This window comes from Burkholderia sp. BCC0397 (assembly GCF_902832865.1).
Lineage (GTDB): Bacteria > Pseudomonadota > Gammaproteobacteria > Burkholderiales > Burkholderiaceae > Burkholderia.
Map to the genome: position 1 here is coordinate 1 of NZ_CADFDL010000003.1, position 450,542 is coordinate 450,542.

Here is a 450,542-nt window from a genome sequence, read left to right on the forward strand (position 1 = left end):
CGCGACGCTGCCTGCGATCAAATCGGCAGCATGATTGCCTCGGACGTTCCACTTAAAAATCTCAGAAAACTGTCCGAATGAGCGAGGCCACCTCTAATGGGCCACTGCACTCAAAGCGCTGCGCTCCTGAGCTCGCGGTAAAGAGATCGCGAATGGCCGTTTCGGTTCAGATGCCATTCGATGCCTGGTCGAAGCCGACAGTCCACCGACCGACATGAGCATATTTATTCATGCGGTTGTGCATTCACGTTCGATTGGGTTTCCGTCGATCAACAGAACTCCCGTGCCGTAGTCGGCAGGGCACCGAGCAACTCGGTCCTGTCGACGAACTTGCTTGCGATCAGGTGCCGCACTTTCCCTTCGGCCTTTGGCCTGCGACCGCCATCAGGTTGGGACGTTTAGGAAGGGAATCTTCGGCGGTGCGAGCTGCCGCAAGATCGTCAAATGAACATCAAGATTCACTCGTTTCAGATGATCGAGGTTCATCTGCCCGCCAGCAACCAGTGCAGGTTCAAAACCATACATCTCGTTGGGCTCGATCCTTCCGAGCTTTCCAAGCGCCCGAGCAAACAGCAGCTGCTTCGAATCATCCTTGAAGTCGCATTCGTTCCGTGTCTTGGCGCCGAAGAAAGTCTGTATACGAAAGTCCGGATTTTTCAGCGGGCCTTTTAAGTCCTTCTCCAAGGCGATAAGCGAATGCGTCGGGCATGACACCGTCAAGCTCGGCCCGGTCTTCTCACCCCAAGCATACAACTTCCCGAACGCGGTCCGAGCGATGACGTGGTAGCTATCGACCTCTTCGAAGATCGTGTCCTCAAGCCACATATCTAGAACGTCTTCGTACTCGTCGGGATTCACGATCGAGAACAAGCCGTCCGCGTAGCTCGCCCACCCTTCTTCGGACCAATATTTCAGAAGCTGAGCAGGCAGCTTCTTGTCGAATTTTTCGAAGCTGGCTTGAGGCACCTCGACTCGGCTCGTCGCCTCCCCAAAATTCTCGATAAACCACTCAAAATCTTCGTCTCTCATCTCATTCCCTTTCCGCGACAAGGTTCCAGCTTGACGTTCATCAAAGCGTCACCCTTGCCGCTCGAAATGGCATCCTTCGCAGGCAAGCAGAAGAACATCGCGGTGGTCGCAGTAGCCCGCGAACTGGCCGGTTTCATCCGGGACATCAGTCAGCTCGCGATGGCGCTTGCTGCGCCGCGCGAAGGGCTCGCGGCGTGATGCGAAAATCGAGCAACCCCTTGCTCCCAACTTGATGACTGGAGGAGGAGTTTCCTGAAGGCGGCGTAGCCCGGCACACGAGCAACCCGCGCTGAGGCTACGCAACGGATTGCATCCGACTTGCGGTGCTAGATAGCGGCAGGCTCATTGGGCGGACCTCTGTAATGCGGTACCCAACCCGCGGATATCAGCTTGATCCACCGTCGAGACGTACTGCTACGTCGCCCTCAGGGAATTCCAGCAATATGAACTCGAAAACCGATCCCGATTGACACCGGGAGTCATATCAGCCTCCTGATGCATCTCAAGCAGATGAACGAGATGCCGCCGAACAGACGGCAGTTGACCAGCCTCACCGAACAAGGAAAGTCATGGTCACCTTCTGAATGGGTGTTCACCAGCAACAGATCAGAGGACGGAAAGATCGCCGAGCCCCGAAAGGCCCACAATGGTGCAATCGAAGCCGCCGGCCTGCCTCACCTTACATTGCACGGACTGCACCGATCGTTCGGTACGCTTTCAGAATGGGTTGAAGTCCCTGTCGGTGTTGTTGCGCAGATCCAAGGCCACAAGCCGTCTGCGTTGGCCGAAAAACACTATCGCCGGCGACCACTCGATCTTTTGCGCATGTGGCACGATAAAATTGAATCGTGGATGCATCAACAAGCAGGCCTTGGCCATCTCCTTACGCCTGTTGCCGAACTGACGCGAGCGACGAAGCGGCAAAGACGGCGTCAGGAAGTTGATAGCCGCCAACCGTTCACAATACGGCTTACAGCGGGAAGCTGCACAATGCCCGATGACGCTCAAATCCCACTCGCCCCCTTTGCACCCTCCCGAATCTGGAAGTCAACCGATTGACCGATCAAAAACACGCTCGGGAGTCAATATGCCGTTAGTCGGACATCAACTCACCCAGATTCACACCTGTGACTTCCCCCTTCCTTCCCACGCCAATCTCAGTCTCCTCTGATTAATTTTCCAATTTATATCACTCAAACATATATAAACTCAACCAAATCACTATCCGGGTTAAAATCCACCCTCATGAAGGTCTTCGCATCATAAAACCAACGATCGATACCGTCATGAACTGGCCACAATCTATCCGGTTTCCCCAAGACACGAACGACCGCGTCTTTCGTGTAACCGATCTTGATTCCACGAACATCACCCGAAAATGGACTCCTTATACGAACAGAATACACCTTTCCGTTTTCGGAAAAAGCCGTTACCGCACCGTCAGCGCGCTCAATCGCATTTACCGTTTTCGCCCCGATCTTCTTAGGCTGTGGGGAGGCATTGAGTAGAGATGCTGCAGCAGCCTCCGCGTCACCGGACAGAGGATAGTCCATCTTCATTCCTTAAAAAATACAATCCAACCTATCAAGCTAAATCTTTACTTTTCAATGCATCCAGGAACTGCGAGAATGAATCAAAGAGCAGCGTTATATTTTTGAAACTGCTTAATGTGGGATCCTCCGCCGGCTCGGCGCCCTCATGATTCCAAAAATACACTTTCCCATTTCGATCCAAATTTCGATCACAATCCAACAGATATAAGTTCCCACCTGGATCATCAGCAATAGGCACAAAGCCAACCGGAATATATTCATCCAGGTTTTCCATCTGCGTAGGAATATGCCGATTCTTGCTGGGCGCAAGAGTGGAAAAATAGGAAGCCAACAATGGACCCAACGGGGTGTCCTGAAGATAGCCCTCGTTGAAGCAACCGCCGTTATACCGTTGCAAGAAAACCTTGTAGTCTGCCGGACATATCAGTTCGTGCGATGAAAAAAACGAATCAATCGTATCGTCGGCGGCACCGTCGTACCGCACTGACGAATGGCTCTGTGTTGAATACGTCAACTCTCTCATTTTCCTTCACCATCAAATGTTCAGTTCTGTGGATAACCTACCCACCACCACCAACAGACACACCGCCGGCATGAGGAAAGCCACCTTCGGCAACGTTATGAATTGATTGTGGCACCAATTGCATTGTCTTGCCGTCTTCCACATGGTGCCACGTAAATCCATCGGGCGGATCGCTTCCTGTCAGTCCTATCTTCTCGTTGGCCTTTCTGAAGTCACTCGTGTGGTTAAACTGCATATCGTCAATCTTGACCGACTCGGTAGCATGCGGCGAGAAATCGGGAAATCCTTCCTTGTTGTAAGTGACCTGCACACCATCCTTGCGGATATATGTCACCGAACCATCTTCGTGGGTGACAATTTTCCCGCCCTTCTTGATCCAGCTACTCCAGTTCGGCGGATACTTCCAGGCTCCTCCGGAAGGCTTGACACGAATCCCATCTCCGGAAATATCTGCCAACTTATCGAATTCGCTCTTGGGGACAACCGGAGCTTTGGTCCCCGCAGCATCACCCGTCGCCTTCGTACCTGCTGTTGTCGCATCGTCGCCAATGGCTCCTCGGCCCAATTGCGACTCAGCTGCAGTATCTGCCGCTTTTGCGGCGTTCGCAGCGTCTCCCGTTCGACCTGCTGCGCCTGCCGCATCGGCCGTCTCCCCCATTTTGCCCGCTGCGTTCGTGGCTTCGCCCACTTTGCCGGCCACGTTCGCGGTCTCACCAATCTTACCGCCAACGTTAGCCGCCTCTCCGACCTTGCCCGCGACATTCCCCACTTCGCCGACCTTGCCGGCAGCACCGACACCGCCAACAAACAAGCCGCCGATGTCGACCGCGCCGCGCCCCAGCGCCTCGCCATAGTTGCCTTGGCTCCACGCCTCCATATACGGCTTGGTGATGCCATCGACGATCGCGCCAGGATGATCGTAGATCGCCTGCGCCGTCTTTCCTGCTGAGTCCAGCGTCTGCGAGTACCCGTGGTAGTCGTATAACCCTGTCAGATCAGACAGACCCTCAGCAGCCTGCGACACTGGCGATAACTTGGCCGCTCCGACCGCCAGCCCGCCCAAGCCCTTCGCCATGTCCCACACCGCACCGCCGGCCCCCTTGAAGAACCCGCCAACCTGATGCATGACGCCCTTCTCGGGTGGCGGATTAGCATCCCCCACGACGTTCCCGCTCGCGTCCACCGAGCTTCCCGGCGCGGGCGCGGTTACGTAAGTGCCCGTACAGTTGCCGGAGTTCATTGTGCACGGGTCACCGTCACGAATAACGGGATGGCCGCCCGCGCGAACCGTCGTGCTTCCCTTCGTCGGCTTGGTCTCGCCTCCCACGGTGCCGGAGCGCACCCCATCGGCTGAGCCCGCTTCGTCGCCCGTACATGTCGGGACCACACTCTGATCGAGCACGTACGCCGGCTTTCCGTTGAATCGCACGCTTGGCACGATGCCCGATGACCCGCTCAGATCCGAGATGACCTGATAGGGCACCGGCGGCGTGGAACTGCCCATCGGCGTCTTGCAGACATCAGGCGTGCTACTGACGGCCTTGAAGCTACCGTCCTGTCTCGACGCAATCCGATTGCCCGTGGAGAAATGATCGGACGGTTGCGCCTTATCCTGCGGCTTATAGACGCCAGTTTCAAAGCGCCTTTGAACTGACTTCCCCGCCTCGTCAAATATATCCCGCAAGTCGGAACGGTGGCTCCACGGATTCGGTGTGTTCCATAGCGCATCCAGATTCTTCACCGCGTCGCGGGCCTGCTCGACACTCTGGATGTTGAAGTGCTCACGGAAAACATCGCCCGCGTCACCGGTGATGGTGAACGTTAGTGGTTCAGCCATGCCGCACTCCCGCTGGTCCGATCGGGCCCGCCGGCGAACGCACGGCAAGCCGCTCCCAGTCGGCATGGTTCACAAACCTTGCCTCGAAGCGCTGCGCACGCACGGACTTCATCAGCGTCGCACGCCACACCAATGTCACCACGGGCTTGGCCGCATCCGACACGTCGACAGACAACGTATCGAGCAGCAGCGGCGCGAACTTGAGCGACTGGTCGGTGTAGACCCATCCCATCGGTAGATGTCCTGGCAAAGCGATGCGCAGGATCGTATTGCCCCGCTCGTCGAGAGTCGATCCGGGCGTGCCGACGGGAACAAGATTCGTCAGCACGATCGTTTCGTTACCCTTCAGGTGCGGCACCTGCATCAGCGGATGCGCGCCGTTCCAGTATCTGAACTGAAAATCGTCCGGTAAGCCCAGATGGCGCTCAGCGAGCCACTGGTCATCGTAAGTGCCGGCAAGCTCACGCCTCGATCGCCACGCTTTCCCGACGATACCGAAGCCAGCCGGATACAGCGACGGATGGGCCTGCCCATTCGAAGCTGCTAGCCATGCTTGTACCGAGATGGGTTCGCTGCCGGCTTCGATCTGCGGAGCAGCGACCTTCTGCTGCTTCGTCGCGGTAAGGAACCAACGCTCAGCAAACCCAAGACCGATCGGATTGTCTTCGCACGCCGTATGCGCCACCGGAACGTTATCTTGATCGGGATGCAGAGCCTGCTGTTTGTCATCGAGCCGGGATGCCTTCGGCACCCGTTTCGCACCGGAGTCATGTGCGTCGACACGACACTGACCACCCCATGCGTACTCGTAACGCATAGGCAGCGCTGCGATTGGCTCGGGCGGCGTCAGCCACCAGTCGACGGGACGCACGATGCCGAGCGAGGCGATCTTCACGAGTCGATTCATGCTTCGACCAAGCATCGACCGCCGAGCAAAGTACCTTTGGCCGGTCACGAACAGCCTGCGATCCAGCAGGACTTTCGTCGTCGGCACACCCGCGTCGTCGTCGGATCGCATGGGTGCCGACACGATTCGAACGCCCGCCACGAAGCGCGGCAACGATCGCCCCTGCGGCGCGTAGGCCGTCCCGTTGATCAGTACATCGCAAAGCGGTTTATATGGCGCGAGATCACTTTCCTCCGCCACGCTGGACTGGTTCGGCTCGCCGTGGAAACGATCTGATGTCGCGAGCGGCGTCTGCTCCTGCGCCAGCACCAACGAGCCATTGCGCAGTTCGAAAGTCTGCCGCAATACAACGGTATGGAACGATGCGCCATCCGGCGCAAACGACTCGAACGCCAATGCCGGAAAAGGCGTGTGATTGGAGAACTCCATCGCCGCTCCCGTCAATTGACGTCAACATCCTTACCGTTGATCTGCACCGGCCCTGAGCCCTCGATCAGCAGCTGCGTGCCGCGCAGCGTGATGTGCCCGTTGGACTCCATGATGAGGACGGCGCTACCGGTTTTCAGCTCGATTCGGTCGCCGGCCGTAATCGTGTACGTCTTGCCCACCATCGTGGTCTTCGACAGGCCCACTTCTTCGGCACTGGCAAGCCCGGCCGACGTGTTGACTGCTCCGGCCACCGTCACCTGATAGCCGCCGCCCACGGTCAGTGCTTTCGCAAGTCCCACCGTCTCCGTCGACGTCAGTGCAATCAGGAGATTCTCCATTCCCTGTATCGTCTCGTTTCGGTTGCCGCCGACCGTCAGCGTCTCGTTGTTGCCAACGGTCTCGGTGCGATCCACGCCAACGTGAATCGTCTCGTTGTTGTCGACGGTTTCCGTGCGATCGTGGCCGACGTGCACCGTCTCATCGTGATCGATGTTCTTGGTACGGTCGTTGCCGACCCAGTGCGACTCGTCGTGCTCGACCTCGATGCGCTGATCCTTCTCGGCGTGAAGCCAAACCTCTTCCTCACCCTTCTTGTCTTCGAAGCGAATCGCATTGGCCGTGTTGACGTTACCGGTCTTGGTCGAACGCGTCAGGATCCCGCTCTGTGTCGCGTTGGCGGGAAGTCCCCACGGCGGCATGTTCCCTGAGTTGTAGACGCTCGAGATAATTAGCGGGCGATCAGGATTTCCGTCCAGGAAAATCACGACCACTTCGTCGCCGATTCGCGGAATCTGGATCATCCCGAATCCGCGCCCGGCCCACGGCTGCCCGACACGTACCCAGCACGAACTGCTCTGATCGCGCTTGCCGAGACGATCCCAATGGAACTGCACTTTCACGCGACCGAGGTTGTCCGTGTAGATCTCTTCGCCCTCAGGACCCACGACGATCGCAGTTTGTGGTCCGATGATAGACGGCCGCTCAATCGTAAAGACAGGACGATATGGAATCTTCTTGCGGATACAGGTGAAGCTGCACTGGTAGCTCCCCGAGCCCTCGCCCGCCTGATAGTTGTTCGTGCCGCTGTGCGTCACCGATGTAATCAGAAACTGACGCTCCTCCGGTTTTGCATCGCCGTGGTCGTAGTGATCGTCCAGCTCGAAATACCGGCACGGCGACAACCGCCGACTGGTGCTCGTCCCGACGAAGACCTTGCTGTTAGCTGCGAGCGCCTGTGTCCTGAAGCGCGTCAACTCCTCTCCTCGGTCGCTGTCGGCAAAACCGTGCTCCCCAAGGTAGTCGTACACCTCGTACGACGGCACTTCGCCCTGATTTACCTCGGTGCCCCCCGATACAAACCGGCGCGCATGCGGAACCTTGTAGTCGAATGTCTTCAGGCCGACGCTATTGGATTCCAGTTGCCGGCTTGCCTGGAAGGACGTCACCACCGCCAGATTGTCGAGCGCCTCGTCCTTCGTGTACTGCAGTACCGGGCTGCGGCCGTCGATCTGCTTCGCTGCGATCGAGTTATCCGTGATGATCAACTTGTGACCATCCTTCGCATGCTCGAAGAAAAAGAACAGGCCATCTTCTTGCATCAGCCGTTCGACGAATTCGAGATCGGTTTCACGATACTGCGTGCAGTAACTGCGGTTCTTCGTACCTTTCGACAGTCGGAACTCGAACGACGCGATCTTCCCGTACTCCTGAAATACCTTTGAAAGAATGTCTTCGGTGTTTTCCTCCTGGAAAACGCGAATGTCGCGACGGCGAGACAGCATCCAGAGCCACGGCACGATGACCGCGCTATAGACCGTGAAACCGCCATCGTTGTCGAGGTGGGTGAAGTTGGCAACGTAACCGTGAAAGTACCGCTCCTCCGAACTCGCCAGCGCATCGGTCAGCTGTAACGTAATCGTCACAGATTGACCGATCATCTTTTTCAGTTCGATATTCGGGTCTTGCGATGCGAGCCGGACGTGAATCTCGAAATTTTGAGATAAGCCCTCAGCGCACTGAAAATCGACAAGCACCAGATCGGACCGCCCTTTCATTGGCGTCTGAATGGTGAAAAGCCTGTTGATCTGAAGACCAAAAAAACTCGCGATATCTGACATCTGCATGGCAGCCTCGGAACCCCGCAGTGAATGCGGCAGGATATTATTCGTCGGTGGATTTTAAACTGCTTGCCCCCGTCTGACTCAAGTTTTACGATTCTTGTGTCTTTAATATTGGGGACGGAGTTGTACGGAACGTGAATGGAAACTCTGCTGCCTCACTACGAATACGAGGTCAGCCTGCTGTTACGCGGCCTGACTGAGTTTACCCACCGTTACCCGAAGATCGGTGCGCGGCTCGGGATCGGGAATGGTCACGGTGATCTGCACGTCGACCGGATGATCCAAACGTTCGCGCTACTAGCAGCGCGGATCGACGCGAAGCTCGAGGACAGTTATCCTGAATTTACCGAAGCGTTGCTCGAAACACTGTACCCGCAGTACTTGCGCACGGTACCTTCGTGTGCGATCGCACAATTCGACCCGAGTGCCCTGTTCAACCAACTGACGACGCCACTCACTGTCGCGCGCGGCACATCGCTCGACGCCAATGCTGCAGCGTGCCGGTTTCGAACGGTCTATGACGTAATACTGTCGCCGCTATGCGTTCATTCGGCACGCTATGCACCAGCTACGCTGACTCCTGCCGCAGTTCGGTTGCCAACCGACGTCACCGGCATCGTCTCGATCGCGTTCGCCAGCGCGACGCCGTCTGAAACCTTCGATGCTGCGATCCCATCCGGCCTTGTTCGCACACACCTGTCCGGCGATAGACCGCTGGTCGCCGCGCTGACCGACGCTTTGCTGCAGCACGCCTGCGCTGCGTTCGTTGAGGTCGACCAAAGCGGCCGGTGGAACGCTTTGTCCAAAGTTCCAATCGAGGTGGTGGGCTTCGACGAGAACGAACAGCTGCTACCGAAGGAGCCCATCAACACTTCCGCGGCTCTCCAATACTTAATCGAATCTTTCGCGTTCCCGGAGAAATTCGATTTCGTCGACGTCGATCTAGGACGAATGCGACGCGCTGCACGCGCACCTGAAGCACGGCTGCTAACGCTGCATGTCGCGATCCGCGGCCCGGCCGAGAAATCAAGCGTAGGCCAAGCAATAGATGGCCTGGACGCTACCGCTTTCCAGCTGTTCTGCACCCCAGTCGTAAATCTTTTCAAGCGAGATACAACGCCAATCCAGTTGACGTGCGCCGACACGGCGTACCCCGTAACGCCCGTCCCGCTACAAACAGGCGTTCCCCTCGATGTGTATTCGATCGACGCCGTCTATCTCGGTGATCGAACGCAATCTGATCAGGACACGGTTGCGGTGGCTCGCCAGACCTCGCGCACCACAGTCCTGCCGTATCATGCGTTTAGTCACAGCCGACAGACCGATCCAGCCGTTGCCTACTGGACAGCCTTTCGAGATCACCACGCAGCAGCCGGTGCATGTCGTTCGCCGCTTCTGCTGTCACTGGTCGGTTTGGCGGGAAACGCTGTCCATTCGAAACGCCCGCAAGTAGAAGTAGACGTCATGGCAACCAATGGAGAATTGCCATCTCGCTTGCCGATCGGTGCGCCTGATAGTGATCTACTGTACGACGGTGCCGCGTTAGCGTGCCCCATCCGACTTCGCACACGACCGACCTTGCCGAGTAGGCTGCCCTGCGGACATGACTCGCTGTGGCGAGTTCTCGCCGGCATGTCGCTCCATCCGTTTGACCTGACTCACACAGGATTGAAAGCCTTCAAGGATTTTCTCCGCCTGCACGCACCGCGTGCGAGTGTCATCGCACAGCGCAGCATCGACGCAATTACCGGACTTGACCACCAGCCTGTTATCAAATGGATGTCGCTCGGCAACCAATTTCCATCGTTCGTACGCGGAGTGGAAATCATCGTGTCACTGGACGAGAGCGCACTACGCGACGTCACGCTGAGCCTGTTCGCACGGGTGCTTGATCGATTCTTCGCACCCTACGCGCCGACGAATAACTACGTGCAAGTCGTCCTCCGGTCGGCGAAAAGTGGGACGGAGTTGCTGCGCTGCCCCACTCAACCAGGGATACGCCCCGTACTCTAGTCAATCGGCAACGACGGGGCCTGTCGATCTGCGTCAACCGATCCGTTCTTCGAGGATCAGTTCACACCCGGCAGTTCGCCGATCGGCCCCTGCTTTGGAATGGGTTCCTTGCCTTGATACGTCATTTGGCCGAACATGAGTCCACCGCCGAAAGAATCCGTCCACCCCTCCATTCGACCGCGCGTTCTGATAAAAATCGGGGCCGACATGATTACTTGTCGCATGAATACCGCCCCGGCCAAGGGAACCATGGCAAGCTTCATTAGACTCGAATCGATTCCGGCAAGCATAAACGTGCCACTCCAACCAGCGAGGTACCCAAATGACAAATCGACATAGAGTACGCCGCCCTCAAAATTCTTGAGCTGCAATTCTTGGCCGCGAAATGCTTCGGTCATGTATACCGTGCCACTGCTGTCAAAGCCTTTTGTCGCACCGGTTCCACTTATGCTACGCCCACGGATATTGAGCTTCGGCAGCTCAAGCTTACCCAGCTTGAACCATTTGAGAATGGGAAGTGATAATCCCGCCCCTACACCCGCGTATACGAACTGCTCGGGCTGCCCCGATGGTGGATCAAACACCATGACGCCGCCCGAAGCAAGAAGCAGGTCAAGGCCACCACCACCGCCCGCTCCAGTGTCGTAAGCCCACTTGCTTTCTCTCAGTGTCTTTATCCACATGGATTATCCATATCTCGGCCGGAATGACTGGCCTGTCAGCCCTGCATAGAGTAACGCGATCGTAAACGCAGCTAACATAAGGGTTTCAAGCCACATGTTGGTGAACGTGTCGATTTCCGCTGTTTCCCGCGGCTTGGTCGGAACATAACGGACCGGAACAGAATCCCCGACTTCCACCGAGACAAAGCTCCCGGGAAACGATACGTGTTCGCCAGCTTGTGTCACAAAAGAAATCTCCGGATGACGCTCGCCGTGGTTTAGTCGAATGACCGTACCTTGCGTTGCAACCGAAGATTTGATGAAGGTCAGCCGGTCGCTGAGCGAAATCAGCGTACCGATGGCTACGCACAGACCAATCACCAACGCGAAGTAATTGAACTTATGTGCTTTACTGGCCACTGTTTTTCCCGATGTTGAATGTTGTACCCACACTTCCCGACATGCTTTACCATACCTTACGCGGCCTGCAGAGTATGACGTAAACTTTACGCTCGCTCCAATCCGCTCCTAGCGCTCACCGGAAGATAACGGCATTTCCGAATCTGCTTTGGATCCGTAGCCATCGCAAGGAAAATACACTGTTGACACCAGTGACCTCTGCGAATCGTATTTGGCTTCGCGAGCCGACGATGCCTGATACGGCGCTCCCATTCGAGTTTTGTGGAGGCATTCGCATACTCCGTCGAAATACATCGAGCACCGCGCTCCACCCACAATCATTCGCATCCATTCGATCCCCAGGGACATAATCGCAAAGCCAACGCCATCTTCCAACGACAATTGCTCCCGGCATTACCCACCAGCGATGGCTGTGAGCACCGCACCATTCGAGGCTAGCTATAGAGCTTTACAGTCCTCGGTAGGTACCGACCCCATGTCCGCTCGGCAGTTGGCATATATCTATGATTTCGTATACGTCGCTTCGATTCTGACATCGACTCGACACATTGTTTGATCAGATCATTCTATCGTGCTGCCACCTGATGCTGATAACAGATCGGCCGACATTATGCGCAACGTAAGCTCGACCGCCAATGTGATGTGCTACTTCGAAAGGCCCCGAAACAACGAAGATTCAATGTCAGGCCGAAGCCGCATCGAAATGCCTACACAGAGCCTGCATGGAAATCGACGAGCGAGTGACCGATAACGAGCCAAACCCTTGATCTGACTGGCCCGCCCTACACGATTCGAACGTGTGACCTACGGCTTAGAAGGCCGTTGCTGGCGGGCGGCAAACCCTTGTCGGGCTTGCCTTCTATCCAACTGAGACCTTCCTATTCACACCCCATTCACAGCGAGCGACCTCCTAGGAGGTTGCATGGCAACAATAAGCAAGGTCCCCTCGGGGTGGCTCTGTCAAATCCGCAAGAAGGGCTACCCGAACAAGTCCAAAACATTCGCCACCCGAGCGGATGCACTGACATGGGGCAACCAGATCGAAGCCGAGATGGGGCGGGGGCTAGGCGAAGCTCAGTGCTCGTAAGCTGTATCGGGCGATTTGCACCGCGTCGGTGTGTGGGAATGCCTACCGCCTGGGCCAGCTCGACCAACAGCGGATTGGTTCTCACGCCTCCTCCGACGGGTGCGCGGTAAGCTTGCGCTGGATTTCTTCGTAACGGCGGGCATGCGCACTGCCGTCCGTACCTGTAGCGACTGCGGTACGGAAAAGCTCGCGTTCGCGTTCAAGCTCTGCCTGCAACTCGGTAACATTCTTGTTCATTTCGTACATAGTCAATCCTCTTAGATTAGTAATCCTTCGGGTAATAGCTAAGCACCATCTCCCCGATACACTCTTTCGGCACGCCGTAACGCGCGGCTACGATAACCAACCCGGCGTACTGCTCAGCGGTCATCGTCACACTGTAGGTATAGCTCGTCCTGCGGCCTGACACCTCGAATTTTGGCCGCTTATCGTCAGCGAGACAGTGGACTAAACGTCTAAATTCGTTGGCTGCGGTGTATCCCGTCTCCTCCCGCAACTGATGTAGTCGCCTCACCGATTGCCGCGATAAAGCGAATCTATAGCGCCTCGCCGGCTTCACACGCGCAGGTCATTTACAAGCGCGGCTAATTGCTCCGCTGCTTCGTCAGCCTTCATGCGCTCAGCAAGTTCCCGGCTAAGCTCGGATGCCACCGTACGCGCTGCTTGTGCGTCGCGGTGCGGTCCGTCCACGGCGGACGGATCAATGACGCCGGCCCGTGCCTGCATTGCCATGCGCTCCAGATGCGCATTAGCCTTGCTTGTGACTTCCTGTTGCCGCGCGATAAGCTTGCGCAAGTCGCGTGCACTTCGAGCACTACAAATAGACTTCCCACGAAGCTCCGCGACCTCCGTCTTAATCCGAGATAAAGCAGCCTCCAATGTTGGCGGCGGGTTCGATCCAACGTACTTGACGCTACCGTCAGGGCACCTCATATAGTCGGATTGGGAAAAGTGGTACTGAACGGCCCCGCCACTTTGAATGTGATCCGCGACGCTACGCGGCGGCTTCGGAGTAAAAATTTTTCTCATGATACCCATATGGATTACTTATTAAATTGGAGTGAGCGCCACACCCACTCCGTTGGAGTTAGGCCACGGTCACTGCGACCGGATTGACCATAAGCTTGTAGTCGGCGTACCGCGTAATCTTGAAAGCCGTTTGGTTGGTCAGGAACAGGCGCGTTACCGTGGTATTGCTACCGCTCGGCGCGGTGTCCATCACGATATCGGCCTCGTTGCTTCGCTCGATAATCTGAGGGCCATCAAAAACGGCGGTGCGCTGTGCGTCCACGAGAAACAGTACGCCCTCAGGCATCGCCAATACGGCGAGTGCCGGCAGGTCGTAGAACGTACCGCCGCGCGGCCCGATGTTTTGCTCCTGCGCGCTACGGAGCTTCGCAAGGGTTTGCGGGTTCCCCACCCAGCCCGCGCTACGGAGGTCGCCGTGGAACGCTTCAAAGGCTGCATTGATGGTCGTTTGTGCCGTTCCCGCCGCCGCCGTCAAGCTCGCAACCATCGCGGCGTCGATCGCATTATTTGCAGCGTTTTCGAGGTTGGTTTGCACGAAAGAAATCACGTTCCCATCGTTATCCGCGTTAAGCAAAACATCAGAAAAGGCGAGGCTAGAACCAGCCGACTCACGGAAAGCACGGAACGCAACCCGGTGCGGACCGTAGTCGGCAACGTTGATCGACTTTCGCGTATGCACGCGACAGACCGGCGGCAATTTGTGGAAAACCGGGCATCTGAGACGGGTTCGAATGCCTACACGCTACATATCAAGATGCGAAGCCATACACGGGAGGCGCGAAAGCTTGTGATTCTCGCGCTGCGGGACTACGGCTTTCGTATCCTGCGACAAGCTACGCGGGTCGCTGATTCCCGATCCGTGTCCGTTGACGTGCGGTACTGCGCCAGCGACATGGCGGAGGCCCTGGGCGAGCTAGCCAAGATTCTCCCGGTCGATCCTGCTATCAAGGTGGAGTCGTTCATTCTGTCCTAAACTATTTAGGACTACATCTAGGGCCGGTGTCTCTTCGGGGATGCTGGCCCTTTTGTTTGGCTGTTTGTCTACAACAAGGAGGTTCATGAATAAGCACGAAGTACCCGCCGAGCCGTATGCGGCCGAACGCGTCATTAGCACACGTGTTAAACCGGAGACACACCGCGCGCTGCGGGAACTGGCGGCGAACAAAGATGCCAGCGTGGCGGCAGTATTCAAGGATGCAATCCGCTTATATCTCGCCCAGCACCGTACGCAGGCAAAAGCATGAGAAAACTGCTATCGCGCATCTTCGGCCGACCTTCTCCGCCGGAGTCGGTACATACGAACTCATGCCGCGTGTCACTTGGCGGCGGGGTGACAGCGGTATTCCACTTCAAAGATACGTCATCGTTCGATCCAAGCGCGCCGATTGTCTTTGTCACGGACCCCGAGCCGCCGAAGGACTAACGAGCTTGAACGTAGGCGGCCCGCCTTAACTCGGTCTACGGGCTGACCGGTGCAAACAAGGCCGGAACTATCCAATCTATAAAATAAGGAATACAAAATATGAATGCAGCGATTCTTTCGAAACTCACCCCCGCAGAGCAAATTGGATTTGCTATCGCAAAGTCGCTCCCGAGCGATGTTCGCAAAGCTCGATTCCCGGTTGTAGCTAAAGCACTCGACCTTATCGATACACACGAAAAGAAAACCGAGACGTACCGGGGGGCGGGGAAGCTGGCTGACCAGCCGCCGCTCCGCAACCTGGAAATTATTGAGGCTGTCTACGAAGGGAGAAAGACCGTCCGAACCGCGAAGGCGCTGCGCACTGCCGTTGCATTTGCGGACGGGGGTGCAATTTCGAAATGGGTTGCGGAGGGCGGCGAGGTCAAGTCAGTAGTTGCACCTCTCGGGAACACGACCCCGAACCTCGTCTATCCGCCTCAAGCACAGGGTGTTACGTCGCTCGTGCCGGTCGTAACCAAACCGCTCGTAACGATGCTTGCTGAACTCGGCGCGCCGCAATTGCCTCCGGAGGTGCGTGTGTTGACTCAGGCTGCGTTGCTGGCTGCCTCGGAAGTCGCAGAGGGGCAACCATACCCGGCCGCCGCACCGGGTGCTGATTTTGTGCTCAACGGTACTCGCAAGTTTGGTTTGATTCTCACCATATGCAGGGCATCGGCTTCCATCGTGGTTCGTCTTGCGGATCGGCTTGCGTGCGCTCGGCGGGAGAATTTCCACGCGGGGTACTGCTAATGCTGCTCGTTGGTCCCTCATTCGTAGCTCCGTAAAGTAGTTCGAAAGAGGGACTAAAGGTAATCCCTCCATTGAACTACCCTTGTTTGGGTAGTTTCTACGGTTGCTTGCGTTTTATCAGCCGGGTGTGATTGCCCTTCCCCGGCCGAGGGCCACTGTTTCAGACCCCGCGCAACCTGCTGCACTCTTCCCTTTCTGCTATCCCGGCCCAAGGCAAGCTTTCCTTGAGGAGGTTCTGACGGGCAAGGGGCACCCGGACGGTTACGCCGTCACTCGTGTTACACCAAAGCTTAAGTACAGCATGGAACGGAGTATGCATCAGAGCTTAAGTACAGCACAAGCAGAAAATAAAGGGCCTGACCATGGCTCACTTTTCGACCATGCTATAATGCTTCAGCACACCAAGCGCGGAGGGTCGTCATATGAAGAAGACGCAGGCACAAATTGAATCCGACAAGAAGATTGCCGGCATGTTGTCGGACAGTCAGGACCGCGCGCGAAAACTTACAGAAATTCTGAAGGCCCACGTTAAGTCGGACCCCATCCGCAACGGTGTCAAGACAGGTCAAGAAACTGTATCGATGCAAGTCCGCGTGCTCAAGTCTCAGGCAGACATGCTGAAGGCTGCATCATTCGTTGAGGGACGCCCCGCTACCGCCATTCTTCGCGATTTATTGGACATGTACTTCGAGGCAAAGAAGAACGACCCCGACGAAAGCGAGCGGGAAAGGTTCCTGAAGGCAATCGAAGCTCATTCACGCGGTTGAACCCCAACCTAGCGGCTAGAATCCATTCACACTCCATTCACACCAAAGTACGAATAGAGTCTGATTAACCGTAGTCGCTCGCACGAATAAGTGATTGATTCAGAAGGAATTCTGGCCCGCCCTACACGATTCGAACGTGTGACCTACGGCTTAGAAGGCCGTTGCTCTATCCAACTGAGCTAAGGGCGGTCGGGGAGAAAAGACACGGCCTGACACGGGACCGCATTCGGCATCGGGCTTTTGAGCAACGAGCGGCAGCCACACCGCCCACAACCACTCAAAGCCCCGAAACAAAAACGGGCCCGGCAAGGAGCCGAGCCCGAAATTATACCCGATCATCGCGCCGGATCACGCGAGAGCGGCCCCCGCGGCATCAGACCGGCTGCGGATGCAGCATGAACCAGCCGAGGCAGAACACGCCGGCGATCACGCAATACACGCCGAACGATGCAAGCCGGCCGCGCCCTTCGAAATAGCGCATCAGGAACCGCACGCTCAGGTACGCGGCGATCGCCGTCAGCACGCCGCCGAGCAGCGCATCGGCGAGCTGGTCGCGCGCATGGAACAGCTTCGGCAGTTCGAGCACGCCCGCGGCAAAGATGATCGGCGTGCCGAGCAGGAACGAGAATTCCGCCGCCTTCTCCGCCGTCAGCCCGGCCGCGTTGCCGGCGATCATCGTCAGCCCGCTGCGCGAGAAGCCCGGAATCAGCGCGCCGATCTGCGCGAGGCCCACGAAGAACGCCTGCTTGAACGTCATCTTCTCGGGCGGCTGGTGCGCGCGGCTGCGCTGGATGCGATCGCCGAGCCACAGCAACACGCCGTTGACGATCAGCGCGATCGCGACGATCCGCAGATCGTGAAACACGCGCTCGATGCGCTTCTCGAGCAGCAGCCCGACGATGCCGGTCGGGATCGTGCCGATGATCAGCGCCCACATCAGGTGCCCGTCGTCGTTCTTGCGGCCGCCGAGCTGCGCGAAGAAGCCGCCGATCAGCGCGATCCAGCGCGCGCGGAAGTACCACAGCAGCGCCACCGCGGTGCCGAGGTGGAGCGCGACGAGGAATGGCAGCAGTTGCGGCGCGTGCTTGTCGATGTGCATGCCGAACAGCGCCGGCACGAGCAGCGTATGGCCGAGGCTGCTGACGGGGAAGAGTTCGGTGACGCCCTGCAGGACGCTCAGGAATACCAGAAACCAGAGGCTCACGCGTCGGTCCTTTTAGTGAAGATTAAGCGGGAAGGAAGGCGGACGACGCGATGCGCGTCCTGAAAAACGCGCCCCGATTATGCCGAGCCCGGATTACTGCGCCAAGGCATTTGGCAGGATATTGCGGCAATGCACACAAACGCTTGCAACTTGTAAGCACTCAGAAAGCAAAAAGCCCGCCATTTGCATGGCGGGCTTGTCGACTTCGGCAGAAATTGCCGTCAGCGGCCGAGCTGATAGAAAAATAATACCGTGCTACCGGTAAACATGCCGAACAGTGCGATTCCCATTGCCATTGCCAGATCCATGGCCCCCTCCACGAAGTGTCATGACCCGGCAACATCACCGGTTTAGATGCATTATCCAGACCGTCGACAGTGTTAAAAACTCGCAATTTCCCGAGAAGGGTTTTCCCCGATCGGCCGCGGCCCGATAATGGAACGCACGTTGCTCCCGTCACCCGCCCAACCCGATTCGCCATGCCGATCTTCCAGCAACACGACATTCACGAACTTCACGCCGGCCCGTCGCTCGTCCGGGTCGCCCCGCCATTCGGCGGCCGCCTGCTGTCCTGGCACGTCGATGGCGAACCGGTGATCTTCTGGCCGGAAACCGCCGACTGGAGCAACCTCGCCCGCGTGCGCGGCGGCAATCCGCTGCTGTTCCCGTTCCTCGGCCGCCACCGCGTCGACGGTGAAATCGGTCGCTGGCGCGACGCCGCCGGCGTGGTTCGCGATCTGCCGATGCACGGTTTCGCGCGCGATCTGCCGTTCGACGCGCACCCGTCGGCCGACGGCGCCGCGCTGACGATGACGCTCGACGCGAACGACGCGCTGCGCGCGAGCTACCCGTTCGATTTCCGGTTCGAAACGACCTACCGGGTGGCCGACGCGCATACGCTGGAAGTCGCGCTGACGACGACCAATCGCGGCGACACGCCGCTGCCCTATTACGCCGGCCACCATTTCTATTTCGCGCTGCCGCACGGCGAGCGCGCCGATACCCTCCTCGAGCTGCCGCCGACGCACCGTTGCCAGCAGCGCGCGGACGGTTCGATCAGCCCGCTCGAACCGGGCGAAGCCCGTTACCGCCTCGACGATCCGGACATCCTCGACCGCTTCCACTGCCTCGACGGCGAGCCGTCCGCGCCGGTGCGCATCGTGATGCCGGGCCGCCGCCGCACGATCGAGATCGCGCTGGACGTGCCGGGCTCGATCCCGTGGTACGCGGTCACGACGTGGACCGAAAAACTGGATTCGGACTTCTATTGCGTCGAGCCATGGCTCGGCCTGCCCGATGCGATCCACAACGGCCTCGGGCTGCGCATGCTCGCACCGGGCGCGACCGAAACGGCCGCGCTGCGGATCCGCGTCGCCCCGCTCGCCGGCTGATTCGGCCCGCATCGAACCGGGGCGCGGCGGCCCGCCAGCGACCGAAACTGCGGTGCACGGGTCGAACCCGTTAAAATCGGACGTTTTGTGTTGCCTGCCGCGTCACGCGCGGCAGGGTCTTGCGAGGTTCAATGTTCGGAACAACAACGAAGCGACTCTTCGCAGCCGCCTGCGCCGCCCTGCTCGTCGCGTGCGGCTCCGCGCCCGTCGGCCCCGGGTTCTATCGCGTCGAGCGTGGCGACACGCTTTACAAGATCGCGCGCGACAACCGCACGTCGGTACAGAGCATCGTGCGCTGGAACCAGATGACGAACCCCGATGCGATCGAAGTCGGCCAGGTGCTGCGCGTCGCGCCGTCGCCCGGCACGGCCACCGCATCGACGCCGTCGACCACCGGCACCGGCAGCGCCGGCCGCGCGCGCCCGGCCCCTTCCGCGCCGGTCGAATCGGCCGTGAAGCCGGCCACGAGCATTGCGCTGATCTGGCCGGCGGCCGGCAACGTGGTGCGCACGTTCGACGGCTCGAAATCGAAGGGCATCGACATCGCGAATTCGCCGGGCACGCCGGTGATCGCGGCCGCGCCGGGTGTCGTGGTTTATGCCGGTAACGGGCTGCGCGGCTACGGCAACCTGATCATCCTGAAGCACAACGCCGATTATCTGACCGCCTACGCGCACAACCGCGCGTTGCTGGTGAAGGAAGGCCAGTCGGTCACGCAAGGGCAATCGATCGCCGAGATGGGCAACAGCGACAGCGATCGTGTCGCGCTGCATTTCGAGCTGCGCTATGGCGGCCGCTCGATCGATCCGTCACGCTACCTGCCGGCGCGCTAAGCGCACGACAGACGGCACGCGACGCCGGCGCGCATCGCGTGCCGTCGTGGCGAAAACGGAAAAAATCGAGTCAGCGCTTGCGCAGACGTCCGGTGAAACGGCCGGACAACGGATCGACATGACGAGCAAACGCCACCAGCACACCGATTCCGATCAGGCTGAACCCCGCAGCTATCAGAAGCAAATCCATGGTCACACCACTGTTTTGTCTTGATCTTATGCGTCATTGTGGAATCGTGCACTGAGCCGTGGCTATTGGACGAGTCCGAACATTCCCTATCAACACACACCATTGTGGATTCGTCTGCGTGAAATCCTGATGTAAGCCGTTCACCCGACGCCATGCCCACACCCGGGAGACCATGCGATGCTGCCCGCCGCCGACCGCTACGATCACCTCCTCTCCCGCTTCCGCTGGGACATTCCGGCGCGCTACAACATCGGCGTGGACGTCTGCGACAAATGGGCCGACGGCAGCGGGCGCCTCGCGCTGATCCACGAAACGGCGCAAGGCGACGTCTCCCGCATCACGTTCGACGACCTGAAGAATGCTTCTAACCGGCTCGCGAACAGCTTTACGCGCGCCGGCCTGCGGCGCGGCGACCGGGTCGGCATCTTTCTCGCGCAGGGCCCCGAAACGGCGATCGCCCATCTCGCCGCGTACAAGTTCGGCGCGATCGCGGTGCCGCTCTTCACGCTGTTCGGCGTCGATGCCCTCGAGTACCGGCTCGCGAACAGCGAGGCCGCCGCGCTCGTCACCGACGCGGCCGGCTACGCGAAGATCGCGCCGCTGCGCGCACGACTGCCGGCGCTGCATACCGTCTACTGCATCGGCGACGATGCGCCCGACGCGCCGGGCGTGCTGCGCTACGACGCGGCGCTTGCCGCCGAAGCGCCGGATTTCGTGCCGGCCGATACGGCCGCCGACGATCCGGCCGTGATCATCTATACGTCCGGCACGACGGGCAAGCCGAAAGGCGCGCTGCACGCGCATCGCGTGCTGCTCGGCCACCTGCCGGGCGTCGAGATGTCGCAGCAGTGCTTCCCGCGCGACGCACGCCTGTTCTGGACGCCCGCCGACTGGGCATGGATCGGCGGGCTGCTCGACGTGCTGCTGCCGTCATGGCATCACGGCGTGCCGGTGCTCGCGCGCCGCTTCGAGAAATTCGACGGCGATGCGGCGTTCGCGCTGATGGCGCGGCACGGCGTCACCCACGCGTTCCTGCCGCCCACCGCGCTGAAGCTGATGCGCGCCGTCGCGGCGCCGCGCGAGCGCTACGCGCTGTCGCTGAAATCGGTCGCGAGCGGCGGCGAATCGCTCGGCACCGAACTGACGGCGTGGGGCCGCGACGCGCTCGGCGTGACGATCAACGAGTTCTACGGGCAAACCGAGTGCAACATGGTGCTGTCGTCGTGCGCGGCGCTGTTCGATGCGCAGCCCGGCGCGATCGGCAAGGCCGTGCCCGGTCATACGGTCACGATCGTCGATGCGGACGGCACGCCGCTACCGCCCGGCGTCGAAGGCCGCATCGCGGTGCGCCGCCCCGATCCGGTGATGTTTCTCGAATACTGGCGCAACCCCGGCGCGACGCGCGACAAGTTCGCGGGCGACTACCTGCTCACCGGCGATACAGGCACGATCGACGCCGACGGTTTCGTGCGCTTCGTCGGCCGCGACGACGACGTGATCACGAGCGCCGGCTACCGGATCGGCCCGGGTCCGATCGAGGACTGCCTGCTCACGCATCCGGCGGTGCGGATGGCGGCCGTCGTCGGCGTGCCCGACGCGACGCGCACCGAGATCGTCAAGGCGTTCGTGGTGCTGAACCCCGGCCACGTCGGCGACGCTGCGCTCGTCGGCGCGCTGCAGGAACACGTGCGCACGCGGCTCGCCGCGCACGAGTATCCGCGCGCGATCGCGTTCGTCGACAGCCTGCCGATGACCGCCACCGGCAAGATAGTGCGCCGCGCGCTGCGCGACGCGTGAGCGCCCCGCCCCCGCTCGGCCCGCCCGGCCGGATAGTTTATAGTGGCGCCACGCAGCCTTTCCAAGAAACCGATGTCCTCTGATCAACACGCCGCCGCGGGCGCGTCGCACAGCCCGCTCTACGCCAAACTCCTCGGCGAAACCGCCAAGATCGACTGGTGCGATCTCGAACGCTTCTTCGCGCAGGGCAAGCTGCTGTCGGTTGCGCGCGACCTCGATCTCGTCAGCGTCGCGGAAGCGGTCGCCAGCGACGATGCCGAACAGGTCACGCGCTGGCTGTCGTCCGGCCTCGTCGCGCGCATGCCGGCCGAGACCGCCGCCGACTACGCGGCGCGCAATCCGGAGCTGTGGGCGGTCGTCGTCTCGCCGTGGGTCTGCGTGCAGGAACGCGCCTGACGCGTCCGCCATGTCCGAATCCGCCTTACCGCACGGGGCCGGCGGCGCGTCTACCGCCGTCACGCATCGGCGCGTCCTCGCGCTCGCGTTCCCGATCGTCGTTGCGAACCTGACCCAGCCGATCCTCGGCGCCGTCGACACGGCCGTCGCCGGCCACCTCGACGGGGCGCAATATCTCGGCGGCGTCGCGCTCGGCGGGCTGTTCTTCAATTTCGTGTTCTGGGGCTTCGGCTTCCTGCGGATGGGGACGACCGGCCTCGTCGCGCAGGCACATGGCGCCGGCGACGCCATCGGGATCCGCCTGAACCTGCTGCGCGCGCTGATCGTCGCGTTCGCGCTCGGCGCCGTGGTGCTTGCATTGCAGGTGCCGCTGCTGTCGCTCGCGCTGTCCGCGCTCGGCGGCAGCGATGCCGTCCACGCGACGGCGCTCGCCTACAGCCACGCCCGGATCTGGAGCGCCCCGTTCGCGCTCGCGAACTACGTGGTGCTCGGCTACCTGCTCGGCGTGCAGCGCGTCCGGCTCGCGCTCGTCGCGCAGGTGTTCATCAACGCGGTGAACATCGGCGCCGTGCTGCTCTATGTGTACGGTTTCGGCTGGGGCATCGCCGGCATCGGCGCCGCGACCGCCACTGCGGACGCATGCGGCTTCGCGCTCGGCGCGTGGGTGCTGTGGCGGCTGCGGCCGCGCGGCCTTGCACCGCTCGCCGTACGCGCGCTTGCCGACCGCGTCGCGCTCAAGCGGCTGATCGTGCTCAATCGCGACATCTTCCTGCGCACGCTGTGCCTGCTCGGCGCCTTCGGGTGGTTCGCGCATCTCGGCGCGAAACAAGGCGACGCAACGCTCGCCGCGAATGCGCTGCTGCTGAATTTCCAGACCTTCATGGCGTATGGCCTCGACGGTTTCGCGCATGCGGCCGAGGCGCTCGTCGGCGCGGCGGCCGGCGCGCGCGACCGCCGCACATTCGGGCAAGCCGTGCGCGTCACACTGTTCTGGTCGGCACTCGGCGCGCTGCTGTTCGCGCTCGTTTACTGGGCGGCGGGCGGCTGGATCGTCGCGCGCCTGACCGACCAGGCCGAGATCCGCGCCGTCGCGTTGCGTTACCTGCCGTGGGCCGCGATCTCGCCAATCGTGTCGGTCTGGGGCTTCCTGCTCGACGGCGTGTTCATCGGCGCGACGCAGACGCAATCGCTGATGCGCGCGATGGTCGTATCGTTGTCGATCTTCATCGTGGCCACGCTCGCCGCAGTCGGCACGTTCGGCAATCACGGCCTCTGGTTCGCGCTGCTGCTGTTCATGGCGGCGCGCGGCGCGACGCTCGTGCGCTACCTGCCTGCGCTGTTGCGGCGCATTGGCACCGACCCGCAGGCCGCGTCCGCGGCCCGCACGTGACAGCGGGCCCGAGCGACCGTTACTGCACGGGTTTCGGCGACGGCGCGTCGAGCATCGACGGCGGCGTCATGTCGGTCGGCACGCCGCGATAGTCGGCCGGATCTTCCGGCGGGTGGCCGCGGCGCGCCTGGCGAGGATCGCTGGTGCAGGCGGCAAGAAGGGATGCGGCCAGCACGGCCAGCATGAAACGGGTCATCAGGTAAGGCTCCGGAAAACGGCGCGCCCATCGCACGCCGGGACCGCGCCGAGTCTAGCGGAAATCCGGTTTCAGGGTTGCGCCGCGCATGTCCTACTATGTACGCATGGCGCTGTGCCGTTGAAAGGAGGCTGCCATGTCGTCTGAGGAAATTGCGGGCCTGATCGGCCTGGTCATCGGCCTGATGGTGCTGGTCGCACTGTCGTACTTCGAGTCGCGCGAATACAAGCGCAACCACGAAGGCGAAGGGATGATCCACCACTGGATGGCGGAACACCACCTGCTCGACTGGCGGCGCAAGCACTGAGCGCGTCGCGGTCGTCCGGCCCTCCCCGGGCCGTCGCGAACGTGCCGCCTCGCGGCACGGCGATAGTTGCGTATCGCTGAAATTATCAGGGCCTGATACGTCACACCTGAACCGGATATACGAACGCCGTCGCGCGGCAGCTACCGCGCGACGGCGTTGGCTTGCGCGCGTCGCACCCGGTGGGCGCGACGCGATGCGGACCGCTTAGCCCAGGAAGTGGCGGGCGTAGCGCACGTTGATGTCCGACAGGCGGAACAGCGTCAGGAAATCCGCGCAGTTGAAGTCGGGATCCCAGGCCGGCGCGCCGCAAATCTTCGCACCGAGACGCAGGTAGCCCTTGATCAGCGGCGGCGGCGCGACGACGGTGCCCGTCTGCAGTTCGTCGACCGGCAGCGCCGTGTGCGGAAACGCGCGATACTCGGGCGCCGTCAGCGAGCCTGCCGACAGCGACTGGTACAGGTTCGCCGCGTAGTGGCCGCCGTCGGCCATCGATACGCTCGCGCAGCCGAGCATCGTCTCGTAGCCGTTCTGCATCATGTACGCGCCGAGGCCGCCCCACAGCGCCATGATGACGGCGCCGCTGCGGTAGTCGCTGTGCACGCACGAGCGGCCGACCTCGACCATCTTGCCGCGCAGGTGCGTGAGCCGCGACAGGTCGAATTCGCCTTCGGCGTACAGGCGGCCGACACGCGCCGCCTGGTGCGGCGGCAGCACGCGGTACGTGCCGACGACTTTCAGCGTGTCGAGATCGCGGACCAGCAGGTGGTCGCAATACGCGTCGAACGGATCGACGTCGAGACCGGAAGGGCCGCTGACCTGCGCGCCCATCTCTTCGGCGAACACGCTGTAGCGCAGGCGCTGGGCTTCGCGCAATTCGTCTTCCGTACGCGCCCATGCGGCGCGCAGGCGATACTCCGATGTGACGGTTTCACTGGCGCGCGGCAGGTGGCGCCGCGACGTGTCGAGGGGCAGCGAGGCAAAAGGGAGCGTAGGCGTCGGCAGTTCTCGCATTAGGCTTTCCTGGTCGTAAGGAATAGGGCGACATGCCCGCCAATGTAGTAATCGGCCGTGACCGTTATGTGGCACGACCGTGTCCTTTCAATGACGTGTCGCCGAATTGACTTTAGCAGAAAGCTCGCGAAACCGTATGATCAATCCCTACAAACCCATTCAGGTGGGCTTCACACCAGTTCGGGCGTCAGTACCGCCCGCAGCACGGCCTGCCGGCTACCGTCGCGCGTGCGGCTCGCCAGCCATACGATTCCGCCCTTCTTGATGCTCCAGCTGTCGTCGCCGCCGGCGATCAGTTGCGCGGCAACGCTGCCGAGCGTCGGTTGGTGGCCGACGATCACGACCGTCGGCGCGACGCCTTCCGGCCAGCCGGCCGCCGCCAGCACGTCGTCGACGCTACCGCCCGGGGCGAGCGCGTCGATGGTGCGGTACTGGTCGGTCAGCGCCTCGACGGTCTGTACGGTGCGCGCCGCCGGGCTCGCGAGGATCACGGCATTCGTCTCGAGCCGGCCGCGCAGCCATTTGGCCATCGCCTGCGCGTCCTTGCGGCCGCGGACGGTCAACTGGCGCGCGAGATCGCTCGTCGCGTAGTCTTCGGCTTCGGCGTGACGCCACAGGATCAGGTTCATCATGATGTTCTCCTTGCTTCGGCGAGCGGTCGCGCGCGTGTGCGTGCGGACCGGCCGATCATCACGGGAATTGTCGCAAATCGTGGCCGGCTCGCGGCCGCGGCATTTACCCGCATATCTTGATTGACCGAATCGGCCATTCGACGTTATTATCTTTGGCTCGTCGGAGCGTAGCGCAGCCTGGTAGCGCATCTGATTTGGGATCAGAGGGTCGTAGGTTCGAATCCTATCGCTCCGACCAAAGGAATCAAGGGGTTACATGCCAAAAGCGTGTAACCCCTTTTTCCGTTCCTGGCTCCATGTAACCGCTATGTCACCCGGTTCAGTCTGGATCAATCCATGTTGATCCATCTCGACTGCGTCAACTTCACGTCTGGCGACAAAAGAAGCTCCCGAACTGCACCAGCCTAGTTGAATCGTTCGCTACTCAAAACTCGGTATTGTCCGAAAGCGCGTCGGCGAGCGCATCGATGGCAAGACGGACGCGCTGCGGCAGGTGGGGCGATTGAGGCCAGAGCGCGTAGGTCTCGATGACCAGATTAGGCTGGTCGGCGAGAACCGGCACTAGCGCGCCAGCGCGTACCTGATCGCGTACCAGTATGTTGCCTTCCCGGAGGATTGGTTCGTTGCCGCGCCGAAGTCTCTCGACGACGCGTCAGCGAGCACTTTGCCCTGCGCGGGTCTCACCGCCTGGTTCGCGCTGGTCGAGCGCGGCGGCCTCCATGCCGGGCAGACCGTCCTGATCGAAGGTACCGGCGGCGTCTCGCTGTTCGGTCTGCAGATCGCCAAGGCGCACGGCGCTGAGGTGGTCATCACGTCCGGCAGTGAAGACAAGCTCGCGCGCGCCAAGGCACTGGGTGCTGATCACGGCATCAACCGCAATGCGGAAGATTGGGTCGAGGCCGTCTGGCGGCTCACCGGCGACCGCGGCGTCGATCATGTCCTGGAGGTGGTTGGCGGCGCGCATCTCGGCAAGGCGGTCCAGGCAGTGGCGATACACGGCCATATCGCAATGGCCGGAACGCTCGACGGGTTCGAGGTCTCGGCCTTGGCCCACCCTCTGCTGCTCAAATCCCCAACCATCCAGGGGATCGGCGTCGGCCATCGCCGGGCGCTGGAGGATCTGGTCGCCGCAGTCGACCGGACCGGTCTCATACCCGTGATCGACAAAAAATACACCCTTGAGGAGCTTCCGGCGGCGCTCGATCACCTCGATCGCGGTACCTTCGGCAAGATCGTCCTCGAACTCAACTGAGCGAAGATAAACGGGATAATAGGGCATCAGTGGTCAATGTGACCCTGGCTCAGGGTCACTTCAAAGTCATTGCCGAACTTCACTCATCACGGAAGCTGCCGGCGGAATGCGAAAACAACGATGAGACCCGTTGTAACCTGGATGATCGAAACCACATAGAGTCCGGTCACCATACTGCCCGTCAAGTCCTTCAGAACCCCGAGCATCCATGAAGACAGCAGGCCGGAAATCTGCCCTAGGCTGCTGATGATGGCGATGCCGATGGCCGCCGTACTCTTTGAGAGATAGGTCGGCGGAATCGACCAGAAGACCGAGAACGCGCCATACTGCCCGATACTGACGAAGGTGAGGAAGACAATGGCCGGCAACCAACTGCTATGGAAAGCCGCGAGCAACAACGAGCCGATGGCAGTAATCGACACGGTTGCCATGAAGTGCCAGCGTCGCTCCTGCATGCGATCTGACCGACGTCCCACCGTAATCATGGAAATCGCGCCTGCGACGTTCGGGATGACTGTCAGAAGGCCAATGACGAGAGGACTGCTAATGCCGGACTGCCTGATGATGGCAGGCCCCCAGAAGTTAAGCACGCTCAGTGCCCAGGGGCTGAAGAAGTAAGCGAGCGACAGGAGATAAATACGGGGGTCACGCAGTAGTTTGGCGAACACGGCTCTGGTGCCATGCATGTGCTGCTTGCCAGCTTGCTCGTGGTTCAGCAGTTCGCGAAGGTAGTGCTTCTCGTTTTGATTTAACCAGCGCGCGTCTTCAGGACTATCGTCCAGATAGAAAAATGCTGCCACGCCCATCACCAACGCAGGCAATCCTTCGATGAGGAACATCCACTGCCATGACTTGAGGAGATACTCGTCTCCAAAAAACTGCATGATGCCGCCCGATAGCGGGCCACCGACAATACCGGCCACACAAAGGCTAACCATCAGCATCGAAGTCGCACCTGCCCGACGGCTCGCCGGAAACCAGTAGCTGAGGTAAAGAATCAGGCCGGGGAAGAAGCCAGCTTCGGCGGCACCCAGAAGAATACGCACGATGTAGAACTGCGTCGGCGTGCTCACAAATGCTGTACTGGCCGACACAATGCCCCACACAACCATGATGCGCAACAGAGCGGCTCGAGCGCCGAGCTTCTCGAGCAACATGTTGCTCGGCACCTCGAAAATGACGTACCCAAGATAGAAAATGCCGGCACCAAGACCATACGAAGCATCGGTGAGTCCGACATCGGCCTTGAACCTTAGATAAGCGAAGCTGACGTTCGAACGGTCGATGTAGCACAGTACGTAGGCGAGCAGCAGAAACGGTATTAGGCGGAGCGCGATCTTTCGGAAAAGCGCTGCCTCGTCAACTAAGACGACTCCTCTCGCTTCAAGGCGCGAGTCTTCCGCACCGTCACTGATGGTGGCTTGATTCAAGCTTGTCTCCTGGATATGGTCTTGAGCGAGAGGGCTCAGTTGTTCTTGGTAGGATGCTTGCGGAGCAGATAGCGCTGCATCCCCTCAAGTACCTTTTCGCCGCGTTGATTCACCACGGTCGACGACATTGTCAGAACGCCAGTTGTGCGTTGTTCGAGCAGTTCGCTGACTTCGAGCGCGCTGTAGAGTGTGTCGCCCATGAAGACCGGCTTCAGAAACTTGCTGTTCTGTTCGATAAATCCCATCAGAGAATGCTCGATCATGTGCGGAAAGAGACCAGCGCCGGCTGCAGTCTGAATGACGACCTGGAATCCATGTGCCAGCATCCCGGGCATGCCGCGGGCGCGACAATACTCCACGTCGTAGTGAACCGGATGGTTGTCGCCGCTGGCAAGTTGGAATGCCGCGAAAAGGGCATCGGTTAGTGTGCGCGATGGAAGTGCGAACCGCTCTCCGACTCGAAAGTCTTCGAAAAATCGCTGCTCCGCTAGATAATACGTTTGTGGGCTGATGTTTTCGTGTGTCTCCATCGCGTCCGAGAGTATCTAAGGGTTGGGAGAGAACCGCGCGAACTTGGCTGCAACCGACGGCTCGTACGGATGGTGGAGTATAGAAAGCGCGTTCGCGCAGGCGATAGTCGAATGTTTCGAAAGGTGCCTTCGTATCTGTCTAACGCTGCGTCCCGCAGTCACAAGAGGAAGACGAAATGAGATACGAACTGACGGACCTGAAGCTGTTCCTCGCCGTGGCGGAGTCAGAAAGCCTGTCTGCAGGCGCCTCTGTCATACATATCTCAGCACCATCGGCAAGCTATCGATTGAAAAATCTGGAACAGGCCATCGGCGCGGATTTGTTTATACGGAGTCCGAAAGGAATGTCTCTGACCCCTGCAGGACGGGTTCTGCTCTCGCATGTTCGGACCGTCCTGTCGGCTATTCAGCACATGCAGGGCGATGTCGCGAAATTCGGCAACGGCGTAAAAGGCCACATCAAGATGGTGGCAAACAGCTCATGCATGGAAGGTCTCACCTCGGCGCTTAGCCGTTACCTTGGCACCCATCCGAACATCAACGTCGAGTTGGAAGAGCGACTAAGCGCAGACATAGTGCGGGCCGTTGCAGACAAGAGCGCAGACATTGGTCTTCTCGCTGGCGACGTGATGACCGACAAGCTTTCCTCCATGGGGTATGGAGAAGATGAGCTCATCCTGGTCACGCCGGTACCCCATGTCCTCAGCTCGCGTTCGCGACTTTCTTTCGAAGAGGCTCTGGATGCCGACTTCATCACGCTGAGCAAGCGCAGCAGCAACACTCAGTTCCTTACCCAAATGGCCGACCGCCTTGGACGCAGCCTGAAGGTCCGGGTCAACGTCCATAGTTTTCCTGTGGTGTTGCGCCTCGTTGAAGAGAATGTCGGCGTCTCCATCGTGCCTCGAAGTGTCGCCGTGCGCGCCATTCAGGCAGGGCGAGTCGCCGGCATACAACTGACCGAGGCGTGGGCGAAGCGCAAGCAGAGTGTGATTGCAATTGACTTCGATGCTCTGCCGGAATTCGTTCGGGAGTTTGTTGAATATCTCAAGGAACCACGACAAGGAGACGCTGCGGATTAGACAGCGTCTAACGCATTGTTCGAATCATTCGACTCGTGCTCAGAGAAGATCGCCTCCTATACTGCGACGCTACTCTGAAGCGATGAAATGGGAGACGACACAATGCTTGACGGTGCGCTCAAAGGCGTAAAGGTCCTCGACCTCTCGCGTATTCTGGCGGGGCCTTGGTGTACGCAGAATCTGGCCGACATGGGTGCGGACATCATCAAGGTGGAAAATCCCGATGGTGGCGACGACACGCGCGAATGGGGGCCGCACTACCTCGATTTTCCCGGTGATGAAACGCGTCTTTCCGCGTACTTCGCGAGTTGCAATCGCGGAAAGAAGTCCGTTGCCATAGATTTTTCCAAGGCGCAAGGTGCCGCCATCGTACGTCACCTTGCGTCGAAGGCGGATATCGTCGTTGAGAACTTCAAGTCCGGCTCACTTGCGAAGTACGGACTTGACTATGAGACGCTCAGTGCGTTAAATCCTCGCGTCATCTATTTGTCGATTACGGGCTTCGGGCAAAAAGGACCGATGGCCGGTCGCCCCGGCTACGACTACGTCTTCCAAGGTGCCGGTGGGCTTCTGAGCTACACCGGCTGGCCGGAGGGCGAACCAGGAGCGGGGCCTGTTCGTGTCGGCGCATCTATTATCGATGTCAGCACTGGCATGTACGGCACCGTCGCAGTGCTCGGTGCCCTGTTCCAGCGGACGCAGACTGGAACAGGTCAGCATATCGACCTCGCGTTGTCAGATGTTGCAATCGCGATCAACGCGAACAATAACCTCTCGTATCTCATATCCGGCCAATCACCGAAGCGATTGGGCAACGCCCATGCCAATCTCGCCCCGTATGAAATCTTTCCGTGCGCAGACGGATACATCGTCCTCGCAGTAGGTAATGACCAACAGTTCGCCCGTTTCTGCAAGGTAGCCGGACGACCGGAAATGGTGGCCGATTCGCGCTATGTGACCAACGAGGACAGGCTAAAAAATCGCGCTTCGCTGCGTGAGGCCGTGGGCGAAGCGCTCCTGGGTCGTACCCAGCACGAGTGGGGTGATGCATTCGATGCTAATGGCATCCCTTGGGGACCTATCAATACGCTTGAGCAGGTATTCGCCAGTCCGCAGACGAAGTACCGAAAGATGGCGCAGACGCTCACGCATCACCAGGGCGTCAGCGTCCCGACCGTGCGCAATCCGGTCGCCATGGTCGATGTTTCCGGGAGCAAAGCGCCCCCCCTGCTCGGCGAAGACACGCACGCAGTTCTGACGACGCTCGAACTGTCGCCTGCCGACATTGAACAACTCGAGGCGCAAGGCGTGGTTCGCACTGTTTGATACCTGAGTTTCACCTCACATCTCTATGAACGAATTCTCTACGTTGACTCGGGACGACCGAGGCGTTGCAACTCTCACAATCGCCAACGCAGGCAAGGCGAACATTCTCTCGTCTCCGGTTATGGATGGCCTGATCAAAACGCTCAATGAACTTGCGAAGGACGAGTCGCTGAAGGTGCTGGTGCTGGCCAGCAACGGCGAAAATTCATTTATCGGAGGCGCCGACCTCAAAGAGATGGCCCGGTTGGGGGCTGCCGAAGCGGAGGCGTTTATCCGTCGTTTGAAAGCGCTGTGCGATGCCATCCGGGCATTTCCGACGCCTGTCGTTGCACGTATCCAGGGATGGTGCCTCGGTGGCGGGCTGGAAGTCGCTGCTTCGTGTGACATCCGCGTTGCGGGTTCCAATGCAAACTTCGCCATGCCTGAAGTACGTATGGGCATCCCGTCCGTCATTCACGCCGCCCTGCTGCCTCGTCTCATGGGGCGCGGTCGCGCAAGCTGGCTGATGCTGGTTGCCGATAGTATCGATGCGAAGCAGGCGCTCGAATGGGGGTTGGTCGAGCAAATGGTCAATGCTTCGCAACTTGATATGGCCGTTGACGAATTGGTGGCAAAGCTCGTCGATTCGAGTGCATGCGTGCTGCGGACGCAGAAGGCACTGTTGAACCAATGGGATGAGTTACCGCTTTCGGCAAGCGTCGAAGTCAGCATTCAGTCATTTCGAGACTCATTTGAGACAGGCGAGCCAACACAGTTCATGAACGCCTTCTTCGAGAGACGCAAAAACCGTGACGCCTCTGCTTCCTGAGCGCGACGGCAAATTAACACACCACTACCTCGGCCATCCTTGCCTGCACGCTGCTTCTTCTCGTTTTCGCTCATCGTTGCCACCGTTTTGCTACAACATATAGCGTAGCGGGTCGGATCGCAAAATCTCAATGAGCTTAAATTTCACACAAAATCAATGACTTATGATTTAAATCCCGGCTCGCCGCGATTCGGTCCATTGCAGGGATCAACCGGGGCGTCGACGCGACCATGCATCGATCTCTACCGCAGCCCGCGCACGGAACTTGCTCGAACACGCGATAATACGTGTGAACAACCTGCAACCGCGCATGAAAAACAACATTCTCAAGCCAGCCCTCTGCGCGTCGCTGCTCGTGCTCGCCACCGCCGGCACCGCGTCGGCGAAAGCGCTCGACGACGCGCTCGATTGCCATTCGACCGGCCACAAGTTCGTCGCGCCGCTGCTCGCGGCCGGCGACATCCAGTCGGAGCCGATGCACGTCGAATCGAATTCGGTCAATGCGTTCCGCACGAACCGCTCGCTGACGGCGTACGGCTTCGGCGTCTACGTCGTGCTCGGCTACCAGGCGAATGACCCGATCTTCCGTCCGGGCGACGGCAAGCCGATCGGCGACTGGGCCTACGGTGTCGTCGTGCGCGGCACGAAGAGCGCGGTCGAGGAAGCCGTGCGCAAGGCCGGCAGCGACGCAACCGTCAAACAGGCGTTCCCGTTCCTGACCGCGATCGTTTGCTCGTCGGATTGAGCCGACCGTCAGCACCCGCGTTGCGCGGCCCGTAACGATCGTACGGCGCGGCGTCCGACGGGTGCCGCCAGCGCGGCACATCCCCCGCAGCCCGGAACACCCTCCGGGCCCCGCTATCGCCCTGTCACGCGCCGGTATACACCACGCGATACGGGATACCGACCTTCTCCCACTCCGCCGCCTCCTGGCTGAGGCTGTAGTCGGTCAACGGGTTCTGCTCGACCCAGGCGTTCGGCAGACGCACCTCATACCCGCCCTTCTTCATCTGCGAAACGGAAATGTCGGGCAGCCCCGCATCGGTCCGGCGCCGGCACAGCAGCGCCGCGAGCCGCAGGCAGAACAGCAGCGGCCACTCGACCTCGCGCGCCTGCGACAGCTTGCCCAGCTTGCCTGCATGACCGAGCACGAGCGCGGCGAGCCGCGCCTGGTCGGTACGCGAGAAACCCGGCATGTCCGCGTTACTCGCGATATAGGCCGAATGCTTGTGATACGCGCTGTGCGAGATCGACAGGCCGATCTCGTGCAACGCGGCCGCCCAGCCGAGGAACATCCGCCCTTCCTCGCGCGCTTCCTCGTCGTCTTCCTCGAGCTCGTCGTAGAAACGCACCGCGAGCGCACCGATCCGCTCGGCCTGCGCACGATCGACGCCGTAGCGGCGCGTGAACCCCTCGACGGTCACCGCACGCATGTCCTCGTGCTGCGTCCGGCCGAGCAGGTCGTACAGCACGCCGAGGCGCAGCGCGCCGTCGGTCGTATCGACGTAGTCGACGCCGAGTTCCTCGAACACCGCCAGCATGATCGCGAGGCCGCCCGCGAGCACCGGCACGCGGTCGGGTTTCAGCGCGATCAGCTTCAGCCGGTTGACGTTCTCCGACTTGATCAGCGCACGCTTCAGCCGCTCGAGGCCGCCGCGCGAAATGCCGTGCGTGATGCCCGGATCGTTGAAGCCGTTCGCCTCGACGAGTTCCGCGAGCGCGCGCGCGGTCCCGGACGAACCGATCGCCTGGTCCCAGCCGGCCTTCTTGTACTCGCTCGAAATGATCTGGATCTCGCGCTTGGCCGCGAGCTCGGCCTGCCGCATCGTGTATTCGTCGACGTTGCCGGCCGGAAAGAAGGTGCGGCTATGGCTCACGCAGCCGATATAGAGGCTCTCCATCACGATCGGCGTGTAGTGCGAGCCGATGATGAATTCGGTCGAGCCGCCGCCGATATCGACGACGAGCCGCTTGCCGGCGCTCGCCGGCACCGAGTGCGCGGCGCCCGCATAGATGAGGCGCGCCTCTTCGCGGCCCGCGATCACTTCGATCGGGAACCCGAGCGCCGCCTCGGCCTCGCCGAGGAATTCGGCGGCGTTCTTCGCGACGCGCAGCGTGTTGGTCGCCACCGCACGCACATGATCGGGATGGAAATCGCGCAGGCGCTCGCCGAACCGCTTGAGCGCCTCCCAGCCACGCTCCTGCGACGCGCGATCGAGCATCTTGTCGCTCGACAGGCCCGCGGCCAGCCGAACCGGCTCGCGCAGCGCGTCGACGGGATAGATCTGGCTGCCGGCCGGCGTTTCCTCGACGCGCCCGACGATCAGCCGGAAGCTGTTCGAGCCGAGATCCACGGCAGCCAGCAAGTGGGGAGTTGTAACCATCAGAAGGGGGCTCCGTGCGCGTTCTTCCGCGGCAGCCGTTCCGGCCACCGCAGGCGATCAGTCAAAGGCGACATTTTAAGCGTGGAACGCTTGCCGTTGCCACGCTTCACGGGCATGCACACGGCTCGATTCCATATAGCCGAAAACATTTATGCGACGAAAGGGTTAGGGCGTAGAATTTCCCGATATAAAACTATTATTGTCATCAGCACGTCATCGTACCGTGAGAGTTTCCGAGCGTCCTTTCGAATCATCGCCTGAATCACCCCCTACTCTGCCGATGTCCGTCCGTTATCCGCTTCTCAATCGTGAACTCGGCATCCTCGGTTTCAACGAGCGCGTGCTGGCCCAGGCGGCCGATCCGCAAGTCCCGTTGCTCGAGCGCCTGCGCTTCATCTGCATCACCAGCAGCAACCTCGACGAATTCTTCGAAGTCCGGATGGCCGGCCTGCAGGAGCAGATCCGCGACAACCCCGGCGCGCTGACGCCCGACGGCATGTCGTTACAGCACGCTTACGATCTCGTCGTCGAACGCGCGCAACGGCTCGTCCATCGACAGTACACGATGCTGCACGAAACCGTGCTGCCGGCGCTCGAACAGGAAGGCATCTACTTCCACGCGAGCGACGCGTGGAACGACGAGCAGCTCGAATGGGCGCGCCGCTACTTCCTCGACGAGCTGCTGCCCGTGCTGACGCCGATCGGCCTCGATCCCGCCCACCCGTTCCCGCGCGTGCTGAACAAGAGCCTGAACTTCGTCGTCGAGCTCGAAGGCTGCGACGCGTTCGGCCGCCAGGCCGTGATGGGCATCGTGCAGGCGCCGCGCGCGCTGCCGCGGGTCGTGCGCATGCCGCATGCGCTGTCGGGTTTCGAGCACGGCTTCGTGCTGTTGAGCTCGTTCATGCAGCGCTTCGTCGGCGAACTCTTTCCGCAACTCGTCGTGAAGAGCTGCAATCAGTTCCGCATCACGCGCAACAGCGAGCTGTTCGTCGACGAAGACGAAATCACGAACCTGCGTGTCGCGCTGCAGGGCGAACTGCCCGCGCGCCACCTCGGCAACGCGGTGCGCCTCGAAGTGTCGGCCGACACGCCGCTGCACATCGTGCGGCGCCTGCTCGAGGAAAGCGAACTCAGCGACAAGGACTGCTATCGCGTGGACGGGTCCGTGAACCTCGTGCGCCTGATGCAGATTCCCGATCTCGTCGACCGCCCCGACCTGAAGTTCACGCCGTTCACCGCATCGACCCCTGCCGCCATCGCCAACGCGCCGACGATGTTCGACGCGATCGACAACGGCGACATCCTGCTGCACCACCCGTACGAAAGCTTCCAGCCCGTGCTCGAACTGCTGCAGCAGGCCGCGAGAGACCCGAGCGTCGTCGCGATCAAGCAGACGATCTACCGCACCGGCACCGACTCGCCGCTGATGGACGCGCTGATGGAAGCCGCGCGCAACGGCAAGGAAGTGACCGTCGTCGTCGAGTTGCTCGCGCGCTTCGACGAGGAAACCAACATCAACTGGGCGTCGCAGCTCGAAGCCGTCGGCGCGCATGTCGTGTACGGCGTGGTCGGCCACAAGTGCCACGCGAAGATGATGCTGATCGTGCGGCGCGTCGTGCAGGCCGGCAAGGCGTCGCTGCGCCGCTACGTGCACCTCGGCACCGGCAACTACCATCCGCGCACCGCGCGCCTCTACACCGACTTCGGGCTGATGACGGCCGACCAGAAGATCTGCGAGGACGTTCATCACGTATTCCAGCAACTGACCGGAATCGGCGGCGAACTGACGCTGCACGAGCTGTGGCAGTCGCCGTTCACGCTGCATCCGCGCATCATCGATTCGATCCGCGCGGAGATCGACAATGCGCAGGCCGGCAAGCGCGCGCGCATCGTCGCGAAAATGAACGCGCTGCTGGAGCCGTCGGTGATCGCCGCGCTGTACGAAGCGTCGCAGGCCGGCGTCAAGGTCGACCTGATCGTGCGCGGCGTCTGCGCGCTGAAGCCCGGCGTGCCGGGGCTGTCGGACAACATCACGGTGCGCTCGATCGTCGGCCGCTTCCTCGAACACCACCGCATCTACTATTTCCACGCGGGCGGCGCCGAGGACGTCTATCTGTCGAGCGCCGACTGGATGGACCGCAACCTGTTCCGCCGCGTCGAAGTCGCGTTCCCGATCCGCGAGCGCAAGCTCAAGCGCCGCGTGATCGCCGAAGGGCTGTCGGTGTGCCTCGGCGACAACCAGTCGGCGTGGCTGATGCAAAGCGACGGCCACTATCGCCGGCGCCGCACCGGCAAGACGAGCCGCAACGCGCAGCTCGGGTTGCTCGCGAAGTTCTGCTCGTGAGCCGTCGGCGCGATGCGGGTCGCGCGCCGCTTCACCATGAAAAAAGCAGCCCGCGGGCTGCTTTTTTAACGCCGGGCCGCGACGCGATCAGGCTTCGTAAGCAGCCGGCCGGATCGCGATGATGCGCGAACCCGGGAATCGCGCGGTGAACGTACTGCCGCGCCCTTCCTCGCTCTGCACGTACAGATGCGCGTCGTGCCGCTGCAGCACGTGTTTGACGATCGCGAGCCCGAGGCCCGTGCCGCCCGTATCGCGCGAACGGCTGCGATCGACGCGATAGAAGCGCTCGGTGAGCCGCGGCAGGTCGGCGGCCGGAATCCCGAAGCCGCTGTCCGTGACGGAAAACACGCCCTGCGCACCTTCGCGCCGCCACGACACGACGATCTTGCCGCCGTCCGGCGTATAGCGGATCGCGTTCGTGACGAGATTCGCGAACGCGCTGAACAGCTCCGTCTGCGCCCCCGTGACACCGAGCGTCTCGTCGATCGAGAACGCGATGTCGTGATGCCCGCTCGACAGCGTCTGCGCATCTTCCTTCAGATGATCGAACACCGCACGCATGTCGATCGCGTGATCGACCGGCGGCTTGCTCTCGCCTTCCAGCTTCGCGAGCACCAGCAGGTCGGTCACGATGTGCCGCATCCGCGACGCCTGCTGCTCCATCATGTCGAGATAGCGCGCGCGATCCTCCTCGTTCAGCGGCAGCTCGCGCATCGTCTCGAGGAAGCCCGACAGCACGGTGAGCGGCGTCTTCAACTCGTGCGACACGTTCGCGACGAAGTCGCGCCGCATCGCGTCGGTGCGCTCGAGCTCGGTGATGTCCTGGGTGAGCAGCAGCTTGCGGTTCTCGCCGTACGGAAACACCTGCACGGCCAGCACGTTCTGCCGCGAGTCGCCCATGCCGCGCATCAACAGCGTCTCGTCGTAATGCTGCGCATTCAGGTAGCGGACGAAATCGGGATGACGCACCAGGTTCGTGATGTGCTGGCGCAGGTCGCGCTTCGCATCGAGGCCGAAATGGACTTCGGCGATCGCGTTGCACCACTCGATCTGGTCGTGGTCGTCGAGCATCGCGACGCCGTTCGGCGACGCCTGGATCGCCTGGATGAAGCGCGAGTGCTGCTGTTCGACCTGTCGCACCTGCGCATGCCACTGCTTCGCGAGCTTGTGCAGCCGATAGTAGATCTCGCCCCAGATGCCCGGCGCGCTCGGCACCTCGCCGTAGACGGGTGCATCGAGCAGGCGCCACAGACGCTGCGTATGGAAGGTGCTGAAAAAGCCCTGCGCGACCAGCATCACGACCACGAACACGAGGCCCGCGATCGGGCCGGCGAAGACGCCGACCAATACGCCGATCAGCACGAGCAGCACGAGCGACACTAGAAAGCGCGCCCAGATGATGTTCATGATTCAGCGTCCGAAAGAATGAACGGCATGCCGCGGCACGCGGCATGCCCGAATACGTTACGCGTGCTTGGCCAGGCGGTAGCCGCTGCCGCGCACGGTTTCGATCATCGCATCGCAGCCGGCCGGTTTCAAGGCCGCGCGCAATCGTTTGATGTGCACGTCGACGGTACGCTCCTCGACGAACACGTGGTCGCCCCACACCTGGTCGAGCAGTTGCGTGCGGCTGTGCACGCGCTCGGGATGCGTCATGAAGAAATGCAGCAGACGGAATTCGGTCGGGCCGAGATCGAGCTTGATCTCGCTGCCGTCCCCGTGCGCGGCGACGCGATGCGTGGCCGGGTCGAGGCGCAGCCCGTTGATCGACACGACGTCCTCGGTCAGCTGCGGCGCGCGACGGCGCAGCACGGCCTTGATGCGCGCCATCAGTTCCTTCGGCGAGAACGGCTTCGTCACGTAGTCGTCCGCGCCGATCTCGAGGCCGAGCACCTTGTCCTGCTCGTCGCCGCGGGCGGTGAGCATGATGATCGGGATATGTTTGGTCCGTTCGTTGTTGCGCAGGTCGCGCGCGAACGCGATACCGGACTTGCCCGGCAGCATCCAGTCGAGCAGCACGAGATCGGGCAGCACGTCGCTGATCAGGTTCTGCGCCTGTTCGGCGTTGTACGCACGGATCGGGCAATGACCGGCGTGCTGGAGATTCACCGAGATCAGTTCGGAAATCGCGGGCTCATCTTCAACGACGAGAATGTTGCTGGGCATCGGCACCTCTATTCTTCCTATATGGAGTCGATTAACTGTTGGCTTCGCGATCGAGCGTGTCGCGCGGCTGGTGCCGGACGTCGGTGCCCTTCACGATGTAGATGATGAATTCGGCGATGTTCTTTGCGTGGTCGCCGATCCGTTCGATCGCCTTCGCGATGAACAGGTAATCGAGGCCGACCGAGATCGTGCGCGGATCTTCCTGCATGTACGACACGAGCTTGCGCACGAACGCGCGGAATTCCATGTCGATTTCCTTGTCGTCCTTGACGATCTGCGCGGCGGCCACCGTATCGAGACGCGCGAACGCGTCGAGCGCGCGGCGCAGGATCGTCACGGCCATCTCGCCCGACACCTTGATCTCGGCGATGTTGACCGCACGCGCGGCCGGCTCGTCGACCAGGCGGCGCACGCGCTTCGCGATCTTCTCGGCCTCGTCGCCGGCGCGTTCGAGGTTCGTAATCGTTTTCGAAATCGACATCAAAAGACGCAGGTCGCGCGCTGCAGGCTGCCTCCGCGCGATGATGTTGCCGCACTCCTGGTCGATGTCCACTTCCATCGCGTTCAGCGTTTCCTCGGCCGTGATCACCTTCTCGGCCGCATCGCGATCGAATTCGTTCAGCGCGTGCATCGCGCCGACGATCTGCGACTCCACGAGTCCGCCCATTTCCAGCACTTTCGACGACACGGCATTCAGGTCCGCGTCGAACTGGCTCGACAGATGTTTATCCGACATGACTGTTGTTCTCCGTCATCAGCCGAAGCGGCCGGTGATGTAGTCTTCCGTTTCCTTGCGCACCGGCTTGATGAAGATCTTTTCGGTCTCGCCGAACTCGATCAACTCGCCCAGGTACATGTAGGCCGTGTAATCCGAGCAGCGTGCGGCCTGCTGCATGTTGTGCGTGACGATCACGACCGTGTAGTCGCTCTTCAGCTCCGCGATCAGCTCTTCGATGCGGCCCGTCGAGATCGGGTCGAGCGCCGAGCACGGTTCGTCGAGCAGCAGCACTTCCGGACGGATCGCGATGCCGCGCGCGATGCACAGACGCTGCTGCTGGCCGCCCGACAGCCCGTAGCCGCTCTGGCCCAGCTTGTCCTTCACTTCGTTCCACAGCGCGGCCTTCGTGAGCGCCCACTCGACGCGGTCGTCCATTTCCGAACGCGTGAGCTTTTCGAACATCTTCACGCCGAACGCGATGTTGTCGTAGATCGACATCGGGAACGGGGTCGGCTTCTGGAACACCATGCCGATTCGCGCGCGCAGCAGCGAGATGTCGCGCTTCGTCGTCAGCAGGTTCTCGCCGTCCATCAGGATTTCGCCTTCGGCGCGCTGCTCCGGATAGAGCGCGAACATCTTGTTGAACGTGCGCAGGAGCGTCGACTTGCCGCAGCCCGACGGGCCGATGAACGCCGTCACCTTCCCTTCGGGAATGCGCAGGTTGATGTTCTTCAGCGCGTGGAACTTGTTGTAGAAGAAGTTGAGGTTGTTGACCTCGATCTTCGCGTTCAGCGGCGCGAGCGGACGGCCGTTCGCCGCGTCTTGCGTGCCGGCGGGCGCAGCGGTGCGCTCGACGGGATTCAGGTGGCTTTCTGCCATATTCATCGGATCGCTCCGCCGTTACTTTTTCGAGAAGATCGAGCGCGCCAGGACGTTCAGTCCGAGCACCCCGAGCGTAATCAGGAACACGCCCGCCCATGCGAGCGACTGCCATTCCGCGAACGGGCTCATCGCGAACTTGTAGATCGTGACCGGCAGGTTCGCCATCGGCTGGCTCATGTCCCACGAGAAGAACTGGTTCGACAGCGCGGTGAACAGCAGCGGCGCCGTTTCGCCGGCGATCCGCGCGACCGCGAGCAGCACGCCCGTCGTGATCCCGCCGATCGACGCGCGCAGCGTGATCTTCAGCACCATGCGCCACTTCGGCGTGCCGAGCGCGAAGGCCGCTTCGCGCAGCGCATTCGGCACGAGCTTCAGCATGTTCTCGGTCGTGCGGATCACGATCGGGATCTGCAGCAGCGCGAGCGCGATCACGCCGGCCCAGCCCGAGAAGCGCCCCGACTTCGCGACGACGATCGCGTACACGAACAGGCCGATGACGATCGACGGCGCGGACAGCAGGATGTCGTTGATGAAGCGGATCGTGCTGGCCAGCAGGTTCTTCTGGCCGTATTCGGCGAGATAGACGCCCGCGAGGATGCCGATCGGCGTGCCGACCAGCGTGCCGAAGCCGCACAGCAGCAGGCTGCCGACGATCGCGTTCGCGAGACCGCCGCCTTCCGTGTTCGGTGCCGGCGTCGATTCCGTGAACAGTTGCAGCGACAGGCCGCCGACGCCGAGGTGGATCGTCGTGTAGAGAATCCACACGAGCCACAGCAGGCCGAACGCCATCGCGCCGAGCGCCGCGGCGAGCGCGATCGCGTTGACGGCCTTGCGCTTGCGCTGCAGGCGGTTGCGCATCGCGTCGAGCACGGCGCCGTCCGGCCCCGGGAAATTCATGATGGGCTCGCTCATTTCTTGCCCTCTCCCTTCTCGAGACGAAGCAGCAGCAGTTTGGAGATGGACAGCACGATGAACGTGATCACGAACAGGATCAGGCCGAGCTCCATCAGCGCGGACGTATGCAGGCCCGGCTGCGCTTCCGCGAATTCGTTCGCGAGCGCCGACGTGATGCTGTTGCCCGGCGCGAACAGCGACACGCTGTCGAGCAGGTTGGTGTTGCCGATCACGAAGGTCACGGCCATCGTCTCGCCGAGCGCGCGGCCGAGGCCGAGCATTACGCCGCCAATCACGCCGGTCTTCGTATAGGGCAGCACGACCTTCCACATCACTTCCCAGGTCGTGCAGCCGATTCCGTAGGCCGATTCCTTCAGCAGCACCGGCGTGACCTCGAACACGTCGCGCATCACCGACGCGATGTACGGGATGATCATGATCGCGAGGATCACGCCGGCCGCGAGGATGCCGATGCCGATCGGCGCGCCGGACGTCAACGGGCCGAGCACCCACACGTCCTTGAGCAGGCGGCCGAGCGGTTTCTGGAAGTACTCGGCGAAGATCGGCGCGAACACGAGCAGCCCCCACATGCCGTACACGATCGACGGAATCGCCGCGAGCAGTTCGATCGCGATGCCGAGCGGGCGGCGCAGCCACACGGGCGACAGCTCGGTGAGGAACAGTGCGATGCCGAAGCTGACGGGCACCGCGATGACGAGCGCAATGATCGACGTCACGATGGTGCCGTAGATCGGCACGAGTGCGCCGTAGATGTCCGAGTTGGGATCCCACTCGGATTGCCACAGGAAGCCGAGGCCGAACTTCTGGATGGTTGGCATCGACGCAATGATCAGGGAAACGATGATCCCGCCCAGCAGCAGCAGGGTCACGATCGCGGCGAGTCGTGCAAGGCCGCCGAACAAGACATCCCCGAGACGGCTCGGCGCGCGCTGCGCACTGTCGGGCGATCGGGAGGACGTGTATGAAATATCAGACATGGGTGCCTGCTTTTGATTGCCGGGCGCCGTAACGCCCGGCTTTACCGCACACACTGCCCGACCGGCACGGCCGGGCAGCGAACCGCTGCATGCTTACTCGGCGGCGACCGGCTTGCCCGAAGCGTCCGTCACCTTCGTCTTCCACTGCTTGCGGATTTCCGTCTCGACCGTCGCCGGCAGCGAGATGTAGTCGAGGCTGTCGGCAGCCTTCTCGCCGTTCTTGAACGCCCAGCTGAAGAACTTCAGCGTTTCCGCGCCCTGCTCCGGCTTGTCCTGCTTCGCGTGCAGCAGCACGAACGTCGCGCCGACGACCGGCCAGGCTTCCTTGCCCGGCTGGTTCGTCAGGATCTGGTAGAACGACTTCGACCAGTTCGCGCCTGCTGCTGCGGCCTTGAACGTTTCCGTCTTCGGCTCGACCACCGTGCCCGTCGAATTCTTCAGCGCGGTGTAGGTCATGTTGTTCTTCTTCGCGTACGCCCACTCGACGTAGCCGATCGCGCCCGGCAGGCGCTGCACGAAGGCCGCGACGCCGTCGTTGCCCTTGCCGCCCGTGCCCGTCGGCCAGTTGACCGTCGTGCCTTCGCCGATCTTCGACTTCCACTCGTCGTTGACCTTCGACAGGTAGTTCGTCCAGATGAAGCTCGTGCCCGAACCGTCAGCGCGGCGGACCACGGCGATGTCCGTATCCGGCAGCTTGACCTTCGGGTTCAGCGCGGCGATCGCCGGGTCGTTCCACTTCTTGATCTTGCCGAGGTAGATGTCGCCGAGCACCGGGCCCGACAGCGTCAGTTCGCCGGCCTTCACGCCCGGCACGTTGATGACCGGCACCACGCCGCCCACCACCGTCGGGAACTGGAACAGGCCTTCCTTCGCGAGGTCTTCATCCTTCAGCGGTGCGTCCGAACCGGCAAAATCGACCGTCTTCGCGACGATCTGCTTCAGGCCGCCCGACGAGCCGATGCCCTGGTAGTTGACCTTCGAACCGCCGGACTGCTGGTAGTCGGCAGCCCATTTCGTATAGATCGGCATCGCGAACGTGCTACCTGCGCCCGTGATGTCGGCAGCGTGGGCGGCGACGGCGAAAAGCGCGCCAGCCAGGCCGGCAATCGCGGTTTGCATCAATTTCATGAGACCTCCAGTGTGTGAGCGGATGACTACGGCACCGCGAAGGTTAGGGGCTGCTCATGACGGTAATGTGACAATCGATGAAACTGGCGTGACAGTAACATGACTGGTTGAAAGGGAGTATCGGGGCGGCGCGTCGGGGCGCCGGAGCGGCGCTTGCGGCAAGAATTGCCTGGCTCGGAGGGCGGGATGAACGCCCGTTTTCACGGGCGTGCGGGCGCATCGTAGCGCACCATCAGCCGGACGGAAAGCCCGGCCTGGCAGCAGGCATGATTCCGGGGTCGGATGTCTGATTCGATCGGAAGAATGCGTTTGCCGAAAGTGCTTCTATTAGGTAGGGCAAACCTTTGCGTCTGACAAAACGACGGCGCCCGAGGGGCGCCGCACGCATATTCATCGAGAGCCGGGTCAGGTCGTCGCCGCGCGCACCGCGTCGGCAATCGTCTCCGCATGGCGCAACGCGTCGGCCGCCTGCTGCGCCTCGACCATCACGCGCAGCACGGGCTCCGTGCCCGATGCGCGGATCAGCACGCGGCCGCTGCCGGCGAGCGCGGCTTCGGCTGCATCGATCGCGGCGCGAATCGACGCGCTGCCCTTCCAGTCGGCGCCCGGCTTCATCCGCACGTTGATCAGCTTCTGCGGGAACAGCGTGACGCCGTCGAGCATCTGCGCGAGGGTGCGGCCGCTGCGCTTCAGCGCGGCCAGCACGAGCAGCGCCGACACGATGCCGTCGCCGGTCGAGTGCCGGTCGAGCGACAGGATATGGCCCGACCCTTCCGCGCCGAGCTGCCAGCCGTGCTCGCGCAACTGCTCGAGCACGTAGCGGTCGCCGACCGCCGCACGGACGAACTTCACGCCCTCGCGCTGCAGCGCGACTTCGACGGCGAGGTTGGTCATCAGCGTGCCGACCGCGCCGTCGACCTTGCCGTCGGTCGTGATCCGGTCCTTCACCAGCACGTAGAGCAGCTCGTCGCCGTTGTACAGGCGGCCGGTCGCATCGACGACCTGCAGGCGATCGGCATCGCCGTCGAGCGCAATGCCGAGATCGGCGTGATTCGCCCGCACCGCGCGCACCAGTGCGTCCGGCGCGGTCGCGCCGACGCCGTCGTTGATGTTGAAGCCGTTCGGCGCAACGCCGATCGGAATGACGTCCGCACCGAGTTCGTGGAACACGTGCGGCGCGATCTGGTACGCGGCGCCGTGCGCGCAATCGATCACGAGCTTCAGCCCGCGCAGGTCGAACGCAGCCGGGAACGTGCTCTTGCAGAATTCGATGTAGCGGCCGCCTGCGTCGTCGAGGCGGCGCGCCTTGCCGAGCCCGTCGGACGGCGCACATTCGAGCGGCTTGTCGAGCCATGCTTCGATCGCGGCTTCGGTGTCGTCGGGCAGCTTGTTGCCGTCAGCCGAGAAAAACTTGATCCCGTTGTCGTGATACGGGTTGTGCGACGCGCTGATCACGACACCGGCCGACAGACGCAGCGCACGCGTCAGGTACGCGACGCCGGGCGTCGGCATCGGGCCGGCCAGCATCACATCGACGCCCGCTGCCGAGAATCCGGCCTCGAGCGCGGCTTCGAGCATGTAGCCCGACACGCGCGTGTCCTTGCCGATCAGCACGGTCGGACGCGAGCCTGCCGCGACGTCGGCCGAGCCGGCCAGTACCTTGCCGGCCGCATAGCCGAGGCGCAATACGAAGTCCGGCGTGATGGGCGCTTCGCCCACCGTGCCGCGAATGCCGTCCGTGCCGAAATATCGACGTCCCATGGGGTCTTTCCTCCTTCGTCTTTCGTCTTTCTGACTTGCTTATCGTTGCCGCACGGCTGCGCGCACGGCATTCCATACTTTCAGCGCATCGACCGTCGCCGCGACGTCGTGCACGCGCACGATCGCGGCGCCCCGCTCGACCGCGCACAACGCGGCCGCCACGCTCGCCGCGACGCGCTCCATCGGCGGCTTGCCGCCGATCACCGCGCCGAGCATCGACTTGCGCGACATGCCCGCGAGAATCGGATAAGCGCGACCGTCGGGCCGCGCGGGCGCCGTATCCGGCAACGCGGCCAGCAGCGCATAGTTGTCGTCGACGACCGCCTTGCCGAACCCGAAGCCGGGATCGACACAGATGCGCTCCGCCGCCACCCCGGCGTCGCGCAGCGCCTGGGCGCGCGCCGCGAGAAAATCGCGCACGTCGGTCACGACGTCGCCGTAGTCGGGCTCGCCGACCTGCATCGTCTGCGGCTCGCCGAGCATGTGCATCGCACACAGGCCGCTATTGCCGTCGCGCACCGCGTCGATCGCGCCCGGCTGGCGGAACCCCCAGATGTCGTTGATCAGGTCCGCGCCGGCGGCCAGCGCCGCACGCATCACGGCCGGCTTGTAGGTATCGATCGACAGCGGCACGTTCAGCGGCCGCAGCGCCTCGACGAGCGGAATCACGCGCGCGAGCTCCTCGTCGAGCGGCACGGGCGGCGCGCCGGGGCGCGTCGATTCGCCGCCGATGTCGAGCAGGTCCGCACCGTCGGCAATCATCTGCTCGGCCTGGCGCAGCGCATCGTCGCGCGCGAGGAAGCGGCCGCCGTCGGAGAACGAATCGGGCGTGGCGTTGAGGATGCCCATCACGAGCGGGCGTTCGAACGTCAGTTCGAAGCGGCCGCACCGGAGCGGCGCGGGAATGAACGGGAACACTGCGGAATCGGACACGAGCAACGGGCGTGGATGAATGCAAAACGGGCCGGTGTGAAGCCACACCAGCCCGTGAACGGTACTAAAGCGGAGATTATGCCGCCGGCGTAGCCGGCGCCGGCGCGCTGCCGGGCTTGACCTCGGCGCTGCCGCCGCCCGACGAATCGCCGCCGACAGCCGGCGAGCTCTTCGGCGAGCGCGGCGGACGGCCTTCCATGATGTCGTTGATCTGATCGGCGTCGATCGTCTCCCACTCCATCAGCGCGGCCGTCATCGCCTCGACCTTGTCGCGGTTGTCTTCGAGCAGGCGACGCGCGAGGTTGTACTGATCGTCCAGCACGCGGCGGATTTCCGAGTCGACCTTCTGCTGCGTCGCTTCCGAGATCGTGCGCGTGAAGCCGCGGCCGAACGGCGACGCATCATTCTCGTCGTCGACGTAGACCATCGGCCCGAGCGCGTCGGTCATGCCGAACCGGGCGACCATCGCACGCGCCGTCTGGGTCGCCTTGTTGAAGTCGTCCGATGCGCCGGTGCTGACCAGATTCATGAACAGCTCTTCGGCTACCCGGCCACCGAACAGGATCGCGAGGCGGTCCAGCAGGTAATCCTTCGAATACGTCTCGTTGTCATGCTCCGGCAACTGCCACGTGACACCCAGTGCGCGACCGCGCGGAATGATCGTGACCTTGTGCACCGGGTCCGCCTTCGGCAGCAGCTTCGCGACCACCGCGTGGCCCGACTCGTGGTATGCGGTAGCGCGCTTCGCTTCCTCGCGGATCACGGCCGACTTGCGCTCCGGACCCATGAAGATCTTGTCCTTCGCGTCCTCGAAATCCTGCATCTCGACGATACGCTTGCCGCGACGGGCGGCGAACAGCGCCGCTTCGTTCACGAGGTTCGCGAGATCGGCGCCCGAGAAGCCCGGCGTGCCGCGTGCGATGACTGCCGCGTCGACGTCGTTCGCGATCGGCACCTTGCGCAGGTGCACGCGCATGATCTGCTCGCGGCCGCGGATGTCCGGCAGGCCGACATAGACCTGGCGGTCGAAACGACCCGGACGCAGCAGCGCCTTGTCGAGCACGTCGGAACGGTTGGTCGCGGCGATCACGATCACGCCCGAGTTCGCCTCGAAGCCGTCCATCTCGACCAGCATCTGGTTCAGCGTCTGTTCGCGCTCGTCGTTGCCGCCGCCCATGCCGGCGCCGCGATGACGGCCGACCGCGTCGATTTCGTCGATGAACACGATGCACGGCGCATGCTTCTTCGCCTGCTCGAACATGTCGCGCACACGGGCCGCGCCGACGCCGACGAACATTTCGACGAAGTCCGAACCCGAGATGCTGAAGAACGGCACCTTCGCTTCACCGGCGATCGCGCGGGCGAGCAGCGTCTTGCCGGTACCCGGAGGACCGACCAGCAGCACGCCGCGCGGAATGCGACCGCCCAGTTTCTGGAATTTCTGCGGATCGCGCAGGAAGTCGACGAGCTCGGACACTTCTTCCTTCGCTTCGTCGCAGCCCGCGACGTCGGAGAAGTTCACCGCGTTGTTGTTCTCGTCGATCAGCCGCGCACGCGATTTCCCGAACGAGAATGCGCCGCCTTTGCCGCCCCCCTGCATCTGCCTCATCATGTAGAACCAGAACACGATGATCAGGATCGTCGGCCCGAGGTAGTACAGCGCGGACATCAGCGCGTTCGGCTCGTCGTCGGCCTTGCCGCTGACCTGCACGCCGTACTTCATCAGATCGCCGACCATCCAGATGTCGCCGGGCGACACGATCTGGTATTTCTGGCCATCAGCCGGAGTGACGGTGAGGTTGCGCCCCTGAACGATGACGTTCTTGACCTTGCCGTTCTTGGCGTCGTCCATGAACTGCGAATAGGACACGCCTTCCTGGACGCGGGGCTTGTCGAACTGCTTGAACACCGTAAACAGCACCAGTGCGATCACCAGCCACACCGCTGCCTTCGAAAACATATTGTTGTTCAAAGCACCACTCCTTCACTCGTAGACGAGCGCCTACATTTTCCTTGCGGCGCCCCTCGGTCATTCTAATCCAGTCCGACCACCCCCGCCATAAGCATTGACAACCGCCGCGATAGCGCTTCGCTTGTCTGGCAAGGGCCGGAGCCCGTTTGCGGCACCGCGCTCCGCATCAGCGCGGATGCTTCAGCTGCCGACCCAAAATGAACGTTTCGGACGATTTGTCGCGGGATGCCTTGGGCTTGCGCGGCGCGACAACCTTAAACTGCTGTTTGAACTTCTCGACGATCTGGCTGTAGCCGCTGCCGTGAAAGCACTTCACGAGCAGCGCACCGTCCGGCTTCAGATGGTTCTGCGCGAATTCGAGCGCCAGATCGCAGAGATGCTCGATGCGCGCCGCGTCCGCCGAGGCCACGCCAGAGAGGTTGGGGGCCATGTCGGAAATAACAAGGTCCACCTCGCGGCCTTCGAGCACTTCTTCGAGCTGCTGGAGGACGTCGTCCTCGCGGAAGTCGCCCTGCAGGAAGTGGACGTCGGCGATCGGCTCCATCGGCAGGAGGTCGAGCGCCACGATCGTGCCGTCGATGCCGCCTTCGCGCTCCGCGTCGCGCTTCTTGCCCTGCGCGAGCTTGTTGCGGGCATACTGGCTCCAGCTGCCCGGCGTGGCGCCGAGATCGACGATCACCTGGCCCGGACGGATCAGCTTGTCCTGCTCGTCGATTTCCTTCAGCTTGTACGCGGCGCGCGCGCGATAGCCCTCCCGCTGCGCCATTTTGACGTACGGGTCGTTGATGTGGTCGTGCAGCCAGTGCTGGTTGAAGCGGTTTTTTGCCATTCGAGAGAGAGATTGCTGCCAATTGCTTCGTGAAGCCGCGCTTTTAGCGGATAATACGCGTCTTCTTCGCGCGGCTGCGGCCCCTTTTCAGGCCCAAGCCGCGATTTTACGTGGTTTCGGCGCACGGCTGACGCGGTAACGTTCCGCGATCGCTATCCAGTCAGCGCGCCCTTATTTAGATTTCGACATTTCCATGCCCGCCCTTTCGCTTTCTCCCGCCGAGCGCTCCGCGCTGCGCTCCCAGGCCCATGCGCTCAAGCCCGTCGTGCTGATCGGCGCCGAAGGGCTGACCGACGCCGTGCTGAAGGAAATCAAGGTGCACCTCGACGCGCACCAGTTGATCAAGATCCGCGTGTTCGGCGACGAACGCGACACGCGCATCGCGATCTACGATGAAATCTGCGACCGCCTGAGCGCGGCGCCGATCCAGCACATCGGCAAGCTGCTGGTGATCTGGAAGCCCGAGGCCGCGGTCGCGGCCCCGACCCGCGGCCGTCGTGCCGGTGCGCTGCCGAGCGCGGCCGAAGCCGTCGATGACCGCAAAGGCCGTGCGCCGCGCACTGTCAAGGTCGTCAAGGTGTCGCCGAACGCGAGCCCCGTGCGCCGTCCGAAGCCGGTGAAGGTCACGGTGCGCGGCAACGAACGCGTGACCGCAGGCGGCACCGTGAAGCGCGCGAAAAAGCGCCAGGCCAGCACCAAGCGGCCGTTCCAGGGCAAGTAAAACGCTTGCGCGGCACGGCTTCCCGTGCCGCCCTGCCCCGGCGCGACGCTCAGGCGTCGCGCGCCGGCAGACGCCAGATCAGCATCAGCCCCAGCACGCTCTCGACGAGATAGAACACGCTCGAGACGCCGTGCAGCATCCCGAAGCGGCTCGCATACGGCGAATTCGCGATATCGGTGCCCGCCTCCATCGCGGCCACCCGCAGCGCGTTCATGAACGGCTGCAACGCAAAATACCCGACCAGCACGCACCCGACCATCGCGGCGACGATCCAGCGCACGCGGCGATAGTCGTTGCTGCCGCGCCGCACCTGCTGGTTCGACAACGCGAGCAGCAGCACGCCGCACACGACGCCGAGGATCGCCTCGATACGGAACAGCTGGGCGGCGACCGAACCGGCCGTCATCCGCTCCAGCGTCTTGAACAATACGGGCGCGACCGCATACCCGATCGTCAGCAGGCTGCCGACCCACACGGCCGACAGCAGACGGAACACGCGATGCGGCATCACGTCGCCCCGCTTCAGACGTAGCTGACCGAGATGATTTCGTACTCGCGCACGCCGCTCGGCGCCTGCACGGCCGCGACGTCGCCTTCGGTCTTGCCGATCAGCGCGCGCGCGATCGGCGAGCTGACCGAGATCAGGCCGTGATCGATATCGGCTTCGTCGTCGCCGACGATCTGGTACTTGACGGTGTCGCCCGACTCGAGATCCTCGAGTTCGACGGTCGCGGCGAACACCACGCGGCCATCGGCGTCGAGCACCGTGGGATCGATGACTTGCGCGGCGGACAGCTTCGATTCGAGTTCGGCGATGCGACCCTCGATGAAGCCCTGTTTTTCCTTCGCGGCATCGTATTCGGCGTTTTCGGACAGGTCGCCCTGTGCGCGGGCCTCCGCGATCGCGTTGATCACGGCCGGCCGCTCGACCGACTTGAGGCGCTGCAATTCATCGCGCAGTTGCTCTGCGCCACGCTTTGTCAACGGAATGGTGCTCATAAACGGCTCAATCGCTAAAAACGGCTTTAAAAAAAATCACCGCGATTAAGCGCGTTTCCGATGCACTGGAAACACCGCCTAATCGCGGCACGTGTTGCTTCGACAGGTAACTGACTGCTTAGTTTAGGCGAGCGTGAAGACCTTGTAAATCATAGACTTCCAGATCCTTCAGGTAGCGCAAGCCTTCGACGGCCGCGCGCGCGCCCGACATCGTCGTGTAGTACGTGACCTTGTGCGCCTGCGCGCTCATGCGGATCGAACGCGAATCGGCGATCGCCTGGCGCGTCTCGTCGACCGTCGTGAACACGAGTGCGATCTCGCCGTTCTTGATCATGTCGACGATGTGCGGGCGGCCGTCCTTCACCTTGTTCACGACCTTCACCGGCACGCCGGCCGCTTCGATCGCGGCAGCCGTACCCTTGGTCGCGACGATCGGGTAGCCGAGGTCGTGCAGCATGCGCGCGACTTCGACGGCCTTCGGTTTATCCGCATCCATCACGGTCAGCAGCACCGTGCCCGACTCCGGCAGGCGCGAACCGGCCGCGAGCTGCGACTTGAACAGCGCTTCGCCGAACGTCTGGCCGACGCCCATCACTTCGCCGGTCGAACGCATTTCAGGCCCGAGGACCGGATCGACGGTCGGGAACTTGACGAACGGGAACACCGCTTCCTTCACGCTGAAGTACGGCGGCTCGACTTCCTTCGTCACGCCCTGCTGCGCAAGCTTCTGGCCGACCATCGCACGCGCCGCGATCTTCGCGAGCGGCAGGCTGGTCGCCTTCGACACGTACGGCACCGTGCGCGACGCGCGCGGGTTCACTTCGAGCACGTAGATGATGTCCTGCTTCGAACCGTCCGCCTGCGGTACCTGCTGGATCGCGAACTGCACGTTCATCAGGCCGACCACGTTCAGCGCCTTCGCCATCGCGCCCGTCTGGCGCTTCAGCTCGGCGACGGTTTCCTTCGACAGCGAGTACGGCGGCAGCGAGCATGCCGAGTCGCCCGAGTGGACGCCCGCCTGCTCGATGTGCTCCATCACGCCGCCGATGAACACGGCTTCGCCGTCGCAGATGCAGTCGACGTCGCACTCGATCGCGTCGTTCAGGAAGCGGTCGAGCAGCACCGGCGAATCGTTCGACACCTTCACGGCCTCGCGCATGTAGCGCTCGAGGTCGCGCGGCTCGTGGACGATTTCCATCGCGCGGCCGCCCAGCACGTACGACGGACGCACGACCAGCGGATAGCCGATTTCGTCAGCCAGCGCGAGCGCTTCGTCTTCGGCGCGCGCGGTGCGGTTCGGCGGCTGGCGCAGGCCGAGGTCCTGCAGCAGCTTCTGGAAGCGTTCGCGGTCTTCGGCCGCGTCGATCATGTCCGGCGACGTGCCGACGATCGGTACGCCGTGCGCCTCGAGGTCGAGCGCGAGCTTCAGCGGCGTCTGGCCGCCGTACTGGACGATCACGCCGACCGGCTTTTCCTTGTCGACGATCTCGAGCACGTCTTCGAGCGTCAGCGGCTCGAAGTACAGGCGGTCGGATGTGTCGTAGTCGGTCGACACCGTTTCCGGGTTGCAGTTGACCATGATCGTTTCATAGCCGTCCTCGCGCATCGCGAGCGCGGCGTGCACGCAGCAGTAGTCGAACTCGATACCCTGGCCGATCCGGTTCGGGCCGCCGCCCAGCACCATGATCTTCTTGTTCGTGGTCGGCTGCGCCTCGCACTCTTCCTCGTAGGTCGAGTACATGTAGGCCGTTTTCGTCGCGAACTCGGCCGCGCAGGTGTCGACGCGCTTGTAGACCGGGCGCACGTTCAGCTCGACGCGGCGGCGGCGGACGTCTTCCGGCGTCGCGCCGAGCAGCTTCGCGAGGCGGCGGTCGGAGAAGCCGCTCTGCTTCAGGTAGCGCAGTTCGTCGAACGTCAGCGACGCGAGCGTGCGGCCCCCGAGCGCCTTTTCCTTCAGGATGATCTGCTCGATCTGCTCGAGGAACCACGGGTCGATCGCGGTTTCCGCGAAGATTTCCTCGGCCGTCATGCCGATGCGGAACGCATCGCCGACGTACCAGATGCGGTCCGGGCCCGGCTCGTGGATCTCGATCGCGATCTCGTCGCGGTTGGTCGACTTCTCGTCGAGACCGTCGACGCCGACTTCGAGGCCGCGCAGCGCCTTCTGGAACGATTCCTGGAACGTGCGGCCGATCGCCATCACTTCGCCGACCGACTTCATCTGCGTGGTCAGGCGCGAATCGGCTTCGCGGAACTTCTCGAACGCGAAACGCGGGATCTTCGTGACGACGTAGTCGATCGTCGGCTCGAACGACGCCGGCGTCTGGCCGCCGGTGATTTCGTTCTTCAGCTCGTCGAGCGTATAGCCGACCGCCAGCTTCGCGGCGACCTTCGCGATCGGGAAGCCGGTGGCCTTCGACGCGAGCGCCGACGAACGCGACACGCGCGGGTTCATCTCGATGACGACCATGCGGCCGTCCTTCGGGTTGATCGAGAACTGCACGTTCGAGCCGCCCGTGTCGACGCCGATCTCGCGCAGCACCGCGAGCGATGCGTTACGCAGGATCTGGTATTCCTTGTCGGTGAGCGTCTGCGCCGGCGCGACCGTGATTGAGTCGCCGGTGTGCACGCCCATCGGATCGAGGTTTTCGATCGAGCAGACGATGATGCAGTTGTCGGCGCGGTCGCGCACGACTTCCATCTCGTATTCCTTCCAGCCGAGCAGCGACTCTTCGATCAGCAGCTCGCGCGTGGGCGACAGGTCGAGACCGCGCTTGCAGATCTCCTCGAACTCTTCGCGGTTGTACGCGATGCCGCCGCCCGAGCCGCCGAGCGTGAACGACGGACGGATCACGACCGGGTAGCCGCTGCCACCGGTGAGCGCCATGATCTCGGCGTGCACCTGGGTCGCCTCTTCCATCGAGTGCGCGACGCCCGACTTCGCGGAGCCGAGACCGATCTTGGTCATCGCGTCCTTGAACTTCTGGCGGTCCTCCGCCTTGTCGATCGCTTCCGGCGACGCGCCGATCAGCTCGACGCCGAACTTCTCGAGCACGCCGTGGTGATGCAGGTCGAGCGCGCAGTTCAGCGCGGTCTGGCCGCCCATCGTCGGCAGGATCGCGTCCGGGCGCTCCTTCTCGATGATGCGTGCGACGACTTCCCACGTGATCGGCTCGATGTAGGTCACGTCGGCCGTGTTCGGGTCGGTCATGATCGTCGCCGGGTTGCTGTTGACGAGAACGACCTTGTAGCCCTCCTCACGCAACGCCTTGCAAGCCTGCGCGCCCGAATAGTCGAACTCGCACGCCTGGCCGATGATAATCGGGCCGGCGCCGATGATGAGGATGCTCTTGATGTCTGTGCGTTTTGGCATGGCTTGTGAATTCAATAAGTAATCGTTGTCGTGGGTCGGCCGGCGGCGCTCAGCTCAGGGTCGCGAGCGCCAGCTTCACCGAGAAACCGATGAACAGGCCGCCCACGCTGCTCGCCGCGCCTGCCGCGAGCTTGCGGCGGCGGCGGAAGTGCTCGGCGAGCCGCGCGCCCGCGAAGATCAGCGTGCTCAGGTACAGGAAGCTCGCGCATTGCGCGATCGCCCCGAGCACGACGAACGACAGCGCGGGATGCGGGAATGCCGGGTCGACGAACTGGATGAAGAACGAGATGAAGAACAGGATCGCTTTCGGATTCAGCAGGCTCACGATCAGCGCTTTCCGGAACGGCTTGTCGAAAGACCGCTCGCCGTCGACCGCCTGCGGCGCCTCGACCGGCGCATCGCCGCGCGCGCGCAACTTGCTCCACGCGCTGCGCAGCATCCCGGTGCCGATGTACAGCAGGTACGCGGCGCCGCCGTACTTGACGACGGAGAACAGCAGCGGGTTCGCCTTCAGCAGCGACGCGACGCCCGCAGCCGACAGCACCATCAGCACGGTATCGCCGACGAACACGCCGCAGGCCGCGCGATAGCCGGCCTTCACGCCGCGCTGCGCGGCGAGCGACAGCACGTACATCGAGTTCGGCCCCGGCAGCAGGATGATGAAGATCACGCCGAACACGTAGGTCCAGATATCCGTGATGCCGAGTGCGTGGCCGAACATGATGTGAATCTCCCGTCCTTCGGTTGCGTCGATGACGTTAAGCGGTGCGCTGCTTCGCCGCGTCCATCAGCGCGGTGAAACGGTCGAACAGGTAGCCGATGTCGTGCGGGCCGGGCGACGCTTCCGGGTGGCCCTGGAAGCAGAACGCCGGCTTGTCGGTCAGCTCGAAGCCCTGCAGCGTGCCGTCGAACAGCGACACGTGCGTCACGCGCGCGTTGGCCGGCAGCGAATCGGCGTCGACCGCGAAGCCGTGGTTCTGCGACGTGATCACGACACGGCCGTCGCCGAGATCCTTCACCGGATGGTTCGCGCCGTGGTGGCCCGTCTTCATCTTCAGCGTCTTCGCGCCGACCGCGAGGCCCATGATCTGGTGGCCGAGGCAGATGCCGAAGGTCGGCACGCCGCGCTCGATGAATGCCTTCGTGGCCGCGATCGCGTAATCGCACGGCTCCGGATCGCCGGGGCCGTTCGACAGGAAGACGCCGTCCGGATTCAGCGCGAGCGCATCTTCCGCACTGGCTTGAGCCGGCAGCACCGTCACGTGGCAGCCGCGCTCCGCGAGCATGCGCAGGATGTTGTACTTGACGCCGAAGTCGTACGCGACGACGCGGTACTTCGGCGATTCCTGCATGCCGTAGCCGCCTTCGAGACGCCATTCCGTCTGCTTCCACTCGAACGGCTTGGTGGTCGACACGACCTTCGCGAGATCCATGCCGGCGAGGCCCTCGAACGAGCGCGCGAGCTCGATCGCCTTCGCCTCGTCGTCGGAGCCCGCCAGAATGCAGCCGCTCTGCGCGCCCTTGTCGCGCAGGATGCGGGTCAGCTTGCGGGTGTCGATACCGGCGATCGCGACGACGCCTTCGTCGCGCAGGTAGTCGCCGAGCGTGCGGTCCATCCGGAAGTTCGATGCGAGCGTCGGCAGATCGCGGATGATCAGGCCGGCGGCATGGACTTTCGTGGCTTCGACGTCTTCGGCGTTGACGCCGACGTTGCCGATATGCGGATAGGTGAGCGTGACGATCTGGCGCGAGTAGCTCGGATCAGTCAGGATTTCCTGATAGCCGGTGATCGCGGTATTGAACACGACTTCGCCGATCGTATGGCCTTCGGCCCCGATCGAATAACCACGAAAGACCGTGCCGTCGGCGAGTGCAAGCAAGGCGGGAGAAAAAGACGGCAACACGGGAGGCTCCTTGGGGAACACCCTGCTGCCGACCTGTTTACCCTGCCGCGCGAGCGCCGCGCTGCGTGGACGCGCGCGGTCGCTAGCTGGACGCGGCCTGCGTTGTCGAGACGCGAAGCCGGCGCGTGGCGCACGAGGCTTCGCGGCATCGCCCGGCAGGCGGCGTGCGGCGGATGAACGGGATGAATGAGGTAGGCGCTAGGGTGCGAGGTTGATCAGCACAAACTTTCAAATTATAGCCTGAAAATGGGCCTATCTTCAATGGATATGGCCGCCCGATCATGCGCGCGCCGCGCCCGGCGGCGCCGCGCGCGGTGCTGCGGCCCCGTTTCCGCGGCCGCCCTACCCGTCAGCGTACCGCCGGATCAGTGCGCTTGGCCAGCGCTGCGCGCGGGCCATACGTACCAGACCGCGCTCGCGAGCTGCAGCGCGAGCAGCACGCCCCACGCGGTGAGGTGCGCGGCCGCCGGATAACGGCCGTCGACCGCCGGCCAGTGCGACAGCACAGCGCCGACGCCGATCTGGAACGCGAAGATCAGCAGGAAGATCACGAGCGTGAGCGTCGTGTTCGCGCGGCCGATCAGATGGGCGGGAAAATGTCCGGCCATCACCGCGTAGGTCAGGATGCCCACGCCGCCGAACATCCCGTAGGCGGCCCACAGCACGGCCGGCGGCAACGGCACGCGCGCGACGATCGCGAGCTGCGTCGCGACGAACAGCGCCATGCCGATACCGCACGTTGCGTAGACCGACACGCCGCGCCGCTCGAGCACGCGCGCCGCCGCGCCGAAGCCGACGCAGCCGGCCATCATCGCGAAGCCGAGCACCGACACGAGGCGCGCCGCATGCGGCGCATCGAACCCGCCGACATCGCGCAGATATGGCCCGACCCACAGCGACTGCATCGCATAGAACACGCCCTGCGTAACGACGGAGAACGACGCGATCTTCCAGAACGCGCGGCTGCTCAGGATATGCCACGTACCCTTGAACTGGCTGACGAGCCCGCCCTGGTGGCGCGCCTGCGGCGAGTCGGGCGCGCCGAAGCCGATCGATGCTGCGACGACCACCGTCAGCACCGCGAGGCCGAAACAGATCGCGCGCCAGCTCGCCCAGCCGAGCAGCCAGGTCAGTGGCGAGCCGACCATCACGCCGCCGAGGCCGCCCACGGCCATCACGAGGCCGTTGACGAGCGGCAGCCGGCCGACCGGGAAATGCTGCGCGAGCGCCTTGAACGCCGCGCCGAGACACACCGATACGCCGACGCCGATCAGCAGCCGGCCGACCATCATCGTGCCGATGCCGTGCGCCGCGCCGAACACGGCCGCGCCGGCCGCCGCGAACAGCAGCATGCCGCCCGTCACGCGGCGCGGGCCGAAGTGGTCGAGCAGCACGCCGGCCGGGATCTGCGCCCCTGCGAAGCCGAGGAAATAGAGACTGGTGAGTAGCCCGAGATCGGCGGCCGACAGCCCGAGCTCATGCGTGACGAGCGGCGCGAAGCCCAGATTGACGCCGCGAAACACATACGACACGAAATACCCGACCGAAAACAGCGCGAGCACCCTCACCTGCACCGACGACATCGCTTCCCCTTGTCATATGAAGACGCGCGACGCAGCGCCGCGCACAAACGAAAACGCCGTCACCTCGGTGACGGCGTTTCGTCGAATTCGTCGGATGATAGCGCAATCGTACGGGCCTCACCGGCCGCGACGCGGCGCGCGCCAGCCGCGCTTACTTCTTCTTGCCCTTGTGCGCGGCGGCCTTGGCCGGCGCGGCTTTCGCGGGAGCGGCCTTCGCCGACGACTTGGCGGCGCCGCGCTTGCTGCCGTGCGACTTGCTGCCCACCGCCAGGCTCGCGCGCTCGATGTGCGCACCGCCCGTCGACGTCGCGATCCGCTCCGGACCGGGTTCCGCCGGCACCGCGCGGCCGACCGGCACGTGCAGCACGAGCGCCTGGCCCGGCATCACGAGATCGCGGTGCGTGCGGTTCCACGCCTTCAACTGGCCGACCGACACGCCGTAGCGGCCGGCGAGCGCCGCCATCGACTGCTTGCGGCGCACGCGGATCAGCATCTTGCGCGTATCGGGGACGTCCGGCTCCATCGCGAGCGCGCCGTTTTCGGCGACGTCGGCGCTGATGTCCTCGTCGTCGTCATCGCCGCGCGGCACGACGATCGTCGAACCCGGCTTCAGGCGCATGCCGGCCGGAATCTTGTTGACCGACATCAGCGTATCGGCGTCGACGCCGATCTTCTCGGCGATCGCGGCCGGGCGTGCACGCTCGCTGACCGTGTAGGTGGTCCACGACGACAGCTGGCCGTTGTAGGCTTTCAGGCTCTTCTCGAACGCGGACGCGTTGTCGAACGGCAGCAGGATCTGCGGCTCGGTCGCGCCGAGGATCACGGGCTTCGAGAACGACGGGTTCAGCGAGCGGAACTCGTCGAGCGGCAGGTTCGCGAGCTTCGCGGCCACCGCCACGTCGATGTCGCGCGATGTCGTGACCGTCACGAAATACGGGTGGTTCGGAATATCCGGCAGCGCCAGGCCGTACTGCTGCGGGCTCGCGATGATGTTCTTCACCGCCTGCAGCTTCGGCACGTAGTTGCGCGTCTCGTTCGGCATCCGCAGGTTCTGGTAGTCGGTCGGCAGGCCGGCCGCCTGGTTGCGCGCGATCGCGCGCTGCACGTTGCCTTCGCCCCAGTTGTACGCGGCCAGCGCCAGATACCAGTCGCCGAACATGTCGTGCAGGCGGGACAGGTAGTCGAGCGCGGCGCTCGTCGACGCGAGCACGTCACGGCGCTCGTCCTGCCACATGTTGCGCTTCAGGTTGTACGTGCGGCCGGTGCCGGGCATGAACTGCCACATGCCGGCCGCTTTCGCGACCGACAGCGCCTGCGGGTTGTACGCGGACTCGATGAACGGCAGCAGCGCGAGCTCGGTCGGCATGTGACGCGCCTCGAGCTCCTCGACGATGTGATACAGGTACTTCTGCGAGCGCTCGGTCATGCGCTGCACGTAATCGGGCCGCTGCGTATACCAGGTCGTCTGCATGTCGACGAGATCGCTCTGCAGGTCGGGCATCTGGAAGCCGCGGCGGATGCGCGCCCAGAGATCGGAGTCTGCACTGGTCAGGTCGCCGACGGATTGCTTGTCGACGTCGACAGTTTCTTTGGCGGTGGCTGATTTACGGAGGTAGTTGGACGTCGCCTGCGAATCGGCGGCGTTGTTGGCGACAGGGGGCTGGCTCGCACAAGCGGCGAGTAGCAGCACCACCATCGCACTCAATATAAGTCGCATGAAAATCTCGGCTTCCGACGGCTGGAAATTGCAGGCGATACTACGGAAGTGCGTGCTTCACGTCAATAAAAACACCGAAAACTCAGTGAAATCCTACATTTGGAGCAATTTTTACAGACACCGCTTGAGCTTTGGAGTCCTCCGAAAAACGTCATCGGAACCGGTTTTTCCATTCGCGCATCAGCGTGAATGCCGCCAGACGATCCGTCACCGTTTCGTGCAGCTCGGCCTCGAGCGTCGCGTGGATCGCCGCGCTGTCGGCCCGCATGAACGGGTTGACGGCACGCTCGTGCGCGATCGTAGTGGGCAGCGTCGGCACGCCGCGCGCACGCAGCGCCTGCGCGTCGTCGCGCCACGCGGCGAGCGCCGCATTGCCGGGCTCGCACGCGAGCGCGAAGCGGATGTTCGACAGCGTGTATTCGTGTGCACAATGCACGCGGGTGTCGCCCGGCAGCGCCGCGAGCGCGTCGAGCGACGCGAGCATCTGCGCGGGCGTGCCTTCGAACAGGCGGCCGCAGCCGCACGAGAACAGCGTGTCGCCACAGAATACGTGCGGCACCGCGTTGCCCTGCCCGGCCGTGCCTTGACTGGCCGCGCCTTGGCCGGCCGCCTGAAAATACGCAATGTGGCCACGCGTGTGACCCGGCACGTCGAGCACGTCGAATGCGGCGGCCGGCGCGTCGAGCGTCACGCGATCGCCGCCCGAAAGCGGCCGCGTGACCACGCCGATCGCTTCGGCCGCGGGGCCGTAAACGGCGAGCGGAGCATCGTCCGGTTGGCTATTCCGCAGCGCCTCGACACCGCCGACGTGGTCGGCATGGTGGTGCGTGAGTAAAATAGCGGTCAACCGCCAGCCTCGTTCGGCAAGAACCCGGCGTACGGGCGCGGCTTCACCCGGGTCGACGGCGATCGCATCGCGGCCGTCCGAGACGAGCCAGATATAGTTGTCTTCGAATGCCGGTACCGGCACGTATTCCAGCTCGTTCATGGGCGCGCAATCATCGTTATGTCCGATCCACAAATTATAGACTGGCCCGCCTGGACCGACTCGCCGCCCGGCCGCTACGTGCTGGGCTGGGAGCAGGCGCAGCTCGACCGGATCGTGTCCGACGTCTTCGGATTCCACGCGCTGCAGCTCGGCCTGCCGCAGCTCGATGCGCTGCGCGAGAACCGCATGCCGTATCGCGGCCTCGTGCTCGACCCGGCGAGCGGCGCGAGCGCGCCGTATCAGTATCCGTGGGCGCGCGAAGCGCACGCGGCGGCCCATGCGCCCGCCGATCGCAGCACGACCTGGTGCGACCTGCTCGACCTGCCGTTCGAGTCGCAGAGCGTCGACCTGATCGTGATGCCGCACACGCTCGAATTCACGTCCGACCCGCACCGCCTGCTGCGCGAGGCCGAGCGCGTGCTGATGCCGGAAGGCCAGCTCGTGATCACCGGCTTCAACTCGCTCAGCCTGTGGGGCATGCGGCAGTCGTTCGGGCGCATGGCGAACCGTCCGTTCGTGCCGGCCACGCGCGACCAGATCGCGTTCATCCGGCTCAAGGACTGGATCAAGCTGCTCGGTTTCGACCTCGAACGCGGCCGCTTCGGCTGCTACCGGCCGCCGCTCGCCACCGACCAGTGGCTGGCCCGCTACGGCTTCATGGAGGCCGCCGGCGACCGCTGGTGGCCGATCTTCGGCGCCGTCTACATGGTGACGGCCGTCAAGCGCGTGCGCGGCATGCGCCTCGTCGGCCAGATCAAGATGAAGAAGCCCGTGCTCGCGCCGGGCCTGACGCCGGCGGCCTCCCCGACCACCCACCAAGAACGTTCATGACAACCGACACCATCGACATCTATACCGACGGCGCCTGCAAGGGCAACCCCGGCCCCGGCGGCTGGGGCGCACTGCTGCGCTACGGCGATCAGGAAAAGGAACTGTTCGGCGGCGAGCCGAACACGACCAACAACCGCATGGAGCTGATGGGCGTGATCGCCGCGCTCGAAGCGCTGAAGCGGCCGTGCCGGGTGATCGTGCATACCGACTCGCAATACGTGCAGAAAGGCATCAGCGAATGGATCCACGGGTGGAAGAAGAAAGGCTGGATCACCGCGGCGAAGACACCGGTGAAGAACGCCGACCTGTGGAAGCGGCTCGACGCGCTCGTCGTGCAGCACGAGATCGAGTGGCGCTGGGTCAAGGGTCACGCGGGCCATCCCGAGAACGAGCGCGCGGACGCGCTCGCGAACCGCGGCGTCGAATCGCTGGCCGCCTGAACACCGGCCGCCCTCTCCTGTTTTCCTTGCTTTTCCCGACATGCGCCAGATCATTCTCGATACCGAAACCACCGGCCTGAACGCCCGCACGGGCGACCGCCTCATCGAAATCGGCTGCGTCGAGCTGCTGAACCGGCGGCTCACCGGCAACAACCTGCACTTCTACGTGAACCCCGAGCGCGACAGCGATCCGGGCGCACTGGCGGTGCACGGCCTCACGACCGAATTCCTCAGCGACAAGCCGAAATTCGCGGAAGTCGCCCACCAGATCCTCGACTTCGTGAAGGACGCCGAGCTGATCATCCACAACGCGCCGTTCGACCTTGGCTTTCTCGACGCCGAATTCGCGCGGCTCGGCCAGCCGCCGTTCACCGAGCATTGCGGCGGCGTGATCGACACGCTGGTGCAGGCCAAGCAGATGTTCCCGGGCAAGCGCAATTCGCTCGACGCGCTGTGCGACCGTTTCGGCATCAGCAACGCGCACCGCACGCTGCACGGCGCACTGCTCGACTCGGAGCTGCTCGCCGAGGTGTATCTCGCGATGACGCGCGGCCAGGACAGCCTCGTGATCGACATGCTCGACGACGCGGGCGCCGACGGCGGCGCCGGGAACGGCCAGCGCGTGTCGCTCGCCGCGCTCGACCTGACCGTGGTGGCGGCGAGCGACGACGAGCTTGCCGCGCACCAGGCGCAGCTCGACGAGCTCGACAAGTCGGTCAAGGGCACCTGCGTGTGGCGCCAGTCCGCCGATACGGATACCGCCGAAGCAGCCTGATGCACGCGGCCCGCGCCGCGGCCGCGCTCATGCGCGCGGCTGCAGCGCGATGACGGCCATCCCGCCGAGCGCGAGCACCGCGCCGGCGACGTCCCAGCGGGTCAGCGCGACGCCGTCGACCACCCGCAGCCAGATCAGCGCCACCGCGATGTACACGCCGCCGTACGCGGCATAAGTGCGCCCCGCCGCACTCGGGTGCAGCGTCAGCAGCCACGCGAACAGCGCGAGCGACAGCGCGGCCGGCACCAGCAGCCAGGCCGGGCGCCCGGCCTTCAGCACGAGCCACGGCAGGTAGCAGCCGACGATTTCGGCCAGCGCGGTAGCGGCGAACAGCGCCGCGATCCTCATCAGTTCGGTCATCCGGTTCCTCGCGAATTCCGCCCCGTCGCGACGGGCGGCACGGCCGCGCCGCGCGCCGCCGATCATACCCGAGCGGGCCGCGCCGAATGCCCCGCCAGACGGGCGATCCCCGGCAATTTGCACGATCATCCGTCATCGTGCTATCATGTCGCCTGTTTCAACATTCAATCTCTGTCTTTTCGATTTTGAGAGAAGTCCGTCCGCACGCTGCGGGCCGGTGCCTCGATCGAAATTGCATCCACAGGAAAGCCCGCCCGACAGGCCCGCTTTTCTCGTTTCGTTGCCCCTCCGGGGCGTTGCCGGAACGCCGGACCCATCGTCCGCACCGGCATCTGCCGCCAGCATCACGCGGCCCATTCTTCATGAGCGCACAGTCGCGACGGCCCATCGGGCCCGCGTCGAAGCAGCCCCTTGGCCCTTTGCTGCCCTTTGTGCAGTAAGTGCTTAATGGTCTGCCCCGACGCGCAGCACGCGACACCGCGCTCGCCGGCAAACCGTGTCGGACGGCCCGCCCGTTCCGGCGCTGTCAAAGGAGTGCATGACCTTGACCGCAACACACGTCAGCCCGACCGCTGTCTCTTCCTCCGCTTCGTCGTCCGGCGAAGCTCCGCTCGCCGTGGACGACATCACCGTCGTCGACCAGAGCCTGCTCAAGCGCGCCGTCAGCGCGATGGCCATCGGCAATGCGATGGAATGGTTCGACTTCGGCGTCTACAGCTATATCGCCGTCACGCTCGGCAAGGTGTTCTTCCCGTCCAGCAGCCCGTCCGCGCAGCTGCTCGCGACCTTCGGCACGTTCGCGGCCGCGTTCCTCGTGCGCCCGCTCGGCGGCATGGTGTTCGGCCCGCTCGGCGACCGTATCGGCCGCCAGCGCGTGCTCGCCGCGACGATGATCCTGATGGCCGTCGGCACCTTCGCGATCGGCCTGATCCCGAGTTATGCGTCGATCGGCATCATGGCCCCGATCCTGCTGCTCGTCGCCCGCCTCGTGCAGGGCTTCTCGACCGGCGGCGAATACGGCGGCGCGGCCACCTTCATCGCCGAGTTCTCGACCGACAAGCGTCGCGGCTTCATGGGCAGCTTCCTCGAGTTCGGCACGCTGATCGGCTATGTGCTGGGCGCGGGCGTCGTCGCGCTGCTCACCGCGTCGCTGTCGCAGGAAGCGCTGCTGTCGTGGGGCTGGCGCGTGCCGTTCCTGATCGCCGGCCCGCTCGGCCTGATCGGTCTCTACATCCGGATGAAGCTCGAGGAAACGCCCGCGTTCAAGCGCCAGGCCGAAGAGCGCGAAGCGCAGGACAAGGCCGTGCCGAAGGCGCGCTTCCGCGAGACGCTGCTGCGCAACTGGCGTGCGCTGCTGCTGTGCGTCGGCCTCGTGCTGATCTTCAACGTGACCGACTACATGGTGCTGTCGTACCTGCCGAGCTTCATGTCGTCGACGCTGCATTTCGACGAATCGCACAGCCTCGTGCTGGTGCTGATCGTGATGGTGCTGATGATGCCGATGACGCTGTACGCCGGCCGCCTGTCGGACAAGGTCGGCCGCAAGCCGGTGATGCTCGCCGGCTGCGTCGGCCTGCTGGTGCTGTCGATCCCGTCGCTGATGCTGATCCATGCGGGCACCACGGCGTCGGTGTTCGGCGGCCTGCTGATCCTCGGCGTGCTGCTGTCGTGCTTCACCGGCGTGATGCCGTCGGCGCTGCCCGCGCTGTTCCCGACCGAGATCCGGTACGGCGCGCTCGCGATCGGCTTCAACGTGTCGGTGTCGCTGTTCGGCGGCACGACGCCGCTCGTCACCGCATGGCTCGTCGACGTCACGCATAACCTGATGATGCCCGCGTACTACATGATGGGCGCCGCGCTGATCGGCATCGTGTCGGTCGTCGCGCTCGCCGAAACCGCGCGCCAGCCGCTGAAGGGCTCGCCGCCGGCCGTCGCGACGCGCCGCGAAGCGCACCAGCTCGCGCGCCAGTTGCGCGAGGAGGACGACGAATCGGAAATCTACGGCGTCGCGACTCCCGCCCGCGCGTGAGCGTCGCTCAATGAAAAAGCCCCGGCCGAAGCCGGGGCCCGATCGAACCCGATCCGCCCGACCGGCTTGCGCCGGCCGGGCTTTTTTTCATCCGCGTGCCGCGAACGTGCTCATGCGTGCGCTTCGCCGTGACGGCAGAAGATCAGCGCGCGCGACCGCGACACGGCCGCCTGCGCGCCGCGCGCCGCGACGATCAGCCCGACCTGGCCGAGATTGAAATCGCGCTCGACCATCAGCTGCGCCAGCGCGGCAAGCGGCAACACGACGGACGGGTGGTACAGGCTCGATTCGATCAGGGCTTTCATCATCGGCTCCATCTGGCAATACGTAATTTGATGGAGTGGATTCTAGGGATCGGTCGCGTCCGGATAAACAGCGCGAATGCGAAGTCACTTGTCAGCCGCCGAGAACAATCGGCAGCGGCTTGCCGGACAAGGCCGCGCGGCGGCCAACAGCGGGGTGCGACCGTCCGGCGCCGCCGTCGGTCACGAGCGTCGGCGCCTTGGCGACCGGGTTGACCGTCCTGAACTGCTCGACATGACGAAATACCGAGATCGACTCGTGTTCGAACGGCAGGTCGAGCGGCTTCGCCGAAATGGCGACGCGGCGCACGAACGGGGAATCCAGCAAGCCGATCAGCTTCATCGCAAACGCTCCGCCTCGAGGGAATGGGACCGACGACTGTAGCAACGTCGCGCGGCAGCGCCTAGCGCGCCGGTGCGCTTGACGCGCATCAGCCAGCCGCGCATCGGGCTCGCACTGCCCGTCCACTGTGACCATAATGCAGGTTCACGCTCCTTCCGCCCCAGGGTCCGCCATGTGGTATGCCGTCGTCGAGCAGCAGCGGGAATGGATGCGCGCTTGGCGCGCGGCGACGCGATACGCGTTCGATGCATGGCCCGCGGCGTCGCTGCCGCACGCCGCGTCGTCGTGCTACGACGACCTGTTCGAACCGCTGCTCGGGCCGCAGGCCGCGCCGCCGGGCTTCGACCTCGCGTGGCCGGCCGTCGACGAGCAGGTCGTCGCGCACACGCCGTTTTGCGACTTGCGGCGCTTCGCGCACGCCGACGCGCGCCGCACGGTGCTGCTGTGTGCGCCGCTCGTCGGGCATGCGGCCGTGATGATGCGGGAAACCGCCGAAACGCTGCTCGCCGATGGCGACGTCTGCGTGACCGACTGGCGCAATGCGCGCGACGTGCCGCTCGCGGCAGGCCGTTTCGGGCTCGACGAGTACGTCGCGATGCTCGACGGCTTCGTCGATACCCTCCAGCGCGACGGTCGGCCGCTGCACGTCGTCGCCGTGTGCCAGGCCACCGTGCCGGCGCTCGGCGCACTCGCGCTGCGTGCCGCGCGCGGCCTCGCGCCGCCCGCGAGTATCACGCTGATCGGCGGCCCGCTCGACGCGCGCCTGAACCCGAGCGCGCTCGGCGCCGCGGCCGCCGCCCATTCGCTCGACTGGTGCCGGCGCCACCTGATCGACATCGTGCCGCCCGGCTTCACGGGGCATGGCCGCCACGTGTTCCCGACCTATCTGCAACAGGGCGAGATCGCGCTCCTGTATCCGCAACGCTTCCTGACGCTGATCGAAACCTACGCGCTGGCAGCTTCCCGCTTCGACATGACCGGACTCGCCGACGCCCGGCGGGCGCTGCGCGAATACACCGCGCTGCTCGACATGCCGGCCGACTATTTTCTCGACACGGTCGACGTCGTGTTCCAGCGCATGCTGCTCGCGACCGGCGCGTGGCGCGTCGGCGGCCGGCGCGTCGAACCGGCCGCGTTGCGCGACGTCGCGCTGCTGACCGTCGAAGGCGCCCGCGACGCGGTCACGGGCGCCGGCCAGACACATGCGGCGCTCGGCCTGTGCAGCGGCCTCTCGGCCGATGAGCACCATCGCGTCGATATCGACGATTGCGACCACTACGGATTGTTTACGGGGCCACGCTGGCACGGCAACGTCCATCCGGCGCTACAGCATGTGTTCGCGCTGGCGGAAGCCGGCCGACCGCGCCCGCGCCGGATTCAGTGAGCGTGACGACGCGTCAAGGGCGCGCCGCGTCGAGCAGCGCGCGCACTTCATCGTCGCTCGTCTGCTCGAAGCGCGCGTAGAACTGGCTGATTCCGAACAACCGCAGCGGCTGCGACACCGTGACGAACGCGTCCGCCAGGCCGTCGAACACGTGCATCGCGCCCGCCGGCGCGACCGGCACCGCCGCGACGATGCGCGCCGGGTGGCGCGCGCGCAGCGCCTGCAGCGCGACGCGCATCGACGCACCGGTCGCGACACCGTCGTCGACGACGATCACGATGCGTCCGTCCACCGCCAGCGGCGGCGCCGCGCCGCGGTACAGCGCTTCGCGGCGTTGCAGTTCGGCCGTCTCGCGCGCGATCACGTCGGCGAGTTGCGCATCCGATACGCCCATCGTGCGGATCACCGACCGCTGCAGATGCGTCGCGCCGCCGGTCGCGATCGCGCCCATCGCGAGCTCCGGGTCGAACGGCACGCCGAGCTTGCGCACGACCAGCACGTCGAGCGGCGCGCGCAGCGCGCACGCGACCGGATACGCGACGGGCACGCCGCCGCGCGGCAGCGCGAGCACGACCACATCGCTTCGCCCCTCGTATTCGCGCAACGCGTCGGCCAGCTGCCGGCCGGCATCGGCGCGATCGGCAAAACTGCTTTCGGTCACGATCGGCTCCCTGCCGTTGCGCCGACTGCGCGAAAGCCGCGCCGGCACCTGTCAACGAGGATGGTTCATCGCTCGCGCCGATGCAAGCAGGGTCACACCGGCGCGCGATGCGCCGAAGCAAAGGGTCAGAGGCCGCCAGCCTGCCGGTACAGCCGCCAGAACGACTGCGCGTAGGACTGCGCGAGTTCGGGCGCGCGCCGGAACACGTTCACCGTATCGGCGTGCTCGGCCGCGCCGTCGGACAGCGTCGTCAGCGCGACGCTGTCGTCGACGATCACGAAGCGCGACGCGGGGCCGCCGTGCCGCGAATCGATCGCGACGTCGATGCCCGCGGATTTCAGATAGCCGGCGCCGCTGTACCTGCCCGCACGCGGCGGGCGCACCAGCACGACGCGCACCTCGATCCCGCGTGCGCGGGCCGCGCGCAGCGCGCTCGCGACCGCCGGCGGCACCTGCGTATAGCCGGCCAGCAGCACGCGGCGCTGCGCCTGTTCGATCAGATCGACGGTCGCGTCGGCCGCCGCGTTGTCATACGAAAAGTACGTGCCGACCGATGCGGCGTCGGACGGAATCTGGCTGGCGTGGACGCTCGTCGCGCAGCAGAACGCGGCGAGCAGGAAGGCGGCTGGTCTCATGGCGGGCGCCATTGTAGCGACGCCAATTCGCGTGGCAAGGGGCGGCTGCGACGCTGCTGCGCCGGCGCAACACACAGTGCGAAACAGGGGCCCGGCGGCTGTGTTTCAAGCCGGGTTTCAACCCGCCGATCAGCCGGCCGCGACGCGCGCGAGCCAGCTCGTCACGCCGTCGACGGAACGGAAATCCGCGAGGCTGCGCGCCGGCAGCGCGGGATACGCGCCGCCCGCCATCTCGGCCAGCGCGCGCCCGGGGCCGAGTTCGAGAAACGCGGTTGCGCCGGCCTCCACGCACGCGGCAAGACAGGCCGCCCACTCGACCGGCTCGGCGATCTGCCGCGCGAGCTTGTCGAGGCCCGTGTCGACATCGAGCACCGACGCGCCGTCGATCCCCGAGAACAGCCGCGTGCCGGGCAACGGCCGGCGCACGCGCGTCGCGGCCAGCGTCGCGCGGAATGCCGGCACGGCCGCCGCCAGCCGGCGCGTGTGCGACGCGATCCGCACGCAGACGGGCGCGACGCGCTGCGCGCCGGCGCGCGCCGCGTCGTCGGCCACGGCATCGACATCGGCGTGCCGCCCCGCGACCACGAACGCATCGCCCGGGTTCGCGATCGCGATGGCCGCGTCGCGACCGTCGCACAGCTGCGCGAGTTGCGCGCGCGTCAGGCCGCGCACGAACACCATCCGCTCGTCGCCGCCGCTCGCGGCATCCATCTCGCGTGCACGCGCGGCGGCCAGGTCGAGCGCAGCGTGCGGGTCGATCATCCCCGCGACGCTCCACGAGCCGACCTCCCCGACGCTGTAGCCCGCGACGCAGCGCCGGCGCGGCCACACCGCGTCGAGCAGCGCGGCCGCCGCGAGCGCCTGGACCGTGCAGAGGATCTGCGCGGCGCGGTTTTCCCGCAGCGCGTCGGGCCCGGCCTGCCGGACCCACGCGCGCGGATCGTCGCCGAGCAGCCGGCCCGCATGCGCGAACAGTGCGTCGGCCTGCGGCGCCGACCCGGTCAGGTCGAACATGTCGGCGCGTTGCGCGCCTTGCCCCGAGCACAGGATGGCCAGCGTCATCGCGCGTGCCCCTCAGCTTCGAGCTCATCGACGAATACGCTCATCGCGAGCAGGTCGGCCGCGCCGCCCGGGCTCAGCCGGCGCGCGACGAACGCACGATGCGCGGCCGCCGCGCGCAGCCGCCAGTCGCGCGCCCGCACGCCGCCGCGCGCGACGAACGCGCGGGCGGTCGCGCGGGCGAAATCGAGGCCGTCCTGCCCGCCCCGGTGCAGCAGATTCGTGTCGTCGAGCGCGGCGATCAGCGCGAAGCACGCGGCGACGCGCGCGGCTTCCGGATCGTCCGGCAGGTCGCGCTGTGCACGGCGCAGCGCGGGCAATCCAACCGCGTACACGGTCGGGAAGCCGTCGGCGGCCTCGCGACGCGCACCGCCGACACCGTAGCGGCGGCTGGCGCGCTCGCCGTGGCTGTCCGGCAAACGCGGGCCGCCGAGGATCTCGACGCCCCAGCGGCGGGACACGAACGCACCGAGCGTCGTCCCGGCCGGCATCGCACCCGGCAGCGCGCGCCGGCCGGCGGCCGCGCACAGCAGCCCGAGCCCGAAGATCGCGCCGCGATGCGTATTGACGCCGCCGGTCGCGGCGAGCATTGCGTGTTCCGCGCGCAGGCCGATCTTGCGCAGCACGGCCATGTCGGCGTTGCGTGCGCCCGCATCGGCGAGTTCCGCGAAGTACGGCCGCAGCACGGCCGCGCTGCGCGCGAACGTCGCGGCGTCCATGTCCGTATGACTGCCAGTATCGACGTGACTGACGAGGCCCGGCTTCGGATAGGTGTCGATCTCGAGCACGAGGCTGTGCTCGGCCAGCGCGGCGATGCGCTCGGCCTCGGACGGCGCGGCTAAGCGGCACGCAGCCCGTGCGTTCATCGCGTGCCTCCGGTGAAGGCGTCGGCGCGCATCAATTCGACGGCCACCGCGGTCTTCACCGCGACTTCGGGCAAGCGCGCGTGCAGCTCGCGCCAATTGACGCCCGCGCCGTCGTCGCGCAACAGTTCGCCGTCGATGCGCATCGGCGCGCGCGCGTCGATCGCCGCAAGACCGTCGAGCAGCGGCGCAAGCGACGCGGCGTCCGGCAGCGGAAACACGATGTCGAGATCGGACGATGCGCTCAGATATGACTCGCCCGTCAGCGCCTGCCAGGCGAGGCTGCCGAACACGCGGCCCTGCACGCCGCAGCGCGCGCCGAGCGCATCGAGTTCGCGCAACGGCGCCTGCCATGCCGCGGGCGCGGCGGCGAGCACGTCCGTCAAGGTCGGCAGCGGGCCGACCGTCGCGAGCGCGTCGGCGGCCACGTTCAGCGCGATGCGCCGCTTGCCCGCCGACGGCGGCAGCGGCAGGCCGAGCGGCACACGGCCGACATCGGCTTCATCCGGCGACGCGCGACGCATGATCAGCGGCCAGCCGCGTTCGGCCCATTCCCGCACGAGCGGATCGCCCGCGAGCGCGGGGTCGCGGGCGAATGCCGCGCCCCACCCGGCCGCCGTCAGCGTGACGAGCGTGTGGCGGCGCAGCGGCCGCTCAGCGTGCGGCACGCGCGAGTGCCTCGACGCGGCCGGCGACGTCGGTCGCGACCGGCCGGCCGCGCGCCGCGCGCCGGTCGATGCGGTCGGCCGGCTTGCCGAGCCATTCGCCGACCTGCGCGTCGAGCGCGCGGGACGGATCGAGCACGGCGTCGACGGCGCCCATCTTCACGAGATTGTCGAGCCCCGGCGCGAACACCGGCGTCGAACGCGCCATCTCCTTCAGCACGTCGATCGGCAGCTTGGTCACGCGCGACATCGACGGCAGGTCCATCACCTCCGGCTCGGCGCCCGGCACCGCGAGCAGCGTGCGCGTCGCGAGCGCGGTCGCGATGAACGCGCCGGCGGCCGTGTGGCCGTACAGCACGCCGATCGTCCGATGTCCGGCGAGATCCGCGTGCATCAGGCATTTCGCGAGATGCGACAGCCCTTCGTTCAGGCCGAGCAATTCGTCGCGCTTGCTCATCCGCTGGCTATCGCTGTCGACGAGCACGAGAATCGGCGTGTCGCCGCCGCGCGCGACCGTGTCGAGCACGCGCGACGCGAGCGTCAGCGCCTCGTCGATGCCGAACGGCAAGCGGTCGGCAACACCGATCACGTCGACGCGCGCGCCGGCCAGTTCCGCGTGGCCCGTCAGCAGGCCGCCATTACGCGCAATCGAATGGCCCGCGGGAAACAGCGAGTTCAATACTTCATCGAGCGTCATGCTGGGACTCCTGCAGTTGATCGGCGAGCTTCGCGAACGCGTCGTCGGCCATGCCCGGAATCGCTTCCGGCGCGTCGGCCCCGAGCATGCGCCACACGTCGAGCGCGTCCTTGCAGGCGCCGAACCGTTCGACCCGCGCTTCGAGACGCGCCTGTTCCGCGCGCAGCATCGCCGCATCGAACGCCGGCGCGCGGCCGATCAGTTCGAGCGCGGCCGCGCGAAACGCGTCCGGCGTGTCGGCCACATAGCGGTCGGCGCTGCCGATCAGGCGCCGATGCTTGCCGCCCATCGTGCGCCAGATCAGCGCGCGATCCTTCGAGTCGAATTCCTCGACGCCGCGATTGGTCTCGATCACTTCGGGGCCCGACACGCTGATGCGCCCCTGCTCCGACACCGCGAGCGCCGAACAGCACGCGGCGAGCAACCCGCCGCCGCCGTAGCAGCCCGCGCGCCCGCCGATCAGCCCGATCACCGGCACGCCGGCCGCACGCGCGTCGACGAGTGCGCGCATGATCTCGGCGATCGCGAGCTCGCCCGCGTTCGCTTCCTGCAACCGCACGCCGCCCGTATCGAACAGGATCAGCACCGGCTTGCCGACGTCGCGCGCGGCGCGCAGCAAGCCGGTGAGCTTCGCGCCGTGCACTTCGCCGAACGCGCCGCCCATGAAGCGGCCCTCCTGCGCGGCGACCAGCACCGGCCGGCCGTCGAGCCGGCCGTGGCCGACCACCATCCCGTCGTCGAACTGCTGCGGCAGGTCGAACAGCGGCAGGTGCGGGCTCGTCACGCGTTCGCCCGGCCCGAGGAATTCGCTGAAACTGCCCGCGTCGAGCAGCCCGTCGATGCGCTGCCGCGCCGACGCTTCGTACCAGCTCGCCGCGTTCGCGACGAACGCCGGCGCGTCGTGAATCACGTCGCTCATCATGCGTCTCCCTCGATCGCGCGCACGGCCTGCGCGAGTCGCAGCGACACCATGTCGGGGCGCGCGCCGCCGTCGTTGATCGACAGCTTCAGGCCGCCCGGCGCGCGCCGTTCGACGAAATCCGACACGACCGCCTGCCAGACCGCGCCGAAACCGACGGCCGCGGTGCGGATGTCGATCTCGCATTCGTTGCCCGGCAGCACGCGCTCGACCAGCACCTCGAGGTTGCCGGACGCGACCACGCCGACGAGCGCCGCGGCCTGCTCGCCCTTCGCGCGTTCGCGCGCGGTGAAGCGATAGTTCAACTGTTCCATGCCCTTTTCCTCACCAGTTGCGGAACCGGGCCGGCGGCGCATAGAGCCCGCCCGACCAGTGCACCAGATCCTTGATCGAACGCGCAGCGAGCCAGCGGCGGTCGGCATCGAGCGGATCGATGCCGAGATCCTCCGGGCGGCGGATCACGCCGCGCTCGCGCAGCCGCTCGACCATCCTGCGGTCGCGACCGCGGCCGACGTCCGTATAGCCGGCGACGCCGCGAATCGCGTGCTCGCGTTCGTCCTTGTCGCGGCACATCAGCAGGTTCGCGATCCCTTCCTCGGTGACGATGTGCGTGACGTCGTCGCCATAGACCATGATCGGCGCGAGGTCGAGTTGCAGCTTGTCGGCGAGCTTCAGCGCATCGAGCTGCTCGACGAACATCGGCACGTTCTTGTCGCCGAACGTCTCGCCGATCTGCACGACCAGCTTGCGGCCGCGCCGCAGCGCCGCCGGCGTGTCGGGGTCGGCTTGCGCGCCGGCCTTCAGCCATGGCTCGCTCGGATGGCGCCGGCCGCGCGCGTCGCTGCCCATGTTCGGTGCGCCGCCGAAGCCGGCGATGCGCTCGGCCGTGACCGTCGACGAATGGCCCGCCAGGTCGATCTGCAGCGTCGAGCCGATGAACATGTCGCACGCATAGAGGCCGGCCGTCTGGCAGAACGCGCGGTTCGAGCGCAGCGACCCGTCGGGGCCCGTGAACCACACGTCGGAGCGCGCGCGGATGTAGTCGTCCATCCCGACTTCGGAGCCGAAGCAATGGATCTGCTCGACCCATCCCGATTCGATCGCGGGAATCAGCGTCGGGTGCGGATTGAGCGCCCAGTGCGTGCAGACCTTGCCTTTCAGCCCGAGCTTCGCGCCGTAGGTCGGCAGCAGCAGCTCGATCGCGGCCGTGTTGAAGCCGATCCCGTGGTTCAGGCGCTTGATGCCGTACGGCTCGTAGATGCCCTTGATCGCGAGCATCGCGGTGAGGATCTGCGTTTCGGTGATCGCGGCCGGATCGCGCGTGAACAACGGCTCGACGTAGAACGGCCGGCCGGCTTCGACGACGAAATGCACGCGGTCGCCGGGGATGTCGACGCGCGGCACCTTGTCGACGATGCGGTCGACCTGCGCGATCACGATGCCGTCCTTGAACGCGGTGGCCTCGACGACGGTCGGCGTGTCCTCGGTGTTCGGGCCGGTGTACAGGTTGCCGTCGCGATCGGCGCTCACGGCCGCGATCAGCGCGACCTGCGGCGTGAGGTCGATGAAGTAGCGGGCGAACAGTTCGAGATAGGTATGCACCGCGCCGAGCGCGATCTTGCCGCCGAACAGCAGCTTCGCGATGCGCTGCGACTGCGGGCCCGAATACGCGAAGTCGAGACGTTTCGCGATGCCGCGCTCGAACACGTCGAGATGCTCGGGCAGCACGACGCCCGACTGCACCATGTGCAGGTCGTGGATCTTCGCGCTGTCGACGTCGGCGAGCGCCGTCGCGAGCAGGTCCGCCTGCTTCTGGTTGTCGCCTTCGAGGCAGACGCGGTCGCCGGGCCGCAGCACCGCTTCGAGCAACGCGACGGTGTCGCGCGCATCGACCCGCTTGCCCTGCGCGTAAGCCGCGCCGGCCGCGAGGCGTGCATCGCGCGCCTGCCGCGCGTGATTCCATCCGGTCATGAACAGTTCTCCGCTTCGATGGTTCAGCGGCATTCTAAGCCTGGCGCCGCCGCCGATTGATGATGTTGCAGAATGCGACTCAGAGGACGCCGCGATGGATAAGGCCCGCGCGCGGGCCGCATCGCACACCCTACGCGCCGACCAGCGCGCGCGTCGTGAAGAACAGCAGCGACGGCCCGAGCAGGCAGCCGACGCCGGTATGGAACGTCGCGACCAGCGCACCGTACGGCACGAGCCGACGGTCGGTCGCGGCGAGCCCCGCGCTCACGCCGCTGACGGTGCCGGCCAGGCCGCCGAAGATCATCGCGGAGCGCGGCGTCTTCAGGCCCATGAAGTTGGCCGCGACCGGCGTGCCGACCATCACGATGATCGCCTTCACGAGCCCCGTCGCGATGCTGAGCGCGATCACGTCGGAGCTCGCGCCGATCGCCGCGCCCGTGACCGGCCCGACGATGTAGGTGACGGCGCCCGCGCCGATCGTCGTCATGCTGACCGCGTCGGTATAGCCGAACGCGCGCGCGACGCACGCGCCGACGATGAACGGCAGCACGGTGCCGAGCAGCAGCGACACGACGCCGACGAGCCCGGCCTTGCGCGCCTCGGTCGGCTGCACTTCGAACGCGGTCGCGACGATCGCGAAATCGCGCAGCATCGCGCCGCCCATCAGGCCGATACCGGCGAACAGCTTGACGTCGGCCAGCCCCTTCTCGCCGCCGGTGAATGCGCCGCCGACGTAGGCGAGCACGAGGCCGATGACGATCGCGATCGCCGAGCCGTGCACGCGGCCGAACGTGAGCTTGCGCGACGCGATCGACGACAGCCACATGATCAGGCCGACCAGCGCGAACGACGCGACGAGCCCGTTGTGGGCGACGGTTTTTTCGAGCATCTGCAGCATGGCGGCCTCCGTTACTGTTCTTCGAATTGCGGCACGCCCGCGAAGGCCGTGTCGTCGCGCCCCGTGCGCGCAAGTACCGCAATGCAGCATGCGCAGATCGCGACCGCGCCGACCGCGGCGAGCAGCGCGACCGGGCCGCCCTTCAGCGCGGCGACGACGTTCTGGTTCGCGGCCATCGCGACGACGACGGGAATGTACATCGCGCCCCAGAAACCGACGCCGGCCTCGGTCTCCTTCGGCAGCCAGCCGCGCCGGTGCAGCCACAGGCGCAGGCAGATCAGCAGCAGCATCGCGATGCCGACGCCGCCGACGTTGGTCTTCACGCCGATCGCGCTGCCGAGCAGGTCGCCGAGGAACAGTCCGGCCAGGTGGCAGAACGCCAGCAGCGCGGTTCCGTAGATGATCATGAGTCGTCTCCAGTCTCTTCGTGACGGGTGCCTGACGCGTGCGGGAGCCAGGCCCGCACGCCGATCCCGGGCGGACTGTCCGTCTCCTGCGGCGGGGCGCCGCGGCCCGGCGGCTCGTCGTGCGAGCGCGTTCTCGGGGTCGATGGGATGATGCGGTTTCGGGCCGGACGCCGGATGGCTTAGACTGACCGATACAGCCGGCGGCGCGACACGGGCTACGCGTCCGGCGCCCCCCGTTCGCGGAGGCCGCACTGGCGCGTGATCCGATACTAGCGCCGCAAAATCCGGCCATTTATGAAGTTGTCGAAACCGATTCAGTGGATTTAGCAATGCGTCCGTTACCGCCCGAGCTGCTGCGCAGCTTCGTCGCCGTCGCCCAGTCCGGCAGCTTCACCGCCGCATCCGAGCGCGTGAACCTGTCGCAGTCGACCGTCAGCCAGCATATCCGCCGCCTCGAGGAGCTGCTCGACCGGCCGCTGTTCGAGCGCGACACGCGCAACGTGCACCTGTCGCAGCACGGCGACGCGCTGTTCCGCTACGCGGTGCGCATCCTCGAACTGATGGACGAGGCCGTCACATCGGTATGCGGGCCGCCGCTGTCGGGCAAGGTGCGGCTCGCGATGTCGGAGGATTTCGCGTCGGCGCACCTGACGGCCGCGCTCGCGAGCTTCGTGCAGCGCAACCCGGACGTCGAGCTCGCGATCTCGACCGGGCTGTCGGGCGACCTGTTCGACGCGCTCGACGAAGGCCGGCACGATCTCGTGTTCGCGAAGCGCATCGCCGGCAGCCGGCGCGGCCGCGTGATCCGCAGCGAACCGCTGTACTGGTGCACCGGCCCCGATTCGCGGATCACCGGCCACGAAGCCGTGCTGCCGCTCGCGATGCATCCGGAGCCGAGCGTGTCGCGCCGCCGCGTGCTCGAATCGCTCGAGGCCGTCGGGCGCCCTTACCGGATCGCCGTCGTGAGCAGCAGCATCGCGGTATTGCGGGCGGCCGCGAGCGCGGGGCTCGGCGTCAGCGCGTTCGCCGGCTACGTGATCCCGGCCGGGCTCGCGCGGCTCGATGCGGGGCTGCCGGAACTCGGCGAACTCGAATACGTGATCGATCGCCCGGCGGCCGCGTCGCGCTCGACGCTCGCGCTGGAAGCCACGTTGATCGCGGCGGCGGCCGAGTTGTAACGGCGCGGCACGGCGCACCGCGCGCGGGCGCGGTCGCCCCCGCACCTGACAGCTTTGCCCGGAACGCGTCATCGTCCGCGCAGTACCCGCTCGCGACAATGGGCTCCATCCGAACGCACCGCGCATCGCCGCGCGCGTCCGGCACCCCGTCCCCTTGATCGGAGCCCGCCATGAAGAACGTCCTGCGATTCGCCGTCGCGACCGCTGCAGCCGCCTTGCTGTCCCCCGTCTTTGCCCAGACCGACGCGTCGGCCCCCGCACAACAGGGCCTGACGCGCGCGGAAGTCGTCGATCAGCTCAAGCAGGCCTATCTCGACGGCGAATTGCCGACGAACGACGGCAACTATCCGCCGACCGCCGCGACGCGCGCGCGCAATCGCGAACTCGTGCAGGCCGCGAGCCCCGCGTGGCTGGCCCACGTGCCGCCTGCCCAGCAAGCGACCTCGCAGCAATGACCGGCGCCGCCGCGGCGCGCGATCGGATCAGGCTCAGGGCAGGAAGCTGCGGCGCCGCGCGTCGATCAGTTCGACGAGCAGCCGGTCGCGCTCGGCCGCCAGTTCCTGCATCGAGCGCTCGCCCTGGATCGCGCGCAGCTCGTCGTTCAGCTTGCGATCGACTTCCGGGTCGAACGACGGCGTGCCGAGGTCGTCCCACCAGCTCGTGATCGGCCCCGACAGGTGCTCGAGGAAGTGCGCGATCCCGCCCGCGCCGCCGCCGAGGTGATAGGTCAGGCACTGCCCCATCAGCCCCCACCGCAAGCCGGGGCCCCACGCGACGGCCTTGTCCGCATCGGCGACGCTCACCACGCCTTCGCCGACGAGGTGGTACACCTCGCGGAACAGCGCGGCCGCGAGCCGGTTCGCGACGTGGCCGGTCATCTCCTTGTTCAGGACGATCGTCTGCTTGCCGAGCGCATCGTAGAACTGCTTCACGCGCGCGATCACGTCCTGGCCGGTCGCATCGCCGCCGACCAGCTCGACGAGCGGGATCAGGTGCGGCGGATTGAACGGATGCGCGATCAGGCAGCGTTCCGGATGCTTCGCGCACGCGGTCTGGATCTCGGACATCTTCAGGCCCGACGAGCTCGACGCGATCGGCACGTGCGCGGGCAGCACGTCGTCCATCTGGCGGTAAAGCGCGCGCTTCAGGTCGAGTCGCTCGGGGCCGTTCTCCTGCACAAAGTCGACGCCGTCCAGCGCACGCACGAGATCGGCGTCGAACGACAGCCGCGCGGAAAGTTCGGCAGCCCGCTCGCCGAGAAACGCGGCGAGCGCGTCGCGCAGCCGCGCATCCGCTTGCGGCGCCGGGTCGGTCGCGACGACGTCGAAGCCCTGCGTCAGGTAGAAAGCGGCCCAGCTCGCGCCGATCACGCCGGCGCCGACGATCGCGATACGTCGAATGTCCATGGTTGTCCCGTGTGGTTGGTCTGCGGATATGTCGCGGCGATTGTCGCATCGAATCCCGCGCGCAGGCGTCGATGGAGATTGCAGATTCCCTCTTGAAATGCGCGGCGGCGGCCACTAACTAAGCGTCGTCGGGCAGTGCCGCATGCAACGCACCGCCCCCGTATCGACCCCGTGGAGTCACCCGTCGCGCCCGCCGCTGGCGTCGCGCCGTCACGTCTCCCGCGTTCCCTGTTCAGGAGGACCAACATGAGCGGTATCCATCACGGCTACGACTTGTTCGACGAATTCGCCCGCGTGCAGCGGCAGATGACGAGCCTGCTCGGCGAACGTCCGTCCGGCATCCGCGCGGGGCGCGCCGGCGCGTTTCCCGCACTCAACGTCGGCGCCACCGACGACGCGATCGAGATCGTCGCGTTCGCGCCCGGCATGGCCGCGGCCGACTTCGACGTGTCGATCGACAAGGACCTGCTGACGATCAGCGGCGAGCGCAAACCGGCGCCGCGCGCCGAAGGCGACGACGTGCGCACGTATGCGCAGGAACGCTTTCACGGCGCGTTCCGCCGCGTGGTCGAACTGCCGCGCGATGCGGACCCCGACCAGGTCAGCGCCCGCTACGAAAACGGCTGCCTGCTGATTCGCGTCGGTCGGCGCGAAGCCTCGAAGCCGCGTGCGATCACCATTCAGTAATCTTCAGGATACCGACATGAACACGAATCCGACCCTGGCCGAACGCCACCCGAGCACCGTTCACGCTGCCGCCGCCGAAGCCGCGCGCCGGCCCGCGATCACCCCGTCCGTCGACATCGTCGAGGACTTGCGCGGCGTCACGCTGCGGGCCGACCTGCCCGGCGTGCCGCGCGACAACCTCGACGTGAAGGTGCACGACAATACGCTGACGATCGAAGCCGCGACGCACCTCGACACGCCGGCCGACCTGCGCGTGCGGCACGCGGAAGTGCGCGCGACGCGCTATGCACGGTCGTTCGTGCTGAGCGCCGACCTCGACACGTCGCGGATCGATGCGAACCTGCGCGACGGCGTGCTGACGCTGACGATCCCGCGCCGCGAGGAAACGCGTCCGCGCCGCATCGACGTGACGGCCGGCAACGCGTAAATGTCAACGCGTGTCCTGACGCGACGCGCATGAAAAAACCCCGCCCCGGCGCGATGCCGGGCGGGGCTTTTTTTGCCTCGGGCCGCGCGCATTCAGGCGCGCGGACTGCAGATTCAATCGAAATCGAACAGGTCGAACACCGACTTCTTGCGACGCCGGCCGTCGTGCCGATAACGTTCGTCGTGCGAGCGGCCGTCGCGACCCCAGCCATCGTCGCGGTCGCGCGGCGCATGCGCATCGTGTCGCGCCGGCGCGGCATCGCGGCGGGCCGGCGCGTCACCGGTTTCGCGGGCGATCAGCTTGTCGAGTTCGCCGCGATCGAGCCATACGCCGCGGCAGGTCGGACAGTAGTCGATCTCGATCGACTGGCGCTCGGCCATCAGCAGGTCGGGCGTCTTGCAGACAGGACATTTCATTGCGTTCTCCTTTCCGTGCGAATTTCATCCGGATTCCGTATGAGGCGCGCGAGCCGGCCGCCGCAGCGGCCGACGTCACGCGCGCCGGCTCAGTCGCGCGCCACGTGCGCTGCCCGCTTCGCCTTCGCGCGCCGCGCCAGCATGTTCATACCCTCGACGAACGCCGAGAACGCCATCGCCGCGTAGATGTAACCCTTCGGCACGTGCGAACCGAACCCTTCGGCGATCAGCGTCATGCCGATCACGACCAGGAACGACAGCGCGAGCATCACGATCGTCGGGTTGCGGTCGATGAAGCGTGCGAGCGGCTGCGCGGCGAACAGCATGACGGTCACGGCGACGATCACGGCGACGAACATGATCGGAACGTGCTCGGTCATGCCGATCGCGGTCACGATGCTGTCGATCGAGAACACGATGTCGAGCATCACGATCTGGCCGATCGCGGCCCACACCGTCAGGCCGGCCGCGCCGCCGACCCCGCCCGCGCCGTCGCCATCGTGCGACACGTGGTGATGGATCTCGGTGGTCGCCTTCCATACGAGGAACAGGCCGCCCGCCAGCAGGATCATGTCGCGCCACGAGAACGCGTGGTCGAACAGCGTGAACACGGGTTCGGTCAGGCTCGCGATCCACGCGACGCTGCCGAGCAGCGCGAGGCGCATCACCAGCGCGAGCGCGATGCCGAGGCGCTGCGTACGCGCGCGCTGCGCTTCGGGCAGCTTGTTGCTGAGGATCGAGATGAAGATCAGGTTGTCGATGCCGAGCACGACTTCCATCACGACGAGCGTCAGGAGCGCGGCCCAGACGGCGGGGTCGGCGGCAAGCGTCAGCAGGTAGTCCATGGGATGGGCCGATACGAAAGTGGAAAGCCTGATGATATGCCGCCCCACACTTCGGAAAAATCAGAGAGAATCTGAATTTAGGTTCGGTTTTTTCGATATATCGCGCTCCGATGCTGAATTTTCGCCATCTGTACTATTTCTGGGTCGTCGTGAAGGAAGGCGGCTTCGCGCGGGCCGCCGGCCGGCTGGACATGGCCGTGCAGACGATCAGCGCGCAGGTGCGCGAGCTGGAGAAATCGCTCGGGCACCAGTTGCTGCGCCCGGCCGGGCGCGGCGTCGCGATGACCGACGCCGGGCAGGCCGCCTTTGCGCGCGCGGAAGTCATCTTCGAGATGGGTCGGCTGATTCCCGACGACGTGCGCGCGGCGGCCAGCCGGCCGACCGTGCGGCTCGCGGTCGGCCTCGCGGACGGCATCTCCAAGCTCGCCGCGCACGCGATCCTGGCCCCGGTGCTCGACACGCCCACGCTGCGGCTGCTGTGCCACGAGGGCGAACACGACGCGCTGCTCGCGGAACTCGCGCTGCATCATCTGGATCTCGTGCTGGCCGGCCAAGGCGCGCCGTCCGGGTCGAACCTGCGCGTGACGAGCGAGCGCCTCGTCGCGTCGCCGGTCGACTGGTACGGGCCCGCGGCGCTCGTCACGCCGGCCGCGCGGCAGCGCTTTCCGCAGTGCCTGGCCGACCTGCCGGTGCTGCTGCCGACCGCGCATTCGGCATTGCGTGCGCGTCTCGACCTGTGGCTGGAAAGCGAGCGGATCGTGCCGCGCGTGGCGGGCGAGTTCGAGGACAGCGCGCTGATGGCCGTGTTCGCGGCGCGCGGCCTCGGCGTGTTTCCGCTGAGCGAACTCGGCGCGAACGACGCGTCGCTGCTGCGCGGGCTCAGGCGGCTCGGGCGGGCGGGCGACGTGACCGAGGAGATCCACGCGATCCGCTCGCGGCGCGGCGAACATCATCCGCTGACGTCGCAATTGCTGGCCGCTGCGCGCGGCGCGCCGGCCGTCTGAAGCGAGCGCGACATCAAACGAAACTATAATGTCGCCCCGGCCATACGAGATGTGCACGCGCATCAATTCGGGCACTACCCTTGCGCCGCCTCTCGCCGAGCCTTCTGAAAGACGCCATGCACAACCGATTTCGCCTGTTTTCCGTTTCGTGCGCGCTCGCGGCCGCGACCGTGCTGGCGGCATGCTCGTCGCCGCCCAAGCCGATCTACCAGCAGGAACAGTTCGACGCGACCAGCAGCCCGTATGCGCATACGTTCCACTCGAAATCCGACGCGGCCTGCGAGGCCGCGCGGCGCGCACTGCTGAGCCAGGGCTACGTGGTGTCGTCGTCGCGCAACGACGCGGTCGACGGCAGCAAGAATTTCCAGCCGAGCAACGACATGCACGTCGTGATCGAGTTTCACGTCGTGTGCGCGGATGCCGATGCGGACGGCTCGTCGAGCATCGCGTACGTGAACGCGGTGCAGGACCGCTATACGCTGAAGAAATCGAATACGTCGGCCAGCGTCGGCTTGAGCGTGTTCGGCTCGCTGTCGCTGCCGATCGGGTCGAGCGACGATGCGCTCGTCAAGACCGCGAGCGAGACGATTCCCGCCGGCGTGTTCTATGAGCGTTTCTTCACGCTCGTCGACCATTTCCTGAAGATCGACCCGGCGCGCCGCGACCGCGCGACCGTGAAGGCCGCGGAGAAGGAACCCGTCGCGCCGCTGCCCGAGCCCGCGCCGACGCCGCAGGGCGAACCGATGAAGATGACGACGCCGGTCGTGCCAACGCCGCCCGCGGCGCCGGTGCCGCTGTCGGCGCCGGGTGTCGCGCCCGGGTCGGGCGCGAATGCCGTGCCAGCCGCGGCATCGGCCGTCGCGGCGCCGGCTGCGATGCGCGCTGCCGCGCCGGCGGCGGCGTCCGGCTCGGCGCCGGCTTCGGGGGCGGCGCCCGCGGCGGTGTCCGCGCCTACGCCGGCTTCGGCGGCCGGTCCGGCGCCTGCGCCTGCGCCTGCTTCGGCGCCCGTGCCGGCTTCTGGTCCAACAACCGCGCCGGCCCCCTCGTCGACCTCCGGTTCGACGGCCGCGCCGGTTTCCGCGCCCCCGTCTCATTCGGGTCCGGCAGCAGCGCCGGCCACCACCACTCCGTCATCGGCCGTGCCCGCGCCTTCGGCAGTGGCATCGGCACCCGCATCGGCATCGGCATCGGCGCAGTCAAGCGCATCGCCTGCGCCGGCCACCGCCAACCCGGTCGCATCGTCCGCGCCGTCCGGCGCGAGCGCACCCACCGCGAACTGATCGCGCTCCCGTATCGTCGCGCCGGCCGCGTGCGGCGCAACGCGACGGTACGCACACCTTCCGCATCATTCCGCGAGGTCGTTCCCGCCCCTCCGGCTGTAGCCGGCCGCGCGGGATTGACGGAAAGGCAACGTCGACGCGTCATGGTCAGCCATGCGCGGCCCATGCCCACAGTCACAACAAGCGAAAATCGCGGGCCACCCGCCAACTCGCGCCGCTCCGACTGCCGAGACCCCACCTACCGCAACGTCGCGCGCAGCGTCTGCAGATGCTCGACGGTCGTGGTCACGCCGCCGCAGACGATCACCGCGATGTCCGCTGCCGACGCGAGCACCGGCACCGGCCGCTCCAGCGCGGCCAGCGCAGCGCCGCACGCGGGCTCGACGACGATCCTGTGTTCGTCGAGAAACCGCAGCGACGCAGCCACCGCGTCGGCATCGGACACGACGACCGGATGGATCGCGTGGCGTGTCGCCCATTCGACCGCCGCGTCGCACGGCCGCTTCGCGCCGAGCGTCGTCGCGATGCTCGTGATTGCCGCCAGTTCGACCGGACGCCCCTGCGCGAGCGAGCGCGCATAGCTGTCGGCGCCTTCCGTCTCGGCCGCGATGACCGGCACGTCGTGCCAGCCGTTGCGCGCCAGCCCCTCGAGCACGCCGCACAGCAGACCGCCGCCGCCGACCGCAAGCACGACCGCGTCGGGCTTCGGGCCGGCCGCCGCCATCTCGTCGATCATCGTCGCGTGGCCCTGCCACAGCACGCGATCGTCGAACGGATGCACGAACGCGTCGTGCTCGCCGAGCGCCGATTGCGCGAACGCATTCGCCTCCGCCCAGCTCACGCCGTGCACGACGAGTTCCGCGCCTTCGACGCGGATCAGCTCGCGCGCCCGGGCCGATGTGCTTTCCGGCACGACGACGCGCACCGGCACGCCGAGCTCGCGGCCGCAATACGCGACCGCGATGCCCGCGTTGCCGCCCGACGACGACACGAACCGCCGGGCGCCGTCCGCATGGCGCGCTTCGCAGACGGCGCCGATGCCGCGCAGCTTGAACGAGCCCGACGGCTGCAGCGCATCGAGCTTCAGCCGGATGGTCCTGCCGAGCCGGCGGGACGCGATGGGCGAGCGGATATAAGGGGTCGGGATATGGAGCGGCATGGGACGGAACACAATGAGGACGGAGGGAACGCACGCGACTCGCGACGAAGCGAATGCGGCAATGCGGCAATGCGGCAATGCGGCAATGCGGCAATGCCGGTCATCGTACGGCAGGCCCGTCATGCTTTCCAATACCATCGAATGGCGTTTGTTATGCTTCGCAGGCATATCCCCCCCACCTACCCGACCGGACACCGCATGCGCCAGATCGAACTACGTCACCTGCGCTACTTCGTCGCCGTCGCCCAGGCCGGCAGCGTGATGGCCGGTGCCCGCGCGGCCGGCATCGTGCAGCCCGCGCTGTCGCGGCAGATCCGCGAGCTCGAGGACGCGATCGGCACGCCGCTGCTGATCCGTCGCGCGACGGGCGTCACGCTCACGGCGGCCGGCACGAGCTTCCTGCACGATGCGACCGGCCTGCTCGCCATGCTGCAGGACAGCCGCGAGCGCGCGTTGCGCAGCGCGGCCGGCCAGCTCGGCGAACTGCGGCTCGGCGCGCTGCCGAACTGCCTGCCGTTGCCGGTCGTCGCGAACGTCCTCAAGGCGTTTCGCGATGCGTGCCCGGACGTGAAACTGTCGATCGCGCCGATGCTGTCGGCCGAACAGGCGAGCGCGCTGATGCGCGGCCAGCTCGACGCCGGGATCATGGCGTGGCGTCGCGAGGAAGCGCCGCACCTGACGGGCGTGCGGCTGTTGAGCGACCGCTTCGTACTGGCGATGCCCGCGCCGCCGGGCGGCCGCTTCGTCGCGCCGCGCACGCTGGCCGATGTCGCGAACGCGCCGTTCGTCTGGTTCGATGCACAGCGCTCCGCCGCGCACCACCGGTTCCTGATGACGCAGTGCCAGCAGGCCGGCTTCACGCCGCGCATCGCGCAGGTCGGCAGCGACATCCCGACGCTGATCGGCCTCGTCGCGGCCGGGATGGGCTGCGCGTTCGTGCCGGAAAGCGCATCGCCGACCTGCCCGCGCACCGTCCGGCTCGTCGCGCTCGACGAACTCGCGAGCCGCTTCGACATCGAGTTCGTGTTCGACGGCGCGGCGGCGGCTCCGTCGCCCGTCGTCGCGCGGTTTCTCGCGGCGGTCCGCGATGCGGCCGGCGAGCCGGGCTGAATGAATGCGGACGCATCGGCGCGCGGTCAGGCGATGCGACTTGCAGCGCCGGCCGACGGACGGAATCGCCCTCCCGCGATCTCGTCGTTTTCGCTGTTGTTGCACACTAAACGACACCGCCGTGCCACCGAAAAATCTTTCAGAACGCCGACGGACGCCACCACGACATCGCAATTTTCAAATTGACATCAAAAACGGCCGTTTAACGCCGATTCGAATCGTCCTGGCCCGAAATATACTGCGCGCGCATCCAACCCCTCGTGCCAAAGAGAGGATGCGTTTCCGCCCCGGCCACGGTCCCCCTGTGGTCGGGGCTTTTTTTGCTGTTGCGCCTTGCAGTGCGGCTCATGAGTCACGCCACATACGTCGCCCGCGCGCTGCATTGTTGACATGAAATCAAGATAATTTCGTCCGGATGCTGCTTTTTCCGCAAAAGTAATGCAGGCATACTTCACGCTGTCTTCAATGGCTTCGTGCCGTTGTTCCCCGATTACAGGAGCTCTCCGCGTGAACCCCACGACTTCCTCCCCGTCCCGCCCGGGCGGCGGCGCCGCGCTGCCGCTGCTCGCGCTCGCCGCCGGCGCGTTCGGCATCGGCACGACCGAGTTCTCGCCGATGGGCCTGCTGCCCGTGATCGCCGACGGCGTGCACGTGTCGATTCCGCAAGCCGGCATGCTGATCAGCGCGTACGCGATCGGCGTGATGGTCGGCGCGCCGCTGATGACGCTGCTGCTCGCGCGCTGGTCGCGCCGTTCCGCGCTGATCGCGCTGATGTCGATCTTCACGATCGGCAACCTGCTGTCGGCCGTCGCACCGGACTACATGACGCTGCTGCTCGCCCGCCTCGTGACGAGCCTCAACCACGGCGCGTTCTTCGGGCTCGGCTCGGTGGTCGCGGCGAGCCTCGTGCCGCGCGAAAAGCAGGCCAGCGCGGTCGCGACGATGTTCATGGGCCTGACGATCGCGAACGTCGGCGGCGTGCCGGCCGCGACCTGGCTCGGCCACATCATCGGCTGGCGCATGTCGTTCGCGGCGACCGCGGGCCTCGGCCTGATCGCGATCGCCGGCCTGTTCGCCGCGCTGCCGAAGGGGGAAGCCGGCAAGATGCCCGACCTGCGTGCCGAACTCTCCGTGCTGACGCGGCCCGTCGTGCTCGGCGCGCTCGGGACGACGGTGCTCGGCGCCGGCGCGATGTTCACGCTCTATACGTACGTCGCGCCGACGCTCGAACACCTGACGGGCGCGACGCCCGGCTTCGTGACCGCGATGCTCGTGCTGATCGGCGTCGGCTTCTCGATCGGCAACATCGCGGGCGGCCGGCTGGCCGACCGCTCGCTCGACGGCACGCTGATCGGCTTCCTGTTGCTGCTGATCGCGACGATGGCTGCGTTCCCGCTGCTCGCCACCACGCATGCGGGTGCCGGCGTCACGCTGCTGGTCTGGGGGATCGCGACGTTCGCGGTCGTGCCGCCGCTGCAGATGCGCGTGATGCGCGCGGCCCATGAAGCGCCGGGCCTCGCGTCGGCCGTCAACATCGGCGCGTTCAACCTCGGCAACGCGGTGGGCGCCGCCGCCGGCGGTGCGGCGATCTCGGCCGGGTTCGGCTACGCGGCGGTGCCGCTCGTCGGCGCGCTGATCGCCGCCGCCGGACTCGCGCTCGTCACGCTGCAGGTCACGCAGCGCCGCCGCTCGCCGGCCGCCGCGAATTCGTAAGCGCGGGCAAGGCCCGGCCTGCCGGGGCCCGTTCCGCACGCATTTTTACGGCCGCCCCATGCGGCCGTTTTCATTTTGAGCGTACGGTCCGGTTCCGACGGCTCGGTCAGCGCCCCGCGGCAAACCCGCCGAAGAACGCACGCGCATTCGCATCGAGACTCTCGAGGTGATAGCCGCCCTCCTGCACGATCACCGTCGGCAGCCCGAGCGCGCCGATCGCGCCGCCGAGCCGCCCGAACCCGTCGGTCGTGACCGCGACCTGCGATTGCGGATCGTCCTTGTAGATGTCGAAGCCGAGCGCGAGCACGAGCGCATCGGGCTGGAACCGCGCGAGCGCGCGCAGCGCGTCGTCGAGCCGCTCGAAGAACGTCGACTCCGGCGCGCCGTGCGGCATCGGCAGGTTGAGGTTGAAGCCGTCGCCGGCGCCCGCCCCCGTCTCTTCCTCGTAGCCCGCGACGACCGGGTAGAAGTTGGTCGGGTCGCCGTGGATCGACACGTACAGCACATCGTCGCGGCCGTAGAAAATCTCCTGCACGCCCTGCCCGTGATGCATGTCGGTATCGAGAATCGCGACGCGGCGATGGCGGCCGAGCAGCGCCTGCGCGGCGATCGCCGCATTGTTCAGGTAGCAGAAGCCGCCGGCCGCGTCGCGGCGCGCATGATGGCCGGGCGGCCGGCACAGCGCGTAGGCTTCGCGCGCGCCGTCGTTGACGTCGGCCGCCGCGGCCAGCGCGCCCTGCGCGGACCAGTACGCCGCACGCCACGTGTTCGCGCCCACCGGGCAACTGCCGTCGGCGAGATAGCGCGCGGCTTTCGCGAGCACGCCGCGCAGCGGGTTCGGATCGCGCACGAACACGTTCGACATCACTTCGTCGCCCCAGTCGTCGGGCATCTGCTTCCAGTCGCGATGCGCGTCCTCGAGAAAGCGCAGATAGTTCATGTCGTGCACGGCCGCGATCGGCGCGGTGCCGCGGTCGGCCGGCTCGCGCACGTCGAAGTCGAGCGACCGGACGGCCGCGACGAGCCGCGCCGCGCGTTCGGGCACTTCCTGCGGCTCGCGCATCTGGCCGCGCGACAGGTAGCTGCGCGGATGGTGCAGCAGTTGTTCGGGATGGAAATAGGTTTTCATGGGGTCCTCGTCGATTCGCCGTATCAGGCGCCGTGCGTCGCAGCCGGCGCGTCGACGCGCGCCGCGATGCCCGCGCGCGCCAGCACCGCATGGAGCAGCACGTTCGTGCCGCGCGTCACGTCGTCGGGCAATGCATCCTCGGCTTCGTTGTGCGACAGGCCGTCGACGCACGGAATGAACACCATCGCGGTCGGGAAACGGCGCGCGAGCAGGATCGCATCGTGGCCGGCGCCGCTCACGATCCGCTCGTGCGTGTAGCCGAACGCGGCGGCCGCCTGCGCGACCAGCCCGACGCAATCGCGGTCGAACGGCGTCGCCGGGCTGCGCCAGCAAGTATCGATCGCCACCTGCACGCCGCGCGCGGCGGCGATGCGGGCGCATGCGTCGCGCAGGTCGCGCTCCATCGCATCCACTTCGGCATCGTCGTGATGACGCAGGTCGACCGTGAACGTCAGGTCGCCGGCAATCGTGTTGCGCGATGCGTTGCGGATGCCGACCTGCCCGATCGTCGCGAGCCCGCACGGCGCGTAGCCGGCGACGATCCGTTCGAGTTCGAGCGCGATCTGCGCGCTCGCGAAATACGCATCCTTGCGATACGGCATCGGCGTCGTGCCCGCGTGCGCGGCCACGCCCGTCACCGTCACGTCGAGCCAGCGGATCGCCTGCCCGCCCGTGACGATGCCGATCGTCGTGCCGTTCGCCTCGAGCACGGGCCCCTGTTCGATATGCGCCTCGAAATACGCATCGACCGCGCCGCCCGTTGCGCGCGTGCCGCGATAGCCGCATGCGTCGAGCGCCGCGCCGAGCGTGACGCCGTCGGCGTCCTGCTTCGCGAGCGCGTCGTCGAGCGGCAACGCGCCCGTGAACACGGCCGAGCCGAGCATCGCCGGCGCGAAGCGCGCACCTTCCTCGTTGGTCCAGGACACGATCTCGAGCGGCTTGTCGGTCGCGATGCCCGCGTCGTTCAGCGTGCGCACGAGTTCGAGCGCGGCGAGCACGCCGTAGACGCCGTCGAAGCGGCCGCCTTCGGGCTGCGTGTCGAGATGGCTGCCGATCAGCACCGGCGCGGCCTGCGCATCGGCGCCGTCGCGCCGGGCGAACAGGTTGCCGACCGCATCGACGCTCACCGTCAGCCCCGCATCGCGGCACCATTGCGCGAACAGGTCGCGCCCGCGCCGGTCGTCATCGGTGAGCGCGAGGCGCCGCACGCCGCCGCGCGGCGTCGCGCCGACGCACGCCATGTCGGTCAGGCTCTGCCACAGGCGGGCGCCGTCGATTTCCAGCAGGTCGTTCATATGCATTCCGGATCGATTCGTTCGTTGAGGGTCAATGCGAGCCGAGCGCTTCGGCGGCGGCCGGTTGCGCGGCACGGCGCGCATCGAGCGCGACGATGCAGAGCAGCGAAATACCGGCGAGACACGTGTAGAACACCGCGAGCGGCCACCACTGGCCCATGAAGCGATGCGCGAGCCACGTGCCGACGAGCGGCGTCAGGCCGCCCGCGATCGCGCCGCAAATCTGGTAAGCGAGCGAGATCGCCGAATAGCGCACGTGGGCGGGAAACACGTCGCTGACAAAGCCCGCGATCACCGAATAGAAGCCGGCCATGCAGACGACGGCGAGCGCGATGCCCGCGATCAGCGACGCGGACGTGCCGCCCTGCACGAGCATGAACATCGGATACGGTGACAGCATCGCGAGCAGCGCTGCAAGTTTCAGGAAGCGCGCGCCGCCGATGCGCTCGGCGATCCACGCGGCGAGCGGCTGCGCGAAGAACTGGATGATCGCGACCGCGAACAGGCTGTCGAGGATCAGCGAGCGCGATACGCCGACGTACTGCGTCGTGTACGCGATCATGAACGTGTTCGTGAAATAGACGCCCGCGATGCCGATCGTGTTCGCGCCGATGCAGAGCAGCACGAGCCCCGACGCGGAACGGAACACTTCGGCGACCGGCAGCTTCACCGTGCGGTTGGCTTCCTTGACCCGCGCGAATTCCGGCGATTCGTTCACGCCGAGCCGGATCAGGATGCCGACCACGAGCAGCACCGAACTCGCGAGAAACGGCAGGCGCCAGCCCCAGGCGAGGAAGTCGGCCTTGTCCATCGACGTGACCGCGCGGAACGCGATCAGCGACAGGATCAGCCCGGCCGGGCTGCCGAGTTGCGCGAACGATGCGAAGAACGTGCGGCGCCCCTGCGGCGCATGCTCGCCCGCCATCAGCACCGCGCCGCCCCATTCGCCGCCGACCGCGATCCCCTGCACGACGCGCAGCGCGACGAGCAGCACCGGCGCGAGCATGCCGACCTTCGAATAATCGGGCAGCAGCCCGACGCAGACGGTCGCGACGCCCATCATCATCAGCGTCGTCATCAGCGCCTTCTTGCGGCCGATGCGGTCGCCGAGATGGCCGAAGATCACGCCGCCGAGCGGGCGCGCGAAGAAGCCGACCGCGAACGTCGCGAACGACGCCATCGTGCTGACGAACGGGTCGTGCGACGGGAAATAGAGTTCGCCGAACACGAGCGCGGCAGCGGTCGCGTAGATGTAGAAGTCGTACCACTCGATCATCGTGCCGATGAACGCGGCCGTCGCGGCGCGCGCCGGCTGGCGGGCGGAAGGAAGGGACTGGGTCATGCGGGCTCCTGACGCGCGCCGCGGCGGCGCGACACGCAATATCGTGACGACGGCCGTCTGTCGCGGCCTCGCGCCGCACGCTGCGGCGCCCCTCCTTTATCGGTGGCCGCAAATCATTAGTCAAATTTCAAGTTATTATTCTCAATATAAATTCAACTAATGTCTGCCCGCCGCCCCGGAGACCCGATGCGCCCCGACCTCGCCCCGTTCCTGAATGACCGCCTCGACTGGAACCTGCTGCGCACCTATCTGGTGATCATGCAGGAGCGCAGCGTGAGCCGCGCGGCCGCCCGCCTGCACGTCACGCAGCCGGCCGTGAGCCAGGCGCTGCGGCGGCTCGAGGAGACGCTCGAGCGCCGTCTGATCGAGCGGCGCGGCGCACACTTCGCGCCGACGCCGGCCGGCGAAGCCGTGTACCGGATCGCGAGCGACATCTACGGCGGCATCTCGCGCCTCGAAACCGAAATCGACGACAGCACGGCCGACCTGACCGGCTCGATCCGGCTGCTGACGGTGAGCCGCATCGAATCGCCCGTCTACGACGAGTTCCTCGCGGATTTCCATCGCGCGTATCCGCGTATCGACCTGCAGATCGAGGTGATGCGTTCGTCGGACATCCTGTCGTCGCTGCTGCAGAAGACGGCCACGGCCGGCCTCGGCCTGTGCCGCACGCCGCACGACAAGCTGGAGATGCGCTGCTTCCTGCGCCAGCGCTATGCGATCTACTGCGGCCGCCATCACCGGCTGTTCGGGCAGACGCAGTTGCGGATGGACGACCTGCTCGCGGAGAATTTCGTGTCGTTCACGAGCGACCAGATCGGCGACAGCCTGTCGCCGCTCACCGTGTTCCGCGACCAGAAGGGCTTCACGGGGCGCATCGTCGCGTCGTCGCCGAGCCTCGACGAAGTGCGGCGGCTGATCTTCGCGGGCTACGGGATCGGCTGCCTGCCCGAGCACATCGTGCGCGACGACATCGCACAGCAGCGGCTGTGGCGGCTGCCGCCCGACGACGGGCTCGTCGATGTCGACGTGTTCCTGCTGTGGCATCGCGACCGCAAGATGAACGCGGCCGAGCATGCGTTTCTCGACGCGATGGAGCGCTGCATGCAGCGCTATTCGCTGGCGGAGCGACTCGGGAAGTAACGGCGCGAACGTGCCCGGAGAAAGCGCCGAGCGCATACGGCCCGGCGCGTCGCGCCGTGTGTGTGCGTCAGAAGCGATGCACGATGCCGAGTTGCACGCCGCGCGCATTCGCGCCCGGGTACGCGAGCGGCAGGCCGGGGTTCGCCGCACCGGCGAGCGTGTAGCCGGCCCGGTTGCGGTTGCGCAGGTACGACAGCGCACCGTAGAAGCTCGTGCGCTTCGACAGGTCGTACTCGTACATCAGCCCGAGCTGGTCCGCATGGTTGCCCTGCGACGACTGGTCGTGCAGATACGCGTAACCGAGCGCGACATAGTTGGCAGGATTGAACTGGTATTTGACCGACAGCCCGTACACGCGCGAATCGATCCCGAGGTCGGCCCACTTCACGGCGGAAAAACCGCCGTACACGGTGGCCTTGCCGATCGCGTACGATGCGCCGGCCATGATCGTGCGATCGGTCGTGGTCGCCGTGGCGTTCTTCAACCACTGGCCCGCGACGAATGCGCCGAACGGGCCGTGTTCGTAGGTCAGGTCGAACTGCTGGCTGGACCCGGCCGAGCGCACGCCGCCCGCATCGCCGAACCCGAAGTACAGCCCGCCCTGGAAACCGGCGATCTCCGGGCTCTGGTACGACAGCGTGTTGCTCGTGCGGAACGCGAACACGGTCAGGTTGTCCATGCCGGATGCCTGCGTGACGCCGCCGAACGCATCCTGCCCGCCCTGGTCGTTGAATAGCGGCGAATTCTGCCGGCCCGCGCGCAACTTGCCCCACTGTCCCGCGATGCCGACCCACGCCTGCCGGTTGAACATACTGCCGGCACTCGCGAGCGAGCCGTCGTTCGGGTTGAAGCCGTTTTCCAGCGCGAACTCGATCTTCTGGCCGCCGCCGATCTCCTCGCCGCCCTTCAACCCGAACCGGCTGCCCCACTGGCCGCCCGAGTTGATCGCGGCCGTATAGCCGTTGCCCGTATTCACGACCTGCGCGAATTCGTCGATCACGCCGTACAGCGTGACGCCGTCCTGCGCGAGCGCGGCGCCCGAACCGGCGAGGCAGGCGATCGCCACCGTGACGCGAAGACCGGCGCGCACCGGCCGCGCGCGGTAATCGATGCCGCGCACTTCACTATGCTTAGTCATACTATTTAGTGGATCGAGATTGAAACGATGCCGGGCGCGGCGTGAATGCCGCACCGGTATCGCGGGATACGGGATTGTGTCGACAGCGCCCGGCGCAGATTGCGACCGGCTCGGCGCTCAGGCCGGCGACGTGCCGGCCCGAGGCGCGAGACGTGGCGTCAGTGGTGAACCTCGCCGCGTTCGAGCGGCCGGATCAGGCGTTCGGGAATGCTGCGTCGCGACGCGCGGGCGCCGATGTAATACAGCACGGCCGGCACGACGAGGCCGAGGATCCACGAGATGTCGGTGCCGCCGAGCGCATCGACGAGCGGCCCCGTGTAGATGTGCGTCGACATGAACGGCAGTTGTACCAGGATGCCGACCAAGTAGATCGTGATGGCCATCACGTTCCAGCGGCCGTAGCGACCGTCCGGATCGGACAGCGCCGGCACGTCGTAGCGCGACCGCGTGAAGCAGTAATAATCGACCAGGTTGATCGCGCTCCACGGCGTGAAGAATGCGAGCAGGAACAGGATGAACGCGGTGAATTCCTTCAGGAACGAATGACGGCCCGCGAGCGCGATCAGCGTCGACACGCAGATCATCCCGAAGATGTACACGAGGCGGCTCTTCGACGATACGGCGCCCTTGCCGCGAAAACCGCTGACGATCGTCGCCATCGACATGAAGCTGCCATACGCGTTGAGCGCCGTCACCGTCACCTTGCCGAACGCGATGCTCAGATACAGCAGCGCGGCCACGGCGCCCGTCGAGCCGAGGCCGACGATGTACGACACTTCATGGTGCGCGAACTGGCTGCCGGCGAGCGCGGCCGCGAACACGCCGAACACCATCGCCGCTTGTGCGCCGATCACCGAGCCGAGGCCGACCGCGAGAAACGTCGCGACCGACGACGTCGAGCGCGGCAGGTAGCGCGAATAGTCGGCCACGTACGGGCCGAACGCGATCTGCCACGACGCGGACAGCGACATCGCGAGCAGGAAGCTCGCGAGCGAGAAATGCCGGTTCGCGAGCAGCGCGCCGATGTCGTGGTTCGCGAACAGCTGCGCAAACATGTAGACGAACGCCACGATGCCGACCACGCTCGCGATCCGGCCGACGAAGTGGATCGCGCGATAGCCGAACACGGTCAGCACGACGATCACGGCCGCGAACAGCAGGATGCCGGCCGCATCGTCGACGTGCAGCAGTTGCGCGACGGCCTGCCCGGCCAGCACCGAGCCGCTGGCGGAAAAGCCGATGTACATCAGGCACACCAGCACGATCGGGATCATCGCGCCGTACACGCCGAACTGCACGCGGCTCGATATCATCTGCGGCAGACCGAGCTGCGGCCCCTGCGCGCCGTGCAGCGCCATCACCGCGCCGCCGACGAGCTGGCCGAGCAGCAGCGCGACCAGCGACCAGAACACGTCGCCGCCGAGCACGACCGCGAGCGCGCCCGTGACGATGGCCGTGATCTGCATGTTCGCCGACAGCCACAGCGTGAACTGGCTCAGCAGGCCGCCGTGGCGCTCGGCGTCGGGAATGAAGTCGATCGAGCGAACCTCGATCAGTCCGCCGGCTTTTCCACTGGAATTCGTTGACACGGGTCAATCTCCAAAATACTCAGGACCACACATGGTTTGAACGAGACAGGAAGCTGCGAGCCGCCCTTTCGGCTCTGCGGATGCGGGGCGCCGTGGATCGCCGGCATGCGCCACGCACGCACGGTCTGCACGCTGGCGCGCAACCGGCACGACGGGTGCCGACATTGCCAGCGGATGATCTTGTATATACAACTTGCGAGATATCGGTGATTACCCGGAATCGCTCGATTTTCGAAATCGTCCGAATGATCGGGGGATGCCGGGGCAATTTCGCCGCAAGGCAGACGTCGGAAAAATGAAAGTTTGAGCGGCCGGGGTGCCCGAACGGGTGCGGCCGTCATGACGTCGGCAGGAGGAGGTTCAACGGGTGCCGCGCGGCGTCGATGTCGCGTGCGCAGACAAGTTGTCGGTGTCGTGACTCAGCGTCACGACACCGTGCTTTCGTCGCACCGTCGGCGCATCAGACGAGCCGGTCGGATGCGACGACCTGCACGCCCGGCCGTGCGTCGATCGCCGCGTCGAGCAATGCGCGCGCGATCTGCGACGCGGGATTCACGCGCCACTTCGCCGGCAGCACCGGCGCGGCGGCGCTCAACGCGAACACGAACAGCCGCTCGCCGAACCTGAACTCGTCTCGGCTGCCGCCGATCAGGCCCGGTCGCACGTACGTGAGCGAATCGAACCCGACGCCGGCGAGCGCCTGTTCGACCTCGCCCTTCACGCGGTTGTAGAAGATGCGCGACGCAGCGTCCGCGCCGAGTGCGGAATTCAGCACGTAGGTCGGCGTGCCGTGCCGGTGCGCGAGCCGCGCGACCGCGAGCGGATAGTCGTGATCGACGCGCCGGAACGCCGCCTGCGAACCGGCGGCCCGCATCGTGGTGCCGAGCGTGCAGATCACGGCATCCGCGTGCCACCAGTCGGCCGTGTCGGGCAGATGGTCGAAATCCACTTCCAGTGCGCGCATCTTCGGGTGCGGCGACAACGGCCGGCGCGCGAGGACGATCACCTGGTCGACCCGCGTATCGGCCAGCGCGACTTCGAGGACGTGGCGCCCGACGAGTCCGGTCGCGCCGACGAGCAGCAGTTGCATGTCCGGTTCTTCCGTTTGGAGCCTGCGTTGGCGGGCCCGAGGCGGCCCGGTTTCCGGCTATCGACATGATCGTCGGCCGACGCGGCGCCGACAACCCTCCCCTCGTCTCGAAAAATTACGGCCCCGTCAGGCGCGCACGTCAAACATGCAGCGCGTGTCCGAGCGCGCGCAGCGCAGCTTCCTGAAGCGCTTCGCCGAGCGTCGGATGCGCGTGGATCGTGCCGCCGATGTCTTCCAGCCGCGCGCCCATCTCCAGCGACTGAGAGAACGCCGCAGCCAGCTCCGACACCCCGCGCCCGACCGCCTGCCAGCCGACGATCAGGTGATTGTCGCGCCGCGCGACGACGCGCACGAATCCGTCGGTCGCCTGCAACGTCATCGCACGCCCGTTCGCCGCGAACGGGAACGATGCGCTCAGACAGTCGACGCCGGCCGCGTGTGCATCGTCCGGCGACCAGCCGGCCGTCACGATCTCGGGATCGGTGAAGCACACGGCCGGGATCGATGCGGGCGTGAACTGGCGCCGCCGGCCGGCGATCAGTTCGGCCACCATCTCGCCTTGCGCCATCGCGCGATGCGCGAGCATCGGCTCGCCCGCGACGTCGCCGATCGCCCAGACGTTGCGCATCGAGGTCCGGCATGCGTCGTCGATCCGCAGCGCGCGGCCGTTGCGATCCAGCAGCAGCGACTCGAGCCCGAAGCCGTCGACCCGCGGCCGGCGGCCCACGGCAACCAGCACGCGATCGGCCGGCAGCGTCTGCTCGGCGCCATCGGCTGCCTGCACGCGCACCGCGCCGTGCGCGTCCAGACCGAGCACCTGGTGGCCGAGCCACAGCCGCACGCCGAGGCGCGCGAGCGAATCGGCAACGGGCCGCCCGAGTTCGGCATCGTACGCAGGCAGCACGCGCTCGGCCGCTTCGACGACGCTGACGTCGACGCCAAGCTTGCGATAGACGATCCCGAGTTCGAGCCCGATATAGCCGGCGCCGACGACGACCAGCCGCTTCGGCAGCGTCGCGGGCGACAGCGCTTCGGTGGACGACACGACGTGCCCGCCGAACGGCATCGACGGCAGCTCGACCGGTTCGGAACCGGTCGCGAGCAACAGGTGTTCGCAACCGATGTGCACCGTATGGCCGCCGCCGACGACCTCGACGGTCTTGCCGTCGATCACGCGCGCTTCGCCGTGCAGCACGCGCACGCCGTTCTTCTTGAGCAGCGCACCGACGCCGCGCGTCAGCCGGTCGACGATGCCGTCCTTCCATGCGACGCTTTTCGCGATGTCGATCTCCGGCGTGCGCACGCGGATGCCGAGCGCCCCTTCGCCCGCATGGCCGCACGCCTGTTCGAACGCGTCGGCCACGTGGATCAGCGCCTTCGACGGAATGCAGCCGATGTTCAGGCACGTCCCGCCGAGCCGGTCGCGCTCCACGAGCACGGTCGGAATGCCGAGCTGGCCGGCGCGGATCGCGGCGACGTAGCCGCCCGGGCCGCCGCCGATGACGAGCAGTGTGGTGTGTTCGTTCTTCATCGGCTCACTCCACGAACAGCAGTGCCGGGCGTTCGAGCACCGCGCGCACGGCCTGAATGAATTCGGCCGCATCCGCACCGTCGACGACGCGATGATCGAACGACGACGACAGGTTCATCATCTTGCGCGCGACGACCGCGCCGTCGCGGATCATCGGCCGCTCGACGATCCGGTTCACGCCGACAATGCCCACTTCCGGATGATTGATCACCGGCGTCGACACGATGCCACCGAGCGCACCGAGGCTCGAGATCGTGATTGTCGACCCGCTCAGCTCGTCGCGCTGCGCACGGTTCGCGCGCACCGCGTCGGCGAGCCGCGCGATTTCCGCCGAGATCGACCACACGTCGCGCGCTTCCGCATGCCGCAGCACGGGCACCGTGAGGCCGCCGTCCGTCTGCGTCGCGACGCCCATGTGCACCGCGCCGTAGCGCGTGACGACGCCCGCTTCGTCGTCGAAACGCGCGTTGATCTGCGGGAAGTCGCGCAGCGCGATCACCATCGCGCGGATCAGCAGCGGCAGCGGCGTGAGCTTGCCGCGCGTGTCGCCGTGGCGGCGGTTCAGTTCCGTGCGCAACGATTCGAGCTCGGTGACGTCGATTTCCTCGACGTAGCTGAAATGCGGGATGCGGCGCTTCGCTTCCTGCATCTTGCGCGCGATCGCGCGCCGCAGCCCGATCACCGGCACTTCGGTTTCGTCGTGGCGTTCGTCGTAGCCGCGCGGTTGCGACCCGTGCGTCGTGCCGCCGCCGGTGCGCGCATACGCATCGAGATCCGCATGCAGGATCCGCCCGGCTTCGCCGGTGCCGCGCACGTAGCGCAGCTCGATGCCCATGTCCCACGCACGCTGGCGCACGGCCGGCGACGCGAGCGGCCGTTCGCCCGGCGCGAGCGCCGCGCGCGGCGGCGCGGCCGGTTCGTCGCGGCGCGGTTTCGCCGGGGCGCGACTCGCCGCAGGCTGCGCAGGCGGTTCGGCCGGCGCGTCGGCCGCCGGTTTCGACGGCGCCGCCGCGACCGGTGCGGTTGCTACCTTGGTTTCTCGCACCGGTGCCGCGGCCTTCAGGTTGCCGTCACCTTCGACTTCGAGACGAATCAGCTCGCTGCCGACCGCCATCATCTGGCCGATCCGGCCGCCCAGTTCGATCACCTTGCCCGTCACCGGCGACGGAATCTCGACCGCCGCCTTGTCGGTCATCACGTCGGCGAGCGGCTGGTCTTCCTTGATCGTCTGCCCGACTTCCACATGCCAGGCCACCAGCTCGACCTCGGCGATTCCTTCGCCGATATCCGGCATCTTGATGACATGAATCCCCATCTCACGCCTCCATCACGCGTCGCAACGCTTCACCGACCCGGGTCGGGCCCGGAAAGTACGCCCATTCCTGCGCATGCGGATACGGCGTGTCCCAGCCTGTGGTGCGCTCGACCGGCGCTTCGAGGTGGTAGAAGCAGTGTTCCTGCACCAGCGACACGAGCTCCGCGCCATAGCCGCAGGTGCGCGTCGCCTCGTGCACCACGACGCAGCGCCCGGTCTTGCGCACCGACGCGACGACCGTGTCGAGATCGAGCGGCCACAGCGTGCGCAGGTCGATCACTTCCGCGTCGATGCCCGTCTCCTCGGCCGCGGCGAGCGACACGTGCACCGTCGTGCCGTACGTCAGCACCGTCACGTCGTTGCCGGGCCGCACGACGGCGGCCGTATCGAGCGGCACCGTGTAATAGCCTTCCGGCACCGCGCTCGCCGGATGCTTGAGCCACGACGTGACGGGCCGTTCGTGATGGCCGTCGAACGGCCCGTTGTACAGCCGCTTCGGCTCGAGGAAGATCACCGGATCATCGTTCTCGATCGACGCGATCAGGAGCCCTTTCGCGTCGTACGGATTCGACGGCATCACCGTGCGCAGCCCGCATACCTGCGTGAACATCGCCTCCGGGCTCTGGCTGTGCGTCTGGCCGCCGTAGATGCCGCCGCCACACGGCATCCGGATCGTCATCGGCGCGGTGAACTGGCCGGCCGACCGGTAGCGCAGCCGCGCGCCTTCCGACACGATCTGGTCGGAGGCCGGGTAGAAATAGTCGGCGAACTGGATCTCGCAGACGGGCCGCAATCCGTACGCGCCCATCCCGACCGCCGCGCCGACGATCCCGCCTTCGGAGATCGGTGCATCGAACACGCGCGACTTGCCGTATTTGTTCTGCAGTCCTTCGGTACAGCGGAACACGCCGCCGAAGTAGCCGACGTCCTGCCCGAACACGACCACATCGCTGTCGCGCCCGAGCATCACGTCCATCGCGGAGCGCAGCGCCTGGATCATCGTCATCGGCTGCGTCGCCGTATCCGTTTCGTGTTGGGCCATGATCATGCTCCCAGTTCCTGGCGCTGACGGCGCAGGTGCGCGGGCAGCTCCTTGTACACATCGTCGAACATCGAGGCCGGCGACGGAATCCGGTCGTCGGCCAGCGTCCCGTACTTCTCCGCTTCCTTCTGCGCGGCGATCACCTCGGCCTCGAGCTCGGCCGTCAACGCATCGTGCGCACTGTCCGACCAGATGCCCTTCACGATCAGGTGACGCTTGAAGCGCTCGATCGGATCGCCGAGCGGGAAATGGGACCAGTCGTCGCTCGGCCGGTACTTGGTCGGATCGTCCGACGTCGAATGCGCGCCAGCCCGGTAGGTCACCCACTCGATCAGCGTCGGGCCGAGATTGCGGCGCGCGCGTTCGGCCGCCCAGCTCGATGCCGCGTAGATCGCGAGGAAGTCGTTGCCGTCGACCCGCAGCGACGCGATCCCGCAGCCGACGCCGCGCCCGGCGAAGGTCGTGCCCTCGCCGCCCGCGATCGCCTGGAACGTCGAGATCGCCCACTGGTTGTTGACCACGTTCAGCACGACCGGCGCGCGGTACACGTGCGCGAACGTGAGCGCGGTGTGGAAATCGGCTTCGGCCGTCGCGCCGTCGCCGATCCATGCGGATGCGATTTTCGTATCGCCCTTGATCGCCGACGCCATCGCCCAGCCGACCGCCTGAATGAACTGCGTCGCGAGGTTGCCGGAAATGGAGAAGAAGCCGGCTTCGCGATCCGAGTACATCACCGGGAGCTGGCGCCCCTTCAGCGGATCGCCTTCGTTCGACATCAGCTGGCAGATCATCCGCTCGAGCGGCACGTCGCGCGCGATCAGGATGCTCTGCTGCCGGTAGGTCGGAAAGCACATGTCGCCGTCGCGCAGCGCCATCGCGTGCGCGGTGCCGATCGCCTCTTCGCCGAGGCTCAACATGTAGAAGGAGATTTTTTTCTGGCGCTGCGCAATCATCATGCGCGCGTCGAAAATGCGGGTCTTGAGCATCGCGCGCAGCCCGGCGATCAGCCGCGCATCGTCGAGATCGGGGGCCCACGGGCCGACGGCCTTGCCGCTGTCGTCGAGCACGCGCACAAGGCTGCGGGCGAGATTGGCGGTGTCCGCCGCGGCAACGTCGATCGGCGGGCGGCGGACGGCGCCGGCCGGCGATAGATGCAAATAGGAAAAATCCGTCTTGCAGCCCGGGCGCCCGGTGGGCTCCGGCACATGCAGACGCAATGGCTCTGACAGGCTCATCGTGTCGTCTCCACGCTCGATTGTGTCTCACGCTGTTTGGGAACGCGCGGGCCGGTTGCCGGCCTGCGCGCGAGCTGACGCGCGGATAAGCACGTCAACCTTGAAAATTTATGCCTTGCAGCGGCGGACGTCGATGCCCAAGCCGCTCGTTCGTGGTGAGCAGATTTGCCATGGCGGATCGCGGCGGCGCGGGAGTGCGGCGGACGGAGTCAGCAGGACGGGTTTTGCTGCGGTGCGGGGTCGCCGGGCCGGCGGCGACGATCGGGCATCGGGGGGACGGACGGGATCGACGTCGTCCCGATCATGTGAGGGTACGAAGCAAAAGACCCCGCGAAATCCTGGATCTCGGGGTCTTTCGTCGGGTTCGGACGCTCGTGCGCCCGATTGCCGGCTTACTGCGGCGCGCGATCGATCACGCGTCGGGACGGAAGATGTCGAAGCGGCTGTCGGGCTTCACGTGCACATAGGCCGACGGGCCGCCCGCACGAAGAATGATGCCCGCGCCGAACGTGTCGAAGATGCCGTCCTTCAGCAGGTCATGGCGGATATGGACCGCGATGACCTCACCCAGCACCAGCGTAGCCGGCGTTTCGACGCCGCGATGATCGCGCAGCCGGATCACGTCGGTCACCTTGCATTCGAAGTTCACGCCACTTTCCGCGACGCGCGGCACGTTGACGAGGCGCGACGACACCGCGGTCAAGCCGCCGAGTTCGAATTCGTTCACGTCGTACGGCACGGCGGCGCAGGTCTGGTTCATCCGCTCGGCAAGATCGCGCGTCGCGAGGTTCCATACGAACTCGCCGGTTTCCTGCACGTTGCGCACGCTGTCCTTCGCGGCGGTGCTCGAAAAGCCGATGATCGGCGGGCGATAGTTGAACGCGTTGAAGAAGCTGTACGGCGCGAGGTTCAGCGTGCCGTCGCTGCCGCGGGAGGAAATCCAGCCGATCGGGCGCGGGCCCACGATCGCGTTCAACGGATCGTGCGGCAGGCCGTGGCCTTGCGACGGTTCGTAATAGTGATGGGTCGAATCGGTCATGACGGGAGGTCTTGCGGGAGGCAAACTGCGTTGAAGACGATCGACGGAACGCATGTGCCGCTGGCGGCAAAAGGTATCCGGTGCGACGTGCGTGCCAGTATCACATGGCGTCGTGTTCGCCGCAGTGAAGCGCGCCCGCGAGCCGTGTCGCCGCGCCGACGCATGCGGCGCGCCCAACAAAAAACCCGCGAGCGCTGCATTTCTCGCGGGTTTTTTACACCGTCATCGAATCGAATCGCGTCAACGCAATCGATGGTGCGGGGACCGGACTCTAATATGGCCACCAACCTCAATATTTATAAGGATCGGTCATTACCGCACAAGAAATATACCAACAGAAATACCAACACATCTGAGAGGCTCGAGGGTACTGCCACCGCATAACAGCGGATCTCAATCAAGTGTCGCGAATTTACAACCTCATCCAAACGAAACGGTCGAGACACCGTCGATCGACAGCTCGCCCATGCCGAACACAATCAAGTCACCGCGGCGTACGTGGACGCCGAATTCCTGCCCGAGCGCAGGAGGATGTGCAGCACTGGGCGGATCGGCACATCGACCATCACCACCGATCCTCACTGCAACCGAATCTGATAAACGTCGTTATTGCTTCCCTGCGTGTAGTACACGTACGTCCCGGACTGGATCAGTTGGTTCGGCACTGAATCGAGCAGTTGGGTCACCGCGCCTGTTGTGGCCTGCCAGCGATAAACCTTGTTCACCGACGGTACTTGGTAGATCACGTTTCCGGCTGCATTACCGAGTAGGCGAGCAGTTAGGTCAGTCGACAGCGTGTTGATCTTCCCGGTCGACACCACCACCGCCCGTAGATCGAGGCGAGAGAAAGTCTGTTGCGTTTCCACCCAGGCGAGCACCCCGTCCGACAAAAGGAAGTAGGCATCCGCCCCGACCTCGCCGGGAGAAGTGGAAACTGGTCCGCCCGTTGCTGCCTGCCAATACAACATTTGGATGTGCGTCCCACCCTGAGCAGAGATACCGCTAAGCCAAGCGACGGACTGTCCGTCCGTTTGAACGGATCCACCCGGGTACATTTGCCACAACGCTGTCGACGCCTGCGTCTGCGAAGACCACATGTATACCTGCTGTGGGGAAAAGGCCTCAGGCAACTGAACCCAGTAGTAGTAGTTCACAATCCCATTGGAAACACTGAAACTGTTGACGGAAGCACTCAGCCCTGGCGGAAGACTCGTGAAAGTCTTTGTCGACTGGTTATAAAGGGTCCCGCCTCCGTAACTGTTCCAGATCAGGTACCCATCATGCGCGGATGGCGCGAGGTCATCGGCGTGACCGGCTGTCCCGGCGAGTATCGACATATTCGTCTTCACGCCTTTCGGGTCCCACTGGTAGATGCAATGAAAGGGCAACGGCTGTGGGCAGTCGGCATCTACCGCAGAGACGTATGCGTAGCCGCCGCTAAGCTGCCAATTTCCGGCGTTCTGCAAGGACGCAAAGCCATTCAGCACGACTTCGGTCTGACTGCCGAAATTCCTCATACGGGCCGAGCCGTCCGCCGCGACGTAGAGCAGGCTATCGCCATCAGCAGCCAGCATCTTTCCGACACTCCCGAGCGTGATAAGAGGTGGAGGAGGCTGCGATCCGCCGCCACTTCCCCCACCTCCATTGCCGGCACCTTCTGAGCTGACGTCCCCGCCGCACCCAGCCAATATCAGAGCAATGGCAGCCACGAGCCAGAGCAGAATCCAAGATCCGTTTCGCTTGAAAGTAACCATTTTGGAGAGGTCTTCCTGATGTTCTTCTGGTTCACCAATAACACCGGTTATGGCTCAATATCCGCTCGTCGTGCAGTTCATCTGATTGCCGAATGTGGAGCAGTTGGTGTTCTGAATGTGCTGCGTTGGTATCGGCGGAGGTGGTGGTACATAGGTCGGCCTCATGTTCGACAACATTCGTAGCGCAAGCGCCCGCCTCTCTTGCTGCCTCGCCTCCTCAGTAGCATCGCGCTGCGCCTGAGCGGCTGCTTCTTGAGCCTCTGCCGCGCGCCGCTGAGACTCCTGCTCGGCTTGATCGCGGCTTTGCTGGGTCCGAAGCTCCTGGAGTGTACCGGCAATTCGCGCACGGTACTGATCGTCGCTCGCCTGCCGCTGCTCGTTGAATTGCGCGTACGTTAGCTTGCCGCTGTAGAGCTTCGCTACCAAGGCTTCGAGGGCATGCAAACTCTCGTCGATCAGAGCCGCGACGACAGGCGGATAGTTCGCCGCACGAAAGTCGCGCCCGAGCTCGTAGCAGCGCTCGCCCTCGGTGACCCAAGCTGACAGAGCGTCCTTTTCTTTCTTTGTTGGTCGGCGATCATTCGAGAGCATTGATAGATCGGGATGGCCTCCGATCTTCGTCACCACCTTGCCCTGGATGGCGCCAATTGCAGGATTATCCGATAGAGCAGCAAAGCAGCCGACCGACGGATCACCATCAGCATAGGCGGTCGATGCCCATATCGCGCATGACATCACCCAACTGGATACCAAAAGTTGCGTTCGCATACCACACCCCGACGGTTCGTTTTCGTTCTTAGGAGCACATGTGGCCCGTTCGTGAACCGAATGGTATGCCGTAACTTCAGATGGCGATATACGCCAAGGGCCAGCAGCTTCTGCTTGCCACGCATGCGATAGGCCATCCGCCAGTACCTAGCGCCATTCGGCTGCACGAGCAAATACATCCCGCTCCCGTCGGTCAGCTTGTGGGCTTCTCGGCAGGCTTGGCGTTACGGACGGCGACATCGGTAAGATGCATCGTCAGGTACCACCAGAATGGTGCGAAACTGCGTGTGGTACCAACCATATACCATCAGAAACGCTGGATGCAATCAGATCCCGTTAGACGCCTCAAAACAAAAAACCCTGCAAAAACAGATGTTTTCGCAGGGTTTTCAGGTTACCTCAGACGGTACCAGACAATCATTTGGTGCCGGGGACCGGACTTGAACCGGCAAGCCAATTAAGGCGGCGGATTTTCGTCACACTGCTTCTTTCAAAGCCGGCGTCGTTGGAACGACGCCGTTCGTGCGCTGGACTATGCCTTCACCGTCGCGCGCGGGCGTGACCGCTGCCCGTGCGCCTTAGGCGCCCCCCGTCTAGTCTCTACACCTTCCTCGCTGCAGTCGTACCGCGAGGCTTGGCTCGGCGTTGCCTCGATGTACACGTTGCACATCAGGGGTTTCACCGAATTTGAAGGGTTCTGCACCGGCCGTTTCCGACCGGGCACTCAATCTTTTAAGTCCGCTATGTTTACCAATTTCATCACCCCGGCAAAAGGGCGGACGCGATTCTACCATTGCTTGGCGCATGCGTTCCCTGATTCCCGCGCAATGCATCGCGATGCAGCACATTTGGCGGCCCCGTCCGCGGCCGAATTCATATGGCGTAACCGACGACGTTGCCACTCCCATCGCCGATTTCCTCCCGCGCCGCAACATCCGCCGATACAATCGACCGCGCGTCGTCCGACGGCCCCAACCGTCTGATGTTTGTATCGTGCTTTTTACGAAACACACATGCGCGTCATCGCGAAGTCACAAACGTTTTCGATAATTCCCCGGCCGAAAACGTTTACATCGCGTGATTTCATGACCTCGACCATCAAGGACGTCGCTGCCCTCGCGGGCTTCTCGATCGCCACCGTTTCGCGGGCGATCAACGCGCCGCATACCGTCAGCCCCGCCACGCTGCAAACGATCCGCACCGCCATCGACACGCTGCAGTTCCGCCCGAGCCCGCTCGGCCGGCAACTGCGCGGCGAGCGCACGCGGCTCGTCGGCGTCGTCGTGCCGACGCTGTCGAACCCGGTGTTCGCCGACTGCCTGCAAGGCATCGACGAACTCGCGACCGCGGCCGGCTTCAAGCTGATCCTGATGACGACCGAATACGACGCGGCGCGCGAACGTCATGCGATCGAGACGCTGCGCGAGCAGCGCGTCGAAGGGCTGATCCTCACCGTCGCCGATGCGGACACGCACCCGCTGCTCGACATGCTCGACCGCGACGGCCCGCATTACGTGCTGATGCACAACGACACGCAGCGCCGTCCGTCGGTGTCGGTCGACAACCGCCGTGCCGCCTACGACGGCGTGCAGTTGCTGACCGCGCTCGGTCATCGCCGCGTGCTGATGCTGGCCGGTTCGCTCGCCGCGTCGGATCGCGCACGCCAGCGCCATCTCGGCTATGCGCAGGCACTCGAGGAAAGCGGCGTGGCGCCGCTGCCGCCCGTCGAAGTCGACTTCAACGCGCCCGAACTGCCCGATGCGGTGCTCGCGCACCTCACCGCGCACGCCACGCGCCCGACCGCCCTCTTCTGCAGCAACGACCTGCTCGCGATGGTCGTGATGCGCGGCCTGCGCCGAGCGGGTTTCTCGATTCCCGACGACCTGTCGGTGCTCGGCTTCGACGGGATCGCGATCGGCGAGCTGCTCGCACCACCGCTCGCGAGCGTCGCGACGCCGAACCGCGACATCGGCCGCCACGCCTGGCAGCGTCTCGTCGAATCCATCGGCGGCGCGGCGATCGACCGCACGTCGATGATCCTGCCGCATGTGGTGCGCGACGGTGCGACGGTTGCGCCGCCGGCCACCGAGCTGCACTTGCGCAAGGCGTGATCGCCAGCCGCACGTCCACGCATACCGAACCCCACACCACCCCAGCGCTACACCCACTCTCGCCCGGAGACCCACCGTGTCCTTTCGCCTGACCTCGCTGCTGCGCGCGCTTGCCGCGCCGCTCGCCTTTGCCGCGCTCGTCGCCGGCGCCCCCGCGGCCCACGCCGACGAAACGGCGATCTGCTACAACTGCCCGCCCGAATGGGCCGACTGGGCCGCGCAGATCGCGGCGATCAAGCAGAAGACCGGCATCCGCGTACCGTTCGACAACAAGAACTCGGGCCAGGCGATCGCGCAGTTGATCGCCGAGCAGAAGAGCCCGGTGGCCGACGTCGTCTATCTCGGCGTATCGTCGGCGTTCCAGGCGAAGGACAAGGGCGTGATCGCGCCGTACAAGCCCGCTCACTGGAACGACATCCCCGCGAACCTGAAGGACCCGCAAGGCTACTGGTTCGCGATCCACTCGGGCACGCTCGGCTTCTTCGTGAACAAGGACGCACTCGACGGCAAGCCGGTGCCGCGTTCGTGGGCCGACCTGCTGAAGCCCGAATACAAGGGCATGGTCGGCTATCTCGATCCGTCGAGCGCATTCGTCGGCTACGCGGGCGCGGTCGCCGTCAACCAGGCGCTCGGCGGCAGCCTCGACAACTTCAAGCCGGGCCTCGACTGGTTCCGCAAGCTGAAGGCGAACGCGCCGATCGTACCGAAGCAGACGGCCTATGCGCGCGTGCTGTCCGGCGAGATTCCGATCCTGCTCGACTACGACTTCGATGCGTATCGCGCGAAATACAAGGACAGCGCGAACGTCGAGTTCGTGATTCCGAAGGAAGGCACGATCGCGGTGCCGTACGTGATGAGCCTCGTGAAGGGCGCGCCGCACGACGCGAACGGCAAGAAGGTGCTCGACTTCGTGCTGTCCGACGAAGGCCAGAAGCTGTGGGCCAATGCGTATCTGCGCCCGGTGCGCGCGCAGGCGCTCGGCGCCGACGTCGCCGCGAAGTTCCTGCCGGCGAGCGAATACGCGCGGGCGAAACCGGTCGACTTCGGCAAGATGGCGGCCGGCCAGCAAGCGTTCGGCCTGCAGTACCTGCAGGTCATGCAGTAAGCCGCGGGACGCTACCAATGCTCGACCTGACTTTTCCGCTGCGCTGGCGCGTCGCGCTCGTCGCGCCGGCGCTGGCGGTATTCGCCGCGTTCTGGCTGCTGCCGATGGCGTCGCTCGTGCAGGTGTCCGCCGACGGCGCCTTCTTCTCGCACTATGCGGCGCTGCTCGGCAACGCGCGTTACATGAAGAGCCTCGGCGAGACGGTGGCGCTGTCCGCGGGCGTCACGCTCGCTACGCTCGCGCTGTCGACGATCTCGGGCCTGCTGCTCGCGCGCCGCGAATTCGCCGGCAAGCGCGTGCTGCTCGCGCTGCTGACGTTTCCGCTCGCGTTCCCGGGCGTCGTGGTCGGCTTCATGGTGATCATGCTTGCGGGGCGCCAGGGGCTGATCGGCATGCTGTCGGCGAAGCTCACCGGCGACAAGTGGGTCTTCGCATATTCGGTGACGGGCCTGTTCGTCGGCTACCTGTACTTCTCGATTCCGCGCGTGATCGTCACCGTGATCGCGGCCGCGTCGAAGCTCGACGGGTCGCTCGAGGAAGCCGCGCGTTCGCTCGGCGCGTCGCCGTGGCGCATCTTCGTCGACATCGTGCTGCCCGCGCTCGCGCCGGGACTGATCGCGGCCGGCGCGATCTGCTTCGCGACCGCGATGGGCGCGTTCGGCACCGCGTTCACGCTCGCCACCGACCTGAACGTGCTGCCGATGACGATCTACACCGAGTTCACGCTGAACGCGAACATCGCGACGGCGGCCGGCCTGTCGATCGTGCTCGGCATCGTCACCTGGGCCGTGCTCGCGCTCGCGCGCCGCTTCACCGGTCACACCGCCGCTGCCGCGGCCTGAGGATTTCCGCATGCAATCGCTTTCCGGCTCTTCCGCGCCGTCGCCGGCACCCGCTCCGGCCCCCTTGCACGCGAAGCGTGCCGCCCGGCATGCGCCGCGCGTCGCCGGTGCGCGGGCGATCGCCGCGCTGCAATGGGGCGTCACGATGCTGCTGTGCGCGTTCCTGATCGTGCCCGTCGTGATGTCGGTGCTCGCGGGGCTGACCGTCAACTATTTCCGCGGCCTGTCGAGCGGCCTCACGCTGCGCTGGCTCGAGCAGGTATGGCAGCAGTATCACGGCTCGGTCGCGCTGTCGCTCTACGTCGCGTTCGCGACGCTCGCGGTCGGCGTGCCGGCCGGCTATGCGCTCGCGCGCAGCAAGAGCCGCCTCGCGCGCGCGATCGAGGAAGCGCTCGTGCTGCCGGTCGCGCTGCCGGGGCTGGCTTCGGCGCTCGCGCTGCTGGTCGTGTACGGCGGCTTCACCGCGTTCCGGATGAGCCTGTGGTTCATCGTCGTCGGCCACGTCGTGTTCACGCTGCCGTTCATGGTGCGCGCGGTGGCGGCCGTCGCGGCCGGCGCCGACCTGCGCACGCTCGAGGAAGGCGCGGCGAGCCTCGGCGCATCGTTCGTTACGCGCTTCGTCACGATCGTGCTGCCGAACCTGCGGCCCGGCATCGTCGCCGGCGCGCTCGCGGTGCTCACGCTGTCGATCGGCGAATTCAACCTCACGTGGATGCTGCACACGCCCGACACCAAGACGCTGCCGGTCGGGCTCGCCGATACGTATGCGTCGCTGCGCCTCGAAGTCGGCAGCGCGTACACGATCCTGTTCCTGCTGATGACGCTGCCGCTGCTCGTCGCGATGCAGTGGCTCGGCGTCGATCCGTCCGGTACGCGCGCGCTGAAGAAGCGCCCGCGCTGACTTTTTTGCAGACATGAAACTCGATTCCACTCCCATCACCCTGACCGGCTGCGCGAAGACGTTCCGCGGCACACGCGTGCTCGAACCGCTCGACCTGTCGATCGGCGCCGGGGAAACGCTCGTGCTGCTCGGGCCGTCGGGCTGCGGCAAGACGACCACGCTGCGCCTGATCGCGGGCCTCGACACGCCCGATGCCGGCGGCACGATCGCGTTCGGCGACGACGACGTCACCGCACTGCCGATCGAGCGCCGGCAGGTCGGCATGGTGTTCCAGAACTACGCGCTGTTTCCGAACCTGACGGTGCGCGGCAACGTCGGCTACGGGCTGAAGATCCGCAAGACCGAGCCGCGCGCGTTGCGCGAGCGCGTCGACGAACTGCTCGCGATGATGCGGCTCAACGCGCATGCGGACAAACCGGTCGATCAACTGTCGGGCGGCCAGCGTCAGCGCGTCGCGCTGGCGCGCGCGCTCGCGGTGCAGCCGCGCGTGCTGCTGCTCGACGAACCGCTGACCGCGCTCGACGCGAAACTGCGCGACGTGCTGCGCCGCGACATGAACACGCTGCTGCGCACGCTCGGCGTGACGACCGTCTACGTGACGCACGACCAGGCCGAAGCGATGGAGCTAGGCGACCGGATCGTCGTGATGGGCGCGGGCCGCATCGAGCAGATCGGCACGCCGCGCGAGATCTACTACCACCCGGCGAACCGCACGGTCGCGCAGTTCATCGGCACGCTGAACCGGCTGGCGGGCCAGTGGCGCGACGGCGCGCTCGAAACGACGGGCGGCGCGATCGCCACGCCGCATGCGGCCGACGAATGGTTCTTCCGCCCCGAGGACGCGCAGCTCGCCGATCCCGCGCATGCACCATTGCGCGGCGCGGTCGGCGCGTGCGCGTTCCTCGGCGAGCGCACGCGGCTCACGATCGAGCATGCGGCACCCGACGCGCTCGTGATCGACGTACCGGGCCGCATCGCGCTCGCGCGCGGCACGGCGGTCGGCCTCACGATCGCGCCGGAAGGACTGATCGCGCTCGGCGCGTAAGCGGTCGTTCGGGCATCATCCATGCAGCACCCCACGGCGGCGCACGCCGCCGCGACAACAACCAGACGATTCCGAGGAACGACGATGCTGCTTGCTCAAATCAGCGATCTCCACATCAAGCGGCCGGGCCAGCTCGCGTACCGGCGCGTCGACACGGCGGCCGCGCTCGCCCGCTGCATCGCGAAGCTGAACGCACTCGTGCCGCGCCCCGACGCCGTGCTCGTCACCGGCGACCTGACCGACTTCGGCCACGACGAAGAGTACGGCAACCTGCGCGGGCTGCTCGCGGCGCTCGAGATTCCGTACTACCTGATGATCGGCAATCACGACGACCGTGCCGGGCTGCGCCGCGCATTCGCCGATCGCGCCGAGCTGCAGGACGGCGAATTCGTGCAGTACGCGCTCGACGTCGGCGCGGTGCGCGTGCTCGCGCTCGATTCGCAGGTGCCGGGCGCGAGCCACGGCGACCTGTGCGACGCCCGGCTCGCGTGGCTCGCCGCGCAGCTCGACGCCGCGCGCGACCGCCCGGTAATCGTCGCGCTGCATCACCCGCCGTTCGTGTCGGGCATCGGCCACATGGACAAGCTGCGTCTCACGCCCGCCGCCGCCGAGAAACTCGACGCGCTGCTGCGCGGCCATCCGAACGTCGAGCGCGTGCTGTGCGGTCACGTGCATCGAACGATGTTCACGCGCTTCGGCGGCACGCTCGCGTCCGCGGTGCCGTCGCCCGCGCACCAGGTCGCCTTCGACCTGCGGAGCGATGCGCCGTCCGCCTTCCGGCTCGAACCGCCGGCGTTCGCGGTCCATCGTCATGCACCCGATACGGGGATGACGTCGCATCACGTCTATGTGGACGAAGGCGCGGGGCCGTATCCGTTCTACGAGCCGACGGGCGAACTGGTCGACTGACGACGTGAAGCGCGTGCCGTGATGGGCGGCGGCCGGCCCGTTGTGCCGTCGTGTCGCCGCGCCTGCCGTCGTGTCGGTTTGCCGGCTTGCCGCCGGCAGGATTCACGTCGCTCCGGTATGATCGGCAGCCTCGACCGGCGCCCGGCCTACCTGCGCACCCGATGCGTGCGCCGCCTGCCGCGCCGCCCCACTCCGTGCCCGCCGCCATGTCCACCGCCTCCACCGACCGTCCGACCGACGCCGCCTCGCCCCACTACTCGCGCAGCCTGCTGTTGCTGCTCGCGACGATCGCGGGCGTGTCGGTCGCGAACATCTACTACAACCAGCCGCTGCTCGACAGCTTCCGCTCGTCCTTTCCGGACGGCGCGTCATGGATCGGCGCGGTACCGACCGCGACGCAGCTCGGCTATGCGGCCGGCATGTTCCTGCTCGCGCCGCTCGGAGACCGTTTCGATCGCCGCGGGCTGATCCTGCTGCAGATCGCCGGGCTGTCGATCGCGCTGATCGCGGCGGCCACCGCGCCGTCGCTCGTCGTACTCGCGGTCGCAAGCCTCGCGATCGGCATCCTCGCGACCATCGCGCAGCAGGCCGTGCCGTTCGCCGCCGAAATCGCGCCGCCGGCCGAACGCGGCCACGCGGTCGGCACCGTGATGAGCGGCCTGCTGCTCGGCATCCTGCTCGCGCGTACCGCCGCCGGCTTCGTCGCCGAGTATTTCGGCTGGCGCGCGGTGTTCGCCGCATCGGTCGCGGCGCTCGTCGCGCTCGCCGTCGTGATCGTGCTGCGGCTGCCGCGCAGCTCGCCGACGTCGACGCTGTCGTACGGCAAGCTGCTCGGCTCGATGTGGCATCTGGCCGTCGAGTTGCGCGGGCTGCGCGAGGCATCGCTGACGGGCGCCGCGCTGTTCGCGGCGTTCAGCGCGTTCTGGCCGGTGCTCACGCTGCTGCTCGCCGGCGCGCCGTTCCATCTCGGCCCGCAGGCAGCCGGTCTGTTCGGGATCGTCGGGGCCGCGGGCGCGCTCGCCGCGCCGTATGCGGGCCGCTTCGCGGACACGCGCGGCCCGCGCGCGATCATCTCGCTCGCGATCGCGCTGCTCGCGCTGTCGTTCGTGATCTTCGCACTGTCGGGTTCGAGCCTCGTCGGGCTCGTGATCGGCGTGATCGTGCTCGACGTGGGCGTACAGGCCGCGCAGATCTCGAACCAGTCGCGCATCTATGCGCTGAAGCCCGACGCGCGCAGCCGCGTCAACACGGTGTATATGGTGTGCTATTTCATCGGCGGCGCGCTCGGCTCGTCGGCCGGCGTCGCCGCATGGCGCGCGTTCGGCTGGACCGGCATGTGCGCGGCCGGCCTGCTGTTTACCGCGCTCGCCGGCTGGTCCCACCATCGCGGCGGCCGGCGCGGCTGAGCGCGACCGGCCACCGCGGCGTCACGCGTCGGTGCGCGAGGCGGCCGGCTCGGCGGCGGCGGGCGGCGGCGCGAACGCCGGGGCCGGGTCGATCACCGCGGCGGGATCCATCACCGCCGCGGGCGTCGGCACCGCGAGCGGGACAGCGGAAGGCGCGAGGATCGGCGCCGCATCCGGCGCGGCGATCGGCTCGGCGACGGACGAAACGTCCGCCGTCACCGCCTGCTCGGCCGCCACGGCCGGCGAACCGGCAGCCGCGGCTGCCGCCGCTGGTCGACGCGCCGGATCGAACACGAACGACAACCCGACGCTGCCGAGGATCGCGACGGTCGCGACCACGGTCGCCATCGTCACCGGTTCACCCAGCAGCAGCGCACCGAGCGCGACCGCGACGATCGGGTTCACGTACATGCAGCTGCTCGCGATGATCGGGCTCGTGTGGCGAATCAGGTAGCCGTACGCGACGTACGCGGCCATCGTGCAGAACACCATCAGGTACACGAACGCGAACACCGGCCCGACGGCCAGCTGTTCGACGCGTTCGCCGAGCAGCCACGCGACGATCGTCGACATCAGCCCGCCAAGGCCGATCTGCAGCGACGTCGACAGAAACAGGTCGGACGGCAGCTTGAGCCGCGTCGCGAGATGCGCGCCGCCCGCCCAGAACAGCGCGCCGGCCAGCACGCAGATCGTGCCGAGCGCCGAGTTCGCGACGGCCGAGCCGCTCGAATTCAGCACGACGATGCCGACCATCCCGAGCGCGACGGCCGCCCATTCGCCCTTCGTCACCGGCCGCCCGGCCACCGCCGCGATCACGGTCGCGAACAGCGGCACCGTGGCCACCATCACCGCGGCCGAACCGCTGCTGACCGTGCGCATGCCGAGCGCGATCGTGCCGGACGACAACGCGACGAGCATCGTGCCGACGATCGCCGAGTTGCGGATTTCCAGCAGCGTCGGCCATTCGGGCTTGCGCCGCAGCGCGAAGATGAACAGGCCGATCCCGCCGAGCAGGTTGCGCAGCCCCGACAGCAGCAGCGGCGGGAACGACTGCAGCGCGAAATGCAGCCCGCTGTAGGTCGAGCCCCAGACGAAATAGATGAAGACGAGCGCCAGCGCCACGCGGCCGCCGCGGCTTTGCGGCAGGCGGATCCGGAACGAAAAGCGGGCGAGGAAATCGAGGAGGCGGTCGAGCGGCGTCATCGTGCAGCCCGCCCGCACGTCACGCCGCGTGCTCCGCTGAAAGACGCCGGCAATGCCGGCAAACGGTCCACGCGGGACCGGGAAGGCAGAGCGAACGTGCGGAACGACATGGCAGTGCGAACGGCGACGAAAGAGAACCGGCAAGCGGCGGCAAAAGGGCAAAAAACGGGGCAAAAAAAACGTGCGCAACCGCGTCGGCTGCACACGCTCGGCATTATGGCATCAAGGATTCGAAAGCATCGTCGGACATGTCTGAAAGCATATCGACTGATGTTTCGGCGCGACATTTTTCGGGCGACGGATCGGTGAAATCCAGGGCCGGATACGCAATGCGGGGATTGCCGGCGAGTGGGAGCATGCCGGCGTCACCATGCGCAGCCGTTGATCCAGCATCGGCCTGACGACCAGTCATGCGCGCCGGTGCTCGCGTCGCGTCTATCGTGACGGACGGCATGCCCGCCTGCGGGCGCGCGCAGCCTTTCTCCGACACTCACACCGCTCATACAAAATTTTGTATAATCCAGACATTCTTCCGCCGAAGCCGGTCGTTTTCGTCGGCACCGCGCTGGCCGATCTCCGCGGCTTTCCGCTGCCCGCGCGACGCGAAGCCGGCCACCAGATCGACCAGGTGCAGCGCGGCCTCGCGCCCGACGACTGGAAACCGATGCGCACCATCGGCGTCGGTGTGCGGGAAATTCGCCTGCGCGATGCGAGCGGCGCATTCCGGATCGTCTACGTCGCGACTTTCGCCGCAGCCGTCTACGTCCTGCACTGCTTCCGCAAGCAATCGTCGCGCACGAACAAGACCGATATCGACCTCGCCGCCCGCCGCTATCGGTCGCTGATGATGGAGTTGAAACGATGACCAATGAACGTTACGCGAACGTCTGGGACGCAATCGAAAGCGAGCCGGCGGAGGCCGCGAACATGAAGCTGCGCTCCGAACTGATGATCGCGCTCAAGCATCGCATCGCGCGGCTCGAACTGAGCCAGGCCGAGGCCGCGACGCAGCTGGGCGTCACGCAGCCGCGCGTCTCCGACCTGATGCGCGGCAAGATCAACCTGTTCGGGCTCGACGCGCTCGTGAACATGGCCGCGGCAGTCGGCCTGCGCGTCGATCTCCAGGTGCGCGAATCCGCGTGACGCGTGCGCACGCCACGCGCCCCGCTCACGATCCGCCGAACCAGTTGTAGCCCTGATCGACCCAGTAGCCGCCGGGGAACGTATCGGTCACGAAGATTTCCATGATGTGCTTCGGGTTCTTGTAGCCGAGCTTGGTCGGCATCCGCAGCTTCATCGGGAAGCCGAATTCCGGCGGCAGCCGGCGGCCGTCGTAGTCGAAGGTGAGCAGCGTCTGCGGATGCAGCGCGGTCGGCATGTCGATGCTTTCGTAGTAATCGTCGGCACATTTGAAGCCGACGTATTTCGCACCGGTATCGGCACCCGCGCGTGCGAGAAACGCGCCGAACGGCGTGCCGCCCCAGCGGCCGATCGCACTCCACCCTTCCACGCAGATATGCCGCGTGATCTGTTCCGCGTGCGGCAGCGCCCGAAGCTCGTCGAGCGTCCACACGCGCTTGCCCGTCACGCGGCCCGACAGCATGAGCCGATAGGACGATTCGTCGACGTGCGGCACGTCGTCGATTCCGTAATACGCATTGAACGGGAACGGCCGCGTGATGTCGGCCTCGGTGTAGGTCGGCGCGAGCTGGCCGGGGTTGAACAGCCACGCCTGCACGCGATCGTTCATGCGCGACACTGTCTCGAGGAACGTGTTGACCGACGCGTCGTCCTTCAGCGTGCAGCCAGTCAGCATCGTGAGGCCGCCGAGCGTCAGCACGCGCCGGTTGAAGAGTCGCCGCGACGGCATCTCGAGCTCGCGGCGCACGTCGAGTTCGAGCGATTTCCGGTCGAGCGTCCAGCGCGGCTCGCTGCGGTTTTTTTCGGATTCCGACATGATGATTTCCTTCGCCCGCGGCTTGCGGGTCAGCGGCCGCGCAGCATCGCGAGCAGCGAGCGCGGTACCAGCAGCGCCATCGCGACATGAACGACAAAGAAAGCGACCAACAGCGACATCGCCCAGAAGTGCACGATGCGCGCGTTGTCGTAACCGCCGAACAGCTCGCGCAGCAGCGGGAATTGCACCGATTTCCAGATCGTGAGGCCCGACAGCACCAGCACGACGAGATCGACGATCGCGGTCAGGTACGCGGCACGCTGCACCGCGTTGTAGACGCTCAGGTCGTCGTGCGCCAGCCGTCCGCCGAGCGCGGCGCGCACGTCGCGCCACACCGACGCGGGTGTGACGGGCAGCAACTTGCGCGCGAAGCGCCCCGTCGCGATCGACATCGCGAGATAGAACAGCCCGTTGCCGACCAGCAGCCACATCGCCGCGAAATGCCATTGCAGCGCGCCGCCGAGCCAGCCGCCGAGCGTGATGCCGTGCGCGAACGTGAACGACGGATAGATCGGCGACGCATCGTAGATGCGCCAGCCGGACAACGCCATCAGGATCGCCGCGAGCGCGTTGAGCCAGTGACTCACACGCACCCACGGCGGATGGATCGTGCGCGTGGGCGGCGTCGCCGGTGCGCGATCCGTGGCAGGGACGGTTTGCATGATGAAGACTCCGGGAGTGATGCGCCGGGACGCGATGCGGCCCGCAGCCGGCCGCGCCCCGCACGTATCGGTCAGTTCGACGGGCTCATGGTGTCCTTCTTCATCGCGTCGCCCTTCGACATTGCGTCGTGGCCCATCGCGTCCTTCTTCATCGCATCCTTCTTCATCGCGTGCTTCTTCATGCCGTCCTTCTTCATCGCGCCGTCCTTCGCCATCGCGTCGTGGCCCATCGCGTCCTTCGACATCGACGAATCGTCCTTCGACATCGCGTCGTTCTGCGCATACGCGCCCGTGGCAACCGTGGCGAGGGCAGCAACGCAGGCGGCAATCAGTACTTTTTTCATGACACTTCTCCGAAACATGGGTTTGAGGAGCCGAATAGACGGCGCACGTCGCGGGAAATGACAGTCGCGGCAAAATTTATTTTAGGTCGTACGAAGACGCGCGTTGCTGCACCGCGCGAGCGCCGCCGGCCGGGGCGCCGGACCGCCGCGGCCCGCCATGCTGCAACCGCACGCGCGCGAACGATCCGTCCCGGTTGAAACCACCGCAAACCCGGTGTATCGTGTGCCCTTGCTAACGCGGGGGTCCTGCAATGCGTTCGGTCAAACAACCGGCATTGCGGGTGAGAAATACCCTTTGAACCTGATCTGGATAATGCCAGCGCAGGGAAGCGTACGGATTTCGCCGCCATCCTTCTGACGAAACCCGCCGCCTCACCAAGCCTCGTCTCCTGCTTAGCTCGAGCCCCACATTCGTCAAGGGCTCCGGGCAAGCGCCGAAGCGCCTGTCCGGCGCTCACACAGGAGATTGCATGAACGCCAATCCGAAGTTTCTGTCTGCCGACGCCCACGTCGACGCCGCTGCCGTCGCGCCGCTGCCCAATTCGCGCAAGGTGTATGTCACCGGCTCGCAGCCCGACATCCGCGTGCCGATGCGCGAGATCACGCAGGCCGACACGCCGACCGGCTTCGGCGGCGAGAAGAATCCGCCGATCTACGTGTACGACACGTCGGGCCCCTACACCGATCCGGACGCGAAGATCGACATCCGCGCGGGCCTGCCCGCGCTGCGCCAGCGCTGGATCGAAGCACGCGGCGACACCGAGGTGCTCCCCGGCCTGTCGAGCCAGTACGGCCTCGAGCGCGCGGCCGATCCGGCCACGGCCGAGCTGCGTTTCCCGGGCCTGCACCGCAACCCGCGCCGCGCGCAGCCCGGCAAGAACGTGACGCAAATGCACTACGCGCGTCAGGGCATCATCACGCCGGAAATGGAATACATCGCGATCCGCGAGAACCAGCGCCGCGCCGAATACATCGAGAGCCTGAAGTCGAGCGGCCCGAACGGCGCGAAGCTCGCCGCGATGATGGGCCGCCAGCACCCGGGCCAGGCGTTCGGCGCCGCGGCCTTCGGCGCGAACGCGCTGGCCGAGATCACGCCGGAATTCGTGCGCGACGAAATCGCGCGCGGCCGCGCGATCATCCCGGCGAACATCAACCACCCGGAATCCGAGCCGATGATCATCGGCCGCAACTTCCTCGTGAAGATCAACGCGAACATCGGCAACTCGGCCGTCACGTCGTCGATCGGCGAGGAAGTCGACAAGATGACGTGGGCGATCCGCTGGGGCGGCGACACGGTGATGGACCTGTCGACCGGCAAGCACATCCATGAAACGCGCGAGTGGATCATCCGCAACAGCCCGGTGCCGATCGGCACGGTGCCGATCTACCAGGCGCTGGAAAAGGTCAACGGCAAGGCCGAGGACCTGACCTGGGAAATCTTCCGCGACACGCTGATCGAGCAGGCCGAGCAAGGCGTCGACTATTTCACGATCCACGCGGGCGTGCGCCTGCAGTACGTGCCGCTCACCGCGAACCGGATGACGGGCATCGTGTCGCGCGGCGGCTCGATCATGGCGAAGTGGTGCCTCGCGCATCACAAGGAAAGCTTCCTGTACGAACACTTCGAAGAGATCTGCGAGATCATGAAGGCGTACGACGTGAGCTTCTCGCTCGGCGACGGCCTGCGCCCCGGCTCGATCTACGACGCGAACGACGAAGCGCAACTCGGCGAACTGAAAACGCTCGGCGAGCTCACGCAGATCGCGTGGAAGCACGACGTGCAGGTGATGATCGAGGGCCCCGGCCACGTGCCGATGCAGTTGATCAAGGAGAACATGGATCTGCAGCTCGACTGGTGCAAGGAAGCGCCGTTCTACACGCTCGGGCCGCTGACCACCGACATCGCGCCGGGTTACGACCACATCACGTCGGGCATCGGCGCCGCGATGATCGGCTGGTTCGGCACCGCGATGCTGTGCTACGTGACGCCGAAGGAACACCTCGGCCTGCCGAACAAGGACGACGTGAAGGAAGGCATCATCACGTACAAGCTCGCCGCGCACGCCGCCGACCTCGCCAAGGGTCATCCGGGCGCGCAGGTGCGCGACAACGCGCTGTCGAAGGCGCGCTTCGAGTTCCGCTGGGAAGATCAGTTCAATATCGGTCTCGACCCGGACAAGGCGCGCGAATTCCACGACGAAACGCTGCCGAAGGATTCGGCGAAGGTCGCGCACTTCTGCTCGATGTGCGGCCCGCATTTCTGCTCGATGAAGATCACGCAGGACGTGCGCGAATTCGCGGCGCAGCAGGGCGTGTCGGAAACCGAAGCGCTGAAGAAAGGGATGGAGGTCAAGGCGGTCGAGTTCGTGAAGACCGGCGCCGAGATCTACCACCGTCAGTAAGCGCGCAGCGAGCCGCACCGGCTCGTATCGCGATGCACAAAGCCCGCTTTCGAGCGGGCTTTTTTGCGCATGCGGCGTGCCTGCCGGCCCAGGCGAAACAATTGATTACGAAACCGCGCGAGCCTTAACAAGTCCTTACAGTAGCGCCGCGGGACGGCGCGTAGATTGGGGACATGCGCGGCCGCCAAGCGGTCGTGCGCCTTCCGTTCACTACCACAAGGACAACGATCATGAACTCGATTCGGCGTTTTGGGGTATGCGCTCTCCTCGTCGCGACGGTAGCCAGCCTGTCGGCCTGCGATTCGATGTCGCGACGCCAGCGCGATACGGCAATCGGTGCAGGTGTCGGCGGCGTCGCCGGCGCGGCGATCGGCGGCAACGCGCTGTCGACGCTGGGCGGCGCGGCGGCCGGCGGCATCATTGGTAACCAGATCGGCAAGTAAGCAGCCCGACATCGGCCGGTTGGGCGTCGCCCAGCCATCGGCCAGTCGGTTCAACGGCGTTTCCGCACTGCGGAAGCGCCGTTTTCGCATGCGGCGACGCAACAGGCGCGGACGCCACCCCGAAATGATCGGTTACCGTTTTTCATACCGTGTCATTAGTACTCGGCCTAAGCTTGAAGCATCTGCCGATAGCCGGCTCCGCCGGAGACACATCATGAACAGGACCTTCGTCGCCGCGGCGCTTGCCTGCGCGACGCTTGCCGGCTGCTATTACCCGTACGGCTATATCCCGGCGGGCTATTACACGGCGGCGCCGGTGCCGGTACAGCCCGCGCCCGTGTATGTCGATCCGGGCCCGGCCTACTACTATCCGGCGCCTGCGTATGCGCCCGCATGGGGCAGTTATTGGGGCCCGGCGCTGTCGCTCAATTTCGGCTTCGGCGGACGCGGCGGCTGGCGTCATCACTGACCGGCCGCGCCGCGCGCGGCCGGCGTTCCGCCGCCGGGGCAAGCGGCGGCATTCCCGTTTCTTGTCGTTTCATCCGATCGTGAAACGACGGTGTGGTAACGCGGTGTAAGATTCTTCGCATCCCGTCCCCGCCCTCGCCGATCGATGTCGCCCAAGAACGCTTTCCTGCTGACCGTGCTCGCCGCCCTGTGGGGCGCATCCTTCCTGTTCATCCGGGTCGGCGTAGTCGATTTCGGCGTCGCGCCACTGATGGCGCTGCGCGTGGGCATCGGCGCGCTGTTTCTCGCGGGCTTCGCGCTGACGCGCTTCAAACCCGCCGATCTCGGCGCCCGGCTGCGCCGTCATGCGTGGCCGCTGTTCGTCGTCGGTGCGCTGAATTCGGGTATCCCGTTCTGCCTGTTCGCGTTCGCCGAGCTGACATTGTCGGCCGGCGTGACGTCGGTGATCAACGCGACGACGCCGCTGTGGGGCGCGCTCGTCGCTTACCTGTGGCTGAAGGACAAGCTGTCGCTGCCGCGCGCGCTCGGCCTCGTCATCGGGTTTGCCGGCGTGCTCACGCTCGTGTGGAACCAGATCGCGAACGCGCACGGCGACACGGGCGCCAGCGCGACCGCGCTCGCCGCGGCGGCCGCACTCGGCGCGACGCTGCTGTACGGCATCGCGGCCAACTATACGAAACGCAAGCTCAGCGGCGTCGATCCGCTCGTCAATGCAGCCGGCAGCATGATCGGCTCGACCGTCCTGCTGCTGCCGTTCGCGATCGCGACGTGGCCGGCCGCGCCGGTCGGCGCGCACGCATGGGGGTCGGTGCTCGCCCTCGGCGTCGCGTGCACGGGCATCGCGTATTTCATCTTCTTCTACCTGATCGCGCATGTCGGGCCTGCCCGCGCGATTACCGTGACGTTCGTGATCCCCGTGTTCGGGCTGCTGTGGGGCGCGCTGTTCCTCGGCGAACACGTGTCGGCCGTGATGATCGAAGGCTGCGCGATCGTGCTCGTCGGCACCGCGCTCGCAACCGGCGTGATCAAGCGGATTCCCGGCGTCCGACCGCGCGGCGGCGAGGCGGCCTGACGATCGGCGCGCCGGGCGCGCACGAACCGCCGCCGGTCGCCCGTCGCCCGTCGCGCGGCAATGCCGGTGGCGACGCGGGTGTGCCGACGCGACGCCGATCGCACTGCGGCGCGCGGGCATTCGACTCATTCGACTCATTCGTCTGACGGGGGCCGCCGGCCGGCGGGATTTCCCGCATCAGCCTGCGCATCGCGCGGCAGTGACGCACGGTCATGCCGCCGCGCTGTCGTGGAATTGTCATCTGCCGCTGCGGCGCGCTTGGTTTCGCGACGGTCATGCACCGTACGCATGCATGCGGCGTCGGTCGCCGCGCCGCTGCGCGCGGGCCGGAATCGCGGTGTACCGTTTGCGTCTGGAGTTACCCTGATACGCGCGCCGCGGCAATCCCGTTACACTCGGAAAACTTATCCGCAGAAGGCGGTTTCGATGCCCCACGTTCTTTCGCGTCCGCCTGCGCATGCGGCTGCATCGGCGTGGCGGTGCGCGGCCGCCCCGCCGCCCGCTCCCGGGCACCGTTGACATGAAGTCCACCCGCGACCTGTCGCTCGACGCGCTGCTCGAAAGCCTCACGCCGACGCCCCACGGCTGGCTCGCCACCTATCGCACCACGACATTGCGCAGTGTGTTCCAGCCCGTGCTGTCGATCACGCACAAGCGCGTCGTCGGCTACGAGGCGCTGCTGCGCGTCGTCGACGGCAACGGCACGCTGGTGTCGCCCACCGCCCTCTTCGACAAGACCCGCGGCGACGCCGACGCGCTGCTGCTCGACCGGCTCGCGCGCTGCCTGCACACGGCCAACTTCGTCACGCAGGGAATCGGGGACGGCTGGCTGTTCCTGAACGTGACACCGCGTGTGCTTGACACGGGCCTCGTACAGCGCGAGTTCGTCGAGGCGCTGTGCCGGCATTTCGCGCTGCCGCCGAACCGCATCGTGCTGGAAGTGGTCGAGCAGCCGGCGCGCGACGAAGCCGCGCTCGCCCGCACGATCGACATGATCCAGCATCGCGATTTCCTGATCGCGATCGACGATTTCGGCACCGGTTTCTCGAACTTCGACCGCGTATGGCGGGCGCGGCCCGACATCGTGAAGCTCGACCGCTCGCTCGTCGAGCGTTCGACCGCCTCCGCCGACGATCGCCGCATCATGCATCACCTCGTGTCGATGCTGCACCAGGCCGGCGCGATGGTGCTGGCCGAAGGCGTCGAAAGCGACGACGCGCTGCAGGCGCTGATGGAAGCCGACATCGATTTCGTGCAGGGTTTCCAGTTCGGCCAGCCCGATGCATCGATCGCGCACGCGAGCGCGGCGGCGCCCGCGATGCTCGATGCCGCGTGGCGGCGCTTCATCGCTCGCCGGCACACGCCGGCGACCGCCGAGCAGCCGGGCTTCGACGCGATCGAACGGCTCGTGCTCACCGGCGCGGCCGCGTTTTCGGCGAGCGGCAACCTGCAGGACGCCGCGCAACGCGTGTTCGCGGTGCCGGCCGCGCGTCGCGTGTTCGTCACGGACGAGACCGGCGAACAGTTCCTGCCGTCGATCGGCGCACCGCTCGACGACAGCCAGGCGAGCGTGACCCGCCTCTCGCCGCTGTTCCCGGAAACCCACAGCAACTGGTCGCGACGCCCGTATTTCCAGCGCGCGATCGCCGCCCCGGGGCGCGTCGCGCTGATGGGCCCGCACTTCTCGCTGACGGAAGGCCGCGACTGCTATACGGCCGCCGTCGCGATCCGCGCGCAGAGCCGGCTCGTCGTGTTCTGCGTCGACTTCGTGCTCGACAGCGCCGGAACCATCATGCGGTAACCGGCGCGCACGGCGGGCGGGCGCGTGCGACGGGTATCTCCCCTTCGTTCGTCAGTCGACCACCTTCCCGCGCCCTGATTTCACCACGGCGCGGCGCGACTTGTGCTCGAGCCGCCGCTCCTTCGACGCGCGCGTCGGCCGCGTCGCGACCCGGGCGCGCGGCGTGTACGCGACACCGCCGATCAGCGCATCGAGCCGTGCGAGCGCGGCCTCGCGGTTCTTCTCCTGCGTCCGATATTCCTGCGACTTGATCACGACGATGCCGTCGCGCGTGATGCGCTGGTCGGACAGCGCGAGAAGCCGCTCCTTGAGGACCGGCGGCAGCGACGACGCGCGGATGTCGAAGCGCAGATGAATCGCGCTCGATACCTTGTTCACGTTCTGCCCGCCCGCGCCCTGCGCGCGCACGGCGGTCCATTCGACCTCGGCCGGATCGAGCGTGTAGCGGATCATCATCGCGAAGCCTCCGTGCGGCGCCGGGCGAGCGCCTCGTCGACGCGGGCCGCGAGCCCCGAATCGCGCTGCGTGCGCGTCGCGACCGCCTGCGCCAGCACGCGCCGCGGCCCGATCACCTGCACGCGCGTGCGGGCGCGCGTGACGGCCGTATAGACGAGCTCGCGCGTGAGCACCCGGCCGAACGACGCGGGCAGCACGAGCGCCGCTTCGTCGAATTCCGAGCCCTGTGATTTGTGCACCGTCAGCGCGAACGCCGTTTCGTGCGGCGGCAGCGCGGCCGGCGACACCGCGCGCGCGGTGCCGTCCGCGCGCCGGAACCACACGCGCAGCACGCCGTGCGCGTCGGGCAGCGCAATGCCGATGTCGCCGTTGAACAGCCCCAGCGCATAGTCGTTGCGCGTGACCATGATCGGCCGCCCGGTGAACCAGTGCGCGCCGACCGCGAGCGGCACGCGCGCCGCCTGCCGCACATGCGCGGCCACCAGCGCATTGACGTGCTCCGCGCCGCGCGAGCCGTTGCGGGTCGCGCACAGGATCCGGAACCGGTTGAGCGCGTCGAACAGCGGCAGCGGATCGGGTGCCGGCGCGGCCAGCGCGTCGCGCAACGCATCGAGGTAGGCGCCGAAGCGCCGTGCGAGCCGCTCGACCGTCGACGACGCCAGCGTGTCGCCCGCATCGTCGTGAAACGATGCGGCTGCCGAGTCGTCGGCGGGCAGCGCATCGAGCGCCGCCTGCACGTCGCCGCGGCGGATCGCGAGCGACAGCCGCCCGATCGGCGAATCGAGACCGAAGCGGTAATTGCGTTCGAGCCACACGACGCAGTCCGCGAGCGGCGCCGGAGCGGGTGTGCCGGCGGACGCGGCTGCGGCAGCGGCTTCGCCGGTCAATGGCGATGCGGCCGCCGTCATCGATGCAAGCGCCGCGTCGCCTGCGTCGAACGGCGGCAGTTCGACGGTGTCGAGCCAAGCGAGTTCGTCGGCCTCTATCCATGCAGGCGCATTGTCAGATGGGCCGCCATCGATGGGTGCCGATTCGGCGCGCGGCGACGGCGCGATGTCGGTCGACGACACTTCGTCATCCTGCGGTTCGTCGTCGAAGAGCGACGCCTGTCGTGCATCGACTTTCGGCCGAGGCGCCGATTTGCGTGAAACAGGCGCAGATGCCGATGGCAGCGCCCGTGCAGAAACGGAAACCGGATTCACCGCCGGAACCGCCGGCGGCGCAGCTTCGTCCGGCACCGGCAACGCCGCGACGAACGCCGCCTCGTCGACGCCCAGCGCCTGCGCGATGCGCGTGCGCGCCGCGGCGGTGAACGCCGGCCGCGCGCTCAGCTCCGCGAATACGGCGCCGGCCTCGACCGCGGCCAGTTGATCCTTGTCGCCCAGCAACACGAGCCGCGCGCCCGGCGCGATCGCGTCGAGCAGATGCGCGGCGAGCGCGACGTCGATCATCGACGCCTCGTCGACGACGATCAGATCGTACGGCAACGGATTGTCGCGATGATGCCGGAAGCCGGCCGCCCCGCCGCCGCCCAGCAGCCGATGCAGCGTGTACGACGTGTCGGGCAGGCGCGCCGCGAGCTCGGGCGGCAGATCGCCGGCGCGCGCGTGCAGCGCCTCCTGCATCCGCTGCGCGGCCTTGCCGGTCGGTGCGGCCAGCGCGATGCGCAGCTCCGGGTGCGCGTCGAGCAGACAGGCCAGCACGCCGACGACGGTCGTCGTCTTGCCCGTGCCCGGCCCGCCGCTGACGATCGTCACGCGGCCGGTCAGCGCGACGATCGCCGCCACGCGCTGCCAGTCGACTTCGCCGGTGGCCGGCCCGAAGTAACGGGCGAGACTGTCGCGCAACCGGTCGGGCGACAGGCCTTCGTCCGGCGCGGCGACACCGGCCTGCGCGACGAGCGCATCGGCGAGCCGCCGTTCGTAATCGAAATAGCGCGACAGGTACAGGTGATCGAGCCGGTCGACGATCAGCGGCCGCTCGTCGCCGCGCGCGAGCATGCCGAACGCAACCACGCCGCTCGCGGCGAGCGCGGCGCGCACCTCGTCGAGCGATGCTTCGTAGCGCTGCGCGAGCGCGCCAAGCGCGACGCACACGTGGCCGCCGGCGGTCGCGCGGCTCGTCGCGAACGCGGCGCGCGCCGCCCAGCGTGCCGGCGCGGACGGCGCACCGGCACGTCGCGCGAGGTCGCCGATGCGGCGCGCGAAGCCTTCCGCGAGCGCGATGCCGAAATCGGCCGGCTCGGGCAGCCGCGCGACGAGGCCGCCGGTGAATTCGAGCATGTCGTCGGATGCGGTCATGCGCGGCCCCCTTCCATCATCCGGTCGAGCGCGTCGACGAGCGCGCGCGCGGGCCGCCGCGCATGCACGCCGGCCGGCTCGCCGCCGCTGCGCCAGCCGGGCCGCACGCCGCGCACGAACAGGTACAGGTAACCCGCGATGTGCGTGTCGTAGTCGTAATCGGACAGCCGGCCGCGCAGGTAGCGATGCAGCGCGACCGTATAGAGCAGCGCCTGCAGGTGATACGCGTGATCGGCCATCGCGACGTCGAGCGAGCGCGGGCCATACGCATCCGGCGTCGTGCCGAGATGGTTCGACTTCCAGTCGACGATCCAGAAACGGCCGTCGTGTTCGACGATCATGTCGATGAAACCCTTGATGAAACCGGCGAGCGTGCCCGCCTCCAGTGCCACGTCCGGATAGCCGTGCGCGACCAGCAGCCGGCGCAGCGCCGTCAGGTCGAGCGACGGCGCCGGGAACAGGAAGCCCATTTCGTCGAGCCGCTTCGCCGGATCGAGATCGACGAGCCGCATGCCCGGCACGAGCTCGGTGTGCACGACGTCGCCGACGAGCCGCGCCATCATCGCCGGCAGGCGCTCCGCAAGCTCCGGCTCGGCCTCGACCGGCCGGTCGTGCAGCGCGCCGAGCGCGGCCTTGTGCCACGATTCGGGCTCCTTAAACCGGCTGAGCTCGAACAGGCGGTGTAGGCATTCGCCGGCCGCCGCGCCGCGCGGGAACACGAGAATGTCGTCGTCCGGCGGGTCGGCCACGACCGTATCGGCCAGTATCAGTTCGCCGTCCGGCGTCACCGCGGCAAGCGCATCGTGATCGGGCCGCAGTTCGTCGTCGGGCACCGCCGCGACGCCCGCCTCCTCGCGCGCCATCGACGCGGTCAGCGAGCTGAAGCTCGCCATCCGCCACGCATCGCGCAGCACGCGCGTCGCATGGCACGCCGCGAGCGTCTGCGACGCGTCGTGCCCGGCCGCGAGACGCTCGCGGCGCGCCGGCACGGGCAGCGGCGCGACGCTCACGGGGCCGCCCGCGAGCGCACGCCATGCCGCATCGAGCGCGGCTTCGTCGGGCGGCTCGTCGAGCCACGCATCGAACGCATGACCGGCACCCGCGACGAGCCAGTTGAGCACGCTGCGCCGCGCTTCGCGCGTCGAGCGCGACGACAGGTAGGGCCCGGCGACGACATAGCAGCGATACACCGCGCGCGTGAGCGCCACGTAGACGAGCCGCGCGCGTTCCGCGGCCTGCTCGCGCAGCGCCTGCCGCGCCGCCTGCGCGGCCGCCTCGTCGTCGCATCCGTAATGCAGCACCGCATCGCCCGCGTCGTCGTGATACTCGCGCGCATCGGGCAGCGCGGACGACGGCGGCTCGCGCAGCCCGCCGTCGTTCAGGAACGGACAGAACACGATCGCGTATTCGAGCCCCTTCGACTTGTGCACCGTGACGATCTGCACGAGGTTGCGATCGGATTCGAGCCGCAGTTGCGCTTCCTCGCCGCCGCCGTCGAGCCGTTGCGCGGCGAGCCAGCGCAGCGTCGGCGCGATGCCGGGCTGCGCGGATGCACGCGCCTGCGTCAACTCGGCCAGATGGTTGATGTCGGTCACGCGGCGCTCGCCGTCCGCACCGGCCATCAGCCGTTCAGCGATCCGCAGCTCGCGCGTGAACGTGCGCCACATCACGGCGAAACCGCGTTCGCGCCACAGCAGCCGATACCGCGAAAAGCGCTCGACCCAGCTCATCGCGTCGGCACTGTCGGCCGCCGACGCGCCGGGTTGCGCATCGCCGTCGCCCTGCTCCATGCGCCACAGCGCGCCGGCATCGAGGCCGAACCAGTCAGCCGCGAGCGCCGCGCGCAGACGCCGCAGGTCGCCCGGCGCATCGATCGCCGCCAGCACGCGTTCGAGTTGCTCGGCGTCGCCGGTCGAGAACACCGACGCCTGCGCCAGCTCGACGCTGCCGACGCCCCACGTCGAGAGCACGCGCTTCACGAGGCTGCCCTGCCGGTGCGTCTGCACGAGCACCGCGATGTCGCCCGGCGACAACGGCGTGCCTCCCAACCGCACGCGCCCTTCACGCGCGCCGCGCATCAGCCGCGCGATCTCGGCCGCGCAGGCCTGGGCAGCCTGTGCTTGCGCATCCCGCTTGAGCAGCGTGCCTTCGCCACCCGGCAGCGTCCACACCCGGAAATCGCCGGCCGGGCCCGGATCGGTTTCGTCGACGAACGGCGCACGCACGCGCGTGCCGGCGCGCACCGCGTAATAGTCGAGCCCATCGAGCACGAACGCGCGCGGATTCGACATGAAGAAGCGGTTGCATGCATCGACGATCGCGGGCGTCGAGCGCTGATTGACCGCGAGCGTATAGCACGCGCTCGCCCGCGCGCGCGCGGCGAGGTAAGTATGCAGATCGGCCGCGCGGAAACTGTAGATTGCCTGTTTCGGATCGCCGACGAGAAACAGCGGGCCACCCGGCGCGAAGATCCGGTCGAAGATCGCGAACTGCAGCGGATCGGTATCCTGGAACTCGTCGATCAGCGCGGCCGGATAGCGTGCGCGCAGCGTTTCGGCGAGCCACGGATGCGCATGCAGCGCGTGATACAGGTTCGTGAGCAGATCGTCGAACGACACGACGCGCCGCGTGCGCTTGCGCTCGGCCAGCTCGCCCGGCGCCATGTCGAGCCAGTCGGCGATCAGCGCGAGCCAGCGCGCGCGCTGCGCGGCCTCGGCGGCGGCCACGGCCGCTTCGAGCGCGTCGGCCACGTCGAAGAACGCGTGTGCGGGCGTCGCACCGCCTTTTTTCGTCGCCTTGGTCAGCGCGGTTTGCGTGAGCTTCAGCGCGGCTTTCGGCAAGGCGGCCGTCGCGGCACCCTGCTCGAAATGCACGGCCCACGCGGCGAGCGCATCGGCGACCGCGTCGGGCTTGTGCGAGCGTTGATTGAGCGCGGGCTGCGCGGCGCGCAGCAGCGCATCGATCGCGTCGCGCTCGGCCGCCCACATGCGCGCGGCTTCCGCGAAGCATTCGGCGGCCGCCGCTTCGGCCGATTCGTCCGGCTCGGTCACGCCGTCCCAGCGCAGCGCGGCGAGCGGCTTCTTCAGCCGGCGTGCGAGCTGCGCATCGAGCGCGGCCGGGCCGGCCCCCGATTCGACGAGCCAGGTCGCGAAGCCCGGCCAGCGCGCGGCCGCCGGTTCGACACGCGTGCGCCAGAAATCCGCCGCGAGTTCGAAGCGCAGCGACGCATCGTCGGCCTCCATGTCGAACGCGAACGGCATCGCGGCCGCGAACGGCGCTTCCTGCAGCGCGCGCTGGCAGAACGCGTGGATCGTATGGATCGCGGCCTGATCGAACGCGCGCAGCGCGCGCCGGATCCGCTTCGCGGCCGTCTCGGGATCGAGCGCGCCGTCGTCGCCGAGCGTGGTCTCCAACAGACGTGCGATGAACGGATCGCCCCCGTCGTCGCCCGTGTCGAGCGCATGCGCAAGCTGCGCGAGCCGGCTGCGAATCCGCTCGTGCAGCTCGGCCGTCGCCGCTTTCGTGAAGGTCACGACGAGGATTTCGTCCGCGCCGAGATCCTTTTCGAGCAGCAGGCGCACATACAGCGCGCAGATGTTCCAGGTCTTGCCGGTGCCGGCCGACGCCTCGATCTGGTTGACGCCGTCGAGCGGGCACGCGAACACGTCGAGTTCGAGCGCCTGCTGCTGCGACACGGCGCTCATGCGACCTCCTTCAGATGCTCGACGAGCGGCTCGAACACGAGCCGCGCGAGCGTGCCGAACGGCTCGTCGAGCGACGGATGCGCGCCGCGCCACGCGATCGCGATGGCCGGATCGTCGGCTTCGCTCACGACCCGCTCGTTGATCCACACGCTCGCGGCCTTGGCCTCGCCGTCGGACACCCGCGCCCACGCACTGCGCGGGAAAAACCGCAGCGGCATGCGCCGCCCCGCGCGAAACAGCGCGGCAAGCGGCGCGAGCCGTTCGAGCGGCGCCGCGACGGGCGTCAGCTCGAACGCACCGCCGCTGCCGAACCACAGCGTGCGGCGCGGGCCGTCGGGCTCGATCGCACAGTAGACGAGATGCGCGAGCCACGCGGACAGGTAGTCGCGCGCACTCGGCCGCGCATAGCGATAGATGACCTGCCCGGCCGGCGTCAGCCGGTTCAGCGTGCCGTGCAATTCGAGCGGCGCGCTCACCGCGTCGGCCGCCAGCATTGCGTCGTCGGCGCCGAATAGCGCCTGCTCGGTGTCGGGCCACTTCGGCACGACGGTGAGCGAAAACGGCCGCCGCTCGATGCCGTCGCCCAGCGCGCGGCGTACGTTCGACGCAAGCTGCGTCATCGAACCGAGCGCCTGGTCGCGCCACACCGCGCCCGTCGCGCCGCCGGGCAGTTCGGGGCTCGCATCCGCAATGCGCAGCGCGTGATCGTACACGCGGCCGTCGCCCGCTTCGATCAGGAGCGGCAGCACGCGCTCGGCAAGCGCGTCGCTGCCGGCAAAGTCCAGCGCGAACGGCTCGGTATCGAGCAGTTCGGCCTGCGCGTCGGCCAGCACGATGCCGAGCCGGCCACGCAGCAACGCACGCGCCGGATGGCGCCAGAAACGTTCGAATTCGCTGAACGCGACGGGCTCGACCGGCTCCGCCGGCAGCGGCTGCGCGAAGAACGGCTGCTCGCGCGGCCCGTCGCGCGACGCCTCGGCGGCCAGCAGCGACGCGAGCGTCGCCCGCTCGGCGTCATACGAAACGAGTTGGCTGCCCGGCTGGAAATACGCGGCCGCGAACGGTTGCAGCGGATGCTCGACGATGAACGCGCGCCGTGCGGCATCGACCGCGTCCGGTGCGGCGCCAGGCCCGGCCGCGACGATCGCCAGATGATCGAGCAGTTCGTCGACGAGCGCCGCGGGCGGCAACGGCGCATTGTCGCGAATGCTGCGGCCCGTATAGGCGATCAGCAAGCGGTCGCGTGCGGCGAGCAACAGGTCGAGAAACAGATTGCGCTCGTCGTCGCGGCGCTGCCGGTCGCCCAGCTTCGGCAGCACGGCCATCAGGTCGAATTCGTCCGCGCGCGCGAGGCTCGGCAGCACGCCGTCATCCATCCCGAGCAGGCAGACGACGCGATACGGCAGCCCGCGCAAGCTCGTCAGCGACGAGAACGTGACGCCGCCCCACGGCACGCCGCCGCGGGCCGGATCGTCGAGCGCCGCCGCGAGCCCCGCGCGGACGACGGCCGCCGGCAACGCCTCGTCCGGCGCGCCCTCCGTCATCGCGGCCAGCATCGCGTCGAGCGCGTCGCGCACGCCGGCCAGCGCGTCCGCATACGCGGCGCCCGAATCGAAGAAGCGCGCGAGCGTGTCGGCAAACAGTTCGCTCCAGCCGCGCGGCGTGTGCGACTCGGCGAGCCGCCGCGCGAAGCCGTCGAGATCGTCGGTAAACCGCGCGAGCCGGCCGAGCAGTTCGGCCTCGCTGCCCGTGGCCGCCTCGATCGGCAGCCATGCGCCGATCGGCGCCGCGCCTTCGGGCATCGCATAGCCGAGAAAGAGCCGCGCGAGCGCATCGGAGAACGTATGGCGCGGCGCGGGCACGGCCGCGTCGTCGCTCGCGAGCGGCGACAGCCCGCGCCGCGCGCCGGCGGCCGCGAGCCAGGTCTGCACCGTTTCGAGCGCGGCCGCGTCGATGTCGTAGCGCGCGGCCACCGCATCCACGCGCAGCCATTCGACCAGCTCCGGCGCGCCGACCTGCCGCTCCGGCAACGCGAGCCAGTCGAGCAGCACGCGTGCGACCGGGTTCGCCTGCGACGGCGGCAGGCCGGTGATCCGGTAAGGCACCCGCGCACCGCCGGCGCCGGCCGTGCCGAACACCGCGTCGATCAACGGCCCGGCCGCGGCGAGATCGGCCACCGCGACGAGCACGTCGGACGGCTGCAGGCTCGCATCGGCGTCGAACCACGCGAGCAGCCGATCGTGCAGCACCTCGAGCTGGCGCGCGAGGCTGTGGCACACATGCACCTCGATCCCGCGCTCGACCGGCGTGTCGCCGGTTTCTGCCTCCGGCTGCAGTTCGAGGATCGCGTTCTGCACGCGCGCGAGCCAGGTGGGTGCGGGATTCTCGACGAAACGCGACGCATCGCCCGACGCGGCGCTTTCGGTCAGTTCATGCAGCATGTGCAATTGCGCCTGCGTCTGCCTGCCCCATTCGGCGAGCAGCGGATGGCCGACTTCCTGGTAGTCGCGCCGCCCGGCCGCATCGAGCGCCTCGGCATGCGCGGCGGTCACGATGTCGAACCAGAATTCGCGGCACGGGTTCAGCGCGTAGACGCGCACGTCGATCCAGCGCGACAGTTCGCGCAACAGCGCGACGTGCAGCGGCGGCATCGTCGGCAGCGCGAACACGCTGACCGATTCGGGCCAGTCGGCGCGCGCGACCGCATCCGCATCGAGATGACGTGCTTCGACGAGGAAGCGGTGCGCGGGCGGCGTGCCGCTGTCGCTCAGCTCGGCGAGCAGCGCGCGCCACAGCGCGGCCTGCCAGCGCTCGTCGTCGCGTGCGGCGTCGCTGATCCCGCGCGGCGCGCCGTCGCCCGCGAGCACCGATTCGCCCGCCTGCCACGCGGCCAGCCATTCGGGGCGATAGGTCAGGTAGTGATCGAGCACGGCCGCGACGCGATGGGCCAGCTCGTAGCGCATCGCATCGTCGGAGGCCGACAGATACGCGGCCAGCCGCGGCGACGCGAGCCACGGCGCACCGTCGGCCGTCTGCGCGAACAGCCGGTAGCAGCGCCACACGAGCCGGTCGGGCGCGAACGGCGAGCGCGCGGGCACCGTCAGCACGCGGCCGATCTGCGCCCACAGCCACTGCGCGAGATAGGTGAACTCGACGTTCGCGCACACGCCGTTGCGCGCGGCGATGTCGAGCTCGAGGCGGCGGCGCAGCGCCGCGCTCGGCACGATAACCTGTTGCGGCGCCCACGGGCCGTTGCGGGCCGGGAACGCGGCCAGATCCTCGAGCAGCGCGTCGGCCAGCGTTTCGTGACGGTTCGAATAGAAAAGATGGAGCATGAGGCGGGCGTCGGAACCTCGCACCGACGGGGCCGGGCGAACAGGATCACCAAGGATAACAAATGGGCCGCCGCCGCGAACCTCGGCCGGAAAGCCAGGTTTTGCGGAACGCGAAATACGATAGACTCGTCGCCAATCAATACGCCGCCCCCGGGCGTCTTCGTCTGCCATTCAGCCCATCGATGCGCTATTCGGTCGAAATCAGAAAGTTTTTCTACAGCCAGTACTTTTTCGGCGGCCTGCGGATCGCGGTCGGCGTGTCGCTACCGGCCGTGTTGTGCCTGATCGTGTTTCACAACCGGGAGCTCGGCTTCACGATCTCGACCGGCGCGCTCGGCGCGTGCGTCGTCGACATGCCGGGCCCACTCAAGTACAAACACAACGAAATGCTCGCGTGCAGCGTGATCGGCTTCCTGGCCGCGCTCGCCACCGGCCTCGCGACGCCGAACATCTTCGCGTTGTGGCTCACGATCGTGCCGCTCACGTTCGTGCTGTCGCTGATCGTCGTCTACGGCAACCGCTGGCCACAGATCAGCTTCGCGACGCTCTTCATGATGGTGATGACGCTCGAGGAGCAGTTCACGCCGCTGCAGGCGTTCGTCAACGCCGGCTGGATTCTCGCGGGCGGCCTCTGGTACACGTACTGGGCCACGCTCGTGTCGCAATGGCAGGCGCGCCGGATCGAGCAGCAGGCGCTGGCCGAAAGCCTGTTCGCCTGTGCCGACTACCTGCTCGCGCGCGCGCAGTTCTACGATCTCGACGCCGATCTCGACGAGTGCTACCGCAATCTCGTCGCCAAACAGATCACCGCGGTCGAAACGCAGGAGACCGCGCGCGACATCGTGCTGCGCAACCTGCCGAAGCTGCGGCGCGGCAAGCTCGACCCCGGCCGCACGACGATGTACAACCTGTTCATCAACAGCGTCGATCTGCACGAGCTGTTCGTCGGCGCGCACACCGATTACTCGCTCGTGCGCAATACGTTCGGCGGCTCGGATCTGATCATTTTCTACCGCGACCTGATCCGCAAGGCCGCGGCCGATCTCGAGGAGGTCGGCCTCGCGGTGCTCGAAAACCGCGCGCCGCATTCGCACATCAGCGTGAAGGCCGAGCTGCGCGCGATCGAGTACGAGATCGAGCTGATGCGCAAGAAGAACTTCGCGGCCACCAACGCGGAAGCCTATGCGGCCGTGCTCGCGACGTTCCGGCGCATCTGGAGCGCGACGCGCCTGATCGACCGGATGCGCCGCAACCTGTCGGGCCACGCCGATCCGCAGCAAACCGAACTGAAGATCGACAAGGCGCTCACGCGCTTCCTGCAGCGCCGTCGCATGTCGCCGCTGCTGATCTTCTCGAACCTGAACATGCGCTCGCCGAGCTTTCGCCATGCGCTGCGCGTGACGATCGCCGTCGCGGTCGGCTTCTGGATCGGCCGGCTACTGCCGCTCACGAACGCCTACTGGATCGTGATGACCACCATCATCATCCTGAAGCCCGGCTACTCGCTGACCAAGCAGCGCAACGCGGCGCGTATCGTCGGTACGCTGATCGGCTGCGCGGCGAGCGTCGCGCTGATCTACACGGTCAAGGATACGCACCTGCTGATCGCGATCATGTTCGGGTCGATGGTGATGAGCTACAGCCTGCTGCTGTTCAACTATGCGGCGAGCGTCGTGTTCACGTCGTCGTACGTGCTGCTGATGTTCCACCTGCTCGCGCCGGGCAGCATGCGGATCATCGGCGAGCGCGCGATCGACACGGTGGTCGGCTGCATGATCGCGATCGCCGCGAGCCGGCTGTTCCCGTACTGGGAATACCGGCTGATGGGCAAGCTCGTCACCGACATGCTGACGTCCACCCGCAAGTACTTCGAGGCGGTGTGGCGCGCCGGACGCGGCATGTCGCCGCCGCCGGTGCCGACCGCCGACGGCGCTGCCGTGGTGCCGGTCGTCGCCGCCGCGATCGAAGCGCCAGCCAGCACGCTCGACGACGACTACCGCTACCGCCTCGCCCGCAAGGACGTGCACATCGCGTTCGCGAACCTCGGGCAGGCGTTCCAGCGAATGATGATCGAGCCGAAGGCGCACCAGCGCTTCGTGCCCGAACTGAACGACCTGCTCGTGCAGACGCATGTGCTCGGCGCGCAGATCACGGCTGCCGCGCCGCTGATCCGCAGCGCATGCGCGGCCGATGGCGGCCTCGTCCACGACGACGCGCTGCAGCGCGGCCTCGCCGCCGTGCTCGACAATCTCGAGAAGGCCGAGGCCGGCGAACCGCCGCCTGCCGACCAGCTCGAAGCGTCGAAGCAGATCACGCGCGATCTCGATGCGATGGTCGTGTCCGCGGAGAAATCCGAGGCGGTCGGCGCCGAGCTCACGCACGACCTGAAGGTGCTCGCGCACCAGTGCAAGCAGATGCTCGCGTCGTCGCTGCTGATCCGCAAGGATGCGAGCGTGATCCGCCTGCCCGCCTGACCTCCGTATGTCCACGCCGGCAGGCCAGCCCGCGCACGCCGCGGATCGGCCTGCCGGCACGCCTCGATTCAACGATCCCCGAAGAAGCATGCCCCACCCGCTCCACGCGGCCCGCGCCCGCGGCGCGCGACCGCCCCACGCCCCGTTCCGCTCGCCGCGCCAGTCAGGGAATACCCGATTCCGGCCACCGGGTCCGGCTTGTTATCATTCGTTCACATTCAAGTTGTATAGACAACTTGACGCAGTCGAACCGGCCCCGCTCGCCAGGTTCGTCGCATAACGATCTCGGAGACTCCATGAAAAACTTGCAGCGCCACCTGAGCGCGCGGCACATCCGCTTTCTCGCGCTGGGCTCGGCGATCGGCACGGGCCTGTTCTACGGTTCGGCGTCCGCGATCCAGCTCGCGGGCCCGGCCGTGATCCTTGCGTACCTCCTGGGCGGCGCGGCCGTCTACATGGTGATGCGCGCGCTCGGCGAGATGGCCGTGCGCGAACCCGTCGCCGGCTCGTTCGGCCACTACGCGACCGAGAACCTCGGCCCGTTCGCGGGCTTCGTCACCGGCTGGACCTACACGCTCGAAATGGTGATCGTCGCGATCGCCGACATCACCGCATTCGGCATCTACATGGGCTTCTGGTTTCCGGACGTGCCGCAATGGATCTGGGTGCTCGGCGTCGTCGCGATCATCTGCGGACTGAACCTGTGCCACGTGAAGGTATTCGGCGAGCTCGAATTCTGGCTGTCGATCATCAAGGTCGGCGCGATCGTCGCGATGATCGGCGGCGGCGTCGCGATCCTGCTGACCGGCATGCACTTCGGCCATTCGGCCGACGTGCCGACGTTCGCGAACCTGTGGAACCATGGCGGCTTCTTGCCGAACGGCGTCGGCGGGCTGATCGCGTCGCTGTCGGTCGTGATCTTCGCGTATGGCGGCATCGAGGTGATCGGGATGAGCGCCGGCGAAGCGAAGGATCCGGAGCGCGTGATTCCGCGCGCGATCAACGCGGTGCCCGCACGCATCCTGCTGTTCTACGTGCTGACGATGGTGGTGCTGATGTCGATCGGCCCGTGGACCGGCGTCGGCAGCGACGGCAGCCCGTTCGTGCAGATCTTCTCGGCGCTCGGCGTGAACTCGGCCGCGACGATCCTGAACCTCGTCGTGATCAGCGCGGCGATCTCGGCGATCAACAGCGACATCTTCGGCGCGGGCCGGATGATGTTCGGGATGGCGCGGCAGGGCCAGGCGCCGCGTGTGCTGATGACGACGTCGCGCCACGGCGTGCCGTGGGTCACGGTGTTCGTGATGGCCGGCGCGCTGCTGGTCGGCGTGCTGCTCAACTACCTGATGCCGAAGGACGTGTTCCTGGTGGTCGCCGCGATCGCGACGTTCGCGACCGTGTGGGTCTGGCTGATGATCCTGCTGTCGCAGGTGGCGATGCGTCGCCGCCTGTCGAGCGCCGAAGTCGCCGCGCTGAAGTTCAAGGTGCCGCTGTGGCCCGTTGCGCCGGCGCTGACGATCGCGTTCATGGGCTTCGTGATCGTGATGCTCGGCTGGTTCGACGATACGCGCGTGGCGCTGTATGTCGGCGCGGCGTGGCTCGCGCTGCTCGCGGCCGTGTTCTACGCACGGATCCGCCCGAAATTCGCCGCTGCGTCACGTTGACGCACGGCTGACCTGCCGATGCGGCGCGTCGGTTCCGGCGCGCCTTCCGCTGCCCCGGTTCCGCGCGGCGCCCGTCGCGCTGGAAGCCGCGGATCGACTCCGTTCACCCGCCCCGCGCGCGCGACCCGACCGGGCCGCGCACCGGCACGTCAGTGCGATGCCGCGCTCGCGGCCTCGGCCGGGTGGGCCTCGTCGTACGCGTGCTTCTGCGAAATCGCGTTGTACAGGATCGTCCCGATCACGAGCAGCACGGCCACGACGATCAGGATGCTCACGTTGCGGACAGGGTTCTTCTTGCGCTGATCGCTCATGGTCGGTGCGTCTCCGTCAAATTCATCGAAGCGGGCATTCTACGCGCTTGCGCCCACGCTGCGCCGCCCCGTTCACCGATCTCCGTCCCCGGCTTCTCCATCGCCTTCCGCAAGCTTTCATTTGTTAATCGTTCGCATTTCGATTTAGAATCCAGAGTCTTTCATTTTGTAATGTTCCGGGTCACTCGGGCGGCAGGCGCGGCCCGGAACGCTCCCTCGTCCACCTGCCCCACCGGAGTCTCCATGTCGAATCCGCGCACCCGCCTGCTGCCGCTCGCCGGCGCCCTTGCCCTGACCCTGGCTGCGGCCGCCTTCGCGCCGCTTGCCCAGGCGGCCGAGGAAGTGAGCCTGTACACCACTCGCGAGCCGAAGCTGATCCAGCCGCTCATCGACGCGTTCACGAAGCAGAGCGGCGTCAAGGTCAACACGGTGTTCGTGAAGGACGGCCTGCTCGAGCGCGTGAAGGCGGAAGGCGCGCAATCGCCGGCCGACGTGCTGATGACGGTCGACGTCGGCAACCTGCTCGACCTCGTCGACGGCGGCGTCACGCAGCCGGTGCGCTCGAAGGCGCTCGACGACGCGATTCCCGCGAACCTGCGCGGCACGAACGGCGACTGGTACGCGCTGTCGCTGCGCGACCGCGTGCTGTACGTCGAAAAGGACCTGAAGGTCGATGCATTCCGCTACGAGGATCTCGCCGATCCGAAATGGAAGGGCAAGGTCTGCATCCGCTCGGGCCAGCATCCGTACAACACGGCGCTCGTCGCGGCGATGATCGCGCACGACGGCGAGGCCGCGACCGAGCAATGGCTGCGCGGCGTGAAGGCGAACCTCGCACGCAAGGCGACCGGCGGCGACCGCGACGTCGCGCGCGACATCCTCGGCGGGATCTGCGACGTCGGCCTCGCGAACGCTTACTACGTCGGCCACATGAAAAACGCTGAACCGGGCAGCGATGCGCGCAAATGGGGCGACGCGATCAAGGTCGTGCGCCCGACGTTCGCGAACGCGAAGAGCGGCGGCACGCACGTGAACATCAGCGGCGCGACGGTGGCGAAGCACGCGCCGCACAAGGCCAATGCGGTGAAGCTGCTCGAATACCTGGTATCGCCGGAAGCGCAGGCGCTGTATGCGCAGGCGAACTACGAATACCCGGTGCGCGCGAACGTGAAGCTCGACCCGGTGATCGCGAGCTTCGGCACGCTGAAGGTCGATCCACTGCCGCTGGCGGACATCGCGAAGCATCGCAAGCAGGCAAGCCAGCTCGTCGACAAGGTCGGCTTTGACAACTGACGCCTCGCCTGCCCGCGCCTGCCGCGAGCCGCGTCGTTCGCGGCTGCGGCCGCGCGCGGGCAGCCTGTGGCTGCTCGCGGCGCTGACGATCGCCGCGGCGGTCGCGGCGCCGCTCGCGGTGCTCGTGGCCGCCGCGTTTGACGCCGATCTCGCGCACTGGCGGCATCTCGCCGAATTCGTGCTGCCGCAGGCGCTCGTCAATACGCTGCTGCTGCTCGCCGGCGTCGGCACGATCGTGTCGATCGTCGGCACCGGCTGCGCATGGCTCGTCACCGCCTACGATTTTCCCGGCCGCCGGATCCTGACCTGGGCGCTGCTGCTGCCGCTCGCGGTGCCCACCTACATCGTCGCGTTCGCGTATCTCGACCTGCTGCACCCGATCGGCCCCGTGCAGGGCGCGATCCGCTGGCTGCTCGGCTTCGACAACCCGCGCCAGTTCCGCCTGCCCGACCTGCGCTCGCTGCCCGGCGCGATCTTCGTGCTCGGCTTCGTGCTGTATCCGTATGTCTATCTGAGCACGCGCGCGATGTTCGTCACGCAGTCCGCGAGCCTGCTCGAAGCCGCGCGCACGCTCGGCGCCGGCCGCCTCGCGACGTTCTGGCGCGTCGTCGTGCCGCTTGCCCGGCCGGCGATCGCGGTCGGCGTGAGCCTCGCGCTGCTCGAAACGCTGAACGATATCGGCGCGTCGGAATTTCTCGGCGTGCAGACGCTGACCGTGTCCGTCTATACGACGTGGATCACGCGCTCCGATCTCGCCGGCGCCGCGCAGATCGCGCTGGCGATGCTCGCGATCGTCGTCGGCATGATCGCGCTCGAACGCTACGGGCGCCGTCGCCAGCGCTACGCGCACGGCCGACGCATGCGGCCGATCGCGCCGCGCCGCCTGACCGGCGCGGCCGCGCTCGGCGCCGCGCTGCTCGGCTGGCTGCCGGTCCTGCTCGGCTTCGGCGCGCCGGCCGCCTATCTCGCGGTCGAGACGGCCAAGCGGCTGCACCTCGTCGGCGGCGTGTCCGCGCAACTGATGACGGGGCTCGCGAACACACTGACGATCGCGACCGCCGCCACCGCCGCGACGCTCGCGTGCGGGCTGGTCGTCGCGTGGGCCGCCCGCGCACAGCGCGACAGCGCGCGTGCGGGCCCTGCCCGCCTGTGCGCGCGGATCGCGAGCCTCGGCTACGCGGTGCCGGGCACCGTGCTCGCGATCGGCCTGCTGATGCCGTTCGCGGCGGCCGACCGGCTGTTCGGCGCGGTGCTCGGCCGCGACGGGCTGCTGCTGATGGGCTCGGCGACCGCGCTGGTGATCGCCTATACCGTGCGTTTCCTCGCGATCCCGGCCGGCGGCATCGAGGCCGGCCTCGCGCGCATTCCGCCGTCGCTCGAACAGGCCGCGCGCTCGCTCGGCGAGACGGCCGGCGGCACGCTGCGCCGCGTCCACCTGCCGCTGTTGCGGCCCGCGCTCACGACGAGCGCGCTGCTGGTGTTCGTCGACGCGATGAAGGAGCTGCCGGCCACGCTGCTGCTGCGCCCGTTGAATTTCGACACGCTCGCGACCTGGCTGTATGCGGAAGCCGCGCGCGGCACCTATGAAGAAGGCGCGGTTGCCGCGCTCGCGATCGTGCTGGCCGGGCTCGTACCCGTGATCCTGCTCGCCCGCACCCGCCACAAGATCGGAGCCTGACACCGTGAACCTGCTCGAACTCGACGACCTCTGCGTCGCCTACGACTCGCCGCACGGCCGCCGCACCGTGGTCGACGGCCTGAGCCTCGCGCTGCCGCGCGGCGACATCGGCTGCCTGCTCGGCGCGTCCGGCTGCGGCAAGACCACCGTGCTGCGCGCGATCGCCGGCTTCGAACCCGTGCGCATGGGGCGCATCGTGCTGGACGGCGTGCCCGTCGCGGCGCCGTCGCTCGACGTGCCGCCCGAGCGACGGCGCATCGGCATGATGTTCCAGGATTACGCGCTGTTCCCGCACCTGAGCACGGCCGACAACGTCGCGTTCGGCCTGCGGCGCATGCCGAAGGCCGAACGGCGCCTGCGCGTCGCGCAGATGCTCGAGCTCGTCGGCCTCGCCGATTCCGGGGACGCCTATCCGCACGAACTGTCGGGCGGCCAGCAGCAGCGCGTCGCCCTCGCGCGCGCGCTCGCGCCGTCGCCGGAACTGCTGCTGCTCGACGAACCGTTCTCGAATCTCGACGTCGATACGCGCGAGCGGCTCGCGTTCGAGCTGCGCGACATCCTGAAGCACACGGGCCACACCGCGATCCTCGTCACGCACAATCAGGCGGAAGCGTTCGCGATCGCCGACCGGATCGGCGTGATGAAGGACGGCCGGCTCGCGCAATGGGATACGCCGTACGCGCTGCACCATCATCCGGCCAGCCCGTTCGTCGCGGATTTCGTGCGCCGCGACGCACTGGCCGACGAACGCGCACGCGCCCTGGCGCGCGGCCGCTGAAGCCGCGCCGCCGGCGCAACCGCGTGCCCGTCAGGCGGGCTCGGCCAGATCGCGCACGGGCAGCGCGGTCGAATACTTGATCTGCTCCATCGCGAACGACGAACTGACGTCGAACAGCGGCACCGTGCGAATCAGCTGCTTGTAGACGCGGTCGTAGTCGTCGATGCCGGCCACGACGACGCGCAGCAGGTAATCAGTCTCGCCGCTCATCCGGTAGACCTCGACCACTTCCGGCATGTCGCGCACCGCCTGCGTGAAGCGCTGCGCCCATTCCTCGGTGTGCTGGTTCGTGCGGATCGCGACGAACACGGTCGTGCCGACCCCGAGCTTGCGCGGATCGCACAGCGCGACCTGCGCGCGAATCGCGCCGGTTTCCTTCAGCCGCTGCACGCGCTTCCAGCATGGCGTCTGCGACAGGTTCACGCGCTGTGCCAGCTCCGCGATCGGCAGCGTGGCATCCGCCTGCAGCAGCTCCAGCAGCTTGCGATCGATGGCGTCCATTTCTCCATTCCCTCGTCGATAGAAATTTATTCTATTCATCCTGCCCAACGGGGAACAATATGAAAACTGCCTCGCTGCGTCGACCGGTGTAAATACCGATCCGGCACGCGCTCGCCGCTCCAAATGAAACAGGCGACGCCACCCGCGAGGGTGGAATCGCCCGAAATGGCTGCGCGTCGCGCCCGGGCCGGCGCTCACACGCCGCCGGCCGTCATGCCGCTCAATACGCGACCGTCGCGATCTCGCGCACGAAGCTGTCCTGCTCGAGCGCGTCGACGAACGCGACCGCGTAGTCTTCCGCCGAGATCTTGCTGTTGCCTTGCGCGTCCACGATCAGCTTGCCGACGCCCGTGCGGAACGTGCCCGTGCGCTCGCCCGGCGCGATCAGCGCGGCCGGCGCGAAGAAGGTCCAGTCGAGATCGGCGACCGTCTTCAGGTAGTCGAGCGCGTCGCGGTGCGCGAGCGCGACCGCCTTGTATGCCTCCGGGAAACCTTCGGTGTCGACGAGCTGCTTGCCCGGCGCGACTTCGAGCGAACCGGCGCCGCCCACGACGACGAGCCGCTTCAAACCGGCCTGGCGCGTGCCGGCAACCAGCGCTTTCGCGACCGCGACGACCTGCGCCGCATCTTCCTGCTTCGGGCCGTACGCGCTTGCGACGACGTCATGGCCCGGCAGCGCGGCCGCGATGCTGGCGGCGTCGAACAGGTCGGCCGCCTTCGCGGTAATGCCGTCGCCGGATGCGCCCGGATGGCGCGACAGCGCCGTGACGCGGTGGCCGCGCCGCACGGCTTCCGCCGCGATGCGCGAGCCGATCATGCCGGTGGCGCCGAACAGCGCGATATTCAACGAACGTTGCGTCATATCGATTCTCCAGAAATAAAAATATGTAACATGATTAATTACACATAAGACCGAAAAAAACGGGGCGAAGCCCCCGTTGCGCCGACCGCCGCGCGTGCGCGCCGTCCGGCTTCCTGCCCTGCCTGCCGTCGGGCACCCGCCGTCAGTCACCCGCCGGCGCGCGCCGCCCGTTGCGTGCGCTGTTCCAGATCCAGCATGTCGGCCGTCACGTCGACGAGCGTGCGCGTGGCGAGCGACGCCTCCATCGCGCGCTGCGCGTCGCCGATATAGCCGGTCAGCACGCCCTGGATGTGCCGCCCGACGAGACACGCCGGATTCGGCGCCTCGCGGTGCAGCGCGAACAGTTGCGCATCGTCGACCGCGCGATACACGTCGAGCAGCGTGATCTCGCCGGGCTCGCGCGCCAGCAGCGCACCGCCGCCCGCACCGAGCTGCGACGTGGTCAGCCCTGCGGCCGCCAGCATCGACAGCAATCGGCGAATCAGCGCCGGATTCGTATTCACGCTGCCCGCGATGATGTCGGACGACAACGGCACGCCTTCCTGCATCGACAGCAAGGCAAGCACGTGGACGGCAAACGCGAACCGGCTGCTGGTATTCATTCCTGACTCACTCGGCGACGCCGGCCCCACCCGCAACCGGCGACATGTGTAACCATCATAATTACATTTTGCGGATCGTGCAAGCCCGCGTCATTCGCCGCTCGCGGGTTTCGCCCCCGAGGCGCTCTGCTGGCTCCACTGCTGGAGTTTCTTGCCGGCTTCGGCGATCTTCGCGCCCGCTTCGGAAGCCGCATGCGCAACGACCGCGGACGCCGCCGCGTCGATCTGCGCCTGCGCGGCGGACGCGAGGCCGCTCGCGGACAACGGCGGCACGGCCGACGCCGCGGATGCGAGGCCCGCCTTCGCCGCGTTGATCTGTTGATTGACGGTGCTCGCCACCTGGTCGAGCGCCTTGGCCGCATTGTTCGCGGCATCGGCGGCCGCGCTCGCGGCCGTATCGGGTTGCGCGGCCGGCGTGCCGGACTTCTCGCAGCCCGCGAGCAACAGCAGCGCACCGGCGGCCACGGCCGCCAGCACGGACCCGGGCACGCGACGCGCCCGCGATGTCTTCATGTTCATCAGCAATCTCCGGCCGCGCGTTGCACGACCTCATGGTTGGACCGGTGTCGATGATACCGCCTGTGGAACTGGCCCAATGACGACCCGCCATTAAAAATGCCTTTCAATTTCGGATTCGTCTGATTCAATCGCAGGCGCCACGCCTCTAAAGTGGGCACGCTTCAATTCGATTCGTCCGTGTCCCCTTTTCCTCGTTATGGCTTTCCTCGTCGATTGGTTCATCGCCCTGGCCGCGCTGCTCGCCGCCACCCTGTTCCTGTGCCTGCGTGCGCCGTCGGCGCGCCGCCTCGCCGAATCCGGGCGGCCGCGCCGCATCGCCTGCGCGCGCCTGCTCACGCAGGCCGTGATCGGCTTCTGGACGGCCGCGCTGATCGTCGCGCAAGGCATCCTCGGTGCCGACGGCGACGGCCAGTCGCTCGCGGGCTTCGCGGCGCTCGCGTTCGCCGCGCTCGGGCTGACGAGCGTCGCCGCCTACTGGTCGGCGTGCGCGCTGCGGCTGCGCCGGCCGCCCGCGCTGTTCGCGCGCCACTGACGCGCCAGATCGGTGCGCGGCAACGCATCGCCGCGCACCGCATCATTCGTCGTACGCACCAGTTCGGCACGCATCGCACCACGTGCGTGCACTCGGGACGAGCCGGCGCCGGCATCGGCCCACGCCCCGATCCCGTGCACGATTCACCGGAATGCCGCATCGCGCGGTATCCGGGCACCAATTCCACGCAGCCGTTCACCAGGTTGGCTCGATACTTGCATTCCTTGCCCGTTTTTTGCGCAAGGAAGCTAGGCATGGATGGTCTGAAATCCGGCGTCGACACACTGTTCCTGTTGATCGGCGCCGTCATGGTGCTCGCGATGCACGCGGGCTTCGCATTCCTCGAACTCGGCACGGTCCGCAAGAAGAACCAGGTCAACGCGCTCGTGAAGATCCTGGTCGACTTCTCGGTGTCGACGCTCGCGTATTTCTTCATCGGCTACACGATCGCGTATGGCGTCGAATTCTTCGACGATATCGGCTCGCTGTCGCAGCACAACGGCTACGCGCTCGTGCGCTTCTTCTTCCTGCTGACGTTCGCGGCTGCGATCCCGGCGATCGTGTCCGGCGGCATCGCCGAGCGCGCGAAGTTCAACCCGCAGCTCGTCGCGACGCTGATCATCGTCGGCTTCATCTACCCGTTCTTCGAAGGGATCGCGTGGAACGAGCGCTTCGGCGTGCAGGCCTGGCTCACGCACGCGTTCGGCGCGCCGTTCCACGATTTCGCGGGCTCGGTCGTCGTGCATGCGTTCGGCGGCTGGGTCGCGCTGCCGGCCGTGCTGCTGCTCGGCGCGCGCCACGACCGCTATGCGAAGGACGGCCGGATCGCCGCGCACCCGCCGTCGAACATCCCGTTCCTCGCGCTCGGCGCGTGGGTGCTCGCGGTCGGCTGGTTCGGCTTCAACGTGATGAGCGCGCAGACGCTCGACAAGATCAGCGGCCTCGTCGCGGTGAATTCGCTGATGGCGATGGTCGGCGGCACGCTCGCCGCGTGGATGGCCGGCCGCAACGACCCAGGCTTCACCTATAACGGACCACTCGCGGGCCTCGTCGCGGTATGCGCGGGCTCCGACGTGATGCACCCGATCGGCGCGCTCGTCACGGGCGCTGCGGCCGGTGCGCTGTTCGTCGCGATGTTCACCTGCGTGCAGAACCGCTGGCGCATCGACGACGTGCTCGGCGTGTGGCCGCTGCACGGGATGTGCGGCGCGCTCGGCGGCCTCGCGGCCGGCGTGTTCGGGCTGCCGGCGCTCGGCGGTCTCGGCGGCGTGTCGTTCCTGTCACAGCTCGTCGGCACGCTCGGCGGCATCGCGATCGCCACCGCCGGCGGCACGCTCGTGTACGGCGCGCTGAAGGCGACCGTCGGCCTGCGACTCGATCGCGAAGCCGAATTCGACGGGGCCGACCTGTCGATCCACCGCATCTCGGCGACACCCGAGCGCGATTGAGCGCAAGCAAGCATCCGATGGGCATCCCGCAGCATGCCTGACGGATGCCGACGCATCATTACGTTTTCAATTCAAAAAACTTTCATCTAGCGTCCCTACACTTCGGTCCAGATTTCAACTTGCCTTCGCGAAGCTTGCCGCTCGCCTGCTTCGCGAAGGCCATTCTTCCAACAAACGAAACTGGACTCCACATGCCCGCGTTGCCCAATGCTTCCCGTCGTCAGGCCCTGAAGATCCTCGCCGGCGCGCCGATGCTGCCCCTTTCCGGCCTCGCGCTGCCGGCCCTGCTGACAGGTTGCGGCGGCGACGACGATCCCGCGTCGACGCCGGCTGCCGCTGCCTATACGTCGGCGGCGTTCTCGGCAATGGCCGCGCCGACGCTCGACAACGCGGCCGCGATGGCCACGACGACGGTCGGCTCGACGCTGTCGGTGTCGTTCTCGGACGGCTCGTCGCGCAACTTCAAGCTCGCGTACCGGCCGTTCTTCGTGACGGGCGACATGGTGCCGGACGGCAACGGCGGCACGACGCTCGCGGGCGGCTACTACGACATCAACAACCAGCCGATCATCGATCGCTCGGTGGCCGGCAAGGAGCGCCAGTTCTATTCCGACTGCCCGGACGGCAGCTCGCTGCTGACGCTGAAGAACGCGAACGTGCCCGGCGTGAAAGGCAATGCGGTGTTCGCGGTCGTCCAGTTCGAATACACGACGCGCGACCAGGCGAGCGCGTCGCAGTACGGCCAGCTGCCGTCGCCGATCGCCGTGCTCACGCTCGACCAGGATCCGGCCACCGGTGCGCTGAAGGTCGTGAAGTACCACAACGTCGACACGTCGAAGGCGCACGGCCTGTGGATCACCTGCGGCGCGAGCCTGTCGCCGTGGGGCACCCACCTGTCGAGCGAGGAATACGAGCCGGACGCGACGAAGGCCGCGACCGACACGCAGTTCAAGGCATTCAGCAAGAACACGTTCGGCGACGAGACGAAGGCGAACCCCTATCACTACGGCCACCTGCCCGAGATCACGGTGAACCCGGATGGCACCGGCACGGTGAAGAAGCACTACTGCCTCGGCCGCATCTCGCACGAGCTGATCCAGGTGATGCCGGACCAGCGCACCGTGATGATGGGCGACGACGCCACCAACGGCGGCCTGTTCATGTTCGTCGCCGACAAGGCGGCCGACCTGTCGGCCGGCACGCTGTACGTGGCGAAGTGGACGCAGACGTCGTCCGCCGGCGCGGGCACCGCGACGCTGACGTGGATCAAGATCGGCCACGCGACCAGCAGCGAGATCGAAGCGCTCGCGAACACGCTGAAGGCGTCGGACATCATGGACCTGGTGACCGTCGACCCGAACGATGCGAGCTACACGAAGATCCACTTCGGCGGCAAGTTCAACTGGATGCGCGTGAAGCCGGGGATGGAAAAGGCGGCCGCGTTCCTCGAGACGCACCGTTACGCGGCGCTGCTCGGCGGCAGCATGGCGTTCACGAAGCTCGAAGGCACGACCGTGAACGCGAAGGACAAGATCGTCTACACGGCGATGTCGCGGATCGAAACGTCGATGGTCAAGGGCAACGCGGTGTCGCGCGACGTCGCGGTCGACAAGAAGATCGCCGCGGGCGCCGTCTACGCGCTGAACCTGAAGGCCGGCCAGCGCGACACGACGGGCGGCGCGATCGACAGCGAATGGGTGCCGGTCGACATGGGCGCGCCGGCCGCGCTGGTCGGCGAGGATCTCGCCGCGGCCGACGCGCTCGGCAACCTCGCGAACCCGGACAAGATCGCGAACCCGGACAACCTGAAGTTCTCCGAAAAGCTGCGCACGCTGTTCATCGGCGAAGACTCGGGCATGCACGTGAACAACTTCCTGTGGGCCTACAACGTCGACACGAAGTCGCTCGCGCGCGTGCTGTCGTGCCCGGCCGGCGCCGAATCGACGGGCCTGCACGCGGTCGACGAGATCAACGGCTGGACGTACATCATGAGCAACTTCCAGCACGTGGGCGACTGGGAATCGCCGCTGCACGACAAGGTCAAGCCGACGCTCGACCCGCTCGTGCGCGCGAACTACAAGGATCGCTTCGGCGCCAGCGTCGGCTACCTGACGGCCGAGCAGACCAGCATCAAGCTCGCGAAAGGCTGACCGCCGCGCGCGAGGGGGCATTGCTCCTTGCAGGGCGTCCCTAACCGGGCGTCCCTGACCGGGCGTCCCTAACCAGGCGTCCTTTCTTCATCACCGTTCATTCGTCGGCGCTCCACGCCGTTTCACGCGCGATGCCCACTGCGGGCGTCGCGCTTTTTTTTGCGTGCGGAGATCGTGCAGGCGGCGCAAATCGCGCATGCAAACAGGCGCGAAACTGGCCCGGACAGGCGTTTGCGGCGATCGGGGGATAATACGGGCCTGACGCGTCCGGGCGGACGGTCGGAAAACAGGCAAAAAAAAGCGCCACGGAGACCGTGGCGCTAAAAAAGTTCTAGCCATTCCGAGGGCCGTGCTAGAACCTGAGAGACTGCGCGAAACATCGTTGCCGGTTAAACTCTTGAAACGATGTTTCGAAAACGTGAGACATTCTTTCTGTTTCCGCCCGACAAGTCAAGCGGTATTTGCACCGGTTCATGCACTTTCCAGCAATGCTCATTTGAGCGTTTTCCTAATAAACCAAGGGTGAACCCGCAAAATCTCATCCAATGACCGGTTCGCCCGCGGAACATGCATCCTTTGACAATAGTCCTACAATACCAACAAAATTGAAATCGAGTTTCGGAATTAGAGAGAATCCCTCGTGTCGACCACTGTAACCTCTCCCGCGTCGCGGGACCGTGAATCGTCGCCCGACGAGATCACCGCCCTCGCCCGCGGTCTCGCCGTGCTGCGCCGCATCGCGGCTGCCGACGCCCCCGTCAGCAACCGCGAACTGACCGAATTGACCGGCATCCCGAAGCCGACCGTCTCGCGCATCACCGCGACGCTCGTCAGCGCCGGCTTCCTGTTCCAGTTGCCCGACAGCGAGCGCTTCGTGCTCACCGCGTCGGTGCTCGAACTGAGCCACGGCTTCCTGCGCAACTTCGACATCCGCGCGCGTTCCCGGCCGTTCATGATCGAGCTGGCCGAACGCACGTCGCTGTCCGTGCACCTCGCGGTGCGCGACCGGCTCGACATGGTCGCGATCGACGTGATCCGCCCGCGCTCGGCCGTGCTCGTCACGCGCCTCGAAATCGGCTCGCGAATGGACATCGCACGTACGGCCGTGGGCCGCGCGTATCTCGCCGCCCTCGAGGACGACGAGCGCCGCCTGCTGCTCGAGTCGCTGCGCACCACCGCCGGCGACGACTGGCCGCACGTGTCCGCCCGCCTGACGCCCGCGCTCGACGAAGCGATGCGTGACGGCCACGCGATCGCGATCGGCGAATGGCGCGAAGGCCTGAATGCGGTCGCGGCCGGTTTCGTCGGCCCGTCCGGTCAACGCTATTCGGTGAATTGCGGCGGCGCGGCGCATCAGTGTCCGCCGGAATGGCTGCAGGACCACGTGGTGCCCGCGCTGCAGGAATGCATCGCGAAAATCACCCGCGAAATCGGCGGCGCGCCGGCCCGGCGCGTCGGCCTGTAATCGTTTCGTCATCGCGCTGTCGCGTTCTGTAACGACCGTAACCCGTTGAAAGATAGACCGCTGGACTGTAACGGGGACGGCACGTAGGATCATGCCCATCGTCGCGCCGCACTCGCGGTGCGCACCGCTCTTTTCCCGCGCGGATCGGCGGGGCCCCGGACCGAGCCGGGCCGCCCCGTCCCGTCACCCGCACGCCCACGCGCAGCCGAGCAGCCCGATTTCCGGCCGCCGCGCCGTCTTCCTGACAGAACACGATGGATAACGAACAAAAGCCCACGCCCCCTTCGAAAGACCCTGCGCCCGCCGTCGCCCGGCGGCCGCGCCGCACGCTGCTGATCGGCACCGTCGCGGTCGTCGTCATCGGCGGCCTGTTGTGGTGGCACCCGTGGAACCGCACGCCGGCGGCAGGCAGCACCGCGCAAAGCGCGGGCGCCAGCGCCGCTGCGGGCGGCCATCGCGGCCGCGGCGGCCCCGCTGCGATGGCGAACGTGCCGCAGCCGGTGCAGGTCGCCTCCGCGACGCGGGGTGAAATGCCGATCGTGCTGTCCGCGCTCGGCACCGTCACGCCGCTCGCGAACGTGACGGTCAAGACGCAGCTGTCGGGCTACCTGCAGTCGGTGTCGTTCCAGGAAGGCCAGATCGTCAGGAAGGGCGACGTACTCGCACAGATCGACCCGCGCCCGTACCAGGTCGCGCTCGAGAACGCCGAAGGCACGCATGCGCGCGACGCGGCGCTGCTCGCGACCGCCCGCCTCGACCTGAAGCGCTACCAGACGCTGCTGTCGCAAGACTCGATCGCGTCGCAAACCGTCGATACGCAGGCGTCGCTCGTCAAGCAGTACGAAGGCGCGGTGAAGACCGACCAGGCCGCGATCGATTCCGCGAAACTCAATCTCACGTATGCGCGCATCACCGCGCCGGTCTCCGGCCGCGTCGGCCTGCGCCAGGTCGACCCCGGCAACTACGTGACGCCGGGCGACGCCAACGGCATCGTCGTGATCACGCAGTTGCAGCCGATGAGCGTGATCTTCACGACGTCGGAAGACAACCTGCCGCAGATCCTCAAGCAGGTGAACGCGGGCCAGAAGCTGTCGGTCACCGCCTACAACCGCAACAACACGGTGCCGCTCGAGACGGGCTCGCTCGCGACGCTCGACAACCAGATCGATACGAGCACCGGCACGGTCAAGCTGCGCGCGAACTTCGATAACAAGGAAGGCATGCTGTTCCCGAATCAGTTCGTGAACACGCGGCTGCTCGTCGACGTGATGCGCAACGCGACGATCGTGCCGACCTCCGCCGTGCTGACGGGCTCGATCGGCCAGTTCGTCTATGTCGTGAAACCCGACAACACCGTGACGGTGCGCAAGGTCACGATCGGCCCGGTCGACGGCGAACGCACGAGCATCGTCAGCGGCATCGCGCTCGGCGAGCGCGTGGTGACCGACGGCTCGGACCGCCTGCGCGAAGGCTCGAAGATCTCGATTCCGGCCGACAAGCCGAAAGGCGCGTCGGGCGCGCGCGGCGCAAGCGCGGCGTCGGGCGCATCGGGTGCCGGCGGTCATCGCGGCGGACACAAGCACGGCGCGTCGCAGGCCGCGGCCCCCGCGGCCCAGTAACGCGCGGGCCGCTCGATGAATCCATCCCGCCTCTTCATTCTCCGGCCGGTCGGCACCGCTCTCCTGATGGCGGCGATCATGCTGGCCGGTCTCGTCGCGCTGCGCTTCCTGCCGCTCGCCGCGCTGCCCGAGGTCGACTATCCGACGATCCAGGTCCAGACCTTCTACCCGGGCGCGAGCCCGGAGGTGATGACGTCGTCGGTCACCGCGCCGCTCGAACGCCAGTTCGGGCAGATGCCGTCACTGAACCAGATGTCGTCGCAAAGCTCGGCCGGCGCGTCGGTGATCACGCTGCAGTTCTCGCTCGACCTGCCGCTCGACATCGCCGAACAGGAAGTGCAGGCCGCGATCAACGCGGCCGGCAACCTGCTGCCGTCCGACCTGCCGGCCCCGCCGATCTACGCGAAGGTGAACCCGGCCGATGCGCCGGTGCTGACGCTCGCCGTCAAGTCGAAGACGCTGCCGCTCACGCAGGTGCAGGACCTGGCCGACACGCGCCTCGCGATGAAGATCTCGCAGATCGCCGGCGTCGGCCTCGTCAGCCTGTCGGGCGGCAACCGCCCGGCCGTGCGGATCCAGGCGAACCCGACCGCGCTCGCGAAGTACGGGATGAACCTCGACGATCTGCGCACGACGATCTCGAACCTGAACGTCAACACGCCGAAGGGCAACTTCGACGGCCCGACGCGCGCGTACACGATCAACGCGAACGACCAGCTGACGAGCGCCGACCAGTACAACAGCGCGGTCGTCGCGTACAAGAACGGCCGCCCGGTGATGCTGACCGACGTCGCGACGGTCGTCGCCGGCTCGGAGAACACCAAGCTCGGCGCATGGGTGAATTCGGATCCCGCGATCATCCTGAACGTGCAGCGCCAGCCGGGCGCGAACGTGATCGCGACCGTCGACGCGATCAAGGCGCAGCTACCGAAGCTGCAGGAGACGCTGCCGGCCGCGCTCGACGTCGAGATCGTCACCGATCGCACGACGATGATCCGTGCGGCCGTACGCGACGTGCAGTTCGAGCTGCTGCTCGCGGTCGGGCTCGTCGTGCTGGTGATGTACCTGTTCCTCGCGAACGTCTACGCGACGATCATCCCGAGCCTGTCGGTGCCGCTGTCGCTGATCGGCACGCTCGCGGTGATGTACATGGCCGGCTTCTCGCTGAACAACCTGTCGCTGATGGCGCTCACCATCGCGACCGGCTTCGTCGTCGACGATGCGATCGTGATGATCGAGAACATCTCGCGCTACGTCGAGGAAGGCGAATCGGGGCTCGAGGCCGCGCTGAAGGGCTCGCGGCAGATCGGCTTCACGATCATCTCGCTGACGGTCTCGCTGATCGCGGTGCTGATCCCGCTGCTGTTCATGGGCGACGTGGTCGGCCGGCTGTTCCATGAATTCGCGATCACGCTCGCGGTGACGATCGTGATCTCGGCGATCGTGTCGCTCACGCTCGTGCCGATGATGTGCGCGAAGCTGCTGCGCCATTCGCCGCCGCCGGAGAGCCACCGCTTCGAGGCGCGCGTGCACCGCACGATCGACTGGGTGATCGCGCGCTACGCGGTCGCGCTCGAATGGGTGCTGAACCGCCAGCGCTCGACGCTCGTCGTCGCGCTGCTGACGCTCGGGCTGACCGCCCTGCTCTATGTCTACGTGCCGAAGGGCTTCTTCCCCGCGCAGGACACCGGCGTAATCCAGGCGATCACGCAGGCGCCGCAGTCGATCTCGTACGGCGCGATGGCCGAACGCCAGCAGGCGCTCGCGGCCGCGATCCTGAAGGACCCGAACATCGACAGCCTGACGTCGTTCATCGGCGTCGACGGCAGCAACATCACGCTGAACAGCGGCCGGATGCTGATCAACCTGAAGGCACGCGACGAACGCACCGAAACCGCCGCGCAGATCATCCGCGACCTGCAGCGTCGCGTCGCGAACATCACCGGCATTTCGCTGTTCATGCAGCCGGTGCAGGATCTGACGATCGACTCGACGGTCAGCCCGACGCAGTACCAGTTCATGCTGACGAGCCCGAACGCCGGCGAATTCTCGACCTGGGTACCGAAACTCGTCGCGCGGCTGCAGCAGGAGCCGTCGCTCGCCGACGTCGCGACCGACCTGCAAAGCAACGGCCAGTCGGTGTACATCGAGATCGACCGCCCGAGCGCCGCGCGTTTCGGCATCACGCCGGCAACCGTCGACAACGCGCTGTACGACGCGTTCGGCCAGCGCATCGTGTCGACGATCTTCACGCAGTCGAACCAGTACCGCGTGATTCTCGAGTCGGAGCCGAAGGAGCAGCACTACGCGCAATCGCTGAACGACATCTACCTGCCGTCGGCCGGCGGCGGCCAGGTGCCGCTGTCGTCGATCGCGTCGTTCCACGAGCGGCCGTCGCCGCTGCTGGTCGCGCACCTGTCGCAGTTCCCGTCGACGACAATCTCGTTCAACCTCGCGCCGGGCGCGTCGCTCGGCGAAGCGGTCAAGGCGATCGAGGCCGGCGAGAAGGACATCAGCCTGCCCGGCTCGTTCCAGACGCGCTTCCAGGGCGCGGCGCTCGCGTTCCAGGCGTCGCTGTCGAACCAGCTGTTCCTGATCCTCGCGGCGGTCGTCACGATGTACATCGTGCTCGGCGTGCTGTACGAGAGCTACATCCATCCGATCACGATCCTGTCGACGCTGCCGTCGGCCGGCGTCGGCGCACTGCTCGCGCTGATGATCACCGGGCACGACCTCGACATCATCGGGATCATCGGCATCGTGCTGTTGATCGGCATCGTGAAGAAGAACGCGATCATGATGATCGACTTCGCGCTCGAGGCCGAACGCGTCGAAGGCAAGCCGCCGCGCGAGGCGATCTACCAGGCGTGCCTGCTGCGCTTCCGGCCGATCCTGATGACGACGCTCGCCGCGCTGCTCGGCGCGGTGCCGCTGATCGTCGGCTCCGGCGCGGGCTCCGAGCTGCGCCAGCCGCTCGGGATCGCGATCGCCGGCGGCCTGATCGTGTCGCAGGTGCTGACGCTGTTCACGACGCCGGTGATCTACCTCGGCTTCGACTCGCTCGCGCGCCGCGTGCGCGGCTGGTTCGAACGCCGCGGCCCCCAAGCCGGCACGCGCACGGATGCGTAACCGATGAACCTGTCGCGCCCCTTCATCACCCGCCCCGTCGCGACGACGCTGCTCGCGCTCGGCGTCGCGCTCGCGGGCCTGTTCGCGTTCATCAAGCTGCCGGTGTCGCCGCTGCCGCAGGTCGACTTCCCGACGATCTCGGTGCAGGCGTCGCTGCCGGGCGCGAGCCCGGAAACGGTCGCGACCAGCGTGACGAGCCCGCTCGAACGGCACCTCGGCTCGATCGCGGACGTCTCCGAAATGACGTCGACGAGCACGGTCGGCAATGCGCGGATCATCCTGCAGTTCGGCCTGAACCGCGACATCGACGGCGCCGCGCGCGACGTGCAGGCCGCGATCAACGCGGCGCGCGCCGACCTGCCCGCCGCGCTGAAAAGCAACCCGACCTACCGCAAGGTCAACCCGGCCGATTCGCCGATCATGGTCGTGTCGCTGACGTCGGAAACCGCGTCGCCGGCGAAGGTGTACGACGCCGCGTCGACGGTGCTGCAGCAGTCGCTGTCGCAGATCGACGGGATCGGCCAGGTCACCGTGAGCGGCTCCGCGAACCCGGCCGTGCGCGTCGAACTCGAACCGCAGTCGCTGTTCCACTACGGGATCGGCCTCGAGGACGTGCGCGCGGCGCTGGCTTCCGCGAACGCCAACGCGCCGAAGGGCGCGATCGAGTTCGGCCCGCAGCGCTTCCAGCTCTATACGAACGACCAGGCGTCCCAGGCGGCGCAATACCGCGACCTCGTCGTCGCGTACCGCAACGGTTCGGCCGTGCGGCTGTCCGATCTGTCCGACGTCGTCGATTCGGTCGAGGACCTGCGCAACCTCGGTTTGTCGAACGGCAAACGCGCGGTGCTCGTGATCCTCTACCGCTCGCCCGGCGCGAACATCATCGAGACGCTCGATCGCGTGCGCGCGGCGCTGCCGCAGCTCACCGCGTCGCTGCCGGCCGACATCACGGTCACGCCGGTGCTCGACCGCTCGACCACCATCCGCGCGTCGCTGAAGGACACCGAGCACACGCTGCTAATCGCGATCAGCCTCGTCGTGATGGTCGTGTTCCTGTTCCTGCGCAACTGGCGTGCGACGCTGATCCCGAGCGTCGCGGTGCCGATCTCGATCATCGGCACGTTCGGCGCGATGTACCTGCTCGGCTTCTCGATCGACAACCTGTCGCTGATGGCGCTGATCGTCGCGACCGGCTTCGTCGTCGACGACGCGATCGTCGTGCTCGAGAACATCTCGCGGCACATCGAGAACGGCAAGTCGCGGATGCAGGCCGCGTTCGACGGCGCGCGCGAAGTCGGCTTCACGGTGCTGTCGATGAGCATCTCGCTCGTCGCGGTGTTCCTGCCGATCCTGCTGATGGGCGGGATCGTCGGGCGCCTGTTCCGCGAGTTCGCGCTGACGCTGTCGCTCGCGATCGCCGTGTCGCTCGCGGTGTCGCTCACGGTCACGCCGATGATGTGCGCGCGCCTGCTGCCCGACAAGCACGACCCGCAAAACGAGGGCCGCTTCGGGCGCTTCCTCGAGCGCGGCTTCGCGCGCATGCAGCGCGGCTACGAGCGCTCGCTGTCGTGGGCGCTGCGCCGGCCGCTGCTGATCCTGCTGACGCTGTTCGCGACGATCGGGCTGAACGTCTACCTGTACATCGTCGTGCCGAAGGGCTTCTTCCCGCAGCAGGACACCGGGCTGATGGTCGGCGGCATCCAGGCCGACCAGTCGACGTCGTTCCAGGCGATGAAGCTGAAGTTCTCCGAGATGATGCGGATCGTGCAGGGCAACCCGAACGTGAAGAGCGTCGCGGGCTTCACCGGCGGCACGCAGACCAACTCGGGCTTCATGTTCGTCACGCTGAAGGACCGCACCGAGCGCAAGCTGTCGGCCGACCAGGTGATCCAGCAGTTGCGCCCGCAGCTGGCGGACGTGGCGGGCGCGCGCACGTTCCTGCAGGCGGCGCAGGACATCCGCGTCGGCGGCCGGCAGAGCAACGCGCAGTACCAGTTCACGCTGCTCGGCGATTCGAGCGCCGACCTGTACAAGTGGGGGCCGATCCTGACCGAGGCGCTGCAGAAGCGCCCCGAGCTGACCGACGTGAACTCCGACCAGCAGCAAGGCGGCCTCGAGGCGATGGTGACGATCGACCGCGCGACGGCCGCGCGGTTCGGCATCAAGCCCGCGCAGATCGACAACACGCTGTACGACGCATTCGGCCAGCGCCAGGTCTCGACGATCTACAACCCGCTGAACCAGTACCACGTCGTGATGGAAGTCGCGCCGAAGTACTGGCAGAGCCCGGAGATGCTGAACCAGGTGTGGATCAGCACGTCGGGCGGCAGCGCGAACGGCTCGCAGACCACCAACGCGGCCGCCGGCACCTTCGTCGCGACCTCGGCCGGCACGTCGAGCGCCGGCACGGCCACGCAGAGCGCCGCGGCGATCGCGTCCGATTCCGCGCGCAACCAGGCGCTCAACGCGATTGCGGCGAGCGGCAAGTCGAGCGCGTCGTCGGGCGCGTCGGTGTCGACGTCGAAGTCGACGATGATCCCGCTGTCGGCGATCGCGACGTTCGGGCCGAGCACGACGCCGCTGTCGGTCAACCACCAGGGGCTGCTCGTCGCGACGACGATCTCGTTCAACCTGCCGCCGGGCGTGTCGCTGTCGCAGGCGACGCAGATCATCTATCAGACGATGGCGCAGGTCGGGGTCCCGCCGACGATCGTCGGCAGCTTCCAGGGCACCGCGCAGGCGTTCCAGCAGTCGACCAACGATCAGCCGATCCTGATCCTCGCGGCGCTGCTGGCCGTCTACATCGTGCTCGGGATCCTGTACGAGAGCTACATCCACCCGATCACGATCCTGTCGACGCTGCCGTCGGCCGGCGTCGGCGCGCTGCTCGCGCTGCTGCTGTTCAAGACCGAGTTCAGCATCATCGCGCTGATCGGCGTGATCCTGCTGATCGGCATCGTGAAGAAGAACGCGATCATGATGGTCGACTTCGCGATCGACCAGACGCGCAACAACGGGAAGTCGTCGTTCGACGCGATCCACGAGGCGTGCCTGCTGCGCTTCCGCCCGATCATGATGACGACGATGGCGGCGCTGCTCGGCGCGCTGCCGCTCGCGTTCGGCAGCGGCGACGGCGCCGAGCTGCGCGCGCCGCTCGGGATCGCGATCGCCGGCGGCCTGATCGTGTCGCAGGTGCTGACGCTCTATACGACGCCGGTCGTCTACCTGTACATGGACCGGCTGCGCATCTGGGCCGAGAAGCGCCGCAACCGCCGCGGCAATACCGGCGGGCCGGCGGTGGCCGGCGAGTAAGCGCGTCGCGTCGCGCGGCCGCGCACGGAGCGACGGGGCCGCCCGCCGCGCTCCGGTCCGCGTGCCGGCCGGCGCCGCCTGAAAGCCGCGGCGCCGCGCGCCGGAAGCCGTGTGCGGCCTGTGCCGGCGCAACCCCGAGCGTCGCCCGCCGACACTCAGCGCCAGTCAACGACAGTCAACGGTCAGCCCGCAGCGCCGGCACCCGCTCACGCGACGCGCCCTCATCCATGTCGTGCCAGGTCATACAGATCGCGTGCGTTGCGTGCATAGCGGCGCGGCGCCATCCCCGACCAGCGATGGAACGCACGCGCGAACGCCTTCTCCGACGTGTAGCCGACCCGCTCGGCGATCTCGATCAGCCGCAGCTTGCCGTTCGCGAGCTCGCCGCTCGCCAGATACATCCGATAGGCGGTCAGATGGCCGATCGGCGTCTCGCCGACCCGCTCGGCGAACTGCGCGCAAAAGCGCGAACGCGACATGCCGGCCTCGGCCGCGAGGCTCGCGAGCTGCCAGTTGCGCCGCGGGTCGCGGTGCATCAGCGCCATCGCGCGGCCGATCTGCGGATCGGTCAACCCGCGCAGCCAGCCCGTGTGATTCGCCGACGATTGCAGATGCGCGCGCAACAGCTGCACGAACAGCACGTCGGCCAGGCGCGTCGCGGCGACCGCCCAGCCCGGCTGGCACGCCATCGATTCCTGGATGAAGCTCTGCAGCGTGCTCGCGAGCCACGGCGCGACGGCCGCATCGTGCGCGCGCACGTGGATCAGCGTCGGCAACACGGAGAACAGCGGGCTGCGCACGATGTCGCGATAAACGACGATCCCGGTATAGAGCTCGCTGGTCGCGCCGCCGCCGCCCGCGACGAATTCGAGCGGCGTGTCGAAGCGCGGCCGGATGCCCTTGTCGGCCATCAGCGTATCGAACGGCACGGGCGGCACGTCGAGCGACGACGCCATCACGTGCTCGTCGCCGTGCGGCAGCAGCACGAAGTCGCCCGGCTCGACGTGCACGGGCGCGGCGCCCGCGACCGACAGGAAGAACGGGCTGCCCGCGCAGGTGCGAAACGGCGCGCCCGCAACGGCCGGCTTGCGGATCGCCCACGGCGCACTCAGCGTGAAGCGCCCGGTGACGACCGCATCGGCCCGCAGGTCAGTCAGCACGTCGCTGAGAAGATCGGTCGTCATCGTCGAAGTCTCCGTGGAACGCGCCGCCGCGTCAGAAGCGCTGCTGGATGCCCGCCATCGCGCCGACCTGGTTGCGGCCGGCGCCGACCGTGCCGCCCGCCGCCACCGCCGACGTGCCGAGCGCGCTGTTCGTCATGTAGCCGACCGACGTATAGACCAGCGTGCGCTTCGACAGGCTGTAATTCGCCCGCCCGACGAACAGGTTCGAATCGTAGCGGCCGCGCAGCAGATAGCGCACGGCCTGTGCGTCGAATGATAGCGCCGGGCTCGCGTAGACCGTGCCGCCCGCGAAGAACAGGTCCGACTGGCTGTGGGCCGCGGCCGCCGTGTTGCGGCGGATCCAGCCCGCGCCCAGCTTCGCGATGCCGAACTTGACGTACGCGTCGACGATCGTGCGCGTGTCCGTATAGCCGGGGCTCGACAGCGGCGCCGACGCGCCCGTGCCGCCGTGCATCACGTCGTACGAAGCCGCCACGCCGAACTGCGGCGCGTCGTACGCAACCATCATCGTGTACTGGCGGCAGGCGACCGGGTCGCCCGCCACGTTGCCCGCGCAGTTCGTCGCCGACGGGCCGGCCGGGCCCGCCGCATCGCGCCCGGTGCTGTAGGTGCCGCCGAGCGTCACGCCGCCGAAGTGGCCGAGATAGCCGACCGCATTATCGCTGCGCGCATTCGGCAGATAGCTGTCGAAGCTCGCCATCGAATGAATCGACGGGCCGATCACGTCGGCGTTGAGCAGCACGAGCATCGACATGTTCATCTGCCGCCCGAGCGTGAGCGTGCCGTACGGCGAATCGATGCCGACGTTCGCCTGCCGGCCGAAGAGGCGGCCGCCGTCGTTGAGCGCACCGGAATTCAGCGCGAAGCCGTTTTCGAGCACGAAGAACGTGCGGTAGCCGCCGCCGAGATCCTCGACGCCGCGCAACCCGACGCGCGACGGCACTTCACCGGTCAGCGACGGCATGCCCGCGACCGCGCCGCCGCCCGCCGCGTGGTTGTAGTACTGCACGCCGGTGTCGACGATGCCGTACAGCGTCACGCTGCCCTGCGCATGCGCGCCCGGCGCAGCAGCGGCCGCCGCCGCGAACGAGACGGCCGTCGCGGCCGTGCGAAAGGTTTTCATGGAAGTCTCCAGACCATTTATGTAGTTATGCTTGTCATTGACCGGCGACGCACGCGGTGCCGCCGGCCTGTGGGGGATACCGGGTCGTTCAGGTCGCGAGCGGCGTATCGAACGGCATCGAGCGCGGCCGCTCGCCGGTCGCCCGCCAGATCGCATCCGCCACCGCCGGCGCGACCGGCGGCAACGCGACTTCGCCGCAGCCTTGCGGATCGCGATCGCTGTCGACGATCACGACCTCGATCTTCGGCATCGCAGCCAGGCCGAGCAGCGGATAGTCGGCGAAATTGCGCTGCACGACCGCGCCGTGCTCGAACGTGATCTCGCTCCTGAAGGTGTTGGTGAGCGCAAAGCCGACACCGCCTTCGACCATCTCGCGAATCAGCAGCGGATTGATCGCGCGGCCGCAGTCGATCCCGCACACGATCCGCTCGAGCTTCACGTTGCCGCGCGTCACGCGCACCTCGGCAATCGCCGCGACGTACGTGCTGAACGCGCCGCCGCGCCCGGTATACAGCGAATACGCGACCCCGCGCGACAGGCCGGCCGGCGCGCGGCCGAACCAGTTCGCGCGCGCGGCCGTCGCGTCGAGCACGCGCAGCGCGAGCGCGTCGTGCTTCAGCAACGCGCGCCGGTATTGCACCGGGTCGGCCCGCACCGTATGCGCGAGCTCGTTCACGAAGCTTTCGAGGAAGAACACGGTCGACGTGCTGCCGACGCTGCGCATGAAGCTGACCGGAATCGGCTGCATCACCATGACCGAATCGACCAGCAGGTTCGGCACGTCGTAGCAAAGGTCGTACAGGCCGTCGAGCATCGTCTCGTCCCAGCCGCCCGCCTTGTCGTAGTGGTCGCGCTTGATCGCCGCATACAGCGAATGGCCGGCGACGCGCGCATGCAGCGCGACCGGCAGCCCGTCGCGGCCGAGCGCCGCGCGAAACCGCGCGGACGCGCACGGCCGATAGAAACCGTGGCGGATATCGTCCTCGCGCGAGCGGATCACCTTCACGGGCCGCCCGACCGCCTTCGACGCGACGGCCGCATGCACGACGAAATCGGGCATGTACTTGCGGCCGAAGCTGCCGCCGAGAAACGTCGTGTTGACGATCACGCGCTCGGCCGGCACGCCGAACAGCGCCGACAGCGTCCAGCGCACCTTGTCCTGCCCCTGGATCGGCCCCCAGACCTCGATCTCGCCGGCCCGCACGTGCACGGTCGCGTTGACGGGCTCCATCGTCGCGTGGACGATGTACGGCGTGTGGTAGTCGGCTTCGACGATCGTGCCGGCTTCGGCAAGCCGGCGCGCGGGCTCGCCGATCGTCGTCGCGACCACCGCGTGCTCCGCCTGCAGCGCGCCCTTGCGCTGCGCGAGGATCGTCGCACTGTCGAATGCCGGCGTCGGGCCCGCGTCCCACACGATGTCCGCCGCATCGCACGCCTTCTTCGCCTGCCAGTAGGTCTGCGCGACGACGATCACCGCGTCCTTCGCGAGCACGACGTCCGCCACGCCCGGCATCGCGCGCAGCGCGTCGCGGTTCTTCACGGCGGTCGGCTTGCCGTTCAGCGTCGGCGCCATCGTCAGCGCGCCGACCAGCATGTCGGGCACCTGCACGTCGATGCCGAAGATCGCGCTGCCGTCGACCTTCGCGGGCACGTCGAGCTTGTGCAGCGGACGGCCGATCAGCGTGTGCGCGGATGCCGGTTTCAGGCGCGGCTGCAGATCGGGCGGCAGCCTCGCTGCATCGTCGACGAGCGCGCCGTACGACAGCGAACGACCGCTCGGCGGATGGACGACGCGGCCGTCGCGCGTCACGCACTGCGTGTCGCGCACGCCCAACCGCGCGGCGCCGGCCCTCAGGAACGCGGAGCGCGCCTGCGCCCCCGCGATCCGCAACCGCGTGTAGAACATCGTCGCCGACATCGATGCGCCGACGAATTGCTGCGGCGCCTCGTTCGCGGCGTCGATCCGGTACGCGTCGCGCCCCGTGACGAACTCGACCGTCACGCTGCGCCAGTCGGCATCCATCTCGTCGGCCAGCACCTGCGGCAGCCCGGTATGGACGCCCTGCCCGACTTCCGCCTGCGACAACCCGATGATCGTCCTGCCGTCCGCGTCGACGCGGACCCAGTCGTTGATCTCGCGAAAGCGCGCACCGCCGCCGGCCGCCTGCACGACGTCGCCGAACGCCAGCGGCAGCAGCAGGCTGCCCGCCAGCGCGACACCGCCCTTCAGGAACACGCGCCGCGCCGCGTTCGGCACGGGCTGTGCCCGCACCGCGTCAGCCGGCCGCGACATGGATCGCCTCGCGAATGCGTTGATAGGTCGCGCAGCGGCACAGGTTCGTGACGGCCTCGTCGATCTGCGCGTCGGTCGGCTTGCGGTGGCGCGCGAGCAGCGCGGCCGTCGCCATCACCATCCCCGACTGGCAATAGCCGCATTGCGGCACGTCCTTCTCGATCCACGCGCGCTGCACCGGATGCGAGCGGTCGTGCGACAGCCCTTCGATCGTCGTGACCGCGCGGCCCGCGACGCTGGCCGCCGGCAGCACGCACGCGCGCGCGGCTTCGCCGTCCAGGTGCACGGTGCAGGCGCCGCATGCGCCGATGCCGCAGCCGTACTTGGTGCCGGTCAGTCTGGCCGAGTCGCGAATGACCCACAGGAGCGGCGTATCGGGATCGCCGTCGAAATCGAACGGCTGGCCGTTCAGCATGAAGCGCATCGTCTGTCTCCCTGTTGCGCATCGCCTGTTCGTCATCCGGCGGATGACGGCGATGGCTTACAGGAATTCTTGGCGGCGCAAAAAGCGGCGCCAATGACCTTTGCTCCCGAAAAGGTAGCCGTTCGTCCAGATCGTTTCAGCCGATGAATGGCGGGTGCCGCCCGGTGCGCGCCGGCCCCGGCTTGCGGACCGGCCGCGATCGGCTATCGTGTGTTCATGCCCACCGCCGCCCGCTTCACGGGAACCCGCCATGAACGTCCAGCTCAACCACACGATCGTCTGGTGCCGCGACAAGCATGCGTCGAGCCGCTTCCTCACCGACCTGCTGGAATTGCCGCCGCCGACGCCGTTCGGCGCGATGCTGGTCGTCGCGCTCGACAACGGCGTGTCGCTCGATTTTTACGAACAGGCGGGGGAGATCCGGTCGCAGCATTACGCGTTCCTGATCGACGAAGCCGGCTTCGATCGCGTGCTCGCGCGCATTCGCGAACGCGGGCTGCCGCACTGGGCCGATCCGGCGAAGCGGCAAGCCGACGACATCTACCGCCACAACGGCGGACGCGGCGTGTACTTCGACGATCCGGACGGTCACTTCCTCGAAGTGATGACGCAGCCGTACGTGCTGAACGGCTAGCGCGGCAGGCCGGCGTGGCGCCGGCCCGGATGGTGCGGCGCGGGTGTCGCCCGGTTGCGGACGAGACCCGGCCGATTGCGCGACTGCCGCCGGCTGCCAGCTACCGTTATTCGACGGCGGTCGTCGCCTTGCGCGGACGACGCGCGCGCGGTGCCGCCTTGCGAGCCGGCTTCTTCGGCTTGGCGGCGGCCGGTGCTTCGGCAGCCCCCTCGGGAGTCGCTTCGACCGGCGCCACGTCGTGCGACGGTTGCGCGGCCGCGTCCCGAGCGCCGGAAGCACGAGGCGCCGGCTCAGCGGGCGCCGCCGCGTGCCGCTCGTCATGCGCCGCGTCGCGATGCGGTTCGTCCGCATGCTGGCCGTGCGCGTGCGCATCGCCACCGTGCGTCGCGTCGCCCTGCGCGGCGGCGTCCGGCTTGCCGGCCGCGTGGCGACCGGCGCCCTTCGCGGCCGCTGCCTTCTTCGCGCCGGTCTTCTTTGCCGCGCTCTTGCGCGCACGCTTGCGGCCATCCTTCGCGTCGCCGTGCACGTCGGCCACGTCGGGCGTGTCGGGTGCATCGTGCGTTTCGGCCGGCGCCGCGTCGGCCACCTCGGCAACCTCCGCGTCTTCCGCGTCGACCTGCACGCTTTCGTGAACGACCGCTTCCGCCCGCTGCCCGCGACGGCGCGCCCCGCGGCCGGCCGGCGCAGGCTCCGCCGCGCGCGTGCCGTGATGGGTGCCGTGGTACGCTGCGCCGCCCTCGCCGCCCGTCGCGGCGTGCTCGGCTGCAGCCGACTGGCGGGAGCGCGACACGAACGCGCCCGACTTGTCGTCGCGCCCCACTTCGAGCAGGCCGCGCGCCTGCGCCTCGTCGAGCAGGTTGCCGAACGCGCGGAATCCGTAATACGACTCGTTGAAATCCGGCTTGCGGCGCTTGATCGCGCTCTTGAGCACCGACGCCCAGATCTTGCCGACGTCGTCGCGCTCCGACGCGAGCGCGTCGAACGTCTCGACCGCCAGCGCGATCGCCTCGGCCTTGCGCGCGTCCATGTCGTGCTTGCGCGACGGCTCGTCGGGCCGCTTCGCGCCGCCGTTGCTCGCGCGCTGCTGCTGTTCGCGCTTCGCGAGCGCACGCTGCTGCTCGCGCACCAGATCGTCGTAGAAGATGAATTCGTCGCAGTTCGCGACCAGCAGATCCGACGTCGATTTCTTCACGCCGACGCCGATCACCTTCTTCGCGTTCTCGCGCAGCTTCGACACGAGCGGCGAAAAATCCGAATCGCCGCTGATGATCACGAACGTATCGACGTGCGACTTCGTGTAGCAGAGGTCGAGCGCGTCCACGACGAGCCGGATGTCGGCCGAATTCTTGCCCGACTGGCGCACGTGCGGAATCTCGATCAGCTCGAAGCTGGCTTCGTGCATCGACGCCTTGAAGCCCTTGTAGCGATCCCAGTCGCAATAGGCCTTCTTCACGACGATGCTGCCTTTCAGCAGCAGCCGCTCCAGCACGGGCTTGATGTCGAATTTCTCGTACTTCGCATCGCGCACGCCGAGCGCGACGTTCTCGAAGTCGCAGAACACGGCCATGCTCACGTTGTCCAGGGGTAATGCCATGTGTACTCCAACCGGTGGGCCGACGCGTCATTGACGCGTAACGGCGAAAAAATACATCGGGCACATGATAGCCGGTCGGCGCGTCATTCCCGCATCCGCGTGATTGAATGAACGCCGCTACCCGGTGCCGGTACGCCCGATGCCGGTACGCCCGATGCCGGTACGCCCCTTATTACGCATCCGCGGCCGGGCCAATTCGACATTACACTTGAGTTATCGGTCGTCCGTCCCTATCTGGATGGATGACGCATCGAGCAAGGAGCGGTTTCATGACGACGAAGGTACTGCTGATTGGCGCGACCGGCCGCACCGGCCAGGCCTGCGCGGATCTGCTGCTCAAGCAGCCGGAGTTCGAGGTCACGGCGCTCGTGCGCCGGCACGGCTATGCGCTGGCGGGCGCACGGGTCGTCGAGGCCGATCTGACGAACGATTTCTCGCACGCTTTCCAGGGCATCACGCACGTAATCTACGCGGCCGGCTCGGCCGAATCGGACGGCGCGACCGAAGAGGAGCAGGTCGACCGCGACGCGGTCGCCCGCGCGGCCGACTACGCGCTCGCCTACAACGCGCAGAAGCTCGTGGTGGTCAGCTCGCTGTCCGCGTACCGGCCCGAGCACGGGCCGGACGCGCTGCACCACTATTCGCAGATGAAGCGCGAAGGCGACGATCGCGTGATCGCGTCGGGCGTCGACTACGTGATCCTGCGCCCGGGCCCGCTCACGGACGATCCGGGCGTCGGCAAGATCGCGCTGACCGACACGTGGCTCGAGCCCGCGCCGCCCGTCTCGCGCCAGGATGTGGCATGGGCCGCGATCGAGGCGATCAAGCTCGGCATCTCGCGCAAGGTCGTCGGCTTCGTCGGCGGCGGCGTGCCGATCGAGCAGGCGCTGCGCGCGTAACGGCCGCTTGCGCGCCGCCGGGAGGCGGCGCGTGCCCCGTGCCCGCAGCCCGCACGACGAGCCGTTGTCACGCGCGGGGCAGCCGCTTACTGCTTCGGATGCGCGTCGGTCCACGCCTTCACGGCGGCGAGCGTGTTCTCGACGTGCTTGTCGGGCGACAGGCTCGTGTATTCGTAGAGAATCTTCCCTTCCGGCGAAATCACGTAGGACACGCGGTTCGCACGGTCGAGCGCCGGCAGCTTCGCGTCATATTCGCGGATGATCTTCGCGTCCGGGTCGGCCGCCACCGGGAACTTGCTCCGGCACTCGCTCACCGAGAACTTCGCCAGCGTGTCGATGTTGTCGGCCGACACGCCGATCACCGTCGCGCCGTAAGCCTTGTAACGGTCGACCGCGTCCGCGAACGCATGCGCCTCGATCGTGCAGCCCTTCGTGAACGCCGCCGGATAGAAATACAGCACGACCGGCCCCTGCTTCAGTGCGTCCACGAGCGAGTACGTGTAAGTCTTGCCGCCCAGCGACGCCTGCGTCGTGAAATCGGGCGCCGCGGCGCCCGGCTTCAGTTCCGCCTGCGCCAGCAGCGCATGGCCGGCCACCAGCGCCGCCATGGCGCCCAGCAACAGTTTTCGCTTCATCTGCGTCCTCATTTCTTATAAAGTCAGCCCGATGTAGGCCACGTGGGGCGTTCGCCTGCCGAACACCCCACATCGATGATCCGGACCCGCGGCAGCGCCGCCCGCGGCCGGCCCGTTAAAGATTTCGCACAGTCTGCCGTTATTCCTTCCGGACAACCGGTTCCAGCCCTTCACGTCAGCGAGAAACATGGAAGCCAACAGGAAACAGACGTCACGCAAGGGCTCCTGGCGCAGCGCCTTGCATACGCTGCGCCGCTTCGCCCGGTCGGGCGGCGCGCTGATGCCCGCGCGCGCCGTCGCGCCGCGACGCGACGACTCCGTGCGCAACTGGCTGGAACAGACGGTCGGCACGGTGGATTTCCTCGCCCATGTCGACCGCGAACTGCGCTTTCTGTACGTGTCCGATGCGAGCCTGCGCTTCATCGGCTACCACCGCGACTACCTGCATACGCTGACGCTGCGCGACCTGATCGCCGAACAGGATACCCCGGCGCTCGAAGGCCTGCTCGCCCGCGCCGCACGCTCCGGCCAGGTCGAGAAGGCGACGATGTGCATCGTCAAGTCGCTCACCTACCCGCTGGACGTCGAGGTCCGCGCGTTCAAGAGCCGCCACCACGGCGTCGACGGCTTCGCGATCGCGGCATTCGACGTGTCGTCGTGGCGCGCGCTCGAGGCACGCCTGACGTACGAAATGCACCACGACCCGATGACGGGGCTCGACAACCTGTCCGCGCTCGTGCCGGCGCTGATGCGCGCGCAGCAGACCGCCGACGAGGACGGCACCTGCGCGGCGCTGCTGCTGCTCGACCTCGACGACTACCAGCGGATCAACCGCGCGCTCGGCTACGACGCGGGCGACATGCTGCTGCGCGAGACCGCGCAGCGGCTGAAGGCGCTCGTCACGCCGAACGAGCGGCTCGCGCGCGTCGCGAGCGACAAGTTCGCGGTCGTGCTGGGCGCACCGGACCGCACGCAGGCGAGCCATGCCGCCGATGCGCTCGCGCGCCGGCTGCAGGCCGCGGTGCGCGAGCCCTACGTGTTCCAGGGGCAGACCGTGCACCTGTCCGCGAGCATCGGCATCGCGCTCTACCCCGACGAACGGGCCGCGCCGCATCGGGCGCAGCATCACAGCCCGCTGCTGCGCCGCGCCGACCACGCGCTCGCGCAGGCGAAGACATCGGGCGGCAACGCGCTCGCGTTCCATGCGCCGGTCGACGATCCGGCCGACGCCGAACGGCTCAAGCTCGAAGCCGACCTGTACGACGGCGTGCGCAACGGCGAGTTTTCACTGCATTTCCAGCCGATCACGCGCAGCCAGTCGGGCGCGGTGGTCGGCGTCGAGGCGCTGATCCGCTGGCGCCATCCGGTGCACGGCCTCGTGCCGCCGGCCACCTTCATCCCGCTCGCCGAATCGATCGGCCTGATCAACTACCTCGGCAACTGGGTGCTCAAGGCCGCGTGCATGCAGCTCGTCGCGTGGGACGGCCAGGGGCTCGCGCTGCAATATGTGGCGGTCAACGTGTCGCCGCAGCAGTTCCGCGACCCGCGCTTCACGCAGAGCGTGCGCGAGGCGATCGCGCTGACCGGCATCGACCCGCGCCGCATCGTGCTCGAAATCACCGAAAGCCTGCTGATGCACGATCCCGCGCACGCGAAAATGCTGCTCGAGGAGTTGACCGGCCTCGGCATCCGCTTCGCGATCGACGATTTCGGCACCGGCTATTCCAGCCTTGCCTATCTGCAGCGCTTCCCGCTCGCGAAGCTGAAGATCGACCGCAGCTTCGTCGAGAACCTGCTGACGTCGCGCAACGACCGCGCGATCGTGTCGGCGGTGGTCGGCCTCGCGCAAACACTGGATCTCGAGCTCGTCGCCGAAGGCGTCGAGACCGAGGCGCAGCGCGAGCTGCTGACGGAGATGGGCTGCAATCACATCCAGGGCTGGCTCGTCTGCCAGGCGCTGCCGTCCGAGGAGCTCGCGCGGCGCTTCGAGGCGCAGCAGCTGCACCTGCACGCCGCCGCCTGACGCGCGCGGCGAACCGAACAGATCCGTATGTCAACCACCGAATACCTGCCCCGCACCGCGCTGCTCGACAAGCTGTGGGCCCGGATGAGCGAACGGGGCGATTTCCCGCTGCTGTCGGAATCGCTGCGCGCGACGATGGCCGCGATGAAGAACGACGACCTCGACTTCACCGCGCTCGTGCGCGTCGTGCTGTCGGACTTCGCGCTCACGCAGAAAGTGCTGCGCCTCGCGAACTCTGCGATGTACATGGCGTTCGGCGGCAACATCACTACCGTGACCCGCGCACTGATGGTGCTCGGCATGGACGCCGTCGGCCACCTCGTCGTCGGGCTCAAGCTCGTCGACCATTTCCATCAGAGTACGCCGCGGCGCATCGACGCGAAGCTGGAGCTGAACCGCGCGCTGCTGTCCGGCTGCGTCGCGCGCAAGCTCACCGAGCACGCCGAACTGCGCGGGGGCGAGGAAGCCGTCGTCTGCACGCTGATGCGCCAGGTCGGCAAGCTGCTGGTGGTCTGCTATCTCGACAGCGAATGGGACCGCATCCGCCGCCGCGCGGCCGAGCTGAACGGCGACGAAGCGGCCGCCTGCGTCGACGTACTCGGCGTCGGCTTCGACGAGATCGGCCTCGAGGCGGCCGCGCGCTGGCGGCTGCCCGACGTGATCCGCGCGGGAATGGCCAACGACGATCACGCGGCACACGCCGACGCGTTCGACGACGAGGACGGTGACGCCCGCCACGCGGGCCCGGCCGGCGACGACGGCTCGGCCGACCGCATCCGCTGGCTGCGCGCGGTGAGCCGCTGTTCGACCGACGTCGCCGGCGCGCTCGTCATGCCTGTCAGCCCGCAGCGCGACGCGCGCATCGCGGCGCTCGCGCAGCACTACGGCGCCGAGCTCGACATGGAATCCGACACGCTCGTCGAGATCGCCGAGCGTCTCGCGCGCGAGGAAGCGAGCGACACCGTGATGCGCGAGATCGTCGAGCTACGCGCAAACGCCGATGCGATCGCGCGCGCGCAGCGCGCGCCCGAGGCATGCCTCGAAGCCGGCCTCGCGGACCTGCGCGCGCTGCCGTCCGAGCACGTGCTGACGCCGGTGCTCGCGCTCGCGTCGGAAAGCCTGCTGGCCGGCCTCGCCTTCACGCGCACCGTGATGTTCGTGCGTCACGACGACGGCACGTTCGCCGCGCGTCTGGGCTTCGGCCCCGGCGTCGATACGGCGCTCGACCGGCTGCGCTTCGACGAACGCTTCGAGCCCGACGTGTTTCATCTCGCGATCTCGAACTCGGTCGGCATCTTCATCGAGCAGGCGCAGGAGCCGAAGATGATGAAGCGCCTGCCCGCGTGGTATCTCGACGCGTTCGACGACGCGCGCGCGTTCGTGCTGCTGCCCGTGCGCGTCGGCGCGACGAGCGTCGCGCTGCTGTACGGCGACTGGGCCGGCGCGCAGCCCGCGCGCAAGATCTCGCAGCAGGAGATGGCCGTGCTCAACGAACTCGCGCGCGAGCTGGGGCGGTTCTTTCCCGCGCAGCCCGGCTGACGGCCGGCGCGCCTCCGTCGTTTCCGCTCCACAAAAGCAAACCGGCCGCATCAGCGGCCGGTTTTTTACCATCGTGCGCTCGAACGCAACGCTTACTTGAGCGTGACGGGCACGCTGAAGTACTTCTTCGCGAGGTTGTCGATCGTGCCGTCGGCCTTCAGGTCCTTCAGCGCCTGATCGAGCGCGGTCTTCAGCGCCGCGTCGTTCTTGCGCAGGCCGAAGCCGACGCCCGAGCCGAGGATCTCGGTGTCGCTGACCGTGCCGCCCGCGAACGCGAAGCCCTGGCCTTGCGGCTTCGTCAGAAAGCCCTTCGAGCCGGCTTCCGAATCCTGGAAAGTTGCGTCGAGACGGCCCGACTTCAGGTCGGCATACGCCAGATCCTGCGTCTGGTACGGCACGACTTCAACGCCGGCCGGCGCCCACTTCTTCTTCGCGTACGCTTCCTGGATCGTGCCCTGCAGCACGCCGACGCGCTTGCCCTTCAGCGATTGCGGGGTCGGCAGCAGGCCGCTGCCCTGCTTCGCGATCAACTGGTTCGGAATCGTGTAGATCGGATCGGTGAACGCGATCGCATGCTTGCGCTGGTCGGTGATCGTCATGTCCGAGTTGATCGCGTCGAACTTGCGCGCCTGCAGCGCCGGGATCAGGCCGTCGAAGTCGTTCTCGACCCACACGCACTTCGTCTTCAGCTTCGCGCACACCGCGTTGCCGATGTCGATGTCGAAGCCGGTCAGCTTGCCGTCGGGCGTCTTGTATTCGAACGGTGCGTACGAGGCCTCGACGCCGAACCGGATCTCCTTCAGATCCGCGGCAAACGCACTGCCTGCCACCACGGCCGATGCCGCCACCACCGCATGCGCGGCCACTTTACGCCAATCCAACTTCATCAGGTGTTCTCCTCGATACTCGAATGTTCCGGAACGACGGGCGCATGCATCATTGCAGGGCCGGATGACACCGGCAATGCCGACGCCGCGCCGTGATGCGGCGCAACAGCCGCAAGGCCGCGATTGTACCAATCCGCGCGGCCCGATATGGCAAAGCGAGCGTCGATGCGCGATGCTGCGCTGCGTGCCCGGCGGCCGCCACGCGACCCGTCGAACTTGCAAGACGGTGTCGCAAATACGCAAGCGCGGCGTGCGCGCCGTCTGCGCGGCGTGCGGGCGTCATCGCAAAAATGAATGGGCTGCGGGACGATGCGCGGGCCGCGAGTCACCGCGGCCCGCACGATTGCGCATCGATCAGACGAGTGCGGCCAGCGTGTCGCGCGTCGTATCGACGACGAGCAGGCCCGCGCGCAAACCCGGCTTCACGGTCGGGTTCGGGAACACGATGCGTTCCTCGTCGTGCCGCACCGTGTAGCGGTAGTCGCCGTCCTGCGCGAGCACGGTCCCGCGCGGGAACGCGGTGAAGTTCGCGACGTCGGCCGCGACGAACAGCTCGAGCGCGTCGCTCTGCTTCGTGATCTGGTCGATCACGGTGAAGACGCGCGGCAGCGGCGGATGGCCGCCCCGCGGATGGCCGCCCCTTGCTTCGACCTCCGTCGACGGATGGCCGCCCCGCCCCCCCGACACGAGCTTGCGCACCGCGCGGTCGGCCGGCGCGAAGCGCGTCAGGTCGTTCTGGCCGAACGGCCGCACCTTGCCGAGCTCCAGCGTGCACGCGAGCGCACCGCAATGCTCGGCCGTGAAATGCGAATACGTGTTGCCCTTCGCCGTATGCAGCAGCACGGCCGCGATGCGTGCATCGCCGAGCCATTCGACCATTGCGCGCGTGGGCGGCGTGCCCGTGTGCGGCAGCAGCGCGAACTGCTCGAATACCGACGCGCGGATCGCCGTATGCATGTCGATGTGCCAGCGTGCGCTGCCCGCCGGCGCCGCCGCGAAGAAGGCGGAGGCCGCCGCTTCGAGCTGCGCGGCGCGCGGCGCTTCGCGGCTCGCGGGCACCTGCGCGTGACGACCGCCGAACAGCCGGTTCAGGTCGTCGTCGAGATAGCGTTCGCCCGCGCGCATCGCCGGCACGTTGCCGAGCACGACGAGCAACCGGCACGCGAGCGGCAGCGCGCCCGACGCGAGATCGCGCACCAGCATCGACAGCAGCTCGATCGGCGCGGTCTCGTCGCCGTGCACGCCGGCCGATACGAGCACGCTCGCGCGTGCCGCGGTGTCAGCGGCTGCCGGTTCGAACGCGAGCAGCCCGTCGCCGAGCCATTGCCAGCGCACCGCGCCGTCCGCGCAGGTGCCGTCGGTCACGGCAGGCGCGTCGCCCGCGAGCGTGAACGCGAGAAAGTCGTCGAGCAGCGCGGCGGCCGGCATCCGTGCCTCAGCGCTGGAAGTCATACAGCGACCCGACGCGCAGGATCTGCGTGAGTTCGTCGAGCGCCGTGCGCGATTCGTCGAGCAGCGTCGGATCGGCGAGGTCTTCCGGTGCGAGACGGTCGCGGTAGTGCTTTTCGATCCACGCGTCGAGCGACGCGAACAGCGTGTCGTTGATCCACACGTTCGACGTGACGGCCGCGCGCTCCGCTTCGGTCAGCACGACGCGCAGGCGCAGGCACGCGGGGCCGCCGCCGTTCTTCATGCTTTCGCGCAGGTCGAACACGAGCACGTCGTGAATCGGGCCGTTGCCGGCCGCGAGCTGGTCGAGATAGGCGGCGACCCGCGCGTTCTCGCGGCATTCCTGCGGCACGACGAGCACTTGCGAACCGTCCGCGCGCGACAGCAGCTGGCTGTTGAACAGGTACGACGTCACCGCGTCGTTCACGCTCACGGCCGCGTCCGGCACCTCGATCACGTTCAGGCGCGCACCGCGTGCGTCGAGCGCGGCGGTCAGCGTGTCGTAGATCGCCTGCTTGTTGACGAACGCGCGCTCGTGCGTGAACAGTGTGTCGCGGTTGCCGACCGAGATCACGTCGTTGTGGAACACGCCCGCGTCGATCACGTCCGGATCCTGCTGCGCGTAGACCGTCGCTTCCTCCGCGAGCCCGTGGCGATGCGCGACCGCGCGGCTCGCCTCGAAGGTCTGGCGGGCCGGGAAGCGCTTCGGCTCGGGGCCGCGGCGATATTCGGCGCGGCCGTACACGAAGAACTCGATACCCGGCTTGCCGTATTCAGCGCAGAAGCGCGTGTGGTTCGCCGCGCCTTCGTCGCCGAGCGCCGGCGTGCCCGTCAGCGCTTCATGCACCGCGAAGTGCGCGGGGTCCGCAAACAGCGTCGACAGCGTGCGGCGCGTCGCTTCGTGCTCGATCGCGCGATGCAGCTTGCTGCACAGGTTCGCCGGCGTGAAGTGCACGCGGCCGTCGCTCGTATCCGCCGACGGGCTGACGGTGGCCGCGTTCGCGGTCCACATCGCCGACGCCGAGCTCGCCGCGGCGAGCAGCTCGGGCGCCTGCTTCGCGGCCTTCGCGATCACGTCCGCGTCCTTGCCGGAGAAGCCGAGCTCGCGCAGCAGACGCAGCGACGGCCGCTCCTGCGGCGGCAGCACGCCTTGCGCGAAGCCGAGATCCGCGAGCTGCTTCATCTTGCGCAGCCCCTGCTTCGCGGCGGCCTTCGGGTTCGCGGCCGACTTCTCGTTGTTCAGCGACGCCACGTTGCCGAACGACAGCCCGGCGTAGTTGTGGGTCGGGCCGACGAGCCCGTCGAAATTGGCTTCTTGTGCGTTCATCGTCGTTCCCTCGATCAGAAATGCAGGCCCGGCGACAGGCTCGCGGGCAAAGTCAGTTGCGTGCTTTCCACCGACGCCATCGGATACGCGCAATAGTCGGCCGCGTAATACGCGCTCGGGCGATGGTTGCCCGAGCGGCCCGTGCCGCCGAACGGCGCGGCGGACGACGCGCCGTTGGTCGGCCGGTTCCAGTTGACGATCCCGGCGCGGATCGTGCGGCGGAAGTGCTCCCACACCTTCGCGTCGTCGGCCAACAGGCCCGCGGACAGGCCGAACGCCGTGTCGTTCGCGCGCTCGATCGCGTCGTCGAACGTCGCGTAGCGGACGATCTGCGCGAGCGGGCCGAAATGCTCTTCGTCGGGCAGGTTCGCGACGCCCGTCACGTCGACGATCGCCGCGTTCACGAAGCCGAGGCGCGGATCGCGCTGCGTCATCGCGATGATCGGCTTCGCGCCCTGCTCGACCAGGCGCGACTGCGCGTCGACCAGCTTCGCGGCCGCGCGTGCCGAGATCACCGCGCCCATGAACGGCTGCGGATCGGCGTCGAACACGTCGGCGGTGATCTTCGACGTGACGTCGGCGAAGCGCGCGAGGAAGCGGTCGCCGAACGCGCCCTGCGGCACGAAGATGCGGCGCGCGCACGTGCAGCGCTGGCCGGCCGACAGGAACGCCGACTGGATCGTGTGATGCACGGCCGCGTCGATATCCTCGACTTCGCCGATCACGAGCGGGTTGTTGCCGCCCATCTCGAGCGCGAGCACGATTTCCGGACGGCCGCCGAACTGCTTGTGCAGCAGTGTGCCGGTATCCGAGCTGCCGGTGAAGAACAGCCCGTCGATCTGCCGATGGTTCGCGAGCGCGATGCCGGTATCCTTCTCGCCCTGCACGAGGTTCAGCACGCCGGCCGGGAGCCCGGCTTCGTGCCACACCTCGACCGTCGCACGCGCGACGCCCGGTGCGAGCTCCGACGGCTTAAACACGACCGTGTTGCCGGCGATCAGCGCCGGCACGATATGGCCGTTCGGCAAGTGGCCGGGGAAGTTGTACGGGCCGAACACCGCGACGACGCCGTGCGGCCGGTGACGCAGCACCGCGACGCCGTCGGCCATGTCCTGGCGCTTCTCGCCGGTGCGTTCCTGGTAGGCCTGGATCGAGATGCCGACCTTCGCGGCCATCGCCGCGACTTCGGTGCGCGCTTCCCACAGCGGCTTGCCCGTCTCGCGGCCGATCGCGGTCGCGATCGCTTCCTTGCGCTCGGTGAGCAGCGCCGCGAAGCGCTTGACGATCGCGCAGCGCGCGTCGAAGTCGAGCGCCGACCAGCCGGCGAATGCGCGGCGCGCGCTCGCGACTGCGCGGTCGACGTCGGCCGCCGATGCGCTGCCGCCCTGCCATGCGATTGCGTCGGTGCCCGGGTTGCGCGAAGTGAAGACGGGGCCCGAGCCTGCGACCCAGGCACCGTCGATGAAGAGTTCCGTCATGATTCGTTTATCCCTGTTTGACTTTGAGCGGCAGCACGCGGACCGGATCGCCGGCCTTCACGTCGAGCGCGGCGGCATCGTCGGCCGACAGCACGAACGAGCCGTTCGCGACCACGCCCGGCGCGACGCCGACGCGGAAGTCGTGCAGCGACGTGTTCGACACCAGCGACTTCGGCGCGCTTTCCTGTGCATCGGGCTCGCCGATCGCCACCGGCACGACGACGCTCTCGCGCACCGTGCGCAGGTCGTTGATGTGGCATTCGAGCACCGGGCCCGCGTCGAAGATGTCGACGTGGTTCTGATAGCGCAGCCCTTCCGCCTCGAGCATCTTGCGGGCCGGTAGCGTGTCGCGGTGCGTGAGGCCGACCGCGTCCTGCGCGTCCTGCGGCAGGAGGTCGACGTACACCGGATAGCGCGGCATCAGTTCCGCGAGGAACGACTTGCGGCCGTGCGAGCTCAGGTAGTCCGCCGCATTGAAATCGATCTGGTAGAAGTGCGAACCGACTGCGCGCCAGAACGGTGACGTGCCGTCCTCGTCGAAGTGGCCGCGCAGTTCCGCGCAGATGCGTTCGGGGAAGCGGTCGCGGAACTGCGCGATGAACATGAAGCGCGAGCGCGACAGCAGGCCGCCGACGCCGCCCGTACGATAGCGCGGGCTCAGGAACAGCGAGCACACTTCCGCGTAGCCCGTCAGGTCGTGCGAGATGTTCAGCGCCGACATCCGCGTCCACACGCCGAGTTCCTGGCTCGCGTGCACGACCGTGCTCACGCGATAGTTGTAGAACGGCTGCTCGAGGCCGACCTGCGTCTCGATTCCGCACACGCCCGCGATGTCGCCCGTCGTCGATTCTTCCATCACGAAGAAGTAGCCGGCTTCGCCCGGCGCGGCCCGGCCTTCGAGCGTGCGGCGCGAGCGTTCGACGCGCGCGGCGAGCGCGTCACGATCGGGCTTGAACGTGGTCAGGCCCGGCCCGGTTTCCTTCGCGAGCGACACGAGCGCGTCGACGTCGCCCGTTTGTACGACCCGAACGACGATCATGCTGCGTCTCCCGTCAAATCTTCATCGCTGCGGCGATGCAGCGGCACGCAGCGCACGACATCGCCTTCCTTCACATCGAGCGCCGCGCGCACGTCGCCGGCCAGCGGCGCCTGCGCGCCCCGCGCATCGGCCGTGTCGCCCGGCAGGTCGGCCAGCACGCAGCGGAACGATTCGCCGCTGCCCGTCGACACCATGTACGCGACGTCGCCCTGCTGATGCGCGGCCTCGCGCACGACACGCTCCGACGCCTGCTTCACGCACGCGGTACGGTCGACCTGCGCGGTCAGCACCGGGCCTGCGTCGAAGATGTCGACGAAGCGGTCGGGTTCAAAGCCTTCCTCGAGATGGATGTCGTACGCGAGCAGCGCCGTTTCGTTCGGCTCGCCGAGCACGCGCTGCGCGGCTTCCGGCAGCAGCGGCACGTAGAGCGGATAGGCCGGCATCACTTCCGCGATGAACGTGCGGCTGCGGCCGCCCGATGCGACGTCGACGTCGGTGAAGTCGCGGCCGAAGAACTTGCGGCCCACTGCTTCCCAGAACGGCGATGCGCCCGTGTTGTCGCTCACGCCGAGCAGCAGCGTGAACACTTCCGGCGTGAAGCGGCGGCGGTTCGCGGCGATATACATCATCCGCGCACGCGAGATCAGGTGCGCGGCCGCGTCGCCGCGCAGCGACGGATCGACGTAGAAGCCGGCCAGCCGGCTCTTGCCGGTCAGCTCGTGCGACATCGTGAGCGCGTGGATCTTGCGGTTCACGTGCAGCTCGCGCGACGCGTGGATCAGCGCGTCGTTGCGGAACGCGTAGAACGGTTCCGAGTAGCCGGCCGCGGCCACGATGCTCGCCGTGCCGAGCAGCTTGCCCGTCGACGAGTCCTCGAGCACGAAGAGATAGAACTCCTCGCCGGCGAAGTCGACGTCCGCGCGAAACGAATCCTCGGAGAGCGCCACGCGCGCTTCGAGCGCCGCGCGGTCTTGCGGCAGCGAGTGCAGGACCGGCTGCGCGGTGCGCGCCATGTGCGCGAGCGCATCGAGATCCGTGAGTTTGCCGGGGCGAACAAATAGCATCGTCGTTCCTGTCTGCGAGGGGCGCGCCGATCAGCGCGCGGTGGCTTCCTGGGCCGCGAGTACCTGTTCGACTGCCTTCTCGAAGCGCTTCACGCCTTCGTCGAGCAGGTCGAACGGGATCACGAGCGACGGAACGAAGCGCAGCACGTTCGGACCGGCGATCAACATGATCAGGCCGTTCTCGGCGGCGGCGGTGACGAAGTCCTTCGCGCGGCCGTCGAATGCGGCGGTGAGTTCCGCGCCGACCAGGAGGCCCTTGCCGCGGATGTCCTTGAAGATGCCGAAGCGTGCGTTGATGCGTTCGAGCGCGCCCTTCAGCCGCACGCTGCGTTCGCGCACGCCTTCGAGCAGCGCCGGGTCGCCGATCAGTTCGACGACCTTGTCGGCGATTGCCGACGCGAGCGGGTTGCCGCCGTACGTCGTGCCGTGCACGCCGACCTTGAAGTGCGCGGCCAGTTCGTTCGTCGTCAGCATCGCGCCGATCGGGAAGCCGTTGCCGAGCGCTTTCGCGGTCGTCAGGATGTCCGGCGTGACGCCCGTGTCCATGTATGCGTAGAACTGGCCCGTGCGGCCCACGCCCGTTTGCACTTCATCGAAAATCAGCAGTGCGTCGTTGGCGTCGCACGCTTCGCGCAGTGCCTTCAGGAACGCCGGATCGGCGGGGATCACGCCGCCCTCACCCTGTACCGGCTCGACGATCACGGCGCAGGTTTGCGGGCCGATTGCGGCCTTCGCGGCTTCGATGTCGTTGTACGGCAGGTGCTTGATGCCGGCCGGCACGGGGCCGAAGCCTTCCGAGTATTTCGGCTGGCCGCCGACGCTGACCGTGAAGAACGTGCGGCCGTGGAACGACTGCACGAACGAGATGATTTCGACTTTGTCGGCACCGTGGCGGTCGAATGCGACGCGGCGCGCGAGCTTCAGTGCGGCTTCGTTCGCTTCCGCGCCCGAGTTCGCGAAGAATGCGCGGTCGGCGAAGGTCAGCGATTCGAGGCGCTTCGCGAGGCGCAGTACCGGTTCGTTCGTGTAGCCGTTGCCGATGTGCCAGAGCTTGCGGCCTTGTTCGTCCAGCACCTTCAGCAGTTCCGGGTGGCCGTGGCCCAGCGACGTCACGGCGATGCCGCATGCGAAATCGATGTACTCGCGGCCGGCCGTGTCCCACACGCGGGAGCCCTCTGCGCGATCCGGCACGAACGGGGCGGGAGAGAATACCGGCACCATCACTTCGTCGAATGTCTGGCGGGTCACGGTCGAGGTCGTCATGGTCGTTCCTTTCGGTTTCGTAAGAGGGTTCAACAGGATCAAGTTTAGGTAAGGGTGACGCAAGCGTCTTGCGGAATTGCGACGGGTTCTATCGGAAGGTTTTGGTTTTTTGCCCTCTCGGGTGGGGGGCGGCTACGCGTGTCGGTATTTTGGGGCTTTTTCTGGCTGTCTGTGGTTTGCTTCCGGTGCCGCGAAGCACCTGCGATCGTGTCGGTCTATTTGCGTCGCCCCTCCGCGGGGCAGCGGTCACTTTTCTTTGTCTTGCCAAAGAAAAGTAACCAAAAGAAAGGCGCTCAGATAACGCATGACTTCCCGGTGCCAGGGCCACCAGAGTGGACACCATCTAAGTGTCCGCGCCAGTCACGAACCCGGAGTGGTTCGAGCAATGGTTCTGACACCTCTCACTACCCCACGGAGCGGTATACCGCCCGCTAGCTCCGTCCTCGCTTCGCTCGGCCGACAGGTCCATCCCCACCCATGCCGCCATCGCCCCCTCACAAAGGATCCGCTGTACTTTCGATAAGCAGGAAATTCGGCGCTCCCGCAAGAAAAATGGGGGCCGCAAACACGTCGCTATCGCGAGAACACCGATCGTCAAACGATCCGGCCACCCAAATGCCGAGAGCAGAAAAAGGTGCCTGGCAGTCGACAGTTCGTGGAGAAGCACGAACGCAACCGCACGTCCTGAAGTACCTTGCGGCCGAGCGAAGCGAGGACGGAGCTAGCGGATGGTATACCGCTCCGTGGGGTAGTGAGTGGTGTCAGAACCATTGCTCGAACCACTCCGGATTCCTGACTGGCGCGGACACTTTTGTGCGGTCCACTCTGGTGGCTCTGGCACCGGGAAGTCATGCGTTCTCCGAGCGCCTTTCTTTTGGTTACTTTTCTTTGGCAAGACAAAGAAAAGTGACCGCTGCCCCGCGGAGGGGCGACGCAAATAGACCGACACGATCGCAGGCACTTCACGAAAACCGCGAGCACACCACCAAACAAATCAAACCCAACCTCAATCTTTCCCGCGCTCGACGAGCGCCCCCCCACGAGGTTCGCTGCCACCGCCGGTCTGCTTCTCGAGCCACGCTCGCCGATCCTCCCGAGGCGTGACCCCGAACCTTTCGCGGTAAGCGTTAGAGAAGTGCGCAGCAGAAGAGAACCCACAGGCGAGAGAGACTTGCACGACAGACTTGCTGGTCCGCTGCAACTGCGTCCGCGCCTTGAGCAACCGAAGATTGAGGTAATACTTGGAGGGCATCGCCCCGAGATACTGCCGAAAGAGCCGCTCCAGTTGCCTCCGAGAAACGCCGACGAGCCCGGCGATCTCATCGGTAGTAAGAGGATCCTCGACATTGGCCTCCATCAAAAGCAACGCGTCATTCAACCGAGGATGCCGCTCGCCCGGCGCGGTGACAAAAGGAATCCTCTGCCGCTCCTCGCCGCTGCGCAGCGTGCCGGCCCCCAGCGCATCGGCAATCCGCTCCGCGAGATCGACCCCATGTTCCCGGCCAATCATGGCCAACATGAAATCGACGGTCGCCTGCCCACCGGCACAGGTCGCCCGATCGCGATCGATCTCGAAGATCTGCTGCGTGACGATCGACCGCTCGAACTGCTCGGCGAACTGCTGATACGTCTCCCAGTTCACGCTCACGCGATACCCGGAAAGCTGCCCTGCCATCGCGAGCCACCACACGCCGTGGTGAATACCGGTCACAACCGGCGTGCGCTGCCCGACCCGAGCGAGACTCGCGAGAAACAACCGGTAATCGGCAAACTGCTGAAACCGCTCCGACACGACGATCAGCCAGTCGCACGCGATCGCATCGTTGAACGCCGCATCGGCATGCCACTGCGCACCGCCCGCAAGCGGCACCGGTCGCCCGTCCCACGAACACACCTGCCAGCGGTACAAGAGCCGCCCGTCGATCTCGTTCGCGAGATTCAACGCATCGACGATCGGACCCACACCCGACATCGACACGGGCGGCAATGCAACGATCGCCACCTGCGTCGTGCGGGTGGCGCCTGCGGGACGAGACACCGGTACCACGGTTGAAACCCGCCCTTCGCGTTACTTGAGGCTGCCCGACAGGAACTGCTTGAGCCGCTCGCTCTGCGGGCGCACCAGCACTTTCTTCGGATCGCCCTCTTCCTCGGTCCGCCCCTGATGCAGGAACATCACGTGGTTCGACACGTTGCGCGCGAAACCCATCTCGTGCGTGACGACGATCATCGTGCGGCCTTCCTCGGCCAGCTTCTGCATCACCTTCAGCACTTCGCCCACCAGTTCCGGGTCGAGCGCAGAGGTCGGCTCGTCGAACAGCATCACGTCCGGATGCATCGCAAGCGCACGCGCGATCGCCACACGCTGCTGCTGGCCACCGGACAGATGCGACGGATACTGCTTCTCGACGCGCGGCGCGAGCCCGACCTTCTCGAGATATTCGCGCGCGCGCTCCTCGGCTTCCTTCTTCGGGATGCCAAGCACGTGCAACGGTGCTTCCATCACGTTCTCGAGCACGTTCATGTGCGCCCACAGGTTGAAGTGCTGGAACACCATCGCGAGCTTCGTGCGGATGCGCTGCAACTGCTTGTGATCGGCCACTTCGAGCGCGCCGGCGCGGTCGGTCTTCGTGCGCACGGCCTCGCCGTCGACGACGATCTGCCCCGCATTCGGCCGCTCGAGGAAATTGATGCAGCGCAGGAACGTGCTCTTGCCCGAGCCGCTCGCGCCGATGATGCTGATGACGTCGCCGGCCTTCGCGTTCAGCGACACGCCCTTGAGCACCTCGTTGTCGCCATAGCGCTTGTGGATGTCGAGCGCCGCAAGCTTGGTGGCAGCGCTCGTTTGAGTGATCTCGGCCAACTGGCTCTCCTCGAGTGAATTCAATGACGGGCGGCCGCGAGATACGCAAGCCAGTGGCGCTCCGCGCGGCGAAACGCCGCGACGAGTGCGAACGATACCGCAAGATAGATCAGCGCGGCGATCCCGAACGACTGGAACGCCATGTAGGTCGCGGAATTGGCGTCGCGCGCGACCTTCAGGATGTCCGGCACGGTCGCCGTGAACGCGACGGTGGTCGCGTGCAGCATCAGGATCACCTCGTTGCTGTACAGCGGCAGCGCGCGGCGCAGCGCCGACGGCAGGATCACGCGGCGGTACATCGTGAACGGCGTCATCCCGTATGCGCGCGCCGCCTCGACCTCGCCGTGCGGGATCGCACGGATCGCCCCGGCGAAGATCTCGGTGGTGTATGCGCAGGTGTTCAGCGCGAACGCGAGGATCGCGCAGTTGAAGCCGCTGCGGAAAAACGCGTCGAGCAGCGAGTGCGAGCGCACGAACTCGAGGCTGTACATGCCCGTGTACATCAGCAGCAACTGCACGTAGAGCGGCGTGCCGCGGAACACGTACGTGTAGAACCGCACGGGCATCGACACCCATTTGTTCCGCGACACGCGCGCGACCGCGAGCGGCACCGCGCACACGAAGCCGAGCGAAATCGATGCGACGAGCAGCCACAGCGTCACCGCGAGGCCGGACAGGCGCTGGCCGTCCCAGAAAAGGAACGCCTTGCCGAATTCCTGGAGGATCTCGATCATAGTTCTGCGTGCCGCACGCCCATGGAATAACGCTTCTCGAGCTGGATCAGCACGAGGTTGGAGACGGTCGTGATCGCGAGATAGATCAGCGCCGCGACGAGGATGAAGAAGAACATGTTGAACGTGCTCTTGCCGGCGTCCTGCGCGGCCTTCACGACGTCCGCGAGACCGATGATCGACACCAGCGCGGTCGCCTTCACGAGCACCTGCCAGTTGTTGCCGATGCCCGGCAGCGCAAAGCGCATCATCTGCGGAAACATGATCCGCGCGAACACGCGCGCGCCGCTCATCCCGTAAGCCGCGCCGGCTTCGAGCTGGCCGCGCGGCACCGACAGGAACGCGCCGCGAAACGTCTCGGTGAAGTACGCGCCGTAGATGAAGCCGAGCGTCAGCACGCCGGCCACGAACGGATCGATGTCGATCTGGCTCCAGCCGACGAGGTCGGTGAACTGGTTCAGCCAGATCTGGATGCTGTAGAACAGCAGCAGCATCAGCACAAGATCGGGCACCGAGCGGATCAGCGTCGTATAACCGGTCGCAATCGCTCGCAGCACCCGGTTGTGCGACAGCTTCGCCACCGCGCCGATCAGCCCCAGCGCCACCGCAGCGGCGAGCGACAGCACCGACAGCTCGATGGTCTGCACGGTGCCGGCCCAGAGGACAGGACCAAAGCCGTAAAGGAACACGCGCGTCTCCAGAGTTGAATGAATGCCGACGCGTATGCCTGTCCCACGCCGGGCTGACGCGGATAGTCGCAAGCAAAATTAATTGCCTCAAATCACCGTGCGCGCGATTGCTGCGCCGCAGCAATTCGCCCCACCATTTGTGCGCACGACTTACGCCGCTGTTTCAAAAGGGAAAAACCCGCTTCCTGACAGTCTGATGACACGCCGGGAAGCGGGTTTTTTGCAATTTTCCGGTCGCTTTTTCGATATAGCGCCGGACTGGCCATCGGGCCGAATGGGCATCTCCGGACCCACGCCACACAATCGCTCGCTCATGCCCGCGACGCGATGCGCGCCGATTCGACGTTACCCGCGGCGCCGCCCTATTTTTGCATCTACAAAAACTTCTTGTCACCTCATGTTTTCGCATCCACAATTAATCGAAATTCCGTTCGTCTTCGATGATGCCAAGGATCTGTCGAACCGACTGAAACATGGCATATCGCTGCGAATGGCCGAATTCGCCGAGTGGGAAGCAGCGTGCGCGTGGCCGGACGTCCGTCGCGATTACGGCGAGACGCGCTGGATCTGTCAGGTGCCGATCGGCGCGCGCCTTCACACGGCGATCGTCGCTCCGCGCGGCCGCACGCTGCGGGTCGTCAGCCTGCGAAAAGCCAACAACCGAGAGATGAATCGATATGAAGAAGGCGGTTAAATTCATACGCAACACGCCCGAGGAAGAAGCGGCGATCGCGCGCGGCATCGCCGCCGATCCGGACGCCCATGAACTCAGCGACGAAGAAATCGATGCGATGGAGCCATTCGTCGAAGTCGTCGCGAAGAAGTTCGGGCGCCCGAAGCTCGAGCACCCGAAGGAACAGGTCAGCATCCGCTACGACGCCGACATCCTCGCCGCGTTTCGGGCAGACGGCCCCGGCTGGCAGACGCGCATGAACGATGCGCTGCGCGACTGGCTGAAGAAGCACCGCGCGTGACCGTCACCGCCCTTTCAGGATGTCGGAGCGCGAAGTCGTATAGACGAGCCCGTCCGGGCCGAAATGGACGTTGAAGAACGCGTCGGTGTTGACGCCGTCCTCGAGCCAGCGCCAGCTCCAGACCGTCTCGGGCTTCAGCGGATATTGCGCGATGTCGCCGGGCTTGCCGAGCAGGCGCCGCACCTCGTCCTCGTCCATCCCCGGGCGCACTTTCGCGAAATTCTCGGCGGTCAGCACCTGCGTCGCGCCCGTGTAGCGCCCGTTCGCATCGAGATCGACGAACCAGGTCTGGTTGCCCATCGGGCCGCGCGGATATTCGAGACGCTTCGAGCCATCGGTGAACGTGCGCTCGGTCTCGGGCTTGCCCATCGTGCCGCGCACGTCGGCCTCGGTCGATTCGCCGACCTTCAGCCCCTTCAGCAGCAGCGGCGCGGGCTTGATCGCGTTGAAGAAGTCCCTGATACGTTGCACGTCGAGATGGCCTTGGTCGTCGCAACCGGTTAGCGCCAGCGCGGCGGCCAGCATCGTCACGGAAAGCAGCCGGAAACGGAAAATCATCGGAAGAATGGCGCGTGGAGAAAACACGCGGCAAGGATACCCGCGCGGCGCCAAAAGCGCGAGACGGGCCGCGCGGCCCGTCTCGTGTTCAATGCGTCGTTTCGGTTTCGGTCCGGGTTTCGGACGCCCGATTCGGCGACGCCGCCGTGCGCGGTCCGGCCAGCGGCACGCCCGGACGGCGGCGCGTGCGCATCAGCTCGGCAAGCTGCCACGAGCCGAGCGCGAGGCAGCCGAACAGCACCTCGCGGCCGCGCTTGACCACCGCGAGCGACAGCGCCGTCTCGCGGTCGACGCCGAACATCTGCGCGAGCAGCACGACGGTCGCCTCCTGCACGCCGAGCCCGCCCGGCACCATGAACGCCGCATGCCGCACCGCCTGCGTCATCGCCTCGATCGCGATCGCGCCGCCGATCGATACCGGATGGCCGAGCAGCGCGAGCGCCCAGTAGATCTCGAGCGCACCGAGCACGTAGCCGGCCAGTTGCCAGAAGAAGGCGCTGAACAGCAGGCCCGTGCGCGACATCAGCGAATCGATGTCGGCATCGAGCCGGCGGCCGTCGACGCCCTGCAGCAGCCGGTGCGAATCGCCGAGCAGGCGGCCCGCGAAACGCTCGATCGCATGGAAGATGCCGCCGCGCCGCATCAGCACCACGCCGAGCACCGGCAACGGCAGCGTCAGCAACAGCGCGAGGCCGATCGTGCCGCCGCCCATGTTGTCGGTCGTCGCAAGCAGCAGCACGAGGCCGAGCGCCGCGAACGCATACTGCACGACGATCGTCACGAGCACCTCGACGATCACCGACGCGGTCACACGGCTCGCGTCGGGCACCTGCCACCGCGCGAGCCGGATGCCGACGATCTCGCCGCCGATGCCGACCACGGGCAGCAGCCGGTTCACGGCCTCGCGCACGGTCGCGATCCACCACAGGAACGACAGCGAACTGCGCCGGTCGAGCAGCAGGTGCCACGCGTACGCATCGAGCAGCAGCGGCAGCGCGTGGAACGGCACGAGCCACAGCAGCGCGAAGCCGGCACGCTCGAGCATCTTCGATACGTCGCCGATGCCTTCGTGCAGCCCCAGCGCGAGCAGGATGCCGATGCCGAGCGGCCAGCCGAGCCACTTGATCCACTTGCTCATGACGGCCGCACTCCCGCTTCGCGCGACGTGCGCGTGCCGCGCCGTGCCGCAGGCCCGCCGAACACGTCGGCAAAGCCGCCGGTCGCGACGCCCGCCGCCTTCAGCGCGGCCGCGACGCGCGGCGACAGCAGCGCATCCAGTTCGTCGACCGGACGGTAGCCGGCCATCGTCGGCGTGATCGGACCGTCGCCGGCTTCGGCCGGATGACAGTAGATCTCGCCGACACCCGGCGGCAGCTTCGCGAGCGCGTCGAGCAGCACGGCCTCGTCCATCGCGCCCGTATGCTCGATGCCGACCACGTAGTCGTTGTGCGCGAGCCCGGCCCGGTCGAGCCGCGCGCGCACCAGCGCGATCCACGGCTTGAGCAGCGCGGGCGCGCTCGTTTCGTACGGCAGCCGCACCGCGCGCAGCCCGTAGTCGCGGCCGATCTCGACGATCATCGACAGCACGGTCGGATGCAGGTGGAAATGCTTGTGCGCGTTCACGTGGTCGAGCGGCAGGCCGCTCGCCGCGAACGCGTCGAACTGCGCACGGATCTCGCGGCGCAGTTGCGCACGAACGCGCGGCAGGAAGAAGAAGCGACAGCCGTCCTTCGCCATCGCGTCGCCGAAGCGCCCGTCTGGGCCGACGAGCGCGGGAATCTCATGCGCGGGCAGCGTGGCCGGCCCGTCCGCGAGCACCAGATGCAGGCCGACCGCGAGCGACGGCAGCCGCCGCGCGCGTTCGATCGCATCCTGCGCGGCGGGCGCACCGACCATCAGGCTGGCGGCGTTCAGCACGCCGTCGCGATGCGCACGCTCGACCGCCGCGTTGACGCGCGGGTGCAGCCCGAAGTCGTCCGCGGTGAAGATCAGCGCCCGCGCCGCCCGCTGCGTCGCCACGGATCAGGCCTCGTGCGCGCGCAGGAAACGAAAGAACTCGACGCCTTCGCGCAGACGGCGCTTCATCATGTCCCAGCTCGTCAGCATCTCGCGCACGATCTCCCAGATCTTCGACGGACGGAAGTAGAACTGGCGATAGAACTGCTCGAGATGGTGATAGATCTCGTCGCGCGACAGGTGCGCATAACCGATCGCCGCGAGCTGCACGCCTTCCTTGCTCACCAGGTTGATGGTCTTGTTCTCTTCCATCCAGCCGTTTTCGACCGCCTGCTTGTAGAGCGTCGTGCCCGGATACGGGGCGGCGAGCGAGACCTGGATCGTGTGCGGATTGATTTCCTTCGCGTACTCGATCGTCTTCTTGATGGTCTCCTGCGTCTCGCCCGGCAGGCCGAGGATGAAGGTGCCGTGGATCTTGATGCCGAGCTTCTTGCAGTCCGCGCTGAAGCGGCGCGCGAAATCGGTGCGCACGCCCTTCTTGATGTTCACGAGGATCTGATCGTCGCCCGATTCGAAGCCGACCAGCAGCAGGCGCAGGCCGTTTTCCTTCATCACCTTCAGCGACTTGTACGGCACGTTCGCCTTCGCGTTGCACGACCACGTCATGCCGAGCTTGCCCAGACCGATGGCGATGGCTTCGGCGCGCGGCAGGTCGTCGGTGAAGGTGTCGTCGTCGAACATCAGCTCCTTCACTTCCGGCATGTTGTCGCGGATCCACTTCGCTTCCGCGAGCACGTTCTCGACCGAACGCGTGCGGTAGCGATGGCCGCTGACCGTCTGCGGCCACAGGCAGAACGTGCAGCGCGACTTGCAGCCGCGGCCCGTGTAGATCGATACGTACGGATAGTTCAGGTAGCCGATGAAGTAGTTGTCGATCTTCAGGTCGCGCTTGTAAACGGGCGCGACGAACGGCAGTTCGTCCATGTTCTCGAGGATCGGACGCGCTTCGTTGTGCTCGATCGAGCCGTCCTTCGCGCGCCAGCTCAAGCCCTTGATCTCGGGGAACGGCTTGCCTTCGGCGATTTCCTTGCAGGTGTAGTCGAATTCCTCGCGACACACGAAGTCGATTGCGTCGCTCGCCGTGAGCGAGTTGTGCGGATCGACCATCACCTTCGCGCCCACCATGCCGACCAGCATCGTCGGCTTCATCTTCTTCAGATCCTGCGCGAACATCGCGTCGGTCGGGAACGACGGCGTGCTCGTGTGAATGATCACGAGATCGTAGTCGTTGGCGATCTTCAGCGTCTCCTCGACCGACAGGCCGTCGGCCGGCGCGTCGACGACGCGGCTGCCCGGCACGAGCGCGGCCGGCTGCGCGAGCCAGGTCGGATACCAGAAGGAACGGATTTCGCGCTTCGCCTGATAGCGCGAGCCGGCTCCGCCGTCGAAGCCGTCATACGAAGGGGCCTGCAAGAACAGCGTTTTCATGAATGCTCCGGTAGCCTGCATAGTTCGTTTCGTTACTACGATTCAGTCAATCAACCGCGGGCCGCCATGCCGGCGCCCGCCTCTCTGTCATGTCGCGCCGCGCGGCTTGCCCGTGCGACGCGTCTCGGCCCGCGGGCCGGGTTCGATCGACGGCCCTAGCGGCCGTCCGCTGCTTCCACGGCCGCCGTCGCGCGTTCGCCGCCGACGACCGCCATCCTCGCACCGCGCCACACGACGTGCGTGCCGAACGCGGCCGCGAGCCACTCGAGCGCGAGCAGCGTGTCGCGCACCGCGACGAGCGGCAGGTCGCGCCAGAACACGCGCCAGCCGTCCTCGCCGCGCGCATGCAGCACGAGCCGCCCGAATCCGCCGACCGCGGCCGCTCCGCCCGCCAGCGTGCCGGCGAAGGTGCCGTCGAGACGCAATGCAAGCGCCGCGCCGATCGCGAGCCACGGCACGGTAAACGTAATGAACAGGAACGCGAAGCCGGCCGGGTTCAGCGAACGGATCGTGCGCAGCCAGCGCGTCTCGCGGTGCCACAGCGGCCCGAACGACGGTTCGGTCACGTCGGTCGCGACCTCGACCTCCGACAGCACGGTGCGCCGCCCGAGGCGGCGCGGCAGCTCGGCCAGCCAGAAATCGTCGGCCAGCTCGTCCTTCAGCGCGACGAGACCGCCGATCCGGTCGAGCGTGTCGCGCGTGAGCGCGAGCGTCGCGCCGAAGCCGAAGCGGCTCGAGCGACCGAGGTGCGTGATCCGCACCGACGGCGCGAACCAGGCGTCGACGAACTGCGCGCCGATCCGCGTCCAGAAGCCGCCGACGCTGCGCGCATGATACAGGCACGTGACGACCCCGACCGACGCGTCGGCGAGCGGCGCCGTCACGCGCTCCAGGTAGTCGGGCTGCACCGCGATGTCGCTGTCCGCGATCACGATGCGGTCGTATTTCGCGCGCTCGGCGAGATTGATCAGGTTGCTGACCTTCAGGTTCTTGCCATGCACGCGCGCGTCGATCACGAGCGTGATGTCGCACTCCGGATGATCGGCGCGCAGCCGCTCGACGATGGCGATAGCCGGATCGGCAGACGATGCGACGCCGAACAGCACTTCATGGCGAGGATGGCGCTGCACGCAGAAGGTCGCGAGGTTTTCGTACAGGTGCGGCTCCGCGCCGCACAGCGGCTTGAGCACGCTGACCGGCTCGAAGCCGTCGCGCGCGGCCGTGCGCGGCGTGCGCGGCCGCGGCGCGAAGGCCGCGACGAGCGCATAGCCGGCCGCGGCCAGCGTGAACACAATCAGGAGCCAGTCGAGCAGCGTTGCGGTAGGTGTCATGCGCGACGCCTCCCGGCGACCTGCGCGCCATGGCAAACGCTTGAGCGTGATTGAGCGTGATGCGGGTTTCCGACAACGACGAACGCGGGCACGTCCCGACTCCTTGTTCCAGCAGCGTCTGTAATGGGGAGGCACGACCCGTTGTTCGGGTTCGGCCATGCCCGGCTTCGCGTGGCGCATCCTCGCGCAGCGCCCGGACGGCATGCGGGAAGACTCGAATGGCTCCATCGGCACAACAGGGGCAGGCGCCGGATTTTAGCAGTCCGCGCCCCCCCGCGCGTGGCGCTACGAGAAACGGACTAGTGCAATTCCGGCAAAGCTGAGCGGTCGACGAACCTGATCGGCCAGGCCACGTTCACATTAGCGTAAGCACTTTGCAGGCGTATTGCAGTCTTGAAAATCAGACGTTTCGTGCAAATTTGTATGTCGATGCGGTTTCATTTCCAATCGCCGTAAAGTTTGGTAATTAATCAGCGATTAGATTGATTTTTGCAACGATCGTCGCAAGCAACCCTGCACCCCTGTAAGGCGCATGGGTATCCGCGCGCCGCCAGCACGTTCCGGAACCCTTTGGCAAAATCCTTGACGTTTGTTGCGTCAGCGCATCACCACGCCACCCCGTTTCGAAGGTCTTCCGATGACACCGTTTTCCGTACTCGATCTCGCCCCCATCCCGGCCGGCGCCGACGCCTCGCAGGCGTTCCGCAACACCGTCGATCTCGCGCAGCACGCGGAGCGCTGGGGCTACCGGCGCTACTGGCTGGCCGAGCATCACAACATGCCGGGAATCGCGAGTGCGGCCACCGCCGTCGTGATCGGCCACGTAGCGGGCGCCACGCAGACGATCCGGGTCGGCTCGGGCGGCATCATGCTGCCGAACCATGCGCCGCTCGTGATCGCCGAACAGTTCGGCACGCTCGCGTCGCTGTATCCAGGGCGAATCGATCTCGGCCTCGGCCGCGCGCCCGGCACCGACCAGACCACGTCGCGCGCGCTGCGCCGCGACCTGATCGGCAGCGCGGATTCGTTTCCGGACGACGTCGCGGAGCTGCAGCGCTACTTCGCGGAGCCGGTACCCGGCCAGCGCGTGCGGGCGGTGCCCGGCGCGGGGCTCGACGTTCCGGTGTGGCTGCTCGGTTCGAGCCTGTTCAGCGCGCAGCTCGCGGCGATGCTCGGGCTGCCGTTCGCGTTCGCGTCGCACTTCGCGCCGGATTATTTGATGCGGGCGCTCGAGATCTATCGCGCGCAGTACCGACCGTCGGCCGCATGGCCGAAGCCGCATGCGATGGTCGGCGTCAACGTGTTCGCGGCCGAGACCGACGACGAGGCGCGGCGCCTGTTCACGTCGCTGCAGCAGCAGTTCATCAACCTGCGGCGCGGCACGCCGGGCAAGCTGCCGCCGCCCGTCGACGTGCTCGAGGCGAACGAACTCGAACTCGCGACCGTCGCGCATTCGCTGTCGTTCGCGGCGGTCGGCTCGCGCGACACGGTGCGCGACAAGCTGCGCGAGCGCATCGCGCAGACGGGCGCCGACGAGCTGATCGTCACCGCGCAGATCTACGATCATGCCGCGCGGCTGCGCTCGTTCGAGCTGACCGCGCAGATCCGCGACGAACTCGCGAACGAGGCAAGCTGACGGCACGGCCGCGCGCCGCCGGCCGCCGGCCCCGCATCACTGCGGGCGCACGGCCGCCAGCCCGTCGAGCAGCGCCTTGTGGAACGCGTCCGGGTCCTGGATCTGCGGCGCGTGTCCGAGCGCCGGGAATTCGACGAGCTGCGCGCCGGGAATCGCGGCCTGCGTGCGCTTCGCGAGCTCCGGATAGCGGCCGAGCTTCGCGTGCACGTCGGGCGGCGCGACGTCCTTGCCGATCGCGGTCGTATCCTTGTCGCCGATCATCAGCAGCGTCGGCACGCGGATCGCGCCGAATTCGTAGACCACCGGCTGCGTGAAGATCATGTCGTAGATCAGCGCGGAGTTCCACGCGACCGCGTCGCGGCCGGCGCCGCGATACATCCCGGCGAGCATCTGCACCCAGCGCTCGTACGACGGCGACCACTTGCCCGCGTAGTACGTGGCCTGCTCGTAGCGGCGGATGCCGTCGGCCGTGGTCTTCTGTTCGCGCGCATACCAGTAGTCGACCGACAGCGGCGGCACGCCGAGAGCCTTCCAGTCCTCGAGGCCGATCGGGTTCACGAGCACGAGCTGGTCGGTCGCCTTCGGATACATCAGCGCGTAGCGGATCGCGAGCATCCCGCCCGTCGAGTGGCCCATGATCGTCGCCGACTTCACGCCGACCGATTCGAGCAGTGCATGCGTGTTGCGCGCGAGTTGCTGGAAGCTGTACTGGTAGCGCTCGGGCTTCGACGACTTGCAGAAGCCGATCTGGTCCGGCGCGATCACGCGATAGCCGGCGCGGCTCAGCACGCCGATCGTGTCCTCCCAGGTCGCCGCGCAGAAGTTCTTGCCGTGCAGCAGCACGACGGTGCGGCCATTCGGGTGCGCGGGCTGCACGTCGAGGTACGCCATCTCGAGGGTTTCGCGCTGCGACACGAACGCGTATTCGTGCACGGGCGCCGGATACGCGAACCCTTCGAGGCGCGGGCCGTACGCGGGCCCGTCGTTGGCCGCGGGCGTCGCGGCGACGGCCGCAACGGGCATCGCGCACGCGGCGGCGGCGCTCGCGCCGAGCACGGCGGCACGCGCGACGGACAGGATCTTGCAAATCGAAAGCATGGCGATCACGGTGATTGGGGACGCGCGCGGGCAGCCGGGCTGCAGTGGAGCTGTCTCACGCCCCGCGATTCTACGCGGTCGCGTGACGACGGCGCGCAACACTCCGGGGCCGCGCGACTTCCGCGCGTATGACGAACTCGGGTATCGTGTGACGTGACCCTGAAACGCGTGCAGGCGGATTCCCATGAAAAACGTCCTCAGCATTCAGTCGCACGTCATCTACGGCCATGCCGGCAACAGTGCGGCCGTATTCCCGATGCAGCGTCTCGGCATCAACGTCTGGCCGCTCAACACCGTCCAGTTGTCGAATCACATGCAGTACGGCCACTGGGCCGGCAGCGCGATCGATGCCGCGAAGATGGAACAGCTCGTCGACGGCGTCGCCGCCATCGGCGCGCTCAAGCGTTGCGACGCGGTGCTGTCCGGCTTCCTCGGCTCGCCGCCGCAGGCGCGCGCGGCGGTCGAGATCGTGCGCACGGTGAAGGCGATGAATCCGAACGCGTGGTACTTCTGCGATCCGGCGATGGGCCAGACGGGCGGCGTCCGGCCCGAGCCCGGCGTGGAGGAATTCATCGTCCAGGAGATGCCCGCGCTCGCGGACGGCATGTCGCCGAACCATACCGAACTGCAGAAGCTCGCCGGGCGGCGCATCGAGACCGTCGCCGAAGCCGTCGACGCGTGCCGCGCGCTGATCCGCCGCGGCCCGAAGATCATCCTCGTCAAGCACCTGCACGACCGCAACAGCCCGGCCGACCGCTTCAACATGCTCGCCGTCACCGAAACCGAAGCGTGGATCGGCCAGCGGCCGCTGTATGCGTTTCCGCGCCATCCGGTCGGCGTCGGCGACCTGACCAGCGCGATCTTCGTCGCGTGCCGGCTGCGCGGCGACTCGGTGCGCGCCGCGTTCGAGCACACGCTCGCGGCCGTGCACGCGGTCGTGAAGGCCACCTACGACGCGCGCCGCTACGAGCTCGAGCTCGTCGCCGCGCAGGACGAGATCGCGCGGCCGAGCGAATGGTTCGGCGCGTGGGTGACCGACGCCTGACGCGTGCGCCTCGCCATTCTCGCCACTGCTGCCCCTCTGGCGCCCCTCTGCTGCCCTCTGCTGCCTCGCTGCTCCCGCTGCTCCCGCTGCTCCCGTTGCTCCCGTTGCTCCCGTTGCTCCCGTTGCTCCCGTTGCTCCCGTTGCTCCCGTTGCTCCCGTTGCTCCCGCTGCTCCCGCTCCTCCCGTTGCTCCCGTTGCCTCCCGCCGTTCTCCGGTCCTCCGGCGTGCCACGCATCGCCGGCCGCCATCCGCTCCACGCGTGCAAACGTTTCCGGACTTCACATGAATGACACCGATTCCTCGCTATGCTCGCGGCGGCACGAACCGGCGCAGCCGCATCCTGCGACCCGGCGCGCGCCGTTCCCGCAGGTCCCGCCAATCGGCTCCCCCTTTATCGCACGATAACGACCATGACCCGATCGAACCGTCGTGACTTCCTGCGCGTCGCCGCCGGCACTGCCGGCGCCGCCGCGCTGAACCTGTTCCCGCCCGTGATCCGCGATGCGCTCGCGATTCCCGCGAATCGCCGCACCGGCACGATCCGCGATATCGAACACATCGTGATCCTGATGCAGGAGAATCGCTCGTTCGACCACTACTTCGGCACGATGCGCGGTGTCCGCGGCTTCGGTGACCCGCGCCCGCTGCGCCTCGCGAACGGCAAGTCGGTGTTTCACCAGCCGGTCGGCCCGGCCGAACTGCTGCCGTTCCACCCGGGCGCCGACAAGCTCGGCCTGCAGTTCCTGCAGGATCTGCCGCACGGCTGGCAGGACATGCACGCCGCCTGGAACAAGGGCCGCTACGACCAGTGGGTGCCGAACAAGGGCACCACGACGATGGCGTACCTGAAGCGCGACGACATCCCGTTCCACTACCAGCTCGCCGACGCGTTCACGATCTGCGACGCGTACCACTGCGCGATCCCGAGCTCGACCGACCCGAACCGCTACTACATGTGGACGGGCTACGTCGGCAACGACGGCACGGGCGGCGGCCCGGTGCTCGGCAACGAGGAAAAAGGCTACGGCTGGACGACCTATCCGGAAGTGCTCGAACAGGCCGGCGTGTCGTGGAAGATCTACCAGGACGTCGGCACGGGGCTCGACGCGAACGGCTCGTGGGGCTGGACGCAAAACCCGTACATCGGCAACTACGGCGACAACTCGCTGCTCTACTTCAATCAGTACCGCACCGCGCTGCCCGGCACGCCGCTGTACGACAAGGCGCGCACCGGCACCAACATCAGCGCCGGCGGCACGCTGTTCGACGTGCTGCAGCAGGACGTGAAGAACGGCACGCTGCCGCAGGTGTCGTGGATCTGCGCGCCGGAAGCGTATTCCGAGCACCCGAACTGGCCCGCCAACTACGGCGCGTGGTACATCGAGCAGGTGCTGAAGGCGCTCGTGTCGAATCCCGACGTGTGGAGCAAGACCGCGCTCTTCATCACGTACGACGAAAACGACGGCTTCTTCGACCACGTGCCGCCGCCGTTCGCGCCGCAGTCGCGCGACAACGGGCTGTCGACGGTCGCGACGACCAACGAGGCATTCGCCGGCGACGCATCGCACATGGCCGGCCCGTACGGCCTGGGGCCGCGCGTGCCGATGCTCGTCGTGTCGCCGTGGACCAAGGGCGGCTGGGTCTGCTCGCAGACCTTCGATCACACGTCGCTGCTGCAATTCATCGAGGCGCGGTTCGGCGCGCAGTATCCGGTCACGGCCGCCAACGTGTCGCCGTGGCGTCGCACGGTGTGCGGCGACCTGACGTCGGCGTTCGAGTTCGCGACCGCGGACGCCGCATGGCCGACGCTGCCCGACACGAGCGGCTACGCGCCGCCCGACCGCGTGCGCCATCCCGACTACATCCCGGTGCCGCCGGTGCTGCAGAAGCTGCCGAAACAGGAAGCCGGGCTGCGGCCGGCGCGCGCGCTGCCGTACGAGCTGTTCGTGCACGGCCGCGTCGAAGCCGCGAACGGCCAGTTCCGGCTGACCTTCGCGAACACCGGCCGGGCAGGCGCAGCGTTCCAGGTCCAGTCGCGCAACCGCGTCGACGGCCCGTGGGCGTACACGGTCGAAGCCGGCAAACGCGTCGCCGATACGTGGAGCGCCGCCGCGTCGCTCGGCCTGTACGACCTCGACGTGTACGGCCCGAACGGCTTCTACTGCCATTTCCGCGGCCCGTTCGCGACCGGCGTCGGCAGCGCGAACGTGAACCCCGAGGTGATCTACGGCTACGACGTCGCGAACGGCAACATCACGCTGCGCCTGATGAACCGCGGCCACAAGGCCGTGCGGCTCAAGGTCACGAACGCGTACGGCCACGGTCACGCGCGCACGTTCGACCTCGCGCCGGGCGCGCACGTCGACGATTACTGGGACCTGCGCGGCAGCCACGGCTGGTACGACCTGACCGTCAGCGACGGCCGGCTGCTCGGCTTCCTGCGCCGCTTCGCGGGCCACGTCGAAACGGGCCGCCCGAGCACCAGCGACCCGCTGATCCGCACGACCGCGTCGCACGACGACGCCGAAGCCGCATCGGACGCCCTGTCCGACTGACGTCGGCCCACGCGCGGCGCGGCCCCGGCGGGCTGCGCCGCTGCCTTGCCCCGCTCCGTCCCCCTTCCTCCCCGCCCGTTCCGTTCGCGACGGGAAATTCCCGATACCGGCCGCCCGCGCACGCGCGGAAGCTATGCGCAAATCCGCATCGAATGCGCGGCAAATTTCCAAGACCCGCGCATATCGGCGACCTATATATCGAAGCAATCGGGGCTCTTCGCGGAGCCTGACGGGAGATGTTTCCGAGGATCACGATGCCGACCTCCCCGCCCGATTCCGAGAAGCGGTCGAACCGCCCGACCGTCGCACGCGCCCGGCCCGCCCGAACGCGTGCGGTACCCACTCGCAGGTGTCGAACAAGAGGAACAACATGAAATTCCGTCATTCCCTGCTGTCCGTGTCGATTGCATCCGCGCTTGCCCTCCTCTCGCAACAGGCCGCCCAGGCCGCCGACGCAACCGACGTGAAGGTCGGCTTCGCCGCGCCGCTCACGGGCGTGAACGCCGGCTACGGCAAGGATCTGCAAAACGGCGTACAGCTCGCGCTCGACGATGCGGCCGCGCAGAAGGTGCAGATCGCCGACAAGCCTGCCCACTTCAATCTCGTCGTGCAGGACGACCAGGCCGACCCGCGCATCGGCGTGCAGGCCGCGCAGGCGCTGGTCGATCAGAACGTGTCGGTGGTGGTCGGTCACTTCAACTCGGGGACGACGATCCCGGCGTCGGTGGTCTACGACAAGGCCGGCATTCCGGTGATCGACCCGGCCGCGACCAACCCGACGCTCACGTCGCGCGGGCTCGCGAACATGTTCATGGTGATCGCGACCGACGGCCAGAACGCCGGCAACGCGGGCAAGTACGCGGTCGACGTGACGAAGGCGAAGCGCATCGCGATCATCGACGACCGCACCGCGTTCGGCCAGGGCGAGGCCGACGAATTCGAGAAGGCCGTGAAAGCCGCCGGCGGCAACCTCATCGGGCGCGAGTTCACCAGCAACCAGGCAGTCGATTTCCGCGCGCAGATCACGAGCCTGAAGGGCAAGAACCCCGACCTGATCTTCTTCGGCGGCCTCGATTCGCTCGCCGCGAACTTCATCAAGCAGATGCGCCAGCTTGGGCTGAACGCGCAGTTCGTCGGCGGCGGCGGCGTGAAGGACAACGAGTTCATCAAGATCGCGGGCCCGGCCGCCGAAGGCGCGATGGCGTGGGAATACGGCCAGCCGCTCGACGAGCTGCCGAAGGGGAAGGATTTCGAGGCGCGCTTCAAGAAGCGCTTCGGCGTCGACGTGCTGTCGTATGCGCAGTTCGGCTATGACGCGGCGTGGGCGGCGATCAAGGCGATGCAGGCGGCCGGCTCGACCGACCCGAAGGTCTATCGCCCGGCGCTCAAGAAGATCGACTTCGAAGGCGTGACCGGCCGCATCTCGTTCGCGAACGACGGCTCGCTGAAGAGCGGGATGTCGACGCTGTACCAGGTGAAGAACGGCGCGTGGAAGACGATCGTGACGAAGGGAGGCTGATCGGCGATGCGGACGGCCGGCGGCGGAAACGCCGTCTGGCCGCGGAGATCGAGGCGGTCACACCGCTCTCGTATGACGACTGATGTTGAGGCGATTCGACCGGGCCCGCCGCCACGCGGGCTCCGCGACGCAACGGTCAGCCGGCCTCGGCCTCGGCTGCCTCGTGCGCGCGGCGCAGCCGCTCGCGGCTGTTCGTGAGGTGCGTGCGCATCGCGGCGCGGGCGGCTTCCGGGTCGTGGCGCGCGATCGCCTCGTAAATGTCCTCGTGCTCATGGTTCAGCCGGCCAACGTAGCGCTCGAGGTCGTCGCCGGCAAAGCGCGCCGAATTCACGCGCGTGCGCGGGATGATCGACGTGCCGAGCTGCGTCATGATGTCGACGAAATAGCGGTTGCCGGTGGATTGCGCGATCTGCAGGTGGAACTGGAAGTCGAGCTGCGCGGTGTCGCGGCCGCCGCCCGCGCCCGTCGCGATCGCGTCGAGCGCGCGCCGCAGCGCGGCGAGGTCGGTATCGTTCGCGCGCTGCGCGGCGAGGCTCGCGCACTCGCTCTCGAGACTGATGCGCAGCTCCAGCACCGCGAGCACGTCGCGCAGCGTCGTGATCGTCGCGGGATCGATGCCGAGCGTCTGGCGGCGCGACGGCTCCAGCACGAAGCTGCCGATGCCGTGGCGCGTCTCGACGAGGCCGCTCGCCTGCATCCGCGAGATCGCCTCGCGCACGACCGTGCGGCTCACGCCCTGCGCCGCCATGACTTCGGTTTCGGTCGGCAGCTTGTCACCGGGACGCAGCGTGCCGTTTTCGATCTGCGCGGTCAGCGCGTCGACGACATCTTGTGCGAGGCTGCGTGCGCGACGGCGCGGCGCTGCGGGAAGCGTAGGCACGGACATGTGGCCGGTTCCTTTTTGAATGATCGTAATGTGAGCCGAGGGTTTACGCGGGGTTTGAGCGAAAGCCGATGATTCATTATACTGCGTCACAAGTCATCCGACGACTGATGATCGGTGCACGGATCTCCTGTCGACTCGGGTCGGCTGTTCAGCACCGCCCGGTCCCGTGCGTGACGATCGACCCGCGTTCGCGTTCTGCGCTCCGCTGGCCCGGTTGTCGCTTCCACCCCGTTTCGGGTTGCGTCGACCTGCGGGGCTTGCGCGCCGCGCACGTCGGTTGTCGAATGATCGCACCTCCCGCCGCGCGCGGCAAAGCTTTTGCCGCACGGCATCGCCCACTCTTTCGCCATCGCCGCCCATGAACGCCGTCACTGCCTCGCCCTCCCACGACACGCCGCGCATCGTCGACCTGCAAGCGATTCCGGTCGCCGGCCACGACAGCATGCTGCTCAACCTGAGCGGCGCGCACGGCCCGTTCTTCACCCGCAACCTCGTGATCCTGAAGGACAGCGCGGGCCGCACGGGCGTCGGCGAAGTGCCCGGCGGCGAAAGCATCCGCCGCACGCTCGACGATGCGCGCGCGCTCGTCGTCGGCCAGCCGGTCGGCAACTATCATGCGGTGCTCAACGACGTGCGGCGCACCTTTGCCGACCGCGACGCGAGCGGCCGCGGGCTGCAGACCTTCGACCTGCGCACGACGATCCACGCGGTCACCGCGCTCGAAGCCGCGCTGCTCGACCTGCTCGGCCAGCATCTCGGCGTGCCGGTCGCCGCGCTGCTCGGCGAAGGCCAGCAGCGCGAGCGCGTCGAAATGCTCGGCTACCTGTTCTACATCGGCGACCGCACGAAGACCGCGCTCCCCTATCGCGACGGCCGCGGCGCGACCGACGACTGGACGCGCGTGCGCGACGAAGCCGCGCTGACGCCCGAAGCCGTCGTGCGGCTCGCCGAAGCCGCGCATGCGCGCTACGGCTTCAACGACTTCAAGCTGAAGGGCGGCGTATTCGCGGGGGCAAGCGAGATCGAAGCCGTGACGGCGCTCGCCGAGCGCTTCCCCGACGCGCGCGTGACGCTCGATCCGAACGGCGCATGGTCGCTCGACGAGGCCGTGCGGCTGTGCCGCGACCAGCATCACGTGCTCGCGTATGCGGAAGATCCGTGCGGCGCGGAGAACGGTTATTCCGGCCGCGAGGTGATGGCCGAATTCCGCCGCGCGACGGGGCTGCCGACGGCGACCAACATGATCGCGACCGACTGGCGGCAGATGGGCCATGCGGTGCAGTTGCACGCCGTCGACATCCCGCTCGCCGATCCGCACTTCTGGACGATGCAGGGATCGGTGCGGGTCGCGCAGATGTGCCGCGACTGGGGCCTCACGTGGGGTTCGCATTCGAACAACCACTTCGACGTGTCGCTCGCGATGTTCACGCACGTCGCAGCCGCGGCGCCGGGCCAGGTCACCGCGATCGATACGCACTGGATCTGGCAGGACGGCGAACGGCTGACGCGCGAGCCGCTGAAGATCGAGAACGGGCTGGTGGAAGTGCCGAAGCGGCCGGGGCTCGGCATCGACATCGACATGGATGCGGTCGCGCTCGCGCACGAACTGTACAAGCAGCACGGCCTCGGCGCCCGCGACGACGCGGCGGCAATGCAGTATCTGATCCCGGGCTGGACGTTCAACAACAAGCGCCCCTGCCTCGTGCGCTGAGCACCGGGCGAGCCGGGCGGCGAAACCGCCCGGTCGGACGGGAATCGGCAGGCATGATGCCGTGCGCGGCCGGTCCGGCTGGCGCCGGGCTCGAAAGCGCCTTGTGAGTGGAGCGGGATCCGGATGGTTGTCGCCATGCGGGAGCTGCGTGGCCGCACCTAGCCGGGCGCCGCTAACCGGCCACCCCTAGCCGGGCGCCCCTAGCCGGGCGTCCCTAACCGGGCGTCCCTATCCCCCGCGCCATCCCCGACGCGGCGAACACGATGACGATCACCAGCACCGCCTGCCAGTGGCCGATCCGCACATAAGTGCGCGCACGACCGATATCGGGCATCTGCTGCCGCCGCGCGGCGGCGCGCCAGCGGATCAGCCCCAGCATCGGCACGATCTCGAGCAGCAGGATCAGCACGAGCGCGGTCATCTTCAGGTGAAAGAGCGGTTCGTGCAGGTAGTACGCGGTCCCTTTCTCGAACCCGCCGAATGCACGCGCGAGCCCCGTCGCGATCAGCACAAGCGCCGACAGCCCCCAGACCGCATCCGCCTTGAACACGCCGGGCAAATCGGCCGCCTGCGCCGACGCGATGAGCCGGCGCAACGCGCGGTTACGCCCCGCGATCGCGGCAAACGCGACGCCGAACGCACTCAGGTGAATGGCAGCCAGCAACCAACGGGCGATCATCGCGCCTCCTTGTCGCCCGCAACCGGTGCGGGCCGTATCAGACGATCTGCTTGAGCGCCGCGTCGAGCGCGAGCACCGCGACGCGGTCGCCTTCGGTCGCGAGCGGCGTGCGCATCACGATCTGCCGGTTGTGGCCGACAGCCGCCGGAGAATCCCACAGCAGTTCCGCCTTCGGTCGATTGAACAGGCTGCCGCGGCGCGGCGGCACGACCGCCGGCTGCGCGCCCTGCTCGCCCGCGGCGAGCGCCGCGCGGCCGGGCCAGCGCACCGACAGTTCGCGCGCGTCGTACTGGCCGACCTTGCGGCTTTCCATCCAGACGATCGCGGTGCGCGTCAGCACGTCGAGCGAAATCGCATACCGGCCGACCGCGAAGCGGCGCGCGGCCACGTTGGTCCGCCACAGCGGCCGCGGCCGGCAGATCCACACGATCGCCGCGTACAGCGCCGGCGCGGCGACGAGCCAGCCGTTGGTCGCCGTCACCGCATGCAGCGCACGGCGCCAGCCGGCCGCCCACGTGAACGCGCCGATCGACCACACGGCGAACAGGAAACCGATCAGCGCGAACACGCGCAGCGCCTGGCGCAGCCACTGCGGCAGCGGATGGAACGGCCGCTCGGCCCGTGCGGCGGCGCCCGGCAGCGCGAGCAGCAGGAAGATCAGGATCAGGTAGATGAATGCCCACGGCGACGACACCATCGCCGACAGCGACGAGCGATAGCCCATCTGGGACATCGAGAACAGCCAGCGCGCGAGCAGCACGAGACCGATCGCGCGCAACGCGAAGATCACGCCGGCGCCGGGGGCCGGCGCTGCGCGCGTGGTTTTCGTTCTCGCCAAGACTGCTCTCCTCTGGATATTCGTACCGGGCCGGATTTCACGGCACGGCCATTATAGGGACATTACCGTCTGGACAGATGGCCGGATGGCGTGCCGGGCCGCTTCGGGGGCCGTTCGCAGCGCCGGGCGCGGCGAGAATACAACAGATCCGCGCCGCAGATGTGACAACGCCCCGCCGGAAAACCCGGACGGGGCGTCGTGACGGTCGCGCGCCGCCACGCGGCGGCGGCCCGCAATCAGCTTGCGTTGACTTCGCGGAGCACCGTGCGGCGCTTCTGGCGCAGCAGTTCCTCGTAGCCCTTCACGTAGTTCTGCGCCATCACCTTCGACGAGAAACGGGCTTCGAACGCGGCGCGAACCTTCTCGCGCGGCAGCGTATCGAGACGCTTGAGCGCGGCGACGGCCGACAGTTCGTCTTCGACGACGAAACCCGACACGCCGTTGTCGATCACTTCCGGCACCGAGCCGCGCTTGAACGCGATCACCGGCGTGCCGCAGGCCATCGCCTCGATCATCACCAGGCCGAAGGGCTCCGGCCAGTCGATCGGGAACAGCAGCGCATGCGCGTTGCCGAGGAATTCGGTCTTTTCCGACTCGCTGATTTCGCCGATGTACTCGACGTGCGGCAGCGCGAACAGCGGCTTGATCTTCTCTTCGTAGTACGCGCGGTCGGCCTTGTCGAGCTTCGCGGCGATCTTGATCGGCAGGCCGGCCTGCTCGGCGATGCGGATCGCCGTGTCGACGCGCTTCTCCGGCGAGATACGGCCGAGGAACGCGAGGTAGCTCGGCTTCACGTTCGGGATCGGCGTCAGCAGGTTTTCCGGCAGGCCGTGGTAGACGGTCGACAGCCAGTTCGCCTGCGGCAGCGGGATGCGCTGGTTGTCGGAGATCGACACGACCGGCACGTCGCTGAATGCATTGAAGATCGGCTGCAGTTCCGGCAGGTCGAGACGGCCGTGCATCGTCGTCAGATGCGGAACCGGCTGGCGCGAGAACAGCGAGAACGGGTAGTAGTCGATGTGGCAGTGCAGGACATCGAACTCTTCCGCGCGGCGGCGCACCTGCTCGAGGAGCAGCATGTGCGGGGCCATCACGTCGCGGATGGTCGGGTCGAGGCGCAGCGCCTGCGGCCAGCACGCTTCGAGCTTCGCGGAGGTTTGCGAATCGCCGCTCGCGAAGAGCGTGACGTCATGCCCCATCTCGACGAGTGCTTCGGTGAGGTAGGACACCACTCGCTCGGTACCACCGTACAGTTTCGGGGGTACCGCTTCATGCAACGGAGCGATTTGGGCGATTCGCATGCGTAACTCCTAAAAAATCGGCAAAAAACCAGGTATGGGTCGGCAACCTGCCGGTGGTCCGGGCTGGATGCATGTCGTCCGAACATCGGACGAATCAGCCTGCCGGGGGCGTCGAACCCGCGCTGCTCAAGGAGCGTCGGCGACGCGACAGGCATAGAACGTTTGAAACGAAGACCCGTTGACAGGGGTTCGTAAAAAACCTGGAATCGAACCCGGAGCCGATTATCTAGGGTTAATCCCGATACGGCGCGCGACATTTCAAACACTTTACTTTGTTACAAAGGCGCAACACTTTGCAACCCGCGGACTCGGGCGTCCGTTCTAGAGTGGAAGGCCGTTTTGGCGATCCTTGTTAACCCGCAGCTGCCGGCAGCGTGATTCCGGCACACGAGCAGGACGGGATGCCGGATTTTATCTCAAAATCGAACGCGAGCCCCTGGCCAAGGCAAGATTCGCGCAGCGCCACGCGCAGCCTTGTTTACAATGCCGGATTATTCAGTCCGAGCGAACGCCGGCCTGCGATCCAGCCGCGACGCTCAATCACCGAATCACCGCACGCATATTTTGGACTCTCTTACCCCCGCCCAGCGCAACGCCCACAACGCGAAGCTGTCGAGCTACGCGCATCGGCCGATCGCGTTCCTGTTCCGCTACATCCGCCTCCACCCCGCCGCGCACCTGATCGTGCTCTGCAGCGTGCTGGCCGCCGTCGGCTGCGCGCTCGGCTCGCAATATGCGATCAAGCACCTGATCGACGTGCTGGCAACCGGACGCCATCACCCGGGCCCGCTGTGGAGCGCGTTCGCGCTGCTCGTCGGGCTGATCGCGGCCGACAACCTGCTATGGCGCGTCGGCGGCTGGGTCGCCGCGCACACGTTCGTCGCGGTCACTGGCGACCTGCGGCGCGACCTGTTCCAGTACCTGATCGGCCATTCGCCGACGTATTACTCGGAGAAGCAGCCGGGCACGCTCGCCAGCCGCATCACGGCCACGTCGAATGCGGTCTACACGTCGGAGAACACGATGGCGTGGAACGTGCTGCCGCCGTGCATCGCGGTGATGGGCGCGATCCTGATGATCATCGTCGTCAATCCGCTGATGGCGGCCGGCCTGCTCGGCTGTTCGGCCGTGCTGTCCATCATCCTGTTCAAGCTCGCCGGCCGCGGCTCGGCGCGCCACCACGCATTCGCGGCGAAGGCCGCGGCGGTCGACGGCGAGCTCGTCGACGTGATCGGCAACATGGGCCTCGTGCGCGCGTTCGGGATGACGCTGCGCGAACAGAAGCGCTTCAGCGCAACGGTGAAGGCCGAGATGGACGCGCGCCAGCAAAGCCTGCTCTATCTCGAGAAGCTGCGGCTGCTGCACGCGGTGATCACCGCGATGCTGTCCGCCGGCCTGCTCGGCTGGGCGCTGTGGCTGTGGGACCAGGGCCGCGCGACGTCCGGCGACATCGTGCTCGTCAGCTCGCTCGGCTTCACGATCCTGCACGGCACGCGCGATCTCGCGGTCGCGCTCGTCGACGTCACGCAGCACGTCGCGCGCCTGTCCGAAGCGGTGAAGACGCTGCTCGAACCGCACGGGATGCTGGACCGCTCGGATGCGCAACCGCTGTCGGCCAAGGGCGGCCGCGTCGATTTCGAACGCGTGACGTTCGCGTACCCGCACCGCCGCGCGATCCTCGACCACTTCGACCTGCATATCGAGCCGGGCCAGCGCGTCGGCCTGATCGGCAAGTCGGGCGCCGGCAAGTCGACCGTGCTCGCGCTGCTGCAGCGCTTCTACGACACGCAGGACGGCGTCGTGAAGGTCGACGGCCAGGACGTGAAGACGATCACGCAGGACAGCCTGCGCCACGCGATCGCGCTGGTGCCGCAGGACATCTCGCTGCTGCACCGGACGATCTACGACAACATCGCGTACGGCCGCCCCGACGCGACCCGCGACCAAGTGCTCGCCGCCGCGCGCGACGCGCGCTGTGCGGAGTTCATCGAGGCGATGCCGGAAGGCTATGACACGATCGTCGGCGACCGCGGCGTCAAGCTGTCGGGCGGCCAGCGCCAGCGCATCGCGATCGCGCGCGCGATCCTGAAGGATGCGCCGATCCTGCTGCTCGACGAAGCGACGTCGGCGCTCGACAGCGCGTCCGAGGAAGCGATCCAGAGCGCGCTCGACCGCCTGATGGTCGGCCGCACGGTGATCGCGATCGCGCACCGCCTGTCGACGCTGCGCAACTTCGACCGCATCATCGTGATGAGCAACGGCAAGGTGATCGACGACGGCCCGCCGGACGTGCTGCGCAGCCGTCCCGGCCTGTACCGCGACCTGCTCGCGAAGCAGCACGGCCGCCATCATGCGGCCCCGGACGGCAACACGCCGACCGGCGAACGCGTGGCCTGACGCGCCGGCATCCCGCCGACAAAAAAGCCGCCGTGCTTCTCGCACGGCGGCTTTTTCAATTGCACCGCAAGCAATAATTCAGACCTGCTGCAGATCCCGCAGGAAATTGTCCCGCCACACCGACACGTTGTTCTCGCGAAGCTGCGCGATCATGTCCGCGTAGCGTGCGCGCCGCTCGGCGAGCGGCATCGTCAGCGCCTGCGACAGCGCATCGGCCATCCCGTCGATGTCGATCGGATTGACGATCAGCGCGCCCGTCAACTCGCGCGCGGCGCCCGCGAAGCGCGACAGCACCAGCACGCCCGGATCGTCCGGATTCTGCGCGGACACGTACTCCTTCGCGACGAGGTTCATCCCGTCACGCAGCGGCGTCACGAAGCCCACGCGCGCGAGCCGGTACAGCGCGGCCAGCAGTTGCCGGTCGTACTGCCGGTGAATGTAGAGGATCGGCGCCCAGTCGAGCTCCGCGTAGCGCCCGTTGATGCGCCCCGACTCCGCTTCGAGCTGCAGGCGGATGTCCTGGTACGCACGCAGGTCCGCACGCGTCGACGGCGCGATCTGCAGGAACGATACGCGGTTGCGGATCGACGCCTGGTGCTCGAGCAGCTTCTCGAACGCACGGAATCGTTCGACGAGCCCCTTCGAATAATCGAGCCGGTCGACGCTCATGATCAGTTGCCGCCCGCGCAGCGACGTCGCGAGCGTGCGCACCGCCTTGCCGTGCTCGCCCGCCTGCGCGAGCGACGCGATCTCGTCCGGATACACGCCGATCGGATAGGCCGCCGCGCGCAGCGTCTGGCCGAATGCGCGTACGCGCACCGTGTGCCCGTCGTGCTCGACCTCGCCGTCCGCCTCGAACTCGACGTAGTCGCAGAACGCGCGCAGGTCGGGCTCGGTCTGGAAGCCGAGCAGATCGAACGCGCACAGCGACTCGACGAGCTCGCGGTGCGGCGGCACGTTGACGAGCACCTGTGCGGCCGGAAACGGGATGTGCAGGAAGAAGCCGATGCGGTTCTTCACGCCGGCGTCGCGCAGCGCGCGCGCAAACGGAATCAGGTGATAGTCGTGCACCCAGATCACGTCGTCGTCCTGCAGCAGCGGCACGAGCTGCTGCGCAAGCCAGACGTTGACGCGACGATAGCCGTCGAATTCGTGGCGATCGTACTGGATCAGGTCCGCGCGGTAATGGAACGCGGGCCACAGCGTCGCGTTGGAGAAACCGCGGTAATACTGGTCGTAGTCGCGGCGCGACAGCCCGACGGTCGCGAACGTCACAGGCCCGCGCTCCTCGATGCGGATCTGCGGCTGCGGTGCGCCGGACGCGACCACTTCGCCGCTCCAGCCGAACCACATGCCGCCGGTTTCCTTCAGCGCGTCATAGACGCCGATCGCGAGGCCGCCCGCCGCCGGTTCGCCTTCCGAAATCGGCGCGACGCGGTTTGAAACGATGATGAGCCGGCTCATGCGTGCGGCTGCCCCGCACCGAGCCAGCCCGCGATCTGCTCATGCAGTGCGTCGACCGAATCGAGCCGCATGCGCGCGGACGTCTCGCCCGCGCCGACCTTGATCGACAGGCCGCCGCGTGCGTTGACCACCGCGAAGCCCTTCTCGTCGGTCAGGTCGTCGCCCGCGAACAGCGGCACGCGGCCCGCAAAGGGCGGCTCGTCGAGGAACGCGGCCAGCGCGCGGCCCTTGTCGACGCCCTTCGGCTTGATCTCGAACACCATCTTGCCGGGTTGCAGCACGTACGCATCCGCATAGTCGGCGACGAGGCGCTCGGCCGCTTCGCGCGCCACCGCCTCGCGCTCGGGCGCATTGCGGAAATGCAGCGCGACGGCCGCACCCTTGATCTCGAGCAGCATGCCCGGATGGCGGTCGACCACGCCCGCGAGCTCGCGCTCGATGCGCAGCAGGCGTTCGTCGTTGAAGCCGATGCGCTGCGTGTCGCCGTTCGCATCGCGGCGCTCCGCGCCGTGCAGGCCGGCGATCGGCAGGCCGGGCATCTTCAGGAACGTGTCGAGGTTGTCGATGCCGCGCCCGGATACGATCGCCACCGCGCCGTGCGAGCGGCGCGACAACTCGTCGAGCAGCGCCAGCAGCGACGGCGGCACGTGAATGCTGTCGGGCGTCGGCGCCAGTTCGACGAGCGTGCCGTCGAAGTCGAAGAAGAACGCGGTATCGGTCAGGGACAGGGAAGCCGGAACGGATTGCATCGATTCGATAGTCTGAGGGTCGGCCGGCAATGCCGGCCGCCGCTGCGCGAATGGAGTTGTGCGCATCTTACCGCGCCTGCGCCCCCAGATGGGCGAAACCGAGGAGCGCGGACCTCGCGCCACCCGCCGCGTCAACTGCGACATATTGCCCCGCTCGTCCGCCCCGTACCGGTTTCGAAAGGACGCAGGCGCGCGAATTGCGCTACAGTCGCAACCGCCTGCCGCGCGACGCATGGCATCGCGCCGGCCGGCTACCCATTTAGTCCGATCGAGCTTAGGGACTGTTTCCATATGGAACGCGCATGCGAATGTCCGAAATTGCTCGTAGGGCAAGGAGTAAGGAGCGCCGTTTGGCCGAGCCAAACAAGCGACGCGCGACGCCGCCATACGGGCAATTTCGGACATTCCCGTAGAATGTTTTTTAATTTGGGGTTGCCACGAGAACGGCCGCTCGCCGCGTTGCGCTCCTTGCGAATACGTCAGTATTCGCAGCGTCACGCGCCTCGCGAGCGGCCGTTCTCGTGGCAACGCATGCGCGTTCCATATGGAAACAGTCCCTAAGATGCCGTCTCGCCTCTCCCGCCTCATCCGCACGGCTGCGGCCCTCGCCGCCGCCGTGGCGCTCGCCGCGTGTACGCACGACGAGCCGCGCTGGAACCTGACCAACGTCACCGGCCACCTGCCCGACCTGTCGTTCAAGCTGACGGGCGGCGACGGCCATCCCGTCGATGCCGATGCGTTCCGCGGCCGCGTCGCGCTCGTCTACTTCGGCTACACGCACTGCCCCGATGTCTGCCCCGAAACGCTGGCGCGGCTGATGGAAGTGCTGGCGAAGCTCGGCCCGCAAGCGGACAACGTGCGCATCCTGTTCGTATCGGTCGATCCCGCGCGCGACACGCCGCAGGCGATGCAGTCCTATGTCGCCGCGTTCGACGCCGCGCATGCGCGCGGCCTGACCGGCACCGACGGCCAGATCGAATCGCTCGCGAAGCGCTATCGCGTCGCGTACCAGATGGAAAAACGCGATCCGTCCGGCGGCTACGAAGTGACGCACAGCTCGGCCGTTTACATCTTCGACGCGAGCGGCCGCGCGCGCCTGCTCGCGACCGATCGCGATTCGCCCGACGCCATCGCCGCCGATGTGCGCCGGATCATCGACACTGCCTCCACGACCTGAATTCCGCCATGAACACGAAAACGAAAACGACCCTCAAGACGTTCGCCCTCGTCGCCGCGCTGTGCGCCGGCGCCCATGCCTATGCCGCCGGTGCGGTCAGCGCGCAGAACGCCTGGGTGCGCTGGCTGCCGAACAAGCTGCCCGCGGGCGGCTACGTGACGCTCGTGAACACCGGCGACAAGCCGATCGACCTCGTCGACGTCGACAGCCCCGACTACGGGATGGCCATGCTGCACCAGACGGTATCGAACGGCTCGACGCAGAAGATGGAAATGGTCGACAAGCTGACGATCCCCGCACGCGGCAAGGTCGACATCGCGCCGGGCGGCTATCACTTCATGCTCGAGGAGCCGAAGCACGCGATCAAGCCGGGCGACACCGTGCACCTGCGCCTGAAATTCTCCGACGGCGAAACGGTCGATGCGCCGTTCGCCGTGAAATCGCCGGCCCAGGCGAAGTGATGCACGCGCGATGAACCTCCTGTACTGGCTCGATCCGTGGGAACCGTCGCCGACCGTGGTCATCGCGGTGCTGACGGCCGCCGTGCTGTTCGCGCGCGGCGTGAAGAAGGCGAAGGTGTCGCCGCTGCGGCAGTTCTCGTTCTGGTTCGGGCTGACGGCGCTCTACATCGCGCTGCATACGCGGCTCGACTACTTCTTCGAGCACGAATTCTTCATGCACCGCGCGCAGCATCTCGTGCTGCATCACCTCGGGCCGTTCTTCATCGCGCTGTCCTATCCGGGCGCGGCGATCCGCGCAGGCATTCCGTTCGGCTGGCGGCAGCGCTTCGTGCGCCCCGCGCTCGCGTGGGCGCCGGTACGCGCGACACTCGACGTGGTGTTCCATCCGGTCGTCGCCGTCGTGCTGTTCGTCGGGCTGATCTATTTCTGGCTGCTGTCGCCGATCCACTTCATCGCGATGCTCGACTGGCGTCTCTATCGCGTGATGAACTGGAGCATGGTGATCGACGGGCTGCTGTTCTGGTGGCTCGTCGTCGATCCGCGGCCCGCGCCGCCCGCGCGGCTGTCGCCGGGCCGCCGGATCCTGATCGTCGTCGCGGCGATCCCGCCGCAGATCGCGCTCGGCGCGCTGATCTTCTTCACGCCGCACGAGCTGTATCCGATCTACTCGATCTGCGGCCGTGCGTTCACGTGGCTGAGCCCGCTGCGCGATCAGCAGATCGGCGGCCTGCTGCTGTGGATTCCCGGCTCGATGATGAGCGTGATCGGCGCGCTGATCGCGCTGCGGCACTGGCTGCGGCTGTCCGCGCGCGGGCGCCTGATCGGCGAACGGGTCGCGCAGCGCGCGGACAAACCGCCGGTCGCACGCGCCGCGCACTGACTGCCGCGCAGCGCCGCGCGCGTCACGCGCGCGCGCTGCTCATCCACACGTGCGGGATGCCATCCTCGTCGTGCACGTCCGAACTCGGCGTGAAGCCGAATGCCCCGTAGAAACGCTGCAAGTGGGCCTGCGCATGCAGGCTCACCGGCGTATCCGGCCATTGCGCGCGGATATGCTCGAGCGCACGCGACAGCAGCCCGTTGCCGAGGCCCGCGCCGCGAAACGCGGCGGTCGTCAGCACGCGGCCGATGCGCACGTCGGTGTGCTGCGCGTCCGGCAGCAGCACGCGCAGATAGCCGGCCAGGCGGCCGGCCGGGTCGAAGGCCGCGAGGTGCCACGCGGCCTGGTCCGCATCGTCGATGTCGCGATACACGCAGTTCTGTTCGACGACGAATACCGCGCTGCGCGCTTCGAGGATCGAATAGATTTCGCGCGCCGTCAGCGCGTCGAAGGGTTTCCAGCGCCAGTCGAGATCGGCGGTGCTCGGGGATGCGGCGGGTGCGGATGCGTTCATGTGCGGTCCTGATTCGGGCGCGCCGGCCGGCGCGCGGCAACCGTCGATTATGCCCCGAAGCGCACATCGCGCGTGACCGCCTGCCCGCGCTCGAAAAAAAGGCCCCGCATCGCGCGGGGCCTGCTCATCACGCCGTCATGCCGTCATGCCGGCATCTGGCCGAAGCGGCCGCTGTTGAAGTCCTCGATCGCGGTACGGATCTCCGCTTGCGAGTTCATCACGAACGGGCCGTAACCGACGACCGGCTCGTCGATCGGCTCGCCGCTCAGGATCAGCAGCTTCGCGTCGCCGTTCGCTTCGATCTCGACGTCGCTGCCGTCGCGGCCGAGTTGCACGAACTGCGCTTCGCGGGCCACCGTCTCGCCGTTCACCTGCACGGTGCCGCTCAGCACGACCACCGCGAGCGTCCGCCCTTCGGCGACCGGGAACCGCGCATGGCCGCCCGCCACGAGCCGCACGTCCCACACGTCGATCGGCGTGTGCGTGCGGGCCGGGCCGCGCCGCCCGTCGAGTTCACCGGCGATGATCCGCGCCCGTCCCGCGCCGTCCGGCAGCTCGACCACCGGGATATCGGCGTTCAGCAGCGTCTGGTAGCCGGGCGCGCCCATCTTGTCCGCGGCGGGCAGGTTCACCCACAGCTGCACCATCTCGAGCGGGCCGCCCCGCTTCGTGAACGCCTCCGAGTGGAATTCCTCGTGCAGGATCCCGCTCGCGGCCGTCATCCACTGCACGTCGCCCGGGCCGATCGTGCCGCCCGCGCCGGTCGAATCGCGGTGCGCGACTTCGCCGTCATAGACGATCGTCACCGTTTCGAACCCGCGGTGCGGATGCTGGCCGACACCGCGCGGCGCGGTCGTCGGTTCGAACGTCGCCGGGCCCGCGTAATCGAGCAGCAGGAACGGGCTCAGGTGCGTGCCGTGAGACTGGTAGCTGAACATCGAACGCACCGGGAAACCGTCGCCGACCCAATGGCCGCGAGGCGCACTGTACACACCCTGGATCTTCTTCATTGCCCTTCTCCATATTGCGGCGAAACCCGTGTTTCGCATCCATGAATGACAATATAGAGATGGAACGATCGATCCGGTAGACTGCCAAAATCGCACTCAGCGTTCCATTTCATGAACGATAAAGCGCGGGATCTGAACGATCTCTACTACTTCGTGCAGGTCGTCGAACACGGCGGCTTCGCGCCGGCCGGGCGCGCGCTGGACATGCCGAAATCGAAGCTGAGCCGCCGCATCGCGCTGCTCGAGGCACGGCTCGGGATGCGGCTGATCCAGCGTTCGACGCGCCGCTTCACGGTCACCGACGTCGGTCAGACCTATTACGCGCATTGCCGCGCGATGCTCGTCGAGGCCGATGCCGCCGACGAGGCGATCGCGCTGCTGCACGAGGAGCCGCGCGGCATCGTGCGCGTCAGTTGCCCGATCGTGCTGCTCGATTCGCTGGTCGGCACGATGATCGCCGCATTCATGGCCGCGTGCCCGCGCGTCGAGATCCATCTGGAAGCGACCAACCGGCGCGTCGACGTGGTCGGCGAAGGGATCGACGTCGCGATCCGCGTGCGCCCGCCGCCGCTCGAGGACAGCGATCTCGCGCTGCGCGTGCTCGCCGAGCGCGGCCAGTGCCTCGTCGCGAGCCCCGCGCTGCTGCGCGAGCACGGTGTTCCGGCCGTTCCCGCCGATCTCGCGCGCCTGCCGAGCCTCGATCACGGCGTGCCGCAATCCACGCACGTGTGGCGGCTGCGCGGCCCCGACGGCGCGCATGCGGAAATCCATCACCAGCCGCGCTTCGTGACGGGCGGCATGCTCGCGCTGCGCGCGGCGGCCGTCGCAGGCGTCGGCGTCGTGCAGTTGCCGACGATGATGGTGCGCGACGAGGTTTCGCGCGGTGAACTGGTCACGGTGCTGCCCGACTGGGCGCCGCGACGCGAAATCGTGCACGCGGTGTTCGCGTCGCGCCGCGGGCTGCTGCCGGCGGTGCGGGCGCTGCTCGACTTTCTGGCCGAGCGGTTCGCCGAACTCGAACCCGACTGAGCGGCAGCGCAGGCGCCTTCGCAGCGCGTGCCGCCGCACGGCGCCCCGCGAACCAGACGCTGCAGACCTCCCGCGCGTGCCGTAGACTGCGGGACGCGCATCGCGCTTTTCGCAACCCGCTTTTCCCAACCCTTATCGCATTTCAGGCAATTCAGCCATGTTCACGCTGTCCAACGACCCTCACGCCTCCAAGGCCGAACTCTATGCGACGCTCGTCGATCAGGCACGCGCGCTCGTCGAATCCGAACGCGACCTGACCGCGAATGCCGCGAATTTCTCCGCGCTCGTCTATCACTCGCTCGATCGCCTGAACTGGGCGGGCTTCTACTTCTTCGACGGCGCCGAGCTCGTGGTCGGGCCGTTCCAGGGCAAGCCCGCGTGCGTACGGATCGCGCTCGGCAGGGGCGTGTGCGGCACGGCCGCGCAGACGCGCGAGACGCAGGTGGTGCGCGACGTGCACGACTTCCCCGGCCATATCGCGTGCGATGCGGCGTCGGAATCAGAAATCGTCGTGCCGCTGGTGGCCGGCGACGGCACGCTGATCGGCGTGTGGGACGTCGACAGCCCGGTCGCCGCGCGCTTCGACGACGAAGACCGCCAGGGGATGGAAGCGCTGTGCCGCGTGTTCGTCGAACACGCGTGGCAGAAGGCGCGCGGTTAAGCGTCGCTGCGCCGCGGCGCTGGCCGCCGCGAACGACACGGGCCCCGCGAAGGGGCCCGTTTCATTACAACGCCGCGCCGTCGTATGCAGCGCACTGCCGCCGTCAGGCCGCGTGCGTGCCGGAAAGCGCCGCGAACGCCTGCGGCTTCGCGTCCTCGGTCAGCACCTCGAAGCCCGTTTCCGTCACCACGACCATGTGCTCCCATTGCGCGGACAGCGAATGGTCCTTCGTGACGACCGTCCAGCCGTCGGCCAGCACGTGCGTATCGCGCTTGCCCGCGTTCAGCATCGGCTCGATCGTGAAGATCATCCCCGGCCGCAGCGGCAGGCCGGTGCCCGGGCGACCGTAGTGCAGCACCTGCGGCTCGTCGTGATAGACGTCGCCGATGCCGTGCCCGCAATACTCGCGCACCACGCTGAACCCTTCGCGATGGGCGACCTGCTGAATCGCATAGCCGACGTCGCCGAGCGTCGCGCCGGGCCGCACCGCGCGGATGCCGGCGTGCATCGCCTCGTAGGTCGCCGCGACGAGCCGCCGCGCGAGTTCGTTCGGTTCGCCGACGAAATACATGCGGCTCGTATCGCCGAACCAGCCGTCCTTGATCACCGCGATGTCGAGGTTCACGATGTCGCCGTCGCGCATCGGCCGCGACGTCGGAATGCCGTGACAGACCACGTGGTTGACCGACGTGCACAGCGTCTTCGGATAGCCGTGGTAGCCGATGTTCGCGGGAATCGCGCCCAACGCGTCGACGATGTACTCGCGGCAGCGCGCATCCAGCTCGTCGGTGGTGACGCCCGGCTTCACGTACTCGGTGATCATCGTCAGCACCTGCGACGCGAGCTTCGCGGCTTCGCGCGACTTGGCGATTTCCGCGGCACCGCGGATCGGGATTTCGCGTTTCGCCATTACGCCACCTGCTCGATGTGCTGCGCGACCGGTTCCGCCGGCCCCACGTCGCCGCCACGCGCCTCGGCCTCGATCAACATCTTGCAGATGTCGCCGTAGGACAGCGCCGGGTTGAGTTCCGCCAGCATCCCGACGCGCAGCCAGTGTTCCGCCTGCGCGTTGATCGAACGGCTCAGCGCCGTGCTCGTCGAGCGCAGCCGTTCATGCATGTGCTCGGAAATCTTGATGATGCCCATATATCCCCAATTAAACGAAACGTAGCTGTTTCGTATATTACGCCGCGCACGACGAGTGGGCAAGCCGTTCGCCCCTTGCCCCTGGTCGACGAGCTGCGGGAAATGCCGTTGACATCAATTTCCAGTTTGCTGGAAAATAAATCCATCATGAAAGAATCAGCGATCACCGCGGCCGACGACACCGGCATCAACGAGCGCATTGCCCGGCGCGTGCGCGATTTGCGCACCGTTCGAGGCTACACGCTCGACGCGCTGGCCGCGCGTTCCGGCGTCAGCCGTTCGATGATCTCGCTCATCGAACGTGCGTCGGCGAGCCCGACGGCCGTCGTGCTCGACAAGCTCGCGGCCGGCCTCGGCGTGTCGCTGGCCGGGCTGTTCAGCGGTGACCGGCACGACACGCCCGCCCAGCCGCTCGCACGGCGCGCGCAGCAGGCCGAATGGCGCGACCCGGCGTCCGGCTATGTGCGGCGCAACCTGTCGCCGGCCGGCTGGCCGTCGCCGATCCAGCTCGTCGAGGTCGATTTCCCGCCCGGCGCGCGCGTCGCGTACGACAGCGGCGGGCGCGAAAGCGCGCTGCATCAGCAGGTGTGGATCATCAGCGGGCGCGTCGACGTCACGTTGGGCGATGCGCTTCACGAACTTCGCGAAGGCGACTGCCTGGCCATGCGGCTCGACCAGCCGCTGGTCTTCAGCAATCCGTCGTCGCATGCCGCGCGCTATGTCGTCGCGATCTGCGATGCATCCGCCGCCGGCGTGCGGAGCGCGTGATGCGCGCGTCGCGTACACAACCGGTTTAGAGCCAACAGGAAGGAACCCGTTTGACGTCCTCCTACGCCTAAAGGCGGAGGATTCCCACACCTGGCGATGCACGTCCGCATCGGAGAATGTTCAGCGCAGCGTTGATATCACGATCATGCATGACACCACATCCACTGCAGGCCCATTCTCTTACTCGCAGTCCCGCGATACCTTTCGGCCGCGTCGTGCTGTCTTGCGACCCGCACGACGAACAGGACTGGGTGGAACCGCTTTCGTCGACTTCCTCGAACGTGACCCCGTGCGCCATCGCTTTGTAGCGGAGCTTGTTTCGGAAGGACGACCAGGACGCGTCGTAGACGCTCTTCGCCATCCTGGTTCTGGCGAGTTTGACAGCCGACACGTTGCCGACCGCGATGTAATCGAAACGCCGCACCAGATCGAGCGCGAGCTTATGCTGGAAATCGGCACGGGCATTCGCGACCTTGGCGTGCAGCTTCGCGATATGTCGCTTGTGCTTTCGCGCCCGTTGCGCTTTCGCCAGCTTTTCGGCCGCGCGTCGGCCGAATCGGTCATTGGGCAACTTCTCGCCGGTCGAAAGTGTGGCGAAGTCTTTCAGGCCGAGATCGATGCCCACACCAGAACAGACCGCGCGAGCCTGAACATCCGGCATCTCGATCACGATGTTGAGAAACCAGTTGCCGCGTGCATCCTGCGCAAAGTTGGTCCCGTCCTTGATCTTGCCTTCGGGAAGCGGCCGGCTGTTGAACACGCGAAAGGTGTTGCCGGCAAAGCGAAACGCTTCGCCTTCGCGCTTCAGGTCACGGCCCTTCAGCGGCACCCAGCCCAGCGATTTCCTGCCGCGATAGCGCAAGTAGGGCCGACGGTGCTGACTGCGCGACTTCGCATATTGCTCGCACGTCGCGTTGATCGTGCCGGAATGGATCCCGAGTTCCTTGCTGCTGCCGGTCGTCAGCACGTTCAGGTCGAATCCTGTCGGCCACTTCTTGCCCCACTTGAGCGCGTGCTTCTGCGTGTCGTTGCAGAAGTTCCAGACGTAGTTCACCGCACGGCTCTGCTTGTTGAGCAGTCCGTTGAGCGACTTCACCCGGTAGCGGTAGACAAGGATCATGCAGGTGATCCTAACCCGTGGAAGAAGCTGCCTGTCAACAGCACTCCTTTCCTTCCCGCCATCAATGGCGGGGTTTCTCGGAGCAAATTCTGATGAATTCCCCGACACAGCGCGACGACCTGCGCCTGATCGATTGCAGCGAGGCCGAACACGCAGCGGCCATTCTCGAGATCCTGAACGATGCGATCGCGAACTCGACCGCGCTGTACGACTACCGGCCGCGCCCGCCGGAAGCGATGGTCGCGTGGTTCGCGACGAAGCGCGCGGGCGGCTTTCCGGTCATTGGCGCCGTCGACGCAGCGGGCACGCTGCTCGGCTTCGCGAGCTGGGGTACGTTCCGCGCGTTTCCGGCGTTCAAGTACACGGTCGAACACAGCGTCTACGTGCGCAACGACCAGCGCGGTCGCGGGCTCGGCGAACTGCTGCTGCGCGAAGTGGTCCGGCGTGCGCGCGAAGCGCAGGTGCACGTGGTGGTCGGTTGCATCGATGCGACCAATGCCGGGAGCATCGCGCTGCATACGAAACTGGGATTCGTGCACGCGGGAACGATCGCGGAGGCGGGATTCAAGTTCGGCCGCTGGCTCGATGCGGCGTTCTATCAGTTGAAGCTCGAGACGCCGGTGCAGCCGGTGGATGGGTGATCGCTTGCGGCCGTCGCATGCGCCGTGCGCGTCGGCCACCAAGCGATGCGGAGACGTGTAGCGTGCCAGCGTGCCGCCAACCCCTCTTCCTGGCCGAAAGGCGCGCTTCTCGCCTGCTCGTCAGGGCCGCGCTGGGCAATTCGGGTTCCAAAGCACCTCCCGGTCACATGAGCACGCAACCCACCGCGGCACCTGCAATCATCACCCCGATGGTGCAACAGTGCCTGCGCCCTGCCTGACAAGGTTCGGCGCATAAAGCGACGCCGAGACCTACGCCCGCCTTTTCGGGGACGAGCCGTTACCCGCCCACTGCGGTCTCTCGCAACGCTCTGGCGCGGACCTTCGAAGCAATCGTCGAGCGCATCGCAGATACACTTCGGCGGCGCCCCTTCAATGGCCCTGGGTAGATTTCCTGCAACGAACTCAACGCCGCGCTCCTCCAACCGTCTTTGCGCGGCAACCAAGAACTTTGTTCCCCAAGCATCAGATGCGTGCTCATGAATCAATTCAATCCGCACCTCTTTGCCGCGGGGCACGCTCTCCCCTTACCAGTCTCCCGACGCGCTATGTAACAACACCCCGCGCGAGCGAAACGGGCAATTTTCAGCAGAGCGGCAACGGTAGCCGTAATTTCATTTACCGAATATTCACCGCGATCGGCACTCAGATCCGAAACCGAAACTACAACGCTCAGTGCTGATAAAAACATCATCTATTACAAAAATAGAAAAATTCAATTTAATTAAATATAAAATCAGAAAATCGACGCCTAGGGTAAACGATAAAGCATTTACCGCACTTTATTTAAGGAAATTTCCTAAGATGATCTTACGGGGATGTACGGATTTGATTATTTTCTGCCACCGGAAAATCATTCCGGCACTTCTTTTTTAAAAAATTATTGAGAAATTTCACCAAAGTCTCCGGCAGCCGCCAACGGGGCGGAAAGGCCTATTGCCGGCGAACAACAGTCCGGGCACGAGCGCTGGATGCTTGCTAAAAACATACAACCCTAATCCCGGGCGCCGTGGATTTTGCCGGCCAAAGAGCATCGGATCTTCAATCTCAGGTTACGGAAGCGTTTATGTAAAAGATCAAGCCATCCATGAACCGAGTGCGGTGAGGCATAAAATCCATCTTCCATCGCGGAGACCGAAAAATGACTTCTTATTACGTTGATTTCAACAACGATACCAAGCAGACCTGGACTATGGCTGTATATCAGACCCTGCCGAGTTCCATTGGATTGGAGAGCGTGTCGTGGAAGCAAACGACCGTCCCTCAAAGTGGCGCCAGCGGTGTAACGTGGGATATTTTCTACAACGTCGCCATTGCCAATTACCAGCAGATCGGTGGTATCGGAGTCTACAAAGCCAGTCAGACGTTGAAGACGGAATTGGGAACGTCATGGGACTGCATTTTCAAAGATAACGTGCAGCAATTGGTGCCGGGGTCCGGCTCCGTACCGGCAGATTCCGTCCTGATCAATAACAAGTCGACCAATCTCGCGAACCTTGGCATCGGCATGAGCGGTCAGGGATCGGTGTTCAAGAAGGGCGTGGTCAGCGGCGCATCGGCTCAGTTCCAGGTGACACCGACTTATTGGGTCGGATTGTTCAATTCACTCGTCCTCGGTGAAGTGATTTCGAGCAATGTCGTCGTGGGTCCGCTACAGCTGTCCTATCCCAGCGGGCAGAATCTCGCGACTGTCAACGCATACATGGACGGCAACACGATCAAGCTCAACGTCACATACGGCCAGCAAGTGGCTGTCGAAAATAATGTGGCGGAAAGAATCATTGCTGCGCAACCGGCGCGATCCGGGATTTTGCTCGAATACGATAACTAAAGGCTGCGCGCCATTGTTATGTGAGAGATAGGTGCCGCAACGGTGCCTTGTTACCCATTATTTTTCACCCGGGATAATCGATATGCGCACCATTGCCAAGATTCTCTTTCCGACCTTGATGGCCTTCCTTGTTTTCAACGGTGAAGCCGGCGCCGCCGAAAAATCCTTCTGCTATTTTCATCACAATTGCCCTGCCGACGGAAAGCTGCCGAAAGGTCAGTTGCCCGAGCAATACACCAAGCGGCAATGTACGAACGGAGGAGGAAAGAGCTGGGGCGACGGCCCGAAGAGCTGCGAGAATGTGAACGATTGATGGGGCCCGGTATCGAGAATCGACTTCAGAACTGACTGCGCGAATTTCGACGGTGTCGCATTTCTGCTGGGCGGAACCTGCCGGTAGGTGAAATCTTCTTGTGAACCGCTTCGTTTCCCGGAGATTTTCTATCGATACCGCCCACGGTGATTGACACCTAACGGTCCATCGTGACGATGTCGAGGATTAATCGCCCCTCAAAAATCAGACCACCTCGCCACGCGAGGCAATAGCAGGAAGAATCGCATAATTATCTAGCATCCCAATAACTGCTTTTATATTTGTGGCGCACCTTCACCTCGTGCCTGAACGGTGCGTTCACAGCCCCTGCCACTCCCCTCGTTGTGGCAGGGCGTTTTTTTAGTGTCCTCCGATATTATGGTCGCACGGTCTGGTCACGCCATAGACAGACCTTCCAAACAAGCGGCTCGAATTCCGCCAACGCTTGGGATAGGGCGAGTTGCTCGACGCCTGGAGCACAACCACCTTCAGGAAATGACGCTCGAACAGCGCTTCGTGCCGGAACTCGTGCATGTGCGCCGAACGCTGGAGGGCAGCACGACCGCGACCATTGATGGAAAGCCCATTACCGGCGTCGGCCACGAGTACTTTTCCCCGCAGAACCGCCATCGAGGGCATGAAAACCGCGTGCGGATCGACGCCGATCGCATCGCGGTCGTCCGCAACGTTCAACGACGTCGGCTCTGGTAAAGCGACCTCCGGATGCGTTGGGAGTCACTCGATGTTCTTCGCGGAGCGCTGCCGTCAAGCATGGCACGAACCGAGGTATCCTCAGTGGCCTGAGTTGACCGTGGCAGAGGTGCGGCAAGACTAACAGCCGCGGTTGATGCAAAATCCGAAGCCCCTCGACGGCTACATCGAGCAACCGGTACGAGTTTCAGCAACGAGCCTGATCCACTTCTAACGCAATCGCTACAGCGTACCAACCGAGTATGCGAACCACGTCGTCGGCTTGCGTACCTACCCGGCCTCCTGAACATCGCGGTGGATGGCGCAGATATCTCCCGACACACTCTCGGCTTTGATCGCTACCCAACGTTCTACGACCGGCGTCGCTACGTCAATCCAGTAACGCTGAAACCCGGTGCGTGGAGGAACGGTGCGCCGTTCCTGACCATGCCCCTACCAATGCTGCGCCTGCAGGCGTAGTTACGCGTGCCGCTTGAGTGATTCGAGGCGACCTTGTACCACTCCGGGCGATTTTTTTACGAGAATGAAAGCGGAACAGAAAAAAGAAAAGCCCTGATTTCTCAGGGCTTTTTCTCTTCTTACTTGGAGGCGCGAGCCGGAGTCGAACCGGCCTAAACGGCTTTGCAGGCCGCTGCATAACCGCTTTGCTATCGCGCCAAAAGCGGACTGTCCGGATGCCGTGAGGCAAGCGACAGATTTTTATTCGAGGACCGGAAGTCCATCAAATAAAAAGGGAAGCGTGGCTTCCCCATTTCCTGGAGCGGGAGACGAGTCTCGAACTCGCGACCTCAACCTTGGCAAGGTTGCGCTCTACCAACTGAGCTACTCCCGCATTGTCCTGCATCTGCAGCGCTTCGCCGTACCACACGCTGCCAGAAAAATCTGGAGCGGGAGACGAGTCTCGAACTCGCGACCTCAACCTTGGCAAGGTTGCGCTCTACCAACTGAGCTACTCCCGCATGGGTCCTGCATCTGCAGCGCTTTGCCGTACCACACGCTGCCAGAAAAAATCTGGAGCGGGAGACGAGTCTCGAACTCGCGACCTCAACCTTGGCAAGGTTGCGCTCTACCAACTGAGCTACTCCCGCGTATCGCTACGCTACTGCTTCCCCGTCACACATTCACTTCGTCGTGCAGCGGAGAAGCGAGATTATGTCGAAGGCACATTCGTGTGTCAAGGGCTTTTCCAGCCCTTTTTACAAAAACGGCCGCCGAATATGCGACTCAGGTCACGCGCCGCCGCGCTCGCGAATCTGCGGCCACGCGAGCTTCATGTAGTACAGCATCGACCAGATGGTCAGCACCGCGGCCAGATACATCAGCCACTCGCCCCACACGCGCGTATCGATCGTCACGATGCCGAGCGGCAGCGGCCCGTAGAACAGCAGCATCGGGATCGCGACCATCTGGCACGCGGTCTTGAACTTGCCGAGCTGGTTCACCGCGACGCTCTTCGACGCGCCGATCTGCGCCATCCATTCGCGCAGCGCCGAAATCGCGATCTCGCGACCGACGATCACGAGCGCGATCGCCGCATCGACCCGCGAAATCTGCACGAGGATCAGCAGCGCGGCCGTCACCATCAGCTTGTCCGCCACCGGGTCGAGAAATGCGCCGAACGACGACGTCTGGTTCCATTTGCGGGCAAGGAAACCGTCGAACCAGTCGGTCAGCGCGGCGAGGATGAAGATCGTCGCCGCCGCGAGATTGCGGGGCGCGCCGCCCATCACCGTGTCCGGCAGATAGAACACGCCGACGACGAGCGGAATCAGCACGATCCGTACCCACGTCAGGAAAATCGGGAAATTGAACGGCATGGCATGCGGGACAGTAAAGGATTCGCAATTGTGCCGTGTCGACCGGCCTGCCACAAGAACGCTGGCAACGCAGCCGGCCGCACGGCGCGTCAGTGAAGCTGCTTGTAGATCTGCTCGGCGAGCGCATGCGAAATGCCTTCGACGCTCGCCAGTTCCTCGACACTCGCGGCCACCACGCCGCGCAACCCGCCGAAGCGCGCGAGCAGCCGCTGCCGGCGCTTCGCGCCGACGCCCTCGAGCTCCTCGAGCCGCGACGTCTGGCGCGCCTTCGCCCGCTTCGCCCGCATGCCGGTGATCGCGAAGCGGTGCGCCTCGTCGCGGATCTGCGCGACGAGCATCAGCGCGGCGCTCTCCTTGCCGAGTTCGAGCGGCGCGCGGCCGTCCGCGAACACCAGCGTCTCGAGGCCGACCTTGCGTCCCTCGCCTTTCGCGACGCCGACCAGCATCGACGTGTCGAGGCCGAGCTCGGTGAACACCTGCCGTGCGATCTCGACCTGACCCTTGCCGCCGTCGATCAGCACGATGTTCGGCAGCAGGCTCGACGTCTCGGCCTGGCGCGTGGACTCGCCGTCGATGCCGGCCGCTTCGTCGACAGCCGCCGCCTGCGCAGCCTGCTCCACCATCCTCTCGTAGCGGCGCGTGAGCACCTGCCGCATCGCCGCGTAATCGTCGCCCGGCGTGATGCCCGTGATGTTGTAGCGGCGGTATTCGCTCGATTGCATCTTGTGATGGTGATAGACGACGCACGACGCCTGCGTCGCCTCCCCCATCGTATGGCTGATGTCGAAGCATTCGATCCGCAGCGTCGCGAGATCGTCGCTGTCGTAGCTGAGCGTGTCCGCCAGCGCGCGCGTGCGCGCCTGCTGCGAGCCCTGCTCGGACAGCAGCCGCGCGAGCGCGAGCCGCGCGTTCTGCTCGGCCATCGACAGCCACGCGCGCCGCTGGCCCTGCGGCTGCCGCACCAGCGACACCTTGTGGCCGGCCTGCTCGGACAGCAGCTCCAGCAGGTCGCGGCTCGCGGGCGCATGGCTGACGACGAGTACGGGCGGCACGCGGTTGCCGAGATAGTGCTGCGCGATGAACGCATCGAGCACCTCGGCCTCGACCGACGCTGGCGCCGCCGTGCCGCGCGCGCTGCCGGCCTCTTCCGCAGGCTGATCGGGCACCGTGTCGACCGGCGTGTCGAGCGTCGCATCGCCCGCCTCCGCCGGTTCGGCCTCTTCACCGAGACCGCCTTCGGCGAGCGTCAGCGCGCTTTCGACGTGCGTCGGGAAATACGCTTTGTCCCCGAGGTGCCGGCCGCCGCGCACCATCGCGAGGTTCACGCATACGCGTCCGCCCTGCGCGACGACGGCCAGGATATCGACGTCGCTGTCGCCGCCGACTTCGATCGCCTGCTGGTGCAGCACCGTCGCGAGCGAGCTCATCTGGTTGCGCACGGCCGCCGCCTGCTCGAATTTCAGCTCGGCCGCGAACGCGTGCATCTTCTGCTCGAGCTCCTTCATCACTTCGGACTGCCGGCCAAGCAGGAATCGCGCGGCGTTCGACACGTCGACCGCGTAATCCTCGTCGGAGATCGCGCCGACGCACGGCGCCGTGCAGCGCCCGATCTGGTGCAGCAGGCACGGCCGCGTGCGGTTGTTGAAGACCGAATCCTCGCAGGTGCGCAACTGGAACACGCGCTGCAGGATCTGGATGCTCTCGCGCACGGCCCACGCGCTCGGGAACGGCCCGAAATACTGGTTCTGCTTGTCGACCGACCCGCGGTAGTAAGCCATCCGCGGAAAACGGTGCGCGGTGAGTTTCAGGTACGGATACGACTTGTCGTCGCGAAACAGGATGTTGTAACGCGGCGCGAGCGCCTTGATCAGGTTGTTCTCGAGCAGCAGCGCTTCGGCTTCCGAGCGCGTGACGGTCGTTTCGATGCGTGCGATGCGCGTGACCATCATCGCGATGCGCGGCGACAGTTGCGTCTTCGTGAAATAGCTCGACACGCGCTTTTTCAGGTCGCGCGCCTTGCCGACGTAGAGGACGGCGCCCGCCGTGTCGTAATAGCGATAGACACCCGGCATATGCGGCAACTGCGCAAGGATCTTCTTCGGTTCGAACGGAATATCGGAGGCTTCTGGGGATGTCATGCGTGAGCCGGGCGCCTTGTAACGCGGAACGGGTCTATTAGAATCGCCAGTTTAGAGCATTCACCGGCCCGCTTCGATGCCACGCCCCACCGCTGCCCCCCTCTCCGCCGTGCCGCTCGCGCCGGGCGAACCGATCGCCTGCGACCTCTTCTGCACGGTGATCGATAATTTCGGCGACATCGGCGTGTGCTGGCGCGTCGCACGCCAGCTCGCGCACGAACACGGCTGGCAGGTTCGCCTGTTCGTCGACGACCTGCACACGTTCGCGCGCCTGCTGCCGCAGGTCGATCCCGACGCGGCGCGGCAGACGGTCGACGCGATCGTGATCGAGCACTGGCATGCGGAAGTCGGCGACGCGCTGGACATCGCCGACGTGGTGATCGAGGCATTCGCGTGCGAGCTGCCCGGCGCTTATCTCGCGGCGATGGCGCGGCGCGCGCGGCGCCCCGTGTGGATCAACCTCGAATACCTGAGCGCAGAAGACTGGGTCGCCGATTTCCATTTGCGGCCGTCGCCGCATCCGCGCTACCCGCTGCTGAAGACGTTCTTCTTCCCGGGCCTGTCGGCCGGCACCGGCGGCGTGCCGAAGGAGCGCGACCTCGACGCGCGCCGCACGGCCTTCGACGCCGATCCGGCAGCCCGCGCCGCGTGGTGGCAACGCGCGACCGGCGGTGCGCCGCCGGCGCCCGGCACGACGGTCGTCAGCCTGTTCGCCTACGAGAACCCGGCCGCCGACGCGCTGCTCGCGCAGTGGCGCGACGGCCCGTCGCCGGTCGTCGCGCTCGTGCCGGCCGGGCGCCTGTCGCCCGCCGTCGCGCGCTTTTTCGGGGTCGAATCGTTCGCGGCGGGCGCACGGGCGCGCAGCGGCAACCTGACCGCCCATGGCCTCGCGTTCGTTCCGCAGGCCGATTACGATCCGCTGCTGTGGGTCGCCGATCTCAATTTCGTGCGCGGCGAGGATTCGTTCGTCCGCGCGCAGTGGGCGCGCAAGCCGTTCGTGTGGCACATCTATCCGCAGGCCGACGACGTGCACCTGCCGAAGCTCGACGCCGCGCTCGCGCACCTGTCGGCCGGCCTCGCCGATGCGCCGCGCGCGGCGCTCGAGCGGTTCTGGCATGCGTGGAACGGCGCCGGCACGCCCGACTGGGCCGATTTCTGGCAACACCGCGCCGCGCTGGACGCCAATGCACTCCGCTGGGCCGACGCGCTCGCGGCCGTCGGCGATCTCGCCGGAAAGCTGGCGGAATACGCAAAATCTCAGTTAAAATAAGCAGTTATCCGACGGCTGACCACGCAAGCGCTCGCGTTTGGGCGCTTGGCGCCCACCGGAACGCCCCGCCGCTTGCGCCGTCAGCCGTTGCGCAACGCTCAGGCACCTATTTATTTGATTGGATCAGGACAGTTTTTATGAAGACCGCACAGGAACTCCGCGTAGGCAACGTCGTGCAGATCGGCAGCGAAGCATGGGTCATCGCAAAGGCGGAATACAACAAGTCGGGCCGTAACTCCGCCGTCGTCAAGATGAAGATGAAGAACCTGCTGTCCAACGCAGGCCAGGAATCGGTCTACAAGGCGGACGACAAGTTCGAGGTCGTCGTGCTCGACCGCAAGGAAGTGACGTACTCGTACTTCGCCGACCCGATGTACGTGTTCATGGACGCCGACTACAACCAGTACGAAGTCGAAGCCGAAATGATGGGCGAAGCACTGAACTACCTCGAAGACGGCATGGCTTGCGAAGTCGTGTTCTACAACGAGAAGGCCATCTCGGTCGAACTGCCGACGGTCCTCGTTCGCGAAATCACCTACACGGAACCGGCCGTCAAGGGCGACACGTCGTCGGGCAAGGTGCTGAAGAACGCGAAGCTGGCGACCGGCTTCGAACTGCAAGTGCCGCTGTTCTGCAACACCGGCGACAAGATCGAAATCGATACGCGCACGAACGAATACCGCAGCCGCGCGTAATCGTCAGCGATACCCGCATCGAACAAAGCGCCCTTTGGGGCGCTTTTTGTTTGTCTGGCGCCAACAGCTGCCACAAGCCGGAGCCATAAGCAGCACAAAAGCCACCGGTAAAGATATTCAATTTGTATCATCGGTAACTGTTTTATAGCGCCGGAGAAATAATGCGCGTGACGCGTTCGGCGGGGCATAAAATCAATCTTTAATCCGACATGCGGCTGCGGCCCGCTGGCCGACAGCCCGCCTCTCTTGACTCGACTCGCGTCCACCATGCCACACGCCCTGATTGTCGAAGACGATCCCAACAGCCTGTCAGGCCTCACCGCACTGCTCGCCGCAGACGGCTTCTCGGTCGACACGGCCACGTCGCTCGCCGAAGCGCGCACGGCGCTCGGTCGCTCGATTCCCGACGTCGTGCTCGTCGACCTGAACCTGCCGGACGGCAGCGGGTTCGACCTGCTCCAGCACCTGCCGCAGCAGCAGCCGAACGGCTCGCTGCCGGTGATCGTGCTGACGGGCAACGCGACGGTCGAGAGCGCGATCGAGGGCCTGCGCCACGGCATCTGGGACTACCTGCTGAAGCCGATCAACATTCCGCGCCTGCGCAGCCTGCTCGCGCGGATCCCCCGCCCGTACGAGCTGATCGACGAAGTGCAATCGCTGCGTGCGTCGCTGCGCCATCTCGGCCGCTTCGGCGCGCTGGTCGGCCGCAGCGACGCGATGCAGCACGTGTACGACATGATCGAGCACAACGCCCGCACCGAAACGGCCGTGCTGTTCTCGGGCGAAGCCGGCACCGGCAAGAAGCTGGCGGCGCGCACGCTGCACGAGTTGAGCCGGCGCCGCAAGGGGCCGTTCGTCTCGTTCGACTGCCGCATGCTCACGCAGGCCGGCCGGCACGGCGCGTCGCTCGACAGCGTGCTGTTCGGCCATGAACGCGGCGCGTTCGACGGCGCCGAGCGCCGCGAATCGGGCCTGTTCGAGCAGGCCGGCGGCGGCACGCTGTTCCTCGACGAAATCACCGCGCTGCCGCTCGTGCTCCAGGAAGCGCTGCTGCACGCGCTCGATTCGCAGAACTTCATGCGGATCGGCGGCACGAGCTCGATCACCAGCGATTTCCGGCTGATCGCGGCCACGCGCCGCCCGGCGCGCGAAGCGGTGGCGAACGGCACGCTGCGCGAGGATCTGTGGCTGCGCCTCGACGCGGCGGCGATCACGATGCCGCCGCTGCGCGAGCGCGACGGCGATGCGCTCGCGATCGCGGACGCGCAGATCGACGAACTGAACCGCGAAGCGCGCGCGACCGGCCGCAGCACGACCGACAAGCGCGCGGCGCCGGGCTTCGTGCGCGAGTGCCTGTCCTACGAATGGCCGGGCAACGTGCGCGAACTGCAGGAACGCGTGCGCTTCGCGTACGACGCGTCGGGCGACTTCATCGAGACGCTGCGGGCGGGCGAAGCCAGCTTCTCCGCCGGCGCCGCGCTCAACGGCAGCAGCGTGCAGATCAAGGTCGGCACCCCGCTGTCCGACGTCGAGGATCTGCTGATCCGCGCAACGCTCGACGCGGTCGGCGGTACGCGCCACCGCGCGGCGACGCTGCTCGGCATCAGCCCGAAGACGCTGTACAACAAGCTGCAACGGATGAAGGTGAACTGAGCGGACGGCGCCTGAATACGGGCGCTGGTCGGATCTGACCGTTAGTTGCGCCTAAGCCCGTTCCGGCGACTGTCCGAATCGGGCTGTCGCGACCCGTAAAAAAGCCGCGCGACTGCGCGGCTTTTCGTTTGGGGCGACCGGAACGGCGCGGCTCGCGCCATCCCTGCCCGCTTACGCCAGCGCGCTGCTCAACAGCGCCTGCGCCTGCAGATACTCGGGCTGCACGATCAGCTTGTCCCACTTGAGCGCCTTGCCGCGCGCGCGCATCCGCTTGATGCGCCGCACCGACTCGGCCGAGGCCCGCGCCTTCAGTCCGTTCAGCACGACTTCGGCCGCGTCCGGCTGGTTGCAGACGAGCACCATGTCGCAACCGGCGGCGAGCGCGGCATCGGCTGCCTGCGTGAGCGTGCCGCCTTCGCGGGCGGCCTCCATCGACAGGTCGTCGCTGAAGATCGCCCCCGTGAAGCCGAGCTTGCCGCGCAGGATGTCCTGCAGCCACACGCGCGAGAACCCGGCCGGCCGCTTGTCGACCTGCGTGTAGATCACGTGCGCCGGAATCACCGCGGACAGCGACAGCCCGAGCCAGTCGTACGGCGCGACATCCTGCGTGAGGATCGCATCGAGCGTGCGGTCGTCGGTCGGCAGCGCGACGTGCGAATCGGCCTCCGCGAAGCCGTGCCCGGGGAAATGCTTGCCGCAGTTCGCCATGCCGGCGAGCGACAGCCCGTGGTTCAGGCTCTTCGCGAGCAGCGTGACGACGCGCGGGTCGCGATGGAACGCACGATCGCCGATCACCTTCGAGTGCCCGTAGTCGAGATCGAGCACGGGCGTGAAGCTCATGTCGATCCCGCACGCGCGCAATTCGGCAGCCAGGAGGTAGCCGACGGCAGTCGCGACCTTCGTCGCGAGCAGCACGTCGCGATCCCACAGTTCGCCGAGGCGGCGCATCGCGGGCAGCACCGTGAAGCCGTCGGTGCGGAACCGCTGCACGCGCCCGCCTTCGTGATCGACGGCGATCAGGATGTCTTCGCGCACCGCGCGGATCGAGTCGGTCAGCGCGGTCAGTTGCGCACGATTCTGGAAGTGCCGCGCGAACAGGATCACGCCGCCGGTATTCGGATGCGCGAGGCGCCGCGCATCGTCGCGCGACAGGGTCGTGCCGACGACGTCGAGCATGACCGGGCCGGGAGTCGTTTTCATCAGAATCGGGAATTCCGTCAGGAGGAGGTTCGGGAAACAGGGGCAGGAGCCGGCGTGGCGTCCGTTTCGGCGACCACGAACGACACCGCGTAGTCGCGTTCGTCGCTGACCGTCACGCGCGCCGTGATGCCGCGCGCGGCCAGCCAGTCGGCCAACTCGCCCGATGCGACCACGTACGGCTCGCCGCTTGGATGGTTGAGCGTCTGCAGCGCGCGCCACGTCATCGGCCAGTGCATGCCGAGCCCGATCGCCTTCGAGAACGCTTCCTTCGCGGAGAAGCGCGTCGCGAGAAACGCGATGCCGCGCGCCTCGGAGCGGGCGCGGCGGGCGTGGAACACGCGCAGTTCGTCGGGGCCGAGCACCTTCTCGGCGAACCGGCCGCCCGTGCGTTCGAGCACGGCCGCGACGCGGCTCACCTGCGCGATGTCGGTACCGATACCGTAGATCGCCATGTCAGTCTCCGCCGCGGTGGCCCGGCGAGGCCGGGTCAAGCGCGTCGCAAACGGCGTGCGGGGCGCGGCGGCCTCGCATCGTCAGCGCGCGCCGCCGTGCAGCGCGGCGACGCGTGCGGCGACCATGATCGCCTTCATCTCGCGCACCGCGTTGTCCCAGCCCGCGAAGATCGCATGCGCGACGATCGCGTGGCCGATGTTCAGCTCGACGATGCCGTCGATCGCGGCGATCTGCTGCACGTTCGTGTAGTGCAGCCCGTGGCCCGCATTGACCTTCAGGCCAAGCCGCGCGCCGGCCTGCACGCCCGCGACGATACGCTCGTATTCGCGCTGCTGCGCCGCTTCGTCGTGCGCTTCGGCGTAGCGGCCCGTATGCAGCTCGATCACCGGTGCGCCCGCTTCGTGCGCGGCGCGGATCTGCGTATCGTCCGGGTCGATGAACAGCGACACGCGCACGCCCACGTCGGCGAGCTGCTTGCACGCCGCGCGCACGGCCTCGAAGTGGCCGGCGACATCGAGACCGCCTTCGGTCGTCAGTTCCTCGCGCTTCTCCGGCACGAGGCACGCATCGTGCGGACGCACTTCGCAGGCGATGTCGAGCATCTCGGCCGTCACCGCGCATTCGAGGTTCATGCGCGTCTTCAGCAGCGGGCGCAGCTCGCGCACGTCGGCGTCGACGATGTGACGACGATCCTCGCGCAAATGCAGCGTGATCGCATCCGCGCCCGCCTCTTCGGCGGCGAGCGCCGCGCGGATCGGATCGGGATAGCGCGTGCCGCGCGCATTGCGCAGCGTCGCGACGTGGTCGATGTTCACGCCGAGATCGATGGCGGTGGGCGTTGTCAGGAAGAAGCTCATAGGTTTTGCAGGTCGATCAGGATCTGACGCGTGGCGAGCGGCGTACCGCCGAGATAGGTGTTCAGCAGGAAGCGCATCAGCGTCTTGCTCTGCGCAACCGTCTGGGCTCGATGGTAATCGTCCTGCTCCATGTCGAGCAACGTCTGCCCGGTGATGACCGGCCAGTGCGACGGCACGTCGTCGTCCGCATTGCGCACACCGCGCTCGGGATCGAACACGTAGCGGCGCTCGGGCTCGACCGCGCGGCGCGCGACCGTGCGGTTCAGCGCCATCGCATAGCCGGTCTCGCGCAGCAGCACGCGCTCGAACGAGCGCAGCACCTGCACGGCAGGTTCGCCATGCGCGAGGCGCGTGAGGGTCAGCACGTAATGATTGAACAGCGGCGGCTGGGGATCCTCGCGCGCGCAGAATTTCACGAGCAGCTCGTTTGCGTAGAAACCGCACAACAGTCCGTCGCCGCCGAGCGGCAGCATCCCGCCGACCCACTCGGCGCCCGTCAGCGTGCGCACCTCGGATTTGCCGGACCAGGACAGCAGCAGCGGCTGGAAAGTCTGCAATACGCCGCGCAACGCCGAGTGCGGGCGCTTCGCGCCCTTCGCGACGAGCGCGAGCCGGCCGTGGTCGCGCGTCAGCACGTCGACGATCAGGCTCGTTTCCCGATACGGATAGCTGTGCAGCACGAACGCCGGCTGCTCGGCGACGCGGAAATCGGACGTGCGAGACGTCGCGCGCCGCGCCTTGCGCGGCGGTTCGGGCGGTGCCGGCAACGGCGCGTCGTTCGCGCCGGCGGTCACCGCGTCTTCGGTCGACGTCAGCGCGTCATTCGTACCCATAGGCACGCAGCCCCGCCTCGTTGTCGGCCCAGCCGCTCTTCACCTTCACGAAGGTCTCGAGGTACACGGGGCCGTCGAACAGCTTCTCCATGTCCATCCGCGCCTCGGTGCTGATCTGCTTGAGCTTCTCGCCCTTCTTGCCGATCACCATCGCCTTGTGCGTATCGCGCTCGACGAGGATCGTCGCGAAGATGCGCTTCAGGCGGCCCTCCTCCTCGAACTTGTCGATCAGCACGGTGCTCGTATACGGCAGTTCGTCGCCGGTCCAGCGGAATACCTTCTCGCGCAGGATCTCGGCCGCGAGAAAGCGCGAGCTGCGGTCGGTCAGTTCGTCCTCGCCGTAGATCGGCTCGCCTTCAGGCAGGTACGGCTTGATCGTGTCCAGCAGGCGCTTGATGTCTTCCGGCCGCTGCGCCGACAGCGGCACGAGTTCGGTGAATTCGCGCAGTCCGCTCATCTTCTGCATGAACGGGAACAGCGACGCCTTGTCGGTCACGCGGTCGATCTTGTTCGCGATCAGCAGCGTCGGCATGCCGGGCGGGATCAGGTCGAGCACCTTCTGGTCGTCGGGCCCGAAGCGGCCGGCCTCGATCACGAACAGGATCACGTCGACCGACGTCAGCGTCGACGTGACCGCGCGGTTCAGCGAACGGTTCAGCGCGGTGCTGTGACGGGTCTGGAAGCCCGGCGTGTCGACGAACACGAATTGCGCGTCGTCGAACGTGTTGATGCCGGTGATGCGGTGGCGGGTCGTCTGCGCCTTGCGCGACGTGATGCTGATCTTCTGGCCGACGAGTGCGTTCATCAACGTCGACTTGCCGACGTTCGGGCGGCCCACGATCGCGATCATGCCGCAACGGAAACCGGTAGGAGCGGGAGTGTTCATATCGTTTGGGAGACAGGTTCGGAAACGGCCGCGCGGCGCGCGGCACGATCGATGGGCAATTCAGTGGTCGGCATCGGCCACGCGCGCCTGCGCGGCAGCAAGGCTCGCGCCGCCAGGCGGCGTCTCGGCGTCGGGTGCCTCGGCATCGCGTGCGCGCGCCGGCGTGCGCGCGGCGGCGTCGGCACTCGCGGAAGACTTGTCGGCCGACGACGATGCCGGATCGGCTGCGTGGCCGGCCGGCTTGTCGGCTACGCGCGGCGCGGCCTCGGCAGGCTTTTCCACAGGCTTTTCCGCGGCCTTGTCGGGCCGTTCGGCCGGTTTGTCGGCAACCTTGTCGGTCGCCGGCTTCGCCGCCCGCTCGCCCTTGTCCGTGGCCGGCTCGACATGCGCCGCACGGATCGCGGCCATCGGCGCGACAGCCGGCTCAGCGCCCGTCGCCGCAGCCGCGGCGGTTGCAGCCGGCACCGCGCCGGCCACCCTGGCCTCGCGCGCCGCCGCACGTTCCTTCCGCTCCGGCGAGCGCAGGTCGAGCGCTTCCTGCACGCCCTTCACGCCCGGCACGATCTCGGGTTCGACATGCTTGGACCCGCGCGCGTTTTTCGAGCGCTTCGGCTTCGCGGCCAGCATCGGCGCGGCCGCCATCACTTCGTCGAGCGCCTTCTTCGCGGCGGCCTGCTCGGCCGCGCGCCGGCTCGCGCCGGAGCCCGATACCTTGACGTCCAGCTTCGGCACCGTGCATTCGACCTCGAACTGCTGATTGTGCGCCGCGCCATGCGTCGCGACGACCGTATAGGTCGGCAGCGCGATCTTGTGCCCCTGCAGGTATTCCTGCAGCAGCGTCTTCGCGTCCTTGCCGAGCGTGCGCGGATCGATGTGGTCGAGAATCGGGATATAGAGGCGCTTGATGACCCCTTGGGCGGCTTCGAAGCCGCCATCGAGGAACACGGCCCCGATGATGGCTTCGAACGCGTCCGCGAGGATCGACGGCCGACGGAACCCGCCGCTGCGCAGTTCGCCCTCGCCCAGCCGCAGGCCGTCCGAGATATTCAGGGCCTGAGCAATTTCGTACAGCGACTGCTGTTTGACGAGGTTGGCGCGGACGCGCGACAGGTCACCTTCGTCCAGCTTGCTGAAACGCTGGAACAAAAGGGCGGCCACCGCGCAATTCAGAACGGAATCGCCGAGAAACTCGAGCCGTTCGTTGTGCGTGGCACTGTGACTGCGATGGGTCAAAGCCTGGCGCAACAATTCCGCATTGCGAAATTCGTAGCGCAGCCGGCTTTCCAACTGGGATGAGGGCATGTGCAGGAGTATAACGCGGGCGCCCGGTCGGGCCGAAACGGCACGGCCGGACACGAAAAGGCGCGACGAGGCGGTGTTACCGCCGGTTCTTAAAGTAGTTCGGCAATACGCGACGCGGCCCGTGCGTCGCGTATTGCGTGTGAATCGAATGCGGTCAGTTGAAGGAACCGATGCGCTTCAGGTCGCTGAAGTTCATCCAGATGAAGAACGCGCGGCCGACGATGTTCTGGTCCGGCACGAAACCCCAGTAGCGGCTGTCCGCGCTGTTGTCGCGGTTGTCGCCCATCATGAAGTAGTGACCGGGCGGCACCTTGCAGATCACGCCGCGGCTGTTGTACGTGCAGTTGTCGCGATACGGATAGTCGTAGGCGCCCATCACGAACGGCGGCACGGCCGGGTTGTTGAGGATCGCGTTCTTCTTGTTGCCGATCGTTTCCTCGAACTGCTTCGCGTAATTCTGGCGCTCGTCGTCGAAGAAATCGGGCAGCGGCGTTTCGGGCACCGGCTGGCCGTTGATCGTGAGTTGCTTGTCCTGGTATGCGACCGTGTCGCCCGGCAGGCCGATCACGCGCTTGATGTAGTCGACCGACTCGTCCTTCGGATAGCGGAACACGACGACGTCGCCGCGCGACAGCGGGCTGCCCTGCGTGATCTTCGTGTTCGTGACCGGCAGGCGCAGCCCGTATTCGAACTTGTTGACGAGGATGAAATCGCCGACGAGCAGCGTCGGCACCATCGAGCCCGAGGGAATCTTGAACGGCTCGACGACGAACGAACGCACGACGAACACGGCCAGGATCACCGGGAAGAAGCTCGCCGTGTACTCGAGCCACCACGGCTGGCGCAGCTTTTCGTCACGCAGCTTCGAACGCGTCTGCGTCGCGTTTTCGTCCGCGAAACGCTTGTCGATGCGCGACTGCTGGCGATCGAACTCCTCGATCGCCACGTCGGCCGCCTTGCGTCGCCGCGGCAGGAACACCAGTTTGTCCAGCACCCACGCTACGCCCGTCACGACGACGAGCACAAAAAGAATCAGCGCAAAATTCATAAAAGGATCAGTCCTGTTATTTGTCTTCGACGCGCAAGATCGCGAGGAACGCCTCCTGCGGGATCTCGACCGACCCCACCTGCTTCATGCGTTTCTTGCCTGCTTTCTGCTTTTCGAGCAGTTTCTTCTTGCGCGTGATGTCGCCGCCATAACACTTCGCCAGCACGTTCTTGCGCAGCGCCTTGATGTTCTCGCGGGCGATGATGTGTGCGCCGATCGTAGCCTGGATCGCCACGTCGTACATCTGGCGCGGAATGATCTCGCGCATCTTCGATGCCACTTCGCGGCCGCGGTACTGCGATTGCGACCGGTGGACGATCACCGACAGCGCGTCGACCTTGTCGCCATTGATCAGCATGTCGACCTTCACGACGTCCGCCGACCGGTATTCCTTGAACTCGTAATCCATCGACGCGTAACCGCGCGACACCGACTTCAGGCGGTCGAAGAAATCGAGCACGATCTCGGCCATCGGGATCTCGTAGGTCAGCTGCACCTGGCGGCCGTGATACTGCATGTTGATCTGCGAGCCGCGCTTCTGCGTACACAGCGTGATCACCGAGCCGACGTAGTCCTGCGGCATGTAGAGATTCACCGTGACGATCGGCTCGCGGATCTCCTCGATCTTCGGCGGTTCCGGCATCTTCGCGGGATTCTCGACCATCAAGAGCGAGCCGTCGCTCATCAGGACCTCGTAGACCACGGTCGGTGCCGTGGTAATGAGGTCCATGTCGAATTCGCGTTCGAGACGCTCCTGCACGATCTCCATATGCAGGAGACCCAGGAAGCCGCATCGGAACCCGAAGCCGAGCGCCTGCGACACTTCCGGCTCGTACTGCAGCGACGCGTCGTTGAGCTTCAGCTTCTCGAGCGATTCGCGCAGCGCGTCGTACTGGTTCGCTTCCACCGGATAGAGCCCGGCGAACACCTGCGGCTTCACTTCCTTGAAGCCCGGCAACGCTTCCGCCGCCGGCTTGGCCGTAAGCGTGACGGTGTCGCCGACCTTCGCGGCCGTCAGTTCCTTGATGCCCGCGATGATGAAGCCCACCTGCCCGGCCGACAGCGAGTCGAGATTGCGCGACTTCGGCGTGAACACACCGACGTGCTCGACCGGATACTGCGCGCCGGTCGCCATCATCTTGATCTTGTCCTTCGGACGCAGCGTGCCGTTGACGATGCGCACGAGCATCACGACGCCGACGTAGTTGTCGAACCACGAATCGATGATGAGCGCCTGCAGCGGCGCGTCGGGATCGCCCTTCGGCGCCGGCACCTTCGCGATCAGCGCCTCGAGCACGTCTTCGACGCCGAGGCCCGTCTTCGCGCTGCAGCGCGTCGCGTCGGTCGCGTCGATGCCGATCACGTCCTCGATCTCCTCGATCGCGTTCTCGGGGTTCGCGGCCGGCAGGTCGATCTTGTTCAGCACGGGCACGACTTCGACGCCGAGCTCGATCGCCGTGTAGCAGTTCGCGACCGTCTGCGCCTCGACGCCCTGGCTCGCGTCGACGACCAGCAGCGCGCCTTCACATGCGGACAGCGAACGGCTGACCTCGTACGAGAAGTCGACGTGCCCCGGCGTATCGATCAGGTTCAGGTTGTAGACCTTGCCGTCGCGCGCGCGGTAGGACAGCGCGGCCGTCTGCGCCTTGATCGTGATGCCGCGCTCGCGCTCGATATCCATCGAGTCGAGCACCTGCGCTTCCATTTCACGGTCGGCGAGGCCGCCGCATACCTGGATGATGCGATCCGCGAGCGTCGACTTGCCATGGTCGATGTGGGCGATGATCGAGAAATTGCGAATATGATCCATTCAGTGCCGATCAAGCGAAAAAGGCGCGCTCGACGACTGCTGAGCACGCCTTGTGTAAGTCGGTGAAAAAACAGCCTATTTTAGCCGAAAAGGCCTTCCCCGGGCGGTATTTCGGACGCCGGGCCGCGCGGTGCCCGGCCGGGGCGCCTGCCGGGCCGAACCCCGTGCAGAGAAAGCGGCACCGGCCGGCAGCAGGCCGGGCTCAGCGCCGGGCCGCGAGCGCGTCGCGCACCCGCGCATCGTCGAACCGGTGGCGGCACACTTCCGCGCCGTCCAGCAGCAGCACGGGCACGTCCTCGTCGTAACGCGCGACGAGCGCCGCATCGGTGTCGATGTCGACGTAGTCGACCGCGACGCCGAATTCGGCCGCCACCGGCGCCAGTGCGTCGCGCATGTCGTCGCACAGGTGGCACCAGCCGCGGCCGTAGAGCGTGAACATCGGCGCGTTACTTCTGGCGCGGCCGCACGGGCACGAACTGCGTGTTGTCGCCGCGCCGCACGAGCACCGCGACCGCCTTCTGCGGATCGAGCTGCGCGGTCACGTCGGCGAACTGCTTCGCGTTCGTGATGTCGGTGTCGCCCACACGCAGCACGATGTCGCCGCGCTGCAGGCCCGCACGGGCGGCCGGGCCGTCGACGCCGTCGATCTGCACGCCGTTCTTCAGCTTCAGCGTCTTCATCTGCTCCGCCGTCAGGTCGCTGACCGTCAGGCCGAGCGAATTGGTCTGGCGCGGCTTCTGCGGCGCGTTCTTGCGCTGCTCGGCCTTCGCCGTCGACTCGACCGGCGTCTCGGCGATCGTGATCGGCAGATCGCGTGCCTGACCCTTGCGCCACACGCTGACCGTCGCCTTCGTGCCGGGCTTCGTGTCGCCGACCATGCGCGGCAGGTCCGACGCCGCATCGACCGGACGGCCGTTGAACTTCAGGATAATGTCGCCCGGCTGGATGCCGGCCTTGTCGGCCGGGCCGCCCGGCTCGACGCTGCTGACGAGCGCGCCTTCGGCCTTCGGCAACCCGATCGAGTCGGCCACGTCCTTCGTCACCTCGCCGATCGCCACCGCGATCCGGCCGCGCGTGACCTTGCCCGTCGCCTTCAGCTGGTCGGCCACGCGCATCGCCTCGTCGATCGGAATCGCGAACGAAATGCCCATGAAGCCGCCGGTCCGGCTGTAGATCTGCGAGTTGATGCCGATCACCTCGCCCTGCATGTTGATCAGCGGGCCGCCCGAGTTGCCGGGGTTCACGGCGACGTCGGTCTGGATGAACGGCAGGTAGTCGCCCGTGTTGCGGCTCTTCGAGCTGACGATGCCGGCCGTGACCGTGTTGTCGAGGCCGAACGGCGAACCGATCGCGACGACCCACTCGCCGACGCGCACCTTGTTCGAATCGCCGATCGCGACGACCGGCAGGTTCGACGCCTGGATCTTGACGACCGCGACGTCCGTGCGGTCGTCGACGCCGATCAGCTTCGCCTTGAATTCGCGCTTGTCGGTCAGCGTCACGTAGATGGTGTCCGCATCGTCGACGACGTGCGCATTGGTCATCACGTAACCGTCGGCCGACACGATGAAGCCCGAGCCGACGCCGCGGTTCTGCTCGGTGTCGGGCGAATTGTCCGGCGCCGGCGCGTTCTTCGGGTTGCTGCCGTTGCCGCCGCCGTTGCCGGGCGCCTGCGGCAGCGGAATGCCGAAGAAGCGCCGGAAGAATTCCGACATGTCGCCGTTGTCGAAGCCGGGCGGGAGCATCCCGCGCGGGCCGCTCGTCGGCACGTTGGCGGTAGTCCGGATGTTCACGACGGCCGGGCCGACCTTTTCGACCAGATCGGCAAAGTCGGGCAGGCTGGCAGCGGGAGCCGTCACTGCGAACGCGGTATGCGGCACGACCGGCAGGCAGGCAGACAGCGCCGCCGCCGCGAGCCATTTGCGCAGCGTGAGTTTCATCATGTCGGAAGCCGTAGCGTTACTTGGAAGCCTTGTATTCTATGGCAGACGCGAACTGCTGCAACGTCGCCGGCGGCACTTCGCCGAGCACGGTGATCCAGTAGTCGCCGCGGCGCTTCACGAGAACGTGCGTCGCACCGGTGCTGCCCGCGCCTTCCTTGCGCGTGTTCTTTTCGGCCGGCTCGATGAAAACCGAGATCGTCGCGAGGCCGTCGGTGAACACGGCCTGATCGACCGGGATCGGCGGATCGCCCGCATCGCGCGCGGCCATCGGCCGGCGCACTTCACGAATCTTCTGGAAGCCGGCGACGCTCGGCGCGAGCTGCCAGCCCTGCGCTTCCATGTCGACAGTCGCGACCGGCGGGCGCACGACCGTCCAGCCGTTCAGGTTGCGCATGCCGGCTGCAATCGCGGCCTTGTCGCCGCTTGCGCCGCCCGTCTGCAATTGCGAGAACGCGATCTGCTCGAGCACGTGATCGTTCGCATCGAGCGTCTGCGAACGCAGCAGCAGCCCGGTGCGCGCGTCGGCCCACAGCTTGTACGTGAAACGGTACGCATCCTTCGGCACGAGTTCGACGACCTGCGCGTCGATCCCGGCCACGCGGTCCTTGCCGAGCAACTTCGCATCGTAGACGGACATCACGTGCTCGCCGCTCGCGCCGAGCAGCGCGGGGAACGAGTCGCGCGTCTGACGGCGCTCGACCACGCACAGCTTGCGCTCGGGCACGAACGTATACAGCTCGTCGTTGTGCCGCAGCAGCTTGCGCGGCTTGCCGTCGAGCGTCTCGATCCGCTCGAACTCGCCGTCGCGGGACGACACGTGCGCGATGCGCGACGACTGCACATACCCGCCGCGCTGGTAGACGAACGTACCTTCGTAGCTCTGCTGCTGCGCGGCCTGCTGGACACGGTCGAGCCAGTCCGCGGCGCCCTTGCGGGTCGCGACGGGATCGTCCGGTTGCTGGGCGCTGGCAGGAATGGATTGAACGGACAACAGGGCGGCTGCGCAAAGCAGGAGGGCCGGCAGCCGCTTCCATCCGGAGATGGCGTGATTCAACTGCAATGTCCGCATCGGGTTTATTGGCCTGGCGTGGTGGTCACGGCAGCGCGGATCAGCGGCATCGAACCCGTGACGACGGGCTGCTGGGCGAATTGCTGGTGCGCTTCAAGGTATTGGTCGAGGCTGGCGTCGCGAATGATGTTGACGTCCTGCAGGCCCGGCTGGGCCGATGCCTGCGCAACCGTCACGCGCTGCAGGTTGCCGTTCTGCGGCGCGCCCACCGATGCGACCTGGACGGCGCCCGGGGCACCGGCCGTCTGCATCTGCGGGACGACGATCCACGTCAGCGTGGCGGCCGCGGCGGCCACCGCGAACGCGGGCACGACGCGGCGGCGCAGCGACAGCAGCTTGCGCGCGACCGGCGCGGCCGCCGGTGCCAGCAGATGCGGCTCGCTTTCGAGCGCAGCCGACATGCGCGCGGTGAACGCGACGCTCAGCGCGGGCGGCAGCGCGAGCTCGTCCGAGCGCAGCGCATCGCCGATCAGGTGGTAATGGGCCCACACGGCGCGATCCGCGCGGTCGAGCTCAGCCAGAAACTGCCCGTGATCCGGGCCATCGAACATTTCGCCGTCGACCAGCGCGGAAAGGCGCTCGCCGCGCGAGCACGCTTGCGATTGCGTATTGACCGACCCCATGATGCTCCCCATCTTGCACACCCCGTCGTGACTTCACGACTCTATCCGTAACTAGACCCCGACCCGCGTCGTTCCGCCCATCGCGCTTACCAGCGCTTGCCTTCGGGCGTATCGAGCAGCGGACGCAATTTGGCAGCGATTGCCTCGCGTGCACGGAAGATCCGCGACCGGACCGTCCCGATCGGACAGCCCATCATTTCCGCGATCTCTTCGTAGCTCAGGCCCTCGATCTCGCGCAGCGTGATTGCCTGGCGCAGTTCTTCGGGCAGCAGAGCCATTGCAGCGTTGACCGTCTCGGCAATCTGCTTGCTCATCAACATCGATTCAGGCGTGTTGATATCCCTTAGTTGGTCTGCGTCGGAGAAAGTTTCCGCTTCCTCCGCATCGGCCTCGGTCGAGGTCGGCGCCCGGCGGCCTTGCGTCGCAAGGTAGTTCTTCGCCGTGTTGACGGCAATTCGGTACAACCACGTATAGAACGCCGATTCGCCGCGGAATTGCGGCAGCGCACGATACGCCTTGATGAACGCGTCCTGGGCCACATCCTCGACCTCGGCGGGATCCCGCACGAGGCGCGAGATCAGCCGAATGATCTTGCGGTGGTATTTGGAGACCAGGAGTTCGAACGCCGCCTTGTCGCCCTTCTGTACGCGCTCGACCAGAGCCTGATCGATTTCTTTTTCACTCACCTGACAAATCCGTTAACTAGGGATGCAACGCGGAGCGTTATTGTAGCGTTCCGGCGCCGGCCGCTGGTTACGGCCCGTAACCGAGCCGCCCTCATGCCCGCCCCGCCGCCCCGGCCGTTCTCGCCAGCACCGACAGCGCGCTGAACGACGCGGCGTCGAGCGCGTCGGCCGGAATCAGCAGCGGCCGGGCCCGCCGGGCGCCCTGCCCGACCGACAGCACCAGCAGCAGGCTGCTCCAGTGCGCATGGCCCGTCACGCGGCCACGGGCCAGCAACCGCCCGGTGCGGCCAAACGCCGCAATCTCCCCGAAGGCATCGATCCGCAGCTCGGCCGGCAGCCGGCGGGCGCAGGCCCGCGCCGCCCATATGGCCAGCAGTGCCGCCGTCGCGGCCGACACGCCTGCGCCGGCGGCAGCGCCCGCGCGCGGCGCCCAGAACAGGTACGCCGACGCGGCAGCCGACGCGACGAACGCGGCCAGCACGAGATACGACACGGCCGAGGCCCGCAACGCAAAGCGCTGCGGACGCCCGGCCGGAGCATCGAATGGACTCGTCAAGCGATTCGACGTCAGACGCGCTTGAACACCAGCGTGCCGTTGGTACCGCCGAAGCCGAAGTTGTTCTTCACGGCCACGTCGATCTTCATGTCACGCGCGGTGTTCGCGCAGTAATCGAGATCGCACTCGGGGTCCTGGTTGAAGATGTTGATGGTCGGCGGCGACACGTTGTTGTGCAGCGCCAGCACCGTGAACACCGACTCGAGGCCGCCCGCGCCACCCAGCAGGTGGCCCGTCATCGACTTCGTCGAGTTGACCACCATCTTGTACGCGTGCTCGCCGAAGGCCGCCTTCACCGCGTCGGACTCGTTCTTGTCGCCCAGCGGCGTCGACGTGCCATGCGCGTTCAGGTACTGCACCTCGTCGGCATTCACGCCGGCGTCGCGCAGTGCCGCGACCATGCAGCGGCGCGGGCCGTCCATGTTCGGCGCGGTCATGTGGTACGCGTCGCCCGTCATGCCGAAGCCCGAGACTTCCGCGTAGATCTTCGCGCCACGCGCCTTCGCCGCCTCGTACTCTTCGAGCACCATCACACCCGAGCCCTCGCCCAGCACGAAGCCGTCGCGATCCTTGTCCCACGGACGCGACGCGGTAGCCGGATCGTCGTTGCGGGTCGACAGCGCGCGCGCTGCGGCGAAACCGCCGATGCCGAGCGGCGACACCGTCGATTCGGCGCCGCCCGCGACCATCACGTCGGCGTCGCCGGCCTGGATCAGGCGCGCGGCGAGGCCGATGCTGTGCAGGCCGGTCGTGCAGGCCGTCACGGCCGCAAGGTTCGGGCCCTTCAGGCCGAACATGATGCTCAGGTGACCCGAGATCATGTTGATGATCGAACCCGGCACGAAGAACGGCGAAATCCGGCGCGCGCCGCGATCGACGTAGGTCTGGTGCGTATCTTCGATCATCGGCAGGCCGCCGATGCCGGAGCCGACCAGCACGCCGATGCGTTCCGCATTGGCTTCGGTCACTTCCAGTCCGCTGTCCCTGACGGCCTGGATGCCGGCGGCGATGCCGTAATGGATGAACGTATCCATGTTCCGGGCTTCCTTCGCCGGGATGTACTCCTCGGCGCTGAAACCCTTCACTTCGCCCGCGAAATGGCAGGCGAGGTTCGACGCATCGAACTTCGTGACGGTGGCGATACCGGACTTGCCGGCGACGAGATTGGCCCAGCCGTCGGCAACATTATTGCCAACAGGCGAAATCAGCCCCAGGCCTGTAACGACAACACGACGGCGGCTCACGGTAACCTCTTTTCCATTATTGGATGACAAAAACAAAAGCCACAGTGGCCACAGGAACCAGCCCTGCGAGCCCTGTGGCTGTTAGTCCGTCCGGCGCGAAGCCGGCAGGATGGCGCGTCAATCGCGAAGATCGCGGCGACGTGGCGGACAAGCGCGAAAGGCGCTTACGCCTTGACGTTTGCGCGAGCGTAGTCGATCGCTTGCTGAACGGTCGTGATCTTCTCCGCTTCTTCGTCCGGGATTTCCATGCCGAACTCGTCTTCGAGCGCCATCACCAGTTCGACCGTGTCGAGCGAGTCCGCGCCCAGGTCGTTCACGAACGAAGCTTCGTTCTTGATCTCGGCTTCCGCGACGCCCAGTTGTTCAGCGACGATCTTCTTGACACGTTGTTCGATGTTGTCCATTACCCCTCCGAGGGAAAGTTCAGATTTACAAGTGCGCGCATTTTATCAGGTTTGCTGACGCCAAAACGCGCGTTGGCTTGATGGTCGATCAAGCGCCGATCCGCCTGAAAAACGGGATACGGCGCGGATGGTAAACGAAAACCGTTACGACATGTACATGCCGCCGTTCACGTGCAGCGTCGTGCCGGTGATGTAACCGGCCTGCGGCGATGCGAGGAACGCGACGGCGTGGGCGATGTCCTCCGGGCTGCCGAGGCGGCCGAGCGGAATCTGGGTCTTGAGCGCGGCCTGCTGTTCTTCCGGCAGCGTCTTCGTCATGTCGGTGTCGATGAAGCCCGGCGCGACGCAGTTCACGGTGATGCCGCGGCTGCCGATTTCACGCGCGAGCGCACGCGTCATGCCCGCGACGCCGGCCTTCGCGGCCGCGTAGTTGACCTGACCCGGATTGCCGGCCGAGCCGACCACCGACGTGATGTTGATGATACGGCCGCCGCGCGCCTTCATCATCGGGCGCAGCACCGCACGCGACAGGCGGAACACCGACTTCAGGTTGGTGTCGATCACCGCGTCCCAGTCCTCGTCCTTCATCCGCATCGCGAGCTGGTCCTGCGTGATGCCCGCGTTGTTGACGAGCACGTTCAGCGCGCCGAATTCCTTCACGGTCGCATCGATCAGCGCCTCGGCGGCTGCCGCGTCGTTGACGTTCAGCACCGCGCCGCGGCCCGTGACGCCCGCCTCCGCGAACGCCGCGGTGATCGCGGCGGCGCCCGATTCGCTCGTCGCCGTGCCGATCACCGTCGCGCCCAGGCGCGCGAGTTCGAGCGCGATCGAACGGCCGATGCCGCGCGACGCGCCGGTCACGATCGCAACCTGTTTATCGAGAGTCTTGTCCATGAATCGATTATCCGTTGCTTGGGAAAAGGCGCCGCGTCAGGCGGTCGCGAGCTTGAGCACTTCGTCGAGCGAAGCCGGATCGAACACCAACGCACCCGTCAGGTTGCCGTCGATGCGCTTCGTCAGGCCGGCGAGCACCTTGCCCGGGCCGCATTCGATCACGTGCGTGACGCCCGTGCCCGCGATGTGCCGCACGCACTCGACCCAGCGCACCGGGCCCGCGGCCTGGCGCACCAGCGCATCCTTGATCGCGGCCGGATCGCTGACCACGGCGACGTCGATGTTGTTGACGACCGGAATCTGCGGCGCCTTCACGTCGACGTTCGAGAGATAGTCGCGCAGCTGATCCGACGCCGGCTTGAGCAGCGACGAATGGAACGGCGCCGACACCGGCAGCGGCAGCGCGCGCTTCGCGCCCTTCGCCTTCGCGATTTCGCATGCCTTTTCGACCGCGGCCTTGCTGCCTGCGATCACGACCTGCGCAGGCGCATTGAAGTTCACCGCTTCGACGACGCCCGCTTCCGCGGCTTCGGCGCACACCGCGCGCACCGTGTCGTCGTCGAGGCCCAGGATCGCGGCCATGCCGCCCTGGCCGACCGGCACGGCCGTCTGCATCGCCTGCGCGCGAAAGCGCACGAGCGGCACCGCGTCCTTGAACGCGAGCGCGCCGGCCGCGACGAGCGCCGTGTATTCACCGAGGCTGTGGCCGGCGACGATCGACGGCGCCGGGCCGCCTGCCTGCTGCCATGCGCGGTAACACGCGTACGCTGCGGTCAGCATCACGGGCTGCGTGTTGGTGGTCAGGTTCAGCTCTTCGGCCGGACCTTCGGCGATCAGCTTGCCGAGATCCTGATTGAGTGCATCGGACGCTTCCTGGAGCGTCTCGCGCACGACGGCCAGATCGGCGAATGCGTTGAGCATGCCGATCGCCTGCGAGCCCTGCCCCGGAAAAACGAATGCAAATTTCATATCGTCCCCAATTGAATCGATTCGGACGGCGCGCACGAACGGCGCGCCGACGGGATCCGCGCGCGGCTTGTCGCGCGCCGCGGATCAGAAGCGGAAGACCGACGCGCCCCAGGTGAAGCCGCCGCCGACGCCTTCGATCAGCACGTGCTGGCCACGCTGGATGCGACCGTCGCGCACCGCGGCGTCGAGCGCCAGCGGAATCGACGCGGCCGACGTGTTGCCGTGTTGGTCGACCGTCACGACCATGCGCTCCTGCGGCAGGCCGAGCTTGCGGCAGGTGCTGGTCATGATGCGGATGTTGGCCTGGTGCGGAATCAGCCAGTCGATTTGCTCGGGCGCGAGATTCGCCTTCGCGAGCGCTTCGATCGCGACCTTTTCGAGCACGTTGACCGCGAGCTTGAACACGGCCTGCCCGTCCATATGCAGGAACGCGCTGCCGTCGATCACACCGCGATTGACGTTGCCCGGCGTGCACAGGATGTTCGAGTAGCTGCCGTCCGCGTGCAGCGCGCTGCCGAGCACGCCCGGCTCTTCCGATGCGGACAGGATCACCGCGCCCGCGCCGTCGCCGAACAGCACGCAGGTCGTGCGGTCCTTGAAGTCGAGAATGCGCGAGAAGGTCTCCGCGCCGACGATCAGCGCCGTGCGGTGCTGGCCGCTGCGGATGAAGCTGTCGGCCGTCGCCATCGCGTACGCGAAGCCCGAGCACACCGCCTGCACGTCGAATGCCGCGCCGCCGTTCTTGATGCCGAGCTTGTTCTGCAGCAGGCACGCGGTGCTCGGGAACACGAAATCGGGGGTCGAAGTCGCGACGATGATCAGGTCGATCGACTGCGGATCGATACCGGCCATTTCAATCGCACGACGCGACGCCTCGTGCGCGAGATCGCTCGTCGTGACGTCGGGTGCGGCGAAATGGCGCGCATGGATGCCCGTGCGCGCCACGATCCATTCATCGCTCGTCTCGATGCCTTCCTTCGCAAGACGATCGGTCAACTGCTGGTTCGTGACGCGGTCGGGCGGCAGGTAGCTGCCCGTGCCGAGCACGCGGGAATAGAGAGTCGATTGGGCCATTTAAGCTTTAGAGGATTGCGCAGCGGAAGGTTCGGCGTGATGGCCTGCGGCCGGGCCTGCATGGCCCGCGCCGCCCGCGTCGTGCTCGCCATCGCCGAGCGATACTGAATTATCCGCCATCGCGCGCGCGAGGCGCTCCAGCACCCCGTTTTTGACGGCATCATACCCGCGTTTGATCGCCCACTCAAACGCGTAGGCGTCGGCCGAACCGTGACTCTTGATCACGAGGCTCTTCAGCCCAAGCAGCGCCGCGCCGTTGTACTGGCGGTGGTCGACGCGCTTCTTGAAACGCATCAGCACGGGCAGCGCGAGCAGCGCCATCAGCTTCGACATCAGCGAACGGCCGAACTCCTCGCGGATGATGTCCGACAGCATCTGCGCGAGCCCTTCGGACGTCTTCAGCGCGACGTTGCCGACGAAGCCGTCGCAGACGATCACGTCGACGGTGCCCTTGTAGATGTCGTTGCCTTCCACGTTGCCGCGGAAATTGAGCGTGCTGGCGCGCAGCAGCTCGCCTGCGCGCTTGATCGTCTCGTTGCCCTTGATGACCTCTTCGCCGATGTTCAAGAGGCCGATCGTCGGGCGCTCCTTGCCTTCGAGCGCGGCCACGAGCGCGTGCCCCATCTCCGCGAACTGCAGCAGGTGCTGCGGTTCGCAGTCGACGTTCGCGCCGAGGTCCAGCATCATCGTGTAGCCGGTCGGGTTCGGCAGCGCGAACGCGATCGCGGGCCGCTCGATGCCGGGCAGCGTCTTGAGCACGTAACGGGAAACGGCCATCAGCGCGCCGGTATTGCCGGCGGAAATGCAGGCCTGCGCCGCGCCTTCCTTGACGTGGTTGAGCGCGACGCGCATCGAAGAATCCTTCTTCTTGCGCAGCGCCACTTCGACAGGGTCGTCCATCGCCACGACTTCGGTGGCGGGCACGATGGTCAACGCGGGATCGTCGAGGGCTTTCAGCTTCTTCAGCTGAGCGCGAATCGCGCTTTCGATGCCGACGAGCATCAGGTGCGCATCGGGATGCGCGCGGACGAACTTGACTGCCGCGGGAACGGTCACGGACGGGCCGTGGTCGCCTCCCATGCAATCGATTGTGAGCTTTACGGTCATGGAATGCGACGAATTTCAGGCACAAAAAAGCGGCAGTTGAATGCCGCCTTTTTGTTGCGCCAGGAAAGTGTCAAGCGAACCAGTTGTCACGCGAACGGCGAGCGTAGCGCGCAACGCGTGACTTGACGCTTAGTCGTTCTTCGTCTTGACGACTTTCTTGCCGCGATAGTAGCCGTTCGGGCTGACGTGGTGACGCAGATGCACTTCACCCGTGCTCGGCTCGACTGCCAGCGGCGTGGTCGTCAGAAAATCGTGCGAACGATGCATGCCGCGCTTCGACGGCGACTTCTTGTTTTGCTGGACTGCCATGACTAACTCCTAAATAATTTTCCGGATTCTAACACAGCCCGATCCGGCGCTTAACTACCCTGGCCCAAAGCCCTTACGCCTTCCCGCGCCACAACTGCTTAGTGTTTCTTGGTGCCGTCACCGTCCTTCTTCAACGCTTGCAGCGCTGCGAACGGATTCGGCCGTTTGCCTTCGTCCCCGGCTTCGCCGGACTCCTCGTCCGCCTCTTCCACGGGACCGCTCGCGCCCGACACGAGGCTTTCGTGAACTGCCGGGCAAACCTCGTGCTTGGGCACGAGCGGCAACGAAAGCAGCAATTCCTCTTCGATCAAGTCGACGAGATCGAACTGGCGTGAGCCCACGATCACATCGGCTTCATCGTCGTCGAGCGGAAATTCCTCGGCTTCTTCTTCGGTCGCGACGACCCGGTACGTCATGTCGACGTCGAACGTCTGGTCGTACGGCGTCATGCAGCGCTGGCACGTGAGCCACGCATGGCCGTGCACCGCGAGGCGCAGATACGGCTGCTGCCCGTCGGCGCCGTCGTCCTGCAACTCCTTCTGCGTGAACCCTTCCGCCTGCCACGTGAAGACCGTGTCGCGATCCGGCACGTCCGTCGGCACTTCGTTTAACATGCGCGGCAGTTGCGAGAGGTGCACCGCCCCGGCTGCCTGCCGCCCGCTGCGGGCGAACTCGAACAGGTCGACCGCGTGCGGATCGAGGGCCGCCGCAGGTTTGCCAGAAGAAGTGTTCATGTGCGCTCCTGCCTACAGGCTGACTTGCGGGATCCGGCTTGGCACCGCTCGCGTACGGCTCATCGAAGGATGACGTACTTTACTTCCGAAGACCCGGCAGGCGCCACCACCACGGAAGCCTGCCGACGAAAAGCGGGAAAGCATACCTGTTTTACCTTTTGCGGTCAATCACTTAAGCTTGCGTCCGCGCAACGCCGCGCCACACCTGACGACTCACCGATCCAACCGACCATGCCGGATACCGTTTGCCGCCCGCCGCGGCTGATTCTTGCCTCCAGTTCCCGCTACCGCCGCGCGCTCCTCGAGCGCCTCGGCGTACCGTTCGACGTCATGTCGCCCGACCTCGACGAAACCCCGCTCGCCGGCGAAACGCCGGCCGCGACCGCGCTGCGTCTCGCCGACGCGAAGGCGCGCGCCGTGGCCGCGACGATCGACGCGCCGGACGGCGTGCTCGTGATCGGGTCGGACCAGGTCGCGACCTTCGACGGGCACCAGATCGGCAAGCCCGGCACGCATGAGCGCGCGCTCGCGCAACTCATGTCGATGCAGGGCCGCGAAGTCGAATTCCACAGCGCGCTCTGCCTGTACGACAGCCGCACCGACGAAGCGCAGGTCGAGGACATCGTCACGCACGTGCGCTTCCGTTCGCTGCCCGAGGCCGAACTCGACGCCTACCTGCGCGCGGAAACGCCGTACGACGTGGCCGGCAGCGCGAAGTCCGAAGGGCTCGGCATCGCGCTGCTCGACGCGATCGACTCGGACGACCCGACCGCGCTCGTCGGCCTGCCGCTGATCGCCCTCACGCGGATGCTGCGCGCCGCCGACTACCCGTTGTTTGCCATCACCCGAGGAGACCGCGCATGACCGCCGGCACGCTTTACCTTGTTCCGAACACGCTCGGCGAAGGCGACGAATCGATGCTCGCCGCCGTACTGCCCGCCGCCGTGCAGGCGCGCGCCGGCACGCTCGGCTATTACATCGGCGAGAACGCGAAAACGACCCGCGCGTTTCTGAAGAAGATCGGCACGACGCGCCCGATCCAGGAAATCGAGATCAGCGAGCTGAACGTCAATACGCCGGCCGGCGCCATCGACCGGCTGCTCGCGCCCGTGCTGGCCGGCGCGGACGCCGGCCTCGTGTCGGAGGCCGGCTGCCCGGCCGTCGCCGACCCCGGTGCGCTGCTGGTGCGCCGCGCGCACGAGCGCGGCGTGAAGGTCGTGCCGCTCGTCGGGCCGAGTTCGATCCTGCTCGCGCTGATGGCGTCGGGCCTGAACGGCCAGAGTTTCGCGTTCAACGGCTACCTGCCGGTCGATGCGGCCGCGCGCGCGAAACGCCTGCGCGAACTCGAGCAACTGTCGCGCAAGGCGCGCCAGACGCAGATCTTCATCGAAACGCCGTACCGGAATCACGCGATGCTCGACACGCTGGTCGCGACCTGCGCGCCGTCGACGCAGATCTGCGTCGCGGCCGACCTGACCCTCGCGACCGAGACGATCGCGAGCCGCACGGTGGCGGACTGGAAAAAGGCGCCTGCGCCGAATCTGCAGAAGCGCCCCGCGATCTTCCTGCTGCTCGCGAACTGATGCCGCGACCGGCGATCGGCTCTAACTGATGAAAGTGAAAGGCGGGCCATCGCGGCCCGCCGGTTGGCACCGTCAGCCGTCAGCCGTCAGCCGTCAGCGCAGGCTGACCGACGCGCCGCCGGCCGTCAGCGCCTTCATCGCGGCGCCCCCGACGGCCGCGCCGAACTTGCGCGCGACACGATTCGTCAGGCTTTCCTTCACCGTGTAGTCGACCAGATCCGGCGCCTTCAGCACGTCGCGCGCGACCGTGTCGGTCGTGCCGTAGCCGTCGGCGAGCCCGAGCTCGACGCTCCTCTCGCCGGTCCAGAACAGGCCGGAGAACATGTCGGGCGTCTCGTGCAGCCGCTTGCCGCGGCCATCCTTCACCGCCTTGATGAACTGCGCATGCACCTGGTCGAGCAGCGCCTGCGCGTGCGCGTCCATCTTCGGCGTTTCCGGCGAGAACGGATCGTAGAAGCCCTTGTTTTCGCCCGACGTATGCAGGCGCCGCTCGACCCCGAGCTTGCCCATCAGCCCGGTGAAGCCGAACCCGTCCATCAGCACGCCGATCGACCCGACGATGCTCGCCTTGTCGACGAAGATCTTGTCGGCCGCGGACGCGATGTAATAGCCGCCCGACGCGCACATGTCGGTCACGACGACGTACAGCGGCTTGTCCGGATACTTGCCGCGCAACCGCCGGATCTCGTCGTAGACCATCCCGGCCTGCACCGGGCTGCCGCCCGGGCTGTTGATCCGCAGCACGACGCCGACCGTGCCGTCGTCGTCGAACGCGGCGTCGAGCGCCGTGTTGATGTCCTCGGCGTTCGCGTTGACGCCGGCCGCGATCTCGCCGTCGATCGTCACGAGCGCCGTATGCCGCCCGCTCGACGAGAACTTCGAATCGCTCGAGAAATCGATCAGCGCGAACGCGAACAGCACGAACACGCCGAGAAACGCGAAGCGGAAGAAGATCTTCCAGCGCCGTGCCGCGCGCTGCTCCTTGACGGCCGCGAGCGCGATCCGCTCGAGCGCCGCGCGCTCCCAGCTCGGTTCACGGTTGTCGGGACGGGAGGAGGAATCCGGGGAATTCGGTTGGTCGGCCATGCAGTGGTGTCGTCAGTCGGTCGTGGCGGGAGTGGCAGGATGCAGATCCGCATCGGGCACCCAGAATACCGCACGGCCGTCGGGCGTGTCGCGCTCGTCGACCTCGACCGGCCGCAGGCGGCCGCCGCGGCACGGGCCGCCGACGCACTTGCCGGTATCCGGCGCATAGATCGCGCCGTGCGTCGCGCACATCAGATAGAGGCCCGACGACTCGAAGAACTGCCCTTCGGCCCAGTCGAGCTCCATCGGCACATGCGCGCAGCGGTTCAGGTAGCCGTAGGCGCGGCCGTCGTAGCGCACGAAGAACACGACGGCCTGTTCGCCGCGCAGCGTCGCATCGACGCGCACGCCGGCGCCGCCGTCGGTCAGCGCGCTCGATGCGCACACGCGCACGGCGTCCGGCGCCGCGCTCATGCGTGCTCCCGCAGCCATGCTGCCAGCGCGCCGACGTCCGGCGCGACGAAGCGCGGCGTGAGCGCCGCCAGCGCATCGGCCGTGTGCGCGCCGTATGAGACGCCGACGCCGGCCGCCCCCGCGCTGGCGGCCATCTGCAGGTCGTGCGTGGTGTCGCCGATCATCACGGTGCGCGCAAGGTCCTGCCCCAATTCGCGAGACAGTTCATGCAGCATCGCCGGGTGCGGCTTCGAGAACGTCTCGTCCGCGCAGCGCGTCGCGTCGAACAGGCTCGTGAGCTTCGACTGGTCGAGCACGCGGTTCAGCCCGACCCGGCCCTTGCCGGTCGCGACCGCGAGCAGATAGCCCGTATCGCGCAATTCCGCGAGCAGCTCGCGCACGCCGGCGAACAGTTCGATGCGCTGGTCGTCCAGCAGGTAGTGATAGCGATAACGCTCCGCCAGCCGCGGATAGTCGGATGGATCGAGGGTCGGAGCTGTAATCTTCAGCGCATCGCGCAGGCCGAGGCCGATCACGTAGCGGGACGCCTCGTCGGACGGCGTGGGCAGGCCGAGATCGCGGCATGCGGCCTGGATGCTGTGCGCGATGTGCGCAGTCGAATCCATCAGCGTGCCGTCCCAGTCGAAGACGATCAGGTCAAATTGCTGTCGAGCCATGCGGTTCAGGCGTTATCGCGCAATGCGCTGAGTTGATCGAGAAAGCGCCGGCATTCGGCCGGCAGCGGCGCATCGAACTGCAGCGCCTCGCCGGTCAGCGGGTGAGCGAGCTTCAGCCGGTGCGCATGCAGGAACATCCGCTTCAACGACGGCTGCGCGTTCGCGCGCGCCAGCGCCTTGTTCAGTGCGAAATCGCCGTACTTGGCGTCGCCGGCGATCGGCAGGCCGAGATGCGCGAGGTGCACCCGGATCTGATGGGTCCGACCCGTTTTGAGTTCCGCTTCGACGAGCACGTAGTCGGCCCAGCGGTCGACGAGGTTGAACACCGTATGCGACGCCAGCCCGTCGTCCTGCACGCGCACGCGGCGCTCCCCTTCCGGGGTCGAATACTTGAACAGCGGCGCCTTCACCGCGCGGCGCCGGCCCCAGTCGGGCTGCCATTCGCCGTGCGCGCACGCGAAGTAGCGCTTGTCCATCCTGTTCTCGCGAATCTGCTCGTGCAGGCCCACGAGCGCCGTGCGCTTCTTCGCGAGCATCAGGATCCCGGACGTCTCGCGGTCGAGCCGGTGCACCAGTTCGAGGAATTTCGCGCGCGGGCGCGACTGGCGCATCTGCTCGATCACGCCGAACGCGACGCCGCTGCCGCCGTGGACCGCGACCCCGGCCGGCTTGTCGATGACGAGCATCGCGTCGTCCTCGTACAGCACGTCGAAATTCGCGGGCGGCACGACGGGCGTGTCGGCGCGCGCGAGGTCGGCCGCCGCCACCCGCACCGGCGGCACGCGGACGAGGTCGCCCAGTGCGAGGCGGTACTGGGCGTCGATCCGGCCCTTGTTGACGCGCACTTCGCCGCTGCGGAGGATCCGGTAAATATGGCTTTTCGGCACGCCTTTACAGACGCGCAACAGGAAATTGTCGATCCGCTGACCGGCCGAGTTTTCGTCGATCTCGATCATCGATACCTGGCCGCTTGCGACCGAATTCTGGGATATTTTGCCTAACTCATTCATACTGAATATAATTTTGCCCAGCCTGACGTTGTGGGTGGCCTGTTCGGCCAGCCCCGGCTGAATCGGGCAAGGCGCAAGCGCAAACTGCTATTTTACTTGCGCCGGGGGTCCGCTGCTCGCCCCTAATCAAAGAGAAGCAGCAAGTTGCACGCACGGCGCCGCCCGTCGGCAAGGATCGCGCCCACAGGCGGATTCGGTCGGCAAGGCGCCGCGGTAACGGAAAGTTGGTTGAAAAGAATTTGATCGGCAGCCCGACGGCGCGAAGTGCGTCCGCAGGCTGCCGGTTGCGAAAATTACGGCGTTGCGCCCGATTTGGCCCCGCGAAGCGTGCGGGGCTTGGCGACGTCAAACCAGGGAAGTACACCCCAAGCGGGAAAGTCGGGCTGGATTCGATACTCCCCGCTGCGGCCCAAGCCGCAGCATCTGCCGCCCGTCGGCGCGCGCGACGCATTGCGCGCGCCCGTGGCAATGCCCGGATCAGGCTTAGCGCGCTTTTGCAGCGTGCGGTGTGTGAACGCCGTGCTTTGAAGCCGTATTCGCAGGTGCCCTATGGCCGCCGGCCCCGTCTTTCGGGCCCAAGCGCCTCTTCAGGCAATTCTCCCCGCCAGCGTTCCCGCTCCAGCGTGCTCGTGACAACACAACAAGGTGCGGCCTGCCGTCGTTCCCGCCCTCGCGACTGACAACCGCGAGGCGCCGGCAGCGGAGCCGCCTGGAGTCGTTCATGAAACGCATGCTGTTCAATGCGACGCAGCAGGAGGAGCTGCGCGTCGCCATCGTCGATGGGCAAAAGCTCATCGACATCGACATCGAAACCGCCGGGCGCGAACAGCGCAAAGGCAATATCTACAAAGGTGTCATCACCCGTATCGAGCCGTCGCTCGAAGCGTGCTTCGTCAACTACGGCGAAGACCGCCACGGCTTCCTGCCGTTCAAGGAAGTCGCCCGCCAGTACTTCAAGGACGGCATCGACATGCGCTCCGCGCGCATTCAGGATGCCCTGCGCGAAGGCCAGGAGCTGATCGTCCAGGTCGAAAAGGAAGAACGTGGCAACAAGGGCGCCGCCCTCACCACCTTCATCTCGCTCGCCGGCCGCTACCTCGTGCTGATGCCGAACAATCCGCGCGGCGGCGGTGTGTCGCGCCGGATCGAAGGCGACGAGCGCCAGGAACTGCGCGAAACCATGGCGCAGCTGGAGATTCCCGACGGCATGAGCATGATCGCCCGTACCGCGGGCATCGGCCGCAGCGCCGAGGAACTGCAGTGGGACCTGAACTACCTGCTGCAACTGTGGCGCGCGATCGAGGCCGCTTCGCAAAGCGGCAACGCCGGCCAGCCGATGCTGATCTATCTGGAATCGAGCCTCGTGATCCGCGCGATCCGGGACTATTTCCAGCCGGATATCGGCGAAATCCTGATCGATACGAACGAAATCCATGATCAGGCCCGTGCGTTCATGGACATCGTGATGCCGGACAACGTCGCGAAAGTGAAGCGCTATCACGACGACGTGCCGCTGTTCTCCCGCTTCCAGATCGAGCACCAGATCGAGACCGCGTACTCGCGCACGGTCCCGCTGCCGTCCGGCGGCGCGATCGTGATCGACCACACCGAAGCGCTCGTCGCGATCGACGTGAACTCGGCACGCGCGACCAAGGGTGCGGACATCGAGGAGACGGCCACCCGCACGAACCTCGAAGCGGCCGACGAAGTCGCCCGCCAGCTGCGCCTGCGCGACCTTGGCGGCCTGATCGTGATCGATTTCATCGACATGGAATCGGCGAAGAGCCAGCGTGAAGTCGAGCAACGCCTGAAGGACGCGCTCAAGCACGACCGTGCACGCGTGCAGATGGGCAAGATCTCCCGCTTCGGCCTGATGGAGCTGTCGCGCCAGCGGCTGCGTCCGGCGCTGTCGGAAGGCAGCCACGTGACGTGCCCGCGCTGCAACGGCACCGGCCACATCCGCGATACCGAATCGTCCGCGCTGCAGGTCCTGCGGATCATTCAGGAAGAAGCGATGAAGGAAAACACCGCGGCGATCCACTGCCAGGTGCCGGTCGAGGTGACCGCCTTCCTGTTGAACGAAAAGCGTCAGGAAATCAACAAGATCGAGTCGCGCTTCAAGGTCGGCATCGTGCTGATCCCGAACAAGCACCTCGATACGCCGCACTACAAGCTCGAGCGCCTGCGTCACGACGACGCACGCCTCGACGATCCGCGCGCGTCCTGGAAGATGGCCGAGGAAGCGGCCCGCGAGCTCGAGTCGGAAACCGGCTACAGCAAGCGGGCGGCCGAAGTGAAGCCGAAGCAGGAAGCCGCGGTCAAGGGCATCACGCCCGAGCGTCCGGCACCGAGCCCGGCTCCGCAGCGTCCGGTCGAGCCCGTCGTTGCAGCCCCGGCGCCCGTCGCCGCGGCAAGCGGTGGCTTCATCGGCTGGCTGAAGGGCCTGTTCGGCGTATCGCCGGCACCGGCGCCCGCACCGGTCGCGCCGGCTCCGGCGAAGGAGCAGGCAGCCCGTCCGGCTCGCGAGCGCACCGAAAAGACCGAGCAGCGCGGCGGCGATCGCAATCGCAACCGTCGCGGCGGCGCCCAGCAGGCGCAAGGCGGCCGCGACCAGGCAGCCGCAGGCCGTGGCCAGCCGCAACGCCAGGAACGCGAAGGCAAGGAAGTGCGCGAACCGCGTGAAGGCCGTGAGCCGCGCGAGGGCCGTGAGCCGCGTGAAGGCCGTGAGCTGCGCGAAGGCCGCGAAAACCGTGAGGGTCGCGAAGGTCGCGAGGGCCGTGGCCCGCGCGAAGGTCGCGAGCCGCGTGAAGGCCGTGAGCCGCGCGAACCGCGCGAAAACCGCGAACCGCGCGAGCGTGTCGAACAGCCGGAAGGCGTCGAAGCAGCCGGCCGTGGCGAGCGCCAGGAACGCGGCGAGCGTCGCGAGCGCGGCGAACGCCGCAAGCCGACCCAGCATGCGGCCACGCTCGAAACCGTCACCCGCGGCGAAAACCATCCGGAACTGGAAACCGACCAGGCTGTTGCAGAAGCCCTGCCCGGCGCGGAACTGGCAGCCGATGCGGAAGCCGGCGCACGTGACGGCGAAGAACGCCGCCGTCGCCGTCGCGGCCGCCGCGGCGGTCGTCGCGAGCGCGAGGAAGACGGCGCAGTCGACCAGGCCGAGCAAGGCGCCGAAGGCGAAGTCGCGGCGCAAGCCGTGACGCCGGACGCACCGGTCGCAGCCGAACCGGCCCGCACGGCCGCACCGGCAGTCGTCGCGGCCGTGGCAAGCGCGGTCGCCGTGGAAGCCGTCGTCGAGCAGCATGCCGCACCGGCCGCTGTCGAAGCGCAGCCGGCACCGGCACACGCCGAAGTGGCTCCGGCCGCCCCGGTCGAGCCCGTCGTCGCCGTCCAGGCAGCGGAACCGGCACCGGTCGCACCGGCAGTCGCGGAAGCGGGCCCGGCGCCGGTCGCCGTGTCGCCGACCGATGCGTTCGAAGTGCCGGCAGCCGCTCCGGCCGCTGTCGAGGCGCCGCAAGCCGCGCCCGTCGAGCCAGCCGCACCGGCCGCCGTGGCGATCGAAGCTGCTCCGGTGGCGATCGAAGCCGCTCCGGTGGCGATCGAGGCACCTGTCGAGGCAGCGCCGGCCGAAGCCGTCGCTGCACCGGCGCCGACACCGGCTGCCGCCCCCGCACAACCGGCAGCCGCGCCCGCTTCGGCGAGCCTGGATGTCGTGCTGGAGCAGGCCGGTCTCGTCTGGGTGAACACGGACGCCGACAAGTTCGCGGCCGCGCAGGAAGCCGCGTCGCGACTCCCGCGCCCGGCCCGCGTGCCGCGCGAACGCAAGGTGCTGCCGCCGGCCGATACGGCCCCGATGCAGCAGGTCGAAACGACGCACCACTGAACGGCGCATCGCACGACCAGGAAAAGCCCGCCTCCGGCGGGCTTTTTCATGTCCGCGCTGCGGGTTTCCGCCCCCCGGCCCCGCCGGCCGGTTGCGGCTAAAATAGCAGTCTGGTTCGCACTTCTTCCAACATGTCCCGACGCATCATTCCCCTCGCCGACGTCAGCGGGATGCCGGACGTCTCCGGCGTCGCGCATGCCCCCGACGGCACGCTGGCCGACACGTTCGCCAGGCCGCTGCGCGACCTGCGCATTTCGGTGACGGACCGCTGCAACTTCCGTTGCGTGTACTGCATGCCGCGTGCGGTCTTCGACAAGGACTACCCGTTCCTGCCGCACAGCGCGCTGCTCACGCACGAGGAAATCGAGCGCGTGGCGCGGCTCTTCGTCGCACACGGCGTCGAGAAGATCCGCATCACGGGCGGCGAGCCGTTGCTGCGCAAGAACCTCGAATTCCTGATCGAGCGGCTCGCGCGCCTGACGACGCACGCCGGCCGCCCGCTCGACCTGACGCTGACGACCAACGGCTCGCTGCTCGCGCGCAAGGCGCGCGCGCTGAAGGACGCCGGGCTCACGCGCGTCACGGTCAGCCTCGATGCGCTCGACGATACGCTGTTCAAGCGCATGAACGATGCCGAGTTCGCGAGCGCCGACGTGCTCGACGGCATCTTCGCCGCGCAGGCCGCGGGCCTCGCGCCGGTCAAGGTCAACATGGTCGTGAAGCGCGGCACCAACGACAGCGAGATCCTGCCGATGGCCGAGCGGTTCCGCGGCACCGGCGTGATCCTGCGCTTCATCGAATACATGGACGTCGGCACGTCGAACGGCTGGAACATGACCGAGGTGCTGCCGTCGGCGGACGTCGTCGCGCGCATCGCCGAACACTTCCCGCTTGTGCCGCTCGAGCCGCACACGGCAGCCGAAACCGCGCAGCGCTGGGGCTATGCGGACGGCAGCGGCGAGATCGGCGTGATCTCGAGCGTCACGCAGGCCTTCTGCGGCGACTGCACGCGCGCGCGGCTGTCGACCGAAGGCAAGCTGTACCTGTGCCTGTTCGCGTCGGCCGGCCACGACCTGCGCGCGCTCGTGCGCGGCGGCGCGAGCGATGCCGAGATCGCGACCGCGATCGCCCGCATCTGGCAGGCGCGCACCGACCGCTATTCGCAGTTGCGCGGCAGCGCGCCGGCCGACGCCGCGCCCGACGGCGCCGGCAAGCGCGTCGAAATGTCGTATATCGGCGGCTGACGCCCTTTCCGCCCGCGCCCGATGCCCGCTCCCGCCTCCGCCTCTCCGTCGATCGCCGGCCTGCTGCTCGCAGGCGGGCGCGCGACCCGCATGGACGGCGTCGACAAGGGCCTGCAACTGCTCGACGGTACGCCGCTCGCGCTGCACGTGCTGCGCCGGCTGTCGCCGCAGGTCGACGAGACGCTGATCAGCGCGAATCGCCATGCCGATCGCTATGCCGAACTCGGTGCGCCGTTCGACGCGCGCATCGTCGCGGATGAAACGCCCGACTTCCCCGGGCCGCTCGCGGGCCTGCTTGCCGGCATGCGCGCGGCGCGCGCGCCGCTGGTCGCGTGCTCGCCATGCGATACGCCCTATCTGCCCGACGACCTCGTCGCGCGGCTGCATGCGGCGCTCGACGCGCAGCAGGCCGACATCGCGATGGCGATTACCGTCGACGCGCAGCAGATGCGTTCGCCGCAGCCGACGTTCGCGCTGCTGCGCACGTCGCTGGCCGACGACCTGGCCGCCCGGCTCGCGGCCGGCGACCGCAAGGTGCGTGCGTGGTACGCACGCCACAAGACGGTCGAAGTCGAGTTTCGCGACGAGCGTGCGTTTTACAATGCCAACTCCTGGCAGGAACTCGCCGCGCTGGCCCGCCGCTGACGGCGCCGTGCCGTTCCCGCCCGGCGCCCGCCGCACGCGAAACCCGCGTCCAGGCACCCTCCTCGCGCCACCGGCCACGAACCCGATACGCCTTGCGGCGCAGTCCGACTGATGATCACGCAATCCTCGCCCGCTTCCCGAACCGCACCCGACCCCGATGCCCCGCTGTCGCTCGCCGACGCGCAGGCGCTCGCGTGCCGCTTCGCGGCGCCGGTCGACGCGTGCGACACGGTGGCGCTGCGCGATGCGCTCGACCGCGTGCTCGCGGCCGACGTGAGCGCGCCGTTCGACATTCCCGCGTACGACAACTCGGCGATGGACGGCTATGCGTTCGACGGCAGCACCGCGGCACTCGCATCGCCGCAGGGCGAGGTCGCGATGCCGGTCGCCGGCACCGCGTTCGCCGGCCATCCGTTCGACGGCGCCGTGGCGGCCGGTGCATGCGTGCGCATCATGACGGGCGCGCCGATGCCGGCCGGATGCGACACGGTGATTCCGCAGGAACGCGTGCGCGTCGACGGCGACACGATCCGCTTCGCCGCGCACGACGTCGCGCGCGGCGCGAACTGCCGCCAGGCCGGCGAGGATCTCGCGCGCGGCGCCTGTGCGCTCGCCGCGGGCCGCATCCTGCGGCCGTCCGATCTCGGCCTGCTCGCCTCGTTCGGCATCACCGACGTCACGGTGCGCCGGCGCGTGCGCGTCGCCGTGTTCTCGACCGGCGACGAGTTGCGCGCGCCCGGCGAACCGCTCGGCCGCGGCGCGCTGTACGACAGCAATCGCGGCATGCTGATCGCGATGCTCGAACGGCTGCACGTGGATGCGATCGATCTCGGGATCGTCCGGGACGACCCGGCCGCGCTCGAAGCCGCATTGCGCGACGCCATCGCCGCGCAAGCCGATGCGGTCATCACGTCGGGCGGCGTGTCGGTCGGCGAAGCCGACTTCACGCGCGACGTGATGGCGCGGCTCGGCGACGTGACGTTCGCGAGCCTCGCGCTGCGGCCCGGCCGGCCGCTCGCGTGCGGCACGCTCGCACGCGCGGGCGACGGCGCCGGCCACGCGCTGTTCTTCGGGCTGCCCGGCAATCCGGTCGCCTCCGCCGTGACGTTTTACGCGATCGTGCGCCCCGCGCTGCTGACGCTGGCCGGCGCGCAGACGCCGCCGCCGACCATGTACACGGCGCTCAGTACGCAGCCGTTGAAGACGCGTCCCGGCCGCACCGAATACCTGCGCGGCATCGCGACGCGCGCCGCCGACGGCCAATGGCACGTCGCGCCGGCCGGATCGCAAAGCTCCGCGTCGCTGAGCGGTCTCGCCGCCGCCAACTGTTTCATCGTCCTGGGCCACGATACCGCGGCAGTCGACGCGGGCGCCCCGGTCGACATCCTGCCGCTCGACGGCCTGATCTGAATTCCAATCGGTACATCACTACGGGGGCAATCCGCACATGAAGAAACAAATCTCGTCGATCGCCGCGGGGCAGACCGCAAAGGCGCTGATCCTCGTCTACCTGACGTTCAGCGTGCCGATCGTGCTGCTCGGCATTCTGGTCGCGTATATCCGTTACGGGATGGTCGAGTTGAGCACGATCCTGAGCGCGCTGCTGCTGAACGCGATCCTCGGTTTCGTGCTGCTGTGGATCGCGTGCCATGCGTACAACTGGGTCGCATCGCGCTTCGGCGGCATCGAGATCGTGCTGTCCGATCCGCCGGAGGAAGCGTGAGCGGCACGCCGCTGATCCGCGCGGCCGACCCGCGCGACGTCGGCGCGATCCTCGCGCTGATGCGCGAGCTGGCCGAGTTCGAGAAGCTCACGGCGCTGTTCGTCGCGACCGAAGCCGATCTCGCCGACGCGCTGTTCGGCGAACACCCGGCTGCCGAAGCGCTGGTGGCCGAGCGCGACGGCGCGATCGTCGCGTATGCGCTGTTCTTCCACAACTATTCGACGTTCCTCGGCCGCCGCGGGCTCTATCTCGAGGATCTGTACGTGCAGCCGTCGCAGCGCGGCACGGGCCTCGGCACCACGATGCTGCGTCATCTCGCGGCACTCGCCGTCGAGCGCCGTTGCGCGCGCTTCGAATGGTCGGTCCTCGACTGGAACCAGCCGGCGATCGATTTCTACGAGAAGATGGGCGCAACCGTGCTGCCGGAGTGGCGCATCGTCCGCGTGACGGGCGACGCGCTGGACACGCTCGCCGCGCATTGAGCGCGAGCCGGCCGCGCCGGCGATCGCTACAACAGAAAACGGGCGCCGCGGCGCCCGTTTTTTCCGTCCGGCGGCTGCCGGCAACGCGCGTCACGCGTCGTCCGCATCGGCGCCGTCGGCCTCTTCCGCGCCGAGCAGCCCGGCCGCCGCATCACCCGGCAGCGCCTCGACCTGCTTCAGCTTGCGGCTCATCACGCGCGTGCGCTGCTCGGCAGACTCGATCGAGCGCGTGACCGTTTCGAGCTGCGCCTTCGTGCGCGCGAGCACGTCGCCGAACTTGCCGAACTCCGTCTTGACCGCGCCGAGCACCTGCCACACCTCGCTCGAGCGCTGCTCGATCGCGAGCGTGCGGAACCCCATCTGCAGGCTGTTCAGCAGCGCGGTGAGCGTGGTCGGCCCGGCGACCGTCACGCGATAGTCGCGCTGCAACAGGTCGGTCAGCCCCGGACGGCGCAGGATCTCCGCATAGAGCCCCTCGGTCGGCAGGAACAGCAGCGCGAAATCGGTCGTGTGCGGCGGCGCGACGTACTTCTCGGCGATCGTGCGCGCTTCCATCCGCACCCGCGCTTCGAGCGCACGCGCCGCTTCCTCGACGGCCACCGCATCGGCGCGCTCCTGCGCGTCGATCAACCGCTCGTAGTCTTCGCGCGGGAATTTCGCGTCGATCGGCAGCCACACCGGCGCTGCGTCGCGCGCGCCGGCATCGCGGCCCGGCAGCCGGATCGCGAATTCGACGCGCTCGGTACTCTTCGGCACCGTCGCGACGTTCTTCGCGTACTGGTCGGGCGTCAGCATCTGTTCGAGCAGCGCCTCGAGCTGCACCTCGCCCCAGGTGCCGCGCGTCTTCACGTTGGTCAGCACCTTCTTCAGGTCGCCGACGCCGGCCGCGAGCGTCTGCATCTCGCCGAGCCCGCGATGCACCTGTTCGAGCCGGTCCGACACGAGCTTGAACGATTCGCCGAGCCGCTGCTCGAGCGTCGCGTGCAGCTTCTCGTCGACGGTGCGGCGCATCTCCTCGAGCTTCGCCGCGTTATTCGTCTCGATTTCCTTCAGCCGCTGTTCGAGCGTCGCACGCACTTCGCCGATCCGGCGATCGTTCGCCTCGGTCAATTGCGTGAGCTGCCGGTTCAACGTGTCGCCGAACAGCCGGAGCGCGCCCGTCTGTTCCTCGCGCGCCTGCTGGGCCTGGCGCTGCACGCTCTCGCGCATCGCATCGAACTGCTGCGCATTGCCGGCGACGAGCTTGCCGAGCTGCTGCGCGAAACCTTCGATCTGGTTGTTCTGCACGGTCGCCACGCTCGTCAGTTGCGCGGCGAGCGTCTGCTGCAACTGGGCAAAGCTGCCGGCCAGCTCGGTACGCGAGCCGCGTGCGTTTTCGACGATCTCGCCGCGCAATTCGCGTTCGAGCCGCTCGACTGCGCGCGCCTGCGCATGCGCGGCGTCCTCGATCTGGTCGCCGAGCACGGCCGCATCGTCGTGGCGGCCGCCGCCGCGCACGAGCGCGACGATCGCCACCGCGAGCGCGACGGCCAGCACGACGACCGCCGCAAGCAACAACGTCATCGTCATGCGCGCGGCTTCCCGATCACGTCAGGGTTGATCGGATTCGGCGGCTGCCCCGCACGCGGCCCCTCGCCCAGCGCGGCGATCAGGTTGTCGGCGGCGAGATTCGCCATCGCGCGGCGGGTCTTTTCGGTCGCGCTCGCGATATGCGGCGTCAGCACGACGTTCGGCACCTCGAGCAGCGCCGGATGCACGGCCGGCTCGCCCTCGTACACGTCGAGGCCGGCCGCGGCGATCGTCCCGTCGCGCAGCGCGGCGGCCAGCGCCGCATCATCGACGATCCCGCCGCGCGCGATGTTGGTCAGCGTCGCCGTGGGCTTCATCTTCGCGAGCTCGGCCGCGCCGATCGTGTGATGGTTCTCTTTCGTGTACGGCAGCACGAGCACGACATGATCGGCACGGGCGAGCAGCGCGTCCTTCGACACGTATTCGGCATTCAGCTCGGCTTCGATCTCGGGCGCGACCCGCGACCGGTTGTGATAGATCACCTGCATCCCGAAGCCGCGCGCGCGGCGTGCGAGCGCCTGGCCGATGCGGCCCATCCCGATGACGCCGAGCGTCGAGCCGTAGATGTCGGTGCCGAGGAAGCCGTCGTACGCCCACTTCTGCCAGTGACCGGCGCGCAGCCAGTGTTCGGATTCGGCGATCCGGCGCGCGGCGGCCATCATCAGCGCCCAGCCGAAATCGGCGGTCGACTCGTTCAGCACGTCGGGTGTGTTGGTGCCGAGCACGTTCGCCGCGTTGAACGCGGTCATGTCGAAGTTGTTGTAGCCGACCGCCATGTTCGCCACGACACGCAGGCGCGGCGCCGCCGCGAGCGTTGCCGCGCCGACCGGGTCGCCGGCCGTCAGCGCGCCGTCCTTGTCGGCCAGACGCGCGGCGAGCGCGTCGGGCGCGAGCGCGTCGCCGTCGTTCCAGTCGACGTCGAAATACTGCTTGAGCCGTTCGATCACGTCCGGAAAGATCGGACGCGCGACCAGGATCTTCTGCATTCGCCATCTCCGCATGCCGCGGACGGGTCGTAGCGCCGTGCGCCGCCGGGACCGCCCGCTCGGGTTGAAAATCGTCAGCTTACGCCGGGAAGAAAAGCCACGACGTCAGCAGGAATACCGGCATCAGCACGACGAGCGCCCAGCCGAGGTACGCAAAGAAGCTCGGCATCTTCACGCCGCGCGATTCGGCGATCGCCTTCACCATGAAGTTCGGCGCATTGCCGATATAGCTGTTCGCGCCCATGAACACAGCGCCAGCGGAAATCGCGGCGAGCGTCGACGCGCCGGTCGTCATCAGCGTCTGCGCATCGCCGCCGGCGAGGTTGAAGAACACGAGATAGGTTGGCGCGTTGTCGAGGAACGACGACAGGATGCCCGTCGCCCAGAAGTACATCGCGTCGATCGGCTTGCCGTCGGGCCCCGTGACGAGATGGACGATCTGCGCGAACGCGCCGTCCGCGCCCGCGCGCAGGATCACGATCACCGGCGCGATCGTCACGAAGATGCCCGCGAACAGCTTCGCGACTTCCTCGATCGGCGCCCAGTTGAACGCGTTGCCCTCGCGCGCGGAACGCGGCGTCAGCGCGAGCGACGCGAGCGTCACCGCCGCGAGCGCGACGTCGCGCACGAGATTCTGCAGCGCAACGTGCGTGCCCCACACGTCGAACGCGATGCCCGGCTTCCACACGCCGCTCATCAGCACGAGCGCGATCACGGCCGCCAGCAGCACGAAGTTGATCTTGCCGTCGATCGACAGCGCCGCGCCGTCGGGCGTCGGATCGAGCGCGGCCGGCCGCTCCTCGCCGCCCTTCCGGTAGAAGTACGTATCGAGCGCGAAGAACAGCGTCAGCAGCACCACGCAGATGAACAGCATCGGCAGCGCGAGGTGCGTGGTCGTCCAGAAGAAGCTCACGCCGTTCAGGAAACCGAGGAACAGCGGCGGATCGCCGAGCGGCGACAGCGAGCCGCCCGCGTTCGCGACGAGGAAGATGAAGAAGATCACGACGTGCACGACATGCTTGCGGTTGTCGTTGGCGCGCAGGAGCGGCCGGATCAGCAGCATCGCGGCGCCCGTCGTGCCCATCACGCTCGCGAGCAGCGTCCCGAGCGCGAGAATCGCGGTATTCAGCTTCGGCGAACCATGCAGGTTGCCGTTCACGCAGATGCCGCCCGCGACCGTATAGAGCGCGGTGAGCAGCACGATGAACGGAATGTATTCCTCGAGCAGCGCATGCACGAGCGTGCCGAACGCGGTGCCGGCGCCGAACGCGACCGCGAACGGCGCCAGGAACACGATCGCCCAGCCGGCGGCGATCTTGCCGAAGTGGTGATGCCAGAACACGGGGGCGACGAGCGGGAACAACGCGATGGACAGCAGGATCCCGGCGAACGGGATACCCCAGAGCGCGGACAGCGTGGCACCGTCGAGCGTGGCGGCCGATGCAAGCGCGGGAGCGGCGCCAAGCGCGATTCCCGACGCCATGCCCGCCCAGGCGGCATGTCGTTTCATGCGGAACTTCCTTGTTCGAGTAGGGGTGAATGCAGCGGGCGCGTCATGCGCCCCGTACGACGATCGCGTGCACGCGGTACGGGCCGTGTGCGCCCAGAATGATCGTTTGCTCGATGTCGCCCGTGCGCGACGGGCCCGACACGAAATTGACCGCGCGCGGCAGTTCGCCGCGCTCCGCGCGAATCAGCGCGAACGCGTCTTCATGACCGGCGACGATGCGCGACGCCGGCACGATCGCGATGTGGGTTTCCGGCAGCAGGCCGGCCGATGCGTAAGTGTCGGGGCCGGACAGCAAGACCAGCGACCCCGTTTCGGCGGTCGCGCAAAAGCAGCCGGTCAGGCCGACGAGATCGCCGTCGCGCGGCTTGCGGCACTCGACCGACAGGCCGGCGCCGACCCAGTCGAGATCAGCCAGCGTACGCCACGCGATGGCCTGCGTCGGCAAACCATGAGCGACAAGATAGCGGGCGGCGGCGGCAGGCACGTCGGCCAGCATCGCGACTTCGTCGACCGTGGTCGACAGGCGCCCCGCTTCGTCGACGAAAGCGGCGACGAGGTCGGCCGGCGCCGGCGGGCGCGGGCCCTCCGGATGACGGGCGAGATAGTCGGCGACGCCGTCGCGCTCCGCTGCGTCGGGTTCGGCCGCGCGCCCCTGCGCCGCGCGGATGCGCGCGAGGATCTGGCGACGGGCAGCGGAAGTGTCCATGAACGGTCCTCGTGACGTTGGCGTGCAATACGTCGGATTATACCGGCCACCCCTGCTGCGAACACCTTCGGCCGAACGGCCAGCGCCTACTTCGACGCGTCTTCCTCGACCGGCTGCGCGATGCCGAACACCTGGCGCAGGTACGCGAGATACGCCTTGTCGTCGCACATGCTCTTGCCCGGCGAATCCGACAGCTTCGCGACCGGCTGGCCGTTGCAGCGAACCATCTTGATCACGATCTGCAGCGGCACGTAGCCGAGATCGTTGGTGAGGTTGGTGCCGACGCCGAACGCGAGCTTGCAGCGGTTGCGGAACCGTTCGTACAGCTGCATGACCTTCGGGATGTCGAGCGCGTCCGAGAAGACGAGCACCTTGGTGCGCGGGTCGCACCGGTTCGCCTCGTAATGGCGCAGCATCCGCTCGCCCCAGTCGAACGGATCGCCCGAATCGTGGCGCGCGCCGTCGAACAGCTTGCAGAAGTACATGTCGAAGTCGTTCAGGAACGCGTCCATGCCGTAGACGTCCGACAGCGCGATCCCGAGGTCGCCGCGATATTCCTTCGCCCACATCTCGAAGCCGTAGATCTGCGAATCGCGCAGCCGCGGGCCGAGCGCCTGGCACGCCTGCAGGTATTCGTGCGCCATCGTGCCGAGTGGCGTGATGTCGTGCTTCATCGCGTACAGCACGTTGCTCGTGCCCGCGAACTGCGGGCCGAGCCCGTCGCGCAGCGTGAGCGCGACTTCCTCGTGCCAGACCTTCGAGAAGCGCCGGCGCGTGCCGTAGTCGGCGATCTTGCAGTCGGCGAATTCGGGCTTCGCGCCGAGCAGCTTGATCTTCTCGCGCAGCCGTTCGCGGCCTTCGCGATAGTCGGGCTCGCGCTGCGTGTTGCGGAAATAGACTTCGTTGACGATCGCGAGCACCGGGATCTCGAACAGGATCGTATGCAGCCACGGCCCCTCGATCACGATGTCGATCTCGCCGTTGCCCTTCGGCGCCGGCGCGATCGAGATGTATTTCTCGTTCAGGTGGAACAGCGCGAGGAAGTCAACGAAGTCGCTCTTGATGAAGCGCATCCGCCGCAGGTAGTCGAGTTCGACGTCGGAAAAGCGCAGCGAGCACAGGCCGCGCACCTCGTCGCGAATCTCGTCGATGTACGGCACGAGATCGACGCCGGGCGTGCGGCACCGGAAACGGTATTCGACGTTTGCAGCGGGAAAGTGATGCAGGACGACCTGCATCATCGTGAACTTGTAGAGATCCGTGTCCAGCAGCGAAGTGATGATCATGATGACGGCAGCGCCAATATCGTGACCAGGCCCCAGCGCACCGCGCGCCGCCCGGTCTGTCGGTCATGTTACCCGAATGCGGGCCGGACCATCGTGAAACTGCCCCGCCGCCCTGCCGCGTCGTGCTCGTGCCCGGCGCGCAGGCATCCGCTTGCGCATCCCATAAACTAATCACGAAACGATATAAGCCGGATAGCCGACCACGTCATGCGGGTTTTGCGCTTCAGTTACAATGCCGCTTTTGGCGCCAACGCCACCCCATATATACCGCCAAGCAGGAGCGTTTTAATGACTCACGTTGTGACCGAAGGCTGCATCAAGTGCAAATACACGGATTGCGTGGATGTGTGCCCGGTGGATTGCTTCCGTGAAGGTCCCAACTTTCTCGCCATCGATCCGGACGAGTGCATCGACTGCGCCGTGTGCGTCGCCGAATGCCCGACCAATGCGATCTATGCCGAAGAAGACGTTCCGGGCGACCAGCAGCAGTTCACCGAGCTGAACGCCGAGCTGGCGAAGGGCTGGCCGTCGATCACGAAGACCAAGCCGGCACCGGCCGACGCGGACGAGTGGAAGGACGTGCAGGACAAGCTGCACCTGCTCGAGCGCTGATCGCACGGCGGCGACTGCAAAAAATTTTATGCGCCGCGGCTCCAAGGTATTGACAGGTTAGCGAACGCTCCATACAATCTCGTTTCTCTGCTGTTGTTGTTTGTTCCCCGATAGCTCAGTCGGTAGAGCGCCGGACTGTTAATCCGTAGGTCCCTGGTTCGAGCCCAGGTCGGGGAGCCAAAAACGCAAAGGCCCGTTGAAAGTGGACGGGTTTTTTGTTGGACAACACGACACGCAGATGTACCGATTTATTCCCCGATAGCTCAGTCGGTAGAGCGCCGGACTGTTAATCCGTAGGTCCCTGGTTCGAGCCCAGGTCGGGGAGCCAAATAGCGAAAGGCCCGTCATTCGACGGGCCTTTTGTTTTTCCGGCCGCCTCTCCACCGTTCCGCTTTTCGTGGCCCGCTCATGCGCATGCTAGAGTCTCTGTCCCGCATTCGCATCCGGTTCCGTCGATGAAGCATCACCTCCTCCGTTTCGCCCCCGTCGCCCTCCTGCTCTCCGCATTCGCCGCCGCACCGTGCGCGCACGCGGAGGAAGTCGGCAGCGTCAATACCCATTTCCGCGTCACGGGCTCCGATCGCGTGGTCGTCGAGGCCTATGACGATCCGGTCGTGAACGGCGTGACCTGCTACGTGTCGCGCGCCCGCACCGGCGGGATCAAGGGCACGCTCGGCGTCGCCGAGGATCCGAGCGAAGCGTCGATCGCGTGCCGGCAGGTCGGCCCGATCAGCTTCAAGGAACCGCTCAAGCAGCAGACCGACGTGTTCAGCGAACGCATGTCGTTCATCTTCAAGACGCTGCACGTCGTGCGCGTGGTCGACAAGAAACGCAACACGATCGTCTACCTGACCTATAGCGACCGCATCGTCAGCGGCAGCCCGAAGAACGCCGTCACCGCGGTGCCGATGCCGGCCGGCACGACGATTCCGGTCAAGTAAGCCCGCACCCGCCGGGCGCGCGAGCGATACACTGTCGGTTCGACCGCTGCCGCGCCCGATCATGTCCGCCACCCGCCTTCCCGATTCCGCACGCTACTGGCGCACGCCGCTCGTGCCGGACGCGGATCTCCTCACGGCCACCTATCGCGATCACGCGTTCGCGCCCCACTGGCACGACGCGTACACGATCCCCGTGATCCTCGAAGGCGCGGAACGCTTCACCTATCGCGGCACCGGCCATGTCGCCGAAACGGGCACCGTGCCCGTGATCAATCCCGGCGAAGTGCATACGGGGTCGCGTGCCGCCGACGAGGGCTGGTGCTATCGCGTCAGCTACATGCCGGTCGAATTCATCCGCGAACTCGCCAGTTCAATCGCGGGCCGCCCGCAGGATGCGCCGTGGTTCGCCCCCGACGTGATCCGCGACGCCGATCTCGCGGCTCGGCTCACGCTCGCACACCGGATGCTGGAAGCCGGCAGCGCGCGCGCGCTGTCGTCGCATGCGCATGCGTCCGGGCAGCCGGCCGACGCTCCGGCGGCCGGCACGCCGCACATCTACGATCCGCTCGCCGCCGAAACCGCGATGCTCGACGCGCTGTCGACGCTGATCGCGCGCCACGCCGACGTGCGGCCGCAACCAGCGCCGCTCGCGGCCGACGAACCGCGCGTCAACGCGATGCGCGAGCGGCTCGCCGCCGATCTGATGTCCGCGGTAACGCTCGACGATGTCGCGCAGGCGGCCGGCCTGTCGCCGTTTCATGCGGCGCGCCTGTTCACGCGTACGGCCGGCATGCCGCCGCATGCGTGGCGCAACCAGCTGCGGCTACAGCGTGCGCTGGCGCCGCTGCGCGCGGGCGTGCCCGTCGCCGATGTCGCGGCGGCGAGCGGCTTCGTCGACCAGAGCCACTTCACGCGGCATTTCAAACGGATGTTCGGCGTGCCGCCCGGGCGCTGGCAGGCAAGCTGACGCGCGGCTTCCCGTAGCCGTCAGCCGCGCTGCCACCCGCGCCGGCCGGCACTCCGGCACCCCGCTCCTATCGGGCGAGCGCAAGAACATACAAGCCGGCTCGCCACCGGCCCGCTATCCTCCAGCGCATGGAGGAGCGCTTCTTGAACAAGACACCCGCATCGCCCCCGCGCCGCCCGCTCAACGAATGGCTCGACGGCGCGCGCGACACGATTCCGATGATGATCGGCGCCGCACCGTTCGGCGTGATTTTCGGCACGCTCGTCGGCGGCGGCCCGCTCGCCGCATGGCACGGCGCACTGATGTCGCTCGCCGTGTTCGCGGGCTCCGCGCAGTTCATCGCGCTCGGCCTGATCGCCGGCAGCGCAGGCTTCGCCGTCGTGCTCGCCACGACACTGATCGTGAACCTGCGCCACCTGCTGTACAGCGCGACGCTCGCGCCCTATGTCGCACACCTGCCGCTGCGCTGGCGCGCGACGCTCGGCGCGTTGATGACCGACGAGGTGTTCGCGGTCGCCTACGGGCACTACCGGCACTACCCGCCCGGCACGATCGGCCCCCACTACTTTTTCGGCTCCGGGCTCGCGATGTACCTGAACTGGCAGGTCTGGACGCTCGCGGGCATCGGCTTCGGCACCGCGTTCCCGGGCCTGCAGTCGCTCGGCCTCGATTTCGCGATGGCGGCGACCTTCATCGCGATCGTCGTCCCGCAGCTCGGCACGCTGCGCTACTTCGCGGCGGCCGCCACGGCCGGCACGCTCGCGTACTTCTGGCAGGGCTGGCCGTACAAGCTCGGGCTGCTCGGTGCAGTCGCCGCCGGCGTCGCGATCGGCGTCGCGCTCACGCTGCTGCACGAACGCAAGCGCGCCGGCTCCCGCCCGGAGGCTGCATCATGAGCTACGCGCTGTTGATCCTCGGCATGGCCGTCATCACGTACGCGATCCGCTCGACGCTGTTCCTGTTCGGCGAGCGGCTGACGTTCCCGCCGCTCGTGCGGACCGCACTCGGCTTCGTGCCGGTCACCGTGCTGACCGCGATCATCGTACCGATGACCGTCTCGCCGCACGGCGGCACGGCCGAGTTGACCTGGCGGAATCCGCAGCTCGTCGGCGCGCTCGCCGCCGTGCTCGTGTCGGCAGCGACCCGCCGCCCGCTCGTGACGATCGCGGCCGGGCTCGTGGTGTTCTTCCTGTGGCAAGGAGTCGTGCTGCCGCACTGGCAGCCCGCCTGAGCGCACGCTCCATCGCGCGCGCTCAAGTTTCCGCCCGGTGCGCCGATATAGGAGAGGAAGACCCGCTACCGGCCCCAGCGCGCATCGGTCAGTCGACGCTGCGCCCCGTCCCCGGTGCGCCGTGCCGGCGCCGGCTTGCGCGGGCCGCCATCGAGAAGATTCATGGGCCAGATCACCCTTTCCCTCAAGGACGACACGCTCGAGTCCCTGCGCAAGGACTACGACGCGTTTGTCCGCGTGTCGCTGAAACTCGACCCGCAATTCGCGACGCCGTCGTTCGAGGATTTCCTGCGCGCCAAGTTGCTCGACAACATGGTGCCGCTGACCGAGCACGCCGTGCAGCGGATGCTGCAGGGCGGCCAGTACGCGTGGGCCAAGCGCACGCTCGACAAGGAATTTCCGGACGTCGTCGCGATCCTGATGCGGCAGGCCGGCGAATTCGGCTTCGGCTTCGCGTCGCGCTCCGAATGGACCCCCGACGAACTCGCGAAGGCATGCCGCGACTGGGCGAAGGCGATCGTCGCCGAAGCGCAGGGCGACGCGTCGCTGATCGACCCGCTCGCGTCGCAGATCAAGAGCGCGGCGCAGGACATCCAGACGCTCGAGGAACTGATGCAGACGCCTGCGTGGCGGCTCGCGGAATCGCTGCGGCAGCGCATCTACGAAGCCAAGCTCGCGTGCGAGATGAGCGTCGGCAGCACCGCGCGCGACAAGCTCGGCGAACTGCGCGGGCTGCTGCGGCTCGGGCTCGCACACGGCTCGTTCCAGAAGCAGGAAGCGCAGCAGATCATGGAATACCTGCGGCTGCTGAAGCCGGAGATCTTCGTCGAGGAACCGTACGACGTCTTCGCGCGCCTCGCCGCGTGGCTGCGCAGCGTATTCACACCGGCCGCCGTACGGCCGGCCCAGGGACAGGGGCAAGGCCAGCGCCGGCCCTGACCGCGCGCTCGTCCCGCGCAACGTAACACCCCACGAAAACGGCCCGGTTCGCGCGAAGCGAACCGGGCCGCCTGACGATTGCCGTCGCGACGCGCCGTTCGAGGCGAGCGTCGCGACGGCGTCGGGCACCGCTTACTGCGTGGCGCCTTGCGCCGATGCACCGCCCTGCGCGCCGACCGATGCGCCGCCTTCGGTCGCCTCGTCGGCCTTCGCCTTGGCCGAGCCCGCATGGCCCTTGGCCGACTTCGCGGCATGCTTCGTGTGCTTCTTGGCCGAATGGACGGCCGACGACGTCGTATCCTTCGCGCCATCGGCTGCCGCGCCGACCGCATCGGTCGCCCCGCCCGCCGCATTGCCCGACGCGTTCGCGCCGGCACCGCCCTGCACGCCTGCGCCGACACCTGCCGCCGGCGTCTGCGCCTGCACGCCGGCACCGGCTGCGCCTTGCGCCGTCGTGCCCGTCTGGGCGAATGCGGCCGAAGTGGCGAACGCCGTCAGCGCGGCACCGATCAGCATCGTACGAATCTTGGACATGACAATTCTCCTCAAGAAGTTGTGCGCCCGGACCTCAGCGATGCGGTCCGTCGCGTCCCCCGCCGCAACACGCAGCAGGTACGACAGAAGACCCGCGGCCCGCGCGGCCGGTTCGCGAATCTCTCAGACTGTTACCCACCGTTTCATTTGCTGACGAATCGCTCACAGTCCTTTACATCCGCCGGCGGCCGCCCGCGCTCGCGTGCGGGCCCGCGGTGCCGTATGATGCGGAGCGTTTCCTCCCGCGCGTTGCGCACCTTCCTCGTCATGCCCAATCTGGATTTCACGCTGACCGGCGAATACGTCGAGCTGCACAACCTTCTCAAGATCACCGGCCTCGCGGACAGCGGCGGCACCGCGAAGCTGATCGTCGCGTCCGGCGCCGTGAAAGTCGACGGCGCGATCGAGCTGCGCAAGACCTGCAAGATTCGCGCGGGCCAGGTCGTGCTGCTCGGCGACACGCGCATCGCGGTACGCGAGGCCTAGCGTCCGCGGGGTTCCCCCTGCCCGTGACATGGCCATCGGCGCACGCGTTCGACACGGTACGAATAAAGCCGTAAGCTAGCCGTCTCTCACAATAAATACATATAGCGCGGGCCCGCACCCGCGCGAGCGTCCATTCCATGTCGCATTCCGGTCTCACTCGGACGGCCGCCGCGCCGCCGTCCCTGTCCAGTCATGCCGCCGATACCGCGCGCCTCGCCGCGCCGCTCGCGATCGCGCAACTTTCCCAGATGGCGATGAGCGTCACCGACACGGTGCTGCTCGGTTCGCTCGGCCCCGATTCGCTCGCGGCGGGCGGGCTCGGCGCGAACTTCTTCTTCGTCATCGTGACGATCCTGCAAGGGGTGCTGTCGTCGGTCAGCGTGAGCGTCGCGCATGCGCGCGGCGCGCAGGCCGAGGATCGCGTGCCGCACATCTACTGGACGGGCTTCGCGCTGTCCGTGCTGCTCGCGATTCCGGCAATCGTCGCGCTGTCGCTCGCCGAACCGATCCTGCTGATGTTCCACGAGCCGCCGCTGCTCGCGCATCACGTCGGCGAATACACCGGCATCCTGCGCTTCGCGGCGCTCGGCAGCCTGATCGGCGTCGGGCTGATGCGCGCGTTCCTGCCGGCGATCGGCGCCGCGCGGCGGCTCTTGTGGGTGTCGATCGGCGGCGTCGGCGTCAACGGCGTGCTGAACTACGGGCTGATCCACGGCGCATTCGGGCTGCCCCGCCTCGGCTTTCTCGGTTCGGCCGTCGCGACGACGATCACGATCTGGCTCACCGCGCTCGCGCTGATCTGGCTGCTGCACGGCCGGCAGCGCTTCCGCCATTTCGTGACCGCCGCGCGCCCGAAGCTGCCCGTGATGGGCGAGCTGATCGGCATCGGCTGGCCGGTCGCGATCACATACGGGGTCGAATCGACGCTGTTCCTCGCCACCGGCCTCACGGTCGGCGTGCTGGGCGCGACGTCGCTCGCCGCGCACCAGATCGCGCTGAACGTCGCGTCGGTGTCGTTCATGGTGCCGCTCGCGATCGGCCAGGCGGCCAACGTGCGCGTCGGCTACTGGATCGGCGCGGGCTCGCCCGTCGCCGCGCGGCACGCGGGCTTCGTCGCGCTCGCGCTCGGCGTCGGCTTCATGTCGCTGTCGGGCCTCGTGATGATCGTCGCGCCGCATACGATCGTCGGCCTGTACCTGCATCTCGACGACCCGGCCAACGCGGCCACGGTGTCGCTCGCCGCGTCGCTGCTCGGCATCGCCGCGGTGTTCCAGATCGTCGACGGCATGCAGACCGTCGCGTCGGGTGCGCTGCGCGGCCTGAAGGACACGCGCATCCCGATGCTCGCCGCGACCTTCGGCTACTGGGGCATCGGCTTCCCGACCGGCTACTGGTTCGCATTCCACGCGGGCCTGGGTGCGCGCGGCCTGTGGTGGGGGCTCGCGGCCGGGCTCGCGAGCGTCGCCGCGCTGATGGCCTGGCGCTTTCACCGCAAGACCACCTCGCTCATCGCGGTGGCGCGCTAGAGCCTGTTCACGCTGATAACGGGCTTGCGCTGGCCCCGGGCGCGACACGACGCAAAATCGCGGCCGGCGCTATGCTTGTCGGCTGAACCCCTCGAGACGCCGCGCAAGCGGCGCGACTGGCCTCGCGATACGTCTGATTACGTCTGATGCCGCGCGACGACGCGCGGCCTTTCCCCTTTCCAGGAGGAGTGCATCATGAATGAAGCAGTTCGGATGGAACGCGACACGTTCGGCGAAATCGCCGTGCCGGCCGACCGGCTCTGGGGCGCGCAGACCGAGCGCTCGCTGCAGAATTTCCGGATCTCGACGGAAAAGCAGTCGCCCGAGCTGATCCACGCGCTCGCGATCGTCAAGCGCGCCGCGGCGGCCGTCAACCAGTCGCTCGGCGTGCTCGCCGACGACAAGGCGCACGCAATCATCGAAGCCGCCGACGAGATCATCGCCGGCAAGCATCCGCGCGAATTCCCGCTCGCGGTGTGGCAGACGGGCTCCGGCACGCAGACCAACATGAACCTCAACGAGGTGATCGCGAACCGCGCGAGCGAGCTGATGGGTGGCGAGCGCGGCGAAGCGCGCAAGGTTCATCCGAACGACGACGTGAACCGCGGCCAGTCGTCGAACGACGTGTTCCCGACCGCGATGCACGTCGCGGCCGCGTATGCGATCGTCAATCACCTGCTGCCGGCGCTGCGCACGCTGCGCGCGACGCTCGACGCGAAGTCGAAGGCGTTCGCCGACATCGTGAAGATCGGCCGCACGCACCTGCAGGACGCCACGCCGCTCACGCTCGGCCAGGAATTCTCCGGCTATGTCGCGCAGCTCGACCAGGGCATCCGTCACGTCGAATCGACGCTGCCCCACCTGTACGAACTCGCGCTCGGCGGTACCGCGGTCGGCACGGGGCTGAATGCGCATCCGGAGTTCGCGGTGCGCGTGGCCGACGAGATCGGCCGGCTCGCGAAGCTGCCGTTCGTGACGGCGCCGAGCAAGTTCGAGGTGATGGCGGCCGCCGACGCGCTGGTCTTTGCGCACGGCGCGCTGAAGACGGTCGCGGCCAGCCTGATGAAGATCGCGAACGACGTGCGCTGGCTCGCGAGCGGGCCGCGCTGCGGGCTCGGCGAGCTGTCGATTCCGGAAAACGAGCCGGGCAGCTCGATCATGCCGGGCAAGGTGAACCCGACGCAGTCGGAAGCCGTGACGATGCTGTGCTGCCAGGTGTTCGGCAACGACGTCGCGGTCAACGTCGGCGGCGCGAGCGGCAATTTCGAGCTGAACGTCTTCCGGCCGATGATCGCGCACAACGTGCTGCAGTCAGTGCGGCTCCTCGCCGACGGCGCGCAGAGCTTCAACGATCACTGCGCGGTGGGCATCGAGCCGAACCGCTCGCGGATCGACCTGTTGCTGAACGAATCGCTGATGCTCGTGACGGCGCTCAATCCGCACATCGGCTACGACAAGTCCGCGCAGATCGCGAAGAAGGCGCACAAGGAAGGCACGACGCTGAAGGCGGCCGCGCTCGCGCTCGGCTACCTGACCGAGGCGGAATTCGATGCATGGGTGCGCCCCGAGCAGATGATCGGGACGCGGTAACGGCAGGACGACGGGCGCGGCGCAATGAGCGCGGCGCCCGCGGCACTCAGACGGTGCCCTTCGCGACTTCTTCCGGCTTCATCTCGACGATCTTGTCGAGCGCGGCCCGCACGTCGGCCGCGTATTTCGCCAGCACCCGCTGCTCGTCGGTTTCGGGCACGAACGGCGGCACCGGCACCGGGTTGCCGTTCTCGTCGACCGCGACGAACACGACGAGGCAATCGGTCGTCTGGCGCAGCACGCCGCCCTTCGGATCGCCGGCGTGCACCGACACGTGGATGTGCATGCTGGTACGGCCCGTCGCGACGACGCGCGCCTTCAGCTCGACCAGATTGCCGACCAGGATCGGACGCTGGAAACGGATGTTGCCGACGCTGACCGTCACGCAATAGCGGCTCGACCAGACGGCCGCGCACGCATACGCGACCTCGTCGATCCACTTCATCAGCGCGCCGCCATGCACCTTGCCGCCGAAGTTCACGGACGAAGGCTCGGCAAGGAAGCGGAATACGGTTTCGGTGCGGTCGAGGGCAGCCGGCACGGGGGACGGTTGGGGCATTGTTCTGGCTCCAGGCGGCAGGGGCGCTGTAATCGGGCCATTATACGTTGCACTGCGGCAACGCGTCGCGGCAAGCCCCGCGTGGCGGGGCTGCGGCGGCCATGCCGGCTCGCGCGCGGATCGGCGCCGGTCAGCGGCGCACCGTGATGCCCTGGTCGATCGTCCCGTACATCTCGATACTGCCGCCGCGCTCGCCGGTCGCGCCCGCGCCACCCTGCGCACAGGCCGCGCAAACCAACGCGGCCGCCAACACACAGAAAATCGTCTTCATCGTTGCATCGCGTCCCATGCGGCGGCCCGCTGCCGCCGCGTCCGGCCATTCTACGCGTGCGCTGCAACGGGCCGCAGTCCGGTCCGCGCAGGGGCGCCGCTGCTGCATCCGACATTTCATCCGGAAGCGAAACATCGAATGCGCGCACCGACTACACTGCCCCTCATCCCGCTCGACGAGACACGACGATGACCGATCAAGACGACCACCATTTTCCCGGCCTGAGCCGCATCGGCGCACTGATCGCCGACCCCGGCCGCGCCGCGATGCTGTGGGTGCTGATGGACGGCAGCGCGCGACCGGCCGGCGAACTGACGATGATCGCGGGGCTGTCGCCGTCCGCGGCCAGCGCGCACCTCGCGCGCCTGACCGAGGGCGGCCTGCTGGCCCTCGACGTGCGCGGCCGGCATCGCTACTACCGCATCGCGTCGGCCGACATCGCGGCCTCGCTCGAAGCGCTCGCGAACGTCGCCCGCGCGGCCGCGCCGCATCGCCCGGTTCCGCCGCCGTCGCGCGCAGTCCCGGCCGAACTGCGCTATGCACGCACCTGCTACGACCACATGGCCGGCGAGCTCGCGGTACGTATCTTCGACGGCCTCACCGCACGCGGCTGGCTGCTTGCAGACGGCGACGCGATCGAGACCACCGAGCTCGGCACGCAAGCGCTCGCGCAATGGGGCATCGACGTCGCGCAGCAGCGCACGCGCCGGCGCCGCTTCGCGTGCGGCTGCCTCGACTGGAGCGAGCGGCGCTCGCATCTCGGCGGCGCCCTCGGCGCGGCGCTGCTCGAAAGCTTCTGCGCGCACGGCTGGATCGAGCGCGCTGCCCGACCGCGCGTGCTGCGCGTCACGGTGCCCGGGCAGCAGGTTTTCGACGCGTGGCTTACGTCCGCTTGACGCCGGCATTGCAGCTGCACGACAACGGCGCGCGATGGACAGGTTTTGTTACATCGCGTGCCCTTCGACTTACAAAACACCGTGCCTTGAAACAGGCCAAGCGGATATTGTGAACTGGACGGCACGAATCGACGCGCCGCGATCACAACGATGACGCTCACCATGGCCACCCTGTTCACGCTCAAGCGCACCGCCCGCTACACGCTGCTCGCGTTCGTCGCGCTGGCGGCGCTGCCGCCCGCCTTCGCGCAATCGGCCGATGCGCCGCCGAATATGGCCGCGGCACGGCAACCGGGCGGCGATCCGCCCGGCCGCGTCGCGCGGCTCAATTACCTGTCGGGCGCCGTGACGACCGAACCGGCCGGCACCGACACATGGTCGTATGCGGCAGTGAACCGGCCGCTGACGACCGGCGATCAGCTCTGGAACGATGCCGGCGCGCGCTCGGAACTGCACATCGGCTCGACCGCGGTGCGGCTCGGCGAATCGACGAGCCTGTCGGTGCTGAACCTCGACGACACGACGACGCAATTGAAGGTGGGGCTCGGCACCGTGTCGACGCACGTGCGCGATCTGCCGGCCGGCGGATCGTACGAAATCGACACGCCGAACCTCGCGCTCGGCATCGCGGGCCCCGGCGATTATCGCGTCGATGTCGCGCCGAACGGCGCGAGCACGACGGTGACGATGCGTAGCGGCAGCGCGACCGTCTACGGCAGCAACGGCCAGTATCCGCTGTCGCCCGGGCAGCAGGTGGTGTTCACGGGCACCGACCTGCAGGTCGCGCAGCAATCGGCCGCACCGGGCCCGGACGCGCTCGACCAGTGGGCCGCCAGCCGCGACGCAGCCGAAGCACGTTCGGTGTCGGCCCGTTATGTGTCCCGCGACGTTCCCGGCTACCAGGATCTCGACGCGAACGGCACGTGGCGCGACACCCCGAATTACGGCGCGGTATGGGTGCCGAACGACAGGCCGGCCGATTGGGCGCCGTATCACGACGGCCACTGGATCTGGCAGGCGCCGTGGGGCTGGACCTGGGTCGACGACGCGCCGTGGGGCTTCGCGCCGTATCACTACGGCCGCTGGGCGTACGTGGACGACAGCTGGGCATGGGTGCCCGGCCCGATGGTCGTCAGCCAGCCGCCCGTCTATGCGCCGGCGCTCGTCGCGTTCGTGGGCGGCGGGGGCGGCGGCGGTTCCGACTGGAGCGTCGCGCTCACGGTCGGCGGCGTCGCCGCGGCCGGCTGCGCATGGTTCGCGCTCGGTCCGGGCGAACCGTGGCATCCGGGCTGGGGCGGCTGGAGCCCGCACTACTACGACCGCGTCAACCGCAACATCGTGGTGAACAACGTCAACGTGAACAAGACCGTGAACGTGACGAACATCACCAATATCACCAACATCAACAAGACGTACGTGAACTTCCGTGCGCCGCACGCGATCACGGCCGTGCCGGCCTCCGCGTTCGTGCACGGCCAGCCGGTCGCGCACTTCTCGCAGCACGTCGATCCGCAGCAATGGCGCAATGCGCACGTCACGCCGGGCACGCCCGGCATCGCGCCGGTGCGCCAGAGCTTCACCGGCGGGCTGCGCAATGCCGGCTACCGTCCGCCGGCGGCGATCGCGCAGCACCCGTACGTCGCGACGCGCAATCCGGCCGTGCCGGCCGCGTATCGCGACCAGGCCGCCGCCCACCTCGCGCAGCAAGGCGGGCGCGTGCCGGGTGCCGGCGCGCCCGTCGTGAAGACGAACGTGCCGGCCGACTATACGGCTCGTCCGGTCCGCGTGCCGGGCAAGCCGGGCGGCGGTGCATGGGCGATGCACAACGTGCAGCTCGTGAATCCGCACGGCCCCGTCGTGCAGCCGGCCCGCGCGCCGCGCGAAGGCCAGCCGGCCGGCGAGCAGGCCGGGCGGGCGGGCGCGCCGACGCCGGGCATGCCGAATGTCGCGCGGCCCGTGAACGGCGAAACGCCCAATGCACCGCGTTTCGCCAACGGCGGCACGCCGCCGGCGCCCGGCAACCCGATGCCGCATCAGGCGTTCGCGCCCGGTAATGGCGTCCCGCATCCGCCGGGCGCGGACAACGTTCCGGCAGGGACCGGCAATGTGCACGCAGCCAACGCGCCGTCGCCCGCGTGGATGCAGCCGCACACGCCGATGGAGCGTCAGCGCCCTGCTCCGCCCACCGCGCTGCACGCGGCAGGACAGAATGCGCTGCCGCCCGTGCGCAGTGCCGCGGTGCCGCATCCGGACCGCGTGCCGGCTCCGCAGGGTGTGCCACCCGGCGGCCGCAACGAGGCGCCGCGCGCGCTGCCGCAACCGCAGTCCGACCATACCGCGCAGATTCCGCAACCGCGTCCGCGCCCCGATTTCCCGACGCCGGAACGGCATGCACAGCCGCAACCGGAACGGGCCGCCCCCACGCCGCAACCGCGCCCGGACTTCGCTCAACCGGCGCCGCATCGCGAGGTCGCGCCGCCGCGCGTGAACGAGTACCGTCCGCCGGCGCCCGCGGTGCACGACGTGCCGCGTCCGCAGCCGCAGGCGCCGCGTATGGAGCCGCGTCCGCAGCCGCAGCCGGCGCCCCGCATGGAACCGCGCCCGTCGATGCCGGCCCCCCGGATGGAACCACGGCCGCAGCCGGCGCCGCACGTCGAGGCACCGCGTCCGAGCAACCCGCCGCCGCAGGGCGGCCACGAAGAGCGGCATCGCCAGTAAGTGCAGCAAAGATGAAACAAAAAGGCTCGACCGGCGAATACCGGTCGAGCCTTTTTGCGGGGTGCGGATCGATGCAACCGCGCGGCCCCAGCCGCGCGATCAGACCGCCATCGGTGCGGTCAGCGGCTCATGGTGGCGGTAGCCGACGAGCGAGAAATCGGACGGCTCGACCTGCTCCAGCCATTCGGGCGCATAGACGCCCGTCTTCGCGTACTCGGGCACGCGCTCGGCAATCTCGAGCCGCGGGCTTTCGTACGGCTCGCGCGTGAGCTGCTGCTGCAGCATGTCGAGCTGGTTCTCGTAGATGTGCGCGTCGCCGATGAAATACGTGAACCAGCGCGGCGTGTAGCCTGTCAGCCGGCCGACGAGCGACAGCAGCGCGGCCCCTTCCGTCAGATTGAACGGCGTGCCGAGGCCGACGTCGTTGCTGCGGATGTACAGGCACAGCGAAATCTCGCGCTTCGTCGCGTTCGGCAGGAACTGGTACAGCAGATGGCATGCGGGCAGCGCGATCTGGTCGAGCACGGCCGGATTCCACGCGTGAAACAGGATGCGGCGATCGGACGGGTTCTCCATGATCGTGTCCAGGCACTGGCGCAACTGGTCGATCGCCTTGTACAGCAGCACCTTCGGCGCGCCGTCTTCGTCGAAACGCGTGACGATCCGGAAGCCGCGGCGCGTCGCATCGGCGATCTGCGCGTCGGCGCTCGCATCGAGCACCTTGTAGCCCGGCCACTGGCGCCATTGCACGCCGTATACGTCGCCCAGATCGTCGACGCCCTGGCGATACGGATTCGCGAGCCACTGCGCGTTCTCGTTCGCGTTCGCATCCCACACCTTGCAGCCGAGCGCGCGGAACTCTGCCGCGCTGCGCGACGCGCGCAGGAAGCCGACCAGTTCGCCGATCGCGGACTTGAACGCGAGCTTCTTGGTCGTCACGGCCGGGAAGCCTTGCTGCAGGTCGAAGCGCAGCATCGCGCCCGGCATGCTGATGGTACGGATTCCCGTGCGGTTCTCCTGCCAGGCGCCGGTGTCGAGAATGGTACGAACGAGATCGAGATACTGTTTCATGCGGGTTCCTTCGGCCGCGAGGGGCGACCGTACCCGCCGATTTTAGCAAGCGTGGCGCGGAAGCTCCGGCAACGGCACCGAAAACCCTGCCAGCGTGTCGCCGCGATCGCGCATGCCGTGCGCGCACATCAGCCGGTAGAGCGTGACGCGCGACACGCCGAGCTCCCTCGCGGCATCGGCAAAACGCCCGCGATGGCGCAGCAGCGCCTGCTCGATCGCCTGCCGTTCGGCCGCCTCGCGCGCCTCCAGCAGCGACACCGGGGCGAGCGTCGCATAGGCGTTCAGCTCGAGATCGGCCGCGGTGATCATCCGGCCTTCGGACATCACGATCGCGCGGCGCACACGGTTGATCAGCTCGCGCACGTTGCCCGGCCACGAATAGCCGTACAGCGACGCGACCGCATCCGGGGAAAAGCCGCGCAGGCGGCGATGCGCATCGCCCTTGAAGCGCTCGAGCATGTGGCGCGCGAGCACCTCGATGTCCTTGCCGCGCGCACGCAGCGGCGGCTCCTCGATCTTCAGCACGCACAGCCGGTGAAACAGGTCCTCGCGGAACCGCCCTTCGCGCAGCGCCGCCTCCATGTCCACATGCGTCGCGCAGATCACGCGTACATCGACCGGTATCGACACATGCGCGCCGAGCCGCTCGATCTTGCCTTCCTGCAGGAAGCGCAGCAGGCTCGCCTGGCTTTCGAGCGGCAGATCGCCGATCTCGTCGAGAAACAGCGTGCCACTGTTGGCGGCCTCGACACGGCCGATCTTGCGCTGGTTCGCGCCGGTGAACGCGCCGCGTTCATAGCCGAACAGTTCGGCCTGCAGCAGCGTCGACGGAATCGCCCCGCAATTGATCGCGATGAACGGCGCCTGCGCGCGCGACGAACGCTCGTGAATCGCGATCGCCGTCAGCTCCTTGCCCGTGCCCGACTCGCCGGAAATGAACACCGGTGCGTCGGTCGCCGCGACACGGCGGATCGTCCTGAAGAGCCCGAGCATCGCATCGCAGGTGCCGACCATCTCGCCTTCGCTGCGCCCGGCGCCGACGGGCGACGAAACGGGATCGGTCAGTGCGACCATGCCGTGCGCATGACCGACGGTCTCGACGATCCGCGCCGTTTCGTACGGCATCGTCACGTAGTCGAAGCAATAGTCGCGAATGAGATGGCGCAGCGTCGCGTCCTGCAACTGGCCGCGCCGCGTCGCCGCGATCCAGCCGATGTGCTGGATGCTCAGGCAGGATTCGAGTTCGCGCAGGTCCGACGGCTTGAAGCCCGGCGAGAAATCGAGCAGGCCGGCGGTTGCCACGCCGTGCTGCACGACGCGCCGCACATCGCGCACGGTCTCGGCCAGATCGACGCGCCAGCCGCATTCGTCGAAATGGCCGCGCAACGCGTCGTTCGGTTCGCGCGAATAGTAGATCACGTGCCGCTGATCAGCTCCCATAGCTCACCCCGTTCATCAACCGTCTGACGATTGCCGCACACGTCCGAGCGCGTGCAAAAGGATCGAATCGGGTCAGCCAGAGGTGGCTCGATTCGCCATGCCGATGCGCGGCAACGACGCAGCCTCGCATGATGGCGCTTATCTCGCGTCCAGTAATTTTTGATCAAGACAGCTTGGTTATAGGCACCGAATACGACAAACCCGTTTCAGCGCCGAGGGCGATACGGCCGAATCGCTCAGGAGGTCGATGCAGATCAATCATCTGCACATAGCACATGCGCAGGAAGGGTTTCGTCATCAACACATGCGCCGATTTTCATCCTTGAAGCGTATTGATTGAATCAGCAGTATTCCCGAGCCCCATCGTTTCAGGCCTGAAACATTTTTCAGGCGTTTTCGGCCACCATTCGCAACGCTCGAGCGCGAATCGCAATGGCGGCAATGGTCCCGGTACGGTGGCATGTATTTCGCTGAATACGTACACGATCGGAGACAGTCGCCATGCGAAAACCTCTTTTACTTCCTTTCGTGCCGATGACGCTTCTGCTCTCGGCCGCCGGCCCGCCTGCTCCGGCATGCGCGGACGAAAGCATGCAGCCGGATCGCACCATGCTGCTTGCCGACAACACGCCGAGCAGGCAGCACGGCAACGGGTTCGGTATCGTGACCGTGTCGGCGCCGCAACCGCTGCCGGCCGCCAAAGCCTCCGTGACGCTGTGGGACGAGATCCCGCCGCCGCCCCAGTTGCCAATGCCGCTGCCGCTACCGGCGCCGGCGCCGCAACCGGGTGACATCCGGCATGCGATGGCAGGCAACGCGCGAGGCAATATGCATCCCTGAGCATTCGCCGCTTCAATGCAATCAGGATTACATATTGAACTGATGATCCGGTCGAACGGGATGCCATCGAGCAGAACCGGCATCGCCGATCTCGCGACATAAACCGATTTTGTGCTCCGTCCCCCGGCGGGCACGCTTTTTATTCGGACGGTCGTCGCGACGCGGGGCATCACGCGTCGCGGCGCACGACGCCAGAAACGCCGATGCCCGCGCCAGCGTGCGGAATCCGGCGCGCGCCGCCGTTCCGGTAAAATCGGCCCCATTCCGTTTTCCCTCTTCCCCGACCTTCATGACGACGTTGACCCTGATCGTCGCGCGTGCCCGCAACGGCATCATCGGCCGCGACAACCAGTTGCCCTGGAAACTTCCCGAGGATCTCGCGTTCTTCAAGCGCACGACGATGGGCGCGCCGATCGTGATGGGCCGCAAGACCCATGAATCGATCGGCCGGCCGCTGCCTGGCCGCCGCAATATCGTCGTCACGCGCGACGCCACGCGCCGCTTCGAAGGCTGCGACACGGTCACGTCGCTCGCCGATGCACTGGCGCTCGCCGCGCGCGACGGCGTGCCCGAGGCATTCCTGATCGGCGGTGCGCAACTCTACGCGGAAGGTCTCACGCTCGCCGACAAGCTGGTCGTCACCGAGATCGACGCCGACTTCGACGGCGACGCGTCGTTCCCGGCGCCCGACGCCGCGCACTGGCAGGAAATCTCGCGCGACGCGCATCAGGCTGCCGCGCCGAACACGTTCGGCTATGCGTTCGTCGTCTACACCCGCAAGCGCGACTGACGTCTTCTTCCGCACGATGAAAAAAGCCCGACTGGCTCGCGCCGGTCGGGCTTTTCGTTTCCTGGCGGCCTGCGCCGCGCGCGGCTTACTGGCCTGCGATCGTCATCTGCTCGATCAGCACCGAGCCGGTTTCCTTCGTCCCGCGCACGATCGAATCCGCGCCGATCGCGACGATATGGCGGAACATCTCCTGCAGCGTGCTGGCAACGGTGATTTCCTCGACCGGATACTGGATCACGCCGTTCTCCACCCAGAAACCCGCCGCGCCGCGCGAATAGTCGCCCGTCACGTAGTTCACGCCCTGCCCCATCAGCTCGGTCAGCAGCAAGCCCGTGCCGAGCTTCTTCAGCATCGCGTCGAAGTCGTCGCCCGCCTGCGTGTTCGAGCTGCGCAGCGCGAGGTTGTGCGAGCCGCCTGCGTTACCGGTGGTTTGCGTGCCGAGCTTGCGTGCCGAATAGGTCGACAGGAAATAGCCTTCGACGACGCCGTCCTTCACGACGCTGCGCGCACGCGTGCGCACGCCTTCCTCGTCGAACGGCGCGCTGCCCATCGCGCGCGGTACGTGCGGATCCTCGACGACCTGGACGTGCGGCGCGAACACCGGCTTGCCGAGGCTGTCGACGAGAAACGACGTCTTGCGATACAGCGCGCCGCCGCTCACCGCCTGCACGAATGCGCCGAGCAGGCCGGCCGCGAGCGGCGCCTCGAACAGCACGGGCACCTTGCGGGTGTCGAGACGGCGCGCGCCCATCCGCGCGAGCGCGCGTTCGGCCGCGTAACGGCCCACCGCTTCGGGCGCGGCGAGATCGATCGCGCTGCGCTTCGACGAATACCAGTCGTCGCGCTGCATGTGGCGGCCGCTGCCCGCGATCGGCGCGCATGCGATGTAGTGGCGCGAGTACGGATAGCCGGCAAGGAAGCCGCGCGACGTCGCGAGCACGAACTGCGAGTGCTGCGCCGACACGCTCGCGCCTTCCGAATTGCGAATCTGTGGGCTGACCGCGAACGCGGCGTCTTCCGCGCGGCGGGCGAGCTCGACGGCCTCGTCGGCCGACAGCGCCCACGGGTGGTACAGATCGAGGTCGCGCGGGTCGGTTTCGAGCAGCTCGGCTTCGGCGAGGCCGGCCGCTTCGTCCTCGGCCGTGAAGCGCGCGATGTTGTAGGCGGCGGCGACGGTATCCTTGATCGCGGCCGGCGAGAAGTCCGACGTGCTCGCGTTGCCGCGCTTCTTGCCGATGAACACGGTGACGCCGACCATCTTGTCGCGGTTGTGCTCGATCGTTTCGACTTCGCCGCGGCGCACCGACACCGACAGGCCGTCGCCTTCGGAGATTTCGGTCGCGGCGTCCGTCGCGCCGAGCGCCTTCGCATGGCGAAGGATGTCCGATGCGATTTCTTTGAGCTGGTCCTGCGTGTGCGGGAAATAGCGCGCTTGTACGTCGAGATTGGCTGCCATCGTCTTGGTATCCGGTGGCGGGCGGGCGCCCGCATGGTCAAAATGTTGCGTATCCCGCGATCATAGCAAGGTCCGGGGCCGGACACAGACAAGCTTGGGGTATCCGCGCCGCGATACAATGCGGCCCATGACACGCAAAACCCGAATCCAGCCGATCGAGCCTGCCGCCGAAGCCGACGACAATGGCTACGATCGCCCCAGCAAATCCCAGTTGAAGCGCGAGATGCACGAGTTGCAGGTGCTCGGCCAGGCGCTCGTCGACCTGCCGAAAGACGCACTGAAGCGCATGCCGATGCCCGAAAGTCTGTCGGACGCCGTGCGCGAGGCGCGCCGGATCACCGATCACGAAGGCAAGCGCCGCCAGCTCCAGTACGTCGGCCGCGTGATGCGCTCGCTGACCGACGACGAAACGGCCGCGCTGCGCACCGCGCTCGACGCGCAACGCGGCGTGAACAAGGCCGCGACGGCCCGCCTGCACTGGATCGAGCGCACGCGCGACCAGTTGCTCGCCAACGACGACGCGCTGACCGAATTCCTGCGCCAGCACCCGGACGCCGACATCCAGGAAGGCCGCACGCTGATCCGCAACGCGCGCAAGGAAGCACAGCAAGGCAAGCCGCCGCGCTATTTCCGCGAGCTGTTCCAGTGGATCAAGACCGCGAGCGGCACGCCCGGCGGCGATGACGAAGCGGCCGACGACGCCGGAGACGACCATGACGACGAGGCCTAACCATCCGGACGAGCTCGTGGTCGGCCTCGTGTCGATCAGCGACCGCGCGAGTACGGGCGTCTACGAGGACAAGGGCATTCCGGCGCTGCAGGAATGGCTCGCCGGCACGCTGGTTTCGCCGTGGCGCGCCGAAACGCGCCTGATCCAGGACGACGCGCCGACGATCTCGGCCACGCTTGCCGAGCTCGTCGACGTCGCCGGCTGCGACCTCGTGCTGACGACGGGCGGCACGGGCCCCGCGCGCCGCGACGTGACGCCGGAAGCCACGCTGGCCGTGGCGACGAAGGAAATGCCGGGATTCGGCGAACAGATGCGGCAGATCAGCCTGAATTTCGTGCCGACCGCGATCCTGTCGCGGCAGGTCGCGGTGATCCGCGAAACGGCCGACCATGCGGCGCTGATCATCAACCTGCCCGGCCAGCCGAAGTCGATCCGGGAAACGCTGGAAGGGCTGCGCGACGCCGACGGCAAGTCGACCGTGCCCGGCATCTTCGCCGCGGTGCCCTACTGCATCGACCTGATCGGCGGCCCGTATATCGAGACCGACGCCGCGGTGGTCGCGGCGTTCCGGCCGAAAAGCGCGCGGCGCTGAGCGTTTGCCGAGCGTGGCGCGCGTGCCGGCCCGCTCAGGCGGCCGGCACGGAATCGCCTGCCGGCGCCGATGCGGCCGGAATCAGGAAATGCTCGCGGTAGTACTTCAGCTCGTCGATCGACTCGTGGATGTCGGCGAGCGCCGTGTGCATCGCCCGCTTCTGGAAACCCTTGTAGATCGCGGGCTGCCAGCGGCGGCACAGCTCCTTGAGCGTGCTGACGTCGAGGTTGCGGTAGTGGAAGAACCGCTCGAATTCCGGCATCCAGCGCGCCATGAAGCGGCGGTCCTGGCAAATCGAGTTGCCGCACATCGGCGACTTGCCCGGCGACACGTACTGCGCGAGGAACGCCTGCAGTTGCGCGGCGGCTTCCGCCTCGGTCACGGTCGATGCGCGCACGCGGTCGATCAGCCCCGAGCGGCCGTGCGTCGACTTGTTCCAGTCGTCCATCTTCGCGAGCGTCTCGTCGCTCTGGTGAATCGCGAACACCGGGCCCTCGACGGCGACGTCGAGCGTGGAATTGGTCACGACGACCGCGATCTCGATGATGCGGTCGTTATCCGGGTCGAGGCCCGTCATCTCCATGTCGAGCCAGACGAGGTTCAACTCGTTGCGCACGAGCGCGGGCTGGCTGGCGGAAGCGGCGGTATCGGTCATGATTCATCCTGGAAAATGGCGGACCGGGCGCGCCGATGCGGCGCCGCCCGGGCGGCCGGCATCGCATCAGCGGGGCCGGTCCGCAAGAACATATAATTCTCGCATAGAACCCTTTGGCGCCTTCGATGTCACCCTTTTCGTTCACCCTGCTGTTCGCGATCGCCGTACTCGCGATGGTCGTCACCAAGCTGTGGCTCGCGTCGCGGCAGATCCGCTTCGTCGCCGCGCACCGCAACGGCGTGCCCGCGCAGTTCAGCGCCACCATCCCGCTGACCGCCCACCAGCGCGCGGCCGATTACACGGTCGAGCGCACCCGGCTGACGATGCTCGAGATCGTCGTCAGCGCGGCCGTGCTGGTCGGCCTCACGCTGCTCGGCGGCGTCGGCGCGCTCGACACGCTGCTGACCGGCTGGCTCGGCCGCGGCTACGGGCAGCAGGTCGCGCTGGTCGCCGCGGTGCTCGTGATCACGAGCGTGATCGACGTCCCGTTCGAGTATTACCGCCAGTTCGGGATCGAGCAGCGTTTCGGCTTCAACCGGATGACGAAGCGGCTGTTCTTCACCGACATGCTGAAGAATGCGCTGCTCGGCGCCGCACTCGGCCTGCCGCTGCTGTTCGTCGTGCTGTGGCTGATGAACCAGGCCGGCAGCCTGTGGTGGCTGTGGACCTGGATCGTGTGGGTCGCGTTCCAGCTGCTCGTGCTGCTGATCTACCCGACCTTCATCGCGCCGCTCTTCAACAAGTTCGAGCCGCTGAAGGACGACGCGCTGCGCGCGCGCATCGAGTCGCTGATGAAGCGCTGCGGCTTCGCGGCGAAGGGGCTGTTCGTGATGGACGGCAGCCGCCGCTCCGCGCACGGCAACGCGTACTTCACGGGCTTCGGCGCCTCCAAGCGGATCGTGTTCTTCGACACGCTGCTCGCGCGCCTGTCCGGCCAGGAGATCGAAGCCGTGCTCGCGCACGAGCTCGGCCACTTCAAGCGCCGCCACGTGATGAAGCGGATGCTCGTGTCGTTCGTGCTGAGCCTCGTGCTGCTCGCGCTGCTCGGCTGGCTCGCGCAACGCACGTGGTTCTATACGGGGCTCGGCGTCACGCCGTCGCTCGACACCAGCAACGCGGGCGCCGCGCTCATCCTGTTCTTCCTCGCGATTCCGGTGTTCCTGTTCTTCGCGACGCCGTTCAGCAGCCTCACGTCGCGCAAGCACGAATTCGAGGCCGATGCGTTCGCCGCCAGCCAGACCGACGCGCAGGATCTCGTCAGCGCGCTCGTGAAACTCTATGAGGACAACGCGTCGACGCTGACGCCCGACCCCGTCTACACGGCCTTCTACTACTCGCATCCGCCTGCGTCGCAGCGGATCGACCGCCTGCTGCAGCACGCATGAGCCAGCCGACCTCCCGCAAGCCGGCCCCGCGCGCATCGGGCGCGCAACGGGCCGAAGGCCGCGTGATCGCGGCGCACGGCCGCCACTACATCGTCGCCCCCGACGACGGCGGCCCGATGCTGCAATGCTTCCCGCGCGGCAAGAAGAGCGACATCGCGGTCGGCGACCGCGTCGCGTACGAACTCGCGTCGGCCGACCAGGGCGTGATCGTGGAGATCGGCGAACGGCGCAACCTGCTGTACCGCTCGGACCAGTTCAAGTCGAAGCTGTTCGCGGCGAACCTCGACCAGTTGCTGATCGTGCTCGCGACCGAGCCCTATTTCAGCGAGGATCTGCTCGGCCGCGCGCTGATCTCTGCCGAGGCGAACGAGCTGAAGCCGCTCGTCGTGCTGAACAAGATCGACGTCAAGGCTGCGCTGCCGGTTGCGCGCGAACGCCTCGCGCCGTATCGCGCGCTCGGCTACGACGTGCTCGAGCTGTCGGTGAAAGGCGCGCCGGACGACGCGCGCGCACAGCTGATGCCGCATCTCGCCGGGCATTCGACGATCCTGCTCGGCCAGTCCGGGATGGGCAAGTCGACGCTCGTGAACCTGCTCGTGCCCGACGCCGAAGCCGCGACCCGCGAGATTTCGGCCGCGCTGAACAGCGGCCGTCACACGACGACGTTCACGCGCCTGTATCCGCTGGAAGGCGGCGGTGCGCTGATCGATTCGCCGGGCTTCCAGGAATTCGGCCTCTACCACCTGACCGAAGGCCGCCTCGAGCGCGCGTTTCCGGAATTCCGGCCGCTGCTCGCGGACTGCCGTTTCTATAATTGTCATCATCTGCACGAGCCCGGCTGCGCGATCCTCGAAGCCGTCGCCGACGGCCGCATCGCGCCGTCCCGGCACGCGCTGTACGCGCAGCTCGTGCACGAGGCGAGCCAGATCGTCCGCTGATCGCGCGACGTGTGCGACGGCCGGCCACCGCCAGGCGGGCCGACCTTCATCGACAGGAGCGGCGATGCGTTTCAAGGCACCCGACCTCGCGACCGCGCAGCATTGGGCCAACGTGCTCCAGGTGGCCGGCATCGGTTGCGAGCTGCACAACTGCTACGCGACCGGTGCGCTCGGCGGCCTGCCCGCCGATGCGTGCACGCCCGAACTGTGGCTCGACGACGAACGCGACGACGCGCTCGCCCGCCGGCTCCTCGATGCCGCGTCGCACGGCCCGTCGGCCGGCGCAGCACCCTGGCGCTGCCGGCAGTGCGGCGAAGCGCTCGAAGCGCAATTCACCGCGTGCTGGCAATGCGGCGCCGTGCGCGACCCGCTCGATGACTGAACGCACTGCGCTGACGCACAGCGAAAAGGCCGGCATCAAGCCGGCCTTTTCATTTCATCGGGCGCCGGGTTAGCGCGTCACGATACCCAGACGGCCAGCGTCAGCATCAGCAGCAGGATCATCCACAGGATCACCGCGCGCCACACGAGGCCCACCGCCGACTGCAGCGTGCGCGGCGTGCAATCGTCACCAACCGTCAACGGACCGCTGTCACCGACCGCCAGCGCATCGAGGCTCGACGGTTCCGCGAGCGGCCCCGCAAGACGCGCGCCGAGCGCCCCGCTGCCGGCGGCCAGCAATACGCCGTCGTTCGGGTCGGGCCACTGGCGCGTATGGTTGCGCCACGCGTAGATCGCATCCTCGAAATTGCCGACGATCGCGAAGCCGAGCGCAGTCAGCCGGGACGGAATCCAGTCGATCACGAAGAACGCGCGCTGCGCGAACGTCGAGAAGGCAGCCGTGCGGTCGTCGCCCGGCGTCGACCAGCTGCGCGCGAGGTATTCGGAAATCCGGTACAGCACGGCGCCGGCCGGGCCGATCGGCAGCACGTACCAGAAGAACACGCCGAACACGTGGCGATGCGACGCAACGACCGCGTGGATCAGCGTATGGCGGACGATTTCGCCGACCGGCATGTCGACCGTGTCGATGCCCGTCCACTCGTGCAGGATTTCGCGCGCGCGCGGCACGTCGTCGTTGTTGAGCGCGAGATGGATATCGGTGAAGTAGTGGCTGAACTGGCGGAAGCCGAGCGTGAAATACACGACGACGACGTTCCACAGGAACGCGAGCACGAAGCTCACCTTGTACAGCAGGAAATAGATCAGCGCGACGATCAGCACCCACGGCAGCACGACCGCGAGCCATGCGAGGAGCCCGTGCTTCTGCTTGCCGGCGTCGAGGCCATGTGCGACGGTTTCCGCATGAAACTGGAACAGCGCGAACACCGGATTGCTCGGCGACAACGCGCGGACCTGTTCGATGATGAGAGCGAGGAGAACCGAAAAGAAAGTCATGCGTGGCGCCGTCTTCGGAGTTATGTCATTTTTCGCATAACGATAGCACAGCGTCAGCCGCGCATGGCTGCCGGCGCGGTCGCCCGGCAGCCGGTCGCACGCACCGGCCGGCGCGCCCGCCTAGCTGGCGGCCAAGAAGCGATACAGATTGCGAAACATGGCGGCAGTTGCGCCCCAGATGAAGTAATGCCCGCCCGGTTCGCCGTTCGGATAGGGCATGGCAAAAAAACGACGCTCGCCGCCTTCCCACCGGAACACGCGGATCTGATGGTTCGCGGGATTCATCACGAACGCGAGCGGCACTTCGAAAATTTCGGCAACTTCGAACGTGTCGGCCTGCACGGTGAACGGCGGATGCACGAGGCCGGCCACCGGCGTCACGCAGAAACCCGTGCCGGTCAGGTAGTCGGGCAGCACACCGAGAATCTCGACGCGTTCGGCGGCCAGCCCGATCTCCTCCTTCGCCTCGCGCAACGCGGTGGCGGTGGCGTCGCGGTCGAACGGCTCGCGACGACCACCGGGAAAGCTGATCTGTCCGGCGTGGTCGTTCAGGTGATCGGCGCGCTGCGTCAGCAGCACGGTGAGGCCCGACTCGCGGACGACGAGCGGCATGAGGACGGCCGCGCTACGTGGATCGACGCCTTCCTGCAGCCTCGCTTCGCCGGGCTCGACGCTCCATTCGAGCGTGCGCGCGAACCGTTCGCGCAGGCCGGACGGCGTCATCAGCCGGGAATCGATGACAGGCAGGCCGGCACCGGTGCCTTCGACCGGCAATACTTCGGGATCGATGATGGGGCGGCGATTCAATGGAGCTCTCGGGTTCGTGTCGTATCGAGCATATTGTCGCGCCAGAATGAAAAAAGCACCCGGTTGGGTGCTTTTTCCTTACAGCTCTTACTCTTGGGAAGCTGCTGCGGCGCGATCCTTCGACACCAGCTTTTCCTTGATACGAGCCGACTTGCCCGAACGCTCGCGCAGGTAGTACAGCTTCGCACGACGCACATCACCGCGACGCTTCACGACGATGCTCGCCAGCAGCGGCGAGTAGGTCTGGAACGTACGCTCGACGCCTTCGCCCGACGAGATCTTGCGGACGATGAAGTTCGAGTTCAGACCACGATTGCGAATCGCGATCACGACGCCTTCGTAAGCCTGAACGCGCTTGCGGGTACCTTCAACCACGTTCACGTTCACGATCACCGTGTCGCCCGGGGCGAATTCGGGGATCGTCTTGCCGGCGAGCGCGCGCTCGATCTCTTCCTGCTCAAGTTTTGCGATCAGATTCATTACTGACTCCTTATGCCATCGTGTCGGCGTTCACACCCGCCTGCTTCCAGGCCTGGCCCCGATAGAGGATGGATTCACATCAGGCGCCGCACACGCATGTACGGCACCGCCAATTCCCGCTCGCGCAGCCGCCTCAGGAGGCGTCCTTCGCTTCGCGTGCGAGGTTCGCGAGCCACGCTTCGTCGGCGCGGCTCAACAACTTCTCGCGGCGCGCCCGGACGATCAGGTCCGGCCGCTTCCGCAACGTATTCCTCAATGCTTCCTGGCGCCGCCACCGCTCGATCTCGGCATGATGCCCGCCGAGCAGCACGTCCGGCACGCGCACGCCATCGTATTCCTCCGGGCGCGTGTAGTGCGGACAATCGAGCAGGCCGTCGGCGAAGCTGTCCTGCACGGCCGACAGCGAATCGTTCAGCACGCCGGGCAGCAACCGCACGACCGCATCCATCAGCGCCATCGCCGGCAGTTCGCCGCCCGACAGCACGAAATCGCCGAGGCTGATTTCCTCGTCGACGCAACGGTCGAGCAGGCGCTGGTCTATCGCTTCGTAGCGACCGCACAGCACGACGACGCCGGGTTCCTGCGCCATCCGCACCGCACGATCATGCGTGAGCGGCGCGCCTTGCGGCGACATCATCACGACGCGCGTGCTCGCGATGCCCTGCTCCACCTGCGCCGCTTTCGCGGCGTCGATCGCGGCTTCGAGCGGCCTGGCCAGCATCACCATGCCCGGACCGCCGCCGTACGGACGATCGTCGACCGTGCGGTAGTTGTCCGTCGTGAAATCACGCGGGTTCCAGGTGCGCAGCCCGAAGCGCCCCTGCTTGACGGCCCGGCTGGTGATTCCCCAGTCGGTCAGTGCGCGGAACATCTCGGGAAAGAGCGTGACGACGTCGAACTGCACCGCGCTCTCGGTAACCTGGTTCATTTCAGTAATCGGCTTCCCAGTCGACGACGATGCGACGCGCCGCCTGATCCACCGTTTTGACGTAGACGCCGACGAACGGAATCAACCGCTCGTCGGTGGTCGGCTGACCGTCTTTGCCGGTTGCCGGATACTCGACACGCATGATCGAATGCACGCCGTTGTCGATCATCCCGCTCACCTTCCCGAGCGCCACCGATTGCTCGTTGACCACCTCGAGACCGATCAGGTCGACCCAATAGAATTCGTCCGCGGCCAGTGCCGGGAAATCTCCCCGGCGCACGAACACGCGAAAGCCGCGCATGGACAGCGCGGCATCGCGGTCGCTGACGCCCGCGGGTTGCGCAACGACAGTGTCGCTGTGCGTCTTCGACTGCATGATGCGGACGGAAAGCCGATCCGCACCGCGTTCCAGCCACCAGCGACGCGCGTTGAGCAGCGCGTCGCCACCGCGACCGGCATCGGCATGCGTCGCCACCTTGACCCAGCCCTTCAGGCCGTAGGCGTCGACCACCGCCCCGACCTCGACGGCATCGTCGGGCCAGGCTTGCGTCGCTTCGGGACTGCCTTGTGCGGCAGCCTGACCGGCGTTCGCGACCGTGTCGCGCTCGACCGGCTTGCGGACGAATGCGCCGAATGACGCACGCCCGCGCCCTGCATTACCGGAATCGTGACCCGCCATCAATGCACCTCACAGCCGGTACGACCGGCACACCGTGCCATGTTAGGCAGCCGGTTGCGCCTTTTGCGCTTCCTTCACGAGACGCTGGACGGTCGGCGACAGTTGCGCGCCAACGCCTTGCCAGTACGTCAGGCGATCCTGAGCGATACGCAGCGATTCGCCCTTCGTGGCGACCGGGTTGTAGAAGCCGACGCGCTCGATGAAGCGGCCGTCACGACGGTTACGCGAATCGGTAGCAACGATGTTGTAGAACGGGCGCTTCTTCGAGCCGCCACGAGCCAGACGGATGATAACCATATGATGTCCTTCGGAAAACCGGGTTCGAAACTACTGAAACACGCGATTATAGCCGGAAACCAGAGGTACAACAAACACTTACGCGTAAAAATCCGCGGACGGCCCGTCCGCCGGGCCTACAATCGTCGTGTCCAGGATGCTCTCGACCATCATGCCGCCCCTTCGCGCCGCCCCGATGCGCCGCGTGCAGCGCCCACCATTCGCGGCGCTGCTTGCCAGCCTTGCCTGCCTCGCATCCGCATCGGCGTTTGCCGCGCCACTGCCGGTGAACGAACTCGTCGTGCCGCCCGGCTTCCATGTGGACGTGCTGACCGACGCCGTACCGGCCGCACGCGAAATGGCGTGGTCGCCGCGCGGCATCCTGTATGTCGGCACGCGGGACGGCCGCGTCCATGCGTTCGTGATGCACGAGGGCCGGATCAGCGCACGCTACGTAGTCGCGTCCGGGCTCGACATGCCCGTCGGCGTCGCCTATCGCGACGGCGCCCTCTATATATCCGCCGTCTCGCGCATCCTGCGCCTCGATCATATCGACGACCGGCTCGCCGGACCGCCCGCTCCTGCCGTCGTGACCGACGCGCTGCCGACCGACCACCATCACGGCTGGAAATTCATCGCGTTCGGCCCCGACGGCAAGTTGTACGTGCCGGTCGGCGCGCCGTGCAACGCCTGCCTCGCCGATCGCGGCCGCTACGCGATCATCGCGCGGATGAACGCCGACGGCAGCGGGCGTGAAGTGGTCGCTCGCGGCATACGCAATACGGTCGGCTTTGCATGGCACCCTGATTCGGGCGAGCTGTGGTTCACCGACAACGGGCGCGACATGATGGGCGACGACGTACCCGACGACAAGCTGAACCGCGCGCCGCGCACCGGCCTCGACTTCGGTTTTCCATACTGCCACGGCGGCGATACGCCCGACCCCGAATTCGGCGGCGCCGACGTCTGCCGCCGTTATGTGCCGCCCGTCCTGAAACTCGGCGCGCATGTCGCGGCGCTCGGGATGCGCTTCTATACCGGGACGATGTTTCCGGCGTCGTATCGCAACAATGTCTTCATTGCCGAACACGGCTCGTGGAACCGCAGCACGAAGGTCGGCTACCGCGTGATGCGCGTGGTCGCATCGGCGGACGGCAGCCACGCACGCCAGACACCGTTCATCACGGGCTGGCTGCGGCCCGACGGCACGGTATGGGGACGCCCGGCCGACGTATTGCCGTTGCCGGACGGCTCGCTGCTCGTCAGCGACGATTACGCGGGCGCGATCTACCGCGTGACGTATGCGGCACCTTGACGCAGGCGAGGGGTGACCGGGCCCGACCGGGCATCGTAGAATGCGTGCCGGGCCGCGCGCCCGCGCCGGCCTGCCGGCCGCCCATGCCAACGACAATACGCCGCCATCCATGTCCAGCAGCACCGCATCGCCCCGCCGCTTCCGCTCCAAGACGCTCACCGCCGCCCTCGCGTTCCTGCTCGGATCGCTCGGCGCGCACCGCTTCTATCTGCACGGCTTTCGTGACGTGTACGGCTGGGCCCACCTGCTCGCGACGATCGTCGGCATCCCGGGCTTCCTCCTGCTCGCCGCCACCCAGCGCAGCGCCGGCCTCGGCTGGTGGCTCGCGGTACCCGGCGCGATCTCGCTGCTGGCGGCGTTCCTCGCCGCACTCGTCTACGGGCTGCGCCCCGACGAAAAATGGGACGCGCAATTCAACGCGGACACCGGCAAGCACAGCCAGTCGGGCTGGACCGTGATCTTCGTCGTGATCTTCTCGCTGCTGATCGGCGCGTTCCTGTTGATGACCGCACTCGCGCTGTCGTTCCAGACGTACTTCGAATCGCAGGTCGAAGCAGCCAAGCAGATTTCGCAGTAAGCACGACCAATACGGTCGATACGGCACACCGGCGACTGCGTTGCTCGCCGGTCAGAACAGGTTCAACTGCATGTCATCGCGCGACTTCGCGCCGGCTGCACGAACCGCGACACGCGGCGCCGGCACCCCAGCGGCCGGCGCACCGCTGAACCGCGACAGATCGAGAATGCCGTTCGTGCGCTCGTTCAACCCGAGCCGCTTGACGGCCTGGCGGAAGCGCTGCCGCAACAGGTCGGCCCAGATCCCCTCGCCCTTCATCCGTTTCGAGAAATCCGAGTCGTAATCCTTGCCGCCACGCATGTCGCGCACGCGGTTCATCACGCGCTCCGCACGATCGGGAAAATGCGCGGCAAGCCAGTGCTTGAATAGCGGCGCGACCTCCCACGGCAACCTCAGGATGATGTAGCTCGCATGCGTCGCGCCGGCTTCCGCGCAGGCCTCCAGCACGCGCTCCATGTCGGGCTCGGTGACGAACGGAATCACCGGTGCGATGCTCACGCCGACCGGCACGCCCGCATCGCACAGCGCGCGGATCGTGCGCAACCGCCGCGCCGGCGTGGCCGCACGCGGCTCGAGCGTGCGCGCGAGCTCGGCATCGAGCGTCGTGATCGTGACCGCCGCCATCACCTGCCCGCGTTCGGCCATCGGCGCGAGCAGGTCGAGATCGCGCTCGATCAGCGACGATTTCGTGATCGCCGCGAACGGCAGCCCGCGATCGTGCATCACCTGGATCACGCTGCGCGTGATGCGCAGGTCGCGCTCGACCGGCTGGTACGCGTCGGTGTTGACGCCGAGCGCGATCGGCTCCGGCACGTAGCGCTTGCGCGAAATCTCGCGCTCGAGCAGTTCGGCCGCATTCACCTTCGCGTAGATGCGGCTTTCGAAATCGAGCCCCGGCGACAGCCCGAGGTAGCTGTGCGTCGGCCGCGCGAAGCAGTAGATACAACCGTGCTCGCAGCCGCGATACGGATTGAGCGACACGCTGAACGGAATATCGGGCGACTGGTTGTGCGTCAGGATGCTCTTCGCCCGCTCCTCGAATACCTGCGTGCGCAGCGGCGCGGGGAAATCGGCATCGTCGGACTCGTGCGTCCAGCCGTCGTCCACCGCTTCGCGCTGCGCGATTTCATATCGCCCCTGCAAGTTGTCGACCGCACCGCGCCCCTTCCGGGGCACCGGCGGCGCTATCGGAAATTCGTTGTCGGACCGATCGTCCATATGCCCACCCATTCGCCTGCGCCCAATACTGTACATTTATACAGTGTTGGGCGCAGCATGCCAAGGGCGGGATAAAGGGCTCGACAACACGCCGCCGGCGCGTCACTCGCCGACGGCGATCGTCAGCGTTTCCTTGATTTCTTCCATCACGACATAGCTCTTCGACTGCACGGCGCCGGGCAACTGCAGCAGGATGTCGCCGAGCAGCTTCCGGTAGTCGGCCATCTCGCCGATCCGCGCCTTGATCAGGTAGTCGAAATCGCCGGAGACGAGATGGCATTCGAGCACCTCGTCGATCTTCATCACTTCCCGGCGGAATTGCTCGAACATGTTGCCGCCCTTGTGGCCGAGCGTGATCTCGACGAACACCAGCAGCGCGGCCCCCAATTGACCCGGGTCGACCCGCGCGTGATAGCCGGTGATCACGCCGTCGCGCTCCATGCGCCGCACGCGCTCGATGCACGGCGTGACGGTCAGTCCGACCTGTTCCGCGAGGTCCTTCATCGCCATCCGGCCGTCGTTCTGGAGCAGTTTCAGGATGCGCCGGTCGAGCTTGTCGAGCGAGCGTACGGGCTGACGTTGCGTTCTCATTTGTTTATGCTGAAAACCAGAAAAATACAATAACAAAAACTGCACATTCGACAATACCATAGCGCAAAAAACTAGATCAGCTAGAGGTTACACGGAGCCGCAGGTGCGCCCGGCCTCGATCTGATTCCTTCCATCTGGAGCAGCTATGCGAGTCGTCATTCTGGGCAGCGGTGTAGTGGGCGTGGCAAGCGCGTATTACCTTGCGCGCGCCGGCCATGAAGTCACTGTGATCGACCGCGAAGCCGGCCCGGCGCTGGAGACGAGCTTCGCGAACGCTGGCCAGATCTCGCCCGGCTATGCGGCGCCGTGGGCCGCGCCCGGCGTGCCGCTGAAGGCCGTCAAGTGGATGTTCGAAAAGCACGCGCCGCTCGCGATCCGCCTCGACGGCACACGCTTCCAGCTCCAGTGGATGGTCCAGATGCTGCGCAACTGCACGGCCGAGCGCTATGCAGTCAACAAGGGCCGGATGGTCCGTCTCGCCGAATACAGCCGCGACTGCCTGCAGGCGCTGCGCGCCGATACCGGCATCGAGTACGAAGGCCGCACGGGCGGCACGCTGCAACTGTTCCGCACGCAGCAGCAGCTCGACGGCGCGGCGAAGGACATCGCCGTGCTGCAGGAAGCGAACGTGCCGTTCGAACTGCTGTCGCCGGCCGAACTGAAAAATGCCGAACCGGCGCTCGCCGCCGTCTCGCACAAGCTGACGGGCGGCCTGCGCCTGCCGGGCGACGAAACGGGCGATTGCCAGCTGTTCACGACGCGCCTCGCCGCGCTCGCCGAATCGCTCGGCGTCAAGTTCCGCTACAACACGCCGATCGATGCGCTCGCAATCGCGGGCGGCAAGATCGCCGGCGTGCAGTGCGGCAGCGAGACGGTGCGTGCCGACGCGTACGTCGTCGCGCTCGGCTCGTACTCGACCCGCTTCATCTCGAACCTGATGAAGATTCCCGTCTATCCGCTCAAGGGCTATTCGATCACCGCGCCGATCGTCAACGAAGCCGCCGCGCCCGTGTCGACCGTGCTCGACGAGACCTACAAGATCGCGATCACGCGCTTCGACCAGCGCATCCGCGTCGGCGGCATGGCAGAAATCGTCGGCTTCGACAAGACGCTGCGCGCGGCGCGCCGCGAAACGCTCGAGATGTGCGTAAACGACCTGTTCCCGGGCGGCGGCGATACGTCGAAGGCCACGTTCTGGACGGGCCTGCGCCCGATGACACCGGACGGCACGCCGATCGTCGGCCGCACGCCGGTGTCGAACCTGTTCCTGAACACCGGCCACGGCACGCTCGGCTGGACGATGTCGTGCGGCTCGGGCCAGCTGCTCGCGGACCTGATCTCGGGCAAGATGCCCGCGATCCAGGCCGACGACCTGTCGGTGCACCGTTACCTGAAGGACGCGCCCGGCCAGACGCGCCCGGCATACGCGTAAATCGGAACGGCCCGCGGCGATGCGGGCCCGTTGCATCAGCGAGAAAGGCGCCCGAGGGCGCCTTTCTCGTTTCGGCGAATGCGCGTGCCGACTCGGCACGAGGCTTCAGTCAACGCGCGCATGCGCTCGTCGCCCGTCGAGCGAATCGACGCTACCGGTCGTGCGTGCGCGACGATATGTTCCGCACGGCACGGTGCGATCCGGAATCTTCCAGACGAACGACGCTCGTTCCTCTTCAGCGAGACACAACAAAAAAGGGGCGCTCGTCGCGCCCCTCGTGCTGCATGCTTACCGCCGAAGCGTCACGCCGTATCAGCCGAGTTCGTTCACGAGTTCCGGCACGAGCGCGAACAAATCGCCGACGAGGCCATAGTCGGCCACGCTGAAGATCGGTGCTTCGGGATCCTTGTTGATCGCGACGATCACCTTCGAATCCTTCATGCCGGCCAGATGCTGGATCGCACCCGAGATGCCGACCGCGATGTACAGCTGCGGTGCGACGATCTTGCCGGTCTGGCCGACCTGGTAGTCGTTCGGCACGTAGCCTGCATCGACTGCCGCGCGCGATGCGCCGAGCGCTGCCGACAGCTTGTCGGCCAGCGGCTCGAGCACCTTCGTGTAGTTCTCGCCGCTGCCCAGACCGCGGCCGCCCGACACGATGATGCTCGCCGACGTCAGTTCCGGACGGTCCAGCTTCGTCACCTCACGGCTCACGAACTGCGACTTGCCTGCGTCTGCCGCTGCTTCGATCTTGTCGACCGATGCGCTGCCGCCTTCCGCTGCCACCGGATCGAAACCCGTCGCACGCACCGTGATCACCTTGATCGGGTCGCTCGACTGCACGGTTGCGATCGCGTTGCCCGCGTAGATCGGGCGCTCGAACGTGTCGGCCGAATCGACTGCCGTGATGTCCGAGATCTGCGCGACGTCCAGCTTCGCGGCGATGCGCGGGGCGATGTTCTTGCCGTAGGCCGTCGCCGGCGCGAGGATGTGCGAGTAGTCCTTCGCGATGTTCAGCGCGGTCGCTTCGACGTTTTCCGCCAGGCCTTCGGCCAGTTGCGGCGCGTCGGCCAGCAGCACCTTCGACACACCTGCGATTTTTGCTGCCGCGTCGGCAGCCGCTTGCGCGTTGTGGCCCGCGACCAGCACGTGGATATCGCCGCCGATCTTCGCGGCCGCCGCCACCGTATTCAGCGTCGCGGCCTTGATCGACGCGTTGTCGTGTTCTGCAATCACCAGAATCGTCATTTCTTTCCGCTCCCTCTTACAGAACCTTGGCTTCGGTCTTCAGCTTCTCGACCAGCGTCTTCACGTCCGGCACCTTCACGCCGGCTGCGCGCTTCGGCGGCTCGACCACCTTCAGCGTCTTCAGACGCGGCGCGACATCCACGCCCAGGTCTTCCGGCTTCACGGTTTCCAGCGGCTTCTTCTTCGCCTTCATGATGTTCGGCAGCGTCACGTAGCGCGGCTCGTTCAGGCGCAGGTCGGTCGTCACGACCGCCGGCAGCGTCAGCGACAGCGTTTCCGCGCCGCCGTCGACTTCGCGTGCAACCGTTGCCTTGCCGTCGGCCACCGTCACCTTCGACGCGAACGTCGCTTGAGGCAGGCCGGCCAGCGCGGCCAGCATCTGGCCCGTCTGGTTCGAATCGTCGTCGATCGCCTGCTTGCCGAGGATCACCAGCTGCGGCTGTTCCTTGTCGACCAGCGCCTTCAGGATCTTCGCGACGGCCAGCGGCTCGACGCTGTCGTTCGACTCGACGAGGATCGCGCGATCCGCGCCGATCGCCAGCGCCGTGCGCAGCGTTTCCTGCGCTTGCGTCACGCCCACCGACACCGCGATCACTTCGGTCGCGACGCCCGCTTCCTTCAGGCGCACGGCTTCTTCCACCGCGATTTCGTCGAACGGGTTCATCGACATCTTCACGTTCGCGATGTCGACGCCCGTGTTGTCCGACTTCACGCGGACCTTCACGTTGTAATCGACCACTCTTTTCACTGGCACCAGGATTTTCATGCACACGCTCCAAAGTTACGAATACGACCAGAGGCCATTTTATAGCGAGGCCTCATGACTGCGCGGCCAGGCGGACCCAACCATCATGGTTGTCGAGGATACCGCTTCTTGGCGACGCGCCAATGATAGCGAACGGTCGTTCTATTTTAAAAGAGAAAAAACCCGGACGCAAAGCCCGGGTTTTCGATCATCGACTCTAATCCCGCCGGGCGTCCGTGCTCCACCCGTTACCAGGCAGCAACGACCGCGCCGCCGAACTTGCCTTCGATGAACTGCTTCACATCGGCCGAGTGATACGCCGCAATCAGCTTGGCGACCCACGGCTTGTTCCGGTCCGCCTCGCGGATCGCGAGGATGTTCGCGTACGGGCCGTTCGGGCCCTCGATCGCGATCGCGTCCTGCTTCGGTTTCAACCCCGCTTCCATCGCGTAGTTGGTATTGATCGCGGCCGCGTCGACGTCGCCGAGCGAGCGCGGGATCTGCGCCGCGTCGAGCTCGACGATCTTCAGCTTGCGCGGATTGTCGACGATATCGAGCGGCGTCGCCTTCAGCCCCGCATCCGCACGCAGCTTCAGCAGCCCCTGCTTCTGCAGCAACAGCAGCGCGCGGCCGCCGTTGGTCGGATCGTTCGGCACCGCGACGCGCGCGCCCGGCTTCAGTTCGGCCAGCGACTTCACGCGCATCGAATAGATGCCCATCGGGAACGTGACGGTGTCCGCGACCTTGAGCAGCTTGTAGCCGCGATCCTTCACCTGCGCCTGCAGATACGGATCGTGCTGGTAGCTGTTCGCGTCGAGGTCGCCCGACGCGAGCGCGGCATTCGGCTGCACGTAATCGGAGAATTCGACGATGCGGATCTCCAGGCCGTCCTTCGCCGCGACCTTCTTCACCACTTCCATGATCTGCGCGTGCGGGCCGCCCGTCACGCCTACCTTGATGGTTTCGGCCTGGGCATGGGCGCCCGCGAACAGCGCGGCCGCGCCCAGCGCCGCCGCAAACTTCAGCATGAAGCGTCGTTGCATCGTGTCTTCCCTATCGGATCGGTTTGGTCTTATTTGTGGCTCAGCCGGCGCACCAGCCAGTCGCCGAACGATTGCACGATCTGCACGAACACGATCAGGATCGCGACGACCGTCCACATCACTTCCGGCAGATAGCGCTGGTAACCGTAGCGGATGCCGAGATCGCCGAGCCCGCCGCCGCCGATCGCGCCCGCCATCGCCGAATAGCCGACCAGCGACACGAACGTGATCGTCAGGCCCGCGACGACGCCCGGCAGCGATTCGGGCAACAGCACCTTGAATACGATCTGCGACGTGGTCGCGCCCATCGACTGCGCGGCTTCGATCAGCCCGCGATCGACCTCGCGCAGCGCCGTTTCGACGAGACGCGCGATGAACGGCGCGGCCGCGAGCGTCAGCGGCACGACCGCCGCGGCCGTGCCGATCGACGAACCGGTGACGAGCCGCGTGAACGGGATCACCGCGACCAGCAGGATGATGAACGGTGTCGAGCGAACAGCGTTCACGATGCCGCCGAGCACGCGATTCACCGCCAGGTTCTGCAGCACGCCCTGGCGGTCGGTCAGGTAGAGCAGCACGCCGAGCGGCAGGCCGACGAGCGCGCCGACCGCCCCGGAGATGCCGACCATGATCAGCGTCTCCCAGAACGACTGCACGAACATATCGAACATCTCACTCAACATACGAAAGCTCCTCTACCACCACACCTTGCTCGCGCAGGAACGCGAGCGCCTGCCCGACCTTGCCCGGCTCGCCGCCCGCGAGCACCGCGAGCGAACCGAAGGCCTGCCCCTGGATCTCGTCGATCTGGCCATGCAGGATGTTGAAATCGAGTTCGTACCGCCGGATCGTCTCCGACAGGATCGGCTGGTCGACACCCGAGCCCGTGAACGCCAGCCGCAGCAGATGCCCGCTGCCCGTCTTCAGCCGCTCGGCCACGCGTGCCTTCAGCGCGGGCGGCAGTTCCTGCGCGATCACGTCGCCGATCAGCGCGCGCGTCACTTCGTGATGCGGCTGCAGGAACACGTCGATCACGCGGCCTTCCTCGACCACGCGCCCCGCGTCGAGCACCGCGACGCGGTCGCAGACCTGCTTGATCACTTCCATCTGGTGCGTGATCAGCACGATCGTCAGGCCGAGCTCGCGGTTGATGCGCTTCAGCAGGTCGAGGATCGAGCGCGTGGTTTCGGGATCGAGCGCGGACGTCGCTTCGTCCGACAGCAGCACCTTCGGCTGGCTCGCCAGCGCGCGGGCGATGCCGACGCGCTGCTTCTGCCCGCCGCTGATCTGCGCCGGATAGCGATCCTTCTGCGCGGACAGCCCGACCAGGTCGAGCAGCGGCAGCACGGCGGCCTCGATGTCGGCACGGCTCGCGCCGGCCAGCTCGAGCGGCAGCGCGACGTTGTCGAACACCGTGCGCGACGACAGCAGGTTGAAGTGCTGGAAGATCATGCCGATCTCGCGGCGCGCCTCGCGCAGCGCACCGGCCGGCAGCAGCGTGAGATCGCGCCCGCCGACGACGACATTGCCTTCGGTCGGCCGCGTGAGCAGGTTGATGGTGCGCACGAGCGTGCTCTTGCCGGCGCCGCTTCGGCCGATGATGCCGAACACCTCGCCTTGCGGGATCGTCAGGTTGACGTTGTGCAGCGCTTCGACCCAGCCGCCCGGGCCGGGAAAACGCTGCGAAAGATTGCGTAATTCGATCATGTAAACAAAACGGCGGCCGGCCGGCGAGTTGGCCCGCCAGTCGGCCGCCGATGCATCTGGAATAGCCGGCGATTTTACCGCAAACCCCTCATTCCCCTTAATAATCGATTTCGATCTTTTCATAACCAGACGAAATTAGAGGAGCGCCGCCTGGCCCGCGCGGAAAGGCCGCGACTATGATCCGAACACACATGCCAACGAACCGGAGACACGCCAGATGAGCGCCACCACCACGCCGGCCGCCGCACCCGCCACCCCCGCCGGATCGGCGCCCGCGCCGCACATGGGCCGGCTGCGTACCGCGGACGGGCTCGAACTGGCGTCGTACCGCTGGCCGGCCGCCGATGGCACCGCGCCGCCGCGCGCGACGATCGCGCTGGTGCACGGCCTCGCCGAACACGCGGGCCGCTATGCCGCGCTCGCCGGCCGGCTGAACGCAGCCGGCATCGACGTGCTTGCGATCGATCTGCGCGGGCATGGCCAGTCGCCCGGCAAACGCGTGTGGGTCGAGCGTTTCGACGGCTACCTGAACGATGCGGATGCGCTGGTCGCCGAAGCCGCGCGCGGCGATGCGCCGCTGTTCCTGATGGGGCACAGCATGGGCGGCGCGGTCGCGGCGCTCTACGCGATCGAACGTGCAGCGGCTCGCGGCCACGCGTTGACGGGCCTCGTGCTGTCGAGCCCGGCGCTTGCGCCCGGACGCGACGTGCCGCGCTGGATGCTCGCGGTCAGCCGCGTCATCAGCCGTGTGTGGCCCACTTTCCCCGCGATCAGGATCGATGCGGCGCTGCTGTCGCGCGATCCGGCCATCGTCGCGGCCAATCGCGCCGACCCGCTCGTGCATCACGACGCCGTGCCCGCACGCACCGGCGCGGAGATTCTCGACGCGATGGCGCGCATCGGGAACGGCCGCGGCGCGCTGCGCGTGCCGGTGCTCGTCTATCACGGCACCGAGGACAAGCTGACCGAACCCGACGGCAGCCGCGCGTTCGGCGCGCGCGTCGGCTCGCCCGATCGTACGCTGACGCTGTACGAAGGCGGCTTCCACGAAACGATGAACGATCTTGAACGCGACCGCGTGATCGACGCGCTGATCGCCTGGATTCACGCGCGCGTGCCCGCGCGCTGAGCGTGCCGGCCCGGCCGGTCAAGCGAGGATCAGATCCCGGCCAGCACGCGCAGGTGCGCGACGACGCTGCGCCCGAGCGCGGACAGGTTGTAGCCGCCCTCGAGGCAGCTGACGATACGGCCCTGCGCATGCCGGCGCGCCACGTCGACGATCTGCGCGGTCAGCCATTCGAAGTCGGCCTCGACGAGGCCGAGATTGCCGATGTCGTCCTCGCGATGCGCATCGAAGCCGGCCGACACGAACAGCATCTGCGGCTTGAACGCGTCGAGGCGCGGCAGCCAGAACATGTCGACGGCTTCGCGGATCGCCATCCCGTTGCTGCGTGCCGGCATCGGCAGGTTGACCATGTTCGGCGCCTGATGATCGGCACCCGAGAACGGGTACAGCGGATGCTGGAAGAAGCTGCACATCAGCACGCGCTCGTCGTTCGCGAACGCCGCCTCGGTGCCATTGCCGTGGTGCACGTCGAAATCGATGATCGCGACACGCTCGATGCCGTGTACATCGAGTGCGTGCCGCGCGGCGATCGCGACGTTGTTGAAGAAGCAGAAGCCCATCGCGCGCGCGGGCTCCGCATGGTGGCCGGGCGGACGGACGCCGCAGAACGCATTCGCATAGCGGCCTTCGATCACCGCATCGGTCGCCGCGATCGCGGCGCCGGCCGCGCGCAGTGCCGCGCGCCACGTATCGCGGTTCATCAACGTATCGGGATCGATCTCGACGTAACCGTCGACCGGCGTCATGCTCCGGATGTAGTCGATGTGCGCCTGCGTATGCACGCGGCCCAGCGCGACCTCGCTCGCAAACGGCGCGGTTTCGTGCACGATCAGGTCGTCGATGCGGCTCGCAATCAGTTGATCCTGGATCGCCGACAGGCGGGCCGGACATTCCGGATGCCATTCCCCCATCTCGTGCAGCATGCAGTCGGGGTGCGTATAGAAAGCGGTTGCCATAAGCTGTCATCCGCGGCGCACGGTGCGTCGCAGGTCTCCCTCAATGATGTCCATCGTCTGCCGCGAATTCGCCGCTAACTTACCACAACGGGGGCCGACATCGGCCCGGCGCGCCGGATGCGTCGGGTATACTGCGCCGAACACAATCGCCCTGTCCGCCCGCTTCGACATGAATTCCAGCAAGCCTGCCGCCCTTCTCTCCGCGCTGTGCCGTGTTCGCGCTCCGCTCGTCGTCGCTGCCATCGCCGCGGCCCTCGGCACCGCGCCTGCCGTCGCGCAGACGCAGCCGGCGAAGCCCGCCGGCACGCTCGTCGCCCAGGCCCAGCCGCAGCAGCCGACATCGCAAGGCCAGACCTTCGAAGAGGAAATCGTTCCACAGCGTTACGCGAACAATGCGAAGGTCGACGCGTTCATCGACGAGATGGTGAGCCGCAACGGCTTCGATTCGGCGAGCCTGCATGCGCTGTTCTCGCGCATCAGCTACTCGGCGACGGCCGTCAAGCTCGTGAGGCCGGCCCCGTCGCCGACGGTCAAGAACTGGCGTGTCTATCGCTCGCGCTTCATCGAGCCGATCCGCATCAACGCGGGCGTGAAGTTCTGGAAGGCGAACCAGGCCACGCTGCAGCGCGCCGCCGAGCAGTTCGGCGTGCCGCCCGAGGTAATCGTCGGCATCATCGGCGTCGAGACCATCTATGGCCGCTACATGGGCAATTTCCGCGTGCTCGACGCGCTGACGACGCTCACGTTCGACTACCCGGACACGCCGAATCGCGACAGCCGCCAGGCCACGTTCCGCAAGAACCTCGAAGACTTCCTGGTCTGGACCCGCGACAACCAGCTCGACCCGACCACCGTGCTCGGTTCGTACACCGGCGCGATCGGGATTCCGCAGTTCCTGCCGAGCAGCATCCGCGAATATGCGGTCGACTTCGACGGCACGGGCCACGTCGATCTGCGCAGCAGTCCTGTCGATGCGATCGGCAGCGTCGCGAACTACCTGAAGCAGCACGGCTGGGAAACCGACCGCCCGGTGGTCTGGCAGATCACGCCCGACACGGGCAGCCTGGGCATCGCACAGGCCGCCGCCGACGGCCAGCCCGAACCGCACTGGGCGCTGTCGCAACTGCTGCGCGCGGGCATGACGCTGAACGAGCCGACGGTCAACATCACGACCGAAGCGGGCACGCCGGTGACGGTGGTCGACCTGCCGACGCCGGGGCGTGCGACCGAATACATGCTCGGCCTGAAGAACTTCTATGTGCTGACGCGCTACAACCGCAGTTTCTTCTACGCACTCACCGTGTACCAGCTCGGCGAGGCCGTGAAAGCGCAGATGGAGGCCACTGGCGCGCTGCAGCCCGCCGCCGACGACGCGCAGCCGCAGTAAGCACTGGCCACCCAAAGAAAAAGCGCCGCAGTTCACAGAACGCGGCGCTTTTTTTATCGATGCGCGAATCGCGCACCCCGCTCGCTCAGGCGGGAAACACGCCCGTGGACAGGTAGCGGTCGCCACGATCGCAGATGATGAACACGATCGTCGCGTTCTCGACCTGGCGCGCGATGCGCATCGCGACTTCGCATGCGCCGCCCGACGAAATGCCCGCGAAGATGCCTTCGACCGCCGCGAGCCGGCGCGTCATCGTTTCCGACGCAGCCTGACTCACGCTCTCAACGCGGTCGACGCGGCTGCGATCGAAGATGGTCGGCATGTACGCTTCCGGCCACTTGCGGATGCCCGGAATACGCGAGCCGTCTTCCGGCTGCGCACCGACGATCTCGATCGCCGGATTCTGTTCCTTCAGGTAGCGCGACGTGCCCATGATCGTGCCCGTCGTGCCCATGGCGGACACGAAGTGCGTGATGCGCCCGTCGGTGTCGCGCCAGATCTCCGGCCCCGTTCCTTCGTAGTGCGCGACGGGATTGTCGGGGTTGCCGAACTGGTCGAGGATCACGCCCTTGCCTTCGCGCTGCATCTGCTCCGCGAGGTCGCGCGCCAGTTCCATCCCGCCCTTCACCGGCGTCAGGATGATTTCGGCGCCGTAGGCCGCCATGCTCTGGCGGCGCTCGACCGACAGATCCTCCGGCATGATCAGCACCATCTTGTAGCCGCGGATCGCCGCGGCCATCGCGAGCGCGATGCCCGTGTTGCCGCTCGTCGCCTCGATCAGCGTATCGCCCGGCTTGATGCGACCGCGCGCCTCGGCCTTGCTGATCATCGACAGCGCCGGGCGATCCTTCACGGAACCGGCCGGATTGTTGCCCTCGAGCTTCGCGAGCACCACGTTGTTGCGAGCGCGAATCTCGTCGTCCGGCAGGCGGACCAGTTGCACGAGCGGCGTATTGCCGATCGTGTCTTCGATAGTTTTGTAAGCCATGGATATACCGTGAGTACGAGGCCGATCAATCGATCGATTGTAAACCAGCACCGGCACGCGCGCCGGCAACCCCATTGCGACGAAGGAATACGCGTGCCGCGCGGTTCGCGTTTCGCCGCGCACGCGGCCCCACGCAAAAAACCCGCGGCATGCCGCGGGAAGCCGTCGCAACGACGGCGGCTGAAGGAGCCCTTTGCCGGGTACGCGCGGCCCGTTATTTCTGCGCGGTGCGGGCCGGTGCGGCGGCCGGCTTCGCTGCCGCCGGCTTGCCCGCGGCCGACGGCGTCGTGCCCGCGCCCGCCGCGGCACCGATCGTCAGCCCTTCCTGCTGCAGCCGCTCGACGGTGTGCCCGCCCATGCCCTTCACGCGCGTGGCGAGATCGTCCGCATTCCTGAACGGACCGCGTGCGCCGCGCTCGTCGAGAATCGCCTTCGCCCGCGCCGGGCCGATGCCCTTGATGCCGACGAGCGCATCCTCGTTCGCGGTGTTGACGTCGACGGCCGCCCAGGCCGACGCCACTGCGCCGAGCATGACCGCTGCGGCAAACCATTTCCTGATCATGTGCTGGATCTCCGAAGAAAAACGGCCGGCGGCTGCCGACCGTGAGACCCAGTCTATCGATGCAACTCGCCGGTTTAAACCTGGCCGGATAGCCAACGCACGTAGCGGTCGACGCCTTCCTGCACGGTCAGGAACGGTGCGTCGTAGCCGGCCGCGCGCAGTTTCGTCTGGTCGGCCTGCGTGAAGCACTGGTACTTGCCGCGCAGCGCATCGGGGAACGGCACATATTCGATCAACCCCTGCTCGACCTGCTGCGCGAGCGTCAGCGGCGGCTGGTTGTCGAGCGCGCGCAGCGTGTTCACGACCGTCGATGCGATATCGTTGAACGGTTGCGCCCGGCCCGTGCCGAGATTGAAGATGCCCGACTTCTCCGGATGATCGAAGAAGAACAGGTTCACCTTGGTCACGTCCTCGACCGATACGAAATCGCGCGTCTGCTCGCCCGGCGCATAACCGTTGTACTCGCCGAACAGCTTCACCTTGCCTTCCGCGCGGAACTGGTTGAAGTTGTGGAACGCGACCGACGCCATGCGGCCCTTGTGCGTCTCGCGCGGGCCGTACACGTTGAAATACCGGAAGCCCGCGATCTGGCTCTTCGCGCTCGGCAGCACGCGACGGATCACCTGGTCGAACAGGAACTTCGAATAGCCGTACACGTTCAGCGGCGCCTCGACGTCGCGCTCCTCGACGAAACGCGTCGAGCCGCCGTAGATCGCGGCCGACGATGCATACAGGAACTGCGTGCCCTGCGCGAGGCAGGTATCGAGCACCGCGCGGCTGTAGCGGAAATTGTTGTCCATCATGTAGCGGCCGTCGGTTTCCATCGTGTCCGAACAGGCGCCTTCATGAAATACCGCGCGTGCCTTGCCGAAATCGCCGCGCGCGAAGCGTTCGACGAATTCGGTCTTGTCGAGATAGTCGTCGATCTCGCAGTCGACGAGATTGCGGAACTTGTCCGCGCGCGTCAGGTTGTCGACAGCGATGATGCGCGTCTCGCCGCGCTCGTTGAGCGCCTTGACGATGTTCGCGCCGATAAAACCGGCTGCGCCGGTGACGATGAGGGTCATGATCGTCCTGCCTGAAAAGTGCGAGCCACCCGTGCGGCGCGCTCGTCGCGCCGCCGAATGCACTCAGTGAAACAGTTCGTCGTAGTCCACCGTGGCCGTGCCGAGCTTGCCGACCACGATGCCTGCCGCGCGATTCGCGAGCACCACGGCGTCGACGAGCGGCACACCGGCGCCGAGCATCGTCGCGACCGTCGCGATCACGGTGTCGCCCGCGCCCGACACGTCGAACACTTCGCGCGCCAGCGCCGGCGCATGCAGTTCGCCGCCCGCGGAAAAGAGCGTCATGCCCTCTTCCGAACGCGTGAGCAGCAACGCGTCGATGTCGAGCTCCGCACGCAGATTCGCGACGCGCGCGCGCAGGTCGTCTTCCGATTTCCACTGCCCGACCACCTCGCGCAGTTCCGCGCGATTCGGCGTGATCAGCGATGCGCCGCGATAGCGTGCCCAGTCGTCGCCCTTCGGGTCGACCAGCACCGCCTTGCCGGCCGCACGCGCCTTCTCGATCATCGTCGTGACGTGCGTGAGGCCGCCTTTTGCATAATCCGACATCAGCACGACATCGTGCTGCGGCAGCAGCGCATCGAAGCGCGCGAGCCCCGCGAGCAGCACCTCGTGCGTCGGCATCGCCTCGAAGTCGACGCGCAGCAGTTGCTGCTGGCGCGCGAGCACGCGCAGCTTGATCGTGGTCGGCAAGGCCGGATCGCGCTCGAGATGCGGCGTCACGCCGCTGCTGCCGAGCAGCTCGACGATCCGCTCGCCGGGCTCGTCGCAACCGACGACGCACAGCAGCCCGGCCTGGCCGCCGAGCGTCACGGCATTGCGCGCGACGTTGGCCGCACCGCCGAGCCGCTCCTCCTGACGCTGCACGTGCACGACCGGCACCGGCGCTTCAGGCGAAATGCGATCGACGTTGCCGAACCAGTAGCGGTCGAGCATCACGTCGCCGACGACGAGCACACGCGAGCGCGCGAGTTGCTCGCGCGGCACCGGAACGATTTCGCGAAGAGTATTCATCGTACGTTCAGCCACGGGAGAACGACTGGGGATCGACGTACGGCCGGCCGATCGCGTAGTAGTCGATGCCCAGTTCGGCCATCGCGTCCGGCTCGTACAGGTTGCGCCCGTCGAAGATCACCGGCGCCTTCAGTTCGGCCTTCAGGCGCGTGAAATCGGGGCTGCGGAATTCCTTCCACTCGGTGACGATCACGAGTGCGTCCGCGCCCGTGACCGCGACGTCCTGCGTGTCGACGAGATGCAGCCGCGCCAGCGCGTCCGCATCGTCGCCGAAATCCAGCGCGAACACGCGCCGCGCTTCGTCGACGGCGACCGGATCGTAAGCGCGCACGGTCGCCCCGCGTTCGAGCAGCGCGGCGATCAGGCGGCGGCTCGGCGCCTCGCGCATGTCGTCGGTGTTCGGCTTGAACGCGAGGCCCCACACCGCGAATTCGCGGCCCGTCAGGTCGGCGCCGAAGCGCTGCTCGATCTTGCCGATCAGCACGTCCTTCTGCGCATGGTTGGCGGCCTCGACGGCCTCCAGGATGCGCAGCGGCTGGCCGTTCTCGCCCGCGGTGCGGATCAGCGCCTGCACGTCCTTCGGGAAGCACGAGCCGCCGTAGCCGACGCCGGCATACAGGAAGTGATAGCCGATGCGCGGATCGGAGCCGATCCCGCGGCGCACGGCCTCGATGTCGGCGCCGACCTTGTCGGCGAGATTCGACATCTCGTTCATGAACGAGATGCGCGTCGCGAGCATCGCGTTCGCCGCATACTTCGCGAACTCGGCCGAACGCACGTCCATGTAGATCGTGCGCTCGTGGTTGCGGTTGAACGGCGCGTAGAGCTTCTTCATCTTCTCGCGCGCGATCGTGCCGGTTTCGTCGTCGTCGACGCCGATGATGATCCGGTCCGGGCGCATGAAGTCCTCGACCGCGGCGCCTTCCTTCAGGAATTCCGGGTTCGACACGACCGAGAAGCGATGCGCGACGCTGCCCGCGAGCCCGCGTGCAGCAAGCGCCTCGTCGACCACGCCGCACACGCGCCGCGCGGTGCCGACCGGCACCGTCGACTTGTCGACGATCACCTTGAAGCCCGTCATGTGGCGGCCGATGTTGCGCGCGGCCTCGAGCACGTACTGCAGGTCGGCCGAGCCGTCCTCGTCGGGCGGCGTGCCGACCGCGATGAACTGGATCTCGCCATGCGCGACGCTCGCCTCGATGTCGGTCGAGAAGCGCAGGCGCCCCGCCGTGCGGTTGCGCGCGATGATGTCCAGCAGCCCCGGTTCGTGAATCGGCATCCCGCCGTTGTTCAGGATGTCGATCTTGCGCGGATCGACGTCGAGACAGAAGACGTCGTGACCGATCTCCGCGAGGCAGGCGCCCGTGACGAGGCCCACATAGCCGGTGCCGATGATGGTGATTTTCATAGATGTTCCGGTACTTCCCGGTAATTGACTAACTTGGCCGCCGGGACGAGTCCGGCGGCAACCGCAGCGCGTTGGCTCCGCGTGCCGGGATCAGCCCGGCATCGCAGGTTCGACGCGGCGCGGCGCATAGGTTTCCCAGCCGCTGCATCCGGGGCACTGCCAGTAGAAGAGCCGTGCCCGGAAACCGCAATTCTGGCACGTATACCGTGGCAGATTTTTCGTGCGCTGCTTGATCAGCGCACGCATCATTTCAAGTTCCTTACGACGCGGTTCCTCGGCCGCCGCGATCTGCGCATCGAGCAGGTGCAGCATCCCCGACAGGTTCGGCGACTTTTCCATCTGCGTCCGCGCGAGCGTGTGCGCCGAATCCTGGCCGCGCAACCCGGCGATATGCTGATAGGCGATGTCGAGCAGGTCGTTCGACGGATAACGATCGACGTAGCCCATCAGCAACTCGGCGCCTTCGACGTTCTTGCCGAGCGCGACGTACGCCTTCATCAGCTTGTCGGCGACGAGCGGCAGATACGCCGGGTTCTGCGCTTCGACGCGCTTCCAGTGCTCGATCGCGGCCGCGTGGTCGCCCGCCGCTTCCGCCGCGTCGCCGGACAGGATCGTCGCACGGACGTTCTGCGGATTCACGGTCAGCGCAAGGCGCAACTGTTCGGCCGCTGCGTCGGCATGCTTGCGCTGCAGCGCGTCCTGCGCGAGTTCACAGTGAAACTGCGCAATTTCGGTGCCGAGCGGCTTGTCGCTCATCGACTCGATGCGTTTCGCCGTATCGATCGACTTGTTCCAGTCCTTCTCGATCTCGTAGATCGTCAGCAGCGCCCGCTGTGCGCCGAGCGCGTAGTCGCCGTCCGCGAGCTTGTGGAACGCCTCTTCCGCGCGATCGAGCAAGCCGGCTTTCAGGAAATCCTGGCCCAGTTCGTACAGCGCGTGGTCGCGCTCGTTGACCGGCAGGTCGGTGCGGCTCAGCAGGTTCTGGTGCACGCGGATCGCGCGGTCGGTCTCGCCGCGACGGCGAAACAGGTTGCCGAGCGCGAAGTGCAGCTCGACCGTTTCGGGATCGAGCTTGGCCACCTCGATGAACGCATCGATCGCCTTGTCGGGTTGTTCGTTCAACAGAAAATTCAGGCCGCGAAAATACGAGCGCGGCAGGTTGGCACTCTCCGACAGGAGATTCTTCAGGTCATAGCGTGACGCCGCCCAACCGAGCGCGAAAGCGACCGGAATCGCGAGCAACCACCAGAAATCCAGATCCATGCGAAATATCGAAGCAGAGACGAAAACCGCGCGATGATCGCGCGGCGTCCGGGTTAAATGACGGGCGGCATCGGCGGCTGGTCGATGACGGCAGGCGTTTCGCGCGCCGCACGCAGATCGCGCTTCAAACGCCCGTTCTCGAGACGCAGGCGGAAGATCGAAGGCAGCGCGGACAGCAGGCCGGCCAGCAGCCCCACGGCGAAGAATGCCAGGCCGATCAGGATCAGCGGCGCTTGCCATGCGTAGCCGGCAACGAAATTCAGCGTCGCGGTTTGTGTATTGGCCAGCGCAAGCACCAGCAGCAGGACGAACACCAATACCCGGATCAGCCAGACGATAAACTTCATGAAGCCCTCTCTTTGTTGAGGTTTGCCGCGGCGCGCGACTCCCCTGCGTCGCACCGAATCGACCCGTATTGTAAAGGAAGCGTTTCCGCGGCTGCGCACATCCTGTGCGCGGCGTCGCGCGTCGACTGCCGGAAATGAAAAAAGCGCCCGCAAGGGGCGCTTTTCTTTTCAGCCTTCGCCGGACAGGTTCCGGGCACCGAACGACGCTCAACGCTCGTCGTCCGGATCGTCAGCCTTCAGCGGTTCACCGGCGCGGCCGTCGACGCGTTCACGCAATTCCTTGCCTGGTTTGAAGTGCGGCACGAACTTCTCGGGCACCTGCACTTTCTCCCCCGACTTCGGGTTGCGTCCGACGCGCGCCGGGCGACGATTGAGGCCAAAGCTGCCGAAACCCCGAATTTCAATGCGGTGCCCTTTCGCCAGGGCGTCGGACATCGCATCGAGCATCGTTTTCACCGCGAAATCCGCATCCTTGAGGACAAGTTGCGGAAATCGCGATGCCAGCTGCGCGACCAACTCGGATTTGGTCATACTTCAGCAGACCTCGTAAGGCTTACTGGTTCTGGCCGTCGAGCTTCGCCTTCAGCAGCGCGCCGAGGTTGGTCGTACCGGTCGCAGCAGCGCTGGAGTCCGACTGCAGGCCGCGGATCGCTTCCTGTTGTTCGGCCGAATCCTTCGCCTTGATCGACAGGTTGATGCCGCGCGACTTGCGATCGATGTTGATCACCATCGCGTTGACCTTGTCGCCTTCCTTCAGCACGTTGCGTGCGTCTTCGACGCGATCCTGTGCGATTTCCGATGCACGCAGGTAGCCTTCGATGTCGCCCGTCAGCGTGACGACCGCACCCTTCGCATCGACCGACTTCACGACGCCGTCGACGATCGAGCCCTTGTCGTTCATTGCAACGTAGTTGCTGAACGGGTCGCCTTCGAGTTGCTTGATGCCGAGCGAAATACGCTCCTTCTCGACGTCGATACCGAGCACGATTGCTTCGACTTCGTCGCCCTTCTTGTACTTGCGAACGGCTTCTTCGCCGGTTTCGCTCCACGACAGGTCCGACAGGTGGACCAGGCCGTCGATGCCGCCCGGCAGACCGATGAACACGCCGAAGTCGGTGATCGACTTGATTGCGCCCGTGATCTTGTCGCCCTTCTTGAAGTTGCGGCTGAAGTCATCCCACGGATTCGGCTTGCACTGCTTCATGCCGAGGCTGATACGACGACGGTCTTCGTCGATCTCGAGGACCATGACTTCGACTTCGTCGCCCAGCTGGACAACCTTCGACGGCGCGACGTTCTTGTTGGTCCAGTCCATTTCCGACACGTGGACGAGGCCTTCGATGCCCGATTCCACTTCGACGAATGCGCCGTAGTCGGTGATGTTCGTGACCTTGCCGAACAGGCGCGTGCCCGACGGGTAACGGCGCGAGATGCCTTCCCACGGATCGTCGCCCAGTTGCTTGATGCCCAGCGAGACGCGGTTCTTCTCTTGGTCGAACTTGAGGATCTTCGCGGTGACTTCCTGGCCAACCGACAGGACTTCGCTCGGGTGACGCACACGACGCCATGCGATGTCGGTGATGTGCAGCAGGCCGTCGATGCCGCCGAGGTCGACGAACGCGCCGTAATCGGTGATGTTCTTGACCACGCCGTTGACGATCGCGCCTTCCTTCAGCGTCTCGAGCAGCTTCGCGCGCTCTTCGCCTTGGGTTGCTTCGATCACTGCGCGACGCGACAGCACGACGTTGTTACGCTTGCGATCGAGCTTGATCACGCGGAACTCGAGCGTCTTGCCTTCGTACGGGGTCGTGTCCTTGACCGGACGCGTGTCGACCAGCGAACCCGGCAGGAACGCGCGGATGCCGTTGACCATCACGGTCATGCCGCCCTTCACCTTGCCGGTGATCGTGCCGGTGACGAGCTCGTTGTTGTCGAGCGCCTTTTCCAGCGACAGCCACGATGCAAGGCGCTTCGCCTTGTCGCGCGACAGGATCGTGTCGCCGTAGCCGTTTTCGAGTGCGTCGATCGCGACGGACACGAAATCGCCCGACTGCACCTCAACCTCGCCCTGATCGTTCAGGAATTCCTCGATCGGAATGTAAGCCTCGGACTTCAGGCCTGCATTGACGACCACGAAGTTGTGGTCGACGCGCACGACTTCGGCGGAAATCACTTCGCCGGCGCGCATGTCTTGGCGGGTCAGCGACTCTTCGAACAGAGCCGCAAAGGATTCGGTATTCGGGGTAGAGGTTTGCAGGTCGGACATAAAAATCTGATTGTGCATGGCTCGCTGTGCCACGCCGGCCGGAATGGCAGGCTGAAAGGGCCAGATCGAGGACCACACGGGGTTAAGGGTTCGAAACACGCTCCGCGCTTGCGACGCGGAGCACCTACCGCTGCCCGCCTTCTCAGGCGGGCTGGCCGAGCGCCCGGTACCACTGCAGCACTTGATCGACGGCTTCATCGACCGAAAGTGCCGACGTATCGAGCAGCTCGGCATCTGCCGCAGGCTTCAGCGGCGCGGCTGCGCGATTGCTGTCGCGCGCATCACGTTCACGAAGATCCCGGAGCAAGTCATCTATATTAGCAGAAAAACCTTTTTGCATCAATTGCTTATGCCGTCTGGTCGCGCGTGCCTCGGCGCTGGCCGTCAGGAACACCTTCAGCACGGCGTCCGGGAAGATCACGGTGCCCATGTCGCGCCCGTCGGCGACGAGGCCCGGCGTCTTGCGGAACGCGCGCTGGCGCGCGACGAGCGCGGTGCGCACGGGGCCATGCACGGCAATGGCGGACGCGCGGTTGCCGACCGCTTCGGCACGAATGTCGTTCGACACGTCGACGCCGTCGAGCTGCGCGCAACCTTCACGGAACGTGATGTGCAGATCGTCGATCAGCTTCACCAGCGCGTCGATGTCTTCCGCGGCGATGCCGTAGCGCACGCTCGCGAGCGCGGCGAGCCGGTACAGCGCACCGCTGTCGAGCAGGTGGAAGCCAAGGTGCGCGGCGACGAGCGCCGCGACGGTGCCCTTGCCGGAAGCGGTCGGGCCGTCGATCGTGATGACGGGAGTCGGGTGAAAGGGTCGGGTCGATTTCATCGGAACAGTCAGGTCAGGCTTTGGCGAGCGCGGCGAAGCGGTCGAAATAGTCGGGGAACGTCTTGCCGACGCACTTCGGATCGTTGATCCGCACGGGCACGCCGCCCAGGCTGACGAGCGAGAAGCACATCGCCATCCGATGATCGTCGTACGTATCGATCGCCGCGTTCGGCGTGAGCTTTTCCGGCGGCGTGACGACGAGATAGTCGGGGCCTTCCTCGACGATCGCGCCGACCTTGCGCAGCTCGGTCGCCATCGCGGCGATGCGGTCCGTCTCCTTCACGCGCCAGCTCGCGATGTTGCGCAGCGTGCTCGTGCCGTTCGCGAACAGCGCCGCGACCGCGATGGTCATCGCCGCGTCGGGAATCAGGTTGAAGTCCATGTCGATCGGCTCGAGCTTGCCGTGATCGTGGCCGATGCCGCGCACGTCGATCCAGTCGTCGCCCATCGTCACGTTCGCGCCCATCTGCATCAGCGCATTCGCGAAGCCGACGTCGCCCTGGATGCTCGCCCGCCCCACGCCCTCGACCCGCAGCGGGCCGCCGCCGAGCGCGCCGGCCGCGAGGAAGTACGACGCGGACGACGCATCGCCCTCGACCATGATCCGCCCCGGCGAGCGGTAGCGGACGCCGGCCGGCACCACGAAGCGCTGCCAGCCGTCGCGCTCGACGGTCACGCCGAAGCGCGCCATCAGCCGGATCGTGATGTCGATGTACGGCTTCGAGATCAGCTCGCCGTCGACTTCGACGACGGTCCTGCCGTCCTTCGCCTTCACGAGCGGCAGCGTCATCAGGAGCGCGGTGAGGAACTGGCTCGACACGTCGCCGCGCACGCGGATCGGCGCATCGACCGAAATCGTCGCGGGCTTGATCCGCAGCGGCGGGTAGCCTTCGTTCAGCTCGTAGTCGATCTGCGCGCCGATCTGGCGCAAGCCGTCGACGAGATCGCCGATCGGCCGCTCGTGCATGCGCGGCACGCCGTGCACGCGATAGTCGCCGCCGTTCACCGCGAGCGCCGCGGTCAGCGGCCGAACGGCCGTGCCCGCGTTGCCGAGGAACAGGTCGGCCGTCTTCGCGGTGAACGCGCCGCGCGTGCCGGCGACGACACAGGTGTCGCCGTCGCGCGCGAGCTTCACGCCGAGCTTGCCGAGTGCGTCGAGCATCACGCGCGTGTCGTCGGAGTCGAGCAGGTTGGTGATCGTCGTTTCACCTTCGGCGAGCGCCGCGAGCAGCAGCACGCGGTTCGAAATGCTCTTCGAGCCGGGCAGGCGCACGGTGCCCGATGCGCTGGAGTACGGGCCGAGATCGAGGTAGTCCATGGGAATCGTCCTGTTATTTCTTGACCGGTTCGGCAGCGGGCGTGCCGCCGCGTTCCTGCCATGCGTTGCGCGCGGCGCGCGAGCGCGTGAAGACGGCTTCGAGCGCCGCGCCGTCGCCGGCGTCGATCGCCGCGCGCAGCCGCGTGAGCACGCGCGTGTAGCCGTCGAGTTCGTCGAGCAGCGCCGCGCGGTTCGCGACGCACACGTCGCGCCACATTTCCGGGTTCGACGCGGCGATGCGCGTGAAATCGCGAAAACCGCCGGCCGCATACGAGAATTTCAGTTCCGCGTCGACCTCGCCGAGAATCTGCTCGACGAGCGCGAACGACAGCACGTGCGGCAGATGGCTGATCGACGCAAAGACGCGATCGTGTTGTTCGGTGCTCATCGTGCGCACGTCGGCGCCGGTCGCGCGCCACATCGCGTCGATCCGGGCCACCGCTTCGGGCGCGTTCTCCGGCAGCGGGCACAGCACGACGTTGCGGCCGACGTAGAGATCCGGCAACGCGGCCTCGACGCCGCTCGACTCGCGCCCGGCGATCGGATGACCCGGCACGAACTGCGCGATCCGCGCGCCGAGCGCGTCGCGCGCAGCCGCGACGACATCGGACTTGGTGCTGCCCGCATCGGTGACGATCGTCGCGCCGTCGAGCCATGGCGCAATGCGCGCGAGCAACGGGCCCGTCTGCGCGACGGGCGCGGCGAGCAAGACGAGATCGGCGCCGGCAAGGGCGCCGCGCAACTGCGCGTCGTCGTCGAGCGCCGCCGCGCGGTCGATCACGCCGAGCGACAGCGCACGCTCGACCGACGCGCGCGAACGGCCCACGCCGACGATCTCGCCCGCGCCGCCCGGCGCGCGCTCGCGCAGCGCGCGGGCCAGCGATCCGCCGATCAGGCCGACGCCGAAGATGACCAGTTTGTTGAATGCAAAGCCTGACACGACAAGAGCCAAGTTACGCGCGCGAAACGACGCCCCGCACGCGGAATTCCAGATTCCGGGCAACGGGCCCGCACCCGGCGCAACCTGCGCCGGATACTGCCCGAACCCGCCTTCGGCAGCGCCGACCGGCCTGCCCTGCCCGCCCGGTCGCCACGCCTGCGCAAGCAGGCGCTGGACCGCCGCGCGTCAGCGTGCGCGCGGATACGAACCGAGTATCTTCAGGAACGCGGCCTTCTGGCCGAGTTCCGCCAGCGCGGCCGCCACCGCCGCATCGTCGCGGTGCCCTTCGATGTCGATGTAGAAGTAGTACTCCCACGTGCCGACGCGCGCCGGACGCGACTCGAAGCGCGTCATCGACACGCCGTGCCGCGCGAGCGGCTCGAGCAGCTTGAACACGGCGCCCGGCTCGTTCTTCACCGACACGATCAGCGACGTCTGGTCGTGACCGCTCTGGCCGGCCAGCTGCTTGCCGACGATCACGAAGCGCGTGCGGTTGTGCGGATCGTCCTGGATCAGCGAAAACGCGATCTGCAATCCATAGTGTGCGGCCGCGCGGTCGCCCGCGATCGCAGCGACGGTCGGATCGGCCGCCGCGAGGCGCGCGGCCTCCGCGTTGCTCGCCATGGCTTGACGCTCGAGCTGCGGCGCATTCGCCGCGAGCCACTGCTGACATTGCGCGAGTGCCTGCGCATGCGCGCAGACACGCTTCACGCCGTCGAGCGTGCCGCCCTGCGTGAGCAGGTTGTGATGGATGGGCAGCGCAAGCTCGCCGCTGATCACCAGCTGGGTCTGCAGCAGCAGGTCGAGCGTGCGCGATACGGCGCCTTCGGTCGAATTCTCGACCGGCGCGATGCCGAACGCGGACGCACCGGCCTCGACCGAGCGGAACACCTCGTCGATCGACGGGCACGGCAGCCCTTCGATCGACTGGCCGAAATACTCGAGCATCGCCTGTTCGCTATACGTGCCGACCGGCCCGAGGAACGCGACGTGGATCGTCTGCTCGAGCGCGCGGCTCGCCGCCATGATCTCGCGCCAGATGGCGCTGATGTGCTCGCTCGCGAGCGGCCCGGCGCTCATGTCCTGCAGCCGCGTGATCACCTGCAGCTCGCGCTCCGGCCGGAACACCGGCGCGTTGAAATGCTTCTTGACCTCGCCCACCTCCAGCGCCACCGCGGCGCGCTGGTTCAGGAGCGCGATCAGCTGCGCGTCGATCGCGTCGATGCGGTCGCGCAGCGGTTTCAGGCGGGAATTCAGTTCGTCGTCCATGCGTTTTGCCGTGCTGTTTGAACAACGCCGCCGTCAGGCGCCGCGCTGCTCGAAGTCCTTCATGTACTCGACGAGCGCCTTCACGCCGTCGAGCGGCACCGCGTTGTAGATCGACGCCCGCATGCCGCCGACGGACTTGTGGCCCTTCAGCTGCAGCAGCCCGCGCGCCTTTGCGCCGGCAAGGAAGTCTTCGTTGCGCGTTTCGTCGGCCAGGAAAAACGGCACGTTCATCCGCGAACGTGCTGCCGGCTCGACCTTGTTCAGATAGAAACTGCTCGCGTCGATCGTGTCGTAGAGCAGCTTCGATTTTTCGATATTGCGGGCCTCGATCGCTTCGAGCCCGCCCTGCCGCTTCAGCCACTGGAACACGAGACCCGCGATGTAGATCGCGTAGGTAGGCGGCGTGTTGTACAGCGAGTTGTTCTCGGCAATGGTTTTCCATTCGAACGCGGACGGGCAGATCGACAGCGCGCGATCGAGCAGATCCTCGCGCACGATCACGACCGTCACGCCGGCCATCCCGATGTTCTTCTGCGCGCCGCCGAACAGCACGCCGTACTTCGCGACGTCCATCGGGCGCGACAGGATGTGCGACGAGACATCGGCGACGAGCGGCACGTCGCCGAGATCGGGGATCTCGAACGTCTCGACGCCGTCGATCGTCTCGTTGGTGCACAGATGCACGTAGGCCGGATCGTCCGACAACTGCCACTCGGCACGCGTGGGCGCACGCGTGAAGCCGTCCTCCGTCTTGCCGCTCGCGGCCAGATGCGGCGTGCCGTATTTCTTCGCCTCATTGAACGACTTCTGCGACCACGAACCCGTCACGACGAAGTCGGCCGTCTTGCGCGAGCCGAGCAGGTTCATCGGCACGATCGCGTTCTCGGCAATGCCGCCGCCCTGCAGGAACAGGATCCGGTGGCTGGCCGGCACGCCGAGCAGGTCGCGCAGGTCGGTGAGCGCCGCCTCGTGAATCGACATGAACTCCTTGCCGCGATGGCTCATCTCCATCACGCTCATGCCGCTGCCGTGCCAGTCGAGCATTTCGTCGGCGGCCTGCCGCAACACTTCCTCGGGCATCGCCGCGGGGCCGGCGGAGAAATTAAAGACGCGCATCGTGAAAACCTCGGAAGGGACGCGACCGGCTTGCCGCCGGCAGAAAGAACCGCGCCAGAAAAGAAATGGCCGCTTGCGCTCGCGCGCAAACGGCCATTATCGCACTGTCGTCAGGCTCCCGCCAAACCCGGCCGAACGGCCGGGGGCGCGCCCGGACAGCTTACTTGCCCGGCTTGACTGCTGCGACTTCCTTGTCAGCCTGCGTACGCGTTGCCTGGATCGCTTGCGGCATGTACTTCTGCATCAGGCCGTTGACCACGTCGCGACCGACCTGATCCTGAACCTGGATGAACTTGCGGCCCGTCGGGCTCTTGTAGAACGTCGTCAGATCCTTGATCTCCGACGTGCTGTAGTACTTCGCGTAGGCGTCGTACTGAGCCGACATCGCGTCGCTCTGGAACTGTTGCGTGCCGAACACCTTGCCTGCGCCGTCAACCAGCTTCGGCACCGCGTTCTTCTGCAGCGTCGGAACGGCAGCCTGCTTCTGCTTGTCGTTCAGCGTCTTGTTTTCCGACAGCGCGTCCGACAGGATGGCCGGCACGAGCTGCTTGGCCTGCATTTCGGCGCTGTTGCCGATTGCCGACACGAGCTTCGGCGCGTCGATCGCGTCGAGCAGATCCTTGATCGCTGCCTTCTTGTCGGCGTCGATCGGCGCAGCTGCCGCCGGAGCAGCCGGTGCGGAATTCGACAGCGCCTGCGCCATCGCGAACGTCGGCACCAGTGCAGCCAGCAGAACCAGTTGCTTGAATTGCTTTTGCATCATCACTCCCTTTTGGAAATATGAATGGTTGCTCGCCGGCCGCGGCGCTTTTCGCCCGCGGCGGCTAGAGTCTCATCCGTTCTTCAGGCTTCGCCGTCCGACGCCTCGTCGGCCTCGCCCTCTCCCTCTTCGGCCTCCGCAATCTGCTGCAGGCCAGAGAGCTTGGTACCCTCATCGAGACTGATGAGTGTAACACCTTGCGTGGCGCGCCCCATCTCGCGTATCTCGGAAACACGGGTGCGAATCAACACGCCGGCCGTCGTGATCAGCATGATCTGATCCTCGGGGTCGACGAGCGTGGCGGCTACGACCTTGCCGTTGCGCTCGGACGTCTGGATCGCGATCATGCCCTTCGTGCCGCGGCCATGGCGCGTGTACTCGGTGATCGGCGTGCGCTTGCCGTAGCCGTTTTCGGTGGCGGTGAGCACGGTCTGCTCCTCGCTGCCCGCGACCAGCAGCGCGATGACCTGCTGCCCGTCCTCGAGCTGCATGCCGCGCACGCCGCGCGCCTCGCGCCCCATCGGGCGCACGTCGTTCTCGTCGAAACGCACGGCCTTGCCGGAGTCCGAGAACAGCATCACGTCGTGCGCACCGTCGGTGATCGACGCGCCGATCAGGTAGTCGCCGTCGTCGAGACCGACCGCGATGATGCCCTTCTTCATCGGGCGGCTGAATGCTTCGAGCGGCGTCTTCTTCACGGTGCCGAGCGACGTCGCCATGAAGATGAACTTGTCGGCCGAGAATTCCTTGACCGGCAGCACGACGTTGATCTTCTCGCCTTCCTGCAGCGGGAACATGTTGACGATCGGGCGGCCGCGCGAGTTGCGCGAACCCTGCGGCACTTCATAGACCTTGACCCAGTACACGCGGCCGCGGTTCGAGAAGCACAGGATGTAGTCGTGCGTGTTCGCGATGAAGAGCGTCTCGATCCAGTCGTCTTCCTTCATCTGCGTCGCCTGCTTGCCACGGCCGCCGCGCTTCTGCGCGCGGTACTCGGACAACGGCTGCGACTTCACGTAGCCCGCGTGCGACATCGTGACGACCATGTCCTGCGGCGTGATCAGATCCTCGGTGTTCAGCTCGGTCGCGTTCAGCTCGATCTTCGAGCGGCGCGCGTCGCCGAATTCGGCCTTCACCGACGTCAGCTCCTCGCCGATCATCGTCGTGATCCGCTCGGGGCGGGCAAGGATGTCCAGCAGGTCGGCGATCTGCGCCATCACTTCGCGGTACTCGCCGATGATCTTGTCCTGCTCGAGACCGGTCAGGCGTTGCAGACGCATCTGCAGGATTTCCTGCGCCTGGGTGTCGGACAGGCGATACAGCCCGTCGGTCTGCATCCCGAACGCCGGATTCAGGCCTTCCGGACGGTACGCGGAGCGGCCGCCTGCCGCCGCGTTCTCGGATTCGGCGCGCGTCAGCATGTCGCGCACGAGCGACGAATCCCACGGCTTCGCCATCAGTTCCTGCTTCGCGATCGGCGGCGTCGGCGCGGCCTTGATGATCGCGATGAACTCGTCGATGCTCGCGAGCGCGACCGCGAGACCTTCGAGCACGTGGCCGCGTTCGCGGGCCTTGCGCAGTTCGTAGATCGTGCGGCGCGTCAGCACTTCGCGTCGATGCGACAGGAAGCACTGCAGGATTTCCTTCAGGTTCAGCAGCTTCGGCTGGCCGTCGACCAGCGCGACCATGTTCATGCCGAACGTGTCCTGAAGCTGCGTCGCCTTGTACAGGTTGTTGAGCACCACTTCCGGCACTTCGCCGCGCTTGAGCTCGATCACGACGCGCATGCCGCTCTTGTCGGACTCGTCGCGAATGTCGGAGATGCCTTCGAGCTTCTTCTCGTTGACGAGCTCGGCGATGCGCTCGAGCAGCGAGCGCTTGTTCACCTGGTACGGCAGCTCGTCGACGATGATCGCCATCCGCTGGCCGCGGTCGATCTCCTCGAAGTGCGTGGCCGCGCGCATCACGACGCGGCCGCGCCCGGTGCGGTAGCCGTCGCGCACGCCGGCGACGCCGTAGATGATGCCGGCCGTCGGGAAGTCCGGCGCCGGGATGATCTCGATCAGCTCGTCGATCGTCGCTTCCGGGTTGCCCAGCAGATGCTGGCACGCGTCGACGACTTCGTTCAGGTTGTGCGGCGGGATGTTGGTCGCCATGCCGACCGCGATGCCCGACGAGCCATTGATCAGCAGGTTCGGAATGCGCGACGGCAGGACCGACGGCTGCGTTTCGTTGCCGTCGTAGTTCGGCTCGAAATCGACCGTTTCCTTGTCGATGTCGGCGAGCAGCTCGTGACCGATCTTCGCCATGCGAATTTCGGTGTAACGCATCGCCGCGGCATTGTCGCCGTCGATCGAGCCGAAGTTGCCCTGCCCGTCGATCAGCATGTAGCGCAGCGAGAAGTCCTGCGCCATCCGCACGATCGTGTCGTAGACCGCAGTATCGCCGTGAGGGTGATATTTACCGATCACGTCACCGACGATACGCGCCGATTTCTTGTACGCGCGGTTCCAGTCGTTGTTCAGTTCGTGCATCGCGAACAATACGCGCCGGTGCACGGGCTTCAGGCCATCGCGGACATCCGGAAGGGCACGTCCGACGATCACGCTCATCGCGTAATCGAGATACGAACGGCGCATTTCCTCCTCTAGGGAGGTGGGCAGGGTCTCTTTGGCGAATTGATCCATGTATCCGTATCGTTTCGGAGCGAAGACGGCGAACGCCTTTCGCGTGGGCGCTGCATGCGCAACGCAACGCGAGATTCTAACATGCGCCCATCAGCCGCCAATCCGCCTCCCCCACTATATGTAAACAGCAAAAATCGCGGCAGCGGCGAATCGGCCGAAATCGCGCGCGACTCGACGTCGCACGCGATCGCCTCCGCCGTGTTTCATGCGCGCGAGTAACCAACGGCATGCAATCGCGCAATTTCGCCGCCACACTCTTGACAATCTCTAAAAGTTACGGCAGGTCGGTGTTGCGCATGCACCACAAAGTTGAAGCGATCTTGGGGTGGGGAGGATTTTTTTTCGTAGGAAGGGAACGATATGGCAAAATGCCAACGCACTGGAAGTTAGACGCTGCTCGAAGTCTACACAGAGCGGTGCCGCGTTTTTGTGCCGCACCAATGTTATACTTCGAGCAATGTATGACTTGTCACCGTCAACAGGCTCGCAGTAAACCTGCGGTAATCTCAATTTCGAGAGGAGAAATATGAATAAACTTTCAAAGCTCGCGTTCATTGCAGCTACCGCAGTTATGGCTGCATCCGCTTCGGCACAGTCGGTGCCGGCGTCGCGTCAAGCCGTCAATGACAACTGGGTGAACGGCACGGGCGAATGGGTGTGGATGAACGGCACGAACGAGCTCTGCTGGCGCGATGCGTTCTGGACGCCGGCCACCGCCAACGCGAAGTGCGATGGCGCACTGGTCGCCCAGGCACCGCAGCCGCCGGTCGCTCCGGTCGCTCCGGCCATCACGAGCCAGAAGATCACGTATCAAGCTGACGCACTGTTCGACTTCGACAAGGCAACGCTCAAGCCGCTGGGCAAGCAAAAGCTGGACGAACTGGCTTCGAAGATCGAAGGCATGAACACGGAAGTGGTCGTCGCAACGGGCTACACGGACCGCATCGGTTCGGACAAGTACAACGACCGTCTGTCGCTGCGCCGTGCGCAAGCCGTGAAGTCGTACCTGGTCAGCAAGGGTGTGCCGGCCAACAAGATCTACACGGAAGGCAAGGGCAAGCGCAACCCGGTTACGACTGGCTGCAACCAGAAGAACCGCAAGCAACTCATCGCCTGCCTCGCACCGGATCGCCGCGTGGAAGTCGAAGTGGTTGGTACGCAGCAAGTGCAGAAGACGACCGTTCCGGCAAACTAAGCCGCGGTTTTCGACTGCTTCAAAGCCCCGCTCCGGCGGGGCTTTTTCATTGACGCCCGTCCAGGCGCTCGCTGGCCTCGTCGTCCGCCCGCTTATATACTCGGGGCTGACGCACCGACGCACCGCCCTCCTCTCGTAGCCCGTTTGCCGACATGACCAACGCCGATCCGCACGAACTCCAGAAATTCAGCGACCTCGCCCACCGGTGGTGGGATCCGAATGCCGAATTCAAACCGTTGCACGACCTGAACCCGGTCCGGCTCGGCTGGATCGACGCGCATGCGCACCTGGCCGGCAAGCGTGTGCTCGACATCGGCTGCGGCGGCGGCATCCTGTCCGAATCGATGGCCGGGCTCGGCGCGCAGGTGAAAGGCATCGACCTGTCGACCGAAGCGCTCGGCGTTGCCGATCTGCACAGCCTCGAAAGCGGCATTTCGGTCGAATACGAGGCGATCGCCGCCGAAGCGATCGCCGCACGCGAACCGGGCACCTACGACGTCGTCACGTGCATGGAGATGCTCGAGCACGTGCCGTCACCCGGCGATATCGTGGCCGCGTGCGCGACGCTCGTGAAGCCGGGCGGCTGGGTGTTCTTCTCGACGCTGAACCGCAACCTGAAGTCCTACCTGTTCGCGGTGATCGGCGCGGAATACATCGCACAAATGCTGCCGAAGGGCACGCACGATTACGCGCGCTTCATCCGCCCGTCGGAACTGGCCGGCTTCGTGCGGGCGACGGATCTGCACATCGCCGAGATCAAGGGCATCACGTATCACCCGATCGGCAAGCGCTTCGCGCTGTCGAACGACACCGACATCAACTATCTCGTCGCGTGCCGCCGCGGCGCGTGACCTTCCAACCGGCATGACGACTCCCCTTTCGACCGCGCGGATCGCAGACGAACCGCGCCTGCTGCACTGCGATGCGGTCCTGTTCGATCTGGACGGCACGCTCGCCGACACGGCGCCCGATCTCGCGGCAGCCGTCAACAAGATGCAGCGCGGACGCGGCCTGCCCGAAACGTCGCTCGACGTATTGCGGCCGCTGGCCTCGGCCGGCGCGCGCGGCCTGCTCGGCGGCGCGTTCGGCATCGATCCGCACACGCCTGGCTACGAAGCGATGCGCGACGAGTTCCTGGCCAACTACGCGGCCGACCTCTGCGTGCATACGACGCTGTTCCCCGGCATCGGCGACGTGCTCGACGAACTCGATGCGCGCGGCGTGCGCTGGGGCATCGTCACGAACAAGGCGATGCGGCTCACGGCACCGCTCGTCGAGCTGCTCGGTCTCGCGCCGCGCGCCGCCTGCGTCGTCGGGGGCGACACAACGCCGCACTCGAAGCCGCATCCGGCCCCGCTGCTGCATGCGGCCGACCAGTTGACGCTCGCGCCCGCGCGCATCGTCTACGTCGGCGACGACCTGCGCGACATTCAGGCCGGCAGCGCCGCCGGCATGGCCACCGTGGCAGCCGCGTACGGCTATTGCGGCGATGGCGTTGCGCCGGCCGACTGGCAGGCCCAGCACCTCGTCGACACGACGCAGGAACTGCGGGACCTGCTGCGCGATGTTGGGCTATAATGCTTGATCTTATCCGCGGGGGCGACCTGGTTTCGACAGGGGTTGTGAAGCGGCTAGGGCATGTCGAGGACCCGTCACCTCGTTAATCAATGGGAAAATCGTAACTGCAAACGACGATACGTTCGCACTGGCAGCCTAACGGCCGCCGTCCTCTGCCTAGTTCACTGACGGGCTAGTGTCGCAAGACCGGTAGCAATACCGCCAGAGGTCATTTACGTCAGTTAAGCCCTGTCGGCGTCGCGACGCCAGGGTCGAAAATTTAGCGAATCGCCGTAGTGCAGCGTGTTCGTCCGCGTCGCTGCGGTTAAATCAAAAGACTGGACTAAACATGTAGAACTAGTCGTGGAGCGCTTCTGGACGCGGGTTCGATTCCCGCCGCCTCCACCAAATTCCGCGCTCGTCGCACGAACCCCGCATGACGCAAGTCTGCGGGGTTTTTTGTTGCCGGCGAAACGCCCACCCGACGCCTTCCGAAAAAGCGCCCAGCCCGGATGGGCCGGGCGGAATGCCGCCGATGTTCGGCGGCAGGAGGTGACGGATGTTCTGCCGCGCCCGCGCCATCATCGGCTGCGCCGGGCGGCGGCCGGCCCGGTGGTCAGGCGTCGGGCGCGACGCAGCGCAGCACCCGTGCCCGCCCATACCGGGCAATGTGCGGCTTAGCTGCCGCGATACAGCGACTTCATTTCTTCCGCGCTAGCCGGGCGCACGCCCATTGCACGCGAACCCGCCGCCGATGCGCCCTGTGCCTGCGCACCGTAGCCGCTGGCGTCGGCACCTTGAGCTTGCGCCAGCGCACTGCGCTGCTGCTCCGCGATACGGGCCGTTGCGGCCTGGATCGCTTCCGGATAATGCGGATCTTCGCCGCGGGCGGAGTTGTAACCGGCCCGCTGGAGTTGAACCAGTTCGGCGCGGACCTGCGCACGGGTGATCGTCGAACCCGACTGCGCGAACGACACGACCGGAGCAACGAGAGCGGCAGCAACGACAACGGCTTGAACGAGCGACTTCATGATGACCTACCTCCAGATTTGTCTGATTCGGCGGTGAACACCTTGATCAGCGCCGACAAACTGAAGTTTATGTAGGTGGATGCTTAAGAATAAGGCAGGTTTCAGGAAGTCACCCTTCCTGATTTACGGGTTAACCCTAGATTCCGTTGGAGCGGCAATGCGGGCGAATCGCCGCTTCGTCCGTCCCCGCATTGCGCGAAGAGCCGCCGAAAAGCACGAGCCCCGCGAAGCGGCAGCTTCGCGGGGCTCGAATGGAGCGGGATCGGGCGGAACGTCTGCAGCCGTCTGTCAGTCGATCAACCCGCTGCGCAGAAGACAGCGCCCGCTCGGGCGCAGACACACCGCCTGCGCGTTACCGGGTATCCAGCGGGCACTTCAGGTTGCAGCCGTTCGGGTCGCCCAGGTCACCCTTGCGGCGCAATGCCGACTTCTTGCCGCTCTGGTATTTCTCCGACGGCGTCGACGCCGCGAACGGCATCTGCGGATGTTCGTTCAGGCGGAACTGTTCGCTCAGGATGCCGCCGGGCACACCCGGGGAATTCTGCGCGAACGCAAACGGCGAAGCGACGACCAGCAGCCCCGCGGTCAACGCTGCCGCGGCAAGGGGAACGGAAAATTTCATGGCGGGATGACGCCTGAACGGCGTGCTTGTTGGAACGTTGATCAAGCGGCAAGCGTAGCGCAAATCCCCCGCTGCTGCAGCGCGGCTCGATCGCGTCTTCGTTACCGGGAATTGCCGTCTGGTCCGCTCGCATCGTCGCTGCCGGCCAGCCCGGTCGCGATGCGCTCCAGCGCGCCGCACGCGGCCGGATCGTAGCCGTCGAGATGCGCGACGCGCTCGACGAACCGTGCGTCGCGCAGCAGCGCCAGCACATCGGCGAGCGGCCGCACATCGAGCCGTGCGCGTTCGCATGCGAAGTAATAGTCCTCGTCGACGACAGGGATGAAGTCGAGCCCGAAGTGACGGGCGGCCGGCTCGACGCCGAAACCGAGATCGGCCATGCCGCTCGCGACGAACGCCGCGATCGCCGAATGGGTGAGTTCGGCCGACGCATAGCCGTCGATGCGCTCCGGATCGATGCCGATCGCGCGCAACGCGAGATCGAGCAGCATGCGCGTGCCCGACCCCGGCTGGCGGTTGACGAAGCGGATGTCGTTGCGTGCCAGATCCGCCAGCCCGCGCACCTGCTTCGGGTTGCCGCGCGGGACGAACAATCCCTGCTGGCGGCGCGTCAGGTGGATCAGCACGTGGCGCGTGTCGTCGAGCCAGGGCCGGTAGATCTGCGCGCACTGCGCGCGAAACGCGCCGCGCGGCAAATGGAAGCCGGCGAGGTCGCATTCGCCACGCGCGAGCGCCTGCACGGCCTCGACGCTCTCGCGATACTTGATGTCGACGGCCGCCTGCGCATCGACGAGCGCGGAGACGAGCGTCGCGACCGCGTACCCGTGCGACGCATGAATGCGCACGGCGCCGTCGCGCTGCGCGAGCCGCCGGTTCAGCTCGCTGGCCACCTCGGCCGCCAGCGTGCGCAGGTTCCCGTCGAGGCGGCTGCGCGCCAGGCGCTGCGCATCGACGACCGCCTGCCCGAGCGCCGACAACGTCGAACCCTTGCCGCGTGCGGTTTCGATCAATTCCCCGCCGATGCACGACTCCAGCGCGCGCAGCATGCCCCACGCGTGCCGGTACGACAGCCCCTTGGCTTGCGCGGCCTGCGCGATGCTGCCCGTATCGGCCACGAGCTCCAGCAGCGGAGCGACGTCGGTCAGACTGGCCGACCGGCCTTCGGTGTCGCGTACGGTCAGATAGGCGTCGCATTCGACTCGAATCAATTATGCACTCCGATTTCCTATTGCGACCGCGAAATCTTCCGCTTATCGTTGGTCAAAATCAATCAGAACGAAGTCGCGATGCGCACTATATGAACTGCGAGCGCATATGAGACTTTGGAGGAGCATAACCGATGTCCCCGAATTCCCCTGCGCCCGACGCGCTCGTCGAGCGCCATGCGCGCGCCGGCCGGTCGCTCGTTGCGATCCTGCACGCGATCCAGGACGACGCGGGCTACGTGCCGCCGGGCTGCGTCGCGCCGCTCGCCAAGGCGCTGAACCTGTCGCGCGCGGAAGTACACGGCGTCCTGACCTACTACCATCATTTCCGCACCGCGCCGCCCGCCCGCGTGACGATCCAGATGTGCCGCGCCGAAGCGTGCCGCAGCATGGGCTGCGAAACGCTCGCCGCCCACGCGGAAGCCCGCACGGGCTGCCGGTTCGACGCCGCGCACGGCGATGCCGGCGCGGTGGTCCACACACCGGACGACGTCGCGCTCGAATCGGTCTACTGCCTCGGGCTGTGCGCGCAATCGCCGTCGATGACGGTCAACGGGGTGCTGCACGCAAAGGTCACGCCGGAAAAGTTCGACGCGCTGCTGGCCGACGCGGTCGCCCATACACCGGAGGCCGCATGACGACCCGCATCTACGTTCCGCGCGATTCGTCCGCGCTGGCGCTCGGCGCCGACGCGCTCGCCGCCGCGATCGCGGCCGAAGCCGAACGGCGCGGCGTCGCGATCGAACTGGTCCGCAACGGCTCGCGCGGGCTGCTGTGGCTCGAGCCGCTCGTCGAGGTCGGGACGGTCGCGGGCCGCGTCGGCTACGCCAACCTGTCGGCCGCCGACGTGCCGGCCCTGTTCGACGCCAACTGGCTCGAAGGCGGCGCGCATCCGAGCGGCGTCGGCCTCGTCGACGCGCTGCCCTATCTCGCCCGCCAGCAGCGACTCACGTTCGCGCGAATCGGCCTGACCGATCCGCTGTCGATCGACGATTACCTGCAACACGACGGCCTCGCCGGGCTGAAGAACGCACTGGCGCTCGACGGCGATGCCGCATGCGAAACGCTGATCGAGTCGGGGCTGCGCGGCCGCGGCGGCGCGGCGTTCCCGGCCGGCATCAAGTGGCGTACCGTGCGGCAAGCACGCGCCGCGCAGAAATACATCGTCTGCAACGCGGACGAAGGCGATTCGGGCACGTTCTCCGACCGCCTGCTGATGGAGTGCGATCCGTACTGCCTGATCGAAGGGATGATCATCGCGGGCGTCGCCACCGGCGCGACGGTCGGCACCATCTACGTGCGCAGCGAATACCCGCACGCGATCGCCACGCTCGAAGCCGCGATCGTCCGCGCGCGCGAAGCCGGCTGGCTCGGCGAACACGTGCTCGGCTCCGCGCACGCGTTCGAACTGCACGTCGCGAAAGGCGCGGGCTCGTACGTATGCGGCGAGGAAACGGCGCTGCTCGAATCGCTCGAGGGCAAGCGCGGCGTGGTGCGCGCGAAACCGCCGCTGCCGGCGCTCGCGGGCCTGTTCGGCCAGCCGACCGTGATCAACAACGTGATCACGCTCGCGACGGCGCCGGTGATCTTCGCGCGCGGCGCCGCGTTCTATCGCGACTACGGGATGGGCCGCTCGCGCGGCACGCTGCCGTTCCAGCTTGCAGGCAACATCCGTTACGGCGGCCTCGTCGAGCTCGCGTTCGGCGTCACGCTGCGCGAACTGCTGTTCGATTTCGGCGGCGGCACGGCCAGCGGCCGGCCGGCACGCGCCGCGCAGGTCGGCGGCCCGCTCGGCACCTACCTGCCCGACCACCAGTGGGACGTGCCGCTCGACTATGAAGCGTATACGGCGATCGGCGCGGTCGTCGGCCACGGCGGCATCGTGCTGCACGACGACACGTCGAATCTCGCCGAGCTGGCCGAATACGCGATGAAGTTCTGCGCGATCGAATCGTGCGGCAAGTGCACGCCGTGCCGGATCGGTTCAACGCGCGGCGTCGAGACGATCGCGCGGATTCGCGACGGCGATACGTCGGAGCGGCAGGTCACGCTGTTGCGCGACCTGTGCGACACGATGCTCGCCGGTTCGCTGTGCGCGATGGGCGGGATGACGCCGTACCCGGTGCTGTCCGCGCTCGATCACTTCCCCGAAGATTTCGGGCTCGCCGCCGGCAAGCAAGCCGCGGCGGGTCCGGTCAAGGCTGCGGCCTGACCCAGAAGGAGCCCTGCATGTCCCTCGACACGAACAACGTCCGCCAAGGCGGCTGCGGCTCGGGCCAATGCGCGTGCAAGAGCGCCGCCCAGGCGCGCGCCCGCGATCCGCACGACGATACCGACTACGGCACGCCGCAACGGCATGCCGACATCGACGTCACGCTCGAAATCGACGGCCAGCCGGTGACGGTGCCGGCCGGCACGTCGGTGATGCGCGCGGCGATCGAGGCCGGCGTCAATGTCCCCAAGCTCTGCGCGACCGATTCGCTCGAGCCGTTCGGCTCGTGCCGGCTGTGCCTCGTCGAGATCGAAGGCCGGCGCGGCTATCCGGCGTCGTGCACGACGCCCGCCGAAGCCGGCATGAAGGTGCGCACGCAGTCGGACCGGCTGCAGTCGCTGCGCCGCAACGTGATGGAGCTGTACATCTCCGACCACCCGCTCGACTGCCTCACCTGCCCCGCCAACGGCGACTGCGAGCTGCAGGACATGGCGGGCGTGGTCGGCCTGCGCGAAGTGCGCTACGGCTTCGACGGCGCGAATCACCTGAAGGACACGAAGGACGAATCGAATCCGTACTTCACGTATGACCCGTCGAAGTGCATCGTCTGCAACCGCTGCGTGCGCGCGTGCGAGGAAACGCAGGGCACGTTCGCGCTGACGATCGCCGCGCGCGGCTTCGAATCGCGCGTCGCCGCGGGCGAAAGCGAATCGTTCATGGCGTCGGAATGCGTGTCGTGCGGTGCGTGCGTCGCCGCATGCCCGACGGCCACGCTGCAGGAAAAATCCGTCGTGCAGCTCGGGCAGGCCGAGCACTCGGTCGTCACGACCTGCGCGTACTGCGGCGTCGGCTGCTCGTTCAAGGCCGAGATGAAGGGCACGCAGGTCGTGCGCATGACGCCGCACAAGAACGGTCTCGCGAACGAAGGCCACGCGTGCGTGAAGGGACGCTTCGCGTGGGGTTACGCGACGCACAAGGACCGCATCACGAAGCCGATGATCCGCGAGAAGATCACCGACCCGTGGCGCGAAGTGAGCTGGGACGAAGCCCTCACCTACGCGGCGACGCAGTTCCGCAAGCTGCAGCAGAAGTACGGCCGCGATTCGATCGGCGGCATCACGTCGTCGCGCTGCACGAACGAGGAAACCTATCTCGTGCAGAAGCTCGTGCGCGCCGCGTTCGGCAACAACAACGTCGACACCTGCGCACGCGTGTGCCACTCGCCGACCGGCTATGGCCTCAAGACGACGCTCGGCGAATCGGCCGGCACGCAGACGTTCGCATCGGTCGGCCAGGCCGACGTGATCGTCGTGATGGGCGCGAACCCGACCGACGGCCATCCGGTGTTCGGCTCGCGGCTGAAGCGGCGCGTGCGCGAAGGCGCGAAGCTGATCGTGATCGACCCGCGCCGCATCGACGTCGTCGACGGCCCGCACGTGAAGGCCACGCACCACCTGCAGCTGCGTCCGGGCACCAACGTCGCGATCGTCAATGCGCTGGCGCACGTGATCGTCACCGAAGGGCTGGTGGCAGACGCATTCGTCGCCGAGCGCTGCGAGACGCGCGCGTTCGGGCAATGGCGCGACTTCGTCGCGCAGGCCGACAATTCGCCCGAGGCGACCGCGGACGTGACGGGCGTGCCGGCCGAACTGGTACGCGAGGCCGCGCGCCTCTACGCGACGGGCGGCAACGCCGCGATCTATTACGGCCTGGGCGTCACCGAACACGCGCAGGGCTCGACGACGGTGATGGGCATCGCGAACCTCGCGATGGCGACCGGCAACGTCGGCCGCGAAGGCGTCGGCGTCAATCCGCTGCGCGGCCAGAACAACGTGCAGGGTTCGTGCGACATGGGCTCATTCCCGCACGAACTGCCCGGCTATCGCCACATCGGCGACGAGGTCGTCCGCACGCAGTTCGAGCAGGCGTGGTCGGCCACGCTGCAGCCGGAGCCGGGGCTGCGCATCCCGAACATGTTCGACGCGGCGCTCGACGGCAGCTTCAAGGGGCTTTACTGCCAGGGCGAGGACATCGTCCAGTCGGACCCGAACACGCAGCATGTCGCGGCCGCGCTGTCGGCGATGGAATGCATCGTCGTGCAGGACATCTTCCTGAACGAAACCGCGAAATACGCGCACGTGCTGCTACCGGGCTCGACGTTCCTCGAGAAGGACGGCACGTTCACGAACGCGGAGCGCCGGATCTCGCGCGTGCGCAAGGTGATGCCGCCGCTCGCGGGCTACGCGGACTGGGAAGTCACGCTGCTGCTGTCGCAGGCGCTCGGCTACGACATGCACTACACGCATCCGTCGGAAATCATGGACGAGATCGCACGGCTCACGCCGACCTTCTCGGGCGTATCGTACGAGAAGCTCGACGCGCTCGGCAGCATCCAGTGGCCGTGCAACGAGCACGCGCCGGAAGGCACGCCGACCATGCACATCGACACGTTCGTGCGCGGCAAGGGCCGGTTCGTGATCACCAAGTTCATTCCGACGCCGGAGAAGGTCACGCAGCGCTATCCGCTGATCCTGACGACGGGCCGCATCCTGTCGCAATACAACGTCGGCGCGCAGACGCGCCGGACCGAAAACGTCCGGTGGCACGAAGAGGATCGCCTCGAGATCCATCCGCACGACGCGGAGGATCGCGGGATCCGCACCGACGACTGGGTCGGCATCGAATCGCGCGCGGGGCAGACGGTGCTGCGCGCACTCGTGACGGAGCGCATGCAGCCGGGCGTCGTGTACACCACGTTCCACTTCCCCGAATCGGGCGCGAACGTGATCACGACGGACAGCTCCGACTGGGCGACCAACTGCCCCGAATACAAGGTGACGGCCGTGCAGGTGCTGCCGGTTGCGCAACCGTCCGACTGGCAGCGTGCCTATGCGCGCTTCAACTCGGAGCAGCTCGACCTGCTCGAGCGCCGCGCCGCCGCGCCGGCTGCCGTGACGACAGGCAAGTGAGGCAGCAATGGACAACGACCACCTGATCGACATGGCCAACCAGATCGGCGCATTCTTCGAATCGATGCCCGATCGCGACGAAGCGCTGACCGGGATCGCCGAGCATATCCGGCGCTTCTGGGAGCCGCGGATGCGTCGCGCGTTGCTCGCCGCGCTCGACGATCCGTCGAGCGAAGCCGGGCAACGCGCGATGCCGATCGTGCGCGATGCGATCGCCGCGCATCGCGCGTCGCTCGTCCCTGCCGCGGCGCCCGCCTGACCGCCCGGCTACGCGGACACCGACATGCCCGCGAACCAGCTTTCGCAGTGGCGCAGCAGCGCGTTGGCGTCGGTCGCCGTGCGCCCGCGCGCGGCGACATAGCCGTCGGGCCGCAGCAGATAGAACGACGGCCGCGAGCGGCCGTATTCCTGCGCGAGCCCCGCCGTACCGTCGCCTTCGGCATCGGCGACGCGCCACACGCGCACCGCCTCCGGCATGATCCGTTCGAGCCCCTGCACCAGCACCTGCGCATCGGCCGGGAGCGGCGGCACCTCGCCGGCGTCGGTATTCACCGGCTCTTCCAGCAGCAACAGCGTGAAATTCGCCGGATCGTGAAGATCGTATAGCCGCGCCGTGCCGGGCGCCCGACCGAGCGGCCCGTCGAGCACGTGCACGAGCGCATCGGGCGCGCGCTCGCCCGCGCGCGGGCCGCCGTCGAGCACGCGCTCGAGCGTGAGCGGACTCTTCCGGTACTGCACGCCGAGCTCGCTGACCGTGCGCGTGAGCGCGTCGCGCATCGGCCCGAACGACGCCAGCAGCGGCACGACATGATCGCGCAGCAGCTTCAGCGCGCCGCGCTCGGCTTCGACGACCTGCGTGACGAAACCGGTCTGCCGCAACACGTCGCGCTCGATCGGATGGCGCTCCGCGTGATACGTGTCGAGCAACCGCTCGGGCGCGCCTGCGCCGAGGACGCGCGCGAGCTTCCAGCCGAGGTTGAACGCCTCCTGGATGCCGGTGTTCATGCCCTGCGCGCCGGCCGGGCTGTGGACGTGCGCGGCGTCGCCCGCGAAGAACACGCGGCCATGACGCAGCCGGCCAACCATCCGGCTGTGCAGGTGGAAATAGGACGACCACGCGAGATCGCTGGGCGAGATCGATGCGCCGACGCGTGCACGAATGATCGCGTCGCATTCCGCGAGCGACGGTGCCGGCGCATCGGGCGACGCGTCGCTGCCGGGCGGCCGGTCCGCGACGAGCCGGTAACGGCCGCCTCCCATCGGAAACAGGCCCGCGATGCCCACGGGCGTCGTGAACAGGTGGATCTCCTCGTCCGGCCAGTCGGGTATCGCCGCGAAATCGGCAAGCAGGAAAGTCTGTTCGAACGCATGCCCGGCAAAGCCCAGGCCGAGCAGATGCCTGACCGTGCTGTGCGCGCCGTCGGCGGCGATCAGGTACGACGGGCTGAACGACTCGTCGCGGCCGTCGGCGCCGCGCAGCGTCACGTCGAGCGACGTGCCGCCCGCGTCGCACGCAGTCAGCGCCGTACCGCGTTCGACGGTCACGCCCATCCCGGCCAGGTGCTCGGCGAGCAGCCGCTCGGTGATGCTCTGGTCGAGAAACAGCAGATACGGATAGCGCGTTTGCAGCGGATCGAAATCGAGCCGTGCGATCACGCGGCCGTCGGCATGCAGCTCGGCCGCATGCGCGCGATGGCCGAGCGCGAGAAACGGTTCGACCGCACGATGCTGCTCCAGCAGTTCGAGCGTGCGCGCCTGGATGCCAATCGCACGCGAAAACGGCGCGGGCGCGACGAGACGATCGATGATGCGCACCGGCACGCGGGCCCGCGCGAGGCTCATCGCCGCGGCAAGGCCGGTCGGCCCCGCGCCGACGATCAGCACGGGTGGGATATCAGGCAGTGTGTCAGCCATGAGAACCTCGATGACACGCGACCCTGCAAGTCTACGCCGCTCCGCGTCACGGGGCCATATGCCAATCGGCCGATACGCGGCCCCGCCGCGCGGTGTGGGAAAATACGCGCTTTCCGCCAGTTTTCGCGTCATGGATTCCGCATTCGACCAGGCGTACGCCGCACACCGCGCGGGCCGCCTCGCCGAGGCCGAGCACGGTTATCGCAACGCGCTCGCCTCCAACCCCGCCGACGCCGACGCGCTGCACCTGTTCGGCGTGCTGCGGCACCAGCAGGGACAGCACGCCGAGGCAGCCGACCTCGTCGGCCGCGCCGTCGCGCTGCGTCCGGGCGATGCCGCGCTGCAGCTCAATCTCGGCAACGCGCTGAAAGCGCTCGGCCGGCTCGACGAAGCGATCGACCGCTTTCGCAACGCGCTGACGCTCGCGCCCGAATTTCCGCTCGCGCACTACAACCTCGGCAACGCGTATGCAGCGCTGCAGCGTCACGACGATGCGATCGACGCCTTCGGCCGCGCGCTGCGGCTCACGCCCGACGACGCGTCGATCCACAACAATCTCGGCAACGCGCTGAACGCGCTCGGCCGCCACGACGACGCGCTCGCCGCGTTCGGTCGCGCGCTCGAGCTCCGGCCCGGGCATGCGGGCGCGCACAACAACCTCGCGATGGCGCTGAGCGCGATGGGTCGCGCCGACGATGCGATCGCGCATTTCCAGGCCGCGATCACCGCACAGCCGCGGTTCGTCGCCGCGCATTTCAATCTCGGCAACACGTTCGATGCGGTCGGCCGGCATGCCGAGGCGGCCGCGGCATTCGAAGCCGCGCTCGCGCTGCACCCGCCGTTTCCGCTCGCGCTGTTCGGGCTCGCGAACGCCCTTTGCGCGCAGGCGCGTCACCGCGACGCGCTGCCCTACTACGAACGCGCGGTCGGGCTCGATCCGTCGTTCGGGCTCGCATGGCTGAATCTCGGCAACGCGCATCACGCGCTCGGCGCGCACGAGATGGCGCTGCGCGCATTCGACCAGGCGCTGCGCGTCGCGCCCGATCTCACGCTCGCGCGGCTGCATCGCGCGGTCACGCTGCTGACGCTGCGCGACTTCACGCGCGGCCTGCCCGCCTACGAAGCGCGCCACGAGACGCCCGGCGCGACGCCGCTCGGCGCGCTGCCGCGCTGGCAGGGCGAGCCGATTGCATCGCGCACGCTGCTGATCCGCGCGGAACAGGGGTTCGGCGACACGCTGCAGTTCGTCCGCTTCGTGCCGCTGGCGCGCGCACGCTGCGCGCGCGTCGTGCTCGAAGTCCAGCCGGAACTCGTCGCGCTGCTGGCGCCGGCCGCGTCGCGCTGGCGCGTGACGCTCGTCGCACAGGGCACCGCGAAGCCGCCTGCCGCGGACGTCGCCTGCACGCTGATGAGCCTGCCGTTCCTGCTCGGGCTTCAGCCGGAGGACATCGTCGGCTCGCGCTACCTCGACGCGCCCGACGGCGCCCGGCGGCGCTTTCGCGGCTCGCTCGGCGGGCAGTCGAAGCGCAAGTTCGGTTTGGCGTGGTCGGGGCGCCGGCAGGCGCAGGAAAACCGCTCGATGCCGTTCGACGCGCTCGCGCCGCTGCTCGCGCTGCCGGACATCGACTGGATCGTGCTGCAGCCCGCGCTCGACGACGCCGAACGGGCGCGCGTCGACGCGCATCCGCGCGTGCATCGTCTCGACGGCCGGCTGAACGACTTTGCCGACACGGCAGCGCTGATCGAGCGGCTCGACGGCGTCGTCACGATCGACACGGCCGTCGCGCACCTCGCGGGCGCGCTCGGCAAGCCGCTGTGGGTCATGCTGCCGTTCGCACCCGACTGGCGCTGGTTCACCGGCGACGACTGCCCGTGGTATCCGCAGGCCAGGATTGCCCGCCAGCCTGCGCCGGGCGCGTGGCCCGACGTGGCGGCCGCGGTGGCCGACATGCTGCGCGGGGCATGACCGCAAACGACAAAGGGAGCGCATTGCGCTCCCTTTGTCGATGCGATGTGCGGCCGACGCCGCGCGATATACCGGCCGCCGTCAGGCCGACTTGTACTGGTTGCGCGCGTCGGGCGTGCGGTACAGCACGAGCGTCGCGATCAAGCCGCAGATCGCGGCCACACTCAGCCACAGCCCCGGCGCCGCCTTGTTGCCCGTCTGGTGGATCAGCAGCGTCGAGATCGCCGGCGTGAAGCCGCCGATCGTCGTTGCCAGGCTGTACGCGAGCGAGAAGCCGGCCGTACGCACGTCGGCCGGCATCACTTCGGTCAGCGCGACGACCATCGCCCCGTTGTACGACGCGTACAGGAACGACAGCCAAAGCTCGACCGCGAGCAGCCGCAGGAACGACGGATCGCCGACGAGCCACAGCACGGCCGGGTAAGCCGACAGCAGCGTCAGCACGGTGAACGCGATCAGCACCGGGCGGCGGCCGATGCGATCGGACAGCGCACCCGACAGCGGCAGCCATACGAGATTCGAGATCCCGACGCAGACGGTCACGACGAGCGCGTCGAGCGACGACAGGTGCAGCACTTCCTTGCCGAAGGTCGGCGTGTAGGCGGTAATCATGTAGAACGACACCGTCGTCATGATCACCATCCCCATGCCGGCCACGACGATACCCCAGTTGTCGAGCATCGAGCGCATGATCTCGCCCATCGTCGGGCGGTGACGCTTCGCCAGGAACTCGTCGGTCTCCTTCAGCGACCGGCGGATCAGGAACAGGAACGGCACGATCAGGCAGCCGATCAGGAACGGAATGCGCCAGCCCCACGCAGTCATCTCCTCGACCGGCAGCGCCCGGTTCAGCATGACGCCGACGAGCGCGGCGAACACGACGGCCACCTGCTGGCTGCCCGACTGCCACGACGTATAGAACCCCTTGTGGCCCTTCGTCGCGATCTCCGACAGGTAGACCGACACGCCGCCGAGTTCGACGCCCGCCGAGAAACCCTGCAACAACCGGCCGAGCAGCACGAGCACCGGCGCGAGCACGCCGATCGTCGCATAGCCCGGTATCGAGGCCACCGTGAGCGTGCCGATCGCCATCAGCCCGAGCGTCAGGATCAGCCCCTTGCGGCGGCCGTGATGGTCGATATATGCACCGAGCACGATCGCACCGACCGGCCGCATCAGGAAGCCCGCGCCGAATACCGACAGCGACAGCATCAGCGACGCGAAGGCGTTGCCGCTCGGAAAGTACGTTTTCGCGATGGCCGACGCGTAATACCCGTAGACCATGAAGTCGTACATTTCCAGGAAGTTGCCGCTGACGACCCGGAAGACGGTGCGGACTTTCGATTCCTGCGCGATGGCAGGGGACGCTATGGACATGTTTTCTCGCTCAGCTCGGATGGCGCGCACACCGCGCCGCATGAATCCGGCAATGCGCGACGCGCCGGGCTGGCCGGCGCGCACGGGCATCGCTGCCCGCCGGCGGCACGGCGCGTAACGGCGCGCCGCCGGCATGACTCGCGAATCATGCCACGCCAGGCCGACATTTGCCTTGGGCGCCCCTGTCACGGGCGTCGCGGTATTCGCCTCGTACAAGTCGCCCTGATACGAGCACAAGAATCAGATTGATCTGATCGACCTGCGTTCGCCGGCTGACCACAATGTCACGATTTGCGACGACATTTCCGCGCCGCGCCGGCACGGTTGCCCGTGTCGCACGGCCCCCTTCATGATCCCATCGCCCCTCGTCCCGGTCGAAGGCGCGCTCGCCCGCCCTCGCGCCACCCCGCTCGATCACGTCCCGCCGTTCGGCCGCGAATGGCGATTTCGCGGCGCGCCCGGCGCACGGCCCGGCAGAAACTGCCTCGCGACGCTGACGACGTCCTGCATCGATGTCGACCGGCCGCACCGCGCGTGCCGATGGCAGCCGCTGCCCGTGACGGCGTCGCTGCCGGCTTCGTCCGGGTTGCCTGTCGCGCCGGCAGCTGCCGCCGGCCGGCGCTTGCGCCATCCCGCTCGCGACCGGCGCGCGACGTACGCCGTCTGCTGGAGCATCGGCGCACTCGGCATCATCGGCTGGCTGATCGGCGCGTACGAGCCGCCTGCGGGTTTCGGTCCCGCGTATACGATTCAAGCGGCCGACGGTGCGCCCGCTCACATCACGACATCGACCGGCACCGTATATGTCGCCGCGGCTCAACCCGCCACGTCGACGAACGCCATGCCGCAGCGCCACGTGGCGACGCCTGTCGCGAACCCGACGGAATCGCCGCCAGCCACGCACCGCGTCCCGCTTCGTCCCGAGCCGCTTCACCCGCAAGCGACGTCCGACGTGCGGCACGCCGCCCCTGCCTCGCCACGTCGGGCAACCGGCCAGCGCACGACGGAGGCACCGCCCCGCACACCGGTCGTCCCACGGCTCGCTGCACATCCGCCGCTCCAGCGCGGCGCGACCCACACCGGCACACGCGATCGGCTCGCCCATCTGCCGCGCACGGCAGACACACGCGATACGCGCAACTCGCTCGACGATCCGGCCACGTTGATTGCGATGGCGAACGCGCTGCGCGCCACGCAGCCGGCGCGCCCGACGCACCCGAGCGCGGCCGGTTTCGACTGGACGTCGCAGCTGTCGCACCGCCGCGTGACCGACGTGCCGGACGCATTCGCGCACTGACGCCCGTGCAATAAAAAACCCGGCGAAGATCCCTTCGCCGGGTTTTTGCTCGTCTCGCTCCGTCCGTTCGACGAATCGTTACTTGTGCACGGACAGCCCCGTCTCGGTCTGCTTCTCGAGTTGCCGCACCTGCTCCTGCAGATCGCGCAACTGCAACTGCGCAGCCCGCTTCTCGACCTGCAGCGCCTGTGCCTGCTCCTGCGCCGACTTCTGCCGCTGCGCCACTTCGACCTGCTGGCTGCGCGCGACGCTCAAGTCGGCCTGCAACTGCTGCGCACGATTCGCCTGCAGCGCGATCACGCGTTCGAGAAATGCCTTCTGCGCCTGCAGCTCGGTCCGGCGAATCTCGACATCAGCGAGCTGCGCGGTCTGCTGGACGAAGTTCGCGTACACCATCTCCGCGCGATTCTTTTCCTGCGAACGGATCACGCGCCACAGATTCTTGTCCTGGAACAGCGCGACGTAGTACGTCATCTCGCGCGGATCGAACATCAGGCTCGCGCCGTAGCTGCCGTTGTACGTGGTGCGCATCTCGACGATCCGGCCGTCGTGCAGCATCTGCGTCAGCTCGGCGACGTTGCCTTGCGCAGCGGCGTCCGTCGCGGCCGATGCCGCCGGCGATGCGCCGCCGCTCAGGCTCGTGACCGCCGGACGCGTACCGGCGGCGGGTGCGGTCGCATCGGCGGACCAGGCCGCGCCCGCTTGCGCGCAGGCAGCCAGCGCAACGATCCACGTTGCGCATCGTGCAGGGGAAAAGTTTCGGAAAGCCAACGTCAGACTCCGGCGAACGAATCGGAACTCGCGATTATCGTTCAAAACGAAACGGCCGCATCTCGAATTTATCGGGATGCGGCCGGCCTTCGTGCGACGCGAAAAATACGGTGTGCTACAGACGCGTTTCGCGCGCCGCGCGCAGGAACGCATCGAGCAGCGGCGTGCAGTCGAGCAGTTCCGAGCCGCCCGCGCGATGGAACTCCGGATGCCACTGCACGCCGACGACGAACGGCGAACGCCGATGGCGAATGCCTTCGATGATCCCGTCGCCGGCCGACACGGCCTCGATGTTCAGATCGCGGCCGAGATCGCGGATCGCCTGATGGTGTATCGAGTTGACGATCGCCTCGCTGCGCCCCGGGAACATGCTCGAGAGCGTCGACGAGTCGGGGAAGCGGATCGCGTGACGATGCTGGTCGTAATGCTCGCTCACGTGCGCATTCGCGGTCGGCACGTCGGTGGCGATGTCCTGGTACAGCGAGCCGCCGAACGCGACGTTGATCAGCTGGCAGCCGCGGCACACGCCGAGCACGGGCTTGCCGGACTCGACGAATTCGTGCAGCAGTTCGAGCTCGTACATGTCGCGCACGCGATCGCCCGGCCATTCGGGGCGCGCATCCGACGCCGCGTAGGTCTGCGGCGACACGTCGGCGCCGCCTTGCAGCAGCAGGCCGTCGAGATGCTTCGCGTAGTCGCGCAGGCGGATGTTGCTCGGGTGGATCATGCCTTGATGGCCGACGGTCGGAATCATGAACACGAGCACGTCGCGCGACATCACCCAGTGGGCGATCGATTCCTCGAGATACTGCAGCGTCTTGCCGCGCAGCCCCTTCGCGCCCGGCTCCGGATGGAAGATCCGCGCCGACACGCCGATGCGCAGCGTGCGCTGGGTGATGCGCTGGCCGGCGCGGTCGAACAGCCGTCGCGCGCGGGCCGCGACGATCCGGCCGAACACCGACCACGGCGTGTCGCTCTGCTTCAGGTAGGCCGGCGGCGCATTCTGCGCGTTCGCGGGCGGCGGCCGAGGCGTGTCGAAATCGGGCGGCGCGCCGAATCCGGGCGGCGGCACGCCTGGCTTCGGCGGCGCGGCCGAGGCGGCGCCATTACCGACGGCGGCCGCCGCGCCGGGCGCACCCGGCTCGGATGCAGCCGTGACGGGCGACGCGCCGTCATCGGCGACATTCTCCGCGACGGCCTGCGTGGCCGGCGCATCGGGCGTTTTCGCCGAATTGGGACGGTGAGAATCGGAAGAAGCGGAAGAGGTGCCGGGCAGACCGGCCGGGGAAGGCGTGTTTTCGCTCATGACGATGGTCTGATGCGTCGCTCGCGCGTAGGGATAGACGAGGATTCATTATGCTTCAGTGCACGATCGCGCGGCAAACCTGCAACATCCTGTCGATATTGTTGCAAGTCGATGGCAAGTCGCGCCGAGGAGCGCTTCCGCTCGCGCACGGGCACCGCCGCCTCGCATTGCCCGTGCTGGACAGCAGTGATATATCACAATAATATCCAGAGATCGCCCACGCCTCCCAAACATCCGCGCCATGATCGCGCCCCTTCCGGCCCCGGTGCCGCGACCCGCATGAGTACCCTGACCGACGTCACCCGCGACCGCCCGGGCGCTTCAGCGGCCAGCCTCGCCGACCGCGCGTACGCGCTGATCCAGCGCGACATCATCACGATGCGCCTGAAGCCGGGCGCCGCGCTCAACGAAGCCGACCTCGTCGCACGCACGGGGATCGGCCGCACGCCGGTGCACCAGGCCGTGCATCGGCTCGTGCTCGAAGGGCTGCTGTCCGTGATGCCGCGCAAGGGCTTGATGGTGCAGCCGCTGTCGCTCGACGACATCGTCGCGGTGATCGACGTGCGGCGCATCAACGAAGCGCACTGCGCCGAACTCGCCGCGCGCCATGCGACGCCGGACGATCTCGCGCACCTCGCCGCGCTGCTCGACGACGGGCAGGCCTGCGTCGATACGCACGACGTCGAGGGCATGATGGAGCTCGACCGCGCGTTTCACCAGACGATCGCCGCGGCCGCGCGCAATGCGGTGCTCGCCGACATCCTGCGCGCGCTGCACGAGCGCTCGCTGCGCTTCTGGTTCGTCACGCTGTCCGAACCGCACCATCTCGCCGACGTCCAGCACGAGCATCGCGCGCTGTTCGACCGGCTGTCCGCACGCGACGCCGCCGGCGCGCGCGCAGCCGTCGAAAGCCATATCGATTCGTTCCGCTCCACGCTTCTTCAACATCTTCGCCCCTGAGCCGCCATGACCACTTTCACGCCCTTCCCCCCGCTCGCCCAGCTCGCCGCCGACCTCGCCGCCGGCCGGACCACGAGCCGCGCGCTCGTCGACACCGCGCTCGACCGGATCGCCGATCCGTCGGGCCAGGGCGCGGTCGTCTTCACCGAAGTCGATGCGAACAACGCACGCGCGGCCGCCGACGCCCACGACCGGCTGCGCGCCGCGGGCACCGTGCTGTCGCCGCTCGCGGGCATTCCCGTGTCGGTCAAGGATCTGTTCGACGTCGCCGGCCAGGTCACGCGCGCGGGTTCGCGCGTACTCGACGGCGCGCCGGTCGCGCGCACCGATGCGGTTGCCGTCGCGCGGCTCAAGCGCGCGGGCGCGGTGCTGGTCGGCCGCACCAACATGAGCGAGTTCGCGTTCTCGGGGCTCGGGCTGAATCCGCACTTCGGCAACCCGCGCTCGCCGTACCACCGCGACGTGCCGGGCGATGCGCGGATTTCGGGCGGCTCGTCGTCGGGCGCGGCCGCGTCGGTCGCCGACGGGATGGCTGCGGTCGCGCTCGGCACCGACACCGGCGGCTCGATCCGCATTCCGGCCGCGCTGTGCGGGCTGACGGGCTTCAAGCCGACCGCGAGCCGGATCCCGACGCAAGGCGGCGTGCCGCTGTCGACGACGCTCGACTCGTTCGGCCCGATCGGCCTGACGGTCGCGTGCTGCGCGCTCGTCGACCGGATGCTCGCGGGGCTCGAGCCGCACGTGCCGGCCGCCCGGCCGCTCGAAGGCGTGCGGCTCGGCGTGCTGACGAACTACGTGACGGACGGCGTCGATGCCGACGTCGCAGCCGCGCTCGACACCGCGCTCAAGCATCTCGAAGCCGCCGGCGCGATCGTCACCGAAGTGCGCTTCGCCGCGCTCGACCGGCTGCCGGAGATCAACCGTTTCGGCTTCTCGCCGATCGAAGCGTACGCATGGCATCGCCCGCTGCTCGCCACGCATCGCGACCAGTACGACCCGCGCGTGCTGACGCGGATCCTGAAGGGCGAACCCGCGAGCGCGGCCGACTATCTCGACCTGCTCGCCGCGCGCGCCGCGATGCTCGACGAAGCCGCGCACACGGTCTGGTCGCGCTTCGATGCGCTCGTCGCGCCGACGGTGCCGATCGTGCCGCCGCGCATCGCCGAACTCGAAACGGACGACGACGCGTTCACGCGCACCAACGCGCTGATCCTGCGCAACCCGAGCGCGTTCAACTTCCTCGATGCGTGCGGGCTGTCGCTGCCGTGCCATCCGCGCGACGCGGCGCCGGTCGGCCTGATGCTCGCGGCGGCGCCGCATCGCGACGACGCACTGCTGGCGATCGGCCAGTCGGTCGAGGCCGTGCTGAACACGATCCGCTGACCGCGCCAGCCGAGGGCATGCCGACGGCATGCCGATCGGCGGCGGCCCCGCGCGCGGTGCGGCAGGCTGCCGCAAGCGCGCTGTCAGTTTCGTGCCAGATCATTCGCGCTAAAATCGCGCGATTGTTTTCCGGACCGACCGACGAGGAACCCCGCCGACATGAACGACTACACGCTTGCACTACGCCGCGAACGCCGCCTGCTGATGCTGCTCGGATGGGTGTGCATCGCCCTGCTGGCCGGCGCGCTGTACCTGCAGTACGTGAAGAACGAAGACCCGTGCCCGCTGTGCATCATCCAGCGCTACTTCTTCTGCGCGATCGGGATCTTCGCGTTCCTGGCCGCCGGGATCCGCAACTGGCGCGGCGTCTGGGTGCTCGAACTGCTGATCGCGATCGCCGCGGCCGGCGGTGTCGGCACGGCCGCGCGGCACCTGTCGATCCAGATGAATCCGGGCTTCAGCTGCGGCTTCGACACGCTGCAGCCGATCGTCGACAGCCTGCCGCCCGCGCAGTGGTTCCCCGGCATGTTCAAGGTCGCCGGGCTGTGCGAGACCGTCTACCCGCCGATCTTCGGCATCCTGCTGCCCGGCTGGGCGCTGATCGGCTTCGCCGCGATCCTGATCGCGATCGTCGCGAGCCTCTGGCGCCATCGCCGCAAGCTCGCGGGCTGACCGGCCGGCCGCGTTGCCGGCCCATGGCCTGCGCGGCCCGACCGAATGGGCCGCGCGCCGCCGGCGGGTCGTCACCCGGCTGCGGCCGACGCCTGCGCCTGCCCTGCCCGGTCGCCGCGCGTAAACACCTACCCCGCCGCCGCCCGGATTGCCGGGCCCGCGCGCGTCGCGCGATCGCCGCGCCCCCGCCCCGTCGCGCGTGCGTTTCGGCCCGATGCACATGCATCGGCGCCCCGATCCCGCGCGGCGGGCCTATGATCGACATGATCGCCGCCTGATAGCCCGGATCACCGCCCGGCCATGTTCCCGCCGCGTGGCGGTGCTATCTTCGGGACTGGATGGCGATCTACGTGCGCGAGGCCAGGCGGTCTCACCGCTCCCTGCGTAACGCGCGCCCGATCCGCAATGTCGACTGGATTCATCATGACAACGCAAACCATCCGCATCCGTCACCCTCATGGCGTCCGCGCGTCCGGCGGCGCCGTTCGCGCACGCCGTCAGTTCGCGGCCGCCGCACGGCATCAGCCGTGCAGCCGGCCTGCCCCGCTCCCGTCCGTCCTCGTTGCCGCGGCGCCCGCCAGCCCGCGCCGCGTGTCGTGCCGCGTCGTCCCGAACGGAGCGTGCTGATGGAAGCCTGGCTCGGCGATCTGCAGCAACTGCTCGCGCACGGCGAAGCGGCCGTGCTCGTGACGGTCGCGCACACCGACGGCTCCGCGCCGCGCGAAGCCGGCACCAAGATGCTCGTCACGCGCGACACGGCCCGCCATACGATCGGCGGCGGTCATCTGGAATGGAAGGCGATCGAGATCGCGCGGCACCTGCTGAAGGACGGCGCGCACGTGCAGCACGCACGCCGGCTCGAGCGGCTCGCGCTCGGCCCGAGCCTCGGCCAGTGCTGCGGCGGCGCCGTGGTGCTCGCGTTCGAGCGGCTCGACGTCGGCGATCTCGGCTGGATCATGTCGCTCGCGAAGCGCGTGGCGGCCGGCGCCGCGACCGTGCGTAGCGTATCATTCGGCCCCGCGCCGGGCGCGCCGCTGCTGAGCGAGCCCGAATCGGAAGCCGCGCGCGCCGACTGCCTGCTGTGGGAAACCGGCGGCGTATCGCTGATGACCGAAACGATCGCGCCGTATGCGTTCCCCGTCATGCTGTTCGGCGCCGGGCACATCGGCACCGCGCTCGTGAAGGTGCTGGCGACGCTGCCGTGCCAGGTGCGCTGGATCGACGGGCCCGATGCGGTGTTCCCGCCGGCCGACGCGCTCGCCGGCATCGGCAACCTCGCGATCGACGCGGCCGCTTCCCCGGCGGACGCGGTCGACGCAGCGCCGCCGCAGTCCTACTTCGTCGTGATGACGCACGACCACGCACTTGATTTCATGCTGGCCGAGCGCATCCTGCGACGCGGCGACTATGCGTACTTCGGGATGACCGGCTCGCACACGAAACGCGTGCAGTTCGATCACCGGCTCGCCGCGATCGGCATCGACCCGGCCCAGGTCGCGCGGATGCGCTGCCCGATCGGTGTCGAAGGCATCATCGACAAGGCGCCCGAAGTGATCGCGATCTCGGTGGCCGCGCAATTGCTGCAGGCCGTCGAGGCGAATACGTCCGCGCAGGCTTCCCCTACTTACTGACCGACCAAGAACGACGCCATGACCCCGACATTCAAGGACAAGATTGCCCGCGCGCCGAAAGCGGAGCTGCACATCCATATCGAAGGCTCGCTCGAGCCCGAACTGATTTTCGCGCTCGCGCAGCGCAACGGCGTGAAGCTCTCCTACGATTCGATCGATGCGCTGCGCGCCGCGTATGCGTTCACCGACCTGCAATCGTTCCTCGACATCTACTACGCCGGTGCGAGCGTGCTGCTCACCGAGCAGGATTTCTACGACATGACGGCCGCGTACTGCGAACGCGCGCTCGCCGACAACGTCGTCCACACCGAACTGTTCTTCGACCCGCAGACGCACACCGAGCGTGGCGTGCCGATCGACACGGTCGTCGCGGGCATCGAGCGCGCACTCGCCGATGCCGAGCAGCGCGGGCTGTCGAGCAAGCTGATCCTGTGCTTCCTGCGCCACCTGTCCGAAGAAGACGCGCTCGCGACGTTCGAATCCGCGTTGCCGCTGTTCGAACGCTATCGTCATCGCCTGATCGGCGTGGGCCTCGATTCGTCCGAGCTCGGCCATCCGCCGACGAAGTTCGCCCGCGTGTTCGAGAAGGCACGCGCGCTCGGGCTGAAGCTCGTCGCGCATGCGGGCGAGGAAGGCCCGCCCGCCTACATCTACGAAGCGCTCGACGTGCTGAAAGTCGACCGGATCGACCACGGCGTGCGCAGCATCGAGGATGCGGCGCTCGTCGAACGCCTCGCGAAAACGCGCACGGCGCTCACCGTCTGCCCGCTGTCGAACCTGAAGCTGTGCGTGTTCGACGACATGGCGAAGCACACGCTGAAGGCGCTGCTCGACCGCGGCGTGGCGGTAACGATCAACTCCGACGATCCGGCCTATTTCGGCGGCTACGTCAATGAAAACTACTTCGCGACGGCCGAAGGGCTGCAACTCACGGATGCCGAAGTCCATGCGGTGATCCGCAACGGCTTCGAGGCGTCGTTCATCGAACCGGCGCAGCGCGACGCACTGTACGCGCGCCTCGACGCGTACTGGCAGGCCGCGTGACGGCCCGCATCGAGGCACGCTAGACAGATGAGACACGGCAACGGCATCCGCTTCGCGATCACCGGTTCGGCCTTGCGCCGGGCCGGCCGCCTGCATGCATGCGGAGCGACGGCGCAGCCCGTCGTCGCTCGCACGCGCGGGCCGTCGCGGCTTGCCGTGCCGTTCGGCGTCGTACCGGCTGCGGGCGCACCGGTTGCGGGCGTACCGGCTGCGGGCGCAACGGCCGCGAGGTGCACGGGCAACCACGCGCGGGCGGCTTCGGCCGCCACGTTCGCCTGCGCCGTCGCCTTCGGCCATGCCGCACGCCGCGTGCCGCCGCCGCTCGCGAAGCACCGTCCCGCCGCCGTGCGGCGTCGCTCGCTTTCTTCTGTTCGCCTTACCTTGATGCAGGACCCTTCGTCATGACGCAAACCGCTTTCCGTTCCCAACTGCTGACCTTCAACGGCGACCCGGCGCAATCGAGCCAGGCCGCGAACTACGAGACCGACGGGCTCCTGATCGTCGACGACGGCAAGGTCGTCGCGGCCGGCCCGTATGCGCCGCTCGCCGCGACGCTCGCACGCGATGCGGTGGTCCACGACCTGCGCGACAAGCTGATCGTGCCCGGCTTCATCGACACGCACATCCACTATCCGCAGACGGACATGATCGCGTCGCCGGCGCCGGGCCTGCTGCCGTGGCTCGACAAGTACACGTTCCCGACCGAGCGCCAGTTCGGCGATCCCGAGCATGCGCGCGAAGTCGCCGACTTCTTCGTCGACGAACTGCTCGCGTGCGGCACGACGAGCGCGCTCGTCTACTGCACGGTGCACAAGCAGTCGGCCGATGCGCTGTTCGCGGCGAGCGACGCACGCGACCTGCGAATGATCGCGGGCAAGGTGCTGATGGACCGCAATTGCCCCGACTTCCTGCGCGACACCGCGCAGTCGGGCTATGACGACAGCGCCGAGCTGATCGACCGCTGGCACGGCAAGGGCCGCCAGATGTACGCGCTCACGCCGCGCTTCGCGCCGACGTCGACCGAGGCGCAGCTCGAGGCATGCAGCGAACTCGCGCGCCGCCATCCGGACGTGTTCGTGCAAAGCCACGTCGCGGAAAACGTCGACGAGGTGAAATGGGTGGCCGAGCTGTTCCCCGGCCACCGCAGCTATCTCGACATCTACGACCGTTACGGGCTGCTGCGTCCGCGCGCGGTGTACGGCCACTGCATCCACCTCGACGACGAGGATCGCCGCCGGATGGCCGAGACGCGCACCGTCGTCGCGCACTGCCCGACGTCGAACTTCTTCCTCGGCAGCGGGCTGTTCGATTTCGACAAGGCCGGCGAATACGACGTGCCCGTCACGCTCGCGACCGACGTCGGCGGCGGCACGTCGTTCTCGATGCTGCAGACGATGAACGAGGCGCACAAGGTCGCGCGGCTGTCGGGCCATCACCTGACCGCCACGCGGATGTTCTGGCTCGCGACGGCCGGCGCCGCGCAGGCGCTCGACCTCGCGGACACGGTCGGCACGCTCAAGCCGCGCACCGAAGCCGACTTCGTCGTGCTCGATCCGCAGGCGACGCCGCTGCTCGCGCGCCGCACGAAGCGCGCGGATTCGCTCGAGGAACTGCTGTTCGCGTTCGCGCTGCTCGGCGACGATCGCGCGGTGTACCGCACCTATGCGGCCGGCGAACTCGTGCACAAGCGTGGCGCCGCGCGCCGCCCGGCCGTCGCGTAACGCCCCGCGGGCACTCCGTTCCGGCAGCGCGGCAGCTTCGCCGCCGTGCATGCCGGCAATCGAAGCCGCTCCGGCGCGCCGCACGGCGGCCCGGCCGCTTTCCGGCGTGCAACCCGCCGTGCTAGAATTCGCCGCTCATTGGGGAGTAGCCGCTCCGCTCGATGTCCCGCGCCACCGGCGCGCATCGTGACGGAGGCGTCCGTCAACAGACTTGGCCGTTCGGCCATGGCGGACGCAGCCACGTTGGCCTGGCGAGACCGATGATTCACAGTGCGCCGCATCAGGGCCCGGCGCGCCGTGGATCGTCGCTCGCACGCACAACAATGGCCCGTGGAACCCCATCCGTGTCTCAAGCCTTCCTGATCTCCACCGGCGCCGTCGCCCTCGCTGAAATCGGCGACAAGACCCAACTGCTTTCCCTCGTGCTGGCCGCGCGCTATCGCAAGCCGGTGCCGATCATTCTCGGCGTGCTCGTCGCGACGCTCGTCAATCACGGATTCGCCGGCGCGCTCGGCGAATGGCTGGGCGTGCTCGTCACGCCGTCGATCATGCGCTGGACGCTCGCGCTCTCGTTCATCGCGATGGGGCTGTGGATCCTGGTGCCGGACAAGCTCGACGAGGACGAAGCCAATGCGACCCGCTCGCGGCTCGGCGTGTTCGGCGCGACGCTGGTGGCGTTCTTCCTCGCGGAGATGGGCGACAAGACGCAGATCGCGACCGTCGCACTGGCCGCGCGTTTCCAGGATTACATCGGCGTCGTGGCCGGCACGACCATCGGAATGATGCTCGCGAACGTGCCGGCGATCCTGCTCGGCGACCGCTTCGCGCACCGTCTGCCGACGAAGCTCGTGCACGGAATCGCGGCCGTGCTGTTCGTCGTGCTCGGCGCGCTGGCGCTGCTGGGTATCGGGGTCTGACGGAAAGGCAGGTGGCCGGCGCGGCCGGGCGGCCGCGCCAGGATGGATGCCGCGTTACTTCGCGACGGCGGCGCCCGAGGCGGGTGCCGCCGGCACCGCGCGCTCGTTGGCGGCCGGCGCCGCCGGCCCGCCACGCTTGTCGACCGGCAGCCGGACCGAGCGGACGGCCCCGTTCGACAACGGGAAATCGGCGAGCGCGCTACGCGCGAGGAACGGCATCGCGTACAGCAGCGTGCCGTTGTCGCCGGTCGTGCGCGCGGACACGTTGTAGACCTCCTTGCCCGTCGCGCGCTCGGTAATGCGGATGCCGAGCACGTAGTCGAACACCTGGTACGTCTGCGCGACATAGCCGGCCGGCATCGGCCCCCAGGGGCCCCACGGACCCCACGGCCCGCGCCGCCAGTACGGCCCGGGCGCGAACCACGGATCGTAGTAGACCGGCTGCGGCACCGTCACGAGATCGCTGCCGACTGAATAGGTCAGCCCGACGAGATAGCGTGCCTGCGACGGCGGCACCTGCCGGAACGCATACGCGGACAGCTCGTTCGCGACGATCGGCTCGTAGGTCGACTGCTCGATGCTGTTCTTCTGCGCATCCGTGCGCGTGAACGCATAGGTGCGTGTCGCGTCGCTGCCGCTCCAGTCGGAGAAGGCCGTGACCTGGGTGGTCACGTAGCTGGTGCAGCCGGTCAGCAGCGCGACGCACAGCGCCGCCGCCCAGCCCGCACCGCGAAAAATCCATTCGCGTTTCATGTTGATCCTCGTCGATCCGTCACCCGTTCGTCGCCCCGCGCGAACCCCAACGGGATGCCGATAATACGCGGACTGCCGAAAGCGGTAAAAAGTTCGCCCGGCACGCAGCCGCCAGCCTTTGTACAATGGCCCGGTTCGCCTGGCCCGCGCGACGGGCCCGTCCCCCACTCCACCGATCTCGACGACCATGTCCGACAACGCTTCCTCCACCGTGATCCGCCGCGCCGACTACACGCCGCCGGCCTTCCTCATCGATTCCGTCGCACTCGAATTCGATCTCGCGCCGGCCCGCACGATCGTCAGGAACACGATGCGCGTGCGCCGCAATCCGGATGCCGCGCCCGCGCCGCACCTGGAGCTGATGGGCGAAGCGCTCGAATTCGTCGGCGCGCAGCTCGACGGCGCATCGTACGGCGCGGTGCGCGCGCACGAACACGGCCTGACGGTCGAGAACGTGCCCGATGCGTTCGAGCTTACGCTCGACAGCGCGTGCGCGCCGGACCAGAACACGACGCTGTCGGGCCTGTACGTATCGAGCGGCAACTTCTTCACGCAGTGCGAAGCCGAAGGCTTTCGCCGCATCACCTACTTCCTCGACCGCCCCGACGTGATGGCGTCGTACACCGTCACGCTGCGTGCCGACAAGGCCGCGTATCCGGTGCTGCTGTCGAACGGCAACCTCGTCGATTCGGGCGACCTGCCCGACGGCCGCCACTTCGCGAAGTGGGAAGACCCGTTCCGCAAGCCGAGCTACCTGTTCGCGCTGGTCGCGGGCAAGCTCGTCGCGATCGAGGAAACGATCACGACCGGCTCCGGCAAGGAAAAGCTGCTGCAGGTGTGGGTCGAACCGGCCGACCTCGACAAGACGCGTCACGCGATGGATTCGCTGATCCACTCGATCCGCTGGGACGAAAAGCGCTTCGGCCTCGAACTCGATCTCGACCGCTTCATGATCGTCGCGGTCGGCGACTTCAACATGGGCGCGATGGAAAACAAGGGGCTCAACATCTTCAACACGAAGTACGTGCTGGCGAACCCCGAGACCGCGACCGACACCGATTTCGCGAACATCGAGTCGGTGGTCGGCCACGAGTACTTCCACAACTGGACCGGCAACCGCGTGACCTGCCGCGACTGGTTCCAGTTGAGCCTGAAGGAAGGCCTGACGGTGTTCCGCGACCAGGAATTCTCAGCCGACATGGCCGCAGGCGACGACGTCGAATCGGCGGCCCGCGCGGTGAAGCGCATCGAGGACGTGCGCGTGCTGCGCCAGCTGCAGTTCGCCGAGGACGCCGGCCCGATGGCGCACCCGGTGCGCCCGGAGAGCTACGTCGAGATCAACAACTTCTACACGATGACGGTCTACGAGAAAGGCTCGGAAGTCGTGCGGATGTACCAGACGCTGTTCGGCCGCGACGGCTTCCGCAAGGGGATGGACCTCTACTTCAAGCGCCACGACGGCCACGCGGTGACCTGCGATGACTTCCGGCACGCGATGGCCGACGCGAACGGGCGTTACCTCGCGCAGTTCGAGCGCTGGTACAGCCAGGCCGGCACGCCGCGCGTGTCGGTGCGCACCGCGTACGACGCGGCCGCGCGCCGCTATACGGTCACTCTCGCGCAAGGCTACGGCGACGCGTCGCCGGCCGCGCGCGAAACGCAGCAGGGGCCGCTCCTGATCCCGTTCGCGATCGGCCTGATCGGCCGCGACGGCCGCGACCTGCCGCTGCGTCTCGACGGCGAAGCCGCCGCATCGGGCACGACGCGCGTGCTCGATTTCACCGACACCGAGCAGACCTTCACGTTCGTCGACGTGCCGGAAGCACCGCTGCCGTCGCTGCTGCGCAACTTCTCGTCGCCGGTGATCGTCGAGTACGACTACAGCGACGACGATCTCGCGTTCCTGCTCGCGCACGACAGCGATCCGTTCAACCGCTGGGAGGCCGGCCAGCGCCTCGCGACGCGTGCGCTGCTGACGCTCGCCGCGCGTGCCGCCGCCAACGCGCCGCTCACGCTCGGCGAGAACTTCGTCGCCGCGTTCCGCCGCGTGCTGACCGATGAAAGCCTGTCGCCGGCATTCCGCGAACTCGCGCTGACGCTGCCGTCGGAAACCTACCTCGCCGACCAGATGGCCGAGGCCGATCCGGCCGCCGTGCATCGCGCCCGCCAGTTCGTGCGCCGCCAGCTCGCGACCGCGCTGCGCGCCGACTGGCTCGCCGCGTACGAGCAGCACCAGACGCCCGGCGCCTACGAGCCGACGCCGGAAGCCTCGGGCCGCCGCGCGCTGAAGAACCTCGCGCTCGCGTATCTCGCCGAACTCGAGGATCCGGCCGATGCCGTGCACCTCGCCACCGCCCAGTACGACGCGGCGAACAACATGACCGATCGCGCGGCTGCGCTCGGCGCGCTGCTGTCCGCGGCTACCGCAGGCGCGAACGGGCCGGCCGAGCATGCGCTCGACGACTTTTACCGTCGCTTCGAGAAGGAAGCGCTCGTGATCGACAAGTGGTTCGCGATGCAGGCGGCGCAACGCGGCACGCCCGCGCAGCCGACGCTCGCGAAGGTGCGCAAGCTGCTCGCGCACCCCGCGTTCAACCTGAAGAACCCGAACCGTGCGCGCTCGCTGATCTTCAGCTTCTGCGCGGCCAACCCCGCGCAATTCCACGCGGCCGACGGTTCCGGCTACGCGTTCTGGGCCGAACAGGTGCTCGCGCTCGACGCGATCAACCCGCAGGTCGCGGCACGCCTCGCGCGCTCGCTCGAACTGTGGCGCCGCTTCACGCCGGCGCTGCGCGACCGGATGCGCGAAGCGCTCGAACAGGTCGCCGCCGGCGCGAAATCGCGTGACGTGCGCGAGATCGTCGAGAAGGCGCTCGCGTAAGTCACGCGAGCGGCCCTGCCGCGTCCGCGCGATCGAGCCGACGCCGCCTCACACGGCGCCGGCTTTTTTATTGCACGAGCGCGGCTGAAACCACGCGCAATCGCGGGGTCGGACCGCGCAGCCGGCCTGCGCCGCGATGCGCGCCCCGCCCGTCGTCGCCGCCCGATACCGGGCCGATTCGGCGGCCCGGCCATGTAACCGGACGAAAAAAGCCGGCGGCACCGGAGGCGCGACGGGTAAAATTGCGGCCATTCAAGGATTCTTTGGCCTTTCGGAGTCTGTCATGTCCATTGCCCGCCGCACCACGCTGTCGAAGTTCCTGATCGAACAGCAACGTGAGACCAACAACCTCCCCGCCGACCTGCGCCTGCTGATCGAAGTCGTCGCCCGCGCATGCAAGGCGATCAGCTACAACGTGTCGAAGGGCGCGCTCGGCGAGGCGCTCGGCACCGCCGGCAGCGAGAACGTCCAGGGCGAAGTGCAGAAGAAGCTCGACATCCTGTCGAACGAAATCCTGCTCGACGCGAACGAATGGGGCGGCAACCTCGCCGCGATGGCGTCGGAAGAAATGGAAACGTTCTTCCCTATCCCGGCGAACTACCCGCGCGGCGAATACCTGCTCGTGTTCGATCCGCTCGACGGCTCGTCTAATATCGACGTGAACGTGTCGATCGGCACGATCTTCTCGGTGCTGCGCTGCCCGGACGGCAAGCAGGCGACCGAAGAATCGTTCCTGCAGCCCGGCACGGAGCAGGTCGCGGCCGGCTACGCCGTCTACGGCCCGCAGACGGTGTTCGTGCTGACGACCGGCAACGGCGTGAACTGCTTCACGCTCGACCGCGAAGTCGGCTCGTGGGTGCTCACGCAGAGCAACATGCAGATCCCGGCCGACACGCGCGAATACGCGATCAACGCATCGAACGCCCGCCACTGGTACGACCCGGTCAAGCGCTACGTCGACGAGCTGAACGCCGGCAAGGACGGCCCGCGCGGCGACAACTTCAACATGCGCTGGATCGCGTCGATGGTGGCCGACGTGCACCGGATCCTGAATCGCGGCGGCATCTTCATGTACCCGGCCGACAAGCGCACGCCCGATCGTCCGGGCAAGTTGCGCCTGATGTACGAAGCGAACCCGATGTCGTTCATCGTCGAACAGGCCGGCGGCGCCGCGACGACCGGCACGCAGCGCATCATGGAAGTGCAGCCGACCGGCCTGCACCAGCGCGTGCCCGTGTTCCTCGGTTCGAAGAACGAAGTCGAGCGCGTGACCGGCTATCACGACGCAGCAAAATAATTGCACCGCAGCACTGGACGGAGGGGCGAGACGCAAGTAAAATCGCGCCTCGCGATGTGGCCCTGACCGGCTGCATCGCAGTGAAGTGAAAGCGGGAAGTCCGCCGGATCGATGGTTTCGCGAAGCAGCAACGGTAGCAAGCTGAAAAAATTTCGCAAAACCTATTGCCAAGATCGCGGATTTCACCATATAATTTCATTTCTCTGCTGCCGGTGTAGCTCAGTTGGTAGAGCAGCGCATTCGTAATGCGAAGGTCGTAGGTTCGACTCCTATCTCCGGCACCAAGACATAAAGGTCTGACAAGCATCGCTTGTCAGACCTTTTCTCTTTTCCAGCGCCGAAATCCTGAAGTCGTTCGACGACGCACTGCCCGATCACGCCATGCACGATCTTCGCGTACGCGTTCGGCAACCGCACGTTGTCCGTTGCCGATCATCGCGGCCGCCGTTATCTGCGCAACCTCGCCGCCCCATCCGCTCGACATTTCCACGCACTCGACGGCCACCTGTCGATCGTATCGACCGCGCATCGCGGTGCGCGGCGGCCATGACGATGATGGTCGGCTGCTCGACCTAGAGACCTAGATGGCGCACGCAACGCCGCCGTCTGTCTCGTGCGTCCCGACCCCGACAGGCACGTGTTCGGCGCTGGCACGCCGACGACATGGCCGCCACGCTCAATCCCCTGCTCCATCCACACACGTCGACCGAATCCAATCCGTCAGGATACCGAATGATGACGGACATCGGATGCGACACGCTCTACCTCGGTCTGCGCCACACGATGGATGCCCCGGATCGGCGAGGCGATGCATCGCGCTTCCTCACCCGTTTCGCACTGCTTGACAATCGAAGCAATCGGCGACGCCACGACCGTCGCGCGACTGATCGCCGACGCAGCCGACGGATTGCCCGGGGCCACCCTGCCCGCAACGACGCACGAGCGATGACGTGCCGACCGACGAACTACAGCGGCAGCCAATTCTTACAGATTCATTTCGCCATGCGTCGGGCGCGCATGCATCATGCCGTACGCAGACAAATTCCCTGGAAAATCTGCTTAAGGGTGCATAACATTACTTAACGATTCTGACCCGTCTATCGCGTTACATTGCGTGGGCGGCGCGGTGGCCGCATGCCGCTTTCAACCCGATTGCGGCGTGCGGCCGCCGACGTCCGGTCATTTCGACTCAACCCAAGGAGAGGACCACCATGACTCATGGCTTGATTATGTGGCTCATCATCGGCGCGATCGCCGGCTGGCTTGCCGGCTTGCTCGTGAAGGGCGGCGGCTTCGGGCTGATCGTCGACATCATCGTCGGGATCGTCGGCGCGGTGATCGGCGGCTGGCTTGCCGGGGTACTCGGCATCAGCATCGGCAGCGGCTTCATCGGCTCGGTGATCGTCGCGGTCATCGGCGCGGTGATCCTGCTGTTCGTGATCCGGCTATTCAGGCGAGCGGCCTGACGTTTCTCTCCACGCGCCTTCGGGCGCGTTTTCGCATCGGGCCGGCGCGCGGCCGGTTCGCCGCGCGCCGCCGGCTCCGTCAGCGCTTCGCGTGCCGCAACCAGCCGTCGAGTACGTCGGCCGTCAGCAATCCGCTGCGCGCTTCATGCACACCATCGCGCCCGATCCACGCGGTGCGCGACATCTCCCCTCGCCATCCCGCATCGAGCGCCGCCCGCGGCCACGATTTCACAGCGCCCATTTCAGTTCTCCATAGAAAGTGCGGCCCGGATACGGGTGGAACACGTAGTAGCGGCGGTCCGTCAGGTTGTCGATGCCGGCCGACGCGGTCCAGTGACGGTCGAAGCGGTAGCGCGCCTTCAGATCGACGACCGTGAACGAACTCGTGCCGCCGTAGACGTCCGGATTCACGTCGCTGTTGTCGAGCGTGTTGAACTGGCGCCCCGAGTAGCGCACGCCGACGCTCGCGAGCCAGTGCTCGTCGAAACGATATGACGCGAGCAGGTTCGCGCGCATGCGCGGAATGCGCGGGAAACGCGAACCGACGTAGGCCGGGTTCGCGGCATCGGCGAGGATCTGCGCGTTGCTCGCCGATACGTTCGCATCGACGTCGAGCCCGCGCAGCCCGACGTTCTCGCCGCTGAACGCGAGCTCGACGCCGCGTACGCGTACTCGGTCGACGTTCGAGATATTCGTGACGGTGGTCGCGCCCGACACCGTCGTCTGGCTGTAGATCGAATCGCGCAGGTCGCTCTGGAACACGCTGGCGCGCACGACGCCGACGTCCACGTCGCGCTCGGCCGTGAAATCCCAGTCGATCGCCTTCTCAGGTCGCAGGTTCGGGTTGTTGTTGACGATCGCGTTGTTCGAGATCGTGCCCTGGAACAGCTCGCCGACCGTCGGAAAGCGCGTGCCGGTCGCGAACGACAGCCGGAAACGCCAGACCTCCGTCGCGTCCCACTGCAGCGCGACTTTCGGCGACAGCGCATTCGCGCCGCGGTCCGCATAGCCGAGCGTGCCGTTCGCATTGCCGAGCGCGCCGCCGTACGCATCCCAGCGCTCGTAGCGCAGCCCGAGCGTCGCGAGCCAGCCCGGCGCGAAGCGCCACGCGTCCTGCCCGAACAGCGCCTGCGTGCGCGTGTCGCCGCGATAGACGCTCGCGAGCGACGTGGTCGGCCCGGCCAGCCAGTCGGCCGTGTTGTACGTGACGTTGCGCAGGAAGTAATTGTCGTAGTGATAGCCGAACGTGAACGTATGGCCTTTCGCTTCCGGCGCCTCGGCCTTCAGGTCGAGCGTGCGCCAGCCGGTGCCGTCGCCCTGGAACAGCGTGCCCGCCCCGCCCTGCACGGTCGAGGCCGCGCGCAGCACGTCGCGCGACACGTCGTACGCGGACACGACGCCCGACAGCCGCCAGCCGGAATCGAGCCGGCCGTTCAGCCCGAGCGCATACAGCCAGTTCTCCTGGTCGCCGCGCTGCGGCGCGAACGCGTTCGGCGCGACCGTCATGTTCCGACCGCCGATCGACACGTTGCCGCCGTAGACAGGATTGCCGGCCGCCGGATTGCCCGTCGCATCGCGCAGGAAGGTCTCGCCGTGCTGCCGGTAATGGTTCTCCCAATGCCCGAGCGTCAGCGTCGCATCGACATGATCGGTGAACGCATAGCCCATCCGGACCGTCTCGTTGAGCTGCTCGGTCCGCTCGATCGTCTGCGCGCCGACGATCGTCCGCGGCTTGCCGTTGGGTCCGATGTCGGTCGCGGCGCCTGTCACGGGCACGGCCGCGCCCAGTTTCGGGTTGTAGGCCGAATTGGGGCTCGCGTACTGCATTGGCTGGCCGTTGTTCTCCAGCCGGTCGAGCGACAGCGCGAACCAGAACCGGCCGACGCGATTCGCGATCCGCGCGGTCTGGTGATTGCCGCCGAAGCTGTCCGCGAACCCGTAGCCGTCGTGGTAGCGCTGCGTAAAGAACTGCGTCGACAACGACGCCTCGAGTTGTTCCGGGCGGCGCGTGGTGAGCAGCACGGTCGAGCCGATCGCGTTGCCCGGATACAGCGCGGAAAAGGGGCCATAGAGCACGTCGACGCGCGCGATGTCGTCGGGCGGAATCAGCGACCAGCGCGGCGGGTACGCATAGCTCGACCCGAGCAGGTTCGACAGCAGCACGCCATCCGCATAGACGAGCCCGCGCGCGCTCTGCAGTTCGTTGAAGTCGCGGCCCGCGAATACGCTGTTGCGGTCGCCGATGTAGCGCTTGCGGACCATCAGGTTCGGCGCGTACTTCAGCGCGTCCTCGGTGGTGACGTTGGTGTGTGCATCGATCTGCTCGCGCGTGATCGACGTGACGACGGCCGGCGTATCCGGGTCGACCGGTTGCCGCTGCGCGGTCACGCTGACGGCGGTCAGCGTATCGCCGGCCGGTGCGGCCGATGCATCGACACCAGCGGCAGTCGGCGCGGCGGTGACGGGACGATCGCCGCCGCTGCTGCGGGTGGCCTCGGCGTGTACATCGTCCGTCGAAGCCGCGTGAGCGGCCGGCCATGCGAAAGCGGCCGCGCAGGCGAGCGCGAGCCGGCCGCGCGACGGCCGCGCGGCAAAGGTAGACGACATGAGTGAGTTCCTGAAAACGTGATCGGACGCCGCCGGCCACGGGTGCGCGAGCCGCGCACGAACGGCGCGACGCACGGACCGGGGCCGCGGGCGGCTCGCGCGCCACCGGGGCGCGCGGACGACATCAATCAGACCGGAACGTTTTCAGGCGGGGCGCGCGGCTGCGCGAGACGGATGCCCTTGCGGGGCACATCGGGAACGATCGGCGCGGCCACCCGATACGCGAACGTGCGCACGAAGCCCGGCATCGCGGGCAGGCTCGTGCCCAGCGCGACGTTCGCCGCGAAGCCGGGGCAGTACACGCAATGCGGAACGCCGGCATGGTCGAACGACGACGTGTCGTGGTCGTCGCCTGCTTGCGCAAGCACGATCTGACGGGCGCCCGCTGCACTGCACAACTCGAGCGTGAGCGTGCCGGAGCTGCTCGACGCGAGACGCGCGTAGCCGACGACGGGCGACAGTACGTTCAGTACCAGCGCCAGCCATACGAGGCCGATCCATCGCGTCGTTCGTCTCATCGCGGTCCAGGAAAAAGTGCGCGCAAGTATAACAAGCGGCCGATTGTTGCCGATTGCGCAGCGCGCAATACCGGGCATCGCACCGCGCGTCGGAGCGCATGTGCCGTTAATACAACAGAGACAAAATCTAACGATTCGCCGCTGGCATAAATCCGAGCGCGAGGTTGATAATCATTGAACCTGCTGGAGAAACGATCATGGACGAAAGACCAACTCGCATGCCACCGCCGGAGCAAGTAATGAGCCCGGATCCGGAACCCGTCGGCGTGGAATTCCTCGCCGAATTGCCCGAGCACGTTCGGGCATTCTTCGACGAGCAGCACAAGCTGTACGCGCCGAAGTGAACGTCAGTTCGGTTCTGTAACCGCCACGTGTCGATCATCGCTATCGTGCGGTTCATTCGTGCGCTTCGCGCGCAATTCGCCTCGCACCCGGGCCGCAACAGCCTGACGGTGCCGGATCAGCTCGCCTGCTGATTCTCCTGTCGCGACGCTACGCCGCGCGACTGTCTTCGTCTATCCTTCTGGTTTTCCACGTCCGGCCCGCCCGGCTCTCCCGATCGTTCCGATGAAGCAAGCCATTCGTGCCAGCCTCGCTGTCGCCGCGCTCGGCGTCGCCCTCCTTTCGTCTCCGCATACCGCCCGTGCAGACGGCGACGACACCGCCCTCACCACCGTCGTCGCACTCGCGTCGCAGCGCCTCGCGCTCGCCGAACCGGTCGCGCGCTGGAAATGGGCGAACCACAAAGCCATCGAGGACCGGCCGCGCGAAGCGGCCCTGCTCACCGCAGTCGAAAAACGCGCGGTCCAGGCCGGCGTCGATCCTGCATTCGCCCGAACGTTCTTCGAGGACCAGATCACGGCAAGCAAGGACGTGCAGAACGCACTGTTCAAGACCTGGCGCACGACGCGGCCACCGGAAGGCTCGCCGCCCGATCTCGCGACCAGCACGCGCCCGGCACTCGATCGGCTGACGCAGAAAATGCTCGCCGGTCTCGCGCAGGTCGCCCCGCTTCGCGATGCGCCCGATTGCCAGGCGCGGCTCGCGCGTAGCATCGCGAACTGGAAGGCGCTCACGCGCTACGATTCCACGCAGACGCAGGCACTCGATACCGCGCTGTCGCACGTCTGCGCCGCCGGCGGGGCCAGCGCGATCGGCTAACGCGGCTGACGCCTGACGCGACGGGCGCGGATCGCGCCGTGGCGCTCAGTCCGCCGGTGTCAGCGCCATCAGCGGAATCACTTGCAGGCCGCGCGCGAGATGCGTCTGCAGCAGGCGATGGGTGAAGGGTTCGAACGCGCCGCCCGCTGCGTCGGCCACGAGCCGCGCGGCCGCATCGAGCGATTCCGCCGAACCGAGATAGCACCAGCCGTCGACCACATGAAACAGGCGGCGCTCGCCGCTCGCCTCGAACGCGACAGCGCCTTCGAACGGCCAGGGCGCACCGCCCGCGCGAGCGGCGTCGGCCGTGGGGCGCCGGTTGTACGACGGGCGCAACCGGGCGATCCATTGCGCTTCGGCGAGCATCGCCCCCAGCTCGTTGCCGGTTTCGCGCCATTCGACGCGGCGCACCTGCTGCGCCAGCCGCATTTCCTTCGACGAACGGCGCTCGCCGGTCAACAACGCGCGCAGCCGCTGCCGCACGCGCACGCTGCGGCCGACATACAGCGCTTCGTCACGCTCCCCGAAGAGCGCATACGCGCCGCACCCTGCCGGCGCGGTATCCAGCCAGGCCTCGGTCAGATCGCCGCCCAGACGGAAGTGGCGTGTCGTCCGCGCGATCTGGTCGCGCAGCCGCTCGAGCGGCACGATGTCGTGCAGCTGGCGCCAGAACTGCCAGAGCAGGTCGGCATCGGCCAGCGCCCGGTGGCGCGCGGCCGGAACGAGCCCATGCCGTTCGATCAACGCATCGAGCCCGTGCCGCGATTCGCGCGGAAACAGCGCGCGCGACAGCCGCACCGTACAGAGCACATCGGGATTGAACGCCAGGCCGGCGCGCTCGAATTCGGCGCGCAGGAAGCCGCGGTCGAAGCTCGCGTTGTGCGCGACGAACAGCTTGCCGTCGAGCCGCTCGAACAGCGCCGGCGCGAGCGACGCGAACGTCGGCGCATCGCGCACCATCGCGTCCGAGATGCCCGTCAGTTGCTGGATGAACGGCGGAATCGCCTGCCCCGGATTGACGAGGCTCGTCCACGTCGACACGCCGAGCGGTCCGATTTCGACCACGCCGATTTCGGTGATCCGGTGGTCGGCGGACGAGCCGCCGGTGGTTTCAAGGTCGACGAAGACGAGCGGTTGCTCGCTGGCGGAATCGGACGGACGGAAATCGGACATGAAAAGACAAGGAAACGATGCTTCCGTGAGTATGCACCGGCATGCGTACTCGCGGCCAGCCCGGACCGGCTTGTTCCGTCCCCGGAAAACAAAAAGCCCCCGCGATGCGGGGGCCGGACGTGATCGGCAATGCGTGGGGCGTCAGACCGCCTGGATATTCGCTGCCTGCTTGCCTTTCGGCCCGACTTTGACCTCGAACGAAACACGCTGGTTTTCTTTCAACGTCTTGAAGCCGTCCATCCGGATTTCGGAAAAGTGCGCAAACAAATCTTCACCGCCATTGTCCGACGTAATAAAGCCAAAACCTTTAGCATCGTTAAACCATTTCACGATACCGGTATCCATGTCTTCGTTCCCCACTCGATAAGATCAAAAAAGCTATTTTTATAGCCGTTTCCCGAAATCCCGAAACATTGCGCTAGCACCCGCACCAGCACGCCGCCCGAGGACGGAGTGCTGACTTTATAAATTGGACAATCCGGGTGCGTCAAGGAAATTTTTAGCGACTGCTTTCTCGAAAAGACGCTAATACCACTGGAATCGGTACACCATCGCCTTTTATTAATTGATTCGCATCAAAAACCTGTCAATATTACCGGGACCGGATCACCAATAATCCGAGGCGTGAAATTCCTACCGGGGACAAATCGACTCGGTAAAATCCTCGGGTTTTTTCCGGGTTGCGGAAATACCGGGACATTGCGATCCTGAATCAACGCCGAAAGGAAGGAGAGGGTCATGTGGTTGGACGAAATCAAGCGCTTCGCGAGCCGGCTCGGCCGCGTACGCCGCAAGTCCCGCGCCCTGGCCGAGTCCGCGCGCGAAGCGCCGTGCGATACCCAATTCGATATGACGTGGCACGGCGATCACTGGCAGAACCTGCTCGCATCGCCGCTGGATGCCCGTCACTACGTGATGGAAGACTGGACCTACACGCCGCCGCCGACCGAAACGGAAGATGTCGTGCCTGCGGGCAAGCGCAAGCGCCGCTCGTACACGCCGTAGCGCAGCGGGCAGCGGGCAGCGGGCAAAAAAAAAGCGCGACTGGGAAGTCGCGCCGACAAAGGTTTGGAGATCTTTTCCGTCAACGAAAAAGTCTGCTTCGGAAAGCAGAGATCGCAGTATAGCGAGAGAACCACCTTTCATTATCCATGCTCCACACAAACCTCTATTGCCGATGTGTCAATAATCGCGCTATAGCCGCCCTCGCCCGCCGCTGACCGTCTGTCGCAATCACGCAACTCCCGCTCCGTAGTCCTGATCGTTATTTCCATTCGCTGCACCGCCGCAAATCCTTACGGGGCAACCGTTTACACGTCTCTTCCAATTTTTGCGGATTCCAAAATACACTATTTCTTAAAGTGTGGGACACCTCCGCTCCGCCCGCTCCGTACACTTAAGATGGCTTTCTGATAAGCGCACCGCCGTTCTGCCGGACCGGCTACAGCGTCAAGCAAAACACGGCCAGTCCGCCGCAGGTTCGATCGACATCATCGTGTTTGGAGACAGATCCATGAAAAAAACCCTGGTCGTCACCGCGTTGTCGGGTGTATTCGTTACCGCAGCCCACGCTCAAAGCAGCGTTACGCTGTACGGCCTGATCGACGCAGGCATCACCTATACGAACAATCAGGGTGGCCACAGCTCATGGTCGGAACGCAGCGGCCAGATCAACGGCAGCCGCTGGGGCCTGCGCGGCACGGAAGATCTCGGCGGCGGCCTGAAAGCGATCTTCGTGTTGGAAAACGGCTTCAACATCGCCAACGGCACGCTCGGCCAGAATGGCCGCGAATTCGGCCGCCAGGCGTTCGTCGGTCTGTCGCAAGACCAGTTCGGCGCCGTCACCCTCGGTCGCCAATACGATAGCGTCGTCGACTACATCGGGCCGCTGTCGCTGACCGGGACGCAATTCGGCGGCACCCAGTTCGCCCACCCGTTCGATAACGACAACCTGAACAATTCGTTCCGGATCAATAACTCAGTGAAGTATACGAGCGTCAATTTCGGCGGCCTGAAGTTCGGCGCGTTGTACGGCTTCTCGAACAGCACCCAGTTCTCGAACAATCGCGCCTACAGCGCGGGCGTGTCCTACACCTACGCCGGCTTCAATATCGGCGCCGGCTACCTGCAGTTGAACAATGACATCACGGGGCTCACGTCAGCTTCGGTCACCAACAGCGGCGGCGCGGTGGCAGGCGACAACACGTTCGTCGGCAAGCGTCAGCGCGTGTTCGGCGGCGGCCTGAACTACACATTCGGCCCGGCAACGGCCGGCTTCGTATTCACGCAGTCGCGCGTGGACCGGGCACTCGGCATCTCTGCGGGTGCGTCGGGCGTGTCGAACGGCCTGGGTCTCGACGGCACGTTTGCCCGCTTCAACAACTACGAAGTAAATGCGCGCTACGCGCTCACGCCGGCCTTGTCGCTGGCCGGGTCGTACACGTACACCGCCGGCTTCCTGGACGGCCGTCATCCGGGCTGGAATCAGTTCAACCTGCAGACCGACTATGCGCTGTCCAAGCGGACCGACGTGTATGTGCAAGGCGTGTATCAGCGAGTCAGCACGGACGGCCTGGGCCTCGGCGCCTATGTCAATGGCCTCGGCGGCGCTTCGTCGACCAACAAGCAGATCGCGGTGACCGCCGGCCTGCGTCACCGTTTCTGAGCGGCGTTGCTTCGGCGCAAAAAAGCGCCTCGCGAGGCGCTTTTTTCGGGAAGCAGGTCTCGCGGACGGCCGGCCCGGCGGAGGGCCAACCATGCGGTTCACATCCGGCTGTCCGAGGCCGGATAACGAACATCGAGGACATCGATCGGCTGCGGGCCGGCCGGCGTCATCAGCGTGACGGTATCGCCGATCTTCGCCTTGATCAGCGCGCGCGCGACCGGCGAAATCCAGCTGACGCAGCCGCGGTCGAGATCGACCTCGTCGATGCCGACGATCGTCACCGTGTGATCCTCGCCGTCCGGCGTCTCGTAATCGACCGTCGCGCCGAAGAACACCTGGTCGACATTCTCCTGCCGGCTCGCATCGACGACTTCGGCAAGGTCGAGCCGCTTCGTCAGGAAGCGGATGCGGCGATCGATCTCACGAAGCCGCCGCTTGCCGTAGATGTAGTCGCCGTTTTCCGACCGGTCGCCGTTCGACGCAGCCCACGATACGAGCCGCACGACCTCGGGACGCTCGACGTCGATCAGGTTCAGCAGCTCGTCCCTCAGCCGCTTGTGGCCGGCCGGCGTGATGTAGTTCTTCGCGCCCGCCGGAATCGCGGGTTGAGCCTGGTCGAGATCGTCGTCGTCACCGTCCGACTCTTTGACAAACGCCTTGTTCATGATACAGATTCAACGTGGATGACTGATCCTCCAAGGGTACACGAAGGGCGGCCGGCCCAGGCCATGGCACCAAATTCGCGAATAAGGCTTCCCTTTTTATACGACTCTGCTATACTTCCGCTTCTGCGTGCGGCTGTAGCTCAGTTGGATAGAGTACTTGGCTACGAACCAAGGGGTCGTGGGTTCGAATCCTGCCAGCCGCGCCACTTTTTCGAGGGCCTTCCGAACCGAAGGCCCTTTCAGTTCGAAGCAGTAGAAGTTTGTTTTTGCGTGCGGCTGTAGCTCAGTTGGATAGAGTACTTGGCTACGAACCAAGGGGTCGTGGGTTCGAATCCTGCCAGCCGCGCCACTTTTTTGGGGGCCTTCCCATCGCAGAAGGTTCCGACAGTTGAAGCAGTACCGTTTTGCGTGCGGCTGTAGCTCAGTTGGATAGAGTACTTGGCTACGAACCAAGGGGTCGTGGGTTCGAATCCTGCCAGCCGCGCCACCTTAAAAGGGCTTTCCTCCGGGAAAGCCCTTTTTCTTTTTGCGCCCCTCTCCCCCTCGCTCGCACCATCGCCCGGACGCCCTCGGCAAAGCGCGGGCAACATCGGGCGCACCTTCGGCAGCCCCAATGAAAACGGCGGCCATTGGCCGCCGTCCGTCGATCACCGAATTCGCCCGCCACGGCGCGCGTCAGCGTCAGTAATCCTGCCGCTCGCGCTCGATACGCATGCCGCCGTCATGGCGCGCGTGCGCACCGTCGTCGGTCGAGCGCTCGCGCATGATCCGCATCACGTCCGGATTGGTTCTCACGCGCCGCATCACGTTCGCGAGATGCACGCGGTCGCTGACCTGGATCACGAAGCGCAGCACCGTCGACTCGTGCGTCAGATCCTCATCCATCGCGATATGGACGATGTTCGCGTCGGCCGACGTGATGTCCGCCGCGACGCGCGCGAAGATGCCCTTCGTGTTCTTCACGAGCGCCTTCACCGCGACATCGAACAGGCGGCCCGGCTGCGGCGCCCATTCGACGTCGATCCAGCGGCCCGGATCGCGGCGATGGATGCGCTGCGCGACACGGCAATCCGTCGTATGAATCGCCATGCCCAGACCGATGCCGATGTAACCCATGATCGCGTCGCCCGGGATCGGCCGGCAGCATGCGGACAACTGCACGGACATCCCTTCGGTGCCGGTGATCACGACCGGCGGCGCGTGATGCGCGGGATGCCGCTCGGACTTCGGCAGATCGTCGTCCGCGTCGCGGCCGCTCATCAGCACCTCGATGCGCTTGGCCATCACCGCGGCGACGCGACGGCCGAGGCCGATGTCCGCGAAGATTTCCTGGCGACTCTTGTTGCCCGTCCACTGCACGAGCTTCTCCCACACTTCCGGCTCGACATCGGCCAGCGCGAGACCATAGCCCTTCAGGCTCTGGTCGACGAGCCGCTCGCCCAGCTGCACGGACTCGTTCAGGCGCATCGTCTTCAGGTAGTGGCGAATCGCCGAGCGCGCCTTGCCGGTACGCACGAAGCCGAGCCATGCGGGGTTCGGCTTCGAATACGGCGCGGTGATCACCTCGACGATGTCGCCGCTCTTCAGCTCGGTGCGCAGCGGCAGCAGCTCGTTGTTGATCTTCACGGCCACGCACTGGTTGCCGAGATCGCTGTGGATCGAATACGCGAAATCGAGCGCCGTCGCGCCGCGCGGCAGCGCCATGATCTTCGACTTCGGCGTGAACACGTAGACCGCGTCGGGGAACAGGTCGATCTTCACGTGCTCGAGAAATTCGCTCGAATCGCCGGCTTCGCTCTGGATGTCGAGCAGCGACTTCAGCCACTGGTGCGCGCGCTTCTGCACGTCGCTGAGATCCGCGCTGCCGTTCTTGTACAGCCAGTGCGCGGCGACGCCCGCCTCGGCGATCTCGTGCATCTTGCGCGTGCGCACCTGGAACTCGATCGGCGCGCCGAACGGGCCGACGAGCGTCGTGTGCAGCGACTGATAGCCGTTGATCTTCGGGATCGCGATGTAATCCTTGAACTTGCCGGGCACGGGTTTGTACAGCGCGTGCAGCGCACCGATGCACGTGTAGCAGTCGAGCGCGCTGTCGACGACGACCCGGAAGCCGTACACGTCGAGCACCTGCGAGAACGACAACTGCTTGTCGCGCATCTTGCGGTAGACGCTGTAGATGGTCTTCTCGCGGCCGGTGATCTCGGCGTCGATCTTCGCGTCGGCCATCGCGCGCTGCGCGGCCTCGAGGATCTTGCTGATCACTTCGCGGCGGTTGCCGCGCGCGGCCTTCACGGCCTTCTCGAGCGTCGCGTAGCGATGCGGGTTGAAGTTCGCGAAGCTCATGTCCTGCAGCTCGCGATACGTGTTGTTCAACCCGAGCCGGTGCGCGATCGGCGCGTAGATGTCGAGCGTTTCGCGCGCGACGCGACGGCGCTTTTCCATCGGCACCGCGCCGAGCGTGCGCATGTTGTGCAGGCGATCGGCGAGCTTGACGAGAATGACGCGCACGTCGCGCGCCATCGCGAGCAGCATCTTGCGGAAGTTTTCCGCCTGCGCTTCCTCGCGGCTGCGGAATTCCATCTTGTCGAGCTTCGACAGGCCGTCGACCAGTTCGGCGACCTTCGGGCCGAACCGCTCGGCCAGCTCGTTCTTGGTCACGCCCTGGTCTTCCATCACGTCGTGCAGCAACGCGGCCATCACGGCCTGCGCGTCGAGCTTCCAGCCGGCGCAGATTTCCGCGACGGCGACGGGATGGGTGATGTAGGGTTCGCCGCTCTGGCGATATTGACCGAGGTGGGCTTCGTCGCTGAAGTGGAACGCCGCCTTGACCTCTTTGATTTCGTCCGGCGGGAGATACTCGGCAAGCACGGCCGTCAGTTTCGCGATCGAAACGACGCCGTGCTTGCGCGGCTGCTCCGGCGTGGCGGTCGGCCCGAACAGATGCCGGAAGGACTGTTCGAGGACCGCGTCGATGTACTGGCGCGCAGGCGACTGGGCCGTGGCTTCGGTGGTCGGATCCGCGGAGGCGGACGATGGGGTGGTGCTCATATTCGCCTCCAGGTCGAGTCGTTGCGCGCGTGGACTACATGGCTGGAACGGGCCGGATGCGCGTTACACCGGCACCTTCTTCAGCATCTCGACGCCGACCTGGCCGGCGGCGATTTCGCGCAGCGCGACGACGGTCGGCTTGTCGCGGCTTTCGATTTTCGGCGTATGGCCTTGCGCGAGCTGCCGCGCGCGATAGGTGGCGGCGAGCGCCAGTTCGAAGCGATTCGGGATTTGCTTCAGGCAGTCTTCGACGGTAATGCGAGCCATGTTGGTAATTCCTTCTGAATATAGTCCTTATTCTACCTTATGTCCCTCGTGCCCCGCGTCATTCCGCGTGGGGCAGATGGATGCCGAGCTCGATGAACAGCTCCGTGTGTCGCGCGTACTGCGAAGCAAAACGCAGGCGCGTCGCCGCGACGATGCATTCGAGTTCCGCGAGCGCACGCTCGAAATTCTCGTTGATCACCACGTATTCCGCTTCCGACGCGTGCGCGATCTCGCTGCCGGCGGCCAGCAGGCGTCGCGTGATCACGTTCGGTTCGTCCTGGCCGCGCTTCTTCAGGCGCTCCTCGAGGGCATCGAGCGACGGCGGCAGGATGAAGATGCCGACCGCGTTGCGGAACTGCTTCTTCACCTGCAACGCGCCCTGCCAGTCGATTTCGAGCAGCACGTCGTGGCCGTTCTTCATCTGCTCTTCGATCCACACGCGCGACGTGCCGTAGTAGTTGCCGTGCACTTCCGCGCTCTCGAGGAATTCGTGCGCCGCGTGACGCGCGCGGAAATCCTCGACGGTCGTGAAGTGGTAGTGCTGGCCGTCCTGCTCGCCCGGGCGCGGCTTGCGCGTCGTGTACGAGATCGACAGGCAGATGTCGCTGTCCTTCGACAGCAACGCATTCACGAGCGTCGACTTGCCGGCGCCCGACGGCGCGACGACCATGAACAGGTTACCGGGATAGACGCCGCCGTGCAGCGAATGCGACGCGTGGCCGTCGCGATGGGAATCGGTCATGACAGCCTCCGCCGGGCCTGGCCACATCCGCATGAATCACCTTTCGAAGGATGGGGGGGCTGCGCCCCCCCAAGCGAACGTAGTGAGCGTGGGGGTCGTTTCATCTCTTTTACTCCAGGTTTTGCACTTGCTCGCGCATCTGCTCGATCAGCAGCTTCAGCGCCATCGACGCGTCGGCGAGTTCCTTCGCCGCCGCCTTCGAGCCGAGCGTGTTCGCTTCGCGATTCAGTTCCTGCATCATGAAGTCGAGACGCTTGCCGACGCGGCCGCCCTTCTCGATCACGTGACGCGTTTCGTTCAGGTGCGCGGTGAGCCGCGACAGCTCTTCCGCGATGTCGATCCGGATCCCGTACATCGTCACTTCCTGACGGATGCGCTCCGCGGCTTCCTCGCGCGTGACGACCGTCGAGCCGCCTTCGGGCGCCGCGAGGCCGAGCGCTTCCTGCAGCCGCTCGACGATCTTCTGCTGGTGCTTCGCGATCAGCTCCGGCACGAGCGGCGTGATGCGCGCGACGATCGCCTCCATCTCGGTGACGTTCGACAGCAGCATCGTCGCCAGTTGCGCGCCTTCGCGCGAACGCACGACGACAAGCTCGCCGATCGCTTCCTTGCCGCACGCGAGCACCGCGTCGCGGATCGCTTCGGCCGACACGCCGCTCTCGGCGAGCACGCCGGGCCAGCGCAGGATTTCACCCGCGCGCAGGCGGCCGACGCCCGGGAACGAATCGAGCACCGCGCGTTCGAGATCGGCAAGCTGGCCGAGCGCCGACTGGTTCAGCGCGCCCGCGCCGATGCTCTGCTCGCCGCGCTGCAGATTGATGCGCACGTCGACCTTGCCGCGCGACAGCTTGTTCATCAGCATTTCGCGCAGCGCGGGTTCGCACGCGCGCACGTCGTCCGGCATCCGGAAATTGAGATCGAGGAAGCGCGAGTTCACGGTGCGCAGTTCGACCGACACGCTGGTGCCGCCGTTGCCGGTGGCCGTCGCGAGTTCGCGCGTCGCGCTCGCGTAGCCCGTCATGCTGTAGATCATGGTTCGTCTCGCCGTCTGGTGCCCTCGCGGGCGGGGGGATACATCGAGGCGCCCGGCGCATCGGAAGGCGCGGGGCGGGAAGCGCGCATTATCCCATTTTTGCGGACCATTCCGCCGGGCACGCCCGCCGTTCGGCGCTAAAATCGGGGTTTCCTCTCCTTCCGCGATTTCCCCATGACGTCTTCCGTTTCCCGCCCGAGCGGCCGCCGCGCCGACGCACTGCGCAAGGTCGCCCTCACGCGCCACTACACGAAACACGCCGAAGGCTCCGTGCTGGTCGAATTCGGCGACACCAAGGTGCTCTGCACCGCAAGCGTCGCCGAGCGCGTGCCCGAGTTCCTGCGCGAGCGCGGGCAAGGCTGGCTGACCGCTGAATACGGGATGCTGCCGCGCGCGACCCACACGCGCAGCGACCGTGAAGCCGCGCGCGGCAAGCAGACGGGCCGCACGCAGGAAATTCAGCGCCTGATCGGCCGCGCGCTGCGCGCGGTGTTCGATCTCGAGGCGCTCGGCCCGCGCACGATCCATATCGACTGCGACGTGATCCAGGCCGACGGCGGCACGCGCACGGCCAGCATCACCGGCGCGTTCGTCGCCGCGCACGACGCCGTGTCGACGCTGATCGCGGCCGGCAAGCTCGCGCGCTCGCCGATCACCGACCATGTCGCCGCGATCTCGGTCGGCGTGTACGAAGGCGCGCCCGTGCTCGACCTCGACTACGCGGAAGATTCGCGCTGCGACACCGACATGAACGTCGTGATGACGGGCGCGGGCGGCTTCGTCGAAGTGCAGGGCACGGCCGAAGGCGTGCCGTTCTCGCGCGCCGAGATGAACGCGCTGCTCGACCTCGCGCAGGGCGGGATCGCCGAGCTGGTGCAGTTGCAGAAAGATGTCCTGGGCGCGGGCCATGCCTGACGACCTCACCCTCGCGCCGCTGTCGCGCATCGTTCTCGCGTCGAACAACCCGGGCAAGCTGCGCGAATTCACCGCGCTGTTCTCGACGGTCGGCATCGAGATCGTCCCGCAGGGCGACCTCGCGGTGCCGGAGGCGGAAGAGCCGTTCGGCACGTTCATCGAGAACGCGCTGACCAAGGCGCGCCACGCGTCGCGGCTCACCGGGCTGCCGGCGATCGCCGACGATTCGGGCCTGTGCGTGCGCGTGCTGCGCGGCGCGCCGGGCGTCTACTCGGCGCGCTACGCGCAGCGCGCGGGCCGCGACCAGGGCGACGCGGCGAACAACGCGTATCTCGTCGAGCAGCTGCGCGGCGTCGACGACCGGCGCGCCTATTACTGCTGCGTGCTCGCGCTCGTCCGCCATGCGGACGATCCGGAACCGCTGTTCGCCGAAGGGCGCTGGGCCGGCGAGATCGTCGATACGCCGCGCGGTGAACACGGATTCGGCTACGACCCGTATTTCTACCTGCCGTCGCTCGGCGCGACGGCCGCCGAACTCGAGCCAGCCGTGAAGAACACGCACAGCCATCGCGCGCTGGCGCTGAAGGCGTTGCTCGCGCGGCTCGCGGAGGAAGCATGACCGTACCCGATACCCCTTCACTGCGGGAGGTGCCATGAGCCAGGCCGCGGAAACCGGCGCGCGCGTCGTCGCGACCTTCACGTCGCCCGGCCAGGTGCGCCTCACGTCGCTGCCGCCGCTCGCGCTGTACGTGCATTTCCCGTGGTGCGTGCGCAAGTGCCCGTACTGCGATTTCAACTCGCACGAATGGAAAGGCGAACGGTTTCCGGAAGCCGACTATCTCGACGCGTTGCGTGCCGATCTCGAGCAGGCGCTGCCGCTCGTGTGGGGTCGCCAGGTGCATACCGTGTTCATCGGCGGCGGCACGCCGAGCCTGCTGTCGGCGGCCGGCCTCGATCGGATGCTGTCCGACGTGCGCGCGCTGCTGCCGCTCGACGCCGATGCCGAGATCACGCTCGAGGCGAATCCGGGCACGTTCGAAGCCGCGAAGTTCGCGCAGTTCCGCGCAAGCGGCGTGAACCGCCTGTCGGTCGGCATCCAGAGCTTCAACGAAGCGCACCTGAAGGCGCTCGGCCGGATTCACGACACCGCGCAGGCCCGTGCGGCCGTCGAGATCGCCGCGAAGAACTTCGACAACTTCAACCTCGACCTGATGTTCGCGCTGCCGAACCAGACGCTCGACGAATGCCGCACCGACATCGAGACCGCGCTGTCGTTCGCGCCGCCGCACCTGTCGCTGTATCACCTGACGCTCGAGCCGAATACGCTGTTCGCGAAGTTCCCGCCCGTCGTCCCCGACGACGACGCGTCGGCCGACATGCAGGAATGGATCCATGCGCGCACGGCCGAAGCCGGTTACGGGCGCTACGAAGTATCCGCGTACGCGAAGCCGAATCATCAGTGCAAGCACAACCTGAACTACTGGCGCTTCGGCGACTATCTCGGGATCGGGGCGGGTGCCCATACGAAGCTGTCGTTCCCGAACCGGATCCTGCGGCAGGCACGCTACAAGCATCCGGCGACCTTCATCGAACAGGCGAAGGCCGGCACGGCCGTGCAGGAAGAGCGTGAAGTCGGCGCGCGCGACCTGCCGTTCGAATTCATGCTGAACACGCTGCGGCTCGTCGAGGGCTTCCCCGTGCACAGCTTCGCCGAACGCACGGGCCTGCCGATGAGCACGATCGAGCCGGCGCTGAAGGAAGCCGAACGGCGCGGGCTGATCACGCGCGATTTCACGCAAATCGCGCCGACGCCGCTCGGCCAGCGTTTCCTCAACGACCTGCAGGAATTGTTCCTGCGCGACGACTGAACGAATGAACGGGGCGGCATTTCGGTTACAATGCCGCCTCGTGTGGAAGCGTGGCCGAGCGGTTTAAGGCACTGGTCTTGAAAACCAGCGACGGGAAACTGTCCGTGAGTTCGAATCTCACCGCTTCCGCCAGGAAGTTCGCCGAACCCCGTCCATTCGCAGAATGACGGGGTTTTTGTTTGTCCGCACGCGTGCGCCCCGCACGTTCCGACGCATCGCGCCGGATGCCGTTACAATCCCGCGCTCCGATTCGCGAAACGGGAAATCCACGTCATGAAGCCCTTCCTCGTCTCGTCGCTCGTCGCCGTGCTGGCCGCCGTCAGCACGCATGCAGCGGCCGACACCGCCTCCGGCAGCGACGCGCAGGCGTCGTGCGCGATCGCGTACGTGACCGGCGTCGGCGGTTCGCCGCGCGGCCTGAGCGAATATCTCGCGAGCCCGTCGCCGTACAACTACCTGAAGGACAACGAGCTGCAGTGCAAGGTGGCCGACGACGGACGCACGTCGAACTGCACCGGCGTGACCTACCTGCGCAACGAACAGGTCAGCGTGTACGACGATTCCGATCCGGCGACGCTGACCGTCGTCGCGCGCGTGGAACTCGACCATGGCCAGAAGTATCCGGTAATCGTCGTCGTGCAACGCAAGGACGCGCGCTGCAAGTAACGAAGTCGCGGTGCGACACGCCCGTCAGTCGAGACGGAACGTGCGTTCACGCCGCGCCTTGCGCGGCACCTGACCGGCAGGCACGGGCGGTGGCGGCGTACACGGACGCGCCGGACGCGAAAAATACGATGATCCTCATTTCCGTCGCTCGCCAACGGAATCGGCGCCCGATCGTCGGCGCGCCCGGACGCATGTCACCGCACACCGCCGGACGCCTCCCGGCCCGCCCCGCCATCGCCTAGAATTCGTTCAACACGGCGACACGAAAGCCGCCGCGTGTTCGATGTATTCGATGCCGCACGCGCCACCCCTGCGTGCGGCACACGGAGATCGCCATGACCGACCTGTCGACCGCGACGGACCACGTCGATTACGAAGGCTTCGAGATCCATGTCGTGCCGGCCGCGATGCCCGGCAGCGACACGCGCTATACCTACACCGGCTACGTGTGCCATCCGGGCGTGAATCCCGCGCTGCCCGGCCATGCGGTGCCGTTCCACGCGGACGGCGAGGAAAGCTTCGCGAGCGTCGACGAGGCGACCCACGAAGCCGTGCACATCGGCAAGAGCATCATCGACGGCACGCACCCCGACCTGTCGGTACTGTCGCTCGTGACGCACGGCTTCTGACGCGGCCGGCCCGCATCGCTTGGGATCGCGCGGACGGCTAGCCGAAGTGCCGCATCGGCTGACCGCGCCGCCCCGCCGGACGATCGCCGAGTGTCGTGGCGTTCAACCTTTGCAACACGCGCGTGCCCCGCGGGCGCTGTCACATGTCGCGTCACATCGCGACGCACCACGCACGACGCACGTTGCTCGACGCGGCGCCCGGCCGTCATCATCAGCGATCGCTGCGACCGATCCGGCGCGCTATGCGTTTCCCCCCATATCGTCTCGTGTCGGTGCGCCTATCATTTTTTTATCGTCCCTCCTGACCATCACCTCATGCGCCCCCTTCTCCGTCCGCGCGTCGCCCGGCTGCGTGTTGCTGCGCTGGCCGCCGTCGCCCTGCTTGCCGCGTGCACGATCACGCCGCCTTCGTCGCTACGCTCCGTCCTGACGATTCCGTCGGTCATACGCAGCGGGAATCTCGACCAGTATCGCGTCGAGGTCGCGCATCGTGTCGCCGAGCGCAATCCGTCCGGCATGCTGCACGGCAAACCGCAGGCCATGCTGCGTTCGCTCGTCGTCGTCGCCTTCACCGTCGATGGCAGCGGCCGCGTGATCAACGCATCCGTCTATCGCAGCAACGGCGACAGCGAAGCGGAAGCGCTCGCGCTCGCGTCGCTGCGCCGCTCGGCTCCGCTGCCGGCGCCGCCGTCGCGGCTGCTCGACGGCAACGGCCGGCTCGAACTGATGGAAGGCTGGCTCTTCAACGACGACGGCCACTTCCAGCTGCAAAGCACCGCCTCCGCGCAGGCGCAGTCGATCGACTGACGCGCCGCCGCAGTCCGATTGCCGGTGGGCGGCGGCGCTGGCTATAATTTTCCGCACTCGCGCGGCCATCACGCCGCGCGTGCGTTCGCGCGCCCCACCCGGCAAGCGAGCCGACCACGCCGGCACCGGGCGGCGGCGACGTACCCGTCTCCATCGTCGACCGGCGGGTGACGTCCGCGCCACGGCGCGCGTCCACGCCGCCACCGCGTCATCCGCATCAATCATTTGCCCGGCTGCTCCCGGCAGGCAGACGCCTGCCCGAGCGCACGCCCAGCCGCTGCCCCAACGACAAAACGGAGACATCCATGTCCGCATCCCCCCCGACCGTTGCACACGCAACCGGTTCGGCCGGCGCCGTCAGCCACCGGCGCATCGTGTTCGCGAGCTTCATCGGCACCGCGATCGAGTTCTACGATTTCTACGTGTACGCGACGGCCGCCGCGCTCGTCATCGGCCCCGTGTTCTTCCCGCACGGCTCCGCGACGGCACAGGCGCTGTCCGCGTTCGTCACGTTCGGCATCGCGTTCATCGCGCGCCCGATCGGCTCGTTCCTGTTCGGGCACTTCGGCGACCGTATCGGCCGCAAGTCGACGCTCGTCGCATCGCTGCTCGTGATGGGCGTGTCCACCACCGCGATCGGCTTCGTGCCCGGCTATGACACGATCGGCGCGCTCGCGCCGGTGCTGCTGTGCGTGCTGCGCTTCGGCCAGGGGATCGGCCTCGGCGGCGAATGGGGCGGCGCGGCGCTGCTCGCGACCGAGCACGCGCCGCAGGGCAAGCGCGGCTGGTTCGGGATGTTCCCGCAACTGGGGCCTTCGGTCGGCTTCCTGATGTCGAACGGCCTGTTCTTCGCGCTCGCGCTGTCGTTGTCCGACGAGCAGTTCCGCAGTTGGGGCTGGCGCATTCCGTTCCTCGTCAGCGCGGTGCTCGTCGCGCTCGGCCTGTACGTGCGGCTCAAGATCACCGAAACGCCCGCGTTCCAGGCCGCACTCGACCGCAACGAGCGCGTGCGCGTGCCGGTCGCGACGCTCGTCACGCAACACTGGCAGCCGACGCTGCTCGGCGCGCTCGCGATGGTCGTCTGCTACACGCTGTTCTACATCTCGACGGTGTTCTCGCTGTCGTACGGCGTGTCGGCATTGCATATTCCGCGCCAGAGCTTCCTCGGCCTGCTGTGTTTCGCGGTCGTCTTCATGGGCCTCGCGACGCCGCTGTCCGCATGGGCGTCGGACCGCTTCGGGCGCAGGCCGGTGCTGATCGTCGGCGCGATCGCGGCGCTGCTGTCGGGATTCGCGATGGAGCCGCTGCTCGGCAGCGGCTCGATGCCTCTCGTCGCGCTGTTCCTGACGATCGAGCTGTTCCTGATGGGCGTGACGTTCGCCCCGATGGGCGCGCTGCTGCCGGAGTTGTTCCCGACCAACGTCCGCTATACGGGCGCGGGCGTCGCGTACAACCTCGGCGGGATTCTCGGCGCGTCGATCGCACCGTATATCGCGCAACTGCTGGCTGCGCGCGGCGGGCTGTCGTGGGTCGGCGGCTATGTGTCGGTGGCGGCGGCGATCAGCCTGATCGGCGTCCTGCTGATGCGCGAAACGCGCGACGCGTCGCTCGTCTGACCCTCCGGGGCGACCCGGGTTGTACGGCGGCGAGCGCTCTCTATACTCGATCCTGGGCGCGTCGTTGCGCGCCCGGGGATCCCGCCCCGACAGGAGCCGCCGCCATGAATATCCGCCTCGCCAATGCCGATCTCGTCATGATCCTTGCGCTCGCGCTGGGTGGCGCGCTGCTGCTCGCGCTGCGGTTCCGGCCGAAGACCTGGCGCGGCCTCGTGTTCGAGGCGCTGCTGGCGAATCTGGCGGCCATCGCCGCCGTCGTCACGGTCGAGGTGTTGCTGGCGTAAGTCCACCCCTAACCGTCAGGCTACTGCCTGCACCGGCAACACGTCGTAGAGCGGTCCCACGGTATCGATTGCTTCCATCGCGTCGTCAACGCTCGGCGCAGCGCCGGCCTCACCGATCGACAGTGCGTGCGGTGCGCCGCCAATGCCGAAGTGGGCACGCGACGTGGCCACGAAAATCATCACGGTCGGGCGCCGCAACGCGTGCGCCAGATGCACCAAGCCCGTATCAACACCGACGACCAGCGCAGCCCGGCCGATCGTAGCGGCGAGTTCGCCCAACGACATGGCCGGCAGTACAACCGCTCCGGGCGCCCGCATCGCAATATCCTGCGCATCGCCATGCTCGGACGACGAGCCCCATGGCAGCAGCACGCGCAAGCCGCGCGCCATCATCCGGGTGGCCAGTTCAGCCCAATGATCGGCCGGCCATTTCTTGTCGGAATTCGACGTTGCGTGGAACAGCAGCATGAACGGCGCACCCTCGATAACGACAGGCGGCAACGTTGCATCAGGCGGTTCGATCCCGTACGAGGCGATACCCTCGGGCGCATAGCCGAGCGCCTCGCCCGCGCTAATGCGCATGCCGTGCCATGCATCGCATTCAGGCTTCGGGCCAAAGCGATGCGAATACGCAAAACGCGCCCCTGCCTCGCCGAGATCCTGCGTCTGGTAACCGACGCGGCGCCCGGCGCGCGCCAGCGCCGCAATGATGGCGCTCTTGTAAACACCGTGCAGATCGATGACCGCGTCGTATCGGTGCGCACGCAACGCACCGATCGATGACGAGATCGCCTTCAGGTCGCCGGCATTGCGCAATTTCTTGAAGCGGCGCAGCGGCGCGCACAGGACAGCGCTCACGCCCGGATGCCAGCGCACGATCTCCGCGCACGATTCGTCCACGGCCCAGTCGACCGACACGCCGGGGAAGGCGCGATGCAGGTCTGCGACGACGGGCAGTGTTTCGACGACGTCGCCGAGCGACGTCACTTTCACGATAAGGATGCGTTTCACGATTTGCGGGAATTCTCGACTGGCCATCCTGGCATGCTAACGACGGTTGCTATGTACAGACATTACGCGAATATTACATTTGCAACAAATTGCATCCTTTTGTGGATTTTTGTCATTCTCCGCGGGCTTTTGTCGTCCCCGCTGGCATCCGGTTCTTTTTATAATCCATTCTTTGCCCTCCGGCCCGCCCCAATGCCGCGCCCCGCCCTTCCGTCGCTGTTTCCCGCCCTCACCCGCCGTTCGCTGCGAATCTGGCGCCAATATGGTGTTTTCTGGCTCGGCGCGATCGTCGTCGGCCTCGCCGCCGTACTGTACGCCCGGTTGATCGACTGGGGTTACGAGACCTTCCGCGCGATGCGCGATCACGCCGTCTGGCTGCCGCTGCTGCTGACGCCGGCGATTGCAGCCATGTCCGTCTGGATCACGCGCCGGTTCTTTCGCGGCGCCGAGGGCAGCGGCATCCCGCAGGTGATCGCGACGCTGCATGCGCGCCCGAGCGCATTCGGCTCCCGGCTGCTGACGCTGCGCATCCTGTTCGGCAAGGTGCTGATCTCGTTCCTCGGCATCCTGGGCGGCTTCACGATCGGCCGCGAGGGGCCGACCGTGCAGGTCGGCGCGGCGCTGATGTTCAACCTGCGGCGCTTCTACCCGCGCTCGAACGCGCAGATCGAACGCCAGCTGGTGCTGGCCGGCGCGGCGGCCGGGCTGTCGGCCGCGTTCAATACGCCGCTCGCCGGCATCGTATTCGCAATCGAGGAACTGACCCGCAGCTTCTCCGCGCGCGCCAGCGGCGTATTGATCACCGCGATCATCCTTGCCGGCGTGGTCGCGCTCGGTCTGAACGGCAACTACACGTATTTCGGTACGATCAATGCCGGCCTCCATTTCCCGAAACTGCTGGCGGTCGCGGTGCTGGTCACCGCGATCGTGACGGGCATCGCGGGCGGCCTGTTCTGCTGGCTGCTGCTCAACACGGGGCGCTGGCTGCCCGCGCAACTGCTGGGCCTGTACCGCGAGCGGCCGGTCGCGTTCGCCGCGCTGTGCGGCTTCACGATCGCCGTCGTCGGGCTCGTGTCCGGCGGCACGACGTTCGGCAGCGGCTATGCCGAGGCGCGCGGCCTGCTCGACGGCAGCCAGCAGTTGTCGGTGTTCTACCCGTTCCTGAAGATGATCTCGATGGTCGCATCGTACCTGCCGGGCATCCCGGGCGGGATCTTCGCGCCGTCGCTGTCGATCGGCGCCGGCTTCGGCAACCTGCTGCATACCGTGTTCAGCAACATGAGCCTGCCGATGCTGATCGCGCTCGCGATGGTCGGCTATCTTGCCGCCGTCACGCAGTCGCCGATCACGTCGTTCGTGATCGTGATGGAAATGATCAACGGTCATGCGCTGGTGATTTCGCTGATGGCGACCGCACTGGTATCGAGCCGGGTATCGCGGTTTTTCGCGCCGCCGCTCTACGAAACGCTCGCGCAGCGCTATCTCGCGCCGCCCGTCGCGGCCGCCGCGCCGGCCGCGGCCACCGCAACGGCCGCTGCGGGCAACGTGACCGACGTGACCGAACCCCAGGATGCAAACGCGGCCCCCGCCGATCCGCTCGACACGCTGCGCGATGAAGGCGACGACGAGCCGGCCGCCGCGGCGGCCGACAGCGCCGCGCATGCGTCGGCGCCGCGCGACGCCGGGCCGGCTGCGACCGACGCAAATGGTCCGACGCAACCGCACGGCCCGCGCGACGCTCAGTAGATCACGACGGGCGCCGGCCGGTAGTAGACCGGCCGCGCCGGCACGACGATGCACCCGGCCAGCGTGATCGCGACGAGCACGATGGCGATTGCGGTTCTTTTCATCGCGCGCCTCCATCAAGCCCAGTGGCCACGCGTCCAGAACCAGTTCGGACCGCGCTGGTCCCAATGCCCCGGCACCCATTGCATGCCGACGCGCTCGGTTTCCCAGTGGCCGCCGATCCACACGTAGCGGCCATGATCCCAGTGCCAGTGCCCGCGCTCCCACACGTAGCCCACGCGCGCGGCCGGTACGACCTCGTAGCGCACGGGCGGCGGCGCATTCGGCGCGACGACGACGATTTCCCCGGTGCGCACGGCGACCGGCTCCGCGATGACCATGCGTCCCTGCGGCGCGAGCACGGGCGTGCCGACGAGAATCTCGTCCGCGTGCGCGGCAAACGGCGCGACGACGGCTGACAGGCCCGCGGCAAACAGCGCGAGCGAAACGATACGACGTGAAACGGTAGAAACGGCCATCACAACCTCCTGGTTGAACAAGTCACGCGAGCGTATTCGTTCAATGCGGGAGGGTCGATTACGGCCGACAGGCACCGTGTTACGGCGTGCCCGAAAGTGCAACAGGGCGTAAGACGCGCACGGCGGCGGGTGCCGCCGTGCGGAGGGACACGCGCAAGCGTCAGGCTTGCGGGATCTCGATCTTCACTTCGAGGACTTCGAGATCGTCCTGGCGCTCGAGGCTCACGCGGATGTCATCGTCCGAAATATGGACGTACTTCGAGATGACCGCGACGAGCTCTTTCTGCAGCGCCGGCAGGTAATCGGCCGGCGGCCGGCCGCCGACCCGCTCGTGCGCGATGATGAGCTGCAGGCGCTCCTTCGCGACCGATGCGGACTTCTTCTTCTCGCCGAGGAGAAACGAAAGGATGGACATGGGCGGCCTCCGTTACTTGCTGCCGAAGAGGCGCTGCAGCAGGCCCGGCTTCTGGTAATCGGTGAAGCGCAGCGGCTTGTCCTCGCCGAGAAAGCGCGAGACGACGTCCTTGTACGCTTCCGCGACGTCCGTGCCGTCGATATGCACGGCCGGCAGACCCTGGTTCGATGCGTGCAGCACGGCTTCGGACTCGGGCACCACGCCGATCAGCTTGATGCGCAGGATCTCGCTGATGTCCTCGAGCGACAGCATCTCGCCTTCGCTCACGCGCTTCGGGCTGTAACGCGTGATCAGCAGGTGTTCCTTGATCGGCTCCTTGCCTTCGGTCGCGCGCTTCGTCTTCGACGACAGGATGCCGAGAATGCGGTCCGAGTCGCGCACCGACGACACTTCCGGGTTCGTCACGATCAGCGCTTCATCCGCGAAGTACATCGCGTGCAGCGCGCCGGCTTCGATACCGGCCGGCGAATCACAGACGATGAAGTCGAAGTCCATCGCGACGAGGTCGTTCAGCACCTTCTCGACGCCGTCGCGCGTCAGCGCATCCTTGTCGCGCGTCTGCGACGCCGGCAGGATGAACAGGTTCTCGCACTTCTTGTCCTTGATCAGCGCCTGGTTCAGGTTCGCTTCGCCCTGGATCACGTTCACGAGGTCATACACGACGCGACGCTCGCAGCCCATGATGAGATCGAGGTTGCGCAGGCCGACGTCGAAGTCGATCACGGCCGTCTTGTGGCCGCGCAGCGCGAGGCCCGACGCGAAGCTCGCGCTCGTCGTCGTCTTGCCCACGCCGCCCTTGCCCGAGGTCACCACGATGATTTTTGCCATTTACCCAATACCCTGTGTTCGTCAATGAGAGCCGATCGATCCGGAGCGCACCGCGTGAATCACGTCAGGCGCAGCGGTTCGATCATCAGTTTTTCCTCTTCGAGCCGGATCTGCACCGATTTGCCCAGTACGTCGGCGGGCAGCGGGTTCTCGGTGGTTCGATAGATACCCGCGATCGAAATCAGTTCCGGTTCGAGACACGTGCAGAAAATGCGCGCGTCGTGATTGCCGTGCACGCCCGCGAGTGCGCGGCCGCGCAACGGCGCGTAGATGTGGATATTGCCTTCCGCGATGATTTCCGCGCCGTGACTGACCGGCGCGAGCACCACGAGGTCTCCTTTCGCGTAAATCTGCTGCCCCGAACGCAACGGCCGGTCGATCACCAGCGTCTGGCCGCCGGCCTGCAAGAGCGTCGGCGCGGGCTCCGACGACTGTTCGGGCACCGCTGCGGCTGCCGCAGCGGCGGCGGTCTCGACGGCTGGCACGACCGGCGGTTCCGCTTCGTCGGCAGGTTTCGCGGCCGGCGCGCGGCGATCGCGCGCCTCCAGCAACGGCAGGCCGGCTTCCCCCGCCCAGCCCTGCGTTGCCAGTGCGACGACGCCCACCGGACGCATCCGCACGTCGTTCAGCATCTGCCGGATATCCGCGAGCGCGACGCGTTCGCCGTCAGCCAGGCGGCGGACGTCGATCGCGACGACATCGTCGGCGAAAAATTCGGGGGTCGCTTCGAAGCGCTTGACCAGTTCGGTACGCAACGCGTCGAGATCGGTCGTCTTCACGGTGAACAGCAACGTATCGACCGATCCGCTGCGCAGCTCGAAGAATGGCGATTTTTTAAGCGACATGGACACTCTGCAAAAATTTTTTGCGTATTTTACAGGCGTCCACGCGTGCGGCCATTATTTTTGGGACGCGGGGTCGCGGCGGCCCAGGCGGACGCGCAACCGGCAGGCGGGCAGGCCAGCGGGCGATCGGGCTTTCATCGCGCCGCGCGGCTGGCTGTTTTGTGGTCGGGTCAGTGCTTCACCTGCGACACGAACAGCGATTTCATCGCGCCGGGCATCCGTGCGATCGGCGCATGTTCGCCGGTGTTGCCGAAACCGGCACGCTCGTAGAAGCGGATCGCGTTGCGGTTCGCATCGGCGATCCACGCGTAGACGTCGGTGGCGCCGCGCTCGGCGAGCCATGCGGTGGCCGTCTCCAGCAGCAGCACGCCGCCGCGCAGGTGACGCACCGCATGCGCGACCCACAGTTCGCTGACGAACGCGCGCCGGTCGGGCGTGTTGTCGAAATACGCGCCGATCATGCCGGCCGGGTGGCCTTCGGTGTACAGCAGGAAAGTCGTCGACTCGTCGGACACGGCGCGCTGCGCGGCAATTGCCGACGCCGCGTCCGTATCGACGGTCAGCAATTCGGCCTCCGGCGCCTCGCCGGGTGCGTAGGGCTCACGCAGCGATGCGGCGCGGAGTTCGCGATACACGCCGCCCTGATCGGCAGCGATACGACGAACGGTCAAGGTCGAACTCATGCAGGCACAGCCCCCTTCGGACAGCAAGCTAGTAGCTTCAACCGAAAGCGGGGCATGAGTCAAATCGTAATTTTCAAATGGCAGCGCGAATCGAAAGGCGGCAGATGTCACCAGCGACGACACGCGCCGCCTGGTGTGCAGGTGCAGCATCGGTGCATCGACGCAGGCTGCCGGACGGTGAGCGCGATCGCGTGATCCGGCGCTTCGCGTCGTTCTCCTTGCGATGCGCGGCCGTCCGGTTTTTGAGCCGCGTTACAGTGCGTCGTCGTAGCCGTAATGCTACGTAATATTAGTAAACGAAAAGTGCGCGGCGCCCACCCTTCCCCGGCTTCTTTATTGCGACGCAACATTTGTTGCCGCCCCGTCATACCGGCCCTGTGCCCGCCGCACACCGAGCCATTCATCTGACAAACGCGTCGCCGCGCGGGCCGATCCGCCCTCGTCGGCATGTTTCAATCAGCGCGTGTCGCCCCCTCCCCGACGCACGTTGCGCGCACCCCATCGTTTGGAGCGTCGCGCCTAGCGCCGGAGTTTGGCAAGCGCGCGCACCGGTCGTATAACAGGCAGAACCGGGCAGCGAGCCGGCGCCACCGCGCACGTCGCGGACCACGAGGATTCGAACAATCTTGCATGCGGCCGCCCGCGGGCCGGCCGACTGGAGGGAGACAATGGCAATGACCGACAGATCGGCTTCGGGCTGGTCGGATGGCAAGCGTTACCTGTGGCTGCTCGGCGCGCTGACGATCACGCTACCGATCCTCGCCGCGCAGCTCGCGCTGTCGACGGGCCTTCATGTGTTCTGGTGGTTCGGCCCGCTGTTCGCGTTCGGCGTGATCCCGATCCTCGACACGCTGATCGGCGACGATCGCGACAATCCGCCCGAAGCCGTCGTGCCGCATCTCGAACGCGAACGCTATTACCGGTACATCGTCTATCTCGCGACTGTCGTCGAATACGTCGCGTTCTTCATGTGCGTGTGGATCGTCGGCGCGCATGCGCTCGCGTGGTACGACTACGTCGGCTTCGCGCTGTCGCTCGGCGCCGCGACGGGCATCTCGATCAATACCGCGCACGAACTGGGGCACAAGACCGACCGCTTCGAACGCTGGCTCGCGAAGATCACGCTCGCGCCGGTCGCGTACGGCCACTTCTACGTCGAGCACAATCGCGGCCATCACGTGCGCGTCGCGACGGCCGAGGATCCGGCGAGCGCGCGCTACGGCGAGTCGTTCTGGGCGTTCCTGCCGCGCACGGTGACCGGCGGCATCCGCTCGGCGTGGCGGCTCGAAAAGGCTCGCCTCGAGCGGCTCGGGCATTCGCCGTGGACCTGGCGCAACGAAGTGCTGCACGCATGGGCGATGACCGCCGTCGTGTGGGGCATCGCGATCGCGATGGCCGGCAAGGTCGTGATCCCGTTCCTCGTGATCCAGGCCGTCTACGGCGCGTCGCTGCTCGAAGTCGTGAACTACGTCGAGCACTACGGGCTCGGCCGTCGCAAGCTGCCGAGCGGCCGCTACGAACGCTGCACGCCGCAGCATTCGTGGAACAGCAATCACGTCGTCACGAACCTGTTCCTGTACCAGTTGCAGCGACACGCCGACCATCACGCGAATCCGACGCGCTCGTACCAGGCGCTGCGCCACTTCGACGATGCGCCTCAATTGCCGGCCGGCTATGCGACGATGATCCTGTTCGCGTACGTCCCGCCGCTCTGGTATCGCGTGATGAACCCGCGTGTCGTCGCGCACTATCGCGGCGACATGGCGCAATCGAACATCAAGCCGTCGATCCGCGACAGGGTGCTGGCGCAGTATCCGGCGGCGGCGTGATGCTCGATGAGGGCCGGCGAAAGCCGGCGCGCATCGCTCGCCGCGGCCGGCGCAACAGCCCTGCCGTCACGCCATTTCAGGCAGCCTGAACACGGCCACCGCATGCCGCAGTGCGCTCGCCTGCTCGGCCAGTGCGTGGGTCGCGGCCGCGGCCTGCTCGACGAGCGCCGCATTGCGCTGGGTCGCCTCGTCCATCTGCGTCACCGCGACGTTCACCTGATCGATGCCGCCGCTCTGCTCCTGCGACGCGGACGAGATTTCCCCGACGATCGTCGTGACGCGCTGCACCGCGTCCACGATCTCGTGAATCGATTCTCCCGCACGGCCGATCAGCACGGCGCCCTCGTCGACCCGCTGGGTCGATTGTTCGATGAGCCCCTTGATCTCCTTCGCGGCCGACGCGCTACGCTGCGCGAGCGTGCGCACCTCCGCCGCGACGACAGCGAAGCCGCGCCCCTGCTCCCCTGCGCGCGCGGCTTCGACCGCTGCGTTCAGTGCAAGGATGTTGGTCTGGAATGCGATACCGTCGATCACCGCGATGATTTCGCCGACTTTCGTCGCGCTATCGGCAATGCCGTTCATCGTGTGGACGGCGTCCGTCATCACGCCGCCGCCGGACGACGCGATGTTCGATGCATCGCGCGCCAGTTGCGCCGCATGTTGCGCGTGCTCGGCCGACTGGCGCACGATGCCGGTCAACTGCGCCATGCTGGCGGCTGTCTCCTCGAGCGACGCGGCCTGCGATTCGGTCCGCGACGACAGATCGTGATTGCCGGAGGCGATCTGCGCGCTCGCGGTTGCGACGGCCTCGGCATGCGTACGCACCTCGAGCACGACGCGAGACAGACTCGTCTGCATCGTCTGCAATGCCCGCAGCAGATGGGCGATCTCGTCTCGGCCGCTTGCGTCGACGTCGCGTGTCAGGTCGCCGGCGGCGACGGCCTGCGCACACGCCACTGCGCGATCGAGCGGACGCAAGATCGCGCGACTGAACAGGAACGCGCCGACCATCGCGACGCCGAGCACAACCAGCATCAGGGCGAGGCTCACGGTGGTCGCCCGCTGTGCGTCGCGGCTGGCCTTCGCCGACACGGCGGCACTCTCGGCGGCGATCGTCTGGGCCGCCCGCTCCAGCAGCGCGGCAGGCTCACGGTCGACGCCCGCGACGGCGGCGTCGCCGGCCGACGGCTCGAAACCGGCGGCCTTGAACGCGTCGAGGCCGCGCCGGTAGCCGTCGCCCATCATCGCGTGCGCGCGCACGAACTGCTCGACGAGCGAGCGGCTCTCGCCGGCCGGCAGCCGATGGACGAGCTGCGCGGCGAGCGAATCGACCGTGCGCTCGCGCGTCTGGAATGCCTGCCAGTATCGATCGAGCTTCTCGGGTTGTTTGCCGCGCAACAGCGTGTCCTTCCATTCCTGCACCTGCAGCTTGAACTGCACGAGCGAGGCCGACACGAGCCGTTCGTTGCCGACGTTCGTCTGCACGTCTTCGGCAAACGTATCGATCGACCGGTTGAGGATGTGGATGCCGTATAGCGCGCCGCAGAACATCAGTGACAGCGCGACGGCAAATGCGAGAGGAATCTTGTAGCTCAGCTTCATGGAACCTTGAATCGACGTGGAACGATGGCGTGTGGCATGAGTGCCGGCCGCCGCACCGTGTTAACGGCGCGGACATCGAAGGCTTAAAGCTGAGGAAAGCGAAGGCTCGTGTACCGTGCGGGCCGGTCAGGTCGAATGCCGCGCGTGTGGCGCGATTGTTCCGCAGTATGCAGGGCCGCCATCCAGCGGCGCACGACGACCGACACATTGTCGCCGGCGACCCAAAACGAAAAACCCCTTGATCCTTCCGGATCAAGGGGCTTCGTATTTTGGCGGAGAGGGTGGGATTCGAACCCACGGTACGGGGAAACCGTACGCCTGATTTCGAGTCAGGTACATTCGACCACTCTGCCACCTCTCCTTCCTTACTGCATTTCGCGGTGGTCGTTTCCGCGAAAGAAAAGATTATAAGACGATCTTTTCCTGGCTGACAAGCCCCTTCGGCAAATTTTTTTGCGAGGGCTTCGGAAGGCCCGCGTTACGACGCCTGTGCCGGCGCGGCGATGCGCTCCATGCCGCCCATGTACGGACGCAGCACTTCAGGCACCGTGACCGAGCCGTCCGCGTTCTGGTAGTTTTCCAGCACCGCGACGAGCGTGCGGCCGACCGCCAGGCCCGAACCGTTCAGCGTATGCACGAGCTCCGGCTTGCCCTGCGCGTTGCGGAACCGCGCCTGCATCCGGCGCGCCTGGAACGCCTCGGTGTTCGAGCAGCTCGAGATCTCGCGATAGGTGTTCTGCGCGGGCAGCCACACCTCGAGGTCGAACGTCTTCGCGGCCGAGAAGCCCATGTCGCCCGTGCACAGCGTGATCACGCGGTACGGCAGGCCGAGCTTCTGCAGGATCGCTTCCGCGTGGCCGACCATCTCGTCGAGCGCCGCGTACGATGTTTCCGGCGCGACGACCTGCACCATCTCGACCTTGTCGAACTGGTGCTGACGGATCATCCCGCGCGTGTCGCGGCCGTACGAACCGGCTTCCGAGCGGAAGCACGGGGAATGCGCGGTGAGCTTGATCGGCAGCGCGGATGCGTCGACGATCGACTCGCGCACGGTGTTCGTCAGCGAAATCTCGGACGTGGAGATCAGGTATTGCGTGACCGTGTTTTCCGCGCCGCCCTTCTCGACGCGGAACATGTCGTCCGCGAACTTCGGCAGCTGGCCCGTACCGTACAGGATCTCGGGATTCACGATGTACGGCGTATACGTTTCGGTATAGCCGTGCTGCTGCGTATGCGTGTCGATCATGAACTGCGCGAGCGCGCGGTGCAGGCGCGCGATCGGGCCGCGCAGCATCGTGAAGCGCGCACCCGCGAGCTTCGCGCCCGTCTCGAAATCGAGGCCGAGCGGCGTGCCGACGTCGACGTGATCCTTCACCTCGAAGTCGAACTGGCGCGGCGTGCCCCAGCGGCGCGCCTCGACGTTGTCGGCCTCGTCCTTGCCGACCGGCACGCTTTCGTGCGCGACGTTCGGCATGCCCAGCATCAGATCCGACAGGCGCGCCTGAATGTCGGCGAGCTTCGCTTCTCCCGCCTTCATCTCGTCGCCGATCCCGCCGACCTCGGCCATCACGGCCGACGTGTCCTCGCCCTTCCCCTTCATCGCGCCGATCTGCTTCGACAGGCTGTTGCGGCGCGCCTGGAGCTCTTCGGTGTGGGTCTGGATCGCGCGGCGTTCCGCTTCGAGTGCGGAGAAAGCGGCGACGTCGAGGGTGTAGCCGCGATCGGCGAGGCGCTTGGCGACGCCGTCGAGGTCTTTGCGCAGCAACTGGATGTCGAGCATGGGAGGACTTGGAAAAATCGTTGTGTAAGACGGGAATTCTAACGCACCCCGCGGCCGCCACGGCACCGGCCGGATGGACAATGCCGCAAATGGGCGGTCATGGCAGTATCGCATTGGCGGTCCGCCGCATCGGTGGCCGGCGAATGGCCGCGCGCATCGCCATGACGGATCGCAACACGCCCGCGGCCGGCGGCAACCGAATCGAGCGGAGCGCCGGCTCCGCGTCACAGCCCCCCAAGGAATCCGATGACCATCGAACTCGACAAGGATCTACGCGACCGCGCGATCGCGTCGCTGCAACGCTATTTCACAGAAAACATGGACGAGCCGATCGGCAACATCCAGGCCGGTGCGCTGCTGCATTTCTTCATTCAGGAAATCGCGCCGGCGATCTACAACCTCGCGATCGCCGACGCGCAGGAACGCTTGCATGCGCGGGTCGCCGAACTCGACATCGAATGCCACGAAGAGCCATTCGATTACTGGAAGAAACAGCAGCCGGGCCGCAAGCGCTGACGCGTCCGCGGCGGCGCAGGCCGGCGCGGCCCGCGCAGCACCGTCAGTCCTTCTTGCCGGCCTCCCGGTCTAGCTCGCGCAGCCATGCGAGCTTGTCGGCGATCTTCGATTCGAGCCCGCGCGGCACCGGCTGGTACCAGCGCGGCTCGCGCATCCCGTCCGGCAGGTACGTCTCGCCGGCCGCGTATGCGTTCGGCTCGTCGTGCGCGTAACGATAAGCGTGGCCGTAACCGAGCTCCTTCATCAGCTTGGTCGGCGCGTTGCGCAGGTGCACGGGCACCTCGCGCGACTTGTCCTGCTTCACGAACGCCATCGCCTGGTTGAACGCGTTGTAGCCGGCGTTGCTCTTCGCCGCGCACGCGAGATAGATCACGGCCTGCCCGAGCGCGAGTTCGCCTTCCGGCGAGCCGAGCCGTTCGTAGGTCTCGGCCGCGTCGTTCGCCACCTGCAACGCGCGCGGATCGGCCAGGCCGATGTCTTCCCACGCCATCCGCACGATGCGCCGCGCGAGATATTTCGGATCCGCGCCGCCGTCGATCATCCGGCAGAACCAGTACAACGCGCCGTCCGGGCTCGAGCCGCGCACCGACTTGTGCAGCGCCGAAATCTGGTCGTAGAAGTTGTCGCCGCCCTTGTCGAAGCGCCGCGCGTTCAGTGTCATCGCGTTGCTGACGAAATCGGCATCGATCGTCGTGACCCCGGCCGACGTCGCCGCCGTCTGCGCCTGTTCGAGCAGGTTCAGGAAGCGGCGCGCGTCGCCGTCCGCGTAGCCGACCAGCGTATCGATCGCCTTGTCGTCGAACGCGAGGCCGTCGAGCGCGATTTCCTGCGCACGCTTGAGCAGCTGGCGCATCTCGTCGTCGCTCAGCGACTTCAGCACGTACACCTGCGCACGCGACAGCAACGCCGAATTGACCTCGAAACTCGGGTTTTCGGTCGTCGCGCCGATGAAGGTCACGAGGCCCGACTCGACGAACGGCAGCAGTGCGTCCTGCTGTCCCTTGTTGAAGCGGTGGATCTCGTCGACGAACAGGATCGTGTGGCGGCCGGTGCGATTCAGCGTGTCCTTCGCCTGCTCCATCGACTCGCGGATGTCCTTCACGCCGCCGAGCACCGCGGACAGCGCGATGAACTCGCAGTCGAACGCGAGCGCGGTGAGCCGCGCGAGCGTCGTCTTGCCGACGCCGGGCGGCCCCCACAGAATCATCGAATGCGGCTTGCCCGATTCGAACGCGAGCCGCAGCGGCTTGCCTTCGCCCAGCAAATGCGTCTGGCCGATCACCTCGGCGAGCGTTTTCGGCCGCAGCGCCTCGGCGAGCGGGCGGCGCGGCTCGACTTGAAACAGGTCGGACATGAACCCTCGCTCCACATCAAACGGTCGCGGCCAAACCGGCCGCCGGACCCGACATTATGACAGCCGCGCGACGGCGCCGCCGGGGCACGGTGTGCAGTGCCGGCGCCCGGTGCACGCGCCTGTTACACGCGTCCCAAAACAACACGGGCCTGCCGTCGCCGGCAGGCCCGTGTCGGGAAAACGGCGCAACGAAGGTCAGCCGTTGATCACGTCCGCGCCCTTCGGCACGACGAACTTGAACGTATCGCCCTTCAGCGACGGGTTCGTCTGGATGTTCGTGAAGGTCAGCAGCGTCACGTTGCCGAACACGTCGTGCAGCTCCATCGCGGCGAGCGTGCCGTTCCGGAAGCCGATGCCGATCCGCTGGAACTGCGTGTCCTGCGCCTTCGGCAGCATCTCGAGCCATTCGATGCCGCCCTTCTCGCCGGCATCGCGCAGCGTGTAGTTCTTGTCGAGATCGTTGCTGCCGAACAGGATCGCCGCGGGGCTCGCGCCCAGCGCGCCGTTCAGCTTGCGCTCGGTGACCTGGTTCAGGTCGCGGTCGTACACGTAGAGCTTGTCGCCGTCGGCCTGCAGCACCTGCTGGTACGGCTTCTGGTACGTCCAGATGAACTTGCCCGGCCGCGCGAACACGAACGTGCCGCTCGAATTGTCGGTGGGCTTCGGCGCGGCCTGCGCGGCGCTCGCGCCCTTGGCCGGCGCCTTGACGATCTGCTGCGTGAAATCGCCCTTCGCCGAACGCACCTGCGACACGAAGGCCTTCAGTTGCTCGGTGCCGCCCGCGAACGCGTGCGTCGCCGCGAGCATCAGCGATGCGCCGGCGAGCGCCGCGCCGAGCCAGCGCCGCGTCGAACGAAGGGAAGGGACGAACGAAAGTTGCTGCATGATGCGGTTTTCTCCCTGGGTGGCCGGCGCTGCGGGCGCCGCGGACTCATTCCGCGTCGCGCGCCGGCACAAGAATTTCGCGGTTGCCGCTCGACGACATCGCCGACACGAGCCCCGACTGCTCCATCTGCTCGAGCAGCCGCGCCGCGCGGTTGTAGCCAATCCGCAGGTGGCGCTGCACGAGCGAGATCGACGCGCGGCGGTTCTTGACGACGATCTCGACCGCCTGGTCGTACAGCGGATCAGACTCGCCGCCGCCTTCGCCGGTTCCCGCGCCGGCCGAGCCCTCGTCGCCGTCGGCGGTGCCGCCTTCGAGCAGCCCTTCGACATAGTTCGGCTCGCCGTGCTCCTTGAGCTTCTCGACGACGCGATGCACTTCGTCGTCGGCGACGAACGCGCCGTGCACGCGCACCGGCAGCCCCGAGCCGGGCGGCAGGTAGAGCATGTCGCCCATCCCGAGCAGCGACTCGGCGCCCATCTGGTCGAGAATCGTGCGCGAGTCGATCTTCGACGACACCTGGAACGCGATCCGCGTCGGCACGTTCGCCTTGATCAGGCCGGTGATCACGTCGACCGACGGACGCTGCGTCGCGAGGATCAGGTGGATGCCGGCCGCACGCGCCTTCTGCGCGATCCGCGCGATCAGCTCCTCGACCTTCTTGCCGACGACCATCATCAGGTCGGCCAGCTCGTCGATCACGACGACGATGTTCGGCAGGCGGCCGAGCGGCTCAGGATCTTCCGGCGTCAGGCTGAACGGGTTCGGGATCTTCTCCTCGCGCTTCGCCGCATCGTCGATCTTGTTGTTGTAGCCCGCGAGGTTGCGCACGCCGAGCTTGCTCATCAGCTTGTAGCGGCGCTCCATCTCCGCGACCGTCCAGTTCAGCGCATGGCCGGCCTGGCGCATGTCGGTGACGACCGGGCACAGCAGGTGCGGAATGCCTTCGTAGACGCTCATTTCGAGCATCTTCGGATCGATCAGGATCAGGCGCACCTGCTCGGCGGTGGCCTTGTACAGCAGCGACAGGATCATCGCGTTGATCCCGACCGACTTGCCCGAACCGGTCGTGCCGGCGACCAGCAGGTGCGGCATCTTCGCGAGATCCGCGCACACCGGCTTGCCGCCGATGTCCTTGCCGAGACTCAGCGTCAGCGCCGACGACGCGGCCGCATAGACTTCCGAGCCGATGATCTCGGACAGATGTACCGTCTGGCGGCGCTGGTTCGGCAGTTCGAGCGCCATGTAGTTCTTGCCGGGAATCGTCTCGACCACGCGGATCGACACGAGCGACAGCGAACGCGCGAGATCCTTCGCGAGGTTGACGATCTGGCTGCCCTTCACGCCGGTGGCCGGCTCGATCTCGTAGCGCGTGACGACCGGCCCCGGATACGCGGCGACGACGCTCGCCTCGACGCCGAAGTCCTTCAGCTTCTTCTCGATCAGGCGCGACGTGAATTCGAGCGTATCGGCGGAAATCGCTTCCTGCGTCTTCGGCGCCGGGTCGAGCAGCGACACCGGCGGCAGCGTCGAATCGCCCGGCAGGTCGGTGAACAGCGGCACCTGGCGCTCGCGCTCGACACGCTCGGACTTCGCGGGCGTGACGACCGGCGGCACGATCGTCACCGGCTCGTGATCCTCGATGCGCACGCGCTCCTCTTCGACCTTGCCTTCGCGGCGCACCGCCGCGGCCTCGCCGAGCTTGCGGTCGCGCTCGGCCTCGCGGCGCAGCTTCGCGACGTTGACGGCGGACAGGATCGCGCCGCCGACGCGCTCGGCGACCGACAGCCACGAGAAACGGAAATACAGCGACAGGCCGATCGCGAGCGCGATCAACAGCAGCAGCGTGCCGCCCGTGAAGCCGAACGCATGCGACATCGCGCCCGCGACGGCCTCGCCGACGACGCCGCCCGGCGCGCGCGGCAACTGCACCTTCAGCGACCACATGCGCAGCGCCTCGATGCCGTCGCACGCGAGCACGACCAGCACGAACGCAAAGATTTCGGTGAGCCAGCCGATCGGCCGCTCCGGTTCGTCCGGAATCGCGTCGTGGCGCGTGATGCGGCGGTAGTTGACGGCGATGCGCCGCCCGAGCGGCACGATCAGCCAGTAGGCCGACAGGCCGAACAGCAGCAGGATGATGTCGGCCGTCCACGCGCCGACGCGGCCGGCCCAGTTCGAGATGTGATCGACCTGGGCGGCGTGCGTCCAGCTCGGATCGCGCCGGCTGTAGCTCAGCAGGGCCATCACCAGAAAGGCGCAGAGCGCGACCTGGAGAATCCAGCGGATCTCCGTGAGGAGCTTCGACATCCGGTGCGGCAACGCCTGTGCCTGGGCGGAATAAGGAGCTTTTGCCATGAATCCGTATAAAGAGGACGGGCCATGCGCCCGCCTGTCGTTCGATCGCGCTCATTGTAAACGCTGCACCGGGCCGCCAAGTGTAAATGACGGTTACATAACGGGGACGGGCTGCCGAACCGGTGCCGCCGGCGGTCGCAAGCCGGCCGGCGGTTCGCGCCTGCGGCGATGCGTCGCCGCCTGGTGCGTGGCCGCCCGGACCGCTGCGCCGTACGGACCGCGCGCCGCGAAACGCTATCGTCGCGATTGAAACTCTCGTTCGGCAGCGCAACAACGGGGCCTTTATAATGCGCGTCTGATACCCATCTATGACGGCATCCCGGTCAACCCGGACCGTCCGGCGAGCCTTATCCCGCCCGCCGCAGCCGCCTTTTACGGATTCGCACATGTCCACGCCCAAACACGCCAAAGTCCTGATTCTCGGTTCCGGCCCCGCCGGCTACACGGCCGCCGTCTACGCGGCCCGCGCCAACCTGTCCCCGGTGCTGATCACCGGCATCGCGCAGGGCGGGCAGCTGATGACCACGACCGACGTCGAAAACTGGCCGGCTGACGCGAAAGGCGTGCAGGGTCCGGAACTGATGGCGCGCTTCCTCGAGCATGCCGAGCGCTTCAACACCGAAATCGTCTTCGACCACATCCACACCGCGAAGCTGCACGAGCAGCCGATCCGCCTGATCGGCGACTCGGGCGAATACACGTGCGACTCGCTGATCATCGCGACCGGCGCGTCCGCGCAGTATCTCGGCCTGGCTTCCGAGGAAGCGTTCATGGGCAAGGGCGTGTCGGCCTGCGCGACCTGCGACGGCTTCTTCTATCGCAACCAGGAAGTCGCGGTGATCGGCGGCGGCAACACGGCCGTCGAGGAAGCGCTCTACCTGACCGGCATCGCGAAGAAGGTCACGGTGATCCATCGCCGCGACAAGTTCCGCGCGGAGCCGATCCTGATCGACCGCCTGCTGGAGAAGCAGAAGGAAGGCGTCGTCGACATCAAGTGGGATCACGTGCTCGACGAAGTGACGGGCGAGGATTCGGGCGTCACGGGCCTGCGCATCAAGAACGTGAAGACCGGCTCGACGGAAGACCTGCACGTGCAGGGCGTGTTCGTCGCGATCGGCCACAAGCCGAACACCGACCTGTTCCAGGGCCAGCTGGAGATGAAGGACGGCTACATCCTGACGAAGAGCGGCCTGCACGGCAACGCGACGTCGACGAGCGTGCCGGGCGTGTTCGCCGCAGGCGACGTGCAGGACAACGTGTACCGCCAGGCGATCACCAGCGCCGGCACGGGCTGCATGGCCGCGCTCGACGCGCAGCGCTACCTCGAAACCCTGCACGACAAGAAGTAAGCCGGGAGCCTTGCCGCGGCGGGCGCTACAATGGCGTCCGCTGCCGCGAAGCGGGCTCGACCGGAAAGCCGCTGCCGCCGCGCAGCGGCTTTTTTTGTGCCCGCGCGCCCGAACGCGCCTGCCCTGTTACCGAATCATGGCGAAGAACCAGCCCCATCCGAGCGATCCCGCAAAGCGGAAGATCGCTGCCCGTCCCGTGACCCCGGCGCCCGAGGCGCCGCCGCCCGTGCCCGATGCGGCCGCGTTGCGCGGCCAGGGCCTCGCGGGCCTCGGCGCATTGCGCAAGTCGCTGCAAGGCGAAGCCGATCGTCGCGAACGCACGCGCATCGAAACCGCGAAGGCCGAGCGCAAGGCGGAAGCCGACGCGAATCTGTTCCGCAACGAAATCGGCACGATCCGGCCGCTGAACGCGCCGCCGCGCGCGTCGTCGGGCCGCATGCCGCCCGACCCGGTGCCGAAACAGACGCAGCGCGACGAGGAAGCCGTGCTGAACGCGACGTTGTCCGACGAATTCGATCCCGAGACGCTGCTCGACAGCGACGACTCGCTGTATTACCACCGCCCCGGCATCAGCCGCGACGTCGTGCGCAAGCTGAGGAGCGGGGCGTGGATCGTGCAGGCGCAAATCGATCTGCACGGCATGCGGCGCGACGAAGCGCGCGACGCGCTCGCCGAATTCATCCGCGAAGCCGGCAAGAAAGGGCTGCGCTGCCTGCGCGTGATCCACGGCAAGGGGCTCGGCTCGATCGGCAAGGAACCGGTGCTGAAGGGCAAGGTGCGCGCATGGCTCGTGCAGAAGGAAGAAGTGATCGCATTCTGCGAGGCGCGCGGCCACGACGGCGGCGCTGGCGCGGTGCTGGTGCTGCTGCAGCCGCACCCGGCGCCGGCCGACCGGGGGCCGCGTGCCGCATCCTAGGCTGACGCTCGCGATCGCGGTACTGGAGGCGATCGCCACGCTGGCTTTCGCGATTTCGGGGTTCATCGAGGCGCGCAAGAACCGCCTCGACTCGGTCGGCACGTTCGTCGTCGCGCTCGCGACCGCATTCGGCGGCGGCACGCTGCGCGACATCCTGCTCGAGCGCCGGCCGTTCTACTGGGTCGTGCACGACGACTACGTGATCGCGATCTTCGTGCTCGCGCTGTTCGCGCCGTTCGTGCTGCGGATGCTGTCGCGGCTGTCGGCCGAACGGCTGCTGCTGATCGCCGATGCGATCGGGCTCGGCATCTTCAGCATCTCGGGCACGTCGATCGCGCTCGACGCCGAGATGCCGCGCTTCATCGCGGTGATGATGGGCGTGATTACCGGCGTGGTCGGCGGGATCGTGCGCGACGTGCTGTGCAACGACATCCCGCTGATCCTGCGCGATTCGCGGCCGTACGCGACCTGCGCGTTCGTCGGCTGCTGGTTCTACCTGCTGCTCGTGTGGCTGCAGTTCGACTCGGTGTACAGCGTGCTGCTCGCGACCGGCTTCATCCTCGTCGCCCGGCTCGCGACGTTCAAGTTCGACGTGCGGTTGCCGCATTGACTGCCGCCGCAGCCCCGACTTTCAGCGCCAAAAACAAAAGGGGCCGTTCATCGAAACGGCCCCTTCTCCTTCATTCAGCGCGCAAGCGCCGCGTCACGCGATCCGCTCTTCCGACGCCGGGTCGAACAGCACGGCCTTCGACACGTCGAACAGCAGCGACTGCGTCTGCCCCGGCTGCGGGTTCGCGGCCGGATGCACGCGGCTCACGATCCGCTTGCCGTTCACCTGCGCGAACACGTGCGTGTCCGGGCCGGTCGGCTCGGTCACGTCGACGCGCACGTCGATCGGCTGCAGCTTCGACGCCTCGCCGTTGTGCGCGTTGCGCGCATCGGTGATGCGCTCCGGACGCAGGCCGAGGATCACCTCGCGGCCGACGTGCGACTTCAGCTTCGCCGCGTCGAACGGCAGGATCAGCGCGCTGCGCGCGAGGCCCGTGTCGATCTCGAGCGCGATCCCGCTGCCCTGCTCGACCAGCTTGCCGTTGATGAAGTTCATCGGCGGCGCGCCGATGAAGCCCGCGACGAACAGGTTCGACGGCGAATCGTAGATCTCCTGCGGCGCACCGAACTGCTGGACCACGCCGTCCTTCATCACCGCAATGCGATCGCCGAGCGTCATCGCCTCGATCTGGTCGTGCGTCACGTAGACGATCGTCGTGCCGAGACGCTGGTGCAGCAGCTTGATTTCCGCGCGCATCTCGATGCGCAGCTTCGCGTCGAGGTTCGACAGCGGTTCGTCGAACAGGAACAGCGACGGATCGCGTGCAAGCGCGCGGCCCATCGCGACGCGCTGGCGCTGGCCGCCCGACAGTTGGCCCGGCTTGCGGTCGAGCAGGTGCTGGATCTGCAGCATCGACGACACACGGTCGACGATCTGCTGCTGCTCGTTCTTCGGCACCTTGCGGATGTTCAGCCCGAAGGAGATGTTCTCGCGCACCGTCATCGACGGATACAGCGCGTACGACTGGAACACCATCGCGATGTCGCGATCCTTCGGCGACAGGTCGTTGACGACCTTGCCGTCGATGCAGATCTCGCCGCTCGTCACCGTCTCGAGGCCGGCGATCATGTTGAGCAGCGTCGATTTCCCGCAGCCCGAGCCGCCGACCAGGATCAGGAACTGTCCGTCCTCGATCTCGATGTCGACACCCTTCAGGACCGGCACCCCGTTCGGGTAGGTCTTGTACACGTCACGGATGGAAAGGCTTGCCATGCTGTGAATCCTCTGTCTCGTCTCGCGCGGCGCACTGCGGCGCCGCGTCGGGTTCGTTTCGATGCGCCGCGCGTCGTGCGCGGCCGGTTCGTCGTATCGGATAAAGCCGCGCTTACCCCTTCACCGCGCCCGCCGTCAGCCCGCGCACGAAGTAGCGGCCGGCAACGACGTAGACGAGCAGCGTCGGCAGCGCGGCGATGATCGCACCGGCCATGTCGACGTTGTATTCCTTCACGCCCGTCGACGTGTTGACGAGGTTGTTCAGCGCCACCGTGATCGGCATCGAATCGACGCCGGAGAACACGATCCCGAACAGGAAGTCGTTCCAGATCTGCGTGAATTGCCAGATCAGGCACACCATGAAGATCGGCAGCGACACCGGCAGCAGGATCTTCGTGAAGATCGTGAAGAAACCGGCGCCGTCGATGCGCGCGGCCTTCACGAGTTCGGCCGGCACGCTCACGTAGAAGTTGCGGAAGAACATCGTCGTGAACGCGATCCCGTACACGACGTGCACGAACACGAGGCCCGGAATCGTGTTGGCGAGGCCGAGCATCCCCTGCAGGCGCGCCATCGGCAGCAGGATCACCTGGAACGGAATGAAGCAGCCGACCAGCATCATCGTGAACAGCGCGTCCGCGCCGCGAAAGCGCCAGTGCGTGAGCACGTAGCCGTTGAACGCGCCGATCAGCGACGAGATCAGCACGGCCGGGATCACCATCTGCAGCGAGTTCAGGAAGAACGGCTTCATCCCGTCGCAGCGCACGCCGGTACAGGCGCCGCTCCACGCCTTCACCCACGGGTCGACGGTCCACGTGGTGGGCGGCGTCAGCAGGTTGCCGGTGCGCAGCTGGTCGAGATCCTTGAACGACGTCGACAGCATCACGTAGATCGGGAACAGGAAATACAGCGCGAACAGGATCAGTGCCGCATAGATCACCGCCCGGCTGATCGTCATCTTAGGCTGCATTGCGGGTGCTCCTCGATTCCATATACATCAGCGGCACCAGCACCGCGACCACGGTCGCGAGCATCATCACCGAGGACGCCGCGCCGAGCCCGAGCTGGCCGCGGTTGAACGAAAACGTGTACATGAACATGGCCGGCAACGACGACGACGTGCCCGGGCCGCCGGCCGTCAGCGCGACGACGAGGTCGAAGGTCTTGATCGTGATGTGGCAGAGGATCAGCAGCACCGAGAAGAACACCGGCCGCATGCTCGGGATCACGATCTTGCGGTAGATGGTCGGCAGCGTCGCGCCGTCGACCTGCGCGGCCTTGAAGATCTCGCCGTCGACGCCGCGCAGCCCCGCGAGGAACAGCGCCATCACGAAGCCGGTCGACTGCCACACGGCCGCGATCACCACGCAGAAGATCGCCTTGTCCGGATCGTCGAGCCAGCCGAACGAGAAGCTCGTCCAGCCCCAGTCGTGCATCACCTTCTCGAGGCCGAGGCCCGGGTTCAGGATCCACTGCCACGCGGTGCCGGTCACGATGAACGACAGCGCCATCGGGTACAGGAAGATCGCGCGCAGCGCGCCTTCGTTGCGGATCCGCTGGTCGAGCAGGATCGCGAGGAACAGGCCGAGCCCGACGCAGATCGCGATGAACGGAATCCCGAACCAGCCGAGGTTCGCGGCGGAGGTCCACCACACGTCGTTCTGGAACAGGTCCGTGTAACGGCCGAAGCCGTCGAATTCGTAGTTGGGCAACAGCCGCGAGCGGGTCAGCGACAGATAGCCGGTAATCAGGATGAAGCCGTAGATGAATACCACGGCGATCGCGACGCTCGGCGCGAGCACGAGCTTCGGGATCCAGCGATCGGCGAAGGCCGACATCGGCGACGTACGCCGTGCGGCGGCAGCGCCGGATCCGTTTCCGCTAAGAGGGGCAGCCACTTGATTCGACTCCTGGAACGAGGGCGACGCAGGCCGGGCCGGCGCCGGGTACGGCACGGGCCCGCGGGCGAGCCCGTTTGCTGCACATGCAAAAACGCCCGGCCGATGAAGCGTTTCCGGCCGGGCGCCTGGCGCGCGTTACTTGACCTTCGCGGCCTTCGCGAGCGCGGCGACCGCGCTCTTCGAATCCTGCTGCGAGTTCATGAACTTCGTCACGACGTCCGTGATCGCGCCGGCGGTCGCGTCGCTTTGCGCCATGCCGTGTGCGAGCGACGGCACGAAGCCGCCCGACTTGATCGCGGTCTGCTCGTCGGCATACGACTTCTTCGCGCAGTCGTCGAACTTGTCCATCTTCACGCCGAGACGCACCGGCACCGAACCCTTCAGCAGGCTGAACTGCTCCTGGAACTCCGGCGTCATGATCGTCTTCGCGAGCGCGAGCTGGCCCGGCGTCGCGTTCTTCTCGCCCTTCTGCTGGAAGAACACGAACGAGTCGACGTTGAACGTGTACGAATTCGCGGTGCCCGGCACCGGCGCGCAGACGTAGTCCTTGCCCGCCTTCTTGCCGGCGTTCTCGAACTCGCCCTTCGCCCAGTCGCCCATGAACTGCATGCCGGCCTTGCCGTTGATGACCATCGCGGTCGCGAGGTTCCAGTCGCGGCCGTTACGGCCCGTGTCGAAGTAGCCCTGGATCTTGCGCACCGTATCGAACACCGACAGCATCTGCGGCGACGTCAGCGTCGCCTGGTCGAGGTCGACCAGCGCCTTCTTGTAGAACGCGGGGCCCTGCGACAGCACGACGTCTTCCCACAGCGTCAGGTCCTGCCACGGCTGGCCGCCCATCGCGACCGGCTGGATGCCCGCCGCCTTCAGCTTGTCGGCCACCGCGAAGAATTCGGGCCAGGTGGTCGGCACCTTCGCGCCGACCTTGTCGAGCGCGGCCTTGTTGATGTACAGCCAGTTGACGCGGTGCACCGAGAACGGCGCGGCGACGGTATGGCCCTTGTACTTGATGATCTTGTCGATTTCAGGCGGCAGGTTCTGCTTCCAGTCGCCGGCAGCCGAATCGATGTTGACGAGCACGCCCTGGTCGGCCCAGTCCTGGATCAGCGGGCCCTTGATCTGCGCGGCCGACGGAGAATCGCCGCTGATCACCTTGGTCTTCAGCGCGGTCATCGCCGCGGCGCCGGCGCCGCCCGCGACCGCGAAGTCCTTCCACACGTAGCCCTGCTTCTGCACGTCGTCCTTCAGCACGCCGACGGCCTTCGACTCGCCGCCCGAGGTCCACCAGTGCAGCACGGTTACGTTCTCGGCTGCCTGCGCCGCCACGGCGCCAGCCATCAGGCCTGCGGCGCAGAGCGCGCCCATGATCGAGCGAACTTTCATTACTTATCTCCTCCAGACTGAATCAACTCGTGAGGTTCCCTGACCGGGAACCGGCTTCTTGATAACGACGGGGAAATCGAGCCGCGGGACGCATGCAGCGTACGGGGCCGATGACCGGCCGGGCTCTTACAGAAAGCGTGAATCGAGATTCAACGGCGTGTCTCCTCTTTGTGTTTCTGGCCCGCCGCGATGATGCGACGCGAGCCCGGGGCCGGCGGCGCGCTGACGATGCACGCCACCAATGTCCGATAACATTCGGCACAAGGCGTTCCCGAAGGCGAAGCTCGCGCAGTTCATCGACCGCACTTCTTTTTTTCTTCACCCAGGTGCTACCCCTTGCGGCGGATTGTAGTTAAACTACAATTCAGTGTCAAAAATATTTTTATCGCACTACGGATCGCTTCCCAGCCCCCCAACACGGCGGAGACACATGCATACCGATTCCAGCTTTACCTTCGTACTTTTCGGCGGCACCGGCGATTTGTCGATGCGCAAGATCCTGCCCGCGCTGTTCGAAGCGCACCGCGCGAACATGCTGGCGGCGAGCGGCCGGATCGTCGCCGTGGCGCGACACGAATCGGATCGGGCGGCCTATCTCGAATGGGTCGACACGCACGTGAAGCCGCATGCGGCGAAGGCGGCCGGCAACGCATTCGACGATGTGGCATGGAAGTCGTTTCTCGACCGTATCGAATACGTGAAGCTCGATCTCGGCCGCGCGGAGGACTACGTCGTGCTGCGCGACGCGGTCGCATCGCTGCCCGGCATCCGCGTGTTCTATCTCGCGACGGGCCCGTCGCTGTTCGTGCCGATCTGCAAGGCGCTCGCGTCGGTCGGCCTGAACGAAGGCTCGCGCATCGTGCTCGAGAAGCCGCTCGGCTACGACCTGAAGTCGTCGAACGCGATCAACGACGCGGTCGGCGAGATCTTCGCGGAAGACCAGATCTACCGGATCGACCACTACCTCGGCAAGGAGCCGGTACAGAACCTGCTCGCGCTGCGCTTCGGCAATGCGCTGTTCGAGCCGCTGTGGCGCCGCGAATGGGTCGAGAGCATCCAGATCACGATCGCCGAGGAGCTCGGCGTCGAGGCGCGCGGCGATTTCTACGACAATACGGGCGCGCTGCGCGACATGGTGCAGAACCACCTGCTGCAGCTGCTGTCGATCGTCGCGATGGAGCCGCCGCACTCGATGGATTCCGACTCGGTGCGCGACGAGAAGCTGCGCGTGCTGCGCGCGCTCAAGCCGATCGATCCGCGCGACATCGGCAAGGTCGCGGTGCGCGGCCAGTATCATGCGGGCGTGATCAAGGGCGCGCAGGTGCCGGCCTATGCGACCGAGCCGGGCGTGAAGCCCGACAGCCAGACCGAAACCTTCGTCGCGCTGAAGGTCGAGATCGAGAACTGGCGCTGGGCCGGCGTGCCGTTCTTCCTGCGCACCGGCAAGCGTCTGGCCGACCGCGTCGCGGAGATCGTCGTCAACTTCCGCCCGGTGCCGCATTCGGCGCTCGGACCGACCGCGCTGCGCCCCGGTGCGAACCGTCTCGTGATCCGGCTGCAGCCGAACGAGACGATCCGCCTCTACTGCCTCGCGAAGCAGCCGGGCGAAGGGATGAACCTCGCGAGCGTGCACCTCGACCTCGCGTTCGACCAGTTCTTCAAGGAAGGGCAGATGGAGGCGTACCAGCGCCTGCTGCTCGACGTGATCAACGGCCGGCTCGCCCTCTTCGTGCGCCGCGACGAACAGGAGGCCGCATGGCAGTGGGTCGAGCCGATCCTGAACGAATGGGCGCGCACGCTGAAGCCGCCGAAGCCGTACGCGGCGGGCACGTGGGGGCCGGCCGCGTCGAGCGCGATGCTCGCGCAGCACGACACCTGCTGGCTCGAAGAAGAAAACTGATGCAAACCGTTACCGCGTACGCCACCGTACGCGGCAACGCGCCTCACGATTCGTACGATTTGAACAGACAAAGCAGTCCGGAGGAGATGTGATCGAGATCCACGCTTTCGACACCCAGGAAGCGCAAAGCGAAGCGCTCGCGCGCGCCGTCGGCGACGCGCTGCGCGCGGCGCTCGCCGCCCCCGTGCGCCCGACGCTCGCGGTGTCCGGCGGCACCAGCCCGCGCCCGTTCCTGCACACGCTGTCGCATGCGGCGCTCGACTGGGCCGGCGTCGACGTCACGCTGGTCGACGACCGCTGGGTGCCGGACGACGACGCGGCCAGCAACGCACAACTCGTGCGCGACACGCTGCTGCAGCACGCGGCGGCCCCTGCCCGCTTCCTGCCGCTCGTCGACACGCGCACCACGCTCGACGCGCACATCGCCGCGCTGAACGCGAACGCCGACTACCGCGTGCCGACCGTCGCGGTGCTCGGCATGGGCGAGGACGGCCACACCGCGTCGATCTTCGCCGACGCACCCGAATGGGACCACGCGATCACGACGCCCGAGCGTTTCGTCGCCGTGCATCCGGGCGCGGCGCCCCATGCACGCGTGAGCTATTCGCTCGATGCGCTGAAGCGCGTCGACCGGCTGTTCCTGCTGATCGCGGGCGCCCGCAAACGCGACGTGCTCGATGCCGCGGCCGCGTCGCTGCAGAAGAACGCGATTTCCCAACTAGCCAACGACAAGGGGACCCAGCTCGATGTCTACTGGTGCGCAAAGTAAGGCGGTCGTCGCGGGTCAGCATGCCGACGGCCCGCGCCTGCTCGCGGACGTCGGCGGCACCAACGCGCGCTTCGCGCTGGAAACCGGCCCGGGCGAGATCACGCAGATCCGCGTGTATCCCGGCGCCGACTATCCGACGATCACCGACGCGATCCGCAAGTATCTGAAGGATGTGAAGATCAGCCGCGTGAACCACGCGGCGATCGCGATCGCGAACCCGGTCGACGGCGATCAGGTCACGATGACCAACCACGACTGGCGCTTCTCGATCGAGGCGACGCGCCGCGCGCTCGGCTTCGACACGCTGCTGGTCGTCAACGATTTCACCGCGCTCGCGATGGCGCTGCCGGGCCTGACCGATGCGCAGCGCGTGCAGATCGGCGGCGGCACGCGCCGCCAGAACAGCGTGATCGGCCTGCTCGGGCCCGGCACCGGGCTCGGCGTGTCGGGCCTGATTCCGGCGGACGACCGCTGGATCGCGCTCGGCAGCGAAGGCGGTCACGCATCGTTCGCGCCGCAGGACGAGCGCGAGGATCTGGTGCTGCAATACGCGCGCAAGAAGTTTCCGCACGTGTCATTCGAGCGCGTATGCGCAGGCCCCGGCATGGAGATCATCTATCGTGCGCTCGCCGCGCGCGACAAGAAGCGGGTGGCCGCGTCCGTCGACACGGTCGAGATCGTCGAGCGCGCGCATGCGGGCGACGCGCTCGCGCTCGAAGCGGTTGAATGCTTCTGCGGGATTCTCGGCGCGTTCGCAGGCAGCGTCGCGCTCACGCTCGGCGCGCTCGGCGGCGTGTACATCGGCGGCGGCGTCGCGCTGAAGCTGGGCGAGCTGTTCACGCGCTCGTCGTTCCGCGCGCGCTTCGAGGCGAAGGGCCGCTTCACGCACTATCTCGAGAACATCCCGACCTACCTGATCACCGCCGAATACCCGGCGTTCCTCGGCGTGTCGGCGATCCTAGCGGAGCAGTTGTCGAACCGTTCGGGCGGTGCGTCGTCGGCCGTGTTCGAGCGGATCCGCCAGATGCGCGACGCGCTGACGCCGGCCGAGCGCCGCGTCGCCGATCTCGCGCTGAACCATCCGCGCTCGATCATCAACGATCCGATCATCGACATCGCGCGCAAGGCCGACGTGAGCCAGCCGACCGTGATCCGCTTCTGCCGCTCGCTCGGCTGCCAGGGGCTGTCGGACTTCAAGCTGAAGCTCGCGACCGGCCTCACCGGCACGATCCCGATGAGCCACAGCCAGGTGCATCTCGGCGATACGGCCACCGACTTCGGCGCGAAGGTGCTCGACAACACGGTATCGGCGATCCTGCAACTGCGCGAACACCTGAATTTCGAGCACGTCGAGAACGCGATCGAGATCCTGAACGGCGCGCGGCGCATCGAGTTCTACGGGCTCGGCAACTCGAACATCGTCGCGCAGGACGCGCACTACAAGTTCTTCCGCTTCGGGATTCCGACGATCGCGTACGGCGACCTGTACATGCAGGCCGCGTCAGCCGCGCTGCTCGGCAAGGGCGACGTGATCGTCGCGGTGTCGAAGTCGGGACGCGCGCCGGAGCTGCTGCGCGTGCTCGACGTCGCGATGCAGGCCGGCGCGAAGGTGATCGCGATCACGTCGAGCAACACGCCGCTCGCGAAGCGCGCGACCGTCGCGCTCGAGACCGACCACATCGAGATGCGCGAATCGCAGTTGTCGATGATCTCGCGGATCCTGCACCTGGTGATGATCGACATCCTCGCGGTCGGCGTCGCGATCCGTCGCGCGTCGACCAACGGCGAGCTGCCCGAGGCCGTTGCGCAGGCGAAGGCGCGCGCCAGCGACGACGAAACGGCCGACGTGCTCGACTGGCTGAGCCACGGCGCGTCGCCGGCGGCGAAGGACGTCGCGCGGGACTGACGCGCGGCACGGCCACCGCCGCCGCCCGCGTCCCAATGAAAAACGCCACCGGCGCATCGCGCGCGGTGGCGTTTTTCATTGTGCGGCCCCGCTGGCGGTGCGGTTCAGGCGCCCGCTTTCACCGGCCGGCCGTGCCAGCGCAGCACGAGGTAGCGCCCGGCGAAACACAGCACGCCCGACACACCGATCGTCACGCCCATCGCGAACGGCGTGCCGTCCGCGAGTGCGCCGATCGCGACGCTCGCCAGCGCGCCGAGCGCGAGCTGCATCGCGCCGAACACGGCCGCCGACGCGCCCGCGTTGTGCGGATAGCGGTGCATCAGGTCGGTCGTGCAGTTCGCGGACAAAATCCCGACCACGCCGACGACGAAGAACAGGCACACGACGATCGACCACAACCCGCCCCACCCCGTCAGCGCGACGAGCGCGACCGCGAGCGACGCGATGCAGCTCACGAGCGACGCGGCCGCGATGATGCGCAGCGAACCGAGGCGGCCGACGAGCCGCGTGTTCGCGAAGTTGCCGATCATGATCCCGACGACGTTCAGGCCGAACAACAGCCCGTAGTGCTGCGGCGACACGTGGAAATACTCGATGTACACGAACGGCGTCGCGGTGATGTACGAGAACATCGACGCGAACGCCATCCCGCCGCACAGCATGTGCCCCCATGCGACGGGGTCGGACAGGATGCGCCCGTACGATGCGAACGACGCGAGCACGGCCGCGCTCTTGCGCCGCTCCTTCGGCCAGGTTTCGGGCACGCGCAGGTAAGCGGTCGTCGCGCATATCGCGCCGAACACGGCCAGCACGACGAACACGCCGCGCCAGCCGGAGAAACGCAGGATCTGGCCGCCGATCAGCGGCGCGAGCAGCGGCCCGACCGCGGTGACGATCGCGACCATCGACAGCACCTTCGCCGCGTCGCTCGGCTCGTGCGCATCGCGCGCGATCGCACGCGCGAGCACCGACGCGGCGCCGGCGCCGAGCGCCTGCAAAAAGCGCACGACGATCAGCATGTCGATCGAGCCCGCCACGAAGCAGCCGATGCTCGCGAGCGTGAACAGCGCGATCCCGCCGAGCAGCACGGGGCGGCGGCCCCACGTGTCGGACAGCGGGCCGTACAGCAGCATGCCGATCGAGAAGCCGGCCATGAAGCTCGTCAGCGTGCGCTGCGCGGCGCCCGGGGTGACGGAGAAGCCGGCGGCGATCGACGGCAGGCTCGGCAGGTACATGTCGGTGGCGATCGGCCCGCAGGCCGCGAGCGCGCCGAGCAACAGGATCAGCCGGGCATCGGGCCGGCGCCGGACGACGTGGGACATGGGTATCCGGAATGGGAGCCCGCGCGCATCGGGGCGCGCGTGGCGGTGAAGACGGGAAGCCGCGCTGCAAGCGGCGCGTTCAGGCCCATGATTGTACGCGCAACTTTTTTGCGTGCCTCGGACCGCGTGCGGCGGCGGGCGGGGAAACGCCCACGCTCGTCGTGCACCAACAATCGCGCGGGCGGATTCGATTAAGCTTGCTGCCGCCCGCCTCTTTTGTCTGACCCATTCGACGTACGACCGAACCGATGACCGCTTTCCTGCTGATCTGGAGCCCCAAGAAATGGCCATGGCCCGAGTTGCCCGACGTCGCCGCGCGCGTGAAGGCCGGCGAGGCCGTGCATGACGTGTGGGGCTGCGGCTTCGCGCGCGGCATCCTGCCGGGCGACCGCGTGTTCCTGCACCGCGTCGCGAAGGAGCCCAAGGGCGTGTTCGGCTCCGGTTACGTGACGCGCGCGCCGTACAAGGTGCCCGATCCGTCGACCAAGCGCGGCTACCGGCTGTGCATCGACTTCGTGTACGACTGGCTGGTCGACGCGCACCAGGACGTCGTGATCGCGCGCGACGCGCTGCGCGTCCATCCGTATTCGGTACAGACCTGGGATGCGCAGAGCTCCGGCACGTCGATCAAGCCGATGGCCGAAGGCCCGCTCGAAAAGCGCTGGGCCGAGCTGACCGGCAAGCGCAAGCCGCCGCGATAACCGGAAACCGGGTCGAATCAGGCGCGCCTTTTCCGTCAGGCCGATTCCCCCGCGCGCCGAAAGGCCGCGGACCGGTCGGTCGGCCTGCCGCGCGTGTCTCCGGTACAATCAGACGATCGTTCCGCCCAGGCGCCGCGGCCCGTGCACAGGCCCCCGCGCCGTTCTCTCGCAGGTTTCGCTCATGTCCAACAATCAGATCCTCTTCGAACGCGCCCAGAAGACCATTCCCGGCGGCGTCAACTCGCCGGTGCGCGCGTTCCGTTCGGTCGGCGGCACGCCGCGCTTCGTCGCGCGCGCGCAAGGCCCGTATTTCTGGGATGCCGACGGCAAGCAGTACATCGACTACATCGGCTCGTGGGGCCCGATGATCGTCGGCCACGTCCATCCGGAAGTCCTGTCGGCCGTGCAGAACGTGCTCGCCGACGGCTTCTCGTTCGGCGCACCGACCGAAGCCGAGATCGAGATCGCCGAGGAAATCTGCAAGCTCGTGCCGTCGATCGAGCAGGTGCGGATGGTGTCGAGCGGCACCGAGGCCACGATGAGCGCACTGCGCCTCGCGCGCGGCTTCACGGGCCGCAGCCGCATCGTCAAGTTCGAGGGCTGCTACCACGGCCACGCGGATAGTCTTTTGGTCAAGGCCGGCTCGGGCCTGCTGACGTTCGGCAACCCGACGTCGGCCGGCGTGCCCGCCGACATCGCGAAGCACACGACCGTCCTCGAATACAACAACGTCGCCGCGCTCGAGGAAGCGTTCGGCGCGTTCGGCGACGAGATCGCCGCGGTGATCGTCGAGCCCGTCGCGGGTAACATGAACCTCGTGCGCGGCACGCCCGAATTCCTGAACGCGCTGCGCGCACTGTGCACGAAGCACGGCGCCGTGCTGATCTTCGACGAGGTGATGTGCGGGTTCCGCGTCGCGCTCGGCGGCGCGCAGGCGTACTACGGCATCGCGGCCGACCTCACCTGCCTCGGCAAGGTGATCGGCGGCGGGATGCCGGCCGCCGCGTTCGGCGGCCGCCGCGACATCATGGCGCACCTCGCGCCGCTCGGCGGCGTCTACCAGGCCGGCACGCTGTCGGGCAACCCGATCGCGGTCGCCGCGGGCCTGAAGACGCTGCAGCTGATCCAGGCGCCGGGCTTCTACGATGCGCTCACCGCGCAGACCAAGCGGCTCGCCGACGGCCTCGCGGCCGAAGCGCGCGCGGCCGGCGTGCCGTTCGCGGCCGACTCGATCGGCGCGATGTTCGGCCTGTACTTCGCCGAGCGCGTGCCGGGCAGCTTCGCGGAAGTCACGAAGAGCGACACCGAGCGCTTCAACCGCTTCTTCCACCTGATGCTCGACGAGGGCGTGTACTTCGCGCCGTCCGCGTACGAAGCCGGCTTCGTGTCGAGCACGCACGACGACGCGGTGATCGACGCGACGCTCGCGGCCGCGCGCCGCGCGTTCGCGGCACTCGCCGCCTGACCCGGGGCCGCGCGCATGTTCTCGGATACCGATTTCGCCCACATGCAGCGCGCGCTCGCGCTCGCCGCGCGCGGGATGTACACGACCGCGCCGAATCCGCGCGTCGGCTGCGTGATCGTCAAGAACGGCGACGTGATCGGCGAAGGCTTCACGCAGCCGGCCGGCCAGGATCACGCGGAAGTGCAAGCGCTGAAGGACGCGCGTTCGCGCGGCCACGACGTCGCGGGTTCGACCGTCTACGTGACGCTCGAACCGTGCAGTCATTTCGGCCGCACGCCGCCGTGCGCAAACGCGCTGATCGACGCGCGCGTCGCGAAGGTCGTCGCGGCGATGGAAGACCCGAATCCGCAGGTGTCGGGGCGCGGCCTCGGGATGCTGCGCGATGCGGGCATCGACGTGCGCTGCGGGCTGCTCGCGAACGAAGCCGGCGAGCTGAACATCGGCTTCGTGTCGCGGATGACGCGCGGCCGCCCGTGGGTGCGGATGAAGACCGCCGCGTCGCTCGACGGCCGCACCGCGCTGCCGTCCGGCGAAAGCCAGTGGATCACCGGCGAGGCCGCGCGCCTCGACGGGCACGCGTGGCGCGCACGCGCGTGCGCGATCCTCACCGGCATCGGCACCGTGCGCGAGGACAATCCGCTGCTGACCGTGCGCGGCATCGACACGCCGCGTCAGCCGCAGCGCATCCTGGTGGACAGCCGCCTCGACCTGCCGCTCGATGCGCGGCTGCTCGAAGGCGCGCCGCTGCTGATCTTCTGCGGCCGGCTCGACGCTGGCGGCGAAGTCCGCGCGAACGTGCTGAAGTCGCGCGGCGCGGAAATCGTGCCGCTCGCGAATGCGCACGGCAAGGTCGACCTGCCCGCGATGCTGGCGGCGCTCGGCGCACGCGGCGTCAACGAGCTGCACGTCGAGGCCGGCCACAAGCTGAACGGCTCGCTGCTGCGCGAGCGGTGCGTGGACGAACTGCTGGTCTATCTCGCGCCGAGCCTGCTCGGCGCCGACGCGGCCGGCATGTTCGACCTCGCCGCGCCGGCGAGCCTCGATGTGCGCACCCGACTGTCGTTCCACGGTATCGAGCGAATCGGCGACGACCTGCGGATCCTCGCGCGGTTCGCGCCGCCCGACACCTCACACTGAACGGAATCGTCACGATGTTTACCGGAATTGTCGCGGCCGTCGGCCGCATCGAATCGATCGCCCCGCTCGGCGCGTCGCCCGACGCGGGTGTGCGGCTGACCGTGCAGGCCGGCGGCCTCGACCTCGCCGATGTCGCGCTCGGCGACAGCATCGCGATCCAGGGCGCGTGCATGACGGTGATCGAAAAAACCGATACCGCGTTCGACGTCGACGTGTCGCGCGAAAGCCTGAACCGCACGGTCGGCCTCGCACAGCCCGGCGACGTGAACCTCGAGAAGGCGCTGCGCGCGCACGACCGCCTCGGCGGGCATATCGTGTCGGGCCATGTGGACGGGCTCGGCACCGTGTCGCGCTTCGCACCGGTCGGCGAGTCGCACGAACTGCGGATCGTCGCGCCGCGCGAACTCGGCCGCTATCTCGCGTACAAGGGCTCGATCACGGTGAACGGCGTGAGCCTGACCGTCAACACGGTCGACGATCGCGCGGACGGCTGCGAATTCTCGATCAACCTGATTCCGCATACGGTCGAAGTCACGACGCTGCGTCACGTGAAGGCCGGCGACAAGGTCAATCTCGAAATCGACATGATCGCGCGGTACGTGGAGCGGATGCTGTCGGCCTCGCAGGGCGTGCATCAGGACTGATCGTCCGCCTCGTCGCGAACGTAACGACGAGCGATATACCCATACCAACACGCTGCGCCAGCGTCGCGGACGCAGCAATCATCGAGACGAGACGGACGATGGCAAGCAGTCGATCCAGCGGCGACGCGGAAATCACGAGCCGGCGCTCGCAGGCCGAGCGCAGCCACGCGACGCGCGAACGCGTGATCGCCGCAACAATCGGGCTATTGCACACGGAGGGTTACGCCGGAACAACCACGCGCGCCGTCCAGAAGGCGGCCGCGGTCAGCATCGGCGCGTTGCAGCATCAATTCCCGACCAAGGCGATGCTGATGGCGGCCGTGCAGGAGCGCCTGATCCAGGAGCGCCTGAAGCACGTCAAGGCAGCCGCGCAGGATGCCGCGAACCCGCTGGCCCTCGTCGGGCGGTTGCTCGATATCGCCGGTTCGCTGATCGGAACACCATTGTTTGCGGCCAGCATTGAAATCGATCTGGCAAGACGCAGCGACAAGGAACTGGATCAGGCCATCGCCGAAGTCCGCGATCGATCCAGCGACGAATTCATCAAGGTGACCAACACCGTCAGCGAAAGCGCCGGCGACGACGCACGCGAGCGGGTCAGGGAACTCGATCTGCTAACGGGCGCCCTCATTCGCGGGCTGACGGTCGAGGCCGTGACCGAAGGCGACCTCACCGAAGTTGCAGCGGCCTTCGGCACCTGGCGATCGATCGTCCTGCAACTGCTCGGTAACGCCATGGCCTCGCCGACGTACGCCGCCCCCGGAAACGCCGCCCCGCGCCGCTGCGCCGACTGATCGCCGCCCCGGTCCAGACCGGACCGCATTGACCGGCCCTGCCAGCCGACATGGGAGCGAGCGCCCGTCAATCGGGGCACCCCCTCGTTCGAGCCTGTTCCGTCCCGTCCCGCCACGAACCTTTCCTCTATTTACAAGCCATATGTATTGCTTATATCATCGTCCGTACGGTCGAATCGCCGCGCGACACACGAGCGTAGCCGGTAAAGCCATTCGATCGGCTCGCCCGTCGACGCAGCGGGTCGTGCCGAACGACAAATAAAAATCAGGATACCGAATAAAATCAGGAGACAACACGTGAAGAAACGGTTATTGGCGATATGGCTGGCGGGGCTGCCATGTCTGGCCCATGCGCAATCCAGCGTAACGCTGTTCGGCACCACCGGCGGCGGCATACGGTGGGAAAACGGCGTCAAGGGCGGAAGCCGCGTGATGTTCGACAACAACATCGTGTCCGGCAGCAACTTCGGCCTGAAAGGCAGGGAGGATCTGGGCGGCGGCGTCAATGCGATCTTCGCGATGGCCGGCGCCTTCACGCAGGGAACGGGCGCGCTGGCCTCGTCGGGCACGCTGTTCTCCCAGACGGCCTACGTGGGATTGTCGAGCCGCTTCGGACGGCTCACGCTCGGCCGGCAGTTCAATGCCAGCGAGGATCTCGCCATTCTGCTCGATCCGGCGGGCGGTCTCGGCAGCTTGACGACCGAGCCGCCGGTGCTGTTCCTCGGCAACTACTTCACGCTCGACTCGCGCTTCGACAACACGATCAAGTATCTCGGCGAGGCTGGCGGCTTCCGGTTCGCCGCCAGCTACTCCCCGGGCGGCGTGGCCGGCAGCGTGCGCGCCGGAACCAACTTCTCGATCGCCGGGATGTACCAGTATCGAGGCGCGTCGATCGGCGCCACCTACGAGAAAACCTACAGCCCGGACGGCACCGCGAACGCGCAGACGTTCCTGGCCGGCGGCTCGGCGCAACTCGGCCCGGTACGCATGTACCTGTCGAACCTGCTGTTCAGGGCGACCGCCACCGCCCGCCAGCCCGGCGGCGCGACGCGGCGCGACAACGTTCAACTGGTCGGCTTCGCATGGCAGGCGGCGCCGGCAATACAGGTATCCGGCGCGTTCTACTACGACGCCGGCCGCAATCTCGGCAACGTAGCGGGCGCGAACGGCCACAAGCTGACGTCGTGGCTGGTGGCCGAATACTTCCTGTCGAAGCGCACCGAACTCTACGCGGAAGTGGACCGCAACGGCTTTACCGGCGCCTACAAGAGCGACCCGGCGAACATCGGCGCACTCGGGCTGCGTCCCGGTGGCAGCGGCGTCACCGGTGCATCGATCGGCATGATCACCCGGTTCTGAACCGGCTTCATGCAACCGTGCTTCGCCGCCGGACACGTTGCCGGCGGGCGTTGCGGGATTTCAAACACGTGGAGAAAAACCGATGAAAAAACTCGCTGGAACGCTGTTGCATCTGGCACTGGCTGCAACGTGCATGACGAGCGCCGGTCTGGCCGGCGCACAGGGCGTCGCCGAGCGCCCCGACCTCGCATCGGGCGCGGCCTCGCGCACGGCAATCGAGCCGGCGTCCGGAATCGATTCGACGAAGGCACGCAAGACAACGGATCGCGTCCTGCGCAAGCGCACCCAGGCGGCGCTCGCGCGGGCAAAAGGATTGAACGCGTCGCGCATCATCGTCCGCGTGCACAACGGCGAGGTGACGCTGCAAGGCTCCGTCAGCGATTCGCAGCAGGCGGACCTGGCGGTCGACGCGGCACGTCGGGCCAGCGGCGGCACGGTGCGCAACCAGCTCCGCCTCACCGGCCAGCTGCTGTGAGCGCGCGACGGACAACGACCGCCCCTCCTCTCGAATCAAGGATGACGTATCAATGATGAAAGCACCCGCATCCGGAGCAACGCGTGCCCGACACGCGCCGTCCTCGTCCCGCTTCATTCTCGGTCTTCTCTGCACCCTTTCCTGCTGCGTGCCCACGCTCGCGCAGGCTTCGCTGCCGCTGATGCCCGTCCCGAAATCGCTGGAAACGGCGGACGGATCATTGGCCGTGCGAGGCGCGTTCGGCCTGAACTGGCATGGCTGCAACAGCACGCTGCTCGATCGGGCCGGTCAACGCTTTCAGCGCGACGTCGATCGCCTCGCCGGCGTCGATCCCGACGACACGGTGGGGCCGAGCCTCGACATCGATTGCCGGAGCGGCGATCCGGCCTCCAAGGCCGACGCCGGGAAGGAAGCCTACCGGCTCGCCATCGGCACGAACGGCGTTCAATTGCGCGCCGACGGCCTCACGGGCGTGCTGCGCGGCCTGGCGACGCTGCGCCAGCTGATTCGGCATGCCGGCCGGGAGGTCTCGCTCCCGCTGCTGACCGTGGACGATGCGCCGCGCTTCGCGTGGCGCGGCATCATGATCGACGTCGCACGTCACTTCATGACGGTGTCGACGCTGAAACGCCAGATCGACGCGATGGAGCTCGTCAAGCTCAACGTCCTGCATTTGCACCTGAGCGACAACGAAGCCTTCAGGGTGGAAAGCCTGCGCTATCCGGCGTTGCAGAAATCGGCCGCGGACGGGCGGTACTACACGCAGGCTGAGATGCGCGATCTGGTCGCGTATGCCGCCGATCGCGGCGTGAGAATCGTGCCGGAATTCGACCTGCCGGGCCACACGGGCGCGATCGTCACCGCCTATCCGGAACTCGGCGCCGGCCGCTTCGACCGGCACGATCCGCAATCGGTGATGAACGTCGCGCTCGATCCGGCGAACGAGCGCACCTATCGATTCGTGGACCGGTTGCTCGGCGAGATGGCGACTCTGTTTCCCGACCGTTACCTGCACGTCGGCGGCGACGAGCTGGGGCCGAAAGCCTGGTCGGACAACCCGGCCATCGTGGCGTTTGCGCGCGAGAAACGGCTTGCGTCGCCGAGGGCGCTCGAAGCGTATTTTCAGGCCCGGATCCGCGCAATCGCCGCCAAATACGGCAAGAAGACGATCGGCTGGGACGAAGTGGCCGATCTGCCGGACTACGGCGACACCGTCATCCAGACATGGCGCACGTCGAACGGCATTTCAAAGGTGGCGGAGGCCGGCGGCAAGGTGATCGTGTCGTCGGGCTACTACCTCGATCATCAGTTGCCCGCCAGCGCCTACTACGGCGTGGATCCGACCGATCCCGGAGCATTCGGCATCACGGCGCAGGAAGCCGACGCGGCCCGGAAGATCAGTCCGCGCGTGCGTCACGTGGTGGACGGTTTCGTGGTCGCGCCACGGCCCCCGCTGACGCCCGCGCAACAGCGTCTCATACTCGGTGGCGAGGCCGCGCTATGGAGCGAGCAGGTCACCGACGAAATGCTCGATGCGAAACTCTGGCCCGTTTCCGCCGCGATCGCCGAACGCTTCTGGTCGCCGGCCGACGTGCGCGACCTCGACGATATGTACGCACGCCTGTTCACCACGCAGAACGCGCTGCGATTGCTGGGGCTTCAGGATCGCGGCAACCGCGAGCGCATGGTCGCGAGGCTGGCGCCCGATCGGGCCGGCGCCGTGGAGACGTTGCTCGACACGGTTCGTCCGGTGCAATTCATCGGCCATGATCGCACCAAGCGGGCGGCGCTCGCCGGCAAGCCGGCCGGCGACAGGCAGGCGTCGACGGGGCTTGCCGACGCGACAGCGATCGATACCCCGCTCGCGCACCGCTTTCTCGGGGACGTGCAACGCCTGGTGAACGGCGACCGTTCGCGCGCGGCGCCGCTCGAGGCGCAACTGCGGATATGGCGGGATAACCCGACGCTGTACCGGGATGCCGCCGCCGGGCGACCGGAACTGGAAGCGGCGCTGCCGGTATCAGACGACCTCGCGGAAATGGCGCGCGGCGGGCTGGCCGCGATCGAGGCGTTGCGCAACGGACAAACAATGCCCGCGGACGCCGCGGCGCGCGTGGCCGCGGTACTCGACCGGGCAGCGGCTGCGGAGCAGGCTTCGTCGACCTACCTGCGCTCGGCGATGATGGCACAACCGCCGGCCGACCTGATCGTCACGATTGCGCCCGGCATCCGGGCGCTCGTCAAGGCCGCTGCCCCGGCGAGCGGAACCGGCGGTTCAAACCCAGCCCGTCAGGACTGACCGGCATTCGCCTGCGGCCGGCCGCAGGCGACCTGGCCCGTTCGGCAGCCGGATGCGCATCGCAATCCGGCTGCCGTACCCCGCTTGCGACACGCACAGCCGTCCCTCCTTCCGCGTCGCCCCGGGCACTCGACCGCTCCCGGTCCCAGCGTCGCGCCTGCCCTGCCCCCGCGCATCCGACCGCCGGGCAGCGTGTCGAAGGTCGAATGCGCCACCCTGGCCAGACGGCCAACGACACGCACGAGCCATCCCGTCGCGCTAAGATGCAACGGCAGCGGTTTCGGCGCCGCGACGCACGAAGCGCCGCGTGTCGGCTGCCCCTCTTCCTCAAGGAGTCGTCCCCATGTCCATCTCGATGTACCAGGCTTCGCTGCCCGTCCTGATCCGCGGCCTCACCAACCTGCAGCACATCCTCGGCAAGGCGCAGGCCCATGCGGCGGAAAAGCAGATCGATCCGTCGGTATTCATCGGCGCACGCCTCTATCCGGACATGCTGCCGCTCGTCCGCCAGGTCTACATCGCGACCGACACGGCCAAGGGCTGCGCCGCGCGGCTCGCCGGCGCCGAGATCCCGAGCTACCCGGATGTCGAGCAGACCTTCGACGAACTGCATGCACGCATCCAGAAGACGATCGACTACCTCAAAAGCTTCGACGCCGCGCAGATCGACGGCAGCGAGGCGCGCCAGATCGTGCTGAAGATGCGCGTCGGCCCGATCGAGTTCACCGGCCAGTCGTACCTGCTGAATTTCGTGCTGCCCAACTTCTTCTTCCACGTGACGACCGCGTACGACATCCTGCGCCACAGCGGCGTCGAACTCGGCAAGCTGGACTACCTCGGCGGGCGCAACGAGCACGCGTGACGCGCGGCCGGGCAACGCCCGGCCCGCAACCGTCCGCACCCGCGCGCAGGCCGGCCGCAGCGCTTTCCGGAGCACTCGCCGGCCCCGCGCGGCCCGCGTCAGCCGAAACGCCGCCCGGCTGGCGTAAAATACGCACTTTCCTCTTTCTCACCCCTTTATGACGCTCGCCTCCACGCTCGACATCATCGCCGAGCTGAAAGCCGGCCGGATGGTGATCCTGGTCGACGAAGAAGACCGCGAAAACGAGGGCGACCTCGTGATCGCCGCCGAATTCGTCACGCCGGAAGCGATCAACTTCATGGCCAGGTATGGCCGCGGCCTGATTTGTCTGACGTTGACGCAGGAACGCTGCAAGCAGCTGCACCTGCCGCTGATGACCTACCGCAACGGCACGCAGTACGGCACGGCGTTCACGGTCAGCATCGAAGCGGCCGAAGGCGTGACGACCGGCATCTCGGCCGCCGACCGTGCGCACACGATCGCCACGGCGGTCGCGCACGACGTGCGCCCCGAGCACATCGTGCAGCCGGGCCACGTGTTCCCGATCATGGCGCAACCGGGCGGCGTGCTCGTGCGCGCCGGCCATACCGAAGCCGGCTGCGACTTCACCGCGCTCGCGGGCCTCACGCCCGCCGCGGTGATCTGCGAGGTGATCAAGGACGACGGCACGATGGCGCGCCTGCCGGACCTGCTCGAGTTCGCGAAGGAACACAACCTGAAGATCGGCACGATCGCCGACCTGATCCAGTACCGCAGCCGCACCGAATCGATCATCGAACGGATCGCCGAGCGCACGATGCAGACCGCGCACGGCACGTTCCGCGCGGTGCTGTACCGCGACCAGCCGAGCGGCTCGCCGCATATCGCACTGGTGCGCGGCACGCCGTCGCCCGACGTCGATACGCCGGTGCGCGTGCACGAGCCGCTGTCGGTGCTCGACCTGCTCGAGACGGGCATCTCGACACACTCGTGGACGCTCGACGCCGCGATGCGCGACATCGCGGAACGCGACCTCGGCGTGATCGTGCTGCTCAACTGCGGCGATACGAAGGAACACCTGATCGACGTCTTCAAGGCGTTCGACGAGGAAGAAAAGGCCGCTGCGCTCAAGCGCCGGCCGGTCGATTTCAAGACGTTCGGCATCGGCGCGCAGATCCTGCGCGATGTCGGCGTCGGCAAGATGCAGGTGCTGTCGAATCCGCGCAAGCTGGGCAGCATGTCCGGCTACGGCCTCGAAGTCACGGGCTTCATTCCGATGCCCGGCGGCGAAGCCAAGTCCTGCCCGGCGTCCCACGCGTAACCCGCCACGGCGCTTTCGCCCTATAACCGTTCATCCACACCACGGACCAGATCATGGAAATCGGACAATACCAACCGAATCTCGAAGGCGACGGCCTGCGTATCGGCATCGTGCAATCGCGCTTCAACGAACCCGTGTGCAACGGCCTCGCCGACGCATGCGTCGAAGAACTGGAACGCCTCGGCGTCACCGGTGAAGACGTGCTGCTCGTGTCGGTGCCCGGCGCGCTGGAAATCCCGCTCGCGCTGCAGAAGCTCGCCGAAAGCGGCCAGTTCGACGCGCTGATCGCGCTCGGCGCGGTGATCCGCGGCGAGACCTACCATTTCGAACTCGTGTCGAACGAGAGCGGCGCGGGCATCACCCGCATCGGCCTCGACTTCAACCTGCCGATCGCGAACGCGGTCCTGACGACCGAAAACGACGAGCAGGCCGTCGCGCGCATGACCGAAAAGGGTCGTGACGCCGCACGCGTCGCGGTCGAGATGGCCAACCTGACGATGGCGCTCGACCAGCTCGGCGACGACGAGGACGAAGAGGAAGACGAAGACGACGAAGAGGAGCGCGCATGAAGAAGAGCGCCCGCCGACAATCGCGCGAGCTGGCGACGCAGGGCCTGTACCAGTGGCTGCTGTCGAACGCGCCCTCCGGCGAGATCGACGCGCAACTGCGCGGCGCGCTCGGTTACGACAAGGCTGACAAGGAACTGCTCGAAGCGATCCTGCACGGCGTGATCCGCGAGCATGCGACGCTCGTCGAAGCGCTGGCGCCGTCGCTGGACCGTCCGATCGAGCAGCTGTCGCCGGTCGAACGCGCGGTGCTGCTGATCGCGACGTTCGAGCTCACCCACCATGTCGAAACGCCGTACCGCGTGATCATCAACGAAGCCGTCGAACTCGCGAAGACGTTCGGCGGCTCCGACGGCTACAAGTACGTGAACGGCGTGCTCGACAAGCTGGCCGCGAAGCTGCGCCCCGCCGAAACGCAGGCGCGTCGCAACGGCTGATACCGTTGGTTTGTCCACGGGCGCGCAAGCGCCCGTTTTTCATTCTTTTCCCCCTCCGCCCTGCCCGCCGATGAATACCACCGCCGATTCGCTCGTCACGCTCGCCGCACGCGTCGACGCGATCCAGCCCTTCCATGTGATGGAACTGATGAAGGAGGCACAGCGGCTCGAGTCCTTGGGACGCGATGTTATCCACATGGGCATCGGCGAGCCGGATTTCACCGCGCCGGAGCCGGTCGTCGAGGCCGCCGCGGCCGCGCTGCGCCGCGGCGTCACGCAGTACACGAGCGCGCTCGGCATTGCGCCGCTGCGCGAGGCGATCGCCGCGCACTATGCGCGCGCGTACGGCCTCACGATCGCCCCCGAGCGGATCGTCGTGACGGCCGGCGCATCGGCCGCGCTGCTGCTCGCGTGCCTCGCGCTGGTCGGCCGCGACGACGAAGTGCTGATGCCCGACCCGTCGTATCCGTGCAACCGGCACTTCGTCGCGGCGGCCGAAGGTCGCCCGGTGCTCGTGCCGAGCGGCCCGGACGCGCGCTTCCAGCTCACCGAGAACGACGTCCGCACGCACTGGAACGCGCGCACGCGCGGCGTGTTGCTCGCGTCGCCGTCGAACCCGACCGGCACGTCGCTCGAACCGGACGAACTGAAGCGGATCGTCGAAGCGGTGCGCGCACGCGGCGGCTTCACGATCGTCGACGAGATCTACCAGGGGCTCAGCTACGACGCCGCGCCCGTGTCGGCGCTGTCGTTCGGCGACGACGTCATCACCGTGAACAGCTTCTCGAAGTATTTCAGCATGACGGGCTGGCGGCTCGGCTGGCTCGTCGTGCCGCCCGCGCTCGTCGGCACGTTCGAGAAGCTCTCGCAGAACCTGTTCATCTGCCCGTCCGCGCTCGCGCAGCATGCGGCGCTCGCCTGCTTCGAACCCGCGACGCTCGACATCTACGAAACACGCCGGCTCGAATTCAAGCGCCGCCGCGATTTCATCGCACCGGCGCTCGAACGGCTCGGCTTCACGGTGCCGGTGATGCCGGACGGCGCGTTCTACGTGTATGCGCATTGCGGCGGCGTGGCCCACCCGGCGGCCGGCGACAGCGCCGCGCTCACGCAGGCGATGCTGCACGACGCAGGCGTGGTGCTGGTGCCCGGCATGGACTTCGGTGTCCATGCGCCGCACGACTATATCCGCCTGTCCTATGCGACGGCCTACTCGCGGCTCGAAGAGGCCGTCGACCGGCTCGCGGCGCTGTTCGGCCAGCACTGACGCCGCGGCCGGCGCACCGGCCGCTTCATGTACCGCAAAAGGAAAAGGCACCCGAATCGGGTGCCTTTTGCATGTCGTGCCGGCCGGCGCCGCGCGGCGCCTGTGACGTTACGCGCCGAGCTCCGAATGATCGGCGTGCGACTGCTTCGCGGTATCGACGCTCGCGTCGTCCTGCGAGGCGGCTTCCTTCGGCGCCGCCTTGACCGACGTCGTGCCGTCGAGCGTCGCATGCACGCGCTTCGCGCCGCCTGCCGCAGCCGTCACGGCAGCGGCGGTGACGATCGGCTTCGCGGGTTGCGCGGGCGCCTGCGGCGCGTTGAGCGGCACGCTGCGGCCACGCGCGACGTCGCGCAGGCGGCCGCGCTCGGCCATCACCTTCGAGCCGTAGCCGTTGTCGTCGGGGTTCGTCGAGCCGTTGTACAGGCGCAGGCCGGTCGCGAGCGAACCGCCGCGCGCGATGCAGTCCTTCAGCACCAGTGCGCCGACCTGCAGGTTCGCGAGCGGCTGCAGCGCGGTGTCGGTGCCGCCGAAATACTCGAACTTGTCGGAATGGACCTTCGACATGACCTGCATCAGCCCCTTCGCGCCGACGCCGCTTTCGGCGTACGGGTTGAAGCCCGACTCGATCGCCATCACGGACAGCAGCAGCAGCGGATCGAGGCCGACGTCACGACCGGTCTGGAACGCCGCCTTGACGAGCTGCCCGAGCGGCTCCTGGGCGACGCGGTAACGGCGCGACAGATAGGTGGCGACGAGCGCCTGTTCGCGGTTCGACGCGAGCGCGCGATCGTCGCGGGCATCGGCGGCCACGCGCTGAATCGGAATCAGTTTCGCAAGCGCGACGGGCGACGGGCCGTTACGGGCCGGATCGGACGCATCGCCCTGGGCGCCCTGAGCGGCGGTTTCCGGTGCGACATCGAGGCCGACCGCAAGCGCATCCGTTTCGGGACTCTCTTCCTGCTGCGGCTGCGCGCCGGCAGGCGCGAAGTTCGGCAGCGGATGGCCGGACAGCAGACGGGCCGGACCGGCCTGCACGGCCGCGGACACGACCGGCATCAGCTTCGCGGCGAGCGTGCCGCGGACGGTTGGCAGCAGCCACAGTGCAAGCGCAACCGCGACAGCAAAACAGCCGACAACGCTGAATAGATGGTGACTGACACGCGTCCCGCGACGCAGCATGTTGCGCACGATTTGCGCATGCTGCTCAGTGGGACGCCACGATAACCAAGCGTTCATTCAGATCATCTCCCATGAACATGACTCGTGCGGCTCGCTCAGCTCGATGGCGAGACAGAAAACGCGCCGCGGAATCACGACGCCGCACGCCTTGGTTGGGACGCGCAAGCATCGGGGGAAACGGTATAAGTACCGTTCGAGGCCACGGTGTAAGAGGGCCGGCGCCTTCGCACAGTGGGCGAGGCGGGCATACGCGGTGGCACCCACGCAAAAAACCAGCGTCTGGTAGCGCTGGCTGGGACTACGACAAAAGCCGTCGAAGACGCCGTGCAGGATTCGGCGGACGGTGACGCGCTGCGTCAAAGATCGGTGATTGGCGGCTCGAAGCCTTTTACCCTGCAGCCAATGTGAGCGGATTCTAGCAGGGTTTTATAGATCGTCAACACTATAAAACTTCGAAATCATAACAAAAAGTAATTTTGAATCGCTCTTCAGAACGCAATCCCCGTGCCGTAGGGGGTTTGCGCGCGGTCGACTTTTTTCTGCGCCGGGCGGCCGCGCGGCTGCGCGGGTAAAATCGTCGGTCGATTCGGGGTCGCAGCCGGCCGTTGCACCCGCCCACCGCTGCCCGTCCCTGCGGGTGGCCCGGACCTTCTTCATGAAATACAAAGACTTACGCGATTTCATTCAGCGCCTCGAGGCGCTCGGCGAACTGCGGCGCGTCACGCAGCCGGTGTCGCCCGTGCTCGAAATGACCGAGCTGTGCGACCGCGTGCTGCGCGCCGGCGGCCCCGCGCTGCTGTTCAACGCGCCGCCCGGCCATGCGTTCCCGGTGCTCGGCAACCTGTTCGGCACGCCGCGCCGCGTCGCGCTCGGGATGGGCGTCGATGCGGGCGACGATGCCGCGCTCGGTTCGCTGCGCGATCTCGGGCGCCTGCTGTCCGCACTGAAGGAACCCGATCCGCCGAAGAGCCTGAAGGACGCCGGCAAGCTGCTGTCGCTCGCGAAGGCGGTGTGGGACATGGCGCCGAAGTCGGTGTCGTCGCCGCCGTGCCAGGAGATCGTCTGGGAAGGCGCCGACGTCGACCTGAACAAGCTGCCGATCCAGACCTGCTGGCCCGGCGATGCGGGGCCGCTCGTCACGTGGGGCCTGACGGTCACGCGCGGGCCGAACAAGTCGCGCCAGAACCTCGGCATCTACCGTCAGCAGTTGATCGGCCGCAACAAGCTGATCATGCGCTGGCTCGCGCATCGCGGCGGCGCGCTCGACTTCCGCGAGTTCGCGCTGCAGAACCCGGGCAAGCCGTACCCGGTCGCGGTCGTGCTCGGCGCTGATCCGGCCACGACGCTCGGCGCGGTCACGCCCGTGCCCGATTCGCTGTCCGAGTATCAGTTCGCCGGCCTGCTGCGCGGCAGCCGCACGGAACTCGCGAAGTGCCTGACGCCCGGCGTCGACACGCTGCAGGTGCCGGCGCGCGCGGAGATCGTGCTCGAAGGCTTCATTCATCCGCAGGAAGGCGCCCCTGCCCCCGCGCCGGCCGGCGCACCGCCACGGCCGGCCGGCAATGCGGCGGCCGCGTACGAACACGCGCTCGAAGGGCCGTACGGCGACCACACCGGCTATTACAACGAGCAGGAGTGGTTTCCGGTGTTCACCGTCGAGCGCATCACGATGCGCCGCGACGCGATCTACCACTCGACCTACACGGGCAAGCCGCCCGACGAGCCCGCGGTGCTCGGCGTCGCGCTGAACGAGGTGTTCGTGCCGCTGCTGCAGAAGCAGTTCACGGAAATCACCGACTTCTACCTGCCGCCCGAAGGCTGCAGCTACCGGATGGCTATCGTCCAGATGAAGAAGAGCTACGCGGGCCACGCGAAGCGCGTGATGTTCGGCGTGTGGAGCTTCCTGCGGCAGTTCATGTATACGAAGTTCATCGTGGTCGTCGACGAGGACGTGAACATCCGCGACTGGAAGGAAGTGATCTGGGCGATCACGACACGCGTCGACCCGGTGCGCGACACGGTGATGGTCGACAGCACGCCGATCGACTATCTCGACTTCGCGTCGCCGGTGGCCGGACTCGGCTCGAAGATGGGGCTCGACGCGACCAACAAGTGGCCGGGCGAAACCAGCCGCGAATGGGGCCGCCCGATCGAGATGGACGCGGCCGTGAAGGCGCGCGTCGACCGGCTGTGGCAGGAGATCGGTCTCTGACGCCATGCGGCCGGCGCCCGCCGGCCCGCGCATCGCAATCGCCGCACGCACCCAGAAGATGAGCTTTCCGCCCGCCTCCATGCTGTCCGACGGATTCTTTCTGTCGCTATCGTTGTGTCTCGACATCGGCCTCGTGAACGTCGCGATGCTGTCGCTGACGCTGTCGCACGGCTTCCGGCCGGGCTTCTGGCTCGGCGTCGGGTCGTGCGTCGGGGATCTCGTCTACGCGGCGCTCGCGCTCGCGGGGATGGCCGTGCTGCTGCAGTTCGAACCCGTGCGCTGGATCGTGTGGATCGGCGGCGGCGCGGTGCTGCTGTTCCTCACGTGGAAGATGGCGCGCGAAGCGCTGGCGCCCGTCAAGGCAGCCGACGACGACGCGGACGACGCACCGCCGCCGCGGGCGAGCGCACGGCGCAGTTTCGTGCGCGGGATGCTGCTCGCGATGTCGTCGCCGAGCGCGATCCTGTGGTTCGCGGCAGTCGGCGGCGCGCTGATCGCGAAAGCCGGTGCGACCACCCCGGCGACCGCGTCGGTGTTCCTGTCGGGCTTTTTCCTCGGCGGCCTCGCGTGGACGCTCTTCATGTGCACGCTCGCGAGCCAGGGCCGCAAGCGCGCGGGCGCCGGCCTGATGCGTGCGTGCCATGTCGCGTCGGCGCTGCTGTTCGCATATTTCTCGTACAGCGTGATCGTCGGCGGCTACCGCGACCTGATCGTGCACGCGGTGTAATCGCGGCCGCCCTGCCGGGCCGCGCACGGAATGGCAGCCCCAATGAAAAACGGCGCAGCGCCCCTCGCGGGACGTTGCGCCGTTTTGCCGCGCGGTCAGGCCGCGCGGGACGAATCAGCGACGCCAGCCGTGATGGCCCCAGCCGCCGTAACCATGGCGCCAGTACGGGCGACCGTAGTAGCCACCACCGTAGCCGCCGACGACCACGGCGGGCGGCGGTGCATAGTAGGCCGGCGCCGGCGCGTAATACACGGGCGGCGGCGGCGCGTAGTACACGGGCGGCGGCGGTGCATAGACGGGATACGCGGGTGCGACCGGGATACCGATGCCGACCCCGATCGACACGTGAGCCTGCGCGGCGCTTGCGGCACCCAGGCCCAACGCGGCGGCGGCGATGAACGGAATGAGCTTTTTCACTTCGATTCTCCTGCTGGAGCGGGACTTTAGGCGCTCCTGTCGGCAACGGCGGGCATGCACGTCGCATGGAAGCAATGTAGCGAAAACCCGGCCCGCGCGTATCGTGCATTTGTTGCAAATTGCAATTGCACGCGGCCGGAGTCGCCGTCCAGCGCGGGACCCGGCGTGGGCGGCAAGCCTTGCGGGTCGCGCGATTCCGTCCGAGGAGTCGGGTCGCTGCACGACGACCGGTCAGTCTTACCGGATCCGGCGCGCGCAGCAGGCGCGCGTGCGTAATGAACGATTACAAATTCGAGACAACACGCCGACATTTCAAGCGGGATGCGGCGCCCAGTGTTTCGGGGTCGGATTCGGCAATCCTGATTCGACCGCGATGCCGGACTCCAGCCCGCACCTCGATTGCACCGCGTACCGGTAATTCATACGTGCAGCCGGCCTTCCGCGACACCGCCGTCATTCCTGCGATACTGGCGGCTGCTTCGTTTTCGCTTACATCCGCTGCCATGCCGCTTCCCGACACACCCCGCCTCGGCTTCATCGGCGCCGGCCGCCTCGCGCGCTGTGTCGCGCAGCGTTTCGCGCAGGCCGGCTTCCCCGTCGTCGCGATCGCGAGCCGCACGCCCGCCTCGGCCGCCGGCCTCGCCGCGCGCATCGACGGCTGCCGCGCGGTCGATACCCCGCAGCAGGTGGTCGACGCCGCCGACCTGATCTTCGTGACGACGCCCGACGATCATCTCGCGTCGAGCGCCGCGGCGCTGCGCTTCGACGCATCGCGCGCCGCCGGCCAGGCGGTCGTCCATTGCAGCGGCGCGTCGGCGGTCGCGCTGCTCGATCCGGCGAAGCGGCAAGGCGCGGCCACTGGCGGCTTCCATCCTCTTTATCTGTTCGGCGGCACCGATGCCGACCTCGCGCGCATCGACGGCTGCTCGGTCACGATCGAAGCGGACGGTGCGCTGCACGCGACGCTGCTGCGACTTGCCGCCGCACTCGGCTGCCATCCGCTGTCGATTCCGGCCGGCGGCCGGATGCTGTATCACGCGGCCGCCCACTACGCGGCGAGCTTCGCGCTGTGCGGGCTGTCGGAAGCGGTCGAGCTATGGCGCGGCCTCGGTTTCGACGAGGAAGCGGCGCTGCGCGCGCTGTTGCCGATGCTCGCCGGCACGATCGAGACCGCGCGCGACAAGGGGCTCGCGAATGCGCTGTCCGGGCCGGTGTCGCGCGGCGACACGGGCATCGTCGAGCGCCAGCTCGCGCTGCTCGAGGCGCGCGGCGGCGATCACGCGGCGCTGTACGCGCTGCTGACGCGCCGCGCGGTCGCGCTCGCGGCGAAGCGCGCGACGCCGCCGGCATCACTGCCGGCGCTGGCCGAAGCCGTCGAAACGTCGCTCGCGCGCGTGGCCGCGCACCCCTCCCCGTCGCGAGACGAGGCGTGATAATGTGTCGGCCGATGCGCCGCCAACCGGCGTTGGCGGCCGCACGCTACTGACTGTATAAAAAGGATGCCAACGATGTTCGGCGAGATCGCCCGTTTTCTGCTCAATACCGTCTTCACGCTATTCGGCGCCGCGCTGATTCTGCGCGTCTGGATGCAGGCCGTCCGCGTGCCGCCGTACAACCCCGTCACGCAAGCCGTGCTGCAGGCGACCAACTGGCTCGTGCTGCCGCTGCGCCGCGTGATCGCGGGCGTACGCGGCATCGACTGGGCCAGCGTCGTCGCCGCGCTGCTCACCGCGCTCGTCTATGTCGTGCTGATGGTCGTGATGGCTGGCTTCGATCCGGCCGCCGTGATCGCGACACTCGTCGTGGTCGCGCTGCTCACCGTCGTGAAGTGGGCGCTCAATCTCGTGATCTGGATGACGATCCTGATGGCGCTGCTGTCGTGGCTCAACCCGCGCTCGCCGGCGATGCCGATCCTCTACCAGCTCACCGCGCCGTTCCTGAACCCGCTGCGCCGCGTGATCCCGAACCTCGGCGGCATCGACCTGTCGCCGATCCTGCTGTTCGTGATCGTGCAGGTGCTGCTGATGATCGTCACGCGCGCCGCCGTGTCGCTGACGATGTTCGGCATCTGATCCGGCGCGACACCTACACCGCCGGCCCCTGCGCCGGCGGTGCGCCGAGCGTGTCGATCACGCCGAACTGCGCCGGCATCATCGCGTAGCACACCCGCACTTTCTCGTGCGACAGCCGCTCGAGCAGCCGCTGCGCCTCGTCCTCGGTGACGATGAATTCGACCTCGATCGCGAGCGAGCCCTGCAGTTCGAAGAAGCGATCCTCGTGCAGCACGCGATGCTGGCCGAAACCGGCCATCGCGCGAAACGCGGACCCGCCCGCGACACCCATCCGGTTCGCCTCTTCCAGCAGCCACTCCCACAGCGGCTTCCAGTGCAGCCGGTGCTGCTCGTGCACGTAGAAGCGCAAAAAGACCCTGTCCATCGCTCCCTCCGATGGCGGCCCGCTCAGGCCGCCGCGAGCCACGCGCGCGCGGTCCACATGCCGAGCGCCGTCAACGCGAACGATCCAGTCAAGTGTAGGGCAGCCACCGCCAACGCCCATCCGAATTCGCCCTCGAACGCGTGCGTCATCACTTCGACCGAATAGGTCGAGAACGTCGTGAGGCCGCCGAGAAAGCCCGTGATCACGAACAGCCGCCACTCGGGCGGCAACCCGACGCGGGCCGTGAATAAGACGGCAGCCACGCCGATCACGTAGCCGCCGAGCAGGTTCGACGCGAGCGTGCCGAGCGGCACCGCGGGAAAGAACGCGTTGAGCGCGAGGCTCAGGAACCAGCGCAGCAACGCGCCGAGCCCGGCGCCGACGAAGATCGCGACGATCGAATAGAACAAGGGCACTCCTCACGGGCGGCGCCGCGCGGCGCACGCGGCCTACGCTGAACTGTATGCGGAATCGCGCCGCGCCGGCAATGCCGACGGGCCGGGCCACATGCGCATTCCGTAGCCGGCAGGCGCGGGGGCTCGACGCCAGCTACGACGCGAATCCGTCAGGCGGTTTCACGGCATGCGACTCGGCGATATGTCCGGGGCAAACCGGCTGGTTCCAGGTCGACGGCGCGAACGCGGGCGTGCCGCAATGGTCGGCGCTCGTGCAGGCGCTCGCCGCACGGCCGTCATCGCGCGGCTTCGGCGGGTCGACGCGAGGCGCGGGGCTCAGCCGCCGCGCCTCGCGCGCTCGAGCGCGTTCAGCGTCGCCAGCGCACCGCCCTTCAGCCCGATCACGTCCGCCCGGCGCGCATGCGCTTCGCGCGCGTTGATGCGGATCACGTCGGCACCGAGCCGTTCGCTCAACAAGCGCACGGTCGGAATCGCGGTGCCCGCGCCGATCTCGACCACGGCGACGCGCCCGGCCCGCGCGATCCAGTCTTCCAGTGCGCGCTCCTGCGCGTCGTAGCGCGCACCGAGCCAGCCGGTGTCGCCGAACATCAGGATGTTCGGCCGCGCAAGCCCGCCGCAGTGGGGGCAGCACGGCATGTCGCCCACCAGGCGGCACGTCGTTTCGTCGACCTCCGGCACGAACGGCGCCGCGTCCCACGTGTCGTCCGTGCACGGGCGCAGGCATTGCATCGCATGAATCGAGCCGTGGATCTCGACGATGCGCGCCGGATCGAAGCCGGCTTTCTGGAACTGGCCGTCGACGTTGCTGGTCAGCACGAAGCCGCCGTTCGGCTTCGCGTCGATCCAGCGGCGCAGGATCGCGAAGCCCGCGTGCGGCACCGTCGCGCGGTAGAGCGCGAGACGGTGTCCGTAGAACCCCCATGCGAGCGGCGCACGCGCACGAAACGCGTGCGGCGACGCGATCTCGTGGAATTCGAAACGCTCGTGACGCAGCGCCGGATACGCGCGCCAGAAGCCGTCCGTGCCGCGAAAATCGGGCAGCCCGGAATCGACGCCGATGCCCGCGCCGGCCGTGACGAGCAATGCGTCGGCGCGCCCAAGTGCGTCGACGGCGGACGCGACGAGGTCAGCGGGAAGCGACGCGGCGGCGGAATCAGCGGGATCGGAAAACGGCATGATGGAGAAGCGGTGGCGTCGAACGTTGCGCGAGTGGCGTCGCGATCATACGCCGGTTCGGGCGCCGCGCTGCGTCGGCAACGCCACTGCGTAGCGCTGCGCGTGCGGCAGCCGGCGATGCGAATACCGTCTGCCCGCAAGCGCCGCACCGGCGATGCCGCAACCCGGCGCCCACGCTTGCTCAGTCAGCCGAATCGTCCTGCGCAACCGGAATCTCATCGACCGAGAAATAGACCGGCTTGCCGAGTTGCCGCGCAAGCGCCACGTCCGCATCCGCCCCGCGCGATGCGCCGTCGATGCGCAGCACCGCATCGCAGCGTCGCAACAGCCGGTGCGCGGCCGGATACAGGAACGTTTCGCCGATCGCGTCGCCGACCTGCGTCGACCCGGCCGCGGCCGCGAGCGGCAGTGACACCCATTCGCCGATCATCGGCACGTGCCCGCGGCGATACACGGCGAGCGCCGCGGCTTCCAGCCGGTGCAGGTTCGCGGCGATGCGCGCGGGGTCGCCGTCCGTGCCGCTGCGATAGGGGCCGGCGACCAGCACGAGCCGCGGCGTCATGCGGCGCGCGCGGCCGCGATTTCCCGCAGCGCGACGTACTGAAGCAGCATGATCGTCTTCGCATCGACGATCTCGCCACGCTCGATCGCGTCCAGCGCCGCCTGCAGCGGCATCTCGACGACCTCCAGATCCTCGCCCTCTTCCGCGACGCCGCCGCCGGCGCCGGTGCGCAGCGACGCATCGTATTCGCCGACGAAGAAATGCAGCTTCTCCGTCACGGAACCCGGGCTCATGAACGCCTCGAACACCTTGCGCACGCCCCGCACGCGATAGCCGGTCTCCTCCTCGGCCTCCGCGCGGATACGCGCTTCCGGCGTTTCGTCGTCGAGCAGCCCGGCGGCCGCTTCGAGCAGCATGCCGTCGTGCCCGCTCACGAACGCCGGCATCCGGAACTGCCGCGTCAGCAGCACGTCGCCCGTCTCGGCATGACGCAGCAGGATCGTCGCGCCGTTGCCGCGATCGTAGGTCTCGCGGCTCAGGCGCTGCCACGTTCCGTCGCGGCGCAGGAAATCAAACGTCACCTTCCGCAGCACATACCAGTCATCGGACAGCACCGTCGTATCGACGATGCGGACCCGTTCCCGCGTTGCAGCCATTGCAGCCTCCGGTTCGACAAAGGACGGCGCCCATGGTAACGTGCAGATTCGTGCAATTTCAAGAATTTTCGTGCAAACACGATGCTGACGACGCAACGCAAGAAGGCGATCCTCGATGCGCTCGCACGCGACGGCCAGGTGCTGGCCGCCGAGCTGAGCGTGCAGTTCGGCGTGTCCGAAGACACGGTGCGCCGCGACCTGCGCGAACTCGCGGCCGAAGGGCTGCTGCAGCGCGTGCATGGCGGCGCGCTGCCGGCGTCGCCGGCCGTCGCGCCGTTCGCGCAGCGCGAGGCGCTCGAAACCACGGAGAAGCGGCGCATCGCGCGGCGGGCTGCACAGATGATCGCGCCCGGGCAGGTGGCGATCGTCGACGGCGGCACGACCTCCGCGCTGCTCGTCAGCCAGTTGCCGGCCGACCTGCATGCGACGATCGTCACGCACAGTCCGAGCGTCGCGGTTGCGCTGGCCGCGCATCCGTCGATCGACGTGATCCTGATCGGCGGGCGGCTCTACAAGCACTCGATCGTCGCGGTCGGCGCGGCAGCGATGGAAGGCATCGCGCGCATTCACGCAGACCTTTACTTCATGGGCGTCACGGGCGTGCATCCCATAGCTGGCCTGAGCACCGGCGATTTCGAGGAAGCGGCGATCAAGCGCGCGCTGTCCGAACGCGCGGCCGAGACGGTCGTGCTCGCGTCGCAGTCGAAGCTGCGCGCGGCGTCATCGTTCGTGATCGGCGACATCACGCTGGCGCAGACGATCGTCGTCGAAAAGGAAACCAACGCCGCGCTGACGAAGCCGATCGAGGCCGCGGGCGTGACGGTGGTGCGCGCGTAGCGCGCGGTACGACTGGGCGGCACGCGCGATTGCGATTGCGCTGATACCGTGCGTGATCGATACGCGCGTTCATGCGCGGCCGCTGATCGTGATCGGCACGCTGCTGCTCGTTGGCGTATCCGCGAAACTGCGGAGCGCGCCGTTCCGCGAACGCGCGCAGCCCTTCGTCGAAATCCGCGCCTTCTCACGCCTGCCGTCGCAACTCGGCAATCCGTTCGACACGCGCTCGGCGGCGCATGACGCGCGCCGCCGCCGTCGCATCGAAACCTTGCCCGTCCGCCTAAATCCCGCGGAACTGCGCCACGCGCCGTTCCGCGAACGCACGCAACCCCTCGTCGAAATCCGCGCCTTCGCACGCCTGCCGGCGCAACTCGGCGATCCGTTCGAACGCATCGGCCGGCAACGGCCGCGCGTCCTGCAGCACGCGCAACTGCTCCTTCACCGCGTGCACCGCGAGCGGCGCCTTCGCGGCGATCGTGCGCGCGACGTCGAGCGCCGCGTCGTCGACCCCGCTCGCGTCAGCGAGCCGGTTCACGAGCCCGTGATGCGCGGCGCGCTCCGCATCGAGCGGCTGCGCGCAGAAGAACATCTCCTTCAGCACGTGGATCGGCAGGTTGTCGTAGAAGCGCAGCAGGCCGCTCGTCGAATACGGCAGGCCGATGTTCGCCGGCGTCATCGCGAAACGTGCGTCGCGCGCCGCCACGACGAGATCGCAGCTCATCACGAGATCGACCGCCCCGCCCCACGCCGATCCGGCCACCGCCGCGATCACCGCGCCCGGATAGCTCCGTACGCGCCGCAGCGCGCGTTCGAGCGGCTTGCCGTATGCGAGCGGATCGCGATCGTCGGCCAGTTCGCGCAGGTCGTGCCCCGCGCTCCACACGTCGCCGCTGCCGTCGTTCGACAGGATCACGACGGGAGGCGGACGAAGCACGGCAAGTTCATCAAGGCGCGCGACGAGGGCATCGAGCAACGGCGCGTCGAGCGCATGCCGTCGCGCCGGATTCGCGAAGCGCACGCGCGCGATCCGCTCGCCGATCCGCTCGCCGATCAGGTCGACCGTCACGGTCGACACCCCGTCGTGTTTCGTCATGTCGGTCATTGCACGGCCTCCGCCACCGCATCCGCCTGGAAGATCGCGCGGCCGGCCAGCAGTGCGTCGATCGCATCGTCGCCGTAGCCGGCTTCGCGCAGCACGTCGACCGTATGCTCGCCGAGCAGCGGCGGCGCATGGCGCGTGCGCGGCGCCGGCACGTCGTCGCCCATCCCGCCGAGCGGCGTGACGACCTGGCGCAGCGTGCCGAGCGTCGGATGCGCGACCGGCTCGACCAGCCCGCAATGCGCGAGCTGCGGATCGTCGAACACTTCGTCGAGCGTATGGATCGGCCCGGCCGGCAGCCCGGCCTCGACGAACCGTTGCGTCCATTCGCGCTTGCCGCGTGTACGCAGCCGGCTTTCGAGCAGCGCCTTCAATTCGTCGCGATGCGCGACGCGCGCATCGTTGGTCGCGAAGCGCGGATCGTCCGGCAGTTCGGGCAGATCCAGCAACCGGCACAGCCGCAGCCACATGTCGGTCGTGATCGGCGCGAGGTTGAGCGGGCCGTCGGCCGTCTCGAACACGCCATACGGCGCGATCACCGCATGCGCATTGCCGGTGCGGCGCGGCACGTCGCCGAGGCTCAGATAGCGTTGCCCGTGCACGCTCAGCAGCGCAACCAGGCTTTCGAGCAGCGACGTGCCGACATGCTGGCCACGCCCGGTGCGCTCGCGCTCGAACAGCGCGGCCATCACGCCGGTCGCGACCCACATCCCCGAGCTGAGATCGCCGATCGCGGTACCCGTGCGGGTCGGCTCGCCGTCGGGGAAACCGGTGAGGCTCATCAGCCCCGCATAGCCCTGCGCGATCTGGTCGAAGCCCGGCCAGTCGCGCAGCGGGCCGCGCGGGCCGAACGCGGTGACGCTGCCCATCACGAGCCGCGGGTCGCGCGCGCTCAGTGCGGCATAGCCGAGCCCCATCGCGTCCATCGTGCCGGCCTTGAAATTCTCGATCACGACGTCGGCCTGCGCGATCAGGCGCCGCACGACGTCGAGGCCGGCCGGCTGCCGGAAGTCCACGCAGATGCCGCGCTTGTTGCGGTTGCAGGACAGGTAGTACGTGCTCACGCCGCGATCGAACGGCCCCCAGGCGCGGCTCATGTCGCCGTGCGGCCCCGACTCGACCTTGATCACGTCGGCGCCGAGATCGGCGAGCACCATCGAGCAGAACGGCCCCGACAGCGCGCGACTCAGATCGACGACCCTGATTCCTGTTAATGCCTGCATTCCGGACTCCTGATATTGATGACGGGGTGTGTCTTGTTTGCGAACGACTGCGGCGCGACGCTCACTCGGGCAGCGTCTGATGCCGCGTTTCGACCGCGAACGGCAGGATCAGGATGCCGAGCCCGAACACGGCCGCGGTCCATGCGACCGGCACGCCGAGCGAGCCGTAACCGTGAATCGCGGCGCCGAGCACAAAGTTCACGCCCGCGCCGATGAAGCGGCCGACCGACGCGTTGAACGCGAACGCAGTGGCCCGCACGCGTGTCGGATATTGCTCGGGCAACCACAGCGAGAAGATCGCGAAGTTGCCGCCGAAGAAACCGAGGAATGCCAGCGACACCATGAACGCGGCGAGCCCGTTCGGCTGGTAGAACGCCCAGCCGAACGCGAACACGATGGACGCGGCCATCCCCGCGAAATACACGCCGAGCGCGGTACGCCGGCCGAGCCGTTCCGACAGCCACGGCGCCACCAGGCAGCCGGCGATCGTCGCGCACGACAGGATCGCCGCGCCGATCGACGCGAGCCGCAACGCCCCGACGTGATCGATGCCCGCGCGTGTCGCCAGCGAGGTGACCGCGCTCGCCTCGTAGACGGAGCCGGCCCACAGCCCGACGATCGCGACGCCAACGAGGCTCGCGCTCGTCAGCGTGCGGCGCAGGAACGCCGGCGCGAAGATCTCGCGCAGCGGATGCGCGCGCCGCGCGTCGGCCACGTCGCCGTCGCGCGCGTCGTGCCGCCGCCACTGCCCCGGCTCCTTCACGCGCATCACCGTGAACACCGCGAGCAGCGCGGGCGCCAACCCGCACAGGAACATCGCGCGCCAGCCGTAGGTCGCGCCGATCGTGTAGTTCAGGCAGGCCGCGATGAAGAAGCCGAAGTAGTAGCCCGTCTGCAGGTAGCCGGCGCCCATCTTGCGGCGGTCCTCCGGCCAGCTCTCGGCGACGTAGGTGCCGGCGAGCGCCCATTCGCCGCCGACGCCGATCCCGGCGATCAGCCGGCACGCGGCCAGCGCCCACACGTCGTGCACGAACGCGGCCGCGCCGGTGAACACCGAATAGATCAGGATGCTCGCCGCGAGCGTGCGCACGCGGCCGAAGCGGTCGGCGAGCGGCCCCCAGATGAACGACAGTCCCCAGCCGATCAGGAACAGCGCGAACAGGATCGAACCGTACATCCCGAGATTCGCGGGCGTCGCCGCGATGCCGGACGCCGGCAGCAGTTCGGTCAGTGCGGGGATCAGCACGAGCGCGTAGATCACCGAATCCACGCCGTCGAGCACCCAGCCCGCGTACACGGCCCAGAAGCCCTTCACCTGCTCGCGCGTGAGCGGCGTGCGCCGCGGCTTCGCGCCGGCCGCCGGCGCGTCGATCGCCTTGAACATCTTCGTCTCCTTGCCGGCGGCGCCGGCTCTTGCGCCGCGGCCGGTCCGGGATGGCCGGCAGTCGGGCTCTTTTGTGAGACGAGTATAGAAACGTCAGCGATCGCCGAAAAATATGATATTCATCTTGCTCGATCGGATTGGCTTATGGCTCGAATCGGACTTGAATCGGAGACGGCGGCGATGGACTTGAGACAGTTGCGCTATTTCGTGAAGGTCGTCGAATGCGGGAACGTCACGCATGCGAGCGAGGCGCTGCACGTCGCGCAGCCGGCGGTGAGCCAGCAGATGCGCAATCTCGAGCAGGATCTCGGGATGCAGCTGCTCGAACGCAGCGTGCGCGGCGTCGCGCCGACCGCCGCCGGCCGCACGCTGTACCGGCACGCGCTCGAACTGCTGCGCCAGGCCGACGGCACGCGCGAGTTGCTGCGCCGCGACGCCGAGACGCCGCAGGGCCGCGTGACGGTCGGGATGCCGTCCAGCACCGCGCGCGTGCTGGCGATCCCGCTCGCGCAGGTGGTACGCGAACGTTATCCGGGCATCATGCTGGAGCTGATCGAAGCGCCGAGCGCCGATCTCGACACGCTGCTTGAACGCGCGAGGCTCGATCTCGCGATCGTCGTCGACGCGGTCGATACGCGCGGCATCGCGATCCGCCGGCTGCTGACGGAGACGCTGTACCTGATCACGTGGCCCGGCTTTCCGGTGCCGGATGCGCCCGTCCCGCTCGACGCGATCGCGCGCATGCCGCTCGTGTTGCCGAGCGCGCCGAACACGATCCGCAACCGCGTCGACTGGGCGATGCGCGAGGCCGGGCTGTCGTACGAGATCGGTTTCGAGGCGAGCTCGACCGGGCTGCTGTTCGCGGCCGTGATGGCGCAGCTCGGCGTGACGATCCTGCCGTGGACGGCCGCGCACGTCGAGATCGAGGAGCGCAAGCTCAAGCTGTCGACGGTCGCGCACCGGCTGTTCGCGCGCGACCTGTCGTTGTGCTGGCACGACACGGCGCTCGTCAGCAACGCGGTGCAGAAGGTGAAGGCCGAAATCGTCCGGCTGTTCGATACGCTCGGGCAGCGGCCGGAATGGGCAGCCGGGAATGTCGAGGGCGCGTGAACTGCGCGGTGTGGCGTACCTTGTGCCGCCCCGTCGCGCGTACCGGGCTCGTTCATCCTGGGTGCTGCTGACTCCGCCGCCCCTGTTCCACTTTAGACGTCAGCCGCCCGATTCCGATACCGCGTGAAATGCGTCGCGCGCGTGGGCATGCAGTTCGAAACCGATGCCCGGCGCCTGCGGCACGCGTGCGTATCCCGCGTCGACGATTTCGCCATCGGCCAGTCCGCTGAACGGATGGAATGCGAACGGGCTGACTTCCGCGCCGCCGAGCCCGAGCGCCGCGACGACGTGCAGCGAGAACAGATGGCCGCCGTGCGGCCAGAACGAATCGCGCCGCCAGCCGCGCGACACGAAGTGATCGACGATCTGCAGATAGCCCGGTAGCCCGTAGCTATGCACGGGATCGAACACCAGCACGTCGCGGTCGGCGCGCAGGCCGCCGTAACGGTCGAGCAGCTTCGCTTCCGCGAGCGAGAACAGCGCTTCGCCCGCCGCGATCGGCGGTGCGTACCGTGTAGCGACGTCTGCCTGGAGCGGCAGATCGAGCGGGTCGCAGATGTCCTCGAACCACCAGAGGTCGAACGGCGCGAGCATGTCGACGGCCCGGTAGGCGGTCGTCGCGTCGTACGTGTTCATCGCGTCGACTGCGAGATGCGAAGGGCCGGCAAGGTGCGCGACTGCGGCGTCGATGCGGCGCCGGTCCTGCTCGAGATCCGCGCCGCCGATCTTGATCTTCGCATGCGTGTAGCCGAGATCGACGATCCGACGCATCTCGTCCGACAGGTGTGCGAGATCGTCATGGGGATAGCGGTAGCCGCCGCCCGCGTACACGCGCACGCGCGGCGCCGCCGTACGTCCGAGGCGATCGGCGAGAAAGCGATGCAGCGGCAGGTCGGCGATCTTCGCGGCGGCGTCCCAGATCGCCATGTCGAGCGTGCCGACCGCGACGCAGCGTTCGCCGTGCCCGCCCGGCTTCTCGCCGGCCATCATCGCGCGCCAGGCGCGAAGCGGGTCGAGGTTCGTGCCGGCTTCGTCGGCGAGCGTGTCGGCGGCGGCCAGCAGACGCGGCGCGAACCGTTCGCGGATCAGGCCGCCCTGCGCGAAGCGGCCGATCGACGCGTAGCCGTAGCCCGTCACCGGGCGGCCGTCGCGCACGACGTCGGTGACGACCGCGACGACGCTCGTCGTCAGGCCACCGGACGGAATCGCCGGGTCGGCATAGCGGGACACGGGAATCGCGCGTTCGTGGATCGCGGTGATGCGCATGGTCGGGGCTCCGGTGGGGCGGCCGGCGCAGGCGGAAGGTTCATGCGCTGCAGCGGAAACGGTGGGCGGATCGCTGCATCTTAGGGGTTTGCGGAACAGCGTGCAGGACCGGCGGCAAGCGTCATTGCGCCGTCGCCGGACAACTGCGCGGCGAGTTCGCCACGGGTTGCGGTCGGATAGCGGGAGTGCGCCGAGCGGGTGACCACGCTCGGCGCGTTATTTCCGAACCGAATCGAGTTTGACCGAGCCGGAATCCTCGGTTGCCGTCCCGGCTCCATGAGCCGGGAGGATGTGAGGCGATGACGATATGCCTGGACTGGATCGAATCGACCGTCCGCTCAGGCGAAGACGAAGTACTTGCGCACCGTCTCCACCACTTCCCACGTCCCTTTCATGCCGGGTTCGATCACGAACACGTCGCCGGCTTTCAGGTGCACCGGCTCCTCGCCTTCCGGCGTGATGATGCAGTAGCCGTCGAGGAAGTGGCAGTACTCCCATTTCTCGTAGTTCACCTCGAACTTGCCCGGCGTGCAGATCCAGGTACCCATGATCTTGCTGCCGTCCTTCGAGACGTACGCGTTGAGGTTCACGGTGTGCGGATCGCCGCCGATGCGCTTCCACTTGGTCGCGTCAAGGACAGGCGTCGGGCAGGTTTTGCGCAGAACGGTGATGAAATCGGACATGTCGGCTCCAGACTAACGATCGGATGAGAGGCCTGTCACGTTAGTTCGAAAGCTTTACCCGGGCTTGTATGCTTCCGACGCCGACTCGTCTATTTTCGACACCGGGTAGCGTGCAAGCGTGCCGCCGGCGTATTTCTAGTTCGACCTCACCCCCGAGCCACGCGCCCGAATGCCTGCCCCCGCACTGCCATTTTTTCGGGCAAAATTACCTTTACCGCCTTTAGTGAGACCAGTCTGTTACGAGGCGAACGAGATTAGAGACGTAACGACCATAGAACAAAGAGAATCCAATGAGCCAGGAAACAGAATTCGTCGGTTTCGTTAAGTACGATGGCAAGCGATTAGAGTCGGGGGCTTTCGATGCACGCAAATCCGCCAGAGCATTGGTTGGCTTCGATGAAGCACTTCGCCACTTCATTCTTGCTCAAGCACCAGATTTAAGAGATATAGAATTTGAAGTTCCGGTGCGGATCGAAAAGGGATCTTGGATAGCATCGATTCCGACCGATATTTCAACCCTATTCCAATTGGGTCTTGGCATAGCAGCCACGGCCTATGTCACCAACGCAGCCAAGAAGATGGCGGAAAAGGATTTCGACGGCGTTGGTTTCAAGGACATCTTCAAAACGGCCCTAGAAGCTCTAAAATGGGTCGCAAAAATTGGCAAACACCTCGGCAGCCTGGATAAGAGACAATTCGATGATGTTAAATTCAAAGAAAATAATGAACTCATCGGAATACCAAATGAATCTGGCGAGTACCTCTTTCTTCCAGTCAAATATCTAGAGCTCTATGCGCATTGCAATCCGAAGATACTTGAGAAGCTGGCCGCGAACATCGACACAGAAACCACTTTATCGATTGGCGTAGTGGTAGATGGGAAAATCGATCAAGAAATCATCACCGCGCATGAAAAATCAATCTTCTCGGACGAAGACGAAGACCTGAATGACGAGCTTCTTTTCCCAGAACTCGTTCACGGCGCAGCCGTCTCGCTCACCGGTGAAGTAACTCGCGAAAACAAAACATCTCAATCAATGGGCTTCAAGTATCAAGGACACATTCTCACCGCCTACCCAGAATCCAGAAATATAGTACCTTATAAGCCTATGCTTTTCGAGACATGCCGCCTCGTTGGGGTAGTTGATAGAATTGACGAGAAAGGGCGAGTTGGAGCAAAGAGACCAAAATTGATATTCAGCAACCTGGAGCCGATTTCAGGACAGAGCGGAGATCTCTTTGATTAATTCACCTCAGACAGCGTAACAAGGTCCAGCATTAGAGTGAGAAGGGCGGTCGCCGGAGAGTTTTCGCGACCGCCTCCACTGCCAGCGACGTCACCGCTGCGGCATCGAGCTATGCCAGTTTCGCTGCCACCGCCCAAACTCCCCCGCTTGCCTTCTTCACTGGAACCCCTGTACAATCATACGTTCTGCGGGCGTCGTATAATGGCCATTACCTCAGCTTCCCAAGCTGATGACGTGGGTTCGATTCCCATCGCCCGCTCCACTTTCCGGCTGCACGGCAGCCTGCGCATGAGCCGCCTCGTCGAAGGCGGCTTTTTTGTACCATGCGCCGAATCGCCCGGCAGCGCTGCTGCGTAACGGGCCCTCGCCCGAACCGAGCCTTTCTCTGTACCGATGATGCACGACGATCCGAACGAAGCCGGCCTGCCGCCGCACGACGACGCCATTCCCGACGAAGCCGACCAAGCCACCGAAGGCGCCGACGAAGTCAACCCGCTGCACCACCGCCGCATCCGCAGCTTCGTGACGCGCGCCGGCCGCGTGTCGACCGGCCAGCGCCGTGCGCTCGACGAATTCGGCCCGCGCTTCGTCGTCCCGTATGCGCCGGAACTGCCCGACTGGGACGCGATCTTCGGCCGCAGCGCGCCGCGCATCCTCGAGATCGGTTTCGGGATGGGCGCGTCGACCGCGGAAATCGCCGCGCATCGCCCGGGCGACGACTTCCTCGGCGTCGAGGTGCACGAGCCGGGCGTCGGCGCGCTGCTGAAGCTGATCGGCGAGCAGGATCTGCCGAACATCCGCATCATCCAGCACGACGCGGTCGAGGTGATCGAGCACATGATCGCGCCGGAAAGCCTCGACGGCGTGCACATCTTCTTCCCCGATCCATGGCACAAGGCGCGTCACCACAAGCGCCGGCTGATCCAGCCGCCGCTCGTCGCGCATCTCGCGTCGCGCCTGAAGCCCGGCGCGTACCTGCACTGCGCGACCGACTGGCAGAACTACGCGGAGCAGATGCTGGAAGTGCTCGGCGCGGAACCGACGCTCGAGAACACGGCCGCCGACTACGCGCCGCGCCCCGACTACCGTCCGGTGACGAAGTTCGAACGGCGCGGGCTGCGGCTCGGCCACGGCGTGTGGGACCTGGTGTTCCGCAAGCGCGCAGGCTAAACGCCCGGGGCCAGCGCACGACTCGGCGGGCCCCGCCAAATAAAGCGGCCTGATCGGCAAATGCCGATCAGGCCGTTTTTCATGATGCCTGCGATGCGCGCCGGACCCGCCCGGCGTGTCTGCCTGGCCTCACGCCCAGTTCAACCACCCGCTGTAACCCACCAGCAGCACGAACAGCCCGAACGCGATCCGGTACCACGCGAACACTGTGAAGTCATGCGTCGCGACGTAGCGCAGCAGCCAGCGCACGCACACGAACGCGCTGACGAACGCCGCGACGAGCCCGAGCGCGAACAGGCCGAGCGAATCGACGGTAAACGCCTGCCAGTCCTTCACGGTTTCGTAGAGCGTCGCGCCGAAGATGATCGGAATCGCGAGGAAGAACGAGAATTCGGTGGCCACGCGTCGGTCGAGACCGAACAGCATCCCGCCGATGATCGTCGAGCCCGAGCGCGACATGCCGGGCACCAGCGCGAAGCACTGCGCGATACCGACCTTGAGCGCGTCGAGCGGCGTCAGCGCATCGACCGACATCACGCGCGGCGGCTCGCTGCGTTCGCGCTGCCGCGCCTCGGCCCACAGGATGATCGCGCCGCCGACGACGAGCGCGAACGCGACGGGCACCGGCGAGAACAGCACGGCCTTGATCTTCTTCTCGAACAGGAGGCCGAGCGCGATCGCGGGAATCGTCGCGATCACGACGTTCAGCGTGAAGCGCCGCGCATCGGGCCGGCTCGGCAGCCCGGACACGATGGACACGATCCGTTGCCGGTATTCCCAGCAGACCGCGAGGATCGCGCCGAACTGGATCACGACGTCGAACGTCTTCGCGTGCGAATCGTTGAAATTCAGGAAGCTGCCCGCGACGATCAGGTGACCGGTGCTCGACACCGGCAGGAATTCCGTCAGCCCCTCGACGACGCCGAGGATCAATGCCTTGCAGATCAGGATCCAGTCCATCCGTGGCCCAACTCCGAAATGGTCGAAAGAAAAGGCCACTCTTGCGCGCGCGGCCCACCCGGCCGTGCGCGCCCCGTCGTCACTTTTCGACGATCGCCACGCGTATGCCGTTTGTAAGGATCGTAATTGTACCGGGTTCGTAGTTCACCCCGGCAAATTGCAGTTGTTCCGGCTTGAACGTGTAGATCGGATAGTTGGTCAGCAGCTGCGTCGCGAGCAGGCCGGCCGCCGCGCCAACCTGCTGCGCGTACATCTGCGCGTCGCCGTCGAGCACGAGGCTGTCGACGGCCGGCGCCCTCAGCACGACCGAGCGGCTCGGCGCGTCGTACGCGAGCTGGCCCGACACGGTGAACTTGCCGCTGACGGGCCCGCGCAGGAACGGGCTCGCGAAATTCGCGTCGAGCTGCACGGCGACGCGGTTCTGGTCGGGCAGCAGATTGACGGCCGGGTTCGCGAGCGACACGTCGACGACCTGCGCGACCGTCTTCTGGTAAGGAAACTTGCGCGCGACGGCCTTCTGCACGTCGCCGCGCGAGAACGTGTAGTGATCGGGGATGAACGGGAACGTCGACGCGCACGCGGCAAGCGATACGCACACGCCGACGGCGCCGATAGCGGCAGCGAGAAAACGGCGCCGGCCGGGCGCGCGAGGGACGGTCATGCTGAACTCTCTCCTGGATGCAATGGCCGCGTCGCGGCCTCGAGGCGCGTGAGCCACGCGAGCGCGTCGTCGCGCGACGCGCCGCACATGTCGGCGGACGGCTGCAGCCCGGAACAGCACGCGGGGCGCTCGGGCCGGCCGAAGATCATGCAGCGCAGGTCGTCGCCGAGCTGCACGCAGCGCACGCCGGCCGGCTTGCCGTCGGGCATGCCCGGAATCGGGCTGGAAATCGACGGCGCGATGCAGCACGCGCCGCAGCCCTCGCGGCACGCGTGCGGCGGCGGGACTTCGGCGGGCGCCGGGCGAACAGGTATTTCGACGGACACTCGGCTCTCTCGACGGACAACGAACAACAAAAAACGGTGCGGCAACCGGACGCGGCGTCCGGCAGCCCCTCCCCGCATTGTGCCATCGCCGGCTGCGACGTTATTACACAATGCAGTCCGATCGCGCGTTCATATACTCGAAAGCATCTAAAAAAGCGCGAGACCGTCATGCATTCTGGTTCTGCCGACACGATGTTCCGTCCCGATTTGCTCGCGAAATACGGCGCGAACGGGCCGCGCTATACGTCGTATCCCACCGCGCTGCAATTCCGCGACGATTTCGATCCGGCCGACTACAGCCGCGCGGCCGGCGACCCCGGCGCCTCGTCGAGCGACCTGTCGCTGTACTTCCACATCCCGTTCTGCAACACCGCGTGCTTCTACTGCGGCTGCAACAAGATCGCGACCAACAACCGCCGCCGCGCGCGCCCGTATCTCGACCAGCTCAAGCGCGACATGGCGCTGCAGGCCGCGCTGTTCGATCCGTCCCGCCCCGTCACGCAACTGCACTGGGGCGGCGGCACGCCGACCTTCCTGTCCGACGACGAAACGACCGAGCTGATGGCGGCCACGCGCGAGCATTTCGCGCTCGCGCCGGACACCGACGCCGAGTTCTCGATCGAGATCGATCCGCGCACGGTCACGCCGGCGACGCTCGTCCACCTGCGCACGATCGGCTTCAACCGGCTGAGCCTCGGCGTGCAGGATTTCGACCCGGCCGTGCAGCAGGCGATCAACCGCATCCAGCCGCGCGCGATGACGGCCGACCTGCTCGCCGCCGCACGGGCGACGGGCTTCCATTCGGTGAGCGTCGACCTGATCTACGGGCTGCCGCACCAGACGGTCGCCGTGTTCGCGCGCACGCTCGAAACGATGATCGAGCTCGCGCCCGATCGCCTGTCGGTGTTCGGCTACGCGCACATGCCGCACCTGTTCAAGATGCAGCGGCAGATCGACGATGCGACGCTGCCGCCGCCGGAAACGCGCATCGCGCTGCTCGGCCTCGCGATCGACATGCTGACGTCGGCCGGCTACGTGTATATCGGAATGGACCACTTCGCGCGGCCGTCCGACGAACTCGTGCGCGCGCAGCGCAACGGCACGCTGCAGCGTAATTTCCAGGGCTACAGCACGCGCGCGGATACCGACCTGATCGGCTTCGGCGTGTCGTCGATCGGCAAGGTCGGCGACGTCTACGCGCAGAACGCGAAGGACCTGCCCGCCTACGGCGCCGCGCTCGACGCGGGCCGGCTGCCGATCGTGCGCGGCGTACGGCTCACGCCGGACGACCGGCTGCGCCGCGACGTGATCACGCAACTGATGTGCAACTTCGAACTGCCGTTCTCGCATGTCGAGGCCGCGCACGGCATCCGCTTCGCCGATCATTTCGCGCGCGAGCTCGATGCGCTGCGCCCGTTCGAGCGCGACGGGCTGCTGACGATCGCGCGCGACCGGCTGACGATCCATCCGGCCGGCCGGATGGTCGTGCGCAACATCGCGATGGCGTTCGATGCGTACCTCGGCCAGACGCCGCGGCAGCGCTACTCGCGCACGGTCTAGGACGCGGTTCGCGCCGGCATCGGGCGGGCGCCGGCCCGGCCGGTTTGATAGAGTGTGAGGCTTACATCCGCTTCGCTAGCCCCCCAAGATGCGCACCACCAAAGCGACCTATGCGGTCGAACGCCTGAAGACCCGCTCCGGCAACCCGCAATTCGCGGCCGTCGCGATGACGGGCGGCCTGTTCTATCTCGTCGACCGCTCGGGCGGCACCGCCGAGAAGCGCTGCGAGCCGCTGCCGCTCGACGAATTCGTCAAGTTCGTCGACGGATTCGGCCCCCAAAAGCCGCGCAAGGCGAGCAAGCTCGACCTCGCATTCGAGGCGCAGATCAAGAAGAGCAAGGGGTAAAGGTCTGTTGCAGGCCGCCTGAAGGCTTCGCGGCCGTGCCGTTTGGTACAATCACGAAGTTTCTCTATCCCCGCTGATGGCCGACCAGGCTGCGTGACCACACCATGAATATCGAAAACGCGCGTTTCAACATGATCGAACAGCAGATCCGTCCGTGGGACGTGCTGGATCTGGATGTCCTGGGCCTGCTGTCGATCGTCAAGCGTGAAAACTACGTGCCGGCCGAATACCGCGATCTCGCGTTCGCCGATCTCGAACTGCCGCTGCCCGGCGGCACCAGCAAGATGCTGTTCCCGCGCGTCGAAGCACGCGTGCTGCAGGAACTGACGGTCAAGAAGCACGAGAACGTGCTCCTGATCGGCGCGGGCTCGGGCTACCTGGCCGCGCTGTTCGCGCATCGTGCGCAGCACGTGACGGCAGTCGAGATCGATCCGACGATCGCGAAGTTCGCGGAAGACAACCTGCGCAACGACGGCGTGACCAACGCCGAAGTCGTGCTCGGCGACGGTTCGCGCGGCTGGGCCGCGAAGGCGCCATACGACGTGATCTGCGTCGCGGGCGGCCTGCCGGTCGTGCCGCAGGAAATGCTCGAACAGCTCAAGATCGGCGGCCGCCTGTCGGCGTTCGTCGGCGGCCGTCCGGTGATGAAGGCGCAGATCATCACGCGCATCGACGACAAGCAGTACCGCGTCGCCGACGTGTTCGAAACCTACATCAACCACCTCGTCAACGCGATCGAGCCGTCGCGCTTCAAATTCTGAGCGGCGGAGCCTCCATGCAGATCCTGACGCCCGCGATGCTCGCGGAATGGCTCGGCGACACGGCGCGCCCCGCGCCGGTCGTGCTCGACGTGCGTGAGCCGTGGGAAATCGCGACCGCGCAGATCGCCGGCAGCGTGGCGATTCCGATGCAGCAGATTCCCGCGCGCAGCGAAGAGCTCGACGACGAAGCGGAAATCGTCTGCGTGTGCCATCACGGGATGCGCAGCGCGCAGGTCGCGATGTTCCTCGAATCGCGCGGCTTCACGAAGCTGTACAACCTGCAAGGCGGCATCGACGCGTGGTCGCGCGACGTCGATCCGTCCGTGCCGCGCTACTGATCGATCCTTCCGGCGGCGCATCACGCGCCGCTGCGCCGCCCGGCACCCTGCCGCCGGCCGCACCGATCCGCCGAACGGGCGCGCACTGCGCGCCCGTTGCGCTTTTCCTCCTCCGTTTCCCTGCGTTGCGACGCCGCGGCACCGCCGTGCACCATTTCCGCCCGCGCGTCTGCACCGCAACGGACCGCGCATGCTGCACGGCGCGTCATCCGCACCGTCCCGATGCCCGCTGGTGCCCGCGGATGCCCTGCGCAGGCACGCCCGGCGTGCATCCGCGCGACTGGCACATGCCTTGCGTTACACGATGGCCGGCGCCGCCACGGCGCACGCGCATCCAACACGACAAGGGGATCCCAATGAGACGTCGCAGTCTGTTGAAGTTCGGTTCGATGGCCGGCGCGCTGGCGCTGGCGGGCAAGAGCCCGTTCGCGCACGCGGCCGATGCGGGCACCGGCCCGATCAAGGTCGGCATCCTGCATTCGCTGTCGGGCACGATGGCGATCTCGGAGACGTCGCTGAAGGACACCGCGCTGATGACGATCGCCGACATCAACAAGAACGGCGGCGTGCTGGGCCGCAAGCTCGAACCGGTGGTGGTCGATCCTGCATCGAACTGGCCGCTGTTCGCCGAGAAGGCGCGCCAGCTGCTCACGCAGGACAAGGTCGCGTGCGTGTTCGGCTGCTGGACGTCGGTGTCGCGCAAGTCCGTGCTGCCGGTGTTCGAGGAACTGAACGGACTGCTCTACTACCCGGTGCAGTATGAAGGCGAGGAAATGTCCCGCAACGTGTTCTACACGGGCGCCGCGCCCAACCAGCAGGCCATTCCGGCCGTCGAGTACCTGATGAGCGCGGAAGGCGGCGGCGCGAAGCGCTTCTTCCTGCTCGGCACCGACTACGTGTATCCGCGCACGACCAACAAGATCCTGCGCGCGTTCCTGAAATCGAAGGGCGTGAAGGATGCCGACATTCAGGAGGTCTACACGCCGTTCGGCCACAGCGATTACCAGACCATCGTCGCGAACATCAAGACCTTCTCGCAGGGCGGCAAGACGACCGTGATCTCGACGATCAACGGCGACTCGAACGTGCCGTTCTACAAGGAGCTGGGCAACCAGGGGATCAAGGCGACCGACGTGCCGGTGGTCGCGTTCTCGGTCGGCGAGGAAGAGCTGCGCGGGATCGATACGAAGCCGCTCGTCGGCCACCTCGCCGCGTGGAACTACTTCATGTCGGTGAAGAACCCGACCAACACGAAGTTCAAGGACCAGTTCGCCGCGTGGGTGAAGGCGAACAACCTGCCGGGCGGCGCGAAGCGCGTGACCAACGATCCGATGGAAGCCACCTACGTCGGCATCCATATGTGGAAGCAGGCCGTCGAGAAAGCCAAGAGCACCGACGTCGACAAGGTGCGCGTCGCGATGATCGGCCAGACGGTGGCCGCGCCGTCGGGCTTCACGCTCGCGATGGACGGCAACCATCACCTGCACAAGCCGGTGATGATCGGCGAGATCCGCGGCGACGGGCAGTTCAACGTCGTGTGGAAGACGAAGACGGCCGTGCGCGCGCAGCCGTGGAGCCCGTTCATCGCGGGCAACCAGAGCAAGCCGGACGTCGTCAGCTCGATTCCGGCGTTCCTGCGCCGGCAGCGCGCGGCGCTGGCCTGATGCCGTGCGGCGCGTCGCGCTTCGTGCGTGACGTGCCGCTCGCACGCCAATGCCAATGCCGATACGTCGGCTGCGCTTGCCGTGACGAGCCGCCCGCGCCGGCGCAGCACCGCATCACTCCGCTTCCCCTCGCCCGACAGGACTTCCCGATGCCTACACGCTTTCGCCGAGCCGCCCGCGCGATCGCGGCATGCGCCGCCCTCGCGGGCATGCTGCCGCACGCCGCGTTCGCGCTGACGGCGGCCGACACCGCCGCGCTCGCCGGCGACGACTTCGACGCGAAGACGACCGCGATCGAACGGCTCGCCGCCGACACCGATCCGCGCGCCGTTGCGGTGCTCAACGCGCTGTCGAGCGGCGATGCGCTCGCGACCGGCGACGGCCGCCTGCTGATCCAGGCCGGCGACACCGCGCACGACGCGCTCACGCAGGCCGCGACGCCGGCCGGCGACGCGCAGCCGGTGATGCTGAACAACCTGCTGCGCTCGAAGATCGCCGGCGCGCTGTCGGGCCTCGCGCTCGCGTCGCCCGACGTGGCCGCGCGACGCGACGCGATCGACGCGCTGCTGAAGTCGCCCGACCCGGCGCTCAAGCCGATGATCGACCGCGCCCGTGCAAAGGAAACCGATCCGGCATTGAAACGTCGCCTCGATGCACTGTGGGCGATCGCCGCGCTGCACGATGCCGATCCGGCGAAGCGCCTCGAAGCCGCGCAGGTGGTGGCCGCGCGCAGCGATCTCGACATGATCGAACAACTGCGCCCGCTCGTCGCGAAGAACGCCGACGGCAGCTTCGCCGAACCCGACGCGCGCGTCCGCGCCGCCGCGCAACAGGGGCTGGATGCATTGCATACGCTGCAGCGTCGCGGCGAAATCGTCGGCACCCTGTTCGCCGGCCTGTCGCTCGGCAGCGTGCTGCTGCTCGCCGCGCTCGGCCTCGCGATCACGTACGGGCTGATCGGCGTGATCAACATGGCGCACGGCGAATTCCTGATGATCGGTGCGTACGCCACCTATGTCGTGCAGACGCTGATCCAGCGCTACGCACCCGGCGCATTCGACTGGTATCCGCTCGTCGCCGTGCCCGTGTCGTTCGCGGTGGCCGCGCTCGTCGGCATCGTGCTCGAACGGCTCGTGCTGCGGCACCTGTACGGCCGCCCGCTCGAAACGCTGCTCGCGACCTTCGGCGTGAGCCTGATCCTGATCCAGGGGACCCGCATGCTGTTCGGCGCGCAGAACGTGCAGGTCGTGAACCCGTCGTGGATGAGCGGCGGCGTGACGGTGATGCAGAACCTGATCCTGCCGTACAACCGGCTCGCGATCCTCGCGTTCGCGCTCGCGGTGGTGTTCGTGGCGTGGGCCGTGCTGACGAAGACGCGGCTCGGCCTGTTCGTGCGCGCGGTCACGCAGAACCGCCGGATGGCCGCATGCGTCGGCGTGAAGACCGCACGCGTCGACGCGTATGCATTCGCATTCGGCGCGGGCATCGCGGGCCTCGGCGGCTGCGCGCTGTCGCAGATCGGCAACGTGGGCCCCGATCTCGGGCAGAACTACATCATCGATTCGTTCATGGCCGTCGTGCTCGGCGGCGTCGGCCAGATTGCCGGCACCGTGCTCGGCGGCTTCGGGCTCGGCCTCGCGAGCAAGGCGATCGAACCGTTCTGGGGCGCCGTGCTCGCGAAGATCGCGGTGCTCGTGATGATCGTGCTGTTCATCCAGAAACGCCCGCAGGGCATGTTCGCGCCGAAGGGCCGCAGCGCGGAGGCTTGACGTGACTTCATTCACCGATTCGATGCCGAACCCGGTCGCCGACACGTCGAAGGCCGCTGCCGCTGCACGCGCGGCGGACGGCTTCGCGCTCGGCCTGCCGCCCCGCCCTGCGCTGCTGTCGCGCCGCGCGTGGCTCGCGCTCGTCGCGCTGTGCGTGGCGATCGGCATCGGCGTGCCGCTCGCCGCGCTCGTCGCGCCGGAAGCCAGCGCGTTCCATCTGTCCGCGTACACGATGACGCTCGCCGGCAAGCTGATGTGCTACGCGATCGCCGCGCTCGCGCTCGATCTCGTGTGGGGCTACTGCGGCATCCTGAGCCTCGGCCACGGATTGTTCTTCGCGCTCGGCGGCTATGCGATCGGCATGTACCTGATGCGCGAGATCGGCCACGACGGCAAGTACGGCAGCGACCTGCCCGACTTCATGGTGTTTCTCGACTGGCACCAGTTGCCGTGGTACTG

417 protein-coding genes, 16 tRNA genes, 1 other RNA gene, 9 pseudogenes and 2 riboswitches (1 of these 445 running past the window's edge) are annotated in these 450,542 nt (G+C 66.8%); of the genes and pseudogenes, 197 read left to right on the top strand and 246 right to left on the bottom strand.

All coding sequences use genetic code 11. The annotated features are described in order from the left end of the window. Nucleotides 1-384: 384 nt before the first annotated feature. Complete coding sequence (locus HWX03_RS10045) at nt 385-1,029, bottom strand: GAD-like domain-containing protein (protein ID WP_175871154.1); 645 nt, start codon at nt 1,027-1,029, stop codon at nt 385-387. An 81-nt stretch (nt 1,030-1,110) separates the two neighbouring features. On the opposite strand from HWX03_RS10045, the pseudogene HWX03_RS10050 reads away from it, so the two are divergent. Beyond that, a pseudogene (locus tag HWX03_RS10050) lies at nt 1,111-1,227 on the top strand (IS110 family transposase); the annotation flags it as partial. Between the two features lie 288 nt (nt 1,228-1,515). After that, nucleotides 1,516-1,973: pseudogene (locus HWX03_RS10055) on the top strand (preprotein translocase); the annotation flags it as partial. 249 nt (nt 1,974-2,222) lie between these two features. Here HWX03_RS10055 and HWX03_RS10060 read toward each other — a convergent pair. Genes HWX03_RS10060 through tssI form a run of 5 tightly spaced genes read right to left on the bottom strand, consistent with a single transcriptional unit; the run spans nt 2,223 to nt 8,401 of the window. Continuing rightward, entirely contained in the window at nt 2,223-2,582 is a 360-nt protein-coding gene (locus HWX03_RS10060) for a hypothetical protein (RefSeq protein ID WP_175871155.1), read from the bottom strand. Nucleotides 2,583-2,613: 31 nt separating this feature from the next. Then, a complete protein-coding gene (locus HWX03_RS10065; RefSeq protein WP_175871156.1) occupies nt 2,614-3,105 on the bottom strand; it encodes an SMI1/KNR4 family protein in 492 nt (163 codons plus the stop codon). A gap of 37 nt (nt 3,106-3,142) precedes the next feature. Then, a complete protein-coding gene (locus tag HWX03_RS10070) occupies nt 3,143-4,942 on the bottom strand; it encodes a PAAR-like domain-containing protein (RefSeq protein ID WP_175871157.1) in 1,800 nt (599 codons plus the stop codon). Continuing rightward, complete coding sequence (locus HWX03_RS10075) at nt 4,935-6,278, bottom strand: DUF2169 domain-containing protein (RefSeq protein WP_175871158.1); 1,344 nt, start codon at nt 6,276-6,278, stop codon at nt 4,935-4,937. The genes HWX03_RS10070 and HWX03_RS10075 overlap by 8 nt, the downstream gene beginning before the upstream one ends. Nucleotides 6,279-6,289: 11 nt before the next feature. Continuing rightward, complete coding sequence (gene tssI / locus HWX03_RS10080) at nt 6,290-8,401, bottom strand: type VI secretion system tip protein VgrG (protein ID WP_175871159.1); 2,112 nt, start codon at nt 8,399-8,401, stop codon at nt 6,290-6,292. A 135-nt stretch (nt 8,402-8,536) separates the two neighbouring features. On the opposite strand from tssI, the gene tssF reads away from it, so the two are divergent. Then, nucleotides 8,537-10,411, top strand: coding sequence for a type VI secretion system baseplate subunit TssF (gene tssF / locus HWX03_RS10085; RefSeq protein ID WP_175871160.1), 1,875 nt, complete (start codon nt 8,537-8,539; stop codon nt 10,409-10,411). Nucleotides 10,412-10,467: 56 nt separating this feature from the next. Here tssF and HWX03_RS10090 read toward each other — a convergent pair whose 3' ends face one another. From HWX03_RS10090 to HWX03_RS10115, 6 genes are all read right to left on the bottom strand, one after another. Continuing rightward, complete coding sequence (locus HWX03_RS10090; protein WP_175871161.1) at nt 10,468-11,094, bottom strand: hypothetical protein; 627 nt, start codon at nt 11,092-11,094, stop codon at nt 10,468-10,470. A 3-nt stretch (nt 11,095-11,097) separates the two neighbouring features. Further along, the gene (locus HWX03_RS10095) at nt 11,098-11,493 is read right to left on the bottom strand and encodes a DUF3592 domain-containing protein (RefSeq protein ID WP_175871162.1); all 396 of its coding nucleotides are present in this window, start codon (nt 11,491-11,493) and stop codon (nt 11,098-11,100) included. Between the two features lie 773 nt (nt 11,494-12,266). Further along, nucleotides 12,267-12,343 (bottom strand) — tRNA-Arg (locus tag HWX03_RS10100). Between the two features lie 318 nt (nt 12,344-12,661). Further along, entirely contained in the window at nt 12,662-12,826 is a 165-nt protein-coding gene (locus tag HWX03_RS10105; protein ID WP_175871163.1) for a hypothetical protein, read from the bottom strand. 309 nt (nt 12,827-13,135) lie between these two features. After that, a complete protein-coding gene (locus HWX03_RS10110; protein ID WP_175871164.1) occupies nt 13,136-13,375 on the bottom strand; it encodes a hypothetical protein in 240 nt (79 codons plus the stop codon). A gap of 292 nt (nt 13,376-13,667) precedes the next feature. Next, nucleotides 13,668-14,288, bottom strand: a complete 621-nt coding sequence (locus tag HWX03_RS10115) for a hypothetical protein (protein WP_175871165.1) — start codon at nt 14,286-14,288, stop codon at nt 13,668-13,670. A 379-nt stretch (nt 14,289-14,667) separates the two neighbouring features. On the opposite strand from HWX03_RS10115, the gene HWX03_RS10120 reads away from it, so the two are divergent. The 3 genes from HWX03_RS10120 to HWX03_RS10130 all read left to right on the top strand — a co-directional run bounded on the left by HWX03_RS10120 (nt 14,668) and on the right by HWX03_RS10130 (nt 16,588). Next, the gene (locus HWX03_RS10120; RefSeq protein ID WP_175871166.1) at nt 14,668-14,853 is read left to right on the top strand and encodes a ribbon-helix-helix protein, CopG family; all 186 of its coding nucleotides are present in this window, start codon (nt 14,668-14,670) and stop codon (nt 14,851-14,853) included. 278 nt (nt 14,854-15,131) lie between these two features. Next, nucleotides 15,132-15,821 carry a hypothetical protein gene (locus tag HWX03_RS10125; RefSeq protein WP_175871167.1) on the top strand — a complete coding sequence of 230 codons (690 nt, stop codon included), beginning with the start codon at nt 15,132-15,134 and terminating at the stop codon, nt 15,819-15,821. Between the two features lie 422 nt (nt 15,822-16,243). Next, nucleotides 16,244-16,588 carry a hypothetical protein gene (locus tag HWX03_RS10130; protein WP_175871168.1) on the top strand — a complete coding sequence of 115 codons (345 nt, stop codon included), beginning with the start codon at nt 16,244-16,246 and terminating at the stop codon, nt 16,586-16,588. Between the two features lie 112 nt (nt 16,589-16,700). Here HWX03_RS10130 and HWX03_RS10135 read toward each other — a convergent pair. After that, a tRNA-Arg gene (locus tag HWX03_RS10135) sits at nt 16,701-16,777 on the bottom strand. A 184-nt stretch (nt 16,778-16,961) separates the two neighbouring features. Further along, nucleotides 16,962-17,792 (bottom strand): undecaprenyl-diphosphate phosphatase, encoded by an 831-nt coding sequence (locus tag HWX03_RS10140; RefSeq protein ID WP_174386450.1) that lies wholly within the window; start codon nt 17,790-17,792, stop codon nt 16,962-16,964. Between the two features lie 479 nt (nt 17,793-18,271). Here HWX03_RS10140 and HWX03_RS10145 point away from each other — a divergent pair, with 479 nt between their 5' ends. The 5 genes from HWX03_RS10145 to HWX03_RS10165 all read left to right on the top strand — a co-directional run bounded on the left by HWX03_RS10145 (nt 18,272) and on the right by HWX03_RS10165 (nt 23,789). Continuing rightward, nucleotides 18,272-19,183, top strand: coding sequence for an aldose epimerase (locus tag HWX03_RS10145; RefSeq protein ID WP_175871169.1), 912 nt, complete (start codon nt 18,272-18,274; stop codon nt 19,181-19,183). Between the two features lie 131 nt (nt 19,184-19,314). Then, nucleotides 19,315-20,016, top strand: a complete 702-nt coding sequence (locus tag HWX03_RS10150) for a peptidoglycan DD-metalloendopeptidase family protein (protein WP_175871170.1) — start codon at nt 19,315-19,317, stop codon at nt 20,014-20,016. Nucleotides 20,017-20,383: 367 nt separating this feature from the next. Next, nucleotides 20,384-22,003, top strand: a complete 1,620-nt coding sequence (locus HWX03_RS10155; RefSeq protein ID WP_175871171.1) for an acyl-CoA synthetase — start codon at nt 20,384-20,386, stop codon at nt 22,001-22,003. 72 nt (nt 22,004-22,075) lie between these two features. Then, on the top strand, nt 22,076-22,399 hold the full coding sequence (locus HWX03_RS10160; RefSeq protein ID WP_174386446.1) for a DUF2288 domain-containing protein: 324 nt from the start codon (nt 22,076-22,078) through the stop codon (nt 22,397-22,399). A gap of 10 nt (nt 22,400-22,409) precedes the next feature. Continuing rightward, complete coding sequence (locus HWX03_RS10165; RefSeq protein WP_175871172.1) at nt 22,410-23,789, top strand: MATE family efflux transporter; 1,380 nt, start codon at nt 22,410-22,412, stop codon at nt 23,787-23,789. Between the two features lie 19 nt (nt 23,790-23,808). Here HWX03_RS10165 and HWX03_RS10170 read toward each other — a convergent pair whose 3' ends face one another. Next, nucleotides 23,809-23,985 carry a hypothetical protein gene (locus tag HWX03_RS10170; protein WP_175820124.1) on the bottom strand — a complete coding sequence of 59 codons (177 nt, stop codon included), beginning with the start codon at nt 23,983-23,985 and terminating at the stop codon, nt 23,809-23,811. 136 nt (nt 23,986-24,121) lie between these two features. Between HWX03_RS10170 and HWX03_RS10175 the strand changes: the two genes are divergently transcribed. Continuing rightward, on the top strand, nt 24,122-24,292 hold the full coding sequence (locus tag HWX03_RS10175; RefSeq protein ID WP_174433383.1) for a hypothetical protein: 171 nt from the start codon (nt 24,122-24,124) through the stop codon (nt 24,290-24,292). A 204-nt stretch (nt 24,293-24,496) separates the two neighbouring features. On the opposite strand, the gene HWX03_RS10180 is transcribed toward HWX03_RS10175, so the two are convergent. Beyond that, nucleotides 24,497-25,303, bottom strand: coding sequence for a GNAT family N-acyltransferase (locus HWX03_RS10180; protein ID WP_175820125.1), 807 nt, complete (start codon nt 25,301-25,303; stop codon nt 24,497-24,499). A gap of 170 nt (nt 25,304-25,473) precedes the next feature. After that, nucleotides 25,474-25,935 carry a phosphohistidine phosphatase SixA gene (sixA, locus tag HWX03_RS10185; protein WP_175871173.1) on the bottom strand — a complete coding sequence of 154 codons (462 nt, stop codon included), beginning with the start codon at nt 25,933-25,935 and terminating at the stop codon, nt 25,474-25,476. 161 nt (nt 25,936-26,096) lie between these two features. On the opposite strand from sixA, the gene HWX03_RS10190 reads away from it, so the two are divergent. Beyond that, nucleotides 26,097-26,173 (top strand) — tRNA-Pro (locus tag HWX03_RS10190). 186 nt (nt 26,174-26,359) lie between these two features. On the opposite strand, the gene HWX03_RS10195 is transcribed toward HWX03_RS10190, so the two are convergent. Beyond that, the gene (locus HWX03_RS10195; protein ID WP_175871174.1) at nt 26,360-26,497 is read right to left on the bottom strand and encodes a hypothetical protein; all 138 of its coding nucleotides are present in this window, start codon (nt 26,495-26,497) and stop codon (nt 26,360-26,362) included. A gap of 102 nt (nt 26,498-26,599) precedes the next feature. Here HWX03_RS10195 and HWX03_RS10200 point away from each other — a divergent pair, with 102 nt between their 5' ends. Then, entirely contained in the window at nt 26,600-27,187 is a 588-nt protein-coding gene (locus HWX03_RS10200; protein WP_208456801.1) for an NAD(P)-dependent alcohol dehydrogenase, read from the top strand. Between the two features lie 86 nt (nt 27,188-27,273). Here the strand turns inward: HWX03_RS10200 and HWX03_RS10205 are convergent, their stop codons facing one another. Together HWX03_RS10205 and HWX03_RS10210 are read right to left on the bottom strand one after the other, a co-directional pair. Next, a complete protein-coding gene (locus HWX03_RS10205) occupies nt 27,274-28,617 on the bottom strand; it encodes an MFS transporter (protein ID WP_244132624.1) in 1,344 nt (447 codons plus the stop codon). 35 nt (nt 28,618-28,652) lie between these two features. Further along, complete coding sequence (locus tag HWX03_RS10210) at nt 28,653-29,147, bottom strand: MaoC family dehydratase (protein ID WP_175820130.1); 495 nt, start codon at nt 29,145-29,147, stop codon at nt 28,653-28,655. 176 nt (nt 29,148-29,323) lie between these two features. Between HWX03_RS10210 and HWX03_RS10215 the strand changes: the two genes are divergently transcribed. The 4 genes from HWX03_RS10215 (at nt 29,324) to HWX03_RS10230 (ending at nt 33,105) form a co-directional block, all read left to right on the top strand. Continuing rightward, entirely contained in the window at nt 29,324-30,226 is a 903-nt protein-coding gene (locus HWX03_RS10215) for a LysR family transcriptional regulator (protein ID WP_175871175.1), read from the top strand. A gap of 102 nt (nt 30,227-30,328) precedes the next feature. After that, entirely contained in the window at nt 30,329-31,552 is a 1,224-nt protein-coding gene (locus HWX03_RS10220; protein WP_175871176.1) for a CaiB/BaiF CoA-transferase family protein, read from the top strand. Between the two features lie 25 nt (nt 31,553-31,577). Beyond that, nucleotides 31,578-32,360 (top strand): enoyl-CoA hydratase, encoded by a 783-nt coding sequence (locus HWX03_RS10225; protein ID WP_175871177.1) that lies wholly within the window; start codon nt 31,578-31,580, stop codon nt 32,358-32,360. Between the two features lie 310 nt (nt 32,361-32,670). Further along, nucleotides 32,671-33,105, top strand: a complete 435-nt coding sequence (locus HWX03_RS10230; protein WP_175820134.1) for a hypothetical protein — start codon at nt 32,671-32,673, stop codon at nt 33,103-33,105. Nucleotides 33,106-33,229: 124 nt separating this feature from the next. On the opposite strand, the gene ppx is transcribed toward HWX03_RS10230, so the two are convergent. Beyond that, nucleotides 33,230-34,744: an exopolyphosphatase gene (gene ppx, locus HWX03_RS10235; RefSeq protein ID WP_175820135.1), complete on the bottom strand. Its 1,515-nt coding sequence runs from the start codon at nt 34,742-34,744 to the stop codon at nt 33,230-33,232. Nucleotides 34,745-35,024: 280 nt separating this feature from the next. On the opposite strand from ppx, the gene ppk1 reads away from it, so the two are divergent. Beyond that, nucleotides 35,025-37,088, top strand: a complete 2,064-nt coding sequence (ppk1, locus tag HWX03_RS10240; RefSeq protein WP_175871178.1) for a polyphosphate kinase 1 — start codon at nt 35,025-35,027, stop codon at nt 37,086-37,088. 87 nt (nt 37,089-37,175) lie between these two features. Here ppk1 and phoR read toward each other — a convergent pair whose 3' ends face one another. The 11 genes from phoR to HWX03_RS10295 form a co-directional block, all read right to left on the bottom strand. Further along, entirely contained in the window at nt 37,176-38,495 is a 1,320-nt protein-coding gene (gene phoR / locus HWX03_RS10245) for a phosphate regulon sensor histidine kinase PhoR (RefSeq protein WP_175820137.1), read from the bottom strand. A 57-nt stretch (nt 38,496-38,552) separates the two neighbouring features. Further along, nucleotides 38,553-39,254 (bottom strand): phosphate regulon transcriptional regulator PhoB, encoded by a 702-nt coding sequence (gene phoB / locus HWX03_RS10250; protein ID WP_006750313.1) that lies wholly within the window; start codon nt 39,252-39,254, stop codon nt 38,553-38,555. Between the two features lie 31 nt (nt 39,255-39,285). After that, nucleotides 39,286-39,990 (bottom strand): phosphate signaling complex protein PhoU, encoded by a 705-nt coding sequence (gene phoU / locus HWX03_RS10255; protein WP_006758671.1) that lies wholly within the window; start codon nt 39,988-39,990, stop codon nt 39,286-39,288. Between the two features lie 18 nt (nt 39,991-40,008). Beyond that, nucleotides 40,009-40,857, bottom strand: coding sequence for a phosphate ABC transporter ATP-binding protein PstB (gene pstB, locus HWX03_RS10260; RefSeq protein ID WP_089499931.1), 849 nt, complete (start codon nt 40,855-40,857; stop codon nt 40,009-40,011). A 15-nt stretch (nt 40,858-40,872) separates the two neighbouring features. Continuing rightward, complete coding sequence (gene pstA, locus HWX03_RS10265; protein ID WP_175820138.1) at nt 40,873-41,766, bottom strand: phosphate ABC transporter permease PstA; 894 nt, start codon at nt 41,764-41,766, stop codon at nt 40,873-40,875. Then, the gene (pstC, locus tag HWX03_RS10270; RefSeq protein WP_175820139.1) at nt 41,763-42,746 is read right to left on the bottom strand and encodes a phosphate ABC transporter permease PstC; all 984 of its coding nucleotides are present in this window, start codon (nt 42,744-42,746) and stop codon (nt 41,763-41,765) included. The genes pstA and pstC overlap by 4 nt, the downstream gene beginning before the upstream one ends. A gap of 93 nt (nt 42,747-42,839) precedes the next feature. Next, nucleotides 42,840-43,874 carry a phosphate ABC transporter substrate-binding protein PstS gene (pstS, locus tag HWX03_RS10275; RefSeq protein WP_175871179.1) on the bottom strand — a complete coding sequence of 345 codons (1,035 nt, stop codon included), beginning with the start codon at nt 43,872-43,874 and terminating at the stop codon, nt 42,840-42,842. A 405-nt stretch (nt 43,875-44,279) separates the two neighbouring features. Beyond that, entirely contained in the window at nt 44,280-45,635 is a 1,356-nt protein-coding gene (gene glmM, locus HWX03_RS10280) for a phosphoglucosamine mutase (RefSeq protein WP_175871180.1), read from the bottom strand. A 39-nt stretch (nt 45,636-45,674) separates the two neighbouring features. Beyond that, nucleotides 45,675-46,616 (bottom strand): dihydropteroate synthase, encoded by a 942-nt coding sequence (gene folP, locus HWX03_RS10285; RefSeq protein WP_175871181.1) that lies wholly within the window; start codon nt 46,614-46,616, stop codon nt 45,675-45,677. Between the two features lie 28 nt (nt 46,617-46,644). After that, nucleotides 46,645-48,540, bottom strand: coding sequence for an ATP-dependent zinc metalloprotease FtsH (ftsH, locus tag HWX03_RS10290; protein ID WP_175820141.1), 1,896 nt, complete (start codon nt 48,538-48,540; stop codon nt 46,645-46,647). 166 nt (nt 48,541-48,706) lie between these two features. Continuing rightward, a complete protein-coding gene (locus HWX03_RS10295) occupies nt 48,707-49,369 on the bottom strand; it encodes an RlmE family RNA methyltransferase (RefSeq protein ID WP_174433392.1) in 663 nt (220 codons plus the stop codon). 193 nt (nt 49,370-49,562) lie between these two features. Here HWX03_RS10295 and HWX03_RS10300 point away from each other — a divergent pair, with 193 nt between their 5' ends. Next, nucleotides 49,563-50,090 (top strand): YhbY family RNA-binding protein, encoded by a 528-nt coding sequence (locus HWX03_RS10300; protein WP_174386428.1) that lies wholly within the window; start codon nt 49,563-49,565, stop codon nt 50,088-50,090. A 49-nt stretch (nt 50,091-50,139) separates the two neighbouring features. Here the strand turns inward: HWX03_RS10300 and HWX03_RS10305 are convergent, their stop codons facing one another. The 8 genes from HWX03_RS10305 to gloB all read right to left on the bottom strand — a co-directional run bounded on the left by HWX03_RS10305 (nt 50,140) and on the right by gloB (nt 60,654). After that, nucleotides 50,140-50,598, bottom strand: coding sequence for a DUF4149 domain-containing protein (locus tag HWX03_RS10305; protein ID WP_175871610.1), 459 nt, complete (start codon nt 50,596-50,598; stop codon nt 50,140-50,142). A gap of 14 nt (nt 50,599-50,612) precedes the next feature. Continuing rightward, a complete protein-coding gene (gene greA / locus HWX03_RS10310) occupies nt 50,613-51,089 on the bottom strand; it encodes a transcription elongation factor GreA (protein ID WP_174386427.1) in 477 nt (158 codons plus the stop codon). Nucleotides 51,090-51,207: 118 nt separating this feature from the next. Beyond that, nucleotides 51,208-54,462, bottom strand: a complete 3,255-nt coding sequence (gene carB / locus HWX03_RS10315) for a carbamoyl-phosphate synthase large subunit (RefSeq protein WP_175820143.1) — start codon at nt 54,460-54,462, stop codon at nt 51,208-51,210. Between the two features lie 49 nt (nt 54,463-54,511). Then, nucleotides 54,512-55,183: a leucine efflux protein LeuE gene (gene leuE, locus HWX03_RS10320; protein ID WP_175820144.1), complete on the bottom strand. Its 672-nt coding sequence runs from the start codon at nt 55,181-55,183 to the stop codon at nt 54,512-54,514. Nucleotides 55,184-55,220: 37 nt separating this feature from the next. Beyond that, nucleotides 55,221-56,366, bottom strand: coding sequence for a glutamine-hydrolyzing carbamoyl-phosphate synthase small subunit (gene carA, locus HWX03_RS10325; protein ID WP_175820145.1), 1,146 nt, complete (start codon nt 56,364-56,366; stop codon nt 55,221-55,223). 365 nt (nt 56,367-56,731) lie between these two features. Continuing rightward, nucleotides 56,732-57,949: an MFS transporter gene (locus HWX03_RS10330; protein ID WP_175871182.1), complete on the bottom strand. Its 1,218-nt coding sequence runs from the start codon at nt 57,947-57,949 to the stop codon at nt 56,732-56,734. Nucleotides 57,950-58,100: 151 nt separating this feature from the next. Continuing rightward, the gene (locus HWX03_RS10335; protein ID WP_175820147.1) at nt 58,101-59,666 is read right to left on the bottom strand and encodes a transglycosylase SLT domain-containing protein; all 1,566 of its coding nucleotides are present in this window, start codon (nt 59,664-59,666) and stop codon (nt 58,101-58,103) included. A 151-nt stretch (nt 59,667-59,817) separates the two neighbouring features. Next, nucleotides 59,818-60,654 (bottom strand): hydroxyacylglutathione hydrolase, encoded by an 837-nt coding sequence (gene gloB / locus HWX03_RS10340; protein ID WP_175871183.1) that lies wholly within the window; start codon nt 60,652-60,654, stop codon nt 59,818-59,820. Nucleotides 60,655-60,672: 18 nt separating this feature from the next. Here gloB and HWX03_RS10345 point away from each other — a divergent pair, with 18 nt between their 5' ends. The 3 genes from HWX03_RS10345 to dnaQ are packed head-to-tail and all read left to right on the top strand — an operon-like array spanning nt 60,673 to nt 62,700. After that, a complete protein-coding gene (locus HWX03_RS10345) occupies nt 60,673-61,485 on the top strand; it encodes a class I SAM-dependent methyltransferase (protein WP_208456802.1) in 813 nt (270 codons plus the stop codon). Beyond that, on the top strand, nt 61,482-61,925 hold the full coding sequence (gene rnhA, locus HWX03_RS10350) for a ribonuclease HI (RefSeq protein WP_174386420.1): 444 nt from the start codon (nt 61,482-61,484) through the stop codon (nt 61,923-61,925). Before HWX03_RS10345 ends, rnhA begins: the two co-directional genes overlap by 4 nt. A 40-nt stretch (nt 61,926-61,965) precedes the next feature. Then, a complete protein-coding gene (gene dnaQ, locus HWX03_RS10355; protein ID WP_175871184.1) occupies nt 61,966-62,700 on the top strand; it encodes a DNA polymerase III subunit epsilon in 735 nt (244 codons plus the stop codon). Nucleotides 62,701-62,727: 27 nt separating this feature from the next. Here the strand turns inward: dnaQ and HWX03_RS10360 are convergent, their stop codons facing one another. Beyond that, entirely contained in the window at nt 62,728-63,060 is a 333-nt protein-coding gene (locus tag HWX03_RS10360; protein WP_011545077.1) for a YnfA family protein, read from the bottom strand. Nucleotides 63,061-63,598: 538 nt separating this feature from the next. Between HWX03_RS10360 and proP the strand changes: the two genes are divergently transcribed. Then, nucleotides 63,599-65,089 carry a glycine betaine/L-proline transporter ProP gene (proP, locus tag HWX03_RS10365; protein ID WP_175871185.1) on the top strand — a complete coding sequence of 497 codons (1,491 nt, stop codon included), beginning with the start codon at nt 63,599-63,601 and terminating at the stop codon, nt 65,087-65,089. A 110-nt stretch (nt 65,090-65,199) separates the two neighbouring features. Here the strand turns inward: proP and HWX03_RS10370 are convergent, their stop codons facing one another. Both HWX03_RS10370 and HWX03_RS10375 read right to left on the bottom strand, forming a co-directional pair. Continuing rightward, a complete protein-coding gene (locus HWX03_RS10370) occupies nt 65,200-65,397 on the bottom strand; it encodes a hypothetical protein (protein WP_244107175.1) in 198 nt (65 codons plus the stop codon). 166 nt (nt 65,398-65,563) lie between these two features. Then, nucleotides 65,564-65,734: pseudogene (locus tag HWX03_RS10375) on the bottom strand (glutathione S-transferase N-terminal domain-containing protein); the annotation flags it as partial. Nucleotides 65,735-65,906: 172 nt separating this feature from the next. Between HWX03_RS10375 and HWX03_RS10380 the strand changes: the two are divergent. After that, nucleotides 65,907-67,118, top strand: a complete 1,212-nt coding sequence (locus HWX03_RS10380) for a polyhydroxyalkanoate depolymerase (RefSeq protein ID WP_175871186.1) — start codon at nt 65,907-65,909, stop codon at nt 67,116-67,118. A 13-nt stretch (nt 67,119-67,131) separates the two neighbouring features. Here the strand turns inward: HWX03_RS10380 and HWX03_RS10385 are convergent, their stop codons facing one another. The 11 genes from HWX03_RS10385 to madL all read right to left on the bottom strand — a co-directional run bounded on the left by HWX03_RS10385 (nt 67,132) and on the right by madL (nt 75,893). Then, nucleotides 67,132-67,779: a phosphoribosyltransferase family protein gene (locus HWX03_RS10385; RefSeq protein ID WP_175871187.1), complete on the bottom strand. Its 648-nt coding sequence runs from the start codon at nt 67,777-67,779 to the stop codon at nt 67,132-67,134. Nucleotides 67,780-67,904: 125 nt separating this feature from the next. Further along, the gene (locus HWX03_RS10390; RefSeq protein ID WP_174390812.1) at nt 67,905-68,426 is read right to left on the bottom strand and encodes a phospholipase D-like domain-containing protein; all 522 of its coding nucleotides are present in this window, start codon (nt 68,424-68,426) and stop codon (nt 67,905-67,907) included. 117 nt (nt 68,427-68,543) lie between these two features. Then, on the bottom strand, nt 68,544-69,476 hold the full coding sequence (locus HWX03_RS10395; protein ID WP_175871188.1) for an acyltransferase domain-containing protein: 933 nt from the start codon (nt 69,474-69,476) through the stop codon (nt 68,544-68,546). Next, nucleotides 69,473-70,339: a triphosphoribosyl-dephospho-CoA synthase MdcB gene (mdcB, locus tag HWX03_RS10400; protein WP_175871189.1), complete on the bottom strand. Its 867-nt coding sequence runs from the start codon at nt 70,337-70,339 to the stop codon at nt 69,473-69,475. The genes HWX03_RS10395 and mdcB overlap by 4 nt, the downstream gene beginning before the upstream one ends. After that, nucleotides 70,336-71,004, bottom strand: coding sequence for a malonate decarboxylase holo-[acyl-carrier-protein] synthase (gene mdcG / locus HWX03_RS10405; protein WP_175871190.1), 669 nt, complete (start codon nt 71,002-71,004; stop codon nt 70,336-70,338). The genes mdcB and mdcG overlap by 4 nt, the downstream gene beginning before the upstream one ends. Then, nucleotides 70,991-71,698 (bottom strand): biotin-independent malonate decarboxylase subunit gamma, encoded by a 708-nt coding sequence (gene mdcE, locus HWX03_RS10410; protein ID WP_175871191.1) that lies wholly within the window; start codon nt 71,696-71,698, stop codon nt 70,991-70,993. The genes mdcG and mdcE overlap by 14 nt, the downstream gene beginning before the upstream one ends. Further along, nucleotides 71,685-72,620, bottom strand: a complete 936-nt coding sequence (locus HWX03_RS10415) for a biotin-independent malonate decarboxylase subunit beta (protein ID WP_175871192.1) — start codon at nt 72,618-72,620, stop codon at nt 71,685-71,687. The genes mdcE and HWX03_RS10415 overlap by 14 nt, the downstream gene beginning before the upstream one ends. Then, entirely contained in the window at nt 72,617-72,931 is a 315-nt protein-coding gene (gene mdcC, locus HWX03_RS10420; protein ID WP_175871193.1) for a malonate decarboxylase acyl carrier protein, read from the bottom strand. The genes HWX03_RS10415 and mdcC overlap by 4 nt, the downstream gene beginning before the upstream one ends. Before the next feature lie 10 nt (nt 72,932-72,941). Further along, the gene (gene mdcA, locus HWX03_RS10425; protein ID WP_174430584.1) at nt 72,942-74,588 is read right to left on the bottom strand and encodes a malonate decarboxylase subunit alpha; all 1,647 of its coding nucleotides are present in this window, start codon (nt 74,586-74,588) and stop codon (nt 72,942-72,944) included. A 130-nt stretch (nt 74,589-74,718) separates the two neighbouring features. Then, nucleotides 74,719-75,486 carry a malonate transporter subunit MadM gene (gene madM / locus HWX03_RS10430; protein WP_027808885.1) on the bottom strand — a complete coding sequence of 256 codons (768 nt, stop codon included), beginning with the start codon at nt 75,484-75,486 and terminating at the stop codon, nt 74,719-74,721. An 11-nt stretch (nt 75,487-75,497) separates the two neighbouring features. Further along, a complete protein-coding gene (gene madL, locus HWX03_RS10435; RefSeq protein WP_006485307.1) occupies nt 75,498-75,893 on the bottom strand; it encodes a malonate transporter subunit MadL in 396 nt (131 codons plus the stop codon). 329 nt (nt 75,894-76,222) lie between these two features. Here madL and HWX03_RS10440 point away from each other — a divergent pair, with 329 nt between their 5' ends. Both HWX03_RS10440 and HWX03_RS10445 read left to right on the top strand, forming a co-directional pair. Beyond that, on the top strand, nt 76,223-77,071 hold the full coding sequence (locus HWX03_RS10440; protein WP_059573894.1) for a LysR substrate-binding domain-containing protein: 849 nt from the start codon (nt 76,223-76,225) through the stop codon (nt 77,069-77,071). 170 nt (nt 77,072-77,241) lie between these two features. Then, nucleotides 77,242-77,526: a DUF4148 domain-containing protein gene (locus tag HWX03_RS10445; protein WP_175871194.1), complete on the top strand. Its 285-nt coding sequence runs from the start codon at nt 77,242-77,244 to the stop codon at nt 77,524-77,526. Nucleotides 77,527-77,559: 33 nt separating this feature from the next. Here HWX03_RS10445 and HWX03_RS10450 read toward each other — a convergent pair whose 3' ends face one another. Beyond that, on the bottom strand, nt 77,560-78,477 hold the full coding sequence (locus HWX03_RS10450) for a 3-hydroxyacyl-CoA dehydrogenase NAD-binding domain-containing protein (protein ID WP_174390802.1): 918 nt from the start codon (nt 78,475-78,477) through the stop codon (nt 77,560-77,562). 246 nt (nt 78,478-78,723) lie between these two features. On the opposite strand from HWX03_RS10450, the gene HWX03_RS10455 reads away from it, so the two are divergent. Both HWX03_RS10455 and HWX03_RS10460 read left to right on the top strand, forming a co-directional pair. Beyond that, entirely contained in the window at nt 78,724-79,164 is a 441-nt protein-coding gene (locus HWX03_RS10455; RefSeq protein ID WP_175871195.1) for an Hsp20/alpha crystallin family protein, read from the top strand. Nucleotides 79,165-79,180: 16 nt separating this feature from the next. Beyond that, nucleotides 79,181-79,591, top strand: coding sequence for an Hsp20/alpha crystallin family protein (locus tag HWX03_RS10460; RefSeq protein ID WP_175871196.1), 411 nt, complete (start codon nt 79,181-79,183; stop codon nt 79,589-79,591). A 113-nt stretch (nt 79,592-79,704) separates the two neighbouring features. Here the strand turns inward: HWX03_RS10460 and HWX03_RS10465 are convergent, their stop codons facing one another. Both HWX03_RS10465 and HWX03_RS10470 read right to left on the bottom strand, forming a co-directional pair. Further along, nucleotides 79,705-80,007, bottom strand: a complete 303-nt coding sequence (locus HWX03_RS10465; protein ID WP_175871197.1) for a zf-TFIIB domain-containing protein — start codon at nt 80,005-80,007, stop codon at nt 79,705-79,707. 89 nt (nt 80,008-80,096) lie between these two features. Beyond that, complete coding sequence (locus tag HWX03_RS10470; RefSeq protein ID WP_175871198.1) at nt 80,097-80,852, bottom strand: TerC family protein; 756 nt, start codon at nt 80,850-80,852, stop codon at nt 80,097-80,099. Nucleotides 80,853-80,962: 110 nt separating this feature from the next. Between HWX03_RS10470 and HWX03_RS10475 the strand changes: the two genes are divergently transcribed. Together HWX03_RS10475 and HWX03_RS10480 are read left to right on the top strand one after the other, a co-directional pair. Continuing rightward, nucleotides 80,963-81,856 carry a LysR family transcriptional regulator gene (locus HWX03_RS10475; RefSeq protein ID WP_175871199.1) on the top strand — a complete coding sequence of 298 codons (894 nt, stop codon included), beginning with the start codon at nt 80,963-80,965 and terminating at the stop codon, nt 81,854-81,856. A gap of 116 nt (nt 81,857-81,972) precedes the next feature. Then, the gene (locus tag HWX03_RS10480; RefSeq protein ID WP_175871200.1) at nt 81,973-83,136 is read left to right on the top strand and encodes a DUF2242 domain-containing protein; all 1,164 of its coding nucleotides are present in this window, start codon (nt 81,973-81,975) and stop codon (nt 83,134-83,136) included. A gap of 238 nt (nt 83,137-83,374) precedes the next feature. Here the strand turns inward: HWX03_RS10480 and HWX03_RS10485 are convergent, their stop codons facing one another. After that, nucleotides 83,375-84,295: a pyridoxal-phosphate dependent enzyme gene (locus HWX03_RS10485; protein ID WP_175871201.1), complete on the bottom strand. Its 921-nt coding sequence runs from the start codon at nt 84,293-84,295 to the stop codon at nt 83,375-83,377. Between the two features lie 198 nt (nt 84,296-84,493). Here HWX03_RS10485 and HWX03_RS10490 point away from each other — a divergent pair, with 198 nt between their 5' ends. Both HWX03_RS10490 and HWX03_RS10495 read left to right on the top strand, forming a co-directional pair. After that, entirely contained in the window at nt 84,494-85,405 is a 912-nt protein-coding gene (locus HWX03_RS10490; protein ID WP_174389593.1) for a LysR family transcriptional regulator, read from the top strand. Nucleotides 85,406-85,912: 507 nt separating this feature from the next. Next, on the top strand, nt 85,913-87,118 hold the full coding sequence (locus HWX03_RS10495) for an MFS transporter (RefSeq protein ID WP_175871202.1): 1,206 nt from the start codon (nt 85,913-85,915) through the stop codon (nt 87,116-87,118). Between the two features lie 106 nt (nt 87,119-87,224). On the opposite strand, the gene HWX03_RS10500 is transcribed toward HWX03_RS10495, so the two are convergent. From HWX03_RS10500 to HWX03_RS10510, 3 genes are read right to left on the bottom strand one after another with little or no spacing between them, the layout of a single operon-like run. Beyond that, complete coding sequence (locus HWX03_RS10500; protein WP_175871203.1) at nt 87,225-88,247, bottom strand: histone deacetylase family protein; 1,023 nt, start codon at nt 88,245-88,247, stop codon at nt 87,225-87,227. Nucleotides 88,248-88,270: 23 nt separating this feature from the next. Then, nucleotides 88,271-89,542 carry a Zn-dependent hydrolase gene (locus HWX03_RS10505; protein ID WP_175871204.1) on the bottom strand — a complete coding sequence of 424 codons (1,272 nt, stop codon included), beginning with the start codon at nt 89,540-89,542 and terminating at the stop codon, nt 88,271-88,273. Nucleotides 89,543-89,573: 31 nt separating this feature from the next. Beyond that, a complete protein-coding gene (locus HWX03_RS10510; protein WP_175871205.1) occupies nt 89,574-90,884 on the bottom strand; it encodes an MFS transporter in 1,311 nt (436 codons plus the stop codon). A gap of 186 nt (nt 90,885-91,070) precedes the next feature. Here HWX03_RS10510 and HWX03_RS10515 point away from each other — a divergent pair, with 186 nt between their 5' ends. Continuing rightward, nucleotides 91,071-92,027: a LysR family transcriptional regulator gene (locus HWX03_RS10515; protein ID WP_050015147.1), complete on the top strand. Its 957-nt coding sequence runs from the start codon at nt 91,071-91,073 to the stop codon at nt 92,025-92,027. 67 nt (nt 92,028-92,094) lie between these two features. Here the strand turns inward: HWX03_RS10515 and HWX03_RS10520 are convergent, their stop codons facing one another. The 8 genes from HWX03_RS10520 to HWX03_RS10555 all read right to left on the bottom strand — a co-directional run bounded on the left by HWX03_RS10520 (nt 92,095) and on the right by HWX03_RS10555 (nt 102,006). Continuing rightward, nucleotides 92,095-93,165, bottom strand: coding sequence for a porin (locus tag HWX03_RS10520; protein ID WP_175871206.1), 1,071 nt, complete (start codon nt 93,163-93,165; stop codon nt 92,095-92,097). A 158-nt stretch (nt 93,166-93,323) separates the two neighbouring features. Beyond that, on the bottom strand, nt 93,324-94,754 hold the full coding sequence (locus tag HWX03_RS10525; RefSeq protein ID WP_175871207.1) for a cytosine permease: 1,431 nt from the start codon (nt 94,752-94,754) through the stop codon (nt 93,324-93,326). A 460-nt stretch (nt 94,755-95,214) separates the two neighbouring features. After that, the gene (locus HWX03_RS10530; protein ID WP_175871208.1) at nt 95,215-95,844 is read right to left on the bottom strand and encodes an NAD(P)H-binding protein; all 630 of its coding nucleotides are present in this window, start codon (nt 95,842-95,844) and stop codon (nt 95,215-95,217) included. A 139-nt stretch (nt 95,845-95,983) separates the two neighbouring features. Beyond that, complete coding sequence (gene lpdA / locus HWX03_RS10535) at nt 95,984-97,375, bottom strand: dihydrolipoyl dehydrogenase (RefSeq protein WP_175871209.1); 1,392 nt, start codon at nt 97,373-97,375, stop codon at nt 95,984-95,986. A 4-nt stretch (nt 97,376-97,379) separates the two neighbouring features. Further along, entirely contained in the window at nt 97,380-98,690 is a 1,311-nt protein-coding gene (locus tag HWX03_RS10540; RefSeq protein WP_175871210.1) for a dihydrolipoamide acetyltransferase family protein, read from the bottom strand. 1 nt (nt 98,691) lies between these two features. Further along, complete coding sequence (locus tag HWX03_RS10545) at nt 98,692-99,732, bottom strand: alpha-ketoacid dehydrogenase subunit beta (protein ID WP_124557245.1); 1,041 nt, start codon at nt 99,730-99,732, stop codon at nt 98,692-98,694. Between the two features lie 2 nt (nt 99,733-99,734). Further along, complete coding sequence (locus HWX03_RS10550; protein ID WP_059573914.1) at nt 99,735-100,967, bottom strand: 3-methyl-2-oxobutanoate dehydrogenase (2-methylpropanoyl-transferring) subunit alpha; 1,233 nt, start codon at nt 100,965-100,967, stop codon at nt 99,735-99,737. A gap of 412 nt (nt 100,968-101,379) precedes the next feature. Beyond that, the gene (locus HWX03_RS10555) at nt 101,380-102,006 is read right to left on the bottom strand and encodes a flavin reductase family protein (protein WP_175871211.1); all 627 of its coding nucleotides are present in this window, start codon (nt 102,004-102,006) and stop codon (nt 101,380-101,382) included. Between the two features lie 30 nt (nt 102,007-102,036). Between HWX03_RS10555 and HWX03_RS10560 the strand changes: the two genes are divergently transcribed. Both HWX03_RS10560 and HWX03_RS36885 read left to right on the top strand, forming a co-directional pair. Beyond that, entirely contained in the window at nt 102,037-102,390 is a 354-nt protein-coding gene (locus HWX03_RS10560; RefSeq protein WP_175871152.1) for a hypothetical protein, read from the top strand. Between the two features lie 51 nt (nt 102,391-102,441). Further along, nucleotides 102,442-102,569: pseudogene (locus HWX03_RS36885) on the top strand (integrase); the annotation flags it as partial. Nucleotides 102,570-102,584: 15 nt separating this feature from the next. Here the strand turns inward: HWX03_RS36885 and HWX03_RS10565 are convergent. From HWX03_RS10565 to HWX03_RS36890, 3 genes and pseudogenes are all read right to left on the bottom strand, one after another. Next, nucleotides 102,585-103,580: a hypothetical protein gene (locus HWX03_RS10565; RefSeq protein ID WP_175871212.1), complete on the bottom strand. Its 996-nt coding sequence runs from the start codon at nt 103,578-103,580 to the stop codon at nt 102,585-102,587. A gap of 234 nt (nt 103,581-103,814) precedes the next feature. Then, nucleotides 103,815-104,528 carry a hypothetical protein gene (locus HWX03_RS10570; protein ID WP_175871213.1) on the bottom strand — a complete coding sequence of 238 codons (714 nt, stop codon included), beginning with the start codon at nt 104,526-104,528 and terminating at the stop codon, nt 103,815-103,817. Between the two features lie 86 nt (nt 104,529-104,614). Next, nucleotides 104,615-104,781, bottom strand: a pseudogene (locus tag HWX03_RS36890) (Arm DNA-binding domain-containing protein); the annotation flags it as partial. Nucleotides 104,782-105,613: 832 nt separating this feature from the next. Between HWX03_RS36890 and HWX03_RS10575 the strand changes: the two are divergent. From HWX03_RS10575 to HWX03_RS10605, 7 genes are all read left to right on the top strand, one after another. Next, nucleotides 105,614-106,639, top strand: coding sequence for a substrate-binding domain-containing protein (locus HWX03_RS10575; protein WP_175871214.1), 1,026 nt, complete (start codon nt 105,614-105,616; stop codon nt 106,637-106,639). Between the two features lie 76 nt (nt 106,640-106,715). Further along, on the top strand, nt 106,716-107,744 hold the full coding sequence (locus HWX03_RS10580) for an ABC transporter substrate-binding protein (protein WP_175871215.1): 1,029 nt from the start codon (nt 106,716-106,718) through the stop codon (nt 107,742-107,744). Between the two features lie 17 nt (nt 107,745-107,761). Then, nucleotides 107,762-108,586 carry an ABC transporter permease gene (locus HWX03_RS10585; protein ID WP_175871216.1) on the top strand — a complete coding sequence of 275 codons (825 nt, stop codon included), beginning with the start codon at nt 107,762-107,764 and terminating at the stop codon, nt 108,584-108,586. A gap of 10 nt (nt 108,587-108,596) precedes the next feature. After that, nucleotides 108,597-109,487, top strand: a complete 891-nt coding sequence (locus tag HWX03_RS10590) for an ABC transporter permease subunit (RefSeq protein WP_175871217.1) — start codon at nt 108,597-108,599, stop codon at nt 109,485-109,487. 13 nt (nt 109,488-109,500) lie between these two features. After that, complete coding sequence (locus HWX03_RS10595; RefSeq protein ID WP_175871218.1) at nt 109,501-110,532, top strand: ABC transporter ATP-binding protein; 1,032 nt, start codon at nt 109,501-109,503, stop codon at nt 110,530-110,532. Nucleotides 110,533-110,616: 84 nt separating this feature from the next. Continuing rightward, on the top strand, nt 110,617-111,441 hold the full coding sequence (locus HWX03_RS10600; protein ID WP_175871219.1) for a phosphodiesterase: 825 nt from the start codon (nt 110,617-110,619) through the stop codon (nt 111,439-111,441). A 206-nt stretch (nt 111,442-111,647) separates the two neighbouring features. After that, complete coding sequence (locus HWX03_RS10605; RefSeq protein WP_174430644.1) at nt 111,648-112,847, top strand: MFS transporter; 1,200 nt, start codon at nt 111,648-111,650, stop codon at nt 112,845-112,847. 21 nt (nt 112,848-112,868) lie between these two features. On the opposite strand, the gene HWX03_RS10610 is transcribed toward HWX03_RS10605, so the two are convergent. Next, entirely contained in the window at nt 112,869-114,050 is a 1,182-nt protein-coding gene (locus tag HWX03_RS10610) for an EamA family transporter (RefSeq protein WP_175871220.1), read from the bottom strand. Nucleotides 114,051-114,264: 214 nt separating this feature from the next. Further along, entirely contained in the window at nt 114,265-114,540 is a 276-nt protein-coding gene (locus HWX03_RS10615) for a hypothetical protein (protein WP_175871221.1), read from the bottom strand. A gap of 21 nt (nt 114,541-114,561) precedes the next feature. On the opposite strand from HWX03_RS10615, the gene HWX03_RS10620 reads away from it, so the two are divergent. Further along, nucleotides 114,562-114,915, top strand: coding sequence for a type II toxin-antitoxin system RelE/ParE family toxin (locus HWX03_RS10620; RefSeq protein ID WP_174430646.1), 354 nt, complete (start codon nt 114,562-114,564; stop codon nt 114,913-114,915). Continuing rightward, a complete protein-coding gene (locus HWX03_RS10625; protein ID WP_175871222.1) occupies nt 114,912-115,193 on the top strand; it encodes an XRE family transcriptional regulator in 282 nt (93 codons plus the stop codon). The genes HWX03_RS10620 and HWX03_RS10625 overlap by 4 nt, the downstream gene beginning before the upstream one ends. Nucleotides 115,194-115,218: 25 nt before the next feature. Here the strand turns inward: HWX03_RS10625 and HWX03_RS10630 are convergent, their stop codons facing one another. The 3 genes from HWX03_RS10630 to HWX03_RS10640 form a co-directional block, all read right to left on the bottom strand. Continuing rightward, the gene (locus HWX03_RS10630; protein WP_175871223.1) at nt 115,219-116,007 is read right to left on the bottom strand and encodes a molybdopterin-dependent oxidoreductase; all 789 of its coding nucleotides are present in this window, start codon (nt 116,005-116,007) and stop codon (nt 115,219-115,221) included. Nucleotides 116,008-116,036: 29 nt separating this feature from the next. Beyond that, nucleotides 116,037-116,669 (bottom strand): cytochrome b/b6 domain-containing protein, encoded by a 633-nt coding sequence (locus HWX03_RS10635; protein WP_174430649.1) that lies wholly within the window; start codon nt 116,667-116,669, stop codon nt 116,037-116,039. 71 nt (nt 116,670-116,740) lie between these two features. Beyond that, nucleotides 116,741-117,013, bottom strand: coding sequence for a pentapeptide MXKDX repeat protein (locus HWX03_RS10640; RefSeq protein WP_175820194.1), 273 nt, complete (start codon nt 117,011-117,013; stop codon nt 116,741-116,743). Nucleotides 117,014-117,242: 229 nt separating this feature from the next. Beyond that, a riboswitch (TPP riboswitch) is annotated at nt 117,243-117,359 on the top strand. A 124-nt stretch (nt 117,360-117,483) separates the two neighbouring features. Between HWX03_RS10640 and thiC the strand changes: the two genes are divergently transcribed. The 5 genes from thiC to HWX03_RS10665 all read left to right on the top strand — a co-directional run bounded on the left by thiC (nt 117,484) and on the right by HWX03_RS10665 (nt 123,199). Further along, nucleotides 117,484-119,415 carry a phosphomethylpyrimidine synthase ThiC gene (gene thiC / locus HWX03_RS10645; RefSeq protein ID WP_011545021.1) on the top strand — a complete coding sequence of 644 codons (1,932 nt, stop codon included), beginning with the start codon at nt 117,484-117,486 and terminating at the stop codon, nt 119,413-119,415. A 230-nt stretch (nt 119,416-119,645) separates the two neighbouring features. Next, a complete protein-coding gene (locus HWX03_RS10650; RefSeq protein WP_059573926.1) occupies nt 119,646-119,858 on the top strand; it encodes a glycine zipper 2TM domain-containing protein in 213 nt (70 codons plus the stop codon). Nucleotides 119,859-120,072: 214 nt separating this feature from the next. Continuing rightward, complete coding sequence (locus tag HWX03_RS10655) at nt 120,073-120,327, top strand: hypothetical protein (RefSeq protein WP_175871224.1); 255 nt, start codon at nt 120,073-120,075, stop codon at nt 120,325-120,327. Nucleotides 120,328-120,471: 144 nt separating this feature from the next. Continuing rightward, nucleotides 120,472-121,398 carry a DMT family transporter gene (locus HWX03_RS10660; RefSeq protein WP_175871225.1) on the top strand — a complete coding sequence of 309 codons (927 nt, stop codon included), beginning with the start codon at nt 120,472-120,474 and terminating at the stop codon, nt 121,396-121,398. Between the two features lie 520 nt (nt 121,399-121,918). Next, a complete protein-coding gene (locus HWX03_RS10665; protein WP_175871226.1) occupies nt 121,919-123,199 on the top strand; it encodes an EAL domain-containing protein in 1,281 nt (426 codons plus the stop codon). 51 nt (nt 123,200-123,250) lie between these two features. Here the strand turns inward: HWX03_RS10665 and arfB are convergent, their stop codons facing one another. Genes arfB through recC form a run of 4 tightly spaced genes read right to left on the bottom strand, consistent with a single transcriptional unit; the run spans nt 123,251 to nt 132,994 of the window. Then, a complete protein-coding gene (arfB, locus tag HWX03_RS10670; RefSeq protein ID WP_175820198.1) occupies nt 123,251-123,655 on the bottom strand; it encodes an alternative ribosome rescue aminoacyl-tRNA hydrolase ArfB in 405 nt (134 codons plus the stop codon). Continuing rightward, nucleotides 123,652-125,955, bottom strand: a complete 2,304-nt coding sequence (locus HWX03_RS10675) for an AAA family ATPase (protein WP_175871227.1) — start codon at nt 125,953-125,955, stop codon at nt 123,652-123,654. Before HWX03_RS10675 ends, arfB begins: the two co-directional genes overlap by 4 nt. Beyond that, on the bottom strand, nt 125,952-129,659 hold the full coding sequence (gene recB / locus HWX03_RS10680) for an exodeoxyribonuclease V subunit beta (RefSeq protein WP_175871228.1): 3,708 nt from the start codon (nt 129,657-129,659) through the stop codon (nt 125,952-125,954). Before recB ends, HWX03_RS10675 begins: the two co-directional genes overlap by 4 nt. Beyond that, nucleotides 129,656-132,994, bottom strand: a complete 3,339-nt coding sequence (gene recC / locus HWX03_RS10685; protein ID WP_175871229.1) for an exodeoxyribonuclease V subunit gamma — start codon at nt 132,992-132,994, stop codon at nt 129,656-129,658. Before recC ends, recB begins: the two co-directional genes overlap by 4 nt. 182 nt (nt 132,995-133,176) lie before the next feature. On the opposite strand from recC, the gene HWX03_RS10690 reads away from it, so the two are divergent. Beyond that, entirely contained in the window at nt 133,177-135,468 is a 2,292-nt protein-coding gene (locus tag HWX03_RS10690) for an FUSC family membrane protein (RefSeq protein ID WP_175871230.1), read from the top strand. Between the two features lie 296 nt (nt 135,469-135,764). Beyond that, the gene (locus HWX03_RS10695) at nt 135,765-137,132 is read left to right on the top strand and encodes an amino acid permease (protein WP_175871231.1); all 1,368 of its coding nucleotides are present in this window, start codon (nt 135,765-135,767) and stop codon (nt 137,130-137,132) included. 149 nt (nt 137,133-137,281) lie between these two features. Here the strand turns inward: HWX03_RS10695 and HWX03_RS10700 are convergent, their stop codons facing one another. Then, nucleotides 137,282-137,443 carry a hypothetical protein gene (locus HWX03_RS10700; protein WP_175820204.1) on the bottom strand — a complete coding sequence of 54 codons (162 nt, stop codon included), beginning with the start codon at nt 137,441-137,443 and terminating at the stop codon, nt 137,282-137,284. Between the two features lie 243 nt (nt 137,444-137,686). On the opposite strand from HWX03_RS10700, the gene HWX03_RS10705 reads away from it, so the two are divergent. From HWX03_RS10705 to HWX03_RS10715, 3 genes are read left to right on the top strand one after another with little or no spacing between them, the layout of a single operon-like run. Then, nucleotides 137,687-138,736: a Fe(3+) ABC transporter substrate-binding protein gene (locus HWX03_RS10705; protein ID WP_175871232.1), complete on the top strand. Its 1,050-nt coding sequence runs from the start codon at nt 137,687-137,689 to the stop codon at nt 138,734-138,736. Nucleotides 138,737-138,779: 43 nt separating this feature from the next. Next, nucleotides 138,780-140,414 (top strand): iron ABC transporter permease, encoded by a 1,635-nt coding sequence (locus HWX03_RS10710; RefSeq protein WP_244132638.1) that lies wholly within the window; start codon nt 138,780-138,782, stop codon nt 140,412-140,414. 4 nt (nt 140,415-140,418) lie between these two features. After that, nucleotides 140,419-141,192 (top strand): ABC transporter ATP-binding protein, encoded by a 774-nt coding sequence (locus HWX03_RS10715; protein WP_175871234.1) that lies wholly within the window; start codon nt 140,419-140,421, stop codon nt 141,190-141,192. 30 nt (nt 141,193-141,222) lie between these two features. On the opposite strand, the gene HWX03_RS10720 is transcribed toward HWX03_RS10715, so the two are convergent. The 4 genes from HWX03_RS10720 to HWX03_RS10735 form a co-directional block, all read right to left on the bottom strand. Beyond that, nucleotides 141,223-141,693 (bottom strand): Lrp/AsnC family transcriptional regulator, encoded by a 471-nt coding sequence (locus HWX03_RS10720; protein WP_006484401.1) that lies wholly within the window; start codon nt 141,691-141,693, stop codon nt 141,223-141,225. A 220-nt stretch (nt 141,694-141,913) separates the two neighbouring features. After that, nucleotides 141,914-142,555, bottom strand: a complete 642-nt coding sequence (locus HWX03_RS10725; protein WP_059644071.1) for an NAD(P)H-binding protein — start codon at nt 142,553-142,555, stop codon at nt 141,914-141,916. Between the two features lie 146 nt (nt 142,556-142,701). After that, complete coding sequence (locus tag HWX03_RS10730; protein ID WP_034206849.1) at nt 142,702-143,157, bottom strand: Rrf2 family transcriptional regulator; 456 nt, start codon at nt 143,155-143,157, stop codon at nt 142,702-142,704. Between the two features lie 90 nt (nt 143,158-143,247). After that, on the bottom strand, nt 143,248-143,676 hold the full coding sequence (locus tag HWX03_RS10735; RefSeq protein WP_174385130.1) for a hypothetical protein: 429 nt from the start codon (nt 143,674-143,676) through the stop codon (nt 143,248-143,250). A gap of 196 nt (nt 143,677-143,872) precedes the next feature. Between HWX03_RS10735 and HWX03_RS10740 the strand changes: the two genes are divergently transcribed. The 7 genes from HWX03_RS10740 to HWX03_RS10770 all read left to right on the top strand — a co-directional run bounded on the left by HWX03_RS10740 (nt 143,873) and on the right by HWX03_RS10770 (nt 157,331). After that, on the top strand, nt 143,873-144,208 hold the full coding sequence (locus HWX03_RS10740; protein ID WP_175871235.1) for a hypothetical protein: 336 nt from the start codon (nt 143,873-143,875) through the stop codon (nt 144,206-144,208). A 254-nt stretch (nt 144,209-144,462) separates the two neighbouring features. Then, entirely contained in the window at nt 144,463-145,656 is a 1,194-nt protein-coding gene (locus HWX03_RS10745) for an ammonium transporter (protein WP_175871236.1), read from the top strand. A gap of 191 nt (nt 145,657-145,847) precedes the next feature. Then, nucleotides 145,848-147,806, top strand: coding sequence for an alkaline phosphatase PhoX (locus HWX03_RS10750; protein ID WP_175871237.1), 1,959 nt, complete (start codon nt 145,848-145,850; stop codon nt 147,804-147,806). A gap of 640 nt (nt 147,807-148,446) precedes the next feature. Next, nucleotides 148,447-149,271, top strand: a complete 825-nt coding sequence (locus tag HWX03_RS10755; protein WP_174385156.1) for an IclR family transcriptional regulator — start codon at nt 148,447-148,449, stop codon at nt 149,269-149,271. 254 nt (nt 149,272-149,525) lie between these two features. Continuing rightward, complete coding sequence (locus HWX03_RS10760; RefSeq protein ID WP_175871238.1) at nt 149,526-150,890, top strand: MdtA/MuxA family multidrug efflux RND transporter periplasmic adaptor subunit; 1,365 nt, start codon at nt 149,526-149,528, stop codon at nt 150,888-150,890. Nucleotides 150,891-150,905: 15 nt separating this feature from the next. Next, the gene (locus HWX03_RS10765) at nt 150,906-154,019 is read left to right on the top strand and encodes an MdtB/MuxB family multidrug efflux RND transporter permease subunit (protein ID WP_175871239.1); all 3,114 of its coding nucleotides are present in this window, start codon (nt 150,906-150,908) and stop codon (nt 154,017-154,019) included. 3 nt (nt 154,020-154,022) lie between these two features. Further along, the gene (locus HWX03_RS10770; protein WP_175871240.1) at nt 154,023-157,331 is read left to right on the top strand and encodes an efflux RND transporter permease subunit; all 3,309 of its coding nucleotides are present in this window, start codon (nt 154,023-154,025) and stop codon (nt 157,329-157,331) included. 221 nt (nt 157,332-157,552) lie between these two features. Here HWX03_RS10770 and HWX03_RS10775 read toward each other — a convergent pair whose 3' ends face one another. The 4 genes from HWX03_RS10775 to HWX03_RS10790 all read right to left on the bottom strand — a co-directional run bounded on the left by HWX03_RS10775 (nt 157,553) and on the right by HWX03_RS10790 (nt 162,355). Next, entirely contained in the window at nt 157,553-158,515 is a 963-nt protein-coding gene (locus HWX03_RS10775; protein ID WP_175871241.1) for an AraC family transcriptional regulator, read from the bottom strand. 31 nt (nt 158,516-158,546) lie between these two features. Beyond that, the gene (locus tag HWX03_RS10780; protein WP_175871242.1) at nt 158,547-159,638 is read right to left on the bottom strand and encodes a porin; all 1,092 of its coding nucleotides are present in this window, start codon (nt 159,636-159,638) and stop codon (nt 158,547-158,549) included. A gap of 88 nt (nt 159,639-159,726) precedes the next feature. Then, nucleotides 159,727-161,931, bottom strand: coding sequence for a molybdopterin cofactor-binding domain-containing protein (locus tag HWX03_RS10785; RefSeq protein WP_175871243.1), 2,205 nt, complete (start codon nt 161,929-161,931; stop codon nt 159,727-159,729). Next, entirely contained in the window at nt 161,915-162,355 is a 441-nt protein-coding gene (locus HWX03_RS10790) for a (2Fe-2S)-binding protein (protein WP_174433755.1), read from the bottom strand. Before HWX03_RS10790 ends, HWX03_RS10785 begins: the two co-directional genes overlap by 17 nt. A gap of 250 nt (nt 162,356-162,605) precedes the next feature. Here HWX03_RS10790 and HWX03_RS10795 point away from each other — a divergent pair, with 250 nt between their 5' ends. Further along, nucleotides 162,606-162,989 (top strand): VOC family protein, encoded by a 384-nt coding sequence (locus tag HWX03_RS10795; protein WP_175871244.1) that lies wholly within the window; start codon nt 162,606-162,608, stop codon nt 162,987-162,989. A 106-nt stretch (nt 162,990-163,095) separates the two neighbouring features. Here the strand turns inward: HWX03_RS10795 and HWX03_RS10800 are convergent, their stop codons facing one another. After that, entirely contained in the window at nt 163,096-164,583 is a 1,488-nt protein-coding gene (locus tag HWX03_RS10800) for an NYN domain-containing protein (RefSeq protein ID WP_175871245.1), read from the bottom strand. Nucleotides 164,584-164,852: 269 nt separating this feature from the next. On the opposite strand from HWX03_RS10800, the gene HWX03_RS10805 reads away from it, so the two are divergent. Continuing rightward, nucleotides 164,853-165,482 (top strand): SDR family oxidoreductase, encoded by a 630-nt coding sequence (locus tag HWX03_RS10805; RefSeq protein ID WP_174385166.1) that lies wholly within the window; start codon nt 164,853-164,855, stop codon nt 165,480-165,482. 86 nt (nt 165,483-165,568) lie between these two features. Here HWX03_RS10805 and HWX03_RS10810 read toward each other — a convergent pair whose 3' ends face one another. Beyond that, nucleotides 165,569-166,117 (bottom strand): peroxiredoxin, encoded by a 549-nt coding sequence (locus tag HWX03_RS10810; RefSeq protein ID WP_175871246.1) that lies wholly within the window; start codon nt 166,115-166,117, stop codon nt 165,569-165,571. A 280-nt stretch (nt 166,118-166,397) separates the two neighbouring features. Here HWX03_RS10810 and cdpA point away from each other — a divergent pair, with 280 nt between their 5' ends. Both cdpA and HWX03_RS10820 read left to right on the top strand, forming a co-directional pair. Next, the gene (gene cdpA, locus HWX03_RS10815) at nt 166,398-168,140 is read left to right on the top strand and encodes a cyclic di-GMP phosphodiesterase CdpA (protein WP_208456804.1); all 1,743 of its coding nucleotides are present in this window, start codon (nt 166,398-166,400) and stop codon (nt 168,138-168,140) included. Nucleotides 168,141-168,167: 27 nt separating this feature from the next. Then, nucleotides 168,168-169,679, top strand: coding sequence for an HDOD domain-containing protein (locus HWX03_RS10820; RefSeq protein ID WP_175871248.1), 1,512 nt, complete (start codon nt 168,168-168,170; stop codon nt 169,677-169,679). A gap of 92 nt (nt 169,680-169,771) precedes the next feature. Here the strand turns inward: HWX03_RS10820 and HWX03_RS10825 are convergent, their stop codons facing one another. The 11 genes from HWX03_RS10825 to hisQ form a co-directional block, all read right to left on the bottom strand. Further along, nucleotides 169,772-170,566 (bottom strand): ABC transporter substrate-binding protein, encoded by a 795-nt coding sequence (locus tag HWX03_RS10825; RefSeq protein WP_175871249.1) that lies wholly within the window; start codon nt 170,564-170,566, stop codon nt 169,772-169,774. A 354-nt stretch (nt 170,567-170,920) separates the two neighbouring features. After that, nucleotides 170,921-171,994: a succinylglutamate desuccinylase gene (gene astE / locus HWX03_RS10830; RefSeq protein ID WP_175871611.1), complete on the bottom strand. Its 1,074-nt coding sequence runs from the start codon at nt 171,992-171,994 to the stop codon at nt 170,921-170,923. Nucleotides 171,995-172,001: 7 nt separating this feature from the next. Next, nucleotides 172,002-173,342 carry an N-succinylarginine dihydrolase gene (gene astB / locus HWX03_RS10835; protein WP_175820223.1) on the bottom strand — a complete coding sequence of 447 codons (1,341 nt, stop codon included), beginning with the start codon at nt 173,340-173,342 and terminating at the stop codon, nt 172,002-172,004. Between the two features lie 14 nt (nt 173,343-173,356). Next, entirely contained in the window at nt 173,357-174,820 is a 1,464-nt protein-coding gene (astD, locus tag HWX03_RS10840; protein WP_175871250.1) for a succinylglutamate-semialdehyde dehydrogenase, read from the bottom strand. A gap of 7 nt (nt 174,821-174,827) precedes the next feature. Next, on the bottom strand, nt 174,828-175,859 hold the full coding sequence (gene astA / locus HWX03_RS10845; RefSeq protein WP_175871251.1) for an arginine N-succinyltransferase: 1,032 nt from the start codon (nt 175,857-175,859) through the stop codon (nt 174,828-174,830). Then, complete coding sequence (gene aruF, locus HWX03_RS10850) at nt 175,856-176,923, bottom strand: arginine/ornithine succinyltransferase subunit alpha (protein ID WP_175871252.1); 1,068 nt, start codon at nt 176,921-176,923, stop codon at nt 175,856-175,858. The genes astA and aruF overlap by 4 nt, the downstream gene beginning before the upstream one ends. Before the next feature lie 30 nt (nt 176,924-176,953). Further along, nucleotides 176,954-178,186, bottom strand: a complete 1,233-nt coding sequence (locus tag HWX03_RS10855; protein ID WP_175871253.1) for an aspartate aminotransferase family protein — start codon at nt 178,184-178,186, stop codon at nt 176,954-176,956. Nucleotides 178,187-179,192: 1,006 nt separating this feature from the next. Beyond that, complete coding sequence (locus tag HWX03_RS10860) at nt 179,193-180,233, bottom strand: GlxA family transcriptional regulator (protein WP_175871254.1); 1,041 nt, start codon at nt 180,231-180,233, stop codon at nt 179,193-179,195. Between the two features lie 21 nt (nt 180,234-180,254). Next, nucleotides 180,255-181,049 (bottom strand): ABC transporter ATP-binding protein, encoded by a 795-nt coding sequence (locus tag HWX03_RS10865; protein WP_175871255.1) that lies wholly within the window; start codon nt 181,047-181,049, stop codon nt 180,255-180,257. A 20-nt stretch (nt 181,050-181,069) separates the two neighbouring features. Continuing rightward, nucleotides 181,070-181,783 carry an ABC transporter permease gene (locus HWX03_RS10870; protein ID WP_034206823.1) on the bottom strand — a complete coding sequence of 238 codons (714 nt, stop codon included), beginning with the start codon at nt 181,781-181,783 and terminating at the stop codon, nt 181,070-181,072. Next, complete coding sequence (gene hisQ / locus HWX03_RS10875) at nt 181,780-182,469, bottom strand: histidine ABC transporter permease HisQ (protein ID WP_174385176.1); 690 nt, start codon at nt 182,467-182,469, stop codon at nt 181,780-181,782. The genes HWX03_RS10870 and hisQ overlap by 4 nt, the downstream gene beginning before the upstream one ends. 82 nt (nt 182,470-182,551) lie before the next feature. On the opposite strand from hisQ, the gene HWX03_RS36895 reads away from it, so the two are divergent. Beyond that, nucleotides 182,552-183,163 (top strand): BrnT family toxin, encoded by a 612-nt coding sequence (locus HWX03_RS36895; protein WP_244132626.1) that lies wholly within the window; start codon nt 182,552-182,554, stop codon nt 183,161-183,163. Next, nucleotides 183,147-183,443 carry a BrnA antitoxin family protein gene (locus tag HWX03_RS10885; RefSeq protein WP_174434370.1) on the top strand — a complete coding sequence of 99 codons (297 nt, stop codon included), beginning with the start codon at nt 183,147-183,149 and terminating at the stop codon, nt 183,441-183,443. Before HWX03_RS36895 ends, HWX03_RS10885 begins: the two co-directional genes overlap by 17 nt. Before the next feature lie 3 nt (nt 183,444-183,446). On the opposite strand, the gene HWX03_RS10890 is transcribed toward HWX03_RS10885, so the two are convergent. The 5 genes from HWX03_RS10890 to hpnI all read right to left on the bottom strand — a co-directional run bounded on the left by HWX03_RS10890 (nt 183,447) and on the right by hpnI (nt 188,776). Beyond that, nucleotides 183,447-184,001, bottom strand: a complete 555-nt coding sequence (locus HWX03_RS10890) for a hypothetical protein (protein WP_006488732.1) — start codon at nt 183,999-184,001, stop codon at nt 183,447-183,449. A gap of 88 nt (nt 184,002-184,089) precedes the next feature. Continuing rightward, nucleotides 184,090-185,139: a lysylphosphatidylglycerol synthase domain-containing protein gene (locus HWX03_RS10895; protein ID WP_175871256.1), complete on the bottom strand. Its 1,050-nt coding sequence runs from the start codon at nt 185,137-185,139 to the stop codon at nt 184,090-184,092. Beyond that, complete coding sequence (hpnK, locus tag HWX03_RS10900) at nt 185,136-186,020, bottom strand: hopanoid biosynthesis-associated protein HpnK (protein ID WP_175871257.1); 885 nt, start codon at nt 186,018-186,020, stop codon at nt 185,136-185,138. Before hpnK ends, HWX03_RS10895 begins: the two co-directional genes overlap by 4 nt. Nucleotides 186,021-186,023: 3 nt before the next feature. After that, nucleotides 186,024-187,466 carry a hopanoid biosynthesis associated radical SAM protein HpnJ gene (hpnJ, locus tag HWX03_RS10905; RefSeq protein WP_347879527.1) on the bottom strand — a complete coding sequence of 481 codons (1,443 nt, stop codon included), beginning with the start codon at nt 187,464-187,466 and terminating at the stop codon, nt 186,024-186,026. A gap of 134 nt (nt 187,467-187,600) precedes the next feature. Further along, nucleotides 187,601-188,776, bottom strand: a complete 1,176-nt coding sequence (gene hpnI / locus HWX03_RS10910) for a bacteriohopanetetrol glucosamine biosynthesis glycosyltransferase HpnI (protein WP_175871259.1) — start codon at nt 188,774-188,776, stop codon at nt 187,601-187,603. A 637-nt stretch (nt 188,777-189,413) separates the two neighbouring features. Between hpnI and HWX03_RS10915 the strand changes: the two genes are divergently transcribed. Further along, nucleotides 189,414-190,412, top strand: coding sequence for an LLM class flavin-dependent oxidoreductase (locus HWX03_RS10915; RefSeq protein WP_174434375.1), 999 nt, complete (start codon nt 189,414-189,416; stop codon nt 190,410-190,412). Nucleotides 190,413-190,448: 36 nt separating this feature from the next. On the opposite strand, the gene HWX03_RS10920 is transcribed toward HWX03_RS10915, so the two are convergent. Beyond that, the gene (locus HWX03_RS10920) at nt 190,449-191,510 is read right to left on the bottom strand and encodes an alpha/beta hydrolase (protein ID WP_175871260.1); all 1,062 of its coding nucleotides are present in this window, start codon (nt 191,508-191,510) and stop codon (nt 190,449-190,451) included. A gap of 184 nt (nt 191,511-191,694) precedes the next feature. On the opposite strand from HWX03_RS10920, the gene pdxY reads away from it, so the two are divergent. From pdxY to HWX03_RS10935, 3 genes are all read left to right on the top strand, one after another. Continuing rightward, a complete protein-coding gene (pdxY, locus tag HWX03_RS10925) occupies nt 191,695-192,555 on the top strand; it encodes a pyridoxal kinase PdxY (protein ID WP_175871261.1) in 861 nt (286 codons plus the stop codon). Between the two features lie 410 nt (nt 192,556-192,965). Further along, nucleotides 192,966-195,110 carry a phospholipase C, phosphocholine-specific gene (locus HWX03_RS10930; protein ID WP_175871262.1) on the top strand — a complete coding sequence of 715 codons (2,145 nt, stop codon included), beginning with the start codon at nt 192,966-192,968 and terminating at the stop codon, nt 195,108-195,110. Between the two features lie 370 nt (nt 195,111-195,480). Then, complete coding sequence (locus HWX03_RS10935; protein WP_175871263.1) at nt 195,481-196,629, top strand: branched-chain amino acid ABC transporter substrate-binding protein; 1,149 nt, start codon at nt 195,481-195,483, stop codon at nt 196,627-196,629. Nucleotides 196,630-196,765: 136 nt separating this feature from the next. Here the strand turns inward: HWX03_RS10935 and HWX03_RS10940 are convergent, their stop codons facing one another. Then, on the bottom strand, nt 196,766-197,515 hold the full coding sequence (locus HWX03_RS10940; protein WP_089467013.1) for a FadR/GntR family transcriptional regulator: 750 nt from the start codon (nt 197,513-197,515) through the stop codon (nt 196,766-196,768). A 358-nt stretch (nt 197,516-197,873) separates the two neighbouring features. Between HWX03_RS10940 and gudD the strand changes: the two genes are divergently transcribed. Beyond that, a complete protein-coding gene (gene gudD, locus HWX03_RS10945) occupies nt 197,874-199,226 on the top strand; it encodes a glucarate dehydratase (protein ID WP_175871264.1) in 1,353 nt (450 codons plus the stop codon). Nucleotides 199,227-199,440: 214 nt separating this feature from the next. Here gudD and HWX03_RS10950 read toward each other — a convergent pair whose 3' ends face one another. The 3 genes from HWX03_RS10950 to HWX03_RS10960 all read right to left on the bottom strand — a co-directional run bounded on the left by HWX03_RS10950 (nt 199,441) and on the right by HWX03_RS10960 (nt 202,044). Then, entirely contained in the window at nt 199,441-199,905 is a 465-nt protein-coding gene (locus HWX03_RS10950; protein WP_175871265.1) for a DUF2214 family protein, read from the bottom strand. A gap of 37 nt (nt 199,906-199,942) precedes the next feature. Then, nucleotides 199,943-200,743: a hypothetical protein gene (locus HWX03_RS10955; RefSeq protein WP_175820239.1), complete on the bottom strand. Its 801-nt coding sequence runs from the start codon at nt 200,741-200,743 to the stop codon at nt 199,943-199,945. A 236-nt stretch (nt 200,744-200,979) separates the two neighbouring features. Continuing rightward, nucleotides 200,980-202,044 carry a glycosyltransferase family 4 protein gene (locus HWX03_RS10960; RefSeq protein WP_006476459.1) on the bottom strand — a complete coding sequence of 355 codons (1,065 nt, stop codon included), beginning with the start codon at nt 202,042-202,044 and terminating at the stop codon, nt 200,980-200,982. Nucleotides 202,045-202,608: 564 nt separating this feature from the next. On the opposite strand from HWX03_RS10960, the gene HWX03_RS10965 reads away from it, so the two are divergent. Continuing rightward, nucleotides 202,609-204,441 carry an ABC transporter ATP-binding protein gene (locus tag HWX03_RS10965; RefSeq protein ID WP_174431550.1) on the top strand — a complete coding sequence of 611 codons (1,833 nt, stop codon included), beginning with the start codon at nt 202,609-202,611 and terminating at the stop codon, nt 204,439-204,441. 78 nt (nt 204,442-204,519) lie between these two features. Here the strand turns inward: HWX03_RS10965 and otsA are convergent, their stop codons facing one another. Next, the gene (otsA, locus tag HWX03_RS10970; RefSeq protein ID WP_175871266.1) at nt 204,520-205,905 is read right to left on the bottom strand and encodes an alpha,alpha-trehalose-phosphate synthase (UDP-forming); all 1,386 of its coding nucleotides are present in this window, start codon (nt 205,903-205,905) and stop codon (nt 204,520-204,522) included. Further along, a complete protein-coding gene (gene otsB, locus HWX03_RS10975) occupies nt 205,902-206,654 on the bottom strand; it encodes a trehalose-phosphatase (protein WP_175871267.1) in 753 nt (250 codons plus the stop codon). Before otsB ends, otsA begins: the two co-directional genes overlap by 4 nt. 544 nt (nt 206,655-207,198) lie before the next feature. Here otsB and HWX03_RS10980 point away from each other — a divergent pair. The 3 genes from HWX03_RS10980 to HWX03_RS10990 are packed head-to-tail and all read left to right on the top strand — an operon-like array spanning nt 207,199 to nt 209,172. Further along, a complete protein-coding gene (locus tag HWX03_RS10980; protein ID WP_175871268.1) occupies nt 207,199-207,831 on the top strand; it encodes an SCO family protein in 633 nt (210 codons plus the stop codon). Between the two features lie 8 nt (nt 207,832-207,839). Then, entirely contained in the window at nt 207,840-208,292 is a 453-nt protein-coding gene (locus HWX03_RS10985; RefSeq protein ID WP_175820243.1) for a copper chaperone PCu(A)C, read from the top strand. A gap of 10 nt (nt 208,293-208,302) precedes the next feature. Further along, nucleotides 208,303-209,172: a cytochrome c oxidase assembly protein gene (locus HWX03_RS10990; RefSeq protein WP_175871269.1), complete on the top strand. Its 870-nt coding sequence runs from the start codon at nt 208,303-208,305 to the stop codon at nt 209,170-209,172. 22 nt (nt 209,173-209,194) lie between these two features. On the opposite strand, the gene HWX03_RS10995 is transcribed toward HWX03_RS10990, so the two are convergent. Then, nucleotides 209,195-209,686, bottom strand: a complete 492-nt coding sequence (locus HWX03_RS10995) for a GNAT family N-acetyltransferase (RefSeq protein WP_027805430.1) — start codon at nt 209,684-209,686, stop codon at nt 209,195-209,197. A 143-nt stretch (nt 209,687-209,829) separates the two neighbouring features. After that, nucleotides 209,830-210,696: a pirin family protein gene (locus HWX03_RS11000; protein ID WP_174430104.1), complete on the bottom strand. Its 867-nt coding sequence runs from the start codon at nt 210,694-210,696 to the stop codon at nt 209,830-209,832. Between the two features lie 111 nt (nt 210,697-210,807). Between HWX03_RS11000 and HWX03_RS11005 the strand changes: the two genes are divergently transcribed. Next, a complete protein-coding gene (locus HWX03_RS11005) occupies nt 210,808-211,725 on the top strand; it encodes a LysR family transcriptional regulator (RefSeq protein WP_175820247.1) in 918 nt (305 codons plus the stop codon). A 157-nt stretch (nt 211,726-211,882) separates the two neighbouring features. Next, on the top strand, nt 211,883-212,386 hold the full coding sequence (locus HWX03_RS11010; RefSeq protein WP_175871270.1) for a GAF domain-containing protein: 504 nt from the start codon (nt 211,883-211,885) through the stop codon (nt 212,384-212,386). Nucleotides 212,387-212,489: 103 nt separating this feature from the next. Here the strand turns inward: HWX03_RS11010 and map are convergent, their stop codons facing one another. Then, nucleotides 212,490-213,296: a type I methionyl aminopeptidase gene (map, locus tag HWX03_RS11015; protein ID WP_174390623.1), complete on the bottom strand. Its 807-nt coding sequence runs from the start codon at nt 213,294-213,296 to the stop codon at nt 212,490-212,492. Then, nucleotides 213,296-213,532, bottom strand: coding sequence for a ParD-like family protein (locus HWX03_RS11020; RefSeq protein WP_027783949.1), 237 nt, complete (start codon nt 213,530-213,532; stop codon nt 213,296-213,298). The genes map and HWX03_RS11020 overlap by 1 nt, the downstream gene beginning before the upstream one ends. Before the next feature lie 147 nt (nt 213,533-213,679). Here HWX03_RS11020 and HWX03_RS11025 point away from each other — a divergent pair, with 147 nt between their 5' ends. Then, nucleotides 213,680-214,300 (top strand): helix-turn-helix domain-containing protein, encoded by a 621-nt coding sequence (locus HWX03_RS11025; RefSeq protein WP_175871613.1) that lies wholly within the window; start codon nt 213,680-213,682, stop codon nt 214,298-214,300. Nucleotides 214,301-214,367: 67 nt separating this feature from the next. Here HWX03_RS11025 and HWX03_RS11030 read toward each other — a convergent pair whose 3' ends face one another. Then, nucleotides 214,368-215,420 carry an RNA-guided endonuclease TnpB family protein gene (locus tag HWX03_RS11030; RefSeq protein WP_175871271.1) on the bottom strand — a complete coding sequence of 351 codons (1,053 nt, stop codon included), beginning with the start codon at nt 215,418-215,420 and terminating at the stop codon, nt 214,368-214,370. Between the two features lie 92 nt (nt 215,421-215,512). Between HWX03_RS11030 and HWX03_RS11035 the strand changes: the two genes are divergently transcribed. The 4 genes from HWX03_RS11035 to HWX03_RS11050 all read left to right on the top strand — a co-directional run bounded on the left by HWX03_RS11035 (nt 215,513) and on the right by HWX03_RS11050 (nt 218,934). Beyond that, on the top strand, nt 215,513-216,061 hold the full coding sequence (locus HWX03_RS11035) for a GNAT family N-acetyltransferase (RefSeq protein ID WP_174387230.1): 549 nt from the start codon (nt 215,513-215,515) through the stop codon (nt 216,059-216,061). A 1,159-nt stretch (nt 216,062-217,220) separates the two neighbouring features. Then, a complete protein-coding gene (locus HWX03_RS11040) occupies nt 217,221-217,910 on the top strand; it encodes a hypothetical protein (RefSeq protein WP_174387218.1) in 690 nt (229 codons plus the stop codon). Between the two features lie 82 nt (nt 217,911-217,992). After that, a complete protein-coding gene (locus HWX03_RS11045; protein WP_175871272.1) occupies nt 217,993-218,223 on the top strand; it encodes a hypothetical protein in 231 nt (76 codons plus the stop codon). Nucleotides 218,224-218,718: 495 nt separating this feature from the next. Further along, nucleotides 218,719-218,934 carry a hypothetical protein gene (locus HWX03_RS11050; protein WP_244132627.1) on the top strand — a complete coding sequence of 72 codons (216 nt, stop codon included), beginning with the start codon at nt 218,719-218,721 and terminating at the stop codon, nt 218,932-218,934. Between the two features lie 583 nt (nt 218,935-219,517). Here the strand turns inward: HWX03_RS11050 and HWX03_RS11055 are convergent. From HWX03_RS11055 to uvrC, 6 genes are all read right to left on the bottom strand, one after another. After that, nucleotides 219,518-219,591 (bottom strand) — tRNA-Cys (locus HWX03_RS11055). Nucleotides 219,592-219,690: 99 nt separating this feature from the next. Next, nucleotides 219,691-219,766: transfer RNA gene (locus tag HWX03_RS11060), tRNA-Gly, on the bottom strand. 51 nt (nt 219,767-219,817) lie between these two features. Next, nucleotides 219,818-219,893 (bottom strand) — tRNA-Gly (locus HWX03_RS11065). Nucleotides 219,894-219,946: 53 nt separating this feature from the next. Continuing rightward, nucleotides 219,947-220,022: transfer RNA gene (locus tag HWX03_RS11070), tRNA-Gly, on the bottom strand. Nucleotides 220,023-220,163: 141 nt separating this feature from the next. Continuing rightward, nucleotides 220,164-220,751 (bottom strand): CDP-diacylglycerol--glycerol-3-phosphate 3-phosphatidyltransferase, encoded by a 588-nt coding sequence (gene pgsA, locus HWX03_RS11075; protein ID WP_175871273.1) that lies wholly within the window; start codon nt 220,749-220,751, stop codon nt 220,164-220,166. 89 nt (nt 220,752-220,840) lie between these two features. Next, on the bottom strand, nt 220,841-222,889 hold the full coding sequence (gene uvrC / locus HWX03_RS11080) for an excinuclease ABC subunit UvrC (protein WP_175871274.1): 2,049 nt from the start codon (nt 222,887-222,889) through the stop codon (nt 220,841-220,843). Between the two features lie 76 nt (nt 222,890-222,965). Here uvrC and earP point away from each other — a divergent pair, with 76 nt between their 5' ends. From earP to HWX03_RS11095, 3 genes are all read left to right on the top strand, one after another. Further along, nucleotides 222,966-224,159 carry an elongation factor P maturation arginine rhamnosyltransferase EarP gene (gene earP, locus HWX03_RS11085; RefSeq protein WP_175871275.1) on the top strand — a complete coding sequence of 398 codons (1,194 nt, stop codon included), beginning with the start codon at nt 222,966-222,968 and terminating at the stop codon, nt 224,157-224,159. Between the two features lie 137 nt (nt 224,160-224,296). After that, complete coding sequence (gene efp / locus HWX03_RS11090; RefSeq protein WP_006476487.1) at nt 224,297-224,854, top strand: elongation factor P; 558 nt, start codon at nt 224,297-224,299, stop codon at nt 224,852-224,854. A 267-nt stretch (nt 224,855-225,121) separates the two neighbouring features. After that, nucleotides 225,122-226,507 carry a sigma-54 dependent transcriptional regulator gene (locus HWX03_RS11095; protein WP_175871276.1) on the top strand — a complete coding sequence of 462 codons (1,386 nt, stop codon included), beginning with the start codon at nt 225,122-225,124 and terminating at the stop codon, nt 226,505-226,507. A 171-nt stretch (nt 226,508-226,678) separates the two neighbouring features. On the opposite strand, the gene nagZ is transcribed toward HWX03_RS11095, so the two are convergent. The 22 genes from nagZ to HWX03_RS11205 form a co-directional block, all read right to left on the bottom strand. After that, nucleotides 226,679-227,707, bottom strand: coding sequence for a beta-N-acetylhexosaminidase (gene nagZ, locus HWX03_RS11100; RefSeq protein WP_175871277.1), 1,029 nt, complete (start codon nt 227,705-227,707; stop codon nt 226,679-226,681). A gap of 17 nt (nt 227,708-227,724) precedes the next feature. Beyond that, entirely contained in the window at nt 227,725-228,159 is a 435-nt protein-coding gene (gene acpS / locus HWX03_RS11105; protein WP_175871278.1) for a holo-ACP synthase, read from the bottom strand. A gap of 81 nt (nt 228,160-228,240) precedes the next feature. Then, on the bottom strand, nt 228,241-229,017 hold the full coding sequence (gene pdxJ, locus HWX03_RS11110; protein ID WP_174432390.1) for a pyridoxine 5'-phosphate synthase: 777 nt from the start codon (nt 229,015-229,017) through the stop codon (nt 228,241-228,243). After that, nucleotides 229,014-229,850, bottom strand: coding sequence for a DNA repair protein RecO (gene recO / locus HWX03_RS11115; RefSeq protein WP_006476492.1), 837 nt, complete (start codon nt 229,848-229,850; stop codon nt 229,014-229,016). The genes pdxJ and recO overlap by 4 nt, the downstream gene beginning before the upstream one ends. After that, nucleotides 229,837-230,736, bottom strand: a complete 900-nt coding sequence (gene era / locus HWX03_RS11120; protein WP_174390355.1) for a GTPase Era — start codon at nt 230,734-230,736, stop codon at nt 229,837-229,839. The genes recO and era overlap by 14 nt, the downstream gene beginning before the upstream one ends. Before the next feature lie 60 nt (nt 230,737-230,796). Further along, entirely contained in the window at nt 230,797-232,038 is a 1,242-nt protein-coding gene (rnc, locus tag HWX03_RS11125; RefSeq protein ID WP_175871614.1) for a ribonuclease III, read from the bottom strand. A 154-nt stretch (nt 232,039-232,192) separates the two neighbouring features. Continuing rightward, entirely contained in the window at nt 232,193-233,086 is an 894-nt protein-coding gene (gene lepB, locus HWX03_RS11130; protein ID WP_174432388.1) for a signal peptidase I, read from the bottom strand. A gap of 16 nt (nt 233,087-233,102) precedes the next feature. Continuing rightward, nucleotides 233,103-234,896 (bottom strand): translation elongation factor 4, encoded by a 1,794-nt coding sequence (lepA, locus tag HWX03_RS11135; protein ID WP_174432387.1) that lies wholly within the window; start codon nt 234,894-234,896, stop codon nt 233,103-233,105. 202 nt (nt 234,897-235,098) lie between these two features. Next, on the bottom strand, nt 235,099-235,335 hold the full coding sequence (locus HWX03_RS11140; protein WP_152855350.1) for a glutaredoxin family protein: 237 nt from the start codon (nt 235,333-235,335) through the stop codon (nt 235,099-235,101). Nucleotides 235,336-235,342: 7 nt separating this feature from the next. Continuing rightward, nucleotides 235,343-236,839 (bottom strand): DegQ family serine endoprotease, encoded by a 1,497-nt coding sequence (locus HWX03_RS11145; RefSeq protein WP_175820254.1) that lies wholly within the window; start codon nt 236,837-236,839, stop codon nt 235,343-235,345. Between the two features lie 16 nt (nt 236,840-236,855). Next, nucleotides 236,856-237,908: a MucB/RseB C-terminal domain-containing protein gene (locus HWX03_RS11150; RefSeq protein ID WP_175871279.1), complete on the bottom strand. Its 1,053-nt coding sequence runs from the start codon at nt 237,906-237,908 to the stop codon at nt 236,856-236,858. A gap of 5 nt (nt 237,909-237,913) precedes the next feature. Further along, nucleotides 237,914-238,531: an RseA family anti-sigma factor gene (locus HWX03_RS11155; RefSeq protein ID WP_174390361.1), complete on the bottom strand. Its 618-nt coding sequence runs from the start codon at nt 238,529-238,531 to the stop codon at nt 237,914-237,916. Between the two features lie 86 nt (nt 238,532-238,617). Next, nucleotides 238,618-239,217 carry an RNA polymerase sigma factor RpoE gene (rpoE, locus tag HWX03_RS11160; RefSeq protein ID WP_006490873.1) on the bottom strand — a complete coding sequence of 200 codons (600 nt, stop codon included), beginning with the start codon at nt 239,215-239,217 and terminating at the stop codon, nt 238,618-238,620. A 91-nt stretch (nt 239,218-239,308) separates the two neighbouring features. Continuing rightward, entirely contained in the window at nt 239,309-239,773 is a 465-nt protein-coding gene (locus HWX03_RS11165) for a hypothetical protein (protein WP_175871280.1), read from the bottom strand. Nucleotides 239,774-239,784: 11 nt separating this feature from the next. Next, nucleotides 239,785-241,017, bottom strand: coding sequence for a beta-ketoacyl-ACP synthase II (fabF, locus tag HWX03_RS11170; RefSeq protein ID WP_174432382.1), 1,233 nt, complete (start codon nt 241,015-241,017; stop codon nt 239,785-239,787). A 164-nt stretch (nt 241,018-241,181) separates the two neighbouring features. After that, nucleotides 241,182-241,421 (bottom strand): acyl carrier protein, encoded by a 240-nt coding sequence (gene acpP, locus HWX03_RS11175; RefSeq protein WP_004197638.1) that lies wholly within the window; start codon nt 241,419-241,421, stop codon nt 241,182-241,184. 144 nt (nt 241,422-241,565) lie between these two features. Next, nucleotides 241,566-242,315, bottom strand: coding sequence for a 3-oxoacyl-ACP reductase FabG (gene fabG / locus HWX03_RS11180; RefSeq protein WP_006476504.1), 750 nt, complete (start codon nt 242,313-242,315; stop codon nt 241,566-241,568). A 36-nt stretch (nt 242,316-242,351) separates the two neighbouring features. Beyond that, nucleotides 242,352-243,284 (bottom strand): ACP S-malonyltransferase, encoded by a 933-nt coding sequence (fabD, locus tag HWX03_RS11185; RefSeq protein WP_175871281.1) that lies wholly within the window; start codon nt 243,282-243,284, stop codon nt 242,352-242,354. An 84-nt stretch (nt 243,285-243,368) separates the two neighbouring features. Beyond that, nucleotides 243,369-244,358: a beta-ketoacyl-ACP synthase III gene (locus HWX03_RS11190; RefSeq protein WP_175871282.1), complete on the bottom strand. Its 990-nt coding sequence runs from the start codon at nt 244,356-244,358 to the stop codon at nt 243,369-243,371. Continuing rightward, a complete protein-coding gene (plsX, locus tag HWX03_RS11195) occupies nt 244,359-245,465 on the bottom strand; it encodes a phosphate acyltransferase PlsX (protein ID WP_175871283.1) in 1,107 nt (368 codons plus the stop codon). 129 nt (nt 245,466-245,594) lie between these two features. After that, the gene (gene rpmF / locus HWX03_RS11200; RefSeq protein ID WP_114176500.1) at nt 245,595-245,774 is read right to left on the bottom strand and encodes a 50S ribosomal protein L32; all 180 of its coding nucleotides are present in this window, start codon (nt 245,772-245,774) and stop codon (nt 245,595-245,597) included. Nucleotides 245,775-245,872: 98 nt separating this feature from the next. Further along, nucleotides 245,873-246,508, bottom strand: coding sequence for a DUF177 domain-containing protein (locus HWX03_RS11205; RefSeq protein WP_175820261.1), 636 nt, complete (start codon nt 246,506-246,508; stop codon nt 245,873-245,875). Between the two features lie 231 nt (nt 246,509-246,739). On the opposite strand from HWX03_RS11205, the gene HWX03_RS11210 reads away from it, so the two are divergent. After that, complete coding sequence (locus tag HWX03_RS11210) at nt 246,740-247,372, top strand: Maf-like protein (RefSeq protein ID WP_175871284.1); 633 nt, start codon at nt 246,740-246,742, stop codon at nt 247,370-247,372. Beyond that, a complete protein-coding gene (locus HWX03_RS11215; RefSeq protein WP_174390368.1) occupies nt 247,369-248,091 on the top strand; it encodes an SAM-dependent methyltransferase in 723 nt (240 codons plus the stop codon). Before HWX03_RS11210 ends, HWX03_RS11215 begins: the two co-directional genes overlap by 4 nt. Nucleotides 248,092-248,184: 93 nt before the next feature. Here HWX03_RS11215 and HWX03_RS11220 read toward each other — a convergent pair whose 3' ends face one another. From HWX03_RS11220 to HWX03_RS11235, 4 genes are read right to left on the bottom strand one after another with little or no spacing between them, the layout of a single operon-like run. Continuing rightward, nucleotides 248,185-249,177 (bottom strand): S49 family peptidase, encoded by a 993-nt coding sequence (locus HWX03_RS11220; RefSeq protein ID WP_175871285.1) that lies wholly within the window; start codon nt 249,175-249,177, stop codon nt 248,185-248,187. 12 nt (nt 249,178-249,189) lie between these two features. Beyond that, nucleotides 249,190-249,591 (bottom strand): Rieske 2Fe-2S domain-containing protein, encoded by a 402-nt coding sequence (locus tag HWX03_RS11225; RefSeq protein WP_027805410.1) that lies wholly within the window; start codon nt 249,589-249,591, stop codon nt 249,190-249,192. Then, nucleotides 249,588-250,247 carry an HAD-IA family hydrolase gene (locus HWX03_RS11230; protein ID WP_175820264.1) on the bottom strand — a complete coding sequence of 220 codons (660 nt, stop codon included), beginning with the start codon at nt 250,245-250,247 and terminating at the stop codon, nt 249,588-249,590. The genes HWX03_RS11225 and HWX03_RS11230 overlap by 4 nt, the downstream gene beginning before the upstream one ends. Before the next feature lie 5 nt (nt 250,248-250,252). After that, nucleotides 250,253-251,257 carry an RluA family pseudouridine synthase gene (locus HWX03_RS11235; RefSeq protein ID WP_175871286.1) on the bottom strand — a complete coding sequence of 335 codons (1,005 nt, stop codon included), beginning with the start codon at nt 251,255-251,257 and terminating at the stop codon, nt 250,253-250,255. A gap of 721 nt (nt 251,258-251,978) precedes the next feature. On the opposite strand from HWX03_RS11235, the gene HWX03_RS11240 reads away from it, so the two are divergent. The 6 genes from HWX03_RS11240 (at nt 251,979) to HWX03_RS11265 (ending at nt 259,234) form a co-directional block, all read left to right on the top strand. Then, nucleotides 251,979-255,140 (top strand): Rne/Rng family ribonuclease, encoded by a 3,162-nt coding sequence (locus HWX03_RS11240; protein ID WP_175871287.1) that lies wholly within the window; start codon nt 251,979-251,981, stop codon nt 255,138-255,140. Nucleotides 255,141-255,271: 131 nt separating this feature from the next. Beyond that, on the top strand, nt 255,272-256,384 hold the full coding sequence (moaA, locus tag HWX03_RS11245; RefSeq protein ID WP_175871288.1) for a GTP 3',8-cyclase MoaA: 1,113 nt from the start codon (nt 255,272-255,274) through the stop codon (nt 256,382-256,384). 21 nt (nt 256,385-256,405) lie between these two features. Then, complete coding sequence (gene mobA, locus HWX03_RS11250; protein WP_175871289.1) at nt 256,406-257,029, top strand: molybdenum cofactor guanylyltransferase MobA; 624 nt, start codon at nt 256,406-256,408, stop codon at nt 257,027-257,029. 111 nt (nt 257,030-257,140) lie between these two features. Then, the gene (gene glp, locus HWX03_RS11255) at nt 257,141-258,439 is read left to right on the top strand and encodes a gephyrin-like molybdotransferase Glp (protein WP_175871290.1); all 1,299 of its coding nucleotides are present in this window, start codon (nt 257,141-257,143) and stop codon (nt 258,437-258,439) included. 37 nt (nt 258,440-258,476) lie between these two features. Further along, a complete protein-coding gene (locus tag HWX03_RS11260) occupies nt 258,477-258,752 on the top strand; it encodes a hypothetical protein (protein ID WP_006476519.1) in 276 nt (91 codons plus the stop codon). Beyond that, nucleotides 258,749-259,234, top strand: a complete 486-nt coding sequence (locus tag HWX03_RS11265; RefSeq protein ID WP_175871291.1) for a GNAT family N-acetyltransferase — start codon at nt 258,749-258,751, stop codon at nt 259,232-259,234. Before HWX03_RS11260 ends, HWX03_RS11265 begins: the two co-directional genes overlap by 4 nt. A 90-nt stretch (nt 259,235-259,324) precedes the next feature. Here the strand turns inward: HWX03_RS11265 and rmuC are convergent, their stop codons facing one another. From rmuC to pncB, 5 genes are all read right to left on the bottom strand, one after another. Continuing rightward, complete coding sequence (rmuC, locus tag HWX03_RS11270; RefSeq protein ID WP_175871292.1) at nt 259,325-260,803, bottom strand: DNA recombination protein RmuC; 1,479 nt, start codon at nt 260,801-260,803, stop codon at nt 259,325-259,327. Next, nucleotides 260,800-261,789, bottom strand: coding sequence for a D-glycerate dehydrogenase (locus HWX03_RS11275; protein WP_175871293.1), 990 nt, complete (start codon nt 261,787-261,789; stop codon nt 260,800-260,802). The genes rmuC and HWX03_RS11275 overlap by 4 nt, the downstream gene beginning before the upstream one ends. 79 nt (nt 261,790-261,868) lie before the next feature. Next, complete coding sequence (locus HWX03_RS11280; protein ID WP_175871294.1) at nt 261,869-263,299, bottom strand: sodium:proton antiporter; 1,431 nt, start codon at nt 263,297-263,299, stop codon at nt 261,869-261,871. Between the two features lie 43 nt (nt 263,300-263,342). Further along, a complete protein-coding gene (locus tag HWX03_RS11285; RefSeq protein WP_175871295.1) occupies nt 263,343-264,005 on the bottom strand; it encodes a lactate utilization protein C in 663 nt (220 codons plus the stop codon). Between the two features lie 86 nt (nt 264,006-264,091). Next, entirely contained in the window at nt 264,092-265,291 is a 1,200-nt protein-coding gene (gene pncB / locus HWX03_RS11290; RefSeq protein WP_174432365.1) for a nicotinate phosphoribosyltransferase, read from the bottom strand. Between the two features lie 288 nt (nt 265,292-265,579). Here pncB and fdxA point away from each other — a divergent pair, with 288 nt between their 5' ends. The 8 genes from fdxA to HWX03_RS11330 all read left to right on the top strand — a co-directional run bounded on the left by fdxA (nt 265,580) and on the right by HWX03_RS11330 (nt 269,981). Then, the gene (fdxA, locus tag HWX03_RS11295; RefSeq protein WP_034183076.1) at nt 265,580-265,903 is read left to right on the top strand and encodes a ferredoxin FdxA; all 324 of its coding nucleotides are present in this window, start codon (nt 265,580-265,582) and stop codon (nt 265,901-265,903) included. A gap of 104 nt (nt 265,904-266,007) precedes the next feature. After that, nucleotides 266,008-266,083: transfer RNA gene (locus HWX03_RS11300), tRNA-Asn, on the top strand. Between the two features lie 72 nt (nt 266,084-266,155). Further along, a tRNA-Asn gene (locus tag HWX03_RS11305) sits at nt 266,156-266,231 on the top strand. A gap of 127 nt (nt 266,232-266,358) precedes the next feature. Continuing rightward, entirely contained in the window at nt 266,359-266,844 is a 486-nt protein-coding gene (locus HWX03_RS11310) for a CreA family protein (RefSeq protein WP_175871296.1), read from the top strand. Nucleotides 266,845-266,905: 61 nt separating this feature from the next. Then, nucleotides 266,906-267,811, top strand: coding sequence for an AraC family transcriptional regulator (locus HWX03_RS11315; protein WP_175871297.1), 906 nt, complete (start codon nt 266,906-266,908; stop codon nt 267,809-267,811). A 128-nt stretch (nt 267,812-267,939) separates the two neighbouring features. Next, a complete protein-coding gene (locus HWX03_RS11320) occupies nt 267,940-268,707 on the top strand; it encodes an AzlC family ABC transporter permease (protein WP_175871298.1) in 768 nt (255 codons plus the stop codon). Then, nucleotides 268,704-269,042 carry an AzlD domain-containing protein gene (locus HWX03_RS11325; protein ID WP_175871299.1) on the top strand — a complete coding sequence of 113 codons (339 nt, stop codon included), beginning with the start codon at nt 268,704-268,706 and terminating at the stop codon, nt 269,040-269,042. Before HWX03_RS11320 ends, HWX03_RS11325 begins: the two co-directional genes overlap by 4 nt. Before the next feature lie 162 nt (nt 269,043-269,204). Continuing rightward, nucleotides 269,205-269,981: a DUF4088 family protein gene (locus HWX03_RS11330; protein ID WP_174388279.1), complete on the top strand. Its 777-nt coding sequence runs from the start codon at nt 269,205-269,207 to the stop codon at nt 269,979-269,981. Between the two features lie 132 nt (nt 269,982-270,113). On the opposite strand, the gene HWX03_RS11335 is transcribed toward HWX03_RS11330, so the two are convergent. After that, on the bottom strand, nt 270,114-270,515 hold the full coding sequence (locus tag HWX03_RS11335) for a hypothetical protein (RefSeq protein WP_175871300.1): 402 nt from the start codon (nt 270,513-270,515) through the stop codon (nt 270,114-270,116). 267 nt (nt 270,516-270,782) lie between these two features. On the opposite strand from HWX03_RS11335, the gene HWX03_RS11340 reads away from it, so the two are divergent. The 3 genes from HWX03_RS11340 (at nt 270,783) to fumC (ending at nt 274,117) form a co-directional block, all read left to right on the top strand. Next, nucleotides 270,783-271,001 (top strand): RNA-binding S4 domain-containing protein, encoded by a 219-nt coding sequence (locus HWX03_RS11340; protein WP_027783904.1) that lies wholly within the window; start codon nt 270,783-270,785, stop codon nt 270,999-271,001. 137 nt (nt 271,002-271,138) lie between these two features. After that, nucleotides 271,139-272,527, top strand: coding sequence for a multidrug efflux MATE transporter NorM (norM, locus tag HWX03_RS11345; protein WP_174432359.1), 1,389 nt, complete (start codon nt 271,139-271,141; stop codon nt 272,525-272,527). A 195-nt stretch (nt 272,528-272,722) separates the two neighbouring features. Continuing rightward, nucleotides 272,723-274,117: a class II fumarate hydratase gene (gene fumC, locus HWX03_RS11350; RefSeq protein WP_174388282.1), complete on the top strand. Its 1,395-nt coding sequence runs from the start codon at nt 272,723-272,725 to the stop codon at nt 274,115-274,117. Between the two features lie 46 nt (nt 274,118-274,163). On the opposite strand, the gene HWX03_RS11355 is transcribed toward fumC, so the two are convergent. Continuing rightward, nucleotides 274,164-274,676 carry an acyl-CoA thioesterase gene (locus HWX03_RS11355; RefSeq protein WP_023475851.1) on the bottom strand — a complete coding sequence of 171 codons (513 nt, stop codon included), beginning with the start codon at nt 274,674-274,676 and terminating at the stop codon, nt 274,164-274,166. Nucleotides 274,677-274,806: 130 nt separating this feature from the next. Further along, on the bottom strand, nt 274,807-274,947 hold the full coding sequence (locus tag HWX03_RS11360; RefSeq protein ID WP_174432358.1) for a hypothetical protein: 141 nt from the start codon (nt 274,945-274,947) through the stop codon (nt 274,807-274,809). 188 nt (nt 274,948-275,135) lie between these two features. Here HWX03_RS11360 and HWX03_RS11365 point away from each other — a divergent pair, with 188 nt between their 5' ends. Continuing rightward, a complete protein-coding gene (locus HWX03_RS11365; protein ID WP_175820279.1) occupies nt 275,136-275,843 on the top strand; it encodes a helix-turn-helix transcriptional regulator in 708 nt (235 codons plus the stop codon). Between the two features lie 150 nt (nt 275,844-275,993). After that, on the top strand, nt 275,994-278,561 hold the full coding sequence (locus HWX03_RS11370) for a DUF6600 domain-containing protein (RefSeq protein WP_244132628.1): 2,568 nt from the start codon (nt 275,994-275,996) through the stop codon (nt 278,559-278,561). 99 nt (nt 278,562-278,660) lie between these two features. On the opposite strand, the gene HWX03_RS11375 is transcribed toward HWX03_RS11370, so the two are convergent. Then, nucleotides 278,661-279,632 carry a thymidylate synthase gene (locus HWX03_RS11375; RefSeq protein WP_175871301.1) on the bottom strand — a complete coding sequence of 324 codons (972 nt, stop codon included), beginning with the start codon at nt 279,630-279,632 and terminating at the stop codon, nt 278,661-278,663. Between the two features lie 42 nt (nt 279,633-279,674). Beyond that, nucleotides 279,675-281,072 carry a sigma-54 dependent transcriptional regulator gene (locus tag HWX03_RS11380; RefSeq protein ID WP_175871302.1) on the bottom strand — a complete coding sequence of 466 codons (1,398 nt, stop codon included), beginning with the start codon at nt 281,070-281,072 and terminating at the stop codon, nt 279,675-279,677. 501 nt (nt 281,073-281,573) lie between these two features. Here HWX03_RS11380 and HWX03_RS11385 point away from each other — a divergent pair. Continuing rightward, nucleotides 281,574-281,912 (top strand): hypothetical protein, encoded by a 339-nt coding sequence (locus tag HWX03_RS11385; RefSeq protein WP_175871303.1) that lies wholly within the window; start codon nt 281,574-281,576, stop codon nt 281,910-281,912. 27 nt (nt 281,913-281,939) lie between these two features. Here HWX03_RS11385 and HWX03_RS11390 read toward each other — a convergent pair whose 3' ends face one another. Then, nucleotides 281,940-282,203 carry a hypothetical protein gene (locus tag HWX03_RS11390; RefSeq protein WP_175871304.1) on the bottom strand — a complete coding sequence of 88 codons (264 nt, stop codon included), beginning with the start codon at nt 282,201-282,203 and terminating at the stop codon, nt 281,940-281,942. Here HWX03_RS11390 and HWX03_RS11395 point away from each other — a divergent pair. Continuing rightward, nucleotides 282,202-282,702, top strand: coding sequence for a dihydrofolate reductase (locus HWX03_RS11395; RefSeq protein WP_174432353.1), 501 nt, complete (start codon nt 282,202-282,204; stop codon nt 282,700-282,702). The two genes, HWX03_RS11390 and HWX03_RS11395, sit on opposite strands and share 2 nt — an antisense overlap. Nucleotides 282,703-282,787: 85 nt before the next feature. On the opposite strand, the gene pmbA is transcribed toward HWX03_RS11395, so the two are convergent. Beyond that, a complete protein-coding gene (pmbA, locus tag HWX03_RS11400) occupies nt 282,788-284,158 on the bottom strand; it encodes a metalloprotease PmbA (protein WP_048984630.1) in 1,371 nt (456 codons plus the stop codon). Nucleotides 284,159-284,285: 127 nt separating this feature from the next. Between pmbA and yjgA the strand changes: the two genes are divergently transcribed. Together yjgA and mog are read left to right on the top strand one after the other, a co-directional pair. Then, entirely contained in the window at nt 284,286-284,888 is a 603-nt protein-coding gene (yjgA, locus tag HWX03_RS11405; protein WP_279612226.1) for a ribosome biogenesis factor YjgA, read from the top strand. Continuing rightward, nucleotides 284,872-285,480: a molybdopterin adenylyltransferase gene (gene mog / locus HWX03_RS11410; RefSeq protein ID WP_175871306.1), complete on the top strand. Its 609-nt coding sequence runs from the start codon at nt 284,872-284,874 to the stop codon at nt 285,478-285,480. The genes yjgA and mog overlap by 17 nt, the downstream gene beginning before the upstream one ends. A 34-nt stretch (nt 285,481-285,514) precedes the next feature. On the opposite strand, the gene orn is transcribed toward mog, so the two are convergent. Then, complete coding sequence (gene orn / locus HWX03_RS11415) at nt 285,515-286,135, bottom strand: oligoribonuclease (RefSeq protein ID WP_050011510.1); 621 nt, start codon at nt 286,133-286,135, stop codon at nt 285,515-285,517. 125 nt (nt 286,136-286,260) lie between these two features. Here orn and HWX03_RS11420 point away from each other — a divergent pair, with 125 nt between their 5' ends. The 3 genes from HWX03_RS11420 to HWX03_RS11430 all read left to right on the top strand — a co-directional run bounded on the left by HWX03_RS11420 (nt 286,261) and on the right by HWX03_RS11430 (nt 288,840). Then, complete coding sequence (locus HWX03_RS11420) at nt 286,261-287,520, top strand: M48 family metallopeptidase (RefSeq protein WP_175871307.1); 1,260 nt, start codon at nt 286,261-286,263, stop codon at nt 287,518-287,520. Next, the gene (rsgA, locus tag HWX03_RS11425) at nt 287,517-288,458 is read left to right on the top strand and encodes a ribosome small subunit-dependent GTPase A (RefSeq protein ID WP_175871308.1); all 942 of its coding nucleotides are present in this window, start codon (nt 287,517-287,519) and stop codon (nt 288,456-288,458) included. The genes HWX03_RS11420 and rsgA overlap by 4 nt, the downstream gene beginning before the upstream one ends. A gap of 64 nt (nt 288,459-288,522) precedes the next feature. Further along, nucleotides 288,523-288,840, top strand: a complete 318-nt coding sequence (locus HWX03_RS11430) for a hypothetical protein (protein WP_011351362.1) — start codon at nt 288,523-288,525, stop codon at nt 288,838-288,840. Nucleotides 288,841-288,917: 77 nt separating this feature from the next. On the opposite strand, the gene HWX03_RS11435 is transcribed toward HWX03_RS11430, so the two are convergent. From HWX03_RS11435 to rpsP, 6 genes are all read right to left on the bottom strand, one after another. Then, nucleotides 288,918-289,856, bottom strand: coding sequence for a CobD/CbiB family protein (locus HWX03_RS11435; protein WP_174388293.1), 939 nt, complete (start codon nt 289,854-289,856; stop codon nt 288,918-288,920). Nucleotides 289,857-289,976: 120 nt separating this feature from the next. Then, nucleotides 289,977-290,663, bottom strand: a complete 687-nt coding sequence (locus HWX03_RS11440; protein ID WP_175871309.1) for a CoA pyrophosphatase — start codon at nt 290,661-290,663, stop codon at nt 289,977-289,979. Between the two features lie 87 nt (nt 290,664-290,750). Next, nucleotides 290,751-291,143, bottom strand: coding sequence for a 50S ribosomal protein L19 (gene rplS, locus HWX03_RS11445; protein ID WP_085039768.1), 393 nt, complete (start codon nt 291,141-291,143; stop codon nt 290,751-290,753). Between the two features lie 133 nt (nt 291,144-291,276). Then, nucleotides 291,277-292,071 carry a tRNA (guanosine(37)-N1)-methyltransferase TrmD gene (gene trmD, locus HWX03_RS11450; RefSeq protein WP_175871310.1) on the bottom strand — a complete coding sequence of 265 codons (795 nt, stop codon included), beginning with the start codon at nt 292,069-292,071 and terminating at the stop codon, nt 291,277-291,279. A 1-nt stretch (nt 292,072) separates the two neighbouring features. Continuing rightward, nucleotides 292,073-292,750: a ribosome maturation factor RimM gene (rimM, locus tag HWX03_RS11455; RefSeq protein ID WP_175871311.1), complete on the bottom strand. Its 678-nt coding sequence runs from the start codon at nt 292,748-292,750 to the stop codon at nt 292,073-292,075. A gap of 42 nt (nt 292,751-292,792) precedes the next feature. Then, a complete protein-coding gene (gene rpsP / locus HWX03_RS11460) occupies nt 292,793-293,047 on the bottom strand; it encodes a 30S ribosomal protein S16 (RefSeq protein WP_006476550.1) in 255 nt (84 codons plus the stop codon). 151 nt (nt 293,048-293,198) lie between these two features. Here rpsP and HWX03_RS11465 point away from each other — a divergent pair, with 151 nt between their 5' ends. Both HWX03_RS11465 and HWX03_RS11470 read left to right on the top strand, forming a co-directional pair. Further along, nucleotides 293,199-294,341, top strand: a complete 1,143-nt coding sequence (locus tag HWX03_RS11465) for a PQQ-dependent sugar dehydrogenase (RefSeq protein WP_175871312.1) — start codon at nt 293,199-293,201, stop codon at nt 294,339-294,341. Nucleotides 294,342-294,450: 109 nt separating this feature from the next. Then, the gene (locus HWX03_RS11470; RefSeq protein WP_174432345.1) at nt 294,451-294,918 is read left to right on the top strand and encodes an NINE protein; all 468 of its coding nucleotides are present in this window, start codon (nt 294,451-294,453) and stop codon (nt 294,916-294,918) included. 51 nt (nt 294,919-294,969) lie between these two features. Here the strand turns inward: HWX03_RS11470 and HWX03_RS11475 are convergent, their stop codons facing one another. Beyond that, on the bottom strand, nt 294,970-296,148 hold the full coding sequence (locus tag HWX03_RS11475; RefSeq protein ID WP_175871313.1) for a PA0069 family radical SAM protein: 1,179 nt from the start codon (nt 296,146-296,148) through the stop codon (nt 294,970-294,972). Between the two features lie 90 nt (nt 296,149-296,238). After that, complete coding sequence (locus HWX03_RS11480) at nt 296,239-296,727, bottom strand: Lrp/AsnC ligand binding domain-containing protein (protein WP_174432343.1); 489 nt, start codon at nt 296,725-296,727, stop codon at nt 296,239-296,241. Nucleotides 296,728-296,872: 145 nt separating this feature from the next. On the opposite strand from HWX03_RS11480, the gene HWX03_RS11485 reads away from it, so the two are divergent. After that, the gene (locus HWX03_RS11485; protein ID WP_175871314.1) at nt 296,873-298,159 is read left to right on the top strand and encodes a D-amino acid dehydrogenase; all 1,287 of its coding nucleotides are present in this window, start codon (nt 296,873-296,875) and stop codon (nt 298,157-298,159) included. 312 nt (nt 298,160-298,471) lie between these two features. Here HWX03_RS11485 and HWX03_RS11490 read toward each other — a convergent pair whose 3' ends face one another. From HWX03_RS11490 to HWX03_RS11510, 5 genes are all read right to left on the bottom strand, one after another. Continuing rightward, nucleotides 298,472-299,407, bottom strand: coding sequence for an electron transfer flavoprotein subunit alpha/FixB family protein (locus HWX03_RS11490; RefSeq protein WP_175871315.1), 936 nt, complete (start codon nt 299,405-299,407; stop codon nt 298,472-298,474). A 16-nt stretch (nt 299,408-299,423) separates the two neighbouring features. Next, nucleotides 299,424-300,173 carry an electron transfer flavoprotein subunit beta/FixA family protein gene (locus HWX03_RS11495; RefSeq protein WP_006496532.1) on the bottom strand — a complete coding sequence of 250 codons (750 nt, stop codon included), beginning with the start codon at nt 300,171-300,173 and terminating at the stop codon, nt 299,424-299,426. A gap of 227 nt (nt 300,174-300,400) precedes the next feature. Next, complete coding sequence (locus HWX03_RS11500; RefSeq protein ID WP_175871316.1) at nt 300,401-301,195, bottom strand: MetQ/NlpA family ABC transporter substrate-binding protein; 795 nt, start codon at nt 301,193-301,195, stop codon at nt 300,401-300,403. Between the two features lie 29 nt (nt 301,196-301,224). After that, a complete protein-coding gene (locus HWX03_RS11505) occupies nt 301,225-301,878 on the bottom strand; it encodes a methionine ABC transporter permease (protein ID WP_006486982.1) in 654 nt (217 codons plus the stop codon). Next, a complete protein-coding gene (locus tag HWX03_RS11510; RefSeq protein ID WP_174388303.1) occupies nt 301,868-302,902 on the bottom strand; it encodes a methionine ABC transporter ATP-binding protein in 1,035 nt (344 codons plus the stop codon). Before HWX03_RS11510 ends, HWX03_RS11505 begins: the two co-directional genes overlap by 11 nt. Nucleotides 302,903-303,119: 217 nt before the next feature. Between HWX03_RS11510 and HWX03_RS11515 the strand changes: the two genes are divergently transcribed. Further along, nucleotides 303,120-304,031, top strand: a complete 912-nt coding sequence (locus HWX03_RS11515; protein ID WP_175871317.1) for an alpha/beta hydrolase — start codon at nt 303,120-303,122, stop codon at nt 304,029-304,031. A 29-nt stretch (nt 304,032-304,060) separates the two neighbouring features. Here the strand turns inward: HWX03_RS11515 and HWX03_RS11520 are convergent, their stop codons facing one another. Next, the gene (locus HWX03_RS11520; protein ID WP_175820296.1) at nt 304,061-304,984 is read right to left on the bottom strand and encodes a histone deacetylase family protein; all 924 of its coding nucleotides are present in this window, start codon (nt 304,982-304,984) and stop codon (nt 304,061-304,063) included. A 43-nt stretch (nt 304,985-305,027) separates the two neighbouring features. Between HWX03_RS11520 and mltB the strand changes: the two genes are divergently transcribed. Further along, nucleotides 305,028-306,371 (top strand): lytic murein transglycosylase B, encoded by a 1,344-nt coding sequence (gene mltB / locus HWX03_RS11525; protein WP_175871318.1) that lies wholly within the window; start codon nt 305,028-305,030, stop codon nt 306,369-306,371. Nucleotides 306,372-306,456: 85 nt separating this feature from the next. On the opposite strand, the gene cysM is transcribed toward mltB, so the two are convergent. The 16 genes from cysM to gyrA all read right to left on the bottom strand — a co-directional run bounded on the left by cysM (nt 306,457) and on the right by gyrA (nt 324,205). After that, entirely contained in the window at nt 306,457-307,359 is a 903-nt protein-coding gene (cysM, locus tag HWX03_RS11530; protein ID WP_175820298.1) for a cysteine synthase CysM, read from the bottom strand. 214 nt (nt 307,360-307,573) lie between these two features. Beyond that, entirely contained in the window at nt 307,574-307,921 is a 348-nt protein-coding gene (locus tag HWX03_RS11535) for a helix-hairpin-helix domain-containing protein (protein WP_175871319.1), read from the bottom strand. 74 nt (nt 307,922-307,995) lie between these two features. Further along, entirely contained in the window at nt 307,996-308,988 is a 993-nt protein-coding gene (gene rfaD, locus HWX03_RS11540; RefSeq protein ID WP_175871320.1) for an ADP-glyceromanno-heptose 6-epimerase, read from the bottom strand. Between the two features lie 63 nt (nt 308,989-309,051). After that, nucleotides 309,052-310,002 (bottom strand): D-glycero-beta-D-manno-heptose-7-phosphate kinase, encoded by a 951-nt coding sequence (gene rfaE1, locus HWX03_RS11545; protein WP_175871321.1) that lies wholly within the window; start codon nt 310,000-310,002, stop codon nt 309,052-309,054. Nucleotides 310,003-310,009: 7 nt separating this feature from the next. Further along, entirely contained in the window at nt 310,010-311,410 is a 1,401-nt protein-coding gene (locus HWX03_RS11550) for a UDP-glucose/GDP-mannose dehydrogenase family protein (protein WP_174433090.1), read from the bottom strand. 90 nt (nt 311,411-311,500) lie between these two features. Next, complete coding sequence (gene lapB / locus HWX03_RS11555; RefSeq protein ID WP_174388310.1) at nt 311,501-312,673, bottom strand: lipopolysaccharide assembly protein LapB; 1,173 nt, start codon at nt 312,671-312,673, stop codon at nt 311,501-311,503. Nucleotides 312,674-312,726: 53 nt separating this feature from the next. After that, nucleotides 312,727-313,020, bottom strand: a complete 294-nt coding sequence (locus tag HWX03_RS11560) for a LapA family protein (protein WP_012328123.1) — start codon at nt 313,018-313,020, stop codon at nt 312,727-312,729. A gap of 207 nt (nt 313,021-313,227) precedes the next feature. Continuing rightward, nucleotides 313,228-313,551, bottom strand: a complete 324-nt coding sequence (locus tag HWX03_RS11565) for an integration host factor subunit beta (RefSeq protein WP_006486894.1) — start codon at nt 313,549-313,551, stop codon at nt 313,228-313,230. A 22-nt stretch (nt 313,552-313,573) separates the two neighbouring features. Next, the gene (rpsA, locus tag HWX03_RS11570; protein WP_347879285.1) at nt 313,574-315,304 is read right to left on the bottom strand and encodes a 30S ribosomal protein S1; all 1,731 of its coding nucleotides are present in this window, start codon (nt 315,302-315,304) and stop codon (nt 313,574-313,576) included. Between the two features lie 124 nt (nt 315,305-315,428). After that, entirely contained in the window at nt 315,429-316,115 is a 687-nt protein-coding gene (cmk, locus tag HWX03_RS11575) for a (d)CMP kinase (protein WP_166957493.1), read from the bottom strand. Between the two features lie 13 nt (nt 316,116-316,128). Then, nucleotides 316,129-317,433, bottom strand: coding sequence for a 3-phosphoshikimate 1-carboxyvinyltransferase (aroA, locus tag HWX03_RS11580; RefSeq protein WP_089466931.1), 1,305 nt, complete (start codon nt 317,431-317,433; stop codon nt 316,129-316,131). 13 nt (nt 317,434-317,446) lie between these two features. Beyond that, nucleotides 317,447-318,373: a prephenate dehydrogenase/arogenate dehydrogenase family protein gene (locus HWX03_RS11585; RefSeq protein WP_175871322.1), complete on the bottom strand. Its 927-nt coding sequence runs from the start codon at nt 318,371-318,373 to the stop codon at nt 317,447-317,449. 186 nt (nt 318,374-318,559) lie between these two features. Continuing rightward, entirely contained in the window at nt 318,560-319,642 is a 1,083-nt protein-coding gene (gene pheA / locus HWX03_RS11590) for a prephenate dehydratase (RefSeq protein WP_175871323.1), read from the bottom strand. Nucleotides 319,643-319,675: 33 nt separating this feature from the next. After that, entirely contained in the window at nt 319,676-320,758 is a 1,083-nt protein-coding gene (serC, locus tag HWX03_RS11595; protein ID WP_175871324.1) for a 3-phosphoserine/phosphohydroxythreonine transaminase, read from the bottom strand. 160 nt (nt 320,759-320,918) lie between these two features. Next, the gene (locus tag HWX03_RS11600; protein ID WP_006486966.1) at nt 320,919-321,518 is read right to left on the bottom strand and encodes a DUF2059 domain-containing protein; all 600 of its coding nucleotides are present in this window, start codon (nt 321,516-321,518) and stop codon (nt 320,919-320,921) included. Nucleotides 321,519-321,601: 83 nt separating this feature from the next. After that, nucleotides 321,602-324,205: a DNA gyrase subunit A gene (gene gyrA, locus HWX03_RS11605; RefSeq protein WP_175871325.1), complete on the bottom strand. Its 2,604-nt coding sequence runs from the start codon at nt 324,203-324,205 to the stop codon at nt 321,602-321,604. 526 nt (nt 324,206-324,731) lie between these two features. Between gyrA and ompA the strand changes: the two genes are divergently transcribed. The 4 genes from ompA to ssrA all read left to right on the top strand — a co-directional run bounded on the left by ompA (nt 324,732) and on the right by ssrA (nt 327,365). Further along, nucleotides 324,732-325,400 carry an outer membrane protein OmpA gene (gene ompA / locus HWX03_RS11610; protein ID WP_006476579.1) on the top strand — a complete coding sequence of 223 codons (669 nt, stop codon included), beginning with the start codon at nt 324,732-324,734 and terminating at the stop codon, nt 325,398-325,400. A 152-nt stretch (nt 325,401-325,552) separates the two neighbouring features. After that, nucleotides 325,553-326,251 carry a bifunctional 2-polyprenyl-6-hydroxyphenol methylase/3-demethylubiquinol 3-O-methyltransferase UbiG gene (gene ubiG / locus HWX03_RS11615; RefSeq protein ID WP_175820306.1) on the top strand — a complete coding sequence of 233 codons (699 nt, stop codon included), beginning with the start codon at nt 325,553-325,555 and terminating at the stop codon, nt 326,249-326,251. Between the two features lie 13 nt (nt 326,252-326,264). Further along, complete coding sequence (gph, locus tag HWX03_RS11620; RefSeq protein ID WP_175871326.1) at nt 326,265-326,978, top strand: phosphoglycolate phosphatase; 714 nt, start codon at nt 326,265-326,267, stop codon at nt 326,976-326,978. Nucleotides 326,979-326,995: 17 nt separating this feature from the next. After that, nucleotides 326,996-327,365, top strand: a transfer-messenger RNA (tmRNA) gene (gene ssrA / locus HWX03_RS11625). Nucleotides 327,366-327,634: 269 nt separating this feature from the next. Here the strand turns inward: ssrA and HWX03_RS11630 are convergent. The 3 genes from HWX03_RS11630 to HWX03_RS11640 form a co-directional block, all read right to left on the bottom strand. Then, complete coding sequence (locus HWX03_RS11630) at nt 327,635-327,988, bottom strand: DUF4148 domain-containing protein (RefSeq protein WP_175871327.1); 354 nt, start codon at nt 327,986-327,988, stop codon at nt 327,635-327,637. 352 nt (nt 327,989-328,340) lie between these two features. Further along, on the bottom strand, nt 328,341-328,610 hold the full coding sequence (locus tag HWX03_RS11635) for a hypothetical protein (protein ID WP_175871328.1): 270 nt from the start codon (nt 328,608-328,610) through the stop codon (nt 328,341-328,343). A gap of 101 nt (nt 328,611-328,711) precedes the next feature. Then, entirely contained in the window at nt 328,712-329,818 is a 1,107-nt protein-coding gene (locus HWX03_RS11640) for a substrate-binding domain-containing protein (RefSeq protein WP_175871329.1), read from the bottom strand. Between the two features lie 131 nt (nt 329,819-329,949). On the opposite strand from HWX03_RS11640, the gene HWX03_RS11645 reads away from it, so the two are divergent. The 4 genes from HWX03_RS11645 to HWX03_RS11660 are packed head-to-tail and all read left to right on the top strand — an operon-like array spanning nt 329,950 to nt 335,255. After that, nucleotides 329,950-330,453, top strand: coding sequence for an NAD(P)H-dependent oxidoreductase subunit E (locus HWX03_RS11645; protein WP_175820310.1), 504 nt, complete (start codon nt 329,950-329,952; stop codon nt 330,451-330,453). Further along, the gene (locus HWX03_RS11650; RefSeq protein ID WP_175871330.1) at nt 330,450-332,027 is read left to right on the top strand and encodes a formate dehydrogenase beta subunit; all 1,578 of its coding nucleotides are present in this window, start codon (nt 330,450-330,452) and stop codon (nt 332,025-332,027) included. Before HWX03_RS11645 ends, HWX03_RS11650 begins: the two co-directional genes overlap by 4 nt. 17 nt (nt 332,028-332,044) lie before the next feature. Next, nucleotides 332,045-334,996 carry a formate dehydrogenase subunit alpha gene (gene fdhF, locus HWX03_RS11655; protein ID WP_175871331.1) on the top strand — a complete coding sequence of 984 codons (2,952 nt, stop codon included), beginning with the start codon at nt 332,045-332,047 and terminating at the stop codon, nt 334,994-334,996. A 7-nt stretch (nt 334,997-335,003) separates the two neighbouring features. After that, nucleotides 335,004-335,255 carry a formate dehydrogenase subunit delta gene (locus tag HWX03_RS11660; RefSeq protein WP_059499978.1) on the top strand — a complete coding sequence of 84 codons (252 nt, stop codon included), beginning with the start codon at nt 335,004-335,006 and terminating at the stop codon, nt 335,253-335,255. 8 nt (nt 335,256-335,263) lie between these two features. Here the strand turns inward: HWX03_RS11660 and HWX03_RS11665 are convergent, their stop codons facing one another. After that, entirely contained in the window at nt 335,264-336,910 is a 1,647-nt protein-coding gene (locus HWX03_RS11665; RefSeq protein ID WP_175871332.1) for an FAD-dependent monooxygenase, read from the bottom strand. 58 nt (nt 336,911-336,968) lie between these two features. On the opposite strand from HWX03_RS11665, the gene HWX03_RS11670 reads away from it, so the two are divergent. Then, complete coding sequence (locus tag HWX03_RS11670) at nt 336,969-338,876, top strand: tetratricopeptide repeat protein (protein WP_175871333.1); 1,908 nt, start codon at nt 336,969-336,971, stop codon at nt 338,874-338,876. An 81-nt stretch (nt 338,877-338,957) separates the two neighbouring features. On the opposite strand, the gene HWX03_RS11675 is transcribed toward HWX03_RS11670, so the two are convergent. Further along, nucleotides 338,958-340,253: an MFS transporter gene (locus HWX03_RS11675; RefSeq protein WP_175871334.1), complete on the bottom strand. Its 1,296-nt coding sequence runs from the start codon at nt 340,251-340,253 to the stop codon at nt 338,958-338,960. A gap of 349 nt (nt 340,254-340,602) precedes the next feature. On the opposite strand from HWX03_RS11675, the gene HWX03_RS11680 reads away from it, so the two are divergent. Beyond that, nucleotides 340,603-341,550 carry a hypothetical protein gene (locus tag HWX03_RS11680; protein WP_175871335.1) on the top strand — a complete coding sequence of 316 codons (948 nt, stop codon included), beginning with the start codon at nt 340,603-340,605 and terminating at the stop codon, nt 341,548-341,550. Between the two features lie 78 nt (nt 341,551-341,628). On the opposite strand, the gene HWX03_RS11685 is transcribed toward HWX03_RS11680, so the two are convergent. Both HWX03_RS11685 and HWX03_RS11690 read right to left on the bottom strand, forming a co-directional pair. After that, complete coding sequence (locus HWX03_RS11685) at nt 341,629-342,321, bottom strand: DUF2968 domain-containing protein (protein ID WP_175871336.1); 693 nt, start codon at nt 342,319-342,321, stop codon at nt 341,629-341,631. Nucleotides 342,322-342,436: 115 nt separating this feature from the next. Next, nucleotides 342,437-343,627 (bottom strand): type 1 glutamine amidotransferase, encoded by a 1,191-nt coding sequence (locus HWX03_RS11690; RefSeq protein WP_175871337.1) that lies wholly within the window; start codon nt 343,625-343,627, stop codon nt 342,437-342,439. Between the two features lie 279 nt (nt 343,628-343,906). Between HWX03_RS11690 and HWX03_RS11695 the strand changes: the two genes are divergently transcribed. The 7 genes from HWX03_RS11695 to HWX03_RS11725 all read left to right on the top strand — a co-directional run bounded on the left by HWX03_RS11695 (nt 343,907) and on the right by HWX03_RS11725 (nt 351,955). Further along, on the top strand, nt 343,907-344,587 hold the full coding sequence (locus tag HWX03_RS11695; protein ID WP_175871338.1) for a GntR family transcriptional regulator: 681 nt from the start codon (nt 343,907-343,909) through the stop codon (nt 344,585-344,587). 6 nt (nt 344,588-344,593) lie between these two features. Further along, the gene (locus HWX03_RS11700; RefSeq protein WP_175871339.1) at nt 344,594-345,970 is read left to right on the top strand and encodes an amidase; all 1,377 of its coding nucleotides are present in this window, start codon (nt 344,594-344,596) and stop codon (nt 345,968-345,970) included. A gap of 159 nt (nt 345,971-346,129) precedes the next feature. Then, the gene (locus HWX03_RS11705; protein WP_175871340.1) at nt 346,130-346,642 is read left to right on the top strand and encodes a disulfide bond formation protein B; all 513 of its coding nucleotides are present in this window, start codon (nt 346,130-346,132) and stop codon (nt 346,640-346,642) included. Between the two features lie 626 nt (nt 346,643-347,268). Beyond that, nucleotides 347,269-348,273 (top strand): xanthine dehydrogenase accessory protein XdhC, encoded by a 1,005-nt coding sequence (gene xdhC / locus HWX03_RS11710; RefSeq protein ID WP_175871341.1) that lies wholly within the window; start codon nt 347,269-347,271, stop codon nt 348,271-348,273. Between the two features lie 18 nt (nt 348,274-348,291). Beyond that, nucleotides 348,292-349,317 carry an adenosine deaminase gene (locus HWX03_RS11715; RefSeq protein WP_175820322.1) on the top strand — a complete coding sequence of 342 codons (1,026 nt, stop codon included), beginning with the start codon at nt 348,292-348,294 and terminating at the stop codon, nt 349,315-349,317. A 401-nt stretch (nt 349,318-349,718) separates the two neighbouring features. After that, on the top strand, nt 349,719-351,038 hold the full coding sequence (gene guaD / locus HWX03_RS11720; RefSeq protein ID WP_175871342.1) for a guanine deaminase: 1,320 nt from the start codon (nt 349,719-349,721) through the stop codon (nt 351,036-351,038). A 128-nt stretch (nt 351,039-351,166) separates the two neighbouring features. Then, nucleotides 351,167-351,341, top strand: a riboswitch (yybP-ykoY riboswitch). A 41-nt stretch (nt 351,342-351,382) separates the two neighbouring features. Continuing rightward, nucleotides 351,383-351,955, top strand: a complete 573-nt coding sequence (locus tag HWX03_RS11725) for a TMEM165/GDT1 family protein (protein ID WP_175871343.1) — start codon at nt 351,383-351,385, stop codon at nt 351,953-351,955. A 54-nt stretch (nt 351,956-352,009) separates the two neighbouring features. Here the strand turns inward: HWX03_RS11725 and HWX03_RS11730 are convergent, their stop codons facing one another. Further along, the gene (locus HWX03_RS11730; protein ID WP_175871344.1) at nt 352,010-352,708 is read right to left on the bottom strand and encodes a DUF4136 domain-containing protein; all 699 of its coding nucleotides are present in this window, start codon (nt 352,706-352,708) and stop codon (nt 352,010-352,012) included. 187 nt (nt 352,709-352,895) lie between these two features. On the opposite strand from HWX03_RS11730, the gene pepN reads away from it, so the two are divergent. The 5 genes and pseudogenes from pepN to HWX03_RS11750 all read left to right on the top strand — a co-directional run bounded on the left by pepN (nt 352,896) and on the right by HWX03_RS11750 (nt 358,352). Next, complete coding sequence (gene pepN / locus HWX03_RS11735; RefSeq protein ID WP_175871345.1) at nt 352,896-355,589, top strand: aminopeptidase N; 2,694 nt, start codon at nt 352,896-352,898, stop codon at nt 355,587-355,589. A gap of 283 nt (nt 355,590-355,872) precedes the next feature. After that, complete coding sequence (locus HWX03_RS11740; RefSeq protein WP_175871346.1) at nt 355,873-356,886, top strand: class 1 fructose-bisphosphatase; 1,014 nt, start codon at nt 355,873-355,875, stop codon at nt 356,884-356,886. Between the two features lie 208 nt (nt 356,887-357,094). After that, nucleotides 357,095-357,170 (top strand) — tRNA-Thr (locus HWX03_RS11745). Between the two features lie 448 nt (nt 357,171-357,618). Next, nucleotides 357,619-357,835 (top strand): annotated as a pseudogene (locus tag HWX03_RS36900) (hypothetical protein). A gap of 262 nt (nt 357,836-358,097) precedes the next feature. Beyond that, nucleotides 358,098-358,352: a GlsB/YeaQ/YmgE family stress response membrane protein gene (locus HWX03_RS11750; RefSeq protein WP_027783833.1), complete on the top strand. Its 255-nt coding sequence runs from the start codon at nt 358,098-358,100 to the stop codon at nt 358,350-358,352. Between the two features lie 79 nt (nt 358,353-358,431). Here the strand turns inward: HWX03_RS11750 and HWX03_RS11755 are convergent. The 3 genes and pseudogenes from HWX03_RS11755 to HWX03_RS11765 all read right to left on the bottom strand — a co-directional run. Beyond that, nucleotides 358,432-358,569, bottom strand: a pseudogene (locus tag HWX03_RS11755) (TlpA family protein disulfide reductase); the annotation flags it as partial. Between the two features lie 11 nt (nt 358,570-358,580). After that, entirely contained in the window at nt 358,581-360,959 is a 2,379-nt protein-coding gene (locus tag HWX03_RS11760; RefSeq protein ID WP_175871347.1) for a TonB-dependent receptor, read from the bottom strand. A 128-nt stretch (nt 360,960-361,087) separates the two neighbouring features. Further along, nucleotides 361,088-361,477: a DUF2946 domain-containing protein gene (locus HWX03_RS11765; RefSeq protein WP_175871348.1), complete on the bottom strand. Its 390-nt coding sequence runs from the start codon at nt 361,475-361,477 to the stop codon at nt 361,088-361,090. Nucleotides 361,478-361,716: 239 nt separating this feature from the next. Between HWX03_RS11765 and HWX03_RS11770 the strand changes: the two genes are divergently transcribed. Next, nucleotides 361,717-361,821 (top strand): chorismate mutase, encoded by a 105-nt coding sequence (locus HWX03_RS11770; RefSeq protein WP_162499609.1) that lies wholly within the window; start codon nt 361,717-361,719, stop codon nt 361,819-361,821. 223 nt (nt 361,822-362,044) lie between these two features. Next, nucleotides 362,045-362,638, top strand: a complete 594-nt coding sequence (locus HWX03_RS11775; protein ID WP_175871349.1) for a chorismate mutase — start codon at nt 362,045-362,047, stop codon at nt 362,636-362,638. A gap of 45 nt (nt 362,639-362,683) precedes the next feature. On the opposite strand, the gene HWX03_RS11780 is transcribed toward HWX03_RS11775, so the two are convergent. Continuing rightward, entirely contained in the window at nt 362,684-363,811 is a 1,128-nt protein-coding gene (locus HWX03_RS11780) for an exonuclease domain-containing protein (protein ID WP_175820329.1), read from the bottom strand. 141 nt (nt 363,812-363,952) lie between these two features. Continuing rightward, the gene (locus tag HWX03_RS11785; RefSeq protein ID WP_027783827.1) at nt 363,953-364,156 is read right to left on the bottom strand and encodes a cold-shock protein; all 204 of its coding nucleotides are present in this window, start codon (nt 364,154-364,156) and stop codon (nt 363,953-363,955) included. Between the two features lie 393 nt (nt 364,157-364,549). Here HWX03_RS11785 and HWX03_RS11790 point away from each other — a divergent pair, with 393 nt between their 5' ends. Together HWX03_RS11790 and HWX03_RS11795 are read left to right on the top strand one after the other, a co-directional pair. Further along, nucleotides 364,550-364,816: a hypothetical protein gene (locus tag HWX03_RS11790; protein ID WP_175820330.1), complete on the top strand. Its 267-nt coding sequence runs from the start codon at nt 364,550-364,552 to the stop codon at nt 364,814-364,816. Nucleotides 364,817-365,324: 508 nt separating this feature from the next. After that, a complete protein-coding gene (locus HWX03_RS11795) occupies nt 365,325-366,476 on the top strand; it encodes a porin (protein ID WP_175820331.1) in 1,152 nt (383 codons plus the stop codon). Nucleotides 366,477-366,574: 98 nt separating this feature from the next. Here HWX03_RS11795 and greB read toward each other — a convergent pair whose 3' ends face one another. Further along, on the bottom strand, nt 366,575-367,141 hold the full coding sequence (greB, locus tag HWX03_RS11800) for a transcription elongation factor GreB (RefSeq protein ID WP_175820332.1): 567 nt from the start codon (nt 367,139-367,141) through the stop codon (nt 366,575-366,577). A gap of 129 nt (nt 367,142-367,270) precedes the next feature. Between greB and HWX03_RS11805 the strand changes: the two genes are divergently transcribed. The 3 genes from HWX03_RS11805 (at nt 367,271) to HWX03_RS11815 (ending at nt 367,628) form a co-directional block, all read left to right on the top strand. After that, nucleotides 367,271-367,347, top strand: a tRNA-Arg gene (locus tag HWX03_RS11805). A 66-nt stretch (nt 367,348-367,413) separates the two neighbouring features. After that, a tRNA-Arg gene (locus HWX03_RS11810) sits at nt 367,414-367,490 on the top strand. A gap of 61 nt (nt 367,491-367,551) precedes the next feature. After that, nucleotides 367,552-367,628: transfer RNA gene (locus HWX03_RS11815), tRNA-Arg, on the top strand. A 194-nt stretch (nt 367,629-367,822) separates the two neighbouring features. Here HWX03_RS11815 and HWX03_RS11820 read toward each other — a convergent pair. From HWX03_RS11820 to HWX03_RS11835, 4 genes are all read right to left on the bottom strand, one after another. Beyond that, nucleotides 367,823-370,189, bottom strand: coding sequence for a bifunctional (p)ppGpp synthetase/guanosine-3',5'-bis(diphosphate) 3'-pyrophosphohydrolase (locus HWX03_RS11820; RefSeq protein WP_174387680.1), 2,367 nt, complete (start codon nt 370,187-370,189; stop codon nt 367,823-367,825). Nucleotides 370,190-370,252: 63 nt separating this feature from the next. Next, the gene (rpoZ, locus tag HWX03_RS11825) at nt 370,253-370,456 is read right to left on the bottom strand and encodes a DNA-directed RNA polymerase subunit omega (RefSeq protein ID WP_006025620.1); all 204 of its coding nucleotides are present in this window, start codon (nt 370,454-370,456) and stop codon (nt 370,253-370,255) included. Between the two features lie 58 nt (nt 370,457-370,514). Continuing rightward, nucleotides 370,515-371,198 (bottom strand): guanylate kinase, encoded by a 684-nt coding sequence (gene gmk, locus HWX03_RS11830; RefSeq protein ID WP_174387681.1) that lies wholly within the window; start codon nt 371,196-371,198, stop codon nt 370,515-370,517. Nucleotides 371,199-371,307: 109 nt separating this feature from the next. Then, a complete protein-coding gene (locus HWX03_RS11835) occupies nt 371,308-372,231 on the bottom strand; it encodes a YicC/YloC family endoribonuclease (protein ID WP_027783821.1) in 924 nt (307 codons plus the stop codon). A 174-nt stretch (nt 372,232-372,405) separates the two neighbouring features. Here HWX03_RS11835 and rph point away from each other — a divergent pair, with 174 nt between their 5' ends. The 9 genes from rph to HWX03_RS11880 all read left to right on the top strand — a co-directional run bounded on the left by rph (nt 372,406) and on the right by HWX03_RS11880 (nt 379,016). Further along, nucleotides 372,406-373,146: a ribonuclease PH gene (rph, locus tag HWX03_RS11840; protein ID WP_175871350.1), complete on the top strand. Its 741-nt coding sequence runs from the start codon at nt 372,406-372,408 to the stop codon at nt 373,144-373,146. Continuing rightward, the gene (gene rdgB, locus HWX03_RS11845) at nt 373,139-373,765 is read left to right on the top strand and encodes an RdgB/HAM1 family non-canonical purine NTP pyrophosphatase (protein WP_175871351.1); all 627 of its coding nucleotides are present in this window, start codon (nt 373,139-373,141) and stop codon (nt 373,763-373,765) included. The genes rph and rdgB overlap by 8 nt, the downstream gene beginning before the upstream one ends. Nucleotides 373,766-373,799: 34 nt before the next feature. Beyond that, nucleotides 373,800-375,014, top strand: coding sequence for a radical SAM family heme chaperone HemW (gene hemW / locus HWX03_RS11850; RefSeq protein WP_174387685.1), 1,215 nt, complete (start codon nt 373,800-373,802; stop codon nt 375,012-375,014). Between the two features lie 44 nt (nt 375,015-375,058). Next, nucleotides 375,059-375,146: transfer RNA gene (locus tag HWX03_RS11855), tRNA-Ser, on the top strand. A 141-nt stretch (nt 375,147-375,287) separates the two neighbouring features. Continuing rightward, complete coding sequence (locus HWX03_RS11860) at nt 375,288-375,680, top strand: hypothetical protein (RefSeq protein WP_175871352.1); 393 nt, start codon at nt 375,288-375,290, stop codon at nt 375,678-375,680. Between the two features lie 335 nt (nt 375,681-376,015). Beyond that, nucleotides 376,016-376,309, top strand: coding sequence for a hypothetical protein (locus tag HWX03_RS11865; protein WP_050011588.1), 294 nt, complete (start codon nt 376,016-376,018; stop codon nt 376,307-376,309). Between the two features lie 315 nt (nt 376,310-376,624). Continuing rightward, nucleotides 376,625-377,116, top strand: a complete 492-nt coding sequence (locus HWX03_RS11870) for an energy transducer TonB (protein ID WP_175871353.1) — start codon at nt 376,625-376,627, stop codon at nt 377,114-377,116. Between the two features lie 305 nt (nt 377,117-377,421). Further along, entirely contained in the window at nt 377,422-378,732 is a 1,311-nt protein-coding gene (locus HWX03_RS11875; protein WP_174387689.1) for an MFS transporter, read from the top strand. 104 nt (nt 378,733-378,836) lie between these two features. Beyond that, nucleotides 378,837-379,016 carry a hypothetical protein gene (locus tag HWX03_RS11880; RefSeq protein WP_175820338.1) on the top strand — a complete coding sequence of 60 codons (180 nt, stop codon included), beginning with the start codon at nt 378,837-378,839 and terminating at the stop codon, nt 379,014-379,016. A gap of 15 nt (nt 379,017-379,031) precedes the next feature. Here the strand turns inward: HWX03_RS11880 and waaC are convergent, their stop codons facing one another. Beyond that, nucleotides 379,032-380,027: a lipopolysaccharide heptosyltransferase I gene (gene waaC / locus HWX03_RS11885; protein ID WP_175820339.1), complete on the bottom strand. Its 996-nt coding sequence runs from the start codon at nt 380,025-380,027 to the stop codon at nt 379,032-379,034. Nucleotides 380,028-380,219: 192 nt separating this feature from the next. Between waaC and HWX03_RS11890 the strand changes: the two genes are divergently transcribed. Continuing rightward, nucleotides 380,220-381,773 (top strand): chloride channel protein, encoded by a 1,554-nt coding sequence (locus tag HWX03_RS11890; protein ID WP_175871354.1) that lies wholly within the window; start codon nt 380,220-380,222, stop codon nt 381,771-381,773. A 116-nt stretch (nt 381,774-381,889) separates the two neighbouring features. On the opposite strand, the gene HWX03_RS11895 is transcribed toward HWX03_RS11890, so the two are convergent. From HWX03_RS11895 to HWX03_RS11915, 5 genes are all read right to left on the bottom strand, one after another. Then, nucleotides 381,890-382,291, bottom strand: coding sequence for a YXWGXW repeat-containing protein (locus tag HWX03_RS11895; RefSeq protein ID WP_175871355.1), 402 nt, complete (start codon nt 382,289-382,291; stop codon nt 381,890-381,892). 160 nt (nt 382,292-382,451) lie between these two features. After that, a complete protein-coding gene (gene minE, locus HWX03_RS11900) occupies nt 382,452-382,706 on the bottom strand; it encodes a cell division topological specificity factor MinE (RefSeq protein WP_006476634.1) in 255 nt (84 codons plus the stop codon). A 12-nt stretch (nt 382,707-382,718) separates the two neighbouring features. Next, nucleotides 382,719-383,534, bottom strand: a complete 816-nt coding sequence (gene minD / locus HWX03_RS11905; protein ID WP_175871356.1) for a septum site-determining protein MinD — start codon at nt 383,532-383,534, stop codon at nt 382,719-382,721. A gap of 59 nt (nt 383,535-383,593) precedes the next feature. After that, complete coding sequence (minC, locus tag HWX03_RS11910) at nt 383,594-384,379, bottom strand: septum site-determining protein MinC (protein WP_175871357.1); 786 nt, start codon at nt 384,377-384,379, stop codon at nt 383,594-383,596. A gap of 170 nt (nt 384,380-384,549) precedes the next feature. Then, on the bottom strand, nt 384,550-385,212 hold the full coding sequence (locus HWX03_RS11915) for a GNAT family N-acetyltransferase (protein WP_244132629.1): 663 nt from the start codon (nt 385,210-385,212) through the stop codon (nt 384,550-384,552). 518 nt (nt 385,213-385,730) lie between these two features. On the opposite strand from HWX03_RS11915, the gene HWX03_RS11920 reads away from it, so the two are divergent. Beyond that, on the top strand, nt 385,731-386,891 hold the full coding sequence (locus HWX03_RS11920; protein ID WP_175871358.1) for an alkane 1-monooxygenase: 1,161 nt from the start codon (nt 385,731-385,733) through the stop codon (nt 386,889-386,891). 66 nt (nt 386,892-386,957) lie between these two features. Here the strand turns inward: HWX03_RS11920 and HWX03_RS11925 are convergent, their stop codons facing one another. The 3 genes from HWX03_RS11925 to serS all read right to left on the bottom strand — a co-directional run bounded on the left by HWX03_RS11925 (nt 386,958) and on the right by serS (nt 390,273). Next, nucleotides 386,958-388,493: a methyl-accepting chemotaxis protein gene (locus tag HWX03_RS11925; protein WP_175871359.1), complete on the bottom strand. Its 1,536-nt coding sequence runs from the start codon at nt 388,491-388,493 to the stop codon at nt 386,958-386,960. A gap of 270 nt (nt 388,494-388,763) precedes the next feature. Continuing rightward, a tRNA-Ser gene (locus HWX03_RS11930) sits at nt 388,764-388,854 on the bottom strand. 117 nt (nt 388,855-388,971) lie between these two features. After that, nucleotides 388,972-390,273 carry a serine--tRNA ligase gene (gene serS, locus HWX03_RS11935; protein ID WP_175871360.1) on the bottom strand — a complete coding sequence of 434 codons (1,302 nt, stop codon included), beginning with the start codon at nt 390,271-390,273 and terminating at the stop codon, nt 388,972-388,974. Nucleotides 390,274-390,519: 246 nt separating this feature from the next. On the opposite strand from serS, the gene HWX03_RS11940 reads away from it, so the two are divergent. Then, nucleotides 390,520-390,789 carry a DUF2164 domain-containing protein gene (locus HWX03_RS11940; protein WP_175871361.1) on the top strand — a complete coding sequence of 90 codons (270 nt, stop codon included), beginning with the start codon at nt 390,520-390,522 and terminating at the stop codon, nt 390,787-390,789. Between the two features lie 43 nt (nt 390,790-390,832). Here the strand turns inward: HWX03_RS11940 and HWX03_RS11945 are convergent, their stop codons facing one another. The 3 genes from HWX03_RS11945 to HWX03_RS11955 all read right to left on the bottom strand — a co-directional run bounded on the left by HWX03_RS11945 (nt 390,833) and on the right by HWX03_RS11955 (nt 395,384). Continuing rightward, nucleotides 390,833-392,143 (bottom strand): replication-associated recombination protein A, encoded by a 1,311-nt coding sequence (locus HWX03_RS11945; protein WP_175820346.1) that lies wholly within the window; start codon nt 392,141-392,143, stop codon nt 390,833-390,835. Between the two features lie 195 nt (nt 392,144-392,338). Further along, entirely contained in the window at nt 392,339-393,028 is a 690-nt protein-coding gene (lolA, locus tag HWX03_RS11950) for an outer membrane lipoprotein chaperone LolA (protein WP_175871362.1), read from the bottom strand. A 46-nt stretch (nt 393,029-393,074) separates the two neighbouring features. Beyond that, the gene (locus HWX03_RS11955) at nt 393,075-395,384 is read right to left on the bottom strand and encodes a DNA translocase FtsK (RefSeq protein ID WP_175820347.1); all 2,310 of its coding nucleotides are present in this window, start codon (nt 395,382-395,384) and stop codon (nt 393,075-393,077) included. Nucleotides 395,385-395,770: 386 nt separating this feature from the next. Here HWX03_RS11955 and trxB point away from each other — a divergent pair, with 386 nt between their 5' ends. The 3 genes from trxB to HWX03_RS11970 all read left to right on the top strand — a co-directional run bounded on the left by trxB (nt 395,771) and on the right by HWX03_RS11970 (nt 398,259). After that, complete coding sequence (trxB, locus tag HWX03_RS11960; protein ID WP_175820348.1) at nt 395,771-396,733, top strand: thioredoxin-disulfide reductase; 963 nt, start codon at nt 395,771-395,773, stop codon at nt 396,731-396,733. 136 nt (nt 396,734-396,869) lie between these two features. Further along, a complete protein-coding gene (locus tag HWX03_RS11965) occupies nt 396,870-397,649 on the top strand; it encodes a Smr/MutS family protein (RefSeq protein ID WP_175871363.1) in 780 nt (259 codons plus the stop codon). Continuing rightward, nucleotides 397,636-398,259, top strand: coding sequence for a trimeric intracellular cation channel family protein (locus HWX03_RS11970; RefSeq protein WP_069621128.1), 624 nt, complete (start codon nt 397,636-397,638; stop codon nt 398,257-398,259). The genes HWX03_RS11965 and HWX03_RS11970 overlap by 14 nt, the downstream gene beginning before the upstream one ends. Nucleotides 398,260-398,352: 93 nt before the next feature. On the opposite strand, the gene ugpC is transcribed toward HWX03_RS11970, so the two are convergent. The 4 genes from ugpC to HWX03_RS11990 all read right to left on the bottom strand — a co-directional run bounded on the left by ugpC (nt 398,353) and on the right by HWX03_RS11990 (nt 402,755). Then, nucleotides 398,353-399,471, bottom strand: a complete 1,119-nt coding sequence (ugpC, locus tag HWX03_RS11975) for a sn-glycerol-3-phosphate ABC transporter ATP-binding protein UgpC (protein ID WP_175871364.1) — start codon at nt 399,469-399,471, stop codon at nt 398,353-398,355. Nucleotides 399,472-399,583: 112 nt separating this feature from the next. Then, complete coding sequence (locus HWX03_RS11980; protein ID WP_174433186.1) at nt 399,584-400,441, bottom strand: carbohydrate ABC transporter permease; 858 nt, start codon at nt 400,439-400,441, stop codon at nt 399,584-399,586. Then, nucleotides 400,431-401,369: a sugar ABC transporter permease gene (locus HWX03_RS11985; RefSeq protein ID WP_011544827.1), complete on the bottom strand. Its 939-nt coding sequence runs from the start codon at nt 401,367-401,369 to the stop codon at nt 400,431-400,433. Before HWX03_RS11985 ends, HWX03_RS11980 begins: the two co-directional genes overlap by 11 nt. Before the next feature lie 138 nt (nt 401,370-401,507). Continuing rightward, a complete protein-coding gene (locus HWX03_RS11990; RefSeq protein WP_175820350.1) occupies nt 401,508-402,755 on the bottom strand; it encodes an ABC transporter substrate-binding protein in 1,248 nt (415 codons plus the stop codon). 430 nt (nt 402,756-403,185) lie between these two features. Between HWX03_RS11990 and zwf the strand changes: the two genes are divergently transcribed. From zwf to HWX03_RS12005, 3 genes are all read left to right on the top strand, one after another. Beyond that, nucleotides 403,186-404,655, top strand: a complete 1,470-nt coding sequence (zwf, locus tag HWX03_RS11995; RefSeq protein ID WP_175871365.1) for a glucose-6-phosphate dehydrogenase — start codon at nt 403,186-403,188, stop codon at nt 404,653-404,655. Between the two features lie 88 nt (nt 404,656-404,743). Further along, entirely contained in the window at nt 404,744-405,424 is a 681-nt protein-coding gene (gene pgl / locus HWX03_RS12000; RefSeq protein WP_175871366.1) for a 6-phosphogluconolactonase, read from the top strand. Then, nucleotides 405,402-407,330 carry a bifunctional transcriptional regulator/glucokinase gene (locus HWX03_RS12005; protein WP_175871367.1) on the top strand — a complete coding sequence of 643 codons (1,929 nt, stop codon included), beginning with the start codon at nt 405,402-405,404 and terminating at the stop codon, nt 407,328-407,330. The genes pgl and HWX03_RS12005 overlap by 23 nt, the downstream gene beginning before the upstream one ends. A 104-nt stretch (nt 407,331-407,434) precedes the next feature. Here the strand turns inward: HWX03_RS12005 and HWX03_RS12010 are convergent, their stop codons facing one another. Then, complete coding sequence (locus tag HWX03_RS12010) at nt 407,435-408,652, bottom strand: Bcr/CflA family multidrug efflux MFS transporter (RefSeq protein WP_175871368.1); 1,218 nt, start codon at nt 408,650-408,652, stop codon at nt 407,435-407,437. Nucleotides 408,653-408,900: 248 nt separating this feature from the next. Between HWX03_RS12010 and HWX03_RS12015 the strand changes: the two genes are divergently transcribed. The 13 genes from HWX03_RS12015 (at nt 408,901) to HWX03_RS12075 (ending at nt 421,958) form a co-directional block, all read left to right on the top strand. Further along, nucleotides 408,901-409,353 carry a hypothetical protein gene (locus HWX03_RS12015; RefSeq protein WP_175871369.1) on the top strand — a complete coding sequence of 151 codons (453 nt, stop codon included), beginning with the start codon at nt 408,901-408,903 and terminating at the stop codon, nt 409,351-409,353. 181 nt (nt 409,354-409,534) lie between these two features. After that, nucleotides 409,535-410,818: a glutamate-1-semialdehyde 2,1-aminomutase gene (gene hemL / locus HWX03_RS12020; RefSeq protein ID WP_174387716.1), complete on the top strand. Its 1,284-nt coding sequence runs from the start codon at nt 409,535-409,537 to the stop codon at nt 410,816-410,818. Between the two features lie 15 nt (nt 410,819-410,833). Further along, complete coding sequence (gene ribD / locus HWX03_RS12025) at nt 410,834-411,955, top strand: bifunctional diaminohydroxyphosphoribosylaminopyrimidine deaminase/5-amino-6-(5-phosphoribosylamino)uracil reductase RibD (protein ID WP_175871370.1); 1,122 nt, start codon at nt 410,834-410,836, stop codon at nt 411,953-411,955. 14 nt (nt 411,956-411,969) lie between these two features. Next, on the top strand, nt 411,970-412,599 hold the full coding sequence (locus HWX03_RS12030) for a riboflavin synthase (RefSeq protein ID WP_175871371.1): 630 nt from the start codon (nt 411,970-411,972) through the stop codon (nt 412,597-412,599). Nucleotides 412,600-412,697: 98 nt separating this feature from the next. Next, nucleotides 412,698-413,393: a TetR/AcrR family transcriptional regulator gene (locus HWX03_RS12035; RefSeq protein ID WP_175871372.1), complete on the top strand. Its 696-nt coding sequence runs from the start codon at nt 412,698-412,700 to the stop codon at nt 413,391-413,393. A gap of 297 nt (nt 413,394-413,690) precedes the next feature. Then, nucleotides 413,691-414,752: a porin gene (locus tag HWX03_RS12040; RefSeq protein WP_175871373.1), complete on the top strand. Its 1,062-nt coding sequence runs from the start codon at nt 413,691-413,693 to the stop codon at nt 414,750-414,752. A gap of 106 nt (nt 414,753-414,858) precedes the next feature. Beyond that, entirely contained in the window at nt 414,859-415,227 is a 369-nt protein-coding gene (locus HWX03_RS12045; RefSeq protein ID WP_244132631.1) for a BON domain-containing protein, read from the top strand. A gap of 52 nt (nt 415,228-415,279) precedes the next feature. After that, nucleotides 415,280-417,526 carry a family 20 glycosylhydrolase gene (locus HWX03_RS12050; protein ID WP_175871374.1) on the top strand — a complete coding sequence of 749 codons (2,247 nt, stop codon included), beginning with the start codon at nt 415,280-415,282 and terminating at the stop codon, nt 417,524-417,526. Between the two features lie 343 nt (nt 417,527-417,869). Then, the gene (locus HWX03_RS12055; RefSeq protein ID WP_050011613.1) at nt 417,870-418,388 is read left to right on the top strand and encodes a DUF1993 domain-containing protein; all 519 of its coding nucleotides are present in this window, start codon (nt 417,870-417,872) and stop codon (nt 418,386-418,388) included. A 157-nt stretch (nt 418,389-418,545) separates the two neighbouring features. After that, nucleotides 418,546-419,688, top strand: coding sequence for a bifunctional 3,4-dihydroxy-2-butanone-4-phosphate synthase/GTP cyclohydrolase II (ribBA, locus tag HWX03_RS12060; RefSeq protein ID WP_174433178.1), 1,143 nt, complete (start codon nt 418,546-418,548; stop codon nt 419,686-419,688). Between the two features lie 53 nt (nt 419,689-419,741). Continuing rightward, nucleotides 419,742-420,257 (top strand): 6,7-dimethyl-8-ribityllumazine synthase, encoded by a 516-nt coding sequence (gene ribH, locus HWX03_RS12065; RefSeq protein WP_006476661.1) that lies wholly within the window; start codon nt 419,742-419,744, stop codon nt 420,255-420,257. Further along, the gene (gene nusB, locus HWX03_RS12070; RefSeq protein ID WP_175820362.1) at nt 420,254-420,691 is read left to right on the top strand and encodes a transcription antitermination factor NusB; all 438 of its coding nucleotides are present in this window, start codon (nt 420,254-420,256) and stop codon (nt 420,689-420,691) included. The genes ribH and nusB overlap by 4 nt, the downstream gene beginning before the upstream one ends. A gap of 70 nt (nt 420,692-420,761) precedes the next feature. Beyond that, nucleotides 420,762-421,958 carry a pyridoxal phosphate-dependent aminotransferase gene (locus HWX03_RS12075; RefSeq protein ID WP_174387722.1) on the top strand — a complete coding sequence of 399 codons (1,197 nt, stop codon included), beginning with the start codon at nt 420,762-420,764 and terminating at the stop codon, nt 421,956-421,958. A gap of 108 nt (nt 421,959-422,066) precedes the next feature. On the opposite strand, the gene HWX03_RS12080 is transcribed toward HWX03_RS12075, so the two are convergent. Then, complete coding sequence (locus HWX03_RS12080; protein WP_174386992.1) at nt 422,067-423,194, bottom strand: lytic transglycosylase domain-containing protein; 1,128 nt, start codon at nt 423,192-423,194, stop codon at nt 422,067-422,069. 598 nt (nt 423,195-423,792) lie between these two features. Here HWX03_RS12080 and HWX03_RS12085 point away from each other — a divergent pair. Together HWX03_RS12085 and HWX03_RS12090 are read left to right on the top strand one after the other, a co-directional pair. Further along, nucleotides 423,793-425,349 (top strand): UbiD family decarboxylase, encoded by a 1,557-nt coding sequence (locus tag HWX03_RS12085; protein ID WP_175871375.1) that lies wholly within the window; start codon nt 423,793-423,795, stop codon nt 425,347-425,349. Nucleotides 425,350-425,407: 58 nt separating this feature from the next. Continuing rightward, the gene (locus tag HWX03_RS12090) at nt 425,408-426,076 is read left to right on the top strand and encodes a LysE family transporter (RefSeq protein WP_089499759.1); all 669 of its coding nucleotides are present in this window, start codon (nt 425,408-425,410) and stop codon (nt 426,074-426,076) included. A gap of 114 nt (nt 426,077-426,190) precedes the next feature. Here HWX03_RS12090 and HWX03_RS12095 read toward each other — a convergent pair whose 3' ends face one another. Further along, a complete protein-coding gene (locus HWX03_RS12095) occupies nt 426,191-426,493 on the bottom strand; it encodes a hypothetical protein (protein ID WP_174918241.1) in 303 nt (100 codons plus the stop codon). 503 nt (nt 426,494-426,996) lie between these two features. Between HWX03_RS12095 and HWX03_RS12100 the strand changes: the two genes are divergently transcribed. Both HWX03_RS12100 and HWX03_RS12105 read left to right on the top strand, forming a co-directional pair. After that, nucleotides 426,997-427,926 carry a DUF2520 domain-containing protein gene (locus HWX03_RS12100; protein ID WP_175871376.1) on the top strand — a complete coding sequence of 310 codons (930 nt, stop codon included), beginning with the start codon at nt 426,997-426,999 and terminating at the stop codon, nt 427,924-427,926. Between the two features lie 75 nt (nt 427,927-428,001). After that, nucleotides 428,002-428,565, top strand: coding sequence for a YggT family protein (locus tag HWX03_RS12105; protein WP_006488584.1), 564 nt, complete (start codon nt 428,002-428,004; stop codon nt 428,563-428,565). Nucleotides 428,566-428,578: 13 nt separating this feature from the next. On the opposite strand, the gene HWX03_RS12110 is transcribed toward HWX03_RS12105, so the two are convergent. Further along, nucleotides 428,579-428,929 (bottom strand): DUF190 domain-containing protein, encoded by a 351-nt coding sequence (locus HWX03_RS12110; protein WP_174386988.1) that lies wholly within the window; start codon nt 428,927-428,929, stop codon nt 428,579-428,581. A gap of 23 nt (nt 428,930-428,952) precedes the next feature. Beyond that, nucleotides 428,953-429,339, bottom strand: coding sequence for a fluoride efflux transporter CrcB (gene crcB, locus HWX03_RS12115; protein WP_175871377.1), 387 nt, complete (start codon nt 429,337-429,339; stop codon nt 428,953-428,955). Between the two features lie 122 nt (nt 429,340-429,461). Here crcB and HWX03_RS36905 point away from each other — a divergent pair. After that, nucleotides 429,462-429,599 (top strand): annotated as a pseudogene (locus tag HWX03_RS36905) (peptidase S8/S53 subtilisin kexin sedolisin); the annotation flags it as partial. A gap of 61 nt (nt 429,600-429,660) precedes the next feature. Here the strand turns inward: HWX03_RS36905 and HWX03_RS12120 are convergent. The 3 genes from HWX03_RS12120 to HWX03_RS12130 form a co-directional block, all read right to left on the bottom strand. Next, nucleotides 429,661-430,521: a Sir2 family NAD-dependent protein deacetylase gene (locus HWX03_RS12120; RefSeq protein ID WP_175871378.1), complete on the bottom strand. Its 861-nt coding sequence runs from the start codon at nt 430,519-430,521 to the stop codon at nt 429,661-429,663. 181 nt (nt 430,522-430,702) lie between these two features. Next, nucleotides 430,703-431,083 (bottom strand): DUF4406 domain-containing protein, encoded by a 381-nt coding sequence (locus HWX03_RS12125; protein ID WP_175871379.1) that lies wholly within the window; start codon nt 431,081-431,083, stop codon nt 430,703-430,705. Next, on the bottom strand, nt 431,080-431,679 hold the full coding sequence (locus HWX03_RS12130; protein ID WP_175871380.1) for an NUDIX domain-containing protein: 600 nt from the start codon (nt 431,677-431,679) through the stop codon (nt 431,080-431,082). Before HWX03_RS12130 ends, HWX03_RS12125 begins: the two co-directional genes overlap by 4 nt. A gap of 81 nt (nt 431,680-431,760) precedes the next feature. Between HWX03_RS12130 and HWX03_RS12135 the strand changes: the two genes are divergently transcribed. Beyond that, the gene (locus HWX03_RS12135; RefSeq protein WP_175871381.1) at nt 431,761-432,516 is read left to right on the top strand and encodes a DeoR/GlpR family DNA-binding transcription regulator; all 756 of its coding nucleotides are present in this window, start codon (nt 431,761-431,763) and stop codon (nt 432,514-432,516) included. A 118-nt stretch (nt 432,517-432,634) separates the two neighbouring features. Here HWX03_RS12135 and HWX03_RS37330 read toward each other — a convergent pair. The 4 genes and pseudogenes from HWX03_RS37330 to HWX03_RS12150 all read right to left on the bottom strand — a co-directional run. Beyond that, nucleotides 432,635-432,733, bottom strand: a pseudogene (locus HWX03_RS37330) (methylmalonyl-CoA decarboxylase); the annotation flags it as partial. Between the two features lie 63 nt (nt 432,734-432,796). Continuing rightward, entirely contained in the window at nt 432,797-433,618 is an 822-nt protein-coding gene (gene scpB / locus HWX03_RS12140; RefSeq protein ID WP_175871382.1) for a methylmalonyl-CoA decarboxylase, read from the bottom strand. After that, a complete protein-coding gene (locus tag HWX03_RS12145; RefSeq protein WP_175871383.1) occupies nt 433,615-434,838 on the bottom strand; it encodes a CoA transferase in 1,224 nt (407 codons plus the stop codon). The genes scpB and HWX03_RS12145 overlap by 4 nt, the downstream gene beginning before the upstream one ends. Nucleotides 434,839-434,899: 61 nt before the next feature. Next, nucleotides 434,900-436,222 carry an MFS transporter gene (locus HWX03_RS12150; protein WP_175871384.1) on the bottom strand — a complete coding sequence of 441 codons (1,323 nt, stop codon included), beginning with the start codon at nt 436,220-436,222 and terminating at the stop codon, nt 434,900-434,902. A gap of 180 nt (nt 436,223-436,402) precedes the next feature. Between HWX03_RS12150 and HWX03_RS12155 the strand changes: the two genes are divergently transcribed. Further along, nucleotides 436,403-437,332: a LysR substrate-binding domain-containing protein gene (locus HWX03_RS12155; RefSeq protein WP_175871385.1), complete on the top strand. Its 930-nt coding sequence runs from the start codon at nt 436,403-436,405 to the stop codon at nt 437,330-437,332. Between the two features lie 99 nt (nt 437,333-437,431). Here HWX03_RS12155 and HWX03_RS12160 read toward each other — a convergent pair whose 3' ends face one another. Together HWX03_RS12160 and HWX03_RS12165 are read right to left on the bottom strand one after the other, a co-directional pair. Further along, the gene (locus tag HWX03_RS12160; RefSeq protein ID WP_175871386.1) at nt 437,432-438,598 is read right to left on the bottom strand and encodes an enolase C-terminal domain-like protein; all 1,167 of its coding nucleotides are present in this window, start codon (nt 438,596-438,598) and stop codon (nt 437,432-437,434) included. Between the two features lie 338 nt (nt 438,599-438,936). Further along, the gene (locus HWX03_RS12165) at nt 438,937-439,281 is read right to left on the bottom strand and encodes a cupin domain-containing protein (RefSeq protein ID WP_027783759.1); all 345 of its coding nucleotides are present in this window, start codon (nt 439,279-439,281) and stop codon (nt 438,937-438,939) included. Between the two features lie 290 nt (nt 439,282-439,571). On the opposite strand from HWX03_RS12165, the gene HWX03_RS12170 reads away from it, so the two are divergent. The 3 genes from HWX03_RS12170 to trmB all read left to right on the top strand — a co-directional run bounded on the left by HWX03_RS12170 (nt 439,572) and on the right by trmB (nt 441,698). Further along, complete coding sequence (locus HWX03_RS12170; protein ID WP_175871387.1) at nt 439,572-440,528, top strand: hypothetical protein; 957 nt, start codon at nt 439,572-439,574, stop codon at nt 440,526-440,528. Between the two features lie 187 nt (nt 440,529-440,715). Further along, nucleotides 440,716-440,790 (top strand) — tRNA-Gly (locus HWX03_RS12175). A 131-nt stretch (nt 440,791-440,921) separates the two neighbouring features. Then, nucleotides 440,922-441,698, top strand: a complete 777-nt coding sequence (gene trmB, locus HWX03_RS12180; protein WP_175820382.1) for a tRNA (guanosine(46)-N7)-methyltransferase TrmB — start codon at nt 440,922-440,924, stop codon at nt 441,696-441,698. A gap of 129 nt (nt 441,699-441,827) precedes the next feature. On the opposite strand, the gene HWX03_RS12185 is transcribed toward trmB, so the two are convergent. The 3 genes from HWX03_RS12185 to HWX03_RS12195 all read right to left on the bottom strand — a co-directional run bounded on the left by HWX03_RS12185 (nt 441,828) and on the right by HWX03_RS12195 (nt 443,633). Then, on the bottom strand, nt 441,828-442,658 hold the full coding sequence (locus tag HWX03_RS12185; RefSeq protein ID WP_175820383.1) for an undecaprenyl-diphosphate phosphatase: 831 nt from the start codon (nt 442,656-442,658) through the stop codon (nt 441,828-441,830). A 79-nt stretch (nt 442,659-442,737) separates the two neighbouring features. After that, a complete protein-coding gene (locus tag HWX03_RS12190) occupies nt 442,738-443,319 on the bottom strand; it encodes a DUF1439 domain-containing protein (RefSeq protein WP_174429887.1) in 582 nt (193 codons plus the stop codon). Continuing rightward, nucleotides 443,316-443,633 (bottom strand): YkgJ family cysteine cluster protein, encoded by a 318-nt coding sequence (locus HWX03_RS12195; RefSeq protein ID WP_175871617.1) that lies wholly within the window; start codon nt 443,631-443,633, stop codon nt 443,316-443,318. The genes HWX03_RS12190 and HWX03_RS12195 overlap by 4 nt, the downstream gene beginning before the upstream one ends. A gap of 180 nt (nt 443,634-443,813) precedes the next feature. Between HWX03_RS12195 and hemN the strand changes: the two genes are divergently transcribed. The 7 genes from hemN to urtC all read left to right on the top strand — a co-directional run. After that, nucleotides 443,814-445,205 (top strand): oxygen-independent coproporphyrinogen III oxidase, encoded by a 1,392-nt coding sequence (gene hemN / locus HWX03_RS12200; protein WP_175871388.1) that lies wholly within the window; start codon nt 443,814-443,816, stop codon nt 445,203-445,205. 88 nt (nt 445,206-445,293) lie between these two features. After that, complete coding sequence (locus tag HWX03_RS12205; protein ID WP_175820385.1) at nt 445,294-445,551, top strand: hypothetical protein; 258 nt, start codon at nt 445,294-445,296, stop codon at nt 445,549-445,551. Nucleotides 445,552-445,655: 104 nt separating this feature from the next. Further along, entirely contained in the window at nt 445,656-446,312 is a 657-nt protein-coding gene (locus HWX03_RS12210) for a protein-L-isoaspartate O-methyltransferase (protein ID WP_174386965.1), read from the top strand. A gap of 14 nt (nt 446,313-446,326) precedes the next feature. Beyond that, complete coding sequence (locus HWX03_RS12215) at nt 446,327-446,650, top strand: rhodanese-like domain-containing protein (protein WP_006476692.1); 324 nt, start codon at nt 446,327-446,329, stop codon at nt 446,648-446,650. Between the two features lie 356 nt (nt 446,651-447,006). Beyond that, the gene (gene urtA, locus HWX03_RS12220) at nt 447,007-448,314 is read left to right on the top strand and encodes an urea ABC transporter substrate-binding protein (RefSeq protein ID WP_175871389.1); all 1,308 of its coding nucleotides are present in this window, start codon (nt 447,007-447,009) and stop codon (nt 448,312-448,314) included. A gap of 149 nt (nt 448,315-448,463) precedes the next feature. After that, complete coding sequence (urtB, locus tag HWX03_RS12225) at nt 448,464-450,083, top strand: urea ABC transporter permease subunit UrtB (RefSeq protein WP_175871390.1); 1,620 nt, start codon at nt 448,464-448,466, stop codon at nt 450,081-450,083. Between the two features lies 1 nt (nt 450,084). After that, a protein-coding gene (gene urtC, locus HWX03_RS12230) for an urea ABC transporter permease subunit UrtC (RefSeq protein ID WP_175871391.1) crosses the window boundary here: on the top strand, nt 450,085-450,542 show its start. It continues 730 nt past the right edge of the window; only the first 458 of its 1,188 coding nucleotides appear in the window; its start codon is at nt 450,085-450,087; its stop codon lies beyond the right edge, outside the window.

What these genes read in the sequence shown, in the direction of transcription:
- astB (WP_175820223.1), bottom strand. Translation starts at nt 173,342, where the DNA reads ATGAACGCACAAGAAGCCAATTTCGACGGGCTCGTCGGCCCGACCCAC.
- HWX03_RS11285 (WP_175871295.1), bottom strand. Translation starts at nt 264,005, where the DNA reads ATGGACACTTCCGCTGCCCGTCGCCAGATCCTCGCGCGCATCCGCGCG.
- HWX03_RS11485 (WP_175871314.1), top strand. Translation starts at nt 296,873, where the DNA reads ATGCGAGTCGTCATTCTGGGCAGCGGTGTAGTGGGCGTGGCAAGCGCG.
- HWX03_RS10795 (WP_175871244.1), top strand. Translation starts at nt 162,606, where the DNA reads ATGAACGTCCAGCTCAACCACACGATCGTCTGGTGCCGCGACAAGCAT.
- HWX03_RS11230 (WP_175820264.1), bottom strand. Translation starts at nt 250,247, where the DNA reads ATGGCTCGACAGCAATTTGACCTGATCGTCTTCGACTGGGACGGCACG.
- ompA (WP_006476579.1), top strand. Translation starts at nt 324,732, where the DNA reads ATGAATAAACTTTCAAAGCTCGCGTTCATTGCAGCTACCGCAGTTATG.
- HWX03_RS10735 (WP_174385130.1), bottom strand. Translation starts at nt 143,676, where the DNA reads ATGAACATGAAGACATCGCGGGCGCGTCGCGTGCCCGGGTCCGTGCTG.
- HWX03_RS10730 (WP_034206849.1), bottom strand. Translation starts at nt 143,157, where the DNA reads ATGAATACCAGCAGCCGGTTCGCGTTTGCCGTCCACGTGCTTGCCTTG.
- acpP (WP_004197638.1), bottom strand. Translation starts at nt 241,421, where the DNA reads ATGGACAACATCGAACAACGTGTCAAGAAGATCGTCGCTGAACAACTG.
- HWX03_RS10650 (WP_059573926.1), top strand. Translation starts at nt 119,646, where the DNA reads ATGAACTCGATTCGGCGTTTTGGGGTATGCGCTCTCCTCGTCGCGACG.
- HWX03_RS11390 (WP_175871304.1), bottom strand. Translation starts at nt 282,203, where the DNA reads ATGAAGGTCGGGGAAGAGGGAAAACGGAATGGGGCCGATTTTACCGGA.
- HWX03_RS12090 (WP_089499759.1), top strand. Translation starts at nt 425,408, where the DNA reads ATGAGCTTTCCGCCCGCCTCCATGCTGTCCGACGGATTCTTTCTGTCG.
- serC (WP_175871324.1), bottom strand. Translation starts at nt 320,758, where the DNA reads ATGCGCGTCTTTAATTTCTCCGCCGGCCCCGCGGCGATGCCCGAGGAA.
- dnaQ (WP_175871184.1), top strand. Translation starts at nt 61,966, where the DNA reads ATGCGCCAGATCATTCTCGATACCGAAACCACCGGCCTGAACGCCCGC.
- HWX03_RS11375 (WP_175871301.1), bottom strand. Translation starts at nt 279,632, where the DNA reads ATGAAACAGTATCTCGATCTCGTTCGTACCATTCTCGACACCGGCGCC.
- HWX03_RS11260 (WP_006476519.1), top strand. Translation starts at nt 258,477, where the DNA reads ATGAAGAAACAAATCTCGTCGATCGCCGCGGGGCAGACCGCAAAGGCG.
- HWX03_RS12215 (WP_006476692.1), top strand. Translation starts at nt 446,327, where the DNA reads ATGCAGATCCTGACGCCCGCGATGCTCGCGGAATGGCTCGGCGACACG.
- HWX03_RS11000 (WP_174430104.1), bottom strand. Translation starts at nt 210,696, where the DNA reads ATGAAGAAGATCCAGGGTGTGTACAGTGCGCCTCGCGGCCATTGGGTC.
- ppk1 (WP_175871178.1), top strand. Translation starts at nt 35,025, where the DNA reads ATGTCCGTCCGTTATCCGCTTCTCAATCGTGAACTCGGCATCCTCGGT.
- HWX03_RS10295 (WP_174433392.1), bottom strand. Translation starts at nt 49,369, where the DNA reads ATGGCAAAAAACCGCTTCAACCAGCACTGGCTGCACGACCACATCAAC.
- HWX03_RS12205 (WP_175820385.1), top strand. Translation starts at nt 445,294, where the DNA reads ATGCGCACCACCAAAGCGACCTATGCGGTCGAACGCCTGAAGACCCGC.
- HWX03_RS11435 (WP_174388293.1), bottom strand. Translation starts at nt 289,856, where the DNA reads ATGACTTTCTTTTCGGTTCTCCTCGCTCTCATCATCGAACAGGTCCGC.
- tssF (WP_175871160.1), top strand. Translation starts at nt 8,537, where the DNA reads ATGGAAACTCTGCTGCCTCACTACGAATACGAGGTCAGCCTGCTGTTA.
- HWX03_RS11095 (WP_175871276.1), top strand. Translation starts at nt 225,122, where the DNA reads ATGCCACACGCCCTGATTGTCGAAGACGATCCCAACAGCCTGTCAGGC.
- tssI (WP_175871159.1), bottom strand. Translation starts at nt 8,401, where the DNA reads ATGCAGATGTCAGATATCGCGAGTTTTTTTGGTCTTCAGATCAACAGG.
- HWX03_RS10090 (WP_175871161.1), bottom strand. Translation starts at nt 11,094, where the DNA reads ATGTGGATAAAGACACTGAGAGAAAGCAAGTGGGCTTACGACACTGGA.
- pstA (WP_175820138.1), bottom strand. Translation starts at nt 41,766, where the DNA reads ATGAGCGAGCCCATCATGAATTTCCCGGGGCCGGACGGCGCCGTGCTC.
- ugpC (WP_175871364.1), bottom strand. Translation starts at nt 399,471, where the DNA reads ATGGCAAGCCTTTCCATCCGTGACGTGTACAAGACCTACCCGAACGGG.
- HWX03_RS10150 (WP_175871170.1), top strand. Translation starts at nt 19,315, where the DNA reads ATGTTCGGAACAACAACGAAGCGACTCTTCGCAGCCGCCTGCGCCGCC.
- HWX03_RS10635 (WP_174430649.1), bottom strand. Translation starts at nt 116,669, where the DNA reads ATGCAAACCGTCCCTGCCACGGATCGCGCACCGGCGACGCCGCCCACG.
- HWX03_RS11490 (WP_175871315.1), bottom strand. Translation starts at nt 299,407, where the DNA reads ATGACGATTCTGGTGATTGCAGAACACGACAACGCGTCGATCAAGGCC.
- HWX03_RS11765 (WP_175871348.1), bottom strand. Translation starts at nt 361,477, where the DNA reads ATGAGACGAACGACGCGATGGATCGGCCTCGTATGGCTGGCGCTGGTA.
- HWX03_RS10890 (WP_006488732.1), bottom strand. Translation starts at nt 184,001, where the DNA reads ATGATTTTCCGTTTCCGGCTGCTTTCCGTGACGATGCTGGCCGCCGCG.
- pmbA (WP_048984630.1), bottom strand. Translation starts at nt 284,158, where the DNA reads ATGGCAGCCAATCTCGACGTACAAGCGCGCTATTTCCCGCACACGCAG.
- HWX03_RS12100 (WP_175871376.1), top strand. Translation starts at nt 426,997, where the DNA reads ATGCCGCTTCCCGACACACCCCGCCTCGGCTTCATCGGCGCCGGCCGC.
- HWX03_RS10440 (WP_059573894.1), top strand. Translation starts at nt 76,223, where the DNA reads ATGCGTCCGTTACCGCCCGAGCTGCTGCGCAGCTTCGTCGCCGTCGCC.
- HWX03_RS12135 (WP_175871381.1), top strand. Translation starts at nt 431,761, where the DNA reads ATGCTGACGACGCAACGCAAGAAGGCGATCCTCGATGCGCTCGCACGC.
- recO (WP_006476492.1), bottom strand. Translation starts at nt 229,850, where the DNA reads ATGGGTACGAATGACGCGCTGACGTCGACCGAAGACGCGGTGACCGCC.
- HWX03_RS11785 (WP_027783827.1), bottom strand. Translation starts at nt 364,156, where the DNA reads ATGGATACCGGTATCGTGAAATGGTTTAACGATGCTAAAGGTTTTGGC.
- leuE (WP_175820144.1), bottom strand. Translation starts at nt 55,183, where the DNA reads ATGTTCGGCCACGCACTCGGCATCACGGATATCTGGACCTACGTGTTC.
- rpmF (WP_114176500.1), bottom strand. Translation starts at nt 245,774, where the DNA reads ATGGCAGTCCAGCAAAACAAGAAGTCGCCGTCGAAGCGCGGCATGCAT.
- HWX03_RS11770 (WP_162499609.1), top strand. Translation starts at nt 361,717, where the DNA reads ATGAGCCCGGATCCGGAACCCGTCGGCGTGGAATTCCTCGCCGAATTG.
- HWX03_RS11600 (WP_006486966.1), bottom strand. Translation starts at nt 321,518, where the DNA reads ATGCAAAAGCAATTCAAGCAACTGGTTCTGCTGGCTGCACTGGTGCCG.
- HWX03_RS11395 (WP_174432353.1), top strand. Translation starts at nt 282,202, where the DNA reads ATGACGACGTTGACCCTGATCGTCGCGCGTGCCCGCAACGGCATCATC.
- HWX03_RS10180 (WP_175820125.1), bottom strand. Translation starts at nt 25,303, where the DNA reads ATGCGAGAACTGCCGACGCCTACGCTCCCTTTTGCCTCGCTGCCCCTC.
- HWX03_RS12005 (WP_175871367.1), top strand. Translation starts at nt 405,402, where the DNA reads ATGTCTACTGGTGCGCAAAGTAAGGCGGTCGTCGCGGGTCAGCATGCC.
- HWX03_RS10665 (WP_175871226.1), top strand. Translation starts at nt 121,919, where the DNA reads ATGAAGTCCACCCGCGACCTGTCGCTCGACGCGCTGCTCGAAAGCCTC.
- nagZ (WP_175871277.1), bottom strand. Translation starts at nt 227,707, where the DNA reads ATGAAAACGACTCCCGGCCCGGTCATGCTCGACGTCGTCGGCACGACC.
- HWX03_RS11535 (WP_175871319.1), bottom strand. Translation starts at nt 307,921, where the DNA reads ATGATCAGGAAATGGTTTGCCGCAGCGGTCATGCTCGGCGCAGTGGCG.
- HWX03_RS11480 (WP_174432343.1), bottom strand. Translation starts at nt 296,727, where the DNA reads ATGAGAACGCAACGTCAGCCCGTACGCTCGCTCGACAAGCTCGACCGG.
- HWX03_RS12150 (WP_175871384.1), bottom strand. Translation starts at nt 436,222, where the DNA reads ATGTTCAAGGCGATCGACGCGCCGGCGGCCGGCGCGAAGCCGCGGCGC.
- HWX03_RS11940 (WP_175871361.1), top strand. Translation starts at nt 390,520, where the DNA reads ATGACCATCGAACTCGACAAGGATCTACGCGACCGCGCGATCGCGTCG.
- HWX03_RS10380 (WP_175871186.1), top strand. Translation starts at nt 65,907, where the DNA reads ATGTGGTATGCCGTCGTCGAGCAGCAGCGGGAATGGATGCGCGCTTGG.
- hemN (WP_175871388.1), top strand. Translation starts at nt 443,814, where the DNA reads ATGCATTCTGGTTCTGCCGACACGATGTTCCGTCCCGATTTGCTCGCG.
- HWX03_RS12120 (WP_175871378.1), bottom strand. Translation starts at nt 430,521, where the DNA reads ATGCCGTTTTCCGATCCCGCTGATTCCGCCGCCGCGTCGCTTCCCGCT.
- rfaE1 (WP_175871321.1), bottom strand. Translation starts at nt 310,002, where the DNA reads ATGAATACTCTTCGCGAAATCGTTCCGGTGCCGCGCGAGCAACTCGCG.
- HWX03_RS12085 (WP_175871375.1), top strand. Translation starts at nt 423,793, where the DNA reads ATGAAATACAAAGACTTACGCGATTTCATTCAGCGCCTCGAGGCGCTC.
- HWX03_RS11370 (WP_244132628.1), top strand. Translation starts at nt 275,994, where the DNA reads ATGACGCTCACCATGGCCACCCTGTTCACGCTCAAGCGCACCGCCCGC.
- HWX03_RS11215 (WP_174390368.1), top strand. Translation starts at nt 247,369, where the DNA reads ATGACCGCCGGCACGCTTTACCTTGTTCCGAACACGCTCGGCGAAGGC.
- HWX03_RS11645 (WP_175820310.1), top strand. Translation starts at nt 329,950, where the DNA reads ATGTCCCCGAATTCCCCTGCGCCCGACGCGCTCGTCGAGCGCCATGCG.
- mdcE (WP_175871191.1), bottom strand. Translation starts at nt 71,698, where the DNA reads ATGACGCTCGATGAAGTATTGAACTCGCTGTTTCCCGCGGGCCATTCG.
- HWX03_RS10130 (WP_175871168.1), top strand. Translation starts at nt 16,244, where the DNA reads ATGAAGAAGACGCAGGCACAAATTGAATCCGACAAGAAGATTGCCGGC.
- norM (WP_174432359.1), top strand. Translation starts at nt 271,139, where the DNA reads ATGTCGCATTCCGGTCTCACTCGGACGGCCGCCGCGCCGCCGTCCCTG.
- nusB (WP_175820362.1), top strand. Translation starts at nt 420,254, where the DNA reads ATGAAGAAGAGCGCCCGCCGACAATCGCGCGAGCTGGCGACGCAGGGC.
- HWX03_RS10775 (WP_175871241.1), bottom strand. Translation starts at nt 158,515, where the DNA reads ATGACGACCGATCTTCTCAGCGACGTGCTGACTGACCTGCGGGCCGAT.
- HWX03_RS10585 (WP_175871216.1), top strand. Translation starts at nt 107,762, where the DNA reads ATGCTCGACCTGACTTTTCCGCTGCGCTGGCGCGTCGCGCTCGTCGCG.
- HWX03_RS11510 (WP_174388303.1), bottom strand. Translation starts at nt 302,902, where the DNA reads ATGATCGAATTACGCAATCTTTCGCAGCGTTTTCCCGGCCCGGGCGGC.
- serS (WP_175871360.1), bottom strand. Translation starts at nt 390,273, where the DNA reads ATGCTCGACATCCAGTTGCTGCGCAAAGACCTCGACGGCGTCGCCAAG.
- trmB (WP_175820382.1), top strand. Translation starts at nt 440,922, where the DNA reads ATGATGCACGACGATCCGAACGAAGCCGGCCTGCCGCCGCACGACGAC.
- HWX03_RS10360 (WP_011545077.1), bottom strand. Translation starts at nt 63,060, where the DNA reads ATGACCGAACTGATGAGGATCGCGGCGCTGTTCGCCGCTACCGCGCTG.
- HWX03_RS12080 (WP_174386992.1), bottom strand. Translation starts at nt 423,194, where the DNA reads ATGAACGCTTGGTTATCGTGGCGTCCCACTGAGCAGCATGCGCAAATC.
- scpB (WP_175871382.1), bottom strand. Translation starts at nt 433,618, where the DNA reads ATGACCGACATGACGAAACACGACGGGGTGTCGACCGTGACGGTCGAC.
- HWX03_RS10070 (WP_175871157.1), bottom strand. Translation starts at nt 4,942, where the DNA reads ATGGCTGAACCACTAACGTTCACCATCACCGGTGACGCGGGCGATGTT.
- HWX03_RS10760 (WP_175871238.1), top strand. Translation starts at nt 149,526, where the DNA reads ATGGATAACGAACAAAAGCCCACGCCCCCTTCGAAAGACCCTGCGCCC.
- HWX03_RS11315 (WP_175871297.1), top strand. Translation starts at nt 266,906, where the DNA reads ATGTCCGCCACCCGCCTTCCCGATTCCGCACGCTACTGGCGCACGCCG.
- HWX03_RS11635 (WP_175871328.1), bottom strand. Translation starts at nt 328,610, where the DNA reads ATGAAATTTTCCGTTCCCCTTGCCGCGGCAGCGTTGACCGCGGGGCTG.
- HWX03_RS10500 (WP_175871203.1), bottom strand. Translation starts at nt 88,247, where the DNA reads ATGAAAACCTATTTCCATCCCGAACAACTGCTGCACCATCCGCGCAGC.
- HWX03_RS11520 (WP_175820296.1), bottom strand. Translation starts at nt 304,984, where the DNA reads ATGGCAACCGCTTTCTATACGCACCCCGACTGCATGCTGCACGAGATG.
- HWX03_RS10940 (WP_089467013.1), bottom strand. Translation starts at nt 197,515, where the DNA reads ATGTCCGTGCCTACGCTTCCCGCAGCGCCGCGCCGTCGCGCACGCAGC.
- HWX03_RS11915 (WP_244132629.1), bottom strand. Translation starts at nt 385,212, where the DNA reads ATGCTGCACCTGCACACCAGGCGGCGCGTGTCGTCGCTGGTGACATCT.
- HWX03_RS10675 (WP_175871227.1), bottom strand. Translation starts at nt 125,955, where the DNA reads ATGACCGCATCCGACGACATGCTCGAATTCACCGGCGGCCTCGTCGCG.
- gudD (WP_175871264.1), top strand. Translation starts at nt 197,874, where the DNA reads ATGAACGCCGTCACTGCCTCGCCCTCCCACGACACGCCGCGCATCGTC.
- lpdA (WP_175871209.1), bottom strand. Translation starts at nt 97,375, where the DNA reads ATGAAGAACGAACACACCACACTGCTCGTCATCGGCGGCGGCCCGGGC.
- madM (WP_027808885.1), bottom strand. Translation starts at nt 75,486, where the DNA reads ATGCTGCAGATGCTCGAAAAAACCGTCGCCCACAACGGGCTCGTCGCG.
- HWX03_RS11140 (WP_152855350.1), bottom strand. Translation starts at nt 235,335, where the DNA reads ATGTTCACGCTCTACGGCCGCGGCTGGTGCCACCTGTGCGACGACATG.
- HWX03_RS11695 (WP_175871338.1), top strand. Translation starts at nt 343,907, where the DNA reads ATGAGTACCCTGACCGACGTCACCCGCGACCGCCCGGGCGCTTCAGCG.
- mdcA (WP_174430584.1), bottom strand. Translation starts at nt 74,588, where the DNA reads ATGACCGGATGGAATCACGCGCGGCAGGCGCGCGATGCACGCCTCGCG.
- HWX03_RS11880 (WP_175820338.1), top strand. Translation starts at nt 378,837, where the DNA reads ATGAATATCCGCCTCGCCAATGCCGATCTCGTCATGATCCTTGCGCTC.
- pheA (WP_175871323.1), bottom strand. Translation starts at nt 319,642, where the DNA reads ATGGACGACGAACTGAATTCCCGCCTGAAACCGCTGCGCGACCGCATC.
- pstB (WP_089499931.1), bottom strand. Translation starts at nt 40,857, where the DNA reads ATGAATATGGCAGAAAGCCACCTGAATCCCGTCGAGCGCACCGCTGCG.
- HWX03_RS10770 (WP_175871240.1), top strand. Translation starts at nt 154,023, where the DNA reads ATGAACCTGTCGCGCCCCTTCATCACCCGCCCCGTCGCGACGACGCTG.
- madL (WP_006485307.1), bottom strand. Translation starts at nt 75,893, where the DNA reads ATGATCATCTACGGAACCGCGCTGCTGGCGTTCTGCCACCTGGCCGGA.
- HWX03_RS10785 (WP_175871243.1), bottom strand. Translation starts at nt 161,931, where the DNA reads ATGTCGCGGCCGGCTGACGCGGTGCGGGCACAGCCCGTGCCGAACGCG.
- astE (WP_175871611.1), bottom strand. Translation starts at nt 171,994, where the DNA reads ATGCCGGCCGCCGCGCTGCTCGACGACTTTCTCGCGTTCACGCTCGCG.
- HWX03_RS11680 (WP_175871335.1), top strand. Translation starts at nt 340,603, where the DNA reads ATGATCCCATCGCCCCTCGTCCCGGTCGAAGGCGCGCTCGCCCGCCCT.
- HWX03_RS10530 (WP_175871208.1), bottom strand. Translation starts at nt 95,844, where the DNA reads ATGCAACTGCTGCTCGTCGGCGCGACCGGACTCGTCGGGCGCCACGTC.
- HWX03_RS10950 (WP_175871265.1), bottom strand. Translation starts at nt 199,905, where the DNA reads ATGATCGCCCGTTGGTTGCTGGCTGCCATTCACCTGAGTGCGTTCGGC.
- HWX03_RS11750 (WP_027783833.1), top strand. Translation starts at nt 358,098, where the DNA reads ATGACTCATGGCTTGATTATGTGGCTCATCATCGGCGCGATCGCCGGC.
- zwf (WP_175871365.1), top strand. Translation starts at nt 403,186, where the DNA reads ATGCATACCGATTCCAGCTTTACCTTCGTACTTTTCGGCGGCACCGGC.
- HWX03_RS11550 (WP_174433090.1), bottom strand. Translation starts at nt 311,410, where the DNA reads ATGAAAATCACCATCATCGGCACCGGCTATGTGGGCCTCGTCACGGGC.
- HWX03_RS10125 (WP_175871167.1), top strand. Translation starts at nt 15,132, where the DNA reads ATGAATGCAGCGATTCTTTCGAAACTCACCCCCGCAGAGCAAATTGGA.
- fdhF (WP_175871331.1), top strand. Translation starts at nt 332,045, where the DNA reads ATGTCCCTCGACACGAACAACGTCCGCCAAGGCGGCTGCGGCTCGGGC.
- HWX03_RS10540 (WP_175871210.1), bottom strand. Translation starts at nt 98,690, where the DNA reads ATGGGGATTCATGTCATCAAGATGCCGGATATCGGCGAAGGAATCGCC.
- HWX03_RS10550 (WP_059573914.1), bottom strand. Translation starts at nt 100,967, where the DNA reads ATGAGCCTGTCAGAGCCATTGCGTCTGCATGTGCCGGAGCCCACCGGG.
- sixA (WP_175871173.1), bottom strand. Translation starts at nt 25,935, where the DNA reads ATGATGAACCTGATCCTGTGGCGTCACGCCGAAGCCGAAGACTACGCG.
- cmk (WP_166957493.1), bottom strand. Translation starts at nt 316,115, where the DNA reads ATGAAATCGACCCGACCCTTTCACCCGACTCCCGTCATCACGATCGAC.
- HWX03_RS11340 (WP_027783904.1), top strand. Translation starts at nt 270,783, where the DNA reads ATGCCCAATCTGGATTTCACGCTGACCGGCGAATACGTCGAGCTGCAC.
- lolA (WP_175871362.1), bottom strand. Translation starts at nt 393,028, where the DNA reads ATGCAGCAACTTTCGTTCGTCCCTTCCCTTCGTTCGACGCGGCGCTGG.
- HWX03_RS11990 (WP_175820350.1), bottom strand. Translation starts at nt 402,755, where the DNA reads ATGAAAGTTCGCTCGATCATGGGCGCGCTCTGCGCCGCAGGCCTGATG.
- HWX03_RS10465 (WP_175871197.1), bottom strand. Translation starts at nt 80,007, where the DNA reads ATGAAATGTCCTGTCTGCAAGACGCCCGACCTGCTGATGGCCGAGCGC.
- HWX03_RS10600 (WP_175871219.1), top strand. Translation starts at nt 110,617, where the DNA reads ATGCTGCTTGCTCAAATCAGCGATCTCCACATCAAGCGGCCGGGCCAG.
- lapB (WP_174388310.1), bottom strand. Translation starts at nt 312,673, where the DNA reads ATGGATCTGGATTTCTGGTGGTTGCTCGCGATTCCGGTCGCTTTCGCG.
- HWX03_RS12165 (WP_027783759.1), bottom strand. Translation starts at nt 439,281, where the DNA reads ATGTCCGATTTCATCACCGTTCTGCGCAAAACCTGCCCGACGCCTGTC.
- HWX03_RS11665 (WP_175871332.1), bottom strand. Translation starts at nt 336,910, where the DNA reads ATGGCTGACACACTGCCTGATATCCCACCCGTGCTGATCGTCGGCGCG.
- mdcB (WP_175871189.1), bottom strand. Translation starts at nt 70,339, where the DNA reads ATGAACGCACGGGCTGCGTGCCGCTTAGCCGCGCCGTCCGAGGCCGAG.
- hpnJ (WP_347879527.1), bottom strand. Translation starts at nt 187,466, where the DNA reads ATGCAGGCTACCGGAGCATTCATGAAAACGCTGTTCTTGCAGGCCCCT.
- astA (WP_175871251.1), bottom strand. Translation starts at nt 175,859, where the DNA reads ATGATCGTCGTTCGGGTCGTACAAACGGGCGACGTCGACGCGCTCGTG.
- HWX03_RS11040 (WP_174387218.1), top strand. Translation starts at nt 217,221, where the DNA reads ATGACTTCTTATTACGTTGATTTCAACAACGATACCAAGCAGACCTGG.
- HWX03_RS11820 (WP_174387680.1), bottom strand. Translation starts at nt 370,189, where the DNA reads ATGAGCACCACCCCATCGTCCGCCTCCGCGGATCCGACCACCGAAGCC.
- HWX03_RS10920 (WP_175871260.1), bottom strand. Translation starts at nt 191,510, where the DNA reads ATGCTTTCGATTTGCAAGATCCTGTCCGTCGCGCGTGCCGCCGTGCTC.
- HWX03_RS11430 (WP_011351362.1), top strand. Translation starts at nt 288,523, where the DNA reads ATGCGTTTCAAGGCACCCGACCTCGCGACCGCGCAGCATTGGGCCAAC.
- cdpA (WP_208456804.1), top strand. Translation starts at nt 166,398, where the DNA reads ATGCCCGCGCGCGCCGTCGCGCCGCGACGCGACGACTCCGTGCGCAAC.
- HWX03_RS10855 (WP_175871253.1), bottom strand. Translation starts at nt 178,186, where the DNA reads ATGACGACCTCGACCGTGACCCGCCAGACATTCGACGAAGTGATGGTG.
- HWX03_RS11730 (WP_175871344.1), bottom strand. Translation starts at nt 352,708, where the DNA reads ATGAAACGCGAATGGATTTTTCGCGGTGCGGGCTGGGCGGCGGCGCTG.
- HWX03_RS10555 (WP_175871211.1), bottom strand. Translation starts at nt 102,006, where the DNA reads ATGACCGATTCGACCCATCACTATTACGAACCGTCGCAAGGCCACGGC.
- HWX03_RS10390 (WP_174390812.1), bottom strand. Translation starts at nt 68,426, where the DNA reads ATGGCGCCCGCCATGAGACCAGCCGCCTTCCTGCTCGCCGCGTTCTGC.
- HWX03_RS10660 (WP_175871225.1), top strand. Translation starts at nt 120,472, where the DNA reads ATGTCGCCCAAGAACGCTTTCCTGCTGACCGTGCTCGCCGCCCTGTGG.
- mdcC (WP_175871193.1), bottom strand. Translation starts at nt 72,931, where the DNA reads ATGGAACAGTTGAACTATCGCTTCACCGCGCGCGAACGCGCGAAGGGC.
- xdhC (WP_175871341.1), top strand. Translation starts at nt 347,269, where the DNA reads ATGGAAGCCTGGCTCGGCGATCTGCAGCAACTGCTCGCGCACGGCGAA.
- HWX03_RS10885 (WP_174434370.1), top strand. Translation starts at nt 183,147, where the DNA reads ATGAAGAAGGCGGTTAAATTCATACGCAACACGCCCGAGGAAGAAGCG.
- HWX03_RS10480 (WP_175871200.1), top strand. Translation starts at nt 81,973, where the DNA reads ATGCACAACCGATTTCGCCTGTTTTCCGTTTCGTGCGCGCTCGCGGCC.
- mog (WP_175871306.1), top strand. Translation starts at nt 284,872, where the DNA reads ATGACGACGAGGCCTAACCATCCGGACGAGCTCGTGGTCGGCCTCGTG.
- fabG (WP_006476504.1), bottom strand. Translation starts at nt 242,315, where the DNA reads ATGGACAAGACTCTCGATAAACAGGTTGCGATCGTGACCGGCGCGTCG.
- HWX03_RS10595 (WP_175871218.1), top strand. Translation starts at nt 109,501, where the DNA reads ATGAAACTCGATTCCACTCCCATCACCCTGACCGGCTGCGCGAAGACG.
- HWX03_RS10935 (WP_175871263.1), top strand. Translation starts at nt 195,481, where the DNA reads ATGAAATTCCGTCATTCCCTGCTGTCCGTGTCGATTGCATCCGCGCTT.
- HWX03_RS11870 (WP_175871353.1), top strand. Translation starts at nt 376,625, where the DNA reads ATGCGCCCCCTTCTCCGTCCGCGCGTCGCCCGGCTGCGTGTTGCTGCG.
- HWX03_RS11190 (WP_175871282.1), bottom strand. Translation starts at nt 244,358, where the DNA reads ATGGCCCAATCGACTCTCTATTCCCGCGTGCTCGGCACGGGCAGCTAC.
- HWX03_RS10165 (WP_175871172.1), top strand. Translation starts at nt 22,410, where the DNA reads ATGTCCGAATCCGCCTTACCGCACGGGGCCGGCGGCGCGTCTACCGCC.
- HWX03_RS10740 (WP_175871235.1), top strand. Translation starts at nt 143,873, where the DNA reads ATGGCTTTCCTCGTCGATTGGTTCATCGCCCTGGCCGCGCTGCTCGCC.
- HWX03_RS10895 (WP_175871256.1), bottom strand. Translation starts at nt 185,139, where the DNA reads ATGAGCAAGTGGATCAAGTGGCTCGGCTGGCCGCTCGGCATCGGCATC.
- HWX03_RS11310 (WP_175871296.1), top strand. Translation starts at nt 266,359, where the DNA reads ATGAAGCATCACCTCCTCCGTTTCGCCCCCGTCGCCCTCCTGCTCTCC.
- minD (WP_175871356.1), bottom strand. Translation starts at nt 383,534, where the DNA reads ATGGCAAAAATCATCGTGGTGACCTCGGGCAAGGGCGGCGTGGGCAAG.
- earP (WP_175871275.1), top strand. Translation starts at nt 222,966, where the DNA reads ATGCCACGCCCCACCGCTGCCCCCCTCTCCGCCGTGCCGCTCGCGCCG.
- HWX03_RS11045 (WP_175871272.1), top strand. Translation starts at nt 217,993, where the DNA reads ATGCGCACCATTGCCAAGATTCTCTTTCCGACCTTGATGGCCTTCCTT.
- HWX03_RS11325 (WP_175871299.1), top strand. Translation starts at nt 268,704, where the DNA reads ATGAGCTACGCGCTGTTGATCCTCGGCATGGCCGTCATCACGTACGCG.
- HWX03_RS10820 (WP_175871248.1), top strand. Translation starts at nt 168,168, where the DNA reads ATGTCAACCACCGAATACCTGCCCCGCACCGCGCTGCTCGACAAGCTG.
- greB (WP_175820332.1), bottom strand. Translation starts at nt 367,141, where the DNA reads ATGAACAAGGCGTTTGTCAAAGAGTCGGACGGTGACGACGACGATCTC.
- pdxJ (WP_174432390.1), bottom strand. Translation starts at nt 229,017, where the DNA reads ATGAGCTTCTTCCTGACAACGCCCACCGCCATCGATCTCGGCGTGAAC.
- HWX03_RS11355 (WP_023475851.1), bottom strand. Translation starts at nt 274,676, where the DNA reads ATGCCCCAACCGTCCCCCGTGCCGGCTGCCCTCGACCGCACCGAAACC.
- HWX03_RS12075 (WP_174387722.1), top strand. Translation starts at nt 420,762, where the DNA reads ATGAATACCACCGCCGATTCGCTCGTCACGCTCGCCGCACGCGTCGAC.
- HWX03_RS10590 (WP_175871217.1), top strand. Translation starts at nt 108,597, where the DNA reads ATGCAATCGCTTTCCGGCTCTTCCGCGCCGTCGCCGGCACCCGCTCCG.
- urtA (WP_175871389.1), top strand. Translation starts at nt 447,007, where the DNA reads ATGAGACGTCGCAGTCTGTTGAAGTTCGGTTCGATGGCCGGCGCGCTG.
- HWX03_RS11780 (WP_175820329.1), bottom strand. Translation starts at nt 363,811, where the DNA reads ATGTCCGATTTCCGTCCGTCCGATTCCGCCAGCGAGCAACCGCTCGTC.
- carB (WP_175820143.1), bottom strand. Translation starts at nt 54,462, where the DNA reads ATGCCAAAACGCACAGACATCAAGAGCATCCTCATCATCGGCGCCGGC.
- ppx (WP_175820135.1), bottom strand. Translation starts at nt 34,744, where the DNA reads ATGGTTACAACTCCCCACTTGCTGGCTGCCGTGGATCTCGGCTCGAAC.
- recB (WP_175871228.1), bottom strand. Translation starts at nt 129,659, where the DNA reads ATGAGCGCCGTGTCGCAGCAGCAGGCGCTCGAACTCGACGTGTTCGCG.
- HWX03_RS10170 (WP_175820124.1), bottom strand. Translation starts at nt 23,985, where the DNA reads ATGACCCGTTTCATGCTGGCCGTGCTGGCCGCATCCCTTCTTGCCGCC.
- HWX03_RS10120 (WP_175871166.1), top strand. Translation starts at nt 14,668, where the DNA reads ATGAATAAGCACGAAGTACCCGCCGAGCCGTATGCGGCCGAACGCGTC.
- phoU (WP_006758671.1), bottom strand. Translation starts at nt 39,990, where the DNA reads ATGTCGGATAAACATCTGTCGAGCCAGTTCGACGCGGACCTGAATGCC.
- HWX03_RS10485 (WP_175871201.1), bottom strand. Translation starts at nt 84,295, where the DNA reads ATGCCGCTCCATATCCCGACCCCTTATATCCGCTCGCCCATCGCGTCC.
- HWX03_RS11280 (WP_175871294.1), bottom strand. Translation starts at nt 263,299, where the DNA reads ATGAAACGACATGCCGCCTGGGCGGGCATGGCGTCGGGAATCGCGCTT.
- rimM (WP_175871311.1), bottom strand. Translation starts at nt 292,750, where the DNA reads ATGGCGGGTCACGATTCCGGTAATGCAGGGCGCGGGCGTGCGTCATTC.
- HWX03_RS10225 (WP_175871177.1), top strand. Translation starts at nt 31,578, where the DNA reads ATGAACGAATTCTCTACGTTGACTCGGGACGACCGAGGCGTTGCAACT.
- rpsP (WP_006476550.1), bottom strand. Translation starts at nt 293,047, where the DNA reads ATGGTTATCATCCGTCTGGCTCGTGGCGGCTCGAAGAAGCGCCCGTTC.
- HWX03_RS12190 (WP_174429887.1), bottom strand. Translation starts at nt 443,319, where the DNA reads ATGACCGTCCCTCGCGCGCCCGGCCGGCGCCGTTTTCTCGCTGCCGCT.
- HWX03_RS10745 (WP_175871236.1), top strand. Translation starts at nt 144,463, where the DNA reads ATGGATGGTCTGAAATCCGGCGTCGACACACTGTTCCTGTTGATCGGC.
- HWX03_RS11235 (WP_175871286.1), bottom strand. Translation starts at nt 251,257, where the DNA reads ATGAATGAGTTAGGCAAAATATCCCAGAATTCGGTCGCAAGCGGCCAG.
- HWX03_RS11365 (WP_175820279.1), top strand. Translation starts at nt 275,136, where the DNA reads ATGACCGATCAAGACGACCACCATTTTCCCGGCCTGAGCCGCATCGGC.
- HWX03_RS10515 (WP_050015147.1), top strand. Translation starts at nt 91,071, where the DNA reads ATGCGCCCCGACCTCGCCCCGTTCCTGAATGACCGCCTCGACTGGAAC.
- HWX03_RS10155 (WP_175871171.1), top strand. Translation starts at nt 20,384, where the DNA reads ATGCTGCCCGCCGCCGACCGCTACGATCACCTCCTCTCCCGCTTCCGC.
- rplS (WP_085039768.1), bottom strand. Translation starts at nt 291,143, where the DNA reads ATGAATCTGATCGCAAAACTTGAGCAGGAAGAGATCGAGCGCGCGCTC.
- HWX03_RS10990 (WP_175871269.1), top strand. Translation starts at nt 208,303, where the DNA reads ATGAACCTCCTGTACTGGCTCGATCCGTGGGAACCGTCGCCGACCGTG.
- ribD (WP_175871370.1), top strand. Translation starts at nt 410,834, where the DNA reads ATGTTCTCGGATACCGATTTCGCCCACATGCAGCGCGCGCTCGCGCTC.
- HWX03_RS11210 (WP_175871284.1), top strand. Translation starts at nt 246,740, where the DNA reads ATGCCGGATACCGTTTGCCGCCCGCCGCGGCTGATTCTTGCCTCCAGT.
- HWX03_RS11335 (WP_175871300.1), bottom strand. Translation starts at nt 270,515, where the DNA reads ATGTCCAAGATTCGTACGATGCTGATCGGTGCCGCGCTGACGGCGTTC.
- ribH (WP_006476661.1), top strand. Translation starts at nt 419,742, where the DNA reads ATGGAAATCGGACAATACCAACCGAATCTCGAAGGCGACGGCCTGCGT.
- HWX03_RS11790 (WP_175820330.1), top strand. Translation starts at nt 364,550, where the DNA reads ATGTGGTTGGACGAAATCAAGCGCTTCGCGAGCCGGCTCGGCCGCGTA.
- pncB (WP_174432365.1), bottom strand. Translation starts at nt 265,291, where the DNA reads ATGATCATCACTTCGCTGCTGGACACGGATCTCTACAAGTTCACGATG.
- HWX03_RS10725 (WP_059644071.1), bottom strand. Translation starts at nt 142,555, where the DNA reads ATGACGCAACGTTCGTTGAATATCGCGCTGTTCGGCGCCACCGGCATG.
- HWX03_RS10450 (WP_174390802.1), bottom strand. Translation starts at nt 78,477, where the DNA reads ATGGACATTCGACGTATCGCGATCGTCGGCGCCGGCGTGATCGGCGCG.
- HWX03_RS12015 (WP_175871369.1), top strand. Translation starts at nt 408,901, where the DNA reads ATGACCGCTTTCCTGCTGATCTGGAGCCCCAAGAAATGGCCATGGCCC.
- HWX03_RS11920 (WP_175871358.1), top strand. Translation starts at nt 385,731, where the DNA reads ATGGCAATGACCGACAGATCGGCTTCGGGCTGGTCGGATGGCAAGCGT.
- HWX03_RS11925 (WP_175871359.1), bottom strand. Translation starts at nt 388,493, where the DNA reads ATGAAGCTGAGCTACAAGATTCCTCTCGCATTTGCCGTCGCGCTGTCA.
- HWX03_RS11690 (WP_175871337.1), bottom strand. Translation starts at nt 343,627, where the DNA reads ATGAGCGAAAACACGCCTTCCCCGGCCGGTCTGCCCGGCACCTCTTCC.
- efp (WP_006476487.1), top strand. Translation starts at nt 224,297, where the DNA reads ATGAAGACCGCACAGGAACTCCGCGTAGGCAACGTCGTGCAGATCGGC.
- phoB (WP_006750313.1), bottom strand. Translation starts at nt 39,254, where the DNA reads ATGCCCAGCAACATTCTCGTCGTTGAAGATGAGCCCGCGATTTCCGAA.
- rdgB (WP_175871351.1), top strand. Translation starts at nt 373,139, where the DNA reads ATGCCTGACGACCTCACCCTCGCGCCGCTGTCGCGCATCGTTCTCGCG.
- arfB (WP_175820198.1), bottom strand. Translation starts at nt 123,655, where the DNA reads ATGATGATCCGCTACACGCTCGATCCGGCCGAGGTCGAATGGACCGCC.
- lepB (WP_174432388.1), bottom strand. Translation starts at nt 233,086, where the DNA reads ATGAATTTTGCGCTGATTCTTTTTGTGCTCGTCGTCGTGACGGGCGTA.
- HWX03_RS10765 (WP_175871239.1), top strand. Translation starts at nt 150,906, where the DNA reads ATGAATCCATCCCGCCTCTTCATTCTCCGGCCGGTCGGCACCGCTCTC.
- HWX03_RS10300 (WP_174386428.1), top strand. Translation starts at nt 49,563, where the DNA reads ATGCCCGCCCTTTCGCTTTCTCCCGCCGAGCGCTCCGCGCTGCGCTCC.
- pstC (WP_175820139.1), bottom strand. Translation starts at nt 42,746, where the DNA reads ATGTCTGATATTTCATACACGTCCTCCCGATCGCCCGACAGTGCGCAG.
- HWX03_RS11865 (WP_050011588.1), top strand. Translation starts at nt 376,016, where the DNA reads ATGACCGACCTGTCGACCGCGACGGACCACGTCGATTACGAAGGCTTC.
- HWX03_RS11020 (WP_027783949.1), bottom strand. Translation starts at nt 213,532, where the DNA reads ATGGGCATCATCAAGATTTCCGAGCACATGCATGAACGGCTGCGCTCG.
- HWX03_RS11715 (WP_175820322.1), top strand. Translation starts at nt 348,292, where the DNA reads ATGACCCCGACATTCAAGGACAAGATTGCCCGCGCGCCGAAAGCGGAG.
- glp (WP_175871290.1), top strand. Translation starts at nt 257,141, where the DNA reads ATGATCACGCAATCCTCGCCCGCTTCCCGAACCGCACCCGACCCCGAT.
- fdxA (WP_034183076.1), top strand. Translation starts at nt 265,580, where the DNA reads ATGACTCACGTTGTGACCGAAGGCTGCATCAAGTGCAAATACACGGAT.
- minC (WP_175871357.1), bottom strand. Translation starts at nt 384,379, where the DNA reads ATGTCGCTTAAAAAATCGCCATTCTTCGAGCTGCGCAGCGGATCGGTC.
- HWX03_RS11005 (WP_175820247.1), top strand. Translation starts at nt 210,808, where the DNA reads ATGAACGATAAAGCGCGGGATCTGAACGATCTCTACTACTTCGTGCAG.
- HWX03_RS10475 (WP_175871199.1), top strand. Translation starts at nt 80,963, where the DNA reads ATGCTGAATTTTCGCCATCTGTACTATTTCTGGGTCGTCGTGAAGGAA.
- HWX03_RS11495 (WP_006496532.1), bottom strand. Translation starts at nt 300,173, where the DNA reads ATGAAAATCCTGGTGCCAGTGAAAAGAGTGGTCGATTACAACGTGAAG.
- HWX03_RS10565 (WP_175871212.1), bottom strand. Translation starts at nt 103,580, where the DNA reads ATGCTGGCTGCTGATGGCGATAGCCTGCTCTACGTCGCGGCGGACGGC.
- uvrC (WP_175871274.1), bottom strand. Translation starts at nt 222,889, where the DNA reads ATGACATCCCCAGAAGCCTCCGATATTCCGTTCGAACCGAAGAAGATC.
- HWX03_RS10215 (WP_175871175.1), top strand. Translation starts at nt 29,324, where the DNA reads ATGAGATACGAACTGACGGACCTGAAGCTGTTCCTCGCCGTGGCGGAG.
- pstS (WP_175871179.1), bottom strand. Translation starts at nt 43,874, where the DNA reads ATGAAATTGATGCAAACCGCGATTGCCGGCCTGGCTGGCGCGCTTTTC.
- HWX03_RS10330 (WP_175871182.1), bottom strand. Translation starts at nt 57,949, where the DNA reads ATGTCGTCGGTGCAGGTGAGGGTGCTCGCGCTGTTTTCGGTCGGGTAT.
- HWX03_RS10395 (WP_175871188.1), bottom strand. Translation starts at nt 69,476, where the DNA reads ATGACGCTGGCCATCCTGTGCTCGGGGCAAGGCGCGCAACGCGCCGAC.
- fabD (WP_175871281.1), bottom strand. Translation starts at nt 243,284, where the DNA reads ATGAAATTTGCATTCGTTTTTCCGGGGCAGGGCTCGCAGGCGATCGGC.
- fumC (WP_174388282.1), top strand. Translation starts at nt 272,723, where the DNA reads ATGAATGAAGCAGTTCGGATGGAACGCGACACGTTCGGCGAAATCGCC.
- ubiG (WP_175820306.1), top strand. Translation starts at nt 325,553, where the DNA reads ATGACCAACGCCGATCCGCACGAACTCCAGAAATTCAGCGACCTCGCC.
- HWX03_RS11275 (WP_175871293.1), bottom strand. Translation starts at nt 261,789, where the DNA reads ATGCAGAAGATCCTGGTCGCGCGTCCGATCTTTCCGGACGTGATCGAA.
- otsA (WP_175871266.1), bottom strand. Translation starts at nt 205,905, where the DNA reads ATGAGCCGGCTCATCATCGTTTCAAACCGCGTCGCGCCGATTTCGGAA.
- HWX03_RS10075 (WP_175871158.1), bottom strand. Translation starts at nt 6,278, where the DNA reads ATGGAGTTCTCCAATCACACGCCTTTTCCGGCATTGGCGTTCGAGTCG.
- HWX03_RS11565 (WP_006486894.1), bottom strand. Translation starts at nt 313,551, where the DNA reads ATGACCAAATCCGAGTTGGTCGCGCAGCTGGCATCGCGATTTCCGCAA.
- HWX03_RS12155 (WP_175871385.1), top strand. Translation starts at nt 436,403, where the DNA reads ATGGACTTGAGACAGTTGCGCTATTTCGTGAAGGTCGTCGAATGCGGG.
- minE (WP_006476634.1), bottom strand. Translation starts at nt 382,706, where the DNA reads ATGTCCATCCTTTCGTTTCTCCTCGGCGAGAAGAAGAAGTCCGCATCG.
- pdxY (WP_175871261.1), top strand. Translation starts at nt 191,695, where the DNA reads ATGAAAAACGTCCTCAGCATTCAGTCGCACGTCATCTACGGCCATGCC.
- moaA (WP_175871288.1), top strand. Translation starts at nt 255,272, where the DNA reads ATGTCCCGACGCATCATTCCCCTCGCCGACGTCAGCGGGATGCCGGAC.
- ribBA (WP_174433178.1), top strand. Translation starts at nt 418,546, where the DNA reads ATGACGCTCGCCTCCACGCTCGACATCATCGCCGAGCTGAAAGCCGGC.
- HWX03_RS10640 (WP_175820194.1), bottom strand. Translation starts at nt 117,013, where the DNA reads ATGAAAAAAGTACTGATTGCCGCCTGCGTTGCTGCCCTCGCCACGGTT.
- HWX03_RS10695 (WP_175871231.1), top strand. Translation starts at nt 135,765, where the DNA reads ATGAAAAACTTGCAGCGCCACCTGAGCGCGCGGCACATCCGCTTTCTC.
- HWX03_RS10505 (WP_175871204.1), bottom strand. Translation starts at nt 89,542, where the DNA reads ATGAACGACCTGCTGGAAATCGACGGCGCCCGCCTGTGGCAGAGCCTG.
- HWX03_RS11320 (WP_175871298.1), top strand. Translation starts at nt 267,940, where the DNA reads ATGGAGGAGCGCTTCTTGAACAAGACACCCGCATCGCCCCCGCGCCGC.
- rnhA (WP_174386420.1), top strand. Translation starts at nt 61,482, where the DNA reads ATGACAACCGACACCATCGACATCTATACCGACGGCGCCTGCAAGGGC.
- HWX03_RS10700 (WP_175820204.1), bottom strand. Translation starts at nt 137,443, where the DNA reads ATGAGCGATCAGCGCAAGAAGAACCCTGTCCGCAACGTGAGCATCCTG.
- HWX03_RS11220 (WP_175871285.1), bottom strand. Translation starts at nt 249,177, where the DNA reads ATGGCCGACCAACCGAATTCCCCGGATTCCTCCTCCCGTCCCGACAAC.
- HWX03_RS12055 (WP_050011613.1), top strand. Translation starts at nt 417,870, where the DNA reads ATGTCCATCTCGATGTACCAGGCTTCGCTGCCCGTCCTGATCCGCGGC.
- HWX03_RS11895 (WP_175871355.1), bottom strand. Translation starts at nt 382,291, where the DNA reads ATGGCCGTTTCTACCGTTTCACGTCGTATCGTTTCGCTCGCGCTGTTT.
- otsB (WP_175871267.1), bottom strand. Translation starts at nt 206,654, where the DNA reads ATGCAATCCGTTCCGGCTTCCCTGTCCCTGACCGATACCGCGTTCTTC.
- cysM (WP_175820298.1), bottom strand. Translation starts at nt 307,359, where the DNA reads ATGGCTTACAAAACTATCGAAGACACGATCGGCAATACGCCGCTCGTG.
- HWX03_RS10160 (WP_174386446.1), top strand. Translation starts at nt 22,076, where the DNA reads ATGTCCTCTGATCAACACGCCGCCGCGGGCGCGTCGCACAGCCCGCTC.
- trmD (WP_175871310.1), bottom strand. Translation starts at nt 292,071, where the DNA reads ATGAACCAGGTTACCGAGAGCGCGGTGCAGTTCGACGTCGTCACGCTC.
- HWX03_RS10960 (WP_006476459.1), bottom strand. Translation starts at nt 202,044, where the DNA reads ATGCGAATCGCCCAAATCGCTCCGTTGCATGAAGCGGTACCCCCGAAA.
- HWX03_RS11705 (WP_175871340.1), top strand. Translation starts at nt 346,130, where the DNA reads ATGAACGACTACACGCTTGCACTACGCCGCGAACGCCGCCTGCTGATG.
- HWX03_RS11860 (WP_175871352.1), top strand. Translation starts at nt 375,288, where the DNA reads ATGAAGCCCTTCCTCGTCTCGTCGCTCGTCGCCGTGCTGGCCGCCGTC.
- pepN (WP_175871345.1), top strand. Translation starts at nt 352,896, where the DNA reads ATGTCCGACAACGCTTCCTCCACCGTGATCCGCCGCGCCGACTACACG.
- mobA (WP_175871289.1), top strand. Translation starts at nt 256,406, where the DNA reads ATGCCCGCTCCCGCCTCCGCCTCTCCGTCGATCGCCGGCCTGCTGCTC.
- HWX03_RS10750 (WP_175871237.1), top strand. Translation starts at nt 145,848, where the DNA reads ATGCCCGCGTTGCCCAATGCTTCCCGTCGTCAGGCCCTGAAGATCCTC.
- gph (WP_175871326.1), top strand. Translation starts at nt 326,265, where the DNA reads ATGACGACTCCCCTTTCGACCGCGCGGATCGCAGACGAACCGCGCCTG.
- HWX03_RS11835 (WP_027783821.1), bottom strand. Translation starts at nt 372,231, where the DNA reads ATGATCTACAGCATGACGGGCTACGCGAGCGCGACGCGCGAACTCGCG.
- HWX03_RS11470 (WP_174432345.1), top strand. Translation starts at nt 294,451, where the DNA reads ATGTCCAGCAGCACCGCATCGCCCCGCCGCTTCCGCTCCAAGACGCTC.
- HWX03_RS12010 (WP_175871368.1), bottom strand. Translation starts at nt 408,652, where the DNA reads ATGTCCCACGTCGTCCGGCGCCGGCCCGATGCCCGGCTGATCCTGTTG.
- map (WP_174390623.1), bottom strand. Translation starts at nt 213,296, where the DNA reads ATGGCGAAACGCGAAATCCCGATCCGCGGTGCCGCGGAAATCGCCAAG.
- urtB (WP_175871390.1), top strand. Translation starts at nt 448,464, where the DNA reads ATGCCTACACGCTTTCGCCGAGCCGCCCGCGCGATCGCGGCATGCGCC.
- HWX03_RS11875 (WP_174387689.1), top strand. Translation starts at nt 377,422, where the DNA reads ATGTCCGCATCCCCCCCGACCGTTGCACACGCAACCGGTTCGGCCGGC.
- yjgA (WP_279612226.1), top strand. Translation starts at nt 284,286, where the DNA reads ATGACACGCAAAACCCGAATCCAGCCGATCGAGCCTGCCGCCGAAGCC.
- rfaD (WP_175871320.1), bottom strand. Translation starts at nt 308,988, where the DNA reads ATGACCCTCATCGTCACCGGCGCAGCCGGTTTTATCGGCGCGAACATC.
- HWX03_RS10570 (WP_175871213.1), bottom strand. Translation starts at nt 104,528, where the DNA reads ATGCGAACGCAACTTTTGGTATCCAGTTGGGTGATGTCATGCGCGATA.
- HWX03_RS12130 (WP_175871380.1), bottom strand. Translation starts at nt 431,679, where the DNA reads ATGGCTGCAACGCGGGAACGGGTCCGCATCGTCGATACGACGGTGCTG.
- HWX03_RS10780 (WP_175871242.1), bottom strand. Translation starts at nt 159,638, where the DNA reads ATGAAAACCTTTCGCACGGCCGCGACGGCCGTCTCGTTCGCGGCGGCG.
- HWX03_RS11145 (WP_175820254.1), bottom strand. Translation starts at nt 236,839, where the DNA reads ATGATGAAACTCACGCTGCGCAAATGGCTCGCGGCGGCGGCGCTGTCT.
- HWX03_RS10625 (WP_175871222.1), top strand. Translation starts at nt 114,912, where the DNA reads ATGACCAATGAACGTTACGCGAACGTCTGGGACGCAATCGAAAGCGAG.
- HWX03_RS10870 (WP_034206823.1), bottom strand. Translation starts at nt 181,783, where the DNA reads ATGATCGAGATCCTCCAGGAATTCGGCAAGGCGTTCCTTTTCTGGGAC.
- hemL (WP_174387716.1), top strand. Translation starts at nt 409,535, where the DNA reads ATGTCCAACAATCAGATCCTCTTCGAACGCGCCCAGAAGACCATTCCC.
- HWX03_RS11795 (WP_175820331.1), top strand. Translation starts at nt 365,325, where the DNA reads ATGAAAAAAACCCTGGTCGTCACCGCGTTGTCGGGTGTATTCGTTACC.
- HWX03_RS10655 (WP_175871224.1), top strand. Translation starts at nt 120,073, where the DNA reads ATGAACAGGACCTTCGTCGCCGCGGCGCTTGCCTGCGCGACGCTTGCC.
- lepA (WP_174432387.1), bottom strand. Translation starts at nt 234,896, where the DNA reads ATGGATCATATTCGCAATTTCTCGATCATCGCCCACATCGACCATGGC.
- HWX03_RS12160 (WP_175871386.1), bottom strand. Translation starts at nt 438,598, where the DNA reads ATGCGCATCACCGCGATCCACGAACGCGCGATTCCCGTGTCCCGCTAT.
- HWX03_RS11420 (WP_175871307.1), top strand. Translation starts at nt 286,261, where the DNA reads ATGTCACCCTTTTCGTTCACCCTGCTGTTCGCGATCGCCGTACTCGCG.
- HWX03_RS10220 (WP_175871176.1), top strand. Translation starts at nt 30,329, where the DNA reads ATGCTTGACGGTGCGCTCAAAGGCGTAAAGGTCCTCGACCTCTCGCGT.
- guaD (WP_175871342.1), top strand. Translation starts at nt 349,719, where the DNA reads ATGACGCAAACCGCTTTCCGTTCCCAACTGCTGACCTTCAACGGCGAC.
- HWX03_RS10800 (WP_175871245.1), bottom strand. Translation starts at nt 164,583, where the DNA reads ATGGCATTACCCCTGGACAACGTGAGCATGGCCGTGTTCTGCGACTTC.
- HWX03_RS10790 (WP_174433755.1), bottom strand. Translation starts at nt 162,355, where the DNA reads ATGCGCTTCATGCTGAACGGCCAGCCGTTCGATTTCGACGGCGATCCC.
- rpsA (WP_347879285.1), bottom strand. Translation starts at nt 315,304, where the DNA reads ATGCACAATCAGATTTTTATGTCCGACCTGCAAACCTCTACCCCGAAT.
- HWX03_RS12185 (WP_175820383.1), bottom strand. Translation starts at nt 442,658, where the DNA reads ATGGACTGGATCCTGATCTGCAAGGCATTGATCCTCGGCGTCGTCGAG.
- rmuC (WP_175871292.1), bottom strand. Translation starts at nt 260,803, where the DNA reads ATGACGATGACGTTGTTGCTTGCGGCGGTCGTCGTGCTGGCCGTCGCG.
- HWX03_RS10455 (WP_175871195.1), top strand. Translation starts at nt 78,724, where the DNA reads ATGAGCGGTATCCATCACGGCTACGACTTGTTCGACGAATTCGCCCGC.
- HWX03_RS11380 (WP_175871302.1), bottom strand. Translation starts at nt 281,072, where the DNA reads ATGGGAGCTGATCAGCGGCACGTGATCTACTATTCGCGCGAACCGAAC.
- HWX03_RS11560 (WP_012328123.1), bottom strand. Translation starts at nt 313,020, where the DNA reads ATGAAGTTTATCGTCTGGCTGATCCGGGTATTGGTGTTCGTCCTGCTG.
- HWX03_RS10985 (WP_175820243.1), top strand. Translation starts at nt 207,840, where the DNA reads ATGAACACGAAAACGAAAACGACCCTCAAGACGTTCGCCCTCGTCGCC.
- glmM (WP_175871180.1), bottom strand. Translation starts at nt 45,635, where the DNA reads ATGGGACGTCGATATTTCGGCACGGACGGCATTCGCGGCACGGTGGGC.
- greA (WP_174386427.1), bottom strand. Translation starts at nt 51,089, where the DNA reads ATGAGCACCATTCCGTTGACAAAGCGTGGCGCAGAGCAACTGCGCGAT.
- HWX03_RS10460 (WP_175871196.1), top strand. Translation starts at nt 79,181, where the DNA reads ATGAACACGAATCCGACCCTGGCCGAACGCCACCCGAGCACCGTTCAC.
- HWX03_RS11360 (WP_174432358.1), bottom strand. Translation starts at nt 274,947, where the DNA reads ATGAAGACGATTTTCTGTGTGTTGGCGGCCGCGTTGGTTTGCGCGGCC.
- HWX03_RS12030 (WP_175871371.1), top strand. Translation starts at nt 411,970, where the DNA reads ATGTTTACCGGAATTGTCGCGGCCGTCGGCCGCATCGAATCGATCGCC.
- HWX03_RS10930 (WP_175871262.1), top strand. Translation starts at nt 192,966, where the DNA reads ATGACCCGATCGAACCGTCGTGACTTCCTGCGCGTCGCCGCCGGCACT.
- aruF (WP_175871252.1), bottom strand. Translation starts at nt 176,923, where the DNA reads ATGCTATTTGTTCGCCCCGGCAAACTCACGGATCTCGATGCGCTCGCG.
- HWX03_RS10065 (WP_175871156.1), bottom strand. Translation starts at nt 3,105, where the DNA reads ATGAGAGAGTTGACGTATTCAACACAGAGCCATTCGTCAGTGCGGTAC.
- HWX03_RS10575 (WP_175871214.1), top strand. Translation starts at nt 105,614, where the DNA reads ATGACCTCGACCATCAAGGACGTCGCTGCCCTCGCGGGCTTCTCGATC.
- HWX03_RS11515 (WP_175871317.1), top strand. Translation starts at nt 303,120, where the DNA reads ATGAGCGCCACCACCACGCCGGCCGCCGCACCCGCCACCCCCGCCGGA.
- HWX03_RS11385 (WP_175871303.1), top strand. Translation starts at nt 281,574, where the DNA reads ATGCGAAAACCTCTTTTACTTCCTTTCGTGCCGATGACGCTTCTGCTC.
- HWX03_RS10605 (WP_174430644.1), top strand. Translation starts at nt 111,648, where the DNA reads ATGTCCACCGCCTCCACCGACCGTCCGACCGACGCCGCCTCGCCCCAC.
- HWX03_RS10230 (WP_175820134.1), top strand. Translation starts at nt 32,671, where the DNA reads ATGAAAAACAACATTCTCAAGCCAGCCCTCTGCGCGTCGCTGCTCGTG.
- rph (WP_175871350.1), top strand. Translation starts at nt 372,406, where the DNA reads ATGACGTCTTCCGTTTCCCGCCCGAGCGGCCGCCGCGCCGACGCACTG.
- HWX03_RS11240 (WP_175871287.1), top strand. Translation starts at nt 251,979, where the DNA reads ATGAAACGCATGCTGTTCAATGCGACGCAGCAGGAGGAGCTGCGCGTC.
- HWX03_RS10370 (WP_244107175.1), bottom strand. Translation starts at nt 65,397, where the DNA reads ATGATGAAAGCCCTGATCGAATCGAGCCTGTACCACCCGTCCGTCGTG.
- HWX03_RS11505 (WP_006486982.1), bottom strand. Translation starts at nt 301,878, where the DNA reads ATGTTGAGTGAGATGTTCGATATGTTCGTGCAGTCGTTCTGGGAGACG.
- HWX03_RS10825 (WP_175871249.1), bottom strand. Translation starts at nt 170,566, where the DNA reads ATGAAGTTGGATTGGCGTAAAGTGGCCGCGCATGCGGTGGTGGCGGCA.
- HWX03_RS11205 (WP_175820261.1), bottom strand. Translation starts at nt 246,508, where the DNA reads ATGAACACTTCTTCTGGCAAACCTGCGGCGGCCCTCGATCCGCACGCG.
- phoR (WP_175820137.1), bottom strand. Translation starts at nt 38,495, where the DNA reads ATGAACATCATCTGGGCGCGCTTTCTAGTGTCGCTCGTGCTGCTCGTG.
- HWX03_RS11955 (WP_175820347.1), bottom strand. Translation starts at nt 395,384, where the DNA reads ATGGCAAAAGCTCCTTATTCCGCCCAGGCACAGGCGTTGCCGCACCGG.
- rsgA (WP_175871308.1), top strand. Translation starts at nt 287,517, where the DNA reads ATGAGCCAGCCGACCTCCCGCAAGCCGGCCCCGCGCGCATCGGGCGCG.
- HWX03_RS11740 (WP_175871346.1), top strand. Translation starts at nt 355,873, where the DNA reads ATGTCCATTGCCCGCCGCACCACGCTGTCGAAGTTCCTGATCGAACAG.
- HWX03_RS10045 (WP_175871154.1), bottom strand. Translation starts at nt 1,029, where the DNA reads ATGAGAGACGAAGATTTTGAGTGGTTTATCGAGAATTTTGGGGAGGCG.
- HWX03_RS10520 (WP_175871206.1), bottom strand. Translation starts at nt 93,165, where the DNA reads ATGACTAAGCATAGTGAAGTGCGCGGCATCGATTACCGCGCGCGGCCG.
- HWX03_RS11700 (WP_175871339.1), top strand. Translation starts at nt 344,594, where the DNA reads ATGACCACTTTCACGCCCTTCCCCCCGCTCGCCCAGCTCGCCGCCGAC.
- HWX03_RS12050 (WP_175871374.1), top strand. Translation starts at nt 415,280, where the DNA reads ATGATGAAAGCACCCGCATCCGGAGCAACGCGTGCCCGACACGCGCCG.
- HWX03_RS11010 (WP_175871270.1), top strand. Translation starts at nt 211,883, where the DNA reads ATGTTCACGCTGTCCAACGACCCTCACGCCTCCAAGGCCGAACTCTAT.
- era (WP_174390355.1), bottom strand. Translation starts at nt 230,736, where the DNA reads ATGAACACTCCCGCTCCTACCGGTTTCCGTTGCGGCATGATCGCGATC.
- HWX03_RS11650 (WP_175871330.1), top strand. Translation starts at nt 330,450, where the DNA reads ATGACGACCCGCATCTACGTTCCGCGCGATTCGTCCGCGCTGGCGCTC.
- HWX03_RS11945 (WP_175820346.1), bottom strand. Translation starts at nt 392,143, where the DNA reads ATGTCCGACCTGTTTCAAGTCGAGCCGCGCCGCCCGCTCGCCGAGGCG.
- HWX03_RS11155 (WP_174390361.1), bottom strand. Translation starts at nt 238,531, where the DNA reads ATGGGGTCGGTCAATACGCAATCGCAAGCGTGCTCGCGCGGCGAGCGC.
- HWX03_RS10810 (WP_175871246.1), bottom strand. Translation starts at nt 166,117, where the DNA reads ATGAAGCGAAAACTGTTGCTGGGCGCCATGGCGGCGCTGGTGGCCGGC.
- hpnI (WP_175871259.1), bottom strand. Translation starts at nt 188,776, where the DNA reads ATGACACCTACCGCAACGCTGCTCGACTGGCTCCTGATTGTGTTCACG.
- HWX03_RS10060 (WP_175871155.1), bottom strand. Translation starts at nt 2,582, where the DNA reads ATGGACTATCCTCTGTCCGGTGACGCGGAGGCTGCTGCAGCATCTCTA.
- HWX03_RS11050 (WP_244132627.1), top strand. Translation starts at nt 218,719, where the DNA reads ATGACGCTCGAACAGCGCTTCGTGCCGGAACTCGTGCATGTGCGCCGA.
- HWX03_RS10335 (WP_175820147.1), bottom strand. Translation starts at nt 59,666, where the DNA reads ATGCGACTTATATTGAGTGCGATGGTGGTGCTGCTACTCGCCGCTTGT.
- HWX03_RS11630 (WP_175871327.1), bottom strand. Translation starts at nt 327,988, where the DNA reads ATGAAGTCGCTCGTTCAAGCCGTTGTCGTTGCTGCCGCTCTCGTTGCT.
- thiC (WP_011545021.1), top strand. Translation starts at nt 117,484, where the DNA reads ATGAACGCCAATCCGAAGTTTCTGTCTGCCGACGCCCACGTCGACGCC.
- orn (WP_050011510.1), bottom strand. Translation starts at nt 286,135, where the DNA reads ATGACCGATACCGCCGCTTCCGCCAGCCAGCCCGCGCTCGTGCGCAAC.
- mltB (WP_175871318.1), top strand. Translation starts at nt 305,028, where the DNA reads ATGATGTCCATCGTCTGCCGCGAATTCGCCGCTAACTTACCACAACGG.
- HWX03_RS10630 (WP_175871223.1), bottom strand. Translation starts at nt 116,007, where the DNA reads ATGTCGGAATCCGAAAAAAACCGCAGCGAGCCGCGCTGGACGCTCGAC.
- HWX03_RS11035 (WP_174387230.1), top strand. Translation starts at nt 215,513, where the DNA reads ATGAATTCCCCGACACAGCGCGACGACCTGCGCCTGATCGATTGCAGC.
- HWX03_RS11225 (WP_027805410.1), bottom strand. Translation starts at nt 249,591, where the DNA reads ATGAGCGCGGCGCCGGACGCCGTGCGCGTGTGCGCATCGAGCGCGCTG.
- HWX03_RS11660 (WP_059499978.1), top strand. Translation starts at nt 335,004, where the DNA reads ATGGACAACGACCACCTGATCGACATGGCCAACCAGATCGGCGCATTC.
- proP (WP_175871185.1), top strand. Translation starts at nt 63,599, where the DNA reads ATGACCTTGACCGCAACACACGTCAGCCCGACCGCTGTCTCTTCCTCC.
- HWX03_RS10345 (WP_208456802.1), top strand. Translation starts at nt 60,673, where the DNA reads ATGTCCGATCCACAAATTATAGACTGGCCCGCCTGGACCGACTCGCCG.
- acpS (WP_175871278.1), bottom strand. Translation starts at nt 228,159, where the DNA reads ATGGCGATCTACGGTATCGGTACCGACATCGCGCAGGTGAGCCGCGTC.
- HWX03_RS11330 (WP_174388279.1), top strand. Translation starts at nt 269,205, where the DNA reads ATGGGCCAGATCACCCTTTCCCTCAAGGACGACACGCTCGAGTCCCTG.
- HWX03_RS11890 (WP_175871354.1), top strand. Translation starts at nt 380,220, where the DNA reads ATGCCGCGCCCCGCCCTTCCGTCGCTGTTTCCCGCCCTCACCCGCCGT.
- HWX03_RS11760 (WP_175871347.1), bottom strand. Translation starts at nt 360,959, where the DNA reads ATGTCGTCTACCTTTGCCGCGCGGCCGTCGCGCGGCCGGCTCGCGCTC.
- HWX03_RS11675 (WP_175871334.1), bottom strand. Translation starts at nt 340,253, where the DNA reads ATGTCCATAGCGTCCCCTGCCATCGCGCAGGAATCGAAAGTCCGCACC.
- HWX03_RS10510 (WP_175871205.1), bottom strand. Translation starts at nt 90,884, where the DNA reads ATGACCCAGTCCCTTCCTTCCGCCCGCCAGCCGGCGCGCGCCGCGACG.
- HWX03_RS10175 (WP_174433383.1), top strand. Translation starts at nt 24,122, where the DNA reads ATGTCGTCTGAGGAAATTGCGGGCCTGATCGGCCTGGTCATCGGCCTG.
- rpoZ (WP_006025620.1), bottom strand. Translation starts at nt 370,456, where the DNA reads ATGGCTCGCATTACCGTCGAAGACTGCCTGAAGCAAATCCCGAATCGC.
- HWX03_RS11150 (WP_175871279.1), bottom strand. Translation starts at nt 237,908, where the DNA reads ATGCGGACATTGCAGTTGAATCACGCCATCTCCGGATGGAAGCGGCTG.
- HWX03_RS10490 (WP_174389593.1), top strand. Translation starts at nt 84,494, where the DNA reads ATGCGCCAGATCGAACTACGTCACCTGCGCTACTTCGTCGCCGTCGCC.
- HWX03_RS10105 (WP_175871163.1), bottom strand. Translation starts at nt 12,826, where the DNA reads ATGTACGAAATGAACAAGAATGTTACCGAGTTGCAGGCAGAGCTTGAA.
- HWX03_RS12210 (WP_174386965.1), top strand. Translation starts at nt 445,656, where the DNA reads ATGAATATCGAAAACGCGCGTTTCAACATGATCGAACAGCAGATCCGT.
- gloB (WP_175871183.1), bottom strand. Translation starts at nt 60,654, where the DNA reads ATGAACGAGCTGGAATACGTGCCGGTACCGGCATTCGAAGACAACTAT.
- HWX03_RS10805 (WP_174385166.1), top strand. Translation starts at nt 164,853, where the DNA reads ATGACGACGAAGGTACTGCTGATTGGCGCGACCGGCCGCACCGGCCAG.
- HWX03_RS10720 (WP_006484401.1), bottom strand. Translation starts at nt 141,693, where the DNA reads ATGGACGCCATCGATCGCAAGCTGCTGGAGCTGCTGCAGGCGGATGCC.
- HWX03_RS11475 (WP_175871313.1), bottom strand. Translation starts at nt 296,148, where the DNA reads ATGGGTGGGCATATGGACGATCGGTCCGACAACGAATTTCCGATAGCG.
- hemW (WP_174387685.1), top strand. Translation starts at nt 373,800, where the DNA reads ATGAGCCAGGCCGCGGAAACCGGCGCGCGCGTCGTCGCGACCTTCACG.
- HWX03_RS10915 (WP_174434375.1), top strand. Translation starts at nt 189,414, where the DNA reads ATGACACCGTTTTCCGTACTCGATCTCGCCCCCATCCCGGCCGGCGCC.
- HWX03_RS11500 (WP_175871316.1), bottom strand. Translation starts at nt 301,195, where the DNA reads ATGCAACGACGCTTCATGCTGAAGTTTGCGGCGGCGCTGGGCGCGGCC.
- HWX03_RS10690 (WP_175871230.1), top strand. Translation starts at nt 133,177, where the DNA reads ATGCGCTATTCGGTCGAAATCAGAAAGTTTTTCTACAGCCAGTACTTT.
- HWX03_RS12125 (WP_175871379.1), bottom strand. Translation starts at nt 431,083, where the DNA reads ATGACGCCGCGGCTCGTGCTGGTCGCCGGCCCCTATCGCAGCGGCACG.
- HWX03_RS11670 (WP_175871333.1), top strand. Translation starts at nt 336,969, where the DNA reads ATGCCAATCGGCCGATACGCGGCCCCGCCGCGCGGTGTGGGAAAATAC.
- HWX03_RS12145 (WP_175871383.1), bottom strand. Translation starts at nt 434,838, where the DNA reads ATGCAGGCATTAACAGGAATCAGGGTCGTCGATCTGAGTCGCGCGCTG.
- HWX03_RS11465 (WP_175871312.1), top strand. Translation starts at nt 293,199, where the DNA reads ATGCCGCCCCTTCGCGCCGCCCCGATGCGCCGCGTGCAGCGCCCACCA.
- HWX03_RS11025 (WP_175871613.1), top strand. Translation starts at nt 213,680, where the DNA reads ATGAAAGAATCAGCGATCACCGCGGCCGACGACACCGGCATCAACGAG.
- pgsA (WP_175871273.1), bottom strand. Translation starts at nt 220,751, where the DNA reads ATGCCGTTCAATTTCCCGATTTTCCTGACGTGGGTACGGATCGTGCTG.
- HWX03_RS10445 (WP_175871194.1), top strand. Translation starts at nt 77,242, where the DNA reads ATGAAGAACGTCCTGCGATTCGCCGTCGCGACCGCTGCAGCCGCCTTG.
- gmk (WP_174387681.1), bottom strand. Translation starts at nt 371,198, where the DNA reads ATGACCGATTCCCATCGCGACGGCCACGCGTCGCATTCGCTGCACGGC.
- HWX03_RS10705 (WP_175871232.1), top strand. Translation starts at nt 137,687, where the DNA reads ATGTCGAATCCGCGCACCCGCCTGCTGCCGCTCGCCGGCGCCCTTGCC.
- HWX03_RS12110 (WP_174386988.1), bottom strand. Translation starts at nt 428,929, where the DNA reads ATGGACAGGGTCTTTTTGCGCTTCTACGTGCACGAGCAGCACCGGCTG.
- astD (WP_175871250.1), bottom strand. Translation starts at nt 174,820, where the DNA reads ATGACGGAACTCTTCATCGACGGTGCCTGGGTCGCAGGCTCGGGCCCC.
- HWX03_RS12035 (WP_175871372.1), top strand. Translation starts at nt 412,698, where the DNA reads ATGGCAAGCAGTCGATCCAGCGGCGACGCGGAAATCACGAGCCGGCGC.
- plsX (WP_175871283.1), bottom strand. Translation starts at nt 245,465, where the DNA reads ATGACCGTAAAGCTCACAATCGATTGCATGGGAGGCGACCACGGCCCG.
- HWX03_RS11980 (WP_174433186.1), bottom strand. Translation starts at nt 400,441, where the DNA reads ATGCAGCCTAAGATGACGATCAGCCGGGCGGTGATCTATGCGGCACTG.
- HWX03_RS11965 (WP_175871363.1), top strand. Translation starts at nt 396,870, where the DNA reads ATGGCGAAGAACCAGCCCCATCCGAGCGATCCCGCAAAGCGGAAGATC.
- HWX03_RS11775 (WP_175871349.1), top strand. Translation starts at nt 362,045, where the DNA reads ATGAAGCAAGCCATTCGTGCCAGCCTCGCTGTCGCCGCGCTCGGCGTC.
- HWX03_RS10145 (WP_175871169.1), top strand. Translation starts at nt 18,272, where the DNA reads ATGCCGATCTTCCAGCAACACGACATTCACGAACTTCACGCCGGCCCG.
- HWX03_RS10305 (WP_175871610.1), bottom strand. Translation starts at nt 50,598, where the DNA reads ATGCCGCATCGCGTGTTCCGTCTGCTGTCGGCCGTGTGGGTCGGCAGC.
- gyrA (WP_175871325.1), bottom strand. Translation starts at nt 324,205, where the DNA reads ATGGATCAATTCGCCAAAGAGACCCTGCCCACCTCCCTAGAGGAGGAA.
- HWX03_RS10545 (WP_124557245.1), bottom strand. Translation starts at nt 99,732, where the DNA reads ATGGCCCAACACGAAACGGATACGGCGACGCAGCCGATGACGATGATC.
- HWX03_RS10415 (WP_175871192.1), bottom strand. Translation starts at nt 72,620, where the DNA reads ATGATGAGCGACGTGATTCACGACGCGCCGGCGTTCGTCGCGAACGCG.
- trxB (WP_175820348.1), top strand. Translation starts at nt 395,771, where the DNA reads ATGTCCACGCCCAAACACGCCAAAGTCCTGATTCTCGGTTCCGGCCCC.
- HWX03_RS12170 (WP_175871387.1), top strand. Translation starts at nt 439,572, where the DNA reads ATGAGCCAGGAAACAGAATTCGTCGGTTTCGTTAAGTACGATGGCAAG.
- HWX03_RS10210 (WP_175820130.1), bottom strand. Translation starts at nt 29,147, where the DNA reads ATGGAGACACACGAAAACATCAGCCCACAAACGTATTATCTAGCGGAG.
- HWX03_RS11030 (WP_175871271.1), bottom strand. Translation starts at nt 215,420, where the DNA reads ATGATCCTTGTCTACCGCTACCGGGTGAAGTCGCTCAACGGACTGCTC.
- HWX03_RS10610 (WP_175871220.1), bottom strand. Translation starts at nt 114,050, where the DNA reads ATGACGCCGCTCGACCGCCTCCTCGATTTCCTCGCCCGCTTTTCGTTC.
- aroA (WP_089466931.1), bottom strand. Translation starts at nt 317,433, where the DNA reads ATGGACTACCTCGATCTCGGCCCGTACTCCAGCGCATCGGGCACCGTG.
- HWX03_RS10995 (WP_027805430.1), bottom strand. Translation starts at nt 209,686, where the DNA reads ATGAACGCATCCGCACCCGCCGCATCCCCGAGCACCGCCGATCTCGAC.
- HWX03_RS12105 (WP_006488584.1), top strand. Translation starts at nt 428,002, where the DNA reads ATGTTCGGCGAGATCGCCCGTTTTCTGCTCAATACCGTCTTCACGCTA.
- HWX03_RS10470 (WP_175871198.1), bottom strand. Translation starts at nt 80,852, where the DNA reads ATGGACTACCTGCTGACGCTTGCCGCCGACCCCGCCGTCTGGGCCGCG.
- rnc (WP_175871614.1), bottom strand. Translation starts at nt 232,038, where the DNA reads ATGCCCTCATCCCAGTTGGAAAGCCGGCTGCGCTACGAATTTCGCAAT.
- recC (WP_175871229.1), bottom strand. Translation starts at nt 132,994, where the DNA reads ATGCTCCATCTTTTCTATTCGAACCGTCACGAAACGCTGGCCGACGCG.
- HWX03_RS10980 (WP_175871268.1), top strand. Translation starts at nt 207,199, where the DNA reads ATGGAAACAGTCCCTAAGATGCCGTCTCGCCTCTCCCGCCTCATCCGC.